The organism is Nitrospira sp. MA-1 (genome assembly GCA_032139905.1).
GTDB lineage: Bacteria > Nitrospirota > Nitrospiria > Nitrospirales > UBA8639 > Nitrospira_E.
On the sequence record JAQJDB010000007.1, the window covers coordinates 576,714 to 1,038,086 of the forward strand.

Sequence of the window (461,373 nt, forward strand, 5' to 3'; positions counted from 1 at the left end):
GGGATGGTAACCAGAGCCTTATCAAATTGACGGACCTTTGTCGCACGAAATCCGATATCCTCTACCGTGCCTTCCACATCAGGCGTTTTAATCCAATTACCTTTTTCAAAAACCCGATCCATGAAAATTGTGAGTCCGGCAAACATATTCTTAATGAAATCCTGTGCCCCAAGGGCGACCGCCATGCCGACCAGTCCTAAGCTACCAAGGACCGCCGCGACATTGAATCCCCATTCTTGAAATACGGCGGCCACACCTAAGCAGACCACGATGAATTTTGAAACTTTGAGGAAAAAGCCTTTGATGGTTTCATGCATGGTTTGGTTGCCGAAGAACGTGATGAACCGATCTAGCAGGATGGAAAGCGGATCAAGTATTCGAAAAATAGACCAGAAAATTGTGAAGGCAATCAAAGATCTGATGATTTGTCCAAAGACCGCATTTAACGGGGGAGACAAGGACACGACCTGTCCTGAAATATAGAGTCCGATAATCACAAAGGTAAATTCAAGGGGGCGCTCAATGGCGTCCAGAATTCGGGCATCCGTATCCGTTTGAGTTCGTGTCGCGAGCTTTTTGAAGACATGTGACAGAAAGCGAAACACAATTCGTCTGGCAAACAAGAACATCAGAAAGATGCTTAAGGCTAAGAAAATGTCACCCAAGCTGGTATTCAAAATGCCGATGTGCCATACGATAAGAAATTCCTGCCAAAAATCTTGGAGCATAAATCGAAAGTTCCTGATTCCAGTTAAAGGGTTGTTGATGGAGATGTCCTAGAAGAGGTCTATCGTAAAGGCAGGATGAACGCGTCCACCCCTGTGAATGACCTCGTTGGATGGATCGACGAATGTCGATGCATCAAATTGTCCTCATTTCTGCGGCAAGGGTAAAAGAATTTTCCGGCAAGGTCAATTTATGCTGGAATTGGAAAGACGTGTTGGTGCCACCAGTGAGGGATTGAGCCAGCGGAAGCAACGTGTCTGGCACAAGACGGTGTGAAATGAATCCTCGTTCATGGACAGTCTGAATGAGTGTGTTAGGATGCATTCTCGGAGTGATGTTCATCAGTCATCTGAGGGGCAAGCAAGAAGGGAGGGCTGTCCATGGCATACACGTATCCAAGTTGGTTGGGCAGGATCTTTGTTCTCATGAGTTTGGTGGGTTGCGGGGGAACACAGGAACCTGGGGACTTGCGTCAGGCGGATATCGGGTTTGGCATTGTTGAAGGGACCAAAGGGTTCATGCAGATTCAAGAAGAAGCCTTGTCTCCCTATGGATCGTTGCGGGTAGTGGAGGGCCAGGTGTTTCAGATTGAAGGGGCAGCGTATGTCGTGCATATCAACGATCAGATTGAGGCCCGATTGCCTTTTGATGAAAATACGCGAATTGATCGACCGGCTCATGTCGGTGATTGGATTGAGGCGCAGCTTGATCAGGAGGGGCGTGCCAGAATCATTCGAAATATCGATGACCGTATTTCACTCGAATAAGCTCCTTTCTCTTCAAATTTTCCCTTTTGCGGTTTCTCCTTGTGGCGTCCCAATAGTCGGCTCTCAGCATGCTGTTGTTGCACCTTTTCTCATCTCAGAACGTTGAGTGGTGTCGTTGCCCCCATGGGGGTTGTTGGAGGGATCAAGGGCGGGGAACAGGGAGAAAGGGGGAGGCCGTCTAATAGCCGGGAAATCCCGGAATAAACGGAAGGAGTATGGAGATGGCAATGAGAATGATGATGATCCATTCAAGAATTTCCATCCGCCGATTGCCGGTTTGACCGGCCATCTTATCATACAAATTATCCAGCGTGTCCAACTTGCGGAGAATGCTGGTATCCCAACTGTGCAAATGAAAGCGTTGCGAGGCCAGTCGAGAGACTCTGGCCAGGTATTGATCGCCGAATAATTTCAGCGTGTTGGTGACCCGTTCAAAGAGAATCGCGCTATCCACCTGCATGCCTGCGATTCGGCGGAGATTAACATCCGATGATCCCGGCCAACGGAACCCATGCCGGGTTTCCTGTGTGAGGGCGGCATAGGCCTCATCCAACGCTTCATCCAATTGGTGGTCAAGAAATCGGCGCTCGACGAGTTCCACATTGGCGAATTCTAGAACCGCTCGGACGTCATCCATTTCCTGTCCAATCATGAGCGAGGCATTCCAATCAATGAGGGTCAGGTCCTGTGTCCCGAAGGCAATTTGACTCATGGTGGCATCACAAATTTCCTGCTCTGACAATGGTTGATCCTCACAACGGAGGATTTGAGACAGAAGCGTGCCGTGTTGTTTGACAAATTTCGACAGATCCAACGCAGGTTGCGTCGAGAAAATATGAAATATCGCATAGTCCTCGACCAATTCGGATATATTCGGTTTTTCAATTGCCGGACCCAGCGTGTTCAGGAGAGATTGGATATGCAGGAATGTGCCTTCGAGCAGTTGAGCATTTTCATAGAGGACTTCACTGAGCGGGAGCAGCGACGCAAACGGCCCGGCCAGGGGAATCTGGTAGGTCACCATGAGCGCGCCGAAGTCATAGAGTACGGTGTCGACGGTGCGAAGCGTGTGATGTGCGCCGAGGCTGATGGGTTCCAGCTCTTGCGTAATACGGAGCGGCGGGGGATGATAATCAAAATATTCCGGTGCCGGCCGTTTCCGCTTGATTCGTCCTCGTTCTTTTGTCGCGGTAATCCGCTGTTCCGCTTCGTCGATTTGAATGGACGCACCTACGTCATAGGCAAAGACGACGATGCATCTCCCGTCTTGTATGTGAAAGATATCTGGTTCGGTCATGGGTGGCATGTGGCGCTTGCGGTGTGATGAACGGGAGGCTAACCCAATAGGAACATTCGAGTGCCCCAACCTGATTTCATGATGACAAAGGGATCAGGAAGCCAATGGAGATATTACCATAATCTTTCATTCTCCAGGAGAGCATATGTATGAGAGGAGAAGTCAGAATCCACAAGGCATCAGGATCATGGATTACATGTCATACATGGAATCCGGGCGAGGAACCTCCACTTCCATGCCGGGAAATTCCGTGGTCAGCCTCATGGCAAAGGCGAGAGACTGGCGCTCTTCACCATGCACCACAAAGACTTTTCGAGGATGAGGGGTGATGGCACGGACATACGCGAGGAGATCCTCCCGGTCCGCATGAGCGGAGTATCCATTTAATCGGACCACTTGAGCACGGCGTCGCGTGGGAATTCCAAAAATCGGGACGGTGTCCCATTCCTCCGCCAGTTTGCGTCCTAAGGTATGCTCGGCCTGCCATCCCACCAGGACGATCACATTGGCTTCATCCTCAATGGTATGTTTGAGATGATGGACGACGCGCCCCCCTTCGCACATGCCGGAAGCTGAAATAATCACACAGGGGCCGCTACGCCGATTCAGAAGCTTGCTGTCTTGAGCCGTCGAGATGAAATTGATGTATTTGGCGGCAAAGACATCGCCGGTCGAGGTAAAAGTGCGATAGGTTTCCTCGTCATAGCATTCCGGGTGTTGGCGAAACACTTTGGTGGCTTTCAACGCGAGAGGGGAGTCGATAAAAATCGGAATGGGGTCGACTTCTTCATAGGTCACGAGTTCCTTAATGCGCATGATAATTTCTTGAGTGCGGCCAACCGAAAAGGCCGGAACAATAATTTTGCTTTTATGCTGAATCGCATGGTCTACGAGTTCTTTCGCAATCGTTTTTCGTTTGGCTTGGTCGTCCTCATGCAGTCGGTCTCCATAGGTCGATTCAATGATCAGCACATCACAGGGGGGAGGCAAATGAGGATCACGAAGGATCGGCATGTTGGCCCTTCCCAGGTCTCCCGAATACAAGACCGAAGTGGTATTGCCACGACTCTGGTGCTTGACCCAGATTCCCGCCGATCCGAGGATATGCCCGGCATCATGAAATTGCACCTTTAGATTGGGGGCAGGAGAGAGGGAGGTCCCGTAACGGACTCCTCGAAACCGATTGGTGATGTTCTGGACATCGTCCATCGAATAGAAGGGTGTGACACATGTTTTTCCTCTGCGTCGTTCTTTTTTGTTGACGTACCGGCAGTCACTTTGCTGAATCTTAGCGGAATCTTCCAGTAAAATTTTGGTCAGATCTGCCGTGGCCGACGTCATATGGACCGATCCGCGAAATTTTTCTTTGGCCAGGACTGGAAGCGCCCCGGAATGGTCGATGTGGGCATGGGATAAGCATACGGCTGTCAGGGATTTTGGATCAAAGCCGAGGTGACGATTGAGTTTGGCCGCTTGGTCTCGATGCCCTTGAAACATGCCGCAGTCCAGAAGCAGGCGGGAGGATCCCGCGTGAATGAGATGGCGACTCCCCGTGACGGATCGGGCGGCTCCATGAAACGAAATTTTCATGAGGGGGCTTCAAGTGGATGTTCGGCCATGATAATGCTCCAGGCTTCCCCTGCGGTTTCAGCATAATGAAACAATTGCAGGTCTTCACCCGCAATCAATCCATACTCCACAAATTTCTCCCAATTAATGAGATCTTCCCAAAAGGGTCGTCCGATGAGTACGACTGAGACGTCACATACTTTTCCTGTTTGAAGAAGGGTCAGGGTCTCAAATAATTCGTCCATGGTCCCGAATCCGCCGGGAAAGACCACCAAGGCTTTGGCTCGATTGAGGAAGTGCATTTTCCGAAGGGCAAAGTAACGAAATTGAAAACACAGTTCAGGAGTAATATAAGGATTGGGCAATTGCTCATGTGGTAATGCAATATTCAGTCCAATGGATTTGGCCTTTACATCGGCTGCACCTCGATTGGCGGCCTCCATGATACCGGGACCCCCGCCGGTGATGATGACGAATTTTCGACGTCCGTCTATCTGACAACTGGAAGACACCAGGCGGCCAAACTCCCGCGCTTCCTGATAGTAGGGAGAATACGCCTTCTGGTTTTTGGCAATGGCCACGCCCCGTTTTTTTTCAGGATCGTGTGGTGAGGCGGCCAGCTTTTCTTCCGCGATCAAGAGCTTGGCTTTGGCTGCGGCCGGTTCCAGAAGTCTGGCACTGCCGAACACCACAATGGTGGATTCGATACCCTCGTCCTGTTGGATCAGTTCCGGTTTAAACCATTCCAGTTGAAGCCGGACCGCCCTGAGTTCGTCTCGCTGCAAATAATCAAGGTCGGAGTCTGCCCGTTTGTATGCCGGAGAAGACAGAAGAGGAGGATCAGATTGTGGCAAATTGGTCATAAGAAGATACATTTTTCACGAATAGGGCAGTGAGAAGATTATAAAGACCCAGGAAGTAATTTGAAACTGCTGAAGATGCATACGGGGGCATATTCTTTCCTGAGAGACGTGAAGGGACACTCATCCTCCAGAAATAATCAAGTCTACTGTGCGAAGGGGTTGGTTGAATATCAGGAATCGGGTATAGTCCAATGGTTCGAAACGTACCGGAGGGAGCGATGAAAGCACCCACTTCTCCAACCATTCCTGAATGTGAAGTTTGCCCCAATCGGGAATCGTCTGATATCTGCCAACTCGTGCCTTCCGTGGAAGAACCCTTCGGGCTTATTAAACGCAGGGCCATGTATCAGGCCGGCCAATTTGTATTCTATGAAGGGCATGTGGCTCTGGGATTGTATATTCTCTGCCAGGGGCGTGTGAAACTGACCCGGCTCAATCGCAAGGGGCAACAGCGGTTGGTGGACATTTTGGATTCAGGCCAACTTCTGGAAAAACAGGCTTTTCAGGAACAGCCGGTCCATCAGGTTACGTGTGAAGTCTTGGAGCCTTCGCAAATTTGTCTGTTGGATCGCACCAGTTTTCTCGCATTTCTGGAAGACCATGGTGCGTTAGCGGTCAAACTTGTTCAGGTGCTCAGTAAAGAAATGACGGCTGTGTTGAATGCAGCCGATCAATTTGCGTTCACTCCGGCACGGGAGCGATTAGCCGGACTCTTATTGAAGTTGAGCGATCGATTCGGGAAACACGATGATGCAGGGATTCGCATTTCGCTCAAACTCAAACGAGAGGATCTTGCACAAATGACGGCTGTCACCGTAGAGACCTTGGTCCGGCTTCTTCGTGATTTCCAGGAAGATCACCTCATTACGGTGCATGGACGGGAATTAACGATTATGAATGCCGATCGCTTGACGAAAATTGCCGGCATGTCCCCCTCTCATTGAAATTTTCCTCCTCAACACTTCTTCCATCCTCTATCGTTTTTCCCTAGCTCTGGCTCTACTCAGTCTCGTTTTTTATCAACCAGCCTTCTCTCAGGCTCCCTTCCCTAATGTTGCGTGCTCTCGCCGTCTTTAGGCCATTAGGCCTATTCAAAAGATTGATAACTATCTGATTGACCATTGTTTTCCAACAAGGTCCCGCCGTCGGGAATCGTATAGCCTATGGCCCGTTCAGTGGTTTTTCCCATTTTCACTGAAGATGAGAGAAACAGAGATGACTCACAATTCGGGGCCATGTTCATGACGGGTTGAAGTTCTACCACAATTTTTGAATGAGGAGGTGACAGGATGAGCAGAAACCGGTTGGTGGCACAATTGAGCATATGTGCATGGTTTGTGGGGTGCGTGCTGTGGGCAGTACCGGGAATGAGTCAGGCCCAGGGTTTAAGCGTAGACGAAAGGCTGGAGCGTTTGGAGCAGAAAACGCTCTCCCAATCCCCAGGTGCTGAACAAGAAACCGGAAACATGGTGTTTTTCCGTGGAGGCTGGGCAGGGTTAGTGAATGATCGTTCCAATGAAGTAGAGACGGATGTTTTCGGATTAAGTGGATCCAATGATAGTAATAACGGCTATTATGTGGGCGCTGGACTGGATCTGGTTCTCACGCGAGATATTTGGGATTTGTTTCCTGGAACCTGGGTATTGGGTGAAATTGGGGTGGAATATAAACGGTTTAATTCCAAAAACGTGACGCAGGCGGTTCCCAGCACCTGTGCCCTTGCAGGCGTCCCGACTTGCTCAGTGGAAACGAATAAAAAGGTCCAAATCACGATGTTGACGGTGAATGTGGCACCGAAAATCATGTTTATGGAAGGCAGCCGATTCCGTCCCTGGATAATTCCGGCAGGGCTGGACTTCCACGTCATCAGTCCTCCTTCAAATGATACGACCGTCCTGGATATCGGTGTCCAATTCGCACTCGGGGCGCAGTATCGAATTTGGAAAGCCATTCATCTCGGAGTGGATGGCCGATTTCATCTCGCTACCGGTCAAACAGATACGACGAATAATTTCGGCACCGCCGGTGCGTATGTCGGCTTCGCGTTTTAATGTTCGGTGAGGTAAAGGTGAGGTAAAGAAGGAGGGTGGCGGAGATGAGATTGCGATCGGGCCGAGGTAACCCAGGAGGCATTGGAGAGGGAATTTCCGCCGTCTATATAAGCGGCAGCACCTAGGTCATCGTGGTTTGCATTCTGACTCGGATTAAATTACAGAGGGAAGCCGTTTCAAGTATTCGCCTGTCTGAAGTGGTTACTCTGTATAATAGATTTTTCTATTCACTGGAAATGGTTTTTCCCCGAGGTCGAATACATTTCCATGTGGTGAGTTCGGATCAATCCCGCTACAATTAAGGAAGTGAATTTCTTTTACATTATTCTAGTCTGGACCCATCTGATTGCAGCAACCTTCTGGATTGGAGGAATGCTGTTCCTCTCCCTTGTCGCAGTCCCTCTTCTGAGGCAGGCCTCTGACCCTCCTTCCGCCCAACGAGGGTTTATAAGCCTTGCTCGTCGATTTAGAACGCTGGTATGGATCGCTCTGTTCATTTTGGTGGCGACGGGGTCGGTCCTTCTCGGAAATATCATCAATTTCGGGGTTCCTGTTTTCTCTTGGCCACCTGTTGTCCTCACGAAACTGATCCTGGTGTTCCTGTTAGTTCTAGTGTCCTTCACTCACGATCGGATTATGGGAACGAAAGTGCGTAACCTGAAGAGTAAGGCCGCTTCCGAATTATCGTTTGGCGAAGGGCTCCTTCTCCGATTCGCTCCTCTGCTTGGCCGTTTGACCCTGTTGTTAGGGTTGGGAGTGCTATTGTCTGCCGTCATCATGGTGAGATCCTCAGGGTAACCATTTGAAATCCTGGAATAGAATAAAAAAAGGGAGAGGCCTTGTGGACCTCTCCCTTTATTATCAGACGTATTGAGTAATCGTTAGAATCGGCTGCGCCGTTTTCCTCCAAAATCTCCTCCGCCTCCGCCACTGCCACCGAATCCACCCCGGCCACCTCCGCCGCCACCGGTTCGTGGAGCTTGGGGTTTGGCCTCGTTTACCGTCAATGTACGGCCACCGAACTCCGTAGAGTTCAAGGCTGCAATTGCGGCTTGCGCTTCCTCTCCGGTAGACATTTCAACAAATCCGAACCCGCGCGATTGGCCGGTGAACTTGTCGCTGATGACGTTAGCTGATTCGACGGTGCCGTGTGCCGAAAACAGGTCGGTTAATTCTGCTTGAGTCGCTGAATACGGCAACCCACCTACATACAATTTTGAACCCATGGGGTTCCTCCTTTTAAAAAGATGATATTGTCTGAGGCTCGAGAAGGGTAAAACATTTGGAAGAGGTAGGCCACGGACGCTATTCCCACGCCACTCAGGTCAGACACTTCCGAGTTATTCTCTCGGGCTAAACAACACCGGTTACGGGCTTGAGTGATTGAACTCTCAAAGCTAAGCCCAGAGCGATGAGTTAAAAAAAATCGTAGCACACAAGGGAAGTAAAAGATAGTAGCGAAAAAATGGAAGTAGGATGGATCGGGTGGCGCTTTTTTGGACCGCATAAGCTAGTGGTGATTCAGGGTTGTACGGTTCCGCCGGTGACGCGTTCCAGTTCGGTCAGAGCGATCGAGAGATCGTATTTGGCCTGCGCATAGTCAATGTGTGTTTGCCGCAAGACCCGTTGGGCATCCAGCACATCCAGCAGACTGGCCTCCCCGTATTTAAAGCTGACTTGAGCGATACGTAGCGCCTCTTGTGCCTGTTTGAGCAACCCTTTTTCGTATGTGGCAATTTGCGCCGCAGCGGCTTGAGAAAGTTGGATCTGCTGGGCGATGCCTTTGAGCAGGTCCTGCTTGGCCCGAAGGAGGCTCGCTTCCCGTTGTCGCAGTGCGCCTTTGGCTTGGGCAATGTCCCCCTGTCGTTGATTCCAGACCGGAAAAGGAATGGAAACCCCGGCGATATAGGCTTCTCGGCCTGCGTCTCGCTGGTATCCTCCACTCAGCGTCACATCGGGCACGCGAGCCTGTTGTTCCTGACGGTGGGTGTGCTGCGCTTGTGCTATCAGTTTTTTCCATTTGGTAATGATGGGATGGTTCGCCAGAGTCTGCTGCGAGAGTGTTTCGAGATGTAAGGCTCCAGGCCAGATGGCGAAATCGCCATCAATGGAGAATTCAAGCCCCAACGCCCCGGCAGTGAGGCTATTTAATGAGGCTTGGATAGACTGGACCACACCCCTGGTCCGGGCGACCTCTTTTTGAACTTTCATGCTCTCTACCTGGATTTTCACGGCATCAAATGGGGGTGCTTCACCGGCGTCAACACGACGAATCACGGCCTTTTGGACTTCTTTCATCGTGCGAACATTTTGGATGGCCGTCGCCGTTTGGCGTTCGGCGAATAAGAGGTCATAGAAAGCCTCTTTGGTTGCGGCAATCAAATTCAGTTTGGCTTCTTCTTTTGAAGCCAGGGCTCCGTCCAATCCTGCTTGAGCTGCCTGTTGTCGTGCCGCCCGTTTCCCCGGCCATTCGATGGGCTGATAGAGGGTGGCATATCGTTCGGTGAGAGTCGGACCGGTAGGTTCTCTGACGGTTCCACGTCCACTCTGAACCCATAGGGTGGGGTTGGGATAAGCGGAGGCAGAGATTTTGTCTCCTTCTCTTTGTTCGATGACCCCCTCACTTTCGTTCATAAGGGGATTTTTCTCTAAGGCCATGTTCAGAATTTCTTTCAGACTATAGGTCGGGGCCGCAGCCTGTGGTGTGGTGTCAGTCGCTGCCAACGCGGGTTGCCAGCAGAGACCGTATAGCATGATGAGGCAAATGATCTGTTTAAACCACATGACAAGTTCCCTTCTTGTGACAACACCATCCTTCTCAGGTTGAGATGGTGCTGGTGTGAGACTGATTGGGTATGGCTGGTTGTTTGTTGGAACGGCAGACGGTGCCGTACAACGCTGGAATAATAAATAGGGTCAAAGCCGTGGACGTGATCAAACCGCCAATCACGACTGTGGCCAGAGGCCGTTGGACCTCCGCTCCCATACTGGTAGCGACGGCCATCGGTAAAAAACCCAAACTTGCGACGAGGGCGGTCATCAAGACAGGGCGAAGACGATCCATGGCTCCCTGTGCCACCGCGTCCCGGGTCGGAAGCCCTTCGGTTTCAAGTCTTTGGATACGGCTTACCAAAACGACACCGTTTAAGACCGCAATTCCGAAAAGGGCAACACAACCGATGACCGCCGAGATACTCAACGGAAGGCCTCGAATCCAAAGGGCAAAAATACCGCCCGACAGAGCGAGGGGTACATTCAAAAATATGAGGAAGGCCGGACGAATTGTTCCAAAAATCACCGAAAGAATGGCGATGATAAGCAGTAAGGTAATCGGCACCACGACGGCCAGTCGGCGTGACGCTTCTTCGAGATGTTTAAATTGTCCGCCCCATTCAAGGTAGTATCCGGGAGGGAGGGAAACTCGGTCGCGAATGATTTGTTGGGCTTCGGTGACAAAGGAACCCAGATCACGGCCACGGATATTGGCTTCGACTACCAGCCGGCGTTGAATATCCTGTCGACTAACTTGCGCAGGTCCTTCATCCACTTTGATGGTGGCCACGCGGGACAACGGAACCAGTTCCCCATGCGGGGTGGGGATCAGGAGATTGCCGAGCGCCACCGGACCGGCCGATGCATTGTCCGAGAGGCGGACTATCAGATCAAAGCGGCGTTGTCCCTGAAAGACGGTTCCAACCGTCTGGCCCACTCGTGCAGATTCAATGATGTTTAACAGGTCTTTGGCGTTCAACCCGTATCGCCCGATTTGATCACGGTCCACGATCACCCGAATCCTTGGGACCCCGGTCACTTGTTCCGCTTTCACATCGGCAGCGCCGGGCACCTGTTCGAGGGAACGTGCCACCAAATCTCCTTGATGGCGTAAGACCTCAAGATCCTCCCCGAAAATTTTGATTGCGAGGTCGGAACGGGTGCCGGCAATGAGTTCATTGAATCGCATCTCAATCGGTTGCGTAAAGCTCATGCCAACACCGGGAACCGCTTCATGAACAGCCGTTTTGAATGTGTCGATCAATGCCTCTTTGGAGGTGGCCGTGGTCCATTCGTCTTGCGGCTTAAGGACAACAAAGACATCAGATAGTTCAATGCCCATCACGTCCGTGGCCACTTCCGGACTTCCAGTCCTTGTGACCACCTGGACGACTTCGGGAAATTTCCTCAATGCCCGTTCTACCTCCAAGGCCGTTTGCACTGATTCAGTCATGGAGACGCTGGGGAGGCGCCATACTTGAATGGCCATATCCCCTTCCTCTAATCGAGGAACAAATTCGATCCCTAAGCGCGATCCAATCAACAGACTGAGGGTAAACAGCACGATGCCTGGAATCACGACCCATGCCGGCCGGTTTATGGACAGGTCTAACCAGGGTTGATAAAGGCCTCGGGCATGCCGAATGAGCCAGGTTTCTTCATGATTCGGTCGGGCGCGTGCGAACCAATAGGCCAGTACCGGCACGCCTCCTACCGCAAAGAGGAGTGAAGCCGCCAGGGCAAAAATGACAGTCATAGCCATGGGCCGAAACATTTTGCCTTCCAACCCAACCAAGGACAAAATGGGAAGATACACGACGATAATAATGCCGACTGCAAACACAATGGGTCTTAACACTTCCCGTGCCGCACTCTGAATCGTTGCCAGTTTGTCTTCCTTCGACTGGCTGGTGACCTTCCCGAGCTTTCGCAGAATATTATCGATCATGACGACCGATGCATCCACCAGCAGTCCGAAGTCAATCGCACCCAGGCTCATCAGATTTCCGGAGATGCCAGCGTGATACATGCCGGTAAAAGCCATCAGCATGGAAAGAGGTATGGCTAAGGCCACAATAAATCCGGCCCGAACGTCTCCTAGAAATGAAAAGAGAATCGCGATGACCAGCAGACCTCCTTCGAGTAAATTATTTTTGACGGTGTTGATGACTTTTGAAACAAAAAGGGTCCGGTCATAATAGGGTTCAATCAGGACACCCGGTGGAAGCGTCGATTGAATCTCCTTGACCCGTTTCTTCACCTGTTCGACGACCTGCTGAGCATTGGCCCCTGCCAGCATCTGAACCATTCCGATAACCGTTTCCCCCTCACCCATCCGCGTGGCCGCGCCTATCCGCAAGGCCGCACCTTCTTTGACTTCCCCAAGATCTCTAATGAAAATAGGAACGCCACCCGGCCCATGACTCACGACAATTTGCCCTAAATCGGTAACCGTCGAAGCCATGGCTTCTCCTTTGATGAGATACAGCTCCCGCTCATGTTCAATGTATCCGCCTCCGGCAACCGCATTGTTCTGCGCGAGGGCATCAAACACGGCTTTTAAGGTGAGATTGAAGGCGAGGAGCTTACTGGGGTCGACCACCACCTGAAATTGTTTGGTTTCTCCGCCCCAAATATTCACTTCAACCACACCGGGAACGGCACGAAGCCGCCTGCCGATATCCCATTCCAGAAGTGTCCTCAGGAACATGGGACTGTGCCCCTGCCCTGTGAGCGTGAATTGGTAGACTTCTCCGAGGCCGGTTGATAAGGGGCCCATCATCGGTCGTCCATAAGCGGCGGGAATGCGCTCTGTCGCCAACGCCAGACGTTCGCTAACAAGTTGTCGGACAAAATAGAGATCCAGGTGTTCCTCAAAGATCGCCGTCACGGCCGATAAGCCATAACGTGAGACCGAACGCACTTCCTGTAATCCCGGTATGCCACTGAGTGCGGTTTCAATCGGAAACGTGATGAATTGTTCCACCTCAATCGGACCGAGCGCGGGTGAACGGGTGAGGATCTGCACCTGGACAGGGGTGAGATCGGGAACCGCATCGATGGTGAGATTGGTCAGCGACCACATTCCGGAGGCGCTGACCAAAAGCAAGGCGACGACAGTAAAAAATCGATATTGAAGTGAGAGTGTGAGAAGACGTTCCATGGAGTTATAGGGTTTTCATCATTTGACTAATTGCGGGGAACACGAAAGAAGAGAACCTGATTCGTCAGGCATGCCTTGATAAATAACACGCATATTTGTGCGCAAATTCCACGTTCTCACCCACGGTGATGGTGGTTAATGTTCATGGGCGGATGGTTTCATGATGGCGTTTTTCAGATCGAAGACACCTTCGGTGACCACGTGTTCTCCCAGTTTTAAGCCCCGTTTGATTTCCACAAGTCCCCCGCCTTCCTGGCCGGTTTCAATAAACACGAAATCGTATCCGTTGCCCCGTTGAACGAACACTCCGCGCACGCCCTCTACCATCGTCAAGGCCGATAGAGGAATGGATAAGACGGGCTGTTGTTGATCGATCAACCGCACGTCCACATATTCATTGGGCTTAAGCCGGCCATTAGAATTCTCAACGTCGAATCGCACGCGAATGGTGCGGGTGGTGGCATCTGCGACCGGGGCAATATAGGTGAGCCGGGCAGTGATGGGCTCTCCACCACGGGGAAGAACCTCGCCTTGATCGCCTTCCTTGAAACGACGGGCATGCTCGATTGGCAGATTGGCAAACACCCACACCTGACTGGTATCCACAATTTCAAAGAACTCGTCTCCTGCCGCTACGCCCTGACCCAGCACGATTTTTTGATTCACGACGGTTCCACTAAGAGGGGCCCGGAGCAAATATTTGTGGCCCTCCAAATGGCTCCCATGCTCCATTTGTTGGAGTTCCTGTGGGCTGAGCCCCATGTTCAGGAGCTTTTCCCGGACGTGTTGATAGACGGCCTGGGCTTCAATCTGCTGTCCACGGTCTTCCAGAAACCGACGTTGAGAAATAATGTTTTCAGCCAGGAGTTGTTTGGTTCGCCTAAAGTTGCTGGAGGCCACATCCAATTTGGATTTGGCCACCAGGTATTCCTGGACTAATTCATCCAAGCGCATGCTTTCAACGGCCGCGAGCGGCTGATCTTTATTCACCCGATCCCCTAATTGCACCATAACCTTATCCACTTGCCCGGGGATGCGAGAGGAAACTTTTGCCACGTGGGAGAGATCAAGGGCGACATGTCCCGGAGCCGAAATTGAATGCGGGGTCAGGCGTTCTTTAACTTCTTCAATTCGGATTCGTTGACGCGCTTGGTCAGGGACATGATCCACATGAAAGGTTTGTTCGGAATGGGGGCTAAGATCGGTAGAGGAAACAGCCGGATCTTTGTCCGGAGGGCTACCCGCTGGTGGCTGGGTGTCGGAACAACCCAAAGGGAACAGCCCGAGAAGGCAAAAAACAGGGATCCATCTCCAATACCTGTGGTTCAGTTTCTTCATGAATGACTCATTCGGACAAAAAATCTCCTCTGACAACAGACTATCAGGGCGTTCATGTTAACGGTGGTTCTTTCCGGTTGGGAAGGTGATTGTGAATGTGGTGCCGTATCCGACTTGACTCTGTGCATGGATCGTTCCTCCGTGGGCTTCGACAATCTCTTTGACGATTGCCAATCCCAGGCCTGTTCCTCCTGAATGGCGATCCCGTGCCTGGTCGATTCGATAGAATCGCTCAAACAGGTGAGGGAGATGTTGGGAATCAATTCCCGGCCCGGAATCCTCTACGGATAGACGGATTGACCCCTCGTGAAACCGGACTCGAACGGTTATGGTTCCGTCTGAAGGGGTATGCCGTAGCGCATTATCCAGCAGATTGATCAGGGCTTGTTTGAGCTGTGAGGCATCTCCAAGGAAAGGAGGTACAGGTTCAAACTCCGTCTGCAGATGGATACCGCCTTCGTGAGCTAACACGGACAACTCGCTCACGACGTCTTCGACAAGAGGCGGGAGGTCAAGAGTTTGCAGCGCGAGTGGTGGGCGGTCGCCGGCGAATTGTGCGAGAGTAAGGAGGGATTTGGTCATGGCGGTGAGTCGATCGACTTCAGCCAGGTTGGAGAGAATAGTCTCCCGGTATTCCTCTCCCGACCGTGCCCGCTGCAAGCTGACCTCAAAATTGCCTTTCATTGCCGTTAACGGGGTTTTCAGTTCATGGGCCGCATCGGCCACGAAGCGACGTTGTCCTTCGAAGACCTGCTGCAAGCGGTCCAACATGCCATTAAAGGTGTGGGCGAGGCGTTGAAATTCCGCGTAGGGGGAGGTGAGTGTGAGACGGGTGGAGAGTGTCTGTCCGGAAATGGTTTCCGCTGTCTGACTCAAGGCCTTGACCGGTGCCAGGGCTTCACCGGCCAAACGTCCGCTTCCCCACCAGGCAAACAAGAGCGAGATGGCGGAGGCCCCACAGAGAAGCCATGCCAACCACTGAAGAGTTTCCTCGACAAATTGTAAAGATTTTTCCGTTTGTAAAATGAATCGTCCGTGGTCCTCGATGGCAAGAGGAATCGAGATGCGGCGAATGGGGGACCGGCCTGGTTCGTGAAACGTTTCGAAGACCGTTTCCCCTTTAAGAGCCTGAGCGATGACCTGAGACGCCACTGGAATCCGGTTCTCGGTGCTCCGCCCACTCCAGAGAATACGGCCGGTGGGATCCAGGATGGCGCTGTAACGGATGGCCTGCTGTAATTCATCTTCGTCATCAAATTCTTCTCGTTCGTCTTCTTCATCCTCTTTGTTCCCCTCATCTTGCCGGTGAGAGGACACTTCCACATGGTCGGTGGCCAGGTCCACCCGATAACTTTCCTCTTCGGCGAGTGCGACCAATTCTTCATCGATATGACCGTGCAAAATGGTCGAAAATCCAAGGTAGAGGAGCAGGCTAAAGAGGCCTAGGAGGATGACGATGAAGCCCAAGGCGACGAGACGAATGCGAGTGCGAAAGGCCTGCATGGGTTAGGCATCCGGGATCTTTAAGACGTAACCGATCCCCCGTACGGTATGGATCAGCTGTGGAGAAAAATCCCGGTCCATTTTGCTACGCAGGGTTTTAATGTGGACATCGACAATGTTTGTAACGGACTCATAGTGAATGTCCCATACATGCTCAGTAATGGCTGTCCGGGTCAATACCCGTCCCGTATTTCTCATAAGATATTCCAGAAGAGAATATTCTTTGTTGGTCAGGACGATGATCTGGCCTGCCCGTGAAATACGGTGGGAAACCGGATCCAGCTCCAGGTCTGCGATTGTGAGGCGGGGGGTGGGCTGGGCACTGCCACGACGGAGAAGTGCTCTGAGACGTGCCAGTAATTCAGCAAAGGCAAACGGTTTGGTTAAATAATCATCTGCCCCGGTATCCAAACCGGTCACGCGATCTTCAACGGCCTCCCGTGCCGTCAACAGAAGAATGGGCGTGGTCTGGCGTTTCGCTCGAAGCCGGCGGCAGAGATCAATGCCATTCATTTTTGGGAGCATGATATCCAGAATGATCAGGTCATAGGACGAGGTCATGGCCATGGCTAATCCCATCTCACCGTCGGTGGCAAGATCCACAGCATATTGCTCCTCGCGTAGACCTTTCACAATAAATCCTGACACACTTGAATCATCTTCCACTAAGAGAATACGCATCTGTCTCCCGCTGAAAAGTATAATCGTGAAGGCCGGAGGTGCTTCGCAGGAGTCCTGCCTCCTTCACAAGGGCAGCCCCTGCTCGTAGACCAAATCTCCCCCATAGCGACCTTTGGCGCTTAGTGTGCCTAATCTGATTGCCGCAATCAAAAAATACGAAAACGAGGTCTTCCGCCTAAATTTGTCTCGCAGCACCAGCCGACCCCATAGGAGGACTCCGAAAATTCCTAAGCTCACAAAAGCGAGGGCCTCGTGGGTCTCAATCATCGATTTGGCAATTCCGGTCCTTTTGATAGCCTCCTCTGCCCAGGTGCCGGTAATCGCGGCCGCAACCCCTCCGAGAAACCCCACGATGAGAAGTCAAAATCGCCATTACCGAAATTGTTCCGTTTGAACTATGCTCCTGCGTCGTCAAATAGCATAGTGGTGAATTGCAAGGGGATGAGGAAATGCACGAACATGGGAAGTACCCGCAGCTCAAAGATGGTTCCTCCTGTGTGTCGTCAGTGTGGGGAAAGGAGAAAAGGCCCCATACTCTTTCTTACGCATGGGGCCTTGACGATGTATTAGGCTTCTCCGCAATCCTTCTGAGAGGCGCCCTTCTCGTGCGCTTCCTGGTCCTCGAGTTCAGAACTCAGGATTTTTCCGGATTGGTCGTCAATCTCAATCTCCCTGATTTCTCCGGCAGCGTTGACAATCTCGACTTCATAGATCACTTTTCCGTCTTCACTTTCCAGTTCGGCTTCAATCACCTTTCCTGGAAATTGAGTCGTCGCGGTTTTAATGGCTTCTTCCATGGTGACCGAAGTGGGCAGATTGGCCACGGCGACCTTCTCCCGGCCGTCATCACCTATGGCCAATCCAAGGGAAGTCAACAAGAGAGCTGAGGCGCCCAATAGACTGAATGTGTGGATTCCCTTCATGATACATCCTCCTTCTTAAGAAATTGATGGAATCAACTGGCTGTTCATAAATTTAGAATAGACCATCTACATGAAGCAGCTATGAAGCGGACATGAAAAATTCTTCATTTAGAGAGAATGACATGAGCCAGGATAGGTCCTTGTCGACCAAACTGGAAATGCGGAAAGCCAGCGATTGGGAGGGAAAACGCGTTGTCGGTTGAATCCTAACGTGCCCGCCAGCATGCCGGCAAGCAAAAACCCGTCTAGACGTTAAACTTGAAGTGGCAGACGTCGCCATCTTTGACGACGTATTCTTTTCCTTCGGAGCGGATCAAGCCCTTCTCGCGCAGGGCGGCTTCCGACTTGTGGGTGTCGATGTCCGTGAAGGCGTAAATGTCGGCCTTGATAAAGCCCTTCTCGAAGTCGGTGTGGATGACCCCGGCCGCTTGTGGGGCCTTGGCTCCAATGGGAATGGTCCAGGCCCTGACCTCCTGCACTCCGGAGGTGAGGAACGAGCAGAGCCCGAGTGTTTTATAAGCGGCGACGACGACCTTCTCCAAGCCGCTCTGCTCCATGCCCAAATCTTTCATGAAAATTTCGCGGTCCTCACCGGATAGTTGAGCAATTTCACTTTCGAGTTTGCCACAGATCACGACCGATTCCGATCCGCGCTCCTTGGCGAATGCCTGAAAGTCCGCAAGGATCGCCGGATCCGGATTCTCATCGGTATTCCCGACATAGAGCACGGGCTGTGTGGTGAGCAGGAAAAAATTCTTGAGGACTTCCGGTTCGAGGCCCAGTGCTCGCGCCGGCTTACCCGCTTCAAGACCATTCTTCAGGATATCGAGCACCACAAGTGCCTCTTTCGAGGCCTTATCTCCGGACCTCGCTTTGGCTGTGACCTTGTCGTACTGTTTGGTGAGACTGTCCAGGTCCGCGAGCATTAATTCGGTTTCAATCACTTCAATATCCCGCCGATAGTCCACGCCGCCCATGGTGTGCACCACGTCGGGATCCTGAAAGAGACGCACCATGTGAAGGATCGCGTCGACTTCGCGGATATTTGCGAGAAATTTATTCCCGAGGCCTTCACCCTGGGAAGCCCCTTTCACCAGACCGGCAATATCGACGAAACGGCAGGAAGTTGGCACGGTTTTCTTGGGTTTGACCAACTCGGTCAGGCGCGCAAGACGCGGGTCAGGAACGGCTACGACGCCGACGTTCGGCTCGATTGTCGTAAATGGATAATTCGATGCGGCCGCGTTTCCAGAGGTCAACGCGTTAAAAATCGTGGATTTGCCGACGTTGGGTAGACCGACGATACCAATTTCCATAGAAGACGCAAGGTAACAAATTAGGAACATGGCGGTCCTTGAGCCAAAAGGCCTATACGTAGCCGGTCCTTCCCTTCACATAAAAATTTTCGGATGGTGAATAATCTTTCTCTGGTTTACACCGCATCAGTTCCTGAGGTTGAAATAGAAAGTTTTGTATCGATCAATTCAGGCTTAGAAAAGTCGCAATTTTCCGGTGATTTCAGAATAGAAAATGATGAATTTAATCACCCTCGTGGATCCGAAAGAAAAACGGTGTGGATCGTTTTTAAAACATCCGCTCCACTCGGTCGTCCAGAGATTCCGGGAAACGGCCTGGCCTCAGGAAGGCCCTATCGAGAGAGGAGCTGACAACCAGAGCAAGCATGGTAAGTGGCGTGTGCAGAAAGGGAATGACGGCCATTAATGAAGAGTAGGTTGATCAACTGATTCCGTACAGGTTTGGCATGAAAATTCCCGGCAGTCCTGGATTCGAACGGGGTGTTCCACAAACATGGCAGGCCTCGAAATTTGTGAGCAATTGTGGGTCGTTCCTTTGGCTTTCTCTTTTTCAGAACCGTGTAGCAACCGGCTTGTTTTTTCTTGACTTAATTCGCTGTTTGAAGAAAAATTGACACAAGCTGTGTAGCTGTTGCGTGTCGGGATGCGGGCAGGAGAAGGAGAATGGCACATTGCCTCAAGCCCTAGGCTCCTGGGGATGTAATGATAATCCCATCATTGAATGTAGCCAGGCATTGCGGCAACTATTGAGGCACCATAGTCATGCAAACGAGGTTCACCTGTATTTATCATGAGATCCCAATGACTCTGATGATATTGAAGAAGACGGCACTCCGCAGTTTAGGCGGATCAGTCTCAAGTTGTTTGGGCTTCACCTACTCCGAGAAGATCGCGATGGCCATCGCAGGGAGGAGCGTTCATGGGGGAAGATAAGAATCAAATCGTGTCCGGCATTCTCAGAGCCCGGGCGGAGTTGGAGCAGGTGTTGTACGAAATGGAGAAACTGCCGGCAATCAGTGAGAGTGCTGTCCATTTTGCCGCACATGCCCTGAACAATTATCTCACCGTGACCGGCGGAACGGTTGAATTACTCCTGTTGATGCTAGCGGACCATCCGGACAAGCAAATCCGCACCGGGCTTGAGTCCTTGCAACAGGCCACAAATTTGATGGCGCACACGGTCAGTCGACTGGTGAATACCGAGACCGGTCTGGACGCCGAAATGCGTTTCGAAAAGGTGGAGTTGCCGATCATGGCGCAGAGGTTTCGCCTCTTTTATCAACGCATTGCGGATCAGAAGCAGATTCAGTGTCTTTTGGGTTCCACGGGCGGTGTTCCTCCTGTGTGGACTGACCGTGTCGCCACCGCTGCTGCGTTGGATAACCTGTTCTCGAACGCCGTGAAGTACTCACCACCCGGGAAGCGAATATGGGTCGATGTGGTGCCCCAGCAGGATTGGGTGGTCTGTCGTGTTCGAGACGAGGGCCCGGGCCTGAGTCAGGAAGACCAGGCCAAACTCTTCCAGCGCGGAGTACTACTCACCCCTAGACCTACGGGAGGAGAGCCTTCAACAGGGTACGGCTTGGCGGTCGCCAAGGAACTGATCGAGAAGGTAGGGGGGGGGATCTGGTGTGAGAGCGTGGTGGGGCAGGGGGCCTGTTTCTCCTTTCGATTGCCTCAATACCAGGAACTGGTGCATGGATCCGGGCGGACGTTGCCGGGTTTACACGAGAACAAGGAGCATGAGAGCCGGACCGTACGCCACACCTGATCTGAGGGTTATTCAGAATACTCAATGTTCATGGTCCTCGACAGGTAAGCGGTTTGTTGTAGTTCAATCAGGGGCGTGCCATCCATCTCTGCAACACCTTTAAAGGGGAAATTCCTATGAGATCGACACGACTCAACCTCTTTTCTATCATGATCGCCGTGGTATTTTCGCTTTGTGCATCACTGGTGTTTGCTGGAGGAGCGACGGCAAAAACCGGATTCTCACAAGCCCAGGAATCGGCCAGGAAATGGCAGGCGGACGTGGTTCTGGTCCAAATCATCACCGTATCAGGAGATATGGAGGGCACGTCGAGGAAGTGGAGCTATCTCTTTTATTCACCTCAGGCAAAAAAGGGGTACAAGGTGGACGTGAAGGATAGCAAGATTGATCAAGCGATTGAAGTGCCGTCGAGCTTTACGGATGCGGTGGATGGAGATTTTATTGATAGTGCGCAGGCAATCACAGAAGGGAAAAAGAAAGGGCTCAAGGGGAAAAATCGAGCGATGATGACCCTCCACATCATGCAGCAAGGCACCAAAAGCCAGGGCGCCTATTGGAATATCGTCAGTGACCAGGCGGAAGGAAGAAGCACGCTCATCAACGCCAAGACCGGGAAATTCTTCAGGCACCAGGCACTCAAGTAGATGGTGCCTGGCGTCAGTATCTATCCTCTGTCAATGTGTATTCCTCCCTACAGGCAGTCGTGTCTTATTGCGTCAGGGCCCATTTCTGGCACGTGGAGCAGTTCTGCCTTCCTGACAGCTCTGTAAGTTCAGATTTCTCCGATTGACTTCCCGTTTCATGAAAAGTACCATTTGTACAATTCGTACGATACGTTCATTCGAGAGGAAGGGAAAAGAGGTAGTTTATGGCACATTTACCATCCAGCAAAGCACGAGAAGGATTTGCGGATACGATCAATCGTGTGGCATACGGCAACGAGCGCGTGGTGTTGCGCCGGCGCGGGAAAGAAGTCGCAGCCGTCGTCCCGATTGCCGACCTGCGATTGTTGGAAGAGTTGGAAGATCGAATGGACCTTGTCGACGCCAGAGCCGCCTTGGCTGAAACTAAGAAGAAAGGCGCGAAGTCCCTTGATGGGATTCTGAAGGAACTGGGTCTCTAACCCCTTCCGATGGCCTATTCGATTCTCCTCGCCCCTCCTGCGGAAAGGCAGCTCAAGGCCTTTTCCCAAGCAGTTCAAAAGCGTCTGATTAAACGTCTCAAGACGCTGCAGGTCAACCCCCGTCCACAGGGCGTCAAGAAGCTGTCTGGTGAAGATGACCTGTACCGTGTTCGGGAGGGAAGCTATCGCATCATTTATACAATCCGCGAAAAGGCACTTATTGTCCTTGTTCTCAAGATCGGCGATAGAAAAGAAGTCTACCGCCCTTGATCCTTGGCCATCATTTGGGAGGCGGTTGGTTGTTAGAGTATATGACCAGACTGAGGGTGGGTGCTTGCGGGTGCAGTGGTTATGGAGCCTGAATATGAAATGGTTCAGCCTAATGGACGAATTCGCTGGTGGGGTCAATTGAAGAAGCCGGTGGAAAGGCCGCCCAGGGTTATCCTGTTAGCCGATAGGGAAACGGGTCGTAACGCGTTTTTTGATGGATCCTATCGGAGACCGAATGAAGGTAAAATATTTTTCTGACACGGACACCGCCTATATCGAATTTAGTAATCAAGATGTGGTGGAGACTAAAGATATTAATGAAAACATCCTGATTGACCTTGATGAAAATGGCCAGCTTGTTGGGATGACCATTGAACATGCCGATGTTCAAGCAAACCTTTCTGAAATTTCATTCCAACAACTGACCCCAAAAGGCTAATGCACCAATCCTTTTCCCCCAGCGATGAGAGCTGATGTACACACCTTTCCAGCATATCCCTAGTAATTCTTTACCCCACTCTGTCATACCCGACATTGTTAATCGGGAATCCATCTTCTCCGCTCTTGTCATTCCTGCGGGCCGTTGGCAGGAATCTATTTTACCTTGATATATTTCGTCGATTGACGGAGAATTGGCCGCGACTGTTGGTAAGTAGTTTTTCGAATGCGACAGGAGAAAGGGTTCGTGGATAGAAAAACGAAATTCCACATCTTGGGCGGATTAGGCTAATTAATGTTATGTGTGAAAATTCGAAAGCAAAGTGATAGGATAAAAATTACTTTCCCAGGGAAAGAACGGACACCCTATAGATCGTTCCATGAACGAACTCCTGGGGGAAAAGCGTCAAAACTTTTTCAACCAAATGGCAACTTACTTTTACGTGGTTGTGTCCGTGGAAGGCCCGGTCTTTTGATCGGGCCTTCTGTATTTTGGAGAAAGAATGTATTTAGAAGACTACCTCAGAAAAATAATTGATGAAGAATCAGATAAGCTGATTCTTCGATATCATGCATATCATAATGCCCTTCATAATGAGTATCTTCGAAACAAAAAAAGGATTTCGGATCCTCCCAAAAAGACCATAAAAAGGCCTGATTACTGGCAGGAAGATAAAAAGTTTAATCCTTTTTATGTCAAAAGAAAAAGTAAAAGCATAGCTTGCTCAATTGCTAAAAAAATATCAGAGCAGACTTACGAGCCATACCCCCCACATACAAAGGAGATTCCAAAGCCGGGTGGAGGTCTAAGGTCAATCGCCGTTTACCAGATACCTGATGCCGCAGTATCAAGAATTTTTTACAACCGTCTATTGGCTAAAAACAAACATAGGTTTAGTTCATTTTCTTATGCCTATAGGAATGATCGAAACGTTCATTTCGCTATTCAGGATATTTGGCTAGATATATCGAGAGACGCAAGATCATTTATCGCAGAGTTTGATTTTTCTGATTTTTTTGGATCAATTTCTCATGATTATTTGATGGCCCAATATGATGAGAACGGTTTTTTTATTAGTGACGAAGAAAGGCATGTGATCAATTCTTTCCTAAAGGGTAGAACGAGAGGGATTCCTCAAGGTACGTCGATCTCATTGTTCTTAGCCAACCTCGTATGTTGGAGGCTAGATCTAGGGCTTGAAAGAGAGGGTCTAAAATTTGCCCGGTATGCAGACGACACTGTGATTTGGAGTCCCGATTATCAAAGGATTTGCAAAGCCTTTACAATTATTAACGAGTTCTCTTCATTAGCCGGCATACCGATTAACGCTAAAAAATCAGATGGAATAAACCTATTAACAAAGGAAGATTTACCTACAGAACTCAAGAGCACCAAAACAAAGCTTGATTTTCTAGGTTATTCAATATCCGTGACCGCAGTATCTATAAAAGATGCATCATTGAAGAAGATCAAAAAGCAAATCTCATATTTGCTCTATAGAAATCTCATACAACCCTTACGAGGTAGTGAGCTGAAGGGTATGATAATCCCTGCGAATGATAAAGATGCAGCTTTGCTTACAGCTATAATGCAGATTAGGCGCTATTTGTATGGTGGGCTGACCGGTCAACAGCTAAGAAATTACTTAAGTGGCAGAACTAAAAGAATCTATTTTAAAGGGATTCTTAGTTTTTACCCATTGGTCAATGATGAAGAACAATTGAAAGCCTTGGATGGATGGCTTGTGTCTGTCATCTGCCGCTCTTTAAAACTACGATTGAAGTTGTTGAAGAAATGGAAATTTGATCGCTCTGGCATTTTCCCCTTTAACTTGCCGTGCTCTGAAATCCCCGAAAGATTTAAAGCCAAAAGAATATATGGGAAATCTTTGTTGGAAATCCCCAGTTTTATGCTAATCCAGCGTGCAATGCAAAAGGGGCTTAAGCATCGTGGGATAGAGAGTGTGATGCATCCAGATTCAGTGGATTATGACTACTGAGCTTCATAGCAATTGCTTTTACCTGGGGAAAATGTAGGTACGTCCGTTCCTCGCTCTGCCACAATAGGTCACCGATTATCCGAAGCCATAACCAGAGGGGCGACCCCTTAAATTTCTTACACAGTCTATTTTCCCAGGATAGGGGGCGGCGGCCATTATCCTCGGCTCGTGCACGACCGTTACAACCATATCGCAATCGCGACAAGGGAGCCTTACAAGAAAAAGTTGGCCGGAATGTTTATCCTGGTTTGGGGGGTAGGTCTTACAATATCACATCAAGGGATTTCTGTGCCCACGGCCGCGATCCTTTCTGAGTCTTTATGTTTCAAGTCTAACGTTTCGTGGTCATGGCGAAACGGAATCCGCACGCATACAAAAGTGCATCGAGACTTTTGAATTCCGGATTTCCCCGTCCAGAGAGGATCTTATACAGGTTTTCACGATTAAGTTTGGACTTCTCGGCGAGTTGTGCCACGCCCCCTTGAGCTTTGGCTACATTGCTTAGCGCCAATAAAAACAATTCAGGATCGTCTTCCTCCAGTGCTGCGTTCAAATTTTCTTCGACTTCACCCGCATCATGTAGGCATGCAATTAGGTCTGGTTGATAGGCGTTACTTTTGTTCATGGTCTCCTCACTTTTCAGGAACTGCGAGTAAGGAAATCTCCCTGGGTCCTTCTTTTCCAATGTTGGGAAATTCTCTGTCGGCAGGCTCTCAAGCCTTAGAGCCTGCCGGATAATTCAACCAGAGGCTCACCGGATTTCAGAAGCGTCAGTAGAGTTGGGAATGTCCTTTGAAGAAGGGTGCAAAGGTAGGCGTTTGACGTGTTCCCACACGTAACCCAAATGATTTGCGGTGGGACGCCATGCACCATCACCAAATCCATAAAATCCTGATCTTTACTCATAATGGTGGCACCGGCTTGTCGAGCGGATTGGAATATTTCCAGATCACTGGCATCTCTAAGGCCGAGAGAGGAGACGGATTGAGCGGGAATAGAAAAGGTAATAGTGAGCCAGGGTGCTAACTGAGGAGACAGTTGAGCGTCGATCCACAGAATCAAGAGGTAACCATGGGATGGTTCACACGCGCACTGGCAAATTTAAGGCAGGCTTGAATATCTTCCGCTTCTAAATCGGGCAATTCTTCTAGGACTTGTTGAGGGGTGAGCCCGTTCCCCAAGAGGGCCAGGACATCCGTCACACGAATCCGCATTCCCCGGATACAGGGACGGCCACCGCATTGGTCAACGTTCACAGTAATACGTTCTGCAATAGTAGCCATATTTCTTCCCTCCCTGGGGATTATACCAGAGAGTAAATGAGGAGCAACCGAACAAATGTAGAGGAGAGCATTCAGGGGAAAATCGAAACTCTTCTCAAAAGGGAGGATTTGACTGCGGGAAAGATGGACTATAGTTATTCCAAATAATTTCCAAAGGCTTCTTCTCTTTGATCATGCCAGTAAAGCGGCCATTCCACATGGAATTCCCTGAGGACCTTAACCTTCCCATTGTCCGACGCCTGCCGCCCGGATCCATGGGCGGACGCTCTCATCACTTGGCGGGCATTGTTTGAGTGCAACGAGTTGGCCCGCCCTCCCCTGGGTTGCGTCCGTCCATTCGTGACCGGGCGGGGCGTCCATGGTTTTGGCTACTTTTGCCGAAACAAAAGTGGCTCGGCAGTCAGGACGAAACCAGGCATCTCTGATCATTCCAATTAGGGGAATTGTGCCCCCGAGCAAAGCGGAAATTATATGGAAAGACTGTAGTTTCTGCCAGAGTTATCAACCGCGACGCCTGACCCACTTTTCGAGTTCTACGGCGAAAAATACGACAGTTGACAGGAGGAGGCAGAGGGCTAATTGGTCCAGGGTTAAGGGTATGGTATGGAAGATGGGGTTGAGGAAGGGCATGTATATCGTGGCCATCTGAAGGGCAAACGTGAGGAGGACGGCTCCAAATAACCAGAGATTGGTCAACGGTCCCCGCTGAAGAAATGATTCCTGTTCCGCACGAATCGCCAACACATGGCCCATTTGTGAGAGGGTGAGGACGGTAAACACCATGGTTTGCCATTCTCCCTGATCGGCCTCGTAGGCCCACATTTCAGTAGCCAGCGACACACCACCCATGAGTAGTCCTACCCACAAGATATGTTGCCAGAGACCGCCGGCAAAGATGCTTTCATTCGGTGGGCGGGGCGGGCGTTCCATGATGTTGCGTTCTTCGGGTTCCATGGCGAGGGCGAGGCCGGGCAGGCCGTCGGTGACGAGATTGATCCATAAGATCTGAATCGGAAGCAGGGGAATCGGCAGCCCGAATAACGGCGCCAGGAAAATTGTCCAAATTTCTCCGGAATTGCTTGTCATCGTATATTTCACAAATTTGCGGATGTTGTCATAGATCCGGCGTCCGTCCCGGACGGCGGTGACAATGGTCGCAAAGTTATCATCCAACAGAATCATGTCGGAGGCTTCCCGGGCCACGTCTGTGCCGGTTCGCCCCATCGCGATGCCGATGTTGGCCTGGTTCAAGGCGGGGGCGTCATTCACCCCGTCGCCAGTCATCGCGACGAACTCTCCCCTCGTTTGCAAAGCTTTGACGATGGCAATTTTTTGCGCGGGAGTGATGCGGGCATAGACGCGGGTGTGCTCAACAATTTGCTCCAGCTCTTCGGGGGAACGGTGTTCCAACTCCTGGCCGGTCAACACCGTGGTCTCCTTATTGATGATGCCGACCCGTGAGGCAATGGCCTTGGCGGTGCCTGGATGATCGCCGGTGATCATGACGGGTTTGATGCCCGCCGATCGACAGAGGGCGACCGCCTGCGCGGCTTCTTCCCGTGGAGGATCCATCATGCCGGCAAATCCCAGAAAAGTAAGCTGGCGTTCGACGACCGAAGGAGTTATTTCCGAAGGAGCTTGGTCCCAGTGGCGATAGGCCACTGCCAAGACCCTTAACCCTTCATTGGCCATGTGTTCGGCCTGCTCCAACAGTCTGTCTGTTGCCAGGGATTCAGGGCCAGGGCCGGTCTGTGTGAGCATGGATTCGCACAGAGGCAGAAGTTTTTCCGGCGATCCTTTGGTGAAGGAGAGGACTCCCTCTGGCGTGCGATGCAGGGTCGTCATGCATTGGCGGTCGGAGTCGAAGGGGAGTTCTTGTATGCGTGGGTTCGTGGCCTCCAATGTATCTTTGTCGTACCCGGCCTGGCTGGCTGCCAGATATAAGGCTATTTCCGTGGGATCGCCCAATGTCGGGCCTTCGGTCTGAGCCTTGGCATCGTTGTTCAATGCCAACGCCAGGAAAAACAGATCGATGGGATTGTGGAGATCAACTTCAATGCCGGGTTGTTTACTGGTGGGCGGGGTCAGTATGTCCCCGGCCACAGACAGTTGCTCTACCCGCATGGAGTTTTGTGTGAGGGTGCCCGTCTTATCCGAACAGATATAGGTGACGGACCCTAATGTTTCCACAGCGGGCAGTCGCCGGATCAATGCCTGTTTTTTGGCCATTTTTCGCGCGCCCAATGCCAGAGAAATTGTGACGACGGCCGGGAGGGCTTCCGGAATGGCGGCCACGGCCAAACTGACGGCGGTCAGGAACATGAGCACCGGCGGCTCACCCCGCCAGACCCCAACGGCAAATAACACCACGCAGATGGCGAGGACGGCCAACGCGAGGCGTCGTCCAAAGACCGTCAGGCGTTGTTGTAAGGGCGTTTTAATGTCTTCGTCTTTATGCAGGAGAGAGGCAATCTGTCCTAACTCGGTCTGAAGGCCGGTGCCGATGACGATTCCCGTGCCCCGGCCATATGTCATGAGTGTGCCTTTATAGGCCATATTCCGCCGATCACCCAGCGAAAGTTTCGGGTCGTTGAGGGGGTCCGTCTGTTTGTCAACCGGGACGCTCTCGCCTGTGAGCGTAGATTCATCCACTTTGAGTTGAACCGCTTCGACTAATCGAAGATCGGCAGGGATGAGATCTCCGGCTTCCAGTAGCACGATGTCACCTGGTACCAGGTCGAGCGTGGAGAGCGGCACGATCTGCTCCTCACGTTGGACACGTGTCGCGGGAGTCGAGAGTTTTTTGATGGCTTGCATGGCTCGGTCCGCTCGATATTCCTGCACAAATCCGATGATGCCGTTGAGCATCACAATGATAATAATCGCCAAGGCATCCATTCGCTGCCCCAACATGCCTGAGACGATGGCGGCCCCAAGGAGCACCAGGATCATGAAGTCGGAAAATTGATCGATGAAGATTCGAGAGAGACTCCGCTGCCGGTGTTCGGGAATCGTATTGTGTCCGTAACGACGAGTCCGGCGACGGACTTCCCGGGCATTCAGCCCTGTTTGCGGATCGACTCCCAGCCGTTGAGCCACGTCCGCGACAGGAAGAGTATGCCAGGCCGTATCGCTTGGCGATGGGGAAGGGGCCTCAGTGGTGGTGGTGGGTTCTTTGGTCATCTTGGCTGTTGGGACTCTAGGGGACTTCTGAAATGTTATGGAACGTGAATACGGTTATAACTTTGATTCGAATTTTCGGACATGGGATAAACACCTGATGACTCGGTTTTTGCCTAACCATGTTGTCATCTTGAGCCCCCTTCGACTCCGCTCAGGGCAGGCATGGCGAAAGATCTGTGCCAGGTCGAGGAGGCCACGGCTTGGCGAGATTTTTCGTTCCTCTCAGGATGCCAATGTCTCCAGGAACGCGTGCCCTGCATGGTTGGTTTACCTTATCAGCAGATGATGCCTGTCCGGAGTATTCCAAGGTTTTACATTTTTATCCCTCCCTAATTTGATACATCTCGTGACAGGCTAGGCACCTGGTCGTGATAGTCGACAGGCGTTGAAGAATGTCCTGGGATGTCGTGCCGGCGTTGATCGCATCCGCCAGTTCATCAAAATCCCGATGCACGGACATGCCGAGTTGTTTCATGGGAAGCGGAAGTTTGAGAATGAGTCCTGGATTGTCATCGACGGCCATTTTCATTCCGGCCGAGCGGGCGGCCGCTGCAGCCTGAGCATGTCCTTGGGTCTGATCCGTATCACTCACTCCCGTCACGATGCCATGCACCGCTCGTAAGAGTTGTCGCATTTCCGCCAGAATAAAGTCGCGTTCTGCTGGAGCCAGAAGCACGGCCGTTCGGCCATCGGCGGAAGGGGTGGTCTCTCCTTTCACAAACAACCAGCCCAGCACGCCGGCGCTGACTATCCAGAGCACGAGAGTAATCCTGCAAATATTTTTTGAGAAGGATGGTAGAAATGACAACGGGGGCCTCCTTATTTGTCCAATAACTTGTTGATCCGATTTCTGTGGACATCTGTCTTGCTGCTTTCACGAGTCGATTTCACTTAGGAACTTGACTGGGGCATTTTTCTACATCACCCACGATTTTGACTGTACCTCTTTTCCACAAAAATCCGGCTCATGGATCCTGGTCTGCTCAAGATTACTGAGGTTTTGCTGGTTGAATCTAACATTTCCATCTCTCATCAAATAAGGCATATCTCTTGCCAAATACATCAAGAGTGAGTGAACGACATAAACCTATTCAGGTGAATTGATGAGGGACGAATGATCCAAATCCGTATTCATGGCAGAGGAGGGCAAGGCGTGGTGACGGCTGCCGAGCTGCTGGCATTAACGGCATTCCGGGATGGGAAAGAGGCGCAGGCCTTTCCCAGTTTTGGATCTGAACGGACCGGTGCCCCGGTCACGGCATTCTGCCGGATCGATTCTCAACCGATACGCAGTCGGGAGCCGGTCTATCATCCGGATGTCTTGCTCATCCAGGACTCCACTCTGCTGCATCAGGTGGATGTCTTTGCCGGATTAGCTGCAACAGCCTTCGTTCTGATTAATTCCACACGACATGTGGATGTGCTTCATCTCACTGACTTTGTTACCCAACATCCCGGAGTGCAGATGCATACGCTCCCTGCATCCGATCTGGCTCTGAAGCATCTGGGACGACCGTTTGCCAATATCGGGATGGTAGCCGGCTATGCGGCCCTGACGGGGGAAGTCACTCAAGCCTCCGTGAAGCAGGCGATTACAGGGAAGTTTCCTGGAACGATTGGAAAATTGAATGCGGCAGTGGCGGAAGAGGTCTATGCCTATGTTGCGGCCAATCTGGCCACGGTCTAATTCAATCGGGGAATCAACAGAAGACCATGAAACAACACATTGAAGGATCTCAAGCCGTGGCCCACGCTGTCGCCCTCTGTCGGCCGGAAGTGATGGCTTGTTATCCGATTTCTCCCCAAACCCATATTGTCGAAACGCTTTCGCTCAAGGTCAAAGCGGGAGAAATCGGCAATTGCCAATTTCTGAATGTTGAATCAGAGTTTGGCGCGTTAAGCGTGCTGATCGGCGCCTCGGCGATGGGTGCGCGAACCTATACCGCGACGACCAGTCAGGGACTCTTGTTTATGGCCGAAGCGGTCTATAACGCGGCGGGCCTGGGACTTCCCATTGTCATGACGATAGCCAATCGCGCTATTGGTGCCCCTATTAATATCTGGAACGATCATTCAGACAGCATGGCCATGCGAGATGCCGGCTGGATTCAATTGTTTGCGGAAGATAATCAAGAAGCTGTCGACCTTCACATTCAAGCGTTTCGCCTCGCGGAGGAACTGAGTTGTCCGGTGATGGTCTGCATGGATGGTTATATTCTCACCCATGCGTATGAGGTGGTGGATCTCCCTACGCAAGAGCAGGTGGATGCCTACCTCCCCCCGTTTGAACCGGTTCAAGTGTTAGACCCGCAGGACCCTGTGTCCATAGGCGCGATGGTCGGGCCGGAAGCCTTTGCGGAGGTTCGGTACCTCGCGCATGACAAACATCTTCGAGCGTTAGAGGTGATTCCACGACTCTCTCAGACTTTTCAGGATATCTTCCAACGTCGCTCTGGTGGGCTGTTGAAGACTTATCACACCGATGAGGCGGAAACGATTCTGCTTGCACTGGGATCGGTGAACGGAACCATAAAAGATGCGGTGGATGATTTGCGGAAAGAAGGATGGCCGGTGGGTTCAATTGCGCTCCGTGCCTTTCGTCCCTTTCCCTCCCATGCGCTCCGTCACGTCGTCGAGGATGCCAAGCGGATAATTGTCATTGAAAAAGACCTGGCGGTAGGAAAGGGCGGCATTGTGTCCAGCGATGTGAAGATGGCGCTTCAGGGGCTACCGATCATCGTGGATACAGTCATCGCCGGACTTGGAGGTCGGCCGATTCCTCAAGCCTCGGTCATTGATACCGTGAAGCAAGCCTGCCTGGAAGGTTTGGAGGAACCTCATTTCCTCGATCTGAATTGGGACGCCATTAATGGGGAATTGACCAGGCAACAGGCGCAGCGGCGTTCGGGATCCACCGCGGAAAATATTCTCCGAGAAATCGGCGCTCCCGGCGCATCGCCCATTTAATTTTTAATGGTGAGGCCGCTATGTCTTATCAACGTGTGAAATTTTATCAAACAGGGACCTTCACGGTTGGCAACCGGTTATTGGATGAATCCGATCGCACGGTGCAAGCCGGGATGGATCGAACCAATTCACTCAATTCGGGTCATCGTGCCTGTCAGGGGTGCGGGGAAGCACTGGGTGCCCGTTATGCGCTTGATGCGGTGATGCGTGCCACACATCAGCAGATGGTCGCGGTGAATGCCACCGGCTGTTTGGAAGTCTTCTCCAGTCCCTATCCGGAAAGTGCCTGGCAGATTCCCTGGCTGCATTCGTTGTTCGGGAATGCCCCCGCGGTGGCGAGCGGTGTGGCGGCAGCCCTCCGGGCCAAGGGCAGAACGGATATTCGTGTCATTGCGCAGGGCGGAGATGGCGCGACGGTTGATATCGGGTTCGGGTGTTTGTCCGGGATGTTCGAACGCAATGATGACGTGTTGTATGTTTGTTACGACAATGAGGCCTACATGAACACGGGAGTTCAGCGTTCGGGGTCTACCCCGCCACGAGCCTGGACCAATACCACGCAGGCCGTGGGAACAGACCCCGGCAATCCCATGGGCATTGGAAAAAATCTTCCACGAATTGCAATGGCTCACGGTATTCCCTATGTGGCCACAGCCTCCGTGGCCGATCTCCATGATCTGGAAGCCAAAGTGACCAAGGCCATGAGCATCAGGGGCGCACGGTATATTCATATCCATGTTCCCTGCCCGCTTGGTTGGAAATCGGATCCTGCGCATACGATCAAGGTTGCCCGCCTGGCAGTGGAAAGCGGCCTGTTTCCTTTGTTTGAAGCCGAAGGGGGCGAAGTGACTGATCGAACGCCGATCCGGAAAAAAGTTTCTGTCGAACAATACCTCGAACTTCAAGGTCGCTTCAGACATCTCTTTCATCCACGGGATAAAGGTGCGCTCGAAGCGATTCAAGCGATGGCGGATGCGAATATTGATCGGTATCAGTTGATTCCTTCGGAGGCATGATGATGGAACAGAAGCCCTTCGCCATTACATTGGACCCTGCTTCAAGTCTGGCTAATCATACTGGCAACTGGCGGACGATGAGGCCGATCTATGTTGATCACCTTCCGCCCTGCAATCAGGGTTGCCCGGCTGGCGAAAATATTCAAGGCTGGTTGTATGAGGCGGAGGAAGGGAAATACGAACAGGCCTGGCGAAAAATTATGGAAGATAATCCCTTCCCGGCGATTCATGGTCGCGTGTGTTATCACCCGTGTGAAACGGCTTGCAATCGGGGCCAACTCGATGAGCCCGTGAGCATTCATGCCGTTGAGCGGTTTTTAGGCGATTACGCGATTGAGCAGGGGTGGCAGGTGGAGGCGGGAGTGCCCACCGGAAAGCGGGTTCTGGTCGTCGGCGCGGGACCCAGTGGGCTATCTGCAGCCTATCATCTCGTCCGTCTGGGTCATGCGGTCACGGTGATTGAAGCCGGTCCGAAATCGGGAGGCATGATGCGATTCGGGATTCCACAATACCGTCTCCCTCGCACGATCGTTGATGCTGAAATTGCCAGAATTGTCGCCATGGGCGTCTCAGTCCATCTGAATCACAAGGTTGAGGATTTAGAGACGACCATTCAAGAAGGGGGATTCGATGCCGTGTTTCTGGCCATTGGCGCTCATCTGAGTAAGCGAGTTGATATTCCCGGTCGGGATGCCGGCCGGATGATCGATGCCTTGGGATTTCTCAAGGGAATGGATGGTGAGGCTATTCCCAAGATCGGTCGGCGGGTCGTCGTCTATGGTGGAGGTGATACGGCCATTGATGCTGCGCGAACGGCCAAACGACTAGGTGCGGAGGAAACCATCCTGATTTATCGGCGTGATCGCAGGCATATGCCCGCCCATGACTTTGAAGTGGAAGAAGCGTTGGAGGAGGGTGTGGTGACACGATGGCTGAACACCATCAGACAGGTGAATGATACGACATTGACCGTGGAAGAAATGACGCTGGATGAGCAGGGGCACCCTCAATCCACGGGCCGGATTGAGACCTTGGAAGCTGACACGGTTATTCTGGCGGTGGGGCAGGAAGTGGATACCGGGTTTTTAGAGAAAGTGCCGGGATTGGATATTTCGTCCGATGGCGTGATCCAAGTTGATGCCTCGATGATGACCGGCCGTGCGGGAGTGTTTGCCGGAGGGGATATGGTTCCTGCAGAGCGCACGGTGACGGTGGCCACCGGTCATGGGAAAAAAGCGGCACGGCATATTGATGCCTATCTCCGTGGGGGGGAGTACCGGAAATCCCCGCCCAATGCCGTTGCCACGTATGATCGACTCAATACCTGGTATTACACCGATGCGGACAAAAGTCGGCAGCCCTACCTGGATTTGGCCAGGCGTCGGGCCGGCTTTGATGAGGTGGTGGGTGGATTGGATAGGGACACGGCGTTGCTCGAATCCCGGCGATGTCTCTCTTGCGGGAATTGCTTTGAGTGCGATACCTGCTATGGCGTGTGTCCGGACAACGCCATTATCAAACTGGGACCTGGTCAACGATATGAAGTGAATTATGACTATTGTAAAGGCTGCGGGGTGTGTGCGGAGGAATGTCCCTGCGGCGCTATCGATATGGTCAAAGAAGTCAGATAGGAACAAGAAAATCGTGCGCACGGCAGAGGCGGTCGTTGGAAAAAGTACAATGAGTCATTTGGCATCAACACATACGGCACAAAAAATGTGTCACACCCGGGAGATGTACCTATGAAATACCTATTGGGCATTGATGGATCGGATCAATCCGTAGATGCCACACGAGTGTTTGAAGCCCTCAGTCCGGCAGAAAGCTTGATGGTCTTGTATGTGGTGAATGTGCCGGGAATTCCCTATCCGGCCATGGGTGCGGGTGTGGCGAAAGATTTGTCGATGGCGGTGGATAAAGCGATGAGGGAAGAAGGCGAACGCGCTATCGACCAAGCGGTGTCCCTCCTGCCTTTAAATCCGGGACCCGTGAAAAAACGACTGGAAACCGGTAAGCCCGCCGAGGTGATTCTTACCCTGGCGGAAGAGCAGAACGTTGACCTGGTGGTGCTGGGCGCCAGGGGAATCGGTCAGATACGAGAACAGATGTTCGGGAGTGTCTCGCATCGGGTCATGACCCACGCGCCGTGTTCGACCTTGATCATTAAGAGGCCCGTTCGCAAGATCCAACAGGTGTGCATCCCCGTTGAAAGCCAGGAGGACGGTGAAGCGGTCGTGCGATTCATGAAAAAGAAGCCCTTTCGGGTCCCGATCTCTGCGATTGTTCTGCATGTGATTCCATTTTCAGAACCGATCTGGCCTGTGGGGGCGATGATTTCTTCGGAATTTCGAAATGAGATGATCGCCCATGGAGAGAAATTCACGAATGATCTCAGCAGGGAATTAAAGCAGCTGGGACATGACGCCCAAGGGGTCGTCGTCGTCGGGGCACCCTCACAGACGATCATTGAAGAAGCGACCAAGCAAGCGGCTGATGTCATCCTGATGCGAACGCATAGCCGATCGGGGGTGAGTCGATTTCTTTTGGGGAGCGTCTCTCATTCCGTTGTGCATCACACAGAGTCTTCAATCTTGTTTGTACGCGAATAACCCGGTCTAAAGGACAAATCTGGATAAACTATCTTTTCCCCATGGCCTATGAATAAAACTTGGTTTCTTATTGGTGCCGTTGCGTTAGGAGTATTAGTTTTTCTCTATCTGATCTTCTGGTGTCCCAGCCCCTGTCAGTAAGGCTTCTTTCATTTGCAGGCGCACCTCCTCCTGGATCCGTTCATTAAATTTTTTGTGTTCGAATGTCCGGCCTTGCCGGCCTGCGCTCCCCGAATAAGTCGACCTGGCACCCTGGTCAGTGATAACAGTGGGCATCGCTTTGATGTCATGCCGAACTTTTGCCTATTCAAGACACATTCCAGACAAATCTGTTGCTGGAACTAGGGGTTACTGAGTTCTTTGACATAATGTATGGGACATTTCAGGCAAAAATTCGAAGACGTTTGGTAAGGAATAAAGGGGGCCTTATGAGGAGTGGAGCCATCTAGGCCCTCATAAGCCGACAGGCGACAAAAAAATTGCCGTTCGGTATAATGATATCAAGGGAGGTAAGTTCCCTCTTTCATTGAGGGATATCTAAAGATGGGCAATGTGACTGACAGAAAGGGGATCTTCAGGCTACTTGGATTGGCCGTAACCATAAGTTTGGTGTTTGCCACCAGTCTAGGAGCCAGTCCGTCTGTTCAGCAGATATCTCATTTAATCATTCCAATCCTTGGGACATCTGTCAACAAACAATTCAGGCCGGTAGGCATGGTAAGCCAAGTGGTAATTGATGTGTATGAACGCCAGGATCGCAACGGCCTTCAAATCCAATTCCATACCGAACCAGGAAAATTTTCCTTGTTTGCTCGTCAGTCGATTCATGCAGCCATCACCCGGGCGCTGGCCGCCGCCAATCTACCGTCTGATTCCTGGACTGTCCTCTTGAAATTTCCCTATTCCGGTCAGACGATCTATGGGGAGAGTCTTTCGGCCATGGTGGGTCTGAGTGTGGTATCCATGATCAAAGGAGATCATCTCCTTGAGGGTCGAGCCCTTACTGGAACGATCACGGAAGGAGGATTCATCGGAGCCGTTGGGGGACTTCAACTCAAGATTTTAGCTGCTTACAATAACCACTTTCAGCGTGTATTGGTTCCCAGCGAGTATGATGTACGCGATGGAGACTGGCGTACCCCTTTTCTGATGCATGTCTCTCCTGTGGGGACGGTCGATGAAGCGTACTTTGGCCTGACCGGCCACCATTTGGCGACCCTTCCGTAAGGCCTGCCTTTCAGTCTTCTCGCAGTTGCTCCGGCATAATGGTTGATTATGGTTTCCTGCCCGGTTTCTCTATCGTAATTCCCGGTGTGATTTATGGCATCGTTATAGGTAGATCTTCTTTCGTCAACGTTAAAAAATGTGTGGCGCAGGAGATGCAGGGATCATAACTGCGAATCAGTTGTTCGCATTTCATCGCCGTTTCCTGATCGTTGAGATGGAGAATGTCTGGTAACAGTTTTCGAAGATCGTCCTCCATGCGCCGCTGATTTTGGGAGGTCGGTGGCACGATCTTGGCGATGCGAATGGTTCCATCAGCATTGACCTCATAGCGATGATACAGCAGTCCTCTTGGGGCTTCGGTGGCGGCCATACCAATTCCTGCCCGGAGTATCACCGGAACGGCTGAAGCACCTGGCTGTTCATACTGGTCAATGAGGCGAAGGGCTTCGTCAAACGCATAGAACACTTCAACCGATCGTGCCACGATACCCATGGACGCGCGGTTGAACGGGAGAACTAATCCCGTGCTCTGTAAGACGTCTTTGGCCAACAACGAGAGCTGGTCCTGGTTGAGAGCGAGCCGGGCTAACGGCCCTGTGAGAAAAGATTGTCCATTCAATGTGCAGTGGAGGGCATTGGAATAGGGCACCTGTTCTTCATGAAAATGGTGTTCAAACTCCGATGCGGCCATGCGGTGTCCTCGATTGGTGACGACGTCGCCTTCATTCATCGGATATTCAGAAGGCCCCCGAAGGGCGAGGAAGGTATAGGCCTGTTCGGGATCTTGAAATTCAAACCCGCTCACCCATCGGAGGGTTTCCGCAGCGGCATCTCTGGCCCACAGGAATTCGTCTTTCAGCGCATGCAGGGCACTCCTGGTCGGCACTTGAGAGAATCCGCCAATCTTTACCGAAACCGGATGCACCGATCGTCCCCCCAACAGCGTTAACAGATCATTGCCCGCCTTCTTCATTCGAAGCCCTCGCTTCACAAGTTCGGGATGTGAGCGAGCCATCTCAAGCCCGCTGTCGAATCCTAAGAAATCCGGACCCTGGAGCATATAAATGTGCAGAACATGACTTTCGATCCATTCCCCGCAATACAGGAGTCGACGTAAATCGCGAAGGCTTTGGGGCATTACCACATCGAAGATTTGTTCCATGGCATGGACCGCACTCATTTGATAAGCCACCGGACAGATGCCGCAAATACGGGCCACGATATCGGGCACTTCGGTGACGTGACGTCCCTGGAGGAAGGCTTCAAAAAATCGTGGAGGTTCAAAAATCCGGAGTTGAACATCCCGGACCTGACCATCCTGGACGGTGATGTGAAGGGCCCCTTCCCCTTCTACCCTGGCCATCATGTCGATTTTAATGGTTCTGGATTTATCCGGGTTTGTTAGAGGATCGTTCATGTGTCTACCTTCGATTTTTAATGAGAAAAATCAGGAAACATACTATCCTCCGGGAATGATGAAAAATAATCCATCCAGTCCCGTCCTGAGATTCTATGGTTTATGTCAAGCATTGTGTGATCCGCTCTGGATGAAATGTTGTACGGTAATGATGAATAGACCAAGCCGCACGGGCGATTTTGCGAGCGATAATGACCAAAGAGGCCGTCGTGCTCCAACCTTGAGTGCGGTAAGACTCGTAGATGGGTTTCCAGACTGTGGTTTTGATGGCCGACATCGCGGCGTTAAACAGCAAGCGGCGCAACTCGGCGGGGCCGCGTTTGGACAACCGTCGGCGCCCGGTTTTGTGTCCCGAGTCATTCGCCCGCGGATCCAAGCCAATGAAGGCGACGAACGCATCCGCCTTGCGGAACGGCACGCGCTCCAACGTATTGGTCAAGCTGATGCCCACCAAGGGCCCGACGCCCACAATGGTTTGCAACCGTTGTTGCGCCTCCTGATGGTGGGGCGAACAGGCCGCCAGCGCGGCCATGGTCGCATCAATCTTGGCGAGCAAGGCATCCATTTTGCCCATCACCGCCTTGAGTTCGTGGGCAAAGCCACTCAGATGGCGCATCGTCTGCTTGAGCGTGCCTTTGAGGCGGACGATCGTGGCGCGCCGTCGAATGAGCCGATCGAGCTTGCGTTGGTTCGCCGTGGGGGGCGTGTAGGCCCGCAAGCGCGTGTGCTCTTGCGCGATGAGTCTGGCGATCAACTCCGCATCCACCCAGTCGGTTTTGGCGCGGGTGCCCATGGCCTTGGCATAGTGCCGAGTATCCAAGGGATTAAGCAGGAAGACGGTATGACCGTAGGCCTGCGCGAGGTCCGCCAGCAATTCGTGATAGGCGCCGGTGGATTCCAAGCCAATGCGGCTGCCTGCCGGCAGCGATTTGAGCCAAGCCCGCAACGAGCCACGCTGATTGGGAACACTCTGGACCGGGAAGCATGACTCGGCGCAGGCAACCATGACGGCATCTTTGGCCACATCCACGCCGACATTCAGACAGGTGTGCATGATGGTACCCTCCAAAAAGTACGTGAACGATGCTGGGGTGGCACACACCAACGTGAGCTTGCGGGTAAATCGGCGGTCAGGGTCCCTGCCGCGAGATTCCTCATCGACGTTTGTGGTGTGGGTGGGAGAGTTCTCAGGAAGTCTGTCCGCCGTGCGGCAGATGCTAGCCGATGTCCCTCCACCCCGGCTCCTCGTAGCTTCTCAAGAATGCGCTGCAAAACACCATACAAGCGAACCGAAGGAATGGCCGCACGCAGTGAGGAGGACGAGGCGCACTCACCAGTACGTCGAGTCCTACGAACAAGGAGAACGCCGCTGGTGGCCCGTTTCAACATTCCCTATCGGGTTTCCCATGCATCGCTTTCCTGCCGGAAAGGCTGAACCGATCCGTTGATTCCTCGAAATCGGCGAACTATTTCCACGGGAATGAGTTGGAGATGTTCATGGAATTGGTTGGCAAGGGATCGGGTATTTGGGGGCACTCCGGGAATCACTGAATCTTGCTCGGCCGGGCCAAAACATCCATAACATTCCCGACCCATAGCGGGGCAGATGGCCCCGCATCCGGTACGTGTCACCGGTCCAAGACAGGGTAGTCCCTTCGCAACCAGGACGCAGACATGGCCCTGGCGTTTACAGTCCAGACAGACACTATGTGTGGGAATGCTGGGTGTGACGCCTCTCAGTAAATCGGTGAGGACTCGAAGGAGTTGTTGCTTATCGATAGGGCATCCCCACAATTCATAGTCCACCTTGACGTGTTCGGAGATAGGAGTCGAGGTGCTGAGGCTGTGGATGTATTCGGGGTTGGGGTACACGGCTTGCTTGAAGGCCTCCACATCACCCCAGTTCCGAAGAGCCTGAATGCCGCCGGAGGTTGCACAGGCGCCAATGGTGATCAAGGTCGTTGTCTGCTGACGGAGATCGAGCACTCGAGAAAGATCTTCAGGGCAGGTAATGGAGCCTTCCACAAAGGTAATATCATACGGGCCAGGCTGCATCTTGCTGGAGGCTTCAGGGAAATAGGCAATGTCGAGGGCCTCTCCCAAAGCCAGTAGATCGTCCTCCATATTCAGGATGCTTAACTGGCATCCGTCACAAGAGGCAAATTTCACCACCGCAATCCGTGGGCGAGGCCTGGTTGAAAAATTCTGAGTGGCGGCGGTTGTTTCCTTCATGGTAATTGCCAGCTTCTCCTTACTCAAAATGTTCCCTTTGAATAAGGAGCTAGGGGAATATTTTCATTTTCCAGGTCATTTGTGTCGTCTTGTATCGGGAACCAAATTTTTACGGATCATTCCTTCATGCTCTGTTTACACACCCACTTTCCCAAAAAACGGCACCACCCGGTCCAAGCGCATCACGGGCCCGTCCTTGCACAGGAAAAACGGCCCGAGCTGACAATGCCCGCAAAGTCCGATGCCGCATTCCATATGCCGTTCCAACGACACATACATGGCGTCGGGGCGAAGACCTTGATGAGTTAAGGTATTACAGGCAATTCGCATCATGATTTCCGGTCCGCACATCATGACCAGCGTATTGTCCGGGTCCAACCGTAGTTGGTCAAACAATTCGGTCACCACACCCACATGGCTATGCCAGGTCTTGCCGGGTTCATCGCTGGTCAATAGGACCTGTGTGCGGGGTTGGTGGCGCCAGGCATCGAAGCGTTCCCGGTAGAGCAAGTCGTGTGGGGTTTTCACCCCGTGGAGAATGGTCATGGTGCCGTACTCCTCTCGCCTGCGGAACATATATTCAATGGCGCCCACCACCGGGGCGCAACCCAACCCCCCGGTGACGATGAGCACATCCTTTCCTTGCGCTTCCTTCATGGGCCATCCAATTCCAAAGGGCCCACGAACGCCCACGCTCTCACCTATTTGCATCACGCCCAGTACCTGCGTGATCCGTCCCACCACACGAATGGTGTGATCCAGAAATTCCGGCTCGCCAGGGTCCGACACAATTGAAATGGCCACCTCGCCCACACCAAACACATAGAGCATGTTGAACTGCCCCGCCTCAAACCGGAACAACTCCCGATGAGTAGGGTCGGTGAGTTGCAGGCGAAACGTCACGATATCCGTGGACTCCTGTTTCTTGTCCACGATGACAGCCGGATGGATAAGGTAGGGGTTGTGTGTCATAGCTGACTTTAGCCCTCTTGAATAACCCTTTGAAAAAGGAGAACTAAGGGGGATTTATCTGGTCTGGGTTTTTGTCATTTTAGGCCGTGTCATTCCCGGCATCTTTTATCGGGAACCTATCCCCCTTCCGTCATGCCCGAGGTTTGTAATCGGGCATCTATCTTGTTTTCGTTTCGGATGGATCCCCGCTAACTACCTGCGGGGATGACAGAAGTATTTGCTATTCCAGATATCGTTCATCGGGAATCTCATTCAAAGAATGGCTTATCTTAACAAAATAAATTTCTCTGATCTTCCCTGGTGTTGCATATCTTTCAATAAACTCAAAATTCGGTGTAGCCTTTTTCCTCAAAAATATGATGATTGGAGATTCTATTGTTGCTAAAGCAAATTCAAAGCCAATGGGGAGGTCAATGTGATGGCAAAAGGCAAAGGTTTCCCGATCAATTGAGCTGATTGCACCCTTGTCCTTGGTGGGCATCTCCTTGCTGAGTTTGACTTCATGACGGATTGAACAACGAATGTTTACGTTCAATCGATTCTATCTATAATAACCCAAAAAAATCCTACACTGGAATTTGGCTTTCAAGGCATTACGTATCATGGTGGCTTGCTCTTCATATCCTAAATTCATACACTGCCAGCGTTGATGGAAGAAATGTAAAAAATCAATTTTGAACGCCAAGGGGTGCGCATGGACCTGACTGGGAAAACACTCTGGCAAGTTGGAGCTGGCGATACTGATCGATCCTATGGGGACATCTGCATTAAGTATGACGTGATGCTTGCAGGTCCCGGTGAGCTTGGAGAATACGAGAAGGCATGCTATGCGCACCTTGGCCACATCAGAAGATTCTGTCGAGAAGCCCTCAGTGGTGACATCGTTCTCCTCCGGCTCGGAACTGGAGACATTCTTGCTGTTGGTGAGATTGTTGATGATAAAGCGGAATGGCTTAAAGCTTTTGCTGACGTGGATGGTTGGGACTTGCAGCACGTCCGGCGCGTGAGGTGGTTCCCAAACACCAAAAGGGTCTTTCCACCAAGAACACTAGGTGGTCAGGTCAGGACATTTGCTGCAGTGAATGTCGAGGCGGTCAGGACCTGGGTTGAAAGTCTTGCCATTGCAGAGCATGATCGCAATCGTGCTCTTGCCCATGTTCCAGCCGCCGGGACTGAACTTGACCCGGTCGAACTGGCCCGACGTCTATTTATCGAGGGACTGCCCAGTGAACATGTGGACAAGCTTTTGGCGACTTTCTCATCGCTCCAGCGAGTCGCCTCTTGGTATTGGAACGAGACAAAGCGGCCTGAGGGCAGACCTTCGGAGCAGGAAACAGTCTGCTATCTGGTTGTCCCCTTCCTTCTATCACTTGGCTGGTCTCAGCAAACAGCAGCTGTCCAGTGGAACTATGTCGATGTCGCACTTTTCAATGGTATGCCATCAACTGAATCGACTCTTACATGCGTGGTCGAGGCAAAACTTCTCGGTAAATCCGTTTTCTCCCCTCTTGGGCAAGCCCTGGAATATGCACTTCGTCCTGGCCGCGAGCGGTGCAATCGGCTCATCGTGACGGATGGCATTAGGTACGCACTTCATCGTAGAGAAGGTGACAAGTTTGCCTTAAAGGCATACCTCAACATTCTCAACGTACGTGATGGTTATCCGGTATTGGGCTGCGGCGGTGCCGTCGATGCGGTGCTTGGAATGGCGCGATAATTCGATTGTCTAAAAGGCAGGTAGTGGATGGCCCTCCGCGTCAGCCCCTGATGCCAAGCATTAACCTACTGAGAAGCGTCTACGATGCCCCAGCAAAAGTAGCCGTCCAAAGTCAACCTGGCAGGAGTCTGGAGAGCAAACAACGACGGAAACAATAAAAGATAAATATATTTTTCGTTCTTGGGAAGGTGCAATAATGCTTGGTGAGTGGTTGTCTGATGTGAACGTATCTCTCAGCTTGTCGATTCTGATTGCAATCTTGTCTTCCCCTTTAATCCGCCTTCTTCAATGGTTGGAGAAATTCGAGGACAAACTTAAGAAATCTGAATTCACACTTGCTGGGATGCGCATGGCATTCTACAAGAAGATGCTCTTTTACCCCATCATGATAGTGTCGGGTTGGGCGTTTTTGGCCTACTTTTTTCTGCCTTTCGCCGTGTTCGCCACATGGGCGGAAGGTACATTCCAACGCGAAGTCACCTCTGATGACACGAACTTAAAATTCAAAGGTATGGTCATTTTTGCCTGTTGGCTTGTGGTGTTCGCTAAGGTTGGATGGTTTCTGCTTAATGATTTTTTCGCTAAAAATCCGAACCGGGTACCCTCTACGGAGTATTATCAGTCCCCCACGAAAACAAAAATAGATGTTGAGGGAGAATACCCAAGTTATGAGAAAGATGAATTATGGAAATTCAAAATTAAGGATCTATTTCCACATACTGATAATTTATCTAGATATGTCCTCATGGTACTAACAGCTAATGAAGATCTTTCAAATTTTGAGCGATTGAAATATTTATTGGAGAGTAAAAGCGCATCGTTAGGAAATGATGAAATTACACTGACTAAACAGGAAAGGAGTCAATTTTTTCTGTATAGGCTAAGGCTCGGATTCTTGCACAATGTTTGGAATGAGATCTTTGAGAAGGGACAAAATACTTCATCGTTTGCGGTTGCTATATCAGAACTTGATAGTGAGGTCTCGCAATCCTATGAAGAATTTCGCCGGACAATTTTTTCTTGTCGAAGGACCAAGGGAATCTTGGAAAAAATTCGGAACGAATCCTCCTTCCATTACGACCAGAAGAAATTCAATGAAGCTCTTGAAATTGGGGCAGAAAACCCAGGAGAAATTATTGTAGAAGAGGTAGATGCCCATTTTATTGTTGCCTACCACGTGCTCGATCTGGTTCAGACTGGACGCCTGTCTCCTGCGGAAATCGCAAAGGTTAGGGAGGAGATAGAATTAATTCAAAACAAATTCCATGCATTTGTGGCTGTGCTATTCCCTGCCTACCTTAGGAAGCGTTCATTAATGGGCAAGGTTGAGGTCACAAGAAGTTGAAAGTAAAGTGGGAATTCTCTCTGTAGCGGCTTCTTTTATTTAAAAACTTCGAGTTCCAAATGAGCAAACTCGTTAGGGCATACTCAACTTGGTAAGTAGGCTTGGTTTGACATCATAAGCAAAAAAATACCCGTCGTTCTGACCAGCGTTGAAAAATATCCGAACTTGAATCGAGGGACAGGGTTGTGGTTGGGTGAGGCGATTCATTTCGTCAAAAAGTCGAAGGGTCGCGCCATGAAGTGGATTTTGTCAAGCCCCAAAGGGAGACTTTGGAGGCAAGAAAATAGCCTGTCCCTTTCTATTAAACGGAAAACGTGATCCGTATCAAGCTGTGATCACCAGTGGTTGCTCACTCTCCTCCTTCGCGACCACTCCGCGCAGTCGCCATCAATCGGGCATTGTAGCCACATGTTAGCATGATCCCGGCCAACGTCTGTGACTTGTTGGCTTCATACGTATTGGGGTATTCTTCGGTCATGGCTATAACTTGGGAACAATTGGCCGAGCAGGCCATGAGTCTACCGACGGAATCGCGGGCGCGGTTAGCGGACCTTCTTGTGGAAAGCTTAGATGCCGATGAACTAGGGCAGATTGATCGCCTGTGGGTTGCAGAGGCAACACGCAGGCGCGATGAAGTACGAAGCGGGCACGTCGCGCCGATCCCTGGAGACGAAGCTCTTCAGAGGGTGCGAGACGACGTTCGCCGATGAAATGGGATTTCCACCCGGAAGCTCTGGAGGAATATCGGGAGGCAGCTCTTTACTACGCCGAGCGTGATCCGACGCTTGCTCTGAAATTCCTCGACACTGTTGAGGATGCCATCCGACGAATTATCGAATCTCCAGAACGGTATAGGATCCTCGATGAGGATGTCCGACGTTGTCTCACCCATGTCTTCCCCTATGGGGTTCTGTTTACCATAGAACCGGAGTCTATCCTCATTGTGGCTGTCATGCATTGTAGCCGCGAGCCGGGATACTGGAAGCGAAGAATCCCACCAGCCTAACAAGCGACCGAGCACGTATAATGCCTCCCGAAGTTAAGGAAAGATTAAATGGGAAGGCGTGATTATCATTGGCAATTTTCATTTCAAAGCGTTGCGGTTTATCAGAAGGAGGACAAGCCGTAGGCTTCATTTGCTCTTGAAGATGCCAGGCTTATCACAGGGCAGAACCCGGCATCCGGCGGTGCCGTTGCTGAATTCCTGATAGCGGTACTTCGAAAAGTGCCTGAGAGGGCATTCCATTGTACGCAACACTCGTTGCGGTGGTCTCGCGCCGGTTACCTTGTCACCCTGCTCGGAGGGAAATCCCATGCAATATGTCATACCTAAGAAATTTGCTATTCCTCTGAATCGCCAAGAGGTTTTTCAGTCATGGAGTCATCGGGGGTATTCGTGCGATCTGTTTGTTGATCCTCCCGGTCGGGAGTGGAATGATTTCGTTCATTCGACCAACGAGCTGGTCACCGTTGTTGAAGGGAAATTGCGAATGACCATTGAGGGCGAAGAGATTATCGCGGAACCCGGAGATGAGGTATTCATTCCGAAAGAAGCCTGTCATTCGGTAAAAAATATTCATCATGCGACGACCACATGGTTGTATGGGTATGATTGAAAGCATAAAGCTTGAGTGTCGTCGGTCAGATTCCGTCTGCTGAATGGTGAACGATAGATGAAAATCATACGTCCTGGGCGGCGAAGTCGTCCTGCTGGGCACAGATCCTTCGCCGTTGGCTCAGGATGACAATGTGATTAATGCCTAACCGAATCAGAATGTGTTCGTTCAATTTCTAAATGGTGATATCGAAGGTTTTGCAAACAATCCGTTACGAACGATTTACGATCCATGATGCGATTTATCCGTTTGTCCGACTACACCTGGTGGATCTGGTTGTGCCTCGCCTGTTGCTTACTGGCCGGCCTGCTCGTTGACCCGACTTACTTCTTTCTAGCTATTCTCATCTCAACCATTCAAGCCTTGGTTTTTTTTGCACGCGAAGAAAATGCCTCGTCTTTTCCAGCGCAACTTCGTCTCGCGTATCTGCTTCTCCTCGTCGTGCTGTATCTGCCGCCACTTCGATTCCTTTATTGGGTTCCGGCTATTGGTACATTGATCCTGTGTTTCACCGGGTACTGTCTGCTGGCACGCGGGCTTTCCTTGCTCCCATGGAACCGGGATTCGCCTCTGACAGTTCAGGAAGTTGTCAGGACCTTCAGTGTTCCTCCTAATCTTGATGTCACTCTGCGAGGCAAACCTGCATCCGGGTGCCCGGGTGGAGTGTGTTCACTGGAAGTGCAAATCGGCAAGTCCGCAAAGGCCTGAGGAGGCGATCACCGATTTGTTAGGGTACCGGGGAAATTTAAATGTGGATGGAGAAGCACATGGGATATCGTATTTCAAATTGGGGATTCTTTCTGAATTCATTGGTGTTGATTACGTTGGATGGAACGTAGCCATCCTGAAGGCTGCATGATCAATCTGTGATAATTGAGAAATCATGGTCCTCTCACAAATTCTGGTGCCTGGAATTCACATCATTGGACGTAGGTTCAAGTCCCGATTCCGATGGCTTATTTCGGTTAGAGGTTTCGTACGCAGGGAGTGTTGAATAATAATTTTCAAGGGCATATTAACCCACAGGCACGTTGCATATGAGGCCTCGGGGCTGTTCAAAAAAGTTGTCCAGCAAGGCCGCAATCATTTTTGCGCGCAGAGCGTACTTCTAGTACGTGAGCACGGAAAAATGGCGAGAACGCCGCTGGCGGCATTTTTCAACAGCCCCATGCAGTATTCATTCACTTTACACAACATAGGAGAAGACTATGGCGAGTGTCGGCTATCACGAACCCATTGAGGAATTGTCCGATGAAACACGCGACATGCACAGAGCGATTGTCTCGTTGATGGAAGAGCTAGAGGCCGTTGATTGGTATAACCAGCGCGCGGATGCCTGCAATGATGCAGACCTCAAAGCCATTCTTCAGCACAATCGAGACGAGGAAAAGGAGCATGCTGCGATGGTGTTGGAATGGGTTCGCCGCAAGGACCCTACATTCTCCAAGCATTTGAAGGACTTTCTGTTTACAGAGAAACCCATCGCACACAAGTAGCCAGGCAATGTCGATTGGACCGATCTAAGTCAGGATTCACTGCATTTGGGGTTATTCGGGTGGCTGGCAGAGGGCATGGACTTCCTCGGTGAGGTCAATGCCTACCGGATACCAGTTGGTGGCCTTTTCAACATTGAAACCATGGAAGTTTTTGGGATAGAACCTCCATGATTTTGTAGGCGTTTTGGTGTTATGACGCTAAAGCGCCATCATGCCAGTATCATAAGGAGGTGAAATTCCATGGGGACAAGTTCTAAACGGTCGACAGTCTACTTTGATGAGAATCTCCATGCGGCTCTAAGACTAAAGGCCGCGCATACTCACCGATCCGTATCTGACATCGTCAATGATGCTGTGCGAGCAGCTCTCGCGGAGGACCAGGAAGACCTGGCCGCGTTCCAGCAGCGGGCTGGGGAGCCTACTCTCAGTTATGAAGAACTGCTGAATGATCTCAAGGCTCATGGCCAGTTATAGGCTGACATTCAAAAAGTCGGTCACCAAAGATTTTCGTTCCACCCCTAACAACGATGTTTCTCGTATTCTCAAGCGTATTGAAGGTTTAGCGGATCACCCATGCCCGGTCGGTAGTGAGAAATTGTCGGGACAGGAAAAATTTCGAGTTCGCCAAGGAATATATCGAATTATTTATGAGATCCGGGACGAGGAGCTCGTGGTTATCGTGATCAAAGTGCGGCATAGACGAGAGGTCTATCAGGACAAGTGAATTTTGCTTCGTCTCGAATCAATTGGAAAGCGCAATCGGCTCACGTCAATCTCGTTTGTTTCGCCAGTGCGCAACTGGTTACGAGGGTTGCTGGCAGAGGGCGTGGACTTCTTCGGTAAGGTCGATGCCCACCGGGCACCAGGTCATACAGCGTCCGCATCCGACGCACCCCGACATGCCGAATTGGTCGATCCATGACCCTAATTTGTGAGTCAGCCACATGCGATACCGGTCTTTGGTGGTGGGCCGGAAGTTTTTCCCATGAATGTATCCGTGATCCGAGGTGAAACACGAATCCCAGACCCGAGCATGTTCCGACTGTTGGTGGTCCAGAGTTGGAGTTTCTTCCACCCCATGACAAAAGCAAGTAGGGCAGACCATCGTACAGTTGGTGCAGGCGAGGCATCGTGCGGCCACCTCGTCCCATCTGGAGTGATCGTGGGCCTCATATAAACTATGTGGTAGCGAAGCATGCGGAATGGTCCGCGTTTGACTGGCTGCGCAGGCGGCTATCCGTTCATCGTCCTGCTGAATCCGGGCTTGAGATGCCACGGCGCAAGCCAGTTGATCCAATACTTCCAGTCCAACGATACTTCCTGCTTGAATTGCAAAGTCTTCATCGGCCTCCGTCAGGCTGAGATCGTACCCTCCTCGGGCTTTTGGCCCCGTGCCCATTGAGGCGCAAAAGCATGTCTCCAGTGCCCTTGTGCAGTTGACGGCGATGAGGAAAAGATTGTTCCGTCGCTGTTGATAGTAGGGATCAGGATAGGGACCTTTCAAAAAAATCTGATCTTGAATCCCGAGTCCTGCGAGATCGCATGCCCTCACTCCCAGCACGGCGGTTCGTGGTATGTCAGGAATGATCTCTTTGGCAGAAAACGTTTTTTCGTTGCGGTCCAGGACTAACAGGGTTTCTCGTGGCGAAAACACCAGCGGCTTGAGAGACTGTGGGCCGTGAACGATATTGAAATACCGGGCGCTGGGGTCTGGTTCCAGTCGATAGTTTCCTGGATGTTGCTGGTCCTTCCATCCGATCGGGAGGTCTTCTTCCCGGGTAATTTCGTCCCATTGAATCGCGCCGTTAGAAAGGACCGGACCCAGGATCCGATAGCCAAGGTTCTGGAGAACCTGAATCAGTTGTGAAAAATCCTTGCGGAGTAGGAGCGCTGGCGGAGAAGGTTCAAAAGATTCGGTAGCCATGATTGCCTTTTAAATTACTGTTGAATATTTAAAATTTTTTCCGTTTCCTCAACCTATGAGGGACCGAGGCTCCCAGAGAACCGTTATCGAGTTTTCAAAAATGCCCGTCTACTCCTGTCATGAGGCTTCTCGCAGGGAAGGCCGCAGCCACTTGGGCGAGCGGAGCGTATGGAGAAGTACGTGAGCACGGCCAAATGGCGAAAACGCCGCTGGCGGCCTTTTTCAACACTCCCTTTAACTTACAGTCCAATGTAACCCCGGAGGATGTTGTAATCGTATGCGGGTTGGCCAGTGCGTCGCCGACCCGGATCATGTTGTTCCATTTGGTCGATGATGGCCGCAACCTCTTTCGTGTCCTGTTGCGCAGAGCAGAAATGCCGGGGGCTTTGTCCTTTCAAAAGCGGGGAAGGTGTTTCGGCCCAATCCAAATAGACGGTTTCAAGCAACGACGCGAGGATCTGTTGCTCTTCTTCTTGGGAGACAATGGTGGGCGGAAGGATATAGGTGTCTGATAAGAGATCAACTTCAGGAGTCCGATGCTGAGGGGAGGCAATGGTCTCCCCCAGGAAGTGGAGTGAGAAGCCAAATATTGCCGCCAGTTGATGCTTGACGATATTCAGCCGGTCTGGAGCATCGGTTTCCACACATAATTGTGTGGGCGTCAAGGTGAGGCGGGCGACAGGGGATTCTGTGTCACCGGATGGGTTCTGTGGCGGGAGCCATACCCACGTTAAGGTGTCGGACCCTGAAGCGGATGGCACCGGCTTGCCGGCGTTTTCCTGCATGGGAGTGAATTGATCAAAGCCACGAAGCCCGTCAGCCAGTGCGCGGAAGTCCTGGTGTTCATACAGAGCGATGGCATAGAGAAAGGTTTCGCCTTGGGTATTTCGATAGTCCATCTGTGAGTCGACGACTGTCCAGGCTCCTCGTCGCACCTTGGCGACACTCCACATCATTTCATACCCGTAGCTCTTGGCAAATTCTGCCCATTCTGAAAGGGCGAAATTACCTGTGCCAATCTCGATTTCCTGTCTTCTCTCATTGGTCAATTTAAAGACGGCTTTTCCCATGCTGGCCGAAAAAACGAGTGGGGGACCAGGTAAACGTATGTCGGCCAATCCCCGAAGGAGCCTGGTGAGCAGGATCTGTCCAATTTTGTATGGAACCGGTGTCGCGTGGGGGAGAACATCAAATATCTGTTTATCTCCCAACGATTGCAGACGGGTCTGAGTCCCCTGCTTTCCGTAAGCCATCTCTTGCACCTCGAGCAGATCCATGTAGGAATGTCGCAAGGAATCCAGCCAGACCCGTTCCTCTTGCGGGACATGTTCCGTCACCAGGTCTCGCACTTGCTCGATGAGAGAAGCATGGCCGTCAGTCGGGAAATAATCAGCATAGAGGTACCACTTGGCCAGGTCCTCTTCTTCCGGCAAAGGAGCCAAGGGAGGAACCATGAGTGGATGGAAATAGGGCTGAAGGGCGTGGCTGAGGGCCAGTTGTCGCTGTATCTGAAAGTCCGGTTGGAGCGATTGATGCTCCAATCGGGTTAACAGACTTCGAAGGCCTTCTTCCGATCCGGCAATAGGGTGAGAGTGATGGTCTGCCATCGTCACAGGTTCAGGGTTTATGTCGGAGAGGATGTGGTCTTGCCATTGGCGAGCGATGGATGATGCCCTCCCTCGAATTTCGGACTTTTAACTGTGAGGACAGGGTAGGGGCTTTGTTCAAGCACCTTATAGGCTGTGCTGCCCAGGATCATACGGGTCAGTCCTTTTCGACCATGGCTTCCCATGACAATAAGATCGGCTTGCTGGATGGCGCTGGTTTCCAGGATGCCGTCAACAGTTGGCTTATCGAGTAATTCATATCGTGCGGATAAGCCCTGTTCGGTCAGGACGGCGGTGAGATCAGCCAACCGTTTTTCGACCTTATCCCGATTGGTTTTTTCTTGAAGCGGATGAGTCAGAGTAAAGTCCAAACTATAGGACAAGGGTTCAATGGCATGGATCAGGGTCAGAGGCACATCAAACCATTTCGCAATTTGGATCGCATATTCATAGGCCTCCATGGAGCAATCGGAGAATTCTAAAGGCAGAACGACTTGTCGTGGGAGGATTTGTAGGGGATGCATCGCCGAGATATCTGCTGATTCCCGGTGCGGAATGGACAGAACCGGGCATGGGGCTCGTTGAATGACCCGTTCCGCCACGCTTCCGAATAACACGCGATTGATTCCGGTCCACCCGTGGGTTCCCATCATAATTAAATCGCATTTTTTCTCCCTGGCAACCTCGCAAATGCATTCAGACGGCAGACCGGCCATTAGTTCCATGGATGCCTTTGGAACCTGTTGCCGAGCCTCGGCCAGGAGTGTTTCCAACTCTTCCCGCGCCACCTTGCGTTGTTCATCCAGGAATTGTTGGGCGACTCCGGCGTCAATATCCAGCCCCGGTTGCAGGGAATGGACGTGGAGAATGGTCAGTTGGGCTTCAAAGACTTTTGCCCATTCCACCGCATATCGAAAGGCAGGGGCGGAGCTTGGTGAAAAGTCGGTAGGAAACAATACATGGGTTACGATCTTGACCATAACGGTATTAGCCTTTCGCCTTAGAGTGAAAGCCGGAGAGCACTCTCAGAAATTCTAATAGCTCGGGCACCCGACCACAACCCGTAGGTTAATGCAGAGGTTGCCGATTATACGGCGTCCACGGTCAGGAGGAGAATTTCCCCTTTCATCTCCTTATGGATCGAACATTGAAATTGGAATCGACCCGAGTGATTAAGCATCAAATGGATTGATGCCGCCTGGCCGGGCTCAAGAAGGACGCCTTCCACCCCTTTCCCATAGGTTATGACGCCGTTGCTATCGACATGGGTCAGAGTATGTAGGAACATGTCTGATCCAAAATCATGGCGTACCGTATCTTTGTTTGTGATGTAGATAATGGTCTCTGTGTCCAGTTGAAGAGGCATCTGGGTGGTTTGAAACGTGTATCCCTCTATGGTCACTTTCACTTCCTGTAGGGGTTGCGCGCTGGATCGAGGAATCCCTCCTATGAGAAAAAATCCAAGGAAAAGTATCCCAAACTTACGAAATAGATATTCTCCAAGACTGTGCATGTGTGGATTGTCTTCCTTCTTTTAGAGTGATCTTTTCCACTCACTTTGCGTTGATTGGTCTTATGCCCATCCCGGAAAACCAGGGCTCCCCTTCCAAAGCAGAAGGGGAGCCCGTTTAATCATGAAACCTTCACGGCAATACTTTTTGGTTTTGCCCGGTCGCTTTTCGGTAAATGCACTTGCAAAATACCCTCCTTGAATTCGGCAGAGACTTTCTCCGGGTCCGCATCTTCAGGGATGGTGAAGCTTCGTGAAAAGCTTCCGTAGGCTCGCTCGATCCGATGGTACTTTTTCTCCTTCTCTTCCTTTTCATATTTTCGTTCACCGGAAATGACTAACACATCGTTTTGTACGCCGATTTTAATTTCATCTTTTTTGACCTCGGGAAGCTCGGCTTTCACCACATATTCTTTTTGATCTTCTGTGATATCTACCAGAGGAGCCCATTCGGCGACGCGCAATGCTTCTTGACGTTCCCCTTCTTTTCTGACCGGTGCTCGGCCGAACAAGGTTGAAAGCCGACCTTGTAATTCATCCATTTCCCGAAAAGGATCCCAACGTGTGATGGCACTCATCTCGTAACCTCCTTTTTTATCCTGGAAGAAAATTTTCGATCATACCTAAACCTGATATAAAGCAATGGATATGCCAACAGTTGTATGGGAGAAGCGACTACAGGTTTCCTGCAAAATCCTTCCTTGAATATGCTCTGTCCCATTTCCTTGGTAGCAGTTCGCCTCATTCTGTCTGAACAACCCTGTAGCAGATGGCATCAGTAGGAAAAAGGAAGCCGTTCTTCACGTTTCGGAAGGTCTACCGGACAATCAATACCGGGCATGGAGTCTGGTGTAACACGGCATTCGAAACGCTTCCCATCAAAAATCGCGAGAACCCTTTCCGGTCATGCGTCCCCATCATGATCAAGTCGGATTGCGAAGCCTTGGCCTGTTCGAGGGTGGCATAGGCGGGATCGCCCATCCCGACATGGGCTTGAGAGGCATAGTTCATCCGGGTGAGCCGGTCAGTGATGGTTTTCATGCGTTCCTGGGCTTCTTCTATGGCTTGAGCTTCCAGGGCGTCTGATTGTCCCACCGTGGTTGGCCAGGACAGCTGAGGTTGTGGCCAGACCGCGAACACCTCGACCTCAACCGGTTGTCGAAACGGTTGGAGTGCCAAAAATTGTAGGGCGAGGTCTGCATCCTCTTGACCTTTAATGGGGAGAAGAATTTTTTGTAAGCGAGTCATGGAGGTTTTCACGATCAAGGTTGGACACGGCGCATGCATCAGAACCCGATGAGACACGCTCCCGAGAATCAGCTTTTTGACGGGACCAAGACCCCTGGCTCCCAACAGGATCAGATTGGATTGTACTGACTGTGCTGTTTCAATAATCACGTCGACCGGATGTCCGATTTGATGAAGCCGCTGCACATGGGAGAAATCGGCAGGAAGATGTGCTTGGGCCTCATCGAGAATTCCCTCTCCTTCTTTTCGCAATTGGGTTTTGATCTCTTCCTGGGCTTCAGTTCTGAGATCCGGCGTAATCATCGGGTAGTTGAAATCGGGAAGTTGTAGCGCATGGACCAGCGTCAATTCTTCAGGCGGCTTAAAATGTGCAAGAGCTTCAACAGCAAAGGTGGAACAGGTTGAACCATCAATTGGAACGACAATTTTCATGGGATCTCCCTTTTTAAAGTTGTACTCCTTGTCATACCTTGTTTAGAGGCAACAAGAGGAATGCCTCTGTGATATCACAAATTCTCCATAGCGGTGTAATTTTCCCTGAAGCTTTAGTGCGCAATCAAAATAGGATGAGACGTGTTGGATCATGTGGGGCAAATTGCTACAGTGGTGAAATTCCAAATTGGTGAAAAAGGCTACAGAGAGGAGTGGCTACATTGCCGCCTCTGGTTACCACGAGAGTAGATAGAAGTGTCATCGAAGGGAAATATACCTTATCAGGGTGGACGGAGTCCGTTACCTTTATAAATAGTGGTTAGTTAAAGAAGGAATACCGCAATGATCAACGATTCTCCTGCTATTTTAGTCGTGGATGATGAACCCGAAATGCAGCAATTACTTCGGGACATTCTCGAGGAAGAGCATTATCGAGTCATGGTGGCTTCAGATGGTCACGATGCGCTCAATCGGATGGAAACAGAGAAGTTTCCAGTGGTTTTAACGGATTTACGGATGAAAGGCATGGACGGGCTGGCGTTGCTGGATCATGTCCTGCGAAAGCATCCGGAATCCAATCTCATCATGATGACGGCATTTGGGACCGTGGAATCGGCCGTTGATGCGATGAAACTAGGCGCGTTTGACTATCTCACCAAGCCCATCAAGAGCAATGAATTATCGGTGACGGTGGCGAAGGCGATGCGAGAGGCGCTGCTTCGCCAAGAAGTGAAACAGTTACGACAGCAGGTCAGCCGGGAATTTGGGTTTGGGCAGATTCTCGGGAAAAGTAAACCGATGAAGGAAATTTTTGATCTGATCCGGCGAGTGGCTGATTCACAGACGAATATTCTGATCACGGGAGAAAGCGGGACGGGAAAAGAACTTGTTGCCAAAGCCATTCATTATAATAGTCAGCGCAAGTCTGCTCCCTTTGTTCCGGTGAATTGTGCGGCGATTCCCGAGCTGTTGTTGGAAAGCGAGCTCTTTGGTCATGTGCGCGGAGCTTTTACGGATGCCAAATCGGATAAACCCGGTTTGTTTGAAGAGGCTCACGATGGCACATTGTTTTTGGATGAAATTAGTGAAATGCCCATGATGCTTCAAGCCAAGTTACTTCGTGCGGTACAAGAGCGGGAAATCCGGCGGGTAGGGGCGACTCGCTCCATGGCGATCAATGTCCGGTTAGTGGTCGCCACGAATGTGCAATTGGTTGAGGAGGTCAAGGCCAAGCGGTTCCGGGAGGATTTGTATTATCGTTTGAATGTGATTGAACTGCACTTGCCTCCCCTTCGTGACCGCAAGGAGGATCTACCGATTCTGGTTCAGGGGTTGCTTCAAAAAAGTGTCACTGCGCAGCAAAAACACATTGAAAGTGTCGAAGAGCCGGCCATGGCCCGGCTCATGGATTATCAGTGGCCGGGTAATGTGAGAGAGTTAGAAAATATCCTTGAGCGCGCGGCGACCCTGACGCAAGGGAAAAAGATTTGTTTGGATGATCTTCCCTCCAATATTCGGAATATCCAAGGAGATGGACAACTCATTGGGGATGCCGCGGAGCGGCTACTGCCCCTGGAGCAGTTGGAAAAGTCCTACATTCGGCGGGTGTTAGAAAAAATGGGTGGAAATAAATATCAAACGGCGCATGTGCTAGGGATTGATCGAAAGACCTTATATCGCAAGCTGGCTGAAATGGAGGAAGTGGTGTGAACGCCCGAGCAGTCGGATGAATTGCGTTGAATCATGCTGCTATCGGAGTGATATGTGCGTATGGAGTCCGGCCCAGGGTGGTTCTTCATCGGTCCCTGTATCATCAATGCATTAAGTCTTAATTTCCTGTTTGTCAGATTCAACCCCAGGTGAATCCATGAGTCACGAGCCTCCCCCTCAAGACCTTCAGATCGAAGTTCATCTACTCCGACAGGAATTGGCAGAGTTGCGGGCCGTCCAGGCGATGCATCAGGAGGCCAGGAACGGGTTGGAGGCGATTGAGCAGCAACTGGCAGGCATCATCCATTCGGCCATGGATGCCATTATTATCATTGATGACGATCAACGGATTGTCATCTTTAATGCCGCCGCAGAGGGAATTTTTCAGTGTTCGGCTCAAGAGGCACTGGGACATACCCTCGACCAATTTATTCCGCTTCCTTTGCGGTCTGCCCATCGTGAACACATCCGCCGATTTGCCGAGACTGGAGAAACATCCAGACGAATGGGCGCCGAAATGGAAATCTCCGGACTGCGAGGAAATGGCGAGATCTTTCCTTTGGAAGCCTCAATTTCTCAAACTGAACAATCGGGGAAGCGATGGTTGACAGTGATTCTTCGAGATATTTCTCAACGAAAGCAAAACGAAGAGCGGTTGTCCTACCTGGGGAGAATTCTTGAGGAGTCTGCCAATGAAATCTATGTGTTTGATGCCACGACCCTTCGATTTACTCAAGTCAACAAAGGCGCGAGGGAAAATGTCGGATACAGCATGGAAGAATTGAGCGTGATGACACCGCTGGATTTGAAGCCGGACCACTCGAACGAAAAATTTCTGGAGCTGTTGACTCCTCTCCGGACGGGCCAACGGGAGCAAGTGAATTTTCGGACATCTCATCAGAGAAAAGATCGAACGACGTATCCGGTTGAAGTCCATCTTCAATATTTACAGGAGGAGGGCCGTCGCCTCTTCCTCGCGATTATCATGGATTTGACGGAACGGGTGGCGACCGAACACGAATTACAAGAAGCCCAACGGACCTTATCGACCCTTCTCACGAATCTTCCCGGGATGGTCTATCGATGTCAAAATGATCGAGATTGGACCATGGAGTTCCTCAGTCCGAGTTGTCTAAACCTGACGGGATATTCACCTACTCAAATAATTGAGACTCGACAGGTATCGTATGGCCAACATGTCATGCTCCAAGAAGATCGCGAGCGGGTCTGGCAGCACGTACAGGAGGCTCTCAATGACCATAAGCCGTTTCAGTCCAGCTATCGGATTCGAACAATGGAGGGAACTGTTAAATGGGTGTGGGAACAAGGATGTGGGATTTTTTCCGAAACAGGCGAGATTGTCGGGATTGAAGGGTATGTCGTGGATATTACCCAACAACGCGCATTGGAGGAACAACTGCGAAAAACGGAACGATTGGCGGAGTTGGGCACGTTGGCATCGGGAATGGCACATGAAATCGGTACACCGATGAATGTGATATTAGGGAGAGCCGAATTGTTAATGCGTAAAGCTCCGGATGAGCCCACCAGGCGGGGTTTGGAAACCATTGTGAACCAGGTGGAACGCATTACAAAAATTATGAATCAATTATTAAGTTTTGCCCGAAAACGTCCGGCTGAACGTCAGGGTGTCAACTTAGAGGCCGTGATGATCGATGTGCTGGATGTGCTGCAGGAGAGGTTGGGTACACAGCATATTCAGATCATCAAGACTGTGACACCTCAGTTGCCGAAGGTGTTGGCGGATCCCGATCACATGAACCAGGTGTTTTTAAATCTTATTTTAAATGCCTGCCAGGCGATGCCTGATGGAGGTACTCTGAGCCTGACTCTCCATTCTACCGGTGATACCGTGGAACTCACCGTGGAAGATACCGGGAGTGGGATTCCTCAGGAGCAACTCTCAAAGATTTTTGATCCGTTTTTTTCCACCAAGGCCGTGGGGGAGGGGACCGGCTTAGGGCTCACCGTGGTTCATGGCATTCTCCAGGAACATCAAGGTGCCATCCGTGTAACGAGTGTGCCCGGCCAGGGGACGACCTTTATCGTTTCCCTGCCCATTCATTCTCAAGAGGTAAGGCGTGAGGGGTAGGTCGAGCATGAGTCTAAGTTTAATCTGCTGAATGCTTCATTTTCCCTTTTTCTCCTTACTGCTTACTCCTCACAATTTCCCATCCCGATTCCAATCACCTTCGTTCGTGTCCTTCCGGTTCGATGTGGACGACCACATCCTCCAGGGGTTCAAACATCTCAATGAGTTGCTCCTCAATTTGGGTTGCGAGCGAGTGCGATTTTTTGACGGTGAGATTGGCATCTACGTGAACCGAGAGATCCATGAACACATGGTGGGACAGTCCGCGTGTCCTAATATCATGACAGTCCCGGACGCCGGCGATTGACATCACCACTTTTCGAACTTCTTCAGGGTCCAAGCGATTGGCATCGGTTAAGGAAGACAAAACGTCCTTGAGTACGATAAATGCGGTCCAGGCGATCACGGCAGCAATCAGGACCGCTACCAACGGATCAACGAAGGCATATCCGACTTTCACAGCCAGGAGCCCTACGAGGACTGAACATGATGTGAGGACATCACTGGCCGTGTGATAGGAGTCGGCTGTGAGAATGTCGCTTTTCAGTTCGGTACCCTTTTGCCGTTCCCATCGAGTTACAAAGATATTGACACCCATGGTCATGATCATGATCAAGAAACTGAAGCCGGTGACCTGAGGGTGCAGGTCCAGTGTCCAAGACTGATAGGCTTTCCAAAGAAGATATACACATGTCATGACCAGGAATCCTCCAATGGCCCCGGCGGTCAAGGCTTCAAATTTTTTATGACCATAGGGATGGTTGGCATCGGGAGGAGGGGCGGTCAGCCAGAGCCCGATCAATCCAATGACATTTGAGAAGCCATCGAATGTTGAATGAAAACCATCCGCCTGCATACCCAATGAGTCCGTCACAACGCCATAGCCCCACTTGGCTGCGGCGACAGCCAGGTTCAAAACCAGAATCCAACAGAGAATCCGGCGAATTTCTCGAAGACGGCTCATGTTTGATGTCAAGGAATCAAGAAGAAGTATGCCTGAGTCTTTGTTCGTGTTCGCGTGCTCTGATTTACCCCGCTGTCCCGAATAGCATTCCAATCCCCGCAGTCAGTCCCATGGCCAGTGCACCCCATAATGTGACGCGCATGGCGCCCGTCATCACCGAGGCACCGCCCGCCTGTGCCGCTAACCCTCCTAATCCCGCGAGAAACACCAGTGAGGTTCCGGAAACCACGGGAATCAGGCTGGCCTCCGGGATGATGGTTGCGGTCACAAGAGGCAAGGCGGCTCCGATAGCGAAGCTACCGGCCGACGCCATGGCCGCCTGAATCGGACGCGCACTGAGGTTCTCTGAAATGCCGAGCTCGTCACGTGCATGCGCCCCGATGGCGTCATGGGTCATGAGTTGTGTGGCGACTTGCTTCGCGAGTGTTGGATCGAGACCTCGCCCAACATAGAGAGCGGCGAGTTCCTTGTGCTCACCTGAAGGGTCCGATAGGAGTTCCGTGTGCTCAAGAGCAAGGTCGGCCTCTTCGGTATCTGCCTGTGATTGGACAGACACATACTCACCGGCAGCCATCGACAAAGCTCCGGCGACTAGGCCGGCTACTCCCGCGATCAAGACATCGCTGTGGTTCGTATTCGCGGCGGAGACACCGAGCAGTAGGCTCGCTGTCGAGACAATCCCGTCGTTGGCGCCCAAGACCGCTGCCCGGAGCCACCCAATGCGTTCTGTTCGGTGACGTTCCCTATGTCGTACTCGCATGTGTCCAGTTTCCGTTATCCGCAGGCGCTGACGGCTGAAAGGTTTCTTTTCAAAAGTTATTCATCGCGGGGAATGAAAAGCTATCGCTGCTCTTCTACTCTTGAGCTTCAGATCTTACTGGATCATACAAAAAATAGGGTTCTACGCTCCACAGCGCTCATCGTTCTGAACAGATGAATCCTGATGGGGTCCATACACGTTTGAGGATGACAAGCAGAGGCACGGAGCCTTCTAGAGCTTGTCCTGAGAGTAAGGTCGAAGGGCTTGAGTCATAATTTCCGTATGATCCATCTTACTTCGCCAGGCGTTTACGGATAGTCTGCAACTCCTTCTGACGCTCCTTGGTTGTTGTGGGATAACTCATGTTGAGACTTTTTAATGTTTCGACGATCACATTCGAAATAATGAGCCTGGCGTTCTTTTTATCATCGGCAGGCACAACATACCAGGGAGCAGTTTCTGTGCTTGTCGAACTTAAACATGCCTCATAGGCGTTCATATACTCTTTCCAATATTTTCTTTCTTTAATGTCGGCGAGGCTAAATTTCCAGTTCTTTTCCGGTTCGTCGATGCGTTGAAGGAATCGCTCTCGCTGCTCTTCCTCTGAAAGGTGAAGGAAAAACTTGATGATCCGTGTGCCATTGCGGTAGAGATGGCTCTCAAGGTCCACGATAGAGCGGTACCGATCCTGCCAGAGAGATTTTTCATCAAGTAATTCGTCCGGCAGACCCTGGCTCAGCAGAATCTCTGGATGCACTCGCACGATGAGAACTTCCTCGTAATAGGAACGATTGAAAATGCCGATGCGGCCGCGTTCAGGCAGAGATTGTGTGGTGCGCCACAGAAAATCATGATCCAGTTCCGCTGCACTGGGATGTTTGAAGCTGAACACCTGGCACCCTTGTGGATTCACTCCTGACATGACATGTCGGATGGCGCCGTCCTTGCCTGCGGCATCCATGGCCTGAAATATCAGCAGCAACGCATAACGGTTCGACGCATAGAGGAGACGTTGTAGGTCACTGAGTTCTTCGATATGTTTCTTGAGAACCTGCTTGTACTGTTTTTTCGAGTTATAGATATCCTTTACCCTGGTTGGCCTTTTGCTGAGATCGACCTTTGTGCCTTTATCTACTCGGAAACCGTTGGTCTGAATGTTCATCGTCGTCCCTTTTTCATGAATTGATGTCTGGGTTGCTCACCTGGCGTTTGGAGATTTTTTATTCTTTGGCCAGCGCTTCAAAGCCGGAGATGACGTCGAACAGTTCCTCGTCGATGCCGCTTTGGCGCAACTGGTGAAAGTGTTTATTGAGGTCCTCCAGCAGTTCGTCGATGTTTTTCTCAGCGCGTTGCATCGCTGTCAGACGGCTGGCGTTTTCGCTGGCAAGAGATTCGGCGCATGCCCGGAAGAGCGAAACGAAGAGGTACTCATGAATGAGCGCCTTTAGGGTCGTCGTAGTACTTCCGATGACCTCCGGCAAATTCCCTGTCGGCCACGGGAGTATGGCCAACTCGCTTCGCCAGGTTTCGTTCAGCGGCAACAAACGCTGATTGATCGGCGCATAGACCGCTCTGGATGTGGGACGATTGTAAAAGAGGTGGAGTTCCGAGATTTCTCCGCGGCTGCGGCGCGTTTCGCTTTCCAGGAGAATCTGTCCGACCAGCGGAGTGATGGCCTTGACGGAATTCGGGACGGAAAAGAATCCTAGCAACGGAAGTCCTGCGTCTGCCAGGCGCGTCTGCACGCGCTCACCGACGGCCCATACCCGGTGTTGGCCGGGCAGCGCGGCCAGTGTCTTGACCGCATAATCGGCGACTACCTCATTAAACTGGCCCACCAGTCCTTGGTCGGAACCGAACACGACCGCCCCAATCGTCCCAGTAGGGGGGTGTATTTTCTGTTCTCCCATTATCGCCATCGGCGAGTCATCCCGGAAACAAACGCTTAATCCCAGCTCCACGGTGCGAGCGTAGTCGGCCAAGGCGCTCACCGATTGCTCGTATTGTCCGATGCTCGAGGCGGCCAAGGCTTTCATTGTGCGCACGACGGATTGGAGATCCCCGGCTCCGCCGATCTTTCGGCGCAGACTCACCATGGTGTCGCTCATGAGTCTTCCGGGAGTTCCGCTCCAGGTGGGGGAGGGTCAGTCCTGCGCCTCTTTTCATCGTGCAGTTGCCCGAGGGTGCTGTCCATCATTCTTGTCAACTTGTCTGCAGCGCCGTCGACGGCTTGGTCCACGGTCGCAGCTTGATGCGTGACCACAACGGGCTGTCGGCCTTCAAGGCGGGCTTCCATCACACAACGTATGTCGTCATTGCCCCCCTTCTTGTCGCTATTCTCATCGCTCAGATGGACCTCTACTCGCGTGATGGAGTCGCTGAATCGGCTCAGTGCACTCTCCACGACGCCACTGACCTGAGCGGCCAATGCCTCGTGGCCTTCAATGTTCCGATCAGTATTGATTTGGATCTGCATGGTGTTCTCCTTTGTGAGTGTGGATGGTTCAATGTCGGTAAGTGGCAGCCAGTCCCGTCCGTCCCGGCATACGCTCGGCCGGAATGACCAGGACCCGGCCGCCCATCTTTTCGACCAGCTCACCCAGGTCATCGAGGAGGTCGTCGACTTGCGGATGACTCAGGTCAGCACGTTCAACCTGACCCGTCGCATAGTCCAGCCGGCCGGCAATCTGGCGGTCGGCCTCAATCAGCAGCGTGGCGACCCTCCCGGTGGTGGCCGCCTGGGCGATCTCCCCCAGGTCGTCACAGCCAAGCCCCTTGGATTTTGCCACTGCAAACTCGTCGGCCAATGTAGCCAGTTGGGCCTGATATTGCGGGTCGACAACCTGCCAGGCGCGTTTCCGAAGGTCATCGATCGGCAGGGCATCAGGATTGATTGTGAGTCCCTCCGCCATCAAAAACGGGTTGTGGCTGACCTGGTGAAAGCGATGATGATGCTCCGGCAACGCTGCCAGGATCAAAGGCAGGCCTGATGGCCGGGAATGGTGCTCTAACACCGCGCGGTCGACAGCGCGAAAAAACCGGTCCGCGTCGGTGTCTACCCCGTCCTTTTTTCCGCCGTGGCCGTGGTGCATAGCCCCGCTCGCCTGACCGACCCCACCATAAGAAGCGACGGTTGAATGGGGTTCGGTCAGCTCATCCCCCAGCGCCTCGGTGATCGTCCGTGGAACGTCCGGAGCCAGATCGATCTCGTCAAGCGTATGGCGGTTCCCCTCGAAGAGCCGGATCGTGTGAAGGCTCAGTCCGAGGACCTGATAGCGATCAACCGATTGCAGAAAACGCCGCAAGGGCTTGGTGTGAAAGCTGTCGGCCACGACGACCAATTCGGTGACCGGGCGCTGAAGCCGGAACACATGAAAGAAGCCTTGCGCGGCCAGCACGGCCAGTCCATCGTGTGTGTGGGTCCAGAAGTCATGATCGTTGGCCAGGGCTTCAAACGGTTCCAGAAGGAGGCGCGTTTCGACGGCCGGATACTTTTGCCGGAGCGATGTCTCCAGCTCCTTGACAAGATTACGAAACCGGATCGGGTCCTGCTGATTCTCGGGATGGCACCGATGGGTCGGCTGATAAAGCGAGAGACATGGCGGCTGGCGATCAGACACCAACGCGGCTATGAATTCACTCGCGAGCATAGTGTTCTTCTGTGTCATTCGTGTCTCCCTCATTTGTGTTCAATCACTGTGAAACTTCAATAATATCCTAACAAAATGGCTTAACCAGTGGCTTTTTCGCTCGTATGAAGTGACTTTTTGTCACTTGAGGCGGCCAGGGCATTTATGGTGCGGACGACGGATTGGAGATCCCCGGCTCCGCCGATCTTTCGGCGCAGGCTTACCATAGTGTCGCTTAGGACTCCTCTGGAAGTTCCGCCTCGGGCTTGGGTCTGGCCTCTGTTTGCGACCCCGGCTTTGACTCGGTCTTCGGCTTGGGCTCAGCTTTGACTTCGGGCTTACGATTAGGCTTGGGCTGATACCGTGCAAGTGCTTTGCGGGCGATGTCAATAATCGTTTGACGATCATCGTCATTGAGTTTGGCTGCGCCTTCCAATCGCGTGCATATTTCCAACGGAATGACCAGGGCTGCCTTGTGCAACGCCTGTTCCGCAGGCGTCATCTGGTTAAGCGGGACAGGGTCGAAGAGCTTTTCGGTTAACGCCAGGAGCAGGGTGATTTGAGCGGGCACGGAGACCGGGGCGAATTCCGGCTGTTTGAGACAGGCACGAATTCTCCGTCCGTGTTCGATAATGGCGCGAGTGTCGTCATCCAGTCTGGCGCCGAACCTGGCGAAGGTTTCCAGTTCTTCAAACTGGGCATAGGCCAGTTTGAGATTTCCCGCTACGGCCCGGTAGGCCGCCCGTTGTGCCTTGCCTCCAACCCGGGAAACGGATCGACCGACATCGATCGCAGGCAGCACCCCTAATTCGAACAGGGAAGGCGAAAGGTAGATCTGCCCATCCGTGATGGAAATCAGGTTAGTCGGAATGTAGGCCGAAATGTTCTGTGCTTCGGTTTCAATGATGGGAAGCGCGGTCAGGGACCCACCACCCAGGTCTTGGCGCAGATGTGTGGCGCGCTCCAGAAGTCTCGAGTGGATGTAAAAGATGTCGCCGGGAAAGGCTTCGCGACCGGGCGGGCGGCGCAAGAGCAGGGACAGCTCACGATAGGCGCGAGCGTGATGCGTGAGATCGTCATAGACAATGAGCACATCGCGACCATGTTCCATGAAATGCTCCGCAATGCTGGTTGCGGCATACGGCGCGATATACGCCAGCCCTGGTGGGTCGTTGCCTTCGGTGACGACGACGATGGTGTATTCCATCGCGCCTTGTTCGCGGAGGGTGGCCACGACTTTCGCCATGCCGGACGCGCGCTGGCCAATGGCGCAATACACGCACAGGACATTCTGGTCCCGCTGGTTGAGAATCGTGTCGACGGCAATGGCAGTTTTACCCGTCTGCCGATCGCCAAGAATCAACTCGCGCTGGCCGCGTCCGATGGGAATGAGTGCATCAATGACCTTGATGCCGGTTTGCAACGGCACCGTGACGGGTGCACGATTCATGATGGGCGGTGCTGGACGTTCGATAGGCAGGCGCTCGCTGGAGGCCACCGGTCCGCGGCCATCCAGGGTCCGACCTAATGGATTGATGACTCTCCCGATCAAGCCGTCGCCTACCGGCACGTCCATAACGTGTCCCCTGCGCTCGACTTCGTCCCCTGCCTGTAACTGCCAGTAGTCGCCAAGGAGTACGACGCCGATTTCGTCTTCATCGACGTTGAAGGCGATGCCGTACACTTCACCGGGAAACTTCAGCACCTCCTCAAACCCCACGCGGGGAAGGCCGGAAACCCTGGCGATCCCGGTGGAGACGTTCGTGATCCTGCCCACCTCGTGTGGCGTCAGCTGAGGCGAGAAGCTTTCGCGCGCCTGGCTTATTCCAGAAAACGCACGGTCGAAAACCTTTTGGAGACTCTCAGGTTCCATGTTCATCGGCTGGTTGTTCGGGAGGTGCGTCGGCCTTGGCTTCAGGTTTGGTTTTCTCTTTTAGGAGTTCGCCGACCTCCTTTTCCAGCGACCCGAGATAATCCGCGATGCTCCACGCCACTTTTTGTCCATTTGTGGTGAGTTCGATCCCGCTGACCAGGTCCGGCGCGGTCTCGAACCGGACGTGGATTTCAGCCGAGAACGTTTCGTTGAGGGCATGTTGTATCGCCGCGCGTTGCTCCACAGGCAGGTCGAACGCGCTGCGCACAATCGCGGGGTCAGACGAGGTTTTCAGAGCCTCGGCGAGTCCCTCTTTCGCCTGGCCGTCCATTTCTCGCAAACGGCGAATGAACACCTCGCCCAGGCGTTCTTCCAGGCTCGTCGTGGCGAGGTCTGCCAACGTCTTTCGCGCAATCGCAAAGATTTCCTCCCGTGTTCGACGAGTGAGTTCCTTATTCAGGCTTTGGTGCTCGCTTCTCAATGCTTCCTGCCACTTGGTGCGCAAGCCGTCCGACTCCTTCCGCGCGTCGTCGAGGAGGTGCTGACGTTCAGCCGTGGCCTCATCCTCCGCCTTGGTTAACAGAGCCGCGCGTTGCTGGTCGAACTCCTCGTTTTTACGCTGGAACTCGTCGCGTTCCTGTCCGGCTTCGGCCATTCTTGAATCGGCGTTGGCGAGTTCGGTGGCGATCCGTTTCTCCCTTGCGTCAAGAGCATTGAGAATGGGTTTGTACAGGAAACGCTTTAATAACCATACCAGGATAAGAAAGTTGAGTGCCTGCGCGACAACGGTAAACCAGTCGATTAACATCGTTTCATTTTCCTGTGGCCTGGGAGAGCACGTGGTTCCAGAACGGGTTGGCGAAGATCAGAATCATCGAGACCACGAAACAGTAAATGGCCGTAGATTCGATCATCGCCAGGCCCACAAAGAGCGTCCGGGTAATCGTGTTTGCGGCATCGGGCTGCTGGGCCAGAGAAGACAAGGCGGTTGATACCGCCCTTCCTTCCCCCAGGGCCGGCCCAAGGCAGCCGAACCCGGTGGTGAGGCCAGCCGTGACAATTGATGCCACCGCGATAAGAGTCATGCTGTCCATAGTATCTCCTTTGGTTGTTGTGGCGTGTGTGTCACTATTTCCCTCCAGATTCGGGTTGGGGGTCCCGCTGACGTGTTCGTGTTGCGGCCGCAATGTAGACCGTGGCCAGGATACTGAAGATATAGGCCTGGACCATTCCGGTGAGCAGACCGAGCAGGCTCATGACGATCGGGAAGATGAAGGGCGTGATGGTCAGTAGCATGGCGACGATCATGGCTCCGCTCATCATGTTGCCGAACAGGCGGACCGCCAGGGCCAGCGTGCGGGAGAATTCGCTGATCAGGTTAAACGGCAGCATGATGACGGTCGGTTTCAGGTAGGACTTGAGATACCCGCCGACTCCTTGCTCCTCAATCCCGAAAAGCGGGACGGCAACAAAGACACACAGCGCAAGCGCCACTGTGGTCGAAAGGGATCCTGTCGGCGGCTCGTAACCGGGAATAATCGTACAGAGGCTGGCAAGGGCAATGAACAGAAAGATTGTTCCCAGAAAGCTGAGATACTTCCGTGGCTGGCTCAGGCCCACCTCTTCAATTTGTTTCTCGATGGCCGTGACGACGATTTCCAGAAGATTCTGCCAGCGAGAACGTTGCAGACCGGTGGACAGGTGCCGCGTAATGACTGTTGATCCAATAGCTAACAGGAGCATCAATCCCCAAGTGAACGCAATTGTGGCATTCAGCTTGATGAACCCGTATTGCCAGAAAATGATGTCGTCCGGGCTAAGGCGCATGGCTGGGCTCCTGTGCCGGGCTGTTTGGGTTTTCGGCTAAGCCGGTGACTCGCATCACGATCGGACGGGCAATGGTAAATCCAACGAGGCACACCAGCAGCCTCTCCCATTGGCCGTCCGAAACCATATAGAAACCGACCAAGGTCATGCTCGTTCGTAGCAGCAGGCTGCCGAGGAACCAAAAGGCCGGTTGTGTGGAGGACAGGCCTTTCCGAATCGTCCACCATAGGCCACCAAAAAACATCGCTCCGAGCAACATTCCCGTTACCAGCGCAGGCACCATCATAAAGATGTCATCCATCGTGATTCTCCTGTTCGGCTCGTATTTCCTGGTCTTCCCTGGTCACCCAATGCCAGGCATTCACACAGCCGATGATCAAGCCGATGAAGAGCAAGGTGAGCGTCCAGGAATGGGGTCCGGAATAATGTTTGTCCAGCCAGAGACCGAGCGACGCACCAAGTAGCGTTGGAATCGCCACCGACCAACCGACCAGACCCATCATTCCCAACCCAAACCAGATGGTCCGCGTCGTGTGACGTTGCGCCTTGAGTTTGCGCGCAGCCTTCATGCCGACCTGTCGGGCTAAGGTCGTCTCTCCCCTGAGAGGCTTCTCTTCCGGATCCTCAGTCATGGTGAAAATCCGCGAAGCGGCGCACAAAGCTACTTTCAAGCTTGGCCATCACCGAGCGGAGGCTCTGTTCCTGTTCGTCCAGAGTCAGAAATTCACGTTCCACGGCCTCGCGCAATTGGGGGAGGTCAGTCCCGGCAATGGCGTTGCGCACGGAGACCAGAACGTTGGGGCCGCTTTTGACCAGCACCCCTTCATCGAGTGCCACGTACATCTCTTCTTCCCCTTTTTTTTCGTAGATCAGAATTCCCGGCTCGAGTGCCGCGACGCAGTCAAGCCGTTGGGGCAGAAGTCCAAACGCGCCCTGGCGAGTCTCCGCGACGATACGCGTGACCGCGTTCTGCTCGGCAAAGATTCTGAACGGCAGAAGAATTTTCAGGGTCATGAGCATCCTTTGTACGTTCGACCTCCGGTTGCGACTTTGACTACCGTTCGGACTTCCCGTTGGGATTCGGGTCGCCCGTGGATGTGTTGTTCGACTCATCTTCGTCTTGAGCTTCAGGCTTGCCGGATTTTACTTTTTCCACCGCTTGGTCAATGCTTCCAATCATATACAGGGCATGCTCCGGGTAATCCTTAAACTCGTCCTGCAGGATGCGTTCACAACCGTCCAGGGCGTCGTTCCGGCTGACGAGTTGTCCCTTGAGGCCTGAGAACTGTTCCGTCGTGAAAAACGGCTGGGTGAGAAAACGCTCAAGCCGTCTGGCGCGAGCCACCACCTTGCGGTCCTCCAGAGACAGTTGTTCCAACCCAAGCATCGCGATGATGTCCTTGAGTTCTGCATATTGCGCGAGTGTCCGCCTGACTTCTTGCGCGATGCGGTAATGGCGTGCGCCGATGGTGCCAGGGGTGGCCATTTTTGAATTGGACTGTAAGGGGTCGATGGCCGGGTAGAGTCCCTCACTGGCACGTTTGCGGGACAGCACGATGGAGGCGGAAAGATGCGAGAAGGTGTGCACTGCGGCCGGATCGGTGAAATCGTCTGCAGGCACATACACGGCTTGAATCGACGTGATGGCCCCGGTATCGGTGTTGGCGATGCGCTCTTCCAGCCGGGACAATTCGGTTCCCAGCGTTGGCTGATAGCCCAAACGTGATGGCATCTGCCCCATTAACCCTGAGACTTCCGAGCCGGCCTGGATAAAACGAAAAATGTTATCGATGAGCAGGAGCACATCGCGATGCTCGTCATCCCGGAAATACTCTGCCATGGTCAGTGCCGCGTGCCCCACACGAAAACGGCTGCCCGGCGGTTCATTCATCTGCCCGAACACCATGACCATGTTCGGCAGTACACCGGCTTCCTTCATTTCACGGTAGAGTTCCTCTCCTTCACGACAGCGTTCGCCGATTCCGCAAAAAATGCTGACCCCCTCGTGGTGCCCGATCATATTGTGAATCATTTCGGTGAGCAAGACGGTTTTGCCCACGCCTGCTCCGCCAAACAGACCGGCCTTGCCTCCACGTTCCAGAGGCAACAGCACATCAATGATCTTGATCCCTGTCTCAAAGATCTCGGATTTGGTGGAGCGCCGGGCCAACGCTGGCGGGGCTCGATGGACGGTGCGATATTGAATCTCTGTTGGTGCCGGCTCCCGGTCGATGGAATTTCCAAATACGTCGAACATGCGGGAGAGAATGCCTTTCCCGACCGGGGCCATCAGCGGTCCGCCGGTGTCTTCCACGACCATGCCGCGGGCGAGGCCTTGCGTGGGCGTCAGTGCAATTCCGCGCACGCGATGTGTTTCGAGTTGGGCCAACACCTCAATGGCGATTCGTCCCTTTTGTCCTGTGCGCAACAACGAGTAGATGGGCGGTAAATGGTCATCGAACCGGATATCCACGACGCTGCCGCGCACCGAGACGACTGTGCCGGGATTTGAGTGGTTGAGGTTTTCGGCCATGCAAAAGTTCTTTGGATGATGAATGTCTCTGAATCCTGGCGTTGGGACTCATGACGCGTGGCAGTTTAAAGTCCAACCCACCATAATCTGCCGTCCTGAAAATTTTGGGATACGGGTTCCGGCAATGCCAACAATCTGTGAGGAAAGAAACGGCGACCATACATCCTCATCAGAGAACTCAGCAAAGACAGTGCCAGACCATGTATCTCCCGTGAGAGGCAGATTGGAGTGAGACCTGGACCAGATAATGTGTTGGCCCGTGATCAATTGTCCTCGGGGAAAAAGAGGAAAAAGGCTACAGTGTGGTGAGGGGTAATAGTCCCAAAAAAGGGCATGTGGGGATGGAGTGAACGGGCTCTATGATTTCTTTTCATGAAAATTCATAATTCTGGACACAAAAATTTTTGTTGGAAAATATTCAACTTGGCAGGATTCCTGCGAGTGAAGTGTATGTCGTCATGAACAATGGAATTGTGTGATGTGTTCTGTGTAAATGGGATTGAGGAGATGTACCAATGAAAATTCTGTGTGCCGTTGATGGGTCGGAGTTTTCTCTCTGGGCTCTTGAATGTGTGGGGAAATTGTTTCGCCATTCGGTAAAAGAATTGATCCTGTTGCATGCGGTTGATCCACGGATATTGAGAGGTGGTGGGGGAAAGCGACCTAAAATGGATGAGCCAGGCACCAAAGATATTTCCCAAAAGCTGGAGGCAGCGGGTCAGAAGGTCTTGACTGATTGTGCCCATCGAATGGAAATGGTGTTAAGCCAAGCTACCACCAAGCCGTTTGCGGCGATTAAGACGGCCTTGGTGAAAGGCCATGCGGCTGATTCCATTATTTCCTATGCCGAGCGAAGCCTCCCTGATTTGGTGGTTGTGGGATCACGCGGAATGAACGATCTCCCGGGATATTTACTTGGGAGTATTTCGAGAACGGTTTTGACCCACGGCCCCTGCTCGGTCTTGACGGTCAAGAGTCCACTCGACGTGCCGGCTTCCGTCTTACTCGCCCTGGATGGGTCCAAGCCATCAAAGTTTGCGGCGAACCGGGTGAAAGAATGGCTGTCTCCTGAAGAGGTGACCCTTCACCTGGTGTCGGTTGTGCCCGATATTCTGACGAATGCGTCCAAGAAGATGTTTCCGAAATCACGACTCAAATCCCTGGTGGCTCCCCTTCGACAGCATGCTCAGGAATGCCTTGAGGAGTATCGAAAATTGTTTCTCAAGGAAGGGTTTCAAGTGGTGGGAGAACGTCTTCAGGGGAATCCACGGGAGAAAATCGTCGAATCGGTTCCAAAATGTCATACGCAATTGGTGGTCATGGGATCCAAGGGGCTCACTGGTGTTGAACGGTTTACCATGGGAAGTGTTTCGGAATGGGTGAGCGCCTATGCGCCCTCCTCCGTGCTGGTCGTTCGGCATTAGAACACATTGTAAAAGGCGAAGGCTTTGCCTGCTGTTATGCGTAATCTTTATATGAAGATCGGGCACTACACGACTTAAAGGAGGGGAATTGTTGAACACAAGTAAGACAGGACGATCGCAGGGAAAGTCTATGAAGCTGGGCGGGTCATGGCTTGGAAGGGTGATGGCATTCGTATTGGTCGGGAGTCTGATGTCCACGGGAGCTTATGGGGAGCATCTGGATGTATCCGGTGGTCTCACAGACACCTCCTCGGACTGTCATGGGGTATTCCTCGGAAAACAAATTCCGGGAGAAACACTGACCCGGATGTTAGCTGCACATGCCCGATGGCTCGCCGATCATCAAGACCCGAAAGGGGTGCAGGCCAATTTATGCGGGGCCGATTTGTCCGAAGTCGATTTTCGGGAGGAAGATTTGAGCGGTGCCAACTTTCAGGGGGCCAACCTGACTCGTGCCGTGTTCACTACGGCTAGGTTAATCCATGTGAACTTTCAAAACGCGAACCTCACCGAAGCCTCTTTCTATTCGGTTGATATGCGCGGAGCCAACGTCTCAGGTGCCAGTGCCCGGTTGGCGGATTTTCGAAAAGCCGATTTGACCCAGACCAATTTCACGGGAGCTGATTTGCGAGAAGCGAATCTTGCCGAGTCTGCTTTCCGCCTAGGCGTCTTGCGAGGAGCAGATCTAGAGGAAGCCTATCTGGTGAGAGCGAATTTTGAAATGGCCAATCTCGCGGAAGCTTCCCTCATTCGAGTGGATGGTCGAGAGGCAAATTTTCGCCGGGCCTTACTCGTCAATGCCAAACTACTCGAAGCGGATTTCAATCGAAGCGACTTCCAAGAAGCAGATCTTCGTTCGGCTGATATTTCCGGGGCCGATTTTGGATCAGCGAATCTGAGTGAGGCCGTACTGAACCATGCCAATCTCCGTGAAGTGAATTTGGACAGGGCCGTGCTGTTTCAAGCGAATCTCGAAGACGCGAATTGTGCCGGCGCGAGTTTTCAGAATGCCGATTTGCTTGAGGCTAATTTGATGAACAGCAACCTCATGCGGGCGACATTGGACGAAGCCTATCTCGCCAAAGCGAATTTGCTGGGGGCAAACCTGGAAGGGTCGGACTTCTCATGGGCGAACCTGGCTGAAGCCGATCTTTCACAGAGCATTCTAGAGTTTGCCGTGATGTTCCGAACCAATCTACACGAGGCCAAACTTGATGGAGCAAGGTTTTACGGGGCGGATCTTCGAGGAGCGAATGTCGAGAAAGCCTCTTTTCAGGGCACGCGTTTGGAGGGGGTAGCCATCCGGTATGCCCAAGGCTTAAACCAGACACAACTGAATCAGGCCTGTGTCGATGCACGAACCCGCTTGCCGGAAGGATTGGTGGGACCATCTCAATGCCTGCGCTGAGCGATAACAGTGCGACCTCGCAAAAGGGTTTAGGGGCTTCAACGAACATGCCAACATCTTATTGATACGAATGTACCTTGAATCCACACAACAAGCCCCGGAGTGCCGGAATGTTCATCGTATTTGAGCCAGGAGGCATGCGGGCCCCTTATGTGCCGGGTTCGTTCCGGCAGAGAAATGTTGAGAAAATCTTGAAGGCCTCTGCCACAGGCCAGGTGAAGGTTGAGCAGGACAATCTTCTTTCGGTTTCTCAGAAAAATGCCGGACCAACTTCTTTGCAGGCCCGCCTGTATAAACAGGTTGAATCGTTCACGCAATCCTCTCGCGCAAAAATTTGTGCCAGGGATATCATGTCCTCCCCGGTGGTCACGCTTCCTGTCATGTCCTCGCTTTCCCAAGCCTGGGATGTTGTGCATTCCACTCGATACCGACATATCCCTATCATCGGAGTGGATAATGCCGTGATTGGAATATTGTCTGATCGTGATCTGTTCCGGGGAACAGTGAAGTCGGCTCTTTCACGGACAGAGAGGGCCGTTAAGCAGGCGGAGGGTTCTATCCAACATCTGGTCAGTCACCCGGTCTTGGTTGCGTCCCCGGAGGCCGAGCTTCGCGCCATTGCGAGGGTGTTATTGGAGGAAAGGATTGGTGCTTTGCCGATTGTGTCGGAAGCGGGGGGCTTAATGGGTATGATTACCAGAAGTGATATTCTGCGTGCTCTGGTCGCACATTCTGACTTTGATCAATGGGTATAAGCGAAAGAGATTCTCGGCCCTACGGTGAGGAAGCGGACAATTCCTCTCGTATCCTTTTGCCGATTTAAAGGAGGAAACCCATGCTAAACCAAGGAGAGAAACTGTTAATCGTCCATCGCCGACTATTTGAAAAAGATACGCCCCGGTTTTTTGTGGGAGAAGTGCTGGTCTACGAATCCGGGATCGTCAAGGTGAAAGGGTATACGTTTGTCAAAGATATGTTTAGCGGAAACATGCAAAAGAAGTCCGATCTACGCACAAAGGTCATGTCGATTGTCTCAGGGACCCTTATTGTGTATCAATTGCCGGTGACGGCTCTCTTGGATTCGATGGGATTTAGTCTGGATCAGGATGGAGAGTTGGTGCTCACGGATGAAGGTGGATTTTCGATGGATGTGTCGGAATCCCTCTATAAACACGAAACCCATCAATAACAACACGTCCTTGTTTTTTCTTTCCCAAGGCTTGCCACTTTCTTTCTTTTTTTGTCTAAGCGTTCAGTCTCCTATGGCCAACCCCTGGTCAATGCAAGGATTTGCATGGGTGCGAGTTTCTGGCCTTTAGCGAGAGAATGGCCATTTCAAAAAGAGTCAGCGGGAGGAACATATCGTGAATATTCAGGTTGGATTAGCGACCGTGGCAAAAGTACTACGGAATTGGTCGGGAGTCATATTCAAAATTTCGGCATACTGCGAAACGTTCTCCATGTTTGCCAAATCTTCCGCTTCTAATCGGGCCATATAGGCACGGGCAATTTTGTAAGATTCTGATTCAATATCGACCATTCGCACCCGGGTACGGCCCGTAGCGGAGTCCACAATGTCTTCAAAAGGCAGCGGGGTGAAGCGTCCGTTCACGATGGACACCATGGCCCCATTCCCTCCATCCAAAAGGAATTGGGCGGCACAATACCCCAAATCCCGGGTGTATTCCATGTCGAACGGAATGGGGTCGGCGCAACGAAGTTCATAGCCGATGTTTTTGTATACTATGGTAATCTTGATCTCAGAGTGTTTCAGCTTTTGAGTGACGGTTTCCTTCAGGACCTTTCCGATATCCAGTTCCGCCAGTCGGATATTGCCATGTTCATCTCGTTCAACCCCGCCTAGGAGGGCGAGGTCGTCCTGATCCAAAAACTCCGAAAGTCCTTCAGCCAACACCGCCACACCATCCGAACGGCCCTGGGTTAGACGTTTGGTCATGGCTCCAACCAGTATATTGGTTAAGTGGCCAAGCTTGAGCGTGGCCCCCTTGAATTCCTCAGGAATCAGGGTAAGGGTCGCTCCCGCCGCCTTACCAATGCCGAGAGCCAGGTGTCCGGCCTTACGTCCCATGGTGACCACGAAATACCATCGGGAGGTGGTATGGGCGTCAATCATGAGATTTTTGACTAGCTCGACTCCCATGTGCCGGGCCGTTTGAAACCCGAAGGTCGGCATGCCATGGGGAAGGCATAAATCGTTATCAATCGTTTTGGGCACGTGAACAACGTGCAATCGCCCATTGGCCAGTTCCGCCAGTTTTAATGCGGAAAAGGCCGTATCATCCCCGCCAATGGTGATGAGGCCGGTCACATTCAATTTTTGAAGGGAGGTTAACGTGGTTGATAAATCTTGGGGACGTTTAGTGGGATTGGCTCGAGATGTGCGCAATAAGGAGCCACCACGAAAGTGCAAGTGGCTGACCGTTTCACGGGTGAGAGGTTGAGTATGGGAAAGGTCGCTTTTCATCAACCACTGAAATCCATCTTCAATCCCAAGCACCTCCACCCCACAAAGACGACTTCGAATCGTGGCGGCTTCAATGACGCTATTGATGCCGGGGGCAGGTCCGCCTCCGACCAAAATGGCGAATTTCATAGATGGGGAATCCATAATGTCGTTTCTCACGTGAATTATTAATGGGAACCATAATAGAAAGAGGGCGTATGAGTAATCAAGCGGTAGCTTGTGGAGAGGGCTCACGAATCAAGAGCACGGAACAGGGAGAATGGTGAATGGTCGCATGAGACACACTCCCGTGTGTCAGTCGTTGAAAGGGTGAATGACCGGGGATACCCATGAGGACTAATTGGGGTTGCAGATTTGAGATCTGTCTTTGAATGACTGAGGAAGGAGCCCCTGTTTGAACAAGACTCTCTACGGAATATCCCAGGTTTGAGAGTTTGTCCGTGACGTTTTTCGTTAAATGGACGCCTCCGTTTTGGAGTTCCTTCTTCCAGGTGTCCGGTAACAGTGCGCCAACCGGGAGAATAGGCTGAGCAAAGGGTATGACATGCAGCACCGTAATATGCGGAATGCCTCGAAAAGGCTTGTGTGACAAGAACTCAACGGCCCATTCAGCATCTAGAAGTTGTTCGATGGGAAGAAGGATGCTGTTGAACGGGACAACGGGAGCCTTGACGAGAAGTACGTGACAAGATGCATGGGTCGCGACCCTATGCGAGACGCTCCCGATCAGGTGTTCCTTAATGGTTCCTAACCCACGCGAACCCATAATGATGAGGTCCACCGATTCGTCCTGTGCCAATGTTAGAATGACCGAGGCGGGAATTCCAATTTCGAGGCGTTGGGAGACCTCCTTGCACTCCGGTGATAAAAGGGAGGCGGCCTTTTTGAGGATTCGAACACCTTCTTCCCGCAACGCCTTTTCTGCGGCCTCGGAAAAATGGTGCCCGACACTCATGCCTGTTCCTGGATAGGCGAGTTGGGGAATGGAAATGGTGTGGAGCAGCAGTACGCGTTCTGGAAGAGACATAGCCTGTACGCTTCGAACGGCCTCCTCCGCCTGTGAGGAATTATCCACAGGAATTAAAATGGTTTTGGATTTTAATGGCGCGGTTGGTGTCTTCACGTGTCCTCGAATTTAGTGATACTCCATCAAAATGAAACCTGCCTCTTTACGTTCTGTGAGACGAGGGATCCGGGTTTTCGTGAGCTGATGGATGGGTATGGGAAGGTGCATGCTCCGGTTTGTGAAGTGGGCACGTATTGATTCCCAAAGCTTGCCACGCCGGACAGTATCCAATAATTCCCGTTAACAACGCGATAAGGCCGACAATCAGGAGGACAAGATCTCCCCAACCCGGTAACAGTGAAAATCCTGATAAGGCAAGAAGGAGAAACCCTACACCGACCCGTATCATTCGTTCATGGTGTCCGATGTTACGATACTTTTTCATATCACACCTCTTTTGATGGTGAGGATAAGGTATTCAGCCATTTAGTCTAGGTCGCCACTGGCAACCCGAACCGCGCCCAGTACCTGATTGGCATTGAAAGGGCATCCGATAATTTGAACTGCACCCAGGTGACTGGGTTCCGGAGTAAGGCTTTGGTTAGATTGCCCTCCCAAAGCCACCACTTTCCCTGAGAATCCTTTTTCGCGGAGTTGACGCAATATTTCCAGACCGCTCGGACGGACCAGATATAAATCAACCACGACCAGGGAGGGGTTATGCCGTAATACGGATTCGATAATATTTTCTCCCTCATCCAGTAAAAGGAATGGGTCGCCTTTTTTCGTTAAGGCCTGTTGCAAATTTTTTCGTAAGATGGGGTCGATGGTCGCAATGAGTAACATACAAGAGATATCCGTATTTGAAATATTGTACAATCTATACCCATCAAAACCTGTGCCAAAATGTCAAAGATAGATGCCCTTGATTTATCAGGAACAAAGATTTCAGCCATGAAGAAATGGGGCAAAGAATCTCAATTGAGTGGAGGAGGAGTGTAGCGCTTGGCCCCACTCCGGGAATCTGAGAGCATTGCACTCATGAATTTTTTCAATTAATTTTTCTAGGATTTGTAATACTCCTTCTTCTTCAATGACGAGTATTCATGCCGGACATCCGGCTGGGGTATGGGGGTCTGTTGGTGTGAAATGAAGTCAGTGTTAATTGCATTCTGAAATTCTTTAAAAGGAGTGGTAACTCAATGAGGGCGTTATTGGTGTTCGTTTTTATCCTGGGATGTTCGGCAACCGGATGGGCAAAAGATATTGAATTAGTCGCTCTTGGGGTGAGAGCCGGGATGAATTTTAAGGATGCTGGTTTGCAGCCTGGCGAAAAGGAGGATTTCGAACAATTTGATGTTTTTGGGATCATGGGACTTCCATGGCGGTGGGAAGGGACGTCCGGGTGGGAGGTACGTTCGCAAGTCTGGGGTTCCGCTGGTGCGTTGAGAGGAGCTGGGGATCTTGGTTTTATTACAACTCTTACCCCTGGATTGGCTTTAAAACTTCCGAGTTGGCATTTGATTATTGATGGCGGAGTCGGAGGAGCACTTATCAGCAAGTGGGAGTTCGGCCGACAAGATATCGGTGGGCCCTTTCAATTTATTGCCCACGTGGGCCTGGGTGTTCAGCTCCCAGGGAACATGGTTGTGGGCTGGCGATTTCACCATATGTCTGATGCCACGATGTATGGAGACAGTCGTGGTGTGGACTTCCATATGCTTGAGGTGGCCTACTACTTCTGACGGTCTTCATGTCTTTAGGATTGTTCTGTTTTCGCATGAGTGGAGGGATGGCTCTCTGTCCCATCCTTTCATAACGTCCTCTCTGGCTTTCGGGTCTTTTCCTAGGGGTGTAAGAAACAGGTGGATCAGAATGCGAGAAAGACGGTGCCCCCAATGAGAAGCACCGTCTATGCAACCTCTGTTGGGGGATATGGTCTCTTGAGGGCATTCAGAATTAAATACCCTCCCGGTTAAGCTCCGTAGACGTTAATCAGGTGGTCGTCAATCAATTGATTCAATAAGTCAGTGCGGGAGATCATTCCCAGTAGCTTGCCTTCACGCACGACGGGAATCCGGATAATCTGATGCTTGATCATATTATTGACAATGTCCTCTGCCGTTGCGGCTTCGTCAACTGTCACCGGGTTCGGGGTCATGACGTCTTCGGCCTTTAGTGTGTGCAAATCTTTCCCGTCGACCAGGGCTTTCAAGACATCAAATTCCGTGACCATTCCTACCAAATGATTGCCTGGTTCAATAACAGGCACTCCGCTAAACGTGCCGGAATGGATCAGGATCGAGAGATCACGAGCACTATACTGACGGGTCACCGCGACCATGCGGGTTTGCATGAGATCACGCGCTTTCATCTGCAGATTCGGTGTAGCCATGAAACCTCCTGATAGAAAATTCCCTTTGGGGGCAATCTCTGTTTGGGATCGTGTGGACGTGTATATTCAATCTCGCACAGTGGTTCTAGCAAAGCATAGGGCAGTTGATTGTCCAGGTTCTTCTCGCTTTTCTTTACTTCACCATCTTTTCTCTGCCATTTTGGAAGGGATCGGATGCAAACGATGACTATACAAAAAGGCATTCTGCAGGGCCACCCCTATAATCCCTGACCTAATCATGTAATTCATGGTTCTGCTGTGTTAAGAGTTGGTCAAATCTGGCAGAATAGAGAAGTCCTGATTGAAAACCTTCACCCATTGGAAAAACGGAGGTTACTCTATCAAGATGATGCCCGGTTGAGCGAGGTGTCAGCTTTTTAAGGGATGACATTCTCTTGAGATGAGGGAATAATCATGTCGGTTGTCATTCGGCGATTCGAATCCGGGACCTTGCAAGCAACGGTGCAAGCCAGAACCGCTCATGCCATTTATCGAGGGGCGATTCATACGATTCCCACATGCTTCGAGTTGGTGGAACAAGGCGGGGTGAATTTTCTTATTCGAATTGTCTCCAACCTGGCCAGGAAGGTTCAGTCCAACGCTGAGCAACGGCCACCCTCCAGGGCTGTCAACATAAAGCAGGACCCCTTTCTGCCTTACGAACAAGACCTGTTTGTGGCGGATATTTCCGATACCCATGTGTGTTTGTTAAATAAATTTAACGTCCTGGATCATCACATACTCATGGTGACCCGTTCTTTTCAGGAACAGGACTCCTTCCTCACGCTGAGTGATATCGAGGCCGTGTTGTTGTGTCTGGCCGAATTCGAAGGATTGGCCTTCTATAACGCGGGGGAAGCTGCCGGGGCTAGTCAACGGCATAAGCATGTGCAAATGATCCCTCTTCCTTTGACGGCTGAAGTGTCTCATCTTCCCATTGAACCCCTATTAAATGCAGCCAGGTTTGAGGAGCAGATTGGGCGGATTCCCGGTCTTCCTTTTTCCCATGTGCTGGTCCGGATGAATCCCGAATGGATCGCTTGTCCGGTAGAAGGGGCACAAGAGTTGCTGGAGCAATATCTGTATATGTTGCGGACTGTCGGATTGTCGGGTGGTGACGTAGGAGGGGAAACCACGAGTCCTGGTCCGTATAATTTTCTTGTCACACGACAGTGGATGTTATTGGTTCCACGGTCCAGGGAGTGCTTTGAAGGGATTTCCGTGAATGCCTTGGGATTTGCCGGAGGCTTGTTGGTGAGGGATCAGTCGCAGCTTGATCGGTTGAAAGCGTGTGGGCCAATGAGTGTACTTCGTCGAGTGGCCATGTGTTAAGGGAATTTTCCCATGTTTTTCTCTGGCACTTCTATGAGTATACTTAACGTGTACGTGGTGGTGATGTGTGTCTGTTATTTCTAATACTTAAATTGAGAGGGAAGAAAACACTATGGATCTTCAGATTGACAGTCGAAATGTGACGATGACCCCACGATGGAAAACGGAGATTGAAACTCGGATGGCCGATCTGCAGGTAGGCCATGAGGATTTGATCCACGGGCGGGTGACGCTTACAAAAAATGCCCATCACAAAAAATCCGAAAATGTGGCGGAAGCCCTGGTGGTCGTCACGATGCCCGGTCGTCATACCCTGACAGCCAGAAAAGAGGAAAAAACGTTCGAAGAGGCTATCCGTGCGGCGTTCTTTGCCGTGGAAATTGAAGTGAAGAAGTTTCGGGACAAACGGGCCTCCAAAGAAATTCGGGTCCCCCCTATTCCGTTACGTGGAGTGATTACGAAGTTATTTCCTCAGGAAGGGTACGGTTTTCTTCTCCAGGACGGCGGAGGTGAGGTTTATTTTCACAAGAATGCGGTACACGGGATGAGATTTGAGGAACTTGAGGACGGGGTGGAGGTCTTGTTTAATGTGGAGGACGGGGAGAAGGGTCCCCAGGCCACCACGGTCAATCCGCTTCCCATTCTACCGGGTGCCGTCGAAAAAGCTGCGTTTTCCTGACGAGGCTTGATTTAAAAAGTCAGGGATTCCCGCAGAATGGTTTCCCATGAGGAGCAGATTCTGGGTGTTGGGCACCGCGCAAATTATGCAGAGGAATTTTTGGCAAAGAAAACGAACCGGCCTGTAGATGTGGAGGACCTTGGTCTCTGAACGCACGATTTCGGCAGTTCAGGTGATCACATGTACGCGGGCTTTCCACACATAGGTGGTAGTTCTTAATCTGTCCAAATCGCCCATGCCGTTCAATTGCCAACACTTGGCTCTGTTCTTCAATTGCCATGGTCGGGTCCACGGGGGGGTCTCTTCATCAATGCACCGCAATGTGGACATGAATGGACCAAACCGGGTCACCTGCCTGAAATCTCCGCAACCCAGAAGTCGCCCCGAATTCTCATTTCTTCGTAAGGAAGTCAGTTCATCCCGATCATAAGCTTCCTTAATGGCAGGGCTATCTGTCTGAGGGTTTCGAATGAGGGCACCCATATGCTCACGACGTCAGAACGATTGTCCTGGCTCGATGCAGCCCTTAGATGGCCGGACGACACCAAAGCCCGACAGCCGTGTTGCATCGTCGGGCTTTGGATGTTTATATGTCCCGTGCGGCTTAAGGGGTACGCCTTTGTATTATCGGGGTTCGAGGACTTTGTAATATCGGGCTCAGGGGCTCCTGTCTATTCACGGTGGGACTGAGTGTGTCGCGCCTTTCAATATTCGTGGGGCATCCCGGTGAGTTTTGCCCAACAATACAATCCCGCGAGGGGTTTAAAGTCGAAGTGTCGATCCTTCGCTCAAGCAAATCATTGGGGTTCAGGAGGAATAACATCAAGAAATGATCCAGGGAATTTGCATCACCCGAGGTTACACCTCCGGCTCCAGGCCCCAAGACATACCCTTTGACAAATAGCTTTTGTACCGCTGCTGCACAATCCAGTCCTCTATTGATTTCCACATCGACGGTCGAAGACATATTTTCAACCACAAAGGTATTGGTTGCGCTCTCAACGCAATCCAAAAGAACAACATTCCGATCGAAAAATGGGAGCTTTTGCGCCTCAGCTTTCTCCCCGGTTAGAAAGCCTCCCGCCAGACCTCCAATTAACAGCGCTATTCCAAAGACATTCCTGTGTTGTGAAAAGTTTCTCATTGGGTCCTCCGTAGGTGTAATTGTAAGAACCATGCTCAGACCACTTTTGAAGCATGTTGACTCAGCTAACCGTGATTGACGGTTGTTCTTCTTGGCCTTTCAGCTCTCGCTCCGGCTGGTGGATGTAGTGTGGAAACCAGATCCGGTTCAATCCTGGGTGATGCATGGATAAAAACGAGGAATTCCTCCTTTGCTGAAGTAGAACGAAAAAAGGGCCTTTGAGGCTTACATATTCCTCAAAGGCCCTCCATTGCCTTGCCCTATGTGCTCAACCCACCCATGAACTGGTTCTAGGATGGTTGAATGGGATTTCTACCACAATCTGAATAAGAATGTCCCGCCTTGTTTGGACCGGCGGGTTGGATTCAAAGAGAACGCCGTTTCTTGTGTCCGGATATCGTATGGTAACTTTCTCTTGATGATTTCCCTCGCCGGCACCCTTGTCCCAATAGGGGCGAGCGACCCTTCAAGACTTATCGTTCAAAATTGCAATTCTCTAGTTCCTTAGACAGGTTGGTGGGATGAGGGCCGATGGGTAACAACGTCGATGGGAGCCCATTCGGCTTCAGCCAGGGCAGACTTTCAAAAAAGCCATAGCATTGCTCTAATCATCGGGGTGTTGCAGCGCCCGGCAGGGGCCAAGAACGGTCATGATAACAATTCCCTGTCGGAGATCGGCCCGATTGCGTAAACGGAGTTGGCTGGCGGTCCGCCGTTTCGGAGAGGTGATTGGTCGGAATTGCTGTACGGCTTGTTGGGGTATTGTCGGGGACGTTTTCGTGGTGGCAGCCGCCTTACGGTCGCCCTGTTCATGGGAATCATTGGATGGAAGAAAAAGATCCTTAAGATTTTTGAAGGCGATGTCCCGCCGTATTCGCTCATTCAGCCATCGAATGGCCAAGGCGAGCCCGGATAAAAAAAGCAGGACAGCGAAAAACACCAAAGATTCCATGCTCATCATCCTCTCACTTTCTTGCTGGGCCGGAAGATTCTTCATCCGTCCCGGCAATGGCGTCCCGCATGGACGTATCGGCTTGCACATTTTTCATCCGGTAATAATCCATGATGCCTAAGTTTCCCTGACGAAATGCTTCGGCCATGGCCCTGGGAACCTCTGCCTCGGCTTCGACGACACGGGCCCGCATTTCCTGTTCCAAGGCGACCGCCATCGCCCGCCGTTCTTCCGCTTTGGCCTGGGCAATTTGTTTGTCCGCATTGGCCTGATCGATTTGCAATTTTGCGCCAATATTTTCACCGACATCCACATCCGCAATATCAATGGACAAGATTTCGAATGCTGTGCCGGCATCGAGTCCTTTCCCTAAAATATTCTTTGAAATGTAATCCGGGTTTTCCAGAACATCCTTGTGAGAGGCGGAAGATCCGATCGTGCTGACCATGCCTTCTCCCACGCGGGCAATGATCGTCTCTTCACCCGCTCCGCCGACCAGGCGGTCAATATTGGCTCGAACGGTTACCCGGGACACGGCAATGAGCTGAATGCCATCTTTTGCGACAGCCGTCACCCGAGGTGTTTCGATAACTTTAGGCAGGACGGACATTTTGACGGCTTCCAGCACATCACGACCGGCCAGGTCGATGGCGGCCGCGCGTTTAAACGTCATGGGGATATTGGCTTTGTCGGCCGAGATCATGGCATTGACCACTTTGACCACATTTCCTCCTGCCAGAAAATGGGCTTCCAAATCGTTCACGGGAATTTCGAGTCCGGCCTTCACCGCGCTGATTCTGGCATTGATCACGGTGACCGGAGGAACCCGGCGCAATCGCATGCCTACGAGTGTAAAGAGTCCGACATAGGCATTCGAGGCCCAGGCGGCGATCCACAGTGGGATCGGAATGACATAGAGAAGGCCAAACAAGAGCGCCAGGACCATGACCAGGAGTCCAAGGGAACCGAATGCCTGGGTTTCAATTTCCATTATGCGGGGTTCCTTTCTGATGGGGGTGGCGCGAGTCGAACCACTACCCGATTCCCATCGATTTGTATGGCTTCAATAGCTTGACCGGCATCAATAAAGGTTCCGTCGGATACGACATCCACTCGTTCTCCATCAAAACGGGCAATGCCGGAAGGGCGGAGGTCTGAAATGGCTACACCCTGTTTTCCCAGCCAACGATGATCTTCCGCCGGGCTCGATTCGTAGCCCTCTTGAGCCTGAAGGTTGGTTTCCAGAATCAGGCGTTTCCCGAATGGAAGGCGTGGAAAATAACGGACCAACATGAGGGTGGCGATGATGGCCACAAGGATTGAGAGGGCCACTTGACCAAGGGCGGACAGCATGGAATCCCATGAGGCTCCGGTCCCGATAAGACTCAGTCCAAGTCCTCCCATAAGTGACAAAATTCCTAGAATTCCTGCCATTCCAAAGCCGGGGATGGCAAAAATTTCCAGCCCAACTAAAATCAGCCCGAGTCCGACGAGTAGGAATTCTTCCAATCCGGCTAATTGAACAAGCCCATGCCCCCAAAAAAACAGGGCAAGGCCCATAAGCCCGAGGGCGCCGGGTACCCCGAATCCGGGTACCCGCATTTCTAACATGATTCCGAGAATGCCGACTGTCATCAACAACGAGCTGACCACTGGATGGGTGAGGAACCGCACCAGTGACTCCGCCCACGTTTCGGATGCGTATGAAATCTCGGCGTCAGCGAGGTTCAAAGACTGTAGCACAGCCTCCAGCGAATTGGCTTGAAAGTCTGCGATGTTGACCTGTAAGGCTTCTTTGGTGGTGAGAGTCAGCAATTTACTTTTTGCAATGAGGTCGGGAATTTCAACATCCGCATCCACCATGGCTTCGGCGATGAGCGGTGGGCGATTTCGTTGTTCAGCGGTAGCCCTAAATTCCTTTCGCATGTAGGACACCGTCTTTTCTTCGACCGGTTGGGCGGGGGTGCCGGGAAGACCGATCTGTACCGGCGTGGCGGCACCGATCGTACTGCCTTCTGCCATGACGATTTTTCCCGAGGCCAGGCTAATGAGCGCGCCGGCGGAGATGGCTCGTTTGTTGATGAAGGCGACGGTGGGAGTTTGAGATTCCAGGAGAGCATCCCGAATCAGCACGGCGGCATCGACCCGGCCGCCAAATGTATTAATTTCTAATATGACGGCTTTGGCTCCGGCGGCGGTGGCTTCGTCTAATACCCGCTGCACAAATGGCGCGAGGCCTAAATCGATGACCCCCTCAATGGGAGCCACAAATACGATAGGCTTCGGCGTGACGGCCTGGCTTACGCCGACCATCATGAAGACAGACAGATAAATCACCAGCGCAGATAGAAAATGGTGTAATCGTGTTTGTGTCAACATTATTCGGTATCCTTTTGCCTTATCCTACCTTGTTTGGCCGGAATCAAGCGATGGCATGTCTAGGGAGTGAGTGAGTCGCCGAAATGTTGATTCCGGCTCATTAGACATCTCTGACCTTCTCAAGTCGTTAAAATCCAATGTGAAAGACTATAAGTGAAGGGTAGTATGAGCCATAACATCCTTCAGGAGATTGTCAGTTTATGGAAAGGAGGTTGAGCGTTCGAGAGATCGAAAGGAGAAGAAGGTTTATTGGGAGATATATTCACCACGGCAATGGCGTCGGCAGGCATCAATTCATTTTCTAATTGAACTTATAATTTAATACGGAGGTGTCAAATGAAATTTACAAACATGCTTAACGGGGCATTGGCTCTGACCTTCATCGCGGGAGTGGCCTACGGTCAAGAAAACATGGTTGCCGCTGCAAGTGATATGGAAATGCAAGTTGTTGATAAAAATTGTTGGGTGGAGTTATTTGAGGATACTGATTTTGATGTTGACGATCCCCATGTACGTGTAGCAGGACCTTTTCAGTCAGCCACGTTAGAGGATGTGGCTGGTCAGAATTGGAATAATGAAATCGAGAGTCTGATTGTAGGACCCAATGCCATGGTTTACGCCTATAAGGATCCGGATTTTTCCGGCACCGAAGCCGTGTTTGTCGCAAATCAACGAAACAGTGATTTAGCAGGATTAGACATGTCTGACGATATCGAATCATTAAAAATCAAATGTGGAAAAGAATAAGTGGGTGTTGTAACCTTTTTGCGATCCGTCCCCGCAGGAGGGGGTTTCTTCATAAACTCAATTGCTGTTTTTGGAGTACCAACCAGTATCCCGTTATCGGACTGAAACAATGTTGAGTTGGTCATCTTTTCGGGTGACGTTGATCATGACATCTGATTCGGTTCGTGTGAATTCCAGATCTGCCGAAAGGTTACCTATGCGAAGGTTTTTAATTTGGATAGCCGGCAAAAACTCGGGAAGAGAGGGATGCGTGAATCGGATTTCACGTTCGGCACCATGGAAAGAGATTCCCAGACAGGACTGTAAGAGTAAAAACACCGCACCTGCTGCCCATGCCTGGGGGGCGCAGGCGACCGGATAAAGAATCGGACCTTCTCCAGGTTTTCGGGGAAATCCGCAAATCAGCTCAGGGAGGCGATGGAGGTCAACATGAATGCTCAAATCAAAGAGTCCACCTATGAGTCGTTCCACGCTTTGTGTTAATCCATAACGACTCATCCCCATGGCAATGAGGGCGTTGTCATGGGGCCAGATGGATCCATTATGGTAGGCCATGGGGTTGTATCGTATTTCATTTGTCGGAATTGTCCGGATTCCCCAGCCGGAAAAAAAATCCTCCTCAAGTAATCCCTTCGCGATGCGTTCGGCCCGATCCTGTGTGGCAATTTCAGTGAAGAGCGTATGCCCGGCGTTGGTGGATCGAATTGTACAGGGCTGTTTTTTTCCGTCAAGCGCGACGATGTACGTATCTAATTTCTCCGACCAAAATTGACGATTGAATTGATGCCGGAGTGTCTGGGCTTCACGCAAAAGAGATTGTGCTCGCTTGGGGTATTCAAGAAGTCTCGCTAAATGAGAGGCCGCCCGTTTTGCCGCATACACATATCCTTGAACCTCACAGAGAGCGATCGGTCCTTCGGCGATGGTGCCGTCCGCGTGGAACACCGAATCATAGGAATCCTTCCAGCCCTGTTGAGCGAGGCCGGTGGGGGTTTGCCGGAAATATTCCACGAATCCATCTTTGTCTTTATCCCCGTAAAGATCGATCCACATCAGGGCACGTTCCAGATGAGGCCAGAGCGAAACGATAAAGTCCTTGTCTCCCGTTCGATCGTAATAGGCACCAGCCAGGAGGACAAATAATGGGGTCGAATCAACACTCCCGTAATATCGCCCGAATGGAATTTCTTTGAGGGTGGCCATTTCACCCTTACGGGTTTCATGTAAAATTTTCCCAGGTTCCGCATCTTGATCAGGAATAATCTCCGTCGCTTGTGTGGAAGCCAAATAACTCAAGACCCCGCGTGCAAGACTTGGATTAATCCATAAACATTCCAAGGCGGTAATAATTCCGTCCCTCCCGAACGCCGTGCTGTACCATGGCACGCCCGCATAGGGATAAGGCCCTTCAGGAAGGTCGGTCGTCATCATGCAGATGTCATCAAGGGACCGATTGAGCCAGTCGTTGAATTGTTCATTTCCGGTATAAATTGTGCAGAACTGGGACTTAGTTGTTTGAAGGTTATGAGCCGCATGGGATTGGGACGTGGAAAAATTTTTAGGTTCTAATGCGTTGCCATTTATTGAACAGGCAATTGAGAGGTGACAGATTTTTTCCTCTTGGGGTTTTAACGATAAATGAAACGTCATTGAACTTGTCGTGATTTGTTGGGGAGCCAGATCGGTGGTCAGATGGGTCGTCCGTTGTACATGGTCTAACCCCTGATATTCCCAAAAAACAGTGTGGTCGTTCGGGAGGGAAATATTGATGATCCCTCGTTGAGATCGTTGTTCCCCTCGTACTTCGAAGAGATCAGCGAAGTCTGCCTGATAGTAGAGAGAAAATCCGAAGTTTAGGGCATGTAACGAATAGTTGGTGAACCGGAGTTCTTCTAAGCACTGGGACTGATAGAGAAACTTTGTCCGTGAAATATGAAGAGTGCCTCTAGGAAGGAATGGAAACCCAGTTCTATCCAGGTCAGGATTGGTCAGGTCGACTGCGAGTAAGGCATTGTCTCCCTTAATCGCGGAACTGAGCAGAAAGGGGTGGGTTTCCTCCAAGTGGAATTCCAATCCTGAAAGAAAACGGGTTCCTTCATGATAAAGGCCTTGCTCACCTAGACCCACGTGTTGAATGTCACCGTATGGATTAAAAATGCCAAATGTCTCTCCATCCTTTAAGACATGTGTTCGGGAATCGGCAAGCGCAGAAGTCGCTAGAATATAATGCTCATCTCCTATCCGGACAATTTTTTTATCCATTTTGTAACCTTTGATTAGCGAAAAGTGATTGTATTACTCATTTTATTAGTCCGGAGGGACATTTTCAAAACCAGAGGAAATAACATCTGAAAATCTCCTGCAAATCTTCGGATGCGTGATTCACCGGAATTTTATATCGAGTGGGATAGGAATTCCTTCAGGAAGCCTTTGTTTATCTTCGAGAAGGGATTAGGAACGCTTGCGATCTCTTTTTTTCTTCCGTAGCTGGGGCAGGAATTCAAGGATTTCATGGCTGATCTTCCCCAAAAAACCGCATCGATTCATAAAGTTTCTATGTACTATTTTGAGGGCAGAATCCTGGGAGGAAATCGAACAAGCCGAATCCATGATGCCTTACCTGGTTTCCGGACTCCTACGGGATGCGGTAATGATCTGGAATTTTTCTCCATCCAAAGTCAAGTTAATTCCATTTTTTCTTACCAAGGGAATCTTTACAATTGTGGGAAAGGGGCCACGCTCATTTGTGGTGAAGATTCTCCTGCTAAAGGATATAATTTTAAAATCAATTAAATTGCCTTCTTTAGGAGGTCATGCCTTTTGGTTGGAGAATGATCAAGAATTACAAGTAACTGATTCCACTGCGAGATGAATAATGGCGAAAAAACTATTTGTTGTTGATGATGAAAAGGCTTCTCGTGAAGGGTTGGCTATCCTTTTGGCCAAATGGGGCTATGAAGTCGAACAGGCTGGGGATGGAAAGGAAGCTCTGACTAAAATCCCTCACTTTCATCCTGATGTAGTCATTACGGATTTGGTGATGCCTGGATTCAATGGACTCGAACTCATTCAGTTTCTTCAGAAGGAATTAATATTCAGTCCGGTCATCGTCCTGACTGGCCATGGGAGCATTGAGACGGCCGTTTCGGCTATCAAACAGGGTGCCTACGATTATCTAACTAAGCCGCTGGATGTGCCCAGGCTTCGCATCATGGTGGAAAAAGCCTTGGAAAAGGGAGAGACCCAGAGAGAAATGGTTTTGCTGCGGAAAAGGCTCAAAGGTTTGTGGGGACTTGGAAAATTGGTGGGCAAGAGTAAACCCATGCAGGAAATCTATAGTCTCATTGAGCTGGCGGCTCCGACGCCGGCGAGGGTCCTCATTCTCGGTGAAAGTGGCACAGGAAAAGAATTGGTTGCCCAGAGTCTCCATGATTTGTCTGAAAGAAACAAGGGACCGTTTATACCGGTGAATTGTTCAGCCATCCCGGAAACCCTTTTGGAGAGTGAAATATTTGGGCATGAAAAAGGTGCATTTACAGGAGCCTTGGATAGAAAGCCCGGGTGTTTCGAGTTGGCACATGGAGGTACCCTCTTTCTGGATGAAGTGGCCGAAATGAGTCCAAGCATTCAAGCCAAGTTTCTGAGAATTCTTCAAGATTCCTCAGTCAAACGGATTGGCGGTACCGTTCCAATCCAGGTCGACGTTCGTGTCGTGGCGGCCACGAATAAGGATCCATTGAAGGCCATACAGGATGGATCATTGCGCGAAGATCTGTACTATCGTTTGAATGTGTGTATCATCCACCTCCCGCCCCTACGAGACAGAACGGACGATATTCCTTTATTGGTGAAGGCCTTAATTGAAGAATTTAATGGCAATTATACGAGAACCGTCCAGTCAATTAATGATGAAGCGTTAGAGCGTTTGATGAAGCATACCTGGCCAGGAAATGTCCGTGAATTGCGAAATGCCGTTGAACGGGCCGTAATGACCTGTACCGCTGATGTGATAACGATCGCGCATCTTCCTGAATTTGCCAAAGCAGCGGACAGTGAAAATCCGGAGGCAAATGGAGAGATGGTGCGACTGCCTATGGGAGCGACGATCGAAGATGCTGAACGCCAACTCATTGTTCAGACTCTTAAGCATAATCAAAATAATAAGACACGAACCGCGGAGATTCTTGGGGTCAGTCTGAAAACGCTTCACAATAAGCTTCACCGGTACGGGTTACATGATGCGATTGAACGTTAAGGGAAAGGAAGCATTAGGGGTTACAGTCCTTACACTGGTGGTGGTGGTTGGCAGCACGTTTCTTAATCTTTCTCAGTTAAGTCGTGTCATCGTTCAGGAAACCTCGGAGCAGGTTTCTCTCATAAAACGACAAATTTTTGAGTATAGTAAGCGCGTGGTACTGAATGCTCAGTCACCCGATACCCATCCTGTTGTCTTTCTGGCCACCAATCAGGAACTCAAGAAATTTCTTGAAGCCAGCGTGGGATACTCCCCGCATCTCCTCTATGCCCTCATTGTTGATCCTCAAGGAAAAACCCTTTTGCACTCCGAAGGCGCGAAAACTGAGCGCCCGCATCCGATCAGGCCCAGACTCGAAGACCTTCTTTCCATGGGACCCATTGACCGTTTTACTGTGCTGTATCAAGAGGGATCCATTTTTGACAGCACGCTACCAATGACCTGGGAGAATGTTCCAATCGGCGAAGTCATTGTGGGGATCCATACCAGTCTGCTCCGTGAAAGAATGACGTCTTCCCTGAAAACCAGTGTTGTATTTGCCCTGGTGGCCTTGCCGATTGCGTGGTTGTTAACAATGGGCCTGGCGACGTTGACCTTGCGTCCTATCCATGCCTTGGCTGATCAAATGGAGCAACTTCGCCAGGGACGTTTTGATGTGTTAACGGATCTAAGTCGGACGGATGAATTTCGGGAACTGGCGTCGCAACTCCAGTTGTTGGGGCAACAATTGAAATCTGATCGTCTCAAAACCCTAAGTGAAGAGACGCATCTTCAAGGAGTCATTGAACATTTGGAGGATGGAATCATCCTTATTGATGCAGAAGGCCAAATCCTCTTTCTGAACCAGGCGATGGAAACGATGGTGGATATGCCGATTTCTCCTCCCCCTGGTCGCCTAGACGTGCTGGGAGAATCTTTTTCTCCCCTCATTCAATTGGTGGAACAGGCATTGACGGAGAAAAAGAATTTCAAAGCCGTGTCCTGTTTCTTACCCAGAAGGGGGGAACGTAAGTCATTTTATATCTCCATCGTGTGTTTGGGGCCATTTTCACAGCTTCACGGAGCCATGATTTTATGCAGAGATATAGAATCCATGAAAACTCTCCAATCGTTGGTTCGATATGCAGCCCAGCTCACGACTTTGGGACAACTGACCTCAGGGCTTGCCCACGAGGTCAAAAATCCTCTGAACTCAATGGTTATTCATCTTGAAATTTTAAAAGAGGAAACCAAAGGCCTCAATGGAGACTTCCAGAAAAGTTTGGAGGTCTTGGAAGGGGAAGTACATCGTTTGGATCGTGTCGTACTTGGTTTTTTGAAATTCATGCGTCCCCAAGAGCTGGAGCTTTCCTCCGTGAATGTCGATCAGTTGCTCAAGAGGGAGTTGAGTCTATTAGAAAGGGAATGGGGAAATAAGGGCATTCGCTTTGTCCTGGATTGTGAGTCAGATCTGCCAGTCATTTCAGCAGATCCCGATCTCCTAAGTCAGGTTTTTCTTAATATTATCCTTAATGCCTGTCAAGCCATGGAAGAACAAGGCGGGGACATTCTAATTGCCACTTCAACCCATCAAGATAATGAAATACGGATTTCCATCAGCGATCAGGGTCCTGGTATTCCTCCTGAAATACAAGAAAAAATTTTCCAATTATATTACACTACCAAACATCATGGAAGCGGTCTGGGTCTTTCGTTAGTCTATCGGTTTATTCAATTGCATGAAGGGATAATTGATGTTCAAACGGAAATGGGAAAAGGCACTACCTTTATTGTCCGACTGCCAAGAAAGGTTTGAGGTGACGTTTTTGTGGTCATGTCTTCAACGGAGGATCTTCAAGGGTGGAGGTCAATTTCTGATATGCGGAATGACTGTGTTTCTTAGTGGATGCTCATTAGACAGTGTTGTCTCACGAACGGACCTTTGGTATCCCCGTCAGATCACACCAGGGATAGAGGCCCTTCGTCCGTCATTCCTTCATCTTTTCTCCAATTCATCTCCTATCAGGCCAGTTTCTGTAGATGACCGCATGTCTTCCGAGCCTATCCCCGGGAAAAATGAAATCCCATCCGATAAACCGCAACAACACGTCCCGGAATCCCAAGAACAAAAACCGGCAATTCTTGTCCCCGAGATTCCTAATAAGGATAATCGTCAGGAAATTGTGACCTACAAGTCAAAAATAGATGAGACGCAAAATTTGTTGCGTACCATTAATGAAAGCCAACTGTCCAAGGAACAGCACGATACCTACATTTCTATTAATAGTTTTCTGGAAAAAGCCCAAGAGGCTTTTTCACAAAATGATCTGTCCATGGCATTGAATCTATCCGAGAAAGCCCATACTTTGACTAAAGAAATTGTCAATAATTCCACAAAACCGTAGCAAGAAATGGGTTTGAAGAATTATCGGGAGAGAAGTCCAATGTTGGAAGAGGAATATTGGCAATTAACAGGAAATTCCTTTCTTGCTGGTGAGGATGCCTCCCAAATTGGTGTCGAATGACAAAAAAAAACGTGTTAATCGTAGAGGATGATCTGAATAGCCGTGAGGGCCTCCAGTCTATGCTCAGAATGTATGGATATCATGCGGATACTTCCCAAGACGGCTTGCAGGCTATTAAGAAAATCAAAGAGAATTTCTTTGAAGTGGCCGTCATCGATATCAACCTTCCTCCTGTCATGAATGTGGAAATTAATGGCTGGGATTTGATCCGGATTTTCAGATCATTTAACCCAAGCATAGACATCATTGTCGTCAGTGGAGAAAAAGGGATTAAGGCTCGCGCTCAACAATTCAATTTGGCTGGATGCTTGGAAAAACCCATTCGCCCTGCCCATCTTAAATCTCTGATGGAAACTCTCGGGGGCTGAATAGTCAGTTCCAGGCCATTGACACTCTTCCTTCCGGTTGTCCCCCTTCCTCCTTTTGGTTAGTTCAATATTTCTTTTCTTCTAAAACCGTATCTGCGGCATCAGAGGTTTTTTCTCATTGCTTTGTAAAAATTTCAACTTTTTGTAATTTTTACCGGTTCGAGGACTTTTTACATGGTCCTCTCTGATGCGGCCGATATCCCCACCCCAAAATTCGTGATTTCTCAAGGGTTTTTCTTGAATAAGTCCACAGGACTGTTCTGGCGTCAAAGTTGCGGTATAGCTTTTTTAGATTGAGGACCCTCTTTCCCGAAAAAACTGGGCAGGGTTGGGAGGGAATTCAAATTACGCCCTATAACCGAAGGAGGATCTCATGAAAATCTTTTCGTATTTCGTCATAGGGTTTTTCATTTCCATTTGGGCCAGTCCGATTGCAGAGGCATCCGAAGTACGGGGAACGACCAATGACTTGACCGAACAAGCGAATCAGAAAGAACTTTTGACCATGGTAAGCGGGACTGTTCAAGACCTACAGTGGGATTGGTGTGTTGTGGAAGATTTTGAAGGGACTGAATGGAAGATTCAAGTGGATAAGTATACCGACACCATCGGTCGTGTTCTGCCAGGGGTAACGATTATCGCTATGGTAGAGGGAGATGGTCATGCCAAGAAAGTGAAAGTGCTCATGAATGAGTAAGGGTTCTAGGGAAGGGGGAAAGATCGCATAGAAGTTTTCTCCGATTCTCGGCCGAATGAAGGTTGAGTGGGACGAAGAAGAGAGGGAGGGCCATGAAGAGACAAAATTCCAATCATTTTCATATTGCGATAGGTGTTTCCGTGATTGTCATGGTCGGAGTGTTGGGTTTGGATCCTTCAACGGATATGGCGATGTTTTCCGATGCTCCAAGGAAAGATGTGATTCAAGGACAAGGAGACATCGGGCAAATCACCATTGAAGGAGAGGTTACAAGGGTCCAAGGGGAATTTGTGGGAAAAGATTTTTCTCAAATGAAGGATCGTCGATACAAAGTGGAAACCCCGTTAGGGAAAGTATGGGATCTCCACCTTGGAGAAAAAACACAGAAAATTGGAGAGATTTTTTTAGGGGATCGTGTGAAGGCAATTATTGAAAGGAATGGAATGATTCAAACCGTTCAGAAAATTGAGCAGAATAATGCGTATTCAAATAATTCTGTTTTGCCGCGTCAGATTAGCGGAAGAGTCGAACGAATGGATGGAAACTTTCTTATTGTAAATTAGGGTGAGAATACTGAAATTTTACATCTTGATGATCGGAGCACTCTTGAAGGGAACATTTATGAAGGGAGCACCATTATCGCTCAATTAGGAAACGCCGGATATGCTATTAAGATCCAAGAATTTCAGGATGAACCAGGGACAACCCTTCACTGATGCGTCAAAATGTTGCCTCAAATATTTATTAGTAAAAGTTCAAAGCGGTGTCTGGGTATCTGATAGGAATAAACCCCCTTTGGTGCAAAAATTCGGAGGATGTGCGTCGAGGTTCCGGAAGCGAAATCCATGTAAATGGCGATATTTAAAGAATATTATTTAAATGGAAGGGTTATTCGAGATACAAAAAGCAAATTTTGTATTCCTGAATGGAGTTCTTTTATGGAAGAGGTATGTAGGGGAATTGAAATAATGAAGGAGGCTCACGATGACCACACAATTACTTGGGAACATATTCAATCGGTATGATTTTGTGACGATAAGGGAACCATTCCCTCAGAAAGGATCAACAGGGAAAACTGTCATGATTGTTGATGATGAAGAAGACTTTCGATTGCTTTTACGTGACAGGTTGGTGCGATTGGGACTGACATGTGTAGAAGCAGGCAATGGGGAAGAGGCCAAAGTACAACTCAAAAAAAATCATGTTGATATGGTGGTGACTGATTTTCGCATGCCTAAAATGGATGGACTAGAGTTAATCGAATGGCTCCAGAAAAATCACAGAGATTTACCCATAATTTTTGTGTCAGGAGATATCAGTGTGCCCATTCGACAAAAAGCTGAACAGGCAGGGGTTTATGCCATTCTGGAAAAACCCTGCTCTCTCTCTGATTTATCGTTAAAAGTTGTAGAAGTGTTTAGTGAATTATGAAAATTTTATGGTTAGACATACATTTGATTTACTGGGGATCAGAGTAATTCCAACGCCAAGAATGCGGGTTTTCAGAATTAATTATATCCCATGAAGGATCATTTCTTGGGGGAAAAGTTAGGATTGAATATGATGAATTTTCCGAATGTTTTGGTAAGGATCACAAGCTCCTTAATCTCTTTCTGCTCTTCTTCTCTTCGATAAAAAAACATTTATAATTCTATCCTCCTCAGTTCATCGTGGAAACTCACCTCTCCTATTAAGTGAAGGCGTTTCCCGGTTGTCGTTGGGACATGGGAAGGAGATCTCTTTGGGATACAGGAATGAACAGGAGGAAGGGATTTTACTCAACTACTAATCTAAATTGGAGTGGGATCGGACTCTACGTGAAAGTTTGAATGCGACCTGGGACGTGATGAGTAGGACCGCCCCCATACCCAGAAGCGTCCAGATTTCCCCGAACTGTTCCATAATCCACCCAAACATCGTCATTCCTCCGATGGCCGCGAGCATGGCCAAGGTTCCATATAAGGCCAAAACCCGTCCTATAAGTTGTGGAGGAGAGATTTCCTGGATAATTCCCCACTCAATTGGGGTCAAAACGCCGCTTCCTATGCCAATAACAACAACGATTACCAGGCTAAGAGGCAACCCAATGGCTCCTGTGAGAGCCCATAAAGCGAAAGCGGCCATAAGACTGGTTGTGGCTAATAGACGAATGCGTCGCCACTGTGCTCCTAGATTGACCTTGGCAAGGAATAGGGATGCCAAAAATAGGCCCACTCCCACCCCTGATGTGACATAACCGACTTCCACTGGCCCAAATTTCAACATGTTCCTGCCAAAGACCGGCAATAAAGTATGAAAGGCGCTCATCACAAAACTGTACAGTCCCGCCGTAAGCATAAGGGGAACAATAACTGGCTGCTGGAAAAAGGTAAATTGGATGCCCTCTTGTAAATCTTTCACATAATTGATGAGAGAGTTTTGGAAGGTTTTAGCCCGGTGAGTCACCTCGGGAATTGAAACAAATATCAAAAGCAGGGCCGATCCAATATAGGTCAAGACATTAATGCAGAGCACCTCCTGTGAACTTAAAAGGGCGATCCCTAATCCGCTCAACAACGGGCCGAATATTACTCCCAGACTCATTGTGCTTTGCAGGAGTGCATTTGCGGCTGTTAAGGCGGATTTCGCCACGATAAACGGAATGGAGGCGAATAAGGCCGGAGCGAATAAGGAGGTGGCTACGGCATTGCAAAATACCAACACATATAGGAATTCAACCGTGAATGCTTCATGTGAGACCAGGCAGGGAATGACTCCAATAACGAGTGCTCGTATAAGATCCGTCCCGATGAGAATGATTTTTTTGGGGAAACGGTCAATGAAGACTCCGATGAATGGGCCCAACACAATAGGAGGGAGTGTTTGCAGGATTCCAATGATCGTTGTTTGGAGCGCGGAGCCGGTGACCGCATAGACAAACCATAATAGTGCCAGTTTGGTTACTCCATCTCCGATTTGAGAGATAAGCTGACTCCACCAAATAATTCCAAAATTTCTTTGCAACAAGAGCGGAGGATTGGTTGCAATAGACACCGATTGAAGAAGGGTGGGAGAAGATAGAGAAAGTTTGGCCATAACTTTCTACATGAGTTCCTTCACTCATTCCCTGCCTCAAGACGAATGTTTTGGGTAAGAACAGCAATAACGCCGGGAATTTCCCGGGCGGCTTGTGCGGCCTCCAAGGCAATCACCTGAAATCGGGTTTGGCCCTTTAGAGACACCATCCCTCGAATTGTGATTATTTCGAAGTTGGCGTCCCGCAAGGTTTGGCTTTTGGCAAAACGCTGTTTAACTAGTTCCGTCAGTCTAGTGTCCATGCCGGCTTGCAAGGTTGCGCTCAAGGAGGGACGGACCTCGATGAGATTGACAATTTCTTTTTCCTTTATCAGGTGTGAAGCCAGGAGCGTAGCCAAAGTCTTTTCTTCTTCAAGGGTTACCGAGCCAGTCAATTTGACTGTCTTTTCTTGGATCTGGCAATCGATATCAAAAGGAAAGAGACGGGGATCTCCCATAAACACCAGTTTTAATTCCAAATTCCGGGATTCTATGATGTTGGCTGATGTTTTTCGCTGATCTTCGCCAGAAAATTCTTTTTTCGGGGATGGGTTAGTTTGATGATTCTGGACACGAAGAATATGAGTTCCGCCTGGCACTGAAATGGGCACATCATAGCCATGAGTCACATTTATGGCCCATATATGCCCCCATATAATACAACTAATTGTAAAAGTCGATTTCATTAAGATTTTATTGATAATTTGCATGTCGAAATTTGTCATGATTCATCCCAATTCCATTCAAGCTGCATATTTCTTCAGAAATCATTCAGGTTGGACTCCGGTAGAAAATGGATTCATGAAATACGACAAATCTTTGACCCAGATTGTCTGGTTTTTAACAAACCTTTTCTGATTGAGATGTCTGTCGAAACGATGGAACCCTCTGAGACTAATTGGACTCGAAAAGTTTCTCCTAAGTGTAAATTGTTCTAGGAATGTGAAAAGTGGTCTAAGGCGGAATCGCTTCATATCCTTCATTCTTATAGATGAGCGTCTGAGGACTCATGCGAAACTTTTGCTGGTCCGGCGGTGCGCGCGAGCCAGATGCTGGGCGGACAGACGGTATTTGCCTAAATGGATATGGAGACTTAATTGAGATCCATTGAAGGTTCCTTGTCCATGGTCTATCGAGGGGAGAAGTGGAATTTCCCATTCTGACTGGATGCCAAGCCCTTTTGAAATCAGAATGGTCAGGAGATTCAGTTGCCTTCCACGGGAGAGGCTTTTCCGCCTGAATGGGGGAACGATTCGAAAAAATCACGATTATGCCTGTGATCAAAAATACGAAACCAATCATCGAGATGCCGGCCATTGATCCGAAGTTATCAGCCACCCCTCCAAAGGCCACCATGCCCCCGCTGGCCATGGCCATACTCGCAGTATTGATTAAGGTAAACACTCGTCCCATTAAATGGTTGGGAGTTGTTTCCTGAATGATAGACCAGGCAATGGGAGTGAAGGCAGCCGTACTGGCCCCAATAAGGGTCACAAGGATAAAGCCCCACATGACCGATTGTGAATGAGCAAGGAATTGCAGCGCACTTCCGCCCACGACCATTGAAAAAGCCATGAGGAAGGTCCGACTCTTCTGTTCCAGCTTCTTCACGCAACCCAAACCAAAAGAGGTCGCAAGCATCCCTGCCCCCATGGCAGACCACAGCCACCCCAACCATCTCGGATCGGCTTCAATGTGATCGTTGACGAAAAGTGGAAGCACATAGATAAAGGCGCTGGCTCCCAAGGTATAAAAGACCGTTGTAATGAGAAGGGCGCGAAGCACGGGTTTTTCTCTAAACACAAATCGCATTCCGACAGCCAGGTCCTGACTGATATTCGAAGTCGCATTGGCGATCCTGGGAGCGGTCGTCAATAAATGACCTTTGATCGGCAATAGGCACAAGGCGGATAGCAGAAAGGTTGCCGCATCTACATAAAGAACATTCTGGGTGCCCAGCCATGCAATCAAGACTCCGCATATAGCCGGCCCGATCAATATGCCCATATTTGTTGTGGATTGAAGAAGAGAGTTGGCGGACATGAGTTCAGAGGGCTTGACAAGAAGAGGAAGGGATGCGGCCAATGCCGGACCAAAAGCCGTAGAGAAGATAGCTGTGAAAAACACCAAAATAAACAACACTTCCAGGGTCAGGGCATCAAAAACATACAGGACAGGAATAAGAGCAATTAAAAAAGCTCGAATGACATCAAGGATTACCATCACAGGTTTTTTAGGCAATCGATCTAAATACACACCGATGACCGGGCTCAGAACCAGCGGGGGAATTGTTTGCAATAGACCGATGATCGTCATTTTCAAGGCTGATCCCGTCAGTTGGTACACAAACCATAAAAGAGCCACTTTGGTTAACCCGTCCCCAATTTGTGAAACGGCCTGAGAGGCCAACAGCATGCGGAAGTTTCGATTTCCAAACAGATCCCATCTATTGGGTGAGGTGTCCAAATGATTAGAAGTAGCCATGATGTTCCTGGTTCTACACGAAATGGTTCCTATATGCTCAAAGCAACGGAGGTTAGAAATTCACAGCCGTTTCACGACCGTTTAATGAAGGTTGGTAGCTCTCCTCCTGGACGTTCAATAGATTTTCATAGGCTCTTAGGTAGTCTTGAACCATTCGTGTAACGGTAAACCGTTGTTCAAAGGCCAAACGGCATGGTTGACGGTCAAGAGAAGCGATGCAGGGCACGGCTTTAATCATGTGTTCGATGGAGTCACAAATGAATCCGGTATGCCCGTCATCAATTATTTCGGGAACGGAACCTCGACGATATGCTAATACCGGTGTGCCACAAGCCAATGCCTCAATAAAGACCAAACCGAAAGGTTCTGGCCAATCAAAGGGTGCGACCAAAGCAAAGGCATTGCCGATTAAGTCATTTTTTTCGGCATCCGTGACTTCACCCACGTATTCCACTAAGGGATCCGATAAGAGGGGTTTAATGACTGTATGAAAATATTCCTGGTCAACAGGATCGACTTTCGCAGCTATTTTTAAAGGCATGCCCACGCGTTTGGCAATTTCAATGGCATGATCGGGTCGTTTCTCCGGTGTTAATCGCCCGACAAATACGAGGTAGGAACCTGAATCAGGATGAAAGCTGTACAGATTTTCGGGTAATCCATGGTAGATGGTTTGTTTCCAGTTTGCCCAAGCCAGAGGGTTCCGTTGGGCATTGGAAATGGAAATAAGCGGGCAATCTAAAAATTCTGCAAAAATGGGTTTCAGTTCGGGAAGGTCCAGGCGGCCATGAAGTGTGGTGAGGACGGGAGTCCCACAACGCCGGGCTAAGGGAAAGGCTAAAAAATCCAGATGAGAATGAAAAAGGTCAAATTGATCTGCGGAGCAGAATGTCTTCTCCAACATCATGGTAAAGGGAGCCTGAGGATTGGAGACCCCATTAGTTTTTCGAAGGCCTTCCCGACACATGGATTTCAGATGAGCATTCGTCTGAGAATCACCGGAAGCGAACAGAGTGACATCATGCCCCTGACGAACAAGTTCTTCGGTTAAATAGGAAACAATCCGTTCGGTTCCTCCATATTGTTTTGGTGGAACGCTTTCAGCCAAGGGAGCCAGTTGGGCGATTCTCATGGGAAACTCCTTTCTAGGAAATGAAAAAAAATTAAAAGAACCTCCGGGGGAAACTAATCTTTGTTGTATTCGCTTTTTAGCAAACTCGATGCCGACAAAATTTTTTATTGAGAGCAGAGCTAAGTGATTGAGCGAATGAAACTTTTGTTGGAATGAAATGGAAATTTCAAACAACAGTGAGTTCTAAGCAGAAATAAAAATGTAAAAACTACAAAGCCCGTGTAAGGGTTACACGAACGAGATAAAAGAAATTATTTTGTGAAAATTGCAGGAAAAAGGTTTTCGCTAATGGAGGTAATTTGTTGTGTTTCGTTAAGGCGTGCTAGGAAGCGTTGGAAATGAATGATCATAGAGGGGGCATTCGGTCCGCCCTACAAGCAAGGAATTCAAAACAGACAAGATGTCCATTTTTGTTAAAGAAATGAAAAATTAACGAGAAATGGATGACAATCCTTGCTCAAAATACTCATCAGACCTAAAGAGAGTTATTAAGGTTTTCTTCCCCTGTGACCCTTCAAATGGTCGCTATCTCCCATCCCTAGCCCGTTTCGCAAAAAAACATGTGAATTAATGATGATACATTCCGGTAAATGTGATGCTCCATGCATGATTTTCATTCCAGTATTCACGTCTGTAGGTATTACTCGAATTTCTGTAAATTTTACTTCAATGTGGTTCTCTTGAAAATTTTCAAATTAGATTCCGTCTCGCCAGATTTTTTTAATATTTTGAAAAGTAAGAGAAAATTCATTGTGGCTCAAGGAATATGTTTTGGGTCCACCTTTTGCTTGGAAAATAAATAGGATGGGTCAGAACGACAAAGGTGGATCAACAAAACTTTTAGAATAAATCAGAGAAGGGGGGGCGTGATGACGACTATAGCGGGAATGTCTGCAACCGGTTATTCAACAGTTGGCGATATCGTACCAACTCATATGACGATCTATCTGGCTCAATCAGAGGGAAATTCCGCCATTATGGATATTTTATCCAGTCATCTGGTGGTGGCTCCTGTGGTCGACGACGAAGGGCACTTAGCGGGATTCCTTGGAGAGTCAGAAATCCTTAATGCCTTGTATTCGGGGAAGGATATTAGGCAGGTAAAAGTTGAGGACATCATGACAGAAGATAGGACTTCCACGGTAACGGAAATGACACCCATCTCTGCGGTCGTCACATTATTTCAGGACGAAGAATTACAAATAATACCAATAACAAGAGAAGGACGAGTCATCGGCTCCCTGACCCGACATGATCTTATTCGAGCCCTAACCGGAGCCGGGTTGGGGATAGAAAATTAAGAAAGAGTGCTTTACCGAAAAGGAATGTATGTTTGAAAGCGGTATTCAAAATTTTTACACCTATGATGAACCAATCCTACAAGGAGAAGATTATGAAATCCCAACAATCGAACCTTAAAAATTTTGGTATTGTGGCTTGTTTCGCCTTTGTCTGTTTATTGATGCCAGCGGCCGTTCTACCTGCCGCCGATGGTTCCTCTCAATCTGCACCAGAGGAAATGGTTCGAAAAAATCTTGAACCTTTTGCCGGAGCTTACAAAGAAGTGTCGGAGCTCAGTGAAATATATGCCCAGCGGATTCTTCAATCCGAGCCGGGTCAAAGTGATGCGTTGCAGGAAGAAGCAAACCAAAAAATGACCCAGGCTGTCGCGAAGCATGGGCTTTCGGTTGAAGAATACAATTTAATATTTCACACGATCCAAAGTGAACCGGGTCTTCAGGATGAATTTATGATTGCACTACAACGAGGGCATTAAACAATCATTCACCTATCAATTCCCTAATCATCGGAAATTATAGGGGTGTAAGTAGCTGCATCCTAGGAAAAACCCGAAGAAGGGGAAAAGTCATGATAGTAAAATTTTCAAGGTTTATCATATTAAGTTTTATCTTCACGACAGGTTTCATCGGCGGGTGTTCTGAATCATCCACCGATAAGAGTACTCCCGAGCCCAGGAGCGAACATTCCGCATTCATTGCAAATGTAGACAACGCGGTTCATGCAGACATATGGGGAGATGGAATTGTGACATATCTGCCTCCAAAGGAAGGTACGGTTTCCGGAAATCGCCCAGGGTATTATATGCTCGTGAACAATCTACCTAGGGATGACATGAAAGGGAGAGAATTCTTTATTATATTCCGGATCCCGGATGGAGCCCAGCCTGGACACTATAACCTGATGGCCCCCGATCCACTAAAGGTAGGTCAGAATTTTGATGTCCAGATAGAAGCGGTTGAAAAAGGACAATCCATTGCGTACCAAAACAATACGGAGGGCACAATGACGTTGGATAGCTTTTCACCTGACCGATTATCTCCAGAAGCCAGTACGATTAAAGGCACCTTTCAATTTGTCACAGAGAACAATGCTGGCGAAAGGGTTTCGGTAGAAGGAACTTTCGATTTTCCCTCGGAAAAGAATGTGTTTTCTCTAACCGCGGCTTGGTTTATGGCCTGAAGAAAAGGTTGAAATAGCCATTCGGTGGGAATGAATAAGTTTTTAGTCCGCGTTTCCTCTTTACCTGCCGTGAAAAAATTGGTGTGGCAATTCACTTTCCATGGGGTTCTTTTTTTTCTTGCGCACAAGAATCAATGGGACCCGAATCCTTCTAGGAGCACAGAGCGCAACTCTTTGTGGCTGACGTCCCTCTCAATTTTCACCCGCACGCATCAATACTCCTTCTCATCCCGGTCTCTTTGTCACTGGGCTTTTATGCTGTGCTCCACCCCTTTTCTGTCGAACATTTTTATTTAATGAACGTGCCCTGAGGAAAACTGGAGTTCCATTCTTCCCCGCTTCCCATTTTTAATTCCTCGGGCTTTGAGAATGGTCGGATCTACCGTATCTCCGCAATTGAGACATCTCAAGACCTCAAGATGATGAAACTGACCATCGAGATTATAAATGCAATCCCGCACTAACAGTCCTGCGCACCGGTGGCATTTCATCGTCCTCTCTGCACTCATCTGATCAGTCGTCATGAACATATTTCCTCCTTTTGGATACGTTGACTTGCATCTGAGATTTCCTGCTGGTTAAGATAAGTAACTAGTTACAAAAGTAAAGTAGATACTGTTAAGTAACCATGAAGTTGCCACCAAGTTCTTTCGGTTGTCCGTTGGACTCTCTCCTTCGCATTCTTGCCGGGCCGTGGACGATTTACATTCTTTGCCGCTTGCATACCAATGGAGAAACCCGTTTTGGCCAGCTCAAGCGTCAAATGCCGGGCATTTCATCGAAAATGTTGACGGAGCGATTGCGATCGTTGGAGAAGGCTGAAATTATCTTCCGTCGCCAAGCATCGACAATTCCCCTCCAGGTGACCTATGGACTCACGACGGAAGGTCGTGAACTCACCACCATTCTGGATCAAATCAATACTTTGGCTGACCGATGGCAGGATCAGGAGACAAAGACGGCGAACTCCAGCGTTCAGGTGAAAGAAGCAAAAAGGAGAAAGGCGGTATCTAACGATTCCGTGATGCCTCCTCTGAAAAAGGGAAGAACTACACCTAAAAATTAGGCGATCGTTGCTACCGCCAAAGATTGGTTGGACGAGGAAATTCCCCGGATATGGAGGGATGTGAGACATTCCCTCTTTCAATCGGCTCGGAAAGTCGCCTGATGGGAATTTCTCCTCGACCAAACGCTTTCTCGAAAGTGTGTTTACCGTCGCCAGGCCCTACATGTCGTGAGAAGAGAATCCAACACGGGTGGAAAGACATCTGTGTCTGGTGTAGCCTGAACGGCTTTTCCTGAAATTTAATCCAAGATGAGTAGTTTCCTGCGGGAAAGGACTCCACCCGATTAGATCGAGAGGTCGAGAAATTCATGAATGCGAAAAGGAATGTGTTTCTCCCTTCTTGGAGGTCCTGGCATCATCAGGCCTTTGACGCGGCAATTCCGCTCACGATTTCAAGAAGGACCGGAAGCTGGTTTAGCTTTTTTCAACTCGAACAAAGTGAAAGTTAATTCCGCCACTGATGCCCTGATTGTCGGGGTCAGATGGTTCATACGTTGCCACGGAAAAATTTTCTGTGGGCAACGCGTCCTGGAGAGCCAGTCCGAAATCCAACAGGGTAGTTACCTCGACGGAATTGATTTCCTTGATGAGGGCCCGGGGTTTTATTCCAGCAAGAGCCGCTGGTTTTCCCCCGATTACCTCAAAGACTACCACGCCTTTTGCGCGCTCTAAGCCCAAATAATCTCGTATCTCTTCGTCCACTTCTCCGACGATGATGCCGAAGTCTTCTCCCAGCTTTATGGCCTTTTCCTTGGTCATAGCCTGGGAAGCCGGTTCGGCCTGAAGCAGATAGGGGGTCCCCAACGAAAAAGCCAGGATCATGCTCACAATCGCGGCCTGGCCAACGTGAGCAATCATTCCGGCAAGCTGGTGGATCCTCTGTTGGATCGTCGGACGAATCATATTCATCATTACCTCCCTGGTATCGCACAGACTCTTGAAATATTTAATTTCCCCGAGGAAACCAACGTTGCTTTTTCCGTCGCATTCATGAAGTGCGTTGTTAGGGAACATCCTTCACGCCGGGTATATTCCTGGAATGTCGCGTGAGGCTTCGTGTGAATAGCGGGATCATTCTGGCGGTCGAGAACAATCCCCACAGGGAACCGGCCATGATCATGACCGACCCTATATACTGATAGGCAGCACTCCCTCCGATGATTTCTGTCATTGGCAACTCCTTTTCGCGTTCTTCACGCAATGCACTTGGAATGACAAAGATGTGGCGCTCAGACAAGCACCCCTTCCTGCTTTGCTGGAATTCTACCGTTTGGTATTTGACGGGTTTTCAGGAAATCGAGATCGACGACATGACCGCAATTGAGGCATCTCCCCATTTCAATTTCTAAAAACTGTCCGTCCACGTTAAAAATACTGTCTCTCACCATGAATCCTCTGCAGCGTTCGCATTCTCCCATTGTGCACCTTCCTTAAGATTATAACCATTTTTGTCTTTGGCCGGTTTTATAAGTTAAGATAAGTAACTAGTTACTAAAGTAAAGTAGGTTCTATAAAGTAACCAATGAATTGCTTGAAAAATTATTCGAATGCCAACTGGTTCCCTTCCTGTTGCGCGGGGAAACTTCTCCATTGAGATTCCGGACTGATGGCAAAAGGAACCGGAAAGGTTAGTTTTGAACCGCTCACATGACAAATGTCCCGTATGTTCCCGGAATGTTGACGGACCGGTCAGATGAATGCGCTGGCCGGTCTGGGGAAGGGAGGGCAGACCAGGGTGACCAACAACAACCTTTGAGGGCGATGTGACGATCCTGATGTTGTATGATTCAAAAAGGAAATAATCTGATGAGATTGATTAAAGATGGAGGGATGAAGCAAAGCTTTTATGGAGGAACCCTAGCCTTTGTGATGATTATGTGCCTCTCAGTGGTTGAACCCGGTCATCCTGGGACCATTCTGAATGGTGATCAACCCGACGCCCTGCCACCCTCCGAAGAACGACTTCAACAGGGCAAAGCCTTATATGAGGGGGTTGCCAGGTGTATGCATTGTCATGGCCAGACCGCCGTGCGACGACCTCTAACCAAACAAGAACTTTTTTCTATTATTCAATTGGGGGTACCGGGGACATCTCATATGCCTTTTAAGCATCTGCTTTCCGATGAGGAGATTTGGTCTATCGTTTATTATCAACTCCATGGCATTTGCAAACACGGATGCACTGACTAAAAAGACTGAAGGCCAGACTGGTAAATGAAACGTGTATTCATTTGGATGAGACCAACACACCTTGAATGAGGAAAAAATGGGAATGAACAATAATGCCCAAAGCCGGTTCACGTGATTCCTCAAAGAACCCGTTTGGTAGTGGGGCCGGGAAACGTCCGGGACATCAGGAGGTTGAATTTACTGACCCAAGGGCTCTTCCATTTCCAGGATCTTGACCGTGGTTTTCAGGACAGCATCGGGATTCAGGGAGATACTGTCGATGCCCTGCTCCACGAGAAACTGGGCAAACTCGGGATAGTCACTGGGAGCCTGGCCGCAGATGCCGATCTTCCGCCCTTTGGCCTTCGCCGCTTTGATGACCTGGGTGATGAATGTTTTGACTGCGGGATTACGCTCATTAAACACGTGGGCCACGATTTCTGAGTCCCGGTCCACACCCAGTACTAACTGGGTTAGATCATTTGAGCCGATGGAAAATCCATCAAAGATTTCGGCAAATTCTTCTGCCAGAATGACATTACTCGGAATTTCACACATCACATAAATTTCCAAACCTTTATCGCCACGTTTCAGTCCGTGCTTGGCCATCTCTTCGAGAACCTTTTTGCCTTCCTCAACTGTCCGGCAAAAGGGAATCATGAGTTTCACGTTGGTGAGTCCCATCTCCTCCCTGACTTGTTTCATGGCCTGACATTCCAAGGCAAAGCCGTCCCGGTAGCGGGGATCGTAGTAGCGGGATGCGCCACGAAATCCGAGCATGGGATTCTCTTCTGTCGGTTCATACGCTCTGCCGCCAATTAAATTCGCGTATTCGTTCGACTTAAAGTCGCTCATGCGGACAATCACATCTTTGGGGTAGAAGGCTGCCCCAATCATGCCGACCCCTTGGGCGAGTTTGTCGATGAAGTATTGTGTTTTGTCGGGATAGGCGGTCGTGAGACGATCAATCTCCGCTTTCACGTCCGCATCCTTCAGGTTTCCATACTCCAGCAATGCCAAGGGATGGATTTTAATAAAGGTGCTGATAATGAATTCTTCCCTGGCCAGCCCAACGCCTTCATTGGGAATGAAGGAAAGAGAAAAGGCTTCCTCCGGGTTTCCGACATTCATCATGATTTTGGTACGAGAATGCGTCAAATTTTTCAGGGAAACCCGTTCCACGTCAAACGGAAGCCGACCTTCATAGACAAAACCCGTATCACCTTCGGCACAGGAGACCGTCACCGATTGCTCGTCCTTGAGGGCTTCGGTCGCTCGCTCTGCCCCCACGATAGCGGGAAGACCGAGTTCCCGACTGACGATCGCCGCATGGCAGGTCCGACCTCCGCGATTGGTCACGATGGCGGATGCTTTTTTCATGATGGGTTCCCAGTCCGGATCGGTTTTGTCCGTGACCAACACGTCTCCCTCTCGAAAGTCCTGCAGGTTCTGGATATGGGTGATCACCCGGACCAAGCCCTGACCGATTTTCTCTCCCACGCTCCGGCCTTGAATGAGAACCTGTCCCCGCTTTGTCAGGTGATAGGTTTCCATCACATCGGGATCTTTTCTGGACTGAACGGTTTCGGGCCGGGCTTGGACAATGAACAGCTCACCCGTCTGTCCGTCTTTGGCCCATTCGATGTCCATGGGACAGGCCCGGCCTTTTTTCCCGCTGTAATGGTCTTCAATGAGGCAACCCCATCGGGCCAACTTGAGAATTTCCTCATCGTTCATGGCAAAACGGTTTCGGTCATCAGGGGGGACCGGCACGTTTTTGACCATCTTGCTCCCGCCGATATCATAAATCAGTTTAAATTCTTTGCTTCCTGCAATTTTATGAAGAATAGGCTGAAAGCCCTGCTTGAGGGTTGGCTTGAAAACATAATACTCATCAGGATTGACCGCGCCCTGCACGACATTTTCCCCAAGCCCGTAGGAGGCGTTGATCAGGACCACATCAGGGAATCCGGTTTCGGTATCAATGGTAAAGAGGACGCCTGCCGAGGCCAGATCGGAACGCACCATTTGTTGCACCCCGATAGACAGCGCGATTTGGAGATGGTCGAACCCTTTGTCGACTCGATAGGAAATGGCCCGGTCGGTGAACAACGACGCAAAGCACCGCTTGCAGGTTTCGAGGAGTGCCTGATGGCCCTGAACATTCAGATAGGTTTCCTGTTGCCTCGCAAAACTGGCATCGGGTAAATCCTCTGCTGTCGCGCTGCTTCGTACGGCGACGTCGGCTCCTTCGGTGGATTGGTCACTCAGGTGGTCATAGGCCTCCTCGATGGCCTGGACCAGAGCTGGTGGCAGGGTGGCTCCAATAATCGCTTGTCGGATGTGTCGCCCCCGTTGCCGGAGGTTAGACATATCGCCGGTGTCCAGGTCGCCCAGGATCTGTTGGATTTTGCTGTCGAGTCCGGCTTCACGAAGCACATAGCGATAGGCTTCAGCCGTGATGGCGAAACCGTTGGGGATCTTGACCCCATGGGGAGTGAGCTCCCGGTACATTTCGCCAAGAGAGGCATTTTTGTCTCCTACTCGACTGATATCCTGCAAGCCAATTTCTTCAAACCAGAGGATGTAGGATTCAGATGTTGCGGTAACTGGCTTCATGCCGATGATTCTCCTTCTTTACTTTTCAAAACCGGTCAAAAGGCATTGCACCTTAATACACATCATAAGGGTCAAAGGCGGTCAGAGCCTCCCCCGGTGCTTGTCGACCATGAAGTGAAAGTGTTTTCCCGCAATTGGGACAGGTGAATCGTTCAACCTTCGTTTCATTCGAATAGTGACTGCTGATCATCACTTGAGGTGGCCACGTGCAGTGACAGAGTTGAAAGCCCAGGGATTGTCCCATGGCCGCATGACCAACCTGGATCATCCGTTCCGCTCCTTCAATCTTTTTTTGAATGGTTTTTCTTTGTTCGCCTGGCGGCAGGTGATCGTTCGCGGAATGGACGAGGGCGATCGCCTCCTTTAAGGAGGTCAACCCCTTCGTGAAGGCTTCCAAGACCTGGAGAAGGCTCTGTTCTCGTTGTGCGTGATCCATAACAAATTCCCCTTTTGTTGATGAATGATGCGAATGCGACGTCCTGGTTTTAGTCGTTTGAGATGGTCGAGCCCTTAGCCCTTAATACAGATTAACGGGCGCATTTTCGCCACCTTACGGGCCAAGTGCGCCTGTTCGGCCGCATCCACCACGGCGGTGACGTTTTTATAGGCACCCGGTGCCTCTTCGGCCACTCCTCGCGCCGAAGGACTTCTGATGAGGATTCCCTGAGCTGCTAAATCTTGAATGACTCTGTGGCCCTTCCATTGGCGAGTGGCCTGATGTCGACTCATACTCCGTCCTGCCCCATGACAGGCCGATCCAAAGGCCAGACCCATGCCTTCTTTCGTTCCTACCAGAAGATAAGAGGCTGTGCCCATGGTTCCACCGATGAGGACCGGTTGACCGAAAGGTTGGAGGTCAGGAGGGATATCGGCATGTCTGGGACCGAACGCACGCGTGGCACCTTTCCGATGGACAAAGATGCGTCGACTCCGGCCGCCGATCTGGTGCTCCTCCACTTTGCATGTGTTATGTGACACATCGTATAGCAAGGGTAAGGCCGCCTGAGGAAAGATTTCTACAAATGCCTGACGGACTAAATGGGTGATAATTTCACGATTGGCTAAGGCGCAATTCATCGCCGCCCGCATGGCCCCTAAATACTCCTGGCCCAGGGGAGAGTCGATCGGGGCACAGGCTAATTCGCGGTCCGGCAACGTTATGCCATATTGGCTTGCCGTCACCACCATTTTCTTGAGGTATTCGGTGCCGATTTGATGCCCAAGCCCTCGTGAACCGCAATGAATGCTGACCAGAATATCCCCGGCCTGGATACCAAGTTTTTCCGATAAAGGGTCGTGGTAGGTTTCCACGACCTCTTGAATTTCCAAATAATGATTCCCGGATCCTAATGTACCCATTTCGTCCTGCTGGCGTTTCTTGGCATGGTCAGACACACACCCGGGTTTTGCCCCGGTCATGCAGCCATGTTCTTCAATGCGCGATAAATCGTTTGCTGTCCCATAGCCTCGTTGGACTGTCCATTGGGCACCGCCAGCGAGCATGTCATCCATTTCCTTGGGTTTCAGGCGCAATTGCCCTGTACTACCCACGCCTGCGGGCACCTTCGCAAATAAGAGGTTCGCCAGTTTTTCTTTCAGGGGGGTGATATCGTCTGTACGCAAACCGGTGTAGAGGGTCCGTACGCCGCAGGAAATATCAAACCCGACACCGCCGGCAGACACCACTCCTCCCTGTTGAGGGTCGAAGGCGGCGACTCCGCCTATCGGAAACCCGTACCCCCAATGCGCATCGGGCATGGCAAACGAGGCTTGGACAATTCCCGGGAGTGTGGCCACATTGACGACCTGTTCATAGACCTTAAGATCCATGTCGCGAACGAGTGACTCATCGGCGTAAATAATTCCCGGCACGCGCATCTTTCCCTTTTGAGGGATGTGCCATTCATACGCAGAGACTCGGGATAGGAGATTCAGGTCCATACGGTTTTTCGCAAAAGGAAGAGTGGATCAATCGGTACCCCGACCTAGTCGGTTACCATGCCTGCAATATTCAACTCCCAGGACTAGACATCAACGACACATTGGGCAACCCAACCGTTTCCCTCAATCCGCCTGACAAACAGCTCGGTATAGGTCGCCCCCTTTATTTCTACGGCTGGTTCATGTTTCATGCGATCGACTGGTTCCCCATATGCGATGCCCTTCAGATGACGATCGGTGATGGTGACGTCAAACCACGCAAATACCATATGCCCGCATGCCATTTCAAAGATGAGGGCATTCAGCCAATCGACCAGTAAGAGCTCATCATCCGGTGCTTCGCAGGTGAAGTGGCGTTCCATTTGAGCAGCCACCCGTTGGGGATCCGTGACCACAGCCGTCAGCGCTAACGCAGACTGTTCAAAGGCTTGGGCCTTCGTGATTCCAAACCCGCGAATGCCCATATCCGCTTCATGGGGAAAATGTTCCCACCGTGTTGAAGACTCAAGGCCGTCCATGCGTGTCATTCCCCTGTTATCATCCTGAGTTTATCGTGAAGGATCTGTGCCCGGGTTGATGGCGCTAGGGCTCAGCCAGGTACTTCCGTGGACCTGGCCCTGAACCCCTCCGACTACGCTCAGAGCAGGCTTGCCGAATGGGGCAGGATGACCAGGAGCGGGAATCCACCTGTCCTTCTGTTCTTTCTAATCCAGCAGGAAAGAAATGTTGGCGTTAATTCGATATTTGGAACTCTTGTTATTTTCCACTTTGGCTTCCATATCCTAGATGTAAATTGATTTTATGCCGTGCACCCTTTTAGCTGCCTGGATCACGGCGTGCGAAGCCGCATCCTCCCAACTCTTGTCTGATTCGGCTAACACTTCGATAACTTTTAACATGTCCGATATGGCTGAATCTCCTTGATGGGAAAATGAATGGTGGACACCCGATTTAGCTGCATTCGTCGAGTTTTTACCCGTGAGTCTCCGGTAAAGGGTAAAGGTTGGCGATGGGGTTAAATGGAGCAAGAAATCTGATATATCGCAATACATCCCAGCGCTCATCTTCCGTCAACCGCTCTGACCACCCATGCATAGGAGAAAATATTGCTCCAAAAGTGATCACATTCATTAATTCCCAATCGGTTTTCGATCGTGATTCCAAGGAGTGAAAGTTTGCGGGCTGTACCAACAAAAATTTGGTGTCCGGTCCATCACCAGTCCCTTTTTCTCCGTGACAATTCGCGCAATGTTTTTCAAACAGAACTTTCCCGTTCTGAGGGTTGCCTGGAACTTCCTGGCTTAATCCCAAAATGGGCAAGGCCATTATGAGGATGAAACTCAGCAAACCAATGTGTTTGTGTGGTTGATACATCATGTCCTCCTGCTTGTTCATCTGTAGGGATGTGGATTACCTGGCCTCTATGGATAGCTAGTACCTTCACAGTCATTTTTATGGCTCCTGAATAGATTCCAGGTATGACAACAGTTGCCAGATTCGCCCTCGTACCTGGTCGGCCCACTCGGTTTCAATCGAGACTTCGTCATCCGGTATCCGGAACCAGATTCCAAACACCGGCATATCACGGGTGCCATGGCTCGGAATGTGATCACGTCCATCGATCATGCGGTAGGCCTGCCAAAAGGGGAATGAGCCCCTATGGTTGGCTGATAACCTGGTCAGATTCGCCGGCTTGGTCTTCAAAGACTCAGAAAGAGGGCCATTTCCTCTGGCCTGACTACCATGGCAGGATGCGCAAAATTTTTGAAAAAGCTGTTTGCCTCCGGCTATGACATTCTGTTCCTGGGCCCATCCCGAACTCATTCCCATGCCTATAACAAGCAATGCGAGGCTCCCGTTCCGCAGAACAAGTGTAAGGAGATGATTCATGGGGTATCCTTTGCGTGACTGAAACATTCACCCAACCTCTTGGGGAGTCGGTTGCTGACATCCTGTTGGCGTGGAGCGCGATTTGCCAAAGTTTGCGGATCAGATATTTCTCCACAATTCAAACATCGCCATTCATGAATCCAGACAGTGTGATGAACATTTTCCAGATTCAAACAGGCATCAATGACCATTAAACCATGACAGCGAGGACATTCCATTGAGTCACCTCCTGCAGTCAGCGTGTTGTTAAAGCAATAAATGAGTGGCGTATTTCATTTGTGTCTATCAATTTACAATTTTTTGGCAAAATGACGTTTTGGTTCCCCCCTGATTGAGAAGGTAGTATCAAACTTTGTGCCAGTTACTGATTTGTGGTCTAAAAGAATACGTTTCAAAAAGAGTGGATTGGAGAAAGGGAATCATATTCCGTTGAGAGGGTGGAGAAACGTTGAAGGCCGTCAGGAAGAAAAAGTGATAAATTTTTGTTTGTGGATCTCGATCTGCTTGAGTAAAAGTTAGGAAAGAAGGGAAATATTCATAAGGATAGCAAAGGAAGTGTAGCATCTTTCCCCACACCTCTAGAATTGGACGTCCCAGTCTTCCTCACCGGGGGTTGCATCTTTCGATTCCATCATACCCATAGTGGGAGTGGTGAGATCCATTTAAGGAAATTCGCGGACCGATGCCCAATGCAATTCATTAGTAGGGCAGGCCTAATGAAGGGGGATAACTGCAGAGCTGTACCTTTCTGGGCAAAATGAATATGATTGGGCCCTGTGAGGTGCTTGAAAACTGACCCCTAAGGGAAAAGCTTTCATGTCTCAGTCAAATAAGCCCCCAAAATCCAAGAGGCGAACTGAACAGTCCGGGAAAGGCGACCCTTTCATCAAGAAAGCCACTCTCGGGCGTCTAGTCGGGATGCAATCCCCAGGCCCACCAACACATCCCAGGCTTTCCTCCAGGGATAAAAAATCTTCTCGTTCTTCTTCTGATGTCAAAAAACCTCAGGATGGTTTACCCGTCGAGGGAATAGGGGTATCGCCGGCAGGGGTTCAACCTCTTCCGGAGATGCAAAATGAGGAATTATGCCGGACTCGACTCGAGCTTGAAGTCGCACGTGATCGTTATGCCGTATTCAGCGGCGGGGATGGATTTCCAGAGTGTCAAGAATGACAGTAGGGGAGGGAATAACGCATGAAGAAAAAGGAGTTGGGAGTGTCTTTTCGAGTACGTCAAAGGTATTGCAGCATAGGGCATTGGGTATGGTAACCAAACCTCGTGTCATATTAGCTGATGACCATTCCTTGGTCTTGGAAGGCCTGGCTAAACTGGTTGAGGAGGATTGTGATCTTGTGGGGAAAGTGGAGGATGGGCGGGCCCTCCTTCAGGCTGCTCAAAAGCTGGAACCGGATGTGATTGTCTTAGATATTTCCATGCCAAAATTAAATGGACTGGATGCGGGCCGCCAATTGAAGAAATTATTTCCAACGATTAAGTTGATTTTTCTGACCATGCATGCGGATCCGCTCTATGCGAAGGAAGCCTTTCAAATCGGGGCTTCCGGGTTTCTCTTAAAACGGTCTGCGGCTTCCGAATTGATGCTCGCGATCCATGCGGTCATGAAAGGACAGTTTTATGTGACGCCGGCCATTGCCAAAGATTTTCTGGGTACGTTCAGTCAAGAAATGTCGTTTCCCCACACCGAGACGGATTTGTTGACGCCCCGACAACGGGAAGTGCTACAGCTCATCGCCGAGGGCCACACCAACAAAGAAATTGCGACGATCTTGAATGTGTCTGCCAAAACCATTGAATTTCATCGAACCCAGATAATCCGGGAGTTAAATCTTCATAGCACGGCGGAGTTAACGAGGTATGCGATTGTCCATGGCCTCGTTTCACCTGAATAAGCCATTCTTCGGATTTTCCAAGCCAGGGATGTTTTATCGTAGAACCTGGAATATCCCGAGTTCTTTTTTTTGTTCCGATCGTTATCCTATCTTTTTTTGGTCATCAAACTCCAAGCATCTGATGGTTTCATCTTTGAGACCCGTTTATACAAAAGAGGCGTGCTCATGAATCACTTTTCTACATCTTCCATATTGACGAAAGACCTGATGAACTCCGAAGCCATCCCCCTCACGCCCAGGACATTGGTTACGACATTGTTTCACCATATCCTCCTCTGCCTGTCCCAAGCCGGTTTGTTGGTGCGTTCGGTGTGAACGTGTGCATGATTCGGAGGACGGGTCATCTCAGCGAAAAAGGTGGCGGGATATCGAAAAATGGCGTGAAGGGTTGGACGTGGTGAAGCGGCATCGTGTGTATGGCCTTCTGGTTGATATGCAAATGTCCATTAGAGAGGTCGGACCATGCTGGGTGAATCGCGATGGTTGGGGCATCAAATGCGGGTGTTGATGATGTCGGGTGGTTCTGACGAACGTGTCCTCCGCAAACTGTTCCGGGAAGGAGCGCAAGGCTGTATCTTAAAACCGTTTCATCTCACATCTCGCAAGCAAGTCTGTCGCGAGATCATTACGAAAATGGAGATTGAGGAACAGGTCCCCCATTATTTCCATGTGGCCTGATCAAGGCGCGGATCCTAATTGAAAATTGAACCCCTATGCGGGAGGCGGAAAATCCGTGGGAGAGGAAAGTATGAAGTCAGATGAGGTCGATGGCATCAAAAAAAAACGGGAAGAGTGTAATCTGCGCTCATCAACGCATGGTGGATAATCATTACAACGAAGAAGGCAGGAGAATCGGGAACCTGGTGTGTCGGGAATGTGGTGAGGTCATTCATGATCCAGTTGAAGCCTGATAATGGAGGCGTTCTCTCCTGACATGTGATCTGGTCTGCATAAAAGTCAAAACCCGTAATACTTCTGATGACACACGAAGTTGAATTTGCCAAATAAGGTGAAAAGGTGAACAGGCTGGTGAAAGCCCAAAGTTATTCCATCAGGCTGGGCTTCGATGGGTCTGATGTGCCGACATTTGAGCCTCACTTGTCGGTACAGGAAATCAATTGTGCTGATTCTGCTCGGATTCCCGACTGTCTTGAGGGGAGATACACCTTTAAAGGGCTCAATCCTGCCTGGGTTCCTCATAATTAATCTTGGGTGTGACCAACGGGTCTGATTCCCGCATTCTCCCAATCGTTGTTGCAAACTTCAACAGTTCCCCAACATTCCCTGTAGCGTTTTGGCCAAGGGACGATCTTCCGCTTTTTGCCAACCTCTCAGAAACCACTATAAAAAAAGGGAATTGCTCAGAGCCTTTCCCCTGGCATAACCCTCGCTAGAAAAAGATGAGCGGGACTATATCCATTCAGGGACAGGTGAAATGTTTCTATGGCAATGGAAGTGCCAGTGAAGAAAAGTGAGAAAAAGTTAAGCCATTAAACGGTGTGTTTTTCTATGGAAATGAGCCAGAGGGGCTGGTAACGACTTTCTGGCTCACAGGTGAAAGGTAATCGTATGTATCGGATTTTAGATGAAAGTGCAGAAGGAAGTGTGGGAATACGGTTTGAGGGTAAATTGTCGACCGAAGAGTATGATCTATTGAATACATACTTGGAAACGTTGATGCAGGAGGTTGGGCCGATAAATTTCTTATGTGATATGGCAAGCTTTGAGAGCCTGAATGGGCAAGCCTTTTGGGAAGAGATGATCGATCATCTTCAACACATTCATGAGTTTCAGCGAATTGCGTTGGTGGGGAATCGACGGATGTTGAAGGGGGAACCAAAAATTTCTGTTCCTTGGCCCAAGGTCCAATTGAAATTTTTTACACCAGATCAAACCGATGAGGCCTGGCATTGGGTAAAGGGGTGAGATCCACAAAGCTCTTACCAATTGGCTTGCGCTGGGCCGCAGAGGAATCGACCGGGAATGAGTGTGTGGCAGTTCCGGGTGGACAGCCGATAAGGTTGAAACCCCTCCTTTTCTTTGGTCGACGGGGTTATGGCTCAACGAGATCCTTCGTTTCGCCCAAGAGGACAGAGTAAGGCGTCATGTCTGGAACGGTAGGACCTAGGGACTTTTTCCTGGTTTACTAGGGAAATTCCTAGTTCCTTCCCTCTTTGGAATGTTTTACAAAAGTTTCTGGGAAGAAGGGGAAAGACCCTATTTTTCTTTGGCATTCAGGACCCAAGGAGGGGAACAACATGCTGAGTACCCAGGTTAATCATTTGTGGTCCGTTGTCTTAGCTGGGGGAGAAGGGGAAAGGACCCGCCCGTTTATCGAGCAATGGTTGGGCGGTCATAAGCCCAAGCAGTATTGTACATTTGTCGGAAAACGCTCCATGCTCCAACATACGCTGGACCGGGCAGACCGATTAGTAAATCCCGAACATAAAGTCACGGTGATCGGGCGGAATCATCGGGAGTTTTTGAATGAAGCCATGGAGAGAGAGAAGTCCGGACACGTCATTGTTCAGCCACATAATAGTGGAACAGCCGCAGGAGTGTTCCTTCCGCTGACCTTTGTTCGGGCATGGGACGCTGATGCCACAGTAGCCATTTTCCCATCCGACCATTTTGTCTTTCCAGAAGCTCGTTTTGTCGAGACGGTCAGGCGTGGGATCCGCGCAAGTCATTTTCTCCAGGATCGGTTGATCCTTTTTGGGGTTTCTCCTTCACATCCTGAATTGGACTATGGGTGGATCAACTTGAGCGAAGTCCTGGGCTGGAGCAGTGGGTCTTGTATTCGCCTGGCCGGTTCTTTTCTTGAAAAACCAAACATCATTGAAGGGAAGCAGGCAATGGCAAATGGAGCGCTTTGGAATACGTTGGTGATGGTGGGAAAAGTGGCAACCCTCTGGAAACTTGGTTGGGAAAACCTTCCGACTATGATGGAGCGGTTTGAACGCTTAGGAACGGTGATTGGGACCGTTCACGAAAATGAGACGCTTCATGAGATCTATCGGGACATGCCTGTCCTGGACTTTTCTCGTGAATTGCTGCAACGGATTCCTAAGCATCTGGGAGTGATGGAATTCGAAGAAGTGCTGTGGAGCGATTGGGGACAACCCGAACGTATAGTCCAGACCCTTAAAACTCTGGGGAAAGAGCCTGCATTTCCTTCCGATATTTTACAAAGGTCTTTGGCTCCCATACAGACAATTCCTCATGTGGAGGTGGCCTAATGGCGAAAAAACGATCGGTTCAACCATCCGATGAGACACCCAGACAGTCTCCTTTCGCCGCCAAGCGAAAGAGCGTATCGAGGAAAAAGACCTCTATGAGAGAGGACCCTTTGGAGGTTCAGGAGAGTATGATCCCTGGCGATACCGATTCTATGAACTCTCAACCTACCAATGGGAATGTGCATGCGCGGATTGCCCGGCGGGCGTATGAATTATTTCACTCTCGAGGGGGGCACCATGGACAGGATCTCGATGATTGGTTCGTTGCCGAGCAAGAGATAGAGGCCAATGATAGATCATTATAGCCCAGGAGGTCTATCAATTAGCTGAGTTGCAGAATACTGGTTGCACTTCTTCCTCTTTTGATCTGAATGACGGGCCCGTTTCCTAAAATATTTTTCCCTGTTTCTGTCGGTAGATTGGCGTTGATCCAAAATGATGTCGCTTTCATCCTTTCTAAAGAGGAGGTGTTTATTTGATATCCAGGAAGATGTTCTGTGGTTTCATTTTCATATCGTGGGTTCTACCAATCGGTGGGCTTTGCAAGTCTTATTTGGTCTCAAGATCAGGGACGTGACCAACTCCAGGTTCAGGATTACCTTTAACAACGGGAAAAAGGATTCATTCCCAAAATCAACGGGAAATGGCAAACCTCCATCAATGGGAAGAGGACGTGATATGTGTCGTCAAGGACGGGAAATTGTAAGGCCCAATTCCGGCTGAAATGGATGAACAAAAAATCCATGAGCCAAAGATTACTGCGCAGAACAATGAGAGCCAAACGTTCATCACGTAAGCATTGAAAGGTTCCGGCCCGTTATCGGTTTCCCCTCATGTGCGGAACCCCTTCCCGGATTTTGTTTGATTGATTGAGAGGCTGACTTGTGGGGATGTTGGACGCATGATGCCTCTCACCTGCTTATCCCTCCCTTCTTTTTCTGGTACAGCATTCTATCTCCGGAGGTGAAAAACATGGGGCAACACCCACTGGACCATGCGTAGCTTTATGTAGGTCAAAAAATGGTCTGGTAAGGCGAAATGGCTCTAAATGCAGAAGTGGGTTGAGAATGATCCACAATGAATTTCCTGTTGAGTCGCGGGGGATAGATCTGCGGAAATACGAGTAAGTCTTGGCCCACTGCAATTTCATGCAGACTCACTCAACTCATTTTGTCTCATCCGGCCAAAGCCGGGAACAATCCTTTTAACCCGTTGGCAATAATCTCTACCGCGATGGCTGCCAGGATAAGGCCCATGATGCGTGTGAAAATATTAATGCCGGTCACGCTTAAACGTTGTGAGATCAGGGGGGCCAGGTGTAAAGCCATCCATAGGCAAAAACCAATAATTATGATGATCAAACCTAGCAACAATTCATGTCCCAGGTTGGTGCCTTTATATGCTTCAACCACAACTGTGCTAATTCCACCGGGCCCGGCCAGCAATGGGGTTGCTAACGGGACGACGGCAATATCGTGTTTCTTGTTGGACTCTTCCGCTTCCTCTTTGGTTTGCACTGTCGGGCTCAATTCTGCTTGAAGCATGGAAATAGCCATGAGTAGGATGAGGATCCCGCCGCCTACTCTAAAAGAACTCACACTGATCCCGAAAATTTCGAGTATCCATTCCCCAGCGATTAAGGCCATTAACAGAATCAGTGTCGCAGAGAATGCCGCAATCTTAGCAATCTTCTTCCGAGCGGCCTTCTCTTTTCCTGGTGTGAGTGCGATGAAAATAGAGAGAGCGCCTAAAGGATTGATCACGGCTAAGAGCGCCACGAAGATTTTTACGTATTCGGTGTCATCAAGCATGCGTTATCGATATCCATTCATGACCAACCGTTTCGCATCGTAGGCAGGTATCCAAAGGGTGGCTGAAAAATTATGGGACTTCAACGGACATGAGGCTGATTGATACGACGGACAAGGACGGTATTGTTATGATCTATTCTCAAGAAAGATGCTCCGCAATTCCACCCCACCGCATTGTAACCATTGAGGAGTGACTCTGCACCTGGCATGTTCCTCCCGGCTGGTTCAGGAGAATGAGGAAGGTCCTTGAAGACTAACTGAGTCGATGTTGTGGGTGTTTCTTCATGGAGATCTGTCGGAATTTGAGGAAGACGACAGGCGGTTTTCGCGCAACTTCCAGAATGGAAGAGACGTTCTCAAGCGGAGGAGGGAAGATTGATGAATCAGTCCTTGGCCACTGAGTAGAGAATGAGGGTGTCATAGGATAGACTAGGCCGTTCAGGTCGCATTCCAAGTAAAAATTTGAAAGGAGCCCAATGATGAAAGTGCTGCTAGCGGTAGAGCAAACTCGTATTTCTGTAGGAGCTATTCGAATACTCACCAGGTTATCTCTTCCCGTTGGTTCACATCTGTTTCTACTCCATGTCCATCCCGTTCCTCAAAAGATCATGGGGCTGGCAAAGGAAAGGATTTTGAAAATCTCTCAGCAGGTTCAAGAGGTTCAGGGAGAAGTCCATGAACGGGCGCGGCGGTTTTTGGGCAAGGTCGAGAACACGTTGCGGCGGCAGGATGTGGTGTTTCACTCTATGGTGAAACATGGATTTCCTGGAGAAGAGATTTTAAAAACCATTCGCACCAAAGGCATTGATCTGGTGGTTCTCGGTACACGGAGCTATTCCAAAGCCGCCGGATTTTTTCTCGGCAGTGTGAGCCAATGGGTATTACAGGAAGCTCCATGCTCGGTATTGATTGCGCGAAATACGCCGCACAAATTACTGAATGATGGAGGGATGAAAATCCTACTGGCCACTGATGGATCCTCCGATTCACGGGCGGCAGTCGATTTTGTCAAAGGGATGGGTTTGCCGGATTCCTCGCATATGATGATTCTCCATGTGATCAAAAAACACATGTATGAAACCGAACGGGCGTTGACTACCGGCAGGGAAAATGAAAAGGAATTTGCAAAGCTGGCAGAAGAAGTTTTGGAAATACAAGAGCAACAGGGGATGAAACTTCTTGAGCAGACTTCAGCGGTACTCTCTTCCCCTGACCTCACGACGCAAAAAAGGTTGGTCTATGGAAATCCTGCGACCGAAATATTGAAAACGGCGCGAATGATGAAGGCGGATCTTATTGTAATGGGGTCCCAAGGATCGACGGGGGTCAAGCGGATGATTTTGGGCAGCGTGTCCAACAAGGTGGTCCGTAGCGCCGGATCCTCGGTGGCGGTCATTCGCAGCAAAAGGAAAAAATAATTTCTGGAAGCGTGAGCAAAAAAGCTGTCTTCTCGTATGAGTCATATCCTGGTGCCGCCCGTTGGTGCCAACAGAAGTGGACAGGAGAATAGTTCCGTTTCTCACTTCCTCACACGACCCCGTATCAACTGGCGCCGTCGGCATTGCAAAGGGGTATGACAATATTTATATGTAAATACAGTAAAGGCACGTATCATGAGCATTCGAAATTTCAAGTACCTGTTTAAGCCTCGTTCTATTGCCGTGATCGGTGCGTCAAATCGGCCTCATCGAGTAGGACGTGTCGTGATGCAGAATCTGTTGAAAGGGGGATTCGAAGGTCCTCTACTGCCGGTGAACCCGAAGTATCAAGCGGTGTGTGGAGTGCTGGCGTATCCCGATGTGCAGGCCTTGCCGATGAGTCCCGATCTAGCCATTCTGTGCACCCCTCCCCCGACGATCCCCCGGCTGATTCAAGAATTAGGGGAACGGGGAGTCCGGGCTGCGGTCATTCTGACAGCCGGCATGAGACCGAAGCCATCAGAAAAGGAAAGCGACACCGAATGGACGATCATGCTTGAAACTGCACGAAATTTTGGTATGCGTCTTCTTGGTCCGAATACAATCGGTCTCCTGATTCCCGGGCTGCATTTGAATGCCAGTTTTGCCCATATGGAAGCTCTTCCCGGATCGCTGGCGTTTGTTTCTCAGTCTGGTGCACTCTGCACGGCTGTGTTGGATTGGGCTCGCTCTCAAGGAATCGGCTTTTCCCATTTTTTGTCTCTCGGGGATAGCGCTGACATCGATATGGGCGATGTTCTGGATTATCTTGGCAGCAACCCCGATACCCGGGCGATTCTTCTGTACATTGAATCCATCACACAGGCGAGAAAGTTCATGTCTGCAGCCAGAGCCGCCGCTCGCAATAAACCGGTGTTAGCAATCAAAGCCGGTCGACATCCGGAAGGGGCGACGGCCGCCAGTTCACATACCGGAGCACTCATCGGTCGTGACGAGGTGTATGATGCGGCATTCTGCCGGGCCGGAATTTTGCGGGTGTTTGAAATCGATGAACTGTTCGATGCGGTGGAAACGCTGGAACGAGCCGGCCCGTTGCGGGGAGAACGATTAGCGATCGTCACGAATGGGGGCGGGCCGGGAGTTCTGGCTGCCGATGCTTTTGCCGAAGGGGGTGGTTCTCTCGCCCGCTTGTCTGAGGCCACGATTCATGAACTCACAACGTTGTTACCGGCGAGCTGGTCTCACGGAAATCCTGTCGACATCGTCGGGGATGCGAGAGCGGAACGTTATGCTCAGGCCTTGACCAGTATTCTGAAGGCTCCGGATGTGGATGCGATCATCGTGGCCCATGCCCCCACGGCAGTGATCACCAGCGAGGAGGCCGCATTGGCGGTGGTGAATGCGGTTCGCGCTTCGTCCTCCAAAAAAAATGTATTCACCAGTTGGCTCGGAGGCCAAACAACCGTTCAGGCCCGCCAACTGTTTGCCGAAGCCCGGATTCCAACGTATGACACTCCCGAAAAAGCCGTGCGGGCGTTTCTCCATCTCATAGACTACTCTCAACGCCAAAAAACGTTAATGGAGACCCCGCCTTCTATTCCTCATGAATTTCGCCCGGCTGTCTCTTCCGCGAGGTTGGTGATCGAGCAAGTCCTTGAGCAGGGGCGGTCTTTGCTGAATGAATCGGAAGCCAAGGCAATCCTCACCGCCTATGGTATTCCAACAGTGGAAACACATATTGCGTCGACGGCTGAGAAAGCCATTCGTTTGGCGGAGCAGGTCGGGTTTCCGGTTGCGTTGAAAATTCTTTCTCCGGACATTACCCATAAGACAGATGTGGGTGGAGTGGTGCTTGATGTGGAATCTTCTCAAGCCGTTGAAACCGCATTTCAGGGGATGAGGGATCGATTGCAACACATTCATCCAGGGGCGGAGATGCGTGGAGTCACGGTACAGGCGATGGCGCGACGGCCCGGCGCCTACGAATTACTCATTGGCGCGACGGTTGATGCCGCGTTTGGCCCGATCATTGTCTTCGGACAGGGAGGGATTGCCGTCGAACTGTTGGACGATCATGCGATGGCGCTTCCGCCTTTGAATATGAAATTAGCGAACGATCTGATTCATTCGACCAGAATTGTCTCATTATTACAGGGCTTTCGGACACGCCCAGCCGTTGATCTTGAAGCCCTCTGCCTGACCTTGATTCAAATTTCTCATCTGGTGCAGGACTTTCCAGAAATTGTTGAGCTGGATATCAACCCGCTTCTCGCCGACAAAAATGGGGTGCTGGCGTTGGATGCCAGGATGAAGATTGCGTCTTCTCGCTTATCGGGTCCGCACCATCTTGCCATTCGACCCTATCCGCAAGAGCTTGAGGAATGGATCACGCTCCAATCCGGTGAAAAACTCTTCTGCCGTCCTATTCGGCCTGAGGATGAACCTGCCCATCATGAATTTATCGCCCGATTAACCCCGGAGGATATCCGATTTCGCTTTTTCGGGCTTATCCAAGAATTGCCGCATTCTCAAATGGCACGCTTTACGCAAATTGACTACGATCGGGAAATGGCGTTCATTGCCATTTGGCCGTCCGAAGGAGAACGTCCTGAAACACTTGGCGTGGTTCGGACTATCAATGATGCCAATAATCAAAATGCGGAGTTTGCCATTGTGGTGCGCTCGGATATGAAAGGGCAGGGCCTGGGGAGACAATTGATGGAAAAAATGATCCGATATTGTCGGAAACGGGGAACCGAGCGACTGGTCGGACAAGTCTTAACAGACAATACCGGGATGCTGGAGTTGGCGCAGCGAACCGGATTTACCAAAAAACTTACCGTAGAGGGAGATGCAATGGAGATTACCTTGAATCTCACTTCCGGAGGAGCGTCTGAATAAAAGAGTGGGGTTGCTTGCGAGATCACTGCTCGATGAATGGAAGATCAGGAGAAAGAGGCCTGGGCATGGCTTGAAGCAGAGCCGGCAGCATAGGTCAAACGGCAATGGGTTGAACACACCTATCCAATATTCGAATATTGCATATGGTTCAATTAGCAAAGAATCGTAATGGCATGGGACGCCCGTATCTCATGCGCGTCTCGGGAGGTCGGATTCTTTGTTTCTTGATAGAAGCAAAAAGAATTGTCGATGAAGGTCGTTGGTTCAAATGGTGCCCAATGCGGAGTGTAACCGGTGAGCCCGAATGCGCTTGAGACGCAGGCCCAAGGCCGATGTGAAGGGACAATGACTATGGGCGCCGCCGTACAGCTTCCCAACCGTGAGCGCGCCGCGATATTACCCATTCGCTCACTTGCAAACCAGGCTTTCTCGCGCGCCGCCGGCGCACCTCTGATCGAAGGCAACACCATCCGACTGCTCCAAGACGCGTGCGAGAATTACCCGGCGTGGCTCGATGCAATCCGCGGGGCGAAACGGTACATTCATTTCGAAAACTACATCATTCGCGAAGATGATGCGGGTCGAATGTTTGCCGACGTACTCGTTAGTAAAGCCCAGGAAGGCGTGCGGGTGCGTCTCATTTACGACTGGATGGGCGGATTCGGTAGAGCGTCGCGCGCTTTTTGGAACCGCTTGCGCGCGGGCGGCGTGGAAGTGCGTTGTTATAACCCGCCGCGCTGGGACTCACCTTTTGGCTGGCTTAGTCGTGACCATCGCAAGACGATCTCGGTGGATGGCGAGGTGGGTTTTGTCACCGGCCTGTGCGTTGGGCAGATGTGGGTCGGTGTGCCTGAAAAGAAGATTGAACCGTGGCGCGATACCGGCGTGCAAGTGCGCGGACCGTCGGTGGCCGTCATTGAGCAGGCGTTCGCAGATGTCTGGGCGATGATGGGAGAGCCGATCCCTGAGCGCGACCTGGTCAAACCAGACGTGCACGCGCAAAAAGGCGAAACGGCCCTTCGCGTTGTGGCTGGCGTGCCGGCCACGGCGGGGATGTTTCGCGTCGATCTCCTGATGGCGGCCCTTGTGAGAAAACGTCTCTGGTTGGTCGATGCGTATTACGCCGGGACGACCTCCTATGTGCAAGCGTTGCGTGCGGCAGCGAGCGACGGCGTTGACGTGCGCCTGCTTGTGCCGAACGCAACCGATATTCCCCTTCTTAGGCTGTTGTCCAGAGCGGGTTATCGTCCCTTGTTGGAAGCGGGTGTGCGAATTTTTGAATGGAACGGAACGATGCTGCACGCGAAGACGGCCGTCGCCGATGGACATTGGGCTCGCGTCGGTTCGACGAATCTCAACCTCGCCAGTTGGTTAGGCAATTGCGAGATGGACGTCGTCGTTGAAGACGAACCTTTCGCCCGCCTCATGGAGCAGACGTATCTGCAGGACTTGGAGAACGCGACCGAGGTGGTTTTAGATGCTCACCGGAAGTTGCGTGCGCCGAATGAGCAGCGCCATCCGCATCCAATACTCTCCAGCGGCGGCGGGAGCGGCGGGCGTGCCGCTGCAGGCGCTCTCCGCCTCGCCAATACCGTGGGCGCGGCGTTCACGAACCGGCGTGTGCTCGAACCACTTGAAGCGCGTATCACGGTGACGGCGGGGGTGATGCTACTGACGTTGGGGATTCTCTTCTCGTTCTTCCCGCCCCTGTTAGCCTATCCACTCGTCCTAGTCTTCACTTGGATCGCCGGCGCGCTACTCTACAGAGGCTACAAGCTGTACCGCGGCAAAGCTCAGTGAGTCCAGCAAAGTAGATATTCGTCGATCCGCCCAGAAGAGGCGTCCAAGCGGGCGCGCCGATGAGAAGTGTGATTCGGCTGGAGGTGGAGAAGGCGGTAGCTGTTGACGACCACTAGACAGTTGACCCATATCACCACTGAAGTCCTGACGCGATTGGCCCAACTCGTGGATAGCGGGACAATCAAGGTTCAAATTGGCAAGATATTTCTCTTGAAAAGGATCGTGTTGAGGCAGGGGAGAACGCTGATCCGGTGGACGAAGAAGACCTGCGCGGGACAAAATTGGCATGGATTGTCAACACGGGGACGGCATAGGGGTGAGCGTCATCGGGAACCAACAATCTCCAGGGAAAGGAAGGTTGACGTCGAGCGCCCTGTCTTGTCGGTAACTAGGTCGAAACGTTCTTTCGCTCGACCTATCGGCCGTTTTCGAGCCCTGTCGCTCTTAGCAGGCGGGGCTCGAACTGATGCCGGTGATGATTATTAAAATATTATCGGATTACAGGAGGAATCATGTTCGGAACCATTCGCAACATCGAAGGTGAAAAGATCGACTACACCTTTCACCCGGGCGATAAAAGTCGGAAGGTCATCGTGGTTCTCGGGCACGGCGTCACGGGCAATAAGGATCGCCCATTTATCGTCGCGCTGGCAGAAGCCCTCTCACACGACGGAATCCCGTCGCTCAGGCTGTCGTTTTCCGGCAACGGTGATTCGGAAGGTTGCTTCGAGGACTCCACGATCTCCAAGGAAGTAGAAGACCTGCGCTGCGTGTTCGACGCGCTTGACGGATGGAACATCCTGTATGTCGGCCACAGCATGGGTGGAGCCGTCGGCGTTCTGCTGGCCGGCAAAGACACACGTCTTGTCGGACTCGTTTCACTAGCCGGCATGGTCCATACGGACGCGTTCGCCCGGCGGGAATTCAGTGACGTCACACCGGGTGTGGGCTTCATGTGGGACGAGCCGGCGTGCCCGCTGTCGCAGGCTTTCATCGCCGACACCGCAGCCATCGGTACCGTTATCACCTGTGCTCCGTCGATCCGGATTCCCTGGCTGCTCGTCCATGGAACCGAGGATGACGTTGTCCCCCTCCAGGACTCGCTCGATATCTTCGCAAGAGCCAATGAACCCAAGCAGCTCGTACAGATTGAAGGTGCAGACCACGTGTTCTCCGAGCATACACCGGACATGATCAGGATCGTACATGAATGGGTTCGGGAACAGGTCGGACGCGCGTAGTCCGGTTTTACTTCGGATGAAGGAGCGATAAAACGTGAAGTGGTGGCTATGTCACGGCCATCGGATGTGTGATTAACTGTCTGGAATGGGGTAAATTGCGATGAAACTCTTCAAACATATTCTCTACGTATCCGAAGTGTCCGAAGCACAGGAACCGTCGATAGCTCGGGCTGTGTCAGTGGCGGAAAACAATCAAGCGAACCTGACGGTCATTGATGTTATTCCAGCCCCCACGGCGGGCATCGGGATGCTGCCCGGCGGACACACCTCCGCTGAATTACAGACAGCCATGGTGAGCGAGCGCCGAAAAGGGCTGGAGTCCCTGGTCGAGCCTTATAAGGAACGCCTCAGTATCCGGTTGGAGGTGCTGGTGGGCAAAACATATCTTGAAGTTATTCGGGCTATTTTACGTCACAAGTACGATTTGTTGATCAAGCCTGCTGAAAATCCAAATTTCATCGAACGGCTGTTTGGCAGTGACGACATGCAACTGCTTCGCAACTGTCCCTGTCCGGTATGGCTTACGCGCTCAGAGGATAAGTCGGATTACGCGTGCATTCTGGCAGCTGTCGACATCGACCCGGATATGCTTGACGAACCAGAACAAAACCTCAACCGGCAGATTCTTGAACTTTCCAGTTCGCTCGCGATATCAAAATTCGCCTCACTGAATGTCCTTCATGTTTGGGATGCCCCATTCGAGAAGAAGGTGCGGTCATGGAGCGACAGTGAAGCCGTCCTGGCTTATGTTGATGGGGAACGTTCGCGACATGAAAGCGCGTTTACCCGCCTTGGCAAGCAGTTAAGAGACCAAATAGGCACAGAGGCCTACGCCCATCTTTCGCCTCAATTCCATTTGCGCCGAGGAATACCCTCCAGGGTCATCCCGCAAACCGTGAAGGAGTTGGAAGCCGATCTGGTGGTCATGGGAACGGTCGCTCGAACAGGCATCGCCGGATGGCTCATTGGGAATACCGCAGAATCTATTCTTGAACAGTTGCAATGTTCCGTGCTCGCCGTTAAACCCTCCGGCTTTATCTCCCCGGTCAAGCTGGCCGAGTAAGAGGCGCCAAACCTGGCCCCACGGTAAGACCGTGGCCTTGGGCGGCACACTACGGATCGTGCCGTATTATGATGCGAATATTTTCTGACTGATGCCAAACAAATCGGGCTTGAGATCAATGGATCAATGTAACTCCATTCATGCCACTTTCGATATGGAGGGTGTCGAGCGACTTCTTGTGGTGGGCATGGTTTTCTTGTCTTATTATGATAATGATCGGGCCAAGCCGCCATTATGAACCCTGATTAAAAATCGGCGGCAGTCATGCCGGAGTTTCTAATGGCCTGGATTGCTTTTGGAAAGGCTCTTTGGCTGAATTTTTGATAGGAAAACTGTTCTCCCGAGAATCTGCATTCATCATGTCCTGAAGAAGACTTTCGGCTTGTTGGTAGGATTGATCCGGATTGTCCGCTATCAGAAGAAAATGCCCCATTTTACGGCCGGGGGCGACGTGTGTTTTTCCATAAAGGTGAAGCCGGACCTGCGGATGAGCCAGAAGTCGATCCCACCTGGGCGGTCCGTTTTGCCATAGATCTCCGAGGAGATTCACCATCACGACGGGATGCATGAGGGAGGTATTTCCCAATGGTAATCCGCAAATGGCGCGGAGATGTTGTTCGAATTGGGACGTCACGCAGGCCCCAAACGTGAAATGTCCACTGTTATGAGGCCGGGGAGCGATCTCATTGATCAACAAGGTGTCGTCCTCGAGAAGAAACAGCTCCACAGCCATGACTCCGCAGTAGTCAAGCGCTTCTGAGAGGGAAACGGCAAGCTCCTCCGCCCGTAACCGGATCGTGTCCGCCACCCGGGCCGGAACGCGTGTGGTATGGAGGATGTTCTGCCGATGAGCATTCTCAGCCAGGGGATAGAGTTGAATATCTCCCTGAAGACTGCGGCCCAGCACGACCGATAGTTCCATCTTGAAGGGCGCGACGGCTTCCAAAACAGACGGGACTTCCTTTAATTCTCGCCAGGCTTCATTCAGATGTTCCGCGCCGGCAACCCGGATTTGGCCTTTACCGTCATATCCTGAACGGCGCTTCTTTAAAATAGCCGGGAATGCCACATGCTGAGCCGCTGCGGTCAAGGTGGCGTGATCTTTGATCGAGGCAAAAGGAGTTTGTGGAAAGCTGTGATCTTGAAGAAATTCTCGTTGAACCAGTCGATCTTGGATGAGAGCGAGCACGGAAGAGGATGGCCGGGTCGCTTGACCCGTTTCAATGTCGGCAAGAAGCATCCAAGGCACCAGTTCGGTCTCAATAGTTACCACATCAACCTGAGAGACAAAGTCCATCACGCGCTGTGTGTTCGTGAGTTCTGATTGCACAAAAAAATCCGCAACCTGGGCGGCCGGACAATTCTCAACGGGATCTAACACGCCAATCCGATACCCCATCCGGCGGCCTTCCATGGCCAGCATGCGACCAAGTTGGCCTCCGCCCAATATCCCGATCGTTCCACCCGGAAGGATGATATTCATATAGGTTTCTCCAGTGCAGGGGTGTGTCGTTGGTCATAATAGGCCTTGAGTCGTTGGCCGATGCCGTGATCAGATACGGCAAGGATAGCTGCTGCCTGCAATGCGGCATTGACCGCTCCATCCTCGCCGATCGCATGGGTCGCAACCGGAATGCCCTTTGGCATTTGGACAATTGATAAGAGCGAATCAAAGCCTTGCAGGGTTCGAGACCGCACCGGTACTCCGAGAACCGGAAGAATTGTTTTTGCCGCGGCCATTCCCGGCAAGTGTGCGGCTCCTCCTGCTCCGGCAATGAGCACGTGGATGCCCCGGCTTTTGGCCGATCCGACATACTCAAAGAGGAAATCAGGTGTGCGGTGAGCTGACACAATCCGGCATTCATGGGGAACGGCCAATTCCGTGAGGATCAGACTTGCGTGTCGCATGGTCTCCCAATCACTGCGGCTCCCCATGATAATCGCCACGAGTGGATTGGATTTATCAGATTCAGTATTCATCGATTAGGTTGAACCCCCAAAAATATTCCCCCTTTAAACGCAGCCACCCTAACCGCCCAGGCTCCGTGAACAGATCATGAGCCGGCAGTTCAGGGTAATGAATGGTGAATTCTTCTGCTATGAGCCTGAGCCTTTTTTCCCCGGCTCCGGCTCTGTCCGTATTTGTCTCACTGCCCTCTTCTCAGTCCGCCCTACTGTACCCTGCTTCACCATGATAATTCCATATTTTCTGCACCGTCGGCCACCAATACTTCCGGTTGAACGGTTCCATGTGCGTGGTCCCAGGTTATTTGAATATCCTTTGTTCCCATAAACCGGCATCGGTACTCCTCATCAGCAGGTCCTGGCTCACATACCCTGTCCACGCTTTTGTCCCCCGATTGGAAATGAATTCGCATTTGATCGGACCAAATACACAATCGCTGCAAGGCGTTTGCCTGGTATAGAGAGTTGGTGTTGGCGTATATTTCTCTTTTTGGTCACTATGCCGGCCGGGAAGACTCTAGCCAATTCCAGCCCACACGTTAAAGCCCGGCCTACTGCCCACGCAATTATTCGGCCTCGCGTCGCTGGTCCAGCAACCGTCCTACTCAGTTTTCGGAACCTTATCCCGATGAAGGGGGAATGCGACGGGATTTTTGGGGCGCGAGGATGGGCGAAACGCTGTCTTAATGTTTGAAAAATTCCGAGGGATAGTAACGCAAGCCCTGGAAGACCATGTCATCCAGAGTAAAACGAAGCATCTCGCAAGGTCTTGATGTTTCCAAAGACTTCATCGTTCCTTCGCTGTTGAATCGAAATAACAGATTGGTGAGGATTCGGTTTATCACAAAAAATTCATCCCTCCCTAAATGGGAAAATTGCAGCATCTACACATGATGTGGACCCGGTTTGCCATCCTCCTGACTTCGATGGCGACCGGGCCGACCGGCTCGGAATCGGCCAAGCGGCATTGCTCCTCTTCCGGACTGACCGCCTCGAGCAACACAGCGCTCAAATGCTGGGAGATGGTGCTGTCGTGAGACAGCCTGCAGGCGTTGGAATAATATCAGAACTTCGGGCACCTTCGTCTGCCTGAGAAACCGGTCATACATCGCGATATTGTCGTGTTCACCTTGAACGCCGGCTTGACAGGCCTCGAGTATAGACGACGGAGGCTCAAGCTTCTCTTCCCAGTCATCTTTGGGTAACGGAATTTTAATGTGCCCGCACAGAAGTTCAAGCGCTCGCGCACGGGTTTCCTCCGCGTTTACGATATTGCTGAACGGCCGTATTTCACCGAATGTGTTGAGCACGAGGCGATAGAACGCCCGCCCCTTGTATTCATCCATTAGCGCTTCCAGAACCATCGCCTTGGTGTTGGCATCAAGCATGTGAATCACCTCCCATCTTTTGACTAGGCGGGGAAACTCACCATCGACCCGTCCAAGGCGTAGTGATTTCCTCCCTTCTACCTTGGTGCTTAAAACATGCCAACGATTTCCACCCCTTGATGTACATGTCCCCAGATGAACGCTCAGACGATTGTTGGAGGAAGACTCACCCGCCACTTTATATTGGGCTGGTCCTTTTCACGCTTTCTAGATATTCCATATTCCACGAAAAGAACTGTAGATATTTGCCACGTCCGTGCAAAATTTTTTGTAGCCAAATGGGTCATCGGTTTGGGGATGGGAAAATGATGCCTGCCGTCAGATGCCCAATAGAAAAGAAATTTTCGTAATGGTACCGAACTTGAAGAGAATGTAGGAAATACCAATCAAGTGAGCGAAACTATTAGAAGAACTGAAAGATCTTTACCCTGTTTGCGTTCGCAGAACCAAAAGCTTTGAGAAGGGTTTTTTGTTTGCTGAAAAAGGGGACTCCATGAAAGACCAAAACACGGCAAAGGGAGAACGCTGGTCAGTGATCTTGGCTGGAGGAGAAGGGGAGCGAACGCGTCCGTTTATTGAGCAGTGGCTGGGGTATCACAAGCCCAAACAGTATTGTTCGTTTGTGGGCCATCGTTCCATGTTGCAACATACGTGGGATCGTGCGGACCTCTTGACGCATCCTGAACACAAAATAACCGTCATTGCTCAGAACCACTTTCGAGAAGTGGTAACTCAGTCGGCGAATCGATCCTGTGGCCAGGTGATTGGACAACCTCGGAACTGTGATACGGCTGCCGGGATTTTTCTTCCCTTAACGCACATTCGGGCTCAGAATCCCCATGCGACGGTGGCACTGTATCCAGCAGACCATTTTGTATTCCCCGAAAATCGATTTATGGACACGGTTGAAAAGGCTATTCAGGCGACCACCATCTTTCAAGATCGAATTATGCTCCTCGGTGTCAGGCCCACATCTCTTGAGCTCGAGTATGGATGGATCGAACCAGGAGGACCCCTGGGATTAAGTGGCGGACTGTGCGTGAGACGGGTGCATGCCTTTCTCGAGAAGCCAAACGCTAACCAGGGGCTAGCCGCTCAGGCCAAAGGAGCCCTTTGGAATACCTTTATCATGGCCGCCAGAGTGGAGACTTTCTGGAGATTGGGATGGAAATGTATGCCGGAGATTATGGAACGATTTGAACAATTGGAAAAAGTTATAGGCATACCTCAGGAAAGTCGGACTCTTCGTGAAATCTACCATGATATGCCGCGGCGGAACTTTTCATCCGATCTTTTGGGTTGTGCCCCTGAATCGGTTGGAGTGCTTGAACTCAAAAATGTTCTGTGGAGCGACTGGGGTCGGCCCGATCGTATCGCTGACACTATTCGCGCCATAGGAAAAACGCCGGCTTTTGGATTGGAATGCCTGATGGAATCGCGTCGTGCACGCAATGAGAATCAGCTGACAGAGGTCTTGTGATGCGAACGAGTCAACAATCAGAGAGCCGTGAAGACGCAACCCATCCCATTTCCCTCGGGCTAAAGAAAAGCCGTTGTCTCTAAAAAGAGAGGGGCTAAACTATCCAGCGGAGATCTATTCCACTGAATTCCAAAATGAATTTCCCATAACAGATGTTGGAAATGACAAGTGGTTAAACGAAAAATCCCAATTTATTCATTCGGGGAGAGGGATGATGATTCACATTCATCAAGGAGGTTGCTATGTCTCATGCTATCCGAATTCTAGGACTGACGAGTGTGTTGACTGTTGTGATGATGGGGGGAATGTCTGCGCCCGCGATGAGCGCTGGTTCCGGCCCGGCAGATGGCTATGATCTTCATGTCCAAGCGCCGCATCTCATGGCCAACGGAGAGATTGGTGGTCCATTTCACCATTTCTGTAAGGGAATTTCAGACACCATTTTTCAGTGTCTCTTGTTTGAGACCACCGAGGCCAATGCTCCGCTCGTCGCTGTGGAATATTTCGTGGCCAAGAAGGCTTCCAGAACGCTTCCGTTAATCCAATGGCACCGGTATTTCCATGATCATCAGGAGGAGATTAACACTGGTCGCCTGTTTATCCTTGATGTCGATGATGAGAACAAGAAAAAAGAAATTGCCGAAGCTGCAGGCAAAACCGATGGAGTCATTTATCACTTGTGGCAAAAAGGACAGGCGTTCCCGGATGGAACCGTGACCTTCCCACAATCGATTGGTGTGCAGTTTCCTCAACCAAACTAATTAGTAATGACTGGACGGGGAACCTCAAAAATCCCCCGTTCCTTCCGGATGTGACTGTGATAACAAAAAAGGAGTCTGGGGCCTATCTCTAGCGAAATCATGAGGGTTAATGGATCAAACAATCTATGCTTTGTGAGGTATAGGAAATGAATACACGACAGTTTGGCATATTAGTCATGACGACTCTTCTGGCCGGGGTGGTGGGTGGAGCGCTGTCCAACCTTGTTTTCCTCAATGCCGCAGTGTCAGCAGAGGAATCCGAGCACCCAAAGAAAGTTGTTACGGCGGAGGAATTCCGCCTTGTGACGAAGGATGGCCAACCCCGGGCCACGCTGCTTCTGTGGAATGGGGAATTGCCGGCTTTGACCCTCGCCGATGAAACCTGTCATAACCGTGTGTTCCTCGGTGTCTTTAATGAAGCACAGCCGGCATTGATCCTTAACGATAAAGGCTGTAAGCAACGAGCGGCTCTGGATCTGCAGCCGGATGGATTGCCTTCCCTCACTCTCAGAGACAAGAATGACGTTCCACGCGCACGGCTCCGTGTGTTGCTGGATGGAAGTCCTGTGCTGACCCTCTTTAATCAGAACGGCCAGATTGCCTGGTCACCGCCCTTACCCTCCTCCGAACCGTAGAGATCGACTAGGGAACGGGATCCTCTTGTGTGGTAGGGACCAGGATATCCGCGAGGAACAAACGGACGTTTCAAACACTTGACTCAGTCCATCTCAGACGAACGCGTTGCGTGAAGTTCTTCTTAAAAAGAAATGATAATCATTCAATTTCAATACTTCTATTGAAATCAAAGGGGGAGAGACCAATGAGCAAAGAAAAATTTCACCACACCGCTAAAATGCAGTGGGAGAAACTTCAAGAATTCCCGGGGCCCGCAGACGTCAAGATTGTTCGAGAAGACCCATCCCTTGGCGCCAAAACCATGCTTGTTCGGATTCCTGCCGGCGGCCGGATTACGCCTCATAGCCACCGTGGCATCGTTCAGCATTTTGTTCTTGAGGGACAGTACGAGACGGACGGCCAGGTCTGTGAATCGGGCAGTTATCGGATGATGCCCGAGCATTGTAATGTGTCTCCCATTTCAACCAAAGACGGAGTGACCATCCTCATGATCTATGACCCGGTTTCCAACTAAGCCCGTTATATCCGGTAACTTGGCTACGGGGTGACTTTTTGTATGATGGAATTTTATGAACAATGCGTAATGCTTGCTGTCTGTCTATGGATGCCGAAGTTTTTCCATTTTAATTTGAGGAGGTCATATGGCTATTCAAGGTGTCCCAGCCTCAGGGTTTAAGACTGTCGGACAGATTGTGCCAACCAATGAATTGAAATTCGGTAGGAAATTGAATGCCCTGGCGGCGGCGGTCGAGTTACTTTCTCATCATACCCCGGGAGGGCCGGTCGTGGACGAAAAAAACCATTTTATCGGCTTTATTAGTGAATTTGATGTTCTCCGTGCTTTGGAAGCAGGAAAAGACCTGAACAAGATGACGGTCGAAGACGTGATGAAAAAAGATCATATTTCAATTACTGATACGACATCGATCAAGGATGCCGTGCACCTCATGGAAGAGCAACGATTGTTGAGTCTGCCGGTAGAGCGAAACGGGGAGGTGATGTATACCGTGACAAGGCATGATCTGTTGAGGGCCTGGATTGGATTAGGATTGGGCATAGAAGATGGGAATGAGTAGATCAATGGATTGGCGATCACTCCCAGTATGGGAAAACCCACGTAGTCTATAAGACGGACATGTTTATTGAGGGGTAAATCTCAGAGATCCCGGAGCGGGGGAGGGGTTGGATCATACTGAGAGTGGAATGTGAGCCTTCCTGGTCTTTGTGAGGGCATGAGAGGTGGTTTATGAATTCAGAATCTAACAGCTATGTCACCGTCAGGGTTTTTGAAGCTTCAGATCCCTGTGAATGGGAACTTCTGGGGCCGGATGGAACGGCCATTGAAGGATGGCATCTTCTGTCGGTGGGGCGTGACCATTCGGGGAGGTACTCGCTTCAGGTGACCTTTGATCAATTTCATTGTGTCAATGCGGTGGGCCAAAAGGTCAACATACATCTGAGTGGGGTTTCCGCTCAGATGTTGGAGAAAGAACCATCCCCTCCGAGTGCCCGTACCCATCGGCTCCCACAGCATTGATGAAGAAGTTAAGCGGATGGAAGAGGGGGAGGGTCGAGAACATTCACATAGAGTCTAAAATACTTCGCAAGTAGATCATTCCAGGTAACAAGGGTTTTTCACAGCTGCACTGGCAGGTGTCTTTTTATAGGCTGAGTAAAAGGAGCATTGAGAGGGTAACTATGCTGGTGTTCGTGAGAAAGGGAAGATATTGAATTTTAAGAAAAAGAGAGAGAAATGTTTTAATGACTACCTCTTAAGTTGCAAGAGATAAGCAATCCTTTAATCAGGAGGGATATATATGCGTGCATTGGCATATTTGTTGATAGGAGTATTGGGTGGGATGGGCGTGATGAGCCTTAGCCAAAAGGGAGGACCAAGTCCCACTACGATGTTGGCCCCAGTGAGTTATGCGATGACGTCTGCCGAGCAAGCTTCTGAATTAGCAGATGAGAACCCCTGGACGGGTGCCGATTTATTAGAGATGGCGCAGCTCTATGATCAACAGGCCGATGAGCTTCAAAGTGAGGCGGTGAGATTGGAACAGCGAGCCATAAGCCTTGCAAAAAAGCCTCATATGGATCCCAAAGGCTTTACCAGGACGGGATGGATGCTGATCGCTTCGTCGCGATGGAAGTCGGCAAAAGAGTTGCGAGAAATGGCCGCCATGCATCGTTCGGAAGGACAACGGCTCCTGGCATTGGAAAAAAACGGTGAGGTCCCCACTGAAGACTTGGATAAGGAAGGGAAAGCCTCTCAGAAGCATGGCTCATGAGTTGTGATGTTTTTTAGGTTTATTTTAGGTTAGGATCCCCTGGGTTCGTGTTTTGTCCTTGTCTACCCTGCTTTCGCAAAGAGTTTTATTGGCACTGATCACCCGGGGGCCCGTGGTCGTGCCAAAGACAATCTTTTGATACCACCATTATTTATTCAGCATGACCATGGCTGCGGAAATGGGAGCGGCAGGAAATTTCCTTGCTCTATCTCTAGATGACCATTCTAAGAACAGTCAGAACAGGGAGGACATAAAATGGATGCCTTAATATTACTGGGTGGGTTGGCGCTCATGATCGGGGTGATCGGCTTTATTGTTTTGGTGAAAGGCTGGAAAAAGAGACCCCCTGGACCTGAATAGGCCGGTGGCGCAGAGGCAACCATTTGCCCATTGGGAATCACGGGATGGCTGGTAATGGTGTTTGATAGAGCAGAAGATACGGGTCTGCCAAAAATACATATCAGGGTATGAAAATTATGTGTAGAGATTCCGTCAATAGAGGTTGCAACACTATCCTGATATTGGGCAATTGGCCTCTATGAGGAATTTCCCTTTCTAGATAGCCACTCACAGTGCTGTGTCATTAGCTGAGAAAGTTCACTGATATATTTACGAATTGAAAATGGTATAGAATTTGTACCATCTACCATGAAAGAGTGGCTGAGCAGTTCCTTGGGATTTTGAGAGGGAGGTTATATCTTGATGATTATGATTGTGACATTTCACGAGGATTTTCGAGGAAGGATTTCTACTTTTCTCTCTGAGAAAGGCTATGAAGTCTGTGTTCCTCCTCATAGACAGGATGTTATTCCCCTGGTAAAGGAAAAATCCCCCTTAGTGGTCGTGTTGGATATGTATGTGGCGGAACCTAATGGACTGGACGTGCTCAAGGAGCTACGAGCCCAACATTATCAAGGAAAAATTGTGGCGCTGGCTGGAACCTCGGTGCGTTCCTTAATGTCACAGGCATCTCAGCTTGGCGTGGACCAGGTGATTGGAGGATTTCAAGGCGCTGGCGGGGCTCTGAATCTTGATCAGGTGGAATCGGCTATCAAAATGGCATTGCGCCCCGGCATAGCTAAACGCGCATTTGAATTGTACGAGGCACGGGGCCGGACGCCGGGGAATGACTTGGAGGACTGGTTTGGAGCTGAGCGACAAATTTTCCGTGTCGAAAAGTCTGTGTTAGCGGCAAAGCCAACAAAAGCTGAAACTACAAAAGGCTTGAAGAAGCCAACAAAAACAAATAAGACATCATCCTAAAGATCTCGATCGCAACACTTTGGTGAATTCTGCGCTGTGCTGTCTTGTGCGTGTCATCGAGAGTCCAAACAAGAGTCCAAGCAAGAGTGTTGCCTTCTCACCCTTCAACTCAAAAGCTGTTCATCGCTTGCAGCCGGAACTCTTTGTGAATCTGGCCGGAAGAAGTCCTAAGGGTTGACGGTATCCCTGGCGATCAAACCGTTTAAGAGAGAGTTTACCCTATCGAGGTTTCAATGTGGCGCATTTTGGGTCAGTAGTTTCTTGGCCCTGTAGAGGAATGCATCATTGGAGGCGTCCCGCTTCCTCTACCCTATAACCCGGATATGGTGCGAAAGGGCTCCTGATGCGGAGTGGTTTGGAAGGATGTAGGTGTGGGTAAGACTGGTGCAATTTTTGCTGTTATAACAATTTCATACGTAAGGCTGCAAACAAAAAAGAAAGCACCCTGAAAGTTCCAACATCCAACTCAATCTTAACGGTCGGACGTCTCCAACATGTCTTGCAGATGCCATCAGGAATCAGGAAAACCGGATTTTCCACTTAATTTTTCTACTCACAAGGTTTTCAACGCATTTCGCTTGGGATCAAGGTGAATCTGACAAGAGGCAGTGGAATCTTATTGCATCCGACATCCCTCCCAGGAGCATGGGGAATCGGGGATTTAGGGCCCGCTGCCTGTCAGTTTGTTGATTTTCTCATTGCAGCCGGTCAGAGTTGGTGGCAGATGTTGCCACTGGGACCGACCGGGTATGGCAATTCTCCCTACATGTGCTTTTCCGCCTTCGCAGGAAACCCCCTACTCATCAGTCCGGAAAAACTTGTGGAGGATGGATTTGTCTCCGCATCCAATGTGGGGCCGCCTTTGTCTTTTCCGGCGGACCATGTGGATTACCCTCTGGTCCTTGCGCATAAGCGCCTAATCTTCGAAAAGTCTTTTGAGCAGTTTAAAGCCAATCCTCCAGCTGAACATCGCCAAGCCTTTTTGTTGTTCCGTGAGAAACATGCTTCCTGGTTAGAAGACTTCTCTCTTTTTATGTCTTTGAAAGAAAGCTATGCGGGGCAACCATGGACTCGATGGGATACGTCACTGATCGTTCGAGATCCTCAAGCCCTGCAGGACTGCAGTCGTCGCCTCAGGGATAAGATTGAGTATCATCAGTTTCTTCAGTACCTGTTTTTTCACCAATGGTCCGCCCTGAGACAGTATGCTCATGCCAGGGGGGTCAGAATTATCGGAGACCTCCCGATTTATATTGCTCATGATAGTTCAGACGTCTGGGCGCATCCTGATTCATTCTATTTGGATGATCAATGTCAACCGTCCGTAGTGGCCGGGGTGCCGCCGGACTATTTCAGCGAAACAGGACAACGGTGGGGGAATCCGATTTACCGGTGGGACGTGAGAGCTGGGTCCGGGTACCATTGGTGGACCGATCGATTTCGTGCCAATCTTGCTCTTGTCGATATGATTCGATTGGATCATTTCCGGGGGTTTGAAGCCTATTGGGAGATCCCGGCTTCTGAACCTCATGCTATCCATGGTCGCTGGGTGAAAGGGCCGGGAGGCGAATTGTTTGCAGCCGTGAAAACCGCACTGGGTGATTTGCCTGTGATCGCGGAAGATCTTGGTGTGATCACCCCCGAGGTCGAGGCGTTACGGGATTCTTGTGGATTTCCCGGCATGCGAATTTTACAAATGGCCTTCGGCAACGATCCCAAAGCCCATCATTATCGACCCCATCACTATACCCAGAATTCCATTGTTTATACGGCTACTCATGACCATAATACGACGGTCGGGTGGTTTACCGCTGAACCGGGGAAGGAAACCACCCAATCCAAAGAGGAGATCAAGGAGGAGCGTGTGAATGTGTTGCGCTATCTCGGGACTGACGGTCGAGATATTCATTGGGATGTGATTCGACTGGCCATGAGTTCTGTTGCCCAACTCGCCATGGTTCCGTTTCAGGACGTTTTGGGATTGGGGAGTGAATGCCGGATGAATCGCCCCGGCACGCTCAAGGGGAACTGGGAATGGCGGGTTCACCCTGGTGAGATGACAGAGAATGTTGGGAACCGACTTCGTGACCTGACAGGTTTATTTGATCGGCTGCCAATACCCATGCCTTAGGAATCCTAAAAAATAAAAGCCTTTGCGAGAAAGGGAGCTGACAATGAAAATTTTAGTGGCGGTTGATCCTTCCGAACATACGCAGGAGGCCATTCGATTTGTGAAATCGGTGGATTGGCCAAAGACATCAGAAATGTATCTCATTCATGTGATCGAGATGAAACATGCGTCTTCTCTGATACCGTCGGATGGGCCTTCCAGTTGGGATCGGGTCATTTCCGAAGCAAGAGGGAAACTGTTCACTAAAGCGAAGGGTCTTCTTAAGCAGACGCAGAAGGAGATTCTTGAAGAAAGCGCTGTGACCATTAAGTCCCTGGTGATGGAAGGGCTTCCGGGTGCGCAAATTTTACAGGCGGTGGAGGACTATCAAATTGACCTGGTCATCTTAGGAACCCGTGGTCTTTCCAATGTGAAACGGTTTCTTCTAGGGAGTACCAGTGATTGGGTGATGAGGGAAGCCCCGTGTTCAGTGTTATTGGTTCGTGAAAAACTCAGTAAGGTGACGATGGGAAAAGCCGCCGCCAAAATTCTTCTGGCCACCGATGGATCATCCGTTGCGCTCAGTACTGTGGATATGCTCGGTCTGTTGGCTTGTAAGACCCCTCCAAAGGTGACGGTGGCGCATGTGGTGGGAAAGCCTGTGTATTTGGAAGGTTGGTTTGGGAGAAAAGGAAAACCCGCCTTTAAACAATTAGCGGGACAATTCTTGGAGAAATCTCACAAAGAAGCGGCCAGCCATCTGGAAGAGTTGAGCCAAAGAGTCAAAGACCTCGGCATGAAAGTCGATACTGTCTTGACCAAAGGAGACCCTGCTGAAGAAATTGTCAAAATCGCCGAGCGTTCAAAACCCAAATTGATCATGGTGGGATCAAAAGGATTTAAGGGGGGGAAGCCCGTCCCATTGGGAGATGTGGTCAGAAAAATCGCCCGCCATGCCCCATGTTCGGTGTTTCTCATCCGCCCTGGCAGATGGGTTGATGGCCGCCCCCTTTCTCCAGAAACACTCAAGACCATCAGGGTGTTTCCATAAGGAGGCAGAGAATTCTGAGCCTGCTTCTCATGCGTTCTCTTAACTTCAATTGAAATGAGCACGATGCCTGTATCCGATAAAAAAAGGTCAGACATGTGCTGGCATGCCTTGGATGGTGAATCCGTTCTCAAGGCTGTGGCCGGTCAGGTTGGGGGGTTAACTCAGGATGTGGCTGCCGAACGTCTGGCCCTCTATGGCCCCAATCGTTTACGCCCGCCTAAAAAACAAACCTCCTGGCAGCGGTTTCTCGCCCAGTTTCACAATATTCTCATTTATATTCTGCTGGGAGCAGGTGTTGTAACCGCCATTCTCGGTCATTGGGTGGATACCAGCGTGATTTTTGGCGTCGTGGTGATTAATGCCGTCATCGGATTTCTTCAGGAAGGCAAAGCCGAAAGGGCGATGGATGCCATTCGCCGGATGTTGTCCGTGAAAGCCTCCGGCCTTCGTGATGGAGCCCGGTGCTCCATTCCGGCGGAAGATCTTGTGCCTGGGGATATTGTATTTCTCCAATCAGGGGACAAGGTTCCGGCAGACCTGCGTCTTCTCAAGGTGAAAGCGTTGCGTATTGAAGAAGCCGCCTTGACCGGTGAGTCTGTGCCGGTTGAGAAGCATATACAACCGGTTCCCGAAACCGCGTCCATTGGTGATCGAAAAGGCATGGTCTATTCGGGAACTCTGGTGACCTATGGAACAGGGACCGGAGTGGTCGTCGCAACCGGAGATGCCACAGAAATTGGACGGATCAGCGCCATGCTGGCGGGAGTGCAGACCTTAACCACCCCGCTTCTCAGAAAGATCGGAGAATTCGGGAGCCGGTTAAGTCTGGCCATTATCACCGGAGCGGTAGGTGTGTTTTTCTTTGGAATTTTTTTCCGGGAGTATGGTTTCAGTGACATGTTTCTGGCGAGCGTGGGACTTGCCGTTGCGGCCATTCCTGAAGGTCTTCCCGCGATTATGACCATCACGCTCGCTATCGGGGTTCAAGCGATGGCCCGACGCCAAGCGATTATTCGCCGGCTGCCGGCTGTGGAGACCTTAGGTTCCGTCACGGTTATTTGTTCAGATAAAACCGGCACTCTTACACGAAACGAAATGACGGTACAAACATTGGCGACCGCAGCGTATGCCGTGGATGTCAGTGGCGTCGGATATGATCCTCATGGCGGATTTTCTCTGTTTGGCAACACGGTCGTGCTGACTGATCTTCCAGATGTGATGGAACTCGCTCGAGCCGGAATGTTGTGTAACGATGCGGATCTGGCTCAGGTGGAGGGGGCCTGGCAGGTCAACGGGGATCCGACGGAGGGGGCGTTGATTACCCTCGGGAGAAAAGCCGGATTGGATTTTCGATTCGAACATGAGATGTGGCCACGGACGGATGTGATTCCCTTTGAATCGCAACACCGGTTTATGTCGACGTTGCATCACGACCATGCCGGGCATGGGTTTATGTATATCAAGGGTGCCCCTGAACGGGTTTTGGAGATGTGCGCGTTCCAGCGGAGTCTGGGGGAGGATCATCCTTTGAATAGCCGGTCGTGGCAGGATCGGATTGAGCAGATGGCCGGGCAGGGACAGCGAGTGTTGGCCGTGGCCTTTGCCTCTACCAATCATGAACATCGAGAGTTACGGTTTCAGGATGTGGAGCAGGGTCTGACCATGTTGGGGCTCATCGGTATTGTTGACCCACCCCGGGCTGAAGCCATTGAAGCGGTCCGACAATGCCAGCAAGCCGGGATTCGGGTCAAAATGATTACCGGGGATCACCTGGTGACGGCGAGAACAATTGGCTTACAGATGCATATCGGAGATGGAAAACAGGCCATTTCGGGACAGACACTGGAAACGTTGAGTGATGAGGAATTGGCGGGTGTTGTGCGGGATATTGATATATTTGCCCGGGCAAGTCCCGAACATAAATTGCGGTTGGTGGAAGCCCTCCAGGCGGGTGGGGAAGTGGTGGCCATGACTGGAGATGGTGTGAATGACGCGCCGGCGCTGAAACGGGCGGATGTGGGAGTGGCGATGGGAGTAAAGGGAACGGAAGTGGCCAAGGAAGCGGCGGAAATGGTGCTGGCCGATGATAATTTTGCCTCCATTGCTCATGCGGTCGAGGAAGGCCGTCGGGTTTATGACAATATTCAAAAATCCATCTTGTTTATTCTGCCCACCAATGTCGCCGAAGCCGGAGTGATTGTGGCCGCCATTTTATTAGGGACCATGTTGCCGATTACGCCGGTACAAATTTTGTGGGTCAACATGATCACCGCCGTCACCCTGGCCTTGGCCTTGACCCTCGAACCCCCTGAATCGGATGTCATGCGACGTCCTCCTCGAAATCCCCGTGAAGCCATTTTGTCACGGTTTCTCCTGTGGAGGATCGGCTTTGTATCAGTCTTAGCCGTAACGGGCACGTTTGGCCTGTTCCTCTGGGAGTGCGACCGGGGGACCTCAATTGAAACCGCGAGAACCATAGCCGTCAACATGTTGGTGGTTTTTGAAGCCTTTTATGTCTTGAATGCGCGGTCTTTTTATGGCTCGGTTCTTTCCCCCAAAGGATTGTTTCAAAACCCCTATGTTCCGCTCACCATAGGTATGGTCTTAGGGATTCAAGGGCTATTTACCTATACCGAAGTGATGCAGACGTTGTTTCATACCACCGGGATTGATGGATTCGCGTGGTTTCGAATTGTTGGCATTGGCCTGGTGATTTTTTTGCTGGTTGAGTTCGAGAAGTATGTGTTTCGGAATTTGCTGAAACTGAGAACTCCCGACCTGAAAACGTGACGGATGGGTCCTGACTCGGTACGGTTGTTAAGATGGCGACCGGGAAGGATCCTCTCGAAGGATCAATTTCAACTACCCGATATGAGGATGAATGGCTACAAATCAGAGGAATGATTTGACGCGACAGGCAAACGCATTCCAAAGCTAGCGGGTTTGAAACCTAAGGGTGATCGGCGAAGGGGTCCGAATCCTCATGCCAACGGTGGGTTGTTGCTCAAAGATTTCAAGAAGTCTGATTGTCAGGTTTACGCAGTGGAGGTCCCTCCCCATAAGGCTGTGGCTGAAGCGATGCGGGTGATGGACCCATTTCTCCGCGATGTCATGAAACGCAACATGGGTAATCGGAATTTCCTGGTCTTTCGTCCGGGAAAAACCGTGTCCAACCGCCTCCATACCCTGCTGCTAAAAGGACAATCGGGTCTGCAGATTCACAAAATAGATGCGGCTATCAAGCTCCCATAAAGCTTCAACCTCAGAGCAAGCATTTGCATGGTCTGTCCGACAAGAGTTTGATACCCTGCTGACGACGGATAAACCGCTTTTTTTGCCTTTCTTGGATATCCCTGGTGGATTCATCGCCTGATATATCGGGAACCAACCATAAAAATATCCACGTTCGAGGCTATAAAGAAGAAAGCCCGTCGACCACCCCCTTTTTGATATAGTTGTTCTTCACGATCTTGACCGGTATCATCTCGTGGCTGATGTGATTGATCGTGTGCCGAACCCGGATATCTTGCGGCAGGCTATTCGGGGTAAAAAGATCGATCATAAACCGTACGTTGCCAGGTACGGGTAAGATAGGCCGGAAATTAAAGATTGGAAGTGACAGTATGAGTTTTACTTTCACATGCAAGATAACGAGGGTCGTTTGGATTTATTGCCTGTTCGGGTAACATAACTCAGCGATAAACATCTTTGTGGTATCGACTCTCATGTTGATGACCTGGATGTTTACCTGAGTGTGATTTTGACAAGAACAAAGGAGACGTATGATGGAGCGCCGAGACATTTATATTACCGAATTCGATCTGAATAGACTCACTGAATTATTAGGCGTCTGGCAAACGTTCAAAGGCAGCAAGAGTACCAGTATTCATCTGGAGGGGTTATCAGAGGAGTTGGACCGGGCGAATATTGTTGACCCGAAGGACATTCCGCCTGATGTCGTGACAATGAATTCACGCGTCCGATTGTCAGATACGAGTAAAGATGAAGATCTGATCTATACGTTGGTTTTCCCGCGTGATGCCGATGCTGAGGCAGGAAAGATTTCTATTCTTGCACCAATTGGAACTGCCATTCTCGGGTACAAGGTGGGGGATATTATTGAATGGCCGGTTCCGTTAGGAATACGAAAGGTGAAAATTGAAGAGGTCCTCTATCAACCTGAAGCCGCCGGAGATTTCCACCTTTAACCGGCTCCGGGCTCGATCGTTTCAACATGAACCGCATGGGAGCGTTTTACGGCAAAGAAGTCAAATGTGGCCATCAGTAGGCCGGCATCCATTTGAAGGGAATTCGGTTTGGATGCCCAATGAAAAATGTCCGGTATGGCGATGATGGAGATGCCTGTCCCATATTTTTCATCCCTGGCTCAGATCCTTTGCCGTCGTCTAAGAATAACAACTCAGGTGAGCTGGCCTGGTCGAGAGCAACGCTGTATGGTTTATCATTGTTGGCAGGATAGGGGTTTTCCGTTAACCCCGCCCGTTGTCATCGTGGATCTATTCGATTGTATCCTTTGTGTAAATTCCCCAATAATAACATTGGCCGTGACGAGGGATGGAATCCCCGATAGTCCTTTTGGGAAAGGAAGCACCTCTCCCGGCAAACACATTCCTGATCGTGTGGAATCCCCTAGGACGCTTGAGTAAGACGGATAGGATTCACCTTTATGAAACCGCGATCTTCGGTTTTTTCATCTCGCCCGCATCCCCATCTTTATGAAATTAATACATGGGTGTGGTTGCACGACCTCTCTCAGAAAATGAACCGAACAATTCGCCTTGGCGACGTTCCGGATCAAGAATGGGATGAGCTTCAGGCAAAGGGGTTTGATTGCGTGTGGCTCATGGGCTTGTGGGAGCGCAGTCCTCTTGGCCGGCGGATCGCTAGACAACACTCCGATTTGCAACAGGACTATGCCAAAGCTCTTCCCGATTGGCAGGAATACGAGGTCGTGGGTTCCCCCTATGCTATTCGGGCGTATCAGCCTGATCCTGAGCTGGGGTCCTGGGAGCAATTGAAGGACGTATTAAGAAAACTGCATGACCGCGGAATCAAATTGGTTCTGGATTTTGTGCCCAATCATACCGCATTGGATCATGAGTGGACCACCAGACACCCGGAGTATTATGTTCAAGGAACTTCCAGGGATGTCACAAACTTCCCCTCGCAATTTTTTCCCATCGACACCTCAAAAGGCATTCGATATCTGGCACATGGCAAGGACCCCAATTCCCCTGCTTGGACGGACACCGCACAATTAGACTACTTCAATCCTGATACGCGAAAGGCGCTGATTCGCGAATTGCAACATGTTGCCAAATATTGTGATGGCGTTCGCTGTGATATGGCCATGTTGGTGCTCAATGAGGTGTTTGCACAGACGTGGGAAAATCATGTGAAGGGCGATGTCTGCCCTTCCGGGGAGTTCTGGACAGAAGCCATCTCCCTCCTGCCGGATTGTATGTGGATTGCCGAGGTATATTGGAATCGTGAATGGGAGCTTCAACAACTTGGTTTTCAGTTTACCTACGACAAAATCTTGTATGATCGGCTTCGACATTCGACCCCACACGAGGTCGCCCTGCATCTTCAGGCTGATACGATCTTTCAAAGCAAACTAGTGCGGTTTTTGGAAAACCATGATGAGCCGAGAAGTGCTGTGGCGTTCGGTAACGTCCGTCTCCCTGCGGTCGGGGTTCTGATGGCCACATTGCCCGGCATGCGTTTGTATCATCAAGGCCAACTCAGTGGAAAACGAATCCGGATTCCGGTTCAACTTTGCCGAGCCCAGGACGAACCCCCTGATGAAGCGACCGTGGCGTTTTATGACCGAATTCTGGCGATCACCAATGAAGACGTGTTTCATGCCGGGAAATGGGCCATGCTCACTGTCCATTCGGCCGGCGACGATTCTTTTAGTAATGTCGTGGCGTATCAATGGACAACCGAGCGGGTTTGGAAACTCATCGTGGTGAACCTGAGTCCCATGGTGGCCCAAGCTCATATTCGCCTGAACGGAGAGTCTGAGATTGAGCCGGGCACTTTCCCCGACTACACCATGTATGACCAGTTCAACGATTTATCCTTTGAGGGGAGCCGAAAGGATCTCATCAAAAGCGGATTGTATGTCCGTCTCGATCCATTCGAGTGCCATATTTTTTCTATGGAAGATGGGGTAATTAAGTCTGCTAAAAGGCAAAGTTAGAAATACGGTTCAGAGTGTTTGAAATTACATGAATCGATGTGAGCCCCTTCCGAAAGTTTGTAGTCGAAAATTTAGTAGCTCATTATCCCCGCAGTCTTTGTTCGTCAGGTTCCCTTCCTTGGTCAGTAACAACAGCCTTTCCTTTTCCGTCATCCTCGCGGGTTGGCAGTTGGGAGCCATCCCAAAATTCTCCTTACCTCCTTACGCCTCACAACTTCCGTAAGACGGATTGTCGATTACACTTGCCCGGCATGATGGCGTGGAGATGGCCTGATCCCAAAGCCCTACCCCCCATGCTTTATTAAGAGGGTTCAGTCTGAAATCGAGTATGTGCCTCATTGGCTACCGAACCCATGCATTCCCGAATGTATTCTGATCGGATGTGGTTTCACCTGACGTCCAACATGATTTTGACTCATGATTGAAGATTCAGGAATTTAATATACATCTAAAAATTTTAATAATGAATAAAATATTATGTATTTGTCTATGTAACTTTCATCCATATTAAATACCTCTATGCAATCACCAAATCCATCAATCAGAGTAACCCGGACGGTAATCCCGTCACCCACAAAGGAGGAGATGCCATGATTTACCAACCAACATATTCTTATCGTTGGACGCTCGCCGTAATGGTCGCAGGAATTTTTTCCATAAGTTCTGATTAGGTAGTGGAGGACTGAAGGACCGGTTCACATGGCTTATTGGTGTGGCGGATGAGACCGACTGGACTTTGGCTTGTGCCACTGAAGTTGGAGAAATGGATGTGGAGCGGACTTTAGTCAAGACTGAGGATAAGGAAGATGAACCTGATTGGACTCTCGCTTAATTGATGAGAGGTGGGGTGGGTAGGTTTTAACAACCACCCTCCCAATTCTGTCTTGATCGGCAGATGGGATTTTAGCACCACTTTTTCTTTGATCCTTCAGGTAAGAACCTAATTCCAATTGTAAAGGAGATCTATCCATGAATACCGATAATCAAACCACGCAATGTCGAAGACGTCGCATTTCAACCCTTGCTCCAGGCTATCAGTCCTCAACAAAAATGACGCAGTCGATGATTTTGGTATACCTGGTAATGATCATCGTCCTCTTGGACGTGTTGAGCGGGTGTAACGGCCCCTCTCCGTATCGATTGCAGGCACATTTTGCAATGTGAACCTGAAGGCTCTCAAATAATCAAAGGAAAAATCTCTACTCACTCCCAAAACCGACTACCGGTAGGCATGGCCATCGTCATGCATCCCGACTCCTCACACGATCCACTCGCGGTCACTGAGGACTCGTGGCCTCAGTTCGCGGCCAGAGTGAAACGGGAAGTCCAGGGGCATTTTCCTGTTTCTATGTATGAGGTTGTTCGCGTGGATGGGATACCATCCGGAGAAAAGGTTTCTCTCCTTTAAGGAATGGGAGGAAATAGTCCGATTGATATGGTTTTAATTGTTCTACCCACAGCTAAAGAGGTCAAGAGCCCTGCTAAGTTTGATCTTCTTCCGGAAGTAAGCATGCTGACTGGATATCAGACTGAAAATCACGCCACTGTGGAATTAGGTTTGTTAGATCTTCAATCTGGGAAATTGTTACTACAGTCACAGGGGAATTCTTATGCCACGTTGGATCAGCTGGACGTTCCATTGTCATCGAATCGTTATCCACGAGTGAGAGGATCCGCGATGACCAGCACGATTTATCCGGAGGAGGATAAGGCGTTTGAAACGCTTAGGATGGTTGCATTGGAAGAGGCTCTTAACCACGCTGTTATGAAGCTAACGGGTGAGTGGCATGATAGCCAAGGGGGATTAACTCTCAGTGAGTTTCCTGGGGCTGGAGAGGCATCCTGAGGATGCGAAAATATGGAAAGAACGATGAGAGCAAGCCATGGGGAGAGGCCCCCGTGGCTTGAAGCCGGTTTTCTATATCGGAGGAGCTAGTTTGAATTCTGATGAGTTTGCAATGTTTTAATTATGCAAGGTTGCTTTGGATCTCACAACACATGAATAAGGAGAATAGTTTATGCGAGCACCAGCCTATGTATTGATAGGGGTTTTGGGATAAATGGGGCTGATGGTCTTCTTCCAAGATATGGGGGGAAATCTTTGCTGGTGACACCCGTAAATTATGCGATGCCAGTTCCGGTAACTGAAAATCCGAAGCCTTGGAACAGTAACGATCTGTTGGAGATGGCCATTATCTATGACCAACAAGCTGATAAACTGCAAAGTGGGGTGACTCGGTTGGAGCAACGGGCAATTTCCCTTGCCCAGAAATCCCACATGGAATCCAAAGGGTTTCGCCGGACTGGCTTAATGCATATCTCGGCATTACATTGGGAAGCAGCCAGAGAATTACGGGAATTAGCCACGATGCATCGGGCGGAAGGACAACGCTTGTTGGCATCAGAAAAAATGATGGAAACCAGAGGTAGGGGTTGCAGCAGAAAGGGAAATTCCCCTCGATTCTGTGAATGAGATTTGAGCCTTCCCCTCTAAAAAAGTTGTTTTCATTCGCACGCATTCTAAGTGACTTTCGGACGAGAGCAAGGTAGAAAGTGCATTGATTATGGGGATCCAGAGTTCCGAAAAATCGTTTTTCTAGCTGAGTCCACAATGGCCAATACGCCGGGATGTTTCAGGCGACGTTCGACCGAAAGAGCATAAAATTGTTCTCGAACGTCTTGAACTTGACCTATTTTTTGAACAAGGTATTGCCGGCATATTTCCTTCGCCACGACGTTAGATCCGGGGAAAACTCCTTTTCCCGCCTGACCAAACGCTTTCATGGTTGCACCATCTTCAAACTCTCCCACCAACCGGGGGGTTATCCCAACCCGGGAGAACCACTCATCCATTCCTCGACGAAGCATGGAATTAACGGTTGGAAGGAGAAACGGTGCCCCATCAAGGGATTCCGGAAATTTTTTTTGATACTTGGCGGCGAGTTTTTTTGATGCAAACAATGTCACGCCGGATTCCCCGAGTAAATGACTGTGTCCCAAAATCCGCACCGTAGAAGGGATGGCCGTATCAGCAAGCACAATGTCCAGGGAATGGAGAGCTAATTCTCCCAACAGTTGTTCCAAGCGGCCTTCCCAACACACCATTTGAAGAGGATCCGATAAAGCAAAGGCGGATTCCAAAAGTTTATACGCGACCATTTTAGGAACCACTTCGGCGATACCCACCACCAATTTTACCGGCCGATGACTAGGCCGACCTTTAATGGTGTTTGAGAATTCCTGTCCGAGAGAAAAAATCTCTTGGGCGTATCGGTAGGCCATCTGTCCTACGTCGGTTAAGACTAACGTCCGTCCCACGCGATGAAACAGTTTTTCTCCTAATGTATCTTCGAGGGTTCGAAGCTGAGCGCTTAACGCCGGCTGGGATAAATTGAGTTCTTCGCAGGCTCGCTTAATAGTTCCTTCCCGGGCTATGACCCAGAAATACAGCAAATGATGATAATTCAGCCATTCCATGGGTCACAGCTTACAATCAGGTATTCAATGATTCAAGGAATTACTGTGAATTTGTCGAAGCGCCTATGAAAAGTCTCTAATACGGAAAAGGGGAAAGGCTTGCGCGATGAAAAATTCAAGGAAGCTCTGAAAATCTCGGGATCATAATTCTCAGGCAAAACGGGCAGTCCGAAAGGAGGGTCCGGTGAGAACCAACGCATATCATGTGTATTGGTTTATTCTTGCTGATGGAAACGGGAGTCGAAGGCAGCTTTTCAATAAACAGTGGATGGATCAGGATATACCCAAATAGTATTACTCTCTTGTGGGGGGAGCGGTCGTTGTTTCACACACCCTGCAGCGGGCTGACCAATTTAACCATCGGGAAAAAATCACTGTCATATCTCAGGCTCACAAGGAATTTGCCTCACATCAAATGGCCCTTCACGCTGGGAGTGCCTTGCTCATGCAACCAAGAAATTGCGACACGCGACCAGGTGTGTCCCTGGCGCTTTCCTATCTCAAGTTTTTGGATCCTGATGCGATAGTTATCATCCTTCCATCCGACCATTTCATCTTCCCCGCACAGCGGTTTCGGCGTCTGGTCAACTCTTCAGTCAGTGCCCTGACAAACCATTCCGATCAATTTATCCTTCTCGGAGTCCTGCCCAGCACTCCAGAGACAGAATGCGGTTGGGTTCAACCAGGCAGTCGAGTTGACAGGCTGCATGGCCTGCCTGAGCAACACTTGGACCGCATCTGTATTGGGTAAATGTACGCACATTTAAAAAATTTATATTTTTCAAAATTATAATGTATTTGTATATATATAGCCGGAATGTTTTAAATAGACATTGGACGTTGGTGACAAAGTGAGTGGCAAAGTGTAATGGGGAAAAACGATGTGCTCGTCACTTGGCTTAACAATGCGGAGGGTCTAGACTTAATTTATATCTTTGGCATATGCCAATCAGGAATAACACCTTTGGCAGATTCCCCCATTCTCAATGTTTCGGCTAAGTAAGAATGATGACCCGAAAGTCCTCAGTAAGCACCTAACTCATGGACCTTACCCCCATTCCAGTTAAACAGACTCCCACTCAAGTTGTTTTTCCGCACAAGGTTCACCCGCCTCGTGTCCCTGACCGTCATACGCATTTTGAATCGTGGGCAGCCGTGAAGATTCCCAAGAAACTGTATACCGGAACCCGAATCCTCATCGGTTTTTTTCTTGTATTCATCCTGATTCTGGTTTTTGTCCCCTGGACTCAAACCATCAAGGCTCAAGGGCAGTTATCGGCCTATTCTCCTGCTGAACGCCCGCAGGAGATTCATGCACCTCTTGAAGGCCGTATCCTGACTTGGCATGTCAACGAAGGCATGGCGGTGAAAAAACAGGATTTGCTCCTTGATCTCGTGGACGTCGATTCCAAATTCCTGGCCCCGGATCTCCTCACACGGCTGGACGAATCCATTCAGGCCCTGGAAGAAAGGCGGGAGACCACGTTGGCTCGTGCCGATTTCTTGGGCAGACAACTCAAAGAAATGACCCCACTGACCGAAGCCACCACTCGATCTGCCGAATCCCGTGTCCAGGAAGCTTCAAGGCGAATCCAAAGTATGGTTCAGCGCCAGGCTGCCGCGAAGGTCGCCGCCCAAACTGCTCAACTGAATTTGCAACGTTCACAAATCCTGGAAGCCGAAGGGCTTCTTTCTCGGCGAGAACTGGAATTAGCCATTCAAGCTGAAGCCGCCGCTCAAGCTGAACGCAAAGCCAGTGACGCCGCATTTCAAGAAGTGTCTCAATCACGACTGGCCCTCACCCATGGACGAGTCCAAATTGAAGCCGAACTTGGCCAACGCATTCTGAACATTCGTTCCCAAAGGGCTGCAGCCCTGGGAGAGGCTGCTCAGGCGTCGAAGGAGTTGGCGGACCTGGCTTTAACCCGCTCCAATGCAGCCCAGCGACGAACAGCCAGCCGTATCACCGCGCCCATGGATGGCACAGTGGTCCGAATGGCACGAGTGGGAGCAGGTGAAATTGTGAAGCAAGGGGATTCGTTATTCACCATCGTCCCGGATAAGGCCACCCGGGCCGTGGAAATGTGGGCAGAACCGTTGGATGCGCCCCTTCTGAGGCCAGGAAGGAAGGTCCGACTGATGTTTCATGGCATTCCGACTATCCCACTTCCTTCCTGGCCCGAGCTAATGGCTGGAACGTTCGATGGCACCATTCTGGTGGTTGATCAAACCCCGGATTCACAAAAACGATTTCGCTTTTGGGTTGTTCAAGATCCGGAGGCCGCTGCGTGGCCACCGCAAAGTCAGGTTCGGCAAGGTACTCAGGTCATGGGATGGGTTCTGTTAAACCGGGTACCTCTTTGGTATGAATTGTGGAGGCGTGTGAATCTCTTCCCGGCTGACTATCAAGGACAATCAACCTATCTTCCCGAGACGTTTCTCCCCAAGGCCGGACGTCCGGGGAAATAATTACGGCTCCAGCGGATACACGGCAGTCAATTCTGAAAACTATTGTAAGGAGGGAGAAGGCATGCCACGAAATCTCATGACACTTTCCTACCTGTTCGCAGGCGCGGTTCTTGTATGGTCTCCTCTACCCGATACATTCGCGCTGGAGACCACGACTTCCCGGTACGATGCGGTCACACGATCACTTCGCTTAGAAACCGTGCTGTCGTTGGTTGAGACACAACATCCACTGTTGCATGGGAGTCGGACTGAAAAACTGGAAGCGCAAGGGAAATTACTGAAAGCTCTTGGTGCATTTGAACCCATCCTGGTCAATGATTTGGAGGTGGAGCGACTGGTCAAAGACGGCAAAACCAAAAGTGTGGGGTTCAACGACACCATGATTCAGATGCGGCATCCCTGGGGACTCCAAGGATTTGCCGGATGGCGAACCGGTCTGGGAGATGTGGAGGTGGCTGATCTCGGAGTTAACCAGACCAATCAACCTCTGTTAGGCCTCGTGTTTCCCTTACTACGAGGATTGGGCACCAATCCAGAAAAGGGGGAACTGGAAAAATCCAAACTGGCAGAACAGGAAGCCACTCTTCATATTCAACAAACCCGCCAAGATCTGTATTTGGGTGCTGCTACCCAATATTGGAGATGGGTGGCCGCCTGGAAAGCTGTGGATTTGCGCCAACAAGCCTTGGAAGTCTCCAAGGTTCGCCTTCAACAACTGACCCGACAGGCTGAAGCCGGTGCCGTCGCGGAATTTGATGTCACCGAAGCCCACCAGGAAGTCCAACGCCGACTGGAGAATGTCATTAAAGCCAAACGGGAAGCCGAACAGGAACAGTTCAAGCTGTCCCTCTTTGTCTGGGACCATGGTTCCCCTATGGTCTTCGGTTTGCAGTCGGTCCCAGACTTTCCTTCTCCCACTTCGACTTCAGGTAACCAATCTCGGGAAACTGATGTTGATCTGGCACAACAACGCCGGCCGGAAATTCTTCAAATTACACTTGAGGCGGCGCGAAATCATATTGATCTTGGTGTCGCCAAAAATAATTTGCTCCCTGATCTTCGGGCAGAGGCTGAACCAACCAGGAAACCCGGAGAATTTGTGCTGGGTCTGGGTTACCGCTTCGGGCTCCAACTCAGCTTTCCATTCTTACAAAAAGATGCAACAGGCCAACAAATGCAAATGAAAGCCAAGGCGGAACGATTACTGTGGGATCAGCAATACCGTATGCAACAAGTGGCGTTGGATATCGACAATGCCAACTCGGCTTTATTACGAGCGGAAGAACGGATGCAGGCGGCTTCTCAAGCCCTCATCTACGCCCGCTCTCTTGTGAAAGGCGAAAGAACCCGGTTTCAGGTGGGGGCCACTAATTTACTTTTTGTGAATCTTCGGGAACGAAATGTAGTGGATGCAGAAGTCATCTATATCCAGGCCCAAGCCGAATATCATCAGGCCCAAGCCTTTTATCAATGGGCCACCGGCCATTGGACCCAGCCCGTGGCATAGCCACCAACAAGAACCGGCGTATTCTTAATGATCTCCTCCGAGTCTGTCCGGAGCATGAACAAAAAAGTCCTCCAGCATGTGGGGGTTTTTCTCAAACAGGAGCGCCAACTTCTTCTGACGATTCTCATGTATTCGTTGGCCGTTGGTGCATTTTCACTTATTATTCCGCTCACGGTCCAGGAGCTGGTGAATACCTTTGCGTTGGCCATCCAACCGATTATGGTTGTCACGCTGGTCAGTATTATGGCCGGGGTCCTCGCATTTGTCGGAGTGTTCAAGGTCCTTCAGTTTTACGCCACAGATCTTCTTGAACGGCGAATTTTTGTTCGCATGACTCTGGCCTTTGCCCGAACATTTCCCTCTATACAAGAAACACATTTCCGCGGCGAATATGCCAGCCGGTTTTTCGAAATTGTTTTTATGCAACGGGCCGTTGCCGGTTTATTGGTAGACCTTACCAACGTGGTGGTGAGTGGGTTCATTGGCATGACGTTGCTTGTCCTGTATCACCCGTACTTTCTGGTTTTTGATCTCCTTCTCCTCCTGGCTGTAGGAATCATCGGAGTATTAGGCCAAGGGGGACTTCACACTACCCTGCACATGTCGGAGACCAAATATGCCACCTATCATTGGTTTCAGGAAGTGGCGGACAATCTCAGTCACTTTAAATCCAGCCAGAGTCGGGATCTCATCTTACAGAAAGCCGATTCCCTGGCCCACGCCTATGTCCATGCGAGAGAGTCCAGGCTCAGGGTGCTGATAAGGCAATACATTGGGTCTATTTCTCTTCAAGTCCTTCTGCATACGGGTCTGTTGGGGACAGCGGGGTGGCTGTTGAGTAACGGGGAGCTGACCTTAGGCCAACTCGTGGCTGCGGAAGTCATCATCGCGACACTTCTTGTTAATTTGGATTCGGTCGTTAAGCGCACCTATGTGATTTTTTATTTTTTAACCGCGTTAACCGAGATTCAACATATTTTTTCTCTTCCCAAAGACCATCAAACTTCAGCTCAGTTCGTCAGCTTTCCAGAGGTTTCCCCCAAAGGGATCGGGCTTTCTATCTCCCATGTTGGCGGTTTGCCTCCTCCCTGGCCACATGCCTTTGAACTCACCATAGATCTGAAGCCTGGAGAAAAATGGGCATTGGTGACCGTAACGGAATCCCAACGATTACAGGTTTCTAGACTGTTAGCGGGTTTGGATGATCCACCACACGGAACTATTCGCTACAATGGGATTGATATTCGTGACCTTCATCCTGATGCCGTGAATGGCATTCGTGGTCTGGTGTTGAGTAGGGATTTATCACTTTTTGAAGCCACGTTCTTGGAAAACATCACATTGGGACGAAAGGACCTGTCAACCGAGGATTTACTGTGGGTTTTAAATTTTGTTGATTTGCAGAAAGAAACAGAGACTTTCCCAGAAGGTTTGCAAACGATGGTTCAATATGGTGGGAAAAATTTTTCACCCAGTCAGACTATTCAAATTTTATTAGCCCGGGCCTTGATCGCTCGCCCGAAACTGCTGGTGGTCGATGGTGGGCTTCATGAAATTCCTTCACCTCAACGTGAGACCATTCTTGGCAGGATCTGTGCGGCTGAGAGCCCATGGACAGTGGTAATTGTCACCACTGATCCCAACGTCAAAACGTTTGTCCAGCAAAGTGTATCATTACACTAACGCGTGGTTGAGGAATGTTGTTGAATAACCGCGAAGCATGAAGCATGGGCATCACAAACGAATTTGCCTCCGTATGTAGAGGTGGCAGCCGGTTCTCTAGTTAATGAACCACTTGATAGGCCCGGGGGACTTGGAGGTGGGTGTGGTGGCGGTCGGCGAACATGCGCCATGCCGGTCTCGTGGGTTTCCGTACCTAAGACGATCGATTTGCCCGCTATTTTTTGGAGTGAGACTACCAGTTAGACGAGCCCGTCAAATACTGTACACGTGTGGCTGGTGGCGCATGAAGCCGCCAGGGCCGGACAGTTTCAGGTGATCTTCAAGTCTCCACCCCGGCAGGCCTCCTTGACCAACTGAATTGTCGACCATCATATCCTGTCAAGGCAATCGTGTCGACAGACCGGCTAGTCATGTCTGGGGAAATTCAGAGTTTTGGTTTCTTTGCCACATTTGGCGTATAAGGAGAAGGCGTGTTCAATACATGTTCGGTGAAAATGGTGGTATTCATGCCGAAGCATGTTGGGGCTCTTTTTTCTAGGAAAGATTCTGAAGACCTTCGTTAAATTTTCGAACTGGTCCTCGTAACAAATCGTCTAATTAATTGCTCTCGTTCTTTGCTTCCGCATGAGAGACATGTCGCGGCCTCGGTTTCATGTTCCTTGAGCCTTAAGGCCAGAAGGCATGCTTTGCCACACCAGAGACATTTGTAATCGTAATGAGGCATCACGGCAAATCCGTATGAGGTTTCCTCCACTTTAAACTTTAGATCCTGGGTTGGTAGGGGGCTAATTGCCGGATATAGTTGATCACCTCTCGAATCTCCTCTGAACTTAATCGATCCCACCAACCATGCATGGGGCTAAAGACCAAGCCCCAAATAACAATCGCACGAAGGTCTAACTCACTTTTGGCTGTGGATTGCGGAGAATGGAAATCTGTGGGGGGCACGATTAATGCGGATGAATCCGGGCCCCTTCCGTCGCCGGCCTTCCCATGACACCGGAGGCAATGCAGACGATACATTGTTTCTCCCGCATCGATCGTTGTGGTCTGTTGAGCCTGGACTTCTCCCGGCCATAACAGAAGACAGGCCCAGGTGAGGAGGGGGAAAAGAAGGCTGAGAGGAATTGGTGCTTTTTGTATTGAGTGAACCCACTGAACCTCAAAGAAGTACGATGTTGTCGCATCTTGCAACGTCCCTTCCCTTTCCATAGACCCAAATTGCAACACTTTTCGTGTGCTCCATTTTCACTTAGTCTTTTTGCTCTAATCCCAGATCTACCCATGCATGCAAAAGATTCTGCCGGGTCAGGCATCCTATCATCAAACCATTTTCCTCTACTGGAAGTACCAGAAAAGTATGGTCTTTCATGATTTTGACAGCCTCCGCTAATGTGGTGGAAATAGGAATTGCGATGGGGTCCGGCACCATGATCTCCTCAGCGGTTAATTGGCTGACATCTCGTCCCGCTTCAAGCACGGCCAGCACATCAAATTGGCTGATGAACCCAACACAGTGCCCATTAGGATCAACAACTGGCCCGCCTGGAAGGGAAGACGCGAGGAGTTCTTTTGTAATGGCCAATCCATTCTGATCGTGATGAAAAGAGAAATCATGGAGTGTGGCGATTTGCTGGATTGTTCTGAGGCCGACTGTGGCTATTGCGTGAAGACTCATGCGTTTCTCCTCTCTCTCTTTCACTCATAACCCCACAAAAGTCTTTTCACACGGATGGAGTGAATGAAAATTTAAACGGTTTGGGGCGAAATCAGGTATGACTTCCATTTCGAATATACAACCCTCCAACCTCCAAAGCTGTTCCATCACTTAAAGTGATGGATAAAAACTCCTGATTCTTTATGCGAGAATTGACCTCCCCTGACCATCTGGATGGCTCAACAGACAGGATGGTTTTTCCTCAAATTTTCACTTTTAACATTTCCGCGTTATCGGGGTGTATGTGTTGTCCTTTGTCTTTAAAAGGTTGAACCATGTGGATGGTATCTTTCTCGTAAGAATCATGAAATCAGGAGCTCTGCATGTACAGTAATTGAAGCAAGCCTCGTGCCTTTATGGGCAACCTTCTTCTTCTGTCATCCCCGCCGGTTGTCAGTGGAGACATTCTTTGTGTCACTGGTGTTCCCCCTGACTGCCGTGCCCCAGGCTGCATTCGCCGTGGGCACCTGGGTGTCGCATGCTTATCATCTGACAACTACCTGAAAGTTTTATGGCTTTGTGGGCGGCCACCGGGTTTGATCTAACCAGATGTTGTGATTGCAGCCATAGCGCTACCGCCTTCCAGATTTGTTGCTGTGGTTTCAGAGGCAAAGTTTATCCCTTTGGGGTTTCTATAATTACTTCATTCTGCTAAAAAGAGGGCGAATCTTGCATTTTCCTACAAAAGAAATGAGACAAGAAGCTCGTCAACAACACACTGCCAAGCGAGCAAGAGAAATTCCGCATCATGGCCGATACGATGCCCGGCGTGATCTGGATTGCTGGAATGGATACGCGCGGCACGTATTTCAATAAGTCATGGCTGATGTTTACGGGGCGAACTCTGGAGGAAACGCTGAGGACGACGTGGACGGAAGCGGTTCATCCCGATGACCGTCAGCGCGGGAAGGATGGCCAATATTGTTGAGGCTTGCATATGGGTGTGCCATCGCGCACAGAAGAGGGGGGCCCTGGCGGATACTTAGGGTCGTGCGTTGATGTCACTGATCTCAGACGGTGCAAAGGGGCTTTGCAAGAGCAGCAAGACGAACTGATTATAGTTGTGCAGGAGCGCACCTCCTCCCTGCTGGTGACCAATGCCTGCCTGCAACAGGAGATCGCCGAGCATAGGCAGGCCGAGCATAAGCTGCGTGAACAGCACGCCCAACTCCGGGCGTTGGCGTCAGAGGTCTTAGAGGCCGAAGAGCGGGAACGGCGGTACATGCCCGGTGGTCTTGCAATGCAAGGCCTGACCCTTAACACGTTCCTTTAGATTCCACAAGAAAGCAGGAATGTGCAACTTGACCAAAATTGGATGCTCAACAGGCCATTCGCCTTCCGCAGAGAGAAACAATGGGAGCTATGTCAACTCATACTTCAAACACGGAAACGAATGAGAAACCGACGAACAAGAAGCAGAAGAAGGAGATCGAAGACGATATCATCGGCAAGCTGACGCACTACTCCGAGTTAATGCGGGATTGCAACAGCATCAAGACGAGCATGAACTTCCATCTGGATGCAAAACAAATCAATAGCGACGACAAGGTCGAGATTCAAATGAAACTCCTTGCATGAACTCTCCCTCCACCGCAAAGTGCTCGAGTTCACATAGCACACAACACGTCACCCATAACAAACTCGGTTGAATGGCTGGGAAAGAAAGGAATCCTCCTATGGCACTTAAATTTAAATACGCCCTGGTCGAGATCAACAGCAAACCCGTATTGGTGGACAAAAAAGCGTTTGCTGAGGCCTCCCAGGCCCTAAGGGACGCCTTGGCAAAGGTATCGGCCATCACCAAAGAAGTGAAGGAGAAAGGATTCGCCTTGCAGACCCCGGAAGGGATGATACCTGTCAATCTTGGGTCGGCGAGTGATTTTTCTAAATGGGTAACCAATAAATTAGAAATAAAGAATTTCGATCTTGGAAAAGAGGTAGCAGAACTCCCCAGCCCAGCTAGGGACGTGGCAAATATTTTAATTAATACCGACCTTGTGCTCTATTCTGCGGCGCTGTTCTATACTGGCGAACCCTTGAAGAAACTCTACGGTGAGCTGGTGATTGGGTTCAAACTACCGGAGGATGCTATGGATTTCCCACTCGCATTGAAGGAGATCGTGATCGCGGTGGACAATTATCCAAAAGGTTAAACTATAAAAATAAAAAAGTTCGTAGAGGAACAAGGCGATAATGGCTCCAGACAAATCCTCCAACCGAGGTCATCGCTTTGGCAAACATGACTGACTCATCTGGAGATCCTTTCAAAGAGTTCGAGAGTCCCGTCGCGCTGGGGGAGTGGCTCGCAGAGCAGGACAAAGAAGGCTTCGCGACCCTCTGGGAAAAGTGGCGGAGTGATGTGACGGGAGTGCCCATCGAACTCGCGACGATGGATCGCAAGCTTGTCTTCACTTATACGGGTATGGGGGTCGTTAAGCCGCCGCTCAAGATCGACGTAAAGGGGGATCTTCTGGAGCAGACCTACGCACTGCTGACGGTGGTTCAGCAATCCGTTAGCCGTCTTCCCCGGGAAACAGACACCGGTACACTCGTTTTGCCGACGACTGAGCCCGGTCTCATCGGGTTGCCGCCGGCGAAGTCCGTGAGATCCGGACTGCCGGCGGAATCCCTCCCTTCGCCGCCTGGGTTTGAGCCGTCGCCAATCCCCAGCCCTCTGTTGGACCACAGAATTCCGTCGGTGATACCTCTCCCACTGCCCGCCGTCGATGGACCGGTTCGGCCCGGCCTGCCCGAGCCGGCTGCCGTGACTGCAGTCATATCGGCGTCCACGGTCTCGACTGTGCGCCTGTTGCCCGACGAGGCCCCATCCGCCGTTGTGCCCCTACCTGCGTCGGCCGGCCCGGTCACGGTCTTCCCGACTCTCCCGACACCCGAGACGCAGGTAGCGTCGGCCACGAAATTGCCACAACCCGAGCGGACCGCCGCGTTCGTTCGGGCCGGACGGTATCTGCTCCCTCTTGAGCCGTTCCCGGCGGACAAGGGCGGTGGTAAGAACCTCGCGGATGCGATCAAAAGCCTGGACAAAGATCTCACGTTGCCGCTGGCCGTTGACGAGGTTCTGGGCCATCTGACAGTCCGCAGGGGGTTCATGGTGCTCAGCCGCCAGTTCAAGGGTATTGTACTCGAAGTCGAGCTGGATGACCCGGTTCAAGCCGTCATCCGGCTGGCGATAGGGAAAGCGAACAAAACTTGGAGCTTTGAGGGGGAGGTTTTCCTCGCACGCGGTGCCGAAAAACCTCCGCTGATCTTTACCCTTTCAATCCATTCCGAAAGTCAATCCAAGTGGCTGGTGATGGCCCTCGATGGGGAGGTCAATTTGGTAGACGATCTGTTCATTCCCATGTTCGGCGATAAGGTTTCCGTTCCAAAGGGGTTCAGCGTTGCCGTGAAGAACCCGGTGCTGGTCATGGTCAAGACCAAGCAGACGAAGAACGGTAATCCGAACACGAAGGCACTGGTCAGCGTGAACCTGGGTATGGACGTAGACTTCGCCGAACTACCTTTCGTGGGTGAGGCGATAAAATCGCAGGAGGCCGCCAAGATGACCCTCGGTGTTCAGTATGCCTCCGGGCCTTTCCTCCGCGACGAAATCGCCGCTATCAATTCGGTTCTCTCCAAGGAGCTGCAGCTCACGGCGCCCGAAGGCGAACCCTTTAGCGGTCTGCTGCTCTCGGCCGCTATTCAGGTGACGGGGGAGTCTTACCCGATGAGCTTTCCCTTAGGCGGGGGAGAGAACAAGGCAAAAGCTACAAGCCATCCCAACGGGACTCTCGAATTAGGCGGCTCAGACCAAAAAGAGAAGCAAACCAAGACGATTAAATGGTTCAAGCTCAACCGGTCGATCGGTCCGGCGTATCTGGAGCGTGTAGGCGCCGGATATTGGGACGATGAAGTCCAATTCCGGGTCAGCGCGAACGTGCAGGTGTCGACCCTCACTTTCTCAGTTGAGGGTCTCGGTGGTTCGTTGCCTTTGAAATTGCCCTCCCAGCCCAGCTTTAACCTCGATGGCCTCGGTCTCAGTTTGGCGGCTGACCCGGTCAGCATCTCCGGGGCGTTGCTCCGTTCCTCCACCGCAAGCGGGGCAGATCAATACGACGGCATGGCCCTGATCAAGGCCGCTGACTTTACGATCACGGGCTTAGGTTCGTACACCACTATAGGCAAGGACCCGTCCTTCTTCATCTTCGCCGTTCTGCACAAAGACCTGGGCGGACCGGCTTTTTTTCATGTCACCGGCCTTGCGGCGGGCTTCGGCTTCCACCGGGCGCTCAAACTGCCGCCGATCGACGAGGTACAAAATTTCCCGCTTGTCCGGGGAGCGTTCGACGAGACGTATTTTGCAGGCTCCAAAAACCCCGTTCAGACCGCCCTGACCAAGCTACGGGACTACATCCCGTCGTCACCGGGCGGGTATTGGTTCGCGCTGGGTGTCCGTTTCAGCTCGTTCGAGATGATCGAATCCTTCGTGCTCCTTGCGTTCAGTTTCGGCAAGGAGGTGGCCATCTCGGTACTCGGCCTGTCACGGCTCAGCATTCCGAAGGGCGCCAAGAAACCGGTCGCCTACGCCGAGCTCCAGCTCAAGGCCGAGCTCAACTTGACGACCGGTACCCTTAAGGTCGAAGGGCGTTTATCGGAGAATTCCTTCATCCTTGACGGCAAGTGCCGGTTAGCAGGAGGTTTCGCGTTCTACACTTGGTTCTCCGGTAGCCACGACGGCGACTTCGTGGTTACGATCGGCGGCTACCACCCTCGCTTCCTTAAGCCCGATCATTATCCTGTGGTGCCGCGGGTCGCGATCGATTGGCCGATCTCCGCCGAGCTTCGCGCTACCGGCGAGCTCTACTTCGCGCTCACGCCTTCGTGCCTGATGGCGGGCGGCAAACTGGCGGCGGTGTTCAAGTCCGGCGGACTCAAGGCGTGGTTCGATGCCTACGCCGATTTCCTGCTGCAGTGGCAACCCTTCTATTACGAGGCCGACGTCGGCGTCAATCTCGGTGTGTCGTACACCTTCAAGATTTTCGGTTGCAGGACCACCCTCAAGGTCGAGCTGTCGGCCGATCTTTCCCTATGGGGCCCGCCGTTTGCCGGCCGGGCGCACATCACTTGGTTCATCATCTCGTTCACTGTCAAGTTCGGCCATCAGGAACGCAAGAAGCCGGATCCCCTCACTTGGGCCCAGTTCGAAGAAACGTTACTTCCAACCAACCCGTCGCTCATCACGCTTCGGGTGAGCGCCGGGCTTATCAGCCAGGGAACGGTCGATGGCGCTGACTGGCCAGTCGTTAATGCCCATCAGCTCGTCTTGACGACTTCCTCGGCCGCCCCCGCGACGACGATCAAGTTGAATGGGACGGACAAGTACACGCCAGAGAATGACCTCGACGCAAACGGAATTCAACGGAAGTATGGCGTCCAGCCGATGGACGTGCGGGAACTGACATCGAACTACGATGTCGTACTCAGCCGACTCGATGGCGGGGCCTACACGAAAGAGAACGTCATTTCAAAGGTGGTGCGGCAAGGCGTCCCGACCGCCATGTGGGGTCCGGACAAGCCGAAAGAGGGACCCAGCTCCGACGTCATCGCCGGCGCCCAGACCGGCCTCAGTTTCACGATCAAGGGGGCCGACCCGACCCACGAGCTCTTGCCGGTCGATCTGAAGAAACTGGCCTACGAGGATCTCGGCAAGGACATCAACTGGCGGCCGGACCTCAAGGCACCAGAGCCGATTGAAGCGCACGGATCTCACACCTTGATGAACACCATCGAGATCGGAGGGTCGGAGGCTTGCCGGCAACGCATCCTGGACGCGCTGCAGGCCGCGACCCCCGCTGTTCGGCTCAACACGATCGACTTGCGGATCCTGTCGAAGACGGCGGACCGCTTGTACCAGGCATCACCGCGGATGGCCTGTCTGGGTCAACCGCTCGAGAAGAAATGATGAGGAGAAGCAAGCATGGGCGGTGAAGCCGAGCTCGAGGGTGAAATCCGGTTCTTCCAGTCCTGCATCCCGAGCCTCCCTCCGGGGGACTACAGCGTTAAAGTCGACCAGACGCTGCGCATGGGGGAGGAGGCCAAGTATGACGAGGAGCTGAAGTTCACGATCGCTGGTCCCCGGTTCTCGCTTGCGCCTTCCGACATCTATTCGGTCTTTCCCCCTCGTGGAGAGACCGGGGCGTACGACAACGCTCTGCCACATATCGTCTTCACCCGCAAGACGATCCCGTGGGAGCGGACCATCCACGACAAGCCCCAGGACCCCAAGGCCCCGTGCCCGTTCGCCGCGCTACTGGTTGTGAGCGACAAGGACGATATCCGAACGGAGTCGCAGCGCGAGGAGGACAAGAAGGCAAACAAGCCGCCGTTTGGCGCCGTGCGCTCGGCAAAGGTTTCGGAGCTCCTTGACCCTGGCAGCGAAGTTCGTGGCCCGAAGGGCGTCAAGATCAACGACAAGTACGAATCCCCGGACGATCTGTGCAATGTCGTCGACCTGCCCTCGAACCTCTTCCAGTCGATCGTACCTGCGAAAGACGACTTGCCGTATCTCGCCCACGTACGCAAAGTCGACAGCGAGAACAAGGAGACCCTCTCACGGCTCGGCGACGGTTGCTATTCCGTCATTGTCGCCAACCGGTTCCCCGAAACGACTGTGAAGACGCCCGTCACCAAGGTTGAGAATGGCAAGGTGGTTCCCGTCACTGAGGTCCTCTATGACGGCAGGGAGGCCCCCGTTTTCGAGGAGAAGGAGGGTCAGAAGAACACCGCGTACCTGGTTTCTCTCGAAGGGTTTGACGGCTACTTACATGGTGGTAAGACGATTTCCGAGAAGACGGTACGGCTTGCGGTGCTGGCCAGTTGGAGCTTTACCTGCCGCGGCAGGAACGACTTCAAGGTGTTGATGTACAACCTCGACCCGTTAAAGGGCAACCATGATGGGTCGGACGGGCGCCTGTGCATTCCGCCGCCGGAGCCGGCGGCCAAGGACAACGCTTCCAAGACCGTCGCTGACGCCTTTGAGCATGGCTATGTCGGCCTCAACCACACGGTCCGGATCGGTGAGAAAACGGTCTCGTGGTATCGCGGTCCGCTCGTCCCCCTGAACATTGAGAAGCACGAGGATTACCCGTTCTACCCGTGTGCCGACGCCGCCCTCGGGTACGACTACAAGAGCGGGTTGTTCGAGACGACCTACGCCGCCGCTTGGCAGCTTGGACGCCTACTTGCCCTGCAAGACCGTCTCTTTACAAAGGAGGTCTATCTCTATCGCCGGGAGGTCACACAGGTGATCGCTGAGGAGATCAGGACGGAGGCGACGCGCCACAAGTTCAAAATCACCGATGGCAAGACCGACGCCCTCATGCTGGAACGTCACGCCCTCCGGCAGCTTATGTCGGCGGAAGGTCAGCGCGCCGTCCGGTCTCTTTCTGGGAAGGGCTCTAACTCGTAACGCACGGAGTGATGATGGCAGAGGACACAGCAAGCAATTCCCCACCGAAGAGCGACTTCGAGCGCCGGCTCACCAAGGGTATCGACCTCAGTGTTCCGGACGACATTGCCGGCTGGCTGGGCCGAGGGTTGCTGCTTTATGGAGTTCCATTCAACTACCTCGTCCCGGATGAGCGGATGCTGCCTCCGGAGTCGATCCGGTTCTTCTATCTCGACCAGGCCTGGGTCCAGTGTCTGCTCGAGGGGGCTGTGAGTGTCGGCCGCGGGACCGAGCGTGATGAGATGGTCGATCAGGAACTCAGTAACAGCTTTCTCGCCCGCGCCTCTGAAGCGGGCGCCTCGCTCCGGGATCGTGGCCGTGCGGACTCTGACGACGACGAAGCCAAGGCGAGCGAGCTCACCAAGCTCAACTGGCCACTCACCGGCTTTCTGCTGCGGTCGTCCGTGGTCGCGGGCTGGCAGGGGCTCGAGGTGGTCGCCTCCGAGGGGTTCGACTCCACGATCGAGAAGCCGATCGGTGTTCTGAAGGCGCTTCGAATCGACCGCCTCGGCCCCGACGTTCTGCTGTGTCTCTACAATGGCGTGATCAAGTTTATCGAAGTCAGGCAACCCCTTGAGGGGTTGCACTTCGGCGCATCGCCAACGCCCAAAGGGGGGTTCCAGAAGTTGAGCGTGCGGCGAGTCAATGCCCCGGCAGGCGAACAACTCCCCGGGCCGAAGGCGAAGGTCAAGAAGGGCGATGCCCTCGACGTGCCGATGCGCCCAGGCGTGAACCGGGTGGTTAAAGTGAAAGAGCTCGCCGAGAACCTGGAGAAGAAACTCAAGGGCATGGGGGCCATGGACAAGGAAGGTGAGTACAGCCTCTTCACCGCCGCCGAGTTCGGCCTGCAGATGGTGGAGAGTCCCGGCAGGGTCAGGTTCGAGGCTGCTGGAATGAAAAAAAATGAGCGCAAATCCTGATCGTTATCTTCTCGTTCCGATGAGTGTCGATGCCCTCCTGGTCGGCAAGGAGGCCCATCTCACCACAACTTGGTCCGACATCTCGCCGCGCTTTGCGGACATCTTGCAAAAGTGGAGCTACCTTGGTGTCAACATCGTCGGCCTCCTCGACAAGTCGAAGTGGACGCCGAAGCCAGGGGTTCACCTCCACTGGGCTCTACCCGAGGCCATGGCGCGAGCATCCGAGGACGGTGGGACCGAATCCGGCTACCCCCTCATCCCCAATCGCTGGCTGGTGGAGCGGTTCGTCGAATCGAGCGATGGTTCGGTGGCGGTGTGTAGCTGGCTGGTGGAGAGTGACGCGCTCGACGGCGACCAGGAAGGAAGTCATGAAAAGCAAATCAGCATCTTGGACCTGAAGGCCGCGAAGCTCGTTACGCGGTTAGGGGCGTGCAAGAGGCTCGCCGAAGGAGGGCCGTGGGAGCCGAAGGAGGAGCCGTTCCGGATTGAGCTCACGGCCCTCGGCTGGGGCGATCCCGCCTTTGCAACGTACTATCCGGCTTGCAAAGGTGTCCTCGGGTTTCACGACCCGGCCCCTCCGACGCTGGGCAAGGGGCAGCGCCTGGGGTACCTCGTCGTCGGCTGGTACTCGGAGCGTGCGAAGGACCCGCTTCAGCGACCCCTGCCTCCGCTCGAAGTAAAGCTCGGCGAGAAGTCACGGAAGAGAACTCCGATCGAACAGTGGAATGCGAGGCTGACCCAGCAGAAGTGGTCCTGCGAGCCTCAGTCCAAGGAGCCCGCCGAGCCCGCGACGCGAACGGCCTGCCACGGTGCTGTTGTCGACATCGCGTGGCGCGGGCCCGATCAGCGCTACGCCACGGGGGCGCCCGACCCGGACGGCTACAGGGTCGCCGTGGGCAACTCGTCGATCGAGGCGCTGTCGGCTCTGTTGCGCCCGGCCGAGACCGACCCGGCCAATACCGACACCGTTCTCCAGGGCTTGCAGCATGGCATTCTGTCCAGGGAGTTGGATCCGATAAGACTGAGCGACGAACTGCACCTCCGCCGATTCGGCGCGTCTGACGGCGGAGCCGCGTTTGCCATTCAGGAGCGCCGCGCCGCCAAGGTTGGCGAATCGGCACCGCCGGTGGAGGTCCCAGAGCGGCTGGAGGCGGCGCTCGAGAAGCTGAACAGCACTGCAGAGAGCCTGGCACGGAGGCGGCGGGAACTTGCGGCCGAGCGCCAGCAGCTCTACGGCGCCTGGTGCCTCTGGGCGAATGACTACCTCGACCGGGAGGGTCCCGAGCCGGCAGAGAATACACCGCTTACCGATCGAAAGGTCGCTCTCGAGCAGGCCGTCGAGAAGTCAGTGAGGGACCTGACGAATCTCGAGAATGACCTCAAACTATCGAAAACCGCGCTCGACAAGCTGCTTGCCGACGGCTGTCCGGACCTCGAAGTGGCCGACGCCACCTTCGTTCCGTTCTACCAGCCGAATGAGCCGACGGTGGTGATCTCGGGCGACGGCCTGGGTCGGGCATCCCGTTTCCAGGCCAACGCGAAAGACGAAGCACTCCCGTGCCGGCTGCCGGAGGCGCTTGTCGACTCGCTGCTCATCGACATACCCAACGGCCGAAAGGGAAACGTCGTGCGCGCGCGCCAACTGTTTGTCCTCAAGCGCGATGTGCCCATCGGCTCCGCCTTTGGAGAACTGATCGACAGTCTTCTCCGCGAAGCGATGCTGCTCGAGACGGTGAATGTCGAGCGCATCGGGCGCAAGGCGTACGAGATGGCAGGGCTCAAGAGTACACCGAGACTCGAGGAGCTGCTTGAGGACATCAGGGCGTTCGTGGAGCGCGCATTGCGACGGCCCTCGCTTCCGCGCGAGTCGCAGTACACGAGGCTGGCGGAATACGCCGCCGCTCCAGGACCGGCCAGCCAGAGTGTCTGGACTCGCAATCCGTGGTTGCCGTTCCAACTACAGTGGGAGGTCGAATGGGAGTCGGAATACAAGCCCGTCAATTGGAGTCCGACCAAGAACTGGGAGCTCAGTCAAGAGTCCGGCGACCTGGTTCACCGTAGGGGTGCCACCAACGGCGGCGGGTCGCAAGCGTCGCGGGAGCTGTCCAGCTTCAGTGGCTGGACGATCTTGAACCCGGACTCTACGCACCTCCTACGCCGAAGTCTCCAGGAGAGCGGATCGGAAAGCCGCGATTCGGCCGATATGAAGGCGTTCATCGCTCGCCTCGCTAGCCCGTCGGTTCTATCGCAGACTCTGGGCGGCTTCAATGAGGCGTTGCTACAGCTCGATACCGCGGTGCAGCTCCCGCCGGTGAGCCCGGCATTCCTTGTTTCCGGCGAGGGTGAGCCTGAAGACCCCGTCGGCCAGCTCGTGGCGACGGCCCAGTTGCTCTCCCCCGACACAGGCAAGTCTCTCTTCCCGGTCCGCTCCGGAACCCTCCGTCTTAAGAATCTCTGGATCGTCGATGCCTTCGGCCAGACCCTGAAGTTAAAACCGGAAGACCTGAATCGTCCCAAGCGCCCGGTGCGCCTGCTGCCAGCCGATGGCGCCCCGGAGAAACTGGCGTTGCCGCCGCGCCTCAGCCAACCGGCTCGATTGCGCTTCGTCTGGGAACCGGCCTTGCCGACCGCCGTGGATGCTGCAGCCGCGAGCCCGATCCATGGCTGGCTGGTCCCGAACCGCCTCGACAGGAGTTTCCTTGTCTATAACGCCGCAGGGAAAGTCCTCGGCGCCATCCAGAAGACCCTGCGCGTCAATGCAGTGGCGACCGGTGGGGCACCCGATCGAGGCAGCAAGGCATTCTTCTGGGTGCCGGTACCCAACGACAGTTCGCCGGACTCATTGAGCTTCTACCAGGATTTGGCGTCCGACGATTCGTCTGTGTGGGAGTCGAAGCGGCCGGACTCCCTGAGCGAAGAGGACGCGACCCTCGCCGCGTTCGTCGATTATCTCCTCGCGCTCGAGATCAACCCCGGGAACGAGTTCCATGCTCTGGTGGAGCGCCTGCTCGGAAGCAAGAACACGGCAAATCCGCAGGACGACCCTCTGTTGTCGATCCTCGTCGGTCGTGCGCTCGCTCTCGTCACCGCATCGCTTTCGATCGAGCTCGCCGAGAAGACGGCTGTGGACTGGGACAAGTCGGCCGCGGTCGCGGACTCCTACACGAAGATTCCGTTTCCACTTCGCCTCGGGGACGCAGGCGACCCTCACGACGGCCTCATCGGAGTACTTGGTGGCGACGCTGGAGCAAAGGTGTTCTATCCGGCGGCCGGGGCATGGGCATCGACAGGCGGTCACAGCGACAAGGGGGCCATCGAGTACGAGCACGATTGGACGGTCAACGCCAACTCGGCGACCCGAACCAGGGTGACGATGCTGGTCGATCCGCATCGCCCGGTGGTCGCCCGGACCGGAATCCTCCCGGCCAAGCGGGCCGCGCTTCCGGCGCGCGTGGTCTCGAGCGTCGCCGGGGTCAGGGACGTCTTCTTTGTGACTGCGCCGGTGCTTGGCACAAGCGACATGCCGCGCATGCCGGTCCCCTCGGACGACTACGGGCAGTGGTCCTGGGCTGTGCGTCCCGAAGTCACCAAGTGGCGGCAGAACCCCGAAATCGGGGCTGCCGACGACCGGGCGAGATTCGGGTCGCTGCCGCAGCAGCTGAACGAGGGATGGCTGTGTTTGCGCATGAACCCGGTTGTCATCCTGAGTTTCTGGGTGCGCGAGGGAGCGACGAAGGTGCCGCCCAATACCAACATCAGACTGGCATGGAAGGTCCAGGGGGCGGACCGCGTGACCCTCGGGCGTCAGGACATCGCAGAGCCCGACAAGGTCTGGGAGGAGGCCAGCTTGGCTCAATCGCCGGAATGGGAGGGCCCGGTCCGGGTCGCGAAGACAGAGACCTATGTCCTCACCGCCTTCGACAATCGTGGCAATACCAGTAAGAAAACCGTGACCATCACAGTCGAGAGGGAGGGTGCACAATGAGCCAAGCGTTCAACGTCTCGGTCGACAAGAAGAAGACCCAAGTCTTCGTCGGATCGGGCGAGAATACGAAGGACAACAAAGTGATGATCAAAATCGTCTCCAAAACGGACACGACGACGATCAAGATGCTGGCGGTTAAAGTTGATGTCGGGAACGATGAAAACGCGCTGGTGAGTGTCGCCACAGATTTGGGGCTCGTCGCCGTCGTGTCACCGGCCGTCGCCGAAGATCCCAGTGAACAGCTTGAGATCTCAGGCAGCGAGCCCGACGAATCCTCCTATAACTGGAGTATCAAGTACGGAAGGCGAGGTTTCGACGTCGACGCCACGGAAGGCCTCGTCTTGACATTCACCGGGATCGTCTCTGAGACCAATGCCGGTCTAGCCAAGGTCAAACTGGCTTTCGACCTCACGGGTAATGCTAAGGATTCCGAAGAAGTCGCCATTCAAAAGCAGCAAGACGAGAAGCAATTCGAAATCGTGAAGTTCACGGCCACGCCGACCTATCTTTCCGGTAGCGGGAAGGTGACGTTCTCGTGGAGTGTCAATCAGGCCACCAGCGTCGAGCTTCTGCGCGATGGACACATGGTCCCGATGCAGACGAAAGATAACTTAACCCAGAACGCCTTCCCGGACTATCCGCCGAAAGATGGTGAAAACAGGTACCTCCTTATCGCCAAGCGCGCCGGCCATAAGGAGGACATCACGCGGGAGATTATCGTACGGAGGGAGAGGCCGGGCTGGATCTCCCTGGACTACTCCGGTTCGTACGGCGAGCCGTCGACCTTGTTCGGTGGGCTGATATTCGGAGAAGACACTACTCCCAGCATGGCCGGGATCTTCATCAAGGACGGTCAAGCGCGATTGTATCGCTCCCAGAGCGGTACAGGTGCCTGGCTTCAGGAGTCATCGTCGGTTCCTCGTGGAATGGAGACCAGCCCCGGTGTCGTGTTCGACAAGAAGCTCTGGCTTCTGGGTGGCTCGGCAGTGAGCCCAGACCAAGGGTCCGATCGGATTTGGCATTACACACGGGATGAGGGCTGGAAGGAGTGGAATTCAAGGGCGGAACGCTTCTCGCCGCGAATGGGTCACGCATGTGTCGTGTTTGACAACAAGCTTTGGGTGATGGGCGGATTCGACGAGAATGGGAACGCGCAGAACGATGTGTGGCAGCTCGCCAAGGGAGATGAGAATTGGCAGGGCCCGACCACCGCTAATTGGCCCGGTAGGTGCATGTTCGGTGCGGCGAGTTCGGACGACCATATCGTCGTTTACGCCGGCGTGAAGGAGCCGTTCGGAGCGGGGTATAAGGACCTGTGGTCGCGCACGAAAACAGATGAAGCCTGGAAAAAGGAGAAGGAGCCAGATGTGGGCGCCGAGTACGCGCTGGCATCCGCCGTGGGCAGGTTGGTAGGACAATGGTACTTCGTTGCAACCTATCTCATCGGCAACCTCGAGGAGCTAAAATTTAACGCCTGGGCCAAAAACCAGGGGAGCTTCACCGCTATGCCCAGGAAACCCCAGCTCGAGACCTACCAGGTAACACCCTATAGCCTGGCGGCAATCGAATTCGGCGAGCGGATGTTCCTGCGGGCCCTCGGCGATCGCCCGGGAATAACCAAATGCCGACTTCACGTATACATTCCGGAGGTAAGATTATGAACAAAATCCATGTAGCGGCGTTGCTGATTTCCTGTGCGGGGCTTGCTTCCACTGCACAGGCGTCGGGGTCAATCACCACGACTCTGCTCCCGTTCAAGACGGATCCTTCCCTGGACCTTGTGATCTCGGCCACCGAGAAACACGTTTCCAGCAACACGGCATGCCTTCACTTCGATCTGGGCCCCGTCGCGCGATCGCACCCCACCAAGATCACGGGGGCGACTCTCCGGGTCATCGGAACGAGCGATGTCCAGAATACGCAGATAGTGCGAGTGTTCGAAACGAACGAACAATGTACGGGACCGAAAACCGACCAGGGGTCGATCGCAACCTGGACCATCAGAGCCTCTGGTGAAGAGGCGCGCACAAGCGGCGATGGGCTCGTCGACGTCGTCGCCGAAGCCCTGAAGGAGCGACCGAATACGTTGAGTCTGTTCCTGCGGTCGGAGAGCCGGAACTCGAATTGGAACTATGGGTCCATCACCCTGGTCAGCGAAGATTCCGACAGGAAGCCGCGCCTGATCGTCACCTTCGAGGTCGATGGGGATACCTCGATCGCCTCCGGTGACACGACCGATTGGATCTTCTACTCGGCCGGGAAGCCTCCCGTGGTCGACAGGACTCAGATCTTCACGGGGCTTCTGGCCGACTCGGAGCCGCTGATTCACGGTGACGACGTTATCGTCATTGCCGGTGGCAACGTCGAACGCCTGTCGACGAACGGTGCCCGTCGCTGGCCGGGGGTGACGATATCCAACCCGGGCATGAGGTCGGCGATCGACAGGCAGGGTCGACTGTATAACGTTGGCTCTGACCGCCAGATACGCCTGTTCGACCTGGAGAGAAACGGCGAAAAGATTGGCGAGATGCCGTTGGATTTCTTACCCAACGACACCAAGCTCGACAAGGAGCTTACCGTTGCCACGGGTGGCAACATCTACTTCGCCACCAGCGGTACACACAGTTACATCTACGGCCTCACGCCCTGGACCGCAAAGGCCGCTCCCAAACAGCTGCTGCCGATCTGGCGTACGAAAACAACGACCGGTGGCGTCGCAACCAACGTCGTGGTCAGTCCACCGGGCGCGGATTTCATGACCTACACCCTGGCCAAGGAGGGGTTCTTCGCCCTCGATGCGGCTACCGGCACGAAGTCGGACAACACCAGCGAGTGGAAAGCCGACAGGAACTGGCCGCGCTTAAATCCCGTCGTCTCGGCGGGGCCTGAGCACGAGTATGCCATCCTCGCTGCCGGCAGTTCGAACGGGATCGTGCGCGCATTTTCCCACGGTGCATGGTACTGGACACAGCATCTGGCAGTGAGCCAACCGACGATCGACGCAAAGACAAACCCTTCCGATCCCTCAATCGTGGCGATCGCGGGCGGCCGGTTCGTCCGGCTGGACCTCCTGAACGGGAACGAGCGATGTCATTCTGACGCTGGTCTCGCGGCGACCTCCAACATCATTCTCGATGGTGAGTCGAATGCCTACTTCTGGAACAACGGCACGTTCTACATCTACGGACCCGATTGCAAGCTAATTAAGGAGGAGCCGCTTGGTGACCTCGGGGAGAATCTGACGCTGCGGTTCGCTGCCGACGGCAGCGTGATCACGAGGCACGGAACGACCCTCTACGCGCTCCAACGACGGGTCGCAGACCAGACCCTGACCATCGACAACGATCAAATCAAGGACGGCTACGCCTACGTCGGAAACGCCGTTCGAGTCTCCGCCAACACGACGTTGACTGCTGGTACGAAAACCTTGCTCCGGGGCAAGCAGAGTGTGGGATTTGGCAACGGCTTCCAGGTTGAGTCGGGGGCAGAGCTCTCGGTCCAGGTCCAATGATGCGGAGTTGAGTCTTTAGCGGTCAGGTCATATCCACCTCAAGGGGGCAGAAAAGGGGACGCATGCCTTAATTTGCAGTTGTGCGTCGGACAGGTAGCCGGTGCCTTCTCGTATTTCCGGAATGAATTCCCCGCATCCGCAACCGGGCGGCCAAGGCAACCATACCCCGGCCCGGAGTGGGGCGACAGAGGTATCCCGGAAGCGTGGGTTCGCCGGAAGCGAGTTGCATCGATAGGCGGGCATAAGCAGGAAATAGATTCGAAACATCCTGTAAGAACGAAACCACACCATCCATGGAAGGGGACCTATGACACACCACACAGCAGAGGGCGGTGAGACAGAAAAGGCAAACATGGCGACAGAAGCCTCGACACTCCACGATGAAATTGAGTTGTTAAGGCAGAGACTGGCCTCGCTCGAGGCCAGCGTGCCGGGCTATGCTCCCAACCAGCCGCATGGCAAGAAAGGGAAATCCAGAACTACCCGAAACGCCGTTGTTCTTCTGGCAGCAGCTGGCATGCTGGCAGTACTCGCCGGTGCGGGTATGGTCTATAGCGAAGAAGCTCTGCACGCATTATTTGTCAGCACGAATGGTTACGTCGGCATCGGGACGACGCAGCCAAGTCAAAGGTTAACGTTAGGCTCTGGTAACATTCTGTTGCCAAATGCCAATGGTGAGAATGATGGGAATCTTTATTTTGGTGGCACTACAAATGCCGGCCAAAATGGACTCAGGCTATTTGGCGGTCTTGTCAATGGGGCTATTCCTGCAGGATTTGTAGATGTCCGAACCACTGATCCAAAGGATGGCTTAAGAATCCGTGTTGATACTGCAAATGGTGGCACCGAAAGAATGCGGGTTACGGCAGAAGGCAACATCGGCATAGGGACGGATGCACCGAAGGCGAAGCTGGATGTCCAGCAGGATAATCGCATCGGTGCCCATCCGGCTTCTGTCCGGGGGTTGTATGTAACTGGAGATTTCTCGCCCGACAGCGGCGTGGAGTTTCGCCACAGTAATGGAAGCCAAGGGATTGGGTTTGGATACAATACGATCTACGCAACAGGAAACAATGCTAGTCAAGATATAAACTTGAAGCCACGGGGAAACGGCAAGGTGAACATCGCCGGTCAACTCGAAGTCAAAAGCGTAAAAATAGGCAATGCCGTCGTTGGAGAAAAGGAACTACTGGCTTTGAAAAAATTGGCTTCGGGAACTCTCATAGTCGATCTGTTTAATACCAAACAAAAAGAGTACCTGTATGCTGCGGATTATGCGCCCTATGACAAAGATCGACGACGTGTTTTTACCTGGAGGAAGGGAAATCGCATCAATCAGGGCCACTGGCAGTTAAGATTCGCTAGATAGCAATGAAGGGCTGTGCACCGTTGGGACCGGGTCTTGCGATCACACATCGGCTCCGCGTCCACCAAGTTGATCGGTGAGGTACGACGATCAACCAAAACGACAGCGCAGTTACCCACTTGGAGGGCACAATCACACAACAATGACTCAGCGATCTTCAAGCAGATCTAGTTTTCATACATTAAAAGATAGCCGAACTAGAGGCCATGCAGGACAATCCCAAGCCCCCCACCAATTCCGCGTACCGCCGGATTTTTTCAAATGGCCTACTGCTTGGATGGATTCATGAATTGTCGGCATTGACGAGAAAGACACGGTGGAGGGGCGAAGGTTTGAGGGCGAGGGCTCTGCCCTCACAGTAGAAAGTGCTACTTTTGCGATCGGGAAGCTGTGACCATGAAACAAGATCGCCGCACGGGAGTGAGACTGAACCAATAAACTATCCACCGGACAATAAGGAGACACCCATGAACGTACCCATGAACACAAATTTCGAAACCAGGTGAGGTGCCGTGGAGTCGTCCGCGCCCGGTTCAAAAAATTAGACTCCGGGGGCGGGGCTCTTCCCTCGACCGGATTTGAATAGACGCTTCTTGCGGGCAAAATGCGAGCAAGGTCGGTCCGGGCAGCGATGAGTCTCCCGGTGGGTGTGACAATATTCTTATAACCATTGGCAAAGAAATACAGACTGACTATTTCTCTCTCAACTCATAATAAATACCTCATGGAAAGGGTGGAATATCATGGCAGACCAGTACTCAATTGGTTTGGCGGTATCAGGTGGTGGCTACCGGGCAACTCTCTATTCCCTTGGAGCGTTTTGGCGGCTCAATGAATTTGGTCTGTTGCCTAAGCTTAAAACCATAACCAGTGTTTCCGGGGGAAGCATCACGACCGGCTATTTGGCTGTCAACTGGGATAAATTAATATTTGAGGCTTCAGGCATTGCTACGAATTTTGAGGAGGTGGTTGCCAAGCCAATTCAGAAGTTTTGTTCAAAAAGTCTGGATGTGATGGCGGGTCTATCGGGGCTCTTTTCCTTTAGCGATACGATTGGCGATAAAGTCGCAAAAGCCTATGATAAAGAGTTGTTTCACGGCGTCAATATTCAAGCTTTGAGTGATCGCTCGCCTGGTTTTCTCTTCTATGGAACCAACTATCAAACAGGGTCCAGTGTCAGAATCGAAAAGTCTGCTCTATCCGATTACAAAATTGGTTCATACCCTGACCCCGATATTTCTATGGCCAAGGTCGTTGGAATTTCCAGCGCATTTCCACCCGTGATGTCGCCAGTCACTCTTGAAACCGATCCGGCCAAATGGGTTCGTACTGATGGTGCAATTCATTTCGATGATATTCATCTTAGAACGAAGTTGGTACTGACCGATGGTGGCCTTTACGACAATATGGGCTTAGAGGCCATTTGGAAGGGAAGAGGTTCTTACAGCCATGTGTTGGTTTGTGATGCAGGGGCTCCATTTTCAATATCATCGAAGCTAAAAACCAATTGGGCCAGTCAGCTCATTCGAATGACCAATGTGATGACCGATCAGCAACGCGCACTGAGAAAGCGAACGCTGCTGTATAATTTCAAGAGGCTCGATGAACAGGGTAACCATGAAGTCTATGGAGGCACCTATTTCGGGATTACCACCCAGATCGCTAACTACAAGCTGGATGATTCTCTCGTGAGCGACAATGAATTAACTAAAAGCTTGCAGAATGTACGTACTCGGTTAAATGCCTTCAATGATGCGGAACAAGGGCACTTAATCAATTGGGGCTATGCGTTGGCGGACACCGCTATCAGAAAACACGTTAATGAATTGATTGAGGGTAGGGTCTATAAAAAGCCATCATGGCCGATTACTGGGTACCCTTTGTAAAAGACCATTTCAATTGGCCGTTTCTCTTACGCAGTTGTAACGCTACAGGAAGGTAGGTCGTCGCCGGTGTAGATGGAGTGAGTTGTGACTGGGAAAAGAGGGTGGCGGTCTTCCCGTATTCTAGAACGAAGTGCGCCACGCTATCCTTATTCAACAGTGAGCATGACTTTTTTAGTGCGGAAAAACGGCTTGAAAACCTTTGGACCTGTCTGACCCTAAGTGCTGGTATTTCGCTCTATTTTTTGATGAGAAAACATATTGGATAATCAGGGCACATGAGAATCTCAATCACAGACAGGAGAAAAATATATCCACTTGCCTTCTTTGTGATACTTGGTGGAGTATGGTTTATTCTGTCAGGATGTGGAAATGGGAATCATGCTCTGATGCAGCAAACTAATCACGCACGACAGGTTGAACGGGATTCGATGGTGGATACCCAAATCGTCGCGGGAGGTGTCACCGACCCAACGGTAGTTGCCGCCATGCGCCGGGTTCCCCGGCACCGGTTTATGCCGGAGTCACATGCTGACGATGCCTATGGAGATTTTCCACTCTCCATCGGCTATGGGCAGACGATTTCTCAGCCCTTCATTGTTGCCTATATGACGCAAGCCCTGAAGTTGAAACCGGATGAGAAGGTCTTGGAAATTGGCACGGGTTCCGGGTACCAAGCCGCCATCCTGGCTGAATTAGTTTCAAAAGTGTTTACCATAGAAATTGTCGAACCACTTGCCGTAAGAGCGAAAAAAACTCTGGCAGAACTCGGGTACGACAATGTGATTGTGCGGGCTGGTGATGGCTATCAAGGTTGGCCTGACGAAAGCCCGTTTGATGCGATCATCCTGACGGCGGCGCCGAACCATATTCCCGAACCACTCTTAGAGCAGCTGGCGATCGGCGGGCGTCTCATTGTTCCCGTCGGAGACTACCCTCAACGTCTTTTGTTTATTCGTCGCACTGAGGAGGGATACCAGGAAACCGAGTTGTTACCTGTGGTGTTTGTGCCTATGACGGGCGAAGCCTTAACGAATCCTCCCCCAACCAAGCCTTGACGAACCTTTCACCCGTTGCCCACCTTCTTTACGCATAGATGACGAATCCGCCAGCCGGAAGGGTGAGCACGACGGCTTTGCCATTTCTCGACTCAACGGTCGTCTCCTGACCGATCTGTCCCGCATTGGTTGAATAGAGACACGTGAGCGTGTGGCCGGCCTGATGCAGCCCATCATCAACCGTCACCCAGGCGCTCCGGGGGGCAGCGTAGTCGGTATTCATTGCCAGGAGAATTTCCTGGTCATTGAAAATTCTGGACCAGGGGACCACTGAACGAATCTGCCCACCAAGCATACGCGGCAGCCCGAAGTCGATGCCATTTCCGGAAATTTCTCTCAGGTATTGTCGACCTCGTCGTAACGCAAGCTTGTCACGACGAAGGCGTAAGATGATAGCAAGTTGCCGGTACGCGGGACTCTCTTCATTGAAGAAATGCCGTTGATGGCTGTGAAAGGCCCCGAATTCTCCTCCAAACATGCATTCGCGAATGAATTGATCATTCTGCCCGTGCCCGTCAAAATACTGTTCGCTTCCATAGTACATGCAGGGAATGCCCATCGTGAGCGCGTTCAGCGCGAGCACATTGACGAGTCCGTTCGGCCCCTCAGGATCAGCACAAAACCTGGCTTTATTCCCCCCTTTTCGTACTTGATCATGATCGTCAAACAGGGTTACCACCCGGTTGCGAAACCAGACGTGGGATTCTTTCTGAATCAGGATGGAATTCCGGAATAACTGAAAATACTCCTCCGGATTGCGATAGCCCTTCACGAGGTATTCCATTTTGTCCGGGATGTCGTCGACGCCAAGTGCTGCATCCAGACCCGTGGTTTCCAGCGTTTGAAACGCGCGGGTTCTGCCTCCGGTAATTTCTCCAATGAGATAAAAGTTTTCTTTGCCGATGGATTGGGTGAATTCATGGATCACCGACGCAAAATACCGGCTGGCTCCCAGGTCCATATGTTTGACGGTATCCACCCGATATCCATCGACGTCCGCAAAGGCAATCCAGAATTTGTACACCTCGGCCAGAGCCTTAAGAGCATCCGAGGGCTGATACTGATCGACGTCGCCGGAACCGAGTTGAATATTTTTCAGGTCAAGGAAATCCCCTTCAAGAAATTCAGGTGAAAAATCCCAATTGGTGATATGGCCTTTTCGGGTAAAGGCCTGAGGGTCTTGGAATTCCTGTGGCCAGATGGCACCATGCGGCCAGGTGGCAGGATCGCTTGTGATATCGAATTGTTGAAAGGGGAGAGTCGGTTCTCCGAATTGATCATGAAACCCTTGCACGTCATAGAGTTGGCCATCCCAGCGGGGATCATTGAAGGTCCGGCCGTTCTGTTCGGTTCGATAGCGGTTGGGATTGTATCGAAACACATCACCTGTGTGGTTGAGGATAATATCCAGAATGACGTAGATCCCGTGAGCGTGAGCGGTCCGGACAAGTGTTCTCAGATCTTCCCGTTGCCCAAAATGCGGATCGACATCCAAAAAGTTTTGAATGCCATATCCATGGTATGTGTCTTTAAATTTCACCTGTTTGAAAATGGGACTGATCCAAATGGCGGTCACGCCGAGACGTTCAAGGTATCCCAGCTTGCTCGTCAATCCGGATAAATTCCCTCCGCAAAATTTCTGTCCCGCGGCCTTCCAATGAGATGCATCCGCATTGCCCGCATCGGTTGACTGAAAGAGGGGAGTTGAGCCACGCCGGACGATGGTCCCGGCATTGCTTCTGTAGCCCTTTTCCTGTCCGTCCGAAAAACGGTCCAGCATTAAAAAGTATAAGACCTGATCCTCCCATGCGGCCGGAGAAGGAAAAAACTTCCGGTCACTGAGGGAAGGCAGGTTCACCTCTTGAAGATTCTTTTCTGTCATGACGGGCTCCCTTGATTGTGACGGTGCGGACCTCAACGTATGTCTGAAATATGGGTGGCATTCGCATGCGGTCAGTTAGATAGCCGACCTGCCGAATATTGGCCATCTCACCACGCTGGAAAATCTGGACTAAGGGATTGTTTCCCGGCATTGGGTTCATGAGGCACCATCAGGCAATGACCCAAACCGCAAAGCCCTGCCCTTTTTTTGCCAGCTCTTCGCCCACATGGTGATGAAATATTTCCTTAAAGCTGGAGTACGATTCCCTTCCCACCACGATGGTTCCGCAATTCTGTTTGTGAGCTGTCCCGATCAATTCACCAACAATATCCGGGCGGTGGATGGATTGAGAAAACACGACGCTGACCCTGCCGGGTAACACACCAATCCGATTCAGAATCGTTTTGGCATTATCTAAGATCGGTTTCGCGGTATTTTTTGCGTCCTCGATCCATTGAGCCTGTTCCCTTTTTAAGGTCTCATCCAGCTTTTGCTCTGTTGTGGGATCTTCAGCGCCCCCGAATTCCAAAAGTTCGGGAGGAATCGGGGGGAGGATGTGAAAGAGCACGACATGAAAGTCTTCACGGGCCCCAATTATTTCAGCGACGTAGGAGACGCTTCGAATGGAGGAATCTGAACCGTCGACACCGAGAAGAAATGTTTTATCTCTCACCATAAGATCAGTCCCTTCACCTACTGTGGATCATGAAATCGCTGCAATCAGGCTCCCTGGTATATTCATTGATATGCACTGTTTTTAATCGGCTGTACCAATGCCTTTTGGGTCTGGCTCTGTGAGTGAATCGGCCTCATTTTTGCACAGTTTATTTTTACACAGGTTGGTCTCTGAGGTGAAGGGGCGGAACAATATTGGACAAATGGGGAAAATTTCAATTCGGCTTTCCACCTATGTCGCAGAGTTCCACAGATATATCGTCCATACTGAGGAGGAAAAGTGCAAAAGTCTCATCGCGGTTGATCATGGTGAAACCTAGGGGAATGTTCTGAAAACCATTCAAGGCTAAATATCCGGGATTGACGACAAAGGAAATGAGTCAATTTTTTCGTTGACAAGGGTAGAGCCTTTCTGACGGTTGCTCCCAAACGAGGCCCTGGTTACGAATTTGTTCGTTTCTGGTGAATCTGAAGGTGGTATGCATGCCTTGAGGGACCTGTGAACGTAAGAATTATTGGATTGCTCCTTGTTCTTCTGCTCATCTTGTTGCTTAGTCCGTCGGGGAATTCCGCCCTCGTCCCGGAGCAGATTGAAAGTGATCTCGAAGTATTTGTCCGCCAAGGATGCCCGCATTGTGAAAAGTCAAAAACCTATCTCATCCAGCTGAAGCAACGCTATCCCCAACTCATCGTTGCAATTCGCGATATCGGCGAAGATCCCCAGGCGTTACTTCGATTACAAACATTGGCGGCGAAATCCGGTATCCCACAACTGGGTGTGCCGGCTTTTTATGCACGAGGGGAACTGCTCATCGGTTTTGAGTCAGAGGGGACGACTGGAAAGCAACTGGAAGAACTGTTAGGGCGACCACCACCGGAGGCGGGACCTTCCTCTGAGGGCGCCTGTCCGATTGAAGCCAATGCGCCATGTCCCCCGGCATCCGGACAAGGTGATGTAGGGGCGCAGCGTATTCAGATTCCCTTTTTAGGTGATCAGACTCTTCCAGAAATCGGCCTGCCGCTTTTTACAGTCTTTCTGGGTCTTCTTGATGGATTTAATCCGTGTGCCATGTGGGTGTTGTTGTTTTTGTTGGCGTTGTTGGCGAACCTTCGGAACCGGCGTAAGATGTTTCTCCTGGCCGGGACGTTCGTCCTGGTCAGCGGAGTCGTGTATTTTGCATTTATGGCGGCATGGCTGAATGTCTTTTTGGTGCTCGGCTATGTTCGCACCATTCAAGTCATGATGGGTGGGTTGGCAGTCGGAATCGGTCTGGTCAACATGAAGGAATTTTGGGCGTTTGGGCGAGGCCTCTCATTTGCCATTCCCGAGTCAGTGAAACCGGGGCTCTATGTCCGAGTTCGAAAAATTTTAGCAGCCCAGCATCTCAGCCAGGCGATGACCGCCATTCTGGTATTGGCCATCGTAGTGAACATGGTTGAGTTTGTATGTACGGCAGGCCTTCCGGCGATGTTCACCCAAGTGCTGAGTCAACAGGGTCTGACGACTTGGGGGTACTATGGGTATCTCGGGCTCTACATCCTGGCCTATATTGCGGATGATGCGGTGATGGTCACGATTGCCGTGGTCACCCTGAGCCATCATAAATTGCAAGAACGGGAAGGGCGATGGCTTAAGCTGTTTAGCGGGTTGGTGATGCTGGGCTTGGGTAGCCTTCTGCTGTTCTTTCCAAATCTATTATTCTAACGTTCGTTCGACTAAGGTTGAATGGGGCAATACTCTTGTGATTACTCAGTAAGAGTTTTACAGTGAGGTTTTAAGCAATAGGTGAAGATTATTTCCCCCACGAATGGATGCATGACCTTGGAAATCCAAGAAGGTCTTAGAATGTTCTTTCGAATGTTTGTGGAGGGTATGAGTTGGATGAATACGAACGCGATCTCTTGTATGCGAAGCAGGTAGAGCAACTCTATGCGCTTGCGCCGGTTGGGATCATCGCCTCCCTGGTCAATGGATCTATTCTGACTTTTATTCAATGGAATGTGATTGCCCATGGCATATTGCTTACGTGGTTCTCCTGCCTGATCGTGCTCAATGGGGCTTGGAGCCTCCTATGGTATCAATTCAGGCAGGCGTCTCAAAATACTCAGGATTCCCATCGCTGGGGGCGTAGATTTCTTGGCGGGACCTTTGCTTCCGGCCTGCTCTGGGGGACTACGGGTGTCATTCTCTTTCCTGAAAATTCCATTCCGCATCAGGTATTTTTGGCCTTTGTGTTAGGGGGCATGATCGCCGGGGCCACCGCTGTGTATGCAGCTCTGGAAGGAGCGTTCCTGGCCTATACTCTCCCGACCAGTATCCCGCTCCTCGTTCGATTCTTTGTCCTAAATGAGGAGCAGCAAATGGCCATGGGAGCCATGGGCTTGCTTTTCGTGGCGATGATGTTTGTTACCTTGCGGCGCAACCATACGGTGACGATGGCATCGATGACCTTGAGCCTGGAGTTGAGTAAATCGAATCACTCATTGCAAAGCGAAGTTCTTGAGCGTAAACAGGCAGAGGTGGCTCTCCGGGAAAGCCAGGAACAGCTACATTCGGTGGTGCAATCAACTGATGAGGGTATTATTTCGTTGAATAGTCAGGGGAAGGTGATGCTGTGGAATGCCGGAGCGGAAAGCTTGTTCGGCTTTTCGATGAAAGAAATGTACGGTCAAACGTTAGAGCGTATCATTCCCGAACGGTTTCGTTTGGCTCATCACCACGGAATTGCACGGGCTTCACGAGCGGGGGGAAAGACTGTTGAGGGGGAGATGTTTGAGCTGAAGGGGCTTCGAAGGGACGGCAGCGAATTCCCTCTTGAACTGTCTCTGGGATATTGGCACAAGCATGGAGAGGCCTTTTTTACCGGAATTGTCCGGGATATCACGGCACGCAAAGAGGCAGAACAAGCCCTTCATCGCCGAGAGCGGGAACTCGAGCATAGCCAGGAAGAGCTTCGGGCTCTTGGCGCCCAACTCATTTCTGCCCAGGAAGATGAGCGACGCCGTCTTTCCCGTGAACTTCATGATGATATGAATCAACGGTTGGCCGTGGTCGCCCTCGAGATACAATCCATTCAAAACACCCTGCCAGAATCGAATGCCATGCAAAAGACTCTTCAACACCTGAATGATCAAGTGTCCTCACTTTCCGATAGCGTCCGGCATTTAGCCTACCAGTTGCATCCTTCTATTTTGGATGACCTAGGGTTGGTCGTCGCACTCCAGTCCTCTATTAGAGAATTTTCTCAATGGGAGAATATTTCAGTCACGTTTCGACCCCGGGATGTGCCGCATGCTTTACCCCAGGACATCGCGTCGTGTGTGTACCGGTTGACTCAGGAATGTTTACGAAATGTGGCGAAGCATGCGGATGCCACTCGGGTGCTCGTGGAGGTGATGGGGTTGGAGGCCGGCCTTCAGCTCGTTATTACGGACAATGGCAAAGGATTTATCCCTGAGGCTGTTCGCCCGGGCAGTCAGGGATTAGGTCTGATCGGGATGAAGGAACGAATTCGTGTTGTGCAGGGCACCTTTAAGGTGAAAGCCTCCAAAGGCAAAGGTACTATGATCACTGCGTGGATTCCACTTTCTTCAGAAACATAACCCCAATTCCGAACATTCATTTTTAATTGACTGTGCTTTTACTTCTCATTGGCGCCAATGGATGAAGCTCAGGATCCTTTTGAATATTTCATGAATGTGTGAAAAGAGTGTAGGTTTGGGCTTCTCCGGATTTCCATACGTTCCAGTTTACCTCCTGCTTTTCCTGCCGCTTTAGGAATACTTTCGCACAAATTAGACTGTTTGATTATGTATTCGGTTTGACAGATCCGTATGAACGCGTAGTTGAAGGGGTTGGATGCCTGAGTCTCTCCCTTACATGGATAATCGCTCGATCGTTTGTCCTGGACCCTGTGGGGTTTTTGACTCGTCATGTCACGCCGTGGCCGCATGGGTATTCAAGCCTGTGTTTCGCCTATATGAGTGAATTCGCGTGAGCGTTTAGTGCGAAAACGCCCATTTAAGCTCCTATCCTCGCCCTAAACCTCTTCGAAAAATTATAACCCTTGACGACCAATACAAACTCCAGTCACGAGTTTGGGGACATAGGTTGGGTGGGTATATCTCTAGCGGCCCGATGGTATCGATTATGCTAGGAACGCTTGAGGGAGACGAGGGTTGATCCTTTCCTCATTGAAGCGAGTGACGACGAATACGTGTTGCGCGTCTGAACAGATCGATACCAAAAGATTCTGACGCTTGGATTGAACCCATCACTAATTCGAGAGGAGGGAAAATGATGAATCGACCGGAAACACGAAGACCCCCACTGTCTGCGCCAACGGAGGAAGAGGCTGTGACCGATCATACCCAGATCTTAGGTGACTATTCTCGACCCAATTCCGCAAATGCGAGCATGGACAAGGTTGTCAAACGATTTTTGATTAAACGTCAGGAAAAAGTTGGGACTTGATATTTCCGTCACAGGGTAATGCCCTCTCTCTGCCCATCCCTGACGGTTTCGGCAAAGGACGGTAAAAAAACATGGATAACCAGGGACATCCGATTTGCCCTTGCTATCCTTGAGTCCCAAGGCCAAACCGATTGTGTTGATTATGGGGCAGACGGTTTGTGGCAGCGAGTTTTGCGACTACAGTAGGTTCCGCGCCTGAGAGCAACACCCCGAGCTGAGTTTTGAATATGGAAGAAACGATGTTGGCCAGGATCTTGGTTGTTGATGATGAGGCAGACAGCGCCTGCTCCATAGCCGAGGCGATGGAGGGGTGGGGATTCGAGGCGGTGACGACTTCAAATGGGCGGGAAGGTCTCCAGGTGCTTCACACTATGCCTATTGATGGTATTTTTCTTGATTTGGAAATGCCGGTGATGAATGGATTGACCATGCTGGATGAACTGCGATGGGAGGGTAGCGAGGTTCCCGTCATTGTCATGTCGAATGAGGGCGATTATCTGAAACTTCAGAAATTTCTGAGAGAAGGTGTTCAGGATTATCTGGTGAAACCGATCAATCATCTTCTCTTGATGCAGAAAACATTTCGACATTTCCCTTGGCGAGAAAGCGTGGGGAAAAGACAGGCTTTCGTCAAAGATACCATTCATGAGGCTAAACATCCTCTGGCGGAAGGAGCGCTCATGATCCAAGGTTGTTGTGCGTTATCTTCGAGGAAACCTGATTGGAAAGTAGCCTGAGCAGTGAGAGGGGTTGGTCTGTGTCGGATTCTCACACCTTTTCCTTTCTCCCATGGTGCCGATGCATTGTCTCCTTTTCATTGTGTGGAGATGTCCGGACCAAAAATCCCTGACATTATTCCCGCGTCACCGGGAAAGGAAGGCTCGTGGGTAGTACAACAAAGCGAGTGAATGGGGATCGGTATGCACAGGATTAAGCAAGCTTGATTGAGAGTGAAAAGGAAATTTATCACAAACTCGTGAGCAGCAGACCAACAGGAGGAAGACTATGGGAACTCATAAATCAAATAATGAAGAAAAGGCCGGAAAAGTTTTAACATTTCAACTTCCCCTTACCAAGGATGAGGTCTCCACGAAGAACTCCAAAAAAGGGAATTCAAAAGCCGTGTCTCGACTGGCTGAGCGTAGGAAGGGTGTAGAGACCAGGCAGGTTCAATCAGGTTTCCCCCATTTCATTTTGGAAGAAGCATTACAGGGGCGAATCGCGAAGCGGGCCTATGAATTGTTTGAACAACGAGGCCGACAACATGGCTATGATAGAGAGGACTGGTATCAGGCGGAAAACGATATGTTAACCCAAAAAGATGTGGAGTATAAGGAGGAGCCTGGTTGCAAAAATTCATAAATTAGTGTCATGACTTCCCAAGCATTCTCATTCCTGCCAATATGGGATGGAGGTGCCGGCCTGAATGGATCCATTGGCCTCGATAAGGCACCTGTTTTAATCACGAATCTTCCCACTCCTCTGTCCCGTTTCACGTAGTCTTCGAGTCGTTTTTTCTCTTGCCTTCCGATTTGACTGAAGAAATTTGAGATTTTACCTGCTTGCTTTTTTTTTATATGTCTATTATTCTAGACATATGGAAATTAATGACGCATTGCTGGCTTTTGCGGCCCTCTCACAAGATACCCGGCTACGTGTTTTTCGTCTGCTGGTGGAATATGGCCCGGACGGGGCCCCTGCCGGAACATTAGGTGAGGCTCTGTCCATTCCGCATAACACCCTATCCTTTCACCTCTCCCACATGAGCAACGCGGGTCTGGTCCTTTCTCAGCGAAAAGGCCGGTCAATCATCTATAGGGCCAACTTTGAATTTTTTACCGACCTGATTCGCTATATGGTCAAAGACTGCTGCCGCGAGGATATGGCCAGTATCCGGGACAATAAAAAAAAGAAGTGCAGCATTATCGAACTCTCGAATTGTTGCTAACCCACTCACAAGGAGACACACCCATGAAACGTCTTCATATTCATATCGGAGTCGAACAGTTGGAAGAAGCCATCGGGTTTTACAGCAAATTGTTTGGGGCGGAACCGGTCAAACGCAAACCGGACTACGCCAAATGGATGCTCGAAGATCCCCGCGTCAACCTGGCCATCTCCACGCGGACTTCCACGAAGGGCGTGGATCACCTGGGTATTCAGGTTGAGGAGGAGCAGGAGTTGGACGAGATCAGGCAACGACTTACAGGCGGGAAGCTCCCGGTGGCCGAGGAAGGCGAGACTCTTTGCTGCTATGCCAAATCGGATAAATCCTGGGTGCTGGATCCTGCCGGAGTCCCGTGGGAAGCCTACCGCACGATGGAAGACGCGGATATTTTTTCAACCCATTCGACACAATCGGATGCCGCCTGTTGCGAACCGTCGTTCCTGACAAGACCCGAGACTAAAATGCCGGAACAGGAATCCAGCGGCTGTTGTAGCTAATGTCTGTTGAGCCAATAAATGTCCTGGTTCTCTGCACAGGTAATTCCTGCCGCTCCATCATGGCCGAAGCCCTCATTAACCACATGGGCGAAGGACGGTATCGGGCGTGGAGTGCAGGAAGTCATCCCGCCGGATACGTTCATCCGGGTTCCGTCTCGACCTTGAAACGGCATGGGTTCGATCCGGGCCAGCCATACAGTAAATCGTGGGATGATATGATTTTACAGCCTTTTGATCTCGTCATCACTGTCTGTGATCAAGCTGCCGAAGAGGCCTGCCCAATCTTTTCCGGCCAACCCCGAACGCTGCATTGGAGTATTCCTGATCCGGCCAGGGTGAAAGGCACAGAGGAAGAGAGTAACGCGGCTTTTGACCAAACCTTTTTCCTGCTCAAGGCAAGAATCGAAGGTTTAATATCATGACTGCCTGTGTGACACGGCGTTTATCTTTTCTGGACCGTTACCTTACCGCGTGGATCCTTCTGGCCATGGCGGCCGGCGTCACGATTGGCTCGGTCTTCACCGGGGCACCGGCATTCGTGAACAGCCTTTCTCTGGGAACAACCAATGTCCCCATCGCCATTGGCCTTATGCTCATGATGTATCCTCCGCTGGCTCGCGTGAAATATGAAGAGCTGCCCCTCATCTTTCGCGATTGGAAAATTCTCCTCCTGTCACTCGTCCAAAACTGGATCATCGGTCCTTTGCTGATGTTTGGCCTGGCTGTGACCTTTCTCTCTGATTCGCCTGAATACATGACCGGGCTCATCCTCATTGGCCTGGCCCGCTGTATTGCCATGGTGTTGGTCTGGAATCAACTTGCCGAAGGTGATAACCAATATGTGGCAGCCTTGGTGGCGTTCAACAGTCTCTTTCAATTGATCTTCTTCAGTGGATTGGCCTGGTTTTATTTAGAAATCCTTCCGCCATTGTTAGGGCTGGCTGTGGAAGTCGTCGATGTCAGCTTTCAGACGATTGCGGAAAGTGTCTTCATCTACCTGGGCATTCCCTTTGTATGCGGGTTCCTCTCCCGCCGGATCGGGATCAAACAAAAAGGTCGCGAGTGGTATGAACAGGAGTTTCTCCCGAAGATTGCTCCTATTACGCTGATGGCACTTCTGTTCACCATCCTTGCTATGTTTACCCTTAAAGGCGGCATGGTACTCAGTCTGCCCGGAGATGTCATTCGCATTGCCCTGCCACTCATCCTCTACTTCGTCCTCATGTTCCTCGTCAGTTTTAGCATGGGCAAACTTATCGGGGCCGATTATGGCAAAACCACGGCCACTTCATTCACGGCAGCCAGCAATAACTTTGAACTGGCCATCGCCGTGGCCATCGCCGCATTCGGCCTGGGATCGTCCGTCGCGTTTGCCACCGTCATCGGGCCATTAGTCGAAGTGCCGGTACTCTTAGCACTCGTCCATGTCGCCCTTTGGTTGAAAACGAAATGGTTTGCCAGAGACCCGGCATCCATTCCCCTTACCTGACCCGTCAAGTCCATCTCGTCTGCCCGGTCGATCGTTGATTGCCTAATATTTCCAGACGTGCCAACATATGCAGAAGGGATTGTGGAAAGCGTCATCCATGATGTTTCAATGAGGAGAACTATTGTGCATGGTCTACACCGAACAAGCATTATCATCATTGGGCTGATCATCCCACTGGTCCTTTCCGGATGCACCAATCATCCCACGAAAGCCGAAGCCGCCTCTCTCAAGCCGGTGGAGATTAAAGAATGGCAGGTGCCGTGGGACCAGACGAGACCGCGTGATCCGTATGTGGATCAACAGCAACGCGTGTGGTTCGTAGGGCAGGGAGGTGATTATATTGCCGTGCTTGACCCTGAGCTCGGGCAGTTTCACCAATTCAAACTGGATCCCGGCACCGGTCCGCACAATCTGATTGTGGATAAGGAAGGGCAGGTCTGGTATGCCGGTAATCGCGCCGCCCACATCGGTAAACTCGATCCATCCACCGGCAAGATCATTAAATATCCCATGCCCGATCCAAAAGCCCACGATCCGCATACGCTGGTGTTTGGCCATGATCGGGACATCTGGTTTACGGTCCAACAAGGGAATTTCGTGGGGCATCTCGATATGGCCACCGGAAAGATTCAACTCATGCCGCTCCCAACCGCACAGGCTCGCCCCTATGGCATGGTCCTGGGTCCCACCCAATCCCCATGGTTTACTGAATTCGGTAGCAACAAGTTAGGGACGGTAGATCAGGCGACAAAGACCGTTCGAGAAATTCCGCTCTCACGGAATGAAACGCGACCAAGACGATTGGGAGTCACCTCGGACGGCGTCATATGGTATGTGGATTATGCTGAAGGGTATCTTGGATACTACAACGCCAAAACAGGCGACATTCAGGAATGGTTGTCGCCGGGAGAAGCCGATGCCAAACCTTACGGGATGACCGTCGATGACCAGGACCGGGTGTGGTTCGTGGAAACCGGCGCCAACCCCAATCGCCTCGTCGGATTTGATACACGAACTCAAACGTTCATGAGTCTGACCGATATCCCCAGCGGCGGCGGAAGCGTTCGACATATGGTCTATCATCAACCAACCAAAACCATTTGGTTCGGCACGGATGCCAACACCATCGGTCGCGCCAAGATTCCCTAGAATCTCCTCATTGGCCCTCCTGTCATTTCGACCAGAGGGAAAAATCCTTTCTATGGCACATACCAATTATGTCTATCTCCTGACAAATTGGAACAACAATGTCATGTATGTAGGAATGACCAATAACTTAGAGCGCAGGATGTATGAACCTAAGAAGAAACTTGTGAAAGGGTTTACCCAAAAATGCAACATAAACAAACTCGTGTATTTTGAAGAAACTCAAGAAGTGAATGCAGCCATCATGCGAGAAAAAGAAATTAAAAAATTGAGGAGAGAGAAAAAAGACTCCTTAGTAAACGGCGAAAATCCACAATGGGAGGATTTAAGTCTCGAATTTCAGGATTCCTCACTTTGTTCGGAATGAGAATCTTGAGTGTGAATTCAAATCATGAGGAACCATTGCTGTTATTTATTCTTGTCTTATTCTTTTTTGAACAAAAATGATAAGGTGAAACAGCATCATTTGTAGAGCAATGACGAGCCGCCGTCATTAACCCAGGAGTTTTCATGTTCATGAAGCGATATTCGTCGGAATGCGCACCGGGACGATCCTGTTGCCGGTTCTTCCTTAGTGCCATCTTCGTCATGGCACTCCCACAATTAAGCCTTGGCGAGCCGGTTCATTCTTCCCGTTCATCAGAAGAAAATGCGGCATTGGGCCAATTGGGAAGCATTGAATTTCCCGCATCAGGGTCCACAGAAGCCCATCCCCATTTCCTAAGGGGCGTCGCGGCCTTGCATTCGTTCTGGTATGAAGAAGCCATCGATGCTTTTCGTCGAGCGACCACGATTGATCCAAATTTTGTGATGGGATATTGGGGTGAGGCGATGGCGAATAATCATCCTGTCTGGGGTGAAGAAAATGTTGAGGCCGCACGCGCGGCCCTGGGAAAAGTTTCCGATACGGCGTCGGCCACGGTCAGAGAACGTCGGTATCTCGAGGCGGTGATGACGTTATTCGGTGAGGGAGACAAGTTTGACCGCGATCAGGCGTATGCGGCCAGAATGGAAAGCCTTGCCAGTGAATACTCCGAAGATCTGGAAGCCACCTGCCTGTATGCCCTGTCCCTGCTCGGACTGGCTACTCACTATGATGAGAAGCCGGACCTTCAGGAAAAATATCGCGTTCAGGCGGGTGCCCTGACCTTAGGCGTGTATGGAGTCAATCCCAATCATCCGTGCGCCGCGCATTACACCATTCATGCCTTTGACGATCCGATTCACGCCATCCTGGCCCTGCCGCAAGCCAGACGCTATGCCAAAATCGCACCGGAGGCCCATCATGCGCAACATATGCCCGCCCATATTTTTGTTCAACTGGGTATGTGGGATGAAGCGGAGGCTTCCAACAAAGCCGGATGGAAAAGTTCACAGGCCTGGGTCAAGGACAAACAGTTGCCCTTATCCCTCCAGGATTACCATAGCCTGTACTGGTTACAGTATGCCTATCTCCAACAAGGCCGATACAACGCCGCCGCCGCCCTGATATTGGAGAAGCAACAGGATATGGCGCAATCGTCATCCGGCGAACAGACACAGGTCCTTGGCTATGACCGCAAAGTCAGCCGGAATTACGATCAGATGGTGGCCGCCTTTATTATAGAAACGGAACGATGGGAGCTAGCGGATCAGGCTTGGAATGTGAATGACCATCGCTTTGGTGACGAGTCGCCATCGATGTCCGTCTATATCCGCGAATTCGCGCAGAGCATGGCAACGCTCAGAAATCAATCAATCGCTCACCGGGTGCACCCCGGATTAAACTCGCCAGTCCAAGAGCCTACCACGGAAGCGACCGAACCGATCACTGTACAAATCTGGAAGCTGCAAATCGCGGCATTGAAACATCTTATCAACGGAGACCATTCACAGGCCCTACGGATGCTTGATCAGGCTACCGCTCTGGAAGAATCCCTTCCGCCTCCTTCCGGCCCACCAGATCTTATCAAGCCCACCAATGAACTCTATGGTGAAATACTGTTAGGCATCGACCGGCCGAAAGGGGCAAAGGAACAATTTGAACGATCGCTTTTATGGCATCCCAATCGGGCACGTTCAGTTTTAGGCCTGGCACGCGCGGCAGCTCAATTGGGACACATCCAGGCGACTCGTCAGGCTTATGCCACCTTCCTGAGCATATGGAGTCAGGCCGATTCGGATCTCCCCGAGTTGCAGGAAGCAAAAGAGTTCATTCAACAAGCTGTCCAGCAATAAAATCCACAGGGGTTTTTCACGACAGTAGTAATCGGGAAATTATCTTCTTTTCTTTTCGTTAAGTTTCATCTGTACTTTCTGGTAAGGGTTGGGTAATATTTTTCCAATTCCATGAAATTTTTATCCCTCAAAAATTTTGTACCAAAAATATTTTGTTTAGCGCATTATCACCGCTTTGAAAATCTTCGTAAAATTTTATTGAACTGAAAAATTAGGCTTAGTTAATTTAGGACAAAATTTAAGATAGAAGAACCTTATGAACGGAATTGACCCTTCTGCTTGTAAATATGCTCTGTCGAAAATTGATGATGGTTTTGCTTTTGAAAGCTTTGTCCATAGTTTTCTAGGGGGTATATTAGGACATACTTTTCTTCCAGCAGGTGGAATAAAGGATAAAGGCATAGATGGTCTCGACTACATGTTTCAAAAGGAAAACTCTGACAAGGTAATTTATCAATATTCAATTGAAAAGAATGCAGAGGGAAAGGCAACTCGGACGCTTGAACTGCTAAGGACTAACAAAATAAATTATACCGCCTTTACTTATGTGACAAATCAAGAAGTTTTTAATATTGAACGGTTAGTTCAAGATTTAATTGATAAGTTCAAAAAGCCCATTCAGATATATGACCTAAATTGGTTTGCATCCAAAGTGAATAACTCGCCTGCTACGGTGTCGGCTTATGAAGTATTTATTAAAGGGTACTTGCATGAATTTCAAAAGCCGGGGGCAAGTTTTGTCATTGGAGACCTTATTTCTGATCCACGACTGTATGTTTTTCTTCGCCAGCAGTGGGAGTCGAAGAGAGATGAGATTGAGCTTGATGAATTACTCGCAGATACCTTGATACTTTATGCCTTGGAAGGTACTGATCCTGATGAAAGTAAATTAAAATCCCGAGAGGAAATCCTTGAGACTATTAGTAAGCACTTAAAATTCGAGCCTAAGCTCTTAAATGCAAAGATTGAGGCTAGATTGCAAGTCTTATCCTCTAAACCGAATCGAAAAATAAAATGTCATGTAAAGGAAAATGCTTATTGTTTGTCATTTGAAGCTAGGCAGGACTTAGTCAATAAAAATTTCAATGATGCCGCACTCCATCAAGCTTTTCGAGATGGGGTGTATTCGATGTTAAAGGTTTATTTAAGAACTGAAAGCGTAAGAGTCCAAGATTGCGTTGAGTTGATTGATGGCACTCTGAATAAATTATTTTATAGGCAGGGCTTGGAGTTTTCCGATTTGGTAAGCACTGGTTGTAGTAAAGATGCTTTTGAGAAATCCTTGCCTGAAACAATTGCGGAGGTCGTGGATGAAAGTAAAGTCATAGTTAAAAATCGCCAAGCAGTAAAGCAGGCTCTGCTAATAACCATTAGGAACATAGTATATAACGGGACAGTTCAACAAAAGGAGTATTTGAAGTGCCTCGCTAATACCTACATGCTTTTATTTCTATTGCAATGTGATCCTAAAATTTCATTGTTTTTTGCCACCATGGCTGGAAGGTTAGAAGTATATGTCTGTACTTCGATTTTAATCCCAGCATTATCCGAAGTTTGCTTGGAGAAACCCAATCGTCGGTACTGGAATCTTTTGTGTGGCGCGAGAGACGCAGGCGTTAAGTTGAAAATAAATGAGATTATTCTTCGAGAGCTGGCCGCCCATTTTCGAAAGATCAGAAATATTTATATTTCAGAGTATGACGGAAGTGAGGAGCTTTACGATGATGAAATGAATATTATTTATATCAGAGAAATAATGATAAGGGCCTATTTTCATTCAAGGCTAAGAAAGCAAATTGGATCCTTTGATGAATTTATTGATAAATTCTGTAGTCCGGACTTGAAAAATTTGGAGCAGGATTTAATGTTTTGGCTAAAAGATACCTTTGGGGTTGAATTTATTCCCGAAGAGAATTCTGGCATAACCATAGATAATGGGGAATTTCATCGACTTGAAAAAGCACTAATAGAACAGGGAAGAGAAAAGCCGAAAGCCTTAACCGACGCAAAATTAATTTTGACGATTTTCGCTCTACGAGAAAAGAATAAAGAAAAAAGTCCAGAAAGTTGGTCAGGTTATCGGACCTGGTGGTTGTCAAGTGATAAACTAACTCAGAGAACAGTTAACCAGATATTTGAAAAAAAATATTCCATAAGTTGTTATATGCGACCAGACTTTTTGTACAATTACATTGCACTGGCTCCCCCTACGGGTGTTATCTCAAAAGTTTATCAGCACATTTTCCCTAATCTGTTGGGTGTGAACATATCACACAATCTACCGAATGATATTACTGTCACCGTACGAAAATTTATCAAAGAACATCAAGGCAAAGAAAAGTCACGAATTAAATCTACTCTTTGCACTTTAAGTGATCGATTGAAAAGTGATCCTGCCTATATGTCACGTGCCAAAGTTGAGCACTATTTCGACGAACAGAAAAGAATTCTTGCCCAACCCAATAATTAACGAGTGGGTGGTTTTGGCCTTTTGGTCGAACATCCAGGCATTGTATTTCCCACCTTCTTTGTGTGCAGTTTTTGTTTCTATCCAACACTAATTTTTCGTCCATTTTTGGGGTATTCCCTGACTCAAGTTATTCAAGGACAAGCTAGTATTTGGCATGGGCATGATTTGTTAGATCCAATATTAGAAGCAGGGGATTCCTATTCCCATTCTGCATTTTTAGGAGAGGATCGCAAAGTGACTCATTTCAATTGGTTCGCTTTGCCGGTAGGATTGAGGTATGATTCTTTATGATGATGAAACGACTTTCTCTCGTATTTCCTTTCCTGTGTGGAATCTTTTTTCTTATCGGGTGCACTTCTCTTCCGGCCTTGTCTGTCCAGCCTGAGTCGCCGGAAGTCCTGCTGGTCAATATCACTCCGTTAGACGCCACGATGTTTGAACAACGTTTGCAAGTCGACTTGCGCGTTCGGAATCCCAATGATTTTGATCTGGAGGTGACCGGCCTTGATTTCACCCTGCATCTCAACGATCAACGGCTCGCCCGTGGTCTGACCAATAAGGCCTCGACTATTCCGAGGCTGGGGGATGCCGTCATTTCCGTCGAGACCACGACCTCCACACTTGATGTGATACGCCAACTCCTTCAACTCTCCCAACGGCAGGAGGTCTCTTATCAGGTCGACGGTATCCTGTATGCCCAAGGGGCCAAGTTGCCATTTGAAAACAAGGGGGTCTTACTTGATACAAACGAAATCTCCGGTTCATCTCCCGGTTCCTGACTGAGCATGTTCTCTCCTCTTACGGGGATTTCCTCTCCTGAATTTCTATAATCCAGCCTATTTTCCCACGTTTCAAAAGTGCTTTAACTGGTATTGAGGGTAGATTGCACTCCTTCTACCCACTGAAGCTGAAAGAAGGCCACCCTTTTTCTGTGGGTCCTTCTGGATTTTCCGTGGGTAAAAGGATGAGTTGCGGGTTGGTGATTTTCAAACTCTTTGGGATGGCGGAAAGACTTATAGACGGGACACGTGGTTGCTGGCTCTATTCGCTACTCTACACATGGTTCTCTTCAGAGATCCGATGCCTGCTACCCTCCCTCTGGGCGGAGGCTCGTATCAATCGGCGGGCCTTGTTTGAGCCCTTCGGCGTGGGTCAGGACAGGCTCCGCGAGTTGGCCAGCCTTCCCTGTCATTGCGTCCGTCCATTCTGACGCGGCGGGTAGGGCATCATTGGTTTTGGGTCCTTTTGCCAAAACAAAAGGGCCTGGGCTGCCGGGGCGAAACTCGGCCACACCACGAATCGCTAGGACGGACACAGTAGGTGGCTAGTGGAAAGGGTTATCTCGAAAAGTCATACACCGAGTTAGCATGATCCACGGAAAACCCGAACGCGCCTTTCTGTGGAGGGCGAGAGCACCGAGCCGAAGCAAGATGCGAAAAAAGCTTCCTTGTCGGTATCCCATCATTTAAGTGTGGTCCCCTTCTTCCTCCTCAGGCATTATTGGTTTCAATAGACTGCAATGTTGTTTCAGGATATACTTGCCTTATTAACTCTTTTGAAGTGATGTCCTCATGTCTCTTTTCATTGAAGAACAAGAACTCAACCGATTGCCTGTGACTATCGATCAGGACACCATGAGCGGTGCCCCGGTATTTCAAGGTACACGAGTTCCGGTAGACGCTCTGATTACAAATTTAGAAGCTGGGCTTACCTTAGATGAGTTTCTTGAGAATTTCCCTTCGGTCTCCCGTGACCAAGCGTTACAGATTCTTGAATTTTCCAAGTCCACCCTTCTGAAGCTTGCTCACAAATCTTGACCATTTTGCTGGATGAATCGGTTCCCCGCGTGATTAAAACGCATCTTGGGGAATTTTCTATTTCTACTGTTCAGGAGATGGGATGGTCCGGTATGAGAAATGGTCAATTGCTCATTGCAGCAAGTCAACAATTCACCATTTTCATTACTGCAGACCAAAAGCTTCGTTATCAACAAAATTTGAAGAATAACCAATTGTCAATCATTGTCCTTCCCACTAACCAGGTCCCCATGGTCATGACTCTTCTGCCAACTATCCGGGAAACGATTGTGATGATTCAGCCCGGCACATTAATTGAACTTTCGATGCCTTAAGTCTCTCCTCATCTCACGTCATTGAGGGTGTTTTAATCAGGTTTCGCAACCCGCGATCTTTATTGTCGAGGTACTATAGAACTTATCTTTTACATTGAACCTTTTCCTCACTCTCTCTTTGTCCCCCTTCTGACCTAAACCTCAAAGAGGCGAGGATGACCCCAAGAGTTTTGTTGTAAGAAAAATATTATACAGGCGATGGCTCTTCTGAATGTATGATCCTCCACTTTTTCTGGATGCTGTGGTGACTGCCATTCACTAAATTTCAATGACATCTTCGAAATGAATCATATTTACCATCAACCTCTCGCTGTCGAGGGAGATGGGATTGAACTAGAGTAAGCTGAGAGAAATCGTTCCCGATTGATTCCCCACAATTGCTTGTGGTCTTCCTCCTCGGGCACAATCTCTTTCGATTGCCATGACATTTATCCCAAGTCAGGGAAAGGAGATAGACCATATGAGTTTGTTTGTTGATCGGATGATACGGGCGGCTAAACTCGATGTTCACCTCTATGAGGAGGTGGAAGCTGATAGGCGTTCGATGAGTCAGGCGATGGGCGTCGTCGTGTTATCCAGCCTGGCCGGTGGAATCGGGTTTATGCAGGAGGCCGGTATGGTGGGACTGGTCATTGGCACGGTCGGGTCCCTGCTTGGATGGTATGTGTGGGCATTCATGACTTTCCTCATTGGCACGAAGCTTCTTCCGGAACCACAAACTCATGCTGACCATGGTGAACTCCTACGGACGATCGGCTTTTCGAGTGCCCCTGGTCTGATTCGGGTTTTCGGCATTATCCCCGGCATCAGCGGGTTTGTGAACCTTCTTGCCGGTGTGTGGATGCTCGTGGCCATGATCATTGCGGTGCGGCAAGCCTTGGATTACCAGAGCACCTACCGCGCCATTGGTGTGTGTCTTATCGGATGGATTATTCAGGCCCTCTTGCTCGCCTTGCTTGTAACCACGATGGGCGGGGTACCTGAACTCATGCTGGACCAACCGTGACCTCTCTCAACAGACCTCTTGGAAATGATCAACCGCCCCGAGGTGCGTGATGACCTGCATCCGGCCCCGCGCGAAGTTGCCGCAAGCCACGTGGCGATTCTACGGAGTTGCACTTGCCGGCATGACGCTCTGGCTGGGATGTGCTTCGTCGCCGCCAGGAGTTGCACCGGTATCCTGTGAGATCTCCCATCTGCAGACGAGTGAGCTTCCTGAGCGTGGCATCTCCGCTCACCGCGGGGGGCAGTTGGGATGTCCGGTGAATACGGTCGGTGCGTTTCAGCGAGCCATTTGTCTTGGCGTTCACCAGATCGAACTGGATGTGCGATCGACCGCCGATGCGGTCCTTGTTGTTTCACATGATGATCTTGTGAGAGACAGGGAGGGGCGGGCGTTGCGCATTTCCGAGTCGACTGTCGCTGACGTCCAAAACCTGAAGCTCGATTCATGTACAGGTGAGAGAGCAGGTCAGCATATTCCCACATTTGAAGAGGCTCTTGCCGTCATGCCATACAATATCTGGATCAATGTGGATATCAAAGAGAATAATCCCCTGGTTGGGAGGCTTGTTGCCGAAACGGTCGCCAAAGCCCAACGCTTCAATCAGGTGATTTTTGGCGCGCGCGACGAAACCGATCTGGCTGTGCGGCGCGTGGCAGGGGAGGCCGACGAAGAGGGTTGGATCGCCAACATGAGCCGGGAGGTTTTCCGTTTCCAGTATGTGGACACCACCATTCATTCCTGTGACGAGTTCATTCAGCTGTCCTTTTTGCGTGGCCGGCCAGGCCGCGAGACCATTGACCAACTGAAGCAGGCAGGAGTCTATGTGAACTATTCCTGGCTTCGTGGGGAAGACGAGAACGAGCTTAGACAAGACATTGCGGATCTCACTGACCGCGGGGTGGACTTTGTGTTAGTCGATCATGCCGGGCAGGCCATGGAGGCGGCATGCGCCATAGGGATTCCCCCGGTGGTTCCGCACTGGAATGGCACTGCTCCCTTTACTTGCAGCGAGCCTCCTCGCTGCCCACCTGCGCTGTAACTGGTCTCATGCCTTTTTACTATTAGAGCCCCCGGCTTAAAGGGTCTTTACGAAACGGCAACAGCCAGGTTGTTTTCTCCTGCCCCGACAATGTGTTACATGGTATGGGATAAAACACAATGGCACGTCTGTGAATCATCCCGTTCGCGTTCTACAATTACACTTCAGTTCTTTATTCACCTGACCACACATGGAATATGATGAATCAATCAACCCGAATTGAAATTCCCGGATCGGATTCTAAACTCATTGTCGGGGATCGCATTCCCGGGCAGGAACGAGAATTGCTTTTTGTGACCGGTTTTCTTTCCAAGCGGTGGGGCAATAAAAGCAAGGCGTTGGCCGATTTGTGTCGAGAGCGAGGCTGGGGATTTTGCTGTTTTGATTTTCGTGGAAATGGCGAATCGGAAGGCGCGTTCGCCGACTATACCCTGCTCGACTGGCTGGAGGATGCGCGAAGCGTGACGAAGATGCTGGCCGATGGTCCGCCTGTGACCATTATCGGATCATCGTTAGGTGGGTGGCTGGCATGGCTCCTTGGACAGGAGTTTTCGCACGTGCAACAATTGGTGCTCCTGGCTCCGGCGTTTAATATGATGGGGAAACGCGCGAAGGATATTTCTCCTGAGCGACGCCAACAGTGGCAGGAGACCGGATGGATGCCCTGGGATGATGACGCCTTGCATAAGGACTTTCCACTCTCGTGGAAATGGGTGGAGGAAAGCGAGGCGTTATGGGCCAGGAGATTGGATTCGCCCAGGAGGGTATCCACCCGCATTGTGCATGGGCTTCAGGACGTCGTAATTCTTCCCAAAGGGAGTTGGGAATTTGTTGAACACCTTCTCACGCAAGATCCGCAGTATCCAATCGAGCTGCTGTTGAAGACCGGGGATCATCGGTTTAGCAGCCCCGCTAATCTTCAGACATTCCTGGAAGTCGCTCATCGGCTTCAGTAGGAAATCAGACCCTGTTGTTAACAGGCTACAGATTCTCTGCCATCTCCTTTCAGCGCTATTTCTTCCTCGGGAATGTATGAACTTCAGAAGGGACAGATTATTATGCCTGCACCGGGCCATCCTCATGCCATAACCATTACGCCCAATCCGAATCAGGTCAAGGTGACGTTAACGGCACCGTCATTGCGGACACCAGTCGGGCGCTGATATTGCGATGGGCCAGTGCCATAGGCTCAATACCTCCCGCGTGAAGATGTGACTATGTCTTATCTAAGCCCCACGACTCACTCTACACATTGCCCCTTTAAAGGTGACGAGTCCTATTTCACCGTGAGCGTGAATGGCAAAACGGCGGAGAATGCGGCCTGGACGTTTGAGTCTCCCTTGGTCTCCGTGGCTGACATCAAGGATTACATCACTTTTTATTCAGAGAAGATGGATGCGATTGAGGAATTTCCTCAAACCTCATGATGCTTAAGTGTTGAATCTTTTAGGGGCCAATATGGATTTTCCCCCACGGTGGGATCATGTGTCCTACGCTCTCGCATGGCCATTGCCAGGTATGAGAAAGAGGCTATTTTTTATTGGCTGTTTCAATTAGGATAGTGGTATCTCGTCTCTAGGCCTAACATCTTCATCATTATTCACTTTTTCCGGGGGAGGTATGTCATGCCGATCTATGTGAGTTTAGTGAATTTTACCCATGACGGGCTGATGACCATGAAGGACAAGGGTGTGAAGCGGTCGGACATGGTGAAGAAAAATGTCGAATCCTTGGGCGGGAAAATGCTTCATGCCTTTTATTGCCTGGGAGAATATGATGTGGTGGCCATTTTAGAATTTCCCAATAATCGCGCGGCCATGAAGGCCGGTGTGCTCAATGCCTCAATGGGGCACATTCGCATTAAAACAATGCCGGCGGTATCCCGCGATGAGTGGAAATCGGTCCTGAGTGAAACCTGGGGCAAATCCAAAAAGAAGAAGTGATAGTGGCCTTCTCTCCACATCCTTTGTAATCGGGCCGGCCAATGCGTGACTTTTCTGTTCTGTAAGAGAGGAAGGCCTCGTTCGCCGTCAGGCGCCTGTTTGTTTTTCCATGGCATGTTCGTGGTTGTGAACCTTGGCCCTTGGACTTCATAATCTTTTATCAGATCGTTAGGTCATACTTGGCGGTGTCTCACTGTTGAAGAACAGATTCATCCTGTCGCAAGGAGGTATCTTATGGGGCCAACGAAAGCTGTCGTAAAAGACTTCGCGATCTATGATGCCAAAACCGGGAAACTGATTAAGGACGGGTTCCCTTCTCCTGAGGCGATTCAGGACTATGCGGCCCATCATTACCTGGTTCTTCCTGTGGTGAATAAAGACTGTCAACCATGGATGCTCGATGGTCAACCCATTTTTTGTTTACGCGGCACTCGCTATGAAAACATCAAGGATGAAGTATTGCATCTGGCACGATGTCCGGATTGTGGTGGTATGGGTATCCGGGCTGACGAACCGGTGGTTGAATCCGATTGTATCCGGTGCGTGTCCTGCGGCCATGAGTTTGATACCCGCTTGGAGATGATGGAAAGTTGAGGTAATGTAGTCTGTAACCTGGAATGTTCTTCCCGATTGTTTCGCTTTGAACAACTATGTTGATTGGCGACTGCCTTCAAGTTCACAGGAGACCGTCTAGCCTCATACCGTCTTTCTCCATCTTCATGGGGTCCTTATCTTTACACTCCTTTCATGATGCTCTTTCCTTCCGACCATCCCTATTTCCATGTTCTCCATATTCTCTTCCGATAGTGACTTGTCTCGAGCGTTGGCCTGATCCTGGGCGTAGCAGTGGATTAGCGGTCGCCTCGAATCTCTGGAGATACCCTCATCCTCATCCTTTCCAGGAGAAAAGCCATGCCCAATGCGAAACGGGAAAAGCCCTGCTATTTGTGTAAGGAATCAGGGTCTGAAAGTCTAAGCTATTTGGTTTGCATACAATGTTCCCGGCACTTTTGTCGCTTTCATGGCGACCCGCAAATGGATGAATGTATCAAATGTCTCGAAGGGAACGAAAAAACCTAGAGGTTCTGAAAAAGGCAGTCTTCCACCATTGAGCTCATGAGGGGCCAATTTCTCAGTAAAACAATCTTGTATTCATTGGTCTTCCTGAGCCCCCTTCGACGGATTTTATCCTGAGGAAAAGGCGAAGGACTCAGGGCAGGCATGGCGAAGGATCTGTGTTCAGATCGATCCTCCTTACGACTGAGGCATATTCCGTCTGCAGAAAATCCGTTTGGGAAGTCTGACATTAGAGGAGAGCGTCTCGGGTTTCCGGTGTCTCCAGGCTGATGCGACCCAGCGTGCCGTTGCGGAATTCCGTCAAGAGAATTTTTGCCGCTTTTTCCCGATCCAATTCTCCGCCCTTGCCTTTCCGCAGACATCCACGTTTGGTGGCGATGGCTTCGAGCACCCCCATGCTATCCAGACCCTCTGTGAGGAAGCCGTAACGTTTCGTCAGCAAAGTAGGGTAGCGCGCGAGAAGGATGGTGACCAGAAACTCGGCGATTTCTTCCTCGACCATCACCTTGGCGGTGACCGCGTGGATGGTGGCGAGCAAGAGTCCGACGGCAGGATTTTCGATTTTTGGCCACAAGAGGCCGGGTGAGTCGATAAGCGTCATGTGGTCGTTCAGGGTGTGGCGTTGCTGAACTTTGGTCACGGCAGGTTCATTGCCGACTTTGGCGAGGCGGCGTTTAAGGAGGCTATTCATGAGCGTGGATTTGCCGACATTGGGGATGCCCATGATCAGCATGCGAAGCGGCTTGCTGGTGCTGTGACGGTGCGGGGCAAGAAGTTGACACAGACCTGGTATTTTGGCGGCCTGGCCGGCATGGTTACAGGAGAGTGCGACGGCGTTGACGTCAGGTTCCCGGTTGAATTCGTTCAGCCAGGTTTGAGTGACGGCGGGGTCGGCGAGGTCGGCTTTGTTGAGCACTTTCAAACAGGGACGCTGGCGGTGCAGCCGCAATTCCGTGATTAACGGGTTGCTGCTGGCGTCCGGCATACGCGCATCCAGTATTTCGACCAGGACATCGATGGCTTCCATCGCTTTGGCCGCTTCCTTGCGCGCGACATTCATGTGGCCGGGAAACCATTGTATGGACATGTGTAAGAGACTTCCTGGGAAAAATGACCTCAGAGGGGATAAATCTTATGGACCCATTGCATGACTTTATGGAGTTCGGTTTCGGTCATGGCTGTGCGCGATTTTCGAAACTGCGAATAGACCGCCCGGTTCACCGTGCCATGGGACAATTTTTTTGATTGCTCGTGGGCACGGACATGCTGTTCAATTTTTTTCCGCAAACGATCTAATCGTTCTTTCGGGGTCTCCTGGTTGGTTTCCATTTGACCCGGTGCGGCCAGGTTCGCCCACAATCCCTGATTGCGCATTTCGAGGACGCCGGACCGCAAGGGTTGAATGCTTGATTCGGCCCGATCGGTCGGAAGGAGGCCCGGTGCATCGGGGGATGTCCCTTCTCCGAGAGGCTGTGTCGATGAGGGGCTGTCGGCAAGCGCCGTGGTCCGTTGGGCCAGGATATATCCCAAGCATTCACGGAATGGCCGGTCGTCCGGAGCATAAATATAAGCCCGTTGCTCTGCATAAGGTCCCGCCAGCGGATCCATGCGTGTGGCTCGATGCACGACCTGTTCGATCCATGGCTTGGTCCGGATATGGGTTAAACAGATAAGATGGGTAATGGCCGGCACATCCAGGCCTTCATAGGCCATGGCCACGGTAATCAGGCAATCCACGGCTCCGCTACCCTGTCGTTTAAAGGCTTTGATCGCCTGATAGGCTGCCGTGGAATCCTCGCTCGTGGCAATTCTGGCCGGCACGCCTCGTTCCTGAAGCCAGGCCGTATACTTTTGCGCCTGCTCAATATTGGCTGCCACCACGAGGAGCTTCGATCGGGAATGGGTCGTGCGATGGACCTGCCAATCCTTCACGCCCGTGCTCAAGAGTTCCAGGGCTGCTTCGGTTTTCAGCGCCGTCAGAAGTGCTGCTGCGGTCTGTTTTCCTGCATGTGCCAGGCTTTCAACATGGTGCTCGGCTCCCTGAGCGTCTAACCAGGTCGCCTGACAGTTTGCGTAATGGACGGTCAAATCAATGCAGGCATGTTCACGCAGGGCATCGGCTAAGGTGTAATGAATGACGGCCCGGGATTCTGTATTGTCCCAATCAAGCCGGTTTCCCCGGTCGGTGGTGGAATACGGCAGGAAGGCGATGGGTGTGCCTTCACCACGTTCGAACGTTCCGCTCATCAATACTCGCAGTGCTGCCCGGTCGTAGAGCGGCTGAATGGCCTCATGCCACAGGCCACCCTCTTCGAGATGGTGTGGTTCATCCAGAACGAGGATGTATCGCTTGCGGCGGAATTCTTTGGCGTTGATCTTGCGCGTGTCGGCTGCCAGGGCCTGATAGGTGGTGACATAGGCCGCACACCCTCTTGTGGGATTTTCCTGGTTGGTAGTCATCATGGCCTCCAGCCGATGCCCTAAGAGTGCCCGGTGGCTGGGATCCTGAAAACCGCGCGCACCCTGGTCCTGTAAGACACTGCGAGGGACAATCCAGCACAGGGCGTCGGCAATGGCTGGAATCAGACGGGAAGCCAGGATCTGAGGCAACAGGCTTTTGCCTCCACCGGGGGTGACCGCACAGACAATGTCTGTCAGGCCTCGTCCGCCTAATATTTTCTCGCAGATGTCCGCTAATTCCTTCTGGTGGCGCCGTAGCTCCATGCTTATCCCTCGGCCATCTCCAGTGGAGTGGTTGGATGCTCAGGAATGCGACGGGCCTTGCCCTTCTGTGATGGAGGGACGTGCGATTTCGAACGATTGCGGGCGCTAACGGGATCCTCAATGTTGCCACATTGAAGGCAACGGTCCATGAGGACTAACTGACTGCTGCCCTCTCTATCATAAACGGACTCTTTCACAATCAGTCCACCACATCGCTTACAGGCCATAAACAATTTCCTTTCTTGAAAAAGACATTCGTTGTCACTGGGAGGGCCTCATTCCGTTCGAGTCCTTCCCTGAGATCTTCCCTGATCTGATGCTGGGCTTTACCGACGACTGAAGCCCGGAATCACCCTTATTGGGGCTGTTGAAAAAAGCCGCCAGCGGCGTTCTCGCCATTTTTCCGTGCTCACGTACTGGAAGTACGCTCTGCGCGCAAAAATGACTGCGGCCTTGCTGGACGAACCCTTCGAAAGCCTCAGGACATGCCTTTTTGAACCGCCCCGAGGCCTCTAATATGCAACGTGCCTGTGGGTCAATATGCTCTTGGAAATTATTATTCAACACTCCCTTATTTGGGAACATGCGACCGATACAAAAGTGGCACAGGTGTACCGGAAGGTTTCTGGTTCCCCATCCCTCTGTGAACCATTGAGAAAATTTCAATCGATGATTGTGAAATGAACCTGGAAAGCGAAGCGGTCTTCCCTCTCCCAGGGATCCAACTGTTGATGGAATGGACCCGGAAACTATGGGTCAGCGTTACATTCTCTGCCGGCATGTGGCCATACTCTTCAAGGCCACCGTAGGGGAATTACCCGATCTGTATCACTTTCTGCTTTTGCCTTTCGCTCATGTCTGTGAACAAGATAGAAACTTTTCAATCAAGCACTTGTTTAGGGTGGATAGACATACCCAAAATGTCAACAATTTGCAATCGAAAAATGACGCGCTGCCTTAAAAATTGAGCGATTTACACGGTCGGATTCCCTATCGATATCCCAAGAATGGCTGAGGTGTCTTTTGAGCTGAGAATAATGGATTGTAAACCCATCCACTGAGCGAGGCTAGACCCCCCGGAAATTATTCCGAGCCCTCCATCCCGTTCCCGGGGTAGAGGTGACAAAGATTGGCTTCCCATTGCCAGGAGGTTCGGTCATGCGGTAGGCTCCCTTTCCCTTGTTACGGATCAGCGTCCGCTCCCCGCGTCGGTGCGAGATGCACGCCCTCCCTGACGTTCACGCCAATCGCATGATGATGGTCTCACGCCTCTCCCGGCTATGACAGACTGAAATCGTTGGCGTCATATCTGTGCCCTCGGGGCTTTGCCTGTGCGTCCTATGTCTTGAAATGACTTGAGAAGATGGCTACCTAAGGAGAAGAACGATGCCAAAAGCGAAACGAGAAAAGAATTGTTATGTGTGTGAGAATGCCGAGTTAATTCGAATGAGTTTTATGACTTGCCGGCAATGCGCTCGTCATTTTTGTAGTCGTCATGGTGACCCCAAAATGGATGAATGTACCAATTGTCTTGATGGCGATGAGGAAACTTAGACCGGCTCACCAACAGTTGGGTCGGGCCTTCTCCAGCAGGGAGCATTGACTCGGGCCATCCAGAAACCGGGATTGCACCTTATGGTGCAATCCGAACGATGAGCAGCGAATGAAAGGGGCAGGAGTGCGCGGCTTGAGAATGGCAATCATCCGGACTGATTCGTGTTCGGATGTCTGGTCTCAATCCCATTGAGATCGCGAACATTCACCCCACATCTGAGGTCAATCGTCTTTCCACACATCCTCTCAATTTTATACACTAAGCGGGCATTGAGACGCTATTCTCTGACCCGGTCTCCTCTAACTCCTTAGAAGGAGAGAATAGGGTAGGACTTCTATCAAGTCCGCCACACGTGTTGGGTATAGCCATGGGTCTTAATCTCCAGGCTTAGGGCTAAGACGGTCAGAACATTCTATGTGTATCTCTGATTCGTTACGCACCCGGAGTGGTATTCCGATTGCCCTTCGGAAATCACAATCCCCCCTGAAAGTTCTGTGTGTGCTACTGCTGTTGATCATATCGCTGTCCGGTTGCAGTCGACAGCATGTGGGCGGGACGGATGATGTTCCCAAAACCGAATCGGCGATTATTGTGGTGCCGGGGTATTACGGCACGCGTTTAGTCCGCGAAGCGGACCGCAGTGTGGTTTTCATTTCCCTCACCCAGGCGTTGTTCGGTCGTCAATCGTTAACACTTCCCGTTCCTGAATTGGGATTTAAGGGGACAATCGATTTGCAACCCGATGGCATTCTTGATGAGGTTCGAGTCGTCCCGCTTTTGTACTCCATTGACGTCTATGGCTCCTTGCTGGACCGACTCCGGGTCTCCAACCAGAGGAGTGGGGAAGTGATCCCCTTTACCTATGATTGGCGGGGAGATCTGATGGAGGCTGTCCGAAGCCTGGACGTTCTTATACGCCGACTCCGGGGCGAGGGAAAGAAAGATATCTCTATTGTCGCGCACAGTATGGGAGGCCTGATTGTCAGCTACTACCTTCGGTATGGTGTCCAGGATATCGATAGGGCCGTGGAGACCTGGAAGGGAGCGGGGGAGTTCAACCGCGTGGTGTTGGTCGGTGTGCCGTTCCTCGGAGCCATGAATTCGCTTCGAAACATGAATTATGGGGCGACCATCGGTTGGAACTCCTCACTGCTGAGCTACGAGGCCTACGCGTCCTTCCCGGCCAGTTACTATCTCTTACCGGTTGCCGATTCCGATGAACTGATCACTTCGGAATGGGAGCTCTTGCGAGGGGTGATCAGAAATGCCGGGCAATGGCAACGGTCCGGATGGGGACTGCTCAGGAATACGGAAGGTTTGCCCAACGACATCGTTGAGCGGCGTGCGAGCTATACGTCCTTTTGGCTCGATCGATCGCAACGCTTTTTGGAACTTCTTCAGCAGCCTCAATCCACACCAAGTCAGAAGCATCCTTCCCTGATCTATCTGTACGCGAAAGGCACACCGACCTTGGCCAAAGGTGTGTGGACGGGGAATCAGGGTGGTCAAGGTATTGATTCCTTGTTCTTTGATAATTCCGATTTGGCTGGGACAGAGTCTCCTGGAAAGTTTCCTACCGTCTATGCTGATGGAGATGGAACGGTTACGGTATCATCCGCATGGCTTCCGGCAGCCTATCGTCGAGCCTTTCAAACTACTATACGGGATTATGAGGTGGGACATACCGAATTGGTCAAGACCCCGGACATCCAAGACGATATCATAAGATTTCTGGATCCCCGGTAGTACCCCGGAGGGTCGTGGATATAAGATTCGTGGCCCACCCTTCAGGTGTTTGGTGCGCGCGCATCTTGAGTGACGAGGCAGAGAGGGGAGTTATACGTGGCATTTCCCTACGCTTTCAAACGACGTTTCGTTTGCACGATTTTGAGGTCAGTGGTTCCCTTCCACACCTTCTGGCTTTGGCTGCTGGAAGTACAATTGGTGGTAATCTGATGATTACTGCTGCGGCCAGTAATGTGACTATCATCCAGCGGGTGGAGCAGGAAGGTCACACCATGAGTTTCAGGACTTTTGATTAAAGCGGGGTATGGTTGGCGAATCTCCACAGGCTTGTCTACGCGGTGTATCTGGAATTGAGTTCGGGATAGGTGAGTGCTTCGGCAAGCGGCATCGCCCGCCTCAACTCCTACGACGATGCTGTGCGGCAAGGAGTTTATGGAGAGAGCGCACGGATATAACGCACCAGGTCCAGGACCTGTTCATCGGTGAAGGTGTCCGCCCAGCCATGCATTTCGGCCCTTCCTTTCTTGATAATGGAAAAGAGTTCCTGGTCGGTTTTGGTCTGAGTCATTTGCGAGGTCAAATTGGCTGGGTCCTGTTCCAGGAAAGGACGTAAGGCGCCTCTGCCGTCCCGCTGTGGGCCATGACAGTCCTGGCAATATTGGAGAAAGAGCGCTTTGCCGGGTTGGGCCTGTTCCTGTTCAGCGAAAGCCGGGGGAAGGAGGATTATACCCATGGCTGTGATCAGGAGAACAAAGCACATCAATGGGCCCAAGCGTCTCATGGAAAAAAGATTCAGGAATCCACCAAATATCCTTAGGGGCAGAAAAGGAATGTGCACCGTCCCGGTCGAGTTCGCTATCTTATCGCCCTGAATGGTGCACGGGCGAATGTTTGTTCCCTTGACTATTTCTTGACCAGTACGGCGGTTTTTGCCGCACCTCCCCCCGTCACCACGCTCACAAATAACATTCCAGTGGCGACGCTGTCGGGCACGGTTACTTCTATTTTATCATCACCTTGAAGGGTGAATTCCGTTGCCTTTACGGGTCCAAACGTGACCTCATGCAGGCAATCTTTTTTCTTTCCGAAATGTTCTCCCATAATGACTATTTTAGCGCCTGCCTGAAACTCATCCGGTTCGATTTTGGTGATGGTGGGTCGATAGGTCGGATCGCATACTGGATCATCTTTGAGGGTTTGCTCGCTGGACACGGTAGGCGATTCGGATGTGCCCATAATCGCGGTGTCGTTTTGAGGGGAAGGGCTTGATTGGGCTTTTGCCTCGCTCATCCACATGGAGGTTAATCCTAAAACAGCTGGCAGTATGATAACGAATAATGTCGCGACCCTCATATAGTAATCCTTTCAGAAAAAAATGAGAATAAAGCCGCACCGTTTGAGTTAGGCGTATTAAAGCCTGTTTGAATCCACGAAAGCTAGCCCCCGGAAAAATCAGCGTGATCCTCTTTTGGGGGTAATTTTAGGGCGATGAAGGTTCATAAGGCGCTATTCGTCTGATGTAGGCGGTGACGGCGCGAATATCTTCGATGCTGAGTGTGTCCCACCATCCGTGCATTGGACTGAATGCCAGCCCCCAGATGATCGCTGACCGAAGGTCCGTCTCCGATTTGGCTCGGGATTCCATGCGTTGAAAGTTGGCGGGTGGCACGATGAGCGAGGCCGCGTCCGGTCCATCGCCTTTTCCCTGGACCCCGTGACATCTCACGCAGTGGGCTTGATACACGGCCTCTCCTTGGAAGAGATCGGCTTGCGGCTCCTGGGCTCCACTGGGTATGGCCCACCCGATCAGCAGAATTAAACTCCAAAGCATGATGCGAGATTTCATATGGTGTCTCTCCTTGTGAGTGTCCATGCGGTATGATCGAGTGAGGCATGGGATCGGACGGGGTTCATCATTATTTTTAGTTTGAGATATCTTGGGTTTCCGGCGCGGGCGTGCCGGGGGGTTGGTTCCCTGCCATTCGACTCTAGCCATTTAGTCTTGATGCGACCATTGGTAGGTGATCTTCTCTTTGAAATCCCGATAAAGATATTTGCCCAGGCGTTGGGCAAAGTGTTCGGTGGTCGTGTCGGTATCCGCCCCGTCAGTTCTTTATTCTTGTACAAAATGGAACGCCTTTGCCTTTTGGGTATCGTTATCATCTTTGCCTCGTTTTTATGATGATTACATTACTCTGTAAACTGCATTCCTATAAATGGATAAATCCAATTTTCATGCCGTAAAGGGGAACCGAATCGTTCTGGATAGAATTAATGGAAAAAGGCCCACACAGGGTTTTTGAAAGTTGACTTGCTGGTTGGATAGGAAGGCGGATTAAAACTGTACCATCATGCCCCATGCCGGAAGAGTTCATCCGTCCCACTTTTCCCCAAAATCAAGTTCCAGGTGGTGAAGGATTTCTGGAGAAATTGAATTAGGAAATGGTTCCCAACGTCCTGTCGCCTAATTTCCATGAGAGGATATACCCACCATCGCCTTGGATTGCAGGCTTCAGTTTTTCCACGGTATCAAGATGTGTCGTGAGGGCTATAGCTTGGTCGTTGTGGAGGGCTGTGGTCTTTGAGCTGTCTTGATTTGTGCGAAGGGCGCAATCTTATTGGATTAATATCTCATTCACTGTTAAAAAGAGCCGATTAATCAGTTCCCCAGATAAGGAACCAACGCCTGTTGCCACTAAAGCTGACAACAGAATGCTGATGAAAATGATGAATAGAAATCTCATGACGTTCTCTTTTTCTGGGGTTATCCTGATTTATCCAATTATTATTTGATGACTTCAGTGTGCCTTTCAATCATTCTCTTGAAACCCAATAGATGATGTGTTCTCCACATGATCTCAGATGTCATGGAGTGCCGCAGTGGTTGCAATTTATAGCTGGAGTAAGACCGTCATGAATATGACTCAAAGGAAGGGGAATCACGGTCCATGGCCACCAGCATAGAGTCAGGTGGGGTTTCGCAATCGGCGGGAATCCAATCTGGGTGCTATTTGCTATGTTTAGATGCAGTCTGACAGGGAAAATCGTGAATATTACTGGGCTGACTTGTGCCTTTGGCCTTACCTGAAAGGCCTCCAGAATGGGTATGGCAATCAGTCTAACTTCATGTTCGATACGTGAAATGGAGATAGGGGGAATGGCACAGTGATTTTGTTCAAACTTCCAGTTTCAGCAGGAAGTTTGGGGGGAGTCGATTTTGTGAACAGAGGAACCGCTTGAGCTTACTGGTTGGAAAGATTGTGGATCTGTTGTTCCAGTTCTTCGATGCGGTCCAACAATTCCAAAGCTACGCTGACTCCCGGCCAGTTAATCCCTAAGTCTCGATGTAATCTGAGCCCCCGACTTAACCGGTCAATGGCGTCCTCGGGAAACAACACCATCCCCTCCGGGTCCGGGTCCGGTGGTTGAATAATTTCCCATTGCAAACAGACCTCCAGCATGTCTTCGCCGATCCCTAAGCGGGTACAGACTTCTTCACGGCGAATTCTCCCGAAGGTGATGATTTCCGCGGTAACCTGTTCTAAGGATGGTTCTGAGTCGTCAGTCATTGGCGGCCTCCCGAAGAAGGGTTGAACGGGGATCAGGGTGATCGAACTTAGCTAATTGCTCATAGAGTTGTTGTTCCTCGGGAGAAGGAGTCTCAGGAGTGACGATGTCCAGAACCACAAATTGATCTCCATGCCCTCCTGTTCGTTTGGGCAGTCCCTTGCCCTTCAACCGCATTCGTTGTTGGGATTGGCTCCCGGCGGGAACTTTTAGACGGACCGTTCCTGATAAGGTGGGCACCGGAATGTCGGTGCCCAATACGGCCTCCCACGGCCAAAGCGGGAGAGTGACCACAATATCTGAATCTTTGCGTTGAAACACGGGATGAGGGGCAATTTGTACATGAAAGAATAAATCCCCTGGTGGTCCTCCTCCTCGACCAGGCGCGCCTTTTCCTTTCACCCGAAGTCGTTCGCCATCCCGCACTCCGGCCGGAATGCGAACTTCGATTGAGCGAGGCGTTCCCCCGGCATCAGGAAGATTCAAGGCCCGTCGTGTACCCGTGAAGGCTTCCCGGAGTGAGATCGGCAGATTGGCTTCCAGGTCCGCCCCTGCCATGGCGAATCCCCGAAAGCCGGCCCCTTCCCGTTGAGCCCCCTGACGGAACATGCTTTCAAAGATATCACTGAAATCAGCGCCTCCCTGGTTATATCCGCCGGGTCCTCCCCCTGGATACGCTCCGCCGCCCTGTTGGCGGGCCCGTTCATAGGCCTCGGCTTCCTTCCAGTTCATGCCGTATTGATCGTATTTTTTTCTGTTTTCCTCATCCCCTAAGACTTCATAGGCTTCATTCAGCTCTTTGAATTTCTTTTCCATTTCCGTCTTTTTTTCGCCGGGATGCAAGTCCGGATGATATTGGCGTGCCAGCCGACGATAGGCTTTTTTGAGTTCTTTGGCATCGACGGTTTTTTTCACCCCCAGTATGTCGTAAAAATCTTTTTGTGCGGATGCCATAAATGAAAATCCTTGACTAGTTTAAAAATGATCCGGGCTCACAGAAAACACCATGATGCCTCATAACTGTAAAGCTAGCCTTTTTCCCCAAAAAAAGACAAGAGCCAACTTTTTCTGATAAGCATCCCATGGCCTACCTTTGAGCAGGCGGAATGTTAATCGCCGGTAGACAGAATGATGAGACAGGGGATTCGTTCGAGCGAAAGGAATACGGCGATGACATTTTCTCACTGTGGAATTTGAGGGCTGGGGATTTCGTGCCCAGGAGATCCTTTTCATTTGATCGCAGATTTCTGCGGTGGCAGAGTTTTCAGTTGTCTACCGTTATATGGTCACGTTGGATAATTCAGAAAATTGATTATTACCCGCCCAGATGCCAATTTTAATAATGGCTTCAAACGTGTGTTGGTTCAGCTTCTACCCTTGTACCCCAACGTATTATCCTTTTGCTACCTCCCGACTCTATGACATGTTCACAAATATGTATTAGGGGGTAACGGAGAGAAAGATGGTGCTCCGTCCGCGTTGGAGGAGCAGCAAAACTCTATCTTTGGATCCGAGTTTCCCTGTTAACCGTTGAAAGTCATCCGCATTGTTGACGGCTTCACGGTTAATTTCAAGAATAATGTCACCTTCCCGTATGCCGGCCCGGAAAGCGGAACTCTCGGGATCAACCTTAGTCACTTTCATGCCCTTTTCCCCTAAGGGCATGGATTCCGCGGTAATCCCGGATAGGGCATGATGTCCTCTCAATTCTCCTGTCGAGGCGAGGGCCCTGACATCTTTAGGCATTTCAGAAAGAGTCACTTGTACTTCACGGGGGTTTCCATCCCGGAGGACATGTAATGTTACGGGGGAGTTGGGCACACTTTCCGCCACCAAAGATCGGAGATGCCGAGTGTCGGCCACAGTCTGCGAATCATATTTCCGAATGATATCTCCGCGTTGGATGCCGGCCTTTTTGGCAGGGCTGTCTTCCATCACTTCGCTGACCAGGGCCCCCTGCGTATCAGGAGTATCAAATTGGGTTTGGAGATCTGGGGTGAGGTCCTGAATCGAAACGCCCAGCCATCCTCTGACCACCTTCCCATGTTCAATAAGGCTGGCCTGAATAGACTTGGCCATGTTGCTGGGAATGGCAAAACCAACGCCCATATATCCCCCGGAGCGGCTAAAGATGGCAGTATTGATCCCGATCAACTCTCCCTGGAGATTCACTAAGGCCCCACCCGAGTTACCGGGATTGATCGCCGCATCGGTCTGAATGAAGTCTTCATAATCGACAATCCCCACATTGGCCCGACCCACCGCACTGACAATTCCCATGGTGACGGTTTGGTTCAGCCCAAATGGATTGCCAACGGCCATCACAATTTCACCGACCTGTAGTTGATGGGAATCTCCCCATGGCAAGACAGGCAGATCCTGGGCATCTATTTTGAGTAGAGCCAAATCCGTTTTGGGATCAGTGCCTATGACCTTGGCTGAAAAGGTTCGCTTATCGGATAACAGCACTTCAATGGCATCACTATTTTCAATCACATGATTATTCGTGATGATATGCCCATCGTCACTCACAATGACTCCCGAACCTCCTCCTTCTTGACGAGGGGAGGGAGGCGGTTCGAACCGCCGGTCAAATTCATCCCCAAAAAATCGACGGAAGAAGGGATCATCAAAAAATGGTGATCGCAATGTTTCCGGACTTTTGGCGGTGCCGGTTGTGGAAATATTGACCACAGCGGGACGCGCCAGCTTGGCCACCCGAATAAGGGCGGTGCTCTGAGCCTGGGCGTCTTGTTGCCCAAATGAGAGTGCACCAGACACTAAGGGTTGTGATGAGGAATCCGAAAGAGGCGTCCCGCTAACTTTCAATTGTGGTGAGAGGCCTGGCAGGAGACTGGAGTCCCCAGCGATTCCCAGGCCCAAACATATACCAGCGATGAGCAGGGCCATGCCAATGAAGGTGAAGATACCCACGCGCCGTCCATTCCATTTTTGAGCTAGTTGGGATTGACTCATCATTGGACCTCACGAAGAAAATTCGACTATGTGAAAAGAGCTTCATACACGCAGTCTTGTTTCACATCAAGAATGATCAAGCCTAAAGGTTCTAAAATAAATAAAAATTTATGTCTGTTTCCTGACTAGTTCATTCAATAAATCCAAGGAACCATTTCAGAATCAGCGCATCGATAAATATGATCGCGACAATACAACCCATGGTAATTAATTCAAACATCGGACACCTCCCTTTATTAGATACATAGGGGTCGGAGCCGGTTGTATCCCGAATGCGTGGAATGCTCCTCCATGTCTTTCAAATAAGACTAAAAATTCCTATGGTCAAGAGGTGGGAGTCCTGAAAATTCCGTTCCACGGGAACGTTCGAAATCCTATATCCGGCCTATATCTATATTGATGTAGGCGCCCATGGTTTATGAATTTAGACAGTTCTAAGGCCTGAACAGTTGCCTTTTCTAGCACACACTGGTTACGAAACGCCCTAATTACCTAATTCTGCTGAACATTTTTCCTTAAAATCACCATGGAACATTGCCGGTCCGAAGCAGTTTCTTGACTTGATATAAAAAATGATTATCGAAATTTTAATTGAAGACGATACTGTGGATTCTTGGAAGCCGTTTTCCTCCACCTCTAATCAGAGAGGGATAAGCCATATTGAGCAAAGGAGAGTGGTGAATGGTTTCCTGAATACAAAGACCCTTCGAGGATCAAGCACAGAATCGTAGAACCATACGGATTTCATTTGAAATTATGTCAGAGAGGAAGGTTAAGAAAGGAGGCGACATGAGTTTCATCAAGCTATCAAAAGTCTCATAATAGGAGCTCTCGTGGTGCTGGGTGTAAGTCTGGGGCAACACCTATGGGCGAATGAACCGACTAAAAATCAGATTACCAACGGATCGACGAAACATGAAGGGATAGTTTCTTCTGTTCAATCAGAGGTGGAATCAACATGAAAAGAAGAAGTCGTAAAAAAGCGGAAAGCTTTGGTAAAAGAAGCCCTCAATGCTCTTTCAGAGACCAAGAAAGCGTTGAAGTCTTTGGAAGATGGCAACACCAAAGATGCTCTGGCCGCATTGGCCGAAGTGACCGGACAATTGGAAATTGTTATTTCGCGGGATCCCGACCTGGCGTTTGTTCCCGTCGATGTCGAAGTGACTACGAGTGACATCTATGCCGATCTTGACAGTATTAAAAAAGCAAATGAACAAGCGGAAGACTTTCTCCAGAACGGGGAAGTGCAGCAAGCCAGAGTCCTCCTCTCAGGTCTTGCAAGTGAGCTGGTCCTGACTAGGGTCAGCCTTCCGCTTGCTACCTACCCTGATGCTATCAGGGCTGTAGCGCCATTGATTGATCAAGGGAAAATTGAGGAAGCGAAGGCGGCTCTTTAAGCGGTATTAGAAAATTTAGTCGTGACCAATGAGCGCGTCGTCCCACTGCCCATTCTTCGGGCTGAAGCGTTCATCAAAACGGCTGACGATCTAGCCAAACAAATAGAGGCTTCAGCGTTGAACAAGGCGAAAAGTGGTGATGAGAGGGATGAGGCAAAAAATTCGGAAAATGAAAAATCCCAAAAAGAACAAGTTCTGGAACAGCTTAAGAACGCTCGACGTCAGTTAAAAATGGCTAAGACTTAGGATACGGGTTAGAAGAGAATCGTTACAAGGAATTTCACGAGTCCATTGAGGCGATTGAGAAAAAGGTGCAGGTGAGGAAAGCCCACAAGGGATATTTGCCTCTTTGAAGGGGTCAGTATCTCAGTTTAAGCAATTTCTTTTCGAAGAATAATTTTTTCCTCGCGTCACAGATTTATGACAATAGCTGATTGGAAAGAGGAAATGAGAAATGCGAACCGTAAGTGAAAGAGAAAGATACGCGTGGATGTGTTTAATTATCCTGGGGTTCCTTGCTCTGACGGGCTTCGGGACATATTACGATAAAGTTCCTGATGGGCAACTATCCTCGGCCATAAAGGAGCGTTTCAGATTGGATGGCCGGATAAACGCCGATCAAATAATCATTGAAGTGAAAAGGGGCCACGTCATGCTAAGTGGGGTAGTGGATACCGTGACAGAAAAAATCCTCGCTGAAGGCCTGGTTGCTGGGAGTATCATCGGGGTGAAATCGGTCGTGAATAATATCTCTGTTCGACCGGCCGTGAGCCAGGATGATGCAATCAAACAGGAAATAGACGAGTATTTGAAAAACACGCCAGCCCTTCAGGGAAAAACGATTACCGTGAGTGTGAACGATGGCATCGTTAAGCTTGAAGGATTAGTGGAAACCGTGTTTCAGCGGCTAGCCGCGGAAAAGGCAGTTGAATTGGCCAAGGGCGTAAAGGGCATAGTCAGCCTTGTGAAGATTAACCCTTCACGTCCAGATCGGGAAATTGAAAAAGAAGTCGCCATGTATTTATTGTGGTCGCCTATCGTGAATATCGATGGTGTGGATTTATCCGTACATGACGGTGTTGTGAAGTTGGAAGGAGCTGTCGAGCATAGTGCGCATATTTTGTCGTTGGAACAGGACATTGGAAATATTATGGGGGTTGTGAAAGTCGATGTGTCGAAAATGACAGTGAAAAGCAGGAAATCTCGTGCGGCTTGAGGAGGATGGGTAACTTGGATTCAGGCGGTGGAGATTGCAAGTTGTAGAAATTTGAATAGGTTCTTTTGGGCAGTGTCAGGCCAACCGAAGTTGCCAGGGGGTATATGAAATGAACAAGGTTGTGATACAGATCCAATGCCAAAAGAAACGTAGAGATTGGGAATGGCCAAAATCCCTACCTCATGCGACAATTATTCTGGCCACACCATTGATCTATGCGATGTTCATCCCTCTATTGGTTTTTGATTTCTGTGTGGAATTGTATCAGCGGGTGGTTTTCCCTTTACTCGGACTCCCGCTCCTATCGCGTCGAGAGTATATCCGACTTGACCGGCATCGGCTTCCCTATCTGAATCCGATTCAGAAAGCCGGTTGTCTGTATTGTGGATATGCCAATGGATTACTCCAATATGCTTCTCGAATTGCAGCCGAAACAGAAAAGGTGTTCTGTCCCATTCGACACCAGAGGGGCGGCAAATTTCATCCACCGGCTCATCACATCGATTTTGCTCCCTATGGAAATGCCAAAGAATTCCAAAGAAAAATGGGTATCTAACCTACATACACAACGCATGAATTCCAACTCGATGTGATTGATTGAGTCAAATTTGGGCAAACACCTTCGTCAGCCTACCTTTTTGCTTTTATCCCGACTTCTTTGTACTGTTTATACTTGCTTATTTAGGTTATGAGGAAATATTGGACCAAAGTGAATTGGTTGGGAAGATTGGAGGGATCTATTCCGTTAGGCCGATGTGGCTACGAAAAAGCATATGTATTAATTCTGGATAAGAGCCGTGACATTGCCTGAACAATTCTTAATTGAGTGATCCCTAACCGTTGATGTGGTTCTGGCCGATACCCCGATTCCTCCGATTCTTCGAGTTCAAGCCTATAATCCTCTTCTTGGTGAATCCGGCGTATGTTTTTTTGCGACTTCAGAGTTGGCCAAGGTTTATCGAAAGGGGTATCCGAAGTCCCTAAATTCAGCACCGTTCCTATTACCCAAAGCCAATACAGTCCTTCGCCAAGATTTAGATAATTGATTTGCTCTTCATGATATTCATCCGCAACTGGTGGGAGAGTTTGAAAATAGTGCCATGCAAAAGGCCTTTGGGCAGGCAGGAAAGGGAGTTTTCCCTGGTTCCACAATCATAAAGGCTGAAATATGTCGCCAATATCAAGTTGAGGTGGTGGGAGATGCGGGTCACGTTAAGCAACGATTCTATGCGCAGACAGTCGACCGCCGGATTAAGCACCCGTCAGTGCTAGCGATTACAGAATTGGCCAAACAATGAACATTTGGATTGGTTGGAAAATAAGGGAATCATGGGAAAGAGCCGGACCGGTCATGTGATAATTTCCTTTTGTGGAGTTGACGTTATCCAACTTGTCCCAAGAGAAATGCTCCGTTCACAACATGAGGCCCGGCTCCCTCCCTCATCCGACTATGCCACTTTTTTCCTTGTATGGAGGGACCCGGATTTCTGTTCGGTATCCTCCTTGAAGGAAGCCCAAATGGCGGCACTCCACATCAGAAACATGAGCGTCAGCATGGCGATGATTGCTTCTCCTAACATGCTCATCCTCCTTTTGATTTTGTGGTGATTTCCACTCCTCCTGTTTTTAAATAGGTATTCCCCAGTCTTTTCAATCGATTTCCAATGCTCATTGTCACGAAGGCTTTTTTACTCACAACCCATTCAAACAATCCACTTCTTCACGGTTTATTCATGATGGACTCTCACTATGCGAGCGTGAGCGAGAAGTATCACCCAAAGTAGTAGTCCTGTCTTCTGAATCATTGGCATTGTCTTGAGGCACTTGGTCAAGAGTCGCCAACCGTGAGGCTTCATCACGATGCCGGGCGACTTGGCCCCGAAGGGCACTTACCTTTTGTAAAGTTGTCCCAATAATCCTTTTTAGACCATCCCGGTGAAATCCCTTGGTATCCAGGTAGGGCTTCTTCTCGTACTTGTCGATTTTTTGATTCAACTCCGTCACCTTGGCCGCCAAGTCTGTGGCCTCTTGTTCGAGTTTTTGGGCCTGGGTTAGGTGAAACTCAGTCGTATTGATTGGCCATTCTATGGGGTAAAACTGAAAAGAGGGCTTCGTCGTGGCACCAGACGCATAGTCCACCGCTCCAAACATGAAGACCAATGCTGCGAATAACATCATCATGTTCTTCATCGTATGACCTCCTTCCTTTGAGTTAAGGACCTGAATGCTCAATATCTTTTCTCAGTTCCGTGGTGTCTTTATTATTGATTCGACTGGAATTCTATCATTCCTTCTGTGAAACTAGATAAGTCCTAAATACATAGAGGCAAATTGAAAAAACTTTTAATCAGAATCGAAAAATTCAATCCATGTTTCCCAATCATGGCCGTTTACGTCCTACGGGACTTTCTTTAAGGATAACCCCCTTTTAAATTAGGGAGAAAATGAGTGAATAAATTTTAGGTGAGACTGAAAGATATCGAGTAGGGACTTACATTTGACGAGAAGATCAGTCAAAAATGTCAGGCCATTCCGGAAGAGGATTGCCCGGGAGAAAGCATGTTGCGGTTTCCGGCTGTTGGCGTTGTTCTGCCAACCGCCGGGTCACAACGTGGACGAAGGCACAAGTGTCTTACGTTATGGCAATTTTTCGCACAGCCGGTTTTGCGCCTGGATCTTTCGCGATAGTGATGGTCAAGACGCCATTCTTAAATTTTGCTTCGACGTTATTTTCATCCGCATCCGTTGGTAATGACAGCATACGTTGAAACGACCCGTACGAACGTTCGACTCGATGATAGTGTTTAGTCTTGTCTTCTTGCTCGGATCGTTTTTCGCCCTGAATCATTAAGGTACCGTCCGCGAGTGTCATTTGAATATCTTTCTCAGCAACGCCCGGCACCTCCATGGTAATGGTGTATTGCTTCTTGTCTTCACCGATATCAACGTGGGGCAGAATGAAGCCTCCCCACGAATTTCCGTTTTCTCTTCGTCCCGGCGATAGGGGGAATCCTTGGAAGACGTTGTCAAACAGTTGGTCGAGGTCACGATGGAACCGGGCCAGAGGATGGTCGGGCGACCTGGATACGTTTTGACTTCGTGCCGATTGAGATTGTTCTTCCTCTTTTTTGAACCAATTCCAGGGAGTAAGAAGATTTTTGAGTTCCATGGTGGATGCCCTCCTTTCATCTTAAAAAACTGTTTGGGAAGAAGTGGTTTCCATGATTTTCGCACTGGTTATGATATCCCGGTGAAATGTGGCCGGCCATGCTTAACTCCTTCAGTAGCAACAACTTCTACAATAGAGCTAATACATTTTCGAAAAAAGTCAAGCCGTCAACACGGGAGGGAAATACCATGTGCACTCAGCCAATAAAGGGAAAGACATGGTCCAGGGTTTTCCCCTCTTGACTTTTTTTGGTCAGAAATTATTAAAAATACAGCAACGAAAGTTTGAAGTTTACGATGAAAGGAGGTGAATGTTATGGGTGGTATTATTGAAGGCGTGCTTGCCCTTATGGGACTAACGGCGGGTGTGATAGTAGCCCTCACGGCTTTGTTAGTTGGAGATGACCCAAACTCATCAGAGCCGAAAGGGTCTTACCGAAAATCCCGTACCATTCTCCCCGGTGATGAGCGGGTTGCTGCCTAACGCAGAGATTTTCAGGCCCGCTTATGAGCGGGCCTTTATTGATTTTCTTTTTTCCTCGCTCCTGTTCCTGTTTCGGCCAAGAGAGAAAGGAGGATGTCAATTATGAAAAAATTTATCGTCGTTGCAACAGTGATAAATCTGGTGTTGATTGGGTCACTGGCATTCGGAAATCCCGGTCTACTCCCGAAGCATCCGGGCTATCCCATGGGTAATTTCAAAGACCCCGTCCTAGGCATCCCCACGGCGAATGACCCAGGAGAAACCCCACCATCACCGCAGGAGGGATTGAAACAGGCTGCAGCGTTTCATGATGCCCAGGCAATCAACCCCATGAATGAGATTCGCCCGAATGTGGTTCATGAGGAACAAAAGACTGCGCCTCAAGGATCTGCTAAAAATAGCGAAAAGTAATTTGACGCTAATGTTCAACCACGAAACCATAAACTCGGAGTCAGGACCAGGGGTATGGAAAGAGGGGATCGAATGATCCCCTCTTTTTGTGATGTATCATCGAAAGGCCCGAGAAGATGAAACGCTATCTTGGCAAAGGGCAGGCATTTTTAACGTCTTGTTAAGGTGGGAGAAATGCCCGGCGAATGGTTGCCAGAAAATGATTGATGCGTGGCAGATCGCTTTCATCGCGGCATACAGCAATTAATCGACCTGCCTGCGCTGTAAGTTCCTCGCCCCAATCCATTACTTCCCCCAACCGGTATTGTCCATTTTTAATGCGAAATAGCCGTTCCCCTGCCGGCGTGTCCGCAATGCGGATGTGAAAACTTCCTGATTCAAGCAATTCACAGAGGTTGTAGAGAACCCGGATATAGGCGGCCGCATACTTTGCCGGACGTCCATCTTTCTTATTCAGAAATTTGGTGCGTTGATTGTCGGCATAGTTGGTGAAGGCTTCAAAGGCTTTGTGAGGCGACCATAGGGCCGGAAACAGCATGCGCAATTGCTCTCCCCATGCATCGGCTGAAATGACGGGAGCCAGCAACGACTCGAGAATAAGCGGATGCCCCTGTGTTCCCAGCAGAAGAAAATTTCCGACCTCCCAGGCCGTTTCATCCCCATCGCCTTTAGTCCACTTCGTGGCAGGGTATTTATATCCTAACTGAAACATTTCCTCCGTCGGGATGACATAGACCCGGCGATAATCCCGGTCGCTCTCCTCGGACGCTAAGCCATGGGCATGGGAACCCACGAGAACTTTGAGAAGAGTCTGTGTACGATCGTCTGCCTGAGGCTGCATGATCATTTGTCGTAAATTTCCATTGTTAAGGGTGTGTGAAGCCAAAGACGATCAGGATGACACTCCCGGTTGCCAAAATGGCGATCATTCCCGGCGCCACATATTTTATGAGCGGTTTTCCTCCAAACCATCCTGCTAGCAGAAGCTTTACAATCGTATTGGTCATGGCTGCGAGGGTGATGGCCGTGGCGGCTGTCCAGGCCAAAAGACCGTCCTGCTGTAATCGGACAATTGACAACATGATGGCATCCACGTCGGTAGTGCCGGCCAGAAGACTGGACGCATACAATCCTTGATCGCCCAGGTAGGTTTGGGCGGCTTTCGAAATGAACAAGACTCCGGCATACAATACGCCAAATCCCAGGGCCGGACGTAATTCGAACGGGTTGCGATGGGAGATGTCCGGACCATCCGGCGGTACGCGTTGCGCTTTGTTAAATAAGATGAAACTCATGACATACCCGCAGAGGGACATGCCCCCCAAAGGCGCGAGAAGCATGAGAAACAGATCCGGTTGCAGGAGGCTCACGATGACCAGCATTCTGGCAAACATGGTGCTGGACGCGCCAAGGATTGCCGTCGCTCCAGGGAGGACCAGACGTGGGTTTTCCCCGGCTTGGGTAGCCATGCTGATGGTGACGGCGGTGGAAGAGACCAGGCCTCCCACAATGCCTGTTGTGGCAAGGCCTTTATGGGAACCGATGATGCGAGTGCAGAGATATCCTAAAAAACTCACCCCCGCAATGAGGACCACCATGACGCCGGTATGGAAGGGATTGAGGACATCCAGAGGACCGAAAGTGCGGTTGGGGAGAAGAGGCAAGACGACGAGAGCTAAAATGACAAATTTTGCCGTTGCATAGATATCACCATCGGATACCTGTTGCACCACATGATGGAGTTGTTCTTTTAACGACAGCAGGGCCATCACGACCCCTGCGCTGCCGACAATGAGGAGATACCGATGTGGTGGATCAATCGGAAGAGCTGGGAGTAGGGCGACAACTCCCAGAAGAAACGTGATCAGGGCGGCGAGTGGGGTGATGATCCCAGGTGGATCCTTTCGACCCCATTCCTTGTCGTACGCGACAACCAGGAGCGCGCCGAGAATCAGGAATGTGGCAATTATGGGCCACACGCCAAGGATCTGGGAGATAAACGCCGACATGGCTCCGGCAAGGGCGATCAGGGGAAACGTCCGCACCCCGCCGATACCGGTTTTGCGTTCGACGCTCAAATCCTGCTGACGTTCCAAGCCAATCAAGGTTCCTGCGGCGAGGGCTACCAGAAAGCCAAGAATGGATTCTTCAATAGTCATCATGGGCAGGTCTTATTGAAGCAGGAAATCCAGAGGAAAAGATTGAGAACTATCATTTATCTGATGGTCCCCAATACTCACTCAATATGAAATGAGAAGCAAGAAGCGGGCTCAATCGGGTAGAGAACAGATTTAAGCGTTCATGAAAAGCGCCCTTATGAAATTGTCCGATATGGACCGGCTCCCTTTTTTAGTGGACCACAACATGTCGAGTTTTTTTCAGGCGGTGGGAGGACGTTCCGGTCCGTGGATCGTTTGATCCGGTATGATCTGGCGTGGTTGCTTCAATAAATTTCGAGTAAGGGGCGGAGGGGTTCTGTGGGGTGTCCGAACCTGGCAACCCCGAGTCTCTGTCCGCCTATTATTCAGCTGATAGGGTCAATGGGATAGGGGTCGGGTAGTATCAGCGTTAGGAATCCCGGTCTGTTTTTCAAGCGGGAGTTGAGGCCTTTATCTGACATGTAAGACTCCCGCGCCCTGGATGGTTCCGGCCTTTAATTGTTGGAGTGCCAGATTGGCTTCCTCTAATTGAAAAGGAACTGTGTGGGTGCGAATGGGAATGGCGGCGGCCTCCTTCAACAGGTCCAATCCATCCTGGCGTGTGTTTGCGGTCACGCTTTGGATGGTCCGTTCCTGAAACAAATCAAGTGTATAGTCCAAGGGTGGAATGGGGGTCATGTAGATGCCGGCTAAGGCGAGTGTGCCACCTTTTTCCAATGCCCGAAGGGCCGGAGGCACCAGTTCACCAGCCGGGGCAAACATAATCGCCGAGTGAAGGGTGTCCGGTGGCATCTCCGAAGCCGTTCCGACCCACACCGCGCCCAGTTGACGAGCCAGTGCGCGATGTTCTTCCCGTAAGGAACAGACGTAGACTTCGCATCCCCAATGCCGTGCGATTTGAATCGTGATATGGGCCGATGCCCCGAACCCGTAAAGTCCCAACCGTTGGCCTGGTTTAACCTGACTGCGGCGCAAGGCGCGATAGCCGATGATGCCGGCACACAACAACGGGGCGGCCTCCTCGTCAGTAAACACGGATGGAATAGGGTAGGCGAATTGTTCAGAGACCAGTGCGTATTCGGCGTAACCACCGTTGACGTGATATCCGGTGAAGGTGGCCAGTGCGCACAGATTTTCCCGCCCCGCCTTGCAGAACTCACAGGTCCCGCAGGTTGCCTGGAGCCAGGCGATTCCTACTCGATCACCTTCTTTGATTTGTTTGACTCCTTGTCCCACTCGATCCACGATGCCGACGGTTTCATGTCCAGGGACAATGGGACGCGTAGACGGGGGCAATTCGCCTTCGACAACGTGCAGATCAGTGCGGCACACTCCGCAGACATGAACCTTGACGCGAACCTGGCCGGGACCCGGTTCCGGTTTGGAGATATCACGCGCGCGTAAAGGACCCGTCGCGACATCGGCGTCCTGTTCGAGGATCATGGCATTCATCTTTCACTCCTATATGGGGTAAAAATATTGATATGGCCATTCAGGCATTGGGCCAACGGGTGATGCCGATCCATCCAGCATTGCCATCTATCATAGTCGTTCCCGGCATTCGTGATCTGGAATTCATCTTGACCCTAGTTTGGATAGATCACGATCAACGACCCGGTAATGACGTCAAGTTGTCATGCTGAGCCAGTGGCGAAGAATCTGTGCCCAGGTGAAGTCGCGGTAGTATGAAACGCAATCCGGTCTGAGTTTGACCCCACTTGTGTTTGTTAAATGGGATAACAATAATTCAAACAATCATTGGACAACGGTCCGGCTAAATGATACTTACTTCGGGCGCCATGGAGTCTGTTCTGTCCGTCAGGGCCTCATCATATCGTATCCGTCGGAGCAGGTGAAGGTCAGTCAAAACCACCAGCATGAAGCGAGCAAGGCCGAAAGCCACAAAAACCCTTCCCAAGAAACCCCTCTGGAATATCGGTTCCTACCGAAAGCCCCGTGTTCGGCGATTCCGGTGGATTCGGATTATTCCATTCAAGACGATATTTGTTCTCCTCGGTCTCTATGTCCTCTTTGAAATTTTGACATTTCCGTTTCTTTCCATCGCCCAATTGTCCACGGAAAATCCTACAGAAACCGCACTCATGCGGCAGCGTATCGATGAAGCCCATGATCAAGGAACTACGATGACCATCGACTACCGATGGACCCCGCTTTCACATGTCCCACGCCACGTGCGGATGGCCATTCTGGTATCCGAAGATGGAACATTTTATTCTCATGCCGGCGTGGATTGGCATGAGGTCCTGGAATCGATTGAAACCAATTTAGAGAAAGGACGGATTGTTCGGGGGGGCTCGACCATTACCCAGCAATTAGCTAAAAACTTATACCTCTCGACCTCCAGGGATCCGATTCGCAAAGGCAAAGAACTCCTCATTACCTGGATGTTGGAATCGACCTTAAGTAAAAAGCGTATACTCGAGCTCTATCTCAATATCATTGAATGGGGACCGGGCGTGTTCGGCATTGAGGCCGCCGCCCAACGCTATTTCCACAAGCCGGCCTCCCGGCTTTCTATGGATGAGGGGGCACGTTTGGCGGCGGTCATTCCCAGTCCGCTTCGGCATCAACCCACCGAGACCACCTCGTATGTGGAAAAGAAAAAGGAGTTGATCCTCCGTCGTATGTCCACCCGCTAACCTGAGAGGTATTGAGGAAATACTAAAGGGAGATAAAAACCAAAGGGGGAAATATGGAAACATTTCAAGTCAAAACAAAAAAACTCAAAGATGTTGTGGATCTCACCTCGAAACTGCATAGCATCATTCAAAAGAGAGAATTTCAGAATGGGTTGTGCCACGTCTTCCTGCCCCATACCACAGCTGCGCTCACGACCGGGGAATTAGGAGAGGGCACGGAGGAAGACTTTCTCGAAGTCGCCGAAAAGATTATTCCCCAGATCAGATTTCGTCATGCCCATGATCCCTCCCATGCATGGTCGCATATGGCAGGCTCCTTGATCGGGGCATCGTTGACCCTGCCCGTGATAGACGGGGAATTGCGTGTGGGTACCTGGCAATCCGTCTTGTTAGTCGAATTAGATGGTCCTCGGGAAAGGCAGCTCGTGGTGGGTTTAACTTCGGTGGCATGAAATGATGGTTGATTCCCTGGCCACCTGCTGCTAAAGGCGAGGTTCGTCCCGGCAGTCGAGGTCTCTTCGTCTTGGCTCAGGGGAGGCCTTTTGTTTGGGTAAAAGGACCCAAAGCTAATGACGCCCCGCCCGACCTCACTAGGATGGGTCTGATGTAAACTATTGGAGGGCGGCCCAATTCGCGGATCCTGTCCTGCGTCTTGCGAAGGGCTCACACAAGGTCCACCTCTTGATTTGAGCGTCAGCCCCGTTGGTCAATCTCGAGGGGGTAGGATAACAAGCTAGCGAATCCACGCGTGGTTAGAAAGCCGGATTTGGTTTGCGTGATTGCAATGCCTTGCCCCCAATATGTACCACGCCGGACAGATCGCGAAAGAATTATTCAGACTTTCGCCCGCCCTACTTTTGTCCTCCCTTCGATCGTTAGCGAGAGGGTTCCTACGGTGTAGTAAACTGCGTAATCTTACAGCTTGGCGAATTGGGTAGGGGCGATCCTGCATGGAACTGCTCGGCGCATTGCTTGATTTCAAGCGCAGCATCAGCCGTCGCTTGGTTAAAGGTGTCCTGCCCGGGCGTCATCCAGATCGGCGATGTGGCTGAGTGTGGGTGCTTACTCTCCTGGGAAGGGGCTGTGGCCTTGATACCTAAATCGAGCGCCGTGCCATTGCTGGGGACGTTGCCGGTGTTACTCACATTGTTCACTCCCATGCGATGACAGCTGTTGCATAGATTGTCGTTGACCTCGACCTTGTAGGCTTTCCACGAGGCGAAATCAGCGCCGACAAAGGAATAGGGCTCGGGGTCGCTGTTGAAGGTGATATCACCCGCACCGGGTAACTGGTTTGGGCCTGATATTTGGGCGAGATACGGGGATCGGATGATTGGCCCATTGTCATGGCAACTCACACAGGGGAATTTGCTGTTGACAATTTGTGACGGTGTCATCCAGAAAGCTGGATTGCCCACTCCCTTGGAAGGCGCCTTGACCTTTCCATCGTGGCTTAAGTGAAAGCCTTCTTCTAGCGCCCCCTGATAGAAACAGGTTTTGCCATTGACTTTATTGTGTTGGATGACTGCCACGTCGCCATACTGCCCTTGGGGTAGGCCCATCTTTCGGGCATGCGCCACCACATATGCGTCTGGCGTATTGACCAGCACCCGGAAGCGGCTCCCACGATCACATTTTCCGTTGAGCACGTTCGGACGATCACAGGTGCCGTCTGGATAGGTCGCAGTAGCCGGAGTGAGATGATCGGTTGGAACCGTTGTCCCCAAAGGGCTATCGACGTCGAAATCGGGAACAGACACACCGATGGCCTGATCGCATTCCTGGGCAAAGGCTGCAAGGGCATCCGTTCCTCCCGGTGCGGTTAGGAGTCCTGCCCAATTTCCCTCAACAGGCGCAGGATAGCCGAGTCCTCCATCACTTTGATCGTCGGCTCGATCCGCATCCACGTCATACCGCATATACTGATTGCCTTTAAAAAAATAGACAACCGTCTTTCCCTCGAACGGCGTCGGCCAGGCCACCGCACCATCGACTCCATCTGGAAACTTGAAATTGGGCCAATTGCCTGCAATGGGCTTCGGGTAGCCCGGGTCAGCCCGATGCCTCTTCACATCAAAGCGGATGTACTGATTATCCCGGAAAAAGTATGCGACGGTCCTGCCGCTTCTCGGCACAGGCCAAACCACCACGGCATCCACCCGATCTGTCCAGATCCCAGGCCACTTCAACGAGATCGGCTGGGGGTAGGCCCGGCCCGCGCCGTCTGCTGCATCAGCCCGATCCGCATCCACGTCATACCTCATGAACTGATTTCCTTTGAAGAAGTAGGCGACCGTCTTGATTTCTGCTCCTCCCGGAGGCGGCGCAGGCCAAAAGACTGCCGCGTCCATGTTTTCCTCAAAAAGTCCAGGCCAGTTGTTCCGGATAGGGCGGGGGTAGGCATTGCCACTGCCATCGTCACTGTCCGCCATATCCCGGGTGATGTCGTATCGGGCATACTCCCTTCCCTGGAAGAAATAAACCTTGCCGTTATTCCATACCACCGGCACCAGTTTCTCTGAACCGGTCAACTGGGCCCAAACGTCCACGGTCCCATAGAAACCCACCGCGATGAACATTCCGCAGATTGTTGACATGAAAATTTTACGAGACATTCTCATAGCGTAATCCCTTTCTTACCTTACCTATCCATTGCGTATATTCCGCTCATTTTCTCATTCCCCAAACATCCTCTGTGTTGCTCGAATAAGCAAAACCCATTCCCCTCAAATCGGGTGTGCAAGAAAGCCCTTCCGGCTTCTGATTGATAGCTCCTACTGGCTCTAGACTTCATATCCCTGCTGATACTGCTGCCCTCAACTCCACATGCGTTGCGGGTATCAATGACGATACACGTCGTATCGAATTAGATACCTATTCTCTTATGGGCGACTGTCACAGAACTTCAAAATCACTACCCCCAAGTTCTGGGGGGAAAGTCTGTTGTTGAAAGTTTCGTACCGAGGAGTTAAGGGGAGGAAAATTTAACCAGATTTATTTTAGTCGATTTCTGGTTCGTGAATGGCTTAATACGGTAACGGTGGCGGGAGTTGTTCTGGTCTGTAGAGGTTGGAGATTTTGGGTCAAATCATTTGTTGATAGTGTTCCCTCTCGGTGGAACTTTGGCTAAATGAGGTGTCGGCTGCTGGTTCAGAGTCTCTATGTCCTTCAGAAAAGTGGTTGTATGTTTAAATGAATTTTCTTGCCGGGGGTCGGCCCGGCAGCCGAGGTCCTTTTGTTTCGGCAAAAGGACCCAAAACCATGGTGGCCGTGGCCTGGCCCTTCGGGTTCCCTCCGCGGTTCGCCGACCCCGGCGGCGCACAAACTCGCTGCGCTTGAACAATGTGCGCCTTGTCTCCGGTGCCGGCTGCACTGCTCGGCCACACCACAAGGCCAAAGGAAGATGCCAAAAAATTGAGTCCCTTTCTGATGGCTGGCCAATCCGCTATCTTCACCCCAGGCCCGCCGATCAGTAAGAGCATCAGATGCTGGGACTGGGCGGCAGGCGTCGGAGCGGAGAAACAGGGAGGATTTCAAGATTTGAGTTTCTTCTGAAAATTTTTTAACTCGCGGAGGTGATACACGGCTTGACTAATTTCGCTCGTTGAACAAGAATCCGCCTAAACGTTGCTAGCATTTACATATAAATAATCACTTGAGGAAACAATGAAAATATTTGTGAGTTGGTCTGGGAAGAGAAGTAAGGCAGTGGCAGAATTAATCAGTGATTGGCTGAAGTGTGTCATTCAAGCTTCTCAACCATGGATTTCTACTAGGGATATTGATCGTGGAGCGATTTGGTTTTCCGAAATAAGCGATAAGCTCAAAGATGTATCTGTTGGCGTCGTATGCCTAACTCAGGAAAATAAAGAAAAGCCTTGGATCTTGTTTGAGGCCGGTGCCTTGGCAAAAGGATTGACTACTAATCGAGTATGTACATTCTTAATAGATTTGAGCCCTGAAGATTTACAAGATCCGCTTGCGCAATTTAATCACACGTTGCCAGTCAAAGACAGTGTGTGGGAATTGACGAGAACGATAAATGCCTGTCTCGGTGAAAAAGCTCTTGATGAACGAATCTTGAAGCAAGTATTCGATACATACTGGGCTCAATTTGACAGGAATTTCAAAGAGGCGCTAAAGGAGAACCCTCCAGGAGAAGTCGTGCCTCCTCGCTCGGAACAAGATATCCTCTCTGAAATTCTTGCCAATACAAGAAGTTTGACGAACAGAATCAGAAACCTTGAATCCGAGGTCCATATAAAATCCAAAAACAGATTTTTTAATTCAATTAACTCAATTGAATTTGAAAAAAACATCAGGAAGAAAATAATCAACCTAATTCAATCAGGAAAATTTAGTGAGGATGAAATAATTTCTTCTTTGATAGACTATGACATCCCAGAATCTTATGCTCGCGATTTCATCAAAAACACGATGCTGAGTCTTGGTCTTAACGAGATAGGGAAGATTGCCAACAAGTAAATGCAGCCGACGCAAAAAGCGCGTGGCTGATTTAAGTGTTAGCTACATAGACTCAAGCAGGAGTGAGTTGGAAACACCGGATAATCCAGCAGAAGAAAGCGTCGAAAGACCTGTCTCGATTGATCTGGGAAGAGTCCTTAGTTCGGTCGCCAGCAGGGTCAAGTCGCGAATGAAGAATGATAGGGATATACGTTGAATTATGACCAGACCGGTCCGCTTAGAATTTCCACATGCGCTTTATCACCGGACCTCACTTGTAGATTGACGGGAATTGCTTGGGGTCATGTCTTGCAATATCACAGCGGCTGGTCACGCTTAGGGATAGTTGAGTGAAGCCGAAAGCGAATTGTTTGATTTAAGACAAAACCTCAGATAGACCCCCACAGATTTTCTTCCACACTTTTTTTGAATCGACGCCTGCTGTTCGGCCTTATTGGCGGACGCTCTTCAAGCATTGGCGGGCCTTGTTTGAGCCTGGCGAGTTGGCCCGCCCTTCTGTTTCCTGCGTCCGCTTAATCTAAAGAGGCCGAACTGGGCGTCAATGGTTTTGGGTCCTTTTGCCGAAACAAAAGGACCTCGGCTGCCGGGCCGAAACCCGGCAAGGTTTACGCAATTGAATGCCGAAAAAGTTATTTGTCTGTTGTGAAAATCGGCTTCGCAGGCGAACGGCAGAGGTCATCTTTTCCGATTAAGAAAAGGTTGAGGCCAGATCATGGGCTATTTGGGATGGACTCCTCCCGCCATTCCTTGTATCCAAGGCCACTTGAGCGGGAAACGAATTTCAGTCCACAAAAATTTCGATTGATTCCTATTCTTTAACGAGCCATTAGGTCTTTTTCTTCTTCTTTTGCGGTTTAATTTTTTTCCTTTTTTTCCTTTTCTCCTCCTCTTCCTCCTCTATTTCTTTGAGCAACTCTTCCAAAGTAGGTTCCCCGCTGGGATGTGTCACGGTAAAGGCATAATCCTTTTTCGTGATTTTGACGACATCGATCTCTTGATCTAAAAACACCTGAATCTCCTCAAGTCGTACCTTTTCTTCTTTGCTGCAGAACGATATCGCAATCCCCTTTTTGACACCCCGCCCGGTTCTTCCGACACGATGCACGTAGTTTTCTGCCTTATCCGGCAAGTCATAGTTCAGCACATAAAGAACATCCGGAATGTCGATGCCGCGTGCGCTGACATCTGTGGCGATTAAAACCTGACAGGTCCCTGCTTTAAAGGCGTTCATCACCGCAGCCCGGTCATGCTGATCCTTTTCCCCATGAATCGTCAGCGTGGCTATCCCGACACGACCCATCGCCTTGGCGACCCGTTCAGCGCGCACTCGCGTCCGGACAAACACGATCACCCGGCTCTCAGGATTATCGGTCAGGAACCGCTCCAGGAAAAACCGTTTATCATCCATTTCAACGAACATCACATAGTGAGTGACATTTTTTGAGACACGATTGTCCGGGGAGATTTGAATCCGGATAGCCGAACTCCTCACCTGAGAATACGCCAGTTTTTTGATCTCGGCATTAATGGTTGCTGAGAAAAAAAGCGTTTGATGTTGGTGTGGCAGCTTTTTTTTGATCGCATGAATATCTCCAATAAATCCGAGATCCAGCATGTGATCGGCTTCATCCAACACAAGGGTTTGGACTCGGTTCAGCAGAACAAATCCCTGACTGATCAGATCAAACAGTCGGCCGGGTGTCGTAATGAGCACATCGATGCCTTTCTGAAGTGTTTGTATCTGCGGATCCTGCTCAACGCCGCCATACATGGCAAACACCTTGACCTTGGTCTGTTTGGCAAGCTGGGCAAAGACCTCTCCAATCTGCATCGCCAGTTCGTGTGTCGGCACCATGACAATACATTGGATACCATCGGAGCGTTGACTCCTTTTCCACTTGTCAATGTGATTAATGATCGGGATGGCAAATGCTGCCGTTTTCCCCGTTCCTGTCTGGGCGATGGCCAGAACATCTTCCCCCGCCATGATCGAGGGCATGGCTTTAAATTGGATGTCCGTTGTTTTCACAAACCCGAGTCGGGCCAGGTTATTTTTTAAAGCATCTGAAATGGGATATTTCTCAAACTTCATGGCGTTTCAATACCTCTTCTTCTCATCAAATCCGGCACAACAGGGGTGGATCATTCTGGTGATCATGAAAAATGCCGCCAGCGACGTTCTCGCCATTTTGCCGTGCTCACGTAATAAAAGTACGCTCCGGGCGCCAAAATGGCTGCGGTCTTTCCTTCGGTATGACTCAGGACAAGACTGGACGACTGTTTTGATCATTCCCGTCGACCATTGATATCGAATCCCTGTTGAGTGAATACCTGTAATTTTTCAGAAATATTCAACAGGAACATTCTGATTTCGGACTGTGCCACAGTCTACTCGGAAATGATCAGACAGGCAAAAAACATTAGGGAGAAGAAATGTGCTTAGGGGGCATGCTTGGGGTCAGCTTGCCATGCAACAGCGGATTGTCCCGCCTGAGGGTAGTTAAGTGAAGCCCAAAGGAGATTTCGTGATATCCTGGCATTTCCACATTTTTCCTTTTGGACATGGGCGATGGAGGGAATGCTCTTTGGCTGCTTAAATAGACTCTCTTACTCCGCAGCGATGGCTTCCGGTTCATTCTGAACTTTTTCCGGGGAAGGCGAGTTGGCAGTAACGGTGAACATGCCCAACACATCCTCTACGACCAGATAGAGACAGGGAATGAGCACGAGCATGATGGCGGTGGCAAAAAGAATTCCAAATCCCAATGAAATGGCCATGGGAATCATGAACCGTGCCTGACGGGACGTTTCGAAAATCATGGGACCCAATCCGCCGAAGGTTGTAAGGGTGGTCAATAGAATGGGCCGGAACCGGCGGATGCCGGCCTGGCAGATGGCCTCAAATGCATGATGTCCTTCCCGCCTCCGGGTATTGGCATAGTCGATCATGATTAACGAATCATTGACCACCACTCCGCCAAGCGCAATGATCCCCATCATACTGATGATGCTGATGTTGTAGCCCATAATCATGTGGCCGATCACCGCACCAACCAACCCGAACGGAATGGATGTCATCACAATGGCTGGTTGCAGGTAACTACGAAACGGCACGGCAAGCAAGACATATATTATGATCAATGCCAGTGTCGAACTATAGAGAAAACTCTGAAGCGCATCTCGCATATCGGCCTGGCGTCCTTCGAAGCTGTAACTCAGGCCGGGATAATCACGTAGCAAGGCCGGAAGCACGTCGCTTTTCAGTTTATTCAGGACAAGGTTAGTCTCCTTTGTGGGTTGGACGTTCGCGGTGACGGTCACGGTACGGTGTCCGTCCCGACGGGTGATTTCCCGAAACGCCCGGCCCTTTTCGACCGTCGCCACCTGATACAACGGCACGTGCGGACCGGCAGGCGTTCGAATCACCAGATTTTCCACATGATATTCGCTTGACCGTTCCGACTCGGGGAATCGCACCAACACCTTGATCTCGTTGCGCCCTCGTTGCTGGCGAAGGGCTTCCGATCCGTAAAAGGCGTTGCGGGCTTGTCTGGCGATATCCCCTGCGGTGAGGCCGAGGCTGCGGGCCTCTTCTTTGATCCGGAAGTCCAGTTGGGGTTTTCCTTGAGAATACCCGTCGTCTATGTCTTTGACGCTTCCGAATTCAGCCAGACGGCCGGCCAGATCGGTGCTCGCCTTATCGAGCATGTCAATATTCCGATGGCTGAGTTCTACACTAATCCCGGCCCCGCGCCCCGGTCCCCCGCTATCCGCTTCAAACCGCAGGTATTCCACTCCCGTGAAATTTGGAGTATGTTCCCGCCAGAGGGTGGTCAATTCGCTTGTGCTGAGCGGACGATGGTTGGCATCCGGCAAATACGCACGAACGTCGATGGTATTTTCCAGGACCAGCGCAAAGGTGCCGTTGATAATATGTTGTCCCGGATACAGGTCGATCACGTCCTGCACGGAACGGATCAACCCATCCCGGATCCGGATTATTTCACTGGGAGGACTTCCGAAAGGCAGTGCGGCTGTGGCCTTGGCAAAATCCGCTTCAACGGTGGGCATAAGAATAAAGCCCATGCGTCCACTGAATGGGTAGGCCAGCACAATGGCAAAAATCCCGAATCCAATGGCAATCGTCAGATAGCGGTGAGTAATGGCCCGGCGAAGAAACGGACCATAGGTCCGTTCGACAAATCGGGAAAACCATGCACTGAACCGTTGTTGGTTGTGATGCAGGGTCCTGCCGATAGTGCCGGTCGGATTGGTGCCCGAATGCGCCAGATGGGCTGGAAGGACGAACAACGCTTCGACCCAGGAAATAATGAAGGCTATCGAGACGACCACGGGAATCACGGCCCAGATTTTTCCGAAGGATCCGGGCATGAACATCAGCGGCAGGAAGGCCACGATATTCGTTAAAATGCTGAAGCTGATGGGAATGGCGATATCCCGCGCCCCCAGGATGGCCGCCTCGCTGAAGGATTTGCCGCGTTGCCGGTATTCATAAATGTTTTCCCCGGCAATAATGGCGTCATCCACCACAATCCCGAGCGCAATAATAAACGCAAAGAGGGACACCATATTGATGGACACGTCCATGGCCGGCAGGAAGAGCATGGCCCCCAGAAATGAGGTCGGGATCCCTACCGTCACCCAGAACGCCAGTTTATATTCCAGAAACAGGGTGAGAATGGCCAGGACCAGCAACAACCCGAGAAATCCATTCTTCAGCAGAAGCGTGAGCCTTTGATAATAGATTTCCGACCGGTCTTTGAGAATGGTGTAATAGATGGAGGCCGGTAGATCAGGAACAATATGGGCCATCGCGGCGCGTACACTTTCCGACACACCGATCGGGGTTTGATCTCCCACTCGAAAGATTTCGATGCCAATGGCGGGTACCCCGTTAAAGGTGGCATACGTTTCGCTTTCCTGGAATCCTTCCGACACGTGCGCGAGATCCCTGAGACGTAAGAGCGTTCCCGTTTGGTTGGCAATGATGGGGATGTCGGCAAAGTCCGAGGCCCAATCCCGTCGTTCCTGCACGCGCAACAAAATTTCTCCGCTGGAGGTTTCCACGCTTCCACCCGATCGATCGAGCGCGGTCGCGCGAATGGTTTGTGCGATGTCCTCCAAGGTGAGTCCATAGGCCCGGAGGTCCTCTTGAGACACCTCCACATGAATTTCATACGCTCGCGCGCCTTCAAGGTCGATTTGGGTAATGCCGGGTTCTTGTAAGAGACGATCCCGAACCTGTTCGGCGACCTCACGAAGGGTCCATTCCGAGACGTCACCATACAACTGAAGCGTCAGGACGTCGCGACGGCGGGTATCTAATGTAACACTCGGCTTTTCCGTATCCTCGGGAAACGTCACGATGCGGCTGATCGCCTGCTGAATGTCCTGATACACTTTTTGATTGTTGGAGTTGGCGAGGAGTTCGACGATGACCGTTCCCTGGTTTTCACCGGCGGTGGCCCGGATCTCGTTCACCCCTTCAAGTCCGCGAACCCCTTCTTCAATCGCCAGAATCACCCCTTGTTCGACTTCTTCGGGACTTGCGCCGGGAAAGGGGACCGTAATGGTAACGGTGTCTTCTTCAAACTCGGGAAAGACCTCCTGTTTGATTTGGGAGGCCATAAACAGTCCACCAAGCAGTAACGTCAACATGAGCAGGTTGGGCGTAATCCGGTTGTGCACCATCCAGGCCAGAGGGCCGGATTCCCGATGAGGGGGAGTCGTGGAAGGGTTAGGTTCCATGGGGAGTCACTGGTGTGTCGGAACGACTGGTATTCAAGCGAATGGGCATCCCATCAGTGGGAGCGGAAATGTCGGTAACTACTAAGCGGTCTCCCGTTTCCAGGCCTTCTGAAATAAAGACCTCATGTTGGCCACGATAAGCGATCGTTACCTGACGAATGGCCAGCGTATTGTCTGTGTTCATTAGCCACACGGTGTCCTGGTCATGGATCCAGCGACGATCGACTTTGGCCAGCCTGGTGAGTTCCTGCCCTTGAATTTCCGCGCGAAGATACGAGCCGAGCAGCACGCGAGGCAACTGCGCATGCCGTTCTTCAAGATTCAGCGGATCTTGTATGGCCACCAGAAGCCTGGCCATTCGCCCGTTGGGTTCAAGATCGGTGAGCAACCGGACCACCCGGCCCGTCCGGAATTTGTCTTTTCCCCACACACTTTCCTGGAAGAGTTTGACGGCGGACCCTGGTTGATCAGGTGTGCGAGGAATCGTGATCCAACGTAGCTGAGCCATGGGGACCGCTAACTCAACCCAATATTCTTTCGTTCCTGCAATCGTTACGAGATCCGAGGTGGTTGTCACATAGGTTCCCAGATCAATGTGACGGCTAACGACGGTTGCCTCAAACGGGGCTTTGATGACGGTGCGGGACAGCGAGAGCTTCGCGGATTGAAGGGCAGCCGCGGCGGCATCGACGTCGGCTTTCATCGCGCTTAGCTGCGGCAAACGAAGGACCAGGGATTTTTCCTGGTCGTTGATCGTGGCACCCAATAAATCGAACTCTTGTTTGGCGACGACCTGGTTGCCCTCCTCGAGGCGAAGTGCCACGCGGGCTTTCGCCAGATCGGATTGTCGCTGGCGGACAGCCAGCACATAATCTGCCGGTTCCAAACGAAGAATGGTTTCCTGTGCGGCGAAACGACCGCCGGGAACGAGTTCCGGGTTGACGGCGATGATTTTTCCGTTCACCTGTGACCGGAGCGTGATTTGATGCACAGGTTGGACTTGTCCCCAAGCTTCTATTGTCAGAGTCTGTTTGGTCACATCGATTGCAATCGTTTCTACCAGCCGGGGTTGTCTGGGCTTGGGATGACGTTCAGGCTGTGGGGCGCTCTTGACGATCGAAAAGGCGATGCCTCCGGCCAGCACCAGGATCAGAATCGGCAGTACAGCCTTCAAGACCATCAGGCATTTTTTGGAAAAGGATGGGGATGACATGATTTGGTAGCGTTTCGAGAAAAATGTCTATCCGTTGGAAATGGTTAATCCCCGGATTTCAGGTTTGGTCATGGGCCAGCCACCGGCCAGAGCCTTGGCCAGATCAACGCGGAAATCGATGAGCGTCCGTCGGGCGGTCAGGATCTCGCGTTCAAGCTCCTGTTGACTATTCAGAGCATTGAGTACGTCCAGGTAGGCGGTTGCACCATTCAGATAACGGGCTCGCAAGCGTTCGATCACCTGGGTGGCGATGTGGAACTGATCTTCCAGACTATTTGTTTTTGCCCGTTGTTGTGTTTCACCAATCAAGGCATTTTCGACCTCCTGGAAGGCTTGAAGTACCGTGAATTCGTAGTTGTGAAGGACTTCGGACCGAGCGGCTTTGGAGAGATCGACTTGCGCCGCCCGCGCCCCCGCATTAAAGATCGGTGCGACGATTTGTGCTGATACGGTGGCCAACCAATTGGCAAACAGTCCTCCCGGAGCAACGGCAAAGGCTCCGCTGGTCAGGGTTGGGGTGAGATTTGTGGTGATCGACCCGGCAAGATCAATGCGCGGGAAACGTTCGGCAATGGCGGCCGCGACACGCGCATCGGCCGCTTGTACCTGATAAAACGTGGCCTGCACATCAGGACGCCGTTGAATGAGCTCTCCCGGCAGGCCGGTACTCGGCAATGGGGGAAGGTCAATCAGCACAGGATCGTCGGGGATAACCAGAGACTTGGGAGGTTTCCCAAGAAGAATGGCGAGTTGATGGGTCAGCGTGCCGATTTGCGCGCGGACGTCTTTGGTGTTTCCCCGCGTTTGCTCCACTAACTGTTTCTGTCGCAGAACGTCGGCCGCAGCGGCCACGCCCTGCCGGAACCGCAAGGTGACCAATTGAAGAACTTTCTCATTGGTCGAGATCTGTTTCTCCAGCAAAGCCAGTTGGCCTCGCTGTTCAAGCAGGTTATACCAGGTTTTCGCCATCTGACTTGATAAGGTGATCGCGGCAACCGTGAGGTCGGCCTGACTGGTCTGCGCATCAAATTGCGCCGCACTTCCGAAAGCCCGTACCCGTCCCCACAGGTCCAGCTCATAGGCCACCGATACTCCTATAGCGAAACGATCGGTCTGCGTGCCTAAATCACTGCGACTCCGGCTGGCGGTACTGTTTCCGTTTAAGAAGGGAAACCGGGGAGCTCCATCACGCACGGCGATGGCTTCCGCCTGCCGCAGGCGGTCCCAGGTGGCCAACAGAGTCGGATTGTCTTCCATTGCGCGTTCAATCAGCCGGTCAAGGGCCTCGTCTTCAAACGCTTCCCACCATTTGTCCGGCAACGCATGCTGGCCGGAACGGGAAAAGGAATCGGGCGGATGGATTTTCAATTCAATGGGTTGTGGGTCGAACAGACAACCGGTAATCAGCATCAGGGAAATTCCTGTGAGGATGGCGCGATAAAAACGGAAGGTGGTCATGCGATGTTTAGAGTGACGAAGGAAAATATCTGTCGATTTTGTGATGGATGATGGTTGTCGCTTTTTTAATGACCGGAGAAGGAAAATGTCTTTTTGTCCCAAGTTGCTGATGAAAGCGATTCAGCTAGGCGTTTGGCCCTGATCTTTCTCTGTTCGGTCAGTATACCCGGGATATTTCCCTGAAATTTATCCACATCCTTCTTTTTTGTAAGAAAACCTGCCAGAATTCCGTTTTGACAAACTTTGATACAATTTTTCTTCCCTCACTTTCGGTCCCGGCGTCATAATAATAAAGACGGGTAATCTTCAGGAGCCTTATGGATTCTTCGCCGCATCTCCTTGTTGTTGATGATCAGCCGGATATTCGCAATCCGCTCGCCACCTATCTCACGCAAAAAGGCTTTCGACTGAGTGCGGCCGGAAGCGCGGCTGAAGCTCGAAAAACTCTCGAAAACAGCGCCATTGATCTCGTTGTCCTGGATATCATGATGCCGGGGGAAGACGGTCTCTCTCTCTGCCGTCATTTACGCGAAACAAGGGATATTCCCATTATTTTGCTCACCGCCATGGCGGAAGAAACGGACCGTGTGATCGGGTTGGAAATGGGCGCGGATGATTATCTGGTGAAACCTTTTAATCCCAGGGAATTGTTGGCACGAATCAAGTCCGTGCTTCGGCGTGCGAATAGTCTGCCATGGAAGGAACGGGGAATAGCCGAAAAACCCATTCGATTCGACCGATGGGTCTTACAGGTTTCGCAACGAGAGCTCATCGGAGAAGATGGCGTGGCCATTCCGCTCAGCACCGGGGAATTCGTGCTGTTGACGGTGTTTCTGAATCATCCACACATGGTGTTGACCCGTGATCAATTGCTGGATCTCACCCGGCATCGCACCGGCGATGTGTTTGATCGCAGTATCGACAATCAGGTCAGCCGGTTGCGAAAAAAAATTGAAATCGATCCCAAGCTGCCCTCCTTGATTAAAACGGTGTGGGGCGGCGGTTACACGTTCACGGCTGAGGTCTCCTTTCAATGAAACCGGGAATGCCCGTTTTCCGACGGTGGTGGCCGCAACGGCTGACCAGCCAGATGATTGCCCTTCTGCTTGTGGCCCTCGTCATAGCCCAAGTGGCCAACTTTCTTATTTTTACCGATGAACGTCGTGCGGCTATTCGATCCATCGAGCGGACTCAAATTCTTGAGCGAACGGCTTCTCTGATCGATCTCATTGCACACAGTCCATCTGGTTTGCACAACCGTATGGTCCAAGCCGCCAGTTCACGAAAGTTGTACTACTGGTTGTCGGATACCAGTCAGATTCCTCAAGGTTTGCAACAGGGCGACCATGAGTGGATCAGCCGTCTCAAGGATTTGCTCAACAAGAAGGACGTATCTGAACTGCGGTTCATGCTTCCGCAACAGGACGGGTTATGGAAAAAGACCATAGGGGAGGCGCCGGAGGACATCCGGCGTTCCATTTTACAAAGTGAAAAATCCGGATCGTCCTTTCCTCTTCCGCTCTCGGAGCTTGATGCTCCCGGTCTGCTGATTTCCGCCCGTTTACAGGATGGCCGGTGGCTGAATGTCGGCATGGGGATCACCCCATCCCTGGGCCGGTGGGCTCTGCCCACACTGATTTCAATGGTGTTCACGGGGGGCAGTATCTGCCTGATTGTGGTGTTCATGGTGCAACGTCTCACCCGTCCGCTCCAACAACTTACAGAAGTCGCGGAGCGGGTTGGTCGCGGGGAATCCATCACGCCCATTCCGGAAGACGGTCCCGTCGATATTCAGCAGATGATCCGCGCGTTTAACCGCATGTACGAACGATTGCAACGGTTTGTTCAGGATCGCACGAGAATGCTGGCGGCCATCAGTCACGATTTACGCTCTCCCATTACCTCTCTTCGACTGCAAGTGGAATTGATGAAGGATCAGGAAGCAAGAGCCAAGATGATGGACACATTGGATGACATGCAACGGATGACCGAAGCCACCCTGGCCTTCGCCCGGGACGAGGCTTCGACGGAGGTATCCCGTTCGGTCGATCTCAGTGCCTTAATCGATAGTCTTTGTCAGGATCTGGCCGATATGGGCATGGATGTGCAATTCGAGAGCGCGCAGAAAACGCCGCACACCTGCCGCCCCCTCAGCCTCAAACGGGCCATTCGAAATCTCATTGAGAATGCCGTGAGCTATGGAGGACGGGTCGAGGTCACGCTTCGACAGCACGACACGGAATTTCAGATTGTGATTCAAGATAACGGTCCGGGAATCCCCGAGCAGGATTTTGAACGGGTTTTTCAGCCGTTTGTGCGGCTGGAGGAATCCCGCAATAAACAAACCGGAGGCATCGGTCTCGGCATGGCCATCGCCCGATCCATCGTTCGCAATCATGGCGGGGATATCAGTTTGGCTAACCTCCCGGACGGTGGCTTGACGGTGATCATTCACCTACCGGAATCTCCACTTCAACAGGCTGAAGTTCAACCAAACGCCTAACCTTACACTCAAGTATGTTCCTCAATGGGCCTCTCGAATCCTTCAAAAATTAACGATCTAAATAATTCCCACTTCTTTTACCCAATCCCTCACCTTGACTTATCTTCTCCATTTTCAAAGAATTCTACTGGCTGCTCAGGTGGATGACTGGTATTACGTTTTCTTGTTCACGGCAGCCCGATGTAGCGTCGTGAACCGGGCGGGAAGGCACGTAGGTATGTCAGTGCTAAGCAAAGCAGGTCACGAGGATCGATGCACTGCGAGTGGCGCATAGCCTTAAGGAAACAGGAGCGCGCCGCTCGCCACTGGCGGGACCGCAACAATTCCTGCCCTTTCCATGCAAACGCACTTGCTTCAGTCGTTTGGCGCAGCCGTGTCAGCTCCTCCGGTGTGAAGCAATTGACCACACCCGGCATAGCGTAAATTTCTCGGATGGCGGGCATAACTTCTTCAATGTCCGTCGTGTGGTTGCCAGCTGTTGCCAGCCTTCTCGCCATACTGTTCGGCAAGATGCGGTACTCGGTTACGGGCTCGCCGCCAATATAAAAAAATTCATGGGATGCCGCGATTTCGCAGTACAAAACCCAGTCGGCTGCCCTCCTGAGATCTAAGCGTAGGGCCGTTGAATGCTCCAAACACTCGGCGCGGATGCATGTCTGACCAATTGTAGAAATGAAATTACGAGTCAACAACTGGCGCAGGACCTGTCCGTTTGGACAAGGATTGAGCAATGCACCCCGGCGGCTACCATAAGACCTGCCGTCGTGGTCAATCAATATCCGGTCACCATAGAGCAGACCGACTTGCGGTCGTGCCTTAAACAGTTGTTGATAGCGGGTAATCGCATCGGGCCGCAACCGGTCATCGCCATCCAGAAACACCACGGCGTTCGCGCGACAGGCTTCAAATCCAACTTTTCGTGCGACCATCACTCCTGAGTTTTCCTGGGATATGATGCGCAATCGAGGATCCTTGATCGCCTGAGCCTCGGCCAGGGAATGATCGGTCGAGCCATCATCAACCACAACGACTTCCAGGTCACCGTGGGCCTGCCCAATTGCACTGTAAATCGTTTCGGCAATGTAAGCTTCGCAGTTGAAAGCCGGAATTACGATGGCAAAACGCATATCAGATCGGTTGGGCTAGTGGACGCTATCGGGGACGAACGAGAACTTACTAGTGTTTTGTTGGATGTATGGCGCATAGGGAAGGTATAGGCTTACCATCTACATCCAAGAGATCAACGTTCAGCATCGCAGCGATGGTGGGGGCAAAATCTGTAATATTCACAGCATCAGAGAGGTTGCCCGCAGCTATACCAGGACCGCGCGCATAGAACCTGCCGTGATTGCGGTGGTCGCCTGTACGTATACCACTATACTCTCTTTCCAAATTTCCGATTTTCTCAGATGCCACTTTCCGAATCGGTGCTGTCCGATCCCAAAGTACCAACAGGTCGGGAAGAGCGCTCTGATACTTGCCTGGAAATTCCTCAGCTGTGCGCAACACTTCGCGAACCAATGGTTTACCCGTCTCCACATTAATAATCTTGGTCAGGTCGGACACAAGGGAATTGCAGAAGACGTGAAATTCAGTGCCGGGTTGCACCATTCCCTTAGGTTCCCGGCCAATTAAATTGATGCGAATACCCGCGCAATTGTCATTCGTTGGGACAAGAAAACACTTACGGGCACTGCGGTCGCGACCGACCCAGCTATCATAAAATCGATCAGAGAGCGGCATGAGACGGGAACGCAGATTTTCGGGCGTCTTTTGCCAGAGTGCTTGCAGCTTTCTGAGGGTTCCCCTACCCCCATCAGTGGTGATGCCTTCCAATCGCCGCAAGATTTCATCCAGCATGAACGTGCCGTCGTAATGTGCGCCCATACCGTGACTTGCGAGCACTATAACATGCGCTTCCGATCCGGCTGCAGCAAGGACTTGGCCGATACCTTGATCGATGGCCCCGTAAATATCGCGTAACGGATCACCACCGAGTGTCTGCAAAAGGTAGGCGTCATGGTCAGGATGTGACGGGTCGTGCAGGGACCAGAATTGATGTCCAGCGCAGTGCGATTCGGCGTAGACTGTTGCAAATAGGTCCCAGGACTTGCGACCCAGCAGATCCAGTATAATATCCGTTTTTCGTTGGGTTCGTTCAATGAGTTTTGCACGCAGTCCAGCAACACCTGCCCAGTTGCGCATCGCAAGGTCACAGAGTCCAACCGGCTCCTTGCCAAAGCGAGCCGTGATCTCAGGGGCTAGCGTGGTAGGTGAACTACAGGGCGGTCCGTCAGGATCATGCATACCCCAGTCACAGAGTTGTATTCCCGATTCAAGTTTTACTAGCGGTGCCTTGGGTAAATCGACAATGGCCACTTTGCGCTGATGACGGTCCAACTGATCCCAGAACGGGGCCACAGGTAACCGGTTTGCGGGGAACGCAGAAGTCTTATACGTACCTTGCTCAAGCTGGCGATAAAAGTAACGACCATGCCGACCTGGTTGGAGTCCGGTGTGAAAGGATGGCCAGACACTGCCGGTATAGATGCCAGAGGAATTGGCCGACACGCCTTGAAGTGCATTACGTGAAAATGCCGCCAGGTTTGGCATCACGCCTTCTTCCATCCACAAATGGATAAGGCTAGCCTCGGCAGCATCAAGACCGATGAATACTACACGGGCCGGCTGGTTCATGATCATTAGTATATAAAATGGTATGACCAATATCACGAAAAAAATACGCGAAAATCGGTTGGTGCGTATTTTCCTTCGTAATGGTGCTCGAAAAAACTCATCCCGTTTCGTGGCATCTAACATATTCAAGTTTTTAGGGCAGATGAATTTATAAGGGACAAGGGAGCGGTGGCGGTGTGGTAGATTGGTGATAGAAGATCCACAACAGAGAGAAATAATTGAATTTAAGGGTTTGGCAGGAGCCGCATGAAAATTGCGATTGATGAGGCTCGCTCCATTTCCTTCCTTTTTAAAAGGCTTCCAACTATTTGGTTCCATTAAAGGGGTTTAATTTTTCCTTTTGCACCATTCATTGGTCCGTTCCTTCTAACTTACAGAATTCACATTTTTTGTTGAAACATAGACAGTTTTTCAACAGTGCCTAATTGTTTTTGTTAATTGTAGGGCAATAGTGAAAAAAGAGGTCGGAAGTGGTTGTTAGCGACAGATATGAATGCACGCCTGTGAAAATGAAAAAGGGTCATCAAAAATTTCCCAACCATATCCTTTCCATTTGCAGACCATAACTTGACTAATTTCGTCAATTGACCAAGAATTCGCCGCTGACTCCGTTATACTATCACTTATTTGATCCACTGGAGGTTATGACACCATGAAGCCGCAACCCTTTATTGTCTCACCCGATAATTACGAACCCGCTTTGAATGTGATTGGCACGAAGGTGACCGTGCTTGCGTCAAACGACGCAACACAAGGCTATGAGATCACGCTGCAGCAAGGCGATGAAGGAATGGGTCCGCCCCTGCATAGTCACGGCTGGGACGAGTCCTTCTTTGTCCTTAAAGGGCAGATCGAATTCAGTTATGACAACAAGACGGTCATGTGCCTGCCGGGTACGCTGGTGCATGTACCCGCAGGCACCGTGCACGGCTTCCGCTACGGCCCGGGCGGCGGAGAGATGTTCGAACTCACCGGTCAGGGCAGCATGGCCACCCGAATGTTCACCGCCTTCAACAGGGAAATTCTTCCAGGCCCTCCAGACATTCCCAAGGTGCTGGAGGTCCTCAAAGAAAACGGCGTCACCGTCGCAAGCCAAGTGGAGGTATAGCAGAACTAATTTAAAACGTGGATGTGTGCCGGAGGAGTCTATGCACCCACAGGGCGGGAAGCGCATATTATTGACGGGAGAACAATGAAATCGGAGGTCTACACTCCAGGTCATACACCTAACGCTACCAACTTTATGGCAACCCGAACCTTGGAGTCGCACGGTCGGTTTTTTGTCCCCTTCCTGAGTGCGAACCACGATGTGTTGGATCTAGGTTGTGGTCCCGGAACCATCAGTGTTGATATTGCCAGACTGGTTGCTGCGGGGACGGTTGCGGGAATTGATTCCAGCGAGTCTCAGGTTGTGCAGGCGCGCAAGCTTGCGGAAGAGACCGGAGTGTCAAACGTGGATTTCCACGTAGGGTCATGCTACGAACTGCCATTTTTAAACCAATCATTTGATCGGATTTTTTGTCATGCGCTGATGGAACACCTTGCCGATCCAGTGGCTGCCCTGAGGGAGGCTTTTCATAAATTGAAAAAGGATGGAATGATTGGTGTGTGCAGTCCAGATTCCGATGGGTGGTTACTTTCTCCTTCCTCGGCTGAGCTCGAGGCTGCCGTAACAGCTTATGCTGATCTTCAGCAAGCGAATGGCGGCAATCTACGGATTGGAAAGAATTTGGGTGTTCTCCTTCAAGATGCGGGGTTTACAGACATACATCTTGCGGCACGATACGAATGTTATCCTTCCTTAAAATTCATCGGAGAGTACCTTGCCCTTCAACTTGAAAAAAATGGGTTCAGTCCTCACGCGACAACTCTTCGGGAGTGGGCCAAGGATCCAACCGGCATGTTTGCTCAAGCCTGGGTGTCTGCCGTTGCTAAAAGGTCCCAATAATGGAGTGCAGTTTCCGGAAAGCATTGGACGAATATAGGTAGTCTTCCCAGTCTTCATGGATGTAGGCAATTTCTTCTAACGCTTTATAATCTTCAAGCGAAAGCATCAAGACAGACTGCTCTCCCTTGCGTGTGATGGTAAGTGGTTCCTGATCGTTGCAAACGCGATTATAGCACTGGCCGAATTGGCACGAACGGTAGTATAGGTCAAGGCATCCATGGCTAGTTCTCTTAAAGCGGATCATCTCGGAGTCTATCCTGAGTTGTTCTTCGCCTCACGTATGTCTTGTAGAAACAAAGAGCTAAAATGAATGATTCACTCGGTTATTAGCGCATATGCCATTCGCGCAAACTTGGCCCATCCGATTTGATGACATAATATGATGCTGTACACTATTCCGTATAGGCATATTGGGGATAGCCCCTGCACTGGACCAAAGACTGATCAACATGAGGTAAGCATATGCGTGCGTGGTTAATGGATGATTATGAGGGTGTTGAAAACTTGCGGCTCGGCGAAGTGCCGGATCCACAGCCGGGTCCGACACAAGTGGTGCTGAGGGTGAAATTTGCCGCACTGAACCCGGCTGATGCATTCCTTGCTCGAAAGATGTACCCGGCCAATCCATCGCTTCCTCACATTCTTGGACGTGATGGGGTGGGAGAAGTGGTAGCGGTCGGACCAGGCGTAGAAAACGTGGGCGTAGGCGAGACCGTTGGGATCTTGCGTTGCGAGGTGGGTGTCGAGGCATGGGGAACGCTTGCTGAGAAAGTGGTGGTTCCGGCGGAAAGTGTGACTCGTATCCCAACCGGCTGGTCGTATGAAGAAATGGCCGGGGCTCCGTTGGTCTTTTTGACCGCTTGGCAAGCGTTGACGCAATGGGCCGATCCTCCGGCACCGCCATCGGCCGGATCTGTCCTCCTCGTGACCGGTGCTTCCGGGGGTGTCGGTGTAGCCTCGGTGCTGCTAGGGAAATCGATGAATTTGACAGTGGTGGCCCTCTCGCGTAGCGCGAAAAAGAGAGCAAAATTGCAAAAACTTGGAGCTGATTTCGTGTTGGACCCCATGGACAGCAACCTCGTCAAGATCGTGACGGCGGCACTGGACCCGCGCAAGGTCGATCTCGCGGTGGATAACGTGGGAGGCGCACTGCTCCCTCAGGTTGTGGCTCTGCTTGGATATGGCGGGCGGGTCAGCGTCGTCGGCCGGAGCGGTGGAATGGTGCCGAAGTTTAACACGGCGACCCTGTTTTTCCGTCGTAATCGAATAGGCGGAGTCTCGGTTGGAGACTATACCGCTCCGGAAGCGCATGCGGCATGGGAACAGATCGTCGGTCGATTGGATGCCATAGGGCAGCGGCCACAGGTGGACGCCATTGTCCCCTTCGAAGAGGCGAAAGCGGGATTTGAGCGATTGGCCAAGGGGCCGATGGGGAAAGTGCTGGTGCAGGTCGCTGACTAAGGACTGATTGGCTTCACCCTGTCGTCAGTTGTAAAAAAGATAAAGAAGGAGATTGCCTGACCGCAACGGATCATCATTACATAAAATTTTTATTCACCCTCTTTTGAAAATCCTGTTCCATTTATCCCTTCCTAATGCTTGACATAATTCGTCGATTAACCAAGAATCTCACCTGAATTATTCAGGCCCAGTGTATGAGCTTTAAGGCTAGAAAAAAGGGTGGTTATAGTGCTTTGAGCTGGGACTTGAAGTTGAACAGAAGATGGGCACGCTTTGGGACAGTTTAGTGAAGCCCAAATTGAATTGCGTGGTTGTAAGGCCTGACCCTAGAAACCAATTGGAAAATGTGAGCGAATGAGAAGCAGAAAAGGGGCGAAACGTGCAAAGAATAGGCATTGCTGAAATACCAAACTTCGATAATGGTACGACTAAAGAAAATGGCTTACGCGTCCAAAAGATGAGATCGGTCATGCTCAATACCGTCAATTCTCTATTAAATCAGAATGATCAGGCAAGTAAGGCTTCCCCTATGATCGTGGTGACGGGCGTTTTTCATCGGATGGCCGAATGTACGCTTTCTATCGAACTTCTTGCATCAAAGGGATTTGTTCGCGATGCAGCTATCTTGCTCGTTACACTCATTGAATTACGTTTAGATTTACAGTACATCGCTCTATCTCCAGGCCGCGTGGACGATTGGCTCAAGCATAAAACAAAAAATCAAAAACCGTGGAAAGTTAAAAAACAAATTCTTGAAATATTCCGTAATACAAATGAGCGAGACGCAGAGGTTGAAAACTATTGCACATTCTCGATGGTGAAACATGGTAATCCAGCCGGTGAAACTGCGACCTTCCCTATAGGGGTTCGCGAAGATGCATTAGTTTTACCAAATCCAGATGAGAAGCGTAACTTGTTGCCAATATACTTATTCACAGTTGCTGCAAATTTATACCAGGCTAGTGTGGCCGCAGGTAAAATGGTACATCCGATAGGCTTCGATATTAGTAGTGAAATTGAGCAACTCAATAAATTGTATGCAGAACTGAAAATACTAAATGAAAGGCATCTTCTTGCGATAATAAAAAAATACAGACAAGGGCCAGACAATTCAAACGTGAAATCAACAACTGAGAATGGGAGCTAATGAGGTTTGGCCCCATTAAAGGGCTTTAATATTGATCCGCATCTTAGGCGGATCCAGGAAATTACTTTTATTTGGACGCAAGGCATACTTAGTGGTGTCGGATTGACGGCTTAAGGAACTTGTTAATGCGAACTCCTGATGGACTTTTTTTCGCGCCAGGTCTCCGATTCAAAGACTTGGATATCCAAGATTCGAACGCGTTGGCAAACTCCCTAACCGCGCGCGCGGAAAAATGGTTCTTTGACCCAGCGAAGCTTATTGCCAATTCATCTCCCTTTGCTTCGGGGGTCATCGTCGTGTGCTTCATTGATTCAGCGGCAAAATTTTCAGGAATGAAGATGCCTGAGTGGCTTTGCGAAGCAGTTACCAATTGCGCCAAGAGAGATCCGAGAGGGAACAATAGAACCATCGCCGTTTCGTTCAAGGAAGATGTGCGGAATGGGTTGGTCCACCATTCTAGGCTAAATAGAGGTGCGGAGTTTTCACTGGATCTTGAAAAGCCCTTGGAAGTCGTTGGTTCAGTTTTGATTGTCAATCCATTGCTACTCCTTGACGCGGTTGAGGTCAGATGGCAAAGAACCCTCGACGGCATCCGTTCAAACTCGGAGACTCATCAACGAGTGGCAAAAGAGGTTCAGCGTGTCTTTAAAGTTGATTTTCAAGCGGATGAGGCATGGGAATGACGTGAGTTCAACCCGAATCCGGGATGAAATGAGAATGGAGCAGCCGTGGTATTAGGCCTGAACTCGCACGGCTCATTCACCACCCTTTAATGTTCCCCAGCGAGGCCATGGTATGAAAATGTGAATAACCCGGCTTTTGGCAAGCCGTTTAGCCATAGACTCTTTTAGTGCGCACGAAACTACCAATGAAACGCGATTTAGACCTTATACGTAATCTCCTCCTCGCACTTGAGGATAAGCCGGGCCCGGAGTCGGTAGATTCATTTCATATCGAAGGATACGATGACCTCACCGTCAAGTACCATTTGCTGTTGCTCGCTCAAGCCAAGCTGATTGATTATGAGCCGGAAACCACGAAGACGGGTCGAATTATCCGAGTCTTAGCCTTCAATCCATCGTGGCAAGGGCATGAGTTTCTCGATGCTGTACGAAACGAAACTGTATGGCGAAAAGTAAAGGCTCAATCGTCTGAAATGGGGCTTTCGGTGCCCTTCGAAATTGTAAAGTCATTAGCAATCGAAGCAATTAAAGGAATTTTCGGTTTGTGATCCCAATGCGCTGCTCAATCGGATGCCTAATATATACTATATTTATGGCCTCAATGCTGGCGAATGTCGAATGACTTCTACTGGTGACTCTGTTTGTGTACGGATGAAACTTTTAGTGCTGGCGAATTTCGAGGTGTTGGGAAGGACGGTAAAGTCTGCTGTCGAGAGTTTCGAACCAAAGAATTAAGAAGAAGAAAATGTGACTAGATCTCTTTTTGTCGGTTTCTTGCTCCTTAATTGCTTGATTCAGGTTTCTCGACAGTTCTCTTTTTTGTTTTCGCAGAGCTCAACTGGGCTAATCTCTTCCACACACCACTAGGATTTATTCCAACCTAACTATAGTCCGCATGGCCCTGCTTATCAACATTGTTCAACAGATTCGGTGTGGTGTTTCGTAGAGCTAGGAAAGCGACATAACTAATTTAACGACATGGTCAAGGTATTTGGCAATCAGTGAAACGAGGTTTTTCCTTTTCAGGTGGTCTTATTGTCGGCGCGTTGATCTTCGGTATTGGAGGGATTTTCTTTGGATATGTCTTTGCGCACCACAGTGAGCCATCCGTTATTGTTCGCAATTTTACTCATTCGACGATTCAACAAATTCGTATTGAAACTAGCATCGGCGAAACATACATTTTTCAGAATATCCATCCTGAAGAATCCCGTCGCACTCAGATTGCAAAAGGGGACATGGCGCTCTGGGTTGTTGCTACCTCTCCAACGGGCGAGACAAAAAAGAGTAAACAAATCTATGTGTCATCTCAGGGGACGGTGTTTGTGGCTGTTTCCGATGATGCAATCACTCTGGATTATGAACCCTGATGCAAATAGCACTTTATTCGGCTGCGCTGAAAAAAACGCGCTGGCTTAGGAAGGCATCTCGATAGGAATCAAGCGAAGGTTTATCCCGAAATGCTGGATGTTTCTGGAATCTACCAATTCTCCATCATTAATCTTTAATAAGTTACAGGAGATTCTATCGCATGTCGAAACCTATCAACCGTATCGGTGTGATCACTGGAGATCCCAGACTGGCTGATCCGACTAAGCGCAATTCGCAATATAATGAAGAGGATACGGCGACGCACAATGCGATGAAGGCCGCCTTTCAGGAGCTTTCCGACTATACGTTTTTGTTTTACGACGATCACACTCGTTTGTTCGAGCAGCTTCAGCAAGACCGTCCGGATTTAGTTGTCAATTTTTGCGATACGGGGTTTCGCAATGTGCCTGCTCAGGAACTCAACATTCCTGCGTATCTGGAGATGCTGGGGATTCCTTATAGCGGGGCTCCGCCGTCGGCCATGGTTATCTGTTTTGATAAAGCCATTGTCCGGCTCGTGGCCCAGTCGCACGGCGTCCCGGTTCCGCGTGAGTATTTTATCGACTGTGGAGCTTCGCTTGATGCATTGCCCGATTTTTATCCTGCGCTGATTAAACCCAATGCGGCTGATGGGAGTGTAGGTATTACGAAGGATGCTGTGGTCCGGTCGCCGGAGGAAGCGAGCAAGTATCTCCAATGGCTGCGCTCGACACTTCCCGGTCGTGATGCGCTGATGCAGGAATATCTGCCAGGCCCGGAATACGGCATCGGCGTGATCGGCAATCTTGAAACGGATTTCTGTATCCTGCCTCCTCTGGAAGTTGATTTCTCGCGTCTTCCCGCTGGACTCGATCCGATTTTGTCCTTTGAATCGAAGGCGTATCCTGACTCCCCCTACTGGACCGACATCAAATTCAAACAGGCGGTGCTTGATCCGGGTCTTGAGGATCAGATGAAAGACTGGGTGCGGACCTTGTTCAGGAGGTTCGGGCTGCGCGACTATGCGCGGTTTGATTTTCGCGTCGGGTCGGATGGTAAGCCAAAGCTAATGGAGGTGAATCCGAATCCGGCCTGGGCTTACGACGGGAAACTGGCCTTTATGGCGGGATTTGCAGGAATCAAATATGGAGAGATGTTACACACGATTCTTCAGGCGGCCATCACCCGGTTGTCAGTTGCAACCAGTTAGAGGAGCGACCGTGGAATCGCCAGTGCCCAGTCATGTCGTTTGATGAGTTGATCGCCATGATAGGCTTCCAATTCTCCCGCAAACTGAAAGGTTTCGGTCGTGGCGGTGAGCCGTGTCCGACACTCCAGCCAAATCGACCAGTCTCGCCGTTTCAAGTGGGCGGTCTGCGTTAATTCGGTCTGAGCCGACAGCGCATCTTTTTCAAGAATGCGATACCGTTTAAAGAGGGTGTACCCCACATCGAGATCGATCTCTTCAATCCTGGCGTGCGATGCGCCGTCAAATTCTCCCCCGTCACTCCGTAACGTGTAGACCATTTCGTTGCTGGCGAGATCGATCTCAATGGTTCGCCGCATGCTGAGTTGCCGCAGTTTTTTATGCGGGGTGCCGGGCGCGGCTTCGGGTGGCCCGAACGGCCGTAGGGCTTCGTCTTCCTGGCGGGGAGGGCGCACGGGAAGAGTCACATTGCTCATCCCGGTCCGGACGGTCATTGTCACAGGAAAGGGTGGCGGCCAGGCAATCGGCCAGTAACTGGTGGACAGAGCGAGTCTGATCCGGGAGCCCGGAGGGAACGCATGGGCGAAGTCGTTGAGTTGCACACGTACCTGATACCATTTGCCTGGCTCCAGGGGCTGGGGTGTTTCATGACTCTCGCGATGTGTGAGATTCAACAGTCCGTACGTGACACGCAGAACGGACCCGTCGGGAGCGACTTCTCCGAGACGGACAGCGATCATCGCCACCGGTTGATTGACGCACAGATCCAGTTCCACGACCGGTGCGCCCAAGACTTCAAGTCGTTCGGTGAGGGGATCACTATCGAAGACGAGCGAACCACCATCGTCGGGTCGTTGATCCCGCGGCATTTCTCCATCCGCGCCGAATCCGCACCATTCTCCGGACCGGACCCCGGTTGTCTGAGGTGAGCAAAACGACAACTCCGTGGATTTCTCAGGAATAGGAGAGAGATGACCCGGTTCCAGAAACCACCGTTGTTCGCTGATGCGAGGGCTCGGCCAGGTCTCTTCCGCTATCCATCTGCCGGGCCAGACGGCGTATTGGGGTTGCGGCGTCTGACTCTCTTGCATCCATACCCGAAAAGCGGGTTCATCCATGATTCCTGTCTTCTTCCCCTTCAGCCAGTGGTCCCACCACCGGACGGCTTCCTGCAGAAAGCCGATGGCCGGGCCGGGGACGCCGTCATGCGGAAAGACATGGGCCCAGGGACCGATGAGCGATTTTTTCGGACAGGAGAGATGGCTCATCATTCGGGGGATGGCATTGGTATAGCCATCGGCCCAGCCTCCGATGGCATAGACCGGGCAGCGAATGGCGTCGTAGTGTTCGCACACCGACCCGTGTTTCCAATAATTGTCTCGCGCTTGGTGTCGCATCCAGACCACGGGAAACGGTTCGAGATTGTTTAACCGTTGCTGCCACATCTCCCACCATTGGTCGCCGACAATTTCCGGATCGGGCGGCAGTGCCGAGTACAGGGTCAGCATGGAACCCCATTGCATATTTTCGTTCAGGAGGCAGCCGCCCATATAATGCGCGTCATCAGCGTACCGGTCATCCGTTGAACACAAGGTAATAATGGCTTTCAAATTCGACGGATTCCGGGCGGCGACCTGGAGCGCATTAAATCCGCCCCACGAAATCCCCATCATCCCGATCGCGCCCGAACACCAGGGTTGTTTCGCAATCCAGGTGATGACTTCCAGGGCGTCGTCATGCTCCTGATGGGAGTATTCATCATGCAGGATCCCTTCTGAATCCCCTGATCCCCGGATATCCACGCGGATGCTGGCATAGCCATGCGCCGCAAAATAGCGATGGATGGGCTCGTCCCGTGATCGCATAAAGTCCCGTTTGCGATAGGGGAGGTATTCCAAAATGGCTGGAACCGGCTCCGTATCGGCTGACTTCGGTAACCAGATGCGCGCGGCGATGCGACATCCGTCCGACATCGTAATCCAAGTGTTTTCGATTTCGGTAATGCGGTCGAGGATGGTGTAATCGATAAGCATCAAAAATCTCTGAGTTATTCGACAGTCTGTTCATGGCGTTCCGCAGCGGAGTCGCGGAGAGTTTTTGGAGCGGGGGGGCGATTGGGTTGAAACTGATGAGTGGACCAAAAACTCAGCGCCAGCTTTTTTCTGACTTCGAATCCCGTTTCAAGATCCCAGCAGTTGACGATAGCCAGACGAAATCCGCCTGGTGGCATGGAGTGGTCCTTCGGAGGTTTCTCTTCGTGGAACGTGATCTGAATGCTGGAGACGTGTGGTGTTTGGCGCAACTGGGCGATCACGTCTTTGGGTGGATGCTGATAGTGGACGCCATGGGCGCCAAACAAGACGACACTGTACCCTTCCTGTCGATGGGAATCATCAAATTGCCATTGTTCTTCCGCATACAGCCGAACGAGGGACCCAACCCAACCGGCGCCGTACAAATCCGGCCATTGGTCTGCGAATCGTAAATGTACCTCGATGATTTTGCCGCCGATCGTCTCGAAGTTAATCATGCCGGTGTATCCGGCAAGATGCCGGCGCAGCCAGTCGCCGCAGTAGGCTTCGATGGTTGGAAATGGCGTTGCCAACACCGTCCAATAATCAAACATTCCTCCTTCCAACGGTTTGCCCGTGGCATGTCGCCACCAGTGGGGTTCGCCCTTAACCACGGCGACGTCGCTGGACACATGATCGCCTTGGAGTAACGGCATCCACATATGTCCCGGCCGTTCCAAATGTTTGTATTCTTTTAACGAACGCAACACGCGGCTCCCGGCACCCATGCCGCGCATGTTGTAAATCGGTTTGGAAAACACGGGAAAGAAGGATGGATCCAGCCCATGCGGAGCACACGCCAGGTTTTGGCTCTCGGCAATCATCAGTTTGTTATAGATCCACTTGTACTGTGGGTACCATGCCCAGGCATCGCCGTCCTCGGTAGGGATGTTGACTTCCGGCGGGCATGGAATGCCCTCGAAATACTGCATTCTCCAGGGATCAGCTTCACAAATCGGCATGCTCGCCTCTTCGTTCAATATTATTCATCTCTGACGTGGAAGCCGTACCATACCCAGTGAGATGGAGTCATGCAACATGCCTTTTCTCTCATCTGCAGCAGGTTCATCACCTTGCCCGAGGCCTTGGGAATTCTCACTCCTCATATTGCAGCATCCTACCCACGAATTCTTTTGAGCTATCACGTACAGTTGAGTGGGGTGTTCCCCTGCGCGGTCCGCCACAAGTGGACGCAATGCATGAATCTTCTTGGTTCCCAGCACATCCGGAGAGATGTCCGGGAATAGACGAATCCATGCTCGAGTAGACAAAAGTATCCATTTCAATCAAGATGGGAATGTCTCATGATGTTTGCTGTAGTCTTGGAAAAAATTGAGAAGCGCCTGTGCCGCATGTGAGGAGGAAAATGAAGAACCAGATTATACGAGTGGAAAAACAGTTTTCAGTTCCTTCCGACATGATTATTACCTTAAAGAGAAAGGACCTGCCATGAGTTTTTTCAGCAAAATCCTTGATAAGCTTGGTTTCAGCGGCTCCGAAGCCCAGGCTGCTCCTGCCCCACAATCACCAGCACCCAAATCCCCGGCTCCGCAGGTTGCCCCTGCTACCCCGGCACCTTCACCTGGAACCCCAGTGGTGGATGTCAAAGGGAAACTCGAGGGCCTCGCAGCCTCGAACCCCCAAAAGCTTAATTGGAAAACTTCGATTGTGGACCTGCTGAAGCTCCTGGATCTCGATAGCAGCTTCACAGCTCGTAAGGAACTCGCGACTGAGCTCGGGTGCCCGGCTGACAAGATGGGGGATTCCGCCCAGATGAATATGTGGTTGCATAAAACCGTGTTGCAAAAACTGGCCGAGAACGGAGGCAATATTCCGAAGGAACTTCTGAATTAGTTTCGCGAGGAGCAGCCGGAACGAGACCAGGCCATGATTCACGATGGTGAATGCGGTTAACCTGTGCAATAAGAGCACGCAAGGTTTGCCGTAACGGGCGGACGTGGGGCAAGTGAATGCTAAGGTCCTGACGGCATGAACAATGCGTAGGACATGGCCTGTATGCCCTATGAGACGCGTGTCCAGCTCGTTCATGATCAAACCGAATCCAGGGACGGTGATCGCGAAGCCCAGCGCGAAAGATGGCCCGCACCCGAAGAGGGGGCAACTCAGCCACGTTGGAAAGCAGAGGCGACACTTCGAGAGTCCCTCATGACTTATTCACACCAATAAGACTAAATCCTTTAATCGCAAGCGTCGAGATTGTTTCCACTTAAAACATGATACGCCCCGGGCAAATTCTGTTTGGTGTTTTCAAGGTGGAAGTGCAACCAAACGAGCGGTCTGAAGGCGAAGATGAAAATTATGTTAATCCGGCGGAATGGGGGATAGATAAAACCCATAAATATGACTCGCCTTGAATCTTAAGGGTAACGAGCGTCAATTAAAGAAGTCTGGAGTTATTCCAAAAATATGCCATGAACGTGGCAGGGTCATTGGCTCCAGTGATAAGGAAATTATGGAAACTATTCAGGTGAAAACAAAGAAACTCAAAGATATTGTAAATCTCACACCGAAATTGAATAGGATCATCCAAAGTAAAAATTTCCAGAATGGTTTGTGCCACGTCTTTTTGCCTCATACCACCGCGGCTCTGACAACCGGAGAAATAGGAGAAGGTACGGAGGAAGACCTCCTCGAAGTCGCCGAAAAAATCATCCCTCAGATCAATTTCCGTCATGCCCATGATCCCTCTCACGCGTGGTCTCATATGGCGTCCTCCTTGATCGGAGGGTCGCTGACCTTGCCCGTGATGGACGGTGAGTTGCGTTTGGGTACCTGGCAATCGGTCTTATTAGTTGAACTCGATGGCCCCAGGGAACGCCAGCTCGTGGTGGGCTTAGCTTCTACAGTGTGAAGCCAATGATATGAAGATTACAGATTGAGAGAAAAGTGAAATTGCCTAAATGCGTGAGCATGAGGGCCCAGGGCACAATCGTTTTTTACCGGATTCCTAAAATCCAGGATCTCTTTTGGAAGGTTTTCAAGTCTTCCACTGTCTGAATTCCAATACGCAATGCATCATGAAGCAGATCACGAAGTCCCGTGGTCAACTCCAGTAAGGCAGGCCTGTCAATGTCCTTTGAATCTGTCGTTATTTCGTCCCGCATCTCCTCAAGGGCATGGATATCCTCAATGATGGATTTTGCTTTGGTGTAAAAATCTGCAACGGTGTCACTCCGACCAACAAGCAAGCCGACTTTATTAGCCAAGCTATTAAACACCGGGAAATAATTTTCGCGAATTCTTGGTGCAAAAAAATCGTTGCCGGTCAGCTGATGGGCGGGGTCGGAAAGTTTCTGAATGATTTTTTCAAGGTGGTGCAGGTACCGTCGTTTTAAGACAATTTCGATGATGGCGGTGATCTCACCCTGTATGGCAAGGGCGATGCCTTTGCCTTCTTTAAAGGTGGCGTATCGCCTGACGGCCGCATTGATGACGCCCCCAAGTAGCGCTCCGAGGAGAAGCCAGGTCACAGCATTGTCTCTCATGCAGTCCTTTTTTCAAGGGGAGAAAATATGTCCCGGAGGGTTTTCCCCCCGGGGCTTCTTAAATTAGAGCTTTACGGTGATTTTTGCAAGACCCTGTCGGGCATGGTCCGATGCCTCACTTCCTTTCCCATCCTTTCAGATCCATAACTGACCTTATTCCCTCAATTGAGGAAGAATTCGCTTTTTGGGACTTTGACATGGGCACCGATCATTTGCCTCAGGTTCTGGATGACGATCGCATCGCTGAGAAACTCATTCACTCCTTGTTCGTGAAGGGGAAAAAGGGGTGAGTGAAATTTTCATGAACAAGATCAAGAAAGTCGGTTTCGGAAACAGGTTTCAAGTTGATCAAGGATAAGAGGTTGGCTAGGCAAACCAGGAGATCGTCAGACCAGGTTTGTCTTGCCGTCTCCCTATGCGACTTCGACATTGTACTCCGGAAGCAGCCCTATTAAAGCTCTCGCTCCCGTCATCGCAGAGAAGGCGTAATGCCAAACATGGGATCTGAAGTGCTCAGACTATGAGCACAAACGGCGGGGAGTGTAGGGGTAGTGGGGCTCTGAGTGAATCAGAAGCCGCCACATAAGGGTGTGCTGTGAGGATACAACTCCAATGGCAGGTCAAAAATGAAAACGAATCCCGATCATTCCGGTTAGGCCACTCAAATTTTCAACATCAAGTTTATTTTTTCCTGATCCATTCTTATACCGCGTTAACTGAAAGTCCGCACTTACCCGGCCTTCGACAAATAGGGCTACTCCCTGTGCCACGGGGGCCTCGACCCCCACGAGTCCCATGATGCCGTACCCAAAACCTTTGTCTCCTTTTACGTTAATCGAATCCCTCTTTTTTTCAATATCCTTTTCATCAAAAACATTGAGTGCAATATTGAGTCCAAGACCGATATACGGTGAAATGCCGTGGGTACGGAAAAAGTACTGCCCTATTCCCCTGAAAATATACGACTGCATATCGATATTGTTCGCGTGCAAAAGGTCGTTTTTGTAATTGCGATATTCCAGCTCCACACCCATTCGTTCTTGAGGAGAGATGATTCCCATGGCTTGAATGGCACCGCTTCCCCCGGTTTTGCCTTGAAACGGATAAAAGATTCCTCCACCACCCGAAAGCACCACCGTCTCCGATTCCTCAGGTTCTATGACTTTTGCCTGTGCGTGACTCGATAGTCCGTTAAAGACGATCAGTCCCATCACGATGGGTAACAGATACCTTAAAAGTGATCGTTTCATGTTCCCCCTGTGGGTTGTATTTGCCTCCTGCTATGGACAAAAGAAATGACAAAATTCTGATGAAGATCATGAGAGTGTGCTGGTAATATCTGAAGGGAAGGACTTGTCATGCAATATCAGGAGGAGAGGAAATTATTGAGATGGTCATTGACGTCCCTGATGAGCAGGGAAAGAAACGCTAAGTTCTTTATCGGCGGAAGGCATGGACAAACTTAAATTTTCTAGCAGTGATACAGCTTGTGGAATGCTCCGCTTTCCCTTGTTTGGAAAAAATGTTCTTATCAGGGACAACTAGTTGATCGCTTTTGGCAATTCACCGGGAATCCCGCCGCATTTATTTTTACCCAATTGATGGGAGAGGTGAGCTAGGCGGATCTGATGCCGGATGTCGAAAGATGAGGCTGTAAACAATGGCCGTTGGGAAGGCAACTGAAATGAAATAAGACCGATGATCGCGTATTTTCCAGAGAATTGGATGGTCTATAATACAGTCCCAAAATCCGAGAGCTGCACCTTATGCCGATATATCTATTCATTTTTTGGCGCCAAAGAAACACGAGGAGGTCTGAGGGGAAAGCATGACCATTCGCGAGTTAACATCGACGGATGTGAGTGCATATCAAACTCTCATGCTTTGCGGGTTACGAGAGCATCCTGAATCCTTTCGCATCAGTTCGCAAGACGCCGGAGAACCCATGGTTCCCTTTGCGTCGATCTGTTCAGATTCCTTTACCCTGGGGGCCTGGCTTGATGAAGGGCAATTGGCTGGAGCGGTGAGTTTTGCACGAGAAACGCAGGCAAAGCTGAGACATAAAGGCTTGCTGTATCGTATGTATGTGCGTGCGGAGTCCTCCGGCAGAGGAATTGGCAGGAAGCTTGTCCAGGAAGTCGTGAAGCGGGCACGGACCATCGAAGGCCTGGAACACATCAATTTGACGGTGGTTTCGCTCAACGTTCACGCGAAGAGTCTCTATGTTTCAGAAGGCTTCACATCGTTCGCACGTGAAGAACGCGGATTAAAAACGGGGGATTCCTACTTCGACGAAGAACAAATGGCTTTGCGCTTGTTCACGTGATGACCCTCATACGGCATTCCAGCCGATCTGTCAGTAAAGGTTTGTTCCTGAACGTGGCATGAGGTCGGTATGTTTAGGAGAGCAAGAAACGATGGAACACAACGACACGATCATTACGCAATTTACCCTACAGGCAGTCCCTTTCTCAGAACTTCCCGGCCATTCCGAATCGATGGATATGCTGGTTCAATTCAGTGGGTTATGTGCCACGGATAGGGTTCTCGATGTGGCCTGTGGTCCCGGCATTGTGGCCTGCGAATTTGCCAAACATGTCGCTCATGTGACCGGTCTTGATCTCACTCCAACCATGATTAAGGAAGCCGGGAAACGGCAGCAAGAACAGAATCTCACCAATGTTTCCTGGCACATTGGGGACATTTTGCCACTCCCATTTCCCGATGACCATTTTTCGTGTGTGGTGACGCGCTATAGCTTCCATCACTTCCTCGATCCCATGGCGGTGTTGTTGGAAATGGTTCGGGTTTGCAGGCCTGAGGGGAGAGTCATGGTGGTTGACGCGGTCCTTCCATCAGAAAAAATCGATGCATACAATCGGATGGAACAAATCCGGGACCCTTCGCATACTAAAGCGCTCAGTTTTGACGGGATGGCGGCAGCTATTGAGAGGTCGGGTCTGACCAATATCAAAACGGGACGGTATAAGGTCGAGATGGAGTTGGAACAGCAACTGGCTGCTTCCTTTCCCCATTCTGGTAACAAAGACAAGCTTCGCCAGATGTTCCAGTCTGACATTGGGAAAGATGCCATGGGTGTTGGGGTGCATCGCATGGACAGTGAGATTCGCTTTGCCTACCCGATCCTTATCACGGTTGGACAAAAGGTTGCCTAACCTGGTTTTCTGAGAGGCGAAAAGGGTGGGAATTATACATGAGTCATGAATTTGGAGGAATGATTTTGGAAATCTAAACTTATTGGCAAAATTTAAATGCAACTTTTAATTGCGCACTCCGCTCCTTTACTCAGGTTCTCCATTAACCACTCGCATAGGCGTACTTTTTACTTCCGAAAGATCAGGTCCTTCTATGTTGACTGAAAAACAAAAGATGCTCAATGGTGAGTTATATAACGGTGCCGATTCGGAGTTGGTTGAAGAGCGCCAGCGGGCCAGATTCCTTTGCCAACGTTTGAATGCTTCGCCTGCGACCGCACCGGAAGCCGAGCGTCAAACGATCCTTGCCGACCTTTTGCACACGGAAACCGATGCGTATCTCACCCCGCCATTTTACTGTGACTACGGATACAATATTCGTCTCGGAGCACAGCCTACTTCAATTTTAACTGCGTTCTTCTTGATGTCATGCCGATTTCAATCGGAAGTCATGTCTTGTTCGGTCCTGCGGTTCACATCTACACCGCCTTACATCCACTGAATGCTCAGGAACGACGTTCCGGTCTGGAATTCGCCAAGACGGTGACCATTGGCGATGATGTCTGGGTTGGTGGCGGTGCGATCATTTGCCCTGGGGTCGTCATCGGGGATGGTGCCGTCATTGGTGCTGGTAGCGTGGTCACTCGTGATGTCAGGCCGGGTGTCGTGGCCGCGGGCAATCCCTGTCGCGTCATTCGTCAAATCTAACCTGCCCCATGCATATTGGTCTCCGACCCTTTTCCAATAATGGATTACCCCGCCAAGCCCGGTGATGCCGGTTAAATCACACAGTCCGCTAACCCCCGGTTATACAGTGTAAGAGTAGGGACATGATGCGGCTCGTGAGTAGGCGAGAGATTCGGGATGGAATCGGCAGGCAGGACTCCATGAATCACATCCTGAAAGTGCATGTTGCCATGGTTCGAATTGGTTTATGCTTTGGAAGGGTTCGTTCCCACACAATTGGAAAGATCACCACGTAAATTCCAGGGTAGTTTGATTGTGATGTCTATGGATGTCCTGCGGATAGACGAATCCTCTAAGGAAAATTTGAAAGTATCCATTTCAATCAATAGAGGAAATGTCCTATTAATAGGAAAGCTGGCTACCGAGCCTTGGATAGTTATCCTTTAGGGTTTGAGGATGTAAGATAAATTTTAAAGGCAGGTTCCGGCCCTTTCGCCTGTCTGACAGGAGATTTTCCTATGATACGAGTGGTGATTTTCGACGTGGATGGCACGCTTATGGATACGAATTATTTACACGTTGAGGCCTGGGCCCGTGCTTTTTCGATAGTCAAACATCCAGTCCCGCGTGCCGCGATTCATCGTCAGATTGGTAAGGGATCGGACCTGATGCTGGGTGCGCTTCTTACGGATGAGGCCTTACACGGAAAGGCCAATGAGTTGCACAGCGAATTTTTTGAGGAGTTGAAAGATCATACCTATCCTTTGCCTGGAGCCAAAGAAATCCTTGCATCCCTCTCATCCCAAGACATCGCCATCTGGTTGGCGACGAGTGCGAAGTCTGAAGAATTGGAACATCATGTTCAAGCACTTGAGGCGAAGGATAAGCTGGCCGGGATGGTGTCATCAGCGGATGTAGACAGTGCGAAACCCGCACCGGATATTTTTCAACTCACTCTGGAGCGGGCCGGATGTTCCCCGCAGGAGAGCATTGTGGTCGGGGATACGATTTGGGACATTCAGTCCGCTCAAGGTTGTGGTCTTCAGACGATTGCGGTCAGAACAGGAGGAGCCTTTAGTCGAGAGGAACTCCATGCGGCTGGAGCGGTGGCTGTATACCAGGATTGTGCAGAACTTCTGGCATCCGGGTTTCCCACAACATTTGAAACGAAATAGGAAGGAGGGGGCATTCAGCGATGGGTGATATAACTGCACCCGGAATCCAGACGAAATCCCCTCATTGTTTATTCTGCTCATGTGGTAGCTGGAAACAGACGAGTCAGCGAGGGGAAAAAACTGTCCCCGACGATCCGGGGAAAATTGCTGACGTCACGTGTCACCACGGCGGGTAATTACCCGATAAAGCCAGAGAAACAGGATGGCTCCGATTACGGCCATCACAAACCCCACGGGATCATCCTGTCCATACATGCCGACCATTCGGCCGAGCATCCCACCAAAAAGCGCCCCAATGATACCGATAGCAACAGTGGCAAAAAACCCTCCAGGGTCTTTCCCGGGCATTAAGATTTTTCCAACTACTCCCACAATTAATCCAAAGACGATCCAACCGATGATACTCATACCTCATCCCTCCTATTTAATTGTTGGGTTCTCCGGCTCTTGTGGGTGTCCCGATCCTGCTTTTATTAAAAGACCTGCCTGCTCCTGATAATTTTCACGGTAAATTTGGAAAACCGCCAGGGCGATCCCAAGCAGAATTGGACCCAGAAATAATCCTATGAATCCGAAGTAGGCGAGGCCGCCTAAGGAAGCGAAGAAGAGAAACAGGACCGGCAGGTCCGCTTTGGAGCCGACCAGAAGAGGCTGCAGAATATTATCCATGAGTCCGACCAATCCGATTCCTATGCCGATCATGACGATCCCTTTCCATACCGGCGCGGTCCAAAAAAGATAGACGGCGACCGGACCCCAGACGAATGCCGTGCCTCCGAACGGGAGAAGAGAAAAGAGTGCGCTCAGAGCTCCCAGAAAAACGGCAAACGGGACGCCCAGCGCTCCATAGGTGAGGCCAGCCGCGAACCCCTGTGCCAACGCGGTGAGCATGGTACCCTGAACGACCGCCACCATCACATGGTCCAGGCGTTCCATGATGGCCGCCTTATAGCTTTCCTCGATAGGGAGGGCTTCGTAAAATGCCCGATAGAGGTGATGCCCGTCGCGAAAAAGGAAGAATAAGGTAAACAGAATCACAAATAAATCCATCAGGAGATCAATGCCGTTCTTGGCCAATCCTCCGACGCTGGACAGGAGGACCCCGCTCACCACCTTCCCTCCTTCAAGCAGAGATACTTGGAGATCCCCATACGCCACGATAAATCCCCCCAACAATTCTTGGGAGAGGTCGCCGATGAGAGGCAATTTTGCGGCAAGATCAGGAAGTCTATTCAATCCTCCTTCCTGCACCCACGTCATCGCGAGCTGATAGGCATTTATGGTCTCTGTGATGACCAGAAAGAGAATATACGCTACCGGCAACACGGCCACCAACATGACACTCAGCGTGCTCAGGGCAGCCGAGGCGGTATTCCGGTTTCCCAGGATTCGGGTCAACCATTGATAAAGTGGATAGAAGATGCGAACCAAAATCAGGGCCCATAAAATGGGTGTCAGAAATGGGGCAAAAATAAGGGCTAACACATACAGCAGGAGGGAACACAATACGAGGAAGGCTACAGAGAGAACTTGTGGAGACATTTATGTTGACGCCCCAAAGGGTGAGGGTATCGGCATACCTGAAGCCGTCCGCTTGGTCGAGGAAAAGGATGAAACCATAATCATCATTAGGAGCGCCTGCATGTTTTACCTCTGCAGTGTAACACTTACAGTTCGCTGAGTATTTGCATTTTTGAAAACTTCTTAGGTTGAAATGGATTCAGGCAAATCTCCCTCCTATTTATGATACGCACCGGCCCGTTGATTTATTATAGACAAATCATTAAGCGGAACTTCTCAAGTATCCACATCCCCACTCCTAGAGTCCCATCGTATTCACAGAGCGGTTTTGACGGATGTTTTCAGATAGTCCGACCTGAATTTGTCTGTTGAATCATTCATAGGGATTTGTGAATTATGAAAACGATCTCAACAAGCCTTGAATTATTTATCCTTTCTCAATGGGCGATCTTCTGAGATTATTCTGAAATTCAGGTTTGTATCCTCCTCTGCCGCAATGTCACATTTTTATTTCAAGAGGAGTGCCGCTTTTTCTGGTCTAGATAAATTCGGGTATCGACTGAGACGGAGATTGTACTTTGACTACTTTGACGGAGAGGTCCGGCAACGTGTTCGTCGGTCTCTCGAAGTAGTCAATGATGGGAAATAAGGACAGGATGTAATGTTATGTACTTTAGATTCTATTCAGTAATTCTCGTATTCCTTATCGTACTTCTCGTGAGTGCGCGGGTTGAACCATTGTGGTGCCAGGAACCTGTGGATAATCCAGAGGCTCCCACAGATTCACGACTCACCGAGAAACCACAGGAAATTGCGGTTGGAGCGCACAAGGTTGAAGACAGGCTAATTACACAACGGCTTACGGAGGTTTTCCAGAATTTGCCGGAGCTTGCCAATGTCGACATCGCTGTGAAGGCGGGGGTGGTACGTCTGTCAGGGTTTACATCCACCAAGGAAGCCCACAAACAGGCTCTTGAACTTGCCGAACGCGTGGATGGTGTAGTCAGTGTGACAGATGAAATCACCCAGAAACGGGAGGTCCGTGAACGGTTGACCGTCGTGCAGGAAAAAATGTTTGACCAACTCAATAATTTTATCTCTTATCTGCCACTCCTAATCATCGGCTTCACGGTATTTCTTCTATTCTGGTTTCTCGCATCCTTTATGACCAAATGGGATAACCTGTATGAAAAAATTACTCCCCATGCGTTTTTACAATCATTAGCCAAACAAATCGTCAAAGGGGCTGTCATATTTCTTGGCTTTATCGTCATGCTCGAAATCCTGGACGCCACAGCTCTTTTGGGTACTATCGTTGGTGTGGCCGGAGTCATGGGCCTGGCCATAGGTTTTGCCCTCCGAGACACGGTGGAAAATTACATTGCCAGCATTCTGCTGAGTATCAGACAACCCTTTCGGCCACTGGACCAGATTGTTTTGGAAAATTATGAAGGCTTGGTCATGAAGTTGACATCGCGGGAGACCATTCTCATGACGCTGGACGGGAATCATGTACGCATACCGAATGCTACGGTGTACAAAGGTATTATTCTCAACTATTCCCGGAACCCCAAACGGCGTTTCTCCTTTGAGGTTGGTATCGACACTGCTGTCAATATCGAGTCGGCGTTGCAATTGGCTATAAAAACTTTAGAGGAAACCCGCGGGGTGATAGCTGATCCGCCGGTTCGATGCGCGGTCGAGAAATTAGGCGATTCGAATGTGATCCTGAAAATGTTCGCATGGACGACCCAGGATCAATACGACTTCGGAAAGGTAAAAAGTGAAGCGATTCGGGCGGTGAAAGAAGCCTTTGATCTGGCCAATTATGAAATGCCCGAACCCATCTATCGACTGAAGATGCAGGGGTATTCCCCTCTTGATGACCAGGCCCTCGTTGAGCAGACCGAGCATACAAAGGATGCTTCATCACCCGCTGTGCAATCGGATTCTCAGGCCGATGTCACCAAAGATAATCATATTGTTGAGCAAATTTCGAAGGATCGAATAGAGAATCAGGAAAAGGATTTACTGAAGTGATAACTTCGTGTTTCGAAGGACATTCTGCTGGTTTGCCTGACCGGAGATAGTCCCAGCTGATGGAGAGCAACAGACACGGCGTTCTGCTACTCAGATGATTAGGAGATGGCTTAACCAGTTCTTGTTACCTCCTACCCCCAAACGGTTGAAGGCATTGACTAAAGAATCCCTTCCCACACTCAATTGGCCAATTTTGGCATGTGACCTATGAATTTGAGCCGCTGACCCATGTGGCTCTTCTCATGTTTTCCTGAACACCCCGCATCCAGGAGAGGACGGGACTTCACGTTTCCAGCGGTGCATGACGGGAGAATGCACGCCATACCTTAAAGCTGGCCTTGATATCGAGGCATCCTCCCGAATCGCCGCTGGCGTATTTTTGGCCTTATCAGTGGCCGTATGCATTATTCGGATTCAACTCATAATTCATGCCACTCCTCTGTCAGGAATTGTAGCCTAACACCCTGTCCGAGTTCCTGGGACTACCTCTGTTACCTGTTGTCGATTCGGCCAAAACGAAAATTTTCCAGAATTCCCGACCTTAGTGGAAAGGCTGCGCTTTCTCTTTTCGGTTGGCTGCCCATCCACACAAATAGGCATCCCTCATTTTGGTGAAAATATTCCCCGGATGTCTGTTCATTACTTTCCGTTCACACGTACGTCCTGGTTTTGTCCGGTGGTTACCTTCATCCCACTTTTTTATCATCCATAAGGCGTTGGCCTTCAGCTCTATGCATGTTTGCCATTTCTCTTAATTCCTTAGCCGCTTTCCAGCGTGAGGAGGCCACATGCATGAGGCTGGTCCGTTGAAAGCCTTTTGGATCCATATGCGGTTTCAGCATAAGGGATGTGGCTCGCCGTTCTATGCGGACAGCGTCCATTTGCAGTTCATCGGCTTGTTGATCATAGATTTTTGCCATCTCCAGGAGATCGTCTCCCGTCCAGGGTGTCGGGTCATCTGGTTCGGGGGCAGCCATAGCATACCCCATCGGTGGCGAATGAAGGGGTTGTTCGCTCGCACCAGCCGAAAACATCATGACGCCAATCCCTCCTAACACTCCTATCAAAACATAGGCTAACGCTCGCATAGAGAACCCTCCTTGTTAGAATGTGTCGATCGAAATTTCAAGACTATCCTATAAAAAAACCCCATGAAGGTAAAATAGGTGCCTTGCCTGGATATCGTTCAAGTGCTTCCTGTGGTGCGGCCATCCTTAACATCTTAAGAGCCTTACCTTCTTTAGGGTACATCGAGGTGATGCTACCTGATTCTCTCACAATGGGATAGCGATTGGGAGCCAGTGGAATATCCCATTGTTCGAGGATCACGTGAAAGGTTCCATGTCCAGGGTCCTGAAACCACCTCTGGGAAGAAAAAAACAGGGGGCGAGCGGTCGTTCTTTCCACAGTCGCTGCCGATCCCGATCAGGGGAACAAAGCCATTGTCACCAGTTAAGGAGACGTTTGCCCGAGCTACGTTTGGATTAGCCATGCGATGGTCAACGTTCTGCCGCCGATGGTAGGCATGACGACGAAGAATTTCAGTGGGGAGCGAATGTTACATGCTGGTTTGCCATGACAGGCGAGGGAATTCATCTGTCGCTGGGATGGGGAGGAAAGCGGATTCAGTTAGAACGATGGGGGTCGAATCTGGCACCGTAAAGACACGAGAGGAAGCTATTCTCAAATCGGGAGGCGGTTTCATAAACTATCTGGATAGAAAGAGCCGCCTCTCGATCGAGAATCCCCTCCGTGGGAGTATATAAACAAAGCATTAACTCGCCGTGGCTTGTTTTTTTGCTTCTTGGAATTCTTTCCCTATGGTCTGTATTTCTTCCTTTTCCAAAATCTCTTTGGCCTTTTTGAAAATTTCCCCTTCTTCCTCTTTGACATGGTGCAGGACATTTTTTTTGAGCTGGGAAAGTTTTGAGTCCCATTCCTCGGATTCCGGCCCCAGCTCCTCCAGTTCTTCCAGAAGATTGGCGACCTCTGCATGCTCCTCCGTGGCTTCATTAATGAGGTCTACCATCTCTGCATTTTCTCTTAAGGCAGGATAGAACGCGACTTCTTCCCCATGCGAATGGGCTTCGAGGTCATTCTTTAATTGTGAAAATAACTTTTCACGGCTTTTGGTGGCACGCGGGCCGGTTCCTTCCAATTTTTTAAATAAGTCCTTTGCCTTTTGGTGGTCCTTTTTTAAGATTTGAAAAATGTCCATTCCCCGCTTCCTTTCCGGTCAATGACCGATGATTACCTACTGTAAAATAATAAACCCTCGATTTCTTGATCGAAGAATAATCTTGTTCCTTCATACACGTGAACTGGTAAGAACCCTGGAGCCTTATGGGAAATGCGAATTGGAAAGCAAGAAACGGAGTGTCCTCTGTCCGCGAATTCTGTATAAGAAAAATTGATCCGGAAATGAGGAATGTCCGGGCGGGGAGGTTTCTTGGTAAATTATGCTTTCAACATTCGAGTCTTCAACAGGGGGTCGTCGTGAAACATACAGCGAACCAAGCCCGGCTTTTGGTCGCAACGGCACATGACCCTCGTTGGGCCAGCGTAGTTTCCCGCGATCTGAAAGCCGACGGCACATTCTACTATTCCGTCAAAACCACCGGAGTGTACTGCCGCCCGTCCTGCCCATCTCGTTTGCCGCGGCCTGAAAATGTCCGATTCCATGCTTCGCGGGAAGGTGCCGAGAAGGCTGGTTTCCGTCCCTGTAAGCGTTGCATCCCTAATCAACCTGCATGGGGAAACCGACATACCCAAACTGTCATCGCGGCATGCCGGTTCATTGAGAAATCTGGAAAGGCACCGAGTCTCAAAGAATTGGCCACGAATGCAGGTCTGAGCATCTATCATTTTCATCGGCTGTTTAAGGCGATCACGGGTGTGACGCCGAAAGAATATGTGACCGCACTTCGTGCCAATCGTGTGAGGACTCAATTACAGGGGAGGGGCAGCGTGACAGATGCAATCTACGAGGCCGGATATAATTCCAGCGGGAGATTTTATGAAAACGCCAATGACGTCTTGGGGATGACACCTTCCACATACCGGGCCGGAGGCGCATGGACCACAATACGGTTTGGGGTGGGGAAATGTTCTCTTGGGTCGATTCTTGTCGCCAACAGTGAACGCGGCGTCTGTGCGATCTTTCTTGGTGATGATCCTGAGCAATTGACGCGTGATTTGCAAAACCAGTTCCCTCACGCTCATCTCATCCAGGGAGATGCTGGTTTTGACCACCTTGTCGAAAAAGTAGTCGGTATTATCGAAGCCCCTGCGCGAAGTCTGGATTTGCCACTGGACGTGCGTGGTACGGCGTTTCAGCAACGGGTCTGGAAGGCCTTGCAGGGAATTCCGGCCGGCTCAACGGCAAGCTATGCCGACATCGCCGGGAGAATCGGGTCGCCGACATCGATCCGGGCTGTGGCTCGGGCCTGCGGTGCCAATCCCTTAGCTGTCGCGATTCCCTGTCATCGTGTCGTGCGTACCAATGGCGAACTCTCAGGCTATCGCTGGAGTATTGAACGGAAACGAGTATTGCTGGAACGGGAGAGACCGACATGAAGGTGGTGGGGCAACCAACATCTCCCATTGCCTTGCACAACAGTCTATCTGAACGAGTGAGGCGGTTGGATTGGGACCAGTTGTCGCCTGACCTCGACGCCCACGGATACGCCGTGATCGAACACCTTCTCGCTCCGAAAGAATGTCACTCCTTGGTCTCGTTGTACTCCCGCGATGAGATATTCCGCAACCGTATTGTGATGAGCCGCCATGGGTTTGGCCGTGGAGAATATCAGTATTTCCGGTATCCGCTTCCTGGTCTCATCGAACAACTCCGAAGGAGTGTATACCCTCATCTGGTCCCGATCGCCAACCGGTGGAATACGGCCATGGGCATCGAGGTGAGCTATCCGACGACGCATGCGGAATTCCTCGCTCGCTGTCACCAAGCCGGCCAGGATAAGCCCACACCGATCATACTCAAATATGAAGCCGACGATTACAATTGTCTGCATCAGGATCTCTATGGCCCACATGTGTTTCCCCTTCAGCTTGCCATTCTCCTATCTAATCCTCAGGCGGATTTTACGGGTGGGGAATTTGTGATGACCGAGCAGCGACCACGAATGCAATCCCGGCCGATAGTTGTCCCCCTCCGACAGGGCGATGGCGTCTTGTTCGCGGTTCATCATCGCCCTGTGCGAGGGGGAAGGGGCTGGTATCGTGTGAACCTTCGGCATGGGGTTAGCCGCGTTCGCTCAGGGCAACGCTATACAGTCGGGATAATTTTCCACGACGCCAGGTAACCCGGATGGAGAATTTCCACCCAAACGGAATTTGGTGGTCGTGACAAGGAATACCCTTGCCGGTGCTTAGCCGCCGGCCATGGCCCCGACAATCAGAAAGGGCTCTTCTCCGTTTGTGATCGCGTCAGGTAACGGGGCGTCCGGTGGTTCATGGGACAGATCCTGCCCGCAGGCAAAGAACCTGATAAACGGTCGGCGCTGTTGTGTCACCTGGTCACGAATTGTCCCCCGCAACATCGGGTAACGGGTTTCGAGTGTGTTGAGGACGGAGTGTTGCGTGACCTGACCCCCCAATTCCAGGTTCACCTCACCGTCGATACGTGCAAGTGTTCGCAAATGGGCTGGAAGGATAACTCGAATTGTGTTCACGGTAACGCCTGGACTTCGACCGATAATACGGGTGGAAGATCGCGGACGATGGGCATCCAGCTGTCTCCTGAATCAGCCGAAGCATACACCTGTCCGCCGGTGGTGCCGACATAGATCCCGCAGGGTTCGAGCGAGTCGACGGCCATGGCATCTCGCAAGATATTGACGTAGCAGTCCTGTTGCGGCAATCCTTTTGTCAGCCCTTCCCATTCGTTCCCGCCCGTTCGACTGCGGTAGACGCGCAGTTTCCCCTCCGGCGGATAATGTTCGGAGTCGCTCTTGATCGGTACCACGTAGATGGTTTCCGGCTCATGGGCATGCACGGCAATGGGGAATCCGAAATCGGAGGGCAAGTCTCCACTGATTTCATGCCACGACTCGCCTGCGTCATCGCTACGCATCACATCCCAGTGCTTTTGCATGAAGAGCACATTCGGGCGCGACGGGTGTTTGGCGATACAGTGCACACAGTGGCCGACTTCGGCAGTAGGGTCGGGAAGTTCATAGGGCGATTTCAGTCCGCGGTTGACCGGCTGCCATGTCTTGCCTCCGTTCTCGGTTCGAAAGGTGCCGGCTGCCGAAATGGCGACGAATATCCTTTCCGGATTGCCGGGATCCAGAAGAATGGTATGCAGGCACATTCCCCCGGCGCCCGGTTGCCAAAGGTTCCCTTTAGCGCTGCGCAGGCCGGGAAGCTCCTGCCATGTCTGTCCGCCGTCGGTGGAACGGAAAATGGCCGCATCCTCAACCCCTGCGTATATCGTGTCCGGATCGGTCAGCGATGGCTCCAGATGCCAGACACGCTTGAACTCCCAGGGACGCTGCGTGCCATCGTACCACTGATGGGTGGTGAGAGGTTGTCCCGTTTCCATTGAGCTGTCATACACGAACTTGTTGCTCTCCCCCTTGGGCGTGCCGTCCGGGTCCGTGGTCGGCTCGCCGGGTGGTGTTCCCGGTTGAAACCAGGTTTTGCCGCCATCATCGGATCGTTGGATGATCTGCCCGAACCAGCTGCTCGACTGCGAGGCATACAACCGATTGGGATCGGCTGGAGATCCCTTTACGTGAAACAATTCCCATCCACCAAAAAAGGGGCCGTTAACGTCCCACTGCTTGCGTTTGCCGTCCGATGTCAGCACGAACGCACCTTTGCGTGTTCCAACAAGCACTCGTACTCCACTCATACCTCACTCCTTTCTGAAAATTCGGGCGATCATCGTATAAAGTTTATATGACTAATGAGAGCCTATTCCGTCCCTCTATCAATCGTGTTGGCCGTTGTGATCGAGGCGTCGTGACCTATTGTTCGTAAGCCTCCTGTAGCCGTTTGATGTCAAGTTTCTTCATTTGAAGGAGGGCACTCATGACTCTATTCGTTTTCTCGGGATCGTGGCTTTGCATCATTTCGCTCAGTACAGTGGGAACAATTTGCCATGACAGACCATACTTGTCTTTCAGCCAACCGCACTGCCCTTTTTCACCATCTTCGGAGAGCTTTTCCCATAGCTCGTCAATCTCTTCTTGTGTCTGACAATTCACGATAAACGATACGGCTTCCGTAAATGTGAAATGCGGTCCTCCATTTAAGGCCATAAATTCTTGCCCGTGGAGCTGGAATGTGACGGTCATCACTGATCCCTTGGGTCTACCGGAAACCTTTGCGCCTTCCTCTCCATAACGGGTGATATTTCCTATCTTGGTATTCTTGAAAATCGACGCATAAAAATTCACCGCCTCTTCAGCCTGATTATCGAACCACAAACACGGGCTAATTTTCTGCATCATGTTTTGCGCCTTTGCTGAGCGTTAATATGATCTGTTTGTCAACCTCGCGACCTGCCGGCTGCCATTGTACTCTTAGCGGCAGGTCCCTATTCCGTTGGCAAACCTCCAATCTCTAAAACCGGTCGGATTTCGACCGTGCCCACCCGGGCCCCCGGGATTTGTGCGGCGATGTTCATTGCCTCATCCAGATCCTTGGCTTCGATAAGAAAGTAACCGCCCAGTTGTTCTCGTGTTTCAGCAAACGGACCATCGGTGATGAGCCGATTGCCATCTCGTATACGGATGCTGGTCGCCATAGTGACAGGATGCAGAGGAGCGGCCGCCAGATAATTTCCTTCAGCTTTGAGTCGGTGTGCAAGCTCCGTGGATTCTTTGTAACACTTTTCACGTCCGGCCTCGTCCCATGCCTGATCAGTTCCGTAAATCAACAGCATGTATTTCATATGAATTCCTCCATTCGAAAGAATGAACGCCAATACTCGAATGCCGCAACCCTTTCTGGTTAAAAGGGCGACCCCTGCGACAAATAGCAACGATAGGGTTTTGCGTCCCGCTACTGCCTGGTATAGGTGATCTCCATGATCTTCATTTCCTTGCCGCCGTGATGAGTCCCATACATATCAAACGTTGTGGTATTGTTATCGACGATCTTCCAGACCGCCCGATGCGTCATTTGCCCTCCGCCCGGCTCAGGATGCGATCCATTCAGCGTAATGGTCTTGCCATTGTCGCTCGCCGTCCCTTCCATGATGAAAATCCCCGTCCCCATCGTATCCATCCAGGCCGTGACATATTTCTTGGTGATGTTGTCGTAGGCGTCGATTCCAATCCCGGAGAATGGTTGTCCCATCATTTGACCAGTGTAAGCTTGGTAGAGATAGCGTCCGTCCAGCAACATTTTCATTTCTGCGGTGCCGGTCGATTCTGTGGGAGGCTTGCCTGGTTCCATCCATTCTTTGGATTTGGTCGTCCAGCTCCCGGCAAGGCTGGCAAACAATTTGTGCGGTTCCCCTGGAGCAGCCAGCTTCTTGTACATCTCCATCATGGCTTGTGGGTCCATCTGCTTTTCTTTGTCTGTGGCGAACCCTGGAATTGCCGTCAGAACCATACAGAGACAGGTGAATGTGATGGTTGTCAAACGCATAGACGCCTCCTTGTGATTAGATAATGAAAACTATTGAAGTAAGTAGGTCATGTTGTACTTTTATGAAGACAATTTTTTGCGAAGGTGCTCCTCTTGCTCCCTCAGCTCTGGCGTGAACTCCGGTCCGAAGTCCTCCGCCTCGAAGAGTTGGCGAATCTCAATCTCGCCTTCTTTGTCATCACCTGCAGGATTCGGACAACGCTTGACCCATTCGATTGCCTCTTCTTTCGAATTCACCTGCCAGACCCAATAGCCGGCGATCAGTTCCTTGGTCTCGGCAAAGGGTCCGTCGATAACTGTTCGCTTATTTCCTGAAAATTGCACGCGCGCGCCTTTTGAACTCGGATGGAGCCCATCTCCCGCCAGCATGACGCCGGCATTTACCAGTTCCTCGTTGAATTTTCCCATCTCAGTAAGAAGTTGCCCGCTAGGCATCACACCGGCTTCAGACTCTTTGGTGGCTTTGACAATAATCATGAATCGCATCACTCAGTCTCCTTGGCTTTAGTACATTAAACTGGATTCTAAAATAGCCTTATCCGGATTCTCCTTGTTTGTCGAACGGGGGCTGGTAAAATCGACATTTCAAAAAAACCTCCTGTAGTTGCCGCTCTGTAACCATGTGTTTCTGATCATAGAGCCACAAGGCAGCTTGGACAGGATTGAACTGGTTCCTTTCATAATCATCAACATTCCTCAGTGGGAAGACCGGAGACCTCAATCAACGGACGCACCTCGACGGTGCCAATGCGTGCTCCTGGAACCCGCAAGGCGATACCGATCGCCTCGTCAAAATCCTTGGCATTGATCAAAAAGTATCCCGCCAGTTGCTCGCGTGTTTCCACGAAAGGACCGTCAGTCACCAATGGCTTGCCTTCGCGCACACGAACGAGGACAGCCGTCGATGCCGGATGAAGCGGCGACGCACTCAGATACTGCCCCTTGTTGTGGAGCTGATGAGTGAGTTGCACGGATTCCTCAAGCATCTCCTTACGGATGGTCTCACTCATTGCCCTGAATGCGTCTTCGTCATGGTGAACCAACAACAGGTATTTCATGTGAATGCCTCTATCAGGTGGTTATGCCAGGAATGATCATATGGATTTTCCCCGATCTCATTGTTCCTCATAAAAATCTACTCCTTCTGACAAGATTCCGCTTCCATCCCTTGCCTGGGCAGGTCCCTCACCGGCCGAACCTCCATACTCCCAAGCCTCACTGATGGAAACTTGGAGGCGATCTGAACAGCCTGATTGATGTCCCTGGCCTCGATCAGGAAAAACCCGCCAATCTGCTCCTTCGTTTCGGCGAAGGGGCCATCGGTGAGGGACATTCCGCCGTTGCGGACCCGCACGGTCATGGCCATCCCGACCGGTTCAAGGGGATTTGCCAAAAGGAGTTGGCCGCTCTTTCGAAGTTTCTCGCAGTAGGCCAACGTTTCGTTCATGAGAGCATCGCCCTCACTTTTGGACATGCTGTCCAGCTTCTTTTCCTCGTGGCAACAAAAGAGAAGATATTTCATGACTTCTGACCTCCGAATGGTGGTGAATTGGTATTGTTGTCAGTTAGTCGTTTAGGAGGATCAAATTCGACAATGGGGTCTTATAGGTTCTATCTGTGAATCCGGTACTCTAGGAATAGGGAGCTTCAAATAATTCTCAACAAGATGTTGTGGGTGACGATGCTCTGGTCATTTGAATTCAGAAAAGTTTCTGGTCGTCACTATTGATACGGAAGGGGAGGGGGATTAATTGCCATCTTGTAATAGGGCCAGCCGTTGTTCAAGAAATCGCTTTTCCGGTTTCTGCTGAGTGAGACAGAGAGCCCGTTCATAGGCCGACTTGGCTTCCGCAGTTCGGCCCAATCGCCGGCAGAGTTCCGCTCTCGCCGAATGTGCTAAGTAATAGTTATGAAGGTCCCCTCGCGTCAGGATCGCGTCGATGAGGGTAAGACCCGCCAGTGGACTGTCACGCATGGCCACCGCGACGGCGCGATTCAGTTCTACCACAGGTGAAGGGGACGCCTGCATCAACAGGTCGTAGAGTGACACGATTTGAGGCCAGTCCGTGGCCTTGGGGTGTGCGGCCTGGGAATGCACCCCGGAAATCGCGGCTTGGATGGTATAAGGGCCGATCTGGCCTGAAGCAAAGGCCTGTCCTACCAGGGTTGCCCCTTCCCTGATCTGATCCCGGTTCCACAACGAACGATCCTGGTCCTCAAGCAGAATCAGATCTCCCGTTCGAGAGATGCGTGCGGCGCGGCGTGAGTCATGAAGGAGCATTAATGCCAAGAGCCCTATCGCTTCGCCGTCCGGCAGTAATTCCAACAGTAAACGTCCCAGTCGAATAGCTTCAGCCGAGAGGTCATGACGTGTGAGAGATTCCCCTGAAGAGGCAGAGTATCCTTCGTTAAACACGAGGTAGATCACCCGCAGCACCGCATCCAGACGGTCCGGCAAAGCGGTCTCCGAAGGTACCTCATAGGGTATGCGTGCCTTGCGAATTTTGGCTTTAGCGCGAACGATCCGCTGAGCCACCGTGGGCGGGGATGTGAGAAAAGCTTTCGCGATTTCTTCCGTCGTCAGGCCACAAACCTCCCGGAGAGTCATCGCCACTTGAGCTTCGGATGAAAGAGCCGGATGGCAGCAGGTAAAGATCAAACGTAACCGGTCGTCGTCGATACTGTCATCCGTATTCTCTTGAGGGTCATGAATGCCGGCTTCCAACTGCGTGGCGAATTCCGCAAGCGAGGCGTCAAACCTGGTCCGTCGCCGAATCCCATCGATCGCTTTGAAACGACCGGTCGACACAAGCCAGGTTCGCGGATTGGCGGGAACACCATCCCTGGTCCATTGGTCGACCGCCACCGCAAATGCCTCGTGCAACGCTTCTTCAGCCGCATCAAAATCGCCGAGCAGACGGATTAAGGTGGCAAGAACCCGTCGTGATTCGGTGCGGTACACTTCCTCCACCACCTCCCGCACCTGTTTGGGGGATCTTTCACTCATGATCGAAAAGGCCTCACATGGAGAGGTACGGAAAAACCACTGTGGTAAGCGACGGGTGTGCCGGCGAGCGTTCGCCTCTGCTGGTGGGGGATAAGAGAGGGAGTTGACGGTTATTCTGCTTCAACCGTGACCTCTGTCGTCACTGAATTGGCAATGAAACATTCGCTATGGGCTCGCTCATGGAGGGCGTGTATCTGTTCCCGAGTCGGAAGAGTCGGTCCACCGAACATCACTTGAGGACGTAAAATGGCACGTGTAATGGCAAGCTTTTTGTTCTGATTTTTTTCCAATAATCCAACGGCGTGATCAATATAGCAATCTACAACGAACCGTTTCTTGGCTGCCATCGCCAGGAAAGTGAGCATATGACAGCTCGACAAGGCCGCCACGAAGGCTTCCTCAGGATTCACATGAGCGGGATTCCCGCCATAGGCAGGAACAGCCGAGGCAGGAACTCGAATACCACCTTCAAATACCAAGATATGGTCTCGATTATAAGACTCGTACGAAAAGTCTTCCGATGCCCTCTTCCATTCTACCGTGATCTTATGCTCAGACATCGTTCAACCCCTTTCGGGAAAGTGATATTTGGCCAACAGACTTCCAGACGATTGCCACTGGCGGCATTATTCTCAAAATATTCCATCTCAGATTATTTTACCCGAATGACTATTATTTCCGCTCTGCCGCCGAATCGGCAACGGCAATGGCTTCAATCTCAATCATCGCGTCGGGGGAGTAAAGGGAGCGGACTTCCACGATGGTGTCTGCGGGATAGGGAGGCGTAAACCGTTGACCGCGGAGTTCCACGATTTTATCGAAATGGGTCATGTCGGTCAGGAAGATCGTCACTTTGATGACGTTCCGTAAGCTCGACCCTCCCGCACGGAGTACCCGCTCAAGATTATCAAATGTCTGTTTTCCCTGGACATCAAAGTTGCCTACGCCGACAATCTGACCGCTTGTATCGATGGCAGTCTGGCCTGAGATAAAGAGCAGATCCCCGACCCGATAACCCTGTGAAAGACGATAGGGTTCGTAGGGATCGGGGTCGATCCGGATTTGTGTGATGTTCATAGGGCCCTCTCCTTTTTAATGGAAAAACAGATCTCAAAAAACGACTTGGCTTACCATTTGCTCCTTTATGACACATGAAGATTGTTCAGTATATCCATTCGGATGACATTAATTCCTGTTGGTATCGGAGAGTCCAATTGAATCACGGCTTCGGTCAAGCTCCATGTCTCCAAATCAACATGGCCACCCTCGACACTTGAGGGTACAGACGTCTGTAGGTGTTTATTGAGGCAAACGCTCTGCGCTCTTCCCCAGTATTTCCCGCATGACGGACGTCAGGTCGTGAAGCGCTTGTTTTCCATCTCCCACGAAAACGGACCCATGCATGAGCGCCAACTGTTTTGGCTGGAGATCTGCCAGGCCATGCAGTATTGGCTCAGTCAAGGGAGTGTAGGGGTAGGCATTGGCAAACGCGCTGTTCTGCCCTTCGATCAACGCCCGTTTGGCAGGTTCGACGATATCCGATTCGGTCACCGCCTCCACATCTCCCTCATGAGAGAACAGGTCCGAGCACAGTAAGGTACGGGTGACCTCCTCGAATAAAAGGCCTGCTTCCCAATTATGCGGGACATGCGGAGTCTGGCGGAACCGCAGTCGATATTTTCCGGTTTCCAGAATTTCGTCATGCGCGAGCATGCGGGCCTGACGATGAGAAAAGTCGTTCACACTGACGAGTGCCCCGACCAGGCCGCACACCGGTTCCGCCTGTGGAGCGATGGTCAGCCATTCGTTGAGCGCCCCACATTCATCCGCCTCGAAATGACTGAATGAAATCCATCGTAGCGTGGTCGGATCAATGACGCGTGCGACTGCCTCCTGTATCATCGGAAACATCCGCTTCATCCCGGTGTGAAACAGCAGCGGCTCCTCGTCCTTGATCAGAAAGTGGTTAAACCGCAGATTGAATTCGGGAACATAGATAGAAATTGAATAGTGGTCGGGAGCAATCTCTGTCACTCTGGTTATATTTTTCATTGTAACTCCTGTTCCAGCAGGGTGTTGAAAACGTCCCCCAGCGGTGCCTCCTTAAATGAGTAAAAATATCATGCCGAAGGCACCTTCGCACAGTGGACTTTCTATCATTTAATGAGAGCCTTTCCATCAGATTCGTTTGACAAAGTCGAGAATAATTATTAGGGTAAATTTCCCCGTCCGCTAGACATCAATTCCCGTTTACAATGGGTTATTTCCTAAAAGAACAATCCTTGATGAGGGCATGCCCTTCGGAGGGGATAAGCTCCGGATGCTTGGGTTTTTATGGGATCATCAACGATCACATATACGGCAAGGGAATTTTCGGATAATCAAAGGAAGATGAACATATGTGCGGAATCCTAGGCCAGATCAATTTTTCAGATGACCCCGTCGATCCCCAGGAGTTGATGGCTATGAATGCCACTATGACCAGCCGTGGTCCTGATGGCGTCGGGCTGTACGTTCAAGGGCGGTTAGGGTTCGGGCACCGACGGCTCAAGGTGATTGATTTGACCCAGGCTTCCCAACAACCCATGGTGGATTCAAGATTGGGACTTGGTATTGTCTTCAATGGTGCGATTTACAACTACAAGGAATTAAGAAAAGAGCTGGAGTCAAAAGGCTATATCTTCTTTTCCCAGGGAGATACTGAAGTCATTCTCAAGGCCTACCATGCGTGGGGAGAAGACTTTATTCGCCGCTTGAACGGCATGTTCGCGTTTGCCATTTGGGAAAGAGATTCAGAGCGGGTTGTGCTGGCGCGTGATCGTTTGGGGATTAAACCGCTCTATTATACTGAAACGTCTCAGCGGTTTCGATTCGCATCGACCTTGCCGGCTCTCTTAGCGGGGGGAAACGTTTCCACGGAGATGGATCCCGTGGCTCTTCATCACTATTTCATGTTTCACGCCGTGGTGCCTGCACCACACACCTTGCTGAAAAGCATTCGAAAATTAGTGCCCGGCGCCATGATGGTCATTGAGCCAACGGGAGCACGACGCCAACATCACTATTGGCAACTCTCCTTCGAGCCGCGTGAAGATGAGAGGATCTTGAAAGAACGAGACTGGCAGGACCGGCTTTATGAGGTTTTACGGTCGGCTGTCCGCCGACGGCTTATTGCGGATGTGCCCGTGGGGGTCCTTCTGTCCGGTGGGTTGGACTCGAGCCTTATCGTGGGCCTGTTAGCGGCTGAAGGCGCGTCAGGCCTGAATACGTTTTCCATTGGGTTTGAAACGGTGGCAGAGGAAAAGGGGGACGAATTCTCCTACTCTGATATCATTGCCAACGAATTTTCGACCCGACACCACAAACTTCCGGTTGATACGACCCACGTTCTGCCCAACCTGCCAAGTTGCATTCATGCTATGTCCGAGCCAATGGTCAGTCACGATGCCATCGGGTTTTATTTGCTTTCTAAAGAAGTGTCTAAGCATGTCACTGTGGTGCAAAGTGGTCAGGGCGCCGACGAAATTTTCGCAGGATATCACTGGTATCCTCCCCTCTTGAACAGTCAACGTCCCGTTGATGACTATCGCCAGGTGTTTTTTGATCGGGACCAGAAAGAATTTCAGCGAGTCATTCATCCACGGTTTCACGAAGACGATCACAGTCATCGTTTTGTGGAGAAGCATTTTTCCCAACCGGGAGCGTCCCGACCGATTGATAAGGCCCTCCGGCTTGATACGACCATTATGTTAGTTGACGATCCGGTCAAGCGTGTGGACAACATGACGATGGCATGGAGTTTGGAGGCGCGAGTGCCGTTTTTAGATCATGAAGTCGTCGAATTGGCCGCACGAGTGCCGGCAGAAATGAAAGTTGCACAAGGGGGAAAAGGCATTCTGAAGGAAGTCGCCCGTCGGGTGATCCCTTCCGAGGTCATTGATCGTCCCAAGGGGTATTTCCCCGTTCCCGCCTTGAAATATCTTCGTGGCCCTTATTTAAATATGGTAAAAGACGCGCTTGTGTCAGAGACCAGTCAGAAACGCGAGATCTTTCAGCGGGACTATATCGATGAATTGTTAAAAAATCCGGATGATCATCTCACACCATTACGTGGGTCAAAGCTTTGGCAGCTTGGATTATTGGAACTGTGGCTTCAGTCCCATGGCATTTAAGGATCCCAATGTTGTGAAGAACCCGCAAGCTCTTCACATGACGAGCCCTCGTCAGCGACCGATCGGGCCGACGGTCAAAAACTGGGAAGTTGGACCGGCGACCTACCAGGGACGGCGAGTGAAACCAAAAGTGGTCCTGGATTGCGGGTGGGGGCGGCTCATTTTTGCCCACACCTTTACAGGCCCCGAAGAGGTGGCTTCCACGCTGATGCAGGAACGTCCCGGCCACAGGGATATTGCCTTTTATCTACGGGATCCTCATGTGGTCCTGGCCCTGCGCCCGCATAAGCTGTTTCTGGATCCTTCGCATACGTTTCGATTGTGGTTGGCTGATTATCAATCGGTCGCACATCAGAAATCAGGCATGGTGATCACTCCCATCCAGTCGGAGGCCGATGTCACGGCGTTGAATCGGATCTATGCGGCACGGGGCATGGTTACGGCCGACACCGATATCCTTATGAGGCATCGCCGCTCCCAAAAGCTCTGCTATTTTCTCGCTAAAGACCAGGCCACGAATGAAGTGATTGGCGTTATCCTAGCTGTGAATCATCGCCTGATTTTTGACGATCCCGAAAAAGGCAGTAGCATCTGGAGTCTGGCTGTTGACCCTCAAGCCCACCATCCCGGAGTGGGGGAAGCGTTGATTCGTCATGCGGCCGAACGGATGAAGGCCCGGGGGTGCAACTATGTGGATCTCTCAGTGCTGCATGACAACCATGAGGCCATTGCGCTCTACCGGAAACTGGGCTTTGGACGAATTCCTGTATTTGCGGTGAAAACGCGAAATACCATTAATGAAAAATTGTTTGCAGGTCCCTCACCGGATCAACGACTCAACCCCTATGCCACCATTATTGTTAATGAGGCCAGGCGCCGAAGCATCGACGTCGATGTCCTGGATGCCGAGAATAGCTACTTCCGCTTGACGTTTGGGGGCCGGTCCATTACCTGTCGGGAATCGTTGTCCGAATTGACCACGGCGATAGCGATGAGCCGTTGTGCGGATAAGACCCTCACGCGGCGGGTGCTGCGGGAAGCCGGTCTATCCGTTCCAGCTCAGATGGAGGCCAATGGGCGGAAGCACAACGGCAAATTTCTTGAACAGTATCAATCGATTGTTGTCAAGCCGGCGATGGGGGAACAGGGAGCCGGGGTGAGTGTGGATGTGCGGAGGGTTAAGGAAATGGAGTCCGCAATCACCCTTGCCGGTAAATGTGGTGATCCCGTCATTCTGGAACAATATGTGAAAGGCGAGGATTTACGCATTGTGTTGATCAACTATGAAGTGGTTGCCGCTGCCGTTCGACGGCCACCTCGAATCACGGGGACAGGTCATCATTCGATTGCCGAATTGATTGACCGGCAGAGTCAGCGACGGGCCCGATTGACGGGCGGAGAAAGTCGAATTCCTCTGGACGGAGAAACCAGGAGGTGTGTGAAGGAGGGCGGTTTTACCCTTACAGAGGTTTTGCCAAAAGGCAAAACCCTCACGGTGCGTAAGACGGCCAATCTCCATACCGGAGGAACCATTCATGACGTGACAGGAAAGCTTCATCCTGATTTAGCCACTGCGGCGGTGGTTGGTGCCAAAGCGCTGGCTATCCCGGTGGTAGGATTTGATTTTATTGTCGCCTCGGTTTCCAAGCCTGAGTATGTCATTATTGAAGCAAACGAGCGACCCGGTCTCGCCAATCATGAACCGCAACCGACGGCAGAACGATTTATCGACCTGTTGTTTCCTCAAACGAAGACACCCACAAAATTGCGGTAGTCCTTTGGGGTGATGGGGGATTGTATGATCGAATCGAAAATTGACACTCAGTATCTCCTGCATATTCTCCAAAAATTGTTGGTGATTCCGAGCCCGACTGGCTATACGGATCAAATTGTCCATGCGGTATCGGGTGAACTGAAGCAATTAGGGATTCCCTTCGAACTCACCCGGCGCGGAGCGATTCGAGCCACAATGGCGGGACAGGTCAGTACACCTGATCGAGCCATTGTGGCTCATCTGGATACCCTGGGGGCTTTGGTTAAATGGCTCAAAAACAACGGCCGGCTGGCCATTGTGCCGATCGGAACCTGGTCCAGTCGGTTTGCCGAGGGTGCGCGCGTGACCGTCTTTTCCGATACAAAGAAGCATCGTGGCACCATCCTGCCTCTGAAAGCATCAGGGCACACCTATGGTGATGAAATCGATACCCAACCGGTGTCCTGGAAGAATCTGGAAATTCGACTTGATGAAACGGTTACGGACGCCAATGGACATATCCAACACTTATCAAACGAAGAGGATCTCCGACGACTCGGGATTCATATTGGTGATTTTATTGCCATTGATCCCTCACCTGAAATCAGTCCCAATGGTTTTATCAACTCGCGGCATTTGGATGATAAAGCCGGAGTGGCCACCATCTTGGCGGCTGCCAAATCCATCCTTGAAAGCGGGGTCACGCTCCCTGTGGATTGCCATTTACTGTTTACGATTTCCGAAGAGGTCGGATCCGGGGCATCAGCGATCTTACATGGTGATGTGGCAGAAATGATCACGATTGATAATGGCACCCCCGCGCCCTTTCAAGCCTCAAGCGAATTCGGCGCGACGATTGCCATGGCTGATTCAGCCGGGCCTTTTGATTATCACCTGGTCAGGCGGCTCATCGCCTTATGTGTCGAACATGACATTCCGTTTCAACGAGACATCTTTTGTGACTACAGAAGTGACAGTGCGTCGGCCGTAGAGGCCGGAAATGACATTCGGACCGCCCTCCTTACGTTCGGGGTCGATTCCTCCCACGGCTATGAGCGAACTCATCTGAGTGGGCTTGAGGCTATTGCGAAGTTACTCGTCGTGTATATGAAAAATGAACCGGTGTTTTGGCGAGATCGCGATTCGTTAGGGTCCGATAATGATTTCCCCACTCAACCGATTGAAGAACATTCTTTTCCTCAAACTCTTGAGGACATGGTTCGACGCCATGGTGAACACCAACATGACTCATTGCGTTCAGGGACTGAAGACCGATGATGGGGTGATGAACACATTCCCCCTTGCGGGTTGACTCCTCATTACTCTGTCAGCTTAATGCCCTCTCTTTTACCCACACCTACTTTTCCCCCACCCGACACGACCCATCCACAGTTGACGATTCGTGCTATTGCCACGGGAATGGTCTTAGGAGTACTCCTCACCCCCTGCAATATCTATAGCGGACTGAAGATTGGGTGGACATTTAATATGTCCATCACCGCAGCCTTGCTCAGTTATGCGTTTTGGAAAATATTCGAAACCACCGCCCAAACTGAGCGCTGGGGTTTGCTCGAAAATAATATCAATCAAACCACGGCCTCTTCGGCTGCATCCATTATCTCGTCAGGGCTGGTGGCCCCGATTCCCGCCTTGGCCATGCTGACGGGGGAGCAATTACCGTGGTCTCTCCTCTCTGTATGGGTCTTTTCCGTCAGTCTGGTTGGCATTGTGGTCGCGGTCGGTCTCCGGCAACAGATGCTTATTCGTGACCGATTGCCGTTTCCCGCCGGTGTTGCCACAGCGGAAACCGTCAGGGAAATCTATGGAAAAGGGGGGGAAGCCCTGGCTCGCGTGAAAGTTCTCCTCACGGCTGGGGGGATCGCCGGGATCATAAAAATTTTCAACGAAGCTATTCTGACCATTCCCAAGATGGCCACGGGCCTGGCCATTCCACTTAAGGGAGCGCTCAACAAGGCGGGGTTATCCACTGTGTCCCTTTCCAATCTTGGGTTTGTTCTCGATCCCTCGCTCCTGATGGTGGGCTTTGGGGCCATTATCGGGCTTCGCGCCGGACTCTCTCTACTCCTTGGAGCGATCCTCGCCTGGGGCATCATTGGTCCTTGGGTCTTAACGCAGGGCTGGATTCCTGCGGAAAGTCTGGCGCCCGACGGCTATTGGTTCGGACCCATGGTGGAATGGTTGCTTTGGCCGGGGGTTACCTTGATGGTCATGGCCTCACTCACGTCTTTTGCCTGCTCTTGGGGGTCAGGGCTGACGGGCGGCATACTTTCTCGAAAAGCTCCGGCATCACTTGTAACCCCGAATGATCCCCATGTCATTCCACGTCAATGGTTTGTGATCGGACTGTGTGTCTCTTTGGTGTTTGGGGTGTTGACTCAGATCACGTTATTCAATATTTCGATTGGTATTGCGATCCTTGCGGTCCTACTCTCTTTTGTCTTGGCCATTGTGGCGGGACGAGTTTCAGGGGAAACCGGGATTACGCCAATCGGTGCCATGGGGAAAGTCACACAGCTCACGTTTGGTTTCCTCATTCCTGGCAATGTCACGACCAATTTGATGGCAGCCAATGTCACAGGTGGAGCGGCTGGCCAGTGCGCGGATCTCCTTCATGATTTAAAGACCGGTCTCCTCCTCGGTGCGTCGCCGCGATTTCAAGCCCTGGCGCAAATTTTTGGAGTGTTAACCGGCTCTCTGGTGGGTAGTGCGGTGTATCTGGTGCTCATTCCTGATCCTCAATCCATGCTGTTAACCATTGAATGGCCGGCTCCTGCTGTTGCCACATGGAAGGCTGTCGCGGAGGTCTTTCAACTCGGTAGTGAGGCTATTCCTCAGGGAAGTCTGTTGGCCATGGGCATTGCAGGTCTGCTAGGCGTGGGGATGGTTGTTCTCGACCAGGCTCTCCCACGATTCATCAGCCGATGGATCCCCAGCGCCTCGACGATGGGACTGGCGTTTGTCATACCGGCCTGGAATTCTTTGTCCCTTTTTCTCGGTGCTCTTCTTGGAACCTTTTTGATGAGGTATGCGAAAACCTGGGCGGAACGATTTTTAATGGCGCTGGCCGCCGGGCTTGTCGCTGGTGAAAGCCTCGCAGGTGTGGCGAGTGTTCTTGTTAAAATATTGTTTTGAACTGATTCAAAAAAATGGCCACAGAGGTTTTTGAAGGTCGTTGCCACCTTGCTGTGGTTTCATAAATTCCAAGCCGGTTTCCCCTTTGGCTCTAAAAACCACTCGTCATATCTGACCATCCTTCGCCGATATCTGACCTGCTTCTATTCCTCGGGACAGGTTCTGTCGAGAATGAAATAGACTGGGCAAAATCCGGTGAACCCGCTTTGCAGCAGTGTGACTCCAAGGATTCCCGGAACTAACAACCACAAAGGATTAACGTAGTACCCCAGTGCGACGCCTGCAGTAATGAGCGCACCGGCGATTCCGTCATGGAGTTGGCGTTTTCGCTTCATCTTCACTCCTCCTGTTTGTTGATGTTCATTCATTCTCTCCCTGGATTCCTTCTTGCCACACAGGATTTTTCCTGTTTTCCCGTGGCTACCAAACTGCCCATTTTTTGTATGTATGTTTCTTGGAATGTAAGAACATAGGAGAGAAGTCTAACTCCAGGTACTTTTTTGAAAAATACGTATTTAAACCTACCTTATTTTGCTTGTTTTTAAATTGATCAATTACTGGGCAATACATTGAAAATAAAGCATAATTTAATGTTTTACCTCAGTATATCTCCCGTCTTTTCTGCCAGGATCAAGGGGTGCTACTCTTGGGGTGCTCGATGAAATTCATTAAACAGAATGGAGATCAAGACATGCCATTCGGCTATTACCACCAGCTTAACGCCAAGGCGAAGCGGATCTATCGGGCAAGCGACAAGGTCTCGGATTTTCAGTTGCCCAATGTTTCTGTCGTTCGGCCTGTCGTGCGAAAAATATTTGAGGCTTTACAGGCCGAGAGTCATTTGCGGACCCAAAAATGGACTCAACGCCTTCTGAATAGATTAACGAGCCAACTTCATATTCGGCCCATTCGGTTTGAATTGTTGGATATCCGACCTTCCAATCCCCGGATGGAACTGTATGGTTTGTATTACCCCATGGAAGGACGGCGGATTCCGAGAATCCAAGTATGGATGCGCACGGCCAAACGGCATCAAGTCGTCGCTTTTCGCACGTTTCTGCGCACCTTGCTTCATGAGCTTTGTCATCATTTGGATTATGATTGTTTAGGCTTGAAAGACTCTTTTCATACCAAGGGCTTTTATGGTCGTGAAGCCAGTTTAGCCTCTCAAGTCTTATCGTTGGTCGATACTGCCGCTTGGGGAACAGGTCACTCGTCCAAGATGGGAAAAACAAAACGAAAGATCTGACGATTTCTGGTCCCTCTTCAGCCTGTCCCACTTCCCTGTCTTGCCCCCAATCTGGTGCCTGACACGGTCTCCATCTGTTCTTTCCCGCCATTCCGTTGGGTTGGTCCCCCTCTGACTGTCTATCTCTTTTACGGTTTCGGAGGGTAGAATGCGAAATCGTGCCGATTGCAGGGGGGTGTTGTACATCCCTGTGAATTATAACGAAAAAATCTTTTCCGAAAGGAGGGGTAGAGACGAAGCTATGTTGCAGGATATTCAACCCATTCAACCCTTGTCCCATCTGACCGGATCTAGCGAGAAGCTTCATACCCGTTTGTGCCGAATGGTAGGGCAGGCCGTTGCCGATTTCAACATGATTGAAGGAGGCGATAAGGTCATGGTGTGCCTTTCCGGGGGGAAGGATAGTTATGCGATGTTGGACGTGTTGATGTCCATGCAGTCTCGTGCACCGGTGTCCTATGAACTGATTGCGGTGAATTTGGATCAGAAACAACCGGGATTTCCTGAAGATGTGCTTCCGGATTATCTCACGAGGCTTGGTGTGCCGTTTCATATTGAAGAACGCGATACCTATTCGGTAGTGAAACGGTTGATTCCAGAAGGCGAGACGACCTGCTCGCTTTGTTCACGGTTGCGTCGTGGCATCCTGTATGGATTGGCGGAACGGTTGGGGGCGACCAAGATTGCTCTTGGCCATCATCGCAACGATATGATGGAGACCTTGTTGTTGAACATGTTATTCAACGGAACCCTCAAAAGCATGCCGCCGAAACTGAAATCTGATGACGGACAACATGTGGTGATCCGCCCATTGGCATATGTGAAGGAATCCGAGCTGGCCCGTTATGCGGAAATGAGAAACTTTCCCATTATTCCCTGCGATCTATGCGGTTCACAGGAAAATTTGAAACGCAAAGAAGTGAAGGCCCTGCTTCAAGAATGGGATACCCGGTATCCCGGCTCGGGTGACAGTGTGTTTGCGGCCTTGTCCAAGGTCATACCCAGTCATCTCCTCGATCGTCGATTATTTGATTTCGAGGCTTTTCGCGAGCCCGAACCGTAGATGGGCCTGACGGTGGTTCCCGTGCGAATGATGACCGACCTGCCAGTTCCTGTTCCATGGTGTGTCTTTCCTCGCTTCTCCTGGGTGTGCGGTTTTTGCCGGGCATCATTATGGTCTATCTCCAGGCTTTTTTGTTAATTATGGCGGCCAATGCCGCCCCGATTTTCGGTCGGCTGCTTATGAAAGGGCGTTGGATTGCTCCTCTTGATGGGGGAGCGACCTTCTTCGATGGGCAGCCGTTGTTGGGACCCTCGAAAACCTATCGAGGTGTGGCTTTCTCGTTGGTGGGTACGGTTCTGGCGGCGGATGTGCTGGCTATGCCATGGGAGATAGGCCTCCTGACGGGGGGGTTAGCGATGACCGGCGATTGCTTCTCCAGCTTTATCAAGCGACGATTGGGCTATGTCTCAGGCGGGATGGCCTTGGGCTTAGACCAAATTCCGGAGAGCCTATTTCCCCTGTTAGGGCTATGGGGACCCCTATCGTTATCGCCTATTGGCATAATGGCCACTGCAGGTGCGTTTATGGTGTTCGAATTGTTTATTTCTCCGATTTTATACAGATTCCGGATTCGTAAAAATCCGCATTAAATTTGTGTTCCCGTTGCAGAGTTTATTCCTTGGAGAGATTTTTGGTCTTGGGGAGGGTAATCCCCAATTGGTCAATTTTCCGGGTAAACCCGGCCGGCGTGTTGAGGGTATGGATTAAGCGCCCATCCGGCTGTTCGTAGGTAATAAGGCCACCATCTTGTAGCGGCCAGACGAGTACTCGATCTTTGGTCTGGTGGCTGGAAAAGGCTTGAGGGGAACATGGCATGCCGAGTAGCATTTCGAAGGATACGGGAGGCTCCAACCTGGGGAGAACAAGCCGCCCCGGACAATTTCGAATGGGCCGCCAGGGCCAACGGGTTCGTAATTCCTCAAAGGTCATCGGACAGCCTCCTCGAAGTTCTCACACCAGCCCATCATAACTCCTGCTCGGGCCTTTTGGGAGAGAATACGGTTAGAATGTTTTCGCTCTGGATTTTGCCAACAACTCCAACACGGTGAAATGGTGGAGTCCTGATGAATGTGGATCCCTCATCGGAAGAAGAATCTTCGACCAATTCCCGGGCCCCCCTTATGTCGATCGGTTTGGCGGTTTTTGCTGTCCTCATGGTACCGGTAATTCTTTTCTCTATGGGGCCGGATGGGCCTGCCAAAGTCGGGGACGTGGTTTTTGTCACGGATCGTCATCGTGTACGGGTGATGACTTCCGATGGTGATGCGATTGGACCAAATCCCGAGACGTGTGTCCTCGAGCCCCGCGTGCAGTTAGTGGTCCAGAAAATGGGCATACCCTCAGGAGGCTCGATGATTGCGGAACCGGTTGTCACGGAAAAGGTCGGACGACCTTTTTGCTTTCCGGGAAGGCCAATTGTCGTGTATGCCCATCAGGTGACCTTACGGCCAGATCTGTGGGGTGGCCTCCGAGACTCACTTTCGCATTTCTTCTCTGGTCGCTGAGCAGGACGCCCACACCGTCGTTTCTCTCCAGGCGCTCACGAGGGTTTGAGCTTATCTGAAAAGCGTTGCCGGAACTTCGCCACTTTGGGATTAATGAGATAGGCGCAGTAAGGTTGTGACGGGTTCTGCACAAAATATTCCTGGTGGTAGGCTTCGGCCATGTAAAAGGATGACGCGGGTTCCACCTGGGTTACAATGGGATCGTCGAACAACCTGGCTTCCGTCAGCGTGCGAATGACCTCGTGTGCGGTCGCCTCTTGTGCTGAGGAATGGGTGAAAATGGCGGAGCGATATTGAGTGCCCGCATCATTCCCTTGTCGGTTGAGGGTGGTGGGGTCATGGATGCCAAAAAAGATTTCCAGGAGTTCTCGATAGGTGATGATGCCGGGATTAAAGGTAACTTGTATCACCTCGGCATGTCCCGTGTTTCCGCCGCAGACGGCTTCATAAGTTGGATTGGGGCGACTACCGCCCATATAGCCGGATTCAACGGACTCGACACCCTTCACTTGATCGAATACGGCTTCGAGGCACCAGAAGCAGCCGCCACCCAATGTGGCGAGTTCTTTTCCTGTTGATGAGGCTATGGCCGAGTCAGACATGCGTTACTCCTTGCTCATGAAAAAGGCTAAAGTTGTGCGATTGAAGTGGATGGTTTCAGGTTTATATCACGACCTGGTTTCTTGGGCCACTGCTGGTTGGACTGGTGAATAGGCAAGAGTGAAATTCTTCGCTTTACTTTTTGTTCGGCCCCTTTATAGGCTTGGACGATTTTCTTTTAGTCTGTTAAGTGGTGAGGAGAGGAGCAAGTCATATGCGGGTTGTGTGGGCCACGGACATCCACTTGAATTTTCTGGGTATCGAGGGACGGGACGCATTTTTTTCATCCATTCGTGCTCAACAGCCGGACGTCGTGTTTGTGACGGGAGACATTGCTGAGGCTCCATCGTTGACCCATCTGATACATGAAATGCGTCGAGCCATTCACGTGCCGATGTATTTCGTCCTGGGGAATCATGATTTTTACTATGGTTCGATTTCCCAAATTCGAAATGATTTGAAATGCTGGTGTCAGAGCCAGCCAGGACTCACCTATCTTTCGACATCGGAGTTGGTCGAATTGACTCCGACAACGGCGTTGGTCGGGCATGACGGATGGGGAGACGGGCGCTATGGAAACTATCATCTGTCCCCGGTCAGACTCAGTGATCAGGAGTTGATCTCGGATTTTCAGGATTTAGATCGGGAGGGGGTATTACGCAAACTCCATGCGTTGGGCGATGAGGCGGCTTGCTATTTGCGGGATCGATTGGATGAGGCCTTGTCATCATATCAGCGCGTCATTTGCCTGACGCATGTCCCACCATTTAAAGAAGCCTGCTGGTATCAGGGAAAAAAGGGGAACGATGATTGGCTACCATATTTTGCCTGTCAGGCAGTTGGCGAGGTGTTGCTGAATGTGTCGCGAGACCGGCCGGATTGTCAAATCACTGTCTTGTGCGGCCACACTCATCATGCGGGGACCGTTCACCTGCGGCCAAAGCTGCGGGTTCTTACGGGATCTGCCGAATATGGTGCTCCGTGTATTCAAGAGAGCTTCGACCTTGAGAAATTGTTTCCCCAATCAATGTTGGTAGGAGGCGGTGAGGGTGAAGGAGGCCAATCGATAGAACCTGATGCCGCCGGAAGGCCATCAGGTCCCATTAAATAAATCTGGTCCGTTCGTTTGGAGTAGGTACGCGGCACGAGTTGGATCTTCCCATCCATTGATAGCGGTGCCGGGCGATGAAACTGTATACCATATCGCGAAGTGGCCGGGGGATGATGATGAAGCCATACAGCCAAGGCCAAGCCCCAGGTAGGCAGCGAAGAATTTTGAGAGCTGCAGTGGATTTTGTGAAGACCTTCCCGTGTTCCAGCAGTAAAAAGGTTTCATAATCCTCGGTCGAAAGATGAAGGTAAGTGAGAATGTCCTGCGCCGGTTGGGATTGAAGCGTTCCGAATTTAAATAATCCTCGGGAATCCCGCTCGAGGACAAAATTGACAAACGCATTGCAAAAATTACACACCCCATCAAAGACAATCACTTTCTCGTGCTTGCCCCAGTCATGTGATGGTAAGGAAGATCCCTGTTTCACGTAACATGCCCTTTTTCTCTGATCGATCTTTTGTCTGTATTGGTCGTTCGGCAATCAATAACTTCCCTTCCATTATAATACATGAGAGCCATACGGGTTTTCTAAGGCGGTAGCGCCTAACCAGCCATGGAAGGTCGACGTTTGAAAAGTCGCCACGCATGGATTTGGAGCCATTGATGGATAGGAACAAGATCGAAAAAAATGAGATAGACAAACGGGATTAACAAAAAATTGACATCCATAAGGATAAAGGAGGAAATGTGGAAAATAATGACGCCGGACAGAAAGAAGGCCCGCAGCTTGACTGATTTGATGAAGAGGATCAATGGGAACCCGAGTTCGAACGCGAGCACCAGATGGGAGAAAATTTGAATCAGATCCGGGCGTTGGGCCAGCTCGAAGCTTAAGCTATTTTTGACAAGTTCCCCTTCGCCTGTCATGCCCCATCGGACAGAGCGTTTGATCAGCACCTCCTGGATTCGGCCTTCGCCGGAAAACCATTCCCATCCGCTGACCCGCACTTTGGCAATGACACTCCAAAAATAAAACAGAGCGACATAGAGTTGCATCATTTTAATGGGCCAACTGGCCTCCCATTCCTGGAGAGGAGGGTGTGTGCCATGGAGTGAGTCACGAGAATGGACTTCTCCGCACCTGGAAAGCAGAAATAGAAAAAGCATTTGCATCGGAATGATATAACGATGATGAACGTCGCCGCTAAAGCTGTCTCTCACCCCCTTTAAGTAAAAAATACAGAGGATAACGATTAAAATTGATGTCCGGGTCCATTTCCCCATGATCATACTGACCGTGGCGCTCATGAGGAGTGCATAGACGATAAATGACAGGGCAGGGATATGGTATTGAATCCCAAGCAGATGAAAATACCAAATGGGGTCCAGGAAATAATTTCTGGAGCCGATGGGGTTGAGAGTCAGGACCGTGGCGAATTGATAGGTGTGGAAAAACAGTAAACCGCACCCAATATACATCCGCAACAGACCAAGGCTTTCTCCAGAAAATCCTCTAAAGAAAAATTGATTCCAGCCACGGCTGATGAGGTTACAGAATGCCATGTTCCCACCTTGGCAGCCATTCGTCATGCCATTCGATCAAGGCTTCTCGCGTGTCAATTTGAACGGTGGTAAGGTCTTGCCGTAGTAAATCTTTCTTCCGGTACACACGCTTTTGATGGTCGGCCTCTATTCGAATGATAAATTTAGGGTCGGACGGTTCATGTCCTAATGTTTTGTTGAGAGTCCAAAACATTCGCCATTCCCAATCAACTTCAAACCGGGGCTCATCTTCCTCTAACCCGCGGACCCATTGGTTAATCGTCCCCAATTCAATATTTCCCTGTTTATGTTTGGGGGGGGCGGTGCCAAACATTCTTGAATAATATAGTCGTCGAAAATTGGGTTTGGGAATATTGAGATCCTTATAGGATACGTAGCCGGTTGATCCGTCCCGAGAAGTAACTTTGAGGCCTTTTCGATATTTGTCTTTGTCCCATACCTTGACTGATATGGTTTCGCGGGGCTCGTACACGCTATACATGGGAACCCAGGTTAATGGAAAATAATCGATCCGAAATATGACTGCCCCCCATATGGTGATCAAGTACACAACAAGAATAAGGGTAATGGTCCGCTTGCTCATGCAAACTTTCCTTGCGGGTTGTTGACCGGGGAATTCATGTGGGTCTGTCCCCTTGAGGTGAAGGTACAAATGATACAAGTGACGGGAAAGCCCATTATCTTATGATAAGTGGGAGAACTCAATAGTGAGAAGGTTGCGAGAAAAATGTTGTTCCTTCGATTCATGAATTGGGCGGAAAAGGCAGTCGATTCGTTGGCGATTTCATATTAAATTTAGAGTGAATGAAGGAGATGCTTCAATTTTTGAAGATTTGGACATGTACCTTGGTTGACTTGTGCCGTTGGCCTTTTCTATGTTAAAGACCTGAACGTCACAGGAAGATGGTGCGTCCTCAGTGATCTGCTCTAGTTGTTCCTGTCGGAATGTTTCCTCTAGTTTAAGTAGTGCTTCCCATTAAGTTGGCAGATGGTCCGAAGTTGTGGATTCAAGTGGGGCTTTGCCTCCAGAACTTCCACATGTGAGTTTAAATCGCAGAGTTGGTAAGGAGTGAGAGTCAATGACGGTAGGTGTGTTCATTGATCGTCTCGAAGAATTTCGACAGGGAGTTCTCCGGTATAGGGCAATGTCCTGGGAGCATCAAGGGCTATCCCACAACGGCTCAGATGGGATGGACTCATCACAGTCAAATGCCTTACGGGATGTCCTATGTCAGCAGTTTGCTTTCATCGATGAGTCTGTGGGGGCTTTTAGCAGAGGTCGCTACCGCATTCATTTAGATTCCAGGAGCCGAGAGGATATTTATGCTCATGGGTTGTCTGGTGAATGTCAGGCAGAGGATCTTGACCTTATCCTGAGTGATCTTGAGCACATGCTGGCTGAGTTACACAAACGGCCTCGTCATTACCTTCTGGCATCACAGCAAGAATGGCCGGACAGTTCGAGCACCGATTCTGAGCCTTCCTTCGGCTCGTTAGGGCACCTCGGTTCTTCTCCATCTCCTGCATCATCTGAAACGCTGCACGCTGCGTTAAATACGGTGGCATACGTCATTCATCGGCAAATTGATCGACTCGAAGACCGGGAGGAGCTTTTGGCGCATGTGCAAGCCATTCGCGATCATCCTAAAATCACTCACCTCCTGTCCTTCTCCCCTTCCCATCAACTCTAACCGTTGGTTTTTTTGAATCCTGGGGACTTCACCTCCCAATCATTGCAACCTCTGCGGTTCCTCTCCATTTTAAGTCCCATTTCCTTAGGTGCGAAATCTGAAGTCCCTAAGGAACGCATTCGTCCTAATGTACCCATCCATGCCCCTCAGTTATAGTGTCCAATACGAATCTCAATGGCGGAATTTTTAAAACATTTTCTTCATCGGTTCATTAGCCGGGTGGTACCGGTTGAACGCGAGGAACTCCCTGCGCTCATCTGGTCCTTTGTCTATTTTTTTTGTGTGTTGGCGGCTTACTACATCCTGCGGCCGGTTCGCGATGAAATGGGAGTGCTCTCCGGAGCCCATAATTTGCCGTGGTTGTTTTCAGTTGTGTTTGTCACGATGTTAGCCGTGATTCCCGTATTTGGGTGGGTCGCGGGACATTTCACCATTCGTCGTTTATTGCCCACGGTGTATGCCTTTTTTATCCTCAATCTTTTGATATTTTTTGTGGCTTTGCAGAGTGGAATCGGGTTGCAATCCTTTGGGCCGATTTTTTTTGTGTGGTTGAGTGTGTTTAATTTATTCGTTGTGTCGGTGTTTTGGAGTTTTATGGCCGATGTGTTTCCCACTGGCGCCGCCCGTCGCCTCTTTGGCTGTATTTCCGCAGGAGGTAGCCTTGGTGCCATGACGGGCCCGTTTATCACGGCAATGGCGGTAAAAGGAGTTGGAGTTTCGGGATTATTATTGGTGTCAGCGGTGTTTTTATTGATTGCGGTAGGATGCATGTTGGCATTGCTGAAATGGTATCACTCTCATCATGGAGTTGATCTGGGCAACCGACATCTTTCTTCGATCAAGAACCCTGAGGCCATTTCGCCCGGTTTGTGGATAGGGGTCTTGCGCATTGTTCGCTCGCCCTATTTAAAGGGCATTGCCCTCTATCTCATGTGCTATTCCATTCTATCGACATTTTTGTATTCGCAGCAAACCATATTAATTCCTCAAGTCATGCCAAGTTCCGAAGATCGTATGCAATTGTTCGCATCCGTCGATCTAGGGATTAATGTCCTAGCGTTCACCCTCCAGTTTTTCGCAACGGGATGGTTGTTGACACGGTTTGGTGTCGTGATCATGTTGGCCGTAATGCCCATGGTATCATTCGTTGGATTTGGGGTGTTTGGGTTGGTCACAGTCCTGCCGGTCTTGATTGGGTTTGGTGTCCTGCGGCGGGCAGGGGAATTTTCCATCACCAAGCCGACACGAGAAACTCTTTTTACTGTCGTTCCCAGAGAGGAAAAATACCAGGCGAAAAACGTGATTGATACGGTCGTCCATCGCGGAGCCGATATGACCGGGACAGGGATTGTCTCAATTTTCCATGGCTGGGGGATGAGCTTGTCGGCCATGGCATTTGCCGCACTGCCCATCGCGGGCCTTTGGGTCGCCATTGGTATATGGCTTGGACGACGACACGAAGCGATTCGTCGACAATGAGGATTGTCATTGAGTTTGATGTTTCCCTGCGAGAAAGACCACCTCTTTTTACGATCGGCCATCAGAGATAAACTCATTGGAGTCATGCGATGAGTGATGCCTTGTTTACCTATGGGACGTTACAATTTCCTGAGGTGATGGAAGCGGTGACCGGCCTGGCGTTGCCTTGGGCGAAGGCGGAAGCGCGGGGGTTTGCGCAGTTTCGTTTTACGGACCGTATTTATCCGGGATTGGTTGCCCGGGAAGGGGCGCTGACTCAGGGTCGTGTCTATACCAATCTAAGTCACCAAACCTGGGAGCACTTGGATCGATTTGAAGACCCGATCTATCGGAGGGAATTAGTTGAGGTCTATCGGTCAGATGGCCATACAATACGGGCTTATGCCTATGTCTTACCCGTCGCCCAGCAACATCTGCTTTCTTCAGAACAGTGGCAAATGGATTGGTTCAGCAGTGTCCACTTGGATGGATATGTGAGTCGTTGTCGCCTGTTTTATGAAGCGATGACATCCGAGGGCCTACAGGAAAATCGCAAGCAAACATTATGGAAACTAACAGACCCTCCGCAGAACTCTCAAGCATGCTGAAGCCTTCCAAGAGCCCGGTCTTACTGGTGATGCTTGTCACGTTGATCATTTTTGGTGGGGCCCTGGTCTATTTCACGATGGAGTATCTCTCCCAGGTGACTAAGCCGGAACTCTCATCCATCGATGCGGCGGGGCATCAAATTGGGATGTGGCTTCTGGTTGGGACCATGCTGGCGGGCATGCCGGCGGTGGGAATGGGGGCGTATGTTATGTACATCGGATCAAGAATTCATGTGACGCAGCAGTGGCCTCCAGCAGGGATGGGATTCCTGGCCAAACGGCCGATCATGTTAGGGGAGCGGGCCATGCTTGTCGGATGGAGTGTGCTGGGGCTTGGGTTTGTTCTCGTGGTGTGTGGATTAATGTTGCCGGTGGTGGGCTGGAAATTCGGGAACCTTGTTCAATAGCCCGAATTCCTCATTCTTGATAGAACCCTCTCTCAGGATGAGCCGAAAATTATGACTGGATGGGATTGGGCAATTCTTGCAGGTTTTATTCTCTATGCCCTGCAAGCGGGGTTTCGAGAACGGGCGGTTGCATCCCAAAATCTAGAAGAATACTTTCTTGCGGGGCGCAGTCTTTCCGGTTGGAAAGCGGGCTTAAGTATGGCGGCTACGCAATTTGCCGCCGACACGCCATTGCTCGTCACCGGGTTGGTGGCTACGGCCGGTATTTTCGCGCTGTGGCGTTTGTGGATTTTTGCCTTGGCCTTTCTCCTGATGGGGTTTCTCTTGGCTCCCAGTTGGCGTCGGGTCGGGGTGCTCACCGATGCCGAGCTGACGGAAGTGCGGTATGGACATGGGGCGGCATCCGCGCTTCGGGGTATCAAAGCCATTTATTTCGGCACCATCGTCAATTGTACGGTGTTGGCCATGGTGCTGTTGGCGGCCACTCGCCTCGCGGAACCCTTCCTTCTCTGGGACCAGTGGCTTCCCTCCGGTCTGTTTGACGTGTTGGTTTCCATTGTGAAATGGGGGGGTGTTCCCTTTACCGTAGGCGGGTTGGAGGCGGACAATGTGTGGGTGCGTTCCGCCAATAACCTTTTATCGATCGGGGCTATTGTATCTGTGACGGTGTTGTATTCCACCACCGGTGGTCTACGGAGTGTGGTTGCCACCGATATAGTGCAATTGGGAATCGGGATCGTTGCCAGCGGTGTATTTGCCTGGGTGGTGGTGGAACACGTGGGTGGCTTGGCGTCCTTAACTCAACACATTCAAAATCAATTTTCGTCTGGGTATCCCCTGAGCGGGAATGAAATTCTGGCTTTTACCCCCTTCGGTGCCAGGGATGCGACCATGCTGGTGTTGTTGGTCTATGGATTTCAATGGCTCTTGCAAATGAACGCAGATGGGACAGGGTATTTGGCTCAACGATCCATGGCTTGCCGCAGCGATCACGATGCGCGGGTCGCTGCCGTGGTGTTTACCGTGGCTCAAGTACTTCTTCGGAGTTTGATCTGGTTGCCTTTGGCTTTGGGATTGCTTGTGGTGTTTCCGCCATCTCTGGAAATCATCGGCCCCCAATTCATTGCGGATCGTGAATTTACCTTCGTGCAAGGCATTCATGAATTGTTACCACCCGGAATTAAAGGGTTGATGGTCGTCGGGATGTTGGCGGCCTTGGCCTCTACGGTCGATACGCATTTGAATTGGGGAGCGTCCTTTTGGACTAATGATATTTATCGTCGGTTTATTTGTGAGGGTTGGCTCAAGCGCGCACCTTCGCAACGTGCATTGGTCTGGGTCGCACGTGGGAGTAATCTGCTGATTCTCTTGATTGCGCTTTGCATTCTTCCGTGGCTGTCATCTATTCAAACTGCCTGGCAAATCAGTTTGTTGCTTGGGGCGGGAATGGGCGTGGTGTTGGTGCTTCGGTGGATCTGGTGGCGTATCACGGCCTGGGGTGAATTAGCCTGTATTGCCGCCTCTGTTCTTATCGCGCCCCTGTTATTGTGGGCTCTTCCTGGCCAGCAAGAGGAAATGCGGTTGTTGATTATGGGTATAGGAGCGGGTGTGATTGGGGTAACCGTGTCCTGGTTGACTGGGCCGGAAGATTTCGATCGCCTGGAGAACTTTTATCGACGCGCGCATCCTCCAGGATTTTGGGGGCCAATCGAACGTCGGGTTCAGTTTGAGCAGCAAGATGGGGTCCGGCGATTTTGGCGAGCCATACTGGCGATGGGGCTCACAGCTTTGTCCATTTTTTGTTTGCTCACCGGTATCGGGACATGGCTGGTTGGAAGTCCTGCCCCTGAATGGATGCCCTGGCGAGAAGCCTGGATTGCCGGACTTTTGGTGGTCGGGACCCTCTTAGTTCCCATTTGGATTATCGTTGGATTTCGTCACCCTGAACCTGCGACGTCTGCGAAATAGAAATCGATGAATGACGACTCCACAGGTCTGGCTTCGAAAGACATGAATTAAGGATCTAGTTGTCCTTGCGAAATTCAATTCAAGGTCAACAGCGTTTTCGAATGTTCAGCGATGTCGGGTGAGGTGGTTGGACGGCTTGACTGTTCCGGGGGAAATAGGAGGAAGGCCTCAGGCTGAACCAAGCGTAGAAGGATTACAGAGAATCGTCAAAGAGGGTTTGAGCATCGGCCCACACCATCCCTTCCGGAAGGCCCTTTAACCAATCGCCGGTTTCATTAGCCGGCCGGTAGGAATACTCTCGGCCGGATTTTTTGAGAATGACTTCTTCCCCATTTACCCACGTTTGAATAGTATCCATTTCATCTATCCACATGACCACCTCCCGGATTATTGTTTGTGATCTGCCAGATTAAGCGGGCGAAGAGGGGTGTTCCATTCCTCAAAAGGCGTATCAAAAGTTTCTACATGGTTCCTGTGTTTGCAGGTGAATAACGACACCCATCTGGACGGGATCTCCAGCTATGGCGAATGATTTCATGCAACTGACAGCCCGAAGGAAGAAATGTTGTGGTTGGGGTGAAGGTAAAAATTTTACCCTTTTACCATGGGAACTTCTTAAGTCCTTGTGAAAAAGGATTCCGGACGTCTTTTTAATTATTGGACATTTGAAGGTTGGGAGGGAGTCTGGGTTTTCGGGTCTGAGGGATTGGAAGACATGGGGGGCTCAATAATGGTCCCTCTAAGCAGGTCTGGAGGATTGGTTTTCTGTCGTTGTTCAATGGTTTGGGTCACACAGAACTGTAATTGCGTGAGTTCCATTTCGTTGAGGGAGTTTGGATCTTCTGAAAATTCATGCGCTAATTTCTGACACTTCGGTCCCATGTTTTCATCACCCTGGGCAAGTGCTAATCCGGAGAAAAGAATCAACCAGAAGACTGTTAAAAGGATTCCCGCTTTCATGCTGTTCCTCCTGTGTGAATGCTTTTCTTCTACTATTCCCATGCTACTGAGTTTTCAAGTACAAGGTAGCGTGATGATGAAAAATTATGTGTAAAAGGCTTGGATAAAATGAAAAATTAAGAAAGATGGTGCCGAAGGCGGGATTTGAACCCGCACACCCCGGAGGGCGCTAGACCCTGAATCTAGTGCGTCTGCCAGTTCCGCCACTTCGGCACGTGAGTGCGATTATCATCTTTTAGAGAAATGCGGTCAAGTTATCGTTGTTCTGTTGTTGCAGTTTTTTTGTAACCATCCTACCGGAGCCATTCTTCCAGCATGACATATTAGCTTTACAGACATGAGGGAATTTTCCGTGAAGTTACCCCACGGTGGTGGGTTGAGGCGAAGGGCCCAAAAGGGTTTCCAAAAAGGCTTGTGGCCAGCGGTAAGGAGCAGATGGCGTTCCAGGTTCTCCTGGTAACAGGTCAGAGGTGTCGCCACTGAGAATGATTCGCTCACGAATGGTCCCGGTGGCAGCAAGTAAGAGAGGCGCGGGGATGCGTGGGGCATCATCGATGATCAATAAGTCATAGGGAACTTTTCGAAAGAGTGGGTCGATGAGGATTCGGCCCGGAGTGCAGGTTAAGATACGTTTGTTTTGTGCGAAGGCTTGTCGGTTCGTCCCTTCTCCAGCGGACAACATTTCCCGAATTTTTTTGGTGCCGCCCAATCGTTTGATTTCTTCCTTTAATTCATCGTATTCCGGTCGCAGGTCTTTGGGAACGGTGGCTTCGGGAATCAATTCTTTTATTCGTCTTTGAGCTACTTCGACTTCTTTCATGAGGTCAAGAATTTTGCCTCGGTAAATCACCCGGTATTCGGCCAACGTGTCGATGTTCTTACCCGCCACCTGCATACCCATCCGTTTCCAAATGGGAAGCGCCTCATAGTCGCCCAGAATCTTGTCGATATTTTTGACTTTCCCTTGCCAGTCACTGAGTTGTGTGAGTAATCGCCATTCCAGTAATTTTACTTCGTTCAGATCTTTTTGCTTGTCGCGTTTGTAAGCCAGAATTGGAGTCAGTTCTCTGAACCGGTCATATTTTTTTCGTAACGAGATTTTTTTAGCGTTGGCCTTGGAAAAAAAATAGGACATCTGTGCTTCAAAGCCAAATTCCTGAAGAAGCATTCCTGCCGCATCTTTCATCAGGGGTAATTCATAGCGGCAGAGCAAACTTCGGTAAGGCAGTGCCGCCATTTTTAAAGCGTGGGCTACTGCACCTGTTAATTCATCGACTGTGTGATGATCCGGAGCGACCAAGAGGATCCGCTTGTTTTTGCGGATTTGGTCAACGATTAATGTCGTCAGCTTTATCCATCGTGTTTGTCGCGTCTCTCCCCAGATAGTTGTCAGCACGGTGGTTGGGATGCTGTCTCTTGCTGCCGTTTGATTGGAGAGGGGGGCAGGGTCCAGCCAGGGTACTAACCGTTCGGCAGGTCCGAGTGTAAAGGAGTCAGGCTTGCTGGCCATGTCGGATAAGCGTGCGGCCCCGGTTTCGAGAAATCCCGAAGTGTCGGGAATCAGGGTGCAATGGTGGAGGGTTTGGCCAACGTAATCGAAGGTCTGGAGTAGAAGTGAACCATTTTGCCATCCCAGGAGATAGCCTTCAGTGGGTTCCATGTCATTGCCGGGTAACAATGTCACTGGGATGTCTGGCAAGAATCTGGGCTTGGGGAGAACATCACAGCTATAGAGGTGAAGAGATCCCACGGTGCGAAGATGTCGGGCTTCGGAAATTGCCAGAGGCGAGTCTAACCCCAGGCTCATGGCGACTTCCCGTTCGTGGTTAAGTTGGGATGTGGATAGAGTGAGAAGATCGTAGAGTTTCATGAGAATTAATGATTGAGTGCGGCAAGTTCCAAAAGATCCTTGATACAGAGGGCGAGACAACCTAATCCTCCGGTGAGAGGTGTTCGATCACCCTCGCAGTCCCGATTATGTGCACATTCAAACAGGGCGGGCAGCTTCGGATCAAGAGGGAGGTTTTCAAGTAAATAGAGTATGAGTGCTCCGGAGTTATCGGTCGAGAGGACGGCGACGCGTTGCCGTTGATCATCTTCAAAAATCACCGCTTGGGGGTTCGGAGCGACAAAGGGTCTTGCGACAGAGAGTCCGGTAAGTGGAATGGTTTGGATAATGAGTGAGTCAGGCGGGGTAAGCGGACGATTGGAAAAGCGAAGATTGAGGTCCGAGAATGGTTGGAGTGCCGGTCCTTCTCCTTCCTTGAGCCCTTCCTTGGCAATGGTTAACCCAGGATGGGCTATAAGGCTTATGACCAATAGGGCGAAAGAAAGGAGATGGAAAAAACTGTTGATGTTTAACCGACGTGGGTTAAAGCAATTCATAATCTTACGTTTTCCGAGGCACGGAACACGGCAGATTGAAGGAGAATCTGATCGTTAACCATAGTCATATGGAGTCCATGGATTCTAGGTCTAAATCTATTTTATTGAATTAAAGCTTAAGTGTTAACATGTAATAAGTCTCCGCGAGCATAGCATATTTTCAACTGAGAAGTTCCAACATATCCATGGAAATGTCCGGGCACCATGAACAAGGGTGGATGCGAGCCATCAATATGAAGAAGAAGCTCAGTCTAATGATTTATTCAGCAATTACATTGACTTTTTCTGCCCCCAGTCTTAAGATGCTCCCCTTATTCGCTAGGCTAAGGAGACGTGTGTTATGAAGGTTATTTTGCAAGAAAATGTTGAAGGATTGGGGTATTTGGGAGACGTGTTGACGGTAGCAAAAGGGTATGCACGAAATTATTTACTCCCGAGGAAAAAAGCTGTCGTGGCTGAAGAGCGACAGGTTAAACTGTTGCAGCACGTCAAACGGCAGATCGACCAAAAGGCCAAAAAAGAACTGGAGTCTTTAGGCGAGTCAGGGAAGAATTTGTCAAAAATATCCCTGACGTTTGAAGTGCAAACAGGAAAAGACGACAAGCTGTTCGGATCTGTGACATCTAAGGATGTGGCCGAACGATTGGCTGCTCAGGGTGTGGAAGTGGACAGAAGGAAAATTCACTTGCCACAGCCTTTAAAGGAGTTGGGGACCTTTTCGGTTGCCATCAAGCTTCATAGGGATGTGGTACCGAAAATTAATGTGACGCTTGTGAAAAAAGATGCAGAAGAAACTGTTCCTGAAGGAGAGACAGCCCAAGATCCCGCCGATGAAGCGGGCACTGAGTAAGCGATGAGACATTCTGTCGGCACACTTAAAGCGATCCGTGACACCGATTATGAGGTGTATGCGGCTATCCGGGCTGAAGAAAAAAGACAGCGTGAAAACCTGGTTCTTATCGCTTCAGAAAATTATGCGAGTCCGGCGGTCTTGGGTGCCCAGGGTTGTCTGATGACCAATAAGTACGCGGAGGGTTATTCCGGCAGGCGATATTACGGCGGATGCCAACATGTGGACACGGTCGAGGATTTGGCCATTGCGAGAGCCAAGGAAATTTTTGGATGTGAGCATGTGAATGTTCAGCCCCATTCCGGGTCCCAAGCCAATATGGCTGCTTATCTTTCAGTCTTAAAACCAGGAGACACGATTCTGGGAATGGATCTGGCCCATGGGGGACATCTCACTCATGGGAGCCGTGTGAGTTTTTCAGGAAAGCTGTTTCAGGCGTTTTCTTATGGCGTAGATCGGGAAACTGAGGAAATTAATTATGATGTAGTCGAGCAGCAGGCTCAGGAAGTCCGCCCACGTATGATTGTGGTGGGCGCCAGTGCGTATTCAAAAATTATAGACTTCCCTCGCTTTCAGGCGATAGCGAAATCAATTGGAGCCTATCTCCTTGTTGATATTGCCCATATTGCGGGTTTGATTGCGGTCGGATTGCATCCTAGTCCGGTACCCTATGCCGACTTTGTCACCACGACGACCCATAAAACATTGCGTGGTCCACGTTCCGGCATGATTATGTGCAAGGAAGAACATGGCAAAGCCGTCGATAAAATGGTGTTCCCCGGTACGCAGGGTGGCCCCCTCATGCATGTCATTGCAGCCAAAGCGGTCGCTTTTAAAGAAGCCCTTTCTCCTGGGTTTAAAACTTATCAGCAACAAGTGCTGGCGAATGCCAGGGAACTGGCTGAGGGTTTTTTGAAGCGGGGATATCGGGTCGTATCTGGTGGGACGGAAAATCATTTGTTTCTCTTGAATCTGACTCCCAAAGGCGTGACAGGGAAAGAGGCGGAAGCCGCATTAAATGCCTCTGGAATTGTCGTCAATAAAAATGCTGTACCGTTTGATGAAAAACCACCGGCTGTGGCAAGTGGCATTCGAATTGGCACTCCGACGGTTTCGACTCGTGGCATGCAGAAACCCGAGATGGAGCAGATTCTCTCCTTGATGGATGAGGTCATCCAGCATTCCCAAGAAGCGTCCGTTCATAAACGGATTCTGCGTGATGTCAAGGACCTGTGCTCAAGATTTCCGATTTTTCATCCATACTAACCTTCCTCCACTGCCTTCCATCCTTAAGGTAAGGGCTGCTCATTCGTGAAATGTCCTTTTTGCGATCAATTAGAAGATAAGGTCATTGATTCGCGCACCGCACGTGAAGGAGAAGTGATCAGGCGCCGTCGCGAATGTCTGGGTTGTAAGCGGCGATTCACCACCTACGAACGAATCGAAGAAAACCTTCCCATGGTGGTCAAAAAAGACAATCGGCGAGAGCCGTTTGACCGGGCGAAAATTTTAGCAGGCCTAAAAAAGGCCTGCGAAAAACGGCCGGTCAGTATTGGAGCGTTGGGTGCGGCTGTTGATCGGATTGAAAAACGCATTCAGGACCTTGGAGAAACGGAAGTCCCAAGCCGAACCGTTGGAGAGGAAGTGATGCGGGCCTTAAAAGAATTGGATCCTGTTGCGTATGTTCGGTTTGCCTCAGTGTACCGTGAATTTAAAGACATTGATCAATTTATGGATACCATTAGGGCTCTAACACAAGACACCAGGTTATCTTGAGGCGTTTTCATTGTCTGTGGCCGATTGTGAGTCCCCCCGTTTCGTCCGAGTCATAACGCGACAAGGGTAGGAATCTTCTCTTAAGAATGATCTTCAACCTGTTCCCGATCATGAAAGTGAGTACCTATGCCATCCCCCAAATCCTCTCCTCGTTCCGCACGTATCACCAAAAGTAGCCCAGGGCGATCAAAGTCAAAAGTGACATCCAGCCGGGTGGCGATTATTGGTGGGGGGCATGGTGGGACTGCGCTTATGGAAATTTTTGCGGAAGATCCTTTGGTCACGGTGGTAGGGTTGAGTGAAATTCGTCCACACACCATGGGTGTCCGTCTCGCCAAAAAAATCGGAATACCTGTCCTTCGCCGCTATCAAGACTTGCTCAAGATCAAAGATGTGGATCTGGTGATTGACGTGACGGGCGATCCCGATGTGGAGAAGACCTTGCTCGAGTCACATGCCCCTCACCTAGCAATGGTGGGTGGTGCAAGTGCCAAGTTCATGTGGCAATTGATTGAAGCGCGCATCCGGGCTTCTGCCGAAATTGAAAATACCCTCACCCGGTATCAATCCCTTTTTCGTTTGTATGTCAAGGAGGAAGCGGAAGGGGCTGTGGATGAGGAGCGCACCCGGATTGCCTGTGAGATTCATGACGGACTGGTGCAAACTCTAGTGGGAGTAAGCCTGAAGATGGAGCGTGTCCGTGAACTGGTGGCGGAGGATCCTCCCAAGTGTTTGACAATGCTCAATCAGACCACCGTGCAATTGAAGCATGCCATTCAGGAAGCCAGGGAGGTGGTCTATAATCTTCGGCCGGGGCAGTATGATCATTTGGCCTTTATTCCCGCATTGTCAAATTATCTGAAGGCCTATGAAAGGGAGCATCGGATACGGACGGAGTTTGAAGGGAGTGGGAATGAATCCCAACTTGATCCGAAAGCAAAAGTCTTTGTCTTTCGCATGGTCCAGGAAGCCTTAAGCAATGTGGCCAAGCATGCCGGAGCCACGAAGGTGATTGTGAAAGTAGAGCTCAAGAAAGATGTCTTGAAAGCGCTCGTCTCCGATAATGGGCAGGGCTTTGACGTCAAGGCGGAAGGACAGAATCCTGAAAAGTGGGATCATTTCGGAGTGAGAAGTATGATGGAGCGTGCACGAATGTTAGGCGGAAACGTGCAGTGGGTGTCGAAACCCGGCGCCGGCACGAAGGTGGAAATTTTCATTCCTCTGGTATTAAAGGAAAAGGTGCCTTATGCCAAAAACAACTAAAGTCCTCATCGTTGATGATCATCGTGTGGTGCGTGAAGGGTTATGTGCGATTCTGGAAACTAAGGACGACATTCAGGTTGTGGGTGAAGCGAAAGATGGCGGAGAGGCCGTCGAACAAACCAGACTGCTCATGCCGGATGTGATTCTCATGGATGTCAGTATGCCCGGGATGACCGGGGTGGAAGCCACGCGTATTATTAAACGGGAATTTCCTCACATCGGGGTGGTAGCCCTCACGATGTACGAAGAACAGCAATATATTTTTGATCTCGTGCGAGCCGGGGCCACAGGGTATTTACTCAAAGATAGCGATTCGGCGCAAATCGTGGCGGCCATTCGGACCATTGCGCGTGGAGAGTCTCTCATTCATCCCTCGGTCGCCAGTAAGATTCTTGTCGAGTTTTCTTTGCTGTCAGAAGGCAAGGGGAAGAAGCGTGGAATTCTTGAGCATGATCTCACGGATCGTGAGATTACCGTGTTGCAATTAGTGGCGGATGGTAAAACGAATAAGGAAATTGCCAACGTCCTGGATCTTAGTGAAAAAACGGTAAAAAATCATGTTCGCAATATCTTCCATAAACTCCATGTGTTTGATCGAACCCAAGCAGCCATCCTGGCCATTCGCAAAGGGATCATCGAACTCGAGCCTCGGAAAATATAAGTATCTTGAGCATGGGTGCATGTCTGTCGCGCCTTCCCATAGCGAGTGGATTGCGGTTTCTGGTTATTACCTTGCCCGCCTATTTTCGTCAGTGCTAACATGACGCTAGTAGTGAGTTTATTAAGGAGGAGTGAACACAATGGCGAATGTGACCTTGTTGGTGTCCAAGTCCTGCGCAGCCTGTCCCAGCGCGAAGTCGCTCTGGAAAGGTATGAAGGTCAAATATAGCTTTAGTTACCGGGAAATTGAAATTTCATCGGAAGCCGGCCTGGAACTGGCGGAACGACATTCCATTCGTGCGACGCCCGCGACGCTGATTAATGGCAGATTGATTTTTATCGGTGTTCCGCCGCGGGAGAGTGCTGAAAAAGCATTGCAGGCGAAGGCCAAACCAAAGCCTAAAAAGGATGAGGCGGATGATTAACCTTATGGCTTCATTCTCACGATAGGTTCCCCTGCCCGATACGTATGGGGAATAAGGGAGGTATCTCATGCACGATCAAGATGAAGATGAACCAGAATTAGATATTGAATTGCCAGTTTTTCCTGTGGTTTCTTCCGGTCCTCCTCCGGAATGTTCTTTCTGTGGTGATCCCATGTCCCTGATTGACGGGGATTGGAGTTGCCCTGATTGTAATGGCGAACTGATAGGACCGGAAACCGGCTAATAAGCTGCAGGATCGGTCTCATAGCTTTCCATCCGATCGAACATAGTAGTCCGGATGTTTACCCTCGTCAGTGGCCCATTCTCTCCTCACCTCGAATCAGCTCTTGTCGAAACGGTCCAGCAGATCAAGTCTGCCGATTCCCGTGCGCCGATAGCCATTCTTGTGCCTTCTGAATCAATACGAAGCAGGCTCAAGTGGCTATTATGCGCGGAGCATTCTTGTGCGCTTTTTGATCTGCATATTCTGACATTCCATCAGTTCGCCCTCCACCTTCACGCGGAGCGAGCGGCATTGAGTTCGCCGGAGGCAGGGGGTTCCTCGTTTGAACTCGTCGGCGATTTTTTCTATGAATATCTTCTAGCGGAGCTTTTGGGAAAGGGTGGGCACACTGTCGGACCCTTTGCGGATCTCGCAGCCTCTTCGGGACTCAGGCAGGCCGTATGGCGAAGCCTGCGGGATTTACTGGAAGCGCAAGTGGAACCGAGTGTGGCCCTTCGTGCCGTGGAGGAAGGACTGTTCGATGAGGTCGCGGTCAATCGCTTACGGGGATTATTGGGATTTCAGGAGGCTCTCGGACTTTTGAGCCGGCAGTTAGGGGTGGGATTGCCTGAAGATCTGGCTAATTCAGTGATCCCCTGGGTGGCAAACTCACCGTTTCTCGCCAGACTTTCGACGGTCATCTACTACGGTTTTTACGACATCACCCAAGTGCAACTTTCGTTCTTAGAAGAAGTGGCTCGTACCACCGGTTCCGTAAAGGTATTCTTTCCCCTGACTGATCATCCTGCCTATCAGTTTGCTCAACGATTCGTCGATCGACATCTGCTAAAAGCTGGAGTGGTGCACTATCCTCTTCAGGTGAGCCACGAACCATTCGGTTCCGTGAATCAGGCCGTATCTTCTCCGTCAATCGAGGTGGTGAATGTGATTGGGGGACAAGGGGAACTGGTTTTTACCTGCAAAGCCATTCTGCATGCGGTTGAAACGACAGGGCATACGTTTCGTGAGATTGGGGTGGTGGCCAGAACTCTCGATCCGTATGGGCCGTTTCTGCATCGAGTGTTTGAGGAGCATCGAATCCCATTTTGCACCACAGCGACCCTACCCCTGTTGGAAGAACCGGTTGCCAAGGTGTGGTGGCAGCTTGCCGGCCTGAGGGAGGAACAGTATCCGTGGCAGGCACTGCTGGATGTCGTGGCATCTCCATATTATCGCCGACTGTCGGTCAACGGCAGTTTTCCTCATGAACAAAAACAAATCTGGAGCCAGGCTATTCGTCATTGGCGTCTTGTGCGAGGCCTGGAAGATTGGGAACGTCTTGCCGTCGTCGTGAACGATCCGGAGGCGATTGGGGATTGGCAGCGTAAGATTGGAGTTCCGCTGGAGGAGGCAGTTGCCGCATTACAAGAGTGCGCTGACGTCGTGGGCCGCCTCATAGCCGATTGCCAGGCTCTTCCGGAATCCGGCTCCATTGGCGAATTGACTCTTGCATTTGAATCACTCGTGAACACGCATCTTTCCTTGCTTCAAGAAGAGATCTCTTTCCAATTGGAAGAGCGAGATCAGGCTCATCTGACAAGTCTTGCACAAGGATTTGATCAGGTCATGGTGCAGTTAAAACAACTGGATCGGGTCGGCACACAAGTCACGTGGGGGGCATGGGTGGAAGTGTTTCGAGGAGCCCTGGAGGAGACGAGAAGGCTTCTACCTGGACAAAGCCCTCTCGGGGTACAGGTGTTCGATGCCATGGCGGCGCGAGGGCATGCCTTTAGAACCGTGTTTATTCTCGGAATGAATGATCAGGTTTTTCCCCGTGTGGTTCGGGAGGATGCATTTTTACGTGACCGTGATCGAAGAGTGTTGGCGGAAAGTCTAGGCTATAAAATTGATGAAAAAATGCATGGGTTTGATGAAGAGGCTTTGTTGTTTGCCTTGCTTCGACATTCTGCTCGTGACCGGGTGTATCTCGTCTATCAACGTGCTGACCACAAAGGGCGTCCCCTGTTGCCGTCTTCTCTCCTAGCAGAATTGATGAGAGATGGACCGGGCTGTTCTGAGTCGGAGATCAGCGTGCCGTTGCGTGTGGCCGAGCGCGGGAGGATTCCCTACTTTTCTCCCGGTGAAGAGACCGGACAGGAAGCCCGCCTGCGACATCTGCTTCAGGGCCGCGCGATTCAAACCGATTCCTTGGAACCATCGTTCTGGTGGAAGGTGCTTCGCCAAGGACTCAAGGCCGTGTCTGCTCTTGAAAGGACTTCCTCGGGTGGAGGCTCATTTGATGGGATCCTGTCTGTCGAGGGGGATCATTGGCAGGATCTTTTGTCTCGGGGATTATCACCGACAGCCTTGGAACGGTACGCCCAATGTCCCGGCCGGTATTGGATGGAGCATGTTCTGCGCACCAGGAATGTTCGAGAGCCGCTTTCGCGGGACATCCCAGGTCGGGTTTGGGGGGAGTTGGGGCATGCCATACTCCGCCATGTTTACCAATATCTCATCGATCATGGGTGGCCGGGCTCTCCCATAGAGCCTGTCGATCTTTCTTCGTTGATTGCCTCGACCATTGAACAGGTATCCGATGAGTATGCGAAGCACTATGGAAAAGGGTATATGGTCCTGTGGGAGAGAATGAAAACGCTATTAGGTCCAGTGGTGTTCACGATGATCGAACATGATCAACAGGAGTATGCCGATCAGGCGATGGCTCCAGTGGATTTTGAAGTAGGCGCCGAGGGGGAAATTTCAAGCGAGATGCCGGAAAGCTCGTCCTTGCTGAAGATTCATGGACGAGTGGATCGCGTGGACCAGCAGGCAGATGGCTTCAGGACTCGTATTGTGGATTATAAGTTTTCGGGTGGCTTGACAACACGGACTGACAACCCCGATCTTGTTGCCGAGGCTCTGCAGGGTCGACGGCTACAACCTCCTTTATATTCGTTGATGTCTTCCTTGAGCTTAACTGGCCATTCTGGAGTGAATGCGAAAGACACCGTGTTGCCGCATTCCGCAGTTCATTCTGTCGAATTCCGGTTTATCCGTCCATTACATTCTGAATCTCTGACCTTCTCCTCGTTTCCCGGTTCAATCTGGGATACGCCGATTGGTGACCAATTGTTGGGGACCATTCGTCGTTGGATCCAGAGCATACGCGCCGGACAGTTCTTTATTTTACCTGGTTCCTACTGTCGTGACTGTTCATGGTCTGTGGCCTGTCGGTTCCAGCATCATCCTTCGTGGGTGAGGGCTTACGGTATTCCACTGGCGAAAGAATTTCGAAAGGGACGAAAGCAACGCGTCACCCATGGATAAACTCGAACTTCTTTCCGATGCCACTGCGCAAGTCACCTCGGCTCCGGTAATGCCAGGATTTGGTGGAGGCGCAATTTCCGGCGGCGGGGGTGGTGGATTTTAACCTGGTTATTGAGGTGTTCTCGTAATCTGAAAAGAGAGCCTGAAAGGGGAGCGGATATGGGAAGGAGGGGGTGCCCGTTTATAGCCCCGGATAATCATGAACAAGCCGACTGCAAACATCGGGACACAGAGTAACTGCCCCATGGTGATCCACTGGAAGATAAGCCTTAAATGACTATCCGGTTCACAGAAAAACTCGACAAAAAAACGAGAGCCGTGACAGGCTCATATTCGTCCTGTCCTTCAGCCAAAGAATCCAAAACCATCGGGCGAGTAGGAATAGGAATGTTAAAAGGCATTTTTCACTGGACCGGAAAGTAGCCAAGACTTGGTTGGGAATCCATCCCCCCGGACTGTGCGGGCTGAAAGCCGTGAGTTGCCCCTTCGGCAGACGCCGAAGGGGCCAATTTTTCATGAATCAGCCTTCCCATTATTTCCACTCCAACCAGGCAATCCCGTTCTGTTTGCTTACCGAGATTTGGTGGATGCGGAATGGGGTCGATGTGAACCGCGTCCGCCAATTGAATCGGTTTCTCACCAGAGCCCTATGGCCCGGCGGTGTACGTCAAAGGACACGAAATATTGCAACCTCCTATCCCCGTGTAAATCCCCCCAAATTGGCCGATTATTGGTCCGCCTTGGCTACTATACAGGGCCAAACTGACTCCGCCCGCGCCGAACCCTCCGCATTTTAAATTGGCCCATACTTGCTTCCCGAAATAATTACTGGGATCTTCATAGAACTGCCCCGCGCCCGCCCATGTCCCTGTCGTCCATGCGGTCCAGTCCCCGCCTGTAAGATGGGCTCCTGCCGTCCACCAAGGATGTGGGGCACCTCCAGTCCAGTCAGTGGTAAAGGCATACTTCCCGAACCCCGATGAAATCGCTCCTGCCCAAACACTAGGCCATTGTGACGGATCATTGAGCGAGCCGTCATTTTTTTGGGCTTCTAACAATTCGGCGTGAGTCTTCGTAACCTTTGCTAATCTTGCGGCGGTGTCCCGTGCCTCTTCGGCTTTCATTGTGAGCAGATTCTGTTCGCTTTCGCTCTTTGACATAACATGGCCTCCATGCCTGATAAGTGGATAGGGAAACTAAATTCCCTTTTTTGCTAGAGTGATCGGAATTACGATAAACCGCGAATAATGTCAAGGACAGAAAAAATGTGCCAAAGAGAGCGCCAATAATGTACCAGTTAAGTTAATAAAAAAAGGGATTGAGGCTCAGGTTTTGCGCACCTAGTTTTTTATTTCTTGGGGTTAATTAACCGTTGAGGCCTGGCAATGCTGCAAAGACATAGCGGGTGTGAATCTCGTCCAGGTAATCGCTAGCCACGAGCCTGGTATCGAGCCTTGCAGGCATATGGGTAACGAGGTGCTTGATGTGTAGGCACGAAAGGAAGCTAGGCGCAAAGGTAACAGGTGAAGCTGACGCTGAATGATAAAGTCCCGAAATAACCGCATTGGATAGGGCCGAGGAATAGGAACTTTGAAAGGTCTTTTTGACTGAACCGGAATGTACCAAAAACCTCGTTGAGGAATCGATCCGCGAGGCTGTGCTGTCTGAAAGCCGTGAGGTGACCATTCGAGAGAACCGGAGGGCCCATTTTTTATGAATCAGGACTGGTCTGTTGCGCACTTGGGACGTGAGGGCTGGGGAACTGGACCAAGGCAGAACGTCGGCTTCGGCGTTGAACCGGAATCCAGGATGGGATGAGGCTGTCAGGAAGAATTCGTCAAGACCGGCTGATGCCGTAGGCGCACGCGTGGGCAAACCGAGGTGCCGAAAATGTTGACGATCATGGCGGGTCGTCAATGGCCGCGAGGATGGTCAAGGGGCTGCCGCAATGCGGACAGGTGGTGCGGTCGATCGCGAAGACACCGTCACCTCAGGGCACTGGGTGTTTCGTGCCAATCCCTTTATTGCGAGAGGGTATCCTGCATGGTACGATCCCCCCTCCACCCAGTGATGAATCATTCTCGTGTTCGTCTCGTCGATTATAAAGTTTCAATGCGTCGGTCTTTTCGAGCAGATGAATGGGATTTGGTAACCAACACGCTCCAAGGTCGCCAGTTGCAGCCTCCCTTATATTCGTTCTTGACCTCACTGAATCTTGAGCGTGGCACTGCGGATGTGGGGTAATCACCTCTGTTATCCGGTCGTCGGACTTCTGTTATCTGCCCCCCATGCAAGAGGCGTCTGCCTCATTCCCAGGAGCCAATTGGGAAACCGCGACTGGTGAACAATTGAGGCGCACCCTTCAGGGTGGGGTGCAAAGGATTCGTGCCGGGAATTTTTCTTCTTACCTGGTACCTATTGTCGCAGCTGTCAAGATTCCATGGCCTGTCGTTCCCAGCCTCATCCGTCTTGGTCACGCGCCTCTGGGCTTCCGCTAGCAAGATCCTTTCGACGGATCCGCAAATAGAAGGCCTCCAATGACTAATCCCTCTCCCTTATTTGATGCCGATGCGCGCCTCACGGCGGAAACGACGTTTGATCGCAATGTGGTCGTGCTGGCCGGAGCCGGGACAGGTAAAACAACATTGTTGGTCAATCGCCTGATTCATGCGCTTCTGAGGGAGCCCCACCCATTACGCTTGACCGACATGTTGGCTCTGACCTTTACGAATAAAGCCGCCAATGAAATGAAAGCGCGGCTCCGCGATCGGTTGCATGGGTTGCTGGCTGATTGTGAGGCGGAAGCCGGAAGTGCGGAGTTAGGTGGTACAGGCCTGGAGGAATTCAAACAACGCTATCATGTCTCCACGGCACATGTGAGGGGAAAAATTCAAGTCGCCTTGAGTGATTTGGAAAAATCTCAAATCGCCACACTTCATAGTTTTGCCGCTCATATCCTTCGCCTGTATCCCTTAGAGGCCCGGGTCGATCCTCATTTCCAAGAGGATGACGGGACTCAATTTCTTCAGATATTTCAAGATGTGTGGGATGCCTGGTTGGAACAGGAATTAGGTGCCAAAGGTTCCGCGCACGCCCAGTGGCGGGACTTGCTCAATCACATGGGGCTTAAGGAGATTCGATCCTTTGCCTTTTCGCTCTGTCAGGATCAGATCTCTATTCCTGAGTTGGAACGGCAAATGGATGCTGAAGGATCCCCTGCGGCCTTTCGGATGTGGCTAGAGACTAAACATCATCAGGTCCGATCATTGCTCACGCAATATGATCGAGCCAAACCTCGAAAAATTGAGAAGCTCCTCTCTCTCGCTGAACGCGTGTTGGATTGGGTGGGGCAGGGGAGGTCACCAACGGACTTCCCCTTGTCTGATGCGGAGAAAGTTTTGCTTGGTTCTCCAATTGGCAAGGCACCGGGAGAGTGGAATGCGTCGGATTTTCAAGATGCCAGGCGAGCGATTCAAGGCGCGCAACAGATGCTGCAAGTCAATGAAGCCCTATTGAGTAGAGTCATTCATCTGCTTGGGCCGTTTGCGGCACGGGTCCGGCAGGGTTTTTCAGATAAGGGCTGGATTCGTTTTGATGGGCTCTTGATCCGGGTCAGGGATCTCCTGCGCGATCATCCCATGGTCCGTGAACAGTTGAAGGGAACCTATGCAGCCATTATGGTCGATGAGTTTCAGGATACTGATCCGGTTCAATATGAAATTTTGCTCTATTTAGGTGAGCGTCCCCATGCGTGTGGGCAGTTTTGGCGGGATATTCAGCTTATGCCGGGAAAGCTGTTTATTGTGGGCGATCCCAAACAATCGATCTATGCCTTTCGGCGAGCTGATATCGAGGCATTCGATCAGGTCGTGGAGAAAGTGACGGATGATGGAGGGATCGTCTGTACGCTTCTAACCAATTTTCGTAGTGATGGGTCCATTCTTGAAGCCGTCAATGCGGTGTTTGACCGGTTGTTCATTCCCCAAGCCAATGTGCAACCCCCCAATGTCCCTCTGGCGGTTGGACGGATGCGAGAGGCCGGTTCCGGCTCGACAGGAGTGGAGATCTGTGTAATGGCTAACCTTCAAGAGGAGGACGAATGGGATGCAGATCGGGCCACCAGGGTGGAAGCCGAATGGCTGGCCGGATGGATTGAAGAGCAATTGGTGCCGGGAAGACAGTGGATCATGGAAAAGGGAGTGAGAACCTCATTGCGCCCAGGGCATATCGCGGTGTTGTTAAGGAAATTTACCAATGCGCAAGTGTATCTTGAAGCGCTGCAGCGCCACAACATTCCTTGCATAACCGATGGTGAGCGGCATTTTTACAAGCGTCAGGAAGTGATTGATGTGGTGAACGTGCTTCGCGTCCTGGATGACCCCACCGATGCCCTGGCCCTTGTGGGTATCCTTCGTTCTTCGTTAGGAGGGCTGACGGATCAAGAGATTATGGATGTGATGAAACTTGGACCCTTGGATGTCCGGCAGGCTCATAAAATGAATGAATGGGCGAATTCAAAGCAGTCAGTCATTCAGGGCCTTTTCCAACGGCTGGCCTGGCTTCATATCCAGGCAAATCGACTTCCTATTCCGGAATTGCTTGATCACCTGTTTCTGCAACTCCCTCTCGTGGAATTAGCTGCGGCTTCGAGTCATGGGGAGCAGGCGGTGGTAAATGTCTGGAAACTTCGTGACCTCATGAGTGAACAGGCCGCATTACCTCAGGTATCTTTTTCTGTCTGGGTAGAACGCCTGGTTGAGGCCCTTATGACCCATCCTCCGGAACCTGAGGCCCCCTTGGCCGAAGAGACCTTAGACGCAGTACGTGTCTTAACGATTCATAAGGCCAAAGGACTCGAATTCCCTGTGGTGATATTGCCCGGATTACATCAAAGGGCGACGGGACCTGATCGTGGGGCACATATTTCATATGACTGGATTAGCGGCTTGTATGGCTGTACGTTGCCACCTGTGTGGAATAGGGGCCAGATTCCGCTGTGGGAAAAGCAACGGATTCGAGAAGCCGCTGAACAGCGGCGCGTGCTGTATGTGGGAATGACCAGAGCCCGAGAGCGATTAATCTTATCAGGTGGCATACTTGCGAAGCGGGGTGGGGAGAGCCTGTTGGGTCTTATTCAGGAGATTGCTGAAGGAGAGTTTGGCGATACAGAACTGAGGGTGGCGCGTGTGGGAGAGGTTTCCATTCCACACACCGTCGTGACACCCGCTGTATTGCAATATTTGAAGCCTTCACAGGCACATTCTGATGCTGAAAGTAGCAGTGAGGTGGTACTCTCGACAGCACAGTGGGATGCCCGTGAAATGAGGTGGCAGCAGGCCAATCATGCGGAGGCCTACGTCAATCCCTCTATGCTGCATCAGGCGAGATCTCTTCAGGACCAGGGAGAGAGAGGGGAAATTTCCCGTGGGACCAGTCAGCGTTTCGGAACGTTAATGCATCAGCTTCTTCAACGATGGGATTTTCAAATTGAGCCGGGGATGGTTCGGACTGCTCTTGTCGCTTTTGGTGAGCGGCAGCTCTCGGGCGAGCTGGGGAAAGACAAGGATGAGGTGATCAGAGAACTGGAAACGCTTTTTGATCAATTGGTCGCATCACCGGTATATTTGGAATTGCAGCAGTCGAACATCCTGGGTCGGGAGGTTCCCTTTGCGGTGCCATGGCCTGTTGGGCAACAGGAGCCTTCCCTGCCACGGACCTGCGTGATGGAGGGCGTGATGGATGTAATCTATGAAATCAATGGAGACGTGTGGGTTGGCGATTATAAAACGGATCACGTATCCTCCCGCACTGTGGCGCAGCGAGCGGAGGCCTACCGGGAACAAGCCTATGCCTATGCCCGGGCGGCAAGCCAATGCTTGGGTCCTGTGGTCAAAGGGTGTAAACTCTTTTTTATTCGTCTCGGTGAAGTGGTCACCGTAGATCTGGGAGTCGATGAAAATATGTACCAAAATAAACAACAGGTGATAAGGAGGGAGCGATGAGGAATTGGAGGATGAAGATGTACATTGGGGTCTGTTTCATCATGATGGCGGCAGGAGGGTGCGCGTCTGACAAACCAGTGCCGTTGACAGCCTTGGCCCCTCCCCCGAATGTAGATGCCCAAGTGTTGCAGTACATGACCGAAGGCAAGCGTTTTTTTGAGGAAGGCCAGTGGGAATCGGCACGACAACAATTTCGGTTGGCCGTTCAGCAACAGGCCGATCTGGCCGAAGCGCACTATAATCTAGGTTTGTCCATGGACAAAATGGGCGATCAAGCGGGAGCAAAAAAGCATTTCATTGAGGCTGCCAACCTTGCTCCCGGCAATAAGGTGATTTGGAATTCTCCGCCCCTTCGGCGGTATGGCAATGTTCCCGATGCCCCTGCGCAAGCCACCTCGGCCCCGGTGATGCCAGGGTTCGGTGGAGGTGCAAGTCCCGGAGGAGGAGGCGGTGGTGGGTTTTAACCTCCTTATGGGGGTTTTCTCGGAATCTGAAAAGAACGCGTGAAGGGAGAGAGGAAATGGGAAGGAGGGTTATGCCCGTTTGTAGCCTCGGACAATCATGAACACGCCGACCGCAACCATCGGGATACAGAGTATCTGCCCCATGGTGACCCATTGGAAAATGAATCCTAAATGACTATCTGGCTCACGGAAAAATTCCACAAAAAATCGGGCAACTCCATATCCGCAGATGAAGGTCCAAAACATGGTTCCCGGTGGGGTTGGCCAGCGATTGAGGATCGTTAATATGACAAAGAGTGTCACGCCTTCCAGGCCTGCCTCATAGAGTTGCGATGGGTGTCGGCATTCCGGGCCGCCATGGGGAAATACCATGCACCATTCGACGTCGGTCGACCGCCCGAATAATTCTCCATTGATAAAATTCCCCATCCGTCCAAACCCCAACCCGATTGGAGCCGCTCCTGCTGCCAGGTCGGCGATGGGCCAAACAGGAAACCCACGGGTTTTGCAAAAGATCCAGATAGCGATACAGGTCCCGATCAGCCCGCCATGAAATGACATTCCCCCTTCCCATACCGCAAAAATTTTGAGGGGATGGTCAAGATAAAATGGAAAGTTATAAAAGAGCACATATCCCAAGCGCCCACCGAGAAAGACACCAAAGGCGGCATAGACAATTAGGTCGGATAATTGTTGTGGTGGGAGAGAGACATTCCTTGTGGCAGCTCTGGACTTGATGAGCCAATAGGCCCCTGCCAACCCCAGGAGGTACATGAGGCCATACCATCGAAGTGCCAGGGGGCCCATTCGAAAAAAGACCGGATCAATGTCCGGGTATGGGAGTCGAGCAAGGTCAGCTAAAAGCATGACAGGGTCGAAGGCCATCATGCGTTAACATGCCTTATCTCACGACAGAGGTACCCGAAAGAAGTGAGTGCTCTAAATAAAGAAGAATCCGCAATTGGTCGCCAAATGGAAAGATGGCGTGCGGCATTCTTCACCCTGGGCGAGCCGGTTGGTAGAACATCGTTCTTCTTGGAAATTGGCAAGATAACTATCGGCAAGGGTTTGTGGAGCAGATTAGGGTTGCCTTACACTAACAGACTAACAGGAGAAGGGTCTGGTCAGTTGTTCTGAAGACCTCACCACATCTACCTACCATAAAATGCAGATGAAAGAAAAGCATGTTAGTTGTAACCGGAAGTCTTTATCTTGACGAGAGGCATAGACGTCATGGATGAAATTGGATCATCGTCCCGTTCAAATGGTGCAGAAATCATTCTGGATTGCATAAGTGACGGGGTGATAACGATTGACCTGCAGAAACGGGTGACCTTTTTGAACCGGGCGATGCAGAAAATGCTGGGGTACAAAGTCGATGCAGCGGGGACACTCTTAGCCTGTGATGTGCTGATCCAAAGCAATATTTGCTCGACCAAGGAATGTGTCCTAGAGCGGGCGCTTCAGGGAGAGCGGGTGTCGAATTTTGAAGCAGTGGTTCGTCGACGTGATGGCGTACATATTCCGGTGAGTATCAATACCGACTTTTTATTGGATAAGGAAGGAAAGCTGATCGGGTTAATCGAAGTCATCAGAGATATCTCGCTGTTTCGTGAGTTAAGCGCCAAGGTAGAAGAGGTCTCGCAGCTCAAGCATCGGCTGGGAGAGCAGACCAAACTGGATAATATGGTTGGTAGGTGTCCTCGTATGCAGGACATTATGGCGAAATTGCCCATCGTTGCCGCTTCGAAATCCTCGGTCCTTATCACTGGAGAAAGCGGAACGGGCAAGGAGTTAATTGCTTGTGCATTACATGCCCATAGCCCGAGAAAACATGCCCCCTTCGTAGTGGTGAATTGCTCAAGTCTATCTGAGGGAATTCTGGAGAGTGAAATATTCGGTCATGTCAAAGGGGCGTTTACCAATGCCTATTTTGATAAACCGGGCCGATTTGAAATTGCCAATGGCGGGACGATCTTCCTTGATGAAATCGGGGAGATGAGTGTTGCCACCCAAGTGAAGTTGTTGGGCGTTCTTGAACGGGGACAGTTTGAACGAGTTGGATCCAATGACACGGTCACAGTGGATGTGAGGGTGGTGGCGGCCACGAATCGGAATCTGGAAGAAGCTGTTCAGCAAGGACGATTTCGGGAAGATTTGTATTTTCGTATACGGGTGATTCCCATGGAGCTGCCTCCACTGCGCGAGCGAACGGGAGATATTCCCCTACTCGTGAATCACCTTCTCGAAAAATTTAACCGTGAAATGGGCAAGCATGTCATCAGTTTGTCTCCGCAATGCTTAACGGCTCTCAGTCAGTACCCCTTTCCCGGCAATATCAGGGAACTTCAAAATATGATTGAGCATGCCTTTGTGTGCTGTGAAGAGGATACGATTCAATTTGAGCATCTTCCAGCCGACCTCCATCGGTATTGTTGGGAACATCGGGAATGGACCGATTCCGAAACACTGGAAGCCTTGGAGCGACAAGCCATTTGCCGGGCGTTGGAAAAGTCAGGTTGGCGGTTGAAAGAAGCTTCTCAGCAGTTAGGCATTGGTCGATCGACCTTGTGGCGGAAGGTCAAACAATTTGGAATAACTCAGGTCATTTAGGAGTGTTTCATTGTGGACTTGGTTGTTACCTAGTTGTGCCATTCGTATTTAAGTGTTATATTTTCAATGTCTTATACATTGATGATTCGCACAATTTAGTTTTATTGGTTTCATTTTGAAACATCGAGGAAAGCGGGAAATATAGAAAGTCTTTATTAATTAAGTGCTTGTGGGGAATATATTACGGCATATGGATTGCTTTTCTAATTAACTCAGATACGCATTGATATTATTATTCTTTTTTCAGTGAGAAGGAGTGCTTCAAATGGATTGTCCACGTTGTCAGGGAATAATGATTCAAGATAAGTTTGGTGATGTGGCTGATGAATCCGGCGCCATGTATTTTTCGGGTTGGCGGTGTATTACCTGTGGTGAAATCCTGGATCCCGTGATTTCTGAAAATCGTCGGCATCATCATGAACCCCTCATCGGGCGATCGCGTAAAAAGTTTGCCACGCAGCTAGGGTAGGTGTTTCTGCCCTTCGTATTTCTGTTCGTACCCTCCTATTGTCATTGTGTGTCTGTTGAGAAAGGCCCGAAACTCTCTTCCTTGAGGGTTTCGGGTTCTCTTTGATTCATGTTCTAATGTTGAGTGAGCTAAAAGATCGAAAAAAGCCTCGCACATGGGAAATTTTTATGAGTGTCTGTGAAATAAGGAGAATGTCGAATGGCTGCTGAACAAAACCCGGCTGGTCCCGCGACCCCACCCAATCAACCTGAAGGAAATCCATTGCCGGGCGTGAAACACATCATCGCGGTGAGCAGTGGCAAGGGCGGCGTGGGCAAATCCACGGTCACGGTGAATTTGGCGGTCGCGCTGAAGCAGCAGGGCTACGCGGTAGGGTTAATGGATGCGGATATTTATGGACCGAATATCCCTATGATGATCGGCGTGACGAAAGAGCCGGGGAAGGAAGGGGAGAAAATTCTGCCTGCCGAGGGGCAGGGTGTCAAAGTCATTTCCATGGGATTTTTTGTTCCGGAAGACACGCCTGTGGTGTGGCGGGGACCCATGGTCCATTCGGCAATCCAGCAATTTTTCCGTGATGTGGTATGGGGGGAACTTGATTATTTACTGATCGATTTGCCCCCTGGTACGGGAGATGTGCCGTTGACCTTGTCACAATTAGTGCCGTTGACCGGAGCCATTACTGTGACCACTCCTCAAGAAGTGGCTCTTCAGGATGTGAGAAAAGGCATGACGATGTTCAAAAAAGTTAATGTCCCGTTGCTCGGCGTGATTGAAAATATGAGTTATTTTGTGTGTGGGCATTGTCACGAACGGACAGAAATTTTTTCGACAGGAGGAGGCGAGCGCGCTGCTCAAAAATTTGAGATTCCATTTTTGGGACGGATTCCGATTGATCCGGCCATTCGGGAGGGAGGAGACAAAGGCACCCCGATTGTGAGCAATGATCCCTCGTCCCCTCAAGCTCAGGCGTTTCTTCAGATTGCAAAATCCCTTACAGCCAATATCGACAATGCGGAAAAAGGAAACGGCGATGCTGCGCCCTCCTTATCCAGTTTACTCAAAAAAATTACAGATCCCTTGAAGAAATCTTAAGTGGACAGGCTCTTTGGCATTGAGGAGGACCTATGTCGGAGTTAGTGCGTATCGCGAAAATAGAGGAAGTTGAAGAGGGAAAAGGTATGGTGGTGGAGGCCGGTGAAAAATGTTTGGCCGTCTTTAAAGTGGATGGAGCCTTTCATGTCATCGATAACACGTGTCTGCATAGAGGCGGTCCTTTAGGCGAGGGCGATGTCGAAGGGGAGACGGTGACCTGTCCCTGGCATGGGTGGGAGTACAATGTGAAAACCGGCCATTGTGTTAATAATCCCTCCAGTCATGTGAGAACCTACCCGACCGTCGTCGAAAATGGAGAAGTCAAAGTAGATCTGTCCTAGGCGTAGAAAAGGCCAACTTATAATGGTACCGTGGCCATGAGCAGCTATCCCACATCTCAATTGGCGGGAGAGGTGCAGGTCATAAAAGGCCTCACCCGACCACATCTCCGTCATGTATCGCCTTTCCCTCATAAGTCATTAGGATTTTTTCTCATGCCTTCCTGTCTAAGTCAGATCCAATCAGACAGCTAAACCGTATGCCCGGTTTTGGGCATAGCCTCGCACTTCTTCCCCTTCCCCTTATTAAATTTGGGTTTATTAGGATTTTCCGTGGGTCACGCCCATTTTCGTGCTCTTCTTTCGATTGCCATTGGCTTGAAATTCCTCTCCTTTGTAAGAAGAGGTCGGGGAGGTAGAGTCCGTGGGTTATCGGGCGAACACCGCTGGATAAAACCAATGAAGGCTCCGCAAAGGCTACCTCCCCTCCGTCTTTGATCCTCTTCGGAACAAAACCTCACAAAGGAGGGGGACCCAGGAACGATCAACTTGAATATTTATCCATAGGAATGTCGGAATGTTTCTAAATGTTAGAGCGCATATTTCACCTCCGGCGTCATGATTTTTGGATTACGATCAATCAGGCATAGCATCCCTTTTGGGTTCTTGATAACATTGAGGCATTATACTGGATCGGGTTCATTCAGACCTCTATGCTTGTCAAACGTCTTTTGCTGTTCATCCCGCTGACCCTGGTCATTTTTCTGGTTCAATCCTATTTTTGGGTTCCTACCTACGAAAACCAGGCGGCCGGCAATCCCGATCGACTCGTGACCTACATTGAAGCGTCCATCGGGGATGCCAAAATTCTCAATCCTATCTTGAATGCGGATTCAGCTAGTTCCAATATTGTGAGCCACGTGTTTGAAGGGCTGCTGGATTTAGATGAAGACTTGAAGCTTCGGAGCCGATTAGCCACCGATTGGCAGATTACGGAGCGAGCCTATGTCCTGGTCAACCCGCATCACCGTTTTCCGGATGGGACTGAAGTGACAGGGGACGGGCTCTTTCAGAAGATTCATCAGGCTTGGAAGAATGGAACCATTGAGGGGCTACAGGATAGGGTGCAATCCATTGAATTATTACCCTCGGCCCAACGATCAGAATCTATTTCACTCCTTCTGCCCGATGCGGAAGGCAAACCCCAACTCAAAGACATTTCCGTGAGCATTGAGGTACCGGAACGAGTGGCGTTGACGCTCTCGGAGGTGGACCAGGATTTATTCACCCGTTTACAGCCGGTTCTCGGTGAGCGGTACTTTGAGCACTTTCCTTATGACGAACTGGTTCATCCTCAAGAGCTGGTTCCAAAGGAGTTGGAGGAACCCCTGCGGGCCAAATTTCCGGATATTCTTCCCGTGGGCGAACACAATCCCACGATCCTGTTTCATCTTCGTCAGGACGTGAAATTCCATGATGGGCATGTGTTTGATGCGGGAGATGTGAAGTTTACGTATGAAGCCATCATGAATCCCAAAAATTTGTCACCCCGGACTCCGGACTTTGAGCCGATTAAAACGGTGGAAGTCGTGGATCCCTATACGGTCAGAATTATTTACAAGCGCCTCTATTCCCCTGCCATCAATGCGTGGATGATGGGGATTCTTCCCGAGCATCTTCTCAATGCTGAAGCCTTAAACAGGGAGAAACAGGAGCGAGGATTGTCGGAGGAGGCGCAAAAGGCTTTCGGGATTCGAGAGAGTCAGTTTAATCGGCAACCTATCGGCAGCGGAAGCTTTCAGTTTGTCGAATGGCAGGGAGATGAATTTATTCATCTTCGACGGTATGAGGACTATTGGGAGGGACCCGCACAATATCAGGATTATTATATGCGCATTATTCCTGAACTGTTCACCCAGGAAGTGGAATTCCGGACGGGTGCGATAGATTTTTATGGCGCGCAGCCCCATCAGGTCGACCGTTATAAAAACGATCCGACCTATCAATGGTTTAGCAGTCTGGGATTTGCCTACAACTATATCGGCTACAACAACCGAAAACCCTTATTTGCCGATCCGATGATCAGGACAGCCTTGGGAATGGCGATTAATGTTGATGAGATCATCACCTATCTTGTGTATGGAGAAGGTGAACGGACGACCGGACCCTATCCCCGAAATACCGAATGGTATGATCAGTCCATTCAACCGCTTCCTTACGATCCACAAGGAGCACGTGCGATTTTTGAAAAGGCCGGATGGATCATGAATCGGGATGGCTGGCTCGAAAAGGATGGAAAAATTTTTGAGTTTACATTGATTACGAATAATGGAAATCCCATCAGAAAAAATTTGATGACCATTGCGCAAAATGCCTGGAAAAAAATCGGCGTCAAAGTGAACACGCAGGTCTTCGAATGGGCCGTGTTTTTGAACGATTTTGTGAATACTGGAGACTTTGATGCGGTCGTTCTAGGCTGGAGCATGACCATTGACCCCGATCTCTATCAGATTTGGCATTCCAGCCAGGCAGGGCCACAACAATTGAATTTTGTAGGGTACAAGAACCCACGAGCTGACGAACTCATTGTCCGAATCCGCCAGGAATACAATAGAGATCGACAAGAGGAATTGACGCATGAGCTACATCGGTTGATTCATAAGGATCAGCCCTATACCTTCCTCTACGCGCCCTTAAGCACCAGGGTGTTGGATAAGAAAATTGTGCTGGTCGAGGAAGGGCCGGATGGGAAAGAACAGTTCAAGAAAATTTATCCCACCAAAAGCGGGGACATCACGTTTTATTTCAAAAAATGGCGAAAATTGGAGTTGACGCCGGACTTTTAAGTCATACGATAGGCTCTCAGGTTACAACAGATCTACCATGTGGAATTTTATTGTTCGCAATGTGACGCAACGGCTGATTCTGCTGGTCATTGTGTCTTTTTTGGCCCATTCCTTTATTCATCTGGCTCCAGGGGAACCCAGTGAAGTGGATCCGATGAATCCCCGGATGAAACCGGAAGATATCGCCAAAATTCGCGCGGCCTTCCACTTAGATGATCCGCTCTATGTGCAATATGCGTATTGGATAAGGGACTTGGCTTCCGGGGAACTCAAGTCTTTCAAGGATAGCCAGCCGGTCCTTCCTAAAATTTGGGATCGATTTCTGAATTCTTTGCCCTTATTTATTCTAGCCACGATTCTGGTGTGGACGTGGGCTTTTCCTGCCGGGATTTATGGGGCGGTATTTCGAGGCGGGCTGTATGACCGGCTGACCGTATTTTCGTCGTATGCGCTCATTTCGGTTCCCGGGTTTTTCCTGTCATTTTTAGCCATTTTGTGGGTGGTGGGATGGTTGGGGGTTCCGGTGATCAGCATCAAGACTTTCGGAATGGAGCATGCCCAGCCCGCCTATCAGATGATGGATCGTATCTGGCATTTGGTCATTCCATCCGTCATGACGGCAATCGGGGGGATCGCGGTGCTGTCTCGCTATGTTCGCTCTCAGATGTTAGAGGTGTTGAGCCAGGATTATGTCCGGACCGCCAGGGCGAAAGGTCTTCAGGAGGATACCGTGATTTATGGCCATGCGTTGGGGAATGCGCTACTGCCGTTTGTGACCATGTTCGGTCTTCTGCTCCCCGGGTTGATTGGCGGGTCCGTGATCTTTGAGCAGATTTTTGCCTGGCCGGGGTTGGGACGGCTAGCCTATGAAGCCATTCTTTCAAGAGATTTTCCGATCATCATGACACTCAACTTTATCGCCGCAGTTCTGACCTTATTGGGCACCTTGATTTCGGATATTCTGTATGCGGTGGTGGATCCGAGAATCCGCCTGCATTAATCACGAGAACCAGAGTAACGATCCCTTCATGAATCACTCAAAGACCGGCGCTTCACTTAAATCCAAGGTGGCCTCCCTTGATGCGGAAGGCCTGGCTCCACAGGAAACGCCATGGGAAGAATTCCTCCGCGTATTTACCAAAGACTACCAGGCTCTCTTCGGTTTTTGGGTCCTCGTGCTTCTCTTGCTGATGGCATTGACCGGGAAAGTCCTGACGGAATGGTGGGTTGTATTCGATCCGGAAGCGGTACGACTGACAGATAAATTTCTTCCCCCGCTGTCTGTGCCTTCTCCAGATAGTGTTCCGGAAGATCGGCCGTTTGGCGGGGTCTATCTCATGGGCACGGACGAATTGGGGCGTGACGTATTCGCCCGGATGTTTCAGGGCTCGTTTGTATCGCTGTCTATCGGGTTTGTGGCAGTCGGAATTTCCTTGGGGATTGGCATCTTGTTGGGCGGGCTTTCCGGTTTTTACGGGCACGTGAAGTTGTGGTTTATTACCGTCGATACGCTGATCATGCGATTCACCGATGCCATGATGTGTTTCCCGACATTTTTCCTCATACTGACTGCCGTGGCTCTCCTCCCGCCCAGCATCTACACCATCATGATCATTATTGGGTTGTTTAGTTGGATGGGGACGGCCCGATTTGTCCGGGCGGAGTTTTTGTCCATCCGTGAGCAGGACTATGTGACCGCAGCTAAAGCATTAGGGATACCCGAGGGGCGGATTATTTTCCGGCATATGGTGCCCAATGCTCTGGCGCCGGTGTTTGTGTCAGCCACAATCGGCGTCGCCTCGGCAATTTTAACAGAGTCGGGTTTAAGCTTTCTGGGTTTTGGAGTACCTCCGCCCTATGCCACATGGGGCAATATCCTGTCGGATGGCAAAGGGTTTGTGTTCGATGCGCCCTGGTTATTCTTTATTCCCGGCCTGGCGATTTTTTTGGTGGTGCTGGCCTTTAATCTTGTTGGAGAAGGCCTGCGTGAGGCCTTAAATCCGAAATTGCGAAGCCGGTAAATGGAATCCAGCGTACATCCACTCTTACAGGTGTCCAACCTTCGGACCTCGTTTTTCACGGATAAAGGTGAAATCAAAGCCGTTGACGATGTGAGCTTTTCCATTCGAGGGGGGCAAACGCTGGCCTTGGTGGGAGAATCCGGCTGTGGGAAGTCCGTGGCAGCCCTGTCGATCATGCGTCTGATCTCTGCTCCTGGTCGTGTGATTGGTGGCACGATTCATTTCAAAGGGCAGAATCTGCTGGATCTTCCTGAAAAGGACATGCGCCGGATTCGTGGAAAATCCATTGGCATGGTGTTTCAAGAGCCCATGACCTCGCTGAATCCAGTCATGTCGATCGGCGATCAGATCGGTGAAGTCCTGAACATTCACACGAACCTAACGGATCGCGATATTCGAAAAGAAGTGATCAGCTTGCTGGAGAAAGTGCGTATTTCGGCCCCTGAAAGCCGTATCGATCAATACCCCCATGAAATGTCCGGCGGGATGAAGCAGCGGGTGATGATCGCCATGGCCCTGGCCTGTAAACCTGATCTGTTGATTGCCGACGAACCGACCACGGCCTTGGATGTGACCATACAAGCGCAAATTCTGGATCTGCTGTCGGCTCTTCAGAAGGATTTGGGTATGGCTATTTTGCTGATCACACATAACTTGGGCGTGGTCGCGCAATTTGCCCAGGATGTCATTGTCATGTATGCGAGCAAAATTGCCGAACGGGCAACCGTGAAAGAATTATTCCGCAATCCCAGCCATCCCTACACGAGCGCGCTCTTAAAATCGCTGCCGCGACCGGGTGAACGTCAGGCCAGATTAGAAGCCATTCCGGGAACCGTGCCGTCTCCCTTACAGTATCCGCCCGGTTGCCATTTTTCTTCCCGTTGTCCGGAAGTGATGGAGCATTGCCCTCTTCAGCCTCCGCCAACGGTGCAAGTGGGGGAGTCGCATGAAACCGTGTGTTGGTTATATGAAAAAAAAGAAAAATGATGGAAACGAACTGCATGACCATTTCTGTTATAAGAAAATTCTACATCCAAATTTAAGAATTCGTCGTTACTGATGACTGATTCCACGAAATCCTTACTCCAAGTCACAGGGTTGAAAAAATATTTCCCCGTCCGAAGCGGACTCTTTTCCCGTGTGTCGGCATGGGTTCAGGCGGTCGACGATGTTACGTTCCACCTGAACCAGGGGGAAACGTTAGGCCTGGTTGGAGAGTCAGGTTGTGGGAAGACCACGGTGGGACGAAGTATACTCCGGCTCATGGAGCCGACGGCGGGATCGGTAACCTTCGAGGGAAGGGATGTGTTGGCGCTCTCTTCGAAGGAGTTACGGCAGACACGTCGCCGGATGCAAATCATTTTTCAGGACCCGTATAGCTCACTCAATCCCCGCATGACTATCGGGGCCATTGTGGCGGAGCCGCTCAAGATTCATGAGATTGCCAAAGGCCAGGAACTGCAGGATCAAGTGAATCAGTTGTTTATTCGTGTGGGTTTGAGGCCGGAGCATCAATCACGGTATCCGCATGAATTCTCAGGCGGCCAACGCCAGCGGGTAGGCATTGCGCGTGCCCTGGCGCTCAATCCAAAATTCATCGTCTGTGATGAAGCGGTGTCAGCCCTGGACGTGTCCATTCAAGCGCAAATCCTGAATCTGCTTCGTGACCTCCAGCAGGAATTTGACCTCTCCTATTTGTTCATCACGCATGATCTCAATGTGGTGCAATACCTTGCCGACCGGATCGCGGTCATGTATGTAGGCAAGTTCGCGGAAGTCGCTCCTGCTGAGGATCTCTTTGCGACCCCCAAGCACCCCTACACGCAGGCATTGCTCTCTGCCAATCCGGTTCCCGATCCAACAGCCCCACCCAAACGCATTATCCTTCCCGGCGATGTCCCCTCGCCCTTAAATCCTCCCGCCGGATGCCGGTTCCATCCCCGCTGTCCAGAAGTGATGGATATCTGCAAAACAGTAGAGCCAAAATTGACGCAAATCGGTCCTCCCGAAAAAGGCCACCAGGTCTGGTGCCACTTGTATCCCTAGGGAAACTCCGGCTCAATAGTCTCCTAGCTACTAAAACTCTCGATGGGTGAAACTTTCCATTTCAACATTCCGACATTGAACGCACACCTCATGACTCATTGAAGCCATCCCCACGTTGTCATCCTGAGCCTCCGGCGAAGGATCTGTGCCAAGGTAAAGCTGCCAGAGTTATCGTCTTCGTCATTCCCGACATTGGTAATCGGAAATCTATCTTAGCTTCTTTTGGATGACACCTTATCTTTCTCACCACTGCGCAGTTGTTGATAGCGTTGGCAATGCTAAAAATCCATACGACAATTAGGCAGAATTTTGCAGACGGGTTTCGTATACTATGCCGATTAGTATGATTAGAGGCCTGTACATCTGTTAAACGGGAGTGTGATAAGGAGCGCCGTATTCGCACATGGCAGAAATAAGGTGTACGGAGGAAGCTCAGCGCTGGCTTCACGATCTATTCGATTCCATTGCTGCAGATAATCCAGAAGTAGCCCTGCCAGTTGTCTGAGGAACTTAGGGAAAAGCACAGGTGCCAACGCGTTCCCCAGATCGGCCACAAGTATCGCATTGAGACAGATGGTGAAAGCAGAATCTTGTTCCACGGAAATTACGGGATTGCCTACCTTCTAAAGTTTTCCTCCAGCATTGATTTTTTTGGAGTATTTTACGGGGCACTTAATTATAAAAGGTATCTTTCGTGATTCAGGGGAATAACGTATTGCTCGACTTCGTTCCTATCAATGCTTCATGCCTCCTCTCCAAGTCAGCGAACGGCAGTTAATTCTAGTCGGCTTTTCCGAACTCCGACAGCAGGTCTAGTGTTATATGAATTTGTGGGGAGATTCTGATGGATCTCCCCACTTTTCTTTGCCAATCACCTAATTTGCCGGGCAGAGCGTGGGAGGAGAAACAGATGGTCTAGATGGTGCACTTTCCCATCTATTAACCGGTACAATGCTCACAAGACACTGAGCATCGACAAGTATATTGAAGACATGCCAATACCGAGTTGTCCCTTCACCAGATGGCGGCACATAGACTGTCGATGCACCATCCCGCGTCAATTCGACACGCGCAGGAGAACCAATCATTCCAGGATTAAATGACCCACTGAAATTATGCACAAGATACTGATAGGTTCCCTTCATTAATCGTGCAATAGTTATTACCTCAGGACCAAACCCAGTCCTATCGTCGACATCAAGCCTTGCAAATGGAAGAGTCCCAAAGCTCCCTTTGTTAGCGAAATAGACATGATCCCCGTTTGGGGAAAAAATGTGTGAATCGAGATCGGATGGTTGAGCACCCCACGTCAGCTTTATACTTAATCCGTTCGTTGGCGAGGTCAGAATAAGGCAGGGGGACAACGGAAAGTTTGTACTGCTAGGGCCAATAGCTAGCGTACTGCTTAGTCTAGTTCCATCAAGAGCAATAAGAACTGCCGTGCTGTCTCGACGTAAGGGAACCCTAAAAGTACCATCGGCGGCCGTTCTGACTGATGCTGCACCGGAATAATTGATTCCCAATGTTTGCACAAGTACATTTGGGACGGGCTGATTGGCTGCGTTATGAACACAACCTTCCGCAACGACTGTTTCAAATATTAGACCCGCATTCCAGTAACTAATTCGCCTCACGGTCCCTTCATAGTAATGATTGGGCGCCAGGCCTTGGAGTTCTGCTGTGCCTTCTTCAATCCATAATCCAGTGTTTTCGTCGAAGAAGAAGAGCGGAATGGTTGGCGGAAGAGTGGGAGAAAGGGTTCCAACTGGAATGCGAATGGTTGAGGTCATCCCGGGTGCGAGGTTGTAACGTGTTCCAGTTGCATCGCGCACATCGATTAGCATCGCGCCAAAGCTTTCAATTGGAACTTGGGATCCGTTTCTTGCAGACACGCCCCTAAAATCACCGGGCATCAAGTTGATATCAAGGGCAGGGTTGATCGGAGTGACCGCCACATTAACAGTGCCAGCGGATGCTCCTCCGGACCTTGGGACAAGGCCATTGGGCGGAATTGGCACTTGAGCAGTCGAATTCGGGATTGTCACGCTGGCGCCATTTGCGACTGCCATTGACGCAATAACTCCAGTGGGAAGGAGCCGAACCCCGAGATTGGTCATCTGGCCAGCCGACACGCGAACAACCGGAAAGGCTTCCGCAAAGCCTGTGGCCTCGACATGAACTACAATTCGCTCTCCTATACCAGCCGCAACGGTAAAACGGCCATCTGCCGCAGACGTGGTATTCCCGGCAGTTGTGCGTATAATGGCGCCGGCTACCACTTCACCATTCGCGGAGGACGTTACCTGGCCTGACACGGTGCCTGTCTGAATGATCGTCGATGGTACGTCCCCTCGGCCGGAAATTATCCAGTCCGTCGGGGCGCTGCCAGGGAAACCTACTCTAGCGATGGTCAAGCCGTTCATTACCCACACCGCCATCGTGCCCGAATTGCTATTGCGCCAGATGACATCGACCTGCCCATTTCCCGTCACATCGCCTACGCCCACGATTTGCCATGCCAAGGGCACGCCACCTGGAAAGGCGATGTTTCCAATTGTGGTCCCATTCATGAGCCAAAGGGCCGTGGCGCCGGTACTGGTATTGCGCCATACCAGGTCAGCCCTGCCGTTGCCATCCAAATCACCGACCCCCTGAATGGTCCAGTCTATCGAGGTCGTGCCGGGGAATCCTGTCCGGGTGATGCTCAAGCCGTTCATCACCCATATCGCCATCGAGCCTGAATTGCTATCGCGCCAGATGACATCGGCCTGTCCATCCCCCGTCACATCGCCTACGCCCGCAATCTGCCATGCCAAGGGCATGGCACCTGGAAAGGCGATGTTTCCAATTGTGGTCCCATTCATGAGCCAAAGGGCCGTGGCGCCGGTACTGGTATTGCGCCATACCAGGTCAGCCCTGCCGTTGCCATCCAAATCACCGACCCCCTGAATGGTCCAGTCTATCGAGGTCGTGCCGGGGAATCCTGTCCGGGTGATGCTCAAGCCGTTCATTACCCATATCGCCATCGTGCCCGAATTGCTATTGCGCCAGATGACATCGGCCTGTCCATCCCCCGTCACATCGCCTACGCCCGCGATCTGCCATGCCAAGGGCACGCCACCTGGAAAGGCCGTGGCCTCTATTGTGGTCCCATTCATAAGCCAAAGGCCTGTGGCGCCGGTACTAGTATTGCGCCATACCAGGTCAGCTCTGCCATCGCCATTCAGGTCGGTTTCGCCACCTGCTGTATTGGTCCAGCCTAGGTTGAACAGCATACCTAATAGAGAAACTAAGCCAGCAATAAAGGCGGAATTTGTGGGTTTAGCCGAAAATTTGATTGCCCGATTGTTCATTTTCGGTCTCCTTTTAGAGTCTGGTGCGGCATAAAGGGATGTGTGTTTATAGCCCTTTTATGCTGGCGGTCAAATAAAAAAAGGGGTGAGAAAAATTTCTCACCCCTCCCTGGGTTAAACCTCTTCCATGAGATTTATTTAAATAATGGCTTTTATGAGTTTATGGAAATCTATTCATAGTGGAACTATATTTTTTGCATGTAATAAAATCAACAAAAATAAATGGTTCTCTGGGGTCAAAACCTTTTGTATTTTTCCTCGCCTAAAACGGAGAAAAGGTTAATGTCCCGTTCACCGTAATCGGTGCAGCTAATTCGTCCACATCCTTCAACACGGTAACTATCGGTCTCAAATTCTTCCCCTCCCGGAGGCACGCTCACCCGCGTGATGGTTCCGGTTTGACGATCATTCACAAATATGTCGAAGACCTGGTTGGTGTCTCCCGGAACTAGGTTGTCGGCTAAGGACGCAAAGGCGACCCATCGCCCATTTCCGCTGAGAGAGAACCCTTATCCATACCCTGCCGGCAGGCCGATGGATCCCTCAACCCATGGGGTGGTTTGGGCCCTCGTTTCCTGCGGAAGCGTCCCCAGCAATAGGATGAGCCCGCAGACAACAGGCAAGATCCATGAGCAATTGCCACTCTTGCTTTGGATATGTCCATTAGCGGCTCTCCTTTTTCGCGTCGCCTGTCAACATGGAGCTGGAAATAAACATAAATGGATTCGTGATTAGCTTTACCCTGTTCACTAGACCAAAAAAAACGTGATGAACGGGCTACGCCCGCCTACCACGCTCTTTGTGTTTCTGTACCCGCACCATACGACCTCCCGAGTGGGAACGTCTTAATCCACTGTGCGCGGCCTCCTTGCCGAAGGATGCAATCCCTGTGATGGAGAATCTTTGCTCTTTGCGTGAATAAAATCAACATTAATTTTCCTCTCCATTGAATTTTTCTAGCCCTCGGGGTATTCCAGAAAATGACTGAGGCTGTGTCTGCTTTTATATAATGATTGTAAGCGTCTAGATGGTGCAGAAGGTTACAATAAAAGTGTAGGTTGCCCGAGGGAGAGAGCAATCTTTTGATAGTAAGGCTTCATATGAATGTTGGATCGCGTTGAGCCCTGGCTTCTCTTTCTGGACACAGATCCTTCACCGTGGGTTTAGAATGATAATCTGTTTTAGGGCAGCACCGAGTCATCGCCGATTTTGTCCAATTCCTGAATGGAGAAATCCAATTGTTTTGAAAGTATCCCCTTGATTTTCTTTTCGTTGAAATCTCCATAAGTGGATTTATTGAGTGCGTCCCTTCTTTTTATTAGGATGTATTCCGATATAATGACAAAAGGGTTGGAATACTTATGAGTGATTCCTACACCATTGGCACACTTCTCCTGGACCGTCTGTACAAGCTGGGACTGCATCATATTTTTGGCATTCCCGGCGATTATGTGCTGACCCTCTTTAAGCTCATCGAAGAATCGCCTATCCGGCACATCGGAACAACCCGGGAAGATTGTGCTGGCTTTGCAGCGGATGCCTATGCGCGCATACATGGGATTGGCGGCGCATGTGTGACCTATTGCGTCGGTGGTCTGAATATGGTTAATGCCGTTGCCTGTGCCTATGCCGAGCGGTCGCCGGTGGTGTTGATCTCCGGCTCACCCGGCCTGAATGAACGAGTCAATAATCCCTTCCTTCATCACATGGTTCGTGATTTTTCGACCCAACGCGATGTCTTTGAAAAGGTTACGGTGGCCTCCGTCGTTTTAGATGACCCTCATACGGCTGAACGGGAGATTGACCGGGCCTTAAAGGCGTTAATGCAATTTAAGAGGCCGATCTATTTGGAGATTCCACGAGACCTCGTGATGACTCCCGTGCAGGTGGCTTCAACGAGTCCACCGAAAGTCACGGCCTGCCAAAGTGACCCGGCCGCCCTTAAAGAAGCCGTCGCAGAAGTTCGCGGCATTCTGTCAGGTTCCGAGCGACCGATTATTCTGGCCGGCGCCGAAATCCATCGGTTCGGTCTTCAGGACCAATTGACCGAACTGGTCGAGCATATGCATGTGCCTATCGCCACGACCTTGCTGGGGAAGTCGGTTATTCGCGAAGACCATCCATTGAATATCGGGGTGTATGGCGGATTGGTGGGACGGGAAGAAATTCTGGAGTTTGTGGAAAACGCTGACTGTCTGTTGACCCTAGGAACATTGCTCACTGATGTTGAAGACGCCAAAGCGCATGCCACGCTCCTGGCGACAGGCCGGACTGTTCATGCGACGGCGGACTCCATTGCCATTAAGCATCATAAATATGAAGACGTCCGTTTTGAAGATTTTATTCGAGCCCTGGTGGCGTCCCCCTTGCCGTCTTTCCCTGCACGAGCGCTCCCGCCACGCGATAGCGTCCGGTTTGACCCACCTGGTCCGGAAGCGGCCGTGACCCTTCGCAATGTCTTCGGATATCTGGATGGACTGCTGAATGACAAAACGGTGGTGATTGCAGATGTCGGGGAGTCGCTGTTTGCTGCGGCCGATCTACGTGTTCGAAAGAGTGCGGAGTTCCTGTCTCCGGCCTATTACACCTCCATGGGATTTAGTGTCCCTGCCGCTCTCGGTGCGGGGTTTGCCGATCCCGGACTGAGGCCACTTGTCTTAGTTGGTGACGGGGCATTCCAAATGACCGGCACTGAATTGTCCACCTGTATTCGCTATGCGCAGGCTCCAATCGTGGTGGTGTTGAATAATCGTGGCTATGGGACCGAACGGGAAATTCTTGAAGGGCCGTTTAATGACCTATATGAATGGCAGTACGAGAAGATCTGTGATTTGTTGGGTGGAGGCGTGGGCCATCGGGTGGGCACGTTTGGGGACTTAGTACAAGCGTTGACCATTGCCGTTGATGATCACAAGCAAGTCCACGTGTTGAATGTGCTGCTTGATCCTGGTGACCGATCCACCGCCATGAAACGTGTCGCCCAACGATTGGCCAAACGAATGACAGGACACTAGCCTTAATCTTTCCTGGGCTCTGTGCCCTTATTCCTTATCCCGGCTTGGTTGAACCCCTACCATTTTTCCCTTTCACGATATTCATCAAAACCCCTTGTCCTGATTGGTTGCGGGCCTGATCTAGGCACCCGTATAATGAACCGGGTTAGGACTAAATTTTTCCTTTCAGCCAGGATAGGACCTTTTATATGAGTACCGAGACTGTTGAAAAAGATTCCAAAAATTACCCGGTTCTCCGGAATTTGCAATATTCCCCGCTAAAGCAGGGGGAGGAGCAATATATTGTGCTGTGGGACCCTTCCGGCCTGTCTTCTGAAAAGCTGGTGTTACCGCTGAATTTTTTCTATCTGTTTCAGTTTTTTGATGGGGACCATTCTCTGGAACAGGTTGGTGCTGAATATCTTAAAAAGTATGGCGAATTTATGATGCCGGATCGTCTCACAAAATTGGTGAGCGACCTGGACGAGAAATTATTCTTGGAAGGTGATCGACTGAAACAGGTTCAGGCGCAAGCCTTTGAGGCCTATCGAAAACTTGATGCGAGGCCGATGGGGTTTGCCGGGAAACAATATGAGGCCGATCCGGCAAAACTGCGGGCGCAGATCGACGGGTTTTATGCCTCAAAGGAAGGACCGGAAAAAGGAAAAGCAGAATGTGCCGGTCAGATGATTAGAGGTCTGGTCGCCCCAAATTTTGAATTGAAAGATGCCGGGCCCATCTACGCATGGGGCTATCAGGAATTACGGGAAGGTCAGGTCCCCGATGTGTTGGTGTTGATCGGTACCTGCCATGCGGGTCTCGAAGGGGGAGTGGCCTTTACGGATAAAGATTTTGAAACGCCGTTTGGGACAGTGCCGGTTAATCGAACGATTATCGACTTGATCCGCAAAGAAACCGGTGAGACATTTTTTGTGGAAGATATTGCCCATCTCCGTGAGCATAGTCTGGAGTTGCAACTGCCGTTTATCAAACATGCGCTTGGTGAAGAGCGGGAAATTTCCATTGTGCCTATTCTTGTGGACTTTCCTGCGGATACGCTTACGGGCGGGGAGTATCAACAGCTCTTTCACCGCATTGATCAATTTCTCACGATTACCAAACGCGCGATTCAGGCCAGCGGGCAACAGGTGTGTGTCATTGGCAGCGCCAATTTAGCGCATATCGGAATTCGCTATGGAGACAAAACGCCCCCCACCGATTTTTCATTTCACCGATGTATGCAGATTGATCTTGAAATGTTGAAGAAGGTGGAAGAAGCTGATCCCGAAGGGTTTGCAGAGTTTATCTTGAAAGAGGGGAATCAGCGGCGCATTCTAGGGTTTTCCGTCATTTTTTCCCTGATGAAACTGCTCAAGCGTGATGGAGAGGATTTCAAAGGGCAGGTGCTACGCTATGATCGGGGGATTACCGATCAGTTTAATTCCACGGTGACATACGCCAGTATCGCGTTTGTCTAACGGGTCAGTTGAAAAAAGCCGCCAGCGGCGTTCTCCCCATTTTTCCGTGCTCACGTATTACATGTACGCTCCGCGCGAAAAATGGCTGTGGCCTTGCTGGACGGACTTTTTTGAACCGACCCGAAATCTTCCAGGGGGCCGTATGCCGATGCGACGTTTTGCCCTCGGAGATCAGTATTATTCAACACTCCGCTTAAGGGCTATTCTTCTGCTCTGATCTTCATCCGTATGGGTTCCAGCGGATTGTCCCGGCTATCGCGTGGCAAGTCGACAATCTGGTCTACCACTTCCATTCCTTTCACCACCCTGCCAAACACCGTATACATGCGATCTAGACTGCTGGTGTCTTCTACGATGATATAGAACTGCGATCCGCTATCGGAGATATCACGGGTGGCATCCTGATTTCGTGGGACCTTGGCCATGGCAACTGTTCCACGACGGTGAGGTCGATCACTCGGTTCGGGCGGAAGGCTAAAACCCGGTCCCCCGGTGCCATGGAGTTCCCGCTCTGGATGCTTGCTTAATGGGTCGCCACCCTGGATCAGGAATTGCGGGACGACCCGGTGAAAGGTCGTGTCATCATAAAATTTCAGGTTGATGAGATTAAGGAAGCTTTCCACATGTCGAGGCGCGTCATCCATAAAAAAGCGAATTTCAATATCTCCAAATTTCGTGGAGATTATGGCTTTTGGATTTTTCTTTTTGAATTGTAAGGGAGATGGTGTTGTCACGACCCCGGCACTTTAGCAAGTGTTTGCAAAGTTCATCAAGCTTTACCGGCCTTTCAGTGGAGAGTAATTACAAAAATATATGTTGACAAGAGGACGTGGCCATCCACCAGCCCTCACGTGTCGCCGAGTAGTCATACCATTCTGAAAGTTGTTTCGAGCAGATGACAACTTCTACTGAGATCATCATTTTCCAGGAAATTTTTTTGTAGGCTCTGGCATTGCGTTTTCACCTCAGAAGAGCCGAGCAGGGTCTGGAGATGATGCACGATTTTGGAAGCTTTAAAGTTTCGTTTTCGAATCATCCTACCCACTCCTAATTTTTCCACACGAGCCGCATTATCAAATTGGTCAAACGCCAGGGGTTGAATCAGTTGCGGGGTTCCTGCCCGTAAGGCTTGGGAGCAGGTGCCGATGCCTCCATGGTGGATGATGGCAGCCGCATGCGGGAGGAGTTGACTAAGGGGCACATAGGAAAAGTGCGTCACTCCCGTCGGGAGGGAAGGGGGAAGTTGTTCCGGATACCGCGTCAGAAAAATCGCCGGTTGTCCCAATTTCTGGCTGGCTTCGGCCGCCTCCTTGAAAAAGGCTTGTCCATGTTTATTGGCCGAGCCTGGGGTATAGATCAATGGTTCCGGGTGTGCATCCAAGAAATTCTGGACGATTCCGGGGAGGACGCTGTCCGGAGCTTCATCATAGAGAGGAAACCCAGTGACATGTGTTCCTGGAGGCCAGTCAGGCTGAGGAGCGGCAAACCACTCAGGGAAGAGCCCTAAGACCAGATCGGGTGAATGCAGCCAGTCGTGGAAGATCCGCGACACTCTCGGTAAGCCGAGCTGGCGGCGAAAACGATTCAGCCGAGATTTCACCACAGGATCGATGATTGTGTGATCCAGAATTTTCCACATGTGGTGTTTGAATGCAACGGGCAACCAATCCGGAAGTGGCAGGCCGGGAATTTTCGGGGCTTGGTGGGCTGAGTGAAAGACGCCCGGCGAAAAATGGACCGTGGCATGCGGAATATGGTGGGTTTCTTGAATGAGACGAGCGGCAAATCCCAAGGTGGAACTCACCAACAGGGTGTTTCCTTTGATGACTTTTGACTTGAGGAGACCATAGGTTTCTTCCAGGGCGCCGGAGACCAGCCGCTTCATGATGAGTCGCCAGCCTTTGTGAGGATGCCATAACGCGGGATTATCGGCCATGGCGTCATAATCCTCGGCCGTTCCCAGGGGGACAAACTCCACTCCCGCTTTTTGAACAAGCTCTGTGAAATGGGCACTGGTGAAGACCGTGACCGTATGCCCGCGCTGCCGGAGCTGTCGGGCCATACCCACCAAGGGCAGCACATCCCCGTAACTCCCCACTGCCAGGATAAGAATAGTCATTGATGCATACCAGGAGTTACCCTTGGAATTCCTCATCTGCAAAGGCGAGATTATTGGTCTGCCATCGTTTTAACCGGCAAAAGCCCCAAGGCATATAGAGTCCGAAGGTAATGATCGTGAGCACCATGATCAGGAGCCAGGTCCCAAAAAATCCAATTCCTGTTCCCTGAAAGGCGAGCTGGCGATTACCGATGAAGGTATGTTCCGATATCCACCGCTGTTGAGCGGAATAGGCCCATGGAAAAAATAAACCAAAGGTGATTACCGTCACCACCCACGTCCAGACAAATAACCATAAACAACTGAAACCTGTTCCGCGAAAATCAAAACGCTGGTGATTCATGCGTTTCCTCATTGAAAAGGTGTAATAGAAGAACTTTCCACAGCGTACCATGGGAGAACTGGTTGGTGAATGACCAAGCTTTTGCTGCGGGCTGGAAGTTGAGAGGAGACGTTATTCTTTTTGAGAACATAGCAGGGAGTGAAGTTCCCGGACTCGCAAGAGAATTCAGGAATATTCAGAGATTGACCTTCATCCCAGAGTCATACTAGCGTAACACTTATCCCGAAATACTTGGACGGTTCGGGTTGAAGCTGGTGTCTCTTCTACGGTGCATTCAGGGAAAAGGAGGAAATTATGAAAAAAGTGGCGGTGATTCTTTCAGGTTGTGGGTTTTTAGATGGAGCTGAAATTACGGAAGCCATTAGCACGCTCATTGCCATCGGTCAAAACGGAGCTGAATATGAGGTCTTTGCACCCAATAAAGAAGTTGAAGAAACGAACCACCTCACTCAAAAGCCCACCGGACAGAAGCGAAATGTGTTGCAAGAGGCCGCCCGCATTGCTCGTGGCGAGATTCAGTCGTTGGAACAACTCAAAGCAGAGAATTTTGACGCCCTGGCATTTCCGGGAGGTTTCGGAGCCGCGTTGCATCTCTGTGATTTTGGAAAAAAGGGGAGTGGGGGCCAAATTGATCCACAGGTGGCCAGGATCGTGAAAGAGTTTAGCGACAGTCATAAGCCCATCGCGGCCATTTGTATTGCGCCGGCCATCATGGCATTGGCGTTGGGGAAAAAAGGCATTAATGTGACCATCGGAGAAGATGCCGGAACCGCATCCGAATTAGAAAAAACCGGTGCCAAACATCAGAATTGCGCGGTTGAAAAATATGTCGTAGATCATAGCAATAAAGTTATCACCACGCCCGCCTATATGTATGGCTCAGCCAAGCCTCACCAGATTTTTGCCGGTGTCAGTGGTGCGATTGCTGAGTTGATTAAGATGGCATGAGGGCTTGGGTCGAGTCCAGATAAACATTAGGACTCCAGTGCCAATGCAGACGAGAAAGATGGTGAGGAGAATCGAAAAGGGGAAGGCAAGAAGAGAGCACCCGAACAGGGCAATGATGCAAGCCGTGGCCATGAGCTTGGCATTCCGACTGATGCTGCCTTCTTGTTCCCAATTCTGAATCATTGGGCCCAAGAGGGGTTGTTTGAGTAGCTGTGCATGCAGGCGAGGAGAACTTTTGGAGAAGCACCAAGCGGCAAGGAGGATAAAGGGAGTCGTGGGCACGAGTGGAACAAATATTCCTAAAAGCCCCAGACCAAGACTGATCCACCCTCCGACCAGCAGCAGAAGTCTTACAGGCGAGACTGGCATACGAATGAGCCTTACTGGTGATGAGTGGTTTCTTTCGAGGTTTTCGGATAAAGATGTTTTCGGCCTCAAAACATGAAAAATTAAAGGGGATAGCTGCCAAAGGAGGGTGAGTGTCTGGCAACAAAGAGGATCAGGGGCATTCACCAAACACCCAGGAGTTCGCCAATTGCAACATGATTTCAAAACGGTGCGTTTACATCTAAAGGAGGTGAAGATGGGACCGACAAAAGTCATTGCCAAAGCGGGTGCACTCTACGAAGTCAAAACCGACAAACTGGTTCAAGATGGTCTTCCGACACGAACGGAGCAAGAAAGTTATGCGGCACAGCATTACATTGCTCTGCCCGTTATTGATAAGGCCGGGAAGCAATGGGTGCTTGAGGGGCAACCGGTGTTTTGCCTTCACGGAACGCAATATGAAACGGTCGACGATCAAAAAGTTCATTTAGCCCGATGCCCCGATTGCGGGGGAATGGGGATTCGAGATGATGAACCGTTAGTGGAATCGGATTGTATCCGATGTGTCCAATGCGGGCATGAATTTGATACCCGGCTGGAAATGATGGAAACCTGAGAGTGTAAAGGCATTCCTGTCTTTCCAGACTTGAGCAGCGGCGTTGTTTGGGGGAAAGCGCTCAGGTTGTTGAGGCCGTGTTTTCGATTGTACCCCGGCCGGGCAAAAACTGTTGGACAGAAAAGTCGAGAATGTGTGGCTTGAAGGTAGGGGCAGGCCCGATTCTTCGTGGGAGGCGATGAAGGTGCCTCCCACAAAGAGATGAGCAATCAGTTTGAGAGGAAGCCTGACGGTGTCCTCTTCTACTATTTGCTGGTTGTTTCGGCGGCTTTGGGACCTACCGAAGGCATGAGAGGAAGCTTCTCGGCTTCATCACTCACTTCAAGAAGAGCAATGGCGCCGGTGAGCGCATCTTTCAGTGAGTGGGTCACTATCGGATAGACGCCTTTTTGTTCTACGACGACATCCAGAATGGCACCATCTGCCGCACCGATCACCTGGGTCTGGACCCCTTGCATGCGGTTAGCTGGATTTCCGCTGGCCCATACATCGTCCCAGATTTCCGCAATCGGATGAAGTGAAGAGAAATTATTCGGGCCGATGTTGACAAAATAAAACCGTACTCGCTCCCCCGGCTTGGCGGTGAGGAATTCTCCTCCTTTTGTGGCATGAACAGGGTCATACTTAAATATCCCCCCGTTGAACACGACATGGTCATTTTTTGCGTCCATCATTGCCTGGACGTCATCAGGATCTTTCGTAAATAACTCTGATTGCACCAGCACATATTCCCGGTCAGCCTTTGGCATCGCAGCGGGATCTTTCGGGTCAACAATGACGGCGCCGAACATGCCGCGGGCGATATGTTGGATCATTGGAAACGCACCGCAGTGGTAGGCAAAGACTCCTGGCCGTTTAGCCTCCCAAGTATATTCCAGCGACTCGCCAGGGTTCACATCGCGATAATTGGCGAGGAAATCCGTTTCAGCCGCATGAAAGTCCATGGAATGGGGGCGACTATTATTTTCATGGTTTTTGAGGATGAAATGGACCTGGTCACCTTCGGTCACGCGTACGACGGGACCTGGAACCTGTCCGTTAAAGGTCCATGCTTTATAGGTGGTGCCTTTGCCGTCAATGACCACTTCCGTTTCCACTGCGGTCAATTCCACTGTGACTTTCTTGGCCTCGACTTGTGAGACAAAGGTAGAAACACTCCCAGTCATGGCTAAAAGCGCAATGGCCAATCCCATCCGGCCTGAATGTCGATTTTTCATTCTTTAATCCTTTCATACGAACATAAATATGATGATTGAAGATGATGTCTGCCTATCTATGCCCATAGATGCAACACCATATGTATAGTCTTTATAGCAGATTATGTGCCACTCATGAAAAATTCATAAGTTATTGATTTATAAGTTTTTAGTTTGATTAATTTAAATTTTTATTCAACAATAATTTGTTGCATAGCAATATTTTGCTGAACAACAACATAATATTGTTGTTTAATATGATTATTGCTGCGTTATCTTTCAACATTTCAGTAGCCCGGTTATAGATGAAAGAGACCTACAACCGGATAAGGACCAACGAGTCAATGAACAATGGAAAAGACAATTACATAGCAGAAATGCGGTTTCGGGCCGTTGCCCAGTCGTCTCACGATGCCATTATTATCGCGGATCAATCAGGGACCATCCTGTTCTGGAACAAGGGGGCCAAAGACATCTTCGGCTATGACAGTGAGGAGACCGTCGGCCAACCTCTTACCATGCTTATGCCAGATCGATACCGGCTGGCGCATCAAGCCGGGCTTGAGCGATACAGCAAGAGGGGGGAGACGCGAATTCTTGGAGAGACTGTGGAACTGAGTGGTCTGCGCAGAACCGGCGAGGAATTCCCCCTCGAACTCACGCTTTCGGCCTGGGAAGAAGAGCGTCGGCTTTTTTTCAGCGGAATCATTCGAGATATCTCTCAGCGAAAAGAAGCCGAAGAAGCCCTTCAGCAATCGGAAGAAAAATATCGTGCCATTTTCAATCAAGCGGTAGAAGGGATCTACCAGGCGACACCTGCCGGTGTTTTCCTCAATGCCAATGTCGCCCTGAGCTATTTATTGGGATACGACTCCCCCCAAATATTAATGGAAGCCGTCAAAGATATCGGTCGCCAACTATATGTGGAGCCAAGAAAACGGGAGGAATTTTGTCGGTTGCTGGAGCATAAGGATGTCATCACGGATTTTGAGTCGCAGGTCTATCGGGCGGACGGGACACCAATCTGGATTTCAGAAAATGCCAGGGTAATCCGCAATGCGGAAGGAGCTGTGCAGTGGTACCAAGGATTCCTAGTTGATATTAGCGGACGAAAACAGGCCGAAGAACTCTTGGAGCGGCAAAACCGGTTGCAAGCAGAAAACCGGTACTTGCAGGAAGAAGTGCTCGAAGCCGGGGCCTTCGGGGATCTCGTGGGACAAAGCCCGGCTCTGCACAATGTGATCCGTCAAATAGATCTTGTGGCACCAACGGAGGCCACCGTGTTGATTCTCGGTGAATCCGGAACCGGTAAGGAATTGGTTGCCAGGGAAATTCACAAACGGAGTCAACGGAAAGACCAACCGTTAATCCGAGTGAATTGTGCCTCAATTCCTCGGGAGCTGTTTGAAAGTGAATTTTTCGGCCACGTGAAGGGAGCCTTCACCGGAGCGGTCAAAGATCGGGCCGGGCGATTTGGAGCTGCAGATGGGGGCACCTTGTTCCTCGACGAGGTTGGGGAGATTCCCTTGGATCTTCAAGGAAAATTCCTGAGGGTCTTGCAGGAGCAACAATATGAACGTGTGGGAGAGGAACGCACCAGACATGTCGATGTCAGAGTGATTGCCGCGACCAACAAGAATTTAAAACAGGAGGTGGAGACCGGTGGATTCCGGCAGGACCTGTATTTTCGGCTTAATGTCTTCCCTCTTGAAATGACTCCCCTCCGCGAACGAAAGGAAGATATTCCGCTCTTAGCCGAGTATCTTCTCGGAGTGACATCCAAAAAGCTACACTGTGTGCAACCAAGACTGACGGAAGCATTGGTGGGGCAATTACAACGATATAACTGGCCGGGAAATGTTCGAGAGTTACAGAATGTCATTGAACGAGGTCTGATCCTTTCCGGACAGCAGGGATTGTCATTCGATATTCCTCAATCGGGAGAAGGGCGATCCTCCTCACAGCACCGGGAGCCCAAGGCTTCGGCCAGAGTCTTGAGCGTGGTGCCCGAACAAGAAATGCGGCGTCGGGAACGGGACAATACCCTGGCGGCTCTTCAGGAAGCGGATTGGAAGATTTATGGGAAAGGCGGCGCAGCCGAACGACTCGGAATTAAACCCACCACACTGGTGGCCCGCATCAAAAAAATGGGGATTGTGAAGGGAGGGTAAACGTCTTTGGTGAATAGAAGAAAAGAGGTGAGGCATAGTGGTAAAGCCTCACCCCTATTTCCTGATTTGGGTTGATCTCGCTCATTGGTCATACATTCGGAGCGGTCGGAGCACCTGAGAAAAGTATTGCGGAACCAATACATGAATCCTTTCACCCTGTATCTTATGATTGGTGGGGGCGGTATGGCCGCTTTGGTGATGGGCATTTTCCTTCCGGGTGTCTGGCCAGGGTTGCGCTGGTCCCATGAGCCCCTCCATTCCACATTGGAAACGGTCGGCGGATTGGCCGCCATTTCCATGGGAATTGTGTTGCTACAAAGGACCACTGAACACACCAATCAGAAGTTTTATCCCATCGCAGGTGGTTTTCTCGGCATGGGCATTCTTGAAGCCTTTCACGCGCTATCGATACCGGGGAATGGATTTGTCTTGTTGCGGGGCAGTGCAAGCTTGTTGGGAGGTGTGGGTTTCGGGCTGATGTGGCTCTCTGCAAAGCGAAAACATCATACGACGATTAAATGGATGCCGTGGGTGATGACTGGCGGAGCCCTTGCCCTCGGCTTATGGACGATTGGATTTCCGCAATATGTACCGGTGATGGTTCGTGAAGGGGCATTCACGCCAGCCGCAGTTGCTCCCAAAAGTTTTGCGAGCATGTTGTTTTTTGCCGGATCGCTTCGCTTCTTTCTGGATTACCGAAACTCGGGTCGATCGGAAGATTTCCTTTTTGCCTCATTGGCTCTCATGTTCGGCCTTGCGGAATTGATGTTTACCTATTCCGTGATCTGGGGCAGTCGATGGTGGTTTTGGCATTTCCTGCGGTTGATGGCGTATTTTTTAGTCCTGGGGTATGTCGGGCGGGGGTATCTGGCCACCGTCTCTGAGTTACGGACATCATTAATCCAGACCAAACAGGCTGAACAAGCCAGTCGTCGCAGTGAACAACAGCTCCGGGCGGTCTTGGAAGACCGGGAACGTATGGCCCGGGATCTTCATGACGGAGTTATTCAATCGACATTTGCGCTAAGGCTGAATCTGGAACGGTGTCAACGGCTCATTCCACAGAATCCCAAAGAAGCCCTCACCGGGATCAGTGATGTCTTGATGGAACTCAAGTTCGTGATTCAAGGCCTGCGCCGACATATTAATGGTCTTGAACCGGAATGCCTGAATGGACAGCAATGGGTAGTAGAAATGCGCACGCTTGTGCAGACCGTGGAAAAATCACAGAACCTGCCCTTCCACCTGCAGATCGATCAGGAGGCGGCTGCCTTGCTCACGCCGGAGGAAGCCACTCATCTTCTGTATGTGGTGAAAGAAGCGATCAGCAACAGTGTGCGGCATTCACAGGCCACGTCAGGCACGGTGTCCCTTCACAGGCGGGAGAAGACCGTGTGTCTTGAAGTGACGGACAATGGTCTGGGCTTTGATCTTGGGAATACGTATGAGGGGGTTCACGGATTAAAAAATATGGCCGTACGCGCGAAGCGTCTGGGGGCGCATTTTCAGGTGTGGTCGAGACCTCACCGTGGGACTCGAGTCATATTTGAGATTGCCAAGAAGGGGAGCCATGCCCGGGCGTAACATACCCACCATCCGTCTCTTACTGGTCGATGATCATGAGGTGCTTCGCCTGGGTCTGAAAACGCTCTTTACCGAAACAGAGAACATTCAGGTCGTTGGTGAAGCAGGGACCAGGGCCGCAGCGGTCTCAGAAGCCGACCGACTTCATCCCGATGTGGTGCTCATGGATGTTCGTCTGCCGGACGGGAGCGGGATCGACGCCTGTCGTGAGATTCGGAATGCCTCTCCTGAAACCCGGGTATTGTTTTTAACGTCCTTTGCCGACGACCAAGCGGTGATGGCTACTATCATGGCAGGGGCCAAAGGCTTTCTGTTGAAAGAAATCAGCGGAGAAGAATTAGTCCGAGCGGTACAAACAGTCGCTGAGGGGAAATCCATCCTGGATCCTGCCACCACAGAACGGGTGCTCACCAGGATCCAGCATCTCTCCCTCCCTTCCCCTGACGGTAAAAAAGAGACGTTGGCTCCTCAGGAAATGAAGGTATTAACACTCGTGGCCGAAGGAAAAACCAATAAGGAAATTGCCGTCGCGCTAGACCTGAGCGATAAAACCGTCGGCCATTATCTTGAGAATATTTTCCAGAAATTGCAGGTAACCCGCCGCTCGCAAGCTGCGGCAGAGTTCGTCCGCCGGTTTTCCCCCTAGGGGCTGTTGGATACTTCAAATATTTTGCCTGTTCATCAGGATATGAATGACTGAAATTCACACCGGGAAAATTGAGGGAGTGTTCAAAAATGTTCGTCCAGCAAGGCTGCAGCCGAATGGGCGGGCGGAGCGTACGGAGGAGTACGTGAGCACGGCCAGGCGGCGAAAACGCCGCTGGCGGCATTTTTCAACACTCCCCATTAGGGGCATTTACCCCTATTCGCATACGGGAAGAATAGTCACCCGATTCCTGGTGTTCGCACCTACCGCTTTCATCTCAATTCAGACACAATAGCCTCAGACGATGCAGACTCCCAAACGGAGCCTGTTCTCATCCACTGTTCAATCAAAGGAGGCCGTCATGCCGAATTTCATTCCTAAGTCATTCCTGATGCTCTCGACGTTGGTGTTTACTTGTGTATACGGACTTATTCTGAGCCCCGGTTTGGTTCTGGCAGATAAGACAGCGGGCCAGGACAAAGTGAAGGTGTTGTATCACCTGGATAGTAACGACCCGGCTCTCGCCAAATACACGATGGCCTTGATTAACAAACACATCGAAGCCGAAGGCGGACCGGACAAAATTGATCTGGTGCTGGTTGTGCATGGGCCGGCCCTGAAGTTATTTGAAAGTGACACGGTCGATCAGGAGTTGAAAGATAAATTGAAGACGGTGATTGACAAAGGGATCAAGGCTGAAATGTGCCAGGTCTCAATGAAACTTTATGGGACACCGCTGGAGAAATTAGTCGCGGGGTTCATACCCACCGAACATCCGGTAGCTGTCAAGCGGATTGCCGATCTTCAACGCGCAGGTTATGTGTATATCAAACCGTAAGGAGATGATATGCGGATGAGATTTTGTATCTCGATGAGACAAAAAAATACCGCATCCGGTGGGAGCCTTCCCGGCTCCCGCCGGGGACGGTGGTTCGGGGCAATCAGAGGCGGGGTGGCCGGATTCATGATGGTCACCCTGAGTCTACTCTTCGGAGTCTTGGCAGCTACCGCCGCTCCATCCGTGCCGGCTCCCGAATTTCAGCTCAAGGCATTTAATGGTCACACTTACAGCAAGACTTCCTTAAATGGTCGCCCGACCCTTATTGTTTTTTGGGCGCCATGGTGTCGGTATTGCCAAATGGAATTACCGATACTCGCGAAATTTTATCAAGACAACAAGCCGGATCAGCTTCAGGTCTTGACCATTGCCTTCTCAGACAGTCTGGCCCATGTGGAAGAATATGTCACATCCAACCCTGATACCTTTGTCTATCCCACGGCCTATGATCAGGGTAACCTGGTGGCGCAGGCTTTCGGTGTCAATGCCACTCCAACATTTGTGGTGATGGACGCAGATGGGGAAATGATCCTTGCCCACCGTGGTGCAGGGATCAACCGGAATCCTCAGTACCAGGATTTTCTGGATAGTTTGAAGAAATAAAGAGACACCCCTAAGAGGACGATCAGGTTTTTCCCGGACAAACTGCTCATGATGGAATCCGCCACACACATTTCTCAGATCACCTTGTTGGCAGCATTTGGAGCGGGGCTCTTGTCATTCGTTTCCCCTTGCGTGCTTCCTCTGGTGCCGTCCTACGTCTCATATATCACGGGACTTTCCATTGACCAACTCAGAGCGCCCACGGGTCGGCACCAGGTTCGGAAGACAATCATTGTTCATTCCCTGTTATTCATCGGAGGGTTTTCGGTCGTCTTCATCGCGTTTGGCCTCTCGGCCAGTTTGTTCGGCCAATGGCTGTTCAACTATCAGGACTATCTGCGAAAGATCGGTGGCGGGCTGATTGTCCTGTTTGGTTTGTATGTGTTGGGGCTGTTCAATTTCGGTTTCTTGTCCCAAGAGAGGCGTCTCCATTTCCAGAGCCGCCCGGTAGGCTATCTGGGTTCCTTTCTCATCGGGGTCACCTTTGCCGTAGGCTGGACTCCCTGCGTGGGCCCTATACTCGCGTCTATCTTATTGTATGCCGGCACCACGGATACCGCTGCTGATGGACTGGCCCTCCTCGTGTTCTACTCACTTGGGCTTGGCCTTCCACTGCTTGTCACTGCTGTATGGCTCGATCGGTTCTTAACCCATTTCCGGAAGATCCGAACCTATATTAAGCCGCTCTCCATCATGAGTGGATTGCTGCTGGTGGCAGTTGGCGGGCTCCTCTATACCAATACATTCTTTCTTTTGACGAGCTATTTAGAGCGCTCGGGTGTTGGATGGTATATCGGTCAATAGTTCATTCTCGGCCGTCGTCTCCGGTTATCAATTCCTTTCCAGCCAATTTACGTAAACACGTTGCTCGGCCACAATAATATCGTTTACCCTTGTGACTGATGTACGCGAGGTCCGGCTATGCGGACAATAGCCGTGGTTCGTTTGAAAAACATTCAAGCATCCATTTAAATAAGGAGAATGATCGTATGGCGACAATCGCCCCGTTTCGCGCCCTGAGGCCAAAATCTGAATTAGCCAGTCAAGTGGCGGCTCCTCCCTATGATGTAGTTTCTTTGCAAGAGGCACGCGACTTGGCGAAGGATAATCCCCATTGTTTTCTTCGCATTGGCCGGGCAGAACTTGAGCTTGGGGATGGAGTCGACCCGTATTCCGCCGAGGTCTATCAACGAGGGGCTGACAATCTCCGAAAGCTCATCAACGATGGCGTCTTGGCCCAAGAAACACAGCCACTGCTAGGGATCTACCGACAAAAGTGGGGACAGCATGAGCAAACCGGCATTGTGGCCTTGGCGTCCGTCGACGAATATGACCGGGGTATCATCAAAAAGCACGAATATACGCGGCCGGTCAAGGAAGCCGATCGGGTGCGGATTATCGAAACCCATGAATCCCAATCGGGTCCGGTTCTGCTTTTTTTTCGCCAGACGGCCAAAATTGATCAATGGCTAACAGGGGTAACAAGTACGAAGCCGGATGTGCATTTTGTCGCTGAGGACAAAATTGAGCATACGGTCTGGAGCGTCCGAGATCCATCCGCCATTCAAGAAGTCATCAAGGACTTTCAAGTGCTTCCTGCACTCTATATCGCTGATGGGCATCATCGGTCGGCAGCCGCCAGTCGGGTTCGTGCTTCTCGCGTCCACGACAGCGCACTGCCTGCTGGAAAACACGAAGAAGGTTTTTTGGCAGTCATCTTTCCACATGACCAATTACAAATCCTTCCCTACAATCGAGTGGTTCGGGATTTGAATGGACTCAACCCCAAAGAATTGCTCGAGAAATTAGCTCCGTACTTTGAATTGCAGGTGACCGCCCGACCAGGGGAGCCACCTGCGGCTGGTTTCGATATGTATCTGGAAGGGCAGTGGCATCGGGCTCAACCCAAACAGGATCCTTCGTTATACAGTCAGCAGGACCCGGTTCGTGCGCTAGCCGTTTCAGAATTGACAGAACGGGTGTTGGATCCTCTGTTAGGCATCAAAGATCAACGATCCGATCCACGCATAGATTTTGTTGGCGGCATTCGTGGAACCCAACAACTTGCGGCGTTGGTGGATAGTGGGGACTGGGCTATCGCCTTCTGGTTGTATCCGACTACGGTTGAGGAATTGATGGCGGTGGCAGATGCGGATCGCGTTATGCCCCCCAAAAGCACCTGGTTTGAACCCAAACTTCGCGATGGCCTGTTCATCCACATGTTACGTGATGAATAGTGCACATCCTTCCCATGCAAAAACCATTTCGTCTCAGAGCAAAATGGAGCGGTAAGGCTATAGAAATTTTTACGTGTTGCTCTTCTTAATGCCATGTCCATTAGCAAGTGGGAAGCAACGACGTTTCAGCATTTGACTGTCCAACAGTTGTATGACGTATTGCAGTTGCGGGTGGATGTGTTTGTGGTGGAGCAACAATGTGCGTATCGGGAGTTGGATGAGTATGATCGACATCCGGAGACTAAACATCTTTCTGGCCGCAATAAAAATGGAGAACTGCTTGCCTATGCGCGGATCCTATCCCCCGGTCTGCGTTATCCTGAAGTGAATCTAGGGCGGTTTGTGGTGAAGGCTGATTTCCGCAAGCAGGGGATTGGGCATCAACTGTTACGGACAGCTTTGCGGGAGATATCCACTTATTGGCCTAAGACTCCTATTCGAATTTCTGCACAAGAGTATCTGCAAGCGTTCTATGAACAATATGGGTTTTTTCGGGTATCGGACGTGTATCTTGAAGACGGCATCCCTCATGTTGAAATGGTGAAAGAATCTTGTTGAATATTCTGTCTGTTTGTCATATCTAGGGGAACCTGTATCTTTTTTTATGGTTTATAAGGCATTTCAGTGTGGCACCAGAATTTTCTTGAGCACTTTCCAGGATGTCCATTTCAACTAGACTATTAGCGACGTTGTTCAAGCGATTAGCGATGTCGCCGGGTTTCGCCCCGGCAGCCGAGGCCCTTTTGTTTCGGCAAAAGGACCCAAAACCATTTACGCCACCTTCGGTCTAATTGGATTGGGCGGATGCAGGGAAGAGGGCGGGCCAACTCGCCAGGCTCAGACAAGGCCCGCCAAGAAAAAGAGCATCCCCCCATAGGGCCGAACGGCAGGCGTCGCGGAAACCTGCGGAGTCTACCCTGAGTCATGCCGAAGGGCTCAAGCAATGCGTGCCTTTTCTCCGGTGTCAGCTGTACTGCTCGGCCACACCACCAGGCCCCGGGAGGCTGCTGAAATGCAGAGGGTTTTCTTTGAGTCGTCCAACTTACTTCTTAATGCGATGCACATACAAACGTTAGAAGAGCTTCAAGACCTAGATACCTTTTCCGAGGAAAATTATTGATGATTACCACAGATGAGTTTTGTGGTTGCTGTTTAAATTGATAGCTTGCGCTGGCTAATGAAAATAAATCCCTTAGGCGATCTCTCCCTTGAAACGTTTCTCAAGGATTATTGGCAGAAGAAGCCGTTGTTGGTTCGGCAGGCCTTGCCGGGGATCAAACCGCCGATTGCGGCTGATGAATTGGCTGGTCTCGCTTGCGAGGAGGAGGTCGAATCGAGGCTGATTATTCAAGATCCTATGAGTGACCAATGGGAACTGACTCATGGGCCGTTTACCGATGAGACATTTTCCGCTCTGTCAAACACGCATTGGACCTTGTTGGTCCAGGCTGTGGATCATTGGGTGCCGGCCGCCGCTGACCTTCTTGCGCAATTTTATTTTATTCCCAGTTGGCGGGTTGATGATTTGATGATCAGCTATTCCGGCGACAAGGGTGGTGTCGGTCCGCATTATGATAACTATGATGTGTTTTTAGTGCAGGTCAGTGGTCGTCGGCAATGGGAAGTGGGTGGCATCTATGATGAAACATCTCCTCGTCGTTCGGATGTTCCGGTCAAGATTTTGTCCGAATGGAAACCGGAGCAACGGTGGATATTGGAGCCCGGCGATCTCCTTTATATACCCCCGCGTGTGGGACATAACGGAATTGCCGTGGGTGAGGATTGCATGACCTGTTCTGTGGGATTTCGCGCGCCGTCTCATCGGGATATCCTGCTTGACTATTCCGAGTCGGTGGGAGAAGCGCTGAGCGAAGAGGTTCGCTATGCGGATCCGGATCTGGCTCCTCAAGCCAATCCAGGCCAGATTACTTTCGAGGCGGTTAAGAAAGTCCAGAAAATCTTTACCCAGTATGTCGAGGATGAGGACAAGCTGGCTCAATGGTTTGGTTGTTATATGACCTCTCCGAAATACCAGGATGAAGAGGTGCCGCCGGAGGAACATCGTTTGGAAGATGTTCGTACCCATCTTGCGAAGGGAGGCAAGCTTGTTAAAAATGAAGGCTCACGCTTTGCGTTCCATGAACATGGAAAGAATCTTTGGCTATTTGTTGATGGACGTCAGTATACCTGCAGATCGCTCCTGACCGATCTGGTAAAAACCTTGTGCGCCGAACGCATGATTAGTTCGGATCAATACGTCTCGTCGGAAGGACATGATTCCTTACTCCTCGATTTGCTGAGCCATGGGAGTCTCTATCTTTCTGACTGAAAAATCCTTTCCGGCCCCTCCTTGAAAGAGATCATCCCTGTCAGGGCCAAGATATTGATCGATTCCATGGTTGGTCGCCATATTCCTTGAGAAAACTATAGTTGTGTGGCACCTCCATCCACGGTGAGGTCAATTCCCGTGATATAGGATGAATCATCTGATGCCAGGAACAACGCGGCTTTGGCGACTTCATCTGAGGTACCCATTCGTTTCATGGGGTTTTGATCACCAAAGCTTGCTTTCATGCCTGGAACTTCTTCTGCAGGAACGCCCACTTTCTCAAAAATAGGTGTATCAATTGGTCCGGGGGCAAGAGCGTTGACCCGGATTTTTCTCTCAAGAAATTCAGTCGACAAGGTTCTGGCCAGATTCCGAACGGCCGCTTTGGTTGCGCCATAGACACTGGAATTGGGAAATCCTTTCTGATCCGCGATGGACGAATTGATAATGATCGACGCTCCTTCATTCAGAAGCGGGGAGGCTTTTTGAATATTGAAGAACAGGCCTTTGAAATTGACATTGACCATCCTATCGAATGTGGCTTCGTCTACGGTGTCAAATGGGCCAAAGATCGCAATGCCGGCATTGAGGAAGAGAACATCGATCCTTCCCGCCGTCTTCTGTATCTGTTGATATAAATCCGCGATGTCATTGAGATTCCCGGTATCCGATACGACACCAGTACTTGCTCCTCCAATTTCTTTCACTGCCGCTTCCACGGCCTCTTTCCTTCTTCCCGTAATGATCACCCTTGCTCCTTCGGCCTGAAATAATTTGGCTGTGGCCAAACCAATACCACTGTTTCCACCGGTAACGACGGCCGCTTTGTCTTTAAGTTTTTGAGCCATGGGAATGTTCCTTTCAAGGTGTAGGGAAGATTTCAAGACGGGCTATCTTTGTTGCCTGAAAATGTATAGTGATTCCAATTACTTTCCAAAGACCTCTTTTTATCCGTGTATCTCCCTCGCCGCTGCGGTGACGCCTGCCGGCTGGCCAAAGGGAGGACGCTCTCATGAACCGGCGGACCTTGTTTGAGCCCCGCGAGTTGGTCCGCCCTCCCCAAGTTTGCGTCCGTCCCCTCTTATGAGGCCGGACGGGGTGTCAATGGTTTTGGGTCCTTTTGCCGAAACAAAAGGACCTGGGCTGCCGGGCCGAAACCCGGCAACATTCATGAATTCAAAAAATTCCCGTTGACGAAGTGTGCTTGAGAATATGGTTAATTTCCTTCGGTATCAGTCGGAAAGAAAGGGAAATGCCTATAGATCTGCATTCTCATCTCTCAATCGAAGCCGAATCGATCAAGAAGACCGATGTGAGGGCCGTGATAGAGCCTATCATAGATCGAAGTCATCTTCTTTCCATTGTCTCTTAATGGCTGCGGCCCTTTTCCGCTGTCTGGTAAACGCCCAAAAGGCCAGGAGGGTGATCGCGAGCCAGACCATTCCGGAACTGGTGGCCACCGGGATCCAGCGACTCCAGAGCGTCTGCCGGCTCCAGAACTGTTCTTCTGCTTGTCTGAGTGTCATAAAGGTGGTTTGAGCAAAGGCTTCAGAAAAGGGGATGCCTTGTCGAACTTTTGCCAAAATCCGTTTTGGGGTATCCTGGCCTGTGTGTTCCAGAAGGTCTAAGGTAAAGGCGTAGGCCAGGACATAGGCCCGTCGGACGGAGGCCTCGTCTTTGACGAAGAGGGTGTTGAGATCATTCAGAGAAATTTTCGTGTCTGAAACCATCGCCCAGACTAATCTGGCTCGATCTTCTAAATCCCACCTTCGTGCGGTCATCATCGCTAATCCTTCATCAAACCACCGGGGCAGAGGGTGTTCTCCGGCTGCCCGATGGGCCAGGATATGGCCGATTTCATGCAAGAAGACATCATTGAGTGAATTATTCGGGTAAGTCAAACTCCGGTCGGTGAGGAGCACAATGGTGGAGGCCCCACCCATTGCGTAACCAGACATCCATGCTGGCGCTTCCTGTGCAACGGGCGATCCGTTTGGCGCCAATATGACCCGAATCGGTGGTCCGGGGTGTTGGAGCCCCATAAAGTCCATCATGCGCTGAAGAGACTGTGGATTGATGTCTTTCAGTTGGGCAGCTACTGGTTCCAACGATTCCGGGGCTTCCATGATGAATTGGGGGGAAGCCGCTCCCATCAGTAGCCTGGGGTTGGCTATCATGACAATGATCGTCAGGAACAGAAGCTGAAGTCCAAACCTCCTAATGAACCTATGGGACTTGTGCAAACTATGTTGAATGGTATCAACACACAGGGGCTCGACGAGGGGAGTGAGGAAAGCTTGAGAAACTGGGTGGTTTTCCGATGACCTGGGTTCAAATCTGTGCATTCAGATGATCAAGAATGATGCGCGCGTCGGTGATGGGATCCGTGGTCATGGGCAACTGAGTTTGTTCGGTCACTTTAGTCAGGAGTCGTTGCGCGGCAGCTCTCACAGATACAGGTAAAGTCTTTTCTCCTTGGATCTGACGAAGGTGATGCATGGCATCTCCCTTCCAGGTCGGAAGATTTCGTTCCTCTGCCCAATGCTGCGAGGCCAGTGCCACGGCTCGTCGTGCGCACACTCTGGCCAAACCATCGTTCCCATCCTGGAGCCCCATGGCAGCCTTGGTAAGTTCGTATTCGATCTGTTCAGACCGATTCATGATTGCTGCTGCGCCGTGCGACCGGCGTAAAGTTCTTTTCTGGTCGCAATTCGATAAATGTGGACAATTTGCTCGTCCCGGTCGATGGAATAGAGAATGCGCCAGTCACCGACTGCATATTGGATGAGACCGGGGAGGTCGTCGTGCAGAGGTTCATGCCGAAGATTGGCAACATTGGAGGCCAGCCACTTGGTCTTATCCAACAAACGCTGAGCCATGCTCTGGTCGGTTGCTTGAAGGTCGTCCAGAACTGAGGGCAGATAGCTGACACGATACCAGGCCATGTTATGTCACCAGCGGATTCCGAGGCGTTCGGCGACGTTGTCTCCTGTCACCCGTTCCTTGGACTCCAAGACCTGTTTCAACTGCGCGCGCACCTTATCGTCAAGGGCCAGGCCAAGATCCGGATCGCCCAGCAGTTCACATAGCCGGTCGTCCACCATACTATTCACCAGTTCTTTGAATTCGTTCTGAGAGAGATCTGAAAGTTTCATTGTGAGGGCTTCCTTTGTGGGAATTACCGAGCATGTTATTGTTCAACACAATTGAAGAATGTTCTCCAATCCTCATTAAAAGCTTCCGGCCTCAACAACATCATCCAGGCTGTTAATGTCCAGCCAATGCCCGACGGTATAGAGAACCCTTATCGAATAATTTCTTCGTAATAATTCCTGGAACAGGGTTGCCATTCCAGCTTTCCTGTGAATCGGGTCGGCAAGAAGTTCGGTAAGGATTTCATGTAATTGCGCCACACCCTGAGCCGAGACTTTAAAGAATCCCATCCACACGCCATGAATCATGTTCGAAGGAACTGCCCTGCCTAATTGTTTGAGATGAATCTGGGCGTTAAAGGCTTTTCGGGAATTTGGAGCGGTGCATTCGGCAAATCCCCCAAGCCTGGTATAACTTGTTTTGCCTCGCCAGTCACTGTCCACAAAAATCACAAAGTCATCTTTTTCTTGAAGAAGCGCTTGCGGGATATAGGAATTGAATAGGACATCCCCATAGGAAATGATGATGTCTTGCTCGTGTTTGCCTTTTACCTGAAGCGCTTTGAAGAGCGAGTTTAATTCCCCGGTTGTGGCAAAGTCATTGTTATCCACGTAGGTCAGATTTACCAGATTCACGGCTTCTTTTTTATATCCTCGGACAACGGCAATGTTTTTGATTCCTACCGTGTTATAGGCGTCCACAATGTGTGATAAGATCGGAACTCCGCGAATGTTCACCATGGTTTTTGGTTTGTCTTCCGTCAGTTCCCCCAGCTCATCTCCACGGGAGGCGGCCAGGACGATGGCTGAAGCCCGGTCGGCGCTTTTCGGAAGGTAGCGTTGCTCGGCTTCCATGAGTTCAGCGGCACCTTGCAGACGAAAGATTTCTGAGACCGGCACAATGTGATCCTCAATTGATAATAGATTTTCTTGTTCCTTGAGGACGCGGGCCGTCGTTTGCATGGTGGCGACGGCGGCGCGGAGCATGTGGTTTGCCCAAATGACCATGGAAAAGCCATGCTGCCGGAACACATCGGTTGGAGTTGAGTAGTATTTTGTCGGCACAATCACCACGGGTGATCGATTGCTCCATTCCCGTTTGAATGCCAGAATTTCCTCAGGCACCGCCAGAGCACTGTGAATCAGGATCCCATCAGCCCCGGCCTGGCGATAGGCCTCAGCCCGGCGCAAGGCTTCAGCCAGTCCCCATCCGCAAATGAACGCTTCGACCCTGGCGATGATGCAGAAATCCGGATCTGATTGGGCATCTTTTCCGGCTTTAATTTTTCCACAAAATTCTTCCATGTCGGCCATGGGCTGCGTGTCACCCTTGAGAAAACTATTGGTCTTTGGAAACAACTTGTCTTCAATGCACACGGCCGCGATATGCCGCTGTTCCAATTTACGAATGAGACGCTGCATATTATTAAAGTTGCCGTAGCCAGTATCTCCATCAAGGAGAATCGGAATCCGAGCCGCGTCAGACATAAATTCCAGATTGTCCAGGACCTGAGTCCAACTTGCCTCGTTATTATCCCGCACGCCGAATTGAGCTGAAATGGAGAGACCGCTCGCCCAGATGCCATGGAATCCTGCTTCTTCCACGATCTTGGCGCTGAGCCCATTGTGGGCTTCACAGATAAACTCAAGCTGGGGAGACAAGAGGAGCTTTTTAAATTGCGTGGATTTTGAAGGCTGGTGTTCGCTTGGCATAATCAGTACATGTGACAGAGTTTCTGGTTGCTCAATGATGTACTGGAGTCTACATCAAGGGGAATCTTGATGCCAAACCTTTCCCGATCTGAAGGAAGGCGGGAATACCTTTGGCCTTGGCATCTGTTGCATGAACGTGTGGGCAGTCATGGGCCCAAAGCTTGTGACTGTGATTGAGGGTGGTGGAGCCATAAGATAAGGGCATAGCCACGAGACCATGCCCTTGTCCTATGGATAGTGAACGATTTATGGAGTGCGGCTGGTGATCTCAAGAAGATGATAGCCAAACTGGGTTTTGACAGGGCCGTGGACTTTGCCGAGTTCGCCGCTAAATACGACCGTATCAAATTCTTTGACCATTTGACCGGGGCCAAACTCGCCCAAGTCTCCACCTTGCTTGCCTGACGGACAGGTGGAATGTTCCTTAGCGGCGGCGGCAAAATCGCCTCCATTCTCAATTTGTGTTTTTAAGTTATTGCATGCTTCTTCTGTTGAAACCAAAATGTGACGGGCACGCGCTTTTGCCATGAGCATTCTCCTTTTAGGCTAAAAATTTGAACAATAGCCTTTTTCCCATGATTGACCAGTCGAGGTCAAATTTCATGAGAATCTATCTATGAAACCAGTGAAATCTCCGGATCCTGAAGCCTTTGGTAGAAGCGCGAATGTGCCGGTATTCAGGAATGAGTCGGATGGACGAGGCCCGGTCAACGTGTGAGACTGAAGGCCGGTGAAAGGGGGAAAAAGCCTTAGGAGAAGAGCACGGGATGTGAAAGAACAGTAGGCAATGATTGAGTAGATAGTATTAGTTGTCGGGATTCATGGCCAGATAATCACAAATGAAATCCAAAACCAATTCATCAAAATTGTTGAAAATGGTTTTGACCCCACCCGCCGTCACGACGCCTTGTTCCCAGGTAATCGCATGTCCCGTGGAGGAGTTATGGACAAGGGCCACCAGTTGGTGGACTTCAAGATCGATTCGACAGGCATAGCGTTTGGGACCTAAGGGAAGGGCCGCCATATTGACATATAAATAGGGCTCTCCGGGCAATTTGGCGGCTTCGAGTTCTTTGACAAGGCGAATACCCGCGGTTTGTAGTTGTGCCTCCACGCGTTTTCGCACCTCACTTCGGTTTAATACCCCTCTCAGTTCCGGTCCCAAGTCCTCGACGACCACATAAATGCCATGTATCCCTTTTAGTGATTCATTCCTCAGCATAGAATTATCAACCTCTCCATCAATTCGTTAAGCCAATAGCATGTGCTCTTCGTGTGCTAAGGGATTGTAGACTTATTCACTTAGGCTTGTCCTCTTTCGCCTTCCGTAAATAATCACCAAGTATGCCCCGGCTGTGTTCATCATCGTGGCAGTAGACGCAGAGGTTTTCCCAATTCGATCCGTCCGGGGGATTGTTATGGTGATTGCCGTCCTTGTGGTGCACCGTGAGGAGGTGTCTGGTCTTGAGGTCAAATTCTCTGGCGCATTTGGCACAAATGAGCCCGTGAATCTTGAGTGACTGTTCCCGATAGGAGCTGTTGCTCGAGGAGGAAGCCTTGGGTCGCAGTCCTTTGAGGAGTTCGTCAATGGGTTTGTCGACTGCGGGTTTTTGAAGCCGTCGCAGTTTATTCCGACCCCGGTAGGCATTCCCCATGATGTGCGTCCTTTCAAGTGATGGCGTGGATGATCTGTCGCCAGCGATGAATAGCCGCGTAAATCCAATGCCAGGATTCTCAAAGTTTTCCCGGTCTTTGTCAATGCAATTTGAAAGGAGACCGTTGAGTCTGGCTGATGTGTCGACGATCGTTGAATGCAGCCTTCGAAATGTTTGGGGAAGAATCGTGTGGTGTGAGGTCTGCGAGTACTATGAGTTTGGTGCTATTATGATGATGAGTTCTACCGAGAAGATTCGTCTGATCATTCCTTTTAAAGGCACCTGCTTTGAGGCGGGTGCTCTCACCAGGAGGGTGTCATGTTTGGTCCTATTACGCTTCCCTTTGGGGCGAAAATGTTGTTCAACACCGTCAAGCTGAAGCCCGGCATTACCTTCGATCAGGTGGAGTTGGCCGTGGGAGAAATGTGCATGGTCGTCAAGGAAAACTATGGCGGTGATAAAGGGGGCTTCATCGCCGGGCAGGTGTTCAAGTTTTCCGGGTTCGTTTCTGAGGAAGGGTCCCTTAGCGAATCAAAAACCGCAGATGACCATTACGCGATTGTGACCTATTGGAGTTCATTTGAGGATCACGAGAAATCTCATGCCGATGAACTGTTCAATAAGACATTCGCTGCTTTGGCTACGATGTGTTCTGAGACGAAAGAACTTGGCTACGATATGCTATGGCAGGGTGCGGCGAAGACTTCATAATATTTTCGACCTAAGGGGAGGCCCGTCACCCACCTGGCCCGGAGTCGGCCAGTCGGCGGCTGGGGAAATGGGTTCCTCATAAAATAAAACAGTGCAGCGCGATATCGAATCCTCTCCTAATTCAGGCATTCCCACAGCATTTTTTATACTTTTTCCCGCTGCCGCAGGGGCACGGATCGTTCCGTCCAATCTTGGCCTCGGTACGAACGACCGTTCGAACTCCAGGACTTTTGCCGTCGGAGAAATACCAGGTTCCCTCATGTTTCCGAAACTCGGCGAGTTCATGATGGATTTGAGGGCCTTCCTCTGTTTCAAATGTGGCCTTGAATTCGACGAGGCCCGTTTCATCGTTTAGTCCACCCTGTTGCGTTGCGAGAATTTCTAACCCCGCCCACTTCGTTGTTTCCGCCCACTTGCGATTGGCTTCAAGGTCGATGTCGTGTTTGGTTTTGGGGTCATGAGTCTTTTCAATAAAATCCATCTGGACTTGGGTATAGGCCGAATATCTGGCCCGCATGAGTTGCTCGGCCGTTTCGGCCTGTTTCACTCCGGTGATGAAAGGATCACAGCATTGCTTAAAGGTCTTTCCACTCTGACACGGACACTGCATATGCGACTCCTTTTCTAAGTGCATGCAAATGGTGATGGAATCTTGTACGTCGGGAGTGCCGGAAAAGTCAAAATGCTCCGCATATAATTTTTCTCGAAAAGTATGGGTGGGTCCGGTGAGCTGTCTTCCCACGCCCTATCTCTGCTCGCCCCCCCCCTCTGAATCGCTGGTCTATCTATATGGGGTAAGCCATGCTCGGGGGATATGGAAAAATATCCCGTACCCACCCAGATGGCGAGCATGGATTTTTTGGCGGGCAACCGGCTCAATAGCCCTTGGTGCCTGCAGACCGGTCATTTCTCTCTATTAATAAAGTGTAGGATTATGATTGGGCCGAAAGCCCGATGAGGGAAATGGGAAATGTGTGGAAGTTATTTGTCAGTTGAGTTAGGCTTTTTGCACATCTTATGACGTAGCTCCGTATGGAAAGTAGCGTTGAGTGAAAACGATGAAGTGGCATAGGAATTTGAGCAGGCTGCACTTGGTCATTCGCAGCAGTAATAATTTCATGATTGGCTTTATCCCAAAATTCATTCATGGGCTCCGGAGGAACGAACATGAAAATGTACAACCGAATGCTCCTTGCGTGCATAATCATCCTGATGCTCGCATTCATTGCAACACTGAGCTATGGGGCGGAGACGGTCCGGGTCAGTGTCAGCTCTGGAAATCTACAGGCCAATAATACGAGTTTTCGTCCAGACCTTAATGAGAATGGCAGACTGGTTTCCTACTATTCCTCCGCAACCAATCTGGTGCCCGGTGATACCAATGGGGTACGGGATATATTCGTGTACGATCGGCAAACCCAACAAAACACGCGCATAAGTGTGGCGACGGGCGGAAACCAGGCCAATGGCGAGAGCCTTGACCCCGCCATCAGTGCCAATGGACGTTATGTGGCATTTCGATCGGCCGCCACGAACCTTGTCCCGGGAGATACCAATGGGGCTATTGATGTGTTCGTCCACGATCGGCAGACGGGCATGACGAGCCGGGTTAGTGTGGCGACGGGCGGGGGCCAGTCCAATAACAATAGTTTCACTCCATCCTTGAGTGCTGACGGCAGATTCGTGGCGTTCCACTCCTTTGCGACTAACTTGGTGCCGGGGGACACCAATAGAGTCTTGGATGTGTTCGTTCATGATCGGCAAACAGGGGCGACCACCCGCGTGAGTGTGGCCACAGGTGCCATCCAGGGGAATAATACCAGTCGAGCGGGATTTCTCAGTGCGAATGGTCGCTTGGTTGCGTTTGAATCCGATGCGACGAATCTGGTCCCTGGGGACACCAATGGTGTGCGAGATATGTTTGTTCACGATCGACAAACCGGGGTGACGACGCGTGTGAGTGTCGCCACAGGCGGAGGACAGGTAGATGGTGCGAGTGTGGATGCCGAATTGAGTGCGGATGGTCGCTATGTGACATTTCAGTCGGATGCGACGAATCTGGTCGCTGGCGATACCAATGGAGTGGGGGATGTGTTTGTCCATGACCGTCAAACAACCACGACCACGCGCGTGAGTGTGGCAAGTGGTGGTCTCCAAGGGGGTGGAGAGAGTTCAGAGGGGACCATCAGCGGGGATGGACGATTTGTCGCATTTCTTTCTTTTGCCACGAATCTCGTTCCTGGCGATACCAATGGCGAAGGTGATGTGTTTGTGCATGATCGTCAGACCAACACCACCACCAGGATGAGTGTGACGACTGGTGGGGTGCAAGGCAATGACTTTAGTTGTAATCCTGCCATCAGTCAGGATGGTCGGATAGTCGGATTGTTTTCCGATTCAACCAATCTTGTCCCTGGTGACACGAATGGACTCCGGGATATTTTCATTCATAACCGCACGACGGACTTTGATTTGGATGGGGATGGCAAGGCGGACATCGTGTGGCGCCATACGATTACCGGGGCGACGGCCATTTGGTTGATGAATGGGACGACCATTGCTTCCCCACGTTTTCCAGGAGGAGTTTCTGCGGTTTGGGAAATTGTCGGTATCGGCGATGTAAATGCCGATGGCAAGGCTGATGTCATTTGGCGCAATAGCACCAGTGGCACGGTTGCCGTGTGGTTAATGAATGGGCATATCATCACCTCAGTCGGCTTCCCGGGCACCGTCCCCACTGGTTGGGTGCTTGAGCAAATTGGAGATGTGGATGGGAATGGCACGGCAGACCTCATTTGGCAAAACACCAATAGCACGGTGGTCGTCGTGTGGCTGATGAATGGAGCAACCATTGCTTCATCCAAATCCCTCGGCGGTGTCCCGGGTGTGTGGAAGATTGTCGGATTGGGTGATGTCAATGCCGATCGCAAAACCGATATTATCTGGTGGAATAGTACCAGCGGGGCGGTGGCCATATGGTTAATGAACGGGCTTACGGTCCAGTCGATCGGAGTCCCAGGTAGTGCGATTTTGGCCTTTGAGGTAGCCGGGGTGGGGGATGTCGATGGTAACGGGACAGCTGATTTGATCTGGCGCAATACCGGCAGCGGTGCGCTGGCTTTCTGGTTGATGAATGGACTCACCATTGGGAACACGGGTTCCTTGGCGGGTAAGGTCTTGGAATGGGAGATTGCCCAGGTTAGTGATCGGGATGGTAGCGGGAAAGACGATATTACCTGGTTCAATACCAATTCAGGTGAGGTCGAAATATGGCTGATGAATGGAGTTACGGTTGGTTCAACAGGTTCTCCAGGCACCACCTCTCCGAGTTGGGAGATTCAATAGGAATGAACTCAACCAATGCCCCAAGGAGCAAATAAAGTTATAGGACTGGCTAAAGACCGGTGAAAGGAGGTTTCTTAACTAACTGGGGCCTGCTGGAGGAATCCCACTTGGAACAATAGAAATACGAATGGTCGACCATGATGTGGAAGTGCAACGGGGGCCTGGTTTTGCCAAAGACCAGCCCCCTTCCTTTGTCCAACTATGGAAGAGCATCGTATCCAAAGAATCAGGTTGTCCATGGCAAAATGATGCCAACAATTGTGAAAAAATGTAAAAAATTAAACTCATATTTTGAGAGGTGGCAACATCACCTTTATCCGGTAGGAACAGCTTTGCGAAATGATGTTCCATAATCTGTCGGGTTCAATCATGGGGGAAAGGACAGGACCTATCCCATTTTGCGAATCATTGTCTAGATATTTCTTTCATTTTGGCAGCTTATCCGTCTATGACATTCCGGCGTCCAATCTGTTGAAATGAAAATCAATCCGAATCTTCCTCATAGGATGAGCAAATGTAATCTTGCAGGAATAAAAGGAGCAAAAGCCTTATTGTGCCACATTCCCGAAAAAATGAAATTGCCAAGTTTCTGGCGGACTTGCTGGATCGGCGTTATTCGATTCCGGGGACTTCAATCCGGATTGGCTTGGATCCCATCATTGGTCTGATTCCTTATGTGGGTGATGCCATCGTGAGTGTCGCCGGGGCATTCATTCTTATCGTGGCTGCTCAATCGCAGCTTCCCAAAATCGTCTTGATCCGCATGAGTCTCAATATTGCGATCAACGGCATGATCGGGGCTATTCCCATTCTCGGTGATCTGTTTTCTATCTGGTTTAAAAGTAATGTCAGAAACCTTGACCTGTTGGAGCGATATTCCGCTAGGGATCGCCGTCTCTCAACTGTGGGGGATTGGGCTTTCGTGGTGAGCCTTTTGTTAGGAATCGCTTTCGTGGTCGTGGGTACGGTCGTGGGGATTATCTGGCTTCTCAGACATGTCTGGGAATTTTTACAGGGAATACAATAAACATTCTAATTATTGAGATTGACCTCAAGCCGCATTCCCAATACCAGAGCGTTATTCCTGCCGGGAACCGTTCCGGGATTAATGACGTATTGAAAATCCGGTTGAATGACGAGGTTTTGATTCACAAAGATGGAATGTGTCAATTCCAACGTGATCTCCGTACTCTCAACCGTTCGTCCTGCCCGCCGTTGAGACTGTTTATATTCATGGCTATTCACTGCCGCGGCCAATCCAATCGCGGTTCGATCAATGGTTCGTTCCGGGATTAATCCCTTATAAATGAACCCGCCGCCATAATACTGGGCAATGCGGTTCACATTGGGATCAGCCATTCCGGCTCGACCAAAGAGAGTCAGTCCCTGATCGTTGTCGTCCTTTTCATGAAACACATCATATTCCGCTAACCCATATATGCCGAAGGTGCCATCTTGCGTCACAGGTTTTCCCGAACTATTGACCTTGTTAAGTTGATCCACAGAAGTAGTGTATCCCCAGAATCCGAGAGCAACTTTTGCTTCATAGACGAGAGGAGCGGATCTTCCAATCCGGCGGAAGGTCAGGCGCCGAGGGAGCTCTTCAACAGTTTTTTCCTTTGTTTGTGTTAAATCAGCCGTGCTGTATTTGTAATATGCCAATTCCATGGAACCGAACAGGCCATCATCTTTTCTTAAGCGAACGTGAGTGCCTCGAGCATCATTGGGATCCCCCGGTACGCCATCGGCAACCACGGCGCGAACCATGAGCGAATCGGTGAGGATGGCTTGCGTCCTGATTCCCAGAGAGGTCGCAGGAAAGGTGGACAGGTTGTTTCTTCCACCAGCTCCAAGTTCCGCTCCGGTCCCGAAGGAGCTATTCAGGAAAAGTGTCGACGCGGAGACGATGACATCAAATTCGGAGGTGATATCATACAGGCCGGCAAGCAGAGAAAAGCGCTCAAAAAGATTATGCTGATACCAGGCTTCAAACAGTTTCCATGTATTTGGTGCCGCAATGTTGCTCACGCCTTGGATGTCACCGACATTTTTGCTTGGATCGCCCCCATATAAGCCCAAGCCATACAGAAAAACCGTGCCCCTCCAATTAGGCATTAATTTTTTTATATCGACGGTGAGCAAAAGATCCAGATCCCCGGCGAGAGCGGTCTTTCGATGAATGCCGCCGGAAACATTGGAGAGGATATCCATGGTATTGGTGGCTTCCAGGAGGAGCCCCTGATCCTTTAAACTTTTTCGGACAGCCTTTGGTTTTTCGATGATCTTTTCCATTTGCTCAACCGCCCGACTTTCTTCAGAATGGGCTAACAGGGGAATCAACAGTACCAATAGAAATAGCCCAGAAAGAAGGAGGAGAATTTTTCTAGATCGACTGAATTTCATTCTGTGGAATGATACTCCCATCTTCCTGGGACAAGGATTGTAGCCGGGGAAGCCGCCTCCTTCTGAGGGTTACAACTTTTGGCTCATACCATGGATTGCTTTCATCCATTTCTTACGGCTAGATAAAGCACTTCTTTCCAATGCGCATGTTCGTCAGAGGCGAGTGTGTCCCTGAAAGTCAGATCATGATAGGTATTTCCCGGTGCAAATTCATGCCTTTGGGTGCAATGAGTTCGTTGACTATTGTTGGGAAGAACAGTTTTGCAAGCAACAAGCCTAGCAAGCACCTTCCTTATGTCAATGAGCGAGACATTGTTCTTTCATTGCGATCAATCAGGCTGCATTGCAGAAAAAAGGTGTTAAATCCTGTATGGCCCGATACCGGTTTCCTTTTCCCAAGCGCTATCCCTTCCCATTCTTCTGTTTACCCAGTTTCGTGAGATTAGTGATCCAGGTGTTTGGTGATTAAATCTCGGTTCCGTTGATTCAGGGCAGACGGTCCACCCGTATCAACCTCGCTGGCTCGAAGCGTATCCATGAAATCCCGCCGATAAGCCTTAAAAAGAACGTGGTCCCACCCTATCCCTTTTTATAAATTGGAATCTTCCATACTTGATTTGTTTAAACTAGATCTATTCTTTTCAGCGATTCTCCAAAACGAATCGGCATGCTTTTCAAATTCCCGTTTTCCTCAAAACTAAAAAAGTTATCCAAATTGATACACCGTCGTATCCGATTAGATACAGCGTCTCGACAGCAGGCTGCATACTAAAGAAGCCTTCACCATAAGGTATTCGCTTTTCTTATGAAATTCCTGCATAAAAAACCCAACTCAAATTCAATGCCTTGGCCTTACCTTTGCAGCTTTTTTCAACAAGTTTCCAATCCGTAATAGCTAAAGAAACAATGAAGAATTTTGAATGCGATTGTGGCGAAATACATAAGTCCAAAGGGCGGGAAGAACACGTGACACATCATGGGATCGAGTGAAACCCAGAGTCTCCCATTTAGGGGCCAAGGAAGGGACTATGAATAGACGGAAAACTCCGAGGGTAATAAGGTGGTCAACGGATCTATTGCACTTTCCGCAATTGGTACCTCTTTTAATTTTTCTACTTGTCACGATGACAAGTTGTACGCTGAATGTGGCAGGGGACGCTCGTCTTCCTAATCACGTCGTCATGTTAGACGAAAAAGGAGAGTTAATCGATATAGGTGAACATGACAAGTGTCAGCCTGAATCAAGAAATTGCAATTTTAACTATTCTGCTCTGAATCACGACGACGGCAAGAAAAGAATTACCCGTAAAATTGAGGAACTCAGATCTTTTCAATCCAATAAGGAATTTTGTGAAAATGCAGGATATGAACCAGGCATACCCATAGGCTACCCTTCAGCCACGGATGAATATGAAATTTTAATCTTTGTCCACGGAGGCTTGAACACCCAAAACGGAAGCCTTGAACGAGCAGCAAGCCTCTTCCCTAAGATTTTGTGTGAAGGGGGGTACTATCCTGTTTTCATTAACTGGAAGTCATCACTTTGGTCGAGTTATGGAGAACACTTAGTCAATGTCAGACAGGGAACCAGGTACGACTTTCTCCATTGGCAAACGTTACTCGCCCCTACTGTCTTCGTTATAGATATTGCTCGAAGTCTTGCCAGAGCCCCGGTAGCTTGGGCTGAGTTATTTAGCAATGATTTCCAGGGTAGTATATTTCATAGTGCAGCCACCGAACATCAAATGTTGAGGGATCTCATTACAGAAGCAAAGGGCGATCAAGGCAACAACATAACAGTTTCCTCCTTGGATCAAATAACAGAATCTTCAGGGTTGAAGACTTTATGGTCCACTTTTACGTACTTCCTCACCCTACCCACAAAGCTGGCTTCTGTGCCGTTTATCGATGCGTTCGGGACAAGCGCATGGTCCAACATGCAACGACGAACGCAGATGCTCTTTCATACCCAAGAGGAATCGGAGTTCAACTCAAAGGTAAGACAATATCATCGAGAGAAGATACTTAATTCCGGAACTCTTGAAGATCTGACATACCTTGACGCGCAGGGTGGACTGTCCCTCTTTTTGAATGAACTCATTGAAAAACTCAAGGATGAACCGAAAAAATACAGGATTACGCTCGTGGGCCATAGCGCAGGAACGATAGTTCTGAACCAATTAATCAGAGAATTCGGGGAAAGAATCAAAATAGAGGCCCCTAATATCTCTGTCTCAAAGATTGTCTATTTGGCAGCCGCATCAACCATTCAGGACTATCGAGGAAGCATTTGGCCCTATCTCAGGATGGACGGGCACACTAAGTTTTATAATTTGATGCTACATAACAAATCGGAGGCACAAGACAGCACCGTTGTTCCATTTCCTTTATTGAAGGAATTTGAATGGGATCCAGGGCCCCGTGGCTCCTTACTAGTTTGGGTTGATGCCTTTCTGTCGAATCCTTTGACGGCAGAGGACCGTACGGTTGGAAAATTCACAAATCTTATGAAAACCGTGCAAGAAACACCACGTGATATTCGAGGGCAAATCTATCTGAAAGTGTTCAACATTGGTGGTGAATATGATCCCGTGCACCATGCGGGTTTTGGGGATAAATTTAAATTCTGGGACGACGGTTGTTTGAATCCTACCCATCAAAATGAAGGAAGATGTTGGACTGAAAAGCCATAACCACAAAACAGAAAAGGAAAGTTATGAAAAGGGCCTCTGTTCGTAACTGCATCTGTTTCTGGAGTGTTCTGGTATTTATGGTTTGGTCATCTCCAGGATTTGCAAAGCCTCCCCTTCAGAGCGGGAATATTCAGCTGGCTCAGGTTATGCCCATTAGTCCCTCTTCACCAATAAGTGATATGCCAGAAATCGGAGGAAAACCGGTCATGTTCAAGTGGACAAAGCTAAAAAGCCCCGACTTGAAAAATTATTATTTGTATGTTGAAGACAGTAAGGGTGACCTCAAAATAACCCAAAGGGTTACGCCCGATGAGGCTGAGTGTAAGCCTGAAGATAATTCCGTTATATGTCAATATAAATTACAAATTTCAGACGCTTCAGGCACTTGGTGGATTCGAGCAGAAGGGACGGATGGTGCTGGCAAACCTATATTTGGCCCATATGGAGAATTACTCTTTCTTGGCGCCGAAAGCCAAGACAACGTCGCGAAATGTATAAAGCGAGATCGGGACTCATTGCGAGGAGACTTGCCTAGTATTTTTTCATTCGGGCGGGATGCAGAGTGGTCAGTAGGGCAAGCCGTTTCTGCGCAAATGATTAAGTATAATTTCGCGACAAAGAAGGCGGGCTTTAATACTGGAATTGGTGTTGGTGCTGCCTTTCGCCTCTTCGACCATGTCTCTTTTGACCCTAGCGATAAGCTTAAACAAAAAATAGGAGAGACAACTTATGCCCATCTACATGACGACTCTCAAACTGGCAAAAAATTGGTCCCTGTCTCTTATATAAAGCAGGATTGTCGGGCCGAGAATTTCAGTCTATCCTCACGGCTAGCGGCTCCCATAATTTCTGTAACTCCCACCATCTATATCACGAAGTCAGATTCCAAAGAAGAATTGGCTGTCGAGCCCGCAATATTGTTTGGATTCTGGAGGGATATTTTAAACTTTGGAGTCGGCTTTAACCTTACTGGGAAAGATGGAGAGGTAGGCGACGTCTTTCTATTGTTTAGTATTGGTGCAGGATTCGATTTCTAGGAAAGTTAAATCCAACGTTCTTCCTATGCACATTTTAATGCAGATAGAAAGGCCGACGAAGGATGATTTTGGAGAACCTTGGTAAATTAAAGTCTTAGAATTTTCTGTGGTTAGATTATTCTTTGCATTGACTATTTTACAGTCATCTCTGACCGTTATAGGAGCAACAGGCTCCGCCTTCAACGCAAGGATTCCAAATAATGGATTTTGCGAAAGTCTTTCCAAAGCCGGAGCCGACATTCAGTTTCCTAATAAGACTATATAGTGGTCCCTAGTCCTTCTCTTTCTCCTGTTTAACAAGGTTCGTTAAATAGTAGTCGAGGTGTTTGGCGAATAATTGCCGGTCCCTCTGGCTTAAGGACGACGGCCCGCCTGTGTCAACTCCACTGGCTCGAAGTGTATCCATAAAATCCCTCATCATGAGACGGGCTTGAATCGTGTCGGGTGAATGCATTTCCCCACGCGGATCAAGCGCATGCCCACCTTTGGCAATCACCTCGGCGGCAAGCGGAATATCGGCGGTGATCACCAGGTCGCCGGCCTCAAGTCGTTTGACGATTTCGGAATCCGCCACATCAAATCCATCGGCGACTTGGATGGCCGAAATATAGGGAGATGGCGGGGTATACAGGAGGCGATTGGCGACAAGTGTCACCAGCACCGCTGTCCGGTCCGCCGCACGAAATAATATTTCTTTAATCACCTTGGGGCAGGCATCGGCATCAACCCAGATTGGCATGGTCGACCTTTGTGGTTTAGGAGTGAAAAAGAACCGCTATCTTTGGATGTTTAAAACGTCCGTCTGGATTGGGAGAAAAGGAAGAGCGATTTTGCCTCACAAGCACCGGAGTCGTCCATTTATTCACACTTCGTGACCCAGACGCCGACATGAAGAGTTGAACCTGGAGGGCCAACGAACGATCCCTCGATGGGCGGAACGGATTCGGGCAATCTTGCGACGGCCACGGCAATATGATCGGTTCCGGCCATGGTTCCACCAGTGGGATCAAACCCCTTCCACCCAGCCCCTGGCAGGTAGACCTCGGCCCAGGCATGGGTGGCGCCATAATCGGTTGCTGATGGTGGTGCGTGGAGATACCCGCTGACAAAGCGCGCAGCGAGACCTAAGCACCGCGCCGCTTCCATAAAGAGCAAGGCAAAGTCCCGGCATGAGCCGGTGCCGTATTCCAGTGTCTGCCCCACCGTTTGAACGCCAGGTTCTTCCCGTACTCGATAGGATAGGGTTTGGTTGATGTGGGTGCCAAGGCGCTGCAGGAGCGTGTACGTCTGAATCGGTTCTTCCGGTTTCCAAAAGTTCGCCATCCATTCAGTCAGTCGATCTTTGGTGTTTTGCTCGGGATATGCCATGTAGGGCAGCAGCATGATCCGGTCATCGGGTTGATAGGTAAACGGGTAAGCGACAGCGTAGTCGGCGACGAGAAAGTCGAGTGGAGCCTCATTGAATTGCTGGATCATGACTTCGCTCTCAACCACAAGTTGATTAGCAGGACTATCGAAGGTGGCAGTGGCCACCGAATTGCCTTCTACATCCCGATGCCAGAGCAGGGTCGCAGGCGGTGTGAGCTTCAAATTTAACGACTCAATGTGCAGGTCATAGTCTTCTCTCGGACGCAAACGCAAATGATGCGGTCCAAGTGTCACCGCACCCGAAAAATTATAATACGTCCGATGAAGAATTTTATAGCGCTGCATCCGGCATCCTATTCTGCAATGTCAGCGGCATCAAATATTTTGTTGAACATGATGATTTAAAAACGACAGAAATTGTTGACCTGCAGAGGGTTGCAATTAGGAGTTTCCACGCGAAACTTTGTCTGAACTAATTAGAAGGTCATTGGTTTGTTTTAATTTAAGGACAAGGATCTGGGCGTTTAATCCCCACGGGCAATTTTGTTTTTTTATCGACACAGGCTTCGTCAATTTGTTCTTGCGTTAGCTCAAGGGTCTCACTTAAATCGACATCAAAAAGTTTTGTTTTTGAAAATGCAACGCCCTTTAAATTGGCCTTATCAAAACTCACGCTCCGAAGGGTGGCATTTGAAAAATTAGCACTTCCTTCCACCGGATCAAAGAAGCCAAAGTTTGGAAAGTTTTTCGGATCTTTGAACCTTGGATATCCACCTGAAAAGTTAGCTTCATCAAAATTAACCAAAACAAGAGTTGTAGATTGGAAGTTGGCTCCTGCCAAATATGATTCTGCCATTTTGGTATTTATTATCAATGCCTTTTCTAAATTAGTTCCTCGTAGGTCGGTTTTTTTGTAATTTCCACCCATCAGAATCGCATGCGTAAGGTTTGCCCCCGTTAATTTTCCTTCTTCAAGATTAATGTTTAGAAAGGCTCTAGTTAAATTTGCCCTTTCAAAATCAGATTTCCTCAGATCGACGCCAAATAAATAAGCATAACTTAAATTTGTAGCTGCAAAATTAGAATTTACCCAAAATACTCCTTCTGCTCGGGCGAAACGAAGATTTTTTCCGCCCAAGTAAGTGCCCTTAACTTTTGATATTTCATTTATTTCATTATTCCAATTGTCTGGTATTTTTGAAAGTTCTTCATTGTGGAATTCTGCGTAGGTTCTGAGGCCAAGCTTTTGGGAAATTTTTAAGACGGCATTACTAATGCTGGTAAGCCAGAGCAGGTTTTCAGGAATATCAAGAGTAACTCGACTTTCTTGGCGTGCTTTATATTCCTCGGGTTCCAAAACAATAACCGGCCAGGGTTGGGTTCGAGTTATCCCTAAAGTAGCTAAACCAACTTGGTCCGTGAGAACAAAAATGCTAATTCCTAAAATCCAACTTATGATGAGAATCTTAGGGCTGTTTTGAGTTTTGCTAAGTGTTAAACCAGCTAAAGAAAAAAAATAACTCCCAAATCCCAGGGCAATAGAGAATATTGCCGCCAAAACAGACATGAAAATCCCGTCATGCGTTGGTATGACTCGGACCCAAAAAAGACTAAGAATAAAAGGGGTCAGGCACCATGCAAGTAAAAAAGAAGCAATAAATTGCAAAACAAACAAATCCGGGAGATTTGTCTGCAATCGAGGGATATAGGCGCGAATGAAGCCACTAAGCAGCCATGGGAAAACCTTCTGATCCAAGGGCTTTCCATCCGGGAAGATGGCTGGTAGAAGTGCCATTTCTTCCCATAGGCGTTGTAAATATAAATGAAACCAAATGTAGATACCTAGCAAAATGAGGGGTGCCACGTAGAAGAATGGTGTAATGGGAATTGCAGTTTGAATTATGGGTAAATTGTAATATTTTGAATTTAAAAATAATTGGGAATCCGTAGTGGTGGCGACAGTTAACCACGAATACAAACAACCCACCAACATTAAAATAAAAAGTTTTCCAGACTTTTTAGAGAGTTCTTCAATTCGAGTTAGGCCTTCAAATTTCCTAATGTCTTCGGGGATTTTGGCGCCGGAAACATTGGTCCCAGCTAATTGGCTACCAAGAAGCCCAGTAACTTTTTCAAAATTGGAGTCCTGGAAATTAGATTCATTAAGCTTTGCTCTTAGCAAAGAGGCTTCTTCAAAATTACTCTGGGAAAACTCCGAATTCCTTAGATCGCTTCCGTCAAGCTTTGCCTTTTTAAAACGGCATTTCTCAAAAGTGGAATTGCCAAGGTTTGCGTCAAGTATGAACGAATTATCGAAAGAACAGTCATAACATTTTGCCTTCACAAGGGTTGATTTATTTAAATTGGCACTTTCAAAAATCACTCTTTTGAGATCTGCCTCAATCAGTTTGACGCTCTCAAGATAACTGCCAGTGAAGTTGACATTTTCTATAAATGCCTTGGAAAGATTTTTCCCGTACAAAGAAAAAGAAATTTCATTTAGGTGAGTTTTTGTGAGGTCAAGGTTTTCTAAGGTGGCTCGAATTCCCTCGTGTCCATTTGAATGTAGCCATTTCTCATGCTCAATGCATAGGGCCTCCATCTCTTCTTTTGAAGGTGTTTGATAGCCTGTGTAAAAATCAGCCTCCATTTAAAAATTCTTTTTCTTTATACGATTCTTTTTGTTCATGATTCGAAGTGTGAGCCTAAGTTAGGTAGGATAGTGGGTATTGCCGGATCTGGCGAGTTTCTCATGCTCATACTTTTTCCCTAATGTTTCCAATCAGGACTTGGAGTGCATTAGGAATTGTGGGCTTCGCATAGGCGAAGCCCACGACTTCCCTCAAAGGAATCGTTTCAGCTATTTCTTCTTATCTTTTTTCTTCTGTTGATCGGCTTTTTGTTTTTGAGCTTTGTCTTTATCCTTTTTTCCGCCTTTGTCTCCCATGGTGTACCTCCTTTCTCTTTTAGATTGTCCGTCTTTCCGTGAAGTGTGGGCTGAACTGTTCCGATTCTCTGAGTGCCGATTTTTGTTATCCTCAGGATCAGCGATTTAGCTTACCATGATCCAGGGATAATAGAACCGGTTAGATGCCCATTCAATCCATCGACTGGCTTGCCGGTTTTTAGGCCATCCTTTCTTCCGTCATGCCCCTTATCTTTTTTCATGGGGGCGTATCCGGGTTTTGAGCGCAGCGGAAACCAAGACCTACATCCGTGTGGGTTGGTGAAGCAGAAGAGCGCAATGCCACCCTCAAATATTCGTCCGTCGCGTTCCATGCTCCACCTCGTAGAACTTTTGGGGAACCCGCGACGGTCTTATCCGCATCACGGTCTGGATTCCGCAATTCATTCCAGCTATCTGCCGTCCACTCACTCACATTTCCGGCAAAGTCGTACCCTCCATAGGGACTTCTATCCTTTTCGAATGTCCCGACCGGAGAAAGTTTTGACACGTCAAAGTCACCAAATTTGGCGAAATTCGTGTATTGGCTCGTCGGAGGTTCATTGCCCCATGGATACATGCGTCCGTCTGTGCCTCGTGCGCTTTTCTCCCATTCATCTTCGGTCGGTAATCTCTTCTTGGCCCAATGGCAGTAGGCTTTGGCCTCCGGCCATGTCACACCGACGACAGGACGATTGGCATCCTGAGGCATCTTGATGTGATCCCAGTATTCCGGCGCGGTCCGACCGGTGACTTGGAGAAATTTCCCATACCGTTCAATGGTGACCTCATACTTGTCGATGAAGAATTCTTCGACATAGATGGTATATCGACTCCCTTCGGTCATGTCCCCCGTTCCTGAGCGTGATTCTATATTCGTTTCAAACTGTCCTGCAGGGATCCGTACCATCGGTGCACCGTCTTTGCCTGAAATCTCCAGGGAAAACGAGTCGTCTCCCGATGGCTCCACATGCCATCCTTTCAACGCGATGGACAAGATCGGTGTGGGTACCGCATACCCCAGGCGTCCCTGAGCGTCTGTCACGACACCGATCACTTTGCCATCAAGCAGAAGGGGGCCGCCCGAATGACCTTCCTCCACTAACGCCTGAAACATCAGGTGTGGTCCTTTTCTCCCGCTGATATTTCCGGTTGAGACGGTCCAGGGAGCGAGATTCGGTGGAAATCCGATGAAGGTAATGGTTTCTCCCCCGGATGCCTGGGTGGTCTGATCAAGCGGAAGAGCCACGAGTCCACCAGGAAGGGGTTCGGAAACACGCAATGTGGCCAACCCATTCTCATTTGTGCCATCGATGCCTAACACCTGTGAGGCAAACGATTGATGAGGAAGAGGAAAGAACCACACCTGTGGCGTGCTATCTCCAAAAATCACATGTGCGGCAGTCACGATGTAGGCGGCGTCCTTGTCGAGCCTCACGATAAATCCCGTCCCGACACTTGGTTGCCCATTTACCAGTGCAGTAATTTTGACGACGCCCCTTTTGAACTCTTCAATCTCCGTGGCGTAAACAAGACCGGGAAAGAGCAGGAAGATAAAGAGGGCCATGATGCGGGGGATAAAAGGTACCCGTATCCATGAATGGCCCCGCACCCTATTGGAGGATGTCAGTGTTCGGTGCTTCTCGTCTGTTCTGATTGTTTGGACAACCTTTGGGTTCACCGAATATTTTCTCTCCAATCGGGAGTGTTTCGGCTACCTGCCCTCTTTTTTTCTTTGGCCGCAACTCAGCTTACCATGATCCAGAAATAATAGAATCATTTTGGTGCCCGTCTGTATTGTGAACCGTTTAGACTCGGTCACGCTCTATCGACTGGCTTGGGGAGATTGAGCCCATGTCCTGGTTGAATGAAGACCCAACATAGTCCACCGAGAAATGCAACGCCGGCGGTGATGCCGAGGGTTTACGGGTCAGCCGACAGAAAAGATCTACAATGAAATTGATGTTGGAGGATAGGGATGGGTTGAATCGCAAGGGTTAGACGGAATGTTTGACAGGTCGTGCGGGAAGGCCTTCGAGCATTCCGATAGCGCTAATGTCTTCATCAACATCAGGCCAGTGCACTCCATGGCCATTTCCAATAATTTGGAAGTTCTTGCGTTGTGCAGGAGTGGCATTGGTTAACCGCCACGACCATACCAAGGGCACACTGATCATTCGTCCGTCAGTTAACTGCGCGGTGATGGTCTCATCCGAGATCTCTATCGTGGATATTCTGGGTTCATTCGTGACCACAATGTTCCTCCCAGGCTTCGATTATTTTGTCTCTCTGGTCGAGCAGGATTTTTCGGATTCGATTTAACTCATGTGGCGCAAATCCATCATTACCTGCCAAGGAAATTGGTTCTAGCCAAAATTTGCAGATATGGCGCTCTCGTTGGACGTGAACATGTTTGGGTTCATTGCAGTCAAAACTATAAAAGAAAAATCGGTAAGGTCCTTCAATCCCTCGAACAGTTGGCACGATACTTTCCAGTTTTCCTTATGGAACTGTTGTTGACTGACAGTATACGAAAAAACGCAATGAGACTCCAGGTGGCGAGAGAGTTGCTAAGTTGTTATAGCATGGCACCTGACGTCTGGCTGGTATTAAGATCTTATTCCCATTCCCGGACGAATGCGGATCCAGCACAGTCCACCGAGTAGGGCAATTAAGGCGGCGATGCCGAGAGAGACCGACCAGCCGAACGTGTCCGCCAGCCATGGCGTCAATGTTGGCGAGAGAGTCCCACCCAGGTTGGCACCGGTGTTCATGAGGCCTGAGAGGGTGCCGGCGTAGGGTTTGGATAAGTCCGTGGTCGAGGACCAGAACGGGCCGACGGTGAAGTAGAGCCACCCCGCGCCGAGCGAGAGGAAGCCGATTGCGACATAGGGCGCTTCGATGTTGGCGCCGATGATGATGGAGAGCGCGGCCAGAATCATTCCTGCTCCTCCCACCCACGCGCGCCCATGATTGACCCCGTATTGTTCGGTGAGACGATCCGTGACCCATCCCCCTAATGGGCAGAAGATGGCCATCGCGATGAACGGCGCCGAGGCAAAGAAGGCGCCTTGGAGGATGGCAAACCCTCTCACGTTGACGAGGTAGAGATAGAACCAGGACATATAGACATAGGCGACATAGCCGAGACAGGTGTAGCTGAGCGTGAGCCACCAGACGGTGGGTGTGGTGAGGATGGCTTTCCAGGGAACGGTGGTCGTCTTTGATTTGTGAATGGGTGCTGGTTCGCTTTTCCTTCCTGTCCGTGTTGGGGTAGTGGTGTTGGGGTTGTCCTTCTTCCCACCGGTCCCGTTGCCTTTCGCCTGTGAAGCTGGAGGCCGTCCTTCACGTGTTTCGAATTCGGTGAACACATCATGGACCGTTCCCCAGGCCTTGCCGGATCGACCTTCCAAGGGAGCAGGAGGGTCGGGTAGCGATTCCGGTCCTTCGATCAGTTCCGCCTCGGCGTTGTTGACATGTGCATGTTGCCGGGGATGATCGGTTGCATACCAGTACCACAAGAGTGCGATGCCAATGCCCAATCCGCCTGCGACATAGAAGGCCGTTTGCCACCCATAATTGACCATGATCCAGGCAGTGATAGGTGGCGTGAGGGCTGAGCCCAGGCCGATCCCTCCAATGGTGATGCCAATGCCTAAGCCCCGTTCATTCGGAGGATGCCAGTTTGCGACGGCTCGATTGAAATTGGGCAGCGCAGCGGCTTCGCCGATACCGATGAGGAATCGCACGACCATGAGTGAGCCCATAATCCCGATCAGGTTGGCCAGCGGGAGCGTGGGAGCGACGGCTGTCAGGGCTGTGAAGATCGACCACCAGATGAGGGCGAAGGTCAATACGCGACGTGGTCCCCAGCGATCGCCCAACCAGCCACCGGGAATTTGAAAGAGGGCGTAGCCAAAGACAAAGGCCGAAAAGATCTGACCCATTTGAAGGTCGGTGAGACCGAGTGCCGGCATCATTTGGCGGGCGGTGACGGAAATATTCACCCGGTCGATGTAAGTGATAATGCTGATGAGGAGGAGCAGAAGAAGAATTCGCCAGCGGATGCGAGACGGTGGGGGGGGCGATGATAGCTGGTGCATGGGGAAGGTTCAGGGCACTTGCCGGGGGAGCCAACGGGAAGGCTACCTCCCACCGCCTTTCCTAACAACGGAAGGGGATTTGGAGTGGCTTCCTGAAGCGGTTTCTTGTGCAATGAAGGTTTTGGCAAGGCGATATTCATCTTCCTGTGTGGCCACCAGGCTATCCAGTTTGGCCTTGAAGATGCGATCGAGCACCCGGCGATACGCTGGACCTTTGGGAAGGCCCATGTCTTCCAGGTCATGGCCGGTTAAGGTGATGGCGATATGTTGGAACGTGGTGAGATAATCCCGGATCCGTTCCATGGCCGCATGAATTGTCGGCTTACTTTGCGCCTTGGCCATGAGAAACAACACGAGTTCCTTCGGCCATGGCGTGAGGAGATCGTAGATTTCTGAAGGAGCCAGGTGCTTTCTGTTGAGGGTCCTTATCAACGTGGACTGGGCCTGTAAGAACTCTCCGACGGTTGCGGTGGTTCGTTGTGGGAATCCCAATCGTTTCCAGGTTTTGATCAATTCGGTTTTGCCCAATGATTCGAACCAGGCCAGGGCATAGAGCAGCCATCGCTCGGTTCCTGATCTGGCGCTTTCCACCTCATGCCAGGCCAGGATTTTTTCTCCGGATGCAAAGAGCGTCGGAGCCGGTTCTTTCCATTGCAGCTTGGGATGAATGAAGGGGAAGAGTTTAAATTGACTCAATCGCTGGATGCCTTTGGCCGGCTCGGGTTCCTCTAGAATATGGATCAGTTCATTCCCTAATCGTGTGCCGGAGAGCCGGTGAAACAGTTCCATGGTTTCGGCCTGTTGAATGAAATGCTGCGTTTCCTTACTGATCTGGAAACCGAACCGCTGTTCGAAGCGAATGGCCCGAAAGACCCGGGTGGGATCTTCCACGAAGCTGAGGCTGTGTAGGACCCGAACGATTCTATCCTTGAGGTCCCGCCGGCCCCCGAAAAAGTCCAGGAGTTCACCGGGCGTCCGGTTTAAGCGAATGGCCAGGGCATTGATGGTGAAATCCCGCCGGTAGAGGTCTTTTTTTATTGAACTGCGTTCCACGGTCGGTAGCGCGGTGGGATATTCATAATATTCCGTTCGAGCCGTGGCAATGTCCAGGTGATGCATCTGTGGAATATTGAGAGTCTTGGGGAGTGCGATCGAGACGGTGCCAAATCGCTCATGAATGGTCCATTCCGCTTTGAGTTCTTGCGCCAGGGCTTTCCCAAAACGAATGCCGTCACCTTCGATGACCACGTCCAGATCGAAATTGGGAATATTCATCAGAAAATCCCGGACGAATCCGCCAACGAGGAAGGCGGCGACATCCTGTGTGTCGGCGAGCTTTTCGATGGTCTGGAGGAGGGCCAGAAGGGGCGGAGGTAAACGGGTTGCCAATTGTTTGTGGAGATTGGAGGTCCGCAACGTATTCGAGGGGACCGTCGCGGCGAGTGAAACCGGTTTGTCAGAGCGCTCGCCGTCGCCTTCCTGCGAAGGGAGCGCCTGGTGCATGGCTCGAAGCAAATCGGTCCGGCTAAATATGCCAACGACCTGGTCGTGATCCAATACCGGGACGATCCGCTGATTCCGCTCGATCATTTGCTGTTCGACCTCGTCAAACGGCGTGGCGGGTGTAGCCAGAAAGATATCTCTCAACATGATGTGATCAATGGGATGGGTGGTCAGTTTATGATACAAGGCTTTTTGCACGGATTCCCTTGTGGCGAGCCCCATGAAGCCGCCCTTGTCATTCACAACCGGGAGGGCATTGACTTCGTATTGCGTCATGAGGCGTTCCGTCTGTTTGATCGTGGTGTTAAGGTCCACCGTCCTGACAGGAGTCGTCATGAGACGCTTGATGGGAAGCCAGGTTCTGGCTTGTTCCTGCAAAAGGGTGCGGATTTTCTGTTCCACCTCGACGATGGTGAGTTTCTTAATGCTGGCGGCGGCAGCCATGGTGTGTCCGCCACCACCAAAGGCCTGGGTGATCTGATTCATATCCATGTCGGGATGGCGGCTGCGCCCGATGATTTGTACCTTGCCTTCCATGGCGACAGCGGCGATGATGGCATCGGCACCATGTAATTGCGCCAGTTGTTGAACAATCGGCGCCATGTCCTGCACATAGTCCGGCCAGGTGAGGGTGATGAGCAGAATCCTCCGATGCCCGAGGTCCAGTGTTTGCGCCGATTGCAACAATGCATGAAATAATTCCAGTTGCGGGGGCGTCCAGGGACGCGCGATGTACTTGGTGACCTGGTTTAAATCGGCTCCTGTTTGCACGAGGACCGCCCCGAGTTGGAAATCACGGGGCGTGGTATTCCGGTAGACGAATTGACCGGTCTCCTCATACAGGGCTATGGCGAATAAGGTGGCTTCCTCAGGTGTCCATGTGAGTGCTCTGGTTTGAAGTTCCTCGCAGAGGAGTGTGATGGTGGCCCCCACTGAATCCACTTGGCAGTGGTCTGCCCGCGGGAGTAGGGGATTGGTGGACTCCATGGGGTGATGGTCATAAATATGAACTGAAATGTGTTGATTTTTAAGAGCTTTTTCAAGCGGTCCCAATCGGTCCTGATGCTGGGCATCAACTAATATCAGGCGGGTGATATCCGGAATGTTCAGACTCGAAAGTGCCGTGAAGGAAAAGTGATGCTCAGCGAGATAGGCCCGCTCCCGGGATTGGGCTCCCGCCGGGAGGACGAGTTGTGCCTCCGGGTAGAGCTTTTTGGCGGCCACCATTGAGGCGAGGCCATCGAAATCCGCCTCGAGATGCGTGGTAATAATTTCCATGGAAGTCGGATTCTAACAGGGATCCCGAATGACCGGAAGTTTCTTGAAAAGGCGAAGAATTTCCTCATTGCAAATATTCAGTTGCTTGAGAGGGTCCCTCCATGTTAGATGGGGGCAACTCAGGAGGCGATCCATCCCAGATGGATCATTGGTCGATCACATAAATCAGGAGGGTGACACATGGCTGCCAAGGCTAAGCCCAAGTCAAAGGCCAAGCCCAAACAGAAGCCTACGGGAAAGCAATCGGCTCAAGCAAAAGCTAAGCCGAAGACGAAAGCCAAACCGAAGACGATGGCCAAATCGAAGACGAAAGCCAAACCAAAGAAGCCTGTGAAGCCTCAACGATCACCGTCTATCAAAGCGAAGTCTAAGAATACGAAGGTCGGCTCCAAGGCTCGGGCCAAGGGAACTGCCAAGGCTGGAATGAAGGGTACTCCCAAAGCCGTGGCCCAAGCTCAACCACGATCCAAAGCGACGCCGAAAAAGGTGGTGAAAGGGAAAGAGAAAAAGTTGACTACATCTGACAATGTTTCAAAAACGACAACGGCGGCCAAAACAGGGGCGAATCGTACCAAGTCTGCTCCCACCAAGAAAACGGCGGTGAAGCCGGCGCTATCCGAGGCCAAAAAGAGCCCAGGAAGACCTAAAAAAGAATCAACTGAGGCAAAAGGTCTTAACGACAAAAAGAAAAAAATTACCTCACCTGTTCCTGCCGATGAGGACGTGAGTTTGATCAATGCTGATGATTCGGATTTGGAGGATGCATCTCTGCCGGATGACATTGATTCCGAATTGGATATTGAAGTGGAAACCGATGGTGATATCACCCTGGATTCATTGACTACCGGACTCGATGATGTTAGCGATGATCTGGACGTGGATGATCTTGCGGATGATTTTGATGATGAGTTCTCCGAGGACTCCACAGATGATGCCGATGAAGATTTAGATCTGACGGAGGACTTATCAGAAGAATTGGGCACCGATAAGTTTTTTCGGGACACCGAATCTAATCATGAGGATGATGAAGAGGAAATTCCTCGCTCCTGGTAGCTCTGCAGGCCTATAATGGGTCCAGGTTTGGTCAAGGTCTCTTTCTCAGCCATCTCGATCGTGTTGATCGTATTGCCGGTTTCATAATAAACCGGGATTTCTCCATTCGCCTGAAGCGGAGCCGGAGCGTTATTGTATTGCCAACTGAAGGAGGATTCATGTCGGAAGAACGAGGGTTGCCTCGCATAGGAGATCATGCACCGGACTTTTCCGCGGTGACGACGCAACAGACTGATTTTAATTTTAGCGTATGGCAGGAACAGCATTGGGTGGTACTGTTTTCTCATCCGGCGGATTTTACTCCGGTGTGTACGACGGAATTGATAGCCTTTAGCCAACTCAACGAACAATTTCGTCAGCGGGGGGTGAAGCTCATTGGACTTAGTGTGGATAGCATTCATGCCCATTTAGCCTGGCTGCGAAATATTCACGATAAAATGGGTGCCATTATTTCGTTTCCCATGATTGCCGATGCTGATATGCGCGTCGCCAGACTGTATGGAATGATTCATGCCAACGCGAGCTCGACCGCGACGGTGCGTGCGGTGTTTATTATTGACCCGAAACGAGTGATCCGGGCGTTGCTGTATTACCCACTCAATGCGGGACGTAATGTGGATGAAATTCTTCGGTTGGTCACCGCCCTGCAAGCGACTGACCGGTTTGCCTGTGCGACGCCAGCCAATTGGGTGGAAGGAGAAAAGGTGGTGGTGCCTCCGCCCAAGACGGTGCAAGAAGCCGATCAGATGTTAGCGAAAACCGAATACGAACATCGGGACTTTTATTTAGCGCTCAAGGACGTTTCTCCGGCTGCGACGGCAAAGCCGGTGGAAGTGACGGTGCCTAAATCTGCGGAAGTCGCGGCTCCCGAGCCAGTTAAGCCCGATCCGGCTAAACCCGATTCAATTAAGTCCGAGCCAGCTAAATCCGAGCCGGCTCAACCTGCTGAGCCCACCCCTTCTACTTAGGGGCTATTTGAGATGAGATTGAGGTCTACGATTGTGCCGGATTCAGCCAAATTCTCCGATCATGCTGTTCAAGAGGCCCACACGCCCAACCCGATCGAAAATTTGACTCAACCCGACGCTGCCTCGTGAGGATCATCTATCTTCAACCCGTTACTTGGGTATGTGCTCAAGGGATGTGGGCATAGATGAAATTGCGGGGCGTGAATTATTGTCTGCTGATTGCCTTGCTGCTCGTCCTGCCGGGGCTGTCTCCTATCAATGCCGAGGCTTGCCGTCTTCTTCCAATTCCTCCGGGAAGCGAAAATGTTTTCTGGGTGCATGTTGAGGGACCTTGTTTGCCTGGAGAAGAGGAAGCCTTGGCCGTAAAGGGGGCTGATCTTTTTGGTGCTCTCCTGCAGGGAAAACGCATTGATCTTGACCACGTGTTGGTGGTTGATCCGATAATGCTTGATCTCCTGCCGCAACAAACCCTTTCGGAATATCCCGCCATTCCCCCTGCAGTGAGGCAGCGCCTGCAAGAGCAGGGTGTCACTGCGGTTCGCGTCATTCCAGAGGCTGTTTCCATCAGGCATTCTCGTTTCGAAAAAGTGCTTGCCACCAATCTGGTCGAAGGTGCTCTCCTGGTCCTGGGACCGGTAGATTTCACGGGAACCGTCTTTCAGCAATCCATTGATCTTTCTAAGACTGTGTTTGTGGGTCCGGTAACATTTTTAAACGCGCGTGTGGATTTTGAAGGGTTTTTTATTGGATCGCAATTTACCCAAGGCGCGGATTTCTCTTACGTCACTTTTGGGACACATTCCCGTTTTCACCAGGCTCGATTTTGGGATCGTGTCACCTTTGCCGATGCTCATTTCACCGGAGTTGCGGAGTTTTTGGAAGTCGAGTTCCAGCAGACGGCAGATTTCTCCCGATCGGTTTTTGCCAGTGGGACAGGCTTTTCAGGGTCGGTATTTAGAGGACCTGCCGATTTTTCAGCCATCGCGGCTGCTCAGGAAATCTATTTTCGGTTCACCGAATTTCGAGAGTCGGTGACATTTGTTAATGCTCAAATTCACTCAGTGGTCGATTTTACGAACGCCAGGTTTGACGGAGCGCAGGATTTTGCAGGGGTAGAGTTCCGTACCCTGCCGGAATTAAGCGGGAGTAATCTCCCGCTTAATGTGGCGTCGGTTCAAAATGTCAGGAGCCTATCTAGTCAGGTGGGAATATTTTTGGGATTGGTCATTTTGGTGCTCTGTTACCTCTGGTTTACAAAAGAAAAGAAGTCCGCTTGAAATAAGGCTCAACCACTATATTTGGTTAGGATATTGCGGCTTTACACAAAAGATGGTATACCAATTCAATTATCTGCACTGTGGAACCCAGTCGAAAGGCTCCTGATTGGAATCCGTCCCCTCCCTGATAGTTTCTGACCTTGAAGATGACGATGCCTATCAGGTCAAACTTGAGGCCTTTACCGGCCCCATGGATTTGCTCCTCCACCTGATTCGGAAACACCAGATTAATATTTATGATATTCCGATTGCGCTGATTACTCAGCAATACTTGGAATATTTGTCTATGATGAAGACGTTAAACCTATCGCTTGCCGGGGATTTTCTGGTTATGGCCGCCACGCTTCTCTACATTAAATCCAGGATGCTTCTTCCCAAAGAGGAAAAACCGGAGAAGGAGGATGAGGAAGGTCTCGATCCTCGCGCCGAATTGGTCAGGCAATTGGTCGAATATGAGCGTTTTAAGGAAGCGGCCGGGACTCTGGTTGTCCGAGAACAACTTTGGCGAGAGTCCTTTAGTCGTGATCCGCTCCCCTTGTCTCCGGAAGCCGTGATCGAAGAGGATATGGCTACAGAAGATCTCCAGTTATTTGATCTTCTGAGTGCGTTCCAGGATGTACTGGATCGAGCTCCTACCGATACAATCGTCGAATTGTCCAGGGAAACCTGGACGGTTCAGGACCGTATTCAAGGCATTTTGGAGCGGTTGGAAGGGGAGTCAACAGTTCCTTTTGAAGAGTTATTTGAACACCATTGGTCCAAGCCATTGGTCATTGTCACATTTCTGGCTTTGTTAGAGCTGGTCAGGATGAACCTGGTTCGTTTGTTTCAAGGAGAATGGATGGGTCCCATCCAGGTGACGAGGCGTTTTGTGCCAGCCGAAGGACCTGATTCCACTGGAAGTCTTCAGGCGGAGCAGGGGTGATACGCATGAGCCGGATATTAAATTGGAGGATGCATGGGGGGACTTAGGAATAGCCTGGGTGAATGTTGCCTGTGGCAGCGTGGGATGAATCGGATCAGTCCGCAGGGGAGGACTATATAACATGATGGACGCACTCACCAATGGACACCAACCTTCAGATACTCTCGATGCCGAGGTGAAGGAAGTCTCCACCCTATGTGAGCCATCAGAGGGGGGTTGTGACGCAGAAGAGGTCACGATTTCCGAAAACGTAGACCAGAAGATCACGTTAGACCTTGATGAACTCAGAGGTGCGTTTGAGGCCCTGCTTTTTGTTTCGCATGATCCTCTGAGTCTTGAAAAGCTGGCTCTGGTCCTCGAAGGAGTCCCTAAATCGGCTGTTAAAACCGCGATGGAATATCTCCAAGCGGAGTATGAGGCGGCTGGGCGTGGCTTGCAGATATTGGAAGTGGCCGGTGGGTATGTCATGGTGACGCGACCTGAGCAGAGTCTGTATATCAAGCGATTAACCAGCAAGGCCAAACCGGCAGCCAAGGTTTCCCGGTCAGCACTGGAAGCCCTGGCCATTGTGAGTTATAAACAGCCCATTACCAGAGCAGATATTGAAAAAATTCGGGGTGTAGAAACCTCGGGAGTATTGCGGACTCTCCTGGATCAGAAGTTAATCCGGATCGTCGGACGGCAGGATATCCCCGGTCGACCGATTTTGTATGGAACGAGCAAGCAGTTTCTTCAACGGTTTGGCCTGCGGGACTTGCGAGATCTGCCTCCACTGAAAGAACTCAAAGAGTTGGGTAACCCTGAGCAATTCCCTATGGAGCTTCCCTTTGCACCTGAGGAAAATGAGGGAGAATCCCGGGTCACCGATCTTTCCGCCTAAATCGACAGGGAGGCCATGCGTTCTGCTGGTCTGCTTGTTTTCCTCCCTGTTTTCTCTCTGACAAGGGTTGTGTCCGATCCGCGTAGGAAGCAGAAAGAGTTCCTATGACCCTGTTACTACCTGAAAAGAAACCTTCCCTGGGCTCCGATTTAGCCAAAAGATTGGGGCCGGATAAAGTTCGGTGGGATTGGGCCACGCTGAAAGCCTATTCCGTCGATGCCAGTATCTACAAAATTCCCCCGCAAGTGGTTGTGATTCCTGAAACAGAAGAGGACATTGATGCCGTGATGGACTATGCCGTCAAGGCCGGAGTGCCTCTGACTCCACGGGCAGCCGGAACGAATCTGACCGGATCGGCCATCGGGGCCGGTATTATCGTGGATATCTCCAGAATGAATCGCTTACTTGAGGTGAATCGAGACGAGCAGTGGGCCAGAATACAACCAGGCCTGGTGCTATCCGAATTCAATAAGCAGTTGGCACCTGTGGGGTTGATGTATGGGCCGGATCCTTCAAGCGGGGATATGTGCAAATTAGGAGGCATGCTCGGCAACAATTCCGCTGGTCCACATACGCTTCGTTATGGATCGGTCAAGGACAATGTTCATACTCTCCGAGTTCGGCTGCTCACTGAGGGTTGGCTTGATGCTCGGTCTGTTGATATTGGAGGACCGGTTCATACCTCCTTGTTGAAAGGGTATCCATCCTTAAAGGCGGTGTGGACCATGATTCAAGATGACCAAGAGTTGATCCGCGCCAGACGCCCCAAGGTGAGTAAGAATAGTTCAGGCTATAACGTCTTTGATTTGGTCGATGGACTGGACCGAGGAGTATTTGATGTCCCAAAATTATTTATCGGCAGTGAGGGAACCCTTGGCATTGTCAGTGAAGCGAGAGTCAAGTTGGTTAAACGACCTGATGCCACCGTGACGGGGCTGATCCATTTTCGACACCTGGAGGGTATGGGCGAATCGGTTCCCCACTTATTGGAGTTGAGCCCCAATGCGTTGGAGGTGATGGATGGGAATTCGTTGAATTTAATCGGGCGAGATCGCTATAGCATTCCATCAGATGCGGCGGCCACGCTGCTCATAGAATTTGATGAAGGCGAAGGCACCGAGCGTCGTAATCGGCTGCTGGAGATGTGCCGACGGTTTCCACTCACCGGGGAAGTGAGGTTGGCCTCCGACCCGGTCCAGCAAGCGGAATTGTGGAAGGCCCGCAAGGCATTATTTCCAATGCTCTATCGATTTGATCCTCAAAAAAAACCCATCAATTTTGTCGATGATGTCGTGGTGCCCGCCTCCCGCACCGGAGAGTTGATCCGGTATTTGGAAGAGTATTTTGGACGACGATCAGTACCGGTCGCCATTTTTGGACATGTGGGAAATGGCAACGCTCATATTGTGCCGTTGCTCGATTTGCACAATCAACATGATGTTGATGCGATGGTCGAGGCCCACCGGGAGATTCACCGGACGATTTTAGACCGGTTTGACGGATCTATTTGTGGAGAGCATGGAGACGGGCGTATTCGGGCCGAGACCGTTCGTTTGATGTATGGCGAAGAGGTGTATCAGATTTTTGTTCGAGTGAAGCAGGCGTTCGATTCGCAGGGGATGATGAATCCTGGAGTGAAAATCAGTGAAACGTCGTTTACGGAACATATTGATGTGGAGCGTATGGGCAAATCCTGTGCAACGTGCGCCAAATGTAATTCCGTGTGTCCCGTGTATGATGTGTTTCAGTCTGAAGATATGAGTGCGCGCGGATGGTTCGAGATTGTGACGGCTTCGGATTACTCCTACCTTCAATCCGAACGGGTGGTCGAAGCCTGTTTGAATTGCAAGTCCTGCCGGACCATTTGTCCGGCCGGGGTCGATGTGTCCGAACTGATTCTTCAGCGACGTGCGGAACATCCCAACCGGCTGGCCGGTTGGATCTTTGCCCTCCATGCCCGTCAATGGTTTTTTCATCCCTTATTGAAGCTCATGGCATGGACCCAGTCTTTTTGGGATCGTCCGGTTATTCGAGGCATGTTGGAAAAGCTGACTCGCCCGTTGTTGCGAAAGTTGGCTCTCACCGCAAAGGTTCCCCAAGATATGATTCTGCCGACCCTTGCTAAACGGCATTTGCGTGATCGGTATCCGGAACTGAGTCATTCCGAACATCTCCGACAGGCCTCAGTTGCGTATTTTCATGGGTGTGCGGCCAACTATTTTGAGGATGGAGTGGGGGATGCGGTGATCGGGCTTTTAGCCGATTATGGTGTGACGGTCGCTCTTCCTCCACAACGATGCTCTGGTACCCCGATTGAAACCTACGGGTTGAGGGATTTGGTCAAAGAAGGCGCGCGAGAAAATCTGGCTCACCTGGCGTCATTCTCCACCGTGGTCACCAGCTGTGCTTCCTGTACGTTAAGCCTGAAAGATTATGCCACCCTGTTTCATGGGGAGCCGGAGGAAGCCGCAGCTATTGATTTACGTAAACGAGTGAAGCATATCTCTGAATTTCTTGTTGAACAGGGGATGGTGTCAGACAATACGCGCCGAACTCCGACGCCGCCTGATGGAAAGTCGGCGAAAGTGACCTACCATTCGTCCTGCCATCTTCGTGCCGCCGGTGTGTCCCAAGCCCCTCGAGATCTGCTAGCCTCGGTGGCCGACCTTGAATTTGTCGAAATGCAGGACGCCGATCGATGCGCGGGAGGAGCGGGTACGTATATGATCAAGAATTATGAAACCTCTCAGAAAATTTTCCAGCGTAAGAAGCGGGCTATTCAAGAGAGCGGGGCTCAGGTGGTGGCAACGAGTTGCCCTGCCTGTATGATTCAGTTGAAAAATGGACTTCGTGGGATAGCAGAGGTCAAACATATTGCGCAGGTCATGCGGGACCATTCAAAAAGGAAATAAAGGTGATGGGACATTGGGTCTCAGGTGTGTGCTTCGGCAGGATAACGTTGTTATAGTTGGGATTGGGATCGAAATGTATTTTTGGACGAGGGACTTCGAATGGTAAAAATTTTGATATTTGGTCTTTCACTTCGTGAAGCGGTTGAAGACCCTGAGGTGGAGATTTCGTTAGAGAGCCCAACCACTATCGGCCAATTGCTAGAGGACTTTCCAGATCACTTTCAAGGGTTAATGCCTTTCCTCCATGCCAATGAACTCATGTTGACAATTAATCAGAAAATTTCCACCTTGGAAGCCATGGTAAAAAATGGGGATACCCTGAAAATTACTCATCAGGGAGGTGACCAAGGGGCGGACGGAGCGATGTGGCACAACCCTTAATTCTGCACGGGTTGCGATGAATATTTTGTTTGGTGGGGAGAAAAGTTATGGATTAGGAAATGTTGGTTAGATTGACCCTTTTGAGGGGAGGGGTGATTCCTCGTCACATTTTTTGCAATTGAGAATCGCTTTGAGATGTGCTCGCCGGCCTTCTGGCGATAAGACCCAGGGCCGAAAACTGAGTGGGGGTTGATGTCGGACATGCTGCCCGTGGCCACAGGCCAGATCGGCTACCCAATCATCTACATCATCCTGATGGAATCCGATAATCGGTTGGTTCATTTTCCCTAAGACCTCTATAATTTTGGATGATAAATTTGCAAATTATTTTCCGAACACATCCTTGAGTAAATCTGTGACGCGTGCTGTGGGGTTTGTTCGAATTTTTTTCTCTTCCTCCCCCAGAATGAGAAACAGCCCGTCCAAGCTTTTCCCGACAACATAGTCGTCCAAATTAAACGCGGGTACTGTGACAAACGGTAGGGTCGTATACTGTCCAACCAAATCCTTATATTGTTTGGTTACCCCGACTTGACTCATGGTCTTCTCCACTTCAGGCTTAAAGGCTATGGCCAGTTGATCGCGGGTTTTTCCTTGGAAGTAATCGGTTGCTGCGGTATCTTTTCCATTCAGAATTTTCTTGGCATCGTCAAAGCTCATGTTGGCGACCGCATCTTTAAATATAGGCTTAGCCAAGGGAGCCGCCTGTTCAGCGGCTCGGTTCATGCTGACCACCAACTCATCAACCTGAGGGCCGAATCCAGCTAGTCGAAGAGCTTTGTCCATGGATTGAAGTTCCTCCGGTAGTAAGATTCTAATGGCTTCATTTTTTAGAAAGCCGTCTGGGTTGCCAGTGAGTTTCACGGTATTTTCCGTCCCGACGGTGAGAGCTTCTTTAAGACCGGATATGATTTTGTCATCACCGAGGGTTTTTGCGCCAGGAAGAGATAATTTATCGATCCCTTTCAAAAAATCATCAAATTGTGCCGAGGCGATTTGTGGAAGGAGTAAAAGGAGAAAACTCATGATGACGCGAAAAATGGTCATTGTTCTCTCCTTTTATATGCAGAAACGGTAAGAGGGTCGTATGAGGAAAAAGGGAATAAGAGGGGGAAAGACTGTCAGAAACGCTCATCTCATCTTCCTCTGAGATGGGACCCACAAGGAAGAGGGGAGCGTTGCGCCCTGGGATTATCCTGGGGAGGATAGACTAAACAACCTAAGCAGTCTTCAAATCCTCAGGAGGCAAATTCCGGCTCTTCCTCGTGGGTGGTTCAAAAAGCACCCTCGAGTATGAGATGCCTAAAGTTAAGCGATAGGAGTACAACTCATCCCTGATCTCTTGCCTTTCGTCGATGACGCTAAAGGCCTGGAGAGGAGCGGACGAGTCTTTTTCTTCATCGCCTCTCGTTGAGGGTTGAGGCGATTTTCCAATATTACGGGATCAATGACTTCGCCGCATTGCAAGCATCGCTTGGTCAAAATTTCCATTCCACCAGCATCATAGTTCACATTCATGCACCAATGGGAGACCATAAACCCTCCGCACCGTGTGCATGTATCCGAATGCCTTGGATCCCCCACTTTTGTTGAAGGATTGGCTTCAGCCGTTTCATGCTTGATGGGACTTTTCCCTGCTGTCGGGGTCTTTTTTTGTATTCCAAAATGTCCCATATGTATCTCCTTTTTCCTGATTGTCATGACATATCTAATATGATGTCTTGTTGTTAGATATAGCTCTTTGAGCTTAAGTCAAGATTAATCCAATATTAAAAAATCCTCATAATTGTATTTACAGAACAACAATAACTTTCATAAGTGGGAATAAACCTTTAAGAATTAAACAGATTGAATCGATAATTAGTATATACAGCTACGTCATTAATGCTAAGTAAAAAAACCCATAAAATAAAAGAACGAAAAAATGAGGAGACCAAGGGGAATTGGTCTCTCAAGAGCCTGAGTTTGGGGGTAAATTACGGAAAATCCCGAAAATTCCTGGAGATGAAAACGGTCCAACTACCAGCGAAAGTGGACAGGTGTGGTCTTTCCCCCTGATAGGGTAATGCTTTTTTCAATAGTGGCCCCACTTGAATCGGTTGCTTTGACCACATATTTTCCCGGAGGAAGGTTGAGAAATAACCAAGGACCTTGTACCTCCTCACCCGGAATAGACACGAGCGTCGCCTCCTCCGAGTTGATCACTTCAACTGCCACGCCAGCTAAGAAAGCACGTTCACCTTTCACAAAGATCAATTTAAGGGAATAGGGTGGGTATGACAGGCTCCGTTCCTCTTTACCTAATCCGGCGCTGAAATATTGAACACCATTCTGCTCATGCAGAGGGAATCTGAGTTTATCAGGGATACTTGTACCTTCCAGTGGAATTTCTAAAAATTTGGAGAGAGGTGCCGAGCTTTCACCTGTGGCGGCCCAGGTTGACGTTGAAGGAGCCACCAAAGTCAGGATCATCAAAAGACATGCACTTAGTCTCAATCTGGCAGACAACTGTTTCCTTGCTGCTTCCAGGCCATTTTCCCTATCTGTTGTCAATCTGCTAGTGATTCCTGCTCTCACGTGCGATACCTCATCCTTTCCAATAAAGAAAAATCTTTAACCAAAACTTGGAATTACTAGGGATATAATACCAATTTCAGGTTACTTAAGAAAGAATAGCGCAAACATTCAAAAGGCCAAGTTCCAGGCTCATTAGCAATTGAAAGAAGCGAGGTGGCATGGAATTCTCTAGCGCGTCAGGCAAAAAGGAAGGCCGAGGAATGCATCTAAGGCGATATTTCCTCGAGCGTCAGCACGCTACCCACCGAATGAATCTAAATATATGGCATGTCAACAAAACAGTGATTCTTGGTTTTCAATGATCAGTCGTTGATAGCAGAGTCCTTCGGGAAAATCATTGGGCCTGAGCAATGCGGCGAGTAAATCACTCTTAACGTAACCATTCCCCATTCTGTGTTTGAGGTCAGCCGGAGACCTAATATGTGACCGGGGTGAGTGTGTTATCCCAGTTGTGCTTGATGGCATAAGACTCAAACTTAAAGGATGGCCTTGGTTATATCGAGAGAGGGACCAACGGATGTTGGCAAAAACTCGTGCTTGGGCTATTACATCTGATCTTTTCCAATCGAGAGCAGAGCTCGAAACTAGGTCGGGGGCATGTCTGAGTGTGTTTGTTTTGGTAATCTACTACTCCTGGAGGCTGAGGTTGATTTCTGAATCGATTTTTGACGGATTGTGAGCGTTGCAAATTAGCTAAAATGAAATGTGTTTCGTTCCTCAATCAGATTGATATTCCTGACAAGGAAATGATTGCTCGATGATTGTCAGACGAACGCTTCCGTTCAAGTGGTTTTTGCAAATTGACGGTTGGGCTGTCTTGTTTTATATCCTGTACGGCTACGGAGTCTGCATACTAAATTTAGAATTCTTTTTTGAAAAACTCGCATTTCCCTTTACCGGAATCAGTGTATTTGGAACGGCTGTCGCAATTTTATTGGCGTTTCGAAATAATTCGGCCTATGAACGGTACTGGGAGGCCAGGATCATATGGGGTGAATTGACGAATTATTCAAGAAATTTTGCCTCACAAGTTCTTGTCTATATTCAACCGCCTCTAGGCAGCGATGCCCAACCTGGGCAAGTCGAGGAACTACATCGAGAGTTTATTTATCGGCACCTCGCATTTTTGCAGGCTTTGCGCTGCGGGAGGAGTACGTGTCGAATTTCCTTTCTCCATTCATCACGAAGACTGAGTTAAATCGGTTGGAGAATGTTGCCAATAAAGCCACGCAGCTGAATCATTGGCAAGCGAAGCGATTACAGGAAGTGTTTGACGCTGGCTGGATTGCCCCGCGTGCCTATGTGATGGGACTGATGGATTCACTTAAGCATTTTTACGTTGCTCAAGGGAAATGTGAACGAATAAAGAATACACCCTTGCCTCGGCAGTATGGGTTTTTCACCAAGGTTTTTGTGTGGATGTTTCTGTTACTTCTTCCCTTCTCATTGGTGCAACATTTGGGATGGGAAATGCTTCCTATTTATGTGATGCTGGCATTCATGTTTACGGTTATGGAACGAGTGGGAAGTCGAACTGAAGATCCCTTTGATGGAAAAAACGAGGATGTTCCCATGAATGCTATTTGCCGAAATATTGAAATTGATTTACGACAACAACTGGGAGAAACGTCTGTGCCACCTAAAATTGAACCTATAAATGGTGTATTAATGTAAAGGATGCCTGTTTATGAGGAAGAAGGAAAGTCTTCCGGCTGGGAATCCATGCTACCAGGTGGCCTGGGCATGTGTTCTACGGATTTTAGGTCCATGAGGTCTTTTTTTGCGCTGATTCCGAGTGATTTGAATTTTCTGGCCGTGGGCCATATCCGATTTTCCAATGAAGTGACAGTCGCATTATAGGACTCCACTGTCCGACCCAAGGCCTGTCCAATTCTCCCAAAATGCTCTGCCAGTGTGCTCAGGCGATCAGCGAGTTCTTGTCCGAGAATGCTGATGCGTTGGGCCCCTTCAGCTACTTGTTCCTGACGCCATCCATAGGCAATGGCTCGCAATAAGGCAATGAATGTGGTGGGTGTGGCGATTACGACTTTTTTCGTTAAGGCCGACTCGACGAGTGAAGGGTCCCGCTCTGCGGCGGCCGCTAAGAACGAATCATTGGGGATAAATAAGACCACAAATTCCGGAGCGGCTGGAAATTGATCCCAATATTCCTTTGAGGCTAATTGATTGATATGCCGTTTCACCTGACCAAGATGCCGATTGAGCGCGGCTTCCCGGTCTTCGTCTGTATGTGTTTCCAGGCTATCTAAAAACGCATTGAGCGGTACTTTGGAATCGACCACCACATCTCTTCCTGCCGGGAGCCTGACGATCATATCTGGACGCAACCGTCCTGTTTCGGTGGAGACGCTTTCCTGTTCAAAAAAATCGCAGTTGGCTGACATGCCGGCTAATTCAGCGGTTCTTCGAAGTGCGATTTCCCCCCAGCGTCCTCGAACCTGTGGTGACCGTAAGGCATTGACCAATTTAGATGTTTCCGCCTGGAGTATGGCCTGGGAAGAGGCTAATTGCCGTAACTGTTCTCCCACGACACTGAGTTCACGCAGCCGCTTATCTTCTAATGCTTGAGATTCTTTTTGGTAGGTACGTAGGGATTCGGTGAGCGGCTGCAATAAGGATTCAATGGAGGTGTGGCGTTGGTCGAAGGAAGCCGTCGCTTCTTCTTTGAGAGCTTTAAATTTTTCCTCGGCCAGGGTCAAGAATCCCCTATTGTTTCCTGCCAGGGCTTCCGAGGCTAACGATCGAAAGGTATCCGATAAGGCCAATTTTGCATCTTCCAATAAGGCCCGCTGTTCGGCTAAGTGCCGTTGCGTATTTTCAAGATTTGTTTCGGCTGACACTTTGGCCACTTCCATCAGACGGAATTCTTGATGAACCCGATCACGTTCCTGCTGCAGGGTGGCTAATTGGGTCCGAAGTTCTCCGGTTTGGGCCTGCGCCGAGGCGAATCGAGTGGCGGTCTCTTGTAGGGCTTGGATCTTCCTTCCTCGATAGAGAATGGAACAGATGACCCATGCGATTGTCCCTCCAACCAGCAAGCCGGCCAGGAGAATCCATAATAGCTGAGGGTTGAAATTGGCGATCATGCTTGACAAAAGAGGCCTTTCCCGGACGATCAAAATTCCTTACATCATGATGTACTTGCAAGAGATCCTGGGATTTTTCAACTCCTGGCCAATGCCTGAACAAAGAAGTTGGCAAGATTTGCCGCTAGGCAGGAATAACGAATCAGTGAAGAATTTTGTCCAATGTGGATAGACGTATTTCTCATTCTTGGGTACAGTAAGATAATGTTCACCACTAGCGATTCAGCGTCACACAGGAATAGAGGTTAGGATAGCAAATATGGAAAAAAAATATCGGGTCTCTATTTGGTATTTCATTATTGCGTTCTGGGGACTCATTATTCTCCAGGAAATGTATTTTGCTGCCCAACATATGGATGAGGTGCCCTACAGTCAATTTAAAGATTGGGTTCAGCAAGATAAGGTGGCTGAGATCTCTATTACGGATAAGGTTATTCACGGAAAATTGAAATCTGAAAAAGGAGGGGATAGCCCTCAATGGTTTCAGACGGTCCGGGTGGACGATCCGGAATTAGTGAACATGTTGGAAGAAAAGCATGTGGAATTTGCCGGCGTCATCGTTAGTACGCTCTGGAAGGACGTGGCTTCCTGGGTCGTCCCTATCCTGGTCTTTGCCGGGATTTGGTTTTGGATTTTGCGGAAGATGGGGCAGGGCGCTGGGGGCGGGTTTATGCGAATCGGGAAATCCAAAGCTAAAGTCTATATTGAAAGCGATATCAAGACTCGCATGAGTGATGTGGCCGGGGTCGATGAAGCTAAAGTGGAACTCATGGAAGTGGTTGAATTTTTAAAAACCCCGGAAAAATTCACTAAGATCGGGGGACGGATCCCCAAGGGTGTGCTCCTGGTCGGGCCCCCTGGCACCGGAAAGACTATGCTGGCGAAGGCGATTGCGGGAGAAGCCGGTGTGCCGTTTTTTTCAATTAGCGGGTCGGAGTTTGTGGAAATGTTTGTGGGAGTCGGAGCGGCCCGCGTGCGGGATTTGTTTGAACAAGCCACCGCCAAGGCGCCATGTATTATTTTCATAGATGAGTTGGATGCATTGGGAAAAGCCCGGGGAACGGGGCCCATGATGCATGAAGAACGCGAACAAACGCTGAATCAATTATTGGTGGAAATGGATGGGTTTGATCCCCGAGTGGGAGTCATTATGTTGGCCGCAACCAACCGGCCTGAAATTTTGGATCAGGCGCTGTTGCGTGCAGGCCGTTTTGATCGACAGGTGCTGGTTGATCGCCCCGATCGGCCGGGAAGAGCCGCTATTTTGGCCATCCATGCCAAAAACATTAAAGTGGCTCCGGATGTCGATTTAGACAAAATTGCCGCAATGACCCCGGGAATGGTTGGTGCCGATTTAGCCAACGTGGTGAATGAGGCGGCCCTACTGGCCATCCGACGAAGCCGGGAGACGGCGGAACACCGGGATTTTGAGGAAGCCGTGGAACGGGTGATTGCCGGACTGGAAAAGAGAAACCGAGTCCTCAGTGTGGAAGAACGCAAACGAGTGGCCCATCATGAGGTCGGGCATGCGTTGGTGGCGATGTCGTTGCCTGGATCAGACCCTGTCCAAAAAATCTCGATCATTCCGCGCGGCGTTGCAGCCTTGGGCTATACGTTACAGCTCCCGATCGAAGACAGGTATTTATTCACCCGTTCTGAATTAGAAAATCGCATTGCCGTCTTATTAGGTGGACGTATTGCGGAGGAACTGGTCTTTGGAGAAGCCTCAACCGGCGCGGCAGATGATTTGCAGAAGGCAACCAGGATCGCTAAGCGAATGGTCAAAGATTTTGGCATGAGTGACATGTTGGGAACGGTGGCTTTAGACGATACCGTTCAGCCGAACTTCTTGAAAAGTATGGAGGGCCATTCCGCCCCAACCTATTCCGAGCACACCGCTCAACAGGTCGATCAGGAAGTGCGCCGCCTTATTGAAGAACAAGGGATTCGCGTCCGGGAACTGCTGACGAGGCTTCGACCTGTGTTGTTGACGGGGGCCGAAACCCTGTTGAAGGCGGAAATCATGATGGGTGAAGAGCTCATGGCTCTTCTCCACGCCAAGGAAGAAGAAGCCATTCCCAGTTAATCCCACTCGACAATCCGGAAGCGGGCCTGCCATTTGTCTGAATGCTGTCCGGATTGCACCCATCTGCAATCACCTACCTTTTCGGGTATTTCCGGCTATATCAAGTTTTTTCTCCTGGTATACTTTTCGGCAAAAAAAAGCTCAAAGCCGTTTCGCGTCATCGAGGAAGCGCCATTTCTCAGACACCTCATCGCTCATACGGAATAGTGGAATAATCAAATAAGCGAGCATTGCCGAAGTGCGGTATGAGGCACAATTGTCAGTTGTTCCTTATTTCTTCTGCATTGAGGTATGATGCTTCGAAAATTGCTCCCCGAATAGATGAAATATGAATGGGTATACAGTGGGGACAGCTTAAGATTCACGTTCGCGGGATGCTCGTCAGGGCGGAATGAAAGGAGTCGGTCAATGCGTCAATCTATTGTGTTCTTCTGCCAAGTCTCTCTTTGTGTATGTCTTGTGGCGGGGCTTGCGTTCAGTCAGACTTCCAGCGTGTCGGCTCAAGAAATCACGGTGACCGAGGACTCATTCGGTTGCATTCTCGATTTCCCGAAAGTCAGAAATACGCGGATCAAGCATGACGATCCGGAAAAATTGAAAGAGGCCAAGCGTATCTTACGGGACAGCGTCCCGGAGACGGAGTATCCCGTTGGAACCATCCTGCAACTTGTTCCCCATGAGGCGATGGTGAAACATTCGCATGACAAGTTCCCAAAAACGAACGGCTGGGAATTTTTCTTTTTGGAAGTCTCCAAAGAAGGCACCAAGATTCAAGATCGGGGAGACAACGTCGTCAATGTTTCGCAGGGGGTTACGTGCTTAAGTTGTCATCAGCCAGCGGCCAGGTTTGACTTCGTCTGTGAAAAGGGGCATGGCTGTGCCCCTATCCCGTTCGATGATCAGAAGATCGCGGCCATTCAAAAAGCAGATCCCCGCTGTGCTAAAAATTAGGTGGGGATAGTTTTGAGGTAAAATAAAGCTTGCCGGAAAGTTCGAGCCCAATAAGAAGTCTCACAGACTCTCGACTCATTTATTGGCGGGCATTCGGGCGGTGGAAATCGGCACCGCCATGTTTGGCAAACGCAACGTGGAATCCGGAGAAGAGAAAGTTGCTTTTCGCAAAACTGTTTGGTGGTGAGTCCTGTGTTGGTTTTTTCCATCATGAGCTTGCTCAAATGAGCGATCAAAGATTCCCGTTGTGCAGGGAAGAGCTAGCTGAACTGACGTTTGGTCCCATCGCATTCTTTGCCTACAGGCTATCCAAGCCGCTTTTCCCCACCCAGTCGCGTTTCCTCACGAGAACATAGTCGAAAATTTAATCAATCCTCCCAGAATTGCCTCTTGCTTAAATTTCCCGAGAAGGTGAAGATCCTGTCGGGACGGACCGTGTCCTTTCCTCATTTCAGGGTTGAGGACTTCCATGAAATTTACATTCATGAAATCAATAAACATGTCCGAAATAGAGACGGATCGAAATGGATCAAGTTGCTCAGTGAGTCCTGCCAGATGTTCTTAGTGAAAACAAAGGCTATAAGAAAAATATATAGAGAACTAAGGAATGACGCCATTATTGCGGCTGAGGAAATCCGCAGGTGCCATCCTAGTCCTCATGTGTGGAATTGGAATTGCCTATGGCATGGATCACAGCAGGACGCCTCTTGTGCACATCCGGGCGTCCCCTGAGCGGGATGTCGTTCCGAGCAAGGTGAGCTTGAGGGTTTCCACTGATATGGTCCCTGAAGTGGAAATGATTGCCTGGGATTATGACGGAGATGGAAGGTTTGATGCAGAAGGGCCTCACCTGCATTCTCAGACTGTCACGTTCTCACATGCGGGCCATTATTCTCCTAGGGTGATTGTCACCAATAAACAGAGTCAAATTTTTGAAGCGACGGTTGAGGTGGTGGTAGAGAATCCGGAAGCTCTTGAAGCTGCTCTCAATGCCCGGTGGAGGGGCATGCTGGCGGCCTTAGCGAAGAAGGATGTTGCAGGGGCTGTCTCGTATGTGGCGACCAGAAAGCATGATGCCATGAGACAGGATTGGATCGTGCTGGCTGCTCATTTAGGAGAGATTGCGCATCTTTTTTCCGTTCCTCTTCAATTGACAGATGGGGAAGGATTCCGAGCTGTGGCCAAATCAGCGGACCCACTGCCTATGTGGGAAATCCAATTTCTGTTAGATGTGGAGTTTGTGTGGGAAGCGGATCATCAATGGTATATCAAAAATTTCTAAAATACCAAATTTCTAAAACCCAACTCTGAGTGGGAGCGTATTCTGGAAATCCGGCGATTGTGGGAACTTCACGGTTCTAGGAAATTTGAGAGAACAACGCTACTCAGCGTCATTCACAGCTTTCATAATTGAGTGTTTCCCCTCGAGTAGACATTTTCATTCATCATACCTGTCGCCTTTTCAAGGCCATTATTCGTACCGCGTTCCAATCCGTGTTTTCTGGTCGTAATGGTGTTGTTCATCCGATTATTTTTTTACTTTCATTGTACGGTGGGATTCGAACCGTCTGTTTTGGGGATAGCCTTTAGGCTATCTATTGGTGATCCTCTCAACGAATTTCAGCAACACTCACATGTTTTTACCGGTACTCCCCCAGTCTTCCCGATAGTGGTCGGCATGAACGAACTATCAAGTTAATGGGCTTGGCCTTGCCGCTATCTATTGGGGGAGGAAGACTGATTCCTCAGCTCATCCTTCCTATCCAATAATTTTTAAGTTCACCATTTTTTTTAAAATTGCTTCCCCTACAACGGGGTATATGCGCTATTACCTTACGCTCTCATACTTCCGGAGCTTTCACTCCTAAGGAAATTATATTTTGAATATTCATGGGTGTTTAGCAAAGAGGGGAATATCTTCAATGACATGGAGTTTGACAAAAAATTTTCGAATGCATGCTAGTTCCTCATGGATTGTTGTCGCGTTCCTTTTTTTTCTGAGTATGTCTGGAATGGCCAATGCCGCACAGGATTTTGTGGTGCTAGGGAGTGAGGGGGTTTGGGTTCGACAGGGTAGTACAATTTTCAGCGGAGATGTTGGGGCAAATCAAACGAGTATCGGTCCCTATCTGAACGGTGAGCAAGAAATGACCATCGGTCACGACGTCGTGGTTCAAAACAGTAATAGCGCGATCATTGGAAATACCGTCAGATTGAAAAGTGGTTCTCGGATACAGAATATTTTGGTCAATACACTCTTAGGACCGGGCCAGATCCTAGGGACCCAGGCAACACCAGTCAGCTTTCCACTTGTTTCCGAGTTGCCTCCCGTCCCACCGGTTCATCCTGGATCGAAGGATGTCGATGTCCCGGCCGGAGGAGTCCTTACACTCCAGGCTGGACGCTATGGTCGGCTCAAAGCAAGGCCTGGTGCCATTGTCACACTTTCAGGCGGCCTTTACCACTTTCAGGAATGGGATATTCGTGAAGATGCCCAAGTTCTAGCGACTAAGGCCGTCGAGATTCGCGTGAAGGGCCAGATCGATACTCGCAGACAAACGGTTGTTGGTCCAGCACCAGGTGCAGCAAATCTGACTGCGGCTGATATCCTTATAATTGGGATTGGGATTAATGGAACTACAGGTTCCATCGATGACACCCCGGAGGCGGTAAAGTTTGGGGAAGGCAGTAAGGTGCGGGCGAAGGTCTATGCTCCTAACGGCCTTTTGCGGTTCAGAGCCGAAAGCACGGCTACCGGAGCGTTTGTGGGTAAATGGGTTCGAATGGGGAACCACAACACAATCGCATTAGAAGGAGGGTTCGGGTTGGGACAGGGAGGAAACACTCCGGCAGTGGCACACGCAGGGTTTGACCAGACTGTTCAGGTTGGAATGACGGTGCAGCTTGATGGGACCGAATCAACCGATGTGGACGGGAATCTTCTGACGTACAAGTGGACAATTCTCTCACAGCCCGCAGGGAGTACCGCGACGCTTTCTGACACCATGGCAATCATGCCTACTCTGGTGATTGACACTCCAGGAATCTACACACTTCAACTCATTGTGAATGATGGGACAGTCGATAGTGATCCCGATACGGTAACAATCACAACGATGAATTCGCCTCCTGTGGCCGGAGCGGGCCAAGATCAAACCGTGTTTGTCTCACAATCGGTCATTTTAAATGGAAATGATTCCCATGATGTAGACGGGGACCCGCTGAGTTTCAATTGGTCCTTTGTTAACATCCCAAATGGAAGTAGGGCCGCATTCTCCAACCCGACTTCGTCCATGCCAGATTTCCTGGTTGATCTGGCAGGGACCTATCAGGTGCAACTGATAGTGAACGATGGGCAAGAAGACAGCTCACCGGACATGGTTCTGATCAACACTCAAAATTCCAAGCCGGTAGCTCAGGCGGGCCAGGATCAAACCGTTCCGGTAGGAAGTACTGTCAACCTCAATGGAAGCGGCTCCCATGATGTGGATGGCAACTCATTGACCTTTCAATGGGCGCTTATCGCCAAACCAACAGGGAGCTCTGCAATAATTTCAAACTCAACTTCCATCCAACCGACCTTTGGTGCAGATCTAGTTGGATTATATGTGGCTCAGCTGATCGTCAACGATGGGGTGGGAAATAGTGATCCCGTCACGGTGGCGATTACTGCAGGCAACCGGCCCCCCGTGGCCGATGCGGGACAAGATCAAAGCGTGCCGGTCTTTTTATTAGTCACTCTCAATGGAAGCGGTTCCCATGATGTAGAGGGCGATGTCTTAAGCTTCCAATGGTCGTTGGAGAGCCGCGCTCAAGGGAGTGCCGCGACTCTTTTAAATCCTACTTTCGCTCAGCCCACCATTATTCCGGATATTCCTGGAACCTATGTCGTGACACTCGTGGTTTCAGATGGAAAGGCTTCGAGCAATCCCGATACAGTCGTTATCGTTGCGCATGCTCCCGCACCTCCCGGATTGCCGGCCTTGCTGATTACCAGCCCTCCAGAAGGTAGTGTGGTGGGGGTGAGTCCTATCACGGTAACAGGATTCGTCAATGATCCCAACGCTTCAGTCACGGTCAATGGAATTTCCGCGACCGTCACAGGAGGAGTGTTTCTTGTCGATGGCGTTGTCTTACAGGAAGGAGATAATACTTTGATTGTTAGGGGGGTGGATGGAGCTGGGCATACCAATAGCGTGAATCTTGGTGTCACCCTTTCCGCTACACCGACAAGTCTCACACCCATCTGGGGGCCGGTGGCATGGGTTAAACATGCCACGGGAGAAGAAATTTTTAAGGCGAACTTTTCGAACTGCGAACCGGCGGCCCACTATCAATTAGTCATCATCAATGGGACCTCGGGAGGTGCAAATCGGGTGACCCAGGGGACTGTTCTTTTGAATGGAACGGAAGTGATCGAGGGTCAAAATTTCACCGCAGCCCATAGTCAGATTACTCAGTCCATAGTGGTGCAAGCCGGGAATAGTCTTGAAGTGCGACTAACGGGTCCACTCGGCGCACAACTGCAGGCCTATATCGCCTGTACTGGCAATTGTTTGGCTATGACCATTGACGCTCCGCTGGCCAATGCTACGATTAATCAATCAACTATGTTGGTAAAAGGAAGCCTCATGACCAGTGGTTCCAGCCCGGTAGGGGTGGTCGTCAATCAACAAGCCGCTAAAGCCTTCGGGTCGTCCTATGCGGTTGATCAAGTGCCCGTCCGTGAGGGAACGGGAACTCTCGGACCCACCACTGTCCTCGTGCAAGCCACCAATGCTTGCGGACAGCGTGCCTCTTCCACCGTGCAGGTCCACACTACGGATATGGCGACTAACCAAGTGGAATTGCGAGTGTCGCCGGATCGTAATGTGGCACCCACTCAGGTTACTCTTCGAGCGTCCATCGATATCGATCAACCGGTGGCCAATATTCAATGGGACTACCAAGGCGATGGCGCCATCGACGCCCAGGGACCGGACCTCTTGGAGCAAACCGTCACCTTCACCCAGTCAGGGTTGTATCTGCCCAAAGTAAGTGTATCGGATACCATGGGAAACAGATTTGACGCCACGGCAGTAGTCCAGGTGTTGGATCCCGTGGCATTTGAAATTATGCTCAATTCCGAATGGTCGGGCATGATGGGGGCGCTCGCGCAAGGCGATATTGAACAGGCGCTTTCGCATATCCTAATCCGAAAACGGGAGGTCATGCGCCATGATTGGACCGTGCTCAAGGATCATTTGGATAAGCTGGCAGCTATCTTTGCAGTGCCACTGCATCTCACGGACGGGCAGGGAACACGGGTGGTGGGCCAGGCATCGGCACCGTTGGCATTCGGCCCAATGCAATTTCCTCTTGAAGTGGAGTTCATTCTGGATACCGATGGCCAATGGCGGATCCGGAATTTTTAAAGAGTGAAAATTAAAAGACTCCAATGGAGGCCATGTGAAGTATCCTTTTTTAATAAAGAACAGGTATAGGGTATTTGGTGCAGTTGGGTGTTCTGGCTTGTATTTCTTGTTTGTAGGTGCATGGTGGGTGCTGAGTGGAGGTCGAGGAGAAAGGTTCGGTTTTATGATATCGGTTTTAAATTTTCCTGCGGTCGTAGTTTTTTTGGCTACTCCGTTAGAGAGATGGATTGGTAATCCTGCGTGGGTTTTTCACCTAATCATTTTCATTATAGGTCCCTTGCAATATGGTCTACTAGGGTGGTTGCTTGGTCCGTTTGTAGAACGATTCGATCTTGAAGGTCAAAAGCTTCGTAAAAATGAGCAGCCCAAACAAAACAAATGAGGATAATCTAAAATGAATCAGATTAAGTTGTTAGAAAATTGGTCTCGAAATAAAAATTTGAATTCAATTCGATTTCCCTTTTACAAATTCTTTCTTTATCTCGAAGAAGCGCTTCCAAGGTTTTTCAAAATTTCACTTTTGTGGGCCACTGGGTTGATAGTTAGTCTGGTATTTTTTACAAGTCAAGCAAAAGCATGGGAAATAAATACTCATCGGGAACTCACAGAGAAAGCCATTGAGATTGTTGCGTCTGATCTGAATACGTTCCTAATCAATAATCTCGGATTAGAGGGAGGGTTGAATGCATCAGTGGACGGAAGGACAGCTAAAAAATGGATGATTGAAGGTAGTGAATTCGAAGATGATTGGCCTCGTTTTTTTCGACATTTCCATGAACCCATTTCGAATACAGGGCTGGCAGGAGTATCTGATTCTGCAATCAATTGGAGTCTTAGTTCGGTGGGAAATCAGGAATGGTCTTGGGACGATGCGCGCGAGTATTACTTCAAAGCCTTAACTTCTCCTACCAAAACCGAGCGAGATAAAAATTGGGCCAAAACCTTCCGGGCCTTAGGCCAAGTCATGCATTTACTTCAGGATTCCGCGAACCCCGCCCATGTCCGGGATGATCCTCATGTTCTCCGAGATGGGTTGCATGATTTTATGGATAGACATAGTGTGGCTTCATATTTCAGTGCTGGAGTAATCAGTCCAGATTCTTCAATGCTAGAGGTTGCGGGAGCGGTACGAAATGAACCGTTTAGCAATCTCTTTGACCGGAATATGTATTCCGGATCAAATCCAGGGGTTACTCTTGGAGCTGATGTGGGGATTACCGAATATGCCAGTGCTAATTTCTTTAGCGATGATCGTATTGCTGGACAAGATAGTCCCGTTCCTCCTTATCCTAGTGTGGCGGAATTGGTTCCTGCCCCTGCCCCTTCTCCCTACCTCACTCTTGCTCGCCTAGGAAGTGCGGCTTTTCCTGGGGCACGGGTAGCTAGATACACAGGGAACGAGACCTTGACGCAATTTTTTAACTTGGAATTCGATCTTTTAGGGAAACTGCGACTGGATGATGTAGTTTACGACGCCTATGCCAGGCATCTTATTCCCCGCGCAGTGGGCTATTCCGCCGCCGTCCTCTCCTATTTTTTTAGAGGAGATATCTTGTTGAAAAAGAGCGAATATAGAATGTGTTCGAACCCCGATGGAACTTTTCAGCCTGGCGGGCATCTGGAAGTGGACATTGAAGTTCCCTCAAATTTACTCTTGGAGGGGCAAGGGGCTTTCTATTATGACTTACCCGATGGATCGCGTGTGTCCACGGGCGAAGGTCCTATAGGACCAACGGACATAGAACTGGGAGAGAGAATATATTTTTTGCTTAGTCAGCTGTCCTTTTTTAAGCCAATCCAATGGACTATCGTTTTTCAAGGAGAGATGGGCCCAGGAGCTAAGGAGCCTAATGCCGTGGTAGCCCTTTCCGGGAAAGCCCCCTGGGTAGACGTGAGGTGTCCAATTTAGTGAAGAAGAAACCAATTTCACAAAAGGGCAGCTTCTTGCTGCCCTGTCTTTCTGGGCACACTACCTTACCCCCCCACGATATTGAACCACCATGAAAGTTGCCTAAAGGTGAGGAAGGACCAGAATGTGGGGCCAAGCCTCGGGATGTTTAGCGGTATTGACTAACCGGTGACTATGGTTCAATGGTATCATTAAGGCAAGAAGCCCTTTGAGGCCGAGAGCCGGATCTATTGTACAACTCTGGCCACCTCTACCGAACCAGTCAGAATTTTCCTGGAATGAAAGGCATGGATAGTCTGGAGCATTCATTAAGCAACTGGGTGGTTCAAATGGAATTGACCGTGGCATTTCTGAAACCATCCTCAATTACGCTTGTCCTTGGTCCAAGCCATCCGTCGCAAACTTTGTTTTTCTGCTAGATCGAATCCAACCACCTGTATTGAATGTAGTTACCTTTTCTAGTGAAATGTTTTTGTACAAAATGGACCCTTCGTCACATGATTGACATTGCAAATTTACCTCTCCTTCTGATTGAATTTGACCATTCGTCTGAAAAGGCCCTATCTTGTTCAGAGTGTCTTTGAAGTATGCTTTAAAGATGAAATGGGGATTTGGTGACGGCCTAGGCGAGGATAGTTTCTTGAACCGATTTCGTTGTCTTGTAATAAGTTTTGGTATTTGGTGTTTGACCATTTTGTTATTCCCCCCATTCAGTGTGGGGGAAGATTCTGAGGAAGAGCCTCGATTGCCGTTGGCGATGGAGGTGTTTTTAAAGAAGCCCGGCAAACATCTGTATGAACTACATGTTCATTTAACCAATATCAGTGATGAGCCGGTCAGCGTGGATGTTCGGGATTTGCCCTGGAATCCCACGGATGGTTCTACCTGGCTCTCGGCCACCCGTTTGGATGCGCACAAGAGTCCTATCAAGCAGAACATTCCGATCGGGAGGTTCGGATCACAAATAGTTCCGCTCGTGCCGGGCGAATCGATTCAGAATAGGGTGGCCTTAAATCCCCGGATTCCTTCCCTGTTAGATGATATTGAGCAAGCAGGTGTGCAATTGCAGTGGGACTGTCCCCCCTCTGACTTAAAGTTTGTATGCAAACCCGGTTCACCCAATACCCTCACAATTTCAAAAGGCGATCCCGGCCAACCGGATGTGTATTCCATTGACCACCAGGCCTGTGTGGCACTGGAAAGCCGTATTGGTCTTATCGATATTCCTCAAGGGCATGATGTGCTGTTTCTCCTCGCGTCCGAATCCATCATGACGGATCTGGAGGGAATGACCTCGTTACTTCTTGAGGTCGATGACTATGTTCAGCGTTGTCATCCAAGTTGGACGAACAGTTGGGCGGTGAGCTTTGTGACCGATAAGAAGTTCGCAGGATTCCTGAGTGAGGGAGAGAATCGGCGTTATTTTGCGGAAGGCCTCTGGCAAGAGGCGAATATTGGGCAGTACTCCAGTCAAATCCGCACGTTATTTCGATTTCAGTGGATTAAGAAGCGGGCGGATACCGTCTATCTTTCTCTTTTTCCCTTCCAACAAGAGGGCGGTACCTAAATAGAAGGTAAGAATTCAATCCTTCTGCCGGCAGCTCTATAGCGCATTCCCTTTGGGCTTTCCTTAGAATAGAAGCTTGGATTGCCTCGCCGGACGCGAAGCCCAGGACGAATAGGTTCAAAGCAATTGACCTGCCTTTATCTAATTTATCCTTCTTCGCTGAATTCCAAGAAGCCTACTCCTGCAAGGAGCTGTTGCAGCCTCTCCTGATTTTTCGGGAGCGTGACGTTGGTCCGGTGGAACTCCCGGCGGACGGGATAATTTTTGCGAAGTTCATCAAAGCATTGAGGCCGTTTTTCCTGAGGAATGGCCAGCAGTTCTTGCATGCGATGATAATCGGCCTCCAGGTCATAGATCGTGGCGACCATTTCCTGAATCAACTCTTCATCGGATTGCTCGTGGTAGTCGATGGTTAAAGATGGGACGGTTGGTGTGGGCAGCACCTGGACAGGATTCCATGCGGGGGATATCCCCAGATGTTTGCACAAGGCTTCATAGATCATAAAGGTGCCATTGGCTTTGCCATCGAGGGAGTGGCCGGCAATATGGGGCGTGCCGATCGTGACAGCTTGAAAGAGGTCCCAGTTAATGCCGGGTTCGTCTTCCCAGACGTCGATGATGGTCGGTCCGACACGATTTTCTGTGATGGCGTTCAGCAGCGCCTGTGTCTCCACGACTTCTCCACGGGCGGCGTTGATGAAGATCGCTGCTGGATTGAGCCATTGGAGTGTCTGCTCATTGAGCATGTGATAGGTCGGGTAGGGGCCGTCGGTGGTTAATGGCGTATGGAGCGTGACCACATCACAACTGAGGGCTTCGGCTAACGAGCGGTGCTCGACCTGGCCCGAATCTGCCAGGGGAGGATCATGGAGAACCGGGACCATCCCAAGCGCTTCTGCTTTGGTCTTCACCAGTTTGCCGATGTTCCCGACGCCGATAATGCCAATGGTTTTGCCATTGAGTGAAAAACTCTGTTGCTTTCCCAGGAACAATAAGGACGCCAGAACATATTCGGCCACCGAATTGGCATTCGATCCGGCTGCCGAGGTAAAGCCGATATTTCGGGCTTTGAGGTAGGCTATATCAATGTGGTCCACTCCTGCGGAGGCTGACCCGACAAATTCGACAGGAGTGCCTTTCAATAAGGTCTCATCAACTTTCGTAATGGATCGAATGAGTATCAGGTTCGTGTCTTTTAAATCGTTGGAGGTGATGGACCGTCCTGGCAAAAGGGTGAGGTTCCCCAGGCCGGCACATGCTTCTTTGATATACGGAATATTTTCTCCTGCCACAATATTGATCAATTTTTTCATGTCTGATGCATTCCTCGCAGTGTTTTTCAAAAGATGCAGCCTATCGCAACTTACCGGCTGCCGCTAGCCTTGCTTTTTTGTTCAGCGGACCTACCCAATGGAAGAACAGGCAAGTAGCCCGGGGAGAGGGGAAAGGGGGCGAGTTTTTTTCTGTCGAGGCGAGTTGAAAAGAATGGGACCGGACTTATTCAGTCAGGTCTCACTCACCGTACTATTTAAACCAATTAGACCTATTGAAAGCAAACCATAGAGATTACGGCCGACTGATTTTTATTTAGTTTCTCATTAAAGAACATTCATCAAAAGCCTTTTCCTAAAATGACTAGCCAGGTTCTTAGATGTATGAAGCATCAGTGGCCTGAATGTTTGTTAGCGGTTTTTCCATGTTGGTCGCTGAGGATGTCCTGGGTTTCATGCGTCGCCTGGACATCATAAACCGCTCCTTCTTTTTCCAGGACCTCGGTACCAAAACGATAATTAGAAAACATCGTATTGTGGGCCATGCGCCGGTCGATCGGATTCTGGAATTCCATTCTGGTCTTCAATGTCTCGTTGGCTAAAATCACCACTTCCATTTTGATGAATCCTCCCATGCCCGGATGCCAGGCCAACAGCGAATAGACTCCTTCCGGGACATCAGGGAGGGTAAATTTTCCTTCAGCATCGGTAATGGCGTAATACGGATTGTCTACCGCAACTCCCCAGCTTTGCATGTAGGTGTGAAACCCGCATTCCAAGTATAAGATTCTGCGGCCCTGGGAGAATTCAACCGTGTCGACCATCGCCTCTCCAGGGTTGTGTTGATGATCCTTGATTCTGTTCTTAGGATGGAATGGATTGAGCCGGAGCGGGCGATGAAGCATGACTTTTGAGCCGAATGGCGCCGTTTCATAAATTTGCACATCATGAATAATGGGGTCCATATTGACGATGTGCAATGGTTGTTCGTTTTGCACAACGGAGACCCAGGGTGTAAACAGACAATCCTCCACCGCGACTTTGGCTGGACCTGTTTGGGGAAAGGGTTTACCTTGCGTAATACCCTCCAAAAAGACCACAGTATTTTGAAGCCCGCCATCCGGCGCCACATGAAATTCATCCACGAGACGCCATCCTGTTCCTGTGGAAATCCGCCCGCAAAAATCGGTGTCCGGGTTGGTAATCAGACTGTAGGCCAATGCCGGGGGTTCTTTTCCCGCCAAGGTCACCTTCCCGGTAATCGCGCCCCCATTGGAGACCGCGATTGACTCATAACTGTACGCCGGAGTAATCAGGACAATGTTGAGACCTAACGCGAGAACATACGAGGTAAATTTCATGGAACGATCCTTTGGTCAGTACAGGTGAATGAACTAAGGTAATTAATATATTCATTTTAAGAATGCCTAAGAACTTTTCCCGACTTCTGAAAAATAAGCATGGTGATGAGCCTATGCTGGTTTCATGCCATAGGTTGGTGCACCCAAGGAATCCCCGAATCTGTTTGGTTACCAATGCGGAAAAAAAGCAAAGGAATGGTGCTGGATAGATGGCGATGCTCCCAGGTTGCCCCGGCCGATGATGGGGGGGGTGCGTTTATGACGGGCTGCGCGAGTTATCTGGAAGGTTGGATGTTCACGATGTTTGTATTACACCAATGTGCGTAAAACTATGCCATGTCTCCATCACGTTTGAGCAACAGTTTCCTGGAAATTCTTGTTTACAGACCATGAAGGTCGAAACCTTCAGCCTGTTTGATTCCGCACATTTTTGGCTGTGTTGAGTTTCGTGAAAAGATAGAAAATTCAACGAATTAAGGATTTTTCTGACTCTGGCCTTTCAATTGCTTACCTTTTTATTAATTATTCGAAATGTAATATTAACTTTTGGCTCCTCCGCTATTATCTGCAATTTAATTAGATTGCTGTGTCTGGAAAAACGAGTGTGGGTTTTGCTCTATCGGGCATGTTCCATTAGCTACGTTTTACAATTTCGAGGAGATCCATCATGACTGTTCAAACCCTACCGTCCTCCGTGTGGTCCATCGTGTTGGCAGGTGGTGAAGGCGAACGTATCAAACCCTCGATCCAGCAGTGGCTCGGGTATCCGGTTCCAAAACAATACTGCACCTTTGTCGGTACTCGTTCTATGTTGCAACATACGTGGGACCGGGCCGACCAAATCGGTGTGCCCCGGAAGAAAGTAACGGTGGTCGGGCGAACTCATCAGCAGAGTTTGGAACATCATTGTACAAGACAAGACGAGGGCACATTGATCTTTCAGCCCCGAAATTGTGATACGGCCCCCGGCGTGTTTCTTCCTCTTACCTACGTGAAAGCCTGGGATCCTCAAGCAGTCGTGGTTCTTTTGCCCGCCGATCATTTTATCTGTCCCGAAGATCGCTTTGTGGCTGCGGTGCGTCGGGCCGTGCGCGGGGTAGAATTTTTATCTGACCGAATGATTCTCATGGGCGTTCGGCCGTCTCATCTGGAGCTTGATTATGGGTGGATGTCCGTCGGAGGAGTACTCGGGTGGAGTGGCGGAACTTCCATCCGTCGGATTCAATCGTTTGTAGAGAAACCGGAGGCTGGTGATGGGAAGCGATTGATGTCGGAGGGAGCCTTGTGGAACACCCTGGTGCTGGTGACCAAAGTCGAGACCCTGTGGAAATCCGGATGGTTGTGCTCTCCTGAAATGATGGAGCGGTTTGAACGGTTGCGAAGGCAGATCGGGACTCCGGCCGAAGGGTCGACTCTCCAGGCTATTTATCAGGATATGCCTACACAAAATTTTTCACGTCATATGTTGCAACCTCTTGCCAGCGAATTAGGAGTTATGGAGCTTGATGATGTGACGTGGAGTGACTGGGGCCGTCCGGAACGAATTGTGGAAACCTTGCGATCAATGGGAAAAAAGCCCGCCTTTCCTATGGAGGCTTTTATCGGATCGGGTGCCCCATCCATCCCCCAAATGACCCGAGACATGGGTTATCCCTATCTGAGCTGCTGAAGAGATTATCCTTGGCTGTCTAGAGGATTTTCCCACTTTAAGCAGTAGTAACCAGAGAGGAACCCTTCAACGCAGTCCGTCCCACCAGGATATTCCAGGGCTGTGTGCCGAACTGATCTCCCATGCCATCCTTATGTCCCTTTTCCCCGTGGTTGTGTCTCCATTCCCCGGTTCATCTTTTTCCCACGGAAATCCTTCTCTGATTTTCTCTAATTTCGGACTAATAGTCTGGTCATTGTTGTCTGTGTCCCTTCTGTTTTTCACTCCCTAGTGGGGCAGAATTCAACAACTTGACGCTCTGGCGGTGGTGCGTTTTTCGTCAATGGTCTGGTCTCAGACGGGGTCCAATTCCCTCTTCCCCTTTAAACCCTTTCGCAGCCCTATAAGGTCTATTGGCACAGAGGTCGCAAGAGAGACCTCATGTGTGGAATCATGATTCAGCACGTTGTCGTGTTTTTTGGGACTAATGTGTGTGTTGAGACCTTTTTTTGAAGATGAAACAATATTCCAGGTGGTAAACACAAAGGACGACAAACATGAGTAAGCCAGGAGATGCCGAACGGATTATCTGGGAAGGCTATCCCTCGTGGGGGCAATTTACGTGGCTGTATTTTTTTAGCCTATGGACGGGATTACGAGGTTTCTTCCTTCTACGTGTCGGGCTTCCCGGTTGGGAAATGTGGTTTGTCGGAGCAGGTCTGTTGTTGGGGGTGGTGGTGGTTCTGCGATATTGGGCCAAATATCTGCTCACTTCCAAGCGAGTTGTGCTTAGGAATGGATATTCGGGAAAGGACATGGCCAACGTGGAATTCGGGAGGTTCAAATCGGTTGAAGTTATGCAAGGGCCGGTAGCCAGGGTTTTCGGAATCGGCACACTTGTGGTTCATTGTGAGGGTTCAGGCAGGAGCGTGCGATTTCGTGGCATCAAGGATCCTGAGGTGATTGAAACAAAATTACGGGCGCTCCTCCCTCCTTCTTCTCCTGTGTTGATTCAGCCATCCTGAACGATGAATGAATCTGCTGCGAGGAGGTAAGAGAAATATCCTTTATGATCCGGTCTCTTTCCCGTCGTACAGCTTTGGTGCTTGGTTTGGCTGTTCTGACCGTGGCCGCTGCCCTTTTTCTGGAATTCCTCTTGAGTGTCAGAGCAGACAGGCCCTTCGGTCACACCCAAGTGGCTCACCTGGTTGGTTGGACCGGATTGGTATTCATCGGGCTGACCTTTGTGTATCCCCTTAAGCGGTGGATGTATCCAAATCAGGTCTGGTCTCACGGATGGTTTCAGGTACACATTGTGTTTGGCATTATTGGCCCGCTGATTATTTTTGTCCATGCCGGTGTCCATTTTCACGCTCTGGTGCCGATCATCGCTCTTGTTGCCATGGTCCTGGTGGTGATGAGTGGGATCACGGGACAGGCTTTGCATTATCTGGCGTTTCAAACATTGTATGAACGACGGCATGAGCTGGCTTTTGAAGGGATGAATGAGGGTGAGATCGAGGCGCATCTGCATGGTCTCGCGTTACAAGAAGAGACGCTCCGATGGTGGAAATATCTTCACGGCCCCTTAACGTGGGCATTTGTCTCTTTCACGCTGCTGCACATTGGAGGAGCGCTCTTTTTCGGCGGCTTCTGAATCATGGGATGTCCCCGACCATGGGTTGCGCCCCTTATCTGGGTTCTGACAGGTCTGGTTATCGGGGCTCTGGCCTGGGCTTCTCCTCTCTACACTGAAGCCTTGTGGGCACCTGGAAATCTCAGCCGGTATCACACTGACATTGCGAGATGTCTGTCCTGTCATGAACCGTTTAGAGGACCCACACCGCAAAAGTGTCTGGTCTGTCATACCTGGGAAGCATTTCAATCTCGATCCGAACCGGATGTTCGCCAATTGCATCGAGATGCCATTCAAACCCGCCAAGCTTGTCTGGTCTGCCATACGGAGCATCGGGGTGTGTTAACGGCCATAACGATCGGTAGGGTGGAAAATCCTCATGGAGAATTAATTTTTCGGGCCACAGGCGCGACATCCTGCTCGGATTGCCACGTGATACAAGCCGGGGCCGGGAAACCCGACGGTACTCTTCAACGCAATGCGTATGTTGAACGGTTGATTCAGAAAGGAGAGGGCGCTCATCAACTCGGGCATTTTGCTCAATGTCTGAAATGCCATCGTGGGGGACAGTTGGACATTGAGGAAGAGGACGAAGACGAAGACGATGATTAGGCTGAAGTTGCCATCAATTTTCCATACTCCACTTTATTGGGTGACAAATCCGGATTTCGCTTAGGTTACATAAAAAGATCCTCAATCAGGTGGAGAAAAAATCCACAGCATCACCTCGTATATGTCAGGGGCCCGGAACTTGCTAAATAATATGTGTATTATGAGCATTTTCGGTTATTCGAGGGGAGTGCCAGGTTGCATCGGGAGAGTGTGAAAATGTCCTCAGCCAACTCTTCGGTAAAACCAACCGGGCAACCATGCACCATTCTGGTCGTGGATGATGATGAAGCGATGCGGAAGCTGCTTGTGGATACCCTTCAAGAAAAAGGGTGTCAGGTGATCGAGTCGGAGAATGGGACAGAGGCCTTGAATGTGTTGAAATCCGTCGTGCCGAATGTGATTGTGACTGACTTGAAAATGCCAGGAGGGGGATTTCCCTATTTGCGGCTGCTCCAGGAAGTGGCTCCCCGGTGTCCGATTGTCGTGATGACCGCATATGGAGATAGTCAGTCCAAAGCGAAAGCTTTGGAATGTGGTGTCCATGGATATTTCGAAAAACCTCTTCGAATCTTTGATTTGAAGGCGTGGATTTGTCAAATGTGTTTGGTGCATCCCTGCGGGAACCTTCCTTTTTCATGAGGCAGTGAACGAGAACTGAAAGGGTAAACGATGGCCGGATCGTTTCTGAATCAGGATTCTAATTCTGACGTGTCCTTGAGTGCGCGGATTGAAGGATTAACGTTTCTGGCGCATCATTTGGATGAGCCGGTCGTGATTTTCAATCCTCGGAAGGAATTAGTGTATGCCAATCCCGCGGCCAATAAAATTGCGAAAGACTGCCCATTAATTCCTTCACCATCCATTCCTTCTTCCGATTCACTCGTTTCCAACCCTCAAACTCCCTGTGACCCCTGTCACGCAATGGAACTGTTTCAGGCTGATATGCAAGTTCAGGATACATTCTCCTGTCCGTCCCCTTCTCCCGTTGCCACGCCTGGATGTCCGTTTCCACGCGCGGTGCCATTGAAAAGCGGGACCGGCATGACCCATTTTGCCATATTGATGGGGGCTCGTGGGAGTGAGACCGTTATGGTGGCTCCACCGGACCAGGTATCATCGGATCTGTCACTACAGCAGCATGGGGATTCCTTCCCGGAGACTTTTCCCCGGACGATCATAGGAGACAGTGAGCCGATTCAACGATTGGTGGAAATGGTTCGATTGATTGCGGCGAGTGAGGCCACGGTGCTCATCCAAGGAGAAAGTGGAACCGGTAAGGAATTGGTGGCGAAAACCATTCATGCCTTGAGTCGTCGATGCCTCCGGCCCTTTGTTGTGGTGGAATGTAGCGCATTGCCCGAAACCTTGCTTGAAAGCGAATTATTCGGCCATGTGCGTGGATCCTTTACCGGAGCGGTTGCCGATCGAAAAGGCTTGTTTGAAGAAGCCGAAGGCGGCACGATTTTTTTGGATGAAATTTCCGATACCACTCCTGCATTCCAAGCCCGTTTACTTCGCGTTTTGCAGGAAGGCGAAATCAAACCCGTGGGGAGTAATGTATCCATTAAGGTGAATGTGAGGGTCATCTCCGCCGGCAATAAGCCTCTGGAAGGTCTTGTGGCAACCAAGTTGTTTCGTGCCGATTTATACTATCGACTCGCCGTCCTCCCGCTAACCGTGCCGCCGTTAAGGGAGCGGAGAGAAGATGTCCACCTGTTGGTGAAGCATTTTCTGGTGCAATCCGCCAAAAAGCATGGGCGCAATCCGATGGATGTCAGTCCGGATGCCCAAACGGCACTGGCACAGCATCCGTGGCCTGGGAATGTCCGGGAGTTAGAAAACTTGATTGAACGGGCGGTGGTCACCAGCCGGCATTCCACAATTGAAGTAAAAGATTTGTTTGCCGATCATCCGTTGCAACCAGGCAAAAACGATTTGAGTTCGATCGGGAAAACTGCTCGTCAGGAAGCCGAACGGTCAAGAATCCTCCAAGCCCTTCGGGATGCGAAGGGAGATAAGACCCGCGCAGCCCGCACCTTGAGTATTAGTCGCTCCAGCCTCTACAACAAAATACGGGACTATCACATTTCGTAATCTGCCACGGTTTTTCTTGTCCCCAAAATCCCCATTTTAGTTTTTTTCTTGTCCATTTTTTTGGACGCACAACTGGTTGATTTTTTGTTGAAATTTTTCGCGCATTGAAAAGAATGTCAAATGTGTTGGACATTCTGCCCTGTTGGGCGATTTTCCATTTCTTCCTGCCTATCTCCTGAAGTCCCCTCCAGTACCGACTTCTGCGTTTTGTAGCATGGATGAGTGTTCGTTGGCATCGATGTTGCGGGGTCAATGAATTGCCGGCGCTGGTTTGGGTGTGATGGACCGGCCTCCGAAATGCCCGACCTCTCAAAGAGGAATTCTGGCGTCGGCACTTAATTGGCACTCAAAGGGTAGGAGGTCGGGCTGTTCTTCGAGATACCGGAAATGTTGAAACGAGTTGGTTGGTTGAGAGTAAAAAAAACTGAAGTTTTATTCACCCCATAAGTAAGGAGGCCGGAGAATGTATCACGGCAAGAGTAGATTTCTCACTGCGTCGGTATTTTTGGCGCTGATGGGAGGGGGGACCTTCTGGGCTTCCCCATCCTTTGTCAGTGCGGAAAATGCCTCTCCTCCACATGCCCACCAGACAGGGATGCCCTCGCAGTCTCCTGGTTGGGCAGAACAGCTCAAGGGCCAGACCATTGTGGAAGATGCGATGGAAGGTCGAGCGGAACGGGCGGCTCTGGTTGAGCAGCAGCATCAACGCATGATGCAGCAAATGCAGAAAGACATGGAGCATAAGGGTGCCGATACGGGTGCGTTCGATTCCATGTCGATGATTCATCAATATGGCGGAGGCCCTGAAAACGGCTTGCTGGCGAGTACGGTCGGTGCCGAGCCGGTATCCATGAATGGGGGGCTCTGTCCCAAGACCGCACCTGTCCGGAATTACGATGTGGCAGCGATCAACGTGGAAATCAGTTTGAATCAATGGCTGGATTATTATCCGGGATACATGTATGCCTTGACCGAAAATATTGACAAGATTCGTGAGGAAGAAGCCAAAAATGCCGCAGCACGGGAAGCGGAAGGGCATGCGGATCCGGGAGCCGTCAAAAACGGGATTCAGGATCAGTGGATTCAACCGTTGGTGATTCGCGGAAATCAAGGCGATTGCGTCAAAATCACTCTCCGGAACCAGTTGGAATTTGGCGAAGAAGTCAGTTTGCACATTAATGGTTCGGATATGGTTATGAGCCAAACCGGTCAACCGGCGCTCACCACGAATCCTGACACGGTGGCGGAGGAAGGCCAGGCCATTGAAATGGAGTGGTACATCCATCCCGATACGCAAGAAGGCGGAAAGCAATTTCATACCTTCAGCAATGATCGAGAGCTAACAGTCATGGGGCTGTTCGGTGTCTTTGTCGTAGAACCCCGTGGATCGAAATATTATGAACCCTTAGGCACGGGACCAGCCACCGAAGCCACGAGTGGATGGCAGGTGATGATCGATAATGAGGACGGTCCGGACTTTCGGGAATTTGTCCTGATTTATCATGAGGTCGGTGATGAAGCTTTCCGTCCCGTTAATAAGCATGGAGATTTCCTGCCACAACGGGATCCCCTTACCGATGCCTACCGTCCGGGTGCGCGGGCGCTCAACTATCGCAGTGAGCCGTTCGGCATCAATAACATGCATGTGCAACATGAGTATTTCGGGTTTGAAGATGAATCGATGGCGTATGATGCCTATACCTTCGGCGATGCGGCTCCGACCATTCCACGAAGTTATTTGGGAGATCCTGCTAAATTCCGTGTGGTGCATGGCGGATCGGAAGTCTTCCATTCGCATCATCCTCATGGTGGGTCGATTCGATGGCAACGCAGCCCACGGGCAACCCAAATGCCTGTCTGGAATACCGGGCAAAACGGGCCGGTGAAATATCCCATCGTCCGTACGAAGTCCGACCGGGTTGATGTGGAAGCCATTGGGCCATCGGAAGCGTTGGATCTGGAAACCGAATGCGGTTCGGGTCTGTGTCAATGGTTGGCGGGAGATTTTCTCTTCCATTGCCATGTGGCGCATCACTATGTGGCCGGGATGTGGGGCTACTGGCGCGTCTATAACAGCATGCAAGAGCCTGGGTATCAAAATGACGTGATGGCGCCGTTACGGGAATTGCCGGATCGGATCGGCCGAATCCACAAGTCGGTAACATCGGATCAACTTGTGGGCAAGACCGTCAGTTGGTTTGGTAAGCAATTTAAAATTGTGGATAAAGGCAAGAGCGATTGGAAAGCCGAGCCGGCGGTCGTGAATCTCAAGGACTGGGTAGAAATGCAGCTCACCAATCAAGGCAAGCCCGGACACAAAGATGATGAGCTCGGGCAGTTGAAAGCCTATGATGCCAGTGTCCTGGATTGGGTGTGGCAAGGCAATAAGGCCATGAGTGAAAAAGAGCCGACGCTTGGTGGTAACCCGAAATATCGGCCGGAGTGGCTGGGGTATAAACCGGGCGAACGACGCGCTATTGCGTTTGAGCCCAAGACCGGAAAAGTGGCTTGGCCATGGCTGACGCCCCATTTCGGCAAGCGCGCGCCGTTTTCCAACGATCATAATCCGGCCCCCTGGTTGGAAATGATCCGATTGAATCCGGATGGCACACGGTCGGTCGAGCCGGCTAAAGCCGGGGAAAACGGCCCGTGGAGTCTGTGCCCGGATCGTGCCGGATCGCAAGACTATAAGGTGCATTTCATTAAGTTGCCGATTGAATTATCGGCGGCGGAAGGAAAAGAGCCGGCGATTGTGGACCCCAACGGGTTGCTGTATGTCGTTCACGACGAAGAAGAAGAGGTTCGAGCCAACAACGACAAAAAATTTCCGTTGGTGGTGCGAGCGAATGTGTATGATTGCATCGACTGGACATTGACCAGTGAGTGGTTGGATGACGATATCACCAACTTCCAATCGTCTAAGATCAATACGCATTTCCATTTCTTCCAGTTTGACAATCAAGGTTCAGATGGCGTGAGTTCGGGCTTTTCGTACGAGCAGTCCATGCGCCCGTTTACTGAATTTGATAAAAAGACAGATAAAGGGTTGCCGATTCCGATGAATGCCAAGGTCACCCAGGCCGCCAAAAAAGGCGACAAAACCTTGGTTGTTTCCAATGCCAAGCAATATCATGTGGGCATTCCGATCTTGATTGGTGCGGATAATGTTAAAGGCCAGGAAGTGCAGCGGATCGTCAAAATTGATGGCAGTACGTTGACGTTTGCTCAGCCATTAAGGAATCCGCATCCGGTCAATGACATTGTGACCGTGGAATATGTCCGGCAGCGGTTCTGGGTGGATGCGGATGTCGGCAGTGTGTTCTGGCATGACCATGCCTTTGGCGGCACGACGTGGCCACACGGGGCAGTCGGAACCATGATTGCCGAACCATTTGGTTCCACCTGGCACGATCCGAAGACCGGGAAACGGATTCGAACGGGGCCGGTGGCCGATATTCATGCGGTGGAACGTGTGGGGCATGATGTGGCCGGAAGCTTCCGCGAATTGATGGTGCACATCATGGATACGGTGCCGCACACGGTGAACATCGTGACGGCGGGCAATCCTCCAGGGCAACCGGTGGATGTAGCTTTGGAAGCCGGTCGGACGGTCTCGTTCATCATGCCGCCGAATGATAAAATCAAGATGACGCCTATGCCGTTCTTGAATGGCGGTACCCATACTACTGGCGGGGCATTCAATTTCCGGGCAGAGCCGTTCGCACAACGGTTGGTCAATAACCCGGACCCATCGCAAATTTTCAGCAGTGTGGTACATGGCGATCCCAGCACGGCCATGGTTCGGGCCTACTTGGGCGATGCAATTGTATTCCGCCTGTTGGATGTCACGATGAATGAAAGTAATGTGTTCACGTTATCGGGGCATACCTTCTGGTCGGAACGATATGCGCAAGAAGCGAATCGCAAGCATTCGTTGCATATCGGGATTGCCGAACGGTACGACTTAGTCATTCCGGAAGCAGGTGGTCCGCGCCATCAGGCCGGCGATTATATGTTCTTTAATGGCCGGAGTTCGAAGTTTTCGGAAGGTTCTTGGGGGCTCATACGGGTCTTGGATAAACCGGTGGATGATCTTCAGCCATTGCCGAATAAAGCGTATGGCAAAGAAGGCATGCCGGAGCGATTGCCGGTGTGTCCCAAAGAGGCTCCTGTGAAGAGCTTCAATGTTGTGGCCATAGATCATCCGGGGATGAGTTTTAATAGCAATGCACCGGAAAGCATTGAAGTCGATTTTGAACGCAAGATTGAATTGCGCAATCCTGACGCCAAGATCTATGTCCTCGAAGATGAGGTGAAAAAGGTCGGGGCCGATGCGCAGCCCATGCCGTTGACATTACGGGCCAACGTGGGTGACTGTCTTCAAGTCAAATTGACGAATAAACTCAAAGAAGGGCGAGCGTCGTTCTCGGCCTTCGGACTGGCATTTGATCCCAAAGATTCCCAAGGTCTGAATTTGGGGAACAACCCCGGAGACCAAACCGTGGCGCCTGGGGAATCCCGGATGTATACCTATTATGCGGATCCCTTCAATGGTGAGACGCAGACTCTGGTGTGGGATTGGGGGAATGTATCCATGAATCCCCGCAACGGCCTGTTCGGCGGAATCATTATCGGTCCCAAAGGATCAATGTACCGTGATCCCAAAACCGGGGAAGACATTTCCCTGAAAAATAGTTGGAATGCCGATGTGATCGTTGATCGGACCATCGAAGGGCTTGAAAGCCGGGAGAGCTATCGGGATGTTGCCTTATATTTTCAGGACGAGGATAACATCATCGGGACGAGCTTCATGCCCTATGTGCAAAATGTGGCGGGGCTGACCGGCGTCAACTATCGCGCCGAACCCTATTTGCAGCGGGAAGAAGCCGGTTGCTCGTTGGGCCGGATGTTCCAACCGTGCCAAGTGGACAACCCGCAGGATCCTGTGACGCCGGTGATTGAGGCCCATGCCGGTGACAAAGTGCGGATTCACGTCTTTGGCGCCAGCAGTGAGCAGAACGGAATGTTCACTGTGGAGAAGCATGAATGGCCGATTGAACCCTTCCTGCCCGGTGCGGATATGATTAGCACCGTGGAGTTCTCGGGTTCAGAAGGTCTGGATGTCTTCTTGCCCTCGGCTGGTGGCAAATGGTCCATGACCGGAGATTATGTGTGGAGCAATGGCCGGTTACCCTATTCACAATCGGGACAATGGGGCTATCTGCGGGTGTTGCCGAGCACGGATCAACGGATTCAGCCATTGGATGGTTCGGCTATGTCTTCCAAACAAGCGGCTCTCGAGGAGCCCAATGGCGAACCGCGAATTATTCCTACCGTTGCGAAGTAAGCTGGACTCTCATTCCGAGGGTTAGCGAAAGCGGGGAAGCCACACTTCGGCTTCCCCGCTTTTTTTTGAGTAAATGGTTCGATAGAATGACAGAGAGGATGCCCATTATTTCATTTATTTTATTTTGAGGAGGGAAGCATGAAGGGCCGAATGATATGTAATGGAATCGTAGGTGTTGGGTTGATTGCTCTTATCGGGCAAACGGCTTGGTCCTATGATGAAATTACCGTGACTAATGGGGGAACCATTCAGGGGAAGGTGACCATTACGGGGGAAAAGCCCAGACCCATGGCTTTCAATCTGGTGACGATTCCCGATCCGGTGTTTTGTGGAACTATTTCCACGGGGACAGGTTGGAGAATCGTTGAAGATTTTATTATCGGGCCTGATAAAAGCCTCAAAGATGTGGTGGTTTATCTCAAAGAGATTGAAAAAGGGAAACCGTTTCATATGCCTCAGGTCAGGATCGAATCAGTCGACTGTGATTTTGTTCCCTTTGTGAATGTGGTCCGTGACCAGGACAAAATTGAGGTCGTGAATATGGATCCGGTTGAGCATGATATTCAGGGTTATGAAACGGCCAGAGAACGAGGGGCCAGAGTATTGTTCAATCGTCCCTTACCGATGAACCCGTATCATAAGGTGGCAGGAATATTTGGCAAGAAACATCTTCCCGGCGAACCGATGATCGAAAAAATTCATTTACGAAAGGGACGGAATGTGTTTGTGATGCAGTGCGGATTTCATCCCTATATGTTTTCCTGGGGATTGGTGCTTGAAAACCCGTATTATGCCATCACCCCGGAGGATGGAACATTTAAAATTACCGATGTTCCCCCTGGAGACTATGTGTTGACTGCCTGGCATCCCGGGATGAAGGAGTTTGTGGAGCAACAGGTCACAGTGACGGCTCAGAAGGCCACCGAGGCCAATTTTCAATATGAGGCTCCACAAGGTCGGCGTAGTGTGCATGAAATTGAGGAAAATCCCAGGTTTGGATTGGAGTTATTGGAAGAAGGGCTTGAAATCGTGCCTTCGGTTAGACGCCAGATTCCCTAGCGGCCTGTTTTGTGTGCCCTGAGTGGGCATTCGGCAAATGGGGAAATTGATGACAGATTGTCCACGAACAGGAGAAGTCTCCTGAGGGAGTCCGATCGAAGCAAGGCAACAGGATGTTGATTCATTTACTGAAGTGATGACGGACAAAAGGAGGCCATCATGCGAATACGGATGTTGTTCTTAGGAGTTCTGTTTGGGGCAATCGTGCTCTCAGGCAGTTGGGGAAAAATTCAGGCTGCCGAGGAGGCTGAATCGGAAGTGCGAATGGCCCCAGGCACTGAAGTGAATTTCTCTCCGGAAGTTGTGGCCGGGTATATCCATGCGGTGATTGCCGCAGACCGGGCACTCTATACGACTCATGTCGTGGATCGCATGCAGGAGAATCGAATCGTGATTGCCGCAGAGGCCTGGAAGCAACGGAAGGCGCTTCCGCTCCCGGCGCAGATGCTCTTGATGGGTGGCAAAGTGGCCGAAATGGGCGGATCCGGCCTGCGGTATCGTCTGGCCAGCCTGTGGCCTATTTATGAGGAGAACGGGCCGAGTACGGATTTCGAAGAGGCCGGATTAAAATCTGTGGCCGAGAATCCTGATGAGGTCTATAGTGGAATTATCAAGAGAGGAGATCAACGGTTTTTTAAAGCCATCTTTGCGGATCGGGCCGTTTCTAAGGCCTGTGTGGAGTGTCACAACGGACATTTGTTGAGTTCTAAACATGACTTTAAGTTGGGTGATGTCATGGGCGGCATCATCATTTCGTTTCCACTCCCCTCAGAAAAAAAAGAAACACACTAACGATCACAGACCGTTCCTCGATTATTACATCCGGAATCAAGACGGTGGCTGAGGGAGTTGAACCCGCAGTCACCGTTTGTCTGCCTGATGTCCGACCTTTTCATGATTTTCTTCGTGAGGTCTGTTCTTTCACATCCAGCCGATCTCTCAGCCAATCCCCCAACATGTTTGCCGCGAGAACGACCGCCATGAGGGTCAAACCCGGGAAGATGACCAGGTGGGGGGCCACCAACATATAGCGGGTCCCGTCGCGGATCATGCTGCCCCATGATGCGGCAGGAGGTTGAACCCCCAGCCCCAAAAACGAAAGGCCTGCTTCGGCGATGATGGCCCCGGCGATACCGAAGCTGGCTTCAACAATGAGCGGGGCCATGATTAACGGCAGAAGGTGGTGGAAAATAATTCGCCAGGGCGGCGCGCCGATAGCTTGGGCGGCCAGCACGTGATCGGCGTGTTTGAGGGCAAGCACCTGTCCTCTCGCCAGTCGGGCATATCCCACCCATCCCACGATTCCCAAAGCCAGAATCACATTCCCGATTCCCGGTCCCAAGGCTCCGGCGAGGGCGATGGCCAGCAGTAACCCGGGGAAGGCGAGCATGATGTCCACCATTCGTACAAAGACCGCATCGACCCATCCGCTGAGATAGGCACTGGAGACGCCGAGAATGCCTCCAAGACTGACCCCCAGGGCGACCACGCACAGAGAGACAAAGAACGACGTTTGTGCGCCGCTGATCAGGCGGTCGGCAACCGGTCTGCCCAATTCATCATGTCCTAACCAGTGCTCCAGGCTTGGCGGGGCAAGGATATTGGTGAGATCAATCGCATCAGGGGTTAAGGAAAACAGGGGAAGGCAAATGGCCAGGAAGGACCATGAGGCGATGATGGAAAGTGGGAGCCAAAGACGCATGGTTAATCGGTGGTGAATTGGATGCGAGGGTCCAACCAGGCATACAGCAAATCAGTCAGCAGATTCACTACGATATAAGTCACGCTGATACAGAGCACCGCCGCTTGCACGACCGGATAGTCCCGTTGTTGAATGGCTTCAATCATCAGAAGGCCTAATCCCGGCCAGGCAAACACCGTTTCAGTGATCACCGCTCCACCAAGCAATCCCCCGAGCTGAAGGCCCAGGAGAGTCAGGATGGGTAAGAGGGCATTGGGGAGTGCATGGTGCAAGACCGCCCGGGTGGAGGAGAGGCCTTTGGCGCGGGCGGTTCGCATGAAGTCCTCCCCCAATACCTCAAGAACACTGCTCCGGATCATTCTGGCCAGGATGGCCGCCATGGCCGTGCCGAGTGTCAGGGCAGGCAGCACGACTGAGTTCCAGCCCTCCTGCCCGCTCACGGGAAACCAACCCAGCCAGAGTGCGCCGACTAAAATGAGTAAAGGACCCATCCAGAAATTAGGAATTGACATGCCGAACAACGCAAACCCCATGGCACCATAATCCAGAGGAGTATGTTGGCGCACAGCCGCGACGAGGCCAAGTGGTAGCGCCAAGGCGATTGCCACAAGCAGGGAGACGAGACTTAAGTAGAGGGTGGCGGGAATGCGTTCGATGAGCAGATCTACAATTGCCCGACCTGAAAAAAGCGAGGTGCCCAAATCCAAATGCAGAAGTCCCTTGAAATAGATCCACCACTGTTGATGGAGAGGGAGATCCAAGCCTAAGGCATGGCGTAAGCTTTCCTTGTCTGTCGGTTGAGCCGATTCACCCAACATCACTTCTACGGGGTCGCCTGGAATAAGATGAATCAACAGAAAAACCAGGCAAATCACTCCCAGGATGGCGAGCATCGCGCTCAGGATTCTGGTCACCAGGAAATGAGTCATGACGAGATTGGAAAAGGCGCTAATTGGAAAAAAGAAGATTCCCCGACCTGGTTATGGCACCGTGTCATGGGTAAAGCCGTGCTAGGTATTTGGGGGGAACTGAGGGAGTTCCCAACCACCGGACCTGATTGAGTCCGTCAAAATTGCCATCAGCGTTCAATTGATATCCGGTGATGGTAGGGGACGATAAGGCATAATGGTCTTCAAACCAGAGAGGCACATAGGGGAGGGTGTCCAACAGACGGGCTTGAAGGCTGCGGTAGATCGTCTGCTGTTCCTGTTTGTTCAGGGTCTGTTCGGCTTGGGTCATGAGACGATCGGCCAAGGCATCGGCATAGTGACCACGATTAGCACCGACAGGAGGAGTGGCGTCACTGTGAAAGGCATATCGAAAAATATCCGGAGATTTCACGCCCACCCAGGCCAGACTGTACATTTGGAATCGTCCGGACTTGATGTCACCGTAAAATGTGCCCCAATCATGGCTTTGGATCGAGACATCAATTCCAACCTGGTCGAGTTGGTATTGAATGATCGTCGCCAAGCGTAACCGAAAAGGGTCGGTAGAGGTTTTATAGGTAATGATGGGCCGATGGTCATGATCATATCCGGCTTCTTTCAATAGGCGTTTAGCCTCCGCTGGATCGTATGTGTATCCCGGTAAGGAAGCATGCCCAACCCAATGTTCCGGGGGAAAGAGCGCCTGCGCGACTCTGGCTCGTCCCCTCAGAACGAATTGAATAATGTGCTCACGATCAATGGCATGGGCAATGGCTTTCCGCACTAACTCCTGGCCGACCACAGGATCTAATTGATTGAAACCCAGGTAGGCAAAGTTTGCCCCCTGACGCTGTTGCAAGGTGATGCCCTCGTGGGCAGACAAATAGGTGACGAGTTCAGGGGGGAGATCATTCTGAACCAAATGAATCTCATTGGCCAGAAGCTTGAGTGTTCGAACGGTCGGATCGGGAATTCTGACAAACTCAACTCGTTGTCCATCGGCTCGTCGCTCGATAATAAGTCGGGTGTCGTCGGGCCGATCGAGAAATTGAAAGGCCCCGCTTCCCATGGGATGGTCATGGAATGGATGCCCATTGGCGATTAGGTTTGCCGGGAGAATGCCGATAACTAAGTAGCCGGGAAATAACGCATCGGGCTGCTTCAAAAAGAAATCGACGGTATTCTCGGTTGGGGTGTCGATCCGGGTAATTATTTGCAAAATACCGCGATGAGGTGAGGCCATGACAGGATCCAAAATGGAGGCATAGGTGGCTTTGACATCGTAGGCAGAGAGTTGGGTGCCATTGTGAAAGAGGGGTTTCGGTTCCTGTAAGTCGAATCGATAATGGGTGGGAGAGAGTTTACGCCATGTGGCCAGAGCTGGAATCGGAATCGTGCCCTCGCCGAAGTCCACTAAACGCGAATAGAGGAGTCGATTGAGTCGAGCCGAAGTCGCATCAGTGGCGTAACGCGGATCTAAATTCGTGGGAGCATTGGCTAATCCAAACCGAAGGGTGTAATCAGGAAGGGATTCGGAACAGCCCACAAATGATAAGAAGCTGAAAACCAACAGCCACTTTCCCCAGCTCAATTGAAACTTAGAAAGCCCCCCCATGAAATAAGTCATAGGGGAACGCACAGCAAAACACACAGGGCTGGGATCGCAAGAGTCGTGGAAAGAAGTCCTCATGAAAGCTCAGAAAACAGTGGTGGGCGCGAGATTGAGAAATAGCGTGGGGACGTATGCATGGCGATGTTGTCTTAATTTTACAGAGATTATCCCTTTTGTAAAAGGGCGAATATCGACGACTCGAAGAACTTCTGCCGCGTCATGTCCTCTTGTTCCAGGTATGGACTAATCAAAGGAGATTACGAATGAGTTCGGCTGCCTTGATGACATCTAATGGAAGTGTGAAGACTCAATCTCTCAATGCTCGCTCTTTAACGGCTCCGACGACGATTGAGGAGACCGGTGTGCCGGAGGAATTGCTCATCCAGCTGCTGCTCAGGACCCTCTACACTCAGGGGGAACTCACAGAGCGATCAGCCGGGGAGATTATGAAATTGCCCTATGGGGTTATGAAGGAGTTGTTCACCCTCATTCAACGGGAGAAGCTCTGCGAGGTCAAGGGGCATGGCGAATCGCTTGGGGTGTTACTCCGGTATGTGTTGACGGAAGCGGGTCGTCAGCGAGCCACGGCGTTTATGGAGCTGTGCCGGTATGTTGGACCTGCTCCCGTTCCCCTCAATCAGTATATTGATATGATCAAAAGTCAGCCGGTCAATAGCTTGACCATTGACCGACGAACTGTGACAGCGGCCACGGAACATCTGGTCCTGACTCCTGGCACCGTTGATCAACTCGGGGAAGCGGTCAATTCCGGCTGGGCCATCTTTTTATATGGGCCTCCCGGAAACGGGAAAACGGTCCTGGCCGAAGCCATTGGGAAAATGTTGGAAGCGGTAGGCGGGGGCGAAGTGTATATCCCCTATGCCATGGAGGTGGATGGCCAAATCATTCAAGTGTTCGATCCCATCACCCACGTCAGAGTCGAGGCTCCACAGGAAGCGGCCAGATCCCTCATTGAAGCCAAAGTGGAAAAAGATACTCGCTGGGTGCTCTGTAAACGTCCGATCGAATTTGCCGGCGGCGAGTTGACGATGGCCACGCTTGATCTCTCATTTAATGCTTCCGCGAAGTATTACAAAGCGCCCCCTCATATTAAAGCCAATGGCGGAGTGTTTCTGATTGACGACTTCGGGCGACAATTGGTCCGTCCGCGAGATTTGTTAAACCGATGGATTGTGCCATTGGAAAAGCGGGTGGATTACCTGACATTGCATACGGGGAAGGTCTTTCAAATTCCGTTTGATACCATTGTCTTGTTTGCCACCAATCTTGAACCGGCCAAGCTGGCCGATGAAGCGTTCCTTCGCCGGATCAGAAATAAAATCTACATCGCCGACCCGACTCCCGAACGGTTCACACAGATTTTTGAAGAAGTCTGCAGGAAAAAAGGGGTTCCCTATGATCCGGAGGCTGTCCAGTATTTACTGGATGGTGTGTATGTCAAGTATCAATTAAATATGCGAAGTTGCCATCCCCGGGATTTAATCGAGCAGATTGTCAGTATTGCGAAGTTTAACGGAGTGCCCCCGACACTCTCCAAAACGTTTATCGATCGTGCCTGCCATACCTATTTCTTTGTGGAAGCCGCCGAATACGATCAAAACACGAGTCAGTAACGTTTACCCTACCGATGCCTTCCGTTATGATTGCCCAATGCTCCAGGGAGGGAGTGTTGGGTAATCGTTTTTTCTCTCCTCCACCATTCACAATTGCCGGGTGGGTTGGCTACCCGACCTCTATGTCTTGGATATTGCCCTGAAGGAAACCCTATGTCTAATGCCATTGCTATTTTATTGATTACCTGCAAAGACCAGAAAGGCCTCGTCGCGAGGGTGGCTGGGTTTATCCATGAGTTTGGCGGAAACATTCTGGATTCCGATCACCATACGGATCGGGAAACCGGAGATTTTCTCATGCGGACTGAGTTTGATCTGGCGGGATTTCAGATTCCTCAGGAAGAGATAACCCCCGCCTTCGCTCCACTTGCCAAAATTTTCAATATGAATTTTCAAATATATTTTACGGATCGAATGCCACGAATTGGTATTCTGGTCTCTCAATATGACCATTGTCTGGTTGATGTGTTGCAACGACATCGGCGAGGGGAGCTGGCGATCGATATTCCGGTAATTGTTTCCAATCATCAGAATTCGGAATGGTGGGCTGATCTCTTTCATATTCCCTTTCGGTACATTCCAGTTACCCCCCAAACAAAGGAACAGCAGGAACAGGAGGTTTTGGCAGCCTTTCGGGAGCAACGAGTGGATTTGGTTGTGATGGCCCGCTACATGCAAATAGTCAGTGAGAAATTTTTGCAGGAAATCGGGTGCCCGGTTATGAATATTCATCACTCCTTTCTGCCGGCATTTGTCGGGGCCAAGCCCTATCATCAAGCGTATGATCGTGGAGTCAAGATCATCGGAGCGACCGCGCATTATGCTACACCCGAATTGGATGAAGGCCCCATCATCGAGCAGGACGTGGTCCGTGTCGGTCATAGGGATACCGTGCAAGACCTCATTCGTAAAGGCCGTGATCTTGAAGTGCTGGTCCTGGCCAGAGCGATCCGACTGCATGTTGAGCATCGGGTGTTGGTCTATGGACGAAAAACGGTCGTGTTCGATTAGGGGGAGTGTTGATAAAGGCTGCCAGCGGTGTTCTCACCGCCTGGCCGTGCTCACATACCCCTCCGTACGCTCCGGCCCGTCCAGCCGGCTGCGGCCTTCCCTTCCAGAAGCCTCCGGGCAGGGCTGGACGAACCTTTTTGGACACTCCAGAAATTTTTTGTTTGACTGGCCTGCCCTCGCATGAGAATCAAAGGCAAATTATTTGAAGACTTCAAGGGTTCCTTAATAGGATGTTGAATGAATTCGCCCTGAGCTGAGTCATAGGCTTCTCCTAAGTAAGAATGTTCTCACCATGTGAATTTCCCTTTCCCCTTCGCGGACTCACAGCTTGACATATTTTGTCGTCTTCAAGAGAATCGCGGACATGTGCCAGACTTGAAGCCGAAGCTCCGCATCCAGGTTGGAATGTAGCAGATTGCACACAAGATCTTTGTGGGGTGTTAGGAGACGAATCACGAGTGAGAGCTGGAGTCCCAGGAACGGTGGAAGGGGACGGTGCTCAGGTGCTGCCGTTCCATCCGTAGCGTGAGGTGCTGATGGCAGAGATAGCAAGGAGAGATTGGTTATGAAAATTGGGGTTGGAGCAGACCCCTTTGGGTTGGACCTGAAAGAGGCGGTGAAACAGCATGTGCAGACACTTGGCCATGCGTGCGTGGATGTGGGCGGGACGATGGATGAAGCACGTCCCTATTATGAAGTCGCTCATGAACTCGCTGGAAAAGTGGGTTCAGGTGAGTTTGATCGCGGTATCCTCGTGTGCGGTACCGGGATGGGTATGGCGATCATTGCGAACAAGCATCCTCATGTCTATGCCGCGGTGTGCGAAGATCCATCCACTGCAACCAATGCCCGATCCATCAACAATGCCAATGTGCTCAGCATGGGTGGCAGGGTTACGGCATCTTACAAAGCCAAGGAAATTGTTGATGCCTTTCTGACGACTGAATTCAAGAAGGGGTGGGATGAGGAGATCCAAGCTTTTCTTGACCGTTCAATGATCGATATCCAGCGGATTGAGTCCGAGGAATTCAAGGATTGAATGTTTTCAACAGACCAGGCCGCGTAAAAATGGTTTTGTCAAATAATCGCTTTGATGCGGATGCTTTCCTGACTGACGCACATCTGTAGGTGCCCCGCTCACACATATAAGGTGGCGAGGTATCTCGTAGAGCGAGGGAGAGCGATGGGGTAATGGGCTGGCCGGCGCACAGGAGCTTCGAGTGAAATAGGCCGCGGCTCAACGTTTCAAAAAGCGGGTGGCATTGGTATGTGGGCCGCTCGGTTGAGATTGACGGACCGTATCTTTCCCGCGGGCTAATACCCCAAACCCAAGCTACTTCCGATATCGCGCCGTAAGCTGAGTTTCTAACTGCTCCAGGCTTACCTTAGGAAAGAAGCTATTGTCGAAACCAAATCTTTTGTGTTCTGGAACCCGGCTCGGGATAAATTCTTCCAACACAGCCGCAGCAATGAGTTGATTGAACTGTGTGCTCAGGTGAGACGCATTCCAAAACCCAATTGGGAGTGAAACATTGTTGCTAAAGCAGGAATCCGCCTTCCCTAGTTGAATGATACCAGCAGTTTCGTCGACACATTGTTCGCCGATTGAAAAAAAATAGCCAGCGTGCCTGCCAATGAAAAATGTATTGGCGGCATTTCGTATGGGTGTTTGAATATCAACAAAGGCAATACGCTTGCTCTCAAAATTTTCAATCTGTGCTTTCAGCGATTGATTAAAAAGTGTCAATAACTGGTCAAATTCCGCGGCCACCTCATGCTTGGCTAGGGGGCCATCGACATCTTCCATTGAAAGTAAGCGAGGAGTGAGCCCCAAATTAAATTGCCCAAGAACCAAAATGTTCTTGGCTCCCAGGGAAATGAGCCGTTCAACCCCTCCGGCAATCTCCATGGGAATCCGAACCGTTAAGGCTTGAATAAATTGGTCGAATGTAATCGTTCCCTCGACAAAGAGAAAGAACGCGGCGGCGAGATCATTTGCACCCGTATAGACAATGAATAGTGTGTGATCATTGATCTCAACTTGCCTTAAACGCTTATCCACTTCAAACATGTCAATTTGTGTACGGAAGGCCGGAATAATGACGGTCTCGCGCAAAAGACTGTTTGCCTCTGCATTCGTCTCACTTTGGTTGTTACGATAAACATCTTGTCGGGTAAAGATGGACTCTTGGAGTGACTTGCCCTCAAAGGTGCAAGGCAACGGGAAGAGATTCACATTGGCACATCCCTCACCTGAGAGCGCAGAATAAAACGCATAATTTACAGATTGTCGAATTGAAACTTCAGAAGGAAGGGTATCGTTGAATTGAATGATCCAGGGGCGTAAATCAGCACCGTGCTTCAACAATTGCTTCAAAACTCCGTTATAGACAAAATATTCGGTCCAATTGAGTGAATGGTGGGTTTTTTCCACGCATCCTTGGTTAGAACACAATGGTAATTGTGGGGGCAATGTTAAACGGAATAACCGAGAGTCTCTGCTGGTTGGTGGAAACCTTAATTTGGTCCCTGGGAGAATGGTATCTCTGCGGGGGTTCACGGGATTCGAGATAGGAACGTAGATATTGTTGAAGATACCGCTATCCGAGGTGAAATATTCGCCATCCGACGGTTCCCCATCAAAGGTCAGACTTGCTGGGCCATTCCCAATATCGGTGAGACTATCCCCAAAAAACATGGCATTGGAAAAACTGCGTCGAGGAAAAATTTCTTTGTGTTCGGCATAGCTGGCAGTCACTGGGGGGACAATTGTCATAATCACCATGACGACGAGTGAAAGGCCTGTCTTCCAAAAATGGATGTGTGGGTTCATGTTCCCTCCTTCTAAGTTTAGGTAACAAGTCCTGCTTATCAAGTTTTTTGGAATTCAGTTGTTCTTTGGCGATATGGCGTTGATGAGTATAGCAAAGTTGGAAACTGATCCAACTCATTCTCTTCTCATCTTGATAAATCTGAACCCCGCATCGTGGTTCTATTGAGTTGAATGGGTTCAAAACTTGCACGAGTTATGGGAACATTACAGACAGGCTGATCAACATATCCGCCAAGACTAAAGACGTCATGTTGTGTATCGATAATGATCAAAGTGGTATATGCAGTAGACAGCTTTCCACTATTAGACCAGGAATAAAGACCACCAGGGACCTACGTATCTAATTTAAGATTTCCCATCAAGAGCTTGGTAAGCAAATTCACCAAATCTCCCCTTTTGCAGGAGTCAGTTAGCAGGATCGCCAGGTTTACTTCTCTGCGAACGTTGACAATAGTAGTTCCCCAGGTTCACCATTCCGTGTTGGAACATAATGGCGAACCTTTCTTATTTTGGGGAGGAGAGGGGCCACGACGATCACGTTCACTAAGGGACATAACCATGAGGAAATTTAAAAAAGGCTCGCATCATTTTGGGAGTATGATTGTAATTTTTTTCCTTGCGCAGATGCCCCTACAATCTTTAGCCATAACATATGATGTGAATCGAGTGATTGATGAAAAGGGGACTGTCTCAGGCTTTATCGAGACGGATGGGACAATTGGCCCGCTCATCGCATCAAACTTCATAGATTGGAACCTCCGTGTAAACGACGGCTCCCATATATTTAACCTTGTGGGCCCAAAATCTGGAGCAAATTCGACAATCACCGTGACGGGCAATACCACGATAGCATCCACCAAAGACATTCAATTTGATTTTTCGGGAGATCAAGCCCGAATCGAAATCATCAACCCATCAGCCACAAGCCCGGAGAATGGATGGGCGCTTGTTGGAGACTATGGCGGGCTCGTTCATGACAAATTCGAAGAAATGTGTTTCCTCTGTTCAAGTTCCAATCCGGCATCTGTCACCGAGCATCGATCTGGAATTATTAAATTTCCAATACTTCCCAACCGAATTCCCCAATCCCCGAACTGAGCGTCGCCCAATTCATGATCAGTGGCCGAGGGGGGAATATCCGCTCTTTCTCCTGTTCTGATGATTGTTAGGTGCAAAATCCCACCGATTCGTAGTTACATGACCCGTATAGTGCTGATTTACAACATCAAAACCATTGGAGACCAACAATGAAAGCCGTTGCCTACAAAACACCTGGTCCGATTGAGCGTGAAGACGCCCTGCAGGACATCACCCTTGAGACACCCAAAGCCGAAGGCCGTGATCTGCTCGTCAAGATTATCGCCGTGTCGGTCAACCCCGTGGACACCAAATTGCGTCTCCGTGTTGCGCCGGAAGGCGATTGGGGAGTCCTTGGATTTGATGCCTCTGGTGTCGTCGAGGCCGTGGGGCCTGAGGTTCAGAATTTCAAACCAGGCGATGCGGTTTTTTATGCCGGATCCATCGCGCGACCGGGCACCAACAGCGAATATCACCTTGTCGATGAACGCATTGTTGGCCGCAAACCCGCTAGCCTGAGTGACGCGGACGCCGCCGCTCTTCCGCTCACGGCGATTACCGCTTGGGAAATGTTGTTTGACCGGCTCGATGTTAAACGCCCGACTCCGCAGGGAGGCAACATCATCTTAGTCATTGGTGGCGCAGGTGGCGTCGGGTCGATCACTATTCAGCTTCTGCGGGCATTGACCGACCTCACGGTGATCGCTAGCGCCTCGCGTCCTGAAACACAGGATTGGGTGCGCAAATGCGGCGCCCATCACGTGATCGACCACCGCCAGCCTTTAGCACCTCAGGTTGAGGCTCTGAGTCTGGGCGCTCCCGGGTTTGTATTTTCAACGACTCAGACCGGTCAGCATCTAGCTGATATCGTCGAACTGATTGCGCCGCAGGGCCGTTTTGGCCTGATCGATGACCCGGACGTGCTCAACGCCATGCCCTTCAAGCTCAAGGCCGTGTCAATTCATTGGGAAATGATGTTCACGCGTTCGCTCTTTGGCACACCGGATATGGCGGAACAGGGCAAGCTGCTAAACGAAGTGGCCGCGCTGGTCGATGCGGGACGCATCCGTTCCACCGCGACCGAAGTCGCCGGCAAGATCGAGGCTGCGACATTGCGCGCCGTGCATGCGCAGCTCGAAAGCGGATCTTCGCGGGGGAAGATTGTGCTTGAAGGGTTTTGATGAGGTGCAGGGCAGAGACGAATCACCCACATTGGAGTGCCGATATGCCGGACAATCTGAAAGCGAATACGCATCATGCCGTGACCTTCTACCGGACTGCGTACTTGGGGAATCCCGCCAACGCTGTCGAACTGTGCGTCGGTGCTGAATAGATTCAACACAATCCCCTTGTAGGGAAGGGGAAGCAAGCGTTCATTGATTATTTCACGGAAATGGCGGAGCAATACCCCGGCAAGGAGATTGAGTTCGTGCGTGCGATAGCCGAGGGAGACCTCGTTGCCTTACACACTCATCAGACGTGGCCAAACAATGAAGAATACGTCACGATGGATTTCAAATGATTGGATGCGAAAGGAACGATCATTGAGCATTGGGATTCCATTCAAGAAGTGACAACTGAGACAAAGAACCACAATCCCATGTATTGAATTCTCACCTGCCAATGCGATGCGCAGCCGTTCCCGAACGGCCGCTATTGGCCGGAAGCAATCTTTCAGTCTGACAATGTTAAAATTGTGGGTGATTAGTGATCGATGGTCGCTTACGACCCGAAGCGGACGGTTGGGTTCGCCACGCGAATCCAGACAAAATAGTCAATTAGGATGTCGAATTTGGGGAGATCAATAATTATCAGCTCCAAATATTTGGCAAGCAAAAATGAATACAATGAAAACAGGCTATATATATGTGATGGTGCACCCGTCTGGTCCTGACCTATATAAGATTGGTATTACAACCCGTAAGCCCGAACAACGATTGGCCCAGCACAACAGCGATTACACTCAACGAACAGGTCGTATTGTTAAAGAAACTGGTCAGAGGTGGGAACTGAAGGAATATTATGCGTCCCTGATCCGTATTGGGTCGAAGCAGTTTTTTGGCGAGGAACCCCTTTTCCAGATATCCCGGTTCGACAAGGAATTGAAGTTGAAAAAATGGAATGGGGATGTGTGCAAGCTGGTTTAGATGCAGCAAAGAAAGCGGGTATGCGGCCAGGACCGAAGTCTTTGCCAGACCACGTGTACGCGAATAACGCTTGGATGAATAAAAGACTTGCGGGACGCGGTATAACCCTTAGCGGGCATGTCCGAAGCAAGCACGGAAAGTCTATATTTCCATGCAGCAACGACCATGAGTGGCGTGCAGTACCCAATGATGTGGCAGAAGGTAAGGGTTGTCCGCATTGCAGAATCGGCGAAAAGGATGCAGAAGAAATTAGGCAAGCCGTTGAAACGGGTTATCTTTATCTATTGATAAATCCGAAGAAGCCAGGTTTCATTAGAATTGAACTGACGTACGGACCCCTGGATCGTTGTTATGAAGATAATGTCGGGGATAACTGGCAGATACATCTCTATCGATATGTTGAAGAGCCCGCTCTAGCTGAATCACTAATTTGGGAATTACTAGGCTACCCTAGGCCCAGTGATCGCAAACCAGTAAATGTAGATTTGAGCATAGCAGAGCAGGCATTCCGCAACTTAATTTACGTAATGCAAAGCAAGATCGCTTTGGTGGAAAAGAAAAAAGACGGCCTCACGAAAACTGATTGAACTGATTAGCCGAATGCAGACATGATCGGTTACCGACTGCGGTTTCAACCGGTCGCTGCAACATCTAATCTCTAATAATAGAGAGGAGGATGTTGAAAATGAAGCGGCGCCCAAGGATTTATTACACAGAAGAACAAAAGGCCTTAATGTGGGATCGCTGGAAGAAAGGTGAATCTCTGGAGTCGATTGCGCGGTTATTTGATCGGCATCATCCGTCGATTGAACGTATCCTTCGAGAGCATGGGGGGATACGCCCGCCAGAGCGTCGACGATCATCATGCGCACTAACCCTGGCGGAGCGGGAGGAAATATCACGCGGCATAGCTACAGGTTGCTCCATTCGTTCCATCGCAGCCTCCCTGAATCGTGCGCCTTCGACCATCAGTCGGGAAATCAAACGCAACCATGGGCAAGGCGGTTACCGGGCAAGTCAGGCTGATCAGGCGGCCTGGGCTCGGGCCCATCGCCCCAAAACCTGTAAACTAGTAGAGAACCGTGCACTGGCTCGAATCGTAGCCAGGAAGCTACAATTGGAGTGGTCACCCGAGCAGATTGCCGGTTGGCTTAAGCACACCTATCCGGACGATGAACGTTACCAGGTGTCCCACGAGACGATCTATAGGAGCCTATTCATCCAGGCACGTGGTGCCTTGAAGAAAGAGTTGATGCAGCATTTGAGGCGCACACGAATGATGCGTCGTTCACGCCACCACACACAAAAAACGGAGGAGCACGGCCGGATTACCGACACCGTATCGATCCGTGAGCGGCCTGCCTCTGCGGCAGACCGAGCCTTACCGGGACACTGGGAGGGTGATCTGCTATTCGGTAGTCATAACAGCCAGATGGCGACGCTGGTCGAACGTCATACACGCTACCTGATGCTGGTCAAAGTCGACAGCAAAGACACCGAGACGGTGATCAATGCCTTGATCAAGCAAGCGCATAAGTTACCTCGGGAGCTTTACAAGTCACTCACCTGGGACCGAGGCAAAGAGATGGCCGACCATAAACGCTTCACGCTGGCGACCGACATAAAGGTATACTTTTGTGATCCACACAATCCCTGGCAGCGAGGGTCCAACGAAAATACCAATGGTCTGTTAAGGCAATACTTCCCGAAAGGAATGGATCTGTCGAGAGTTCCACAAGCCAAGCTAAACGCCGTTGCACGGCGTCTCAACGAACGACCAAGAAAAACGTTAAACTTTGAAACACCTGCTGAACGATTTAACCCATGTGTTGCAGCGACCGGTTGAAACCGCAACCCAAAGTGGACATTCATTGATGTAATTATTAGCCTTTTGAATTTTTAATCAGCGGGCCACAGGTTCGATCCCTATAGGACCCCCCGTATTTTGAAAGAATTAGGTGGACTTCTTGGCAAAGACCTTTTGCTCATTTTAACAAGTGCAGCTCGCGTGAGAAAACTGCCCGCTATCAATACCCCCACTTCGCCCTTTACCCATGCATTAGGAATGATTCATTGTGATTTGACCCCCCTTGCTTTTCTGATTATGCCCGGCCGCACCACCGCCATCGTCTGAGTTGTGTTGGCCACCTGCTTTTTCTCCTGAAATGTATGCACGCTCATAGGTGAAGGCCGCTGGCCCTCCGCTATAGACTTTTTTGGTACATGTCTGGCACGCTAAAAAGGTCTTTCGGATTTCCTATTTCCAACGTTTTTCCCTTTAGGGCGGTCTCACATGAAGCCCGGAGCTTTTTTCAACATTTCCGTCTCCTGTATCGTCCTTTTTAGTTTTCCGGCCTATGGGGCCGACCTGGATAACAGTTCCCTAAACGAGCTACGGCCTGAAACCCTCCTGCAGAACATGACCGATTATATGAATTCCCTCGAACAGTTCACTTTTCACTCTAACGCCACGGAAGATCAGATGCTCGCTTCCGGCCAGAAACTCCAGTTTGCTCGGACCATGAAGATATCCATCCGGCGTCCGAACCGATTCCGAGCGGATGTAAGGGGTGATCTTGAAAATCAGCAATTATTTTATGATGGCGAGACCATTACTCTTTTGGATACCGATCACAACTTCTATGGCACCATACAAGCACCCGACACGATCAATGTCGCGCTGGATCATGCGCTCAAGTCCTTTGCGCTGAGAGCACCATTAGCCGATTTGATACGACCTGACTCGTTTGATCTTTTGACCCAACATGTCACTTCCAGTTCTTATATCGGGTTGCATCATGTCGACGGGGTTAGGTGTCATCATCTGGCCTTTCGCCAAGACGATATTGATTGGCAGATGTGGATTGAAGATGGCGCGAGGCCGTTACTCCGAAAGATGATCATTACTCAGAAACATGTCACAGGTGCTCCTCAATTTACCGTCGTGCTGTCTGATTGGAACCTGGCCGCTAAACTTTCAGATGGACTCTTCATATTTACCGTTCCGAAGAATGCCAAAAAGATAGAGTTTCTTCCTATGGAAAACACCAGGTATTTTAAGCACTAACTCAGGAGAGCAGTCATGAAACAGGCCGTTTCTACCTTCTCCATGAAATTTCCTGTCAGAGTTTTTATTTGCTCTGGATTACTCCTTGCGTGGCCGCTCCTGGTATCCTTTTTTCTTGGGGAACATCGTGTCGTAATCGGGTGGAGCCAGCTCGGGGCAAAATTCTTGATGAAGGAGGCGGAAGCCCGAGAAGTGCGACCTGGCCCTGTCCAACCCACTCCCAGAGTCGCACGCCCAGCACCTGTCCCAAGAGAGGCTGGTGTTCATCATCCCCATGTCCCGCGAAACCACATCAACACCTATGTCTACAGCGACATTGAGTACGGAGACGCCCTGACTTCGCTCCCTGGTGATTGCGAAGAGGTTTCCGGGGAAGAGGCAACCTTCTATTGCGAGGGAATGTACTATCGGGCCTTTTATCAAGGCAATAAAGTGGTGTATGTTCCTGAATCTTCATTGGATTAGAGGCCCGGATAACACCCTCATCAATTCTAACAGCTATCCAGTCGACTGGCGCCCACTCTTTATCAGCGGGCACAGGTTCGATCCCTGTTCGGCCCATCACTTGTCGAGAATACAGATCGAGGATGACCGCTATTGGCCGCAAGTGGACCCATGCGTTTCACCGATCGGGGATAGGTTTCGCGTACTAAAACTGACTCGGATGAATCCGGAGAGATAACAATTTTTGGACATCGTCTTCTGGAACGGGGTCAAGGTGTGACAGCCACGGTACGGCTTTCTTCAAGGTCGGCGGCAGCCTGAAGTGCTCGTTCCTGCACACGCTGCATCCAAGTTTGAATATTCGCCTCATCCACATGCTGATTGCGTAAAACTGCGGCTGCGATATCGATTCCCCTCGGAAAGCTTCGATTGACAATCGGGCGCATCCCGACAGCCTCGAATCTCGTTTTATCCTCTTCCGTGTCAACAGCAATGAAGCGGGTCAGGTTCGGGTACCGGTCACGCATGATCGGCATCAGGGCTTTCGCCACTTCGTAACGGATGATCGTGACAACGAGTGTCTCTCGCTGTGCAAACGCAAGGGTCCCCATCAAACGAACATCGCTCGGGTCCCCAAATGCCATAGAGTAGCCATCGGCACTGGCAGCTAGAAAACGGTCATGATCCATCTCAATTGCGTCATAAGGCAGATTGTGCGCCTCAAGTGCACCCACGACCATGCGGCCGACATCGCCCATGCCGAACACGAGTAGCGGAGTGGTTGTGGCACTCGACAGGAGGGCATCGGACGACATTGAATCCGGAATCCTTTGCCTGAGTATCCTGGCTAAGCGGTTGCCGAGAGTTGCCAAGGTCGGGGTGAGCACGAGACTGGTTGCGATACCTGTGATAACGACGCCGACCAGTCCTTCGCCCAGCGATTCACGCACCATCGGCATGGCAATAATCACGAAGGTCAACTCACTGCCCTGGGCAAGCAAGAAGCCGAGTTGTACCGAGCCAGGCGTTGACCATCCGAAGACCCTGGCCGCGGCGCTGACCAGAAGCGCTTTGATTGCGATAAGTGCGAACAGAAAGATCAGGATTTCGGCCCAGTGCCCGATCAGGATGCGCCAGTTCAAAGACATACCCACGGTAATGAAGAAGAACCCCAGTAGCAGGTGACGAAATGGCTTCGCTTCGGTCTGGATCACATGTCGGTAAGGTGTTTCGGAGATGATCATACCGCCTAGAAATGCGCCAAGTGTGAGGGATAGTCCCGCACCACCTGTGGCGACTGCCGTCGCCAATACCACCAGGAGCGCAGTGGCAGTGAAGATCTCCTCGTTTTTCGTTGTCGCGAGAAAGCGAAATAATGGCTTGACGGCATAGCGTCCCATCACCACCGCCACGATAAACGCCACGACAGCCTTCAGTACGGCAAGAAAAACGATGATGGCCAGACCGGATTCGGTGGTTGTGGAACCCCCAATTTCAAGCGAGGCCGCAAAAATCAACAGGAAGATGGCAAAGATGTCCTGGAAGATGAGGACCGCCGTGCCGGTCAGGCCGACGGGACAGGTTTGTTGCCCCCGTTCCCCGAGAGTCTGAACCACGACCGCCGTTGAGGAAAGTGCGAATGCACCACCGAGAATCACGGCGTATTCCGGACCAAGTCCCATGGCCATGGCGATCGCACCGAAGGCGAGTCCGCATAACACAATCTGAAGCGGTCCCAGCCCGAGGATATCGCGACGGGCCTCCCAGATACTCGACAGCGAAAAGTGTAACCCGATATCGAACAGAAGAAACACGACGCCGAGGTCAGCCAGGAGCTTCGTAGTCTCGCTCTCGTGGATCAGGCCAATAGAGTACGGACCGATCAGCATGCCCGCGATGAGGTATCCCACGATCGAACTGAGCCCGATTCTTTGCATCAGCGTAATCGCAAAGATGCCGACAGACAGCAGAATGAGTATGGGTTCGAGTGCGTGAACTTCGTACATGGGTTCCCCTGAAGGACTCCGACGGTCGGTGCGCAAATGATTGCGCACCTCCAATATAGTTGTTCATCAGGTTAGCAACGAATAGCGAACCTTGATACTTGTTTTTTTGATACTGCTCGGAGATTCCTGGCTGTTCGCCAATAAAACGGGAAACATCGACCCCGTCAATCAACACTGATTATGGATTAAGCGCCATACGCTTACTTGTTCTTTTCATTTGACTCCGGTTTCCGCAGGAGTTTGGCGAGCGCTGCCAGATCGTTCACGACATAATCCGGTTTTGCGACGTTCGGGTATAACGACGTGCCGGGGCGGGCGATAAAGGCTGTTTGCAACCCAATGCTCTTGGCTCCTGCTAAATCCCAAGCATGCGCGGCAACCATCAACACTTCCTCCGGTCTGAGGCCGAGATCATTCATGACCATGCGATACGTGTCCGGGTGCGGCTTGTACTTTTTGATGCTCTCTACGCTGTAGCGTTTTTCCAAGAGGTCTGTCAAACCTGCGTGGCGTAATTGCGTTTCAGCACACTCGGTAGACGAGTTAGTCAAGCTGACGAGTTGAAAGCCGTTTCCTGAGAGCGACTGTAATCCCGCAGCAACGTCATGATGCGGCAGCAGTGAGCGGAGAGGTGTCACGATTGCTGTTTTGGCGTCTTCGTTTTGGAGTTCGATGCCTTGCGTTTTTGCTACCATCATCAGAGCGGCGGTGCCGATTTCTCCAAAGCTGTGGTAGTTTCCCGTTAAGGTCTCCACCAGCGAGTAGTGTAGCATCGTGGAAAACCATAGCGGCAAGAGTTCTTCCCGGCCGCCTAGAGCGTTTCCGACAGAGGCTTTCAGTGGAGCAAGGTCGAGCAGAGTTTCGTTGACATCGAAAATAATGGCTTTGGGTTTATGCATGGCTGTCTTCTGGTCGAGTTCAATGGTTGAAAATTGGGCGATACCGGGTTCATCCATCACGTCATAAAGCGTGGTTTCTTGCGCGAACGCGCTGTCGCCCGCGTATTATGCTAAAACCAACCTGATGAGTCACCGTACTGGGAATTGTCTGCTCGTGTCATGTAGTCCTCAAGTGTATGACACCCATCATCAGCTGCCTCCTGGGTGATGACCCAACGGCACTAGAACTATTCGATCATCGGCGCCACCACCAGCAGGTACCCGCAAATATGCGGTTGCCCAGTCGATGTGAAGGGTTCCTGAATACTAATTCCGCTCCAATTTTCCTTCCGACCCCTGTTATGTTCTGCCTTTTCTTCCGGTTGTGCTAGTATTGGTGGCAATTGTGAACGCAATTTTGCCCCAAATGTGAACTATCGGTTTCGCTCTCTCCTTCGCTATGGCCCGGCAACGAGTCACCGCTCAAGACCTCTATAACTACACCAAGTGTCTGCATCGCGTATATCTGGATAGCAACGGCGATCCTTCGGAAAAATCCGAAGTCAGCTCATTTGTGAAGCTGTTGTGGGAAGTGGGGTTACAGACTGAACGGGACTATATTACTTCGCTCGGCGATCAGGAGATTGTAGACCTGCAGGATTTTTCGGTAGAGCCGGCATTCCAGGAAACCCTGTTGGCCATGGAGCATGGGGCTGCCGTTATTTATCAAGGCTGTCTGATCCATGAACAATTTGTGGGGCGACCGGATTTGTTGGTGCAACGGGAGGACGGATCTTCTCGTTTTGGGACCTTTCTTTATGAGCCGATCGATATCAAAGCTGGGAAGGGCTGGGAAGAGGCGGAGGGCAAAAAACGAAAATTTAAAGAACATTACGCCTTTCAGATTTTGTTTTATCGGCTGTTACTTGAGAAAATTCAGGGAACCGTTCAATGGGGTGGTCGAATTATTAATGTGGACAAACAGCTTGAAGAATTTGATCCGGCTCCATTTGAAGAACGGTTTAACCAGGCTATGCAGGAGGTTCAGCAACTGGTCTCCGGGGAAGAGACTTCGGAACCGGTGCTGGGAAGTCACTGTACCATGTGCGGATGGTTTAGCCGATGTTACCGCTGGGTGAAAGATAAATCCGATCCTACCGGTCTGTTTTTTGTGGGCAAACAAAAATTTGCGCTCAGAGAGCAGGGGCTTCGGACGATTCAAGATATTGCGCAAATGGATGTGCAAACTTATCTCAAGCCGCCTCATAAGATTGCGCGAATGGGAAAAGTCTCTCTGACCAGGATGAAAGAGCGGGCTCAGGTCCTGGTAGAGGGAAAGCCGAGGATCCGCTCAGGCTATACCTTTCCGGATGTTGATCGGGAGATCTATTTTGATATTGAAGATGACCCGACCCGTGGCGTCACCTATTTGTTCGGAATGGTCATTCAGGATGGAAAGAGCCCCGCTCACTTTACGTATTTTCTGGCTAAAACCCCTGAAGACGAAGAGCAGACGGTCAGGGACTTCTGGCAATTTATTCAATCGACGGATCGGGCTGTCTATTATGTGTATTCTCATAAGGAACGATCCACGCTGAAACGTCTGATGGAAAAGTATGATCTGGATGCCGAAACCTTTGAAAAGTATAAGGCCTGTGAATTTGATTTGTATCAAGACCTCATTGTGGAATATTCTGACTGGCCGACATTTTCATATGGGATTAAGCATATTGCCAAGTTTATCGGGTTTCAGTGGAGGGACCTAGACCCGTCCGGAGCCAATTCCATCGCCTGGTATAACGATTATTTGGCGAATCCGACAAATGAAGCATTGATAAATAGAATTTTGGAATATAACGAGGATGATTGCTATGCCATGGCAGCCATCACCCGATATTTTGAGCATCATGCCCACAAGACTCAGGGTATGGCTGAAGGACAGGCACACTGAGGAACACTGATGAGGAGAACGTCTTATGGCTGCAACGGTATTAGTCGTTGATGATGAAAAGGATCTGGTGGAGTTGGTTAAGTATCACTTAGAGAAGGAAGGGCTCAAATGTCTGGAGGCGCGTGATGGGGAAACGGCCTTGCAGTTGGCGAAGGAACGCATCCCCGATCTTATGGTCCTGGATCTGATGTTGCCGGGTGTGGATGGTTTGGAGGTTTGCCGGAAGGTGAGAAAAGACCCGAAAACGTCTTCGATCGCCATCATAATGCTCACGGCGAAGGCCGAAGAAGTGGACCGGATCGTGGGTTTGGAAATGGGGGCGGATGACTATCTGGTGAAACCCTTCAGCCCGAGAGAACTCGTGGCCAGAGTGAAAGCCGTGTTGCGGCGAGGACAAGGGCAGGAGATGTCCGCCATCAAAAAAGTTGGAACATTGGAGGTGGATGAAGGAAAACATCAGGTGACGGTGGATGGAACCGTGGTGGAATTGACCGTCAAGGAGTTCGATCTGCTCTGTGCGTTGATGCGGGCGAATGGCCGGGTGTTGAACCGGGATCAAATATTAGAAACCGTTTGGGGCTATTCCAATGCGGTGGATATTGAGTCCCGGACGGTGGATGTGCATATCCGGCGACTCAGGGAAAAGTTAGGGGACGAATTGAAGCGTATTGTGACCGTTAAAGGTGTGGGGTATCGTTTTGAGTCGGGGGCTGTCTAAGGCCAGTATGATGAAAGTGACCTCGATCCATGCGTAATCCTTCTTTTATCCTCATGGGCTGGATGGTGGCTGGGATGGTCGGGGTTGGCGTGGGGGTCGCCCGTGCATGGCCATTCTGGGTGGTGCTGTTATTGGGGGCCGGTCTGGTAGGTGTGGCTGCCGTGATGACTCGGAATACCTGGAAGCAGACGAGAGAAAACCATGAAGACCTCATGACTGGCCTTCATCAACTTGAACAACTTAGTGGGATTGCTGAGGCGAAGGCTTCTCGTGCGTTGGAACCCGATGCATGGGGAGGCCATATTCAACGCCTGGTGGAAAACGTAAAGCAACGAATGACCCGCCTCGAGGAAGAGCGCACGAAAATTATCGCCATCATGGAAAATTTGGTTGAAGGCGTGGTGGCCTTTGATTCCAAGGGAAAAGTGTTATTCACCAATTCCAGCGCACATCGGATATTGGGATTGGATGCGAAGGCGATTCAAGGACAGTCGGTGTGGGAAATCATCAGAAATCAAGAACTGGCAGGTCTGGTTGAAGGTTGTCAGGAATTGGCGTGGCATGAACGACGAGAGGCTGAGGTCGAATTGTATCCTCCCGTCTCCATGGTGCTAGAGGTGTATGCGCTCCCTTTTCCCATTTCCAATCAAAAGAAGGGGAGTGTGTTGGTGTTGCACGATGTCACGGAATTACGTCGATTGGAACAGGTCCGGACCGAGTTTATTGAGAACGTGTCCCATGAATTGCGCACTCCGCTCACGGCCATTGTCGGATATTTGGAAACGCTTGTGGATGAGCCGTCTTTGGAAACTCCGAACAATCGAAAATTTGTGCACGTCGCCTACCAGCATGCGGAGCGGCTCAGCCGGTTGGTGGAAGACTTACGAAGCCTCTCGGAAATTGAATCGGGAAAAATCCTCTTGCGGTGTGAATTGGTGCCGTTGCGCGAAGTTGCCCAGGATGTCTGTGAGATGTTTCAAAATCAACTGTCGAAAAAAAATCTGCAGATTTCCAATGAAATTGGCTTTGAAAACAGTGCCTGGGCAGATCGGGATCGGTTGATTCAGATTCTGGTGAATCTCGTGGATAATGCCATTAAATATACGCCTGCCGGAGGACTGATCTCATTTCAAGCCATGCCTTTTCGGGATCAAGAAGTCTCCTTGCAGGTCAGCGACACGGGCCAGGGTATTCCGTCGATTGACCTTCCACGCATTACCGAACGATTTTACCGGGTGGATCGAGCGCGTTCCCGTGAAGAAGGCGGGACGGGGCTTGGACTTTCTATCGTGAAACATTTACTCCAACTGCTCGGTGGTAAACTTCGCGTACAAAGTGAGCTGGGCAAAGGCACCACGATGGAAGTGATCCTGCCGAAATCCAAGCCAACTCCCACAACTAAACCGTTATGAGATCCCACATTTTCTCCCCCGTAGCCGGCTTCTTTGAATTTTTTCCCTTTTCATTCTCCTGAAAACTTTACACAGTTGTAACCCGAACCTCATCGGGCTGCAACAGTTGATCGCTAGGATGCCATTGAATGGTTGATTAGCCTGAATACCTCGCATGGACCTGCCTCAATATTGGATAACGACTACAGGAGGGGAGCATGGCAACGAGTCACAAGGAATGGACGATCAAGAATCTTGTTGAAAGAGGAGATCGTGACATGGTCTTAGGCGTCATATCTGCCAAACAGTCCGTGACGATTGAGGAACTCTCGAATGATTTGCCCTGGATGCGGTGGGGATATCTGTTTTCCATACTTGGGGAATGCCTGCATGAAGGGTTGGTGATTTTGTGCCAAAAAGAGTTTCAATTTGAAGTCAGAGCCATCCATGCCTTGTCAAGCGGAAACGGGGAGGATGTCCTGACGGGATCATTTTCGTCAAAACCGGGAGATCGACAGATGGCCATTTAACACCTTTGTAACATTGCCGTTACATAGAAGAAACCTGTTGGACCTACACTATTCATTCACATGAGGAGGTCAGTTTGATGGAACACAGTCAGAATCGAAAGCAAATGTGGGTGTTGGGCATGAGCATGGGGCTGATCCTGGGTTGGAGCGCGACTACGATACTTGGGGCCTCTCATGTTTTGGCTAATGATGATATGGAAGATCCCGCCTGGGTGAATTATGCCAAGGTGAGCGGAGTGTCCGGGAATATCAATAGTATTGGCTCGGATACCTTGAATAATCTCATGACGCTGTGGGCTGAAGGATTCCGGAAACAATATCCGAATGTCAAAATTCAGATTGAAGGGAAAGGATCCAGCACCGCTCCCCCGGCTCTTATCGAAGGGACGGCGCAGTTGGGCCCGATGTCCCGCAAGATGAAGGGAAAGGAAATTGATGCGTTTGAAGCCAAGTTCGGCTACAAGCCCACCGCCATTCCCGTTGCCGTGGATGCGTTGGCGGTCTATGTCAATAAAGACAATTCCCTTCAGGGTTTGACGATTGGGGAGCTTGACGCGGTGTTTTCCAAAACCCGGCAACATGGATATAAGGAAAATCTTACCAGTTGGGGACAATTGGGTTTGACCGGTAGGTTTGCCGATATGCCGATCAGTATCTATGGCCGGAATTCCGCCTCGGGGACTTATGGATTTTTCAAAGATGTGGTGCTGGAGAATGGTGATTATAAAGATGAAGTGAAGGAACAGCCCGGTTCGGCTTCTGTCGTGCAAGGCGTGACCGAAGATCAAGCCGGCATCGGGTATAGCGGTATCGGGTATCGCACATCGGGGGTTCATGCCCTTCCTCTGGCGATGAAGGCTGGTCAACCGTTTGTAGAGGCCACCTATGAAAATTCCACCAGCGGGAAGTACCCCTTGTCACGATATTTGTTTGTGTATGTGAACAAAACACCTAATCAACCGTTGTCTCCCATTGTTCGGGAATTCTTGAAATATGTCTATAGCCGGGAAGGGCAGAAGGTCGTCATTAAAGATGGCTATTTCCCCATCTCAGAGAAAATCATTGGGAAACAGTCAGAGCACCTTAAGTAGGAATTCCTTGATGACCCTCCCTACCGTTTTCCATAGAAACCCTTTGGAGAGCGGTTGGGTGTTCTGATCTCATCTTCTGCTTCTTTTTCACTTTTGCCGAACTCAAACCCTCATGCCACCTTTATCTTCCTCTTCTTCTTCGGGTGCGCTAGTTCCTCATAAAAATTCGTTAGCCGGTGGTTCTCGCGTTGCCGCTCAAAGGCGGATTCGTCATTTGCTGGATTATGTGGCGAAGTATGTCGTTGGGGCGGGAGGCCTGGCGACCATTGTCAGTATTCTAGGAATTTTTGTGTACCTGGTTTGGGAAGTGATTCCTCTGTTTCAACCCGCGACCGTCACTCCGGAGCTGACGGTGCCTATGCCGGTCAAAGCGATTCAATCCTCCAACGTGGCGCAGGCGATGGTGGGGATTGATGAATATCGGGAAGTCCCGTTTGTTCTCAAAGGGAAATATCTTCAATTTCTTTTCTTACCCGATGGTGCCGCCATTCCTGATGTGGGAGGGCAATTGTCGATTGACGGTGATCCGACGTCTGTCGTGCGAATGGGTTTGAAAGGCCATAGCCTGAGTATCGGGACAGACCAGGGACTCGTCTATCCGGTCAACATCCTTTTTCAATCTGATTTCCAAGGGGACAGACGGACCATTATCCCGAGCGTAAAGGTCAAGGAACCTGTTCGGGTGGTTCCTGACGGAATGGGTATTGTCCTTCATGCCCATGTCAAGCGGAGTGATGAATTTCAAACCGTGGTGGCTCTCACCGGAGGCGGGGAACTCTGGGTGACCCGGATTGAGGAACCAGGGGATTTTTCATTTTCGGATGAGGTCATTATGGAAACCAACCGGCTCATCCTACCACCGAAGTTTCATCTGACAACGTTGGCATTGGATAGTGCGGGAAAACGATTGGTGGCCGGGACGAGGGATGGCTATCTCCTTACATGGGAATGGCGGGGACAGGGATTTGATGCCATGCCTCAATCCGTGCCTGTTGGGGCGGCCGGGGATGCCGTGACTGTTCTGTCATATCTGTTAGGCGAACGAACGTTGGTGGTTGGCACCACCTCCGGAAGCGTGAGTACGTGGGCGTTTTCAGCTGATCAATCGGGTCCATCCGGCAGATTCCTGAGAAAAGTTCATACTTTCACTCCCCATGCCAGGGCGGTGACGAGTCTCTCGGTGTCCCAACGTGATAAGGGATTTTTAACAGCCGACAATCAGGGAACGATGTTCCTGCATTATTCCACGACGGGAGAAACGATTTTGGACATTCCAGGGAAGGGAAATGCCCTCGAATCGTTACGTTATGCCCCAAAGGCCGATGGTCTGGTGTGGTTGGGTGAGGATGGCACGCTTCAGACGTATGCCATTGATAATCCACATCCGGAGATCACGTTCAAATCCTTATTTTTTCCTGTGACCTATGAAGGTTATGACCATCCGGAAATGATTTGGCAATCTTCCAGCGGATCGGATGAGTTTGAACCGAAATTGGGCCTCATTCCGCTCATGTTTGGCACATTGAAGGGGACGTTATATGCCATGGTGTTGGCCATACCTCTTGCGGTCATGGGGGCCATTTATACGGCGATGTTCATGCACCCTCACCTTCGCTCCGTTGTTAAGCCGTCCTTGGAGTTGATGGCTGCCCTGCCGTCGGTGGTGTTGGGATTTCTCGCGGGTCTCTGGTTTGCCCCTCTCTTAGAGAAAATTTTTCCTGCGGTGGTTGCCATCGTGGGATTTCTTCCTGTGGTGATTGCGGCCTGTTGTCTCATCTGGCAATTCCTCCCAATTCGGGTGAGACGATTGGAGGTGTATGGACTTGATCTGATGGTCATGATGATTGCCATTGTTCTCACCGTGGGTGCCTGTTTGATGGCCAATCAGGCGATTGAGGGTTGGATATTTGGAGGAAACTTTAAACAGTGGTTGGCGCAGAATTTGGGCTTAACCTATGATCAGCGAAATGCCATTGTCATTAGTTTTGCGATGGGTTTTGCGGTGATTCCGATTATTTTCAGTATTGCTGAAGATGCCATTGCCAATGTCCCCCGACAACTTGTTGCCGGATCGCTGGCCCTGGGAGCGACGCGGTGGCAAACCTTAACCCGGTTAGTCCTTATTTCGGCCAGTCCGGGCATCTTCTCGGCCTTGATGATTGGATTCGGGCGTGCCATAGGGGAAACGATGATTGTGCTGATGGCCACGGGAAATACTCCGATCATGGATTGGAGTATGTTTAATGGATTTCGTACGCTCTCGGCCAATATTGCGGTAGAAATGCCTGAAGCTCCTCATGGCGGGACGTTGTATCGTGTGTTATTTCTGTCCGGTCTGATTTTGTTCGGCTTTACATTTACCATTAATACGATTGCTGAAATCGTGCGGCAACGGCTTCGCCAAAAATATTCTCAATTTTAGACGGGCAGCCATGAAATTTCTTCAACGATTTTTTGCATCAGGCACATTGTTTATCTGGTTATCAGGAGGAGCCTTAGCCTGTTCCCTGCTGCTGATCGGCGGTCTTTTGATGCTCATTTTCATCAATGGTATGGGCTATTTTTGGCAGAAGGATCTCGTCCAGTTGACGCTCAATGATGACACCCGGGTCCTCGGGGAAATCGTAGATACCCAGCGTATTCCGGATACGGTTACAGCGGATTTCCCTGATGGGCAGTCTCGCATACAGCTGAAGGTGGGCAACCGGGATGTGTACGGACTGGATTTCCGGTGGGTTGATGAAGCCGACATTGCTCAACGGGATTGGCCTAAGGATGTCATCGCCTTTGAACGACGCGAATGGGGGAATTTTTATGGTTGGGTGACTGCGGTGTGGGACGGTGACTCCCGTCTGGCTGGTGGCCGGGATATTGCGTGGGAGGTCTGGTATCCCTTCCTTGAGCAAGCCGAGTCACTTTACCAGGAGATTCATTATATTGAACGCGATGTGATTGGCGCCATTAATGCTGACATGGAGCGTGCGCGCCTTAGTCTGAAGACCTTGGAGTTGAAGGGGGACATTTCGCAGGATTCTGCCGACTCTCTTCAACAGGATATCCAAGAACGGGAAGCGGCCTATCAGGAGCAGATCCAACGATTGGTGGGGCTGTACGAGCGATTGAACCGCTATCGGGTCACCCTCATAGATGTCACTGGGAAGGAAAAAACATTTCCTGTTGGCGGCCTTGTGAGGGCGTGGCGTCCGAATTCCATGAGTGTGTGGGATAAAACCACGATGTATGTGGAAAATTTTTGGAATGTTCTGAGCGATGAGCCGCGGGAAGCAAATACCGAAGGCGGGATCTTTCCGGCCATATTCGGTACGGTTATGATGGTGTTGGTGATGAGTGTGGTTGTGGTCCCGTTTGGAGTCTTGGCCGCCGTGTATTTAAAAGAATATGCCAAACAAGGCCTGTTGACTCGAATGATCCGGATTGCGGTGAATAATCTTGCGGGGGTTCCTTCAATTGTCTTCGGTGTGTTTGGTCTGGGGTTTTTTGTCTATGCAGTGGGAGGCTCAATTGATCAGTTATTCTTCTCCGCCTCGCTGCCGAATCCGACATTTGGGACAGGTGGAATGTTATGGGCTTCCCTCACCTTGGCCCTCATGACCGTGCCGGTGGTCATTGTGGCGACCGAAGAAGGCTTGTCGGCTGTTCCCAGAGAATATCGGGAGGGGTCGTTGGGGTTGGGGGCGACAAAGTTTGAATCGCTCATGCGGGTTGTTCTGCCTTGCGCCATGCCGGGAATTTTAACCGGTTTGATTCTCGCGGTCTCCCGGGCTACGGGGGAAGTAGCGCCACTGATGTTAACCGGGGTAGTCAAGCTTGCTCCGGCCCTGCCGCTTGATGGTCAATTTCCCTTTATCCATCTTGATCGAAAATTTATGCATTTGGGTTTTCATATCTATGATGTGGGATTTCAATCCCCTAATGTGGAGGCGGCCAAGCCCATGGTGTATGTCACCACCCTGGTCCTGGTTCTTGTCGTTCTCCTCCTGAATATGACGGCGATTGCACTCCGGACCCGGATGCGGAAGCGCTATGCTGGTGCTTCGGTTTAAATGAGGTACAATGATGGAAATCGATCAGGAAACTTTGGAACAATCTATGTCTTTAGCCAAAACAACGGGTGCAAAGTCCCTGAGGCTGGTGCTTGAAACAAGGCAGACGAATCCGATGAAGAAGACTTTTGTCGAATCTGAAACCGTCCAACATCCATTGACCGATTCCCCTGCGAAAATTGTCATTCAGGACATGAATTTTTACTACGGGACGGTTCAGGCGCTCAAATCCGTGAATATGACCATTCCTGCTAATAAAGTCACCGCATTTATCGGACCTTCAGGTTGTGGAAAATCAACCCTCTTGCGGTGCCTCAATCGCCTGAATGATCTGGTCGATGGCACCAGGGTCGAAGGAACCATTCTCCTGGATGATGAAAATATTTATCGACCTGAAGTCGATGCCACTGACCTTCGAACCCGGGTTGGTATGGTGTTTCAGAAAATTAATCCGTTTCCGAAAACCGTCTGGCAGAATGTGGCGTATGGTCCGCAACTGCAGAAAATTCGCAAACGTGCCACTCTTGACGCGATCGTTGAGACCAGCCTTCAAGGAGCGGGATTGTGGGATGAAGTTAAAGATCGGTTGCATGGCAGTGCCTTGGGTTTGTCGGGAGGCCAACAACAACGACTCTGTATTGCGAGAGCGCTTGCGGTCAATCCGGAAGTGCTGTTGATGGATGAACCGTGTTCGGCCCTTGATCCGATTTCCACCGGCAGAATAGAAGAACTCCTCCATACGTTGAAAGAGCGGCTCACCGTCGTGATTGTGACGCATAACATGCAGCAGGCGGCGCGGGTTTCTGATTTGACGGGGTTTTTCTTATTAGGGGAGTTAATTGAATTCGAGGGCACCAAGAAGATTTTTACCAATCCCGGTGATCCCCGAACGGAAGATTACGTGACGGGGCGGTTTGGCTGATTCCCCTTAGACCAGAATAAAGGATCACGATGAAGCGACATTTTGATGATTCGTTGGCGGACCTCAGGCAGAGAATTTTGCGGATGGGGGCGCTGGTGGAAGGGCAGATTCGTCAAGCGCTTATCGCACTTGTGGATCGCGATGACCTGGTGGCAAATCAGGTCATTCAGAATGATCGTCAGGTGAATACCATGGATGTGGCCATTGACGAACTCTGTCTCGAATTGTTGGCACTCCACCAGCCGGCCGCTAAAGATCTCCGGTTCGTCACGACGGCCATGAAGATTTCCACTGAATTAGAGCGCATGAGCGATTTGGCAGAAAATATTTGTGAACGCGCACTGGAACTGCATACCGAACCTCAATTGAAACCGTATATCGATATTCCGTTGATGGCCGAGAGGGCCATCAAAATGGTGGGTGAAGCCTTGGATGCGTTTGTCCGGGGGGATTCGGTTCTTGCCAGACAGGTCCTTAAGGAGGATGATTATGTCGATGAACTGAATGAACAAATTTTCCGTGAATTGTTGTCCTTCATGATGGAAAATCCCCAAACGATTTCGCGCGGGATCCGGTTGTCGTTTATCTCGAAATATATTGAACGCATTGCCGATCATGCAACGAATGTGGCGGAACTGGTGGTGTATATGGTGGAAGGAAAAATCATCCGCCATATGATTCCGACCTAACGCAGTCGTCCTGCCCTCGTTTTTTTCTCATTCTCTTCTCCTTTTGTCTTGTTTCAGCTTCTGCGTCTTCTGTCACAAAAAATTTACCTGTCTGTGACAGGGGTGTCATTTCTCCCACGTATGGTGTGGGTATGAAAAATCATCACCAAACACCAGCGCATGCGGAAGGAGAATGCTATGCAAAAATGGGTTGACACACGTGGAGGTTCTTCACGGTATTCCCAAGGGCAGGCTACTAACTTACGTTCACAGGGCTCTGCTTCACTTTGGTCTCTGGTCTTGGCAGGTGGACATGGGGAGCGTCTTCGGCACTATACCGAACAGTGTTTCGGTGCATATCGGCCGAAGCAATATTGTGCCTTTCTGGGAAAGCGATCAATGATCCAGCATACGTGGACCCGGGCAAAAGCCCTCAGTCTTCCTCACCAGGTTGTGACGGTGATGGATCAATCACATTGGGGTTATGTGCGAACCCAATTGATTCAGGAATCCCTGGGCCGCTTGGTCTGGCAACCCGATAATCGAGGAACCGGACCCGGAGTGTTTCTACCGCTCTCCTATATCCGAGCGCATGATCCTCATGCGACGGTAGTTTTGTGGCCCTCTGACCATTTTATTTTCCCCGTTGAGCCGCTTATTCAGGTGATCCGCGATGCGGCGGCCTTGGTCCAGCAACACCCTCATCGTATGGTGTTGTTGACTGTTCCTCCTCAATCGCGGGAGCAAGACTATGGGTGGGTGATTCCGGGTGATCGTATTCCGCATTCTGGAGGGAGCCGCCTCAGGGAAGTACGGAGATTTGTGGAGAAACCCAAGGGTTCCCAGCTTGAGGACATCGCCCTGAGTGGGGGGCAATGGAATACGTTAGTGCTCATAGCCAATGTTCAAACCTTATGGGAGGCCGGCCGTCAGTGCATTCCAGAAGTCGTGATGCTTCTTGAAGAGCATGCGGGTGGGATTGGAACCTCAAACGAACATCAACGATTACTGCATCTCTATCGGACAATGCCCACCAGAAATTTCTCCAGTGATCTGTTGTCGCTGATTCCTCAGCAATTACACATGATGGATCTGACCGGGGTTTGTTGGAGTGATTGGGGAAGGCCGGAGCGCATTCAGGAGACCCTTGCATATATGAGAGGGCATGAACTCTTTGAAGCGAAGGGCCAGTCGGCTCGACAGACCTGGATGAATGCTGGTCAGCAGAAGACGGTGCAGGGAGAATTTACCGTTGTTTCGGGATAAAAACCTGATGACCTAATGAGAATTATGTGATGGCGGACTGGCTGATCATTTGGCTCATGGTTGACAGATATTCTGATGACCCGGGAAATGATGAATGGCCAGACCCGCTTATCGGGTCTAGGTGTATGGAGATGTTCCAAGAAAAGAGAGGGAATGTATGAGCAGAGTTAGATTGGAAGGTAAGAGAGACCGTGCCCCGAATGCTTCCTCGCAGGACAAATCTGGTACGATCCAATTGCGGTGCCGAAGTTGTGGTCTGGAGTGGGAGCCCGCTTATTATCAAGAGGGATGTCCACTGAGGGAGTTGGAAACGGTGTTTCTTTCTGAAGATTGGTTTTTGGTGCCTAACGAAGCCAGCAGTTAATTTCGGCAGAGGCGCGGAGGTGTGGTGGCCTACCTGAAAGGAAAACATGGCCTGTCCTTCACAGTCTTCAGAATGAAGGCGGCTTGGTCTGCTTCCCTTTCCAGTTTGCAATAAACCAATCCTGGGCCTGGAATGGTGCTTCGTTTTGCAATGGCTTGACGCGAGTATAGGTTCCATTGGCTTGGAGTTGTCGCGTATGCATGTTGTCTTTCAGGTAGGGACGTAAGACGGTTTCAACAATGAAGGTTCGCAGTGTGGGATTCTCAATGGGAAACAAAATTTCAACCCGCCGGTCCATATTGCGGGGCATGAGATCCGCACTCCCCAGAAATAATTCATCCTGCCCTCCGTTACGAAAATAAAAACAGCGAGAATGCTCAAGGAATCGTCCCACGAGGGACGTGACCGTAATGGTCTGGCTGAGTCCAGGAATCCCGGGGCGGAGCCCGCACATCCCACGGACCATGAGCTCAATCCTGACCCCTGCTTGAGAGGCTCGATACAAGGCCTGAATAGAGGCTTTGTCTACGAGTGAATTCACCTTGAATGCCAGGTAGCCGTCTCCATGTTGTTGTTGGCGTGATATTTCCCGATTGATTCGTTCGATGATATTCGTTCGAATCCCCACCGGCGCAACCAAAAGTTTGGCGTATGAGTCTTTTTTTGAATACCCGGTCAAGGCATTGAACAGGTCGGTGACATCTTCGCCGAATACCGGATGGCAGGTAAATAAACTAAAGTCGGTGTAGAATTTTCCGGTGATGGGGTTGTAATTGCCGGTTCCGAGATGCAGATATCGACGAATGCCATCTGACTCCCGGCGAACGACCATGCAGACCTTGGCATGTGTTTTCAGGCCCAGGACACCATACACCACATGCACGCCTTCATCCTCTAATTTTCTTGCCCATTCAATATTGTTTTCCTCATCGAATCGGGCTTTGAGTTCCAGGAGTACGGCAACCTGCTTGTCATTTTGCCGGGCTTCCATGAGGGCGTCTACCACCGGGGAGTTGATGCCCACTCGATACAGGGTCTGCTTGATCGCTAACACATGTGGATCCAGAGCGGCTTGTCGAATGAAATCGACGACGGGTGAAAAGCTATCGTATGGGTGATGGAGGAAGATGTCTTCGCGTTTAATCAGTGCAAACAGGGATTCCTTTGAGGTGGGGTCGTGCAGAATATTGGGGTAATGCGGTGAAAATTTCAGATCCGGTCGCTCAATGGATGTGAGTTCAAGGAGATTCGAAAGGCCGAGACGGAAATCATAGGTGTAGACTTGATAGGGCGCTAAATTCAGATTTCTGACCAGGATATCTTTGATGGAATCCGGCATATGCCGGTCCAGTTCCAATCGTACCACCGACCCGAATTGGCGTAAATCAATTTGTTCCTCAATGGCAGCCAGCAGGTCGCCGGCTTCATCTTCTTCGATTTCAAAATCTGCATCCCTGGTGATTCGGAAATAATAGGAGGCCTGAATCGTCAGGCCCGGAAACAATAAGTCCAGATTGGCTGCGATGATGTCCTCCAGCCACACAAAGTTGGTACTTTCCGCCCCGGGGGCTAACCCCATTTGTTCATCATCCGATACCTGGGATTCGTCTGGAATTCTGATCAATCGTGGGAACAGCGACGGAACCTTAATGCGCGCGAAACATTCTCCACGATCAGGGTCGTGGGCCACGACGGCCAGGTTGACTGTGAGGTTGGAGATATGGGGAAAAGGGTGGCTAGGGTCAAAGGCCAAAGGGGTCAGCGCGGGAAAAATTTCCTTTCGAAAATATCGGCGGAGTAGGGATCGTTGTTTCGGTTTGAGGTCTTGATAGGGGAGAATGCGGATACCCGCGTCCACCAGTCTGGTAAATATGTCTTCCTGCCAGCACCGGCTTACTCGGGCAAAGCTTTGAAGAAGGGCCTCCCGGATATGCCCTAATTGATCCGAAGGACTCATCCCATCCAGTGCGGCTTCCAGGACCCCGCTGGACAACTGTTCGCGCAGTCCCGAGATCCGGATCATGAAGAATTCGTCGAGATTGTTGAAGAAAATTGAAAGAAATTTTACTCGTTCCAGGAGAGGGTGGCTCGGATCTTCTGCCTCTTCCAGGACCCGTTTATTGAACTCCAACCAACTCAATTCCCGGTTTAGATACAATTTGGGGTCATCCAGATTGTCGATAACTTCCGGTGTATTGGATGCCTTCGGTTTTGTCTGATGAGTCATGATCAGATCTCCTATTATGCCTTTTATGAGTTAAGAGGCATTGTACCTGATTAAGGTTATTCCGTCCCATTATCATTAAACGGGTATATGGAGACGTAAACAGTTTGAAGAAGATTGGGCGTAAGGCTTTACAGTTTTTTCCCTCGTTTTTCAAGTTTTTGCCATTGCTTGGGGATTTGCTGATACACCTGAGATTGCTGATTTCGTAAGCGTTCGACCATTAGTCCCGTGACATAGGCTACTCCGGTTCCTCGTGAGTGATTTTTGAAGGCGAGGAGCCGTTGCTCAGCAACCACCGCATCTTGGTGGAATCCCAGTAAATCCTGGACGACCTTCGCTTGTTGAATGAACCGTTTGGCACGTTTCCCGAGCAAGGGCTCAGCGAGTTCAACCGCATATCGGGCTCGCTTCAGGAGTCTTCGAGTGTGATGCAGTTCAGATTTCCGGAATAGGCTATCTGACGTATTCGCCCTATCCTGAATTTTCTGAAAAGCTTTTCTCGCCAACTCTGTTAACGTGAATGGATTTGGTTGAAATGGTAAATGAATCAGTGAATTTTCAAAATGAGTCAGGAGATTGAGATAACGGTCGCTACCTAAACCTTCAAGTAGTTTGGCGCGGGCAACAGACCTCTGATCGTCAAAATTCTTGAGAATCGTGTGAAAGGAACGCTGTTCGGATGGAGAGAAGTCATGGAAATTTTGATGAAACGATTCTAAAAGAACATCCCAATCTCTGACCTCGCCCAACAACGAACCAACCCAGGCCAGTTCCTGGCGGACCGGTTCCGTCCATTGCGGCGCCAGGAAAGCACTCACGGCTCGAATGATGGCTCTCATGCGGCGCGTGGCAACCCGCATTTGATGGAGCGCTTCACTATCCCGACCCAATCGGGTACCTGGATCATTTTGCAACATTTGAAGATACTGGGACTGAAGGCTTTCCCGAATATGGTCGGTCGGTGGTGCTGAAGAATCACTAAACGCAACGGTAAGGGGATAGGGAAGTTGAAGTGCTTGAAAAATCTTGGGTTGAAATGGTTTCTCTTCTGCCCCGGCATGAAGCAGAATCTTGCGGACAGGATTTAATTGAGTGTCTGTTCCTCCCTGTAATTCAACCTCCACTTCTTGGAATGAATGCACAATCCTTTTGTCTCTGATGAGGGCGACGGAGTCCTGGACAAGTTCAGCGATGACCTGGCCGTCTTTCCGAATGCGTACCCCTTTTCTCCTTGTTCTGAGTTTTCCGATTTGAACAGCTTCCTGTTTTCTGAAAAAACTCCTTAATAAGTCCTGAAATTCCCCTGGAATACTGCGACTGCCGGACGCAATTTCCAGCTCCAGCCGATTACCGCCGCTCGGTAGCTTTAATTGCCAGACCCCATGGGACTGTTCCACTCGTTTTCGGAGTGTCAGACCCAGTTGGCCGAGTCGATGGTGCTCGCTGTCAAAGTAGGTGGATGTGAATACGCGTGGCGGGATCGGTTCCCCCATGTCGGGAGGCAATTGAAAGCCGGGTGGAATACGAAACTTCTTTTCCTCTTCAAGGGTTTGGTGAATGTGCCATGGCATATAAAATTACCCGGCAATCTTTATTGCGCCTTGGGACATTTGAATGAAATCTACATGGGATGGTGTGGAGATCAACAACACAGGAAATTCCTCATTTTTTAGGAAATGTTGGAAAGGCAAGGCTAAGGATCTCATTTTTGCTGAATGGATCACAAGAAAGTGTGGTATTTATTGTGTAACTAAATGTTTTTAAATGAAAAGTGATGTGGCAGACTCAATGTGGCCCTATCAGATTGCCAGCGTGCTTGGGTGACGGACTCTGTGACACGGGCTGCTATCCTGTGGGCACTTGGTCTAAGGGATATGGGAATCCATTTCGGACAAGCCATGTTGAACAGGTTTGAACACCATATGTAATCATGTCCGATTGTGGCTGGTACCCCCATATTAAGAATCAGGATTCGGAAGAACCTGTGTCACCAAAACAAGAAGTTCAGTATACTATTAGGAGGAAAAACGGTGTGCAAAAATCGCAGGAGAGCATAACTGATGGATAAAGGCTTGCCCGATAATCAATTGACTCAATTGTTGCAAACGGCTATCGATGCCGCCCACGTTGCGGCAGTTCCGATTCGAGCCTATTTTGAAAGGCAGAATCTCCGTATCACGGAAAAAAACGATGGTTCGCCCGTCACTCAAGCCGATCAAGAGGGTGAAGCTCTGATCCGGTCTCACTTGCTGTCCAATGCCCAAATTGGACCTCTTGATATTCTCGGTGAAGAGGAAGGATTACAGGGGACGGGAACAAGATGGCAATGGATCGTGGATCCTATCGATGGCACACGATCCTTTATTCATGGGATTCCGTTATTCGGCACCATAATCGCCTTGATTGACAGTCGGGAAAACTTTCCTGTCCTTGGAGTGATTCATCTTCCAATGCTCGGACTCACCTATGCTGCGGCCAGGGGACAAGGGACCACCTGCCAAGGAAAAGCCCTGCGGCTTCCTGAAGACCTGGCCATTGAACAAGCCATTATCGGGGTTGGCGATTTTGCTCAATTTTCCAGTATACAACGGGAGGCGGATTACCATCTTCTATTAAGCCTATCCGGGTATGTGCGAGGGTATACCGATTGTTTTGGCCATGGGCTCGTGATCAGTGGAGCCCTTGGCGCAATGGTGGATCCAGCTTTGAACCCCTGGGACATCCTGGCTACCCAGGTGCTTATTGAGGAGGCTGGAGGGGCGGCAATGCTTCGTCCCTCGAAGATATCCGGAAAGGTTGATGCCATATTTGGGAACCGTTCACTCGTTCAACATCTTGCGCAGGAACTCTCCTTTTAAAGTTCTTGGGGTTTTGCCGGGATGAGATTTATTTCCGGTGAGCATTTCCGATCTCTATATCGGACATCCATCTTCCGAATGCCTCCAGTTTTTTGGTTCCTTCTCCACAAAGCTAAGATTTACCCGTATGTAACATCCTCATAAAATGTAGGAAAACTTGGTTAGATATGCTTTCCTGAAGGCTGGACAGCAGACGTGTGCATTTCCATGCCTGACCTAGGCTTGTCCATGGGAGAAAGAGCAGCTTATCCGACAGTGTCACGAGATGGTCTGAGGGATCGTGTTTATGAGCCACAAACCTTTGAGTCGTTTTTCGAACGCAATCAGTCTTTCTCACATGCATTGAAGGCCGGTTATTGAATAATTATATGCAAGCGACTGGGGACTTAATGCCCGGCCATCTATGGGGACCGCAGGTATCTGTCGAATTTTGGGTCGTGGATCCTCATATATTCCGACCCCGGAGTAAACTGTAGCGATTGGGGGATCAGAGTCCAACTATTGAAACTGCCTGAGGTGTGGGGTATCGTATCAATGTCATTGATAATTTTTTTGTCCCCTCCTGAAGATTTCTTTCATACAACATCCGATGCCTTTATTGACCACGGAATTATGGTGGTCATGAAAGAGGATCACCGAACCCATTCTAGAAGGAAGTGAACCCTATGCAACGCCTTGCGGTTATTGATATCGGAACTAATTCCATTCACATGGTCCTGGCTGAAATAGGAAAGGGTTTTTCGTACAAGATTGTCGATCGTATAAAGGAAATGGCCCGATTAGGGGACGGGACCTTTACGTCCCATCGACTGTCCCCGGAGGCCATGGACCGTGGGTTGACGGTTTTAAAACGGTTTTCCCTGCTAGCCACGAACAAAGGATTTGATCCCATACTTCCGATTGCCACCAGTGCGGTCCGAGAGGCAAAAAATGGAGGAGATTTTTTGAAGCTCGTTCGGAAAGAGCTTGGGCTCAGAGTGCGCGTGATCACCGGAGAGGAAGAAGCGCGACTGATTTATTTAGGTGTCAGGAATAGTATGGATCTCTCAAAGTTTCCGGCCATGATTGTGGATATTGGCGGTGGATCCGTGGAATTGATGGCATGTACGCAAAAGCGGTTACAGTTTGTGCGAAGTCTTAAGTTAGGTGCGATCCGGTTGAAAGATCAATTTCTCAAGTCCGATCCTCCTGATAAAAAAATGGTTCAGCGCGTCGAACGTCTCGTGAGCCAGACTCTGAAGAAATCCTTATCGAAGAAACGCTTCACTCACTGTCAGCAACTGGTAGCGACATCGGGTATGGCGGGGAACCTTGCTGAAATAATTTATTTAGCTCGAACCGGGCGCCCCCTGCCACAAATTGACATGGCCACCATCGAACTTGATGAAATCAGGGAGGTTGAGGCACTCCTTAGAACAAAAGATACGCCGACACGATTGAAGATTCCCGGCCTGGATCCCCGACGAGTTGATACGCTCTATCCCGGCGTCCTGATGTTGCGTCTACTTATGGAGCATCTCGGGGTCAAACAGGTGCGTCTCAGTGATAAAGCGATTAGGGAAGGTGTGATTTATGATTTCATCCAACAGCATCAGGATGGTTTGCGGGCGGAACAGGAAATTCCGCATGTTCGCCGCCGCCAAGTGTTATTGCTAGCCCGGCGATATCAATTTCCCAAAGTTCATGCTCATCATGTTGCGAAGTTGGCATTAAGCTTATTCGACCAGACCCAATCCATGCATCATCTTGGAGAAAGGGAGCGGGAATGGTTGGAATATGCGGCTTTTCTTCATGACATCGGGCATCATATCCGTGAGAATAAACATCACAAGCATACGTACTATTTAATCACCCATGCGGATCTTCCCGGATTTTCTTCTGAGGAGGTAGGCATTATCGCCAATGTGGCGCGGTATCATCGACGGGGTCAACCAAATCCCAAGCATGCGGGATATCGGCTCTTGGATCGCGATCAAAGACGGGTTGTATCTAGTCTTAGTGCTATTTTACGAATTGCAGATGGTTTGGATCGCAGTCACTTCTCGGTCGTTAAGAAAATTCATGTTGAACCTGGCGAACCTCTGTGTCTGCACGTGTCTTTCCGGTACGACCCGGAATTGGAATTGTGGACGACCGAGCGACGAAAAAAGTTTTTTGAGAAAAATTTTCATTGTCGAATTGAACTCAAGGCTGCAGCTGTGGCATCAAAAAATGTGGCATAATTGGGCTTCCGTATCTGAAATAGTCTAGAATTAGCACATTAAGTTGTGGAAGAGTCCTTCCGTATCGCGTTTTCCCACGAGAATCGGGTACATTTATCTTGGTCGAGGGCATTGTCTATCTTGCCCTAAGTTGTCAAGGGTTACACGCAGAGAATTTTTCTCAATAAGAGAAAGGATGGGAAATATCCTGCTTCAAATCTGGATGTAGATACCCCTGTTCCGAATAGACTACAGTGCTGTATT

Annotated in this window: 419 protein-coding genes, 1 tRNA gene and 8 pseudogenes (1 of these 428 cut by a window edge); 252 read left to right on the forward strand and 176 right to left on the reverse strand. The window is 50.6% G+C overall.

The window, feature by feature from the left end; genetic code table 11:
• Positions 1-728, reverse strand: the 5' portion of a protein-coding gene (locus PJI16_15330) for a mechanosensitive ion channel family protein (GenBank protein MDT3778937.1). It extends 439 nt beyond the left edge of the window; only the first 728 of its 1,167 coding nucleotides appear in the window; the start codon lies at positions 726-728; the stop codon falls past the left edge of the window.
• A gap of 378 nt (positions 729-1,106) precedes the next feature.
• On the opposite strand from PJI16_15330, the gene PJI16_15335 reads away from it, so the two are divergent.
• On the forward strand, positions 1,107-1,493 hold the full coding sequence (locus PJI16_15335; protein MDT3778938.1) for a hypothetical protein: 387 nt from the start codon (positions 1,107-1,109) through the stop codon (positions 1,491-1,493).
• A 178-nt stretch (positions 1,494-1,671) separates the two neighbouring features.
• Here the strand turns inward: PJI16_15335 and PJI16_15340 are convergent, their stop codons facing one another.
• From PJI16_15340 to PJI16_15350, 3 genes are all read right to left on the reverse strand, one after another.
• Positions 1,672-2,799: a hypothetical protein gene (locus tag PJI16_15340; GenBank protein ID MDT3778939.1), complete on the reverse strand. Its 1,128-nt coding sequence runs from the start codon at positions 2,797-2,799 to the stop codon at positions 1,672-1,674.
• Positions 2,800-2,982: 183 nt separating this feature from the next.
• Positions 2,983-4,380 carry an MBL fold metallo-hydrolase gene (locus PJI16_15345; protein MDT3778940.1) on the reverse strand — a complete coding sequence of 466 codons (1,398 nt, stop codon included), beginning with the start codon at positions 4,378-4,380 and terminating at the stop codon, positions 2,983-2,985.
• Complete coding sequence (locus tag PJI16_15350; protein ID MDT3778941.1) at positions 4,377-5,222, reverse strand: LOG family protein; 846 nt, start codon at positions 5,220-5,222, stop codon at positions 4,377-4,379. The genes PJI16_15345 and PJI16_15350 overlap by 4 nt, the downstream gene beginning before the upstream one ends.
• A 218-nt stretch (positions 5,223-5,440) precedes the next feature.
• On the opposite strand from PJI16_15350, the gene PJI16_15355 reads away from it, so the two are divergent.
• From PJI16_15355 to PJI16_15365, 3 genes are all read left to right on the forward strand, one after another.
• Positions 5,441-6,166: a Crp/Fnr family transcriptional regulator gene (locus tag PJI16_15355; protein MDT3778942.1), complete on the forward strand. Its 726-nt coding sequence runs from the start codon at positions 5,441-5,443 to the stop codon at positions 6,164-6,166.
• A gap of 345 nt (positions 6,167-6,511) precedes the next feature.
• Positions 6,512-7,273 (forward strand): hypothetical protein, encoded by a 762-nt coding sequence (locus PJI16_15360; protein ID MDT3778943.1) that lies wholly within the window; start codon positions 6,512-6,514, stop codon positions 7,271-7,273.
• 372 nt (positions 7,274-7,645) lie between these two features.
• Positions 7,646-8,071, forward strand: a complete 426-nt coding sequence (locus PJI16_15365; protein MDT3778944.1) for a hypothetical protein — start codon at positions 7,646-7,648, stop codon at positions 8,069-8,071.
• 83 nt (positions 8,072-8,154) lie between these two features.
• Here PJI16_15365 and PJI16_15370 read toward each other — a convergent pair whose 3' ends face one another.
• The 9 genes from PJI16_15370 to ychF all read right to left on the reverse strand — a co-directional run bounded on the left by PJI16_15370 (position 8,155) and on the right by ychF (position 18,969).
• The gene (locus PJI16_15370) at positions 8,155-8,499 is read right to left on the reverse strand and encodes an RNA-binding protein (protein ID MDT3778945.1); all 345 of its coding nucleotides are present in this window, start codon (positions 8,497-8,499) and stop codon (positions 8,155-8,157) included.
• 295 nt (positions 8,500-8,794) lie between these two features.
• On the reverse strand, positions 8,795-10,057 hold the full coding sequence (locus PJI16_15375; GenBank protein ID MDT3778946.1) for a TolC family protein: 1,263 nt from the start codon (positions 10,055-10,057) through the stop codon (positions 8,795-8,797).
• Between the two features lie 34 nt (positions 10,058-10,091).
• Positions 10,092-13,208, reverse strand: coding sequence for a CusA/CzcA family heavy metal efflux RND transporter (locus PJI16_15380; protein ID MDT3778947.1), 3,117 nt, complete (start codon positions 13,206-13,208; stop codon positions 10,092-10,094).
• Between the two features lie 135 nt (positions 13,209-13,343).
• Entirely contained in the window at positions 13,344-14,546 is a 1,203-nt protein-coding gene (locus PJI16_15385) for an efflux RND transporter periplasmic adaptor subunit (protein ID MDT3778948.1), read from the reverse strand.
• A 57-nt stretch (positions 14,547-14,603) separates the two neighbouring features.
• On the reverse strand, positions 14,604-16,049 hold the full coding sequence (locus PJI16_15390; protein ID MDT3778949.1) for a heavy metal sensor histidine kinase: 1,446 nt from the start codon (positions 16,047-16,049) through the stop codon (positions 14,604-14,606).
• Between the two features lie 3 nt (positions 16,050-16,052).
• Entirely contained in the window at positions 16,053-16,730 is a 678-nt protein-coding gene (locus tag PJI16_15395; protein ID MDT3778950.1) for a response regulator transcription factor, read from the reverse strand.
• A 63-nt stretch (positions 16,731-16,793) separates the two neighbouring features.
• Positions 16,794-17,081, reverse strand: a complete 288-nt coding sequence (locus tag PJI16_15400) for a DUF2231 domain-containing protein (protein MDT3778951.1) — start codon at positions 17,079-17,081, stop codon at positions 16,794-16,796.
• A gap of 215 nt (positions 17,082-17,296) precedes the next feature.
• Positions 17,297-17,653 (reverse strand): PepSY domain-containing protein, encoded by a 357-nt coding sequence (locus tag PJI16_15405; protein MDT3778952.1) that lies wholly within the window; start codon positions 17,651-17,653, stop codon positions 17,297-17,299.
• A gap of 245 nt (positions 17,654-17,898) precedes the next feature.
• The gene (gene ychF / locus PJI16_15410) at positions 17,899-18,969 is read right to left on the reverse strand and encodes a redox-regulated ATPase YchF (GenBank protein ID MDT3778953.1); all 1,071 of its coding nucleotides are present in this window, start codon (positions 18,967-18,969) and stop codon (positions 17,899-17,901) included.
• Positions 18,970-19,062: 93 nt separating this feature from the next.
• Between ychF and PJI16_15415 the strand changes: the two genes are divergently transcribed.
• From PJI16_15415 to PJI16_15445, 7 genes are all read left to right on the forward strand, one after another.
• Complete coding sequence (locus PJI16_15415) at positions 19,063-19,320, forward strand: hypothetical protein (GenBank protein ID MDT3778954.1); 258 nt, start codon at positions 19,063-19,065, stop codon at positions 19,318-19,320.
• Positions 19,321-19,888: 568 nt separating this feature from the next.
• Positions 19,889-20,740 (forward strand): HAMP domain-containing sensor histidine kinase, encoded by an 852-nt coding sequence (locus tag PJI16_15420; GenBank protein ID MDT3778955.1) that lies wholly within the window; start codon positions 19,889-19,891, stop codon positions 20,738-20,740.
• Between the two features lie 116 nt (positions 20,741-20,856).
• Positions 20,857-21,384 (forward strand): hypothetical protein, encoded by a 528-nt coding sequence (locus PJI16_15425; protein MDT3778956.1) that lies wholly within the window; start codon positions 20,857-20,859, stop codon positions 21,382-21,384.
• 224 nt (positions 21,385-21,608) lie between these two features.
• On the forward strand, positions 21,609-21,863 hold the full coding sequence (locus PJI16_15430) for a type II toxin-antitoxin system Phd/YefM family antitoxin (GenBank protein MDT3778957.1): 255 nt from the start codon (positions 21,609-21,611) through the stop codon (positions 21,861-21,863).
• A 9-nt stretch (positions 21,864-21,872) separates the two neighbouring features.
• Positions 21,873-22,133, forward strand: a complete 261-nt coding sequence (locus PJI16_15435; protein MDT3778958.1) for a type II toxin-antitoxin system RelE/ParE family toxin — start codon at positions 21,873-21,875, stop codon at positions 22,131-22,133.
• Positions 22,134-22,368: 235 nt separating this feature from the next.
• Positions 22,369-22,572 (forward strand): DUF2283 domain-containing protein, encoded by a 204-nt coding sequence (locus PJI16_15440; GenBank protein ID MDT3778959.1) that lies wholly within the window; start codon positions 22,369-22,371, stop codon positions 22,570-22,572.
• Between the two features lie 502 nt (positions 22,573-23,074).
• Positions 23,075-24,571, forward strand: coding sequence for a reverse transcriptase domain-containing protein (locus PJI16_15445; protein MDT3778960.1), 1,497 nt, complete (start codon positions 23,075-23,077; stop codon positions 24,569-24,571).
• 331 nt (positions 24,572-24,902) lie between these two features.
• On the opposite strand, the gene PJI16_15450 is transcribed toward PJI16_15445, so the two are convergent.
• The 5 genes from PJI16_15450 to PJI16_15470 all read right to left on the reverse strand — a co-directional run bounded on the left by PJI16_15450 (position 24,903) and on the right by PJI16_15470 (position 29,797).
• Complete coding sequence (locus tag PJI16_15450; GenBank protein MDT3778961.1) at positions 24,903-25,196, reverse strand: putative addiction module antidote protein; 294 nt, start codon at positions 25,194-25,196, stop codon at positions 24,903-24,905.
• Between the two features lie 95 nt (positions 25,197-25,291).
• Entirely contained in the window at positions 25,292-25,633 is a 342-nt protein-coding gene (locus PJI16_15455) for a DUF5615 family PIN-like protein (GenBank protein MDT3778962.1), read from the reverse strand.
• A complete protein-coding gene (locus PJI16_15460; protein MDT3778963.1) occupies positions 25,630-25,854 on the reverse strand; it encodes a DUF433 domain-containing protein in 225 nt (74 codons plus the stop codon). The genes PJI16_15455 and PJI16_15460 overlap by 4 nt, the downstream gene beginning before the upstream one ends.
• Before the next feature lie 501 nt (positions 25,855-26,355).
• On the reverse strand, positions 26,356-29,037 hold the full coding sequence (locus tag PJI16_15465; GenBank protein MDT3778964.1) for a calcium-translocating P-type ATPase, PMCA-type: 2,682 nt from the start codon (positions 29,035-29,037) through the stop codon (positions 26,356-26,358).
• A 319-nt stretch (positions 29,038-29,356) separates the two neighbouring features.
• A complete protein-coding gene (locus tag PJI16_15470; protein ID MDT3778965.1) occupies positions 29,357-29,797 on the reverse strand; it encodes a hypothetical protein in 441 nt (146 codons plus the stop codon).
• A gap of 354 nt (positions 29,798-30,151) precedes the next feature.
• Here PJI16_15470 and PJI16_15475 point away from each other — a divergent pair, with 354 nt between their 5' ends.
• The 5 genes from PJI16_15475 (at position 30,152) to PJI16_15495 (ending at position 35,629) form a co-directional block, all read left to right on the forward strand.
• Positions 30,152-30,724, forward strand: a complete 573-nt coding sequence (locus tag PJI16_15475; protein ID MDT3778966.1) for a 2-oxoacid:acceptor oxidoreductase family protein — start codon at positions 30,152-30,154, stop codon at positions 30,722-30,724.
• 26 nt (positions 30,725-30,750) lie between these two features.
• Positions 30,751-32,004: a pyruvate ferredoxin oxidoreductase gene (gene porA / locus PJI16_15480; protein MDT3778967.1), complete on the forward strand. Its 1,254-nt coding sequence runs from the start codon at positions 30,751-30,753 to the stop codon at positions 32,002-32,004.
• 20 nt (positions 32,005-32,024) lie between these two features.
• Positions 32,025-33,020 carry a thiamine pyrophosphate-dependent enzyme gene (locus PJI16_15485; GenBank protein MDT3778968.1) on the forward strand — a complete coding sequence of 332 codons (996 nt, stop codon included), beginning with the start codon at positions 32,025-32,027 and terminating at the stop codon, positions 33,018-33,020.
• The gene (locus PJI16_15490; protein MDT3778969.1) at positions 33,020-34,651 is read left to right on the forward strand and encodes an NAD(P)-binding protein; all 1,632 of its coding nucleotides are present in this window, start codon (positions 33,020-33,022) and stop codon (positions 34,649-34,651) included. The genes PJI16_15485 and PJI16_15490 overlap by 1 nt, the downstream gene beginning before the upstream one ends.
• A gap of 111 nt (positions 34,652-34,762) precedes the next feature.
• Positions 34,763-35,629, forward strand: a complete 867-nt coding sequence (locus tag PJI16_15495) for a universal stress protein (protein MDT3778970.1) — start codon at positions 34,763-34,765, stop codon at positions 35,627-35,629.
• Positions 35,630-35,722: 93 nt separating this feature from the next.
• Here PJI16_15495 and PJI16_15500 read toward each other — a convergent pair whose 3' ends face one another.
• Positions 35,723-35,905, reverse strand: coding sequence for a hypothetical protein (locus PJI16_15500; GenBank protein MDT3778971.1), 183 nt, complete (start codon positions 35,903-35,905; stop codon positions 35,723-35,725).
• 276 nt (positions 35,906-36,181) lie between these two features.
• Between PJI16_15500 and PJI16_15505 the strand changes: the two genes are divergently transcribed.
• A complete protein-coding gene (locus tag PJI16_15505; protein ID MDT3778972.1) occupies positions 36,182-36,856 on the forward strand; it encodes a hypothetical protein in 675 nt (224 codons plus the stop codon).
• Between the two features lie 91 nt (positions 36,857-36,947).
• On the opposite strand, the gene PJI16_15510 is transcribed toward PJI16_15505, so the two are convergent.
• Together PJI16_15510 and PJI16_15515 are read right to left on the reverse strand one after the other, a co-directional pair.
• Positions 36,948-38,273, reverse strand: a complete 1,326-nt coding sequence (locus tag PJI16_15510) for a Ni/Fe hydrogenase subunit alpha (GenBank protein ID MDT3778973.1) — start codon at positions 38,271-38,273, stop codon at positions 36,948-36,950.
• A 100-nt stretch (positions 38,274-38,373) separates the two neighbouring features.
• The gene (locus PJI16_15515) at positions 38,374-39,327 is read right to left on the reverse strand and encodes a transposase (GenBank protein ID MDT3778974.1); all 954 of its coding nucleotides are present in this window, start codon (positions 39,325-39,327) and stop codon (positions 38,374-38,376) included.
• On the opposite strand from PJI16_15515, the gene PJI16_15520 reads away from it, so the two are divergent.
• Entirely contained in the window at positions 39,326-39,721 is a 396-nt protein-coding gene (locus PJI16_15520) for a hypothetical protein (protein ID MDT3778975.1), read from the forward strand. The two genes, PJI16_15515 and PJI16_15520, sit on opposite strands and share 2 nt — an antisense overlap.
• On the opposite strand, the gene PJI16_15525 is transcribed toward PJI16_15520, so the two are convergent.
• From PJI16_15525 to PJI16_15535, 3 genes are all read right to left on the reverse strand, one after another.
• Positions 39,666-40,505, reverse strand: coding sequence for a hypothetical protein (locus PJI16_15525; GenBank protein MDT3778976.1), 840 nt, complete (start codon positions 40,503-40,505; stop codon positions 39,666-39,668). The two genes, PJI16_15520 and PJI16_15525, sit on opposite strands and share 56 nt — an antisense overlap.
• A gap of 135 nt (positions 40,506-40,640) precedes the next feature.
• The gene (locus PJI16_15530) at positions 40,641-41,477 is read right to left on the reverse strand and encodes an FAD/NAD(P)-binding protein (protein MDT3778977.1); all 837 of its coding nucleotides are present in this window, start codon (positions 41,475-41,477) and stop codon (positions 40,641-40,643) included.
• Between the two features lie 220 nt (positions 41,478-41,697).
• The gene (locus PJI16_15535) at positions 41,698-41,958 is read right to left on the reverse strand and encodes a hypothetical protein (GenBank protein ID MDT3778978.1); all 261 of its coding nucleotides are present in this window, start codon (positions 41,956-41,958) and stop codon (positions 41,698-41,700) included.
• Positions 41,959-42,171: 213 nt separating this feature from the next.
• Between PJI16_15535 and PJI16_15540 the strand changes: the two genes are divergently transcribed.
• From PJI16_15540 to PJI16_15585, 10 genes and pseudogenes are all read left to right on the forward strand, one after another.
• Positions 42,172-43,194, forward strand: coding sequence for a hypothetical protein (locus tag PJI16_15540; GenBank protein MDT3778979.1), 1,023 nt, complete (start codon positions 42,172-42,174; stop codon positions 43,192-43,194).
• A 196-nt stretch (positions 43,195-43,390) separates the two neighbouring features.
• Entirely contained in the window at positions 43,391-44,539 is a 1,149-nt protein-coding gene (locus PJI16_15545) for a hypothetical protein (GenBank protein ID MDT3778980.1), read from the forward strand.
• Between the two features lie 114 nt (positions 44,540-44,653).
• Positions 44,654-44,758 (forward strand): annotated as a pseudogene (locus PJI16_15550) (type 1 glutamine amidotransferase domain-containing protein).
• Between the two features lie 257 nt (positions 44,759-45,015).
• Entirely contained in the window at positions 45,016-45,249 is a 234-nt protein-coding gene (locus PJI16_15555; protein ID MDT3778981.1) for an addiction module protein, read from the forward strand.
• On the forward strand, positions 45,246-45,545 hold the full coding sequence (locus PJI16_15560) for a type II toxin-antitoxin system RelE/ParE family toxin (GenBank protein ID MDT3778982.1): 300 nt from the start codon (positions 45,246-45,248) through the stop codon (positions 45,543-45,545). The genes PJI16_15555 and PJI16_15560 overlap by 4 nt, the downstream gene beginning before the upstream one ends.
• 307 nt (positions 45,546-45,852) lie before the next feature.
• Entirely contained in the window at positions 45,853-46,155 is a 303-nt protein-coding gene (locus PJI16_15565; protein MDT3778983.1) for a cupin domain-containing protein, read from the forward strand.
• A gap of 231 nt (positions 46,156-46,386) precedes the next feature.
• Positions 46,387-46,863: a hypothetical protein gene (locus PJI16_15570; GenBank protein ID MDT3778984.1), complete on the forward strand. Its 477-nt coding sequence runs from the start codon at positions 46,387-46,389 to the stop codon at positions 46,861-46,863.
• A 500-nt stretch (positions 46,864-47,363) separates the two neighbouring features.
• On the forward strand, positions 47,364-47,651 hold the full coding sequence (locus PJI16_15575) for a ferritin-like domain-containing protein (GenBank protein MDT3778985.1): 288 nt from the start codon (positions 47,364-47,366) through the stop codon (positions 47,649-47,651).
• Between the two features lie 240 nt (positions 47,652-47,891).
• Entirely contained in the window at positions 47,892-48,125 is a 234-nt protein-coding gene (locus tag PJI16_15580; GenBank protein ID MDT3778986.1) for a CopG family transcriptional regulator, read from the forward strand.
• Positions 48,112-48,375, forward strand: a complete 264-nt coding sequence (locus PJI16_15585; GenBank protein ID MDT3778987.1) for a type II toxin-antitoxin system RelE/ParE family toxin — start codon at positions 48,112-48,114, stop codon at positions 48,373-48,375. The genes PJI16_15580 and PJI16_15585 overlap by 14 nt, the downstream gene beginning before the upstream one ends.
• A gap of 78 nt (positions 48,376-48,453) precedes the next feature.
• Here the strand turns inward: PJI16_15585 and PJI16_15590 are convergent, their stop codons facing one another.
• The 6 genes from PJI16_15590 to PJI16_15615 form a co-directional block, all read right to left on the reverse strand.
• Positions 48,454-49,575: a 4Fe-4S dicluster domain-containing protein gene (locus PJI16_15590; protein MDT3778988.1), complete on the reverse strand. Its 1,122-nt coding sequence runs from the start codon at positions 49,573-49,575 to the stop codon at positions 48,454-48,456.
• 239 nt (positions 49,576-49,814) lie between these two features.
• Positions 49,815-51,182, reverse strand: coding sequence for a hypothetical protein (locus PJI16_15595; protein ID MDT3778989.1), 1,368 nt, complete (start codon positions 51,180-51,182; stop codon positions 49,815-49,817).
• A 17-nt stretch (positions 51,183-51,199) separates the two neighbouring features.
• On the reverse strand, positions 51,200-52,162 hold the full coding sequence (locus PJI16_15600) for a universal stress protein (protein ID MDT3778990.1): 963 nt from the start codon (positions 52,160-52,162) through the stop codon (positions 51,200-51,202).
• A 107-nt stretch (positions 52,163-52,269) separates the two neighbouring features.
• Positions 52,270-52,695 (reverse strand): hypothetical protein, encoded by a 426-nt coding sequence (locus PJI16_15605; GenBank protein ID MDT3778991.1) that lies wholly within the window; start codon positions 52,693-52,695, stop codon positions 52,270-52,272.
• A gap of 119 nt (positions 52,696-52,814) precedes the next feature.
• A complete protein-coding gene (locus PJI16_15610) occupies positions 52,815-53,270 on the reverse strand; it encodes an Hsp20/alpha crystallin family protein (protein ID MDT3778992.1) in 456 nt (151 codons plus the stop codon).
• A gap of 238 nt (positions 53,271-53,508) precedes the next feature.
• The gene (locus PJI16_15615) at positions 53,509-54,372 is read right to left on the reverse strand and encodes a universal stress protein (protein ID MDT3778993.1); all 864 of its coding nucleotides are present in this window, start codon (positions 54,370-54,372) and stop codon (positions 53,509-53,511) included.
• A 342-nt stretch (positions 54,373-54,714) separates the two neighbouring features.
• Here PJI16_15615 and PJI16_15620 point away from each other — a divergent pair, with 342 nt between their 5' ends.
• Entirely contained in the window at positions 54,715-56,082 is a 1,368-nt protein-coding gene (locus tag PJI16_15620; GenBank protein MDT3778994.1) for a sigma-54 dependent transcriptional regulator, read from the forward strand.
• 157 nt (positions 56,083-56,239) lie between these two features.
• Positions 56,240-58,195: a PAS domain S-box protein gene (locus PJI16_15625; protein ID MDT3778995.1), complete on the forward strand. Its 1,956-nt coding sequence runs from the start codon at positions 56,240-56,242 to the stop codon at positions 58,193-58,195.
• A gap of 94 nt (positions 58,196-58,289) precedes the next feature.
• Here the strand turns inward: PJI16_15625 and PJI16_15630 are convergent, their stop codons facing one another.
• From PJI16_15630 to atpD, 15 genes are all read right to left on the reverse strand, one after another.
• Complete coding sequence (locus PJI16_15630) at positions 58,290-59,159, reverse strand: cation diffusion facilitator family transporter (GenBank protein MDT3778996.1); 870 nt, start codon at positions 59,157-59,159, stop codon at positions 58,290-58,292.
• Positions 59,160-59,223: 64 nt separating this feature from the next.
• Complete coding sequence (locus tag PJI16_15635) at positions 59,224-59,919, reverse strand: VIT family protein (GenBank protein MDT3778997.1); 696 nt, start codon at positions 59,917-59,919, stop codon at positions 59,224-59,226.
• A gap of 292 nt (positions 59,920-60,211) precedes the next feature.
• Positions 60,212-61,081, reverse strand: a complete 870-nt coding sequence (locus PJI16_15640) for a polyphosphate kinase 2 family protein (GenBank protein MDT3778998.1) — start codon at positions 61,079-61,081, stop codon at positions 60,212-60,214.
• Positions 61,082-61,139: 58 nt separating this feature from the next.
• Positions 61,140-62,027, reverse strand: a complete 888-nt coding sequence (locus tag PJI16_15645) for a F0F1 ATP synthase subunit gamma (GenBank protein ID MDT3778999.1) — start codon at positions 62,025-62,027, stop codon at positions 61,140-61,142.
• Positions 62,024-62,395, reverse strand: a complete 372-nt coding sequence (locus PJI16_15650; GenBank protein ID MDT3779000.1) for an HPF/RaiA family ribosome-associated protein — start codon at positions 62,393-62,395, stop codon at positions 62,024-62,026. The genes PJI16_15645 and PJI16_15650 overlap by 4 nt, the downstream gene beginning before the upstream one ends.
• Positions 62,396-62,423: 28 nt before the next feature.
• The gene (locus PJI16_15655) at positions 62,424-63,569 is read right to left on the reverse strand and encodes a hypothetical protein (protein ID MDT3779001.1); all 1,146 of its coding nucleotides are present in this window, start codon (positions 63,567-63,569) and stop codon (positions 62,424-62,426) included.
• An 80-nt stretch (positions 63,570-63,649) separates the two neighbouring features.
• Positions 63,650-63,775: a hypothetical protein gene (locus PJI16_15660; GenBank protein ID MDT3779002.1), complete on the reverse strand. Its 126-nt coding sequence runs from the start codon at positions 63,773-63,775 to the stop codon at positions 63,650-63,652.
• 8 nt (positions 63,776-63,783) lie between these two features.
• The gene (locus PJI16_15665; GenBank protein ID MDT3779003.1) at positions 63,784-65,427 is read right to left on the reverse strand and encodes an alternate F1F0 ATPase, F1 subunit alpha; all 1,644 of its coding nucleotides are present in this window, start codon (positions 65,425-65,427) and stop codon (positions 63,784-63,786) included.
• Positions 65,411-66,229, reverse strand: a complete 819-nt coding sequence (locus tag PJI16_15670) for a F0F1 ATP synthase subunit delta (protein ID MDT3779004.1) — start codon at positions 66,227-66,229, stop codon at positions 65,411-65,413. Before PJI16_15670 ends, PJI16_15665 begins: the two co-directional genes overlap by 17 nt.
• Before the next feature lie 4 nt (positions 66,230-66,233).
• Positions 66,234-66,515 (reverse strand): F0F1 ATP synthase subunit C, encoded by a 282-nt coding sequence (locus tag PJI16_15675; protein MDT3779005.1) that lies wholly within the window; start codon positions 66,513-66,515, stop codon positions 66,234-66,236.
• A 34-nt stretch (positions 66,516-66,549) separates the two neighbouring features.
• Positions 66,550-67,248 carry a F0F1 ATP synthase subunit A gene (locus PJI16_15680; GenBank protein MDT3779006.1) on the reverse strand — a complete coding sequence of 233 codons (699 nt, stop codon included), beginning with the start codon at positions 67,246-67,248 and terminating at the stop codon, positions 66,550-66,552.
• The gene (locus PJI16_15685; protein MDT3779007.1) at positions 67,238-67,549 is read right to left on the reverse strand and encodes an ATP synthase subunit I; all 312 of its coding nucleotides are present in this window, start codon (positions 67,547-67,549) and stop codon (positions 67,238-67,240) included. The genes PJI16_15680 and PJI16_15685 overlap by 11 nt, the downstream gene beginning before the upstream one ends.
• A complete protein-coding gene (locus PJI16_15690; GenBank protein ID MDT3779008.1) occupies positions 67,542-67,880 on the reverse strand; it encodes an AtpZ/AtpI family protein in 339 nt (112 codons plus the stop codon). Before PJI16_15690 ends, PJI16_15685 begins: the two co-directional genes overlap by 8 nt.
• Positions 67,873-68,262 (reverse strand): F0F1 ATP synthase subunit epsilon, encoded by a 390-nt coding sequence (locus PJI16_15695; GenBank protein MDT3779009.1) that lies wholly within the window; start codon positions 68,260-68,262, stop codon positions 67,873-67,875. Before PJI16_15695 ends, PJI16_15690 begins: the two co-directional genes overlap by 8 nt.
• 40 nt (positions 68,263-68,302) lie before the next feature.
• Positions 68,303-69,781 (reverse strand): F0F1 ATP synthase subunit beta, encoded by a 1,479-nt coding sequence (gene atpD, locus PJI16_15700; GenBank protein ID MDT3779010.1) that lies wholly within the window; start codon positions 69,779-69,781, stop codon positions 68,303-68,305.
• Between the two features lie 515 nt (positions 69,782-70,296).
• Here atpD and PJI16_15705 point away from each other — a divergent pair.
• From PJI16_15705 to PJI16_15720, 4 genes are all read left to right on the forward strand, one after another.
• Positions 70,297-71,205 carry a universal stress protein gene (locus PJI16_15705; GenBank protein ID MDT3779011.1) on the forward strand — a complete coding sequence of 303 codons (909 nt, stop codon included), beginning with the start codon at positions 70,297-70,299 and terminating at the stop codon, positions 71,203-71,205.
• Between the two features lie 91 nt (positions 71,206-71,296).
• Positions 71,297-72,613, forward strand: a complete 1,317-nt coding sequence (locus PJI16_15710) for a pentapeptide repeat-containing protein (GenBank protein MDT3779012.1) — start codon at positions 71,297-71,299, stop codon at positions 72,611-72,613.
• Positions 72,614-72,750: 137 nt separating this feature from the next.
• Positions 72,751-73,368: a CBS domain-containing protein gene (locus PJI16_15715; protein MDT3779013.1), complete on the forward strand. Its 618-nt coding sequence runs from the start codon at positions 72,751-72,753 to the stop codon at positions 73,366-73,368.
• Positions 73,369-73,448: 80 nt separating this feature from the next.
• Entirely contained in the window at positions 73,449-73,802 is a 354-nt protein-coding gene (locus PJI16_15720; protein MDT3779014.1) for a hypothetical protein, read from the forward strand.
• Positions 73,803-73,985: 183 nt separating this feature from the next.
• On the opposite strand, the gene pfp is transcribed toward PJI16_15720, so the two are convergent.
• From pfp to PJI16_15740, 4 genes are all read right to left on the reverse strand, one after another.
• Entirely contained in the window at positions 73,986-75,227 is a 1,242-nt protein-coding gene (pfp, locus tag PJI16_15725; GenBank protein ID MDT3779015.1) for a diphosphate--fructose-6-phosphate 1-phosphotransferase, read from the reverse strand.
• Between the two features lie 76 nt (positions 75,228-75,303).
• Positions 75,304-76,221, reverse strand: a complete 918-nt coding sequence (locus PJI16_15730) for a universal stress protein (protein MDT3779016.1) — start codon at positions 76,219-76,221, stop codon at positions 75,304-75,306.
• Positions 76,222-76,267: 46 nt separating this feature from the next.
• Positions 76,268-76,549, reverse strand: a complete 282-nt coding sequence (locus tag PJI16_15735; protein ID MDT3779017.1) for a DUF2892 domain-containing protein — start codon at positions 76,547-76,549, stop codon at positions 76,268-76,270.
• A gap of 41 nt (positions 76,550-76,590) precedes the next feature.
• Entirely contained in the window at positions 76,591-76,950 is a 360-nt protein-coding gene (locus tag PJI16_15740; protein ID MDT3779018.1) for a response regulator, read from the reverse strand.
• A gap of 356 nt (positions 76,951-77,306) precedes the next feature.
• Here PJI16_15740 and PJI16_15745 point away from each other — a divergent pair, with 356 nt between their 5' ends.
• Complete coding sequence (locus PJI16_15745; GenBank protein MDT3779019.1) at positions 77,307-77,849, forward strand: acyloxyacyl hydrolase; 543 nt, start codon at positions 77,307-77,309, stop codon at positions 77,847-77,849.
• A 230-nt stretch (positions 77,850-78,079) separates the two neighbouring features.
• Here PJI16_15745 and PJI16_15750 read toward each other — a convergent pair whose 3' ends face one another.
• A complete protein-coding gene (locus tag PJI16_15750) occupies positions 78,080-78,499 on the reverse strand; it encodes a CBS domain-containing protein (protein MDT3779020.1) in 420 nt (139 codons plus the stop codon).
• A 414-nt stretch (positions 78,500-78,913) separates the two neighbouring features.
• On the opposite strand from PJI16_15750, the gene PJI16_15755 reads away from it, so the two are divergent.
• Both PJI16_15755 and PJI16_15760 read left to right on the forward strand, forming a co-directional pair.
• Positions 78,914-79,831, forward strand: a complete 918-nt coding sequence (locus tag PJI16_15755) for a phosphorylase (GenBank protein ID MDT3779021.1) — start codon at positions 78,914-78,916, stop codon at positions 79,829-79,831.
• Positions 79,832-79,943: 112 nt separating this feature from the next.
• On the forward strand, positions 79,944-80,510 hold the full coding sequence (locus PJI16_15760; protein MDT3779022.1) for an HPF/RaiA family ribosome-associated protein: 567 nt from the start codon (positions 79,944-79,946) through the stop codon (positions 80,508-80,510).
• 604 nt (positions 80,511-81,114) lie between these two features.
• Here the strand turns inward: PJI16_15760 and PJI16_15765 are convergent.
• The 4 genes from PJI16_15765 to PJI16_15780 all read right to left on the reverse strand — a co-directional run bounded on the left by PJI16_15765 (position 81,115) and on the right by PJI16_15780 (position 84,985).
• The gene (locus PJI16_15765; GenBank protein MDT3779023.1) at positions 81,115-81,654 is read right to left on the reverse strand and encodes a hypothetical protein; all 540 of its coding nucleotides are present in this window, start codon (positions 81,652-81,654) and stop codon (positions 81,115-81,117) included.
• 604 nt (positions 81,655-82,258) lie between these two features.
• Entirely contained in the window at positions 82,259-82,606 is a 348-nt protein-coding gene (locus tag PJI16_15770; GenBank protein ID MDT3779024.1) for a hypothetical protein, read from the reverse strand.
• Positions 82,607-82,619: 13 nt separating this feature from the next.
• The gene (gene floA / locus PJI16_15775; GenBank protein ID MDT3779025.1) at positions 82,620-83,597 is read right to left on the reverse strand and encodes a flotillin-like protein FloA; all 978 of its coding nucleotides are present in this window, start codon (positions 83,595-83,597) and stop codon (positions 82,620-82,622) included.
• Positions 83,597-84,985 carry an NfeD family protein gene (locus PJI16_15780; GenBank protein MDT3779026.1) on the reverse strand — a complete coding sequence of 463 codons (1,389 nt, stop codon included), beginning with the start codon at positions 84,983-84,985 and terminating at the stop codon, positions 83,597-83,599. The genes floA and PJI16_15780 overlap by 1 nt, the downstream gene beginning before the upstream one ends.
• Positions 84,986-85,321: 336 nt before the next feature.
• Here PJI16_15780 and PJI16_15785 point away from each other — a divergent pair, with 336 nt between their 5' ends.
• Complete coding sequence (locus PJI16_15785) at positions 85,322-85,732, forward strand: hypothetical protein (GenBank protein MDT3779027.1); 411 nt, start codon at positions 85,322-85,324, stop codon at positions 85,730-85,732.
• 93 nt (positions 85,733-85,825) lie between these two features.
• Here the strand turns inward: PJI16_15785 and PJI16_15790 are convergent, their stop codons facing one another.
• A complete protein-coding gene (locus PJI16_15790) occupies positions 85,826-87,994 on the reverse strand; it encodes a glycogen debranching N-terminal domain-containing protein (GenBank protein MDT3779028.1) in 2,169 nt (722 codons plus the stop codon).
• Between the two features lie 613 nt (positions 87,995-88,607).
• Here PJI16_15790 and PJI16_15795 point away from each other — a divergent pair.
• The 7 genes from PJI16_15795 to PJI16_15825 all read left to right on the forward strand — a co-directional run bounded on the left by PJI16_15795 (position 88,608) and on the right by PJI16_15825 (position 94,987).
• Positions 88,608-89,987, forward strand: a complete 1,380-nt coding sequence (locus PJI16_15795; GenBank protein MDT3779029.1) for a sigma-54 dependent transcriptional regulator — start codon at positions 88,608-88,610, stop codon at positions 89,985-89,987.
• Positions 89,968-91,782: an ATP-binding protein gene (locus tag PJI16_15800; GenBank protein MDT3779030.1), complete on the forward strand. Its 1,815-nt coding sequence runs from the start codon at positions 89,968-89,970 to the stop codon at positions 91,780-91,782. The genes PJI16_15795 and PJI16_15800 overlap by 20 nt, the downstream gene beginning before the upstream one ends.
• A gap of 232 nt (positions 91,783-92,014) precedes the next feature.
• Positions 92,015-92,371, forward strand: coding sequence for a hypothetical protein (locus PJI16_15805; protein MDT3779031.1), 357 nt, complete (start codon positions 92,015-92,017; stop codon positions 92,369-92,371).
• Positions 92,372-92,487: 116 nt separating this feature from the next.
• A complete protein-coding gene (locus PJI16_15810; protein ID MDT3779032.1) occupies positions 92,488-92,859 on the forward strand; it encodes a response regulator in 372 nt (123 codons plus the stop codon).
• A gap of 373 nt (positions 92,860-93,232) precedes the next feature.
• Positions 93,233-93,556 (forward strand): hypothetical protein, encoded by a 324-nt coding sequence (locus PJI16_15815; GenBank protein ID MDT3779033.1) that lies wholly within the window; start codon positions 93,233-93,235, stop codon positions 93,554-93,556.
• Between the two features lie 92 nt (positions 93,557-93,648).
• Positions 93,649-94,119 (forward strand): hypothetical protein, encoded by a 471-nt coding sequence (locus tag PJI16_15820; protein MDT3779034.1) that lies wholly within the window; start codon positions 93,649-93,651, stop codon positions 94,117-94,119.
• A gap of 517 nt (positions 94,120-94,636) precedes the next feature.
• Positions 94,637-94,987, forward strand: a complete 351-nt coding sequence (locus PJI16_15825) for a response regulator (GenBank protein ID MDT3779035.1) — start codon at positions 94,637-94,639, stop codon at positions 94,985-94,987.
• Positions 94,988-95,341: 354 nt separating this feature from the next.
• Here PJI16_15825 and PJI16_15830 read toward each other — a convergent pair whose 3' ends face one another.
• From PJI16_15830 to PJI16_15845, 4 genes are all read right to left on the reverse strand, one after another.
• Positions 95,342-96,631: an MFS transporter gene (locus tag PJI16_15830; GenBank protein MDT3779036.1), complete on the reverse strand. Its 1,290-nt coding sequence runs from the start codon at positions 96,629-96,631 to the stop codon at positions 95,342-95,344.
• Between the two features lie 20 nt (positions 96,632-96,651).
• Complete coding sequence (locus PJI16_15835) at positions 96,652-97,335, reverse strand: BON domain-containing protein (protein MDT3779037.1); 684 nt, start codon at positions 97,333-97,335, stop codon at positions 96,652-96,654.
• A 229-nt stretch (positions 97,336-97,564) separates the two neighbouring features.
• Positions 97,565-99,094 carry an MFS transporter gene (locus PJI16_15840; GenBank protein ID MDT3779038.1) on the reverse strand — a complete coding sequence of 510 codons (1,530 nt, stop codon included), beginning with the start codon at positions 99,092-99,094 and terminating at the stop codon, positions 97,565-97,567.
• Positions 99,095-99,146: 52 nt separating this feature from the next.
• Positions 99,147-100,226, reverse strand: coding sequence for a glycosyltransferase family 4 protein (locus PJI16_15845; protein MDT3779039.1), 1,080 nt, complete (start codon positions 100,224-100,226; stop codon positions 99,147-99,149).
• A gap of 869 nt (positions 100,227-101,095) precedes the next feature.
• On the opposite strand from PJI16_15845, the gene PJI16_15850 reads away from it, so the two are divergent.
• From PJI16_15850 to PJI16_15860, 3 genes are all read left to right on the forward strand, one after another.
• The gene (locus tag PJI16_15850) at positions 101,096-101,527 is read left to right on the forward strand and encodes a CBS domain-containing protein (GenBank protein ID MDT3779040.1); all 432 of its coding nucleotides are present in this window, start codon (positions 101,096-101,098) and stop codon (positions 101,525-101,527) included.
• Between the two features lie 92 nt (positions 101,528-101,619).
• Complete coding sequence (locus tag PJI16_15855; protein ID MDT3779041.1) at positions 101,620-102,003, forward strand: DUF4168 domain-containing protein; 384 nt, start codon at positions 101,620-101,622, stop codon at positions 102,001-102,003.
• 92 nt (positions 102,004-102,095) lie between these two features.
• Positions 102,096-102,707 (forward strand): hypothetical protein, encoded by a 612-nt coding sequence (locus PJI16_15860; protein ID MDT3779042.1) that lies wholly within the window; start codon positions 102,096-102,098, stop codon positions 102,705-102,707.
• A 293-nt stretch (positions 102,708-103,000) separates the two neighbouring features.
• Here the strand turns inward: PJI16_15860 and PJI16_15865 are convergent, their stop codons facing one another.
• Positions 103,001-103,231, reverse strand: a complete 231-nt coding sequence (locus PJI16_15865) for a hypothetical protein (protein MDT3779043.1) — start codon at positions 103,229-103,231, stop codon at positions 103,001-103,003.
• Positions 103,232-103,335: 104 nt separating this feature from the next.
• On the opposite strand from PJI16_15865, the gene PJI16_15870 reads away from it, so the two are divergent.
• Positions 103,336-103,773, forward strand: a complete 438-nt coding sequence (locus PJI16_15870) for a helix-turn-helix domain-containing protein (GenBank protein ID MDT3779044.1) — start codon at positions 103,336-103,338, stop codon at positions 103,771-103,773.
• 414 nt (positions 103,774-104,187) lie between these two features.
• Here PJI16_15870 and PJI16_15875 read toward each other — a convergent pair whose 3' ends face one another.
• A complete protein-coding gene (locus PJI16_15875) occupies positions 104,188-104,685 on the reverse strand; it encodes a PDZ domain-containing protein (GenBank protein ID MDT3779045.1) in 498 nt (165 codons plus the stop codon).
• 91 nt (positions 104,686-104,776) lie between these two features.
• Positions 104,777-105,010 (reverse strand): hypothetical protein, encoded by a 234-nt coding sequence (locus tag PJI16_15880; GenBank protein ID MDT3779046.1) that lies wholly within the window; start codon positions 105,008-105,010, stop codon positions 104,777-104,779.
• Between the two features lie 569 nt (positions 105,011-105,579).
• Here PJI16_15880 and PJI16_15885 point away from each other — a divergent pair.
• A complete protein-coding gene (locus tag PJI16_15885) occupies positions 105,580-105,963 on the forward strand; it encodes a cytochrome c (GenBank protein MDT3779047.1) in 384 nt (127 codons plus the stop codon).
• Between the two features lie 177 nt (positions 105,964-106,140).
• Here PJI16_15885 and ppsA read toward each other — a convergent pair whose 3' ends face one another.
• The 7 genes and pseudogenes from ppsA to PJI16_15920 all read right to left on the reverse strand — a co-directional run bounded on the left by ppsA (position 106,141) and on the right by PJI16_15920 (position 112,392).
• Positions 106,141-108,561: a phosphoenolpyruvate synthase gene (ppsA, locus tag PJI16_15890; GenBank protein MDT3779048.1), complete on the reverse strand. Its 2,421-nt coding sequence runs from the start codon at positions 108,559-108,561 to the stop codon at positions 106,141-106,143.
• Positions 108,562-108,613: 52 nt separating this feature from the next.
• The gene (locus tag PJI16_15895) at positions 108,614-108,997 is read right to left on the reverse strand and encodes a hypothetical protein (protein MDT3779049.1); all 384 of its coding nucleotides are present in this window, start codon (positions 108,995-108,997) and stop codon (positions 108,614-108,616) included.
• Positions 108,998-109,071: 74 nt separating this feature from the next.
• A complete protein-coding gene (locus tag PJI16_15900; protein ID MDT3779050.1) occupies positions 109,072-110,502 on the reverse strand; it encodes an RtcB family protein in 1,431 nt (476 codons plus the stop codon).
• A gap of 83 nt (positions 110,503-110,585) precedes the next feature.
• The gene (locus tag PJI16_15905; GenBank protein ID MDT3779051.1) at positions 110,586-111,029 is read right to left on the reverse strand and encodes an archease; all 444 of its coding nucleotides are present in this window, start codon (positions 111,027-111,029) and stop codon (positions 110,586-110,588) included.
• A 177-nt stretch (positions 111,030-111,206) separates the two neighbouring features.
• Positions 111,207-111,401 (reverse strand): annotated as a pseudogene (locus PJI16_15910) (dodecin family protein).
• A 73-nt stretch (positions 111,402-111,474) separates the two neighbouring features.
• Positions 111,475-111,879, reverse strand: coding sequence for a cytochrome c (locus PJI16_15915; protein ID MDT3779052.1), 405 nt, complete (start codon positions 111,877-111,879; stop codon positions 111,475-111,477).
• A 75-nt stretch (positions 111,880-111,954) separates the two neighbouring features.
• Positions 111,955-112,392, reverse strand: coding sequence for a cytochrome c (locus tag PJI16_15920; protein MDT3779053.1), 438 nt, complete (start codon positions 112,390-112,392; stop codon positions 111,955-111,957).
• A gap of 816 nt (positions 112,393-113,208) precedes the next feature.
• Between PJI16_15920 and PJI16_15925 the strand changes: the two genes are divergently transcribed.
• From PJI16_15925 to PJI16_15960, 8 genes are all read left to right on the forward strand, one after another.
• On the forward strand, positions 113,209-113,565 hold the full coding sequence (locus PJI16_15925; GenBank protein MDT3779054.1) for a hypothetical protein: 357 nt from the start codon (positions 113,209-113,211) through the stop codon (positions 113,563-113,565).
• An 89-nt stretch (positions 113,566-113,654) separates the two neighbouring features.
• Complete coding sequence (locus PJI16_15930; protein ID MDT3779055.1) at positions 113,655-114,302, forward strand: response regulator transcription factor; 648 nt, start codon at positions 113,655-113,657, stop codon at positions 114,300-114,302.
• Between the two features lie 165 nt (positions 114,303-114,467).
• Positions 114,468-114,617, forward strand: a complete 150-nt coding sequence (locus tag PJI16_15935; protein MDT3779056.1) for a hypothetical protein — start codon at positions 114,468-114,470, stop codon at positions 114,615-114,617.
• A gap of 147 nt (positions 114,618-114,764) precedes the next feature.
• Positions 114,765-114,980: a hypothetical protein gene (locus tag PJI16_15940; protein MDT3779057.1), complete on the forward strand. Its 216-nt coding sequence runs from the start codon at positions 114,765-114,767 to the stop codon at positions 114,978-114,980.
• Positions 114,981-115,069: 89 nt separating this feature from the next.
• Positions 115,070-115,213, forward strand: a complete 144-nt coding sequence (locus PJI16_15945; GenBank protein MDT3779058.1) for a hypothetical protein — start codon at positions 115,070-115,072, stop codon at positions 115,211-115,213.
• A 658-nt stretch (positions 115,214-115,871) separates the two neighbouring features.
• On the forward strand, positions 115,872-116,228 hold the full coding sequence (locus PJI16_15950) for an STAS/SEC14 domain-containing protein (protein MDT3779059.1): 357 nt from the start codon (positions 115,872-115,874) through the stop codon (positions 116,226-116,228).
• Positions 116,229-116,560: 332 nt separating this feature from the next.
• Positions 116,561-117,541, forward strand: coding sequence for a sugar phosphate nucleotidyltransferase (locus PJI16_15955; protein ID MDT3779060.1), 981 nt, complete (start codon positions 116,561-116,563; stop codon positions 117,539-117,541).
• Complete coding sequence (locus PJI16_15960; protein MDT3779061.1) at positions 117,541-117,846, forward strand: DUF2934 domain-containing protein; 306 nt, start codon at positions 117,541-117,543, stop codon at positions 117,844-117,846. The genes PJI16_15955 and PJI16_15960 overlap by 1 nt, the downstream gene beginning before the upstream one ends.
• Positions 117,847-118,716: 870 nt before the next feature.
• Here the strand turns inward: PJI16_15960 and PJI16_15965 are convergent.
• Positions 118,717-119,352: a YchE family NAAT transporter gene (locus PJI16_15965; GenBank protein MDT3779062.1), complete on the reverse strand. Its 636-nt coding sequence runs from the start codon at positions 119,350-119,352 to the stop codon at positions 118,717-118,719.
• A 476-nt stretch (positions 119,353-119,828) separates the two neighbouring features.
• Between PJI16_15965 and PJI16_15970 the strand changes: the two genes are divergently transcribed.
• From PJI16_15970 to PJI16_15995, 6 genes are all read left to right on the forward strand, one after another.
• Positions 119,829-120,770 carry a universal stress protein gene (locus tag PJI16_15970; protein MDT3779063.1) on the forward strand — a complete coding sequence of 314 codons (942 nt, stop codon included), beginning with the start codon at positions 119,829-119,831 and terminating at the stop codon, positions 120,768-120,770.
• A gap of 195 nt (positions 120,771-120,965) precedes the next feature.
• Positions 120,966-123,671, forward strand: a complete 2,706-nt coding sequence (locus PJI16_15975) for a bifunctional acetate--CoA ligase family protein/GNAT family N-acetyltransferase (protein ID MDT3779064.1) — start codon at positions 120,966-120,968, stop codon at positions 123,669-123,671.
• 351 nt (positions 123,672-124,022) lie between these two features.
• Positions 124,023-125,471 (forward strand): phospholipase D-like domain-containing protein, encoded by a 1,449-nt coding sequence (locus PJI16_15980; protein MDT3779065.1) that lies wholly within the window; start codon positions 124,023-124,025, stop codon positions 125,469-125,471.
• A 102-nt stretch (positions 125,472-125,573) separates the two neighbouring features.
• Positions 125,574-125,957 (forward strand): hypothetical protein, encoded by a 384-nt coding sequence (locus PJI16_15985; protein ID MDT3779066.1) that lies wholly within the window; start codon positions 125,574-125,576, stop codon positions 125,955-125,957.
• Between the two features lie 26 nt (positions 125,958-125,983).
• Positions 125,984-126,712 carry an alpha/beta fold hydrolase gene (locus PJI16_15990; protein ID MDT3779067.1) on the forward strand — a complete coding sequence of 243 codons (729 nt, stop codon included), beginning with the start codon at positions 125,984-125,986 and terminating at the stop codon, positions 126,710-126,712.
• Between the two features lie 100 nt (positions 126,713-126,812).
• On the forward strand, positions 126,813-127,775 hold the full coding sequence (locus tag PJI16_15995) for a universal stress protein (protein ID MDT3779068.1): 963 nt from the start codon (positions 126,813-126,815) through the stop codon (positions 127,773-127,775).
• Positions 127,776-128,037: 262 nt separating this feature from the next.
• Here the strand turns inward: PJI16_15995 and PJI16_16000 are convergent, their stop codons facing one another.
• The 3 genes from PJI16_16000 to PJI16_16010 all read right to left on the reverse strand — a co-directional run bounded on the left by PJI16_16000 (position 128,038) and on the right by PJI16_16010 (position 131,128).
• Positions 128,038-129,258: a 5-(carboxyamino)imidazole ribonucleotide synthase gene (locus PJI16_16000; GenBank protein MDT3779069.1), complete on the reverse strand. Its 1,221-nt coding sequence runs from the start codon at positions 129,256-129,258 to the stop codon at positions 128,038-128,040.
• Positions 129,255-129,755, reverse strand: a complete 501-nt coding sequence (purE, locus tag PJI16_16005) for a 5-(carboxyamino)imidazole ribonucleotide mutase (protein ID MDT3779070.1) — start codon at positions 129,753-129,755, stop codon at positions 129,255-129,257. The genes PJI16_16000 and purE overlap by 4 nt, the downstream gene beginning before the upstream one ends.
• 869 nt (positions 129,756-130,624) lie before the next feature.
• Positions 130,625-131,128, reverse strand: coding sequence for a DUF2202 domain-containing protein (locus PJI16_16010; GenBank protein ID MDT3779071.1), 504 nt, complete (start codon positions 131,126-131,128; stop codon positions 130,625-130,627).
• Positions 131,129-131,621: 493 nt separating this feature from the next.
• Here PJI16_16010 and PJI16_16015 point away from each other — a divergent pair, with 493 nt between their 5' ends.
• The 18 genes and pseudogenes from PJI16_16015 to PJI16_16100 all read left to right on the forward strand — a co-directional run bounded on the left by PJI16_16015 (position 131,622) and on the right by PJI16_16100 (position 149,419).
• Positions 131,622-132,608 (forward strand): sugar phosphate nucleotidyltransferase, encoded by a 987-nt coding sequence (locus PJI16_16015; protein MDT3779072.1) that lies wholly within the window; start codon positions 131,622-131,624, stop codon positions 132,606-132,608.
• A gap of 242 nt (positions 132,609-132,850) precedes the next feature.
• On the forward strand, positions 132,851-133,369 hold the full coding sequence (locus PJI16_16020) for a DUF1264 domain-containing protein (protein ID MDT3779073.1): 519 nt from the start codon (positions 132,851-132,853) through the stop codon (positions 133,367-133,369).
• A 146-nt stretch (positions 133,370-133,515) separates the two neighbouring features.
• Positions 133,516-134,004, forward strand: coding sequence for a hypothetical protein (locus tag PJI16_16025; protein MDT3779074.1), 489 nt, complete (start codon positions 133,516-133,518; stop codon positions 134,002-134,004).
• 185 nt (positions 134,005-134,189) lie between these two features.
• Positions 134,190-134,519, forward strand: coding sequence for a cupin domain-containing protein (locus PJI16_16030; protein ID MDT3779075.1), 330 nt, complete (start codon positions 134,190-134,192; stop codon positions 134,517-134,519).
• 127 nt (positions 134,520-134,646) lie between these two features.
• A complete protein-coding gene (locus tag PJI16_16035; protein ID MDT3779076.1) occupies positions 134,647-135,081 on the forward strand; it encodes a CBS domain-containing protein in 435 nt (144 codons plus the stop codon).
• Positions 135,082-135,251: 170 nt separating this feature from the next.
• Positions 135,252-135,542: a hypothetical protein gene (locus tag PJI16_16040; GenBank protein MDT3779077.1), complete on the forward strand. Its 291-nt coding sequence runs from the start codon at positions 135,252-135,254 to the stop codon at positions 135,540-135,542.
• Between the two features lie 280 nt (positions 135,543-135,822).
• Positions 135,823-136,296: a hypothetical protein gene (locus PJI16_16045; protein ID MDT3779078.1), complete on the forward strand. Its 474-nt coding sequence runs from the start codon at positions 135,823-135,825 to the stop codon at positions 136,294-136,296.
• A 702-nt stretch (positions 136,297-136,998) separates the two neighbouring features.
• Complete coding sequence (locus PJI16_16050; protein MDT3779079.1) at positions 136,999-137,559, forward strand: response regulator; 561 nt, start codon at positions 136,999-137,001, stop codon at positions 137,557-137,559.
• Between the two features lie 589 nt (positions 137,560-138,148).
• Complete coding sequence (malQ, locus tag PJI16_16055) at positions 138,149-139,690, forward strand: 4-alpha-glucanotransferase (GenBank protein ID MDT3779080.1); 1,542 nt, start codon at positions 138,149-138,151, stop codon at positions 139,688-139,690.
• A gap of 43 nt (positions 139,691-139,733) precedes the next feature.
• The gene (locus PJI16_16060; protein MDT3779081.1) at positions 139,734-140,720 is read left to right on the forward strand and encodes a universal stress protein; all 987 of its coding nucleotides are present in this window, start codon (positions 139,734-139,736) and stop codon (positions 140,718-140,720) included.
• 93 nt (positions 140,721-140,813) lie between these two features.
• A complete protein-coding gene (locus tag PJI16_16065) occupies positions 140,814-143,510 on the forward strand; it encodes a cation-transporting P-type ATPase (GenBank protein MDT3779082.1) in 2,697 nt (898 codons plus the stop codon).
• A 96-nt stretch (positions 143,511-143,606) separates the two neighbouring features.
• A pseudogene (locus PJI16_16070) lies at positions 143,607-144,309 on the forward strand (hypothetical protein).
• 196 nt (positions 144,310-144,505) lie between these two features.
• Positions 144,506-144,928 carry a nucleoside diphosphate kinase regulator gene (gene rnk / locus PJI16_16075; GenBank protein MDT3779083.1) on the forward strand — a complete coding sequence of 141 codons (423 nt, stop codon included), beginning with the start codon at positions 144,506-144,508 and terminating at the stop codon, positions 144,926-144,928.
• A gap of 479 nt (positions 144,929-145,407) precedes the next feature.
• Positions 145,408-146,946, forward strand: a complete 1,539-nt coding sequence (locus PJI16_16080) for an alpha-amylase family glycosyl hydrolase (protein ID MDT3779084.1) — start codon at positions 145,408-145,410, stop codon at positions 146,944-146,946.
• 969 nt (positions 146,947-147,915) lie between these two features.
• On the forward strand, positions 147,916-148,110 hold the full coding sequence (locus PJI16_16085) for a hypothetical protein (GenBank protein ID MDT3779085.1): 195 nt from the start codon (positions 147,916-147,918) through the stop codon (positions 148,108-148,110).
• A gap of 67 nt (positions 148,111-148,177) precedes the next feature.
• Positions 148,178-148,354, forward strand: coding sequence for a hypothetical protein (locus tag PJI16_16090; GenBank protein MDT3779086.1), 177 nt, complete (start codon positions 148,178-148,180; stop codon positions 148,352-148,354).
• A gap of 27 nt (positions 148,355-148,381) precedes the next feature.
• On the forward strand, positions 148,382-148,792 hold the full coding sequence (locus tag PJI16_16095; GenBank protein ID MDT3779087.1) for a hypothetical protein: 411 nt from the start codon (positions 148,382-148,384) through the stop codon (positions 148,790-148,792).
• Between the two features lie 261 nt (positions 148,793-149,053).
• Complete coding sequence (locus PJI16_16100) at positions 149,054-149,419, forward strand: hypothetical protein (GenBank protein MDT3779088.1); 366 nt, start codon at positions 149,054-149,056, stop codon at positions 149,417-149,419.
• A gap of 89 nt (positions 149,420-149,508) precedes the next feature.
• Here the strand turns inward: PJI16_16100 and nhaR are convergent, their stop codons facing one another.
• Positions 149,509-150,423, reverse strand: coding sequence for a transcriptional activator NhaR (nhaR, locus tag PJI16_16105; protein ID MDT3779089.1), 915 nt, complete (start codon positions 150,421-150,423; stop codon positions 149,509-149,511).
• Positions 150,424-150,727: 304 nt separating this feature from the next.
• On the opposite strand from nhaR, the gene PJI16_16110 reads away from it, so the two are divergent.
• From PJI16_16110 to PJI16_16125, 4 genes are all read left to right on the forward strand, one after another.
• Positions 150,728-151,174, forward strand: a complete 447-nt coding sequence (locus tag PJI16_16110) for a sugar phosphate nucleotidyltransferase (protein MDT3779090.1) — start codon at positions 150,728-150,730, stop codon at positions 151,172-151,174.
• A 290-nt stretch (positions 151,175-151,464) separates the two neighbouring features.
• The gene (locus PJI16_16115) at positions 151,465-152,892 is read left to right on the forward strand and encodes an HlyD family efflux transporter periplasmic adaptor subunit (protein ID MDT3779091.1); all 1,428 of its coding nucleotides are present in this window, start codon (positions 151,465-151,467) and stop codon (positions 152,890-152,892) included.
• A 61-nt stretch (positions 152,893-152,953) separates the two neighbouring features.
• Positions 152,954-154,399, forward strand: coding sequence for a TolC family protein (locus PJI16_16120; protein ID MDT3779092.1), 1,446 nt, complete (start codon positions 152,954-152,956; stop codon positions 154,397-154,399).
• Positions 154,400-154,453: 54 nt separating this feature from the next.
• The gene (locus PJI16_16125; protein ID MDT3779093.1) at positions 154,454-156,082 is read left to right on the forward strand and encodes an ABC transporter ATP-binding protein; all 1,629 of its coding nucleotides are present in this window, start codon (positions 154,454-154,456) and stop codon (positions 156,080-156,082) included.
• Positions 156,083-156,844: 762 nt separating this feature from the next.
• Here the strand turns inward: PJI16_16125 and PJI16_16130 are convergent.
• Both PJI16_16130 and PJI16_16135 read right to left on the reverse strand, forming a co-directional pair.
• Positions 156,845-157,276, reverse strand: coding sequence for a cytochrome c (locus tag PJI16_16130; GenBank protein MDT3779094.1), 432 nt, complete (start codon positions 157,274-157,276; stop codon positions 156,845-156,847).
• A 58-nt stretch (positions 157,277-157,334) separates the two neighbouring features.
• Positions 157,335-157,760 carry a CBS domain-containing protein gene (locus PJI16_16135; protein MDT3779095.1) on the reverse strand — a complete coding sequence of 142 codons (426 nt, stop codon included), beginning with the start codon at positions 157,758-157,760 and terminating at the stop codon, positions 157,335-157,337.
• 757 nt (positions 157,761-158,517) lie between these two features.
• Between PJI16_16135 and PJI16_16140 the strand changes: the two genes are divergently transcribed.
• From PJI16_16140 to PJI16_16200, 13 genes are all read left to right on the forward strand, one after another.
• Entirely contained in the window at positions 158,518-158,727 is a 210-nt protein-coding gene (locus PJI16_16140; protein ID MDT3779096.1) for a PAS domain-containing protein, read from the forward strand.
• A gap of 9 nt (positions 158,728-158,736) precedes the next feature.
• The gene (locus tag PJI16_16145) at positions 158,737-159,072 is read left to right on the forward strand and encodes a hypothetical protein (protein ID MDT3779097.1); all 336 of its coding nucleotides are present in this window, start codon (positions 158,737-158,739) and stop codon (positions 159,070-159,072) included.
• 80 nt (positions 159,073-159,152) lie between these two features.
• Positions 159,153-159,377: a hypothetical protein gene (locus tag PJI16_16150; protein MDT3779098.1), complete on the forward strand. Its 225-nt coding sequence runs from the start codon at positions 159,153-159,155 to the stop codon at positions 159,375-159,377.
• Between the two features lie 98 nt (positions 159,378-159,475).
• On the forward strand, positions 159,476-159,952 hold the full coding sequence (locus PJI16_16155) for a hypothetical protein (protein ID MDT3779099.1): 477 nt from the start codon (positions 159,476-159,478) through the stop codon (positions 159,950-159,952).
• A gap of 86 nt (positions 159,953-160,038) precedes the next feature.
• Complete coding sequence (locus PJI16_16160; GenBank protein MDT3779100.1) at positions 160,039-163,761, forward strand: hypothetical protein; 3,723 nt, start codon at positions 160,039-160,041, stop codon at positions 163,759-163,761.
• A gap of 15 nt (positions 163,762-163,776) precedes the next feature.
• Complete coding sequence (locus PJI16_16165; protein MDT3779101.1) at positions 163,777-165,267, forward strand: hypothetical protein; 1,491 nt, start codon at positions 163,777-163,779, stop codon at positions 165,265-165,267.
• 11 nt (positions 165,268-165,278) lie between these two features.
• Positions 165,279-166,226 (forward strand): hypothetical protein, encoded by a 948-nt coding sequence (locus PJI16_16170; protein MDT3779102.1) that lies wholly within the window; start codon positions 165,279-165,281, stop codon positions 166,224-166,226.
• On the forward strand, positions 166,210-170,211 hold the full coding sequence (locus tag PJI16_16175; GenBank protein MDT3779103.1) for a hypothetical protein: 4,002 nt from the start codon (positions 166,210-166,212) through the stop codon (positions 170,209-170,211). Before PJI16_16170 ends, PJI16_16175 begins: the two co-directional genes overlap by 17 nt.
• Entirely contained in the window at positions 170,208-171,872 is a 1,665-nt protein-coding gene (locus tag PJI16_16180) for a kelch repeat-containing protein (GenBank protein MDT3779104.1), read from the forward strand. Before PJI16_16175 ends, PJI16_16180 begins: the two co-directional genes overlap by 4 nt.
• Positions 171,869-173,722, forward strand: a complete 1,854-nt coding sequence (locus PJI16_16185; GenBank protein ID MDT3779105.1) for a hypothetical protein — start codon at positions 171,869-171,871, stop codon at positions 173,720-173,722. Before PJI16_16180 ends, PJI16_16185 begins: the two co-directional genes overlap by 4 nt.
• A 307-nt stretch (positions 173,723-174,029) precedes the next feature.
• Complete coding sequence (locus PJI16_16190; GenBank protein MDT3779106.1) at positions 174,030-175,091, forward strand: hypothetical protein; 1,062 nt, start codon at positions 174,030-174,032, stop codon at positions 175,089-175,091.
• Positions 175,092-175,831: 740 nt separating this feature from the next.
• Entirely contained in the window at positions 175,832-176,974 is a 1,143-nt protein-coding gene (locus tag PJI16_16195; GenBank protein ID MDT3779107.1) for a patatin-like phospholipase family protein, read from the forward strand.
• A gap of 386 nt (positions 176,975-177,360) precedes the next feature.
• Positions 177,361-178,029 carry a protein-L-isoaspartate(D-aspartate) O-methyltransferase gene (locus PJI16_16200; protein MDT3779108.1) on the forward strand — a complete coding sequence of 223 codons (669 nt, stop codon included), beginning with the start codon at positions 177,361-177,363 and terminating at the stop codon, positions 178,027-178,029.
• A 28-nt stretch (positions 178,030-178,057) separates the two neighbouring features.
• Here PJI16_16200 and PJI16_16205 read toward each other — a convergent pair whose 3' ends face one another.
• Both PJI16_16205 and PJI16_16210 read right to left on the reverse strand, forming a co-directional pair.
• The gene (locus PJI16_16205) at positions 178,058-179,911 is read right to left on the reverse strand and encodes an alpha-amylase family glycosyl hydrolase (GenBank protein ID MDT3779109.1); all 1,854 of its coding nucleotides are present in this window, start codon (positions 179,909-179,911) and stop codon (positions 178,058-178,060) included.
• A 169-nt stretch (positions 179,912-180,080) separates the two neighbouring features.
• Positions 180,081-180,587 (reverse strand): universal stress protein, encoded by a 507-nt coding sequence (locus PJI16_16210; protein MDT3779110.1) that lies wholly within the window; start codon positions 180,585-180,587, stop codon positions 180,081-180,083.
• 498 nt (positions 180,588-181,085) lie between these two features.
• Here PJI16_16210 and PJI16_16215 point away from each other — a divergent pair, with 498 nt between their 5' ends.
• From PJI16_16215 to PJI16_16320, 22 genes and pseudogenes are all read left to right on the forward strand, one after another.
• A complete protein-coding gene (locus PJI16_16215) occupies positions 181,086-182,291 on the forward strand; it encodes an NrdH-redoxin (protein MDT3779111.1) in 1,206 nt (401 codons plus the stop codon).
• 173 nt (positions 182,292-182,464) lie between these two features.
• Positions 182,465-184,189: a PAS domain S-box protein gene (locus tag PJI16_16220; GenBank protein MDT3779112.1), complete on the forward strand. Its 1,725-nt coding sequence runs from the start codon at positions 182,465-182,467 to the stop codon at positions 184,187-184,189.
• A 694-nt stretch (positions 184,190-184,883) separates the two neighbouring features.
• Positions 184,884-185,060, forward strand: coding sequence for a hypothetical protein (locus PJI16_16225; GenBank protein ID MDT3779113.1), 177 nt, complete (start codon positions 184,884-184,886; stop codon positions 185,058-185,060).
• Positions 185,061-185,299: 239 nt separating this feature from the next.
• Positions 185,300-185,797 (forward strand): response regulator, encoded by a 498-nt coding sequence (locus PJI16_16230; GenBank protein ID MDT3779114.1) that lies wholly within the window; start codon positions 185,300-185,302, stop codon positions 185,795-185,797.
• A 268-nt stretch (positions 185,798-186,065) separates the two neighbouring features.
• Complete coding sequence (locus PJI16_16235) at positions 186,066-186,422, forward strand: DUF2934 domain-containing protein (protein MDT3779115.1); 357 nt, start codon at positions 186,066-186,068, stop codon at positions 186,420-186,422.
• Positions 186,423-186,657: 235 nt separating this feature from the next.
• Positions 186,658-187,008 carry a metalloregulator ArsR/SmtB family transcription factor gene (locus tag PJI16_16240; GenBank protein ID MDT3779116.1) on the forward strand — a complete coding sequence of 117 codons (351 nt, stop codon included), beginning with the start codon at positions 186,658-186,660 and terminating at the stop codon, positions 187,006-187,008.
• 23 nt (positions 187,009-187,031) lie between these two features.
• Positions 187,032-187,505: an ArsI/CadI family heavy metal resistance metalloenzyme gene (locus PJI16_16245; GenBank protein ID MDT3779117.1), complete on the forward strand. Its 474-nt coding sequence runs from the start codon at positions 187,032-187,034 to the stop codon at positions 187,503-187,505.
• Positions 187,505-187,927: an arsenate reductase ArsC gene (locus PJI16_16250; protein MDT3779118.1), complete on the forward strand. Its 423-nt coding sequence runs from the start codon at positions 187,505-187,507 to the stop codon at positions 187,925-187,927. Before PJI16_16245 ends, PJI16_16250 begins: the two co-directional genes overlap by 1 nt.
• Positions 187,924-188,994, forward strand: coding sequence for an ACR3 family arsenite efflux transporter (arsB, locus tag PJI16_16255; protein ID MDT3779119.1), 1,071 nt, complete (start codon positions 187,924-187,926; stop codon positions 188,992-188,994). Before PJI16_16250 ends, arsB begins: the two co-directional genes overlap by 4 nt.
• 123 nt (positions 188,995-189,117) lie before the next feature.
• On the forward strand, positions 189,118-190,143 hold the full coding sequence (locus PJI16_16260; protein ID MDT3779120.1) for a lyase: 1,026 nt from the start codon (positions 189,118-189,120) through the stop codon (positions 190,141-190,143).
• A gap of 52 nt (positions 190,144-190,195) precedes the next feature.
• On the forward strand, positions 190,196-190,507 hold the full coding sequence (locus PJI16_16265) for a GIY-YIG nuclease family protein (protein ID MDT3779121.1): 312 nt from the start codon (positions 190,196-190,198) through the stop codon (positions 190,505-190,507).
• A 149-nt stretch (positions 190,508-190,656) separates the two neighbouring features.
• Positions 190,657-192,357 carry a hypothetical protein gene (locus tag PJI16_16270; protein ID MDT3779122.1) on the forward strand — a complete coding sequence of 567 codons (1,701 nt, stop codon included), beginning with the start codon at positions 190,657-190,659 and terminating at the stop codon, positions 192,355-192,357.
• Positions 192,358-192,613: 256 nt separating this feature from the next.
• Complete coding sequence (locus tag PJI16_16275) at positions 192,614-194,827, forward strand: hypothetical protein (protein ID MDT3779123.1); 2,214 nt, start codon at positions 192,614-192,616, stop codon at positions 194,825-194,827.
• Positions 194,828-195,114: 287 nt separating this feature from the next.
• Entirely contained in the window at positions 195,115-195,606 is a 492-nt protein-coding gene (locus tag PJI16_16280; GenBank protein MDT3779124.1) for an LEA type 2 family protein, read from the forward strand.
• A gap of 792 nt (positions 195,607-196,398) precedes the next feature.
• The gene (locus tag PJI16_16285) at positions 196,399-196,644 is read left to right on the forward strand and encodes a DUF433 domain-containing protein (GenBank protein ID MDT3779125.1); all 246 of its coding nucleotides are present in this window, start codon (positions 196,399-196,401) and stop codon (positions 196,642-196,644) included.
• Between the two features lie 92 nt (positions 196,645-196,736).
• Positions 196,737-196,958, forward strand: coding sequence for a hypothetical protein (locus PJI16_16290; protein MDT3779126.1), 222 nt, complete (start codon positions 196,737-196,739; stop codon positions 196,956-196,958).
• Between the two features lie 460 nt (positions 196,959-197,418).
• Positions 197,419-197,964 carry a hypothetical protein gene (locus tag PJI16_16295; GenBank protein ID MDT3779127.1) on the forward strand — a complete coding sequence of 182 codons (546 nt, stop codon included), beginning with the start codon at positions 197,419-197,421 and terminating at the stop codon, positions 197,962-197,964.
• A 49-nt stretch (positions 197,965-198,013) separates the two neighbouring features.
• A complete protein-coding gene (locus PJI16_16300; protein ID MDT3779128.1) occupies positions 198,014-199,003 on the forward strand; it encodes a glycerophosphodiester phosphodiesterase family protein in 990 nt (329 codons plus the stop codon).
• Positions 199,004-199,200: 197 nt separating this feature from the next.
• Positions 199,201-199,959, forward strand: a complete 759-nt coding sequence (locus PJI16_16305; GenBank protein MDT3779129.1) for an alpha/beta fold hydrolase — start codon at positions 199,201-199,203, stop codon at positions 199,957-199,959.
• A gap of 249 nt (positions 199,960-200,208) precedes the next feature.
• A pseudogene (locus tag PJI16_16310) lies at positions 200,209-200,430 on the forward strand (DUF427 domain-containing protein).
• 198 nt (positions 200,431-200,628) lie between these two features.
• Positions 200,629-200,946, forward strand: coding sequence for a GYD domain-containing protein (locus PJI16_16315; protein ID MDT3779130.1), 318 nt, complete (start codon positions 200,629-200,631; stop codon positions 200,944-200,946).
• A gap of 234 nt (positions 200,947-201,180) precedes the next feature.
• Positions 201,181-201,540 carry a hypothetical protein gene (locus tag PJI16_16320; protein ID MDT3779131.1) on the forward strand — a complete coding sequence of 120 codons (360 nt, stop codon included), beginning with the start codon at positions 201,181-201,183 and terminating at the stop codon, positions 201,538-201,540.
• Positions 201,541-202,252: 712 nt separating this feature from the next.
• On the opposite strand, the gene ylqF is transcribed toward PJI16_16320, so the two are convergent.
• Genes ylqF through PJI16_16335 form a run of 3 tightly spaced genes read right to left on the reverse strand, consistent with a single transcriptional unit; the run spans position 202,253 to position 204,974 of the window.
• Positions 202,253-203,110 (reverse strand): ribosome biogenesis GTPase YlqF, encoded by an 858-nt coding sequence (gene ylqF / locus PJI16_16325; protein MDT3779132.1) that lies wholly within the window; start codon positions 203,108-203,110, stop codon positions 202,253-202,255.
• A gap of 29 nt (positions 203,111-203,139) precedes the next feature.
• Entirely contained in the window at positions 203,140-204,747 is a 1,608-nt protein-coding gene (locus PJI16_16330) for a DEAD/DEAH box helicase family protein (protein ID MDT3779133.1), read from the reverse strand.
• Positions 204,748-204,749: 2 nt separating this feature from the next.
• Positions 204,750-204,974 (reverse strand): hypothetical protein, encoded by a 225-nt coding sequence (locus PJI16_16335; GenBank protein ID MDT3779134.1) that lies wholly within the window; start codon positions 204,972-204,974, stop codon positions 204,750-204,752.
• Between the two features lie 1,742 nt (positions 204,975-206,716).
• On the opposite strand from PJI16_16335, the gene PJI16_16340 reads away from it, so the two are divergent.
• The gene (locus PJI16_16340) at positions 206,717-208,048 is read left to right on the forward strand and encodes a hypothetical protein (protein ID MDT3779135.1); all 1,332 of its coding nucleotides are present in this window, start codon (positions 206,717-206,719) and stop codon (positions 208,046-208,048) included.
• A 14-nt stretch (positions 208,049-208,062) separates the two neighbouring features.
• The gene (locus PJI16_16345; protein ID MDT3779136.1) at positions 208,063-208,344 is read left to right on the forward strand and encodes a hypothetical protein; all 282 of its coding nucleotides are present in this window, start codon (positions 208,063-208,065) and stop codon (positions 208,342-208,344) included.
• 134 nt (positions 208,345-208,478) lie between these two features.
• Here the strand turns inward: PJI16_16345 and PJI16_16350 are convergent, their stop codons facing one another.
• The 6 genes from PJI16_16350 to PJI16_16375 form a co-directional block, all read right to left on the reverse strand.
• Entirely contained in the window at positions 208,479-208,781 is a 303-nt protein-coding gene (locus PJI16_16350) for a cytochrome c (protein MDT3779137.1), read from the reverse strand.
• 170 nt (positions 208,782-208,951) lie between these two features.
• Entirely contained in the window at positions 208,952-209,344 is a 393-nt protein-coding gene (locus tag PJI16_16355; GenBank protein ID MDT3779138.1) for an IPT/TIG domain-containing protein, read from the reverse strand.
• A 184-nt stretch (positions 209,345-209,528) separates the two neighbouring features.
• Positions 209,529-209,894, reverse strand: a complete 366-nt coding sequence (locus PJI16_16360; GenBank protein ID MDT3779139.1) for a cytochrome c — start codon at positions 209,892-209,894, stop codon at positions 209,529-209,531.
• A gap of 1,396 nt (positions 209,895-211,290) precedes the next feature.
• A complete protein-coding gene (locus tag PJI16_16365; protein ID MDT3779140.1) occupies positions 211,291-211,617 on the reverse strand; it encodes a chaperone modulator CbpM in 327 nt (108 codons plus the stop codon).
• The gene (locus PJI16_16370; GenBank protein MDT3779141.1) at positions 211,610-212,569 is read right to left on the reverse strand and encodes a J domain-containing protein; all 960 of its coding nucleotides are present in this window, start codon (positions 212,567-212,569) and stop codon (positions 211,610-211,612) included. The genes PJI16_16365 and PJI16_16370 overlap by 8 nt, the downstream gene beginning before the upstream one ends.
• Before the next feature lie 486 nt (positions 212,570-213,055).
• Complete coding sequence (locus PJI16_16375; protein MDT3779142.1) at positions 213,056-214,594, reverse strand: DegQ family serine endoprotease; 1,539 nt, start codon at positions 214,592-214,594, stop codon at positions 213,056-213,058.
• Between the two features lie 989 nt (positions 214,595-215,583).
• Between PJI16_16375 and PJI16_16380 the strand changes: the two genes are divergently transcribed.
• The 5 genes from PJI16_16380 to PJI16_16400 all read left to right on the forward strand — a co-directional run bounded on the left by PJI16_16380 (position 215,584) and on the right by PJI16_16400 (position 218,502).
• Positions 215,584-215,988, forward strand: coding sequence for a YfdX family protein (locus PJI16_16380; GenBank protein MDT3779143.1), 405 nt, complete (start codon positions 215,584-215,586; stop codon positions 215,986-215,988).
• A 21-nt stretch (positions 215,989-216,009) separates the two neighbouring features.
• Positions 216,010-216,234 carry a hypothetical protein gene (locus tag PJI16_16385; protein ID MDT3779144.1) on the forward strand — a complete coding sequence of 75 codons (225 nt, stop codon included), beginning with the start codon at positions 216,010-216,012 and terminating at the stop codon, positions 216,232-216,234.
• A 208-nt stretch (positions 216,235-216,442) separates the two neighbouring features.
• Positions 216,443-217,204, forward strand: coding sequence for a BON domain-containing protein (locus PJI16_16390; protein ID MDT3779145.1), 762 nt, complete (start codon positions 216,443-216,445; stop codon positions 217,202-217,204).
• A gap of 109 nt (positions 217,205-217,313) precedes the next feature.
• Positions 217,314-217,760 (forward strand): hypothetical protein, encoded by a 447-nt coding sequence (locus PJI16_16395; protein MDT3779146.1) that lies wholly within the window; start codon positions 217,314-217,316, stop codon positions 217,758-217,760.
• Between the two features lie 544 nt (positions 217,761-218,304).
• Positions 218,305-218,502 carry a hypothetical protein gene (locus tag PJI16_16400; GenBank protein MDT3779147.1) on the forward strand — a complete coding sequence of 66 codons (198 nt, stop codon included), beginning with the start codon at positions 218,305-218,307 and terminating at the stop codon, positions 218,500-218,502.
• 150 nt (positions 218,503-218,652) lie between these two features.
• On the opposite strand, the gene PJI16_16405 is transcribed toward PJI16_16400, so the two are convergent.
• The 3 genes from PJI16_16405 to PJI16_16415 all read right to left on the reverse strand — a co-directional run bounded on the left by PJI16_16405 (position 218,653) and on the right by PJI16_16415 (position 220,373).
• Positions 218,653-218,784, reverse strand: a complete 132-nt coding sequence (locus PJI16_16405; GenBank protein ID MDT3779148.1) for a hypothetical protein — start codon at positions 218,782-218,784, stop codon at positions 218,653-218,655.
• 151 nt (positions 218,785-218,935) lie between these two features.
• Positions 218,936-219,394 (reverse strand): hypothetical protein, encoded by a 459-nt coding sequence (locus PJI16_16410; protein MDT3779149.1) that lies wholly within the window; start codon positions 219,392-219,394, stop codon positions 218,936-218,938.
• Positions 219,395-219,836: 442 nt separating this feature from the next.
• On the reverse strand, positions 219,837-220,373 hold the full coding sequence (locus PJI16_16415) for an Hsp20/alpha crystallin family protein (GenBank protein MDT3779150.1): 537 nt from the start codon (positions 220,371-220,373) through the stop codon (positions 219,837-219,839).
• Positions 220,374-220,688: 315 nt separating this feature from the next.
• Between PJI16_16415 and PJI16_16420 the strand changes: the two genes are divergently transcribed.
• Both PJI16_16420 and PJI16_16425 read left to right on the forward strand, forming a co-directional pair.
• Complete coding sequence (locus PJI16_16420) at positions 220,689-220,856, forward strand: hypothetical protein (protein MDT3779151.1); 168 nt, start codon at positions 220,689-220,691, stop codon at positions 220,854-220,856.
• 102 nt (positions 220,857-220,958) lie between these two features.
• The gene (locus tag PJI16_16425) at positions 220,959-221,267 is read left to right on the forward strand and encodes a hypothetical protein (protein ID MDT3779152.1); all 309 of its coding nucleotides are present in this window, start codon (positions 220,959-220,961) and stop codon (positions 221,265-221,267) included.
• Between the two features lie 160 nt (positions 221,268-221,427).
• Here PJI16_16425 and PJI16_16430 read toward each other — a convergent pair whose 3' ends face one another.
• From PJI16_16430 to PJI16_16440, 3 genes are all read right to left on the reverse strand, one after another.
• Positions 221,428-222,114: a nucleotidyltransferase domain-containing protein gene (locus PJI16_16430; GenBank protein MDT3779153.1), complete on the reverse strand. Its 687-nt coding sequence runs from the start codon at positions 222,112-222,114 to the stop codon at positions 221,428-221,430.
• Between the two features lie 19 nt (positions 222,115-222,133).
• Positions 222,134-223,429 carry an MgtC/SapB family protein gene (locus PJI16_16435; protein ID MDT3779154.1) on the reverse strand — a complete coding sequence of 432 codons (1,296 nt, stop codon included), beginning with the start codon at positions 223,427-223,429 and terminating at the stop codon, positions 222,134-222,136.
• Between the two features lie 447 nt (positions 223,430-223,876).
• Positions 223,877-224,878: a zinc-dependent alcohol dehydrogenase family protein gene (locus PJI16_16440; GenBank protein ID MDT3779155.1), complete on the reverse strand. Its 1,002-nt coding sequence runs from the start codon at positions 224,876-224,878 to the stop codon at positions 223,877-223,879.
• Positions 224,879-225,303: 425 nt separating this feature from the next.
• Here PJI16_16440 and mtgA point away from each other — a divergent pair, with 425 nt between their 5' ends.
• Positions 225,304-226,086, forward strand: a complete 783-nt coding sequence (mtgA, locus tag PJI16_16445; GenBank protein ID MDT3779156.1) for a monofunctional biosynthetic peptidoglycan transglycosylase — start codon at positions 225,304-225,306, stop codon at positions 226,084-226,086.
• Between the two features lie 53 nt (positions 226,087-226,139).
• A complete protein-coding gene (locus PJI16_16450) occupies positions 226,140-226,538 on the forward strand; it encodes a secondary thiamine-phosphate synthase enzyme YjbQ (GenBank protein ID MDT3779157.1) in 399 nt (132 codons plus the stop codon).
• A gap of 438 nt (positions 226,539-226,976) precedes the next feature.
• Here PJI16_16450 and PJI16_16455 read toward each other — a convergent pair whose 3' ends face one another.
• On the reverse strand, positions 226,977-228,701 hold the full coding sequence (locus PJI16_16455; GenBank protein ID MDT3779158.1) for a hemopexin repeat-containing protein: 1,725 nt from the start codon (positions 228,699-228,701) through the stop codon (positions 226,977-226,979).
• A gap of 1,051 nt (positions 228,702-229,752) precedes the next feature.
• Between PJI16_16455 and PJI16_16460 the strand changes: the two genes are divergently transcribed.
• Positions 229,753-230,571: a TIR domain-containing protein gene (locus tag PJI16_16460; GenBank protein MDT3779159.1), complete on the forward strand. Its 819-nt coding sequence runs from the start codon at positions 229,753-229,755 to the stop codon at positions 230,569-230,571.
• Positions 230,572-231,397: 826 nt separating this feature from the next.
• Here PJI16_16460 and PJI16_16465 read toward each other — a convergent pair.
• From PJI16_16465 to PJI16_16480, 4 genes are all read right to left on the reverse strand, one after another.
• Positions 231,398-232,663: a DEAD/DEAH box helicase gene (locus PJI16_16465; protein ID MDT3779160.1), complete on the reverse strand. Its 1,266-nt coding sequence runs from the start codon at positions 232,661-232,663 to the stop codon at positions 231,398-231,400.
• A 515-nt stretch (positions 232,664-233,178) separates the two neighbouring features.
• On the reverse strand, positions 233,179-236,340 hold the full coding sequence (locus PJI16_16470) for an efflux RND transporter permease subunit (protein MDT3779161.1): 3,162 nt from the start codon (positions 236,338-236,340) through the stop codon (positions 233,179-233,181).
• Entirely contained in the window at positions 236,330-237,553 is a 1,224-nt protein-coding gene (locus PJI16_16475) for an efflux RND transporter periplasmic adaptor subunit (GenBank protein MDT3779162.1), read from the reverse strand. The genes PJI16_16470 and PJI16_16475 overlap by 11 nt, the downstream gene beginning before the upstream one ends.
• 27 nt (positions 237,554-237,580) lie before the next feature.
• Complete coding sequence (locus PJI16_16480; protein MDT3779163.1) at positions 237,581-238,963, reverse strand: TolC family protein; 1,383 nt, start codon at positions 238,961-238,963, stop codon at positions 237,581-237,583.
• A gap of 365 nt (positions 238,964-239,328) precedes the next feature.
• Here PJI16_16480 and PJI16_16485 point away from each other — a divergent pair, with 365 nt between their 5' ends.
• Together PJI16_16485 and PJI16_16490 are read left to right on the forward strand one after the other, a co-directional pair.
• Positions 239,329-240,048: a response regulator gene (locus tag PJI16_16485; protein MDT3779164.1), complete on the forward strand. Its 720-nt coding sequence runs from the start codon at positions 239,329-239,331 to the stop codon at positions 240,046-240,048.
• A gap of 8 nt (positions 240,049-240,056) precedes the next feature.
• On the forward strand, positions 240,057-241,514 hold the full coding sequence (locus tag PJI16_16490; GenBank protein ID MDT3779165.1) for an ATP-binding protein: 1,458 nt from the start codon (positions 240,057-240,059) through the stop codon (positions 241,512-241,514).
• 167 nt (positions 241,515-241,681) lie between these two features.
• Here the strand turns inward: PJI16_16490 and PJI16_16495 are convergent, their stop codons facing one another.
• Positions 241,682-242,641, reverse strand: a complete 960-nt coding sequence (locus PJI16_16495) for a glycosyltransferase (GenBank protein ID MDT3779166.1) — start codon at positions 242,639-242,641, stop codon at positions 241,682-241,684.
• Between the two features lie 49 nt (positions 242,642-242,690).
• The gene (locus PJI16_16500; GenBank protein MDT3779167.1) at positions 242,691-244,211 is read right to left on the reverse strand and encodes an alkaline phosphatase family protein; all 1,521 of its coding nucleotides are present in this window, start codon (positions 244,209-244,211) and stop codon (positions 242,691-242,693) included.
• A 652-nt stretch (positions 244,212-244,863) separates the two neighbouring features.
• Between PJI16_16500 and PJI16_16505 the strand changes: the two genes are divergently transcribed.
• Positions 244,864-245,319, forward strand: a complete 456-nt coding sequence (locus tag PJI16_16505; GenBank protein ID MDT3779168.1) for a cupin domain-containing protein — start codon at positions 244,864-244,866, stop codon at positions 245,317-245,319.
• Between the two features lie 84 nt (positions 245,320-245,403).
• Positions 245,404-246,159 (forward strand): class I SAM-dependent methyltransferase, encoded by a 756-nt coding sequence (locus tag PJI16_16510; protein MDT3779169.1) that lies wholly within the window; start codon positions 245,404-245,406, stop codon positions 246,157-246,159.
• On the opposite strand, the gene PJI16_16515 is transcribed toward PJI16_16510, so the two are convergent.
• Positions 246,143-246,403 carry a type II toxin-antitoxin system Phd/YefM family antitoxin gene (locus PJI16_16515; GenBank protein ID MDT3779170.1) on the reverse strand — a complete coding sequence of 87 codons (261 nt, stop codon included), beginning with the start codon at positions 246,401-246,403 and terminating at the stop codon, positions 246,143-246,145. The genes PJI16_16510 and PJI16_16515 overlap by 17 nt on opposite strands.
• Before the next feature lie 218 nt (positions 246,404-246,621).
• Here PJI16_16515 and PJI16_16520 point away from each other — a divergent pair, with 218 nt between their 5' ends.
• From PJI16_16520 to PJI16_16545, 6 genes are all read left to right on the forward strand, one after another.
• A complete protein-coding gene (locus PJI16_16520) occupies positions 246,622-247,620 on the forward strand; it encodes a zinc-binding alcohol dehydrogenase family protein (protein MDT3779171.1) in 999 nt (332 codons plus the stop codon).
• A gap of 379 nt (positions 247,621-247,999) precedes the next feature.
• The gene (locus PJI16_16525) at positions 248,000-248,767 is read left to right on the forward strand and encodes a DUF5677 domain-containing protein (protein MDT3779172.1); all 768 of its coding nucleotides are present in this window, start codon (positions 248,000-248,002) and stop codon (positions 248,765-248,767) included.
• 125 nt (positions 248,768-248,892) lie between these two features.
• On the forward strand, positions 248,893-249,450 hold the full coding sequence (locus PJI16_16530; GenBank protein ID MDT3779173.1) for a hypothetical protein: 558 nt from the start codon (positions 248,893-248,895) through the stop codon (positions 249,448-249,450).
• Between the two features lie 185 nt (positions 249,451-249,635).
• On the forward strand, positions 249,636-249,998 hold the full coding sequence (locus PJI16_16535; protein MDT3779174.1) for a DUF2513 domain-containing protein: 363 nt from the start codon (positions 249,636-249,638) through the stop codon (positions 249,996-249,998).
• 453 nt (positions 249,999-250,451) lie between these two features.
• The gene (locus PJI16_16540) at positions 250,452-250,820 is read left to right on the forward strand and encodes a hypothetical protein (GenBank protein ID MDT3779175.1); all 369 of its coding nucleotides are present in this window, start codon (positions 250,452-250,454) and stop codon (positions 250,818-250,820) included.
• A gap of 161 nt (positions 250,821-250,981) precedes the next feature.
• The gene (locus PJI16_16545) at positions 250,982-252,010 is read left to right on the forward strand and encodes a D-alanine--D-alanine ligase (GenBank protein ID MDT3779176.1); all 1,029 of its coding nucleotides are present in this window, start codon (positions 250,982-250,984) and stop codon (positions 252,008-252,010) included.
• Here PJI16_16545 and PJI16_16550 read toward each other — a convergent pair.
• Together PJI16_16550 and PJI16_16555 are read right to left on the reverse strand one after the other, a co-directional pair.
• Positions 252,007-254,040 carry a CocE/NonD family hydrolase gene (locus tag PJI16_16550; GenBank protein ID MDT3779177.1) on the reverse strand — a complete coding sequence of 678 codons (2,034 nt, stop codon included), beginning with the start codon at positions 254,038-254,040 and terminating at the stop codon, positions 252,007-252,009. The genes PJI16_16545 and PJI16_16550 overlap by 4 nt on opposite strands.
• A gap of 14 nt (positions 254,041-254,054) precedes the next feature.
• Positions 254,055-255,041, reverse strand: coding sequence for a hypothetical protein (locus PJI16_16555; GenBank protein MDT3779178.1), 987 nt, complete (start codon positions 255,039-255,041; stop codon positions 254,055-254,057).
• A gap of 487 nt (positions 255,042-255,528) precedes the next feature.
• Between PJI16_16555 and PJI16_16560 the strand changes: the two genes are divergently transcribed.
• Positions 255,529-255,933 (forward strand): DUF3597 domain-containing protein, encoded by a 405-nt coding sequence (locus PJI16_16560; protein ID MDT3779179.1) that lies wholly within the window; start codon positions 255,529-255,531, stop codon positions 255,931-255,933.
• Between the two features lie 619 nt (positions 255,934-256,552).
• The gene (locus PJI16_16565; GenBank protein ID MDT3779180.1) at positions 256,553-256,951 is read left to right on the forward strand and encodes a secondary thiamine-phosphate synthase enzyme YjbQ; all 399 of its coding nucleotides are present in this window, start codon (positions 256,553-256,555) and stop codon (positions 256,949-256,951) included.
• A gap of 85 nt (positions 256,952-257,036) precedes the next feature.
• Here PJI16_16565 and PJI16_16570 read toward each other — a convergent pair whose 3' ends face one another.
• The gene (locus tag PJI16_16570) at positions 257,037-257,585 is read right to left on the reverse strand and encodes a hypothetical protein (GenBank protein MDT3779181.1); all 549 of its coding nucleotides are present in this window, start codon (positions 257,583-257,585) and stop codon (positions 257,037-257,039) included.
• Positions 257,586-258,205: 620 nt separating this feature from the next.
• On the reverse strand, positions 258,206-258,835 hold the full coding sequence (locus tag PJI16_16575; protein ID MDT3779182.1) for a hypothetical protein: 630 nt from the start codon (positions 258,833-258,835) through the stop codon (positions 258,206-258,208).
• Positions 258,836-259,413: 578 nt separating this feature from the next.
• Between PJI16_16575 and PJI16_16580 the strand changes: the two genes are divergently transcribed.
• The 4 genes and pseudogenes from PJI16_16580 (at position 259,414) to PJI16_16595 (ending at position 262,662) form a co-directional block, all read left to right on the forward strand.
• Positions 259,414-259,911, forward strand: a complete 498-nt coding sequence (locus PJI16_16580) for a GNAT family N-acetyltransferase (protein MDT3779183.1) — start codon at positions 259,414-259,416, stop codon at positions 259,909-259,911.
• A 91-nt stretch (positions 259,912-260,002) separates the two neighbouring features.
• Positions 260,003-260,761, forward strand: coding sequence for a methyltransferase domain-containing protein (locus PJI16_16585; protein ID MDT3779184.1), 759 nt, complete (start codon positions 260,003-260,005; stop codon positions 260,759-260,761).
• A gap of 193 nt (positions 260,762-260,954) precedes the next feature.
• Positions 260,955-261,508, forward strand: a pseudogene (locus tag PJI16_16590) (sugar O-acetyltransferase).
• Between the two features lie 497 nt (positions 261,509-262,005).
• A complete protein-coding gene (locus PJI16_16595) occupies positions 262,006-262,662 on the forward strand; it encodes an HAD family hydrolase (GenBank protein MDT3779185.1) in 657 nt (218 codons plus the stop codon).
• A 153-nt stretch (positions 262,663-262,815) separates the two neighbouring features.
• Here PJI16_16595 and PJI16_16600 read toward each other — a convergent pair whose 3' ends face one another.
• Both PJI16_16600 and PJI16_16605 read right to left on the reverse strand, forming a co-directional pair.
• On the reverse strand, positions 262,816-263,070 hold the full coding sequence (locus PJI16_16600; GenBank protein MDT3779186.1) for a GlsB/YeaQ/YmgE family stress response membrane protein: 255 nt from the start codon (positions 263,068-263,070) through the stop codon (positions 262,816-262,818).
• 12 nt (positions 263,071-263,082) lie between these two features.
• Complete coding sequence (locus PJI16_16605) at positions 263,083-264,204, reverse strand: AI-2E family transporter (GenBank protein MDT3779187.1); 1,122 nt, start codon at positions 264,202-264,204, stop codon at positions 263,083-263,085.
• A gap of 645 nt (positions 264,205-264,849) precedes the next feature.
• Between PJI16_16605 and PJI16_16610 the strand changes: the two genes are divergently transcribed.
• Positions 264,850-266,223 carry a mechanosensitive ion channel family protein gene (locus PJI16_16610; protein MDT3779188.1) on the forward strand — a complete coding sequence of 458 codons (1,374 nt, stop codon included), beginning with the start codon at positions 264,850-264,852 and terminating at the stop codon, positions 266,221-266,223.
• A 686-nt stretch (positions 266,224-266,909) separates the two neighbouring features.
• Here the strand turns inward: PJI16_16610 and PJI16_16615 are convergent.
• Complete coding sequence (locus tag PJI16_16615; protein ID MDT3779189.1) at positions 266,910-267,311, reverse strand: hypothetical protein; 402 nt, start codon at positions 267,309-267,311, stop codon at positions 266,910-266,912.
• A gap of 686 nt (positions 267,312-267,997) precedes the next feature.
• Positions 267,998-268,441, reverse strand: a complete 444-nt coding sequence (locus PJI16_16620) for a hemerythrin domain-containing protein (protein MDT3779190.1) — start codon at positions 268,439-268,441, stop codon at positions 267,998-268,000.
• A gap of 278 nt (positions 268,442-268,719) precedes the next feature.
• Between PJI16_16620 and ada the strand changes: the two genes are divergently transcribed.
• Both ada and PJI16_16630 read left to right on the forward strand, forming a co-directional pair.
• Entirely contained in the window at positions 268,720-269,799 is a 1,080-nt protein-coding gene (gene ada, locus PJI16_16625; protein MDT3779191.1) for a bifunctional DNA-binding transcriptional regulator/O6-methylguanine-DNA methyltransferase Ada, read from the forward strand.
• Complete coding sequence (locus tag PJI16_16630) at positions 269,796-270,545, forward strand: 2OG-Fe(II) oxygenase (GenBank protein MDT3779192.1); 750 nt, start codon at positions 269,796-269,798, stop codon at positions 270,543-270,545. Before ada ends, PJI16_16630 begins: the two co-directional genes overlap by 4 nt.
• Positions 270,546-270,611: 66 nt before the next feature.
• On the opposite strand, the gene PJI16_16635 is transcribed toward PJI16_16630, so the two are convergent.
• The 12 genes from PJI16_16635 to PJI16_16690 form a co-directional block, all read right to left on the reverse strand.
• A complete protein-coding gene (locus PJI16_16635; GenBank protein MDT3779193.1) occupies positions 270,612-270,914 on the reverse strand; it encodes a MoaD/ThiS family protein in 303 nt (100 codons plus the stop codon).
• Positions 270,911-272,098 carry an exo-alpha-sialidase gene (locus PJI16_16640; GenBank protein MDT3779194.1) on the reverse strand — a complete coding sequence of 396 codons (1,188 nt, stop codon included), beginning with the start codon at positions 272,096-272,098 and terminating at the stop codon, positions 270,911-270,913. Before PJI16_16640 ends, PJI16_16635 begins: the two co-directional genes overlap by 4 nt.
• Before the next feature lie 115 nt (positions 272,099-272,213).
• A complete protein-coding gene (locus PJI16_16645; protein ID MDT3779195.1) occupies positions 272,214-272,696 on the reverse strand; it encodes a VOC family protein in 483 nt (160 codons plus the stop codon).
• An 89-nt stretch (positions 272,697-272,785) separates the two neighbouring features.
• Positions 272,786-273,142: a YciI family protein gene (locus tag PJI16_16650; protein MDT3779196.1), complete on the reverse strand. Its 357-nt coding sequence runs from the start codon at positions 273,140-273,142 to the stop codon at positions 272,786-272,788.
• A 110-nt stretch (positions 273,143-273,252) separates the two neighbouring features.
• Positions 273,253-273,843 carry a DUF1579 domain-containing protein gene (locus PJI16_16655; GenBank protein MDT3779197.1) on the reverse strand — a complete coding sequence of 197 codons (591 nt, stop codon included), beginning with the start codon at positions 273,841-273,843 and terminating at the stop codon, positions 273,253-273,255.
• 60 nt (positions 273,844-273,903) lie between these two features.
• Positions 273,904-274,329 carry a YciI family protein gene (locus PJI16_16660; GenBank protein ID MDT3779198.1) on the reverse strand — a complete coding sequence of 142 codons (426 nt, stop codon included), beginning with the start codon at positions 274,327-274,329 and terminating at the stop codon, positions 273,904-273,906.
• 200 nt (positions 274,330-274,529) lie between these two features.
• Positions 274,530-274,901, reverse strand: a complete 372-nt coding sequence (locus tag PJI16_16665) for a YciI family protein (protein MDT3779199.1) — start codon at positions 274,899-274,901, stop codon at positions 274,530-274,532.
• A gap of 77 nt (positions 274,902-274,978) precedes the next feature.
• The gene (locus PJI16_16670; GenBank protein ID MDT3779200.1) at positions 274,979-275,365 is read right to left on the reverse strand and encodes a YciI family protein; all 387 of its coding nucleotides are present in this window, start codon (positions 275,363-275,365) and stop codon (positions 274,979-274,981) included.
• 225 nt (positions 275,366-275,590) lie between these two features.
• The gene (locus PJI16_16675; GenBank protein ID MDT3779201.1) at positions 275,591-276,850 is read right to left on the reverse strand and encodes an RNA polymerase sigma factor; all 1,260 of its coding nucleotides are present in this window, start codon (positions 276,848-276,850) and stop codon (positions 275,591-275,593) included.
• A 110-nt stretch (positions 276,851-276,960) separates the two neighbouring features.
• Entirely contained in the window at positions 276,961-277,410 is a 450-nt protein-coding gene (locus tag PJI16_16680) for an OsmC family protein (protein ID MDT3779202.1), read from the reverse strand.
• A 112-nt stretch (positions 277,411-277,522) separates the two neighbouring features.
• Positions 277,523-277,927, reverse strand: coding sequence for a RidA family protein (locus PJI16_16685; protein MDT3779203.1), 405 nt, complete (start codon positions 277,925-277,927; stop codon positions 277,523-277,525).
• A 222-nt stretch (positions 277,928-278,149) separates the two neighbouring features.
• On the reverse strand, positions 278,150-278,893 hold the full coding sequence (locus PJI16_16690; protein MDT3779204.1) for an MBL fold metallo-hydrolase: 744 nt from the start codon (positions 278,891-278,893) through the stop codon (positions 278,150-278,152).
• Between the two features lie 356 nt (positions 278,894-279,249).
• Here PJI16_16690 and PJI16_16695 point away from each other — a divergent pair, with 356 nt between their 5' ends.
• From PJI16_16695 to PJI16_16710, 4 genes are read left to right on the forward strand one after another with little or no spacing between them, the layout of a single operon-like run.
• Positions 279,250-281,022: an N-acetylglutaminylglutamine amidotransferase gene (locus tag PJI16_16695; protein MDT3779205.1), complete on the forward strand. Its 1,773-nt coding sequence runs from the start codon at positions 279,250-279,252 to the stop codon at positions 281,020-281,022.
• 13 nt (positions 281,023-281,035) lie between these two features.
• The gene (ngg, locus tag PJI16_16700; protein MDT3779206.1) at positions 281,036-282,796 is read left to right on the forward strand and encodes an N-acetylglutaminylglutamine synthetase; all 1,761 of its coding nucleotides are present in this window, start codon (positions 281,036-281,038) and stop codon (positions 282,794-282,796) included.
• 24 nt (positions 282,797-282,820) lie between these two features.
• Positions 282,821-284,053: an osmoprotectant NAGGN system M42 family peptidase gene (locus PJI16_16705; GenBank protein ID MDT3779207.1), complete on the forward strand. Its 1,233-nt coding sequence runs from the start codon at positions 282,821-282,823 to the stop codon at positions 284,051-284,053.
• 57 nt (positions 284,054-284,110) lie between these two features.
• On the forward strand, positions 284,111-285,928 hold the full coding sequence (locus PJI16_16710) for an OPT/YSL family transporter (GenBank protein ID MDT3779208.1): 1,818 nt from the start codon (positions 284,111-284,113) through the stop codon (positions 285,926-285,928).
• 143 nt (positions 285,929-286,071) lie between these two features.
• On the opposite strand, the gene PJI16_16715 is transcribed toward PJI16_16710, so the two are convergent.
• Positions 286,072-286,263, reverse strand: coding sequence for a DUF2892 domain-containing protein (locus tag PJI16_16715; GenBank protein ID MDT3779209.1), 192 nt, complete (start codon positions 286,261-286,263; stop codon positions 286,072-286,074).
• A gap of 323 nt (positions 286,264-286,586) precedes the next feature.
• Here PJI16_16715 and PJI16_16720 point away from each other — a divergent pair, with 323 nt between their 5' ends.
• The 3 genes from PJI16_16720 to PJI16_16730 all read left to right on the forward strand — a co-directional run bounded on the left by PJI16_16720 (position 286,587) and on the right by PJI16_16730 (position 288,830).
• Positions 286,587-287,177: a hypothetical protein gene (locus PJI16_16720; protein MDT3779210.1), complete on the forward strand. Its 591-nt coding sequence runs from the start codon at positions 286,587-286,589 to the stop codon at positions 287,175-287,177.
• Between the two features lie 241 nt (positions 287,178-287,418).
• Positions 287,419-288,240, forward strand: coding sequence for a tRNA 2-thiocytidine(32) synthetase TtcA (gene ttcA, locus PJI16_16725; protein ID MDT3779211.1), 822 nt, complete (start codon positions 287,419-287,421; stop codon positions 288,238-288,240).
• Between the two features lie 56 nt (positions 288,241-288,296).
• Positions 288,297-288,830, forward strand: coding sequence for a CDP-archaeol synthase (locus PJI16_16730; protein ID MDT3779212.1), 534 nt, complete (start codon positions 288,297-288,299; stop codon positions 288,828-288,830).
• 22 nt (positions 288,831-288,852) lie between these two features.
• Here the strand turns inward: PJI16_16730 and PJI16_16735 are convergent, their stop codons facing one another.
• Entirely contained in the window at positions 288,853-289,170 is a 318-nt protein-coding gene (locus tag PJI16_16735; GenBank protein ID MDT3779213.1) for a hypothetical protein, read from the reverse strand.
• 134 nt (positions 289,171-289,304) lie between these two features.
• On the opposite strand from PJI16_16735, the gene PJI16_16740 reads away from it, so the two are divergent.
• Positions 289,305-289,745, forward strand: coding sequence for a hypothetical protein (locus tag PJI16_16740; GenBank protein MDT3779214.1), 441 nt, complete (start codon positions 289,305-289,307; stop codon positions 289,743-289,745).
• A gap of 35 nt (positions 289,746-289,780) precedes the next feature.
• Here PJI16_16740 and msrA read toward each other — a convergent pair whose 3' ends face one another.
• Positions 289,781-290,347 (reverse strand): peptide-methionine (S)-S-oxide reductase MsrA, encoded by a 567-nt coding sequence (gene msrA / locus PJI16_16745; protein MDT3779215.1) that lies wholly within the window; start codon positions 290,345-290,347, stop codon positions 289,781-289,783.
• Positions 290,348-290,559: 212 nt separating this feature from the next.
• Here msrA and PJI16_16750 point away from each other — a divergent pair, with 212 nt between their 5' ends.
• Positions 290,560-291,456, forward strand: coding sequence for a metallophosphoesterase (locus PJI16_16750; protein ID MDT3779216.1), 897 nt, complete (start codon positions 290,560-290,562; stop codon positions 291,454-291,456).
• Here PJI16_16750 and PJI16_16755 read toward each other — a convergent pair.
• The 3 genes from PJI16_16755 to PJI16_16765 form a co-directional block, all read right to left on the reverse strand.
• Complete coding sequence (locus PJI16_16755; GenBank protein MDT3779217.1) at positions 291,449-291,883, reverse strand: thiol-disulfide oxidoreductase DCC family protein; 435 nt, start codon at positions 291,881-291,883, stop codon at positions 291,449-291,451. The two genes, PJI16_16750 and PJI16_16755, sit on opposite strands and share 8 nt — an antisense overlap.
• 116 nt (positions 291,884-291,999) lie before the next feature.
• Entirely contained in the window at positions 292,000-292,959 is a 960-nt protein-coding gene (locus PJI16_16760; GenBank protein ID MDT3779218.1) for a hypothetical protein, read from the reverse strand.
• Complete coding sequence (locus tag PJI16_16765; GenBank protein MDT3779219.1) at positions 292,946-293,542, reverse strand: hypothetical protein; 597 nt, start codon at positions 293,540-293,542, stop codon at positions 292,946-292,948. The genes PJI16_16760 and PJI16_16765 overlap by 14 nt, the downstream gene beginning before the upstream one ends.
• A 496-nt stretch (positions 293,543-294,038) precedes the next feature.
• Between PJI16_16765 and PJI16_16770 the strand changes: the two genes are divergently transcribed.
• The 5 genes from PJI16_16770 (at position 294,039) to PJI16_16790 (ending at position 299,091) form a co-directional block, all read left to right on the forward strand.
• The gene (locus PJI16_16770) at positions 294,039-294,650 is read left to right on the forward strand and encodes a hypothetical protein (GenBank protein MDT3779220.1); all 612 of its coding nucleotides are present in this window, start codon (positions 294,039-294,041) and stop codon (positions 294,648-294,650) included.
• Positions 294,651-294,824: 174 nt separating this feature from the next.
• Entirely contained in the window at positions 294,825-296,129 is a 1,305-nt protein-coding gene (locus PJI16_16775) for an Npt1/Npt2 family nucleotide transporter (GenBank protein ID MDT3779221.1), read from the forward strand.
• Positions 296,130-296,218: 89 nt separating this feature from the next.
• On the forward strand, positions 296,219-296,716 hold the full coding sequence (locus PJI16_16780) for a gamma-glutamylcyclotransferase (protein ID MDT3779222.1): 498 nt from the start codon (positions 296,219-296,221) through the stop codon (positions 296,714-296,716).
• Entirely contained in the window at positions 296,710-297,123 is a 414-nt protein-coding gene (locus PJI16_16785) for a hypothetical protein (GenBank protein MDT3779223.1), read from the forward strand. The genes PJI16_16780 and PJI16_16785 overlap by 7 nt, the downstream gene beginning before the upstream one ends.
• A gap of 51 nt (positions 297,124-297,174) precedes the next feature.
• Entirely contained in the window at positions 297,175-299,091 is a 1,917-nt protein-coding gene (locus PJI16_16790) for a Na+:solute symporter (protein MDT3779224.1), read from the forward strand.
• Between the two features lie 193 nt (positions 299,092-299,284).
• Here PJI16_16790 and PJI16_16795 read toward each other — a convergent pair whose 3' ends face one another.
• The 5 genes from PJI16_16795 to PJI16_16815 all read right to left on the reverse strand — a co-directional run bounded on the left by PJI16_16795 (position 299,285) and on the right by PJI16_16815 (position 302,436).
• On the reverse strand, positions 299,285-299,464 hold the full coding sequence (locus PJI16_16795) for a hypothetical protein (protein MDT3779225.1): 180 nt from the start codon (positions 299,462-299,464) through the stop codon (positions 299,285-299,287).
• Between the two features lie 281 nt (positions 299,465-299,745).
• On the reverse strand, positions 299,746-300,051 hold the full coding sequence (locus tag PJI16_16800) for a hypothetical protein (GenBank protein ID MDT3779226.1): 306 nt from the start codon (positions 300,049-300,051) through the stop codon (positions 299,746-299,748).
• Between the two features lie 126 nt (positions 300,052-300,177).
• Positions 300,178-300,264 (reverse strand) — tRNA-Leu (locus PJI16_16805).
• Positions 300,265-300,409: 145 nt separating this feature from the next.
• On the reverse strand, positions 300,410-301,921 hold the full coding sequence (locus PJI16_16810; GenBank protein MDT3779227.1) for a hypothetical protein: 1,512 nt from the start codon (positions 301,919-301,921) through the stop codon (positions 300,410-300,412).
• A gap of 5 nt (positions 301,922-301,926) precedes the next feature.
• On the reverse strand, positions 301,927-302,436 hold the full coding sequence (locus PJI16_16815) for a hypothetical protein (GenBank protein ID MDT3779228.1): 510 nt from the start codon (positions 302,434-302,436) through the stop codon (positions 301,927-301,929).
• A 340-nt stretch (positions 302,437-302,776) separates the two neighbouring features.
• Here PJI16_16815 and rplI point away from each other — a divergent pair, with 340 nt between their 5' ends.
• The 8 genes from rplI (at position 302,777) to PJI16_16855 (ending at position 310,963) form a co-directional block, all read left to right on the forward strand.
• Positions 302,777-303,286, forward strand: coding sequence for a 50S ribosomal protein L9 (rplI, locus tag PJI16_16820; protein ID MDT3779229.1), 510 nt, complete (start codon positions 302,777-302,779; stop codon positions 303,284-303,286).
• A 3-nt stretch (positions 303,287-303,289) separates the two neighbouring features.
• Entirely contained in the window at positions 303,290-304,552 is a 1,263-nt protein-coding gene (locus tag PJI16_16825) for a serine hydroxymethyltransferase (protein ID MDT3779230.1), read from the forward strand.
• Positions 304,553-304,597: 45 nt separating this feature from the next.
• Entirely contained in the window at positions 304,598-305,062 is a 465-nt protein-coding gene (gene nrdR, locus PJI16_16830) for a transcriptional regulator NrdR (protein ID MDT3779231.1), read from the forward strand.
• 126 nt (positions 305,063-305,188) lie between these two features.
• Complete coding sequence (locus PJI16_16835) at positions 305,189-306,325, forward strand: sensor histidine kinase (GenBank protein MDT3779232.1); 1,137 nt, start codon at positions 305,189-305,191, stop codon at positions 306,323-306,325.
• Positions 306,309-306,986, forward strand: coding sequence for a response regulator transcription factor (locus PJI16_16840; protein ID MDT3779233.1), 678 nt, complete (start codon positions 306,309-306,311; stop codon positions 306,984-306,986). The genes PJI16_16835 and PJI16_16840 overlap by 17 nt, the downstream gene beginning before the upstream one ends.
• Before the next feature lie 139 nt (positions 306,987-307,125).
• Positions 307,126-307,410 carry a thioredoxin family protein gene (locus PJI16_16845; protein MDT3779234.1) on the forward strand — a complete coding sequence of 95 codons (285 nt, stop codon included), beginning with the start codon at positions 307,126-307,128 and terminating at the stop codon, positions 307,408-307,410.
• 67 nt (positions 307,411-307,477) lie between these two features.
• Positions 307,478-307,654, forward strand: coding sequence for a hypothetical protein (locus PJI16_16850; protein MDT3779235.1), 177 nt, complete (start codon positions 307,478-307,480; stop codon positions 307,652-307,654).
• Between the two features lie 54 nt (positions 307,655-307,708).
• The gene (locus PJI16_16855; protein ID MDT3779236.1) at positions 307,709-310,963 is read left to right on the forward strand and encodes an exodeoxyribonuclease V subunit gamma; all 3,255 of its coding nucleotides are present in this window, start codon (positions 307,709-307,711) and stop codon (positions 310,961-310,963) included.
• 647 nt (positions 310,964-311,610) lie between these two features.
• Here PJI16_16855 and PJI16_16860 read toward each other — a convergent pair.
• Complete coding sequence (locus tag PJI16_16860) at positions 311,611-312,123, reverse strand: hypothetical protein (GenBank protein ID MDT3779237.1); 513 nt, start codon at positions 312,121-312,123, stop codon at positions 311,611-311,613.
• Between the two features lie 788 nt (positions 312,124-312,911).
• Between PJI16_16860 and PJI16_16865 the strand changes: the two genes are divergently transcribed.
• From PJI16_16865 to PJI16_16875, 3 genes are all read left to right on the forward strand, one after another.
• A complete protein-coding gene (locus tag PJI16_16865) occupies positions 312,912-313,034 on the forward strand; it encodes a hypothetical protein (protein MDT3779238.1) in 123 nt (40 codons plus the stop codon).
• Between the two features lie 466 nt (positions 313,035-313,500).
• The gene (locus PJI16_16870) at positions 313,501-316,965 is read left to right on the forward strand and encodes a UvrD-helicase domain-containing protein (GenBank protein ID MDT3779239.1); all 3,465 of its coding nucleotides are present in this window, start codon (positions 313,501-313,503) and stop codon (positions 316,963-316,965) included.
• 11 nt (positions 316,966-316,976) lie between these two features.
• Positions 316,977-317,429 carry a tetratricopeptide repeat protein gene (locus PJI16_16875; GenBank protein ID MDT3779240.1) on the forward strand — a complete coding sequence of 151 codons (453 nt, stop codon included), beginning with the start codon at positions 316,977-316,979 and terminating at the stop codon, positions 317,427-317,429.
• A 69-nt stretch (positions 317,430-317,498) separates the two neighbouring features.
• Here PJI16_16875 and lgt read toward each other — a convergent pair whose 3' ends face one another.
• On the reverse strand, positions 317,499-318,314 hold the full coding sequence (lgt, locus tag PJI16_16880) for a prolipoprotein diacylglyceryl transferase (protein MDT3779241.1): 816 nt from the start codon (positions 318,312-318,314) through the stop codon (positions 317,499-317,501).
• A 327-nt stretch (positions 318,315-318,641) separates the two neighbouring features.
• Here lgt and PJI16_16885 point away from each other — a divergent pair, with 327 nt between their 5' ends.
• The 9 genes from PJI16_16885 to PJI16_16925 all read left to right on the forward strand — a co-directional run bounded on the left by PJI16_16885 (position 318,642) and on the right by PJI16_16925 (position 328,797).
• Positions 318,642-320,042, forward strand: a complete 1,401-nt coding sequence (locus PJI16_16885; GenBank protein MDT3779242.1) for a sigma 54-interacting transcriptional regulator — start codon at positions 318,642-318,644, stop codon at positions 320,040-320,042.
• Between the two features lie 265 nt (positions 320,043-320,307).
• Positions 320,308-320,511 carry a hypothetical protein gene (locus PJI16_16890; GenBank protein MDT3779243.1) on the forward strand — a complete coding sequence of 68 codons (204 nt, stop codon included), beginning with the start codon at positions 320,308-320,310 and terminating at the stop codon, positions 320,509-320,511.
• 198 nt (positions 320,512-320,709) lie between these two features.
• Positions 320,710-321,606 carry an Mrp/NBP35 family ATP-binding protein gene (locus PJI16_16895; protein MDT3779244.1) on the forward strand — a complete coding sequence of 299 codons (897 nt, stop codon included), beginning with the start codon at positions 320,710-320,712 and terminating at the stop codon, positions 321,604-321,606.
• Between the two features lie 32 nt (positions 321,607-321,638).
• On the forward strand, positions 321,639-321,947 hold the full coding sequence (locus PJI16_16900) for a Rieske (2Fe-2S) protein (GenBank protein MDT3779245.1): 309 nt from the start codon (positions 321,639-321,641) through the stop codon (positions 321,945-321,947).
• Between the two features lie 650 nt (positions 321,948-322,597).
• Entirely contained in the window at positions 322,598-324,730 is a 2,133-nt protein-coding gene (locus PJI16_16905) for an ABC transporter substrate-binding protein (GenBank protein MDT3779246.1), read from the forward strand.
• 37 nt (positions 324,731-324,767) lie between these two features.
• The gene (locus tag PJI16_16910) at positions 324,768-325,730 is read left to right on the forward strand and encodes an ABC transporter permease (protein MDT3779247.1); all 963 of its coding nucleotides are present in this window, start codon (positions 324,768-324,770) and stop codon (positions 325,728-325,730) included.
• A gap of 28 nt (positions 325,731-325,758) precedes the next feature.
• Positions 325,759-326,751, forward strand: a complete 993-nt coding sequence (locus PJI16_16915) for an ABC transporter permease (GenBank protein MDT3779248.1) — start codon at positions 325,759-325,761, stop codon at positions 326,749-326,751.
• A complete protein-coding gene (locus tag PJI16_16920) occupies positions 326,752-327,738 on the forward strand; it encodes an ABC transporter ATP-binding protein (GenBank protein ID MDT3779249.1) in 987 nt (328 codons plus the stop codon).
• Positions 327,739-327,810: 72 nt separating this feature from the next.
• Positions 327,811-328,797 (forward strand): dipeptide ABC transporter ATP-binding protein, encoded by a 987-nt coding sequence (locus tag PJI16_16925; protein MDT3779250.1) that lies wholly within the window; start codon positions 327,811-327,813, stop codon positions 328,795-328,797.
• A gap of 347 nt (positions 328,798-329,144) precedes the next feature.
• Here PJI16_16925 and PJI16_16930 read toward each other — a convergent pair whose 3' ends face one another.
• The gene (locus tag PJI16_16930) at positions 329,145-329,396 is read right to left on the reverse strand and encodes a hypothetical protein (protein ID MDT3779251.1); all 252 of its coding nucleotides are present in this window, start codon (positions 329,394-329,396) and stop codon (positions 329,145-329,147) included.
• Between the two features lie 276 nt (positions 329,397-329,672).
• Positions 329,673-332,150 carry an FG-GAP-like repeat-containing protein gene (locus tag PJI16_16935; GenBank protein MDT3779252.1) on the reverse strand — a complete coding sequence of 826 codons (2,478 nt, stop codon included), beginning with the start codon at positions 332,148-332,150 and terminating at the stop codon, positions 329,673-329,675.
• A 1,361-nt stretch (positions 332,151-333,511) separates the two neighbouring features.
• On the opposite strand from PJI16_16935, the gene PJI16_16940 reads away from it, so the two are divergent.
• Both PJI16_16940 and amrB read left to right on the forward strand, forming a co-directional pair.
• Positions 333,512-335,164 carry a thiamine pyrophosphate-binding protein gene (locus PJI16_16940; GenBank protein ID MDT3779253.1) on the forward strand — a complete coding sequence of 551 codons (1,653 nt, stop codon included), beginning with the start codon at positions 333,512-333,514 and terminating at the stop codon, positions 335,162-335,164.
• Positions 335,165-335,352: 188 nt separating this feature from the next.
• Positions 335,353-336,621, forward strand: coding sequence for an AmmeMemoRadiSam system protein B (gene amrB / locus PJI16_16945; GenBank protein ID MDT3779254.1), 1,269 nt, complete (start codon positions 335,353-335,355; stop codon positions 336,619-336,621).
• A 200-nt stretch (positions 336,622-336,821) separates the two neighbouring features.
• Here the strand turns inward: amrB and PJI16_16950 are convergent, their stop codons facing one another.
• The 3 genes from PJI16_16950 to PJI16_16960 all read right to left on the reverse strand — a co-directional run bounded on the left by PJI16_16950 (position 336,822) and on the right by PJI16_16960 (position 339,083).
• Complete coding sequence (locus PJI16_16950) at positions 336,822-337,355, reverse strand: peptidylprolyl isomerase (GenBank protein MDT3779255.1); 534 nt, start codon at positions 337,353-337,355, stop codon at positions 336,822-336,824.
• A 131-nt stretch (positions 337,356-337,486) separates the two neighbouring features.
• A complete protein-coding gene (locus PJI16_16955; GenBank protein ID MDT3779256.1) occupies positions 337,487-338,740 on the reverse strand; it encodes a glycosyltransferase in 1,254 nt (417 codons plus the stop codon).
• Positions 338,741-338,756: 16 nt separating this feature from the next.
• On the reverse strand, positions 338,757-339,083 hold the full coding sequence (locus tag PJI16_16960) for a DUF898 family protein (GenBank protein ID MDT3779257.1): 327 nt from the start codon (positions 339,081-339,083) through the stop codon (positions 338,757-338,759).
• Positions 339,084-339,377: 294 nt separating this feature from the next.
• On the opposite strand from PJI16_16960, the gene elbB reads away from it, so the two are divergent.
• Complete coding sequence (gene elbB / locus PJI16_16965) at positions 339,378-340,031, forward strand: isoprenoid biosynthesis glyoxalase ElbB (protein MDT3779258.1); 654 nt, start codon at positions 339,378-339,380, stop codon at positions 340,029-340,031.
• Here elbB and PJI16_16970 read toward each other — a convergent pair.
• Positions 339,963-340,400, reverse strand: a complete 438-nt coding sequence (locus PJI16_16970; GenBank protein ID MDT3779259.1) for a YbaN family protein — start codon at positions 340,398-340,400, stop codon at positions 339,963-339,965. The two genes, elbB and PJI16_16970, sit on opposite strands and share 69 nt — an antisense overlap.
• 214 nt (positions 340,401-340,614) lie before the next feature.
• Between PJI16_16970 and PJI16_16975 the strand changes: the two genes are divergently transcribed.
• Positions 340,615-340,974: a hypothetical protein gene (locus tag PJI16_16975; GenBank protein MDT3779260.1), complete on the forward strand. Its 360-nt coding sequence runs from the start codon at positions 340,615-340,617 to the stop codon at positions 340,972-340,974.
• Between the two features lie 245 nt (positions 340,975-341,219).
• Here PJI16_16975 and PJI16_16980 read toward each other — a convergent pair whose 3' ends face one another.
• Positions 341,220-342,191, reverse strand: coding sequence for a multicopper oxidase domain-containing protein (locus PJI16_16980; GenBank protein MDT3779261.1), 972 nt, complete (start codon positions 342,189-342,191; stop codon positions 341,220-341,222).
• A 323-nt stretch (positions 342,192-342,514) separates the two neighbouring features.
• On the opposite strand from PJI16_16980, the gene PJI16_16985 reads away from it, so the two are divergent.
• The 10 genes from PJI16_16985 to PJI16_17030 all read left to right on the forward strand — a co-directional run bounded on the left by PJI16_16985 (position 342,515) and on the right by PJI16_17030 (position 352,578).
• Positions 342,515-344,341 (forward strand): sigma 54-interacting transcriptional regulator, encoded by a 1,827-nt coding sequence (locus PJI16_16985; protein ID MDT3779262.1) that lies wholly within the window; start codon positions 342,515-342,517, stop codon positions 344,339-344,341.
• Between the two features lie 141 nt (positions 344,342-344,482).
• Positions 344,483-345,925 (forward strand): sensor histidine kinase, encoded by a 1,443-nt coding sequence (locus PJI16_16990; protein ID MDT3779263.1) that lies wholly within the window; start codon positions 344,483-344,485, stop codon positions 345,923-345,925.
• Positions 345,912-346,571, forward strand: a complete 660-nt coding sequence (locus PJI16_16995; protein ID MDT3779264.1) for a response regulator transcription factor — start codon at positions 345,912-345,914, stop codon at positions 346,569-346,571. The genes PJI16_16990 and PJI16_16995 overlap by 14 nt, the downstream gene beginning before the upstream one ends.
• Positions 346,572-346,617: 46 nt before the next feature.
• Entirely contained in the window at positions 346,618-346,866 is a 249-nt protein-coding gene (locus PJI16_17000; GenBank protein MDT3779265.1) for a hypothetical protein, read from the forward strand.
• A 66-nt stretch (positions 346,867-346,932) separates the two neighbouring features.
• Positions 346,933-347,409, forward strand: a complete 477-nt coding sequence (locus tag PJI16_17005) for a DsrE family protein (protein ID MDT3779266.1) — start codon at positions 346,933-346,935, stop codon at positions 347,407-347,409.
• Positions 347,410-347,442: 33 nt separating this feature from the next.
• A complete protein-coding gene (locus tag PJI16_17010) occupies positions 347,443-348,012 on the forward strand; it encodes a TlpA disulfide reductase family protein (GenBank protein MDT3779267.1) in 570 nt (189 codons plus the stop codon).
• Positions 348,013-348,060: 48 nt separating this feature from the next.
• The gene (locus PJI16_17015; GenBank protein ID MDT3779268.1) at positions 348,061-348,816 is read left to right on the forward strand and encodes a cytochrome c biogenesis protein CcdA; all 756 of its coding nucleotides are present in this window, start codon (positions 348,061-348,063) and stop codon (positions 348,814-348,816) included.
• A 185-nt stretch (positions 348,817-349,001) separates the two neighbouring features.
• Positions 349,002-350,249, forward strand: coding sequence for a DUF1015 family protein (locus PJI16_17020; GenBank protein MDT3779269.1), 1,248 nt, complete (start codon positions 349,002-349,004; stop codon positions 350,247-350,249).
• Positions 350,250-350,342: 93 nt separating this feature from the next.
• On the forward strand, positions 350,343-350,807 hold the full coding sequence (locus PJI16_17025) for a GNAT family N-acetyltransferase (protein ID MDT3779270.1): 465 nt from the start codon (positions 350,343-350,345) through the stop codon (positions 350,805-350,807).
• 619 nt (positions 350,808-351,426) lie between these two features.
• Complete coding sequence (locus tag PJI16_17030; GenBank protein ID MDT3779271.1) at positions 351,427-352,578, forward strand: cupin domain-containing protein; 1,152 nt, start codon at positions 351,427-351,429, stop codon at positions 352,576-352,578.
• Positions 352,579-352,673: 95 nt separating this feature from the next.
• On the opposite strand, the gene PJI16_17035 is transcribed toward PJI16_17030, so the two are convergent.
• From PJI16_17035 to PJI16_17075, 9 genes are all read right to left on the reverse strand, one after another.
• Complete coding sequence (locus tag PJI16_17035) at positions 352,674-353,426, reverse strand: SDR family oxidoreductase (GenBank protein ID MDT3779272.1); 753 nt, start codon at positions 353,424-353,426, stop codon at positions 352,674-352,676.
• A 486-nt stretch (positions 353,427-353,912) separates the two neighbouring features.
• Positions 353,913-354,755: a hypothetical protein gene (locus tag PJI16_17040; GenBank protein MDT3779273.1), complete on the reverse strand. Its 843-nt coding sequence runs from the start codon at positions 354,753-354,755 to the stop codon at positions 353,913-353,915.
• 154 nt (positions 354,756-354,909) lie between these two features.
• Positions 354,910-355,239: a hypothetical protein gene (locus PJI16_17045; protein MDT3779274.1), complete on the reverse strand. Its 330-nt coding sequence runs from the start codon at positions 355,237-355,239 to the stop codon at positions 354,910-354,912.
• Positions 355,236-355,523, reverse strand: coding sequence for a type II toxin-antitoxin system mRNA interferase toxin, RelE/StbE family (locus tag PJI16_17050; protein MDT3779275.1), 288 nt, complete (start codon positions 355,521-355,523; stop codon positions 355,236-355,238). The genes PJI16_17045 and PJI16_17050 overlap by 4 nt, the downstream gene beginning before the upstream one ends.
• Before the next feature lie 6 nt (positions 355,524-355,529).
• Positions 355,530-355,733, reverse strand: coding sequence for a hypothetical protein (locus PJI16_17055; protein MDT3779276.1), 204 nt, complete (start codon positions 355,731-355,733; stop codon positions 355,530-355,532).
• A gap of 75 nt (positions 355,734-355,808) precedes the next feature.
• Positions 355,809-357,443: a phosphoenolpyruvate mutase gene (aepX, locus tag PJI16_17060; protein MDT3779277.1), complete on the reverse strand. Its 1,635-nt coding sequence runs from the start codon at positions 357,441-357,443 to the stop codon at positions 355,809-355,811.
• Between the two features lie 246 nt (positions 357,444-357,689).
• Positions 357,690-357,971: a peptidylprolyl isomerase gene (locus PJI16_17065; protein ID MDT3779278.1), complete on the reverse strand. Its 282-nt coding sequence runs from the start codon at positions 357,969-357,971 to the stop codon at positions 357,690-357,692.
• A gap of 277 nt (positions 357,972-358,248) precedes the next feature.
• Positions 358,249-358,665 (reverse strand): hypothetical protein, encoded by a 417-nt coding sequence (locus PJI16_17070; protein ID MDT3779279.1) that lies wholly within the window; start codon positions 358,663-358,665, stop codon positions 358,249-358,251.
• A gap of 76 nt (positions 358,666-358,741) precedes the next feature.
• On the reverse strand, positions 358,742-359,098 hold the full coding sequence (locus PJI16_17075; GenBank protein MDT3779280.1) for a YajD family HNH nuclease: 357 nt from the start codon (positions 359,096-359,098) through the stop codon (positions 358,742-358,744).
• 318 nt (positions 359,099-359,416) lie between these two features.
• On the opposite strand from PJI16_17075, the gene PJI16_17080 reads away from it, so the two are divergent.
• Positions 359,417-359,809 (forward strand): hypothetical protein, encoded by a 393-nt coding sequence (locus tag PJI16_17080; protein MDT3779281.1) that lies wholly within the window; start codon positions 359,417-359,419, stop codon positions 359,807-359,809.
• 121 nt (positions 359,810-359,930) lie between these two features.
• Here PJI16_17080 and PJI16_17085 read toward each other — a convergent pair whose 3' ends face one another.
• Positions 359,931-360,419, reverse strand: coding sequence for a YchJ family protein (locus PJI16_17085; protein MDT3779282.1), 489 nt, complete (start codon positions 360,417-360,419; stop codon positions 359,931-359,933).
• Positions 360,420-360,976: 557 nt separating this feature from the next.
• Here PJI16_17085 and PJI16_17090 point away from each other — a divergent pair.
• Together PJI16_17090 and PJI16_17095 are read left to right on the forward strand one after the other, a co-directional pair.
• Complete coding sequence (locus PJI16_17090) at positions 360,977-363,154, forward strand: FG-GAP-like repeat-containing protein (GenBank protein ID MDT3779283.1); 2,178 nt, start codon at positions 360,977-360,979, stop codon at positions 363,152-363,154.
• A gap of 553 nt (positions 363,155-363,707) precedes the next feature.
• Positions 363,708-364,181 (forward strand): DUF4112 domain-containing protein, encoded by a 474-nt coding sequence (locus PJI16_17095; protein MDT3779284.1) that lies wholly within the window; start codon positions 363,708-363,710, stop codon positions 364,179-364,181.
• Between the two features lie 5 nt (positions 364,182-364,186).
• Here the strand turns inward: PJI16_17095 and PJI16_17100 are convergent, their stop codons facing one another.
• Both PJI16_17100 and PJI16_17105 read right to left on the reverse strand, forming a co-directional pair.
• Entirely contained in the window at positions 364,187-365,557 is a 1,371-nt protein-coding gene (locus PJI16_17100; GenBank protein ID MDT3779285.1) for a carbohydrate porin, read from the reverse strand.
• A 442-nt stretch (positions 365,558-365,999) separates the two neighbouring features.
• Positions 366,000-366,104 (reverse strand): annotated as a pseudogene (locus PJI16_17105) (YaiI/YqxD family protein).
• A gap of 892 nt (positions 366,105-366,996) precedes the next feature.
• On the opposite strand from PJI16_17105, the gene PJI16_17110 reads away from it, so the two are divergent.
• Both PJI16_17110 and PJI16_17115 read left to right on the forward strand, forming a co-directional pair.
• Positions 366,997-368,250, forward strand: a complete 1,254-nt coding sequence (locus PJI16_17110; protein MDT3779286.1) for a hypothetical protein — start codon at positions 366,997-366,999, stop codon at positions 368,248-368,250.
• Positions 368,251-368,273: 23 nt separating this feature from the next.
• A complete protein-coding gene (locus PJI16_17115) occupies positions 368,274-369,287 on the forward strand; it encodes a hypothetical protein (GenBank protein ID MDT3779287.1) in 1,014 nt (337 codons plus the stop codon).
• A gap of 271 nt (positions 369,288-369,558) precedes the next feature.
• Here PJI16_17115 and PJI16_17120 read toward each other — a convergent pair whose 3' ends face one another.
• The 8 genes from PJI16_17120 to PJI16_17155 all read right to left on the reverse strand — a co-directional run bounded on the left by PJI16_17120 (position 369,559) and on the right by PJI16_17155 (position 380,483).
• A complete protein-coding gene (locus tag PJI16_17120) occupies positions 369,559-370,026 on the reverse strand; it encodes a YaiI/YqxD family protein (GenBank protein ID MDT3779288.1) in 468 nt (155 codons plus the stop codon).
• Positions 370,027-370,145: 119 nt separating this feature from the next.
• The gene (locus tag PJI16_17125) at positions 370,146-371,000 is read right to left on the reverse strand and encodes a transglutaminase family protein (protein MDT3779289.1); all 855 of its coding nucleotides are present in this window, start codon (positions 370,998-371,000) and stop codon (positions 370,146-370,148) included.
• Positions 371,001-371,157: 157 nt separating this feature from the next.
• Complete coding sequence (locus PJI16_17130) at positions 371,158-373,305, reverse strand: pentapeptide repeat-containing protein (protein MDT3779290.1); 2,148 nt, start codon at positions 373,303-373,305, stop codon at positions 371,158-371,160.
• 514 nt (positions 373,306-373,819) lie between these two features.
• Complete coding sequence (locus tag PJI16_17135) at positions 373,820-375,280, reverse strand: SUMF1/EgtB/PvdO family nonheme iron enzyme (protein MDT3779291.1); 1,461 nt, start codon at positions 375,278-375,280, stop codon at positions 373,820-373,822.
• Positions 375,281-375,596: 316 nt separating this feature from the next.
• Positions 375,597-375,854: a DUF2442 domain-containing protein gene (locus PJI16_17140; GenBank protein MDT3779292.1), complete on the reverse strand. Its 258-nt coding sequence runs from the start codon at positions 375,852-375,854 to the stop codon at positions 375,597-375,599.
• A complete protein-coding gene (locus PJI16_17145) occupies positions 375,841-376,083 on the reverse strand; it encodes a DUF4160 domain-containing protein (protein ID MDT3779293.1) in 243 nt (80 codons plus the stop codon). Before PJI16_17145 ends, PJI16_17140 begins: the two co-directional genes overlap by 14 nt.
• 125 nt (positions 376,084-376,208) lie before the next feature.
• Positions 376,209-377,702 carry an MFS transporter gene (locus PJI16_17150; GenBank protein MDT3779294.1) on the reverse strand — a complete coding sequence of 498 codons (1,494 nt, stop codon included), beginning with the start codon at positions 377,700-377,702 and terminating at the stop codon, positions 376,209-376,211.
• Between the two features lie 42 nt (positions 377,703-377,744).
• Positions 377,745-380,483, reverse strand: coding sequence for a CBS domain-containing protein (locus PJI16_17155; GenBank protein ID MDT3779295.1), 2,739 nt, complete (start codon positions 380,481-380,483; stop codon positions 377,745-377,747).
• A 180-nt stretch (positions 380,484-380,663) separates the two neighbouring features.
• On the opposite strand from PJI16_17155, the gene PJI16_17160 reads away from it, so the two are divergent.
• From PJI16_17160 to PJI16_17190, 7 genes and pseudogenes are all read left to right on the forward strand, one after another.
• Entirely contained in the window at positions 380,664-381,536 is an 873-nt protein-coding gene (locus PJI16_17160) for a hypothetical protein (protein ID MDT3779296.1), read from the forward strand.
• 158 nt (positions 381,537-381,694) lie between these two features.
• A pseudogene (locus PJI16_17165) lies at positions 381,695-382,339 on the forward strand (peroxiredoxin).
• A gap of 350 nt (positions 382,340-382,689) precedes the next feature.
• Positions 382,690-383,781 (forward strand): pentapeptide repeat-containing protein, encoded by a 1,092-nt coding sequence (locus tag PJI16_17170; protein MDT3779297.1) that lies wholly within the window; start codon positions 382,690-382,692, stop codon positions 383,779-383,781.
• Positions 383,782-383,887: 106 nt separating this feature from the next.
• Positions 383,888-384,706, forward strand: coding sequence for a segregation/condensation protein A (locus PJI16_17175; GenBank protein ID MDT3779298.1), 819 nt, complete (start codon positions 383,888-383,890; stop codon positions 384,704-384,706).
• A 121-nt stretch (positions 384,707-384,827) separates the two neighbouring features.
• A complete protein-coding gene (scpB, locus tag PJI16_17180; GenBank protein MDT3779299.1) occupies positions 384,828-385,586 on the forward strand; it encodes an SMC-Scp complex subunit ScpB in 759 nt (252 codons plus the stop codon).
• A 104-nt stretch (positions 385,587-385,690) separates the two neighbouring features.
• A complete protein-coding gene (locus PJI16_17185) occupies positions 385,691-388,498 on the forward strand; it encodes an FAD-linked oxidase C-terminal domain-containing protein (GenBank protein ID MDT3779300.1) in 2,808 nt (935 codons plus the stop codon).
• Positions 388,499-388,597: 99 nt separating this feature from the next.
• Complete coding sequence (locus PJI16_17190) at positions 388,598-388,879, forward strand: MoaD/ThiS family protein (protein ID MDT3779301.1); 282 nt, start codon at positions 388,598-388,600, stop codon at positions 388,877-388,879.
• Between the two features lie 66 nt (positions 388,880-388,945).
• Here PJI16_17190 and PJI16_17195 read toward each other — a convergent pair whose 3' ends face one another.
• From PJI16_17195 to PJI16_17210, 4 genes are all read right to left on the reverse strand, one after another.
• A complete protein-coding gene (locus PJI16_17195) occupies positions 388,946-389,161 on the reverse strand; it encodes a DUF3565 domain-containing protein (GenBank protein ID MDT3779302.1) in 216 nt (71 codons plus the stop codon).
• A 42-nt stretch (positions 389,162-389,203) separates the two neighbouring features.
• The gene (locus tag PJI16_17200) at positions 389,204-389,926 is read right to left on the reverse strand and encodes a DUF4197 domain-containing protein (protein MDT3779303.1); all 723 of its coding nucleotides are present in this window, start codon (positions 389,924-389,926) and stop codon (positions 389,204-389,206) included.
• Between the two features lie 261 nt (positions 389,927-390,187).
• Positions 390,188-390,553 (reverse strand): hypothetical protein, encoded by a 366-nt coding sequence (locus tag PJI16_17205; GenBank protein MDT3779304.1) that lies wholly within the window; start codon positions 390,551-390,553, stop codon positions 390,188-390,190.
• A gap of 345 nt (positions 390,554-390,898) precedes the next feature.
• The gene (locus tag PJI16_17210; GenBank protein ID MDT3779305.1) at positions 390,899-391,456 is read right to left on the reverse strand and encodes a carboxypeptidase-like regulatory domain-containing protein; all 558 of its coding nucleotides are present in this window, start codon (positions 391,454-391,456) and stop codon (positions 390,899-390,901) included.
• A gap of 757 nt (positions 391,457-392,213) precedes the next feature.
• On the opposite strand from PJI16_17210, the gene PJI16_17215 reads away from it, so the two are divergent.
• Together PJI16_17215 and PJI16_17220 are read left to right on the forward strand one after the other, a co-directional pair.
• Positions 392,214-392,654 (forward strand): bestrophin family ion channel, encoded by a 441-nt coding sequence (locus tag PJI16_17215; GenBank protein MDT3779306.1) that lies wholly within the window; start codon positions 392,214-392,216, stop codon positions 392,652-392,654.
• Positions 392,612-393,130 (forward strand): bestrophin family ion channel, encoded by a 519-nt coding sequence (locus tag PJI16_17220; GenBank protein ID MDT3779307.1) that lies wholly within the window; start codon positions 392,612-392,614, stop codon positions 393,128-393,130. Before PJI16_17215 ends, PJI16_17220 begins: the two co-directional genes overlap by 43 nt.
• Before the next feature lie 11 nt (positions 393,131-393,141).
• Here PJI16_17220 and rmuC read toward each other — a convergent pair whose 3' ends face one another.
• Positions 393,142-394,563: a DNA recombination protein RmuC gene (gene rmuC, locus PJI16_17225; protein MDT3779308.1), complete on the reverse strand. Its 1,422-nt coding sequence runs from the start codon at positions 394,561-394,563 to the stop codon at positions 393,142-393,144.
• A gap of 259 nt (positions 394,564-394,822) precedes the next feature.
• Between rmuC and ftsH the strand changes: the two genes are divergently transcribed.
• The 6 genes from ftsH (at position 394,823) to PJI16_17255 (ending at position 406,490) form a co-directional block, all read left to right on the forward strand.
• Positions 394,823-396,649, forward strand: coding sequence for an ATP-dependent zinc metalloprotease FtsH (gene ftsH, locus PJI16_17230; protein MDT3779309.1), 1,827 nt, complete (start codon positions 394,823-394,825; stop codon positions 396,647-396,649).
• A gap of 408 nt (positions 396,650-397,057) precedes the next feature.
• Complete coding sequence (locus tag PJI16_17235; protein MDT3779310.1) at positions 397,058-397,600, forward strand: hypothetical protein; 543 nt, start codon at positions 397,058-397,060, stop codon at positions 397,598-397,600.
• Between the two features lie 685 nt (positions 397,601-398,285).
• Positions 398,286-398,882: a hypothetical protein gene (locus PJI16_17240; protein ID MDT3779311.1), complete on the forward strand. Its 597-nt coding sequence runs from the start codon at positions 398,286-398,288 to the stop codon at positions 398,880-398,882.
• A 730-nt stretch (positions 398,883-399,612) separates the two neighbouring features.
• Positions 399,613-403,014: a PKD domain-containing protein gene (locus PJI16_17245; GenBank protein ID MDT3779312.1), complete on the forward strand. Its 3,402-nt coding sequence runs from the start codon at positions 399,613-399,615 to the stop codon at positions 403,012-403,014.
• Positions 403,015-403,732: 718 nt separating this feature from the next.
• Positions 403,733-404,923, forward strand: a complete 1,191-nt coding sequence (locus PJI16_17250) for a hypothetical protein (protein MDT3779313.1) — start codon at positions 403,733-403,735, stop codon at positions 404,921-404,923.
• A 685-nt stretch (positions 404,924-405,608) separates the two neighbouring features.
• Positions 405,609-406,490 carry a hypothetical protein gene (locus tag PJI16_17255; protein MDT3779314.1) on the forward strand — a complete coding sequence of 294 codons (882 nt, stop codon included), beginning with the start codon at positions 405,609-405,611 and terminating at the stop codon, positions 406,488-406,490.
• A 146-nt stretch (positions 406,491-406,636) separates the two neighbouring features.
• Here PJI16_17255 and PJI16_17260 read toward each other — a convergent pair whose 3' ends face one another.
• The gene (locus PJI16_17260) at positions 406,637-407,803 is read right to left on the reverse strand and encodes a 4-phosphoerythronate dehydrogenase (protein ID MDT3779315.1); all 1,167 of its coding nucleotides are present in this window, start codon (positions 407,801-407,803) and stop codon (positions 406,637-406,639) included.
• A gap of 350 nt (positions 407,804-408,153) precedes the next feature.
• Positions 408,154-409,122 carry a carboxypeptidase-like regulatory domain-containing protein gene (locus PJI16_17265; protein ID MDT3779316.1) on the reverse strand — a complete coding sequence of 323 codons (969 nt, stop codon included), beginning with the start codon at positions 409,120-409,122 and terminating at the stop codon, positions 408,154-408,156.
• 667 nt (positions 409,123-409,789) lie between these two features.
• Between PJI16_17265 and PJI16_17270 the strand changes: the two genes are divergently transcribed.
• The 9 genes from PJI16_17270 to PJI16_17310 all read left to right on the forward strand — a co-directional run bounded on the left by PJI16_17270 (position 409,790) and on the right by PJI16_17310 (position 422,310).
• Positions 409,790-410,791: a sugar phosphate nucleotidyltransferase gene (locus PJI16_17270; protein MDT3779317.1), complete on the forward strand. Its 1,002-nt coding sequence runs from the start codon at positions 409,790-409,792 to the stop codon at positions 410,789-410,791.
• Between the two features lie 536 nt (positions 410,792-411,327).
• Complete coding sequence (locus PJI16_17275; protein MDT3779318.1) at positions 411,328-411,795, forward strand: PH domain-containing protein; 468 nt, start codon at positions 411,328-411,330, stop codon at positions 411,793-411,795.
• 44 nt (positions 411,796-411,839) lie between these two features.
• On the forward strand, positions 411,840-412,427 hold the full coding sequence (locus PJI16_17280; protein ID MDT3779319.1) for a hypothetical protein: 588 nt from the start codon (positions 411,840-411,842) through the stop codon (positions 412,425-412,427).
• 3 nt (positions 412,428-412,430) lie between these two features.
• Positions 412,431-413,018, forward strand: a complete 588-nt coding sequence (locus tag PJI16_17285) for a hypothetical protein (protein MDT3779320.1) — start codon at positions 412,431-412,433, stop codon at positions 413,016-413,018.
• 216 nt (positions 413,019-413,234) lie between these two features.
• A complete protein-coding gene (locus PJI16_17290; protein MDT3779321.1) occupies positions 413,235-413,657 on the forward strand; it encodes a response regulator in 423 nt (140 codons plus the stop codon).
• 30 nt (positions 413,658-413,687) lie between these two features.
• Positions 413,688-415,112, forward strand: coding sequence for a sigma 54-interacting transcriptional regulator (locus PJI16_17295; protein MDT3779322.1), 1,425 nt, complete (start codon positions 413,688-413,690; stop codon positions 415,110-415,112).
• 463 nt (positions 415,113-415,575) lie between these two features.
• Positions 415,576-420,459 (forward strand): multicopper oxidase domain-containing protein, encoded by a 4,884-nt coding sequence (locus PJI16_17300; protein ID MDT3779323.1) that lies wholly within the window; start codon positions 415,576-415,578, stop codon positions 420,457-420,459.
• A 138-nt stretch (positions 420,460-420,597) separates the two neighbouring features.
• A complete protein-coding gene (locus tag PJI16_17305) occupies positions 420,598-421,518 on the forward strand; it encodes a carboxypeptidase-like regulatory domain-containing protein (GenBank protein ID MDT3779324.1) in 921 nt (306 codons plus the stop codon).
• 159 nt (positions 421,519-421,677) lie between these two features.
• Positions 421,678-422,310 (forward strand): DUF3365 domain-containing protein, encoded by a 633-nt coding sequence (locus PJI16_17310; protein ID MDT3779325.1) that lies wholly within the window; start codon positions 421,678-421,680, stop codon positions 422,308-422,310.
• A gap of 100 nt (positions 422,311-422,410) precedes the next feature.
• On the opposite strand, the gene PJI16_17315 is transcribed toward PJI16_17310, so the two are convergent.
• From PJI16_17315 to PJI16_17325, 3 genes are all read right to left on the reverse strand, one after another.
• Entirely contained in the window at positions 422,411-423,220 is an 810-nt protein-coding gene (locus PJI16_17315) for an ABC transporter permease (GenBank protein MDT3779326.1), read from the reverse strand.
• A 2-nt stretch (positions 423,221-423,222) separates the two neighbouring features.
• On the reverse strand, positions 423,223-424,149 hold the full coding sequence (locus PJI16_17320) for an ABC transporter permease (GenBank protein MDT3779327.1): 927 nt from the start codon (positions 424,147-424,149) through the stop codon (positions 423,223-423,225).
• A gap of 64 nt (positions 424,150-424,213) precedes the next feature.
• Positions 424,214-425,764 carry an ABC transporter substrate-binding protein gene (locus PJI16_17325; GenBank protein ID MDT3779328.1) on the reverse strand — a complete coding sequence of 517 codons (1,551 nt, stop codon included), beginning with the start codon at positions 425,762-425,764 and terminating at the stop codon, positions 424,214-424,216.
• A gap of 260 nt (positions 425,765-426,024) precedes the next feature.
• Between PJI16_17325 and PJI16_17330 the strand changes: the two genes are divergently transcribed.
• The 3 genes from PJI16_17330 (at position 426,025) to PJI16_17340 (ending at position 429,445) form a co-directional block, all read left to right on the forward strand.
• Complete coding sequence (locus tag PJI16_17330; protein MDT3779329.1) at positions 426,025-427,395, forward strand: AAA family ATPase; 1,371 nt, start codon at positions 426,025-426,027, stop codon at positions 427,393-427,395.
• Positions 427,396-427,548: 153 nt separating this feature from the next.
• The gene (gene purU / locus PJI16_17335) at positions 427,549-428,406 is read left to right on the forward strand and encodes a formyltetrahydrofolate deformylase (protein MDT3779330.1); all 858 of its coding nucleotides are present in this window, start codon (positions 427,549-427,551) and stop codon (positions 428,404-428,406) included.
• A 565-nt stretch (positions 428,407-428,971) separates the two neighbouring features.
• Positions 428,972-429,445, forward strand: coding sequence for an RpiB/LacA/LacB family sugar-phosphate isomerase (locus tag PJI16_17340; protein MDT3779331.1), 474 nt, complete (start codon positions 428,972-428,974; stop codon positions 429,443-429,445).
• 294 nt (positions 429,446-429,739) lie between these two features.
• Here the strand turns inward: PJI16_17340 and PJI16_17345 are convergent, their stop codons facing one another.
• Complete coding sequence (locus PJI16_17345) at positions 429,740-431,239, reverse strand: SGNH/GDSL hydrolase family protein (GenBank protein MDT3779332.1); 1,500 nt, start codon at positions 431,237-431,239, stop codon at positions 429,740-429,742.
• 558 nt (positions 431,240-431,797) lie between these two features.
• Here PJI16_17345 and PJI16_17350 point away from each other — a divergent pair.
• From PJI16_17350 to PJI16_17385, 8 genes and pseudogenes are all read left to right on the forward strand, one after another.
• Positions 431,798-432,337, forward strand: a complete 540-nt coding sequence (locus tag PJI16_17350) for a hypothetical protein (protein MDT3779333.1) — start codon at positions 431,798-431,800, stop codon at positions 432,335-432,337.
• Between the two features lie 149 nt (positions 432,338-432,486).
• Positions 432,487-433,497 carry a zinc-binding alcohol dehydrogenase family protein gene (locus PJI16_17355; GenBank protein ID MDT3779334.1) on the forward strand — a complete coding sequence of 337 codons (1,011 nt, stop codon included), beginning with the start codon at positions 432,487-432,489 and terminating at the stop codon, positions 433,495-433,497.
• 44 nt (positions 433,498-433,541) lie between these two features.
• A pseudogene (locus tag PJI16_17360) lies at positions 433,542-433,925 on the forward strand (nuclear transport factor 2 family protein).
• A gap of 393 nt (positions 433,926-434,318) precedes the next feature.
• On the forward strand, positions 434,319-435,050 hold the full coding sequence (locus PJI16_17365) for a hypothetical protein (GenBank protein MDT3779335.1): 732 nt from the start codon (positions 434,319-434,321) through the stop codon (positions 435,048-435,050).
• A 98-nt stretch (positions 435,051-435,148) separates the two neighbouring features.
• Entirely contained in the window at positions 435,149-436,309 is a 1,161-nt protein-coding gene (locus PJI16_17370) for an IS30 family transposase (protein MDT3779336.1), read from the forward strand.
• Positions 436,310-436,408: 99 nt separating this feature from the next.
• Positions 436,409-436,597: a hypothetical protein gene (locus tag PJI16_17375; protein MDT3779337.1), complete on the forward strand. Its 189-nt coding sequence runs from the start codon at positions 436,409-436,411 to the stop codon at positions 436,595-436,597.
• Positions 436,598-436,756: 159 nt separating this feature from the next.
• The gene (locus tag PJI16_17380; protein MDT3779338.1) at positions 436,757-437,530 is read left to right on the forward strand and encodes a DUF2092 domain-containing protein; all 774 of its coding nucleotides are present in this window, start codon (positions 436,757-436,759) and stop codon (positions 437,528-437,530) included.
• A gap of 15 nt (positions 437,531-437,545) precedes the next feature.
• Positions 437,546-437,995: a hypothetical protein gene (locus tag PJI16_17385; GenBank protein ID MDT3779339.1), complete on the forward strand. Its 450-nt coding sequence runs from the start codon at positions 437,546-437,548 to the stop codon at positions 437,993-437,995.
• 248 nt (positions 437,996-438,243) lie between these two features.
• Here PJI16_17385 and PJI16_17390 read toward each other — a convergent pair whose 3' ends face one another.
• Both PJI16_17390 and PJI16_17395 read right to left on the reverse strand, forming a co-directional pair.
• Positions 438,244-439,980, reverse strand: a complete 1,737-nt coding sequence (locus tag PJI16_17390; protein ID MDT3779340.1) for a cation:proton antiporter — start codon at positions 439,978-439,980, stop codon at positions 438,244-438,246.
• Between the two features lie 200 nt (positions 439,981-440,180).
• Positions 440,181-440,879 (reverse strand): haloacid dehalogenase type II, encoded by a 699-nt coding sequence (locus PJI16_17395; protein MDT3779341.1) that lies wholly within the window; start codon positions 440,877-440,879, stop codon positions 440,181-440,183.
• A gap of 439 nt (positions 440,880-441,318) precedes the next feature.
• Here PJI16_17395 and PJI16_17400 point away from each other — a divergent pair, with 439 nt between their 5' ends.
• The 10 genes from PJI16_17400 (at position 441,319) to PJI16_17445 (ending at position 453,459) form a co-directional block, all read left to right on the forward strand.
• A complete protein-coding gene (locus PJI16_17400) occupies positions 441,319-442,809 on the forward strand; it encodes a TM0106 family RecB-like putative nuclease (protein ID MDT3779342.1) in 1,491 nt (496 codons plus the stop codon).
• A gap of 25 nt (positions 442,810-442,834) precedes the next feature.
• The gene (locus PJI16_17405) at positions 442,835-443,527 is read left to right on the forward strand and encodes a response regulator (GenBank protein MDT3779343.1); all 693 of its coding nucleotides are present in this window, start codon (positions 442,835-442,837) and stop codon (positions 443,525-443,527) included.
• A 29-nt stretch (positions 443,528-443,556) separates the two neighbouring features.
• The gene (locus PJI16_17410; GenBank protein MDT3779344.1) at positions 443,557-444,939 is read left to right on the forward strand and encodes an ATP-binding protein; all 1,383 of its coding nucleotides are present in this window, start codon (positions 443,557-443,559) and stop codon (positions 444,937-444,939) included.
• 197 nt (positions 444,940-445,136) lie between these two features.
• Positions 445,137-445,448: a hypothetical protein gene (locus tag PJI16_17415; GenBank protein MDT3779345.1), complete on the forward strand. Its 312-nt coding sequence runs from the start codon at positions 445,137-445,139 to the stop codon at positions 445,446-445,448.
• 77 nt (positions 445,449-445,525) lie between these two features.
• On the forward strand, positions 445,526-446,539 hold the full coding sequence (locus PJI16_17420) for a phosphate ABC transporter substrate-binding protein (GenBank protein MDT3779346.1): 1,014 nt from the start codon (positions 445,526-445,528) through the stop codon (positions 446,537-446,539).
• Between the two features lie 112 nt (positions 446,540-446,651).
• A complete protein-coding gene (locus PJI16_17425; GenBank protein ID MDT3779347.1) occupies positions 446,652-448,961 on the forward strand; it encodes an ABC transporter permease subunit in 2,310 nt (769 codons plus the stop codon).
• Between the two features lie 10 nt (positions 448,962-448,971).
• Positions 448,972-450,603, forward strand: a complete 1,632-nt coding sequence (pstA, locus tag PJI16_17430; protein ID MDT3779348.1) for a phosphate ABC transporter permease PstA — start codon at positions 448,972-448,974, stop codon at positions 450,601-450,603.
• Between the two features lie 115 nt (positions 450,604-450,718).
• A complete protein-coding gene (gene pstB / locus PJI16_17435; protein MDT3779349.1) occupies positions 450,719-451,525 on the forward strand; it encodes a phosphate ABC transporter ATP-binding protein PstB in 807 nt (268 codons plus the stop codon).
• A gap of 29 nt (positions 451,526-451,554) precedes the next feature.
• Positions 451,555-452,214, forward strand: a complete 660-nt coding sequence (phoU, locus tag PJI16_17440) for a phosphate signaling complex protein PhoU (GenBank protein MDT3779350.1) — start codon at positions 451,555-451,557, stop codon at positions 452,212-452,214.
• A gap of 177 nt (positions 452,215-452,391) precedes the next feature.
• Positions 452,392-453,459, forward strand: a complete 1,068-nt coding sequence (locus PJI16_17445) for a sugar phosphate nucleotidyltransferase (protein ID MDT3779351.1) — start codon at positions 452,392-452,394, stop codon at positions 453,457-453,459.
• 431 nt (positions 453,460-453,890) lie between these two features.
• Here the strand turns inward: PJI16_17445 and ppk1 are convergent, their stop codons facing one another.
• Positions 453,891-456,050, reverse strand: a complete 2,160-nt coding sequence (ppk1, locus tag PJI16_17450) for a polyphosphate kinase 1 (protein MDT3779352.1) — start codon at positions 456,048-456,050, stop codon at positions 453,891-453,893.
• A gap of 128 nt (positions 456,051-456,178) precedes the next feature.
• Entirely contained in the window at positions 456,179-457,621 is a 1,443-nt protein-coding gene (locus PJI16_17455; GenBank protein ID MDT3779353.1) for a CYTH and CHAD domain-containing protein, read from the reverse strand.
• 489 nt (positions 457,622-458,110) lie between these two features.
• Here PJI16_17455 and PJI16_17460 point away from each other — a divergent pair, with 489 nt between their 5' ends.
• Positions 458,111-458,908, forward strand: coding sequence for a hypothetical protein (locus tag PJI16_17460; GenBank protein MDT3779354.1), 798 nt, complete (start codon positions 458,111-458,113; stop codon positions 458,906-458,908).
• A gap of 665 nt (positions 458,909-459,573) precedes the next feature.
• Positions 459,574-461,130 (forward strand): Ppx/GppA phosphatase family protein, encoded by a 1,557-nt coding sequence (locus PJI16_17465; GenBank protein MDT3779355.1) that lies wholly within the window; start codon positions 459,574-459,576, stop codon positions 461,128-461,130.
• Positions 461,131-461,373 lie beyond the last annotated feature (243 nt).

What these genes read in the sequence shown, in the direction of transcription:
- PJI16_15335 (MDT3778938.1), top strand. Translation starts at nt 1,107, where the DNA reads ATGGCATACACGTATCCAAGTTGGTTGGGCAGGATCTTTGTTCTCATG.
- PJI16_15340 (MDT3778939.1), bottom strand. Translation starts at nt 2,799, where the DNA reads ATGCCACCCATGACCGAACCAGATATCTTTCACATACAAGACGGGAGA.
- PJI16_15345 (MDT3778940.1), bottom strand. Translation starts at nt 4,380, where the DNA reads ATGAAAATTTCGTTTCATGGAGCCGCCCGATCCGTCACGGGGAGTCGC.
- PJI16_15350 (MDT3778941.1), bottom strand. Translation starts at nt 5,222, where the DNA reads ATGACCAATTTGCCACAATCTGATCCTCCTCTTCTGTCTTCTCCGGCA.
- PJI16_15355 (MDT3778942.1), top strand. Translation starts at nt 5,441, where the DNA reads ATGAAAGCACCCACTTCTCCAACCATTCCTGAATGTGAAGTTTGCCCC.
- PJI16_15360 (MDT3778943.1), top strand. Translation starts at nt 6,512, where the DNA reads ATGAGCAGAAACCGGTTGGTGGCACAATTGAGCATATGTGCATGGTTT.
- PJI16_15365 (MDT3778944.1), top strand. Translation starts at nt 7,646, where the DNA reads ATGCTGTTCCTCTCCCTTGTCGCAGTCCCTCTTCTGAGGCAGGCCTCT.
- PJI16_15370 (MDT3778945.1), bottom strand. Translation starts at nt 8,499, where the DNA reads ATGGGTTCAAAATTGTATGTAGGTGGGTTGCCGTATTCAGCGACTCAA.
- PJI16_15375 (MDT3778946.1), bottom strand. Translation starts at nt 10,057, where the DNA reads ATGTGGTTTAAACAGATCATTTGCCTCATCATGCTATACGGTCTCTGC.
- PJI16_15380 (MDT3778947.1), bottom strand. Translation starts at nt 13,208, where the DNA reads ATGGAACGTCTTCTCACACTCTCACTTCAATATCGATTTTTTACTGTC.
- PJI16_15385 (MDT3778948.1), bottom strand. Translation starts at nt 14,546, where the DNA reads ATGAAGAAACTGAACCACAGGTATTGGAGATGGATCCCTGTTTTTTGC.
- PJI16_15390 (MDT3778949.1), bottom strand. Translation starts at nt 16,049, where the DNA reads ATGCAGGCCTTTCGCACTCGCATTCGTCTCGTCGCCTTGGGCTTCATC.
- PJI16_15395 (MDT3778950.1), bottom strand. Translation starts at nt 16,730, where the DNA reads ATGCGTATTCTCTTAGTGGAAGATGATTCAAGTGTGTCAGGATTTATT.
- PJI16_15405 (MDT3778952.1), bottom strand. Translation starts at nt 17,653, where the DNA reads ATGAAGGGAATCCACACATTCAGTCTATTGGGCGCCTCAGCTCTCTTG.
- ychF (MDT3778953.1), bottom strand. Translation starts at nt 18,969, where the DNA reads ATGGAAATTGGTATCGTCGGTCTACCCAACGTCGGCAAATCCACGATT.
- PJI16_15415 (MDT3778954.1), top strand. Translation starts at nt 19,063, where the DNA reads ATGGTGAATAATCTTTCTCTGGTTTACACCGCATCAGTTCCTGAGGTT.
- PJI16_15420 (MDT3778955.1), top strand. Translation starts at nt 19,889, where the DNA reads ATGGGGGAAGATAAGAATCAAATCGTGTCCGGCATTCTCAGAGCCCGG.
- PJI16_15425 (MDT3778956.1), top strand. Translation starts at nt 20,857, where the DNA reads ATGAGATCGACACGACTCAACCTCTTTTCTATCATGATCGCCGTGGTA.
- PJI16_15430 (MDT3778957.1), top strand. Translation starts at nt 21,609, where the DNA reads ATGGCACATTTACCATCCAGCAAAGCACGAGAAGGATTTGCGGATACG.
- PJI16_15435 (MDT3778958.1), top strand. Translation starts at nt 21,873, where the DNA reads ATGGCCTATTCGATTCTCCTCGCCCCTCCTGCGGAAAGGCAGCTCAAG.
- PJI16_15440 (MDT3778959.1), top strand. Translation starts at nt 22,369, where the DNA reads ATGAAGGTAAAATATTTTTCTGACACGGACACCGCCTATATCGAATTT.
- PJI16_15445 (MDT3778960.1), top strand. Translation starts at nt 23,075, where the DNA reads ATGTATTTAGAAGACTACCTCAGAAAAATAATTGATGAAGAATCAGAT.
- PJI16_15450 (MDT3778961.1), bottom strand. Translation starts at nt 25,196, where the DNA reads ATGAACAAAAGTAACGCCTATCAACCAGACCTAATTGCATGCCTACAT.
- PJI16_15460 (MDT3778963.1), bottom strand. Translation starts at nt 25,854, where the DNA reads ATGGCTACTATTGCAGAACGTATTACTGTGAACGTTGACCAATGCGGT.
- PJI16_15465 (MDT3778964.1), bottom strand. Translation starts at nt 29,037, where the DNA reads ATGACCAAAGAACCCACCACCACCACTGAGGCCCCTTCCCCATCGCCA.
- PJI16_15475 (MDT3778966.1), top strand. Translation starts at nt 30,152, where the DNA reads ATGATCCAAATCCGTATTCATGGCAGAGGAGGGCAAGGCGTGGTGACG.
- porA (MDT3778967.1), top strand. Translation starts at nt 30,751, where the DNA reads ATGAAACAACACATTGAAGGATCTCAAGCCGTGGCCCACGCTGTCGCC.
- PJI16_15485 (MDT3778968.1), top strand. Translation starts at nt 32,025, where the DNA reads ATGTCTTATCAACGTGTGAAATTTTATCAAACAGGGACCTTCACGGTT.
- PJI16_15490 (MDT3778969.1), top strand. Translation starts at nt 33,020, where the DNA reads ATGATGGAACAGAAGCCCTTCGCCATTACATTGGACCCTGCTTCAAGT.
- PJI16_15495 (MDT3778970.1), top strand. Translation starts at nt 34,763, where the DNA reads ATGAAATACCTATTGGGCATTGATGGATCGGATCAATCCGTAGATGCC.
- PJI16_15500 (MDT3778971.1), bottom strand. Translation starts at nt 35,905, where the DNA reads ATGCCCACTGTTATCACTGACCAGGGTGCCAGGTCGACTTATTCGGGG.
- PJI16_15510 (MDT3778973.1), bottom strand. Translation starts at nt 38,273, where the DNA reads ATGAACGATCCTCTAACAAACCCGGATAAATCCAGAACCATTAAAATC.
- PJI16_15520 (MDT3778975.1), top strand. Translation starts at nt 39,326, where the DNA reads ATGATGGTACCCTCCAAAAAGTACGTGAACGATGCTGGGGTGGCACAC.
- PJI16_15515 (MDT3778974.1), bottom strand. Translation starts at nt 39,327, where the DNA reads ATGCACACCTGTCTGAATGTCGGCGTGGATGTGGCCAAAGATGCCGTC.
- PJI16_15525 (MDT3778976.1), bottom strand. Translation starts at nt 40,505, where the DNA reads ATGAAGGAAACAACCGCCGCCACTCAGAATTTTTCAACCAGGCCTCGC.
- PJI16_15530 (MDT3778977.1), bottom strand. Translation starts at nt 41,477, where the DNA reads ATGACACACAACCCCTACCTTATCCATCCGGCTGTCATCGTGGACAAG.
- PJI16_15535 (MDT3778978.1), bottom strand. Translation starts at nt 41,958, where the DNA reads ATGCCCACCAAGGACAAGGGTGCAATCAGCTCAATTGATCGGGAAACC.
- PJI16_15540 (MDT3778979.1), top strand. Translation starts at nt 42,172, where the DNA reads ATGGACCTGACTGGGAAAACACTCTGGCAAGTTGGAGCTGGCGATACT.
- PJI16_15545 (MDT3778980.1), top strand. Translation starts at nt 43,391, where the DNA reads ATGCTTGGTGAGTGGTTGTCTGATGTGAACGTATCTCTCAGCTTGTCG.
- PJI16_15555 (MDT3778981.1), top strand. Translation starts at nt 45,016, where the DNA reads ATGGCTATAACTTGGGAACAATTGGCCGAGCAGGCCATGAGTCTACCG.
- PJI16_15560 (MDT3778982.1), top strand. Translation starts at nt 45,246, where the DNA reads ATGAAATGGGATTTCCACCCGGAAGCTCTGGAGGAATATCGGGAGGCA.
- PJI16_15565 (MDT3778983.1), top strand. Translation starts at nt 45,853, where the DNA reads ATGCAATATGTCATACCTAAGAAATTTGCTATTCCTCTGAATCGCCAA.
- PJI16_15570 (MDT3778984.1), top strand. Translation starts at nt 46,387, where the DNA reads ATGATGCGATTTATCCGTTTGTCCGACTACACCTGGTGGATCTGGTTG.
- PJI16_15575 (MDT3778985.1), top strand. Translation starts at nt 47,364, where the DNA reads ATGGCGAGTGTCGGCTATCACGAACCCATTGAGGAATTGTCCGATGAA.
- PJI16_15580 (MDT3778986.1), top strand. Translation starts at nt 47,892, where the DNA reads ATGGGGACAAGTTCTAAACGGTCGACAGTCTACTTTGATGAGAATCTC.
- PJI16_15585 (MDT3778987.1), top strand. Translation starts at nt 48,112, where the DNA reads ATGGCCAGTTATAGGCTGACATTCAAAAAGTCGGTCACCAAAGATTTT.
- PJI16_15590 (MDT3778988.1), bottom strand. Translation starts at nt 49,575, where the DNA reads ATGGCTACCGAATCTTTTGAACCTTCTCCGCCAGCGCTCCTACTCCGC.
- PJI16_15595 (MDT3778989.1), bottom strand. Translation starts at nt 51,182, where the DNA reads ATGGCAGACCATCACTCTCACCCTATTGCCGGATCGGAAGAAGGCCTT.
- PJI16_15600 (MDT3778990.1), bottom strand. Translation starts at nt 52,162, where the DNA reads ATGGTCAAGATCGTAACCCATGTATTGTTTCCTACCGACTTTTCACCA.
- PJI16_15605 (MDT3778991.1), bottom strand. Translation starts at nt 52,695, where the DNA reads ATGCACAGTCTTGGAGAATATCTATTTCGTAAGTTTGGGATACTTTTC.
- PJI16_15610 (MDT3778992.1), bottom strand. Translation starts at nt 53,270, where the DNA reads ATGAGTGCCATCACACGTTGGGATCCTTTTCGGGAAATGGATGAATTA.
- PJI16_15615 (MDT3778993.1), bottom strand. Translation starts at nt 54,372, where the DNA reads ATGAAAATTGTCGTTCCAATTGATGGTTCAACCTGTTCCACCTTTGCT.
- PJI16_15620 (MDT3778994.1), top strand. Translation starts at nt 54,715, where the DNA reads ATGATCAACGATTCTCCTGCTATTTTAGTCGTGGATGATGAACCCGAA.
- PJI16_15625 (MDT3778995.1), top strand. Translation starts at nt 56,240, where the DNA reads ATGAGTCACGAGCCTCCCCCTCAAGACCTTCAGATCGAAGTTCATCTA.
- PJI16_15630 (MDT3778996.1), bottom strand. Translation starts at nt 59,159, where the DNA reads ATGAGCCGTCTTCGAGAAATTCGCCGGATTCTCTGTTGGATTCTGGTT.
- PJI16_15635 (MDT3778997.1), bottom strand. Translation starts at nt 59,919, where the DNA reads ATGCGAGTACGACATAGGGAACGTCACCGAACAGAACGCATTGGGTGG.
- PJI16_15640 (MDT3778998.1), bottom strand. Translation starts at nt 61,081, where the DNA reads ATGAACATTCAGACCAACGGTTTCCGAGTAGATAAAGGCACAAAGGTC.
- PJI16_15645 (MDT3778999.1), bottom strand. Translation starts at nt 62,027, where the DNA reads ATGAGCGACACCATGGTGAGTCTGCGCCGAAAGATCGGCGGAGCCGGG.
- PJI16_15650 (MDT3779000.1), bottom strand. Translation starts at nt 62,395, where the DNA reads ATGCAGATCCAAATCAATACTGATCGGAACATTGAAGGCCACGAGGCA.
- PJI16_15655 (MDT3779001.1), bottom strand. Translation starts at nt 63,569, where the DNA reads ATGCTCGCGAGTGAATTCATAGCCGCGTTGGTGTCTGATCGCCAGCCG.
- PJI16_15660 (MDT3779002.1), bottom strand. Translation starts at nt 63,775, where the DNA reads ATGGTAAGCCTGCGCCGAAAGATCGGCGGAGCCGGGGATCTCCAATCC.
- PJI16_15665 (MDT3779003.1), bottom strand. Translation starts at nt 65,427, where the DNA reads ATGAACATGGAACCTGAGAGTCTCCAAAAGGTTTTCGACCGTGCGTTT.
- PJI16_15670 (MDT3779004.1), bottom strand. Translation starts at nt 66,229, where the DNA reads ATGTTAATCGACTGGTTTACCGTTGTCGCGCAGGCACTCAACTTTCTT.
- PJI16_15675 (MDT3779005.1), bottom strand. Translation starts at nt 66,515, where the DNA reads ATGGACAGCATGACTCTTATCGCGGTGGCATCAATTGTCACGGCTGGC.
- PJI16_15680 (MDT3779006.1), bottom strand. Translation starts at nt 67,248, where the DNA reads ATGCGCCTTAGCCCGGACGACATCATTTTCTGGCAATACGGGTTCATC.
- PJI16_15685 (MDT3779007.1), bottom strand. Translation starts at nt 67,549, where the DNA reads ATGGATGACATCTTTATGATGGTGCCTGCGCTGGTAACGGGAATGTTG.
- PJI16_15690 (MDT3779008.1), bottom strand. Translation starts at nt 67,880, where the DNA reads ATGACTGAGGATCCGGAAGAGAAGCCTCTCAGGGGAGAGACGACCTTA.
- PJI16_15695 (MDT3779009.1), bottom strand. Translation starts at nt 68,262, where the DNA reads ATGACCCTGAAAATTCTTCTGCCGTTCAGAATCTTTGCCGAGCAGAAC.
- atpD (MDT3779010.1), bottom strand. Translation starts at nt 69,781, where the DNA reads ATGGCCGAAAACCTCAACCACTCAAATCCCGGCACAGTCGTCTCGGTG.
- PJI16_15705 (MDT3779011.1), top strand. Translation starts at nt 70,297, where the DNA reads ATGAAAATTCTGTGTGCCGTTGATGGGTCGGAGTTTTCTCTCTGGGCT.
- PJI16_15715 (MDT3779013.1), top strand. Translation starts at nt 72,751, where the DNA reads ATGCGGGCCCCTTATGTGCCGGGTTCGTTCCGGCAGAGAAATGTTGAG.
- PJI16_15720 (MDT3779014.1), top strand. Translation starts at nt 73,449, where the DNA reads ATGCTAAACCAAGGAGAGAAACTGTTAATCGTCCATCGCCGACTATTT.
- pfp (MDT3779015.1), bottom strand. Translation starts at nt 75,227, where the DNA reads ATGAAATTCGCCATTTTGGTCGGAGGCGGACCTGCCCCCGGCATCAAT.
- PJI16_15735 (MDT3779017.1), bottom strand. Translation starts at nt 76,549, where the DNA reads ATGAAAAAGTATCGTAACATCGGACACCATGAACGAATGATACGGGTC.
- PJI16_15740 (MDT3779018.1), bottom strand. Translation starts at nt 76,950, where the DNA reads ATGTTACTCATTGCGACCATCGACCCCATCTTACGAAAAAATTTGCAA.
- PJI16_15745 (MDT3779019.1), top strand. Translation starts at nt 77,307, where the DNA reads ATGAGGGCGTTATTGGTGTTCGTTTTTATCCTGGGATGTTCGGCAACC.
- PJI16_15750 (MDT3779020.1), bottom strand. Translation starts at nt 78,499, where the DNA reads ATGGCTACACCGAATCTGCAGATGAAAGCGCGTGATCTCATGCAAACC.
- PJI16_15755 (MDT3779021.1), top strand. Translation starts at nt 78,914, where the DNA reads ATGTCGGTTGTCATTCGGCGATTCGAATCCGGGACCTTGCAAGCAACG.
- PJI16_15760 (MDT3779022.1), top strand. Translation starts at nt 79,944, where the DNA reads ATGGATCTTCAGATTGACAGTCGAAATGTGACGATGACCCCACGATGG.
- PJI16_15765 (MDT3779023.1), bottom strand. Translation starts at nt 81,654, where the DNA reads ATGAGAAACTTTTCACAACACAGGAATGTCTTTGGAATAGCGCTGTTA.
- PJI16_15770 (MDT3779024.1), bottom strand. Translation starts at nt 82,606, where the DNA reads ATGGAATCTTTGGTGTTTTTCGCTGTCCTGCTTTTTTTATCCGGGCTC.
- floA (MDT3779025.1), bottom strand. Translation starts at nt 83,597, where the DNA reads ATGGAAATTGAAACCCAGGCATTCGGTTCCCTTGGACTCCTGGTCATG.
- PJI16_15780 (MDT3779026.1), bottom strand. Translation starts at nt 84,985, where the DNA reads ATGTTGACACAAACACGATTACACCATTTTCTATCTGCGCTGGTGATT.
- PJI16_15785 (MDT3779027.1), top strand. Translation starts at nt 85,322, where the DNA reads ATGAAATTTACAAACATGCTTAACGGGGCATTGGCTCTGACCTTCATC.
- PJI16_15790 (MDT3779028.1), bottom strand. Translation starts at nt 87,994, where the DNA reads ATGGATAAAAAAATTGTCCGGATAGGAGATGAGCATTATATTCTAGCG.
- PJI16_15795 (MDT3779029.1), top strand. Translation starts at nt 88,608, where the DNA reads ATGGCGAAAAAACTATTTGTTGTTGATGATGAAAAGGCTTCTCGTGAA.
- PJI16_15800 (MDT3779030.1), top strand. Translation starts at nt 89,968, where the DNA reads ATGATGCGATTGAACGTTAAGGGAAAGGAAGCATTAGGGGTTACAGTC.
- PJI16_15805 (MDT3779031.1), top strand. Translation starts at nt 92,015, where the DNA reads ATGTCTTCCGAGCCTATCCCCGGGAAAAATGAAATCCCATCCGATAAA.
- PJI16_15810 (MDT3779032.1), top strand. Translation starts at nt 92,488, where the DNA reads ATGACAAAAAAAAACGTGTTAATCGTAGAGGATGATCTGAATAGCCGT.
- PJI16_15815 (MDT3779033.1), top strand. Translation starts at nt 93,233, where the DNA reads ATGAAAATCTTTTCGTATTTCGTCATAGGGTTTTTCATTTCCATTTGG.
- PJI16_15820 (MDT3779034.1), top strand. Translation starts at nt 93,649, where the DNA reads ATGAAGAGACAAAATTCCAATCATTTTCATATTGCGATAGGTGTTTCC.
- PJI16_15825 (MDT3779035.1), top strand. Translation starts at nt 94,637, where the DNA reads ATGATTGTTGATGATGAAGAAGACTTTCGATTGCTTTTACGTGACAGG.
- PJI16_15830 (MDT3779036.1), bottom strand. Translation starts at nt 96,631, where the DNA reads ATGGCCAAACTTTCTCTATCTTCTCCCACCCTTCTTCAATCGGTGTCT.
- PJI16_15835 (MDT3779037.1), bottom strand. Translation starts at nt 97,335, where the DNA reads ATGACAAATTTCGACATGCAAATTATCAATAAAATCTTAATGAAATCG.
- PJI16_15840 (MDT3779038.1), bottom strand. Translation starts at nt 99,094, where the DNA reads ATGGCTACTTCTAATCATTTGGACACCTCACCCAATAGATGGGATCTG.
- PJI16_15845 (MDT3779039.1), bottom strand. Translation starts at nt 100,226, where the DNA reads ATGAGAATCGCCCAACTGGCTCCCTTGGCTGAAAGCGTTCCACCAAAA.
- PJI16_15850 (MDT3779040.1), top strand. Translation starts at nt 101,096, where the DNA reads ATGACGACTATAGCGGGAATGTCTGCAACCGGTTATTCAACAGTTGGC.
- PJI16_15855 (MDT3779041.1), top strand. Translation starts at nt 101,620, where the DNA reads ATGAAATCCCAACAATCGAACCTTAAAAATTTTGGTATTGTGGCTTGT.
- PJI16_15860 (MDT3779042.1), top strand. Translation starts at nt 102,096, where the DNA reads ATGATAGTAAAATTTTCAAGGTTTATCATATTAAGTTTTATCTTCACG.
- PJI16_15865 (MDT3779043.1), bottom strand. Translation starts at nt 103,231, where the DNA reads ATGACGACTGATCAGATGAGTGCAGAGAGGACGATGAAATGCCACCGG.
- PJI16_15870 (MDT3779044.1), top strand. Translation starts at nt 103,336, where the DNA reads ATGAAGTTGCCACCAAGTTCTTTCGGTTGTCCGTTGGACTCTCTCCTT.
- PJI16_15875 (MDT3779045.1), bottom strand. Translation starts at nt 104,685, where the DNA reads ATGATGAATATGATTCGTCCGACGATCCAACAGAGGATCCACCAGCTT.
- PJI16_15885 (MDT3779047.1), top strand. Translation starts at nt 105,580, where the DNA reads ATGAGATTGATTAAAGATGGAGGGATGAAGCAAAGCTTTTATGGAGGA.
- ppsA (MDT3779048.1), bottom strand. Translation starts at nt 108,561, where the DNA reads ATGAAGCCAGTTACCGCAACATCTGAATCCTACATCCTCTGGTTTGAA.
- PJI16_15895 (MDT3779049.1), bottom strand. Translation starts at nt 108,997, where the DNA reads ATGGATCACGCACAACGAGAACAGAGCCTTCTCCAGGTCTTGGAAGCC.
- PJI16_15900 (MDT3779050.1), bottom strand. Translation starts at nt 110,502, where the DNA reads ATGGACCTGAATCTCCTATCCCGAGTCTCTGCGTATGAATGGCACATC.
- PJI16_15905 (MDT3779051.1), bottom strand. Translation starts at nt 111,029, where the DNA reads ATGACACGCATGGACGGCCTTGAGTCTTCAACACGGTGGGAACATTTT.
- PJI16_15915 (MDT3779052.1), bottom strand. Translation starts at nt 111,879, where the DNA reads ATGATGTATCAACCACACAAACACATTGGTTTGCTGAGTTTCATCCTC.
- PJI16_15920 (MDT3779053.1), bottom strand. Translation starts at nt 112,392, where the DNA reads ATGAATCATCTCCTTACACTTGTTCTGCGGAACGGGAGCCTCGCATTG.
- PJI16_15925 (MDT3779054.1), top strand. Translation starts at nt 113,209, where the DNA reads ATGTCTCAGTCAAATAAGCCCCCAAAATCCAAGAGGCGAACTGAACAG.
- PJI16_15930 (MDT3779055.1), top strand. Translation starts at nt 113,655, where the DNA reads ATGGTAACCAAACCTCGTGTCATATTAGCTGATGACCATTCCTTGGTC.
- PJI16_15935 (MDT3779056.1), top strand. Translation starts at nt 114,468, where the DNA reads ATGAATCACTTTTCTACATCTTCCATATTGACGAAAGACCTGATGAAC.
- PJI16_15940 (MDT3779057.1), top strand. Translation starts at nt 114,765, where the DNA reads ATGCTGGGTGAATCGCGATGGTTGGGGCATCAAATGCGGGTGTTGATG.
- PJI16_15945 (MDT3779058.1), top strand. Translation starts at nt 115,070, where the DNA reads ATGGCATCAAAAAAAAACGGGAAGAGTGTAATCTGCGCTCATCAACGC.
- PJI16_15950 (MDT3779059.1), top strand. Translation starts at nt 115,872, where the DNA reads ATGTATCGGATTTTAGATGAAAGTGCAGAAGGAAGTGTGGGAATACGG.
- PJI16_15955 (MDT3779060.1), top strand. Translation starts at nt 116,561, where the DNA reads ATGCTGAGTACCCAGGTTAATCATTTGTGGTCCGTTGTCTTAGCTGGG.
- PJI16_15960 (MDT3779061.1), top strand. Translation starts at nt 117,541, where the DNA reads ATGGCGAAAAAACGATCGGTTCAACCATCCGATGAGACACCCAGACAG.
- PJI16_15965 (MDT3779062.1), bottom strand. Translation starts at nt 119,352, where the DNA reads ATGCTTGATGACACCGAATACGTAAAAATCTTCGTGGCGCTCTTAGCC.
- PJI16_15970 (MDT3779063.1), top strand. Translation starts at nt 119,829, where the DNA reads ATGATGAAAGTGCTGCTAGCGGTAGAGCAAACTCGTATTTCTGTAGGA.
- PJI16_15975 (MDT3779064.1), top strand. Translation starts at nt 120,966, where the DNA reads ATGAGCATTCGAAATTTCAAGTACCTGTTTAAGCCTCGTTCTATTGCC.
- PJI16_15980 (MDT3779065.1), top strand. Translation starts at nt 124,023, where the DNA reads ATGGGCGCCGCCGTACAGCTTCCCAACCGTGAGCGCGCCGCGATATTA.
- PJI16_15990 (MDT3779067.1), top strand. Translation starts at nt 125,984, where the DNA reads ATGTTCGGAACCATTCGCAACATCGAAGGTGAAAAGATCGACTACACC.
- PJI16_15995 (MDT3779068.1), top strand. Translation starts at nt 126,813, where the DNA reads ATGAAACTCTTCAAACATATTCTCTACGTATCCGAAGTGTCCGAAGCA.
- PJI16_16000 (MDT3779069.1), bottom strand. Translation starts at nt 129,258, where the DNA reads ATGAATATCATCCTTCCGGGTGGAACGATCGGGATATTGGGCGGAGGC.
- purE (MDT3779070.1), bottom strand. Translation starts at nt 129,755, where the DNA reads ATGAATACTGAATCTGATAAATCCAATCCACTCGTGGCGATTATCATG.
- PJI16_16010 (MDT3779071.1), bottom strand. Translation starts at nt 131,128, where the DNA reads ATGCTTGATGCCAACACCAAGGCGATGGTTCTGGAAGCGCTAATGGAT.
- PJI16_16015 (MDT3779072.1), top strand. Translation starts at nt 131,622, where the DNA reads ATGAAAGACCAAAACACGGCAAAGGGAGAACGCTGGTCAGTGATCTTG.
- PJI16_16020 (MDT3779073.1), top strand. Translation starts at nt 132,851, where the DNA reads ATGTCTCATGCTATCCGAATTCTAGGACTGACGAGTGTGTTGACTGTT.
- PJI16_16025 (MDT3779074.1), top strand. Translation starts at nt 133,516, where the DNA reads ATGAATACACGACAGTTTGGCATATTAGTCATGACGACTCTTCTGGCC.
- PJI16_16030 (MDT3779075.1), top strand. Translation starts at nt 134,190, where the DNA reads ATGAGCAAAGAAAAATTTCACCACACCGCTAAAATGCAGTGGGAGAAA.
- PJI16_16035 (MDT3779076.1), top strand. Translation starts at nt 134,647, where the DNA reads ATGGCTATTCAAGGTGTCCCAGCCTCAGGGTTTAAGACTGTCGGACAG.
- PJI16_16040 (MDT3779077.1), top strand. Translation starts at nt 135,252, where the DNA reads ATGAATTCAGAATCTAACAGCTATGTCACCGTCAGGGTTTTTGAAGCT.
- PJI16_16045 (MDT3779078.1), top strand. Translation starts at nt 135,823, where the DNA reads ATGCGTGCATTGGCATATTTGTTGATAGGAGTATTGGGTGGGATGGGC.
- PJI16_16050 (MDT3779079.1), top strand. Translation starts at nt 136,999, where the DNA reads ATGATTATGATTGTGACATTTCACGAGGATTTTCGAGGAAGGATTTCT.
- PJI16_16060 (MDT3779081.1), top strand. Translation starts at nt 139,734, where the DNA reads ATGAAAATTTTAGTGGCGGTTGATCCTTCCGAACATACGCAGGAGGCC.
- PJI16_16065 (MDT3779082.1), top strand. Translation starts at nt 140,814, where the DNA reads ATGTGCTGGCATGCCTTGGATGGTGAATCCGTTCTCAAGGCTGTGGCC.
- rnk (MDT3779083.1), top strand. Translation starts at nt 144,506, where the DNA reads ATGGAGCGCCGAGACATTTATATTACCGAATTCGATCTGAATAGACTC.
- PJI16_16080 (MDT3779084.1), top strand. Translation starts at nt 145,408, where the DNA reads ATGAAACCGCGATCTTCGGTTTTTTCATCTCGCCCGCATCCCCATCTT.
- PJI16_16085 (MDT3779085.1), top strand. Translation starts at nt 147,916, where the DNA reads ATGAATACCGATAATCAAACCACGCAATGTCGAAGACGTCGCATTTCA.
- PJI16_16090 (MDT3779086.1), top strand. Translation starts at nt 148,178, where the DNA reads ATGGCCATCGTCATGCATCCCGACTCCTCACACGATCCACTCGCGGTC.
- PJI16_16095 (MDT3779087.1), top strand. Translation starts at nt 148,382, where the DNA reads ATGGTTTTAATTGTTCTACCCACAGCTAAAGAGGTCAAGAGCCCTGCT.
- nhaR (MDT3779089.1), bottom strand. Translation starts at nt 150,423, where the DNA reads ATGGAATGGCTGAATTATCATCATTTGCTGTATTTCTGGGTCATAGCC.
- PJI16_16115 (MDT3779091.1), top strand. Translation starts at nt 151,465, where the DNA reads ATGGACCTTACCCCCATTCCAGTTAAACAGACTCCCACTCAAGTTGTT.
- PJI16_16120 (MDT3779092.1), top strand. Translation starts at nt 152,954, where the DNA reads ATGCCACGAAATCTCATGACACTTTCCTACCTGTTCGCAGGCGCGGTT.
- PJI16_16125 (MDT3779093.1), top strand. Translation starts at nt 154,454, where the DNA reads ATGAACAAAAAAGTCCTCCAGCATGTGGGGGTTTTTCTCAAACAGGAG.
- PJI16_16135 (MDT3779095.1), bottom strand. Translation starts at nt 157,760, where the DNA reads ATGAGTCTTCACGCAATAGCCACAGTCGGCCTCAGAACAATCCAGCAA.
- PJI16_16145 (MDT3779097.1), top strand. Translation starts at nt 158,737, where the DNA reads ATGGGTGTGCCATCGCGCACAGAAGAGGGGGGCCCTGGCGGATACTTA.
- PJI16_16150 (MDT3779098.1), top strand. Translation starts at nt 159,153, where the DNA reads ATGGGAGCTATGTCAACTCATACTTCAAACACGGAAACGAATGAGAAA.
- PJI16_16155 (MDT3779099.1), top strand. Translation starts at nt 159,476, where the DNA reads ATGGCACTTAAATTTAAATACGCCCTGGTCGAGATCAACAGCAAACCC.
- PJI16_16160 (MDT3779100.1), top strand. Translation starts at nt 160,039, where the DNA reads ATGACTGACTCATCTGGAGATCCTTTCAAAGAGTTCGAGAGTCCCGTC.
- PJI16_16165 (MDT3779101.1), top strand. Translation starts at nt 163,777, where the DNA reads ATGGGCGGTGAAGCCGAGCTCGAGGGTGAAATCCGGTTCTTCCAGTCC.
- PJI16_16170 (MDT3779102.1), top strand. Translation starts at nt 165,279, where the DNA reads ATGATGGCAGAGGACACAGCAAGCAATTCCCCACCGAAGAGCGACTTC.
- PJI16_16175 (MDT3779103.1), top strand. Translation starts at nt 166,210, where the DNA reads ATGAGCGCAAATCCTGATCGTTATCTTCTCGTTCCGATGAGTGTCGAT.
- PJI16_16180 (MDT3779104.1), top strand. Translation starts at nt 170,208, where the DNA reads ATGAGCCAAGCGTTCAACGTCTCGGTCGACAAGAAGAAGACCCAAGTC.
- PJI16_16185 (MDT3779105.1), top strand. Translation starts at nt 171,869, where the DNA reads ATGAACAAAATCCATGTAGCGGCGTTGCTGATTTCCTGTGCGGGGCTT.
- PJI16_16190 (MDT3779106.1), top strand. Translation starts at nt 174,030, where the DNA reads ATGACACACCACACAGCAGAGGGCGGTGAGACAGAAAAGGCAAACATG.
- PJI16_16195 (MDT3779107.1), top strand. Translation starts at nt 175,832, where the DNA reads ATGGCAGACCAGTACTCAATTGGTTTGGCGGTATCAGGTGGTGGCTAC.
- PJI16_16200 (MDT3779108.1), top strand. Translation starts at nt 177,361, where the DNA reads ATGCAGCAAACTAATCACGCACGACAGGTTGAACGGGATTCGATGGTG.
- PJI16_16205 (MDT3779109.1), bottom strand. Translation starts at nt 179,911, where the DNA reads ATGACAGAAAAGAATCTTCAAGAGGTGAACCTGCCTTCCCTCAGTGAC.
- PJI16_16210 (MDT3779110.1), bottom strand. Translation starts at nt 180,587, where the DNA reads ATGGTGAGAGATAAAACATTTCTTCTCGGTGTCGACGGTTCAGATTCC.
- PJI16_16225 (MDT3779113.1), top strand. Translation starts at nt 184,884, where the DNA reads ATGATGAATCGACCGGAAACACGAAGACCCCCACTGTCTGCGCCAACG.
- PJI16_16230 (MDT3779114.1), top strand. Translation starts at nt 185,300, where the DNA reads ATGTTGGCCAGGATCTTGGTTGTTGATGATGAGGCAGACAGCGCCTGC.
- PJI16_16235 (MDT3779115.1), top strand. Translation starts at nt 186,066, where the DNA reads ATGGGAACTCATAAATCAAATAATGAAGAAAAGGCCGGAAAAGTTTTA.
- PJI16_16240 (MDT3779116.1), top strand. Translation starts at nt 186,658, where the DNA reads ATGGAAATTAATGACGCATTGCTGGCTTTTGCGGCCCTCTCACAAGAT.
- PJI16_16245 (MDT3779117.1), top strand. Translation starts at nt 187,032, where the DNA reads ATGAAACGTCTTCATATTCATATCGGAGTCGAACAGTTGGAAGAAGCC.
- PJI16_16250 (MDT3779118.1), top strand. Translation starts at nt 187,505, where the DNA reads ATGTCTGTTGAGCCAATAAATGTCCTGGTTCTCTGCACAGGTAATTCC.
- arsB (MDT3779119.1), top strand. Translation starts at nt 187,924, where the DNA reads ATGACTGCCTGTGTGACACGGCGTTTATCTTTTCTGGACCGTTACCTT.
- PJI16_16265 (MDT3779121.1), top strand. Translation starts at nt 190,196, where the DNA reads ATGGCACATACCAATTATGTCTATCTCCTGACAAATTGGAACAACAAT.
- PJI16_16270 (MDT3779122.1), top strand. Translation starts at nt 190,657, where the DNA reads ATGAAGCGATATTCGTCGGAATGCGCACCGGGACGATCCTGTTGCCGG.
- PJI16_16275 (MDT3779123.1), top strand. Translation starts at nt 192,614, where the DNA reads ATGAACGGAATTGACCCTTCTGCTTGTAAATATGCTCTGTCGAAAATT.
- PJI16_16280 (MDT3779124.1), top strand. Translation starts at nt 195,115, where the DNA reads ATGATGATGAAACGACTTTCTCTCGTATTTCCTTTCCTGTGTGGAATC.
- PJI16_16285 (MDT3779125.1), top strand. Translation starts at nt 196,399, where the DNA reads ATGTCTCTTTTCATTGAAGAACAAGAACTCAACCGATTGCCTGTGACT.
- PJI16_16290 (MDT3779126.1), top strand. Translation starts at nt 196,737, where the DNA reads ATGAGAAATGGTCAATTGCTCATTGCAGCAAGTCAACAATTCACCATT.
- PJI16_16295 (MDT3779127.1), top strand. Translation starts at nt 197,419, where the DNA reads ATGAGTTTGTTTGTTGATCGGATGATACGGGCGGCTAAACTCGATGTT.
- PJI16_16300 (MDT3779128.1), top strand. Translation starts at nt 198,014, where the DNA reads ATGACCTGCATCCGGCCCCGCGCGAAGTTGCCGCAAGCCACGTGGCGA.
- PJI16_16305 (MDT3779129.1), top strand. Translation starts at nt 199,201, where the DNA reads ATGATGAATCAATCAACCCGAATTGAAATTCCCGGATCGGATTCTAAA.
- PJI16_16315 (MDT3779130.1), top strand. Translation starts at nt 200,629, where the DNA reads ATGCCGATCTATGTGAGTTTAGTGAATTTTACCCATGACGGGCTGATG.
- PJI16_16320 (MDT3779131.1), top strand. Translation starts at nt 201,181, where the DNA reads ATGGGGCCAACGAAAGCTGTCGTAAAAGACTTCGCGATCTATGATGCC.
- ylqF (MDT3779132.1), bottom strand. Translation starts at nt 203,110, where the DNA reads ATGTCCATACAATGGTTTCCCGGCCACATGAATGTCGCGCGCAAGGAA.
- PJI16_16330 (MDT3779133.1), bottom strand. Translation starts at nt 204,747, where the DNA reads ATGGAGCTACGGCGCCACCAGAAGGAATTAGCGGACATCTGCGAGAAA.
- PJI16_16335 (MDT3779134.1), bottom strand. Translation starts at nt 204,974, where the DNA reads ATGGCCTGTAAGCGATGTGGTGGACTGATTGTGAAAGAGTCCGTTTAT.
- PJI16_16340 (MDT3779135.1), top strand. Translation starts at nt 206,717, where the DNA reads ATGTGTATCTCTGATTCGTTACGCACCCGGAGTGGTATTCCGATTGCC.
- PJI16_16350 (MDT3779137.1), bottom strand. Translation starts at nt 208,781, where the DNA reads ATGGGTATAATCCTCCTTCCCCCGGCTTTCGCTGAACAGGAACAGGCC.
- PJI16_16355 (MDT3779138.1), bottom strand. Translation starts at nt 209,344, where the DNA reads ATGTGGATGAGCGAGGCAAAAGCCCAATCAAGCCCTTCCCCTCAAAAC.
- PJI16_16360 (MDT3779139.1), bottom strand. Translation starts at nt 209,894, where the DNA reads ATGAAATCTCGCATCATGCTTTGGAGTTTAATTCTGCTGATCGGGTGG.
- PJI16_16365 (MDT3779140.1), bottom strand. Translation starts at nt 211,617, where the DNA reads ATGACTGACGACTCAGAACCATCCTTAGAACAGGTTACCGCGGAAATC.
- PJI16_16370 (MDT3779141.1), bottom strand. Translation starts at nt 212,569, where the DNA reads ATGGCATCCGCACAAAAAGATTTTTACGACATACTGGGGGTGAAAAAA.
- PJI16_16375 (MDT3779142.1), bottom strand. Translation starts at nt 214,594, where the DNA reads ATGATGAGTCAATCCCAACTAGCTCAAAAATGGAATGGACGGCGCGTG.
- PJI16_16390 (MDT3779145.1), top strand. Translation starts at nt 216,443, where the DNA reads ATGCGAACCGTAAGTGAAAGAGAAAGATACGCGTGGATGTGTTTAATT.
- PJI16_16395 (MDT3779146.1), top strand. Translation starts at nt 217,314, where the DNA reads ATGAACAAGGTTGTGATACAGATCCAATGCCAAAAGAAACGTAGAGAT.
- PJI16_16400 (MDT3779147.1), top strand. Translation starts at nt 218,305, where the DNA reads ATGCAAAAGGCCTTTGGGCAGGCAGGAAAGGGAGTTTTCCCTGGTTCC.
- PJI16_16405 (MDT3779148.1), bottom strand. Translation starts at nt 218,784, where the DNA reads ATGTTAGGAGAAGCAATCATCGCCATGCTGACGCTCATGTTTCTGATG.
- PJI16_16410 (MDT3779149.1), bottom strand. Translation starts at nt 219,394, where the DNA reads ATGAAGAACATGATGATGTTATTCGCAGCATTGGTCTTCATGTTTGGA.
- PJI16_16415 (MDT3779150.1), bottom strand. Translation starts at nt 220,373, where the DNA reads ATGGAACTCAAAAATCTTCTTACTCCCTGGAATTGGTTCAAAAAAGAG.
- PJI16_16420 (MDT3779151.1), top strand. Translation starts at nt 220,689, where the DNA reads ATGGGTGGTATTATTGAAGGCGTGCTTGCCCTTATGGGACTAACGGCG.
- PJI16_16425 (MDT3779152.1), top strand. Translation starts at nt 220,959, where the DNA reads ATGAAAAAATTTATCGTCGTTGCAACAGTGATAAATCTGGTGTTGATT.
- PJI16_16430 (MDT3779153.1), bottom strand. Translation starts at nt 222,114, where the DNA reads ATGATCATGCAGCCTCAGGCAGACGATCGTACACAGACTCTTCTCAAA.
- PJI16_16435 (MDT3779154.1), bottom strand. Translation starts at nt 223,429, where the DNA reads ATGATGACTATTGAAGAATCCATTCTTGGCTTTCTGGTAGCCCTCGCC.
- PJI16_16440 (MDT3779155.1), bottom strand. Translation starts at nt 224,878, where the DNA reads ATGAATGCCATGATCCTCGAACAGGACGCCGATGTCGCGACGGGTCCT.
- mtgA (MDT3779156.1), top strand. Translation starts at nt 225,304, where the DNA reads ATGAAGCGAGCAAGGCCGAAAGCCACAAAAACCCTTCCCAAGAAACCC.
- PJI16_16450 (MDT3779157.1), top strand. Translation starts at nt 226,140, where the DNA reads ATGGAAACATTTCAAGTCAAAACAAAAAAACTCAAAGATGTTGTGGAT.
- PJI16_16455 (MDT3779158.1), bottom strand. Translation starts at nt 228,701, where the DNA reads ATGTCTCGTAAAATTTTCATGTCAACAATCTGCGGAATGTTCATCGCG.
- PJI16_16460 (MDT3779159.1), top strand. Translation starts at nt 229,753, where the DNA reads ATGAAAATATTTGTGAGTTGGTCTGGGAAGAGAAGTAAGGCAGTGGCA.
- PJI16_16465 (MDT3779160.1), bottom strand. Translation starts at nt 232,663, where the DNA reads ATGAAGTTTGAGAAATATCCCATTTCAGATGCTTTAAAAAATAACCTG.
- PJI16_16470 (MDT3779161.1), bottom strand. Translation starts at nt 236,340, where the DNA reads ATGGAACCTAACCCTTCCACGACTCCCCCTCATCGGGAATCCGGCCCT.
- PJI16_16475 (MDT3779162.1), bottom strand. Translation starts at nt 237,553, where the DNA reads ATGTCATCCCCATCCTTTTCCAAAAAATGCCTGATGGTCTTGAAGGCT.
- PJI16_16480 (MDT3779163.1), bottom strand. Translation starts at nt 238,963, where the DNA reads ATGCTGATTACCGGTTGTCTGTTCGACCCACAACCCATTGAATTGAAA.
- PJI16_16485 (MDT3779164.1), top strand. Translation starts at nt 239,329, where the DNA reads ATGGATTCTTCGCCGCATCTCCTTGTTGTTGATGATCAGCCGGATATT.
- PJI16_16490 (MDT3779165.1), top strand. Translation starts at nt 240,057, where the DNA reads ATGCCCGTTTTCCGACGGTGGTGGCCGCAACGGCTGACCAGCCAGATG.
- PJI16_16495 (MDT3779166.1), bottom strand. Translation starts at nt 242,641, where the DNA reads ATGCGTTTTGCCATCGTAATTCCGGCTTTCAACTGCGAAGCTTACATT.
- PJI16_16500 (MDT3779167.1), bottom strand. Translation starts at nt 244,211, where the DNA reads ATGAACCAGCCGGCCCGTGTAGTATTCATCGGTCTTGATGCTGCCGAG.
- PJI16_16505 (MDT3779168.1), top strand. Translation starts at nt 244,864, where the DNA reads ATGAAGCCGCAACCCTTTATTGTCTCACCCGATAATTACGAACCCGCT.
- PJI16_16510 (MDT3779169.1), top strand. Translation starts at nt 245,404, where the DNA reads ATGAAATCGGAGGTCTACACTCCAGGTCATACACCTAACGCTACCAAC.
- PJI16_16515 (MDT3779170.1), bottom strand. Translation starts at nt 246,403, where the DNA reads ATGATCCGCTTTAAGAGAACTAGCCATGGATGCCTTGACCTATACTAC.
- PJI16_16520 (MDT3779171.1), top strand. Translation starts at nt 246,622, where the DNA reads ATGCGTGCGTGGTTAATGGATGATTATGAGGGTGTTGAAAACTTGCGG.
- PJI16_16530 (MDT3779173.1), top strand. Translation starts at nt 248,893, where the DNA reads ATGCGAACTCCTGATGGACTTTTTTTCGCGCCAGGTCTCCGATTCAAA.
- PJI16_16535 (MDT3779174.1), top strand. Translation starts at nt 249,636, where the DNA reads ATGAAACGCGATTTAGACCTTATACGTAATCTCCTCCTCGCACTTGAG.
- PJI16_16545 (MDT3779176.1), top strand. Translation starts at nt 250,982, where the DNA reads ATGTCGAAACCTATCAACCGTATCGGTGTGATCACTGGAGATCCCAGA.
- PJI16_16550 (MDT3779177.1), bottom strand. Translation starts at nt 254,040, where the DNA reads ATGCTTATCGATTACACCATCCTCGACCGCATTACCGAAATCGAAAAC.
- PJI16_16555 (MDT3779178.1), bottom strand. Translation starts at nt 255,041, where the DNA reads ATGCCGATTTGTGAAGCTGATCCCTGGAGAATGCAGTATTTCGAGGGC.
- PJI16_16560 (MDT3779179.1), top strand. Translation starts at nt 255,529, where the DNA reads ATGAGTTTTTTCAGCAAAATCCTTGATAAGCTTGGTTTCAGCGGCTCC.
- PJI16_16565 (MDT3779180.1), top strand. Translation starts at nt 256,553, where the DNA reads ATGGAAACTATTCAGGTGAAAACAAAGAAACTCAAAGATATTGTAAAT.
- PJI16_16570 (MDT3779181.1), bottom strand. Translation starts at nt 257,585, where the DNA reads ATGAGAGACAATGCTGTGACCTGGCTTCTCCTCGGAGCGCTACTTGGG.
- PJI16_16575 (MDT3779182.1), bottom strand. Translation starts at nt 258,835, where the DNA reads ATGAAACGATCACTTTTAAGGTATCTGTTACCCATCGTGATGGGACTG.
- PJI16_16580 (MDT3779183.1), top strand. Translation starts at nt 259,414, where the DNA reads ATGACCATTCGCGAGTTAACATCGACGGATGTGAGTGCATATCAAACT.
- PJI16_16585 (MDT3779184.1), top strand. Translation starts at nt 260,003, where the DNA reads ATGGAACACAACGACACGATCATTACGCAATTTACCCTACAGGCAGTC.
- PJI16_16595 (MDT3779185.1), top strand. Translation starts at nt 262,006, where the DNA reads ATGATACGAGTGGTGATTTTCGACGTGGATGGCACGCTTATGGATACG.
- PJI16_16600 (MDT3779186.1), bottom strand. Translation starts at nt 263,070, where the DNA reads ATGAGTATCATCGGTTGGATCGTCTTTGGATTAATTGTGGGAGTAGTT.
- PJI16_16605 (MDT3779187.1), bottom strand. Translation starts at nt 264,204, where the DNA reads ATGTCTCCACAAGTTCTCTCTGTAGCCTTCCTCGTATTGTGTTCCCTC.
- PJI16_16610 (MDT3779188.1), top strand. Translation starts at nt 264,850, where the DNA reads ATGTACTTTAGATTCTATTCAGTAATTCTCGTATTCCTTATCGTACTT.
- PJI16_16615 (MDT3779189.1), bottom strand. Translation starts at nt 267,311, where the DNA reads ATGCGAGCGTTAGCCTATGTTTTGATAGGAGTGTTAGGAGGGATTGGC.
- PJI16_16620 (MDT3779190.1), bottom strand. Translation starts at nt 268,441, where the DNA reads ATGGACATTTTTCAAATCTTAAAAAAGGACCACCAAAAGGCAAAGGAC.
- PJI16_16630 (MDT3779192.1), top strand. Translation starts at nt 269,796, where the DNA reads ATGAAGGTGGTGGGGCAACCAACATCTCCCATTGCCTTGCACAACAGT.
- PJI16_16640 (MDT3779194.1), bottom strand. Translation starts at nt 272,098, where the DNA reads ATGAGTGGAGTACGAGTGCTTGTTGGAACACGCAAAGGTGCGTTCGTG.
- PJI16_16645 (MDT3779195.1), bottom strand. Translation starts at nt 272,696, where the DNA reads ATGCAGAAAATTAGCCCGTGTTTGTGGTTCGATAATCAGGCTGAAGAG.
- PJI16_16650 (MDT3779196.1), bottom strand. Translation starts at nt 273,142, where the DNA reads ATGAAATACATGCTGTTGATTTACGGAACTGATCAGGCATGGGACGAG.
- PJI16_16655 (MDT3779197.1), bottom strand. Translation starts at nt 273,843, where the DNA reads ATGCGTTTGACAACCATCACATTCACCTGTCTCTGTATGGTTCTGACG.
- PJI16_16660 (MDT3779198.1), bottom strand. Translation starts at nt 274,329, where the DNA reads ATGCGATTCATGATTATTGTCAAAGCCACCAAAGAGTCTGAAGCCGGT.
- PJI16_16665 (MDT3779199.1), bottom strand. Translation starts at nt 274,901, where the DNA reads ATGAAATACCTGTTGTTGGTTCACCATGACGAAGACGCATTCAGGGCA.
- PJI16_16670 (MDT3779200.1), bottom strand. Translation starts at nt 275,365, where the DNA reads ATGAAATATCTTCTCTTTTGTTGCCACGAGGAAAAGAAGCTGGACAGC.
- PJI16_16675 (MDT3779201.1), bottom strand. Translation starts at nt 276,850, where the DNA reads ATGAGTGAAAGATCCCCCAAACAGGTGCGGGAGGTGGTGGAGGAAGTG.
- PJI16_16680 (MDT3779202.1), bottom strand. Translation starts at nt 277,410, where the DNA reads ATGTCTGAGCATAAGATCACGGTAGAATGGAAGAGGGCATCGGAAGAC.
- PJI16_16685 (MDT3779203.1), bottom strand. Translation starts at nt 277,927, where the DNA reads ATGAACATCACACAAATCCGGATCGACCCCGATCCCTACGAACCCTAT.
- PJI16_16695 (MDT3779205.1), top strand. Translation starts at nt 279,250, where the DNA reads ATGTGCGGAATCCTAGGCCAGATCAATTTTTCAGATGACCCCGTCGAT.
- PJI16_16705 (MDT3779207.1), top strand. Translation starts at nt 282,821, where the DNA reads ATGATCGAATCGAAAATTGACACTCAGTATCTCCTGCATATTCTCCAA.
- PJI16_16710 (MDT3779208.1), top strand. Translation starts at nt 284,111, where the DNA reads ATGCCCTCTCTTTTACCCACACCTACTTTTCCCCCACCCGACACGACC.
- PJI16_16715 (MDT3779209.1), bottom strand. Translation starts at nt 286,263, where the DNA reads ATGAAGCGAAAACGCCAACTCCATGACGGAATCGCCGGTGCGCTCATT.
- PJI16_16720 (MDT3779210.1), top strand. Translation starts at nt 286,587, where the DNA reads ATGAAATTCATTAAACAGAATGGAGATCAAGACATGCCATTCGGCTAT.
- ttcA (MDT3779211.1), top strand. Translation starts at nt 287,419, where the DNA reads ATGTTGCAGGATATTCAACCCATTCAACCCTTGTCCCATCTGACCGGA.
- PJI16_16730 (MDT3779212.1), top strand. Translation starts at nt 288,297, where the DNA reads ATGGTGTGTCTTTCCTCGCTTCTCCTGGGTGTGCGGTTTTTGCCGGGC.
- PJI16_16735 (MDT3779213.1), bottom strand. Translation starts at nt 289,170, where the DNA reads ATGACCTTTGAGGAATTACGAACCCGTTGGCCCTGGCGGCCCATTCGA.
- PJI16_16740 (MDT3779214.1), top strand. Translation starts at nt 289,305, where the DNA reads ATGAATGTGGATCCCTCATCGGAAGAAGAATCTTCGACCAATTCCCGG.
- msrA (MDT3779215.1), bottom strand. Translation starts at nt 290,347, where the DNA reads ATGTCTGACTCGGCCATAGCCTCATCAACAGGAAAAGAACTCGCCACA.
- PJI16_16750 (MDT3779216.1), top strand. Translation starts at nt 290,560, where the DNA reads ATGCGGGTTGTGTGGGCCACGGACATCCACTTGAATTTTCTGGGTATC.
- PJI16_16760 (MDT3779218.1), bottom strand. Translation starts at nt 292,959, where the DNA reads ATGGCATTCTGTAACCTCATCAGCCGTGGCTGGAATCAATTTTTCTTT.
- PJI16_16765 (MDT3779219.1), bottom strand. Translation starts at nt 293,542, where the DNA reads ATGAGCAAGCGGACCATTACCCTTATTCTTGTTGTGTACTTGATCACC.
- PJI16_16770 (MDT3779220.1), top strand. Translation starts at nt 294,039, where the DNA reads ATGACGGTAGGTGTGTTCATTGATCGTCTCGAAGAATTTCGACAGGGA.
- PJI16_16775 (MDT3779221.1), top strand. Translation starts at nt 294,825, where the DNA reads ATGGCGGAATTTTTAAAACATTTTCTTCATCGGTTCATTAGCCGGGTG.
- PJI16_16780 (MDT3779222.1), top strand. Translation starts at nt 296,219, where the DNA reads ATGAGTGATGCCTTGTTTACCTATGGGACGTTACAATTTCCTGAGGTG.
- PJI16_16785 (MDT3779223.1), top strand. Translation starts at nt 296,710, where the DNA reads ATGCTGAAGCCTTCCAAGAGCCCGGTCTTACTGGTGATGCTTGTCACG.
- PJI16_16790 (MDT3779224.1), top strand. Translation starts at nt 297,175, where the DNA reads ATGACTGGATGGGATTGGGCAATTCTTGCAGGTTTTATTCTCTATGCC.
- PJI16_16795 (MDT3779225.1), bottom strand. Translation starts at nt 299,464, where the DNA reads ATGTGGATAGATGAAATGGATACTATTCAAACGTGGGTAAATGGGGAA.
- PJI16_16800 (MDT3779226.1), bottom strand. Translation starts at nt 300,051, where the DNA reads ATGAAAGCGGGAATCCTTTTAACAGTCTTCTGGTTGATTCTTTTCTCC.
- PJI16_16810 (MDT3779227.1), bottom strand. Translation starts at nt 301,921, where the DNA reads ATGAAACTCTACGATCTTCTCACTCTATCCACATCCCAACTTAACCAC.
- PJI16_16815 (MDT3779228.1), bottom strand. Translation starts at nt 302,436, where the DNA reads ATGAATTGCTTTAACCCACGTCGGTTAAACATCAACAGTTTTTTCCAT.
- rplI (MDT3779229.1), top strand. Translation starts at nt 302,777, where the DNA reads ATGAAGGTTATTTTGCAAGAAAATGTTGAAGGATTGGGGTATTTGGGA.
- PJI16_16825 (MDT3779230.1), top strand. Translation starts at nt 303,290, where the DNA reads ATGAGACATTCTGTCGGCACACTTAAAGCGATCCGTGACACCGATTAT.
- PJI16_16835 (MDT3779232.1), top strand. Translation starts at nt 305,189, where the DNA reads ATGCCATCCCCCAAATCCTCTCCTCGTTCCGCACGTATCACCAAAAGT.
- PJI16_16840 (MDT3779233.1), top strand. Translation starts at nt 306,309, where the DNA reads ATGCCAAAAACAACTAAAGTCCTCATCGTTGATGATCATCGTGTGGTG.
- PJI16_16845 (MDT3779234.1), top strand. Translation starts at nt 307,126, where the DNA reads ATGGCGAATGTGACCTTGTTGGTGTCCAAGTCCTGCGCAGCCTGTCCC.
- PJI16_16850 (MDT3779235.1), top strand. Translation starts at nt 307,478, where the DNA reads ATGCACGATCAAGATGAAGATGAACCAGAATTAGATATTGAATTGCCA.
- PJI16_16855 (MDT3779236.1), top strand. Translation starts at nt 307,709, where the DNA reads ATGTTTACCCTCGTCAGTGGCCCATTCTCTCCTCACCTCGAATCAGCT.
- PJI16_16860 (MDT3779237.1), bottom strand. Translation starts at nt 312,123, where the DNA reads ATGTCAAAGAGCGAAAGCGAACAGAATCTGCTCACAATGAAAGCCGAA.
- PJI16_16865 (MDT3779238.1), top strand. Translation starts at nt 312,912, where the DNA reads ATGCGGACAGGTGGTGCGGTCGATCGCGAAGACACCGTCACCTCAGGG.
- PJI16_16870 (MDT3779239.1), top strand. Translation starts at nt 313,501, where the DNA reads ATGACTAATCCCTCTCCCTTATTTGATGCCGATGCGCGCCTCACGGCG.
- PJI16_16875 (MDT3779240.1), top strand. Translation starts at nt 316,977, where the DNA reads ATGAAGATGTACATTGGGGTCTGTTTCATCATGATGGCGGCAGGAGGG.
- lgt (MDT3779241.1), bottom strand. Translation starts at nt 318,314, where the DNA reads ATGGCCTTCGACCCTGTCATGCTTTTAGCTGACCTTGCTCGACTCCCA.
- PJI16_16890 (MDT3779243.1), top strand. Translation starts at nt 320,308, where the DNA reads ATGGATTGTCCACGTTGTCAGGGAATAATGATTCAAGATAAGTTTGGT.
- PJI16_16895 (MDT3779244.1), top strand. Translation starts at nt 320,710, where the DNA reads ATGGCTGCTGAACAAAACCCGGCTGGTCCCGCGACCCCACCCAATCAA.
- PJI16_16900 (MDT3779245.1), top strand. Translation starts at nt 321,639, where the DNA reads ATGTCGGAGTTAGTGCGTATCGCGAAAATAGAGGAAGTTGAAGAGGGA.
- PJI16_16905 (MDT3779246.1), top strand. Translation starts at nt 322,598, where the DNA reads ATGCTTGTCAAACGTCTTTTGCTGTTCATCCCGCTGACCCTGGTCATT.
- PJI16_16910 (MDT3779247.1), top strand. Translation starts at nt 324,768, where the DNA reads ATGTGGAATTTTATTGTTCGCAATGTGACGCAACGGCTGATTCTGCTG.
- PJI16_16915 (MDT3779248.1), top strand. Translation starts at nt 325,759, where the DNA reads ATGAATCACTCAAAGACCGGCGCTTCACTTAAATCCAAGGTGGCCTCC.
- PJI16_16920 (MDT3779249.1), top strand. Translation starts at nt 326,752, where the DNA reads ATGGAATCCAGCGTACATCCACTCTTACAGGTGTCCAACCTTCGGACC.
- PJI16_16925 (MDT3779250.1), top strand. Translation starts at nt 327,811, where the DNA reads ATGACTGATTCCACGAAATCCTTACTCCAAGTCACAGGGTTGAAAAAA.
- PJI16_16935 (MDT3779252.1), bottom strand. Translation starts at nt 332,150, where the DNA reads ATGAACAATCGGGCAATCAAATTTTCGGCTAAACCCACAAATTCCGCC.
- PJI16_16940 (MDT3779253.1), top strand. Translation starts at nt 333,512, where the DNA reads ATGAGTGATTCCTACACCATTGGCACACTTCTCCTGGACCGTCTGTAC.
- amrB (MDT3779254.1), top strand. Translation starts at nt 335,353, where the DNA reads ATGAGTACCGAGACTGTTGAAAAAGATTCCAAAAATTACCCGGTTCTC.
- PJI16_16955 (MDT3779256.1), bottom strand. Translation starts at nt 338,740, where the DNA reads ATGACTATTCTTATCCTGGCAGTGGGGAGTTACGGGGATGTGCTGCCC.
- PJI16_16960 (MDT3779257.1), bottom strand. Translation starts at nt 339,083, where the DNA reads ATGAATCACCAGCGTTTTGATTTTCGCGGAACAGGTTTCAGTTGTTTA.
- elbB (MDT3779258.1), top strand. Translation starts at nt 339,378, where the DNA reads ATGAAAAAAGTGGCGGTGATTCTTTCAGGTTGTGGGTTTTTAGATGGA.
- PJI16_16970 (MDT3779259.1), bottom strand. Translation starts at nt 340,400, where the DNA reads ATGCCAGTCTCGCCTGTAAGACTTCTGCTGCTGGTCGGAGGGTGGATC.
- PJI16_16975 (MDT3779260.1), top strand. Translation starts at nt 340,615, where the DNA reads ATGGGACCGACAAAAGTCATTGCCAAAGCGGGTGCACTCTACGAAGTC.
- PJI16_16980 (MDT3779261.1), bottom strand. Translation starts at nt 342,191, where the DNA reads ATGAAAAATCGACATTCAGGCCGGATGGGATTGGCCATTGCGCTTTTA.
- PJI16_16985 (MDT3779262.1), top strand. Translation starts at nt 342,515, where the DNA reads ATGAACAATGGAAAAGACAATTACATAGCAGAAATGCGGTTTCGGGCC.
- PJI16_16990 (MDT3779263.1), top strand. Translation starts at nt 344,483, where the DNA reads ATGAATCCTTTCACCCTGTATCTTATGATTGGTGGGGGCGGTATGGCC.
- PJI16_16995 (MDT3779264.1), top strand. Translation starts at nt 345,912, where the DNA reads ATGCCCGGGCGTAACATACCCACCATCCGTCTCTTACTGGTCGATGAT.
- PJI16_17000 (MDT3779265.1), top strand. Translation starts at nt 346,618, where the DNA reads ATGACTGAAATTCACACCGGGAAAATTGAGGGAGTGTTCAAAAATGTT.
- PJI16_17005 (MDT3779266.1), top strand. Translation starts at nt 346,933, where the DNA reads ATGCCGAATTTCATTCCTAAGTCATTCCTGATGCTCTCGACGTTGGTG.
- PJI16_17010 (MDT3779267.1), top strand. Translation starts at nt 347,443, where the DNA reads ATGAGACAAAAAAATACCGCATCCGGTGGGAGCCTTCCCGGCTCCCGC.
- PJI16_17015 (MDT3779268.1), top strand. Translation starts at nt 348,061, where the DNA reads ATGATGGAATCCGCCACACACATTTCTCAGATCACCTTGTTGGCAGCA.
- PJI16_17020 (MDT3779269.1), top strand. Translation starts at nt 349,002, where the DNA reads ATGGCGACAATCGCCCCGTTTCGCGCCCTGAGGCCAAAATCTGAATTA.
- PJI16_17025 (MDT3779270.1), top strand. Translation starts at nt 350,343, where the DNA reads ATGTCCATTAGCAAGTGGGAAGCAACGACGTTTCAGCATTTGACTGTC.
- PJI16_17030 (MDT3779271.1), top strand. Translation starts at nt 351,427, where the DNA reads ATGAAAATAAATCCCTTAGGCGATCTCTCCCTTGAAACGTTTCTCAAG.
- PJI16_17035 (MDT3779272.1), bottom strand. Translation starts at nt 353,426, where the DNA reads ATGGCTCAAAAACTTAAAGACAAAGCGGCCGTCGTTACCGGTGGAAAC.
- PJI16_17040 (MDT3779273.1), bottom strand. Translation starts at nt 354,755, where the DNA reads ATGATAGCCAACCCCAGGCTACTGATGGGAGCGGCTTCCCCCCAATTC.
- PJI16_17045 (MDT3779274.1), bottom strand. Translation starts at nt 355,239, where the DNA reads ATGAATCGGTCTGAACAGATCGAATACGAACTTACCAAGGCTGCCATG.
- PJI16_17050 (MDT3779275.1), bottom strand. Translation starts at nt 355,523, where the DNA reads ATGGCCTGGTATCGTGTCAGCTATCTGCCCTCAGTTCTGGACGACCTT.
- PJI16_17055 (MDT3779276.1), bottom strand. Translation starts at nt 355,733, where the DNA reads ATGAAACTTTCAGATCTCTCTCAGAACGAATTCAAAGAACTGGTGAAT.
- aepX (MDT3779277.1), bottom strand. Translation starts at nt 357,443, where the DNA reads ATGCCAAGCGAACACCAGCCTTCAAAATCCACGCAATTTAAAAAGCTC.
- PJI16_17065 (MDT3779278.1), bottom strand. Translation starts at nt 357,971, where the DNA reads ATGGCAAAAGCGCGTGCCCGTCACATTTTGGTTTCAACAGAAGAAGCA.
- PJI16_17070 (MDT3779279.1), bottom strand. Translation starts at nt 358,665, where the DNA reads ATGCTGAGGAATGAATCACTAAAAGGGATACATGGCATTTATGTGGTC.
- PJI16_17075 (MDT3779280.1), bottom strand. Translation starts at nt 359,098, where the DNA reads ATGGGGAATGCCTACCGGGGTCGGAATAAACTGCGACGGCTTCAAAAA.
- PJI16_17080 (MDT3779281.1), top strand. Translation starts at nt 359,417, where the DNA reads ATGTTTGGTCCTATTACGCTTCCCTTTGGGGCGAAAATGTTGTTCAAC.
- PJI16_17085 (MDT3779282.1), bottom strand. Translation starts at nt 360,419, where the DNA reads ATGCAGTGTCCGTGTCAGAGTGGAAAGACCTTTAAGCAATGCTGTGAT.
- PJI16_17090 (MDT3779283.1), top strand. Translation starts at nt 360,977, where the DNA reads ATGAAAATGTACAACCGAATGCTCCTTGCGTGCATAATCATCCTGATG.
- PJI16_17100 (MDT3779285.1), bottom strand. Translation starts at nt 365,557, where the DNA reads ATGAAATTCAGTCGATCTAGAAAAATTCTCCTCCTTCTTTCTGGGCTA.
- PJI16_17115 (MDT3779287.1), top strand. Translation starts at nt 368,274, where the DNA reads ATGAAAAGGGCCTCTGTTCGTAACTGCATCTGTTTCTGGAGTGTTCTG.
- PJI16_17120 (MDT3779288.1), bottom strand. Translation starts at nt 370,026, where the DNA reads ATGCCAATCTGGGTTGATGCCGATGCCTGCCCCAAGGTGATTAAAGAA.
- PJI16_17125 (MDT3779289.1), bottom strand. Translation starts at nt 371,000, where the DNA reads ATGCAGCGCTATAAAATTCTTCATCGGACGTATTATAATTTTTCGGGT.
- PJI16_17130 (MDT3779290.1), bottom strand. Translation starts at nt 373,305, where the DNA reads ATGGAGGCTGATTTTTACACAGGCTATCAAACACCTTCAAAAGAAGAG.
- PJI16_17150 (MDT3779294.1), bottom strand. Translation starts at nt 377,702, where the DNA reads ATGCACCAGCTATCATCGCCCCCCCCACCGTCTCGCATCCGCTGGCGA.
- PJI16_17155 (MDT3779295.1), bottom strand. Translation starts at nt 380,483, where the DNA reads ATGGAAATTATTACCACGCATCTCGAGGCGGATTTCGATGGCCTCGCC.
- PJI16_17160 (MDT3779296.1), top strand. Translation starts at nt 380,664, where the DNA reads ATGGCTGCCAAGGCTAAGCCCAAGTCAAAGGCCAAGCCCAAACAGAAG.
- PJI16_17170 (MDT3779297.1), top strand. Translation starts at nt 382,690, where the DNA reads ATGAAATTGCGGGGCGTGAATTATTGTCTGCTGATTGCCTTGCTGCTC.
- scpB (MDT3779299.1), top strand. Translation starts at nt 384,828, where the DNA reads ATGATGGACGCACTCACCAATGGACACCAACCTTCAGATACTCTCGAT.
- PJI16_17185 (MDT3779300.1), top strand. Translation starts at nt 385,691, where the DNA reads ATGACCCTGTTACTACCTGAAAAGAAACCTTCCCTGGGCTCCGATTTA.
- PJI16_17190 (MDT3779301.1), top strand. Translation starts at nt 388,598, where the DNA reads ATGGTAAAAATTTTGATATTTGGTCTTTCACTTCGTGAAGCGGTTGAA.
- PJI16_17195 (MDT3779302.1), bottom strand. Translation starts at nt 389,161, where the DNA reads ATGAACCAACCGATTATCGGATTCCATCAGGATGATGTAGATGATTGG.
- PJI16_17200 (MDT3779303.1), bottom strand. Translation starts at nt 389,926, where the DNA reads ATGACCATTTTTCGCGTCATCATGAGTTTTCTCCTTTTACTCCTTCCA.
- PJI16_17205 (MDT3779304.1), bottom strand. Translation starts at nt 390,553, where the DNA reads ATGGGACATTTTGGAATACAAAAAAAGACCCCGACAGCAGGGAAAAGT.
- PJI16_17215 (MDT3779306.1), top strand. Translation starts at nt 392,214, where the DNA reads ATGATTGTCAGACGAACGCTTCCGTTCAAGTGGTTTTTGCAAATTGAC.
- rmuC (MDT3779308.1), bottom strand. Translation starts at nt 394,563, where the DNA reads ATGATCGCCAATTTCAACCCTCAGCTATTATGGATTCTCCTGGCCGGC.
- ftsH (MDT3779309.1), top strand. Translation starts at nt 394,823, where the DNA reads ATGGAAAAAAAATATCGGGTCTCTATTTGGTATTTCATTATTGCGTTC.
- PJI16_17235 (MDT3779310.1), top strand. Translation starts at nt 397,058, where the DNA reads ATGCGTCAATCTATTGTGTTCTTCTGCCAAGTCTCTCTTTGTGTATGT.
- PJI16_17240 (MDT3779311.1), top strand. Translation starts at nt 398,286, where the DNA reads ATGGATCACAGCAGGACGCCTCTTGTGCACATCCGGGCGTCCCCTGAG.
- PJI16_17245 (MDT3779312.1), top strand. Translation starts at nt 399,613, where the DNA reads ATGGCCAATGCCGCACAGGATTTTGTGGTGCTAGGGAGTGAGGGGGTT.
- PJI16_17250 (MDT3779313.1), top strand. Translation starts at nt 403,733, where the DNA reads ATGATTGAAGGTAGTGAATTCGAAGATGATTGGCCTCGTTTTTTTCGA.
- PJI16_17260 (MDT3779315.1), bottom strand. Translation starts at nt 407,803, where the DNA reads ATGAAAAAATTGATCAATATTGTGGCAGGAGAAAATATTCCGTATATC.
- PJI16_17265 (MDT3779316.1), bottom strand. Translation starts at nt 409,122, where the DNA reads ATGAAATTTACCTCGTATGTTCTCGCGTTAGGTCTCAACATTGTCCTG.
- PJI16_17270 (MDT3779317.1), top strand. Translation starts at nt 409,790, where the DNA reads ATGACTGTTCAAACCCTACCGTCCTCCGTGTGGTCCATCGTGTTGGCA.
- PJI16_17275 (MDT3779318.1), top strand. Translation starts at nt 411,328, where the DNA reads ATGAGTAAGCCAGGAGATGCCGAACGGATTATCTGGGAAGGCTATCCC.
- PJI16_17280 (MDT3779319.1), top strand. Translation starts at nt 411,840, where the DNA reads ATGATCCGGTCTCTTTCCCGTCGTACAGCTTTGGTGCTTGGTTTGGCT.
- PJI16_17285 (MDT3779320.1), top strand. Translation starts at nt 412,431, where the DNA reads ATGGGATGTCCCCGACCATGGGTTGCGCCCCTTATCTGGGTTCTGACA.
- PJI16_17290 (MDT3779321.1), top strand. Translation starts at nt 413,235, where the DNA reads ATGTCCTCAGCCAACTCTTCGGTAAAACCAACCGGGCAACCATGCACC.
- PJI16_17295 (MDT3779322.1), top strand. Translation starts at nt 413,688, where the DNA reads ATGGCCGGATCGTTTCTGAATCAGGATTCTAATTCTGACGTGTCCTTG.
- PJI16_17300 (MDT3779323.1), top strand. Translation starts at nt 415,576, where the DNA reads ATGTATCACGGCAAGAGTAGATTTCTCACTGCGTCGGTATTTTTGGCG.
- PJI16_17305 (MDT3779324.1), top strand. Translation starts at nt 420,598, where the DNA reads ATGAAGGGCCGAATGATATGTAATGGAATCGTAGGTGTTGGGTTGATT.
- PJI16_17310 (MDT3779325.1), top strand. Translation starts at nt 421,678, where the DNA reads ATGCGAATACGGATGTTGTTCTTAGGAGTTCTGTTTGGGGCAATCGTG.
- PJI16_17315 (MDT3779326.1), bottom strand. Translation starts at nt 423,220, where the DNA reads ATGCGTCTTTGGCTCCCACTTTCCATCATCGCCTCATGGTCCTTCCTG.
- PJI16_17320 (MDT3779327.1), bottom strand. Translation starts at nt 424,149, where the DNA reads ATGACTCATTTCCTGGTGACCAGAATCCTGAGCGCGATGCTCGCCATC.
- PJI16_17325 (MDT3779328.1), bottom strand. Translation starts at nt 425,764, where the DNA reads ATGGGGGGGCTTTCTAAGTTTCAATTGAGCTGGGGAAAGTGGCTGTTG.
- PJI16_17330 (MDT3779329.1), top strand. Translation starts at nt 426,025, where the DNA reads ATGAGTTCGGCTGCCTTGATGACATCTAATGGAAGTGTGAAGACTCAA.
- purU (MDT3779330.1), top strand. Translation starts at nt 427,549, where the DNA reads ATGTCTAATGCCATTGCTATTTTATTGATTACCTGCAAAGACCAGAAA.
- PJI16_17340 (MDT3779331.1), top strand. Translation starts at nt 428,972, where the DNA reads ATGAAAATTGGGGTTGGAGCAGACCCCTTTGGGTTGGACCTGAAAGAG.
- PJI16_17345 (MDT3779332.1), bottom strand. Translation starts at nt 431,239, where the DNA reads ATGAACCCACACATCCATTTTTGGAAGACAGGCCTTTCACTCGTCGTC.
- PJI16_17350 (MDT3779333.1), top strand. Translation starts at nt 431,798, where the DNA reads ATGAGGAAATTTAAAAAAGGCTCGCATCATTTTGGGAGTATGATTGTA.
- PJI16_17355 (MDT3779334.1), top strand. Translation starts at nt 432,487, where the DNA reads ATGAAAGCCGTTGCCTACAAAACACCTGGTCCGATTGAGCGTGAAGAC.
- PJI16_17370 (MDT3779336.1), top strand. Translation starts at nt 435,149, where the DNA reads ATGAAGCGGCGCCCAAGGATTTATTACACAGAAGAACAAAAGGCCTTA.
- PJI16_17380 (MDT3779338.1), top strand. Translation starts at nt 436,757, where the DNA reads ATGAAGCCCGGAGCTTTTTTCAACATTTCCGTCTCCTGTATCGTCCTT.
- PJI16_17385 (MDT3779339.1), top strand. Translation starts at nt 437,546, where the DNA reads ATGAAACAGGCCGTTTCTACCTTCTCCATGAAATTTCCTGTCAGAGTT.
- PJI16_17390 (MDT3779340.1), bottom strand. Translation starts at nt 439,980, where the DNA reads ATGTACGAAGTTCACGCACTCGAACCCATACTCATTCTGCTGTCTGTC.
- PJI16_17395 (MDT3779341.1), bottom strand. Translation starts at nt 440,879, where the DNA reads ATGCATAAACCCAAAGCCATTATTTTCGATGTCAACGAAACTCTGCTC.
- PJI16_17400 (MDT3779342.1), top strand. Translation starts at nt 441,319, where the DNA reads ATGGCCCGGCAACGAGTCACCGCTCAAGACCTCTATAACTACACCAAG.
- PJI16_17405 (MDT3779343.1), top strand. Translation starts at nt 442,835, where the DNA reads ATGGCTGCAACGGTATTAGTCGTTGATGATGAAAAGGATCTGGTGGAG.
- PJI16_17410 (MDT3779344.1), top strand. Translation starts at nt 443,557, where the DNA reads ATGCGTAATCCTTCTTTTATCCTCATGGGCTGGATGGTGGCTGGGATG.
- PJI16_17415 (MDT3779345.1), top strand. Translation starts at nt 445,137, where the DNA reads ATGGCAACGAGTCACAAGGAATGGACGATCAAGAATCTTGTTGAAAGA.
- PJI16_17420 (MDT3779346.1), top strand. Translation starts at nt 445,526, where the DNA reads ATGGAACACAGTCAGAATCGAAAGCAAATGTGGGTGTTGGGCATGAGC.
- PJI16_17425 (MDT3779347.1), top strand. Translation starts at nt 446,652, where the DNA reads ATGCCACCTTTATCTTCCTCTTCTTCTTCGGGTGCGCTAGTTCCTCAT.
- pstA (MDT3779348.1), top strand. Translation starts at nt 448,972, where the DNA reads ATGAAATTTCTTCAACGATTTTTTGCATCAGGCACATTGTTTATCTGG.
- pstB (MDT3779349.1), top strand. Translation starts at nt 450,719, where the DNA reads ATGAAGAAGACTTTTGTCGAATCTGAAACCGTCCAACATCCATTGACC.
- phoU (MDT3779350.1), top strand. Translation starts at nt 451,555, where the DNA reads ATGAAGCGACATTTTGATGATTCGTTGGCGGACCTCAGGCAGAGAATT.
- PJI16_17445 (MDT3779351.1), top strand. Translation starts at nt 452,392, where the DNA reads ATGCAAAAATGGGTTGACACACGTGGAGGTTCTTCACGGTATTCCCAA.
- ppk1 (MDT3779352.1), bottom strand. Translation starts at nt 456,050, where the DNA reads ATGACTCATCAGACAAAACCGAAGGCATCCAATACACCGGAAGTTATC.
- PJI16_17455 (MDT3779353.1), bottom strand. Translation starts at nt 457,621, where the DNA reads ATGCCATGGCACATTCACCAAACCCTTGAAGAGGAAAAGAAGTTTCGT.
- PJI16_17460 (MDT3779354.1), top strand. Translation starts at nt 458,111, where the DNA reads ATGGATAAAGGCTTGCCCGATAATCAATTGACTCAATTGTTGCAAACG.
- PJI16_17465 (MDT3779355.1), top strand. Translation starts at nt 459,574, where the DNA reads ATGCAACGCCTTGCGGTTATTGATATCGGAACTAATTCCATTCACATG.